Consider the following 446,441-nt stretch of genomic DNA (forward strand, 5'->3'; position numbering starts at 1 on the left):
CGCCCCGAGGCCGGCGCGGTGGTGCACCTGCATTCGACCTGGGCCACGGCGCTCTCCTGCCTCGAGGAGACCGACCCCGAGGACTGCATCCCGCCGATCACGCCCTATGTGGTCATGCGGGTCGGCACCGTGAAAATGGTGCCCTACGTCAAGCCCGGCGATGCCAAGGCCGGCGATCTCATCCGTGCGCTGAACGGGACCTGCGCGGCCGTGCTCCTGGCCAACCATGGCCCGGTGGTCAGTGGCAAGACGCTGTTCTCGGCGGTCGCGGCGGCCGAAGAGCTCGAGGAGACCGCCAGGCTGCTCGTCGCGCCGCGAGGTCAGAGGGTGCGGCGGCTGTCCGGCGCCGAGGTGCAGGACCTCAAAGACCGCTTCGGTACGATATGACCCGGTTTGACCTCGGTGAAGCCCTGAGCGCGCTGGCAACTCTGGCGGTCGCGCTTGCCGCCGGCTGGGTTCTGTCGCTCACCGGGCTGCCGCTGAGCTGGCTTCTTGGCGCGATGCTGACGATGATCGTCGCGTCGCCGGCCAAGCTTCCCGCCGTCCTGCCGCTGCCGGTCATGCCTTGGGTCCGCGCGGCGGTGGGGACCATGCTCGGCGCGTCGATCTCGGCGGGGCTCTGGCACCAGCTGGGCCAGTGGTGGGTCTCGCTGGTCATCATGTTCGGGGTCATGGCGCTTGGCGGGGTGATCAACTTCACGCTGCTGCGGCGGTTGTTCCACCTGCCGCGGATGGATGCCGCGCTCTGCGCCATGCCCGGCGGCATCGCCGAGATGATCCTGCTCGGCGAGCAGGCCGGGGCCGACCAGCGCCGCGTCGCGATCACCCACGCGCTGCGCATCGCGCTGTCGATCCTGATCATCCCGCTGTTGGCGAGCCTTGTCTTCGGCATCACCGTCAGCAAGGCGAGCGCGGGTGCGCCGGTGCAGATGACACAGCATGACTGGCTCTGGTTCCTTGGCTGCATCGTCATCGGCGTGGCGGCGGGGCGCTGGACGCGGATCCCGCTGGGCCTGATGCTGGTGCCGCTGGTGATCAGCGCCGTCCTTCATGTCAGCGGCACCTCGGGATTCCACGTGCCGCCCGCGGTCTCGGTGATCGTCCAGGTTATGATCGGCCTCAACGTCGGTGCGCGGTTTCTCGGGACATCGTTGCGGGCGGTGGCCAGGGTCGCGGCGGCCTCGGTTGCGGTGGTCGCTGTGCAGATCGCGCTGGCGCTCGGCTCGGCGGTCCTGCTGAGCACGTTTGGCGGCTGGGACGCGCTGGCGCTGACGCTCGCCTACTCGCCCGGGGGGCTGGCAGAGATGTCGCTGATTGCGATCGCCATGGGCCGCGAGGTCGCCTTCGTCACCTTCCACCACATCCTGCGCGTGCTCTTCTCGCTCTTCCTCGCGCCGCCGCTCCTGAAACGACTTGCATAGGTGGCGTATGACCAAACACGCAAAACTCAGGCTTCACGCCATCTGTGACCGTCTGGGGCAGACCAGATTGACCTGTCTGGCAGCGCCAGGCAGGAAAGCGATCTTATCGGCGCTCAAGCGCTGACCAGCAGCCTTCCCAACGTCGAATGGCTGCTCTGGCATCGCGGCTACGACGCTAATTGGTTTTGGGAAGCGTTTCAGGACAAAGGGATACGCGCGTGCATGCCCGGTCGAAAGCAGCGCAGGACCCCCGTCAAATACGACAAGCGCCGATACGAGCGACGCAACCGCATCAAGATCATGTTCTGTGGCGAGCCGCGACGTCAGATGTCCCAAGGTCTTCCTCTCGGCCATCGCCCTCGCGGCAACCCTCATCTTCTGGCGATGCATCCTGACCCTATGAGGGCTGGCTCCCTCGGCGTCACCGAAGCCTGCGGCTCTGTCGGGCGGAGCGCAGGAGGGCGGGTCTTGCCCTCCTGCGCGGGCGTTACTCGGTACCGGTCAGCTCGCGTATCTCGACCGCGCGGCGCTCGGTGATCGAGCGTTGCGCGGCGAGACCCATCAGCACCGCCCACTTCCCATCGGCAAGCGAGACATCGGGCGTGCTGCGCGCGCCGCGCACCAGCTCGAGGAAGCCGCGGTGCTGGTAGAAGGTCGAGCCGTTGTGGTCGCCGGCCTCGAGGATGGTGGGATCGACCGGGATCTCTCGCACCTCGGGGCCCTTCGGCTCGCGCGGCGAGACGATGACCTGCGGCACCGGCGGCGCGCCCAGATGCGCCGGCCAGAAGCGGCCCGGCCCCGGCACCAGCGCCTCGATCTTGCCCTTGGGGCCGACCGCCGAGATCTCTTCCTGGTAGCGCGAGCCCTCGGCGAACATGCACAGCTCGAGCATGGCGCGCACGCCGCTCTCGAACTCGACGATGACATAGCCGTGGTCGAAGATATCGGGCGTCTCGCCGGCGTAGGTCTCGTCGAGGTGGTTCGCCGCCTGACCGCCCATCGCCATCACCCGCACCGGGTCGGACTTCAGCGCCAGCCGCATGAGGTCGAAGAAATGGCAGCACTTCTCGACGAAGGTGCCGCCGGTGAAACGGTTGAAGCGGTTCCAGTCTCCGACCTTCTCGAGGAAGGGGAAGCGGTGCTCGCGGATGGTCAGCATCTTCACGCCGCCGGTGGCCGCCTCGGCCTCTTCCAGCAGCTTCGCGACGGGCGGCATGTAGCGGTATTCCATCGCCACCCAGACCGGCGCGGGGTAGCTCGCGGCAAAGGCGTCGATGGCGGCGGCATGCGCGGGGTCGGTGAAGAGCGGCTTTTCCACCAGCACGGGCAGGGGGCGCTTGCCGGCGATGGCCTGCAACTGCTCGACGTGGCGGAAGTTCGGGCTGGCGATCAGCAGGCAGTCGACCTCGGGCACGTCCAGCAGCGCCTCGATGCTGTCGACGAAGCGCGCCTCCGGGGCGAACTGCCGCGCATGGGCGCGCATCTCGGCATCGGGCTCGAAGATCGCGCCGATCGCGGTGTTCTCGAGCAGCGCGATATTGCGCAGGTGCTCCTGTCCCATCATGCCGCAACCGATGATGCCGTAGGTGATGGTCCGGGTCTCGCTGCGCGCGAGGGTCTGGGTCGTCATTGGGGATTCCTCCTCCCTTCAGATGAGGCGCTGGACGTAGAGCGCCTTTTGCGTGTCGTACCAGGTGCGCGAGAACTCGACCGCCTCGGCGCCCTGCGCCCAGGAGAGGCGCTCGATGTAGGCAGTGGTGGTGCCGGGGGCGAGCGGGAAGGCTTCCGGGGCCCAGTCGGGCACCTTGCCGATTCCCACTCGGTCCTCGGCGCGGGTGATCCAGAGCTTCAGCGCGCGCTTGTAGGTGAGGTAGAGCGAGTCCTGCACCATCTCGCGCGGGACCTGGCCCGCGCCGCCATCTAGCCAGATCTCCTCGACCGCGATGACCACGTCGTCGAGGTAGCGCAGGCGGCGGAACCGGGTGCCGTGGTCGGATGTGCCATAGGCGGGCTGGTGCGAATCCTTGGGCAGGTAGTCGGCCGAGAGGATGTCGGCGGTGGGCAGGCCGCCACCGCCCTCGGCGTGCTCGAGCCGGAACATCGAGTAGACCGAATCGACCTCGCCGCCGGCGCGGACGTAGTTGCCCGAGCCCTGACGGCGCTCGAGCAGGCCCTTTTTCTCGAGCTCCGACAGCGCCTTGCGCAGGGTGCGGACGGTCGTGCCATGGGCCTTCGCGAAGTCGCGCTCGGGCGGCAGCTTCTGCCCGTCGACGAGCCGGCCGGCAGCGATGTCGCGGATCACCAGCTCGCTGATCTGCATGTAGATCGGCAGCGCGTCGGGCCGGTGGGCGGAATTCCTGTTTTTTTCCTGCATGTTTCCGCCTCCCCCTGCGGATGCTGCGAACGAAAAAATTGATACACCATTGATCTACATCAAAGACGGGGGTAGTCAAAGGGAAAGTTCGGAGGTTTTCAGGGAGGAAACCATGACGGTCGTACCCGTTACATCCGCCGATCTCGACGCGGTCGAGGTGGCCTGGTTCTCGGCGCTCTGCTCGGATGACTACCAGTTCCTCGGTGTGCCGGACGGCGATCTGCGCTCGTCCTGGGACCACTGCTCGGAGATCGTGAAGACCGCCGAGGCGCAGGGCTTCGGCAACATCCTGTGCCCCTCGTCCTACCAGGTCGGGCAGGACACGCTGAGCTTCGTCGCGGGCTGCGCACCGATCACCCGCGCGATCAACCTGCTGGCCGCCGTGCGCTGCGGCGAGATGCAGCCGATCATGCTGGCGCGCACCATCGCGACGCTCGACCACATGCTGCAGGGGCGGCTGACGGTGAACATCATCTCGTCGGACTTCCCGGGCGAGAAGGCCGACAGCCAGTTCCGCTACCAGCGCTCGCGCGAGGTGGTCGAGATCCTCAAGCAGGCCTGGAACCGCGACGAGATCAACTACGAGGGCGAGGTCTACAACTTCACCGGCCTCACCACCGATCCCGCCAAGCCCTACCAGAAGGGCGGGCCGATGCTCTATTTCGGCGGCTACTCGCCCGATGCGCTGGATCTCTGCGGCCAGCACTGCGACGTCTACCTGATGTGGCCGGAAAAGACCGAGGACATTGCCGGGCGGATGATGGCGGCCAACGCCGCCGCCGAGCGCCACGGGCGCACGCTCGACTACGGCTTCCGCAGCCACGTGATCGTCCGCGACACCGAGGCCGAGGCCAAGGAGTATGCCCGCTTCATCGCCAGCAAGCTCGACGACGAGCTGGGGCAGGCGATCCGCGAGCGGGCGCTCGACGCGGGCAGCCTCGGCGTCAGCCATCAGGCGCGCAACCGTGAGCTGGCGGACCTCGAGGGCTACATCGAGCCCAACCTCTGGACCGGCATCGGCCGGGCGCGCTCGGGCTGCGGCGCGGCGATCGTCGGCTCGACCGACCAGGTGCTGAGCAAGCTCGAAGAGCTGAAGAACATGGGCATCCGCGCCTTCGTGCTCTCGGGCTACCCGCATATCGAGGAGGCCGAGCATTTCGGCTCGCGCGTGCTGCCGCAGCTGAAGACCTGCCAGCTCAACCAGGCCTGGGGCCGCGTTCCGCAAACCCTTCCGCAGACGCCGCTCGGCGCAGGAGACCGCCGCTGATGGATACCGCAAGCGATTTCAACCACGACCGCGTGGCGATTGCCGAGGGGCTGACCTTCTCGCGGCTGGTCTACGGCATGTGGCGGATCGGCGATGACAGCGATACCACGGCGGGCCACGTGCGTGCCAAGATCGACGCCTGCCTCGCGCAGGGGATCACCACGCTCGATCAGGCCGACATCTATGGCGAGTACACCGCCGAGGCGATCCTCGGGCAGGCGTTCAAGGCCGACCCGGCGCTGCGCCGGAAGGTCGAGCTGGTCACCAAGTGCGACATCGTCGCGCCCTGCGGCAAATACGCGGACGTCGCCTGCAAGCACTACGACACGTCGAAGGCGCACATCGAGGCCTCGGTCGAAAGCTCGCTGCGCGCGCTCGGCACCGATTACATCGACCTGCTGCTGATCCACCGTCCCGATCCGCTGATGGACCACGAGGAGACCGGCGCGGCGCTCGACGGGCTGGTCAAGGCGGGCAAGATCCGCGCCGCCGGGGTGTCGAACTTCCGGCCCTGGGACTTTGACCTCCTGCAAAGCGCGATGGAGACGAGGCTCGCCACCAACCAGATCGAGATCTCGCTGGCCCGGATCGAGCCCTTCACCGATGGCGATCTGGCGTTCCACCAGCGCCGCAAGGATCCGGTGATGGCCTGGTCGCCGCTCGGCGGCGGCAGCCTGATGACGGGCGAGAGCGCGCTGACCCGGCGCATGGATGCGATGGCCGCCGAGTTCGGTGTCGACCGCGCCGCGATTGCCGTCGCCTTCCTTCTGCGCCACCCGGCGCGCATCCTGCCGGTTCTGGGCACCAATTCGCTCGAGCGCATCGCGAAAATCTCGGACGCCCGCAAGGTCGCGCTGAGCCGCGTGCAATGGTTCCAGCTCTACGAGGCGGCGCTCGGCCGCGAGGTGGCGTGATGCAGATGGCGCAGCCCCAAAGCTTCGTGCCCGACCCGGCCAACGGGCGGGCGCTGCGCGACGCCTTCGGGCTCTTCGCCACGGGGGTGACCATCGTCACCGCCTGCGGCCCCGAGGGCTGCGCCGCGATCACCGCCAACAGCTTCGCGTCGGTGTCGATGGATCCGCCGCTGGTGCTCTGGTCGCCGGCGCGCAGCTCCAGCCGCTTCGCGATTTTTGCCGGGGCCGAGCATTACGCGATCCACGTGCTTTCCGCCGACCAGCAGGAGCTGGCCTGGGCGGTCGCGAAGGACGGCGCGGCGCTGCTCGGCACCGCGCTCGGGCGCAACGCCAATGGCGTGCCGATCCTCGAGCAATGCCTCGCGCGGTTCGACTGCCGCCGCCACGCGGTGCACGAGGCCGGGGATCACGCCATCGTCGTCGGCGAGGTGCTGCATGCCACCATGCAACAGGGTGATCCGCTGGCCTTCTTCGGCGGGCGGGTCGCAAGGGTCGAGGTCAACTGACGGCGCGCCGCCACCCTGGAGGAGGGCGCGGCATGACGGGGAGGAGAGAATGGTGCTACTCGACGGGCTGATCCGGCCGCTGTCCCGGGTCAATGACGTGCTGCTGAAGATCGGCCGCGGCATCGGTGTCGTCGCCATCGCGGTGATGGTGGCGGTGACCCTCGTGCAGGTGTTCTGCCGCTACGTGCTGGGCAACGCGCTGCCCTGGCCGGACGAGGCCGCGCGCTTCTGCATGCTGTGGATGACCGGGCTGATGGCGCCGACCGCCTTCCGCCGCGGCGGCTTCGTGGCGATCGACATCCTGCCCTCGATGCTGCCGCGCCGGCCGGCGATCCTTCTGAACCTCGTGCTGCTGGCGATCAGCCTCGTGGTGCTGGTCGTCGCGCTGCAGATCGGCTGGAAGGAGGTCACCGGGCTCGGCGGGCGCTTCGCCTCGGCCTCGCTCTACTTGCCGACGGCGCTCGACTTCAGCACCTGGTACCGGGTGCCGCGCAGCTGGATGATGCTCTCGCTTCTCGTCGGGCTGGTGCTGCTGGTCCTCGTGAACATCGAACTCATCCTCCGCAACATCGCCGAGCTCTGCTCGGACCACGCGCTCGACGCGCTGCCGCAGCCCAAGACGCAGGGAGCCGAATGACATGCTGATCTGGTTCCTTCCGCTCTTCCTCGTCTTCCTGATGGTCGGCCTGCCGGTGTTCTTCGGCCTGCTCGCCGCGCCGGGCATCCTGCTCTTTCTCAACGGGCAGGAGCGCGATCTCACGCTGCTCTACCGCAACCTCTACAACGGCATGGACAGCTTCCCGCTGATGGCGATCCCGTTCTTCATGCTGGCGGGCGAGATCATGAACCGCGGCGGCATCACCCACCGCCTCGTCGAGTTCAGCCAGGCCTTCATGGGCCACCTGCGCGGCGGGCTTGCGCATGTGAACGTGCTCTCGTCGATGCTCTTCGCGGGGCTCTCGGGCTCGGCGGTGGCGGATACCTCGGCGCTCGGCTCCATGCTGATCCCGGCGATGGAAGAGCAGGGCTACACCCGCCGCTTCGCCGCCGCGATCACCGCCGCGAGCTCTGTGATCGGGCCGATCATCCCGCCCTCGGGGATCATGATCATCTACGCCTACGTGATGGGCGAGAGCGTCGCCGCGCTGTTCCTCGCCGGGCTGGTGCCGGGGATCCTCGTCGGCGTCGGGCTGATGATCCTCATCAAGGTCATGGCCAACCGCTACGACTTCCCCGTCGCCTCGCGCAGGTACAGCTGGGGCGAGCGCGGGCAGGCGAGCCTCAAGGCCTTCTTCCCGCTGCTGACCCCGGTGATCATCCTCGGCGGCATCCTCGCGGGGGTCTTCACGCCCACCGAGGCGGCGGCGGTGGCGGTGTTCTACGCGCTCATCATCAGCCTCTTCGTGCTGAAGACCATGCGCGTGTCGGAACTGCCGGACGTGCTGGGCCGGGCTGGGCTGACGTCGGCGGTGGTGCTGCTGCTGGTCGGCGCGGCCATGTCGTTCAAGACCGTGGTGTCGCTCTCGCACGCGCCGCAGGCCATGGCGGATTTCATCCTGTCGCTGACCGAGAACCCGCTGCTGTTGCTCTTCCTGATCAATCTGCTGCTCTTCGCGGTGGGCATGTTCCTCGACGCGGGCCCGGCGATCATCATCCTCGGCCCGATCCTGGGCCCGGTGTTCATCGACATGGGCGTCGACAGTGTGCACTTCGCCATCATCATGTGCGTGAACCTGACGGTGGGGCTGGCGACGCCGCCCATGGGGCTGGTGCTCTTCGTCGCCTCCGCCGTCTCGGGCGAGAGGGTGACCACCATCGCCCGCGCCATCGTGCCGTTCCTCGCGGTCGAGATCCTGGTGATCTTCCTGATCACCTATTTCCCCGCGATTTCCATGACGATCCCGCGCCTGACCGGGTTCGCGAACTGACAAGAAAATCCAGAGCTATCAGGGAGGATAACATGCTCGGGAAGAAACTCACGCTGGCGGCAACGCTGGCCCTCACGGCGGCCTTCGCCACCCATGCCATGGCGAAGGAGTACACGATCCGCGCCGTCGCCAACTCGAACGAGAACGACGAGGACTACGACGGGCTCGAGGTCTTCAAGTCCTATGTCGAGAGCGCCTCGAACGGCGCCATCGGCGTCGAGATCTACATGGGCACGCAGCTTTGCTCGAACGGCGCGGAATGCCTTCAGGGCGTCGCCGACGGCTCGATCGACGTCTACATCTCGACCTCGGGCGGCGCGGCGGGGCTCTTCCCCTACGTGCAGGTGCTGGACCTGCCGTACCTGATGCAGGACGACCGGGTCGCCGAGAAGGTGCTGTCGGGCGACTTCACCCGCACCATGCGCGCGATGGCGCTCGAGGACTCGGGCGGCATGATCCGGCTGATGACCATCGGCAACACCGGCGGCTGGCGCAACTTCGCCAACACCAAGCACCGGGTGCAGACGCCGGGCGACCTCAAGGGCATGAAGATCCGCACCGTGGTCGCCGACCTGCCGCAGGAACTGGTGCGCGCGCTCGACGCCGCGCCGACGCCGATTCCGTGGCCCGAGCTCTTCACCTCGCTGCAGACCGGCGTGGTCGAGGGCACCAAGAACGGCATCACCGACATCATGTCGATGAAGTTCCCCGAGGCCGGGCTGAAATACGTCACCCTCGACGGCCACGCCTACATGGGCGCGCTGTGGTGGATGTCGAACGAGAAGTTCCTGGCGATGCCCGAGGACATGCGCCGCGTGGTGGTCGACGGCTTCTACCAGCTGCAGCAGGCGACCTTCGCCTCGCCCAAGCGCAAGTCGATCCCGGCCTACAAGGAGTTCGCCGCGGCGGGCGGCGAACTCTACGTGCCCTCGCCCGAGGAGAAGCAGGCCTTTGCCGAGGCCGCGCAGCCGGTCTACGCGTGGTTCACCGAGAACGTCGAAGGCGGGCAGGAGATCTTCGACGCCATGCAGGCAGCGGTGAAGACCGCGACCGAGGAGCTTGACGCCGAGCGCGCGAGCGACATCGAGTAAGCCCAGACGATCGCGGGCGCGCCCCATGCCGGGCGCGCCTGTCCCGGCGCGGCCCTCCATGGGGCGCACCGGATGGATGCAGAAGACCGCAGGGGCGGCACGGCCCCGCATCGAGGACAGGACATGAGCGCACTCACCGCCACTCTCAGCGACCCCCGCCGCCTTATCGCCCGCGCGAAGATCCTCGCGCCCGGCACGGCGCTGGCCATCGTGCTGGCCATGGCGGCGCAGTTCCTGTCGAACCATTACGGCGCGCCGGTCATGCTCATGGCGATCCTGCTCGGCATCCCGTTCCATTTCCTGTCGGAGCACGAGAACACCGGCCCCGGCATCACCTTCGCCGCCAAGGCGCTGCTGCGCATGGGCGTGGCACTGCTCGGCCTCAGGGTCTCGATCGACATGGTGCGGCAGATCGGCTGGGGCTTCGTGCTGATCATCGGGCTCTGCGTCGCGGTGACCATTCTCGGCTCGATCCTGCTGGCGCGCTTCGTCGGTAAGGACCGTGCCTTCGGCTTCCTCACCGGCGGCTCGGTGGCGATCTGCGGCGCCTCGGCGGCGATGGCGATCGCGTCGATCCTGCCGCAGCGCGACACCGCCGAGCGGGATCTTTCGTTCACCGTGATCTCGGTCACCGCCTTCTCGACCGTGGCGATGATCGTCTATCCCATCCTCGCCCAGTCCCTCGGGCTGAACGAGCACCTGACCGGGCTCTTCCTCGGCGGCACGATCCACGACGTGGCGCAGGTGGTCGGCGCGGGCTACTCGGTCTCGGACGAAACCGGCGACATCGCGACCGTGGTCAAGCTGATCCGGGTGACCATGCTGGCGCCGGTGGTGCTGATCGGCGCGCTGGCCATGCGCCGCCACGCCCCGGCGGCCGAGGCGCGCCCGCCGCTGCTTCCGGGCTTCGTCGCGGCCTTCCTCGTGCTCGCTGCGCTCAATTCCTTCCACCTCGTGCCCGAGGTTGTGCTCGAGCCTGCCTCGACCCTGTCGCGCGCGCTCTTGGTGACGGCGGTGGCGGCGGTGGGGATGAAGACCTCGCTGGCAAAGCTGGCCGACGTCGGCGGCACGGCGATCGCGATGCTGGCGGTGCAGACCGCCGTGCTGGCGGCGCTGGTGCTGATCCCGCTCATGCTCGGGCTGGTCTGAGCCCCGCCCGCTACTGGCGGTCGCTGTAGAGAAGTGCCGTCAGCTGCGTCGTCGTCGCGACCTGCAGCCGCCGGTAGGCGCGCCGTCGCAGGGTGCGGACGGTGTTCGCCGAGATGCCGAGGTCAAGCGCCGTGCCCTCGACCGAGAGGCCCCGCGCGGCAAGATCGCAGATCTCGGCCTCGCGCATGGTCAGCCCGGCGAAAGCGCCCACGTTGTCCGCCCGCAGCGCCGCGAAGGAGCGGCCCGCGGCCAGCCTCGGCTGGTTGCCGACGATGCGGTGGCGCAGGCCGATGAGCTCATGCGCCAGCGGCAACACCGCGCGCAGCCGGGTCACCTCCTCGTCCGAGAGCCACCCCGCCTGCACCCCGCGCAGGTAGAAGGACACGAGCCCTCCGCGTCCGATCCGCGAGGCCACCGAGACGCGCTCGATCACCTGGTCGCGGGCATAGATCGTCGCGCGCGGGTCGTCCGCCGGGGGATGCCAGCGGTCGATCACCAGCCCGCCCTCGGGCGCGCGGCGGATGCGGTCCGAGAAATCCTGCCGCAGGCTGTCGTGCGAGGCGATGGTGCGGGCGTTGCGGCGGAACCAGTAATCGCTCATCTCGCCGGACCAGATCGACAGCACGGGCTCCGGGCGCTTGAGATCCGACACGTAGAAGGCGCCGAAGTTCACGATGTCGGCGGCGTCGCGGATATAGGTGAGCAGCGCGGCGCCGAAGCCCGGCTCCGGCACCAGCGCGGCAAGCGCCGCGCTTCGGTCGCGCGGCAGGGGCGAGGGGGCGATGTCACTCATTCGGGTGACAGAATAGGCGGCCCGGCTGGGCTAGATCAAGGCAGTTCGAACCACACGCATGGGGAGGTGCCGTGACTCGACTGTTCTCCGACCGCAACCGCCCGGTCCACATGGGGCCGTTCCCGCTCGAGACGCTGGCGCGGGCGGAGGAGGCCGACCTTGCGCAGGTCCCGCCGATGCGGCCCGTGGCCTTCGCCCGCCCCGACGCGCCCGAGAGCATCGTCAACGCCATGCGCGAGTACCAGGCGATCCTCGACACGATCCGCGGCGGCCTCACCAACCCGGTGCCCTCGGAGATCCCCGGCGACCCGAATGAGCGGGCCAACCACCTGAAGGCCTTCGGCTATTTCAACGACGCGGCGATGGTCGGCATCTGCCGCCTGACCGAGAAGATGCTCCTCGCCGAGCCCATTCGCAACCCAGACATCGACCGGCTCGGCCAGGACATCCTCACCCGGCAGACCAAGACACTGGCCTCCGGCATCGACGTCATCATGGCCGACCTCAGGGACAGCATCGCCGCGCCGCCCGAGCCGATCACCACCCATAGCCACGCGATTGTCTACCTCTACGAGAACCCGCGCGAGCCGGGCGAGGAGGAGGAGGGCTGCGAATGGCTGAAGGATGCGCTGGCGCAGCGCGCCTGCCTGCGCGCCTCGGAGACGGCCAACGTCATCGCCAACTACATCCGCCTGCTCGGCCATGACGCCAAGGCGCATTCGCGCGCCGCGTCGGACGTGGATCTCAACCGGCTGACCGTCGCCTCGGGCCTCGCGCGGGTCCGGGGCGGGCAGCTTGTCGCGCCCTTCCTCGGAACGCGGTTCGGCGTCGGTGTCGTCACCTGCCGGCTCGAGCTGGCCTGCGACCGCCCGCTCGCCGACCAGCCGGGCTCGGGCGGGCTGGCGTGGCGCGTCGGCAGGGGCGTGCAGCGCTCGGCGCTGAACGGCAACCCCTACGACCGCCGCCGCTTCGTCGACGGCGCGCATTCCTTCGAAAAGCTGAAGCGGGTGGACGCGCCCACGACCTTCATCGACGAGGCGCGCGTCGCCCGCGTGCCGAAGCGCGCCGACATGTTCGCCCGCGCGCAGTTCGGTGACATGGGCAAGGCGCTGCAGGAAGGGGCCAAGGGCGGGCACTACGCGCGCAAGGCGGCCCCCTCCTACGCGCAGCGGCGTGCGCTCGGGGCCTTCGTGCTGACCCAGGACGGGGCGCCTAACCCCGCCGGGCCGCGCCCCTCGGACGCCGCGCGCAATGCCGCCAACATCAAGGCGGCGAGCTACTTCCTTGGCGCCGATGCCGTCGGCATCTCGCGCTGCCCCGACTGGGCGTGGTACTCGCACGACGCGCTCGGCACGCCTATCGACCCGCCGCATGACCAGGCGATCAGCATGATCATCGACCAGGGCTTCGAGACGATGGAGGGCGCGAGCGGCGACGACTGGATCAGCGTCGCGCAGTCGATGCGTGCCTACCTGCGCTTCTCATTGCTCGGCGGGGTGATAGCGCAACAGATCCGCAACCTCGGCTACAGCGCCAAGGCGCACACCGTCATGGACGGCGAGGTGCTGCAGCCGCCGCTCCTGCTGCTCTCGGGTCTCGGCGAGGTGAGCCGGATCGGCGAGGTGATCCTCAACCCCTATCTCGGGCCGCGGCTCAAGTCCGGCGTGGTGACCACCGACATGCCGCTGGCGCATGACCAGCCCATCGACTTCGGCCTGCAGAGCTTCTGCGAGAGCTGCAACAAATGCGCGCGCGAATGCCCCTCGGGGGCGATCACCGCGGGGCCGAAGCTGATGTTCAACGGCTACGAGATCTGGAAGTCCGACAGCCAGAAATGCGCGACCTACCGGATCACCGCCAAGGGCGGCGCGATGTGCGGGCGCTGCATGAAGACCTGCCCTTGGAACCTCGAGGGGCTGTTCGCCGAGCGGCCGTTCCGCTGGGCCGCGATGAACCTCCCGAAGGCCGCGCCGCTGCTGGCCCGGCTCGACGACGCGGTCGGCAACGGCGGGCTCAACGCGGCGAAGAAATGGTGGTGGGACATCGAGCTCGAGGAGGACGGCGCCTACCGCCCGACGCGGCATCCGGTCAACCGCCGGGACCTGCAGCCCGGGCTGAAGCTGCGCCCCGAGGACCAGACGCTGGCGGTCTATCCCGCGCCGCTCGCGCCGCATCCCTGGCCCTATCCCTTCCCGATGGACCGCGAGAAGGGGATCGAGGCCTACCAGGCGATGGTCACCGCCGCCGAATACAAGCTACGCCTGCAAGAGGGCCGGACCGACCACCTGCACGAGTATTCCCTGCCCGCCGATGCGCCGGTGATCCGGGTCGAGGTCGCAAAGGCGCAGGCCATGACCGAGGGCGTGACGAAATACGAGTTCCGCAGCCTCGACGGCTCGGACCTGCCGGAATGGACCGCCGGGGCGCATCTCGACATCGTGGTCGCGCCGGAATTCCTGCGGCAATACTCGATGAGCGGCGATCCCGCCGACCGGACGCGCTACCAGATCGCCGTGCTGCGCGAGGATGCGGGGCGCGGCGGCTCGAAGCTGATGCACCGGATCTTCACGCCGGGGCGGAAGGTCTTCATCTCGCGGCCGATCAACCATTTCCCGCTCGACGAGAGTGCGCCCATGTCGCTGCTCATGGGCGGCGGCATCGGGATCACGCCGATGATCGCCTTTGCCCATCGGCTGTACGCCCTGGGCCGGGATTTCGCGCTGCACTATTCCTGCGCGCGGCGGGCCGATGCCGGGTTCCTCGACGATCTCGCGGCGATGCCCTGGGCCGGGAAGGTGCAGCTGCATGTCTCTGGCGAGGGGACGCGGGCGGACCTCGGCGCGATCATGGGCCGCTACGAGCCGGGCTGGCACGTCTACACCTGCGGGCCCGACCGCTACATGCAGGGCGTCATGGCGGCGGCCGAGCGCGCGGGCTTCCCCGACGAGGCGCGGCACCTCGAGTATTTCTCGGTCCCCGAGCAGCCCGAGTACGAGAACCACCCCTTTGCCCTGCGTCTGAAGGACGGGCGCGAGCTCTTGGTGCCCGAGGACCAGAGCGCCGCCGAGGTGCTGCGCGGGGCCGGCATCCCGATCGACCTCAAGTGCGACGACGGCATCTGCGGCGTCTGCAAGTGCGGCGTCCGGTCGGGCGAGATCGAGCACCGCGACTTCGTGCTGTCGAAGGCACAGCAGCAGGGCGCGATGATCACCTGCCAGAGCCGCGCGGCAAAGCCCGGCGGGGTGATCGAGCTCGACCTCTAGGCGGGGCGGGGCGCGGAGCAGCCCTCCGCGCCCCGCCTTCGCGGCGCCCCGGACGGGACGAGACGGGCCAGCGTCGGCCTGCCGCGCAGAACCATTGGTCTGTCCCATCGGAAGCATAGCCCCAGCCTATTTGCGCATTCTCCCCCCGCGAGGTTCTATCCCGGCACAAACCAACGGGAGTCCCAAATGAACCTCAACACCCTCCTCAAGAGCGCCGTCGCCTCGGCCGTGCTCGGCCTCGGCTGCGCCGGCGGGGCGCTGGCCGAGACCACCATCCGCATCGGTCACGTGCTGGCCGACAGCCACAGCTGGAACGTCGCCGCCACCGGCTTTGCCGAAGAGGTCGCCGAAAAGACCGAGGGCCGCGTGAAGATCGAGATCTTCCCCGGTGGCCAGCTCGGCAACGAGAAGGACATGATCGAAGGGCTGCAGTTCGGCTCGGTGCAGGGCGGCGTCATCGGCGCGGGCTCGTTCCAGACCGTCGAGCCCAAGATGGGCATCATCGAGATGCCCTACGCCTGGACCAGCCGCGAGCAGGCCTTTGCCGCGCTCGACGGCAAGCTGGGCGAGAAGCTGGCCGAGCTGCTCGACGCGCAGAACGTCAAGGTGCTGGCCTGGTGGGAGAACGGCTACCGCAACGTGACCAACTCCAAGCACCCGATCGAGACCCCCGCCGATCTCGCCGGGCTGAAGATCCGCGTGACCCCCGACAAGGTGCGCCTCGCAACCTTCGAGGCGCTCGGTGCCGAACCCGCGCCGCTGGCCTTCGGCGAGCTCTACTCGGCGCTGCAGCAGGGCGTGTTCGACGCGCAGGAGAACCCGCTCTCGATCATCTACTCGGCCTCGTTCTACGAGGTGCAGAAATACGTCTCGATGACCGGCCACGTCTGGGGCGCGGCAACTCTCGTCCTGTCGAAGCCGGTCTGGGAGCAGCTCTCGCCCGAGGACCAGGAGATCGTGCAGGCCGCCGCCCTCGAGTGGGGTGACAAGCAGCGCCAGATGGTCGCCGACAGCGACGCCGAGATGATCGCCCAGCTCAAGGAGCATGGCATGGAGGTCAACGAGGTCGACAAGGCGCCCTTCATCGAGGCCGTGCAGCCGATCTGGGACGAGAACGCCGGTCTTTACGGCGACGAGCTGCTCTCGATCCTGAACGAGTACCGCAAATGAGCGAGCGCCTGCCGGAAGTGAAGGAGCTGGGCGAGATCGCCCCCGTCCAGCTGTTCGATTTCAGCCAGAAGGTGCTGTTTTCGCCGAAGGAACGTGGGGAAGGCTTCATCAAGTTCGCGGTCACGACCGGCAGGCGGGGCGCGCGCAGCGTGCCCCACGCCCATCCGCGCGACGAGGTCACGCTGACGCTGAAGGGCGAGGCGGTGCTGCGCGCGAACGGGCAGGAGTTCTTCATGAAGGAGGGCACCGCCCTGCGCCTGCCGCCGGGCGTGGTGCACGAGGTCGAGGTGCTGAGCGAGGAATGGGTGGTGGTTGCCGCCTATTGCGACGAATGCCAGCTCTGCCACGTGCCCGAGTTCGGGGTGCCGAAATGACCGCTCTGCGCTCCCGTGCCGCCGCGCTGCTTGACGGCGCGGCGCGCCGTGTCGGCGCGCTCGGCGTCGCCGCGTTGGCGGCGCTCGTCGCCTGGGTCGTGCTGTCGCGCTACGCGCTTGGCCAGACCCCGCGCTGGTCCGAGGAACTGCCGCGACTGATCCTCGTCTGGATCACCTTCATCGGCATCATCTCGGGCTTCCTGAGAAATTCGCATTTCCGCGCCGGCATCCTCGAGATGCTGCTGCCGGATGGCGCGCCGCGCCGCGCGCTGCTGGCCCTCGCGTGGCTGGCGAGCGCCGCCTTCCTGGTGATCCTCATGGTCACCGGCTGGAAGATCACGCTCTTCACCTGGCACCACCAGACCACGGCGATGAGCCTGCCGGGCGGGCTCTTCTACCTCTGCCTGCCGATCGGCGCCGGGCTCTCGGTGCTGGCGCTGCTGCTGCGCGGAGGCCGGTCATGAGCATGGAACTTGCGCTGCTGCTTGGCAGCTTCGTGGTGCTGATCCTGATCGACGCACCCATCGCCGTGGCGCTGGGGCTGGCCTCGGCGCTCTACATCGCCGTCGCCGACCTTGCCCCGATGATGGTCGTCGCGCAGCGGATGATCGCCGGGATCGACAGCTTCACGCTGCTCGCCATCCCGCTCTTCCTGATGGCCGGGATGCTGATGGTGCAGGGCGGGCTTGCCCCGCGCATCGTCGCGCTCTGCGCGGCGCTGGTCGGGCGCAGCACCGGCGGGCTTGCCATCGTGATGATCACCGCCTGCCTGCTCTTCGGCTCGCTCTCTGGCTCGGGCGTGGCGGACGTGGTCGCCGTGGGCACCATGCTGCTGCCCGCGATGAAGGAGCGCGGCTACGAGCCGGGCTTCTCCTGCGCGGCGCTCGGCTGCGCCGGCTCGCTCGGCACCGTCGTGCCGCCCTCGATCGTGCTCATCGTCTACGGCACCGCCACCAACACCTCGATCGGCCAACTCTTCCTCGGCGCGATCATCCCCGGCCTGCTGCTGGGCCTCGGGCTGATGGTCGTGGCCTGGTTCATCTCGCGCCGCTACGGCTGGCGCGGCGGCGAGCCGGTCTCGGGCGCCAACGTGCGGCGCCGGCTGGTCGAGGCGGTCCCCGCGCTCATCGCCCCGGTGATCATCGTCGGCGGCATCCGCTTCGGCATCTTCACCCCGACCGAGGCGGCGGGGGCGGGCGTGGTCTACGCGCTGCTGACCGGCGGGCTGCTCTACCGCAGCCTCGACCTGCGCGGCATCGGGAAGATCCTGCGCGACACCACCGAGATGACCGGATCGATCCTCTTCGTGATCGCCGCGGCCTCGGTCTTCGGCTGGATCCTTGCTGCCGAGCAGGTGCCGCAGCTGGCGGTGAACGGCATCCTCGCGCTGACCGAGAACGCCACCGTGGCGCTGCTGCTGATCATGCTGCTGGTGCTGATCCTCGGCACCTTCATGGAAAGCATCGCGATCATCCTGATCCTCGCGCCGGTGTTCCTGCCGGTGCTGCGGGCCTACGGGATCGACCCGGTCTATTTCGGCATCCTGCTGACCATCAACCTCGCCATCGGCGCCAACACCCCGCCGCTCGGCATCGACCTCATGGCCGCCTGCCGCACCGGGGGCATCCCGATGTCCGCCGCCTTCCGCTACCTCCTGCCGTTCCTCGGCTCGATGGTCGCGGTGCTGCTTCTCCTGGTCCTGTTCCCCGGGATCATCACCGGCCTGACCGGGGCGCTCTGACGCCCCGCTCCCTCTCACGTCACGAGGCAAGAAATGAGCTTTTCCCCTGAAACCCGCGTCTCGCTGGACCGGTTCTGGTCGACCATCGAGGCCTCGGCCGAGATCGGCAAGGGCCGTCCCGGCGGCCTGTCGCGGCTGACCCTGACCGACAGCGACCGCGAGATGCGCGACCTCTTCGTGAGCTGGTGCGAGGACGCCGGGCTCGCGGTCGAGATCGACGAGCTTGGCTCGATCTTCGCGCGGCGCGAGGGCACCGACGCGGCGCTGCCGCCGATCTACATCGGCAGCCACCTCGACACGCAGATCAACGGCGGCCGCTTCGACGGTATCGCCGGGGTGCTGGCGGGGCTCGAGCTGGTGCGCTGCCTGAACGATCTGGGCCACGTCACCCGCCGCCCCATCGTCGTCGTCGACTGGACCAACGAGGAGGGCGCGCGCTTCTCGCCGCCGATGGTCGCCTCGGGCTGCTTCGTCGGCAAGTACGAGCGGGACTGGGTCTACGCGCTCGAGGCCGATGACGGCCCGCGCTTCGGCGACGAGCTCGAGCGCATCGGCTACAAGGGCGCGATGCCCTGCAAGGCCGGCGAGATCGACGCCTATTTCGAGCTGCACATCGAGCAGGGCCCGATCCTCGACGCCGAGAAGCGGCAGGTGGGCGTGGTCACCGGCGGCTATCCCTCGCACGGCGTGCGGGTCCGCTTCGACGGCGAGACCGCCCATACCGGCCCGACCCCGATGGACCTGCGCCACAACGCGCTGATCGCCGGGGCGCGCTTCCTGACCGCCGTCGACGACATCGGCTGGGAGTTCGCCGTGGGCGACGGCAAGGCCACCGGCTCGCGCCTCGCCGCCTGGCCGAACAAGCCGGGGATCCTGTCGGACACCGCGCAATGCATCGCCGACGTGCGCCACCCCGATCCGATCACCGCGCGGGTGATGGCCGAGAAGATGCGCCGCGCCGCCCATGCCGCCGCCGCCATGGCGGGCTGCCAGGCGGTGATCGAGGACGAGTGGAGCTGGGGCGGCGACATCTTCGACGCCGAGCTGATCACCGGCATCCGTGACGAGGCCATCCGGCAGGGCTGGAACTGGCGCGACATCCAGTCCCAGGCGGGGCATGACGCCTATCACATGGCGCTGCACTGCCCGACGGCGATGATCTTCACCCCCTGCAAGGGCGGCATCACCCACAACAACAACGAAAGCTGCGAGCCCGCGGATTTCGAGGCCGGGCTCAACATGCTGCTGCACGCGGTGGTCGCGCGCGCCGACCGCTGATCTGACCGCCGCAACACGAAGCGATAGGGTCCCGGCCGGCAGGCCGGGGCCGATCGCCGCGCGGATCGCTCAGGACATCTCGGGGTAGAGGTTCAGAAGCTCCTCGATCAGGTCGACGAAGAGCTGTTCCGGCGGCGTCAGCTGGCTCTGCTGGCTGTGCACGAGGAAGACGTCCGCGCCGAGCGGCTGGTCGACCAGCTTCAGCGGCCAGAGCTGGCCCTGCTCGACCTCCTCGACCACGGCCACCGCGGGCAGGATGCCGATGCCGAGCCCGCAGACGATCATCCGCCGCACCTCCTCGAGGTCATGGCTCGAGCCGCTGATGCGGTTGCCGAGCCCCAGCCCCTCGCGCAGCATGATCATCGGCTCGAGCCCCATGCCCTCGGTCGCGCAGGAGAAGGCGACGACCGGCTCCTGCTGCAGGTCGCGCACGTCGACCTCGGTCTTGCCGAAGAGCCGGTGCTCGGCCCCGCAGAAGACGCTGAACTCCTCGCGGAAGAGATGCCGGCAGGTCAGCCCGATGATCGGCTTGGTCAGCAGGCAGATGCCGATGCCGGCCTTCTCCTGCGAGATGCGCCGGACGGTCTCGGCCGAGTTCTGCACCTCGATCCGCCAGGTGATCGACGGGCAGCGCTGGTGGTAGAGCCGCAGCGCCTCGTCGATCAGCGGCGAGTTCAGGCGCGAGATGATCGACAGGTTGAGCTCGCCGAATTCCTCGTCGTTGCGATCCTCCGAGAGCACCGCGATGCGGTCCACGCCGCGGAAGATCTCGGAGCATTCCTGGTAGATCTTCTCGCCCCGGAGGGTCAGCGCGAAATGCCGGCTGCCGCGGAACACGAGCTGGCAGCCGAGCTGTTCCTCGAGCCGCTGCAGCGCGAGGCTCACCGAGGGCTGGCTCATGTTCAGCCGCTTGGCGGCGCGGGTGATGCCCTTCTCCTCGGCGATCACGCAGAAGCTGCGCAGCAGGTTCCAGTTCAGATCGGCGATGGCCGGTTTCGCAGGCATGGCACCTCGACTCATGGGACTGACAGGCATGTAGCACGGGACGGCCGCAACCCGGCCATAGGCAGGGCTTATCGTTCCGATCGGCGGCGGCGGCAATGACGGCTTCGCGCCCGGCGCCGCGACGGGCTAGTCTCGGGCCAACCGCTGACAGGAGCCGCCCATGCTACCCGATCTTTCCGGGGTTGAAACCGCCACGCTCGGCCGCGTCCTGCGCGAGGGCTTCATGGCGCCCTCGATCCAGTCGCTGTTTCCCGGCCACCGCATCTTCGGCCCGGCGCTGACCGTGCGGCTGCCCGGTCCCGACGGCTCGGCGCTGATCGAGGCGCTGTCGGTGGCCGTGCCGGGCGAGGTCATCGTGATCGACCGCTGCGGCGACCTGCGCCACGCCTGCTTCGGCGCGGTCACCGGTCACGCGGCCCGGGCGCGGGGCGTCGCCGGGGTGGTGATCGACGGCTTCGTCACCGACCGCGCCGCGCTCGAGGCGCTCGGCCTGCCGGTCTGGTGCCGCGGCCGCTCGCCGCTGACCACCCGCATCCGCAACCTCGCCGGAGAGATCGGCGGGCTGATCAGCTGCGGCGGGACCAAGGTCTCGCGCGGGGACATCATCCTCGCCGACGAGAACGGCGTCGTCGTGCTCGATCCCGCGGAGGCGGCGCGCCACGCGGCCACGGCCCTGCGCCTGCAGCAGGAGGAGGCGGAGATCATCCGCCGCCTCGGGAAGGGCGAGACGCTGGCCGCCCTGACGGCCTCCCTCGCGGGCGTCTCGAAATGACACCGGGCGCGTGCCGCCGCGCGTAAGGCTCGCGCTGGCACCTCGATGCGTAGGACATCCGACGTCGGGGGCCGCGTGCCACCTTTCGCCGGCCCGGCAATGCCGTGCGCCGGTGCCGCAGGGTCAAAGACACGCATGACAGCGACTGCATATGATCGTACTTCTACGGCATGGGATTTTCGCTCGACCAGATCCTGCCGTCTCTCGAGAGCTTCGGGCTCTGGTCCTACTGGATCATAGGGCTCGCCGCGCTGCTCGAAGCGGTTTTCGTGACCGGCATCTTCCTGCCCGGAACCCTCGTCGTCGATGCCGGTGGGGTGCTCGTCCAGCAAGGGGCGCTTGATTTCCTCGACCTCGTCTGGTTCGTCGTCGTCGGCTCGGTGCTGGGCGGCGAGATCAGCTACTGGCTCGGCGTGCTGCTGCGCCGGGGTGTCGAGAAGCGCAAAAAGCTGGAGGACTCGGCGAGCTACCGGCGCGCGGTAAGGCTCTTCGAGCGATACGGCGGTTTCGCGCTGGTGCTGGGCCGCTTCTTCGGGCCCGTCTCCGGCCTCGTCCCGCTCGCCGCCTCGGCGGCCGGGATGCCGCGGCGGCGCTTCGTGCTGTGGAATATCGTCAGCGGCGTGCCCTACGCGCTGGCCCATGTCGGCTTCGGCTACGTGATCGGCCATGTCGCCTCGAGCTTCGGCCCCTATGCCACGCGGCTCGGTCTCTTCGCCGTTGCGGTGCTGGCGGCACTGGGGGTGCTCTGGTGGCTGATCCTGAGGATCCTGCGGCTGATGCCCTTCCTTGTCTCGGTGCTCACCTCGATAGGTGGGGCCATCCGCGACAATCCCGACGTGCGGCGCTGGACTCTGAGCCACCCGAAGACCGCGGCCTTCCTCGCACACCGGTTCGACAGGACGCGGTTTTCCGGCCTGACGGCCACGCTGCTCGGATGCGCGGCCTTCTACATCCTCTGCGTCTGGTGCGGCTCGGTCTTCGACTTTCTCACGGCCGATCCGATCGTGCTGGTGGACACGCGGCTGGCAAGCCTCATCCACGCCTTCTGGTCACCGGAACTGCTGACGCTCGCGGGCCACGTGACGGCGCTCGGCGACAGGCGGGTCATCGCGCTGCTCTGCGTGGCGTCCGGGGTGCTCCTGCTCGAGCGGCGGCGGCCCGACCTGCTGCTGGGTCTCGGTGTCGCGCTGGCCGGCGATATCGTCTCGGTGGCGCTGCTCAAGCGCATCTTCCACCGCCCGCGCTCGGACCTCGGCTATTTCACCGAGGTCTCGGGCAGCTTCCCTTCGGGCCATGCCGGGCTGTCGGTCGCCTTCTACGGCTTCCTGTTCTTCATCCTCTGGCGGGTGAAGCTGCTGCGCGCGCCGGTGGCGCTGGGCGGCGCGGTCACGCTGGCCTTCTTCGTCGGGCTGAGCCGCGTCTACCTCATCGAGCACTACCTCTCCGACGTACTGAACGGCTGGCTCGTCGGAGCGATCTGGCTGCTGGCAGGCGTGGCCGCGGCGGAATGGTGGCGCGACAGCCGGAGCGTGCCGGAGCGCCCGGGCACGGGAGGGCCATGGCACATCGCGGTCGTCGGCCTCGCCGCGGTCTGTCTCGCCGCCGCGGCGTGGCAGGTCGCGACCTACGACAAGGCGCGCAACGTGCCGGTCCCGGTCCGGGCGGACGAGACCTTCGACAGGGTGGAGACTCTCGTCGCCTCCGGCCGCCTGCCGGGAGGGACGGAGTCCGTCGCCGGCACGCCACTTGAGCCGGTCAACGTGCTGCTGCTGGCGCGGGACGAGGCGGCGGTCGAGGCCGCGCTGGACAAGGCCGGCTGGCGGCGCGCGGCGGAGCCCGGCTTCGGCACGCTGGCCCGGGCCGCCATCGCCGCCTGGGGCAACAAGGCCGACGCCACCGCGCCGGTGACCCCCTATTTCTGGCACGATCTTCCCAACGACCTCGCCTTCCAGCAGCAGACCCCGGACGCGACCCTGCGCAAGCGCCACCACATCCGGCTCTGGCGCACCGATTTCGTCGATGCCGCGGGGCTGCGGCTCTTCGTCGGCGCCGCGAGCTTCGACGACGGGCTCGACTGGGGCATCGACTGGGGCCTGCTGCACCACATCGATCCGAATGTCGACGCCGAGCGCGACGGGGTCGTGGCCGACATTGAGGCCACCGGAGAGGTCGCTTCCACGACCCGCATCCGCCTGTCCGAGCCGCGCCTCGGGCAGTCGGTGGCCGGGGACCCGTGGTTCTCGGACGGGATCGCCGCCGTGCTGACGCTGCGCTGAGGCGGGGGTGTCACTCCTTGGGCCAGGTCCAGGACGCCGGTCGTGCCACATGGAATGAGGGTCAGGCGGGGTTCCGAAGTCCGTTTTCCGTAACCGCAAGCCACCCGGAGCAGCGCGCTTGGCGCGATCGGCACATCGACGCGGCGCTCAGGTCCAGCCTGGGAAACCCTCGGGGCGGAAGCGGACCATCGCGTTCGGGCCGCGGGGCTCGAGCTCGTAAAGGGAGGGCCGGGCTGCGAGATAGGCCCTCCAACTGCGCTCTTGATACTTGCTGATCTTGACGCCGTGCGCTTGATACATCTTGGGAGATAGCTCGGTGATCCTCATACCAGCGCCCTGCTTGCTGTGCTGGGCGACCATCGCCCGGATCTGCAGGTCGAGTTCGCCCGGCGTTTGCGGATCGCCGGCATCGGCAAGCGAGATTTCTTTGAACTCCGAGCAGCAGGCGCGGTAGGCCGGCGGCGCCTTCTTCTCTCCGAGACCGATGACGCTGGCGCCATGCTCGCGCAGCCGCGTCACGAGGTGGCGGAAGTCGCCATCCGAGCTCACGATGACAAAGCTCCGCATTTGCTGCGTCAGAAGAAGTTCCATTGCGTCGAGGGCGAGGAGAATATCAGCCGCGTTCTTGCCAATTCCCGCATGGATGAGGCGATAGCCGGCCGCGTCGTGCCATTCGGACCCACGCTGCGCGTCGGTATAGACCCGGCTGACGCTGGCCGTGCCATAATGGGCAGCGAGGTGCTGAATGCGCGCGGCAAGTCTTCCACTGACATTGTCTCCATCAACCAGAACGGCAACCAACTTCGACATCCTGCTCCCCCAACATGTTTCTCGAGAATACTCCGGAAACCGCGATCAAATTAACTTCATGCGGCCTCAGGAAATTATCTGGAGAGCAGAAACCCAAATGCAAGTGTCGAATTGATAAGGATGTTCAAGCTGAACGTGAATGGTGCTCTTGTGTCCCCAGCGTTGCAAACACAGAAGATATTCGAAAATCACACCGGAAACACGGGAGGGGGACAACCGCGCCGTAAGATCGCCAATATGACCGGAGGTGAAGCGGAAATCCGTGCTGAATTCGCAATCTCCCTGCGGCGGTTGTGCCTAGAATTGTCAGGGGCAACCCGCGTCGCGATTTCAATTGTACGCTGCTTTTTGCGGGTTTCTCCATCGGATCATCTCGCCCTCTCGGGCCGTGTGCAGTCCGAAATTGCAGCAGGGTTCAGGGCGCAAATGGCGCATTTCTGCCGGAAATAGTGGCAAGCGCCCTGCGGGCCGAATTCAGGTGTCTCCATCGGGCCGGGCGGAGTAGCGCCTTGCACCTTTCACTTCCGCCTGTCGCGCAGGGACAAACCGTCCGAACCCGCACCGTGCCGCGAGGTCATGCGCGCAGCCGGTGACTTCCTTGCAACGGTTTGTGGCGGCGGCCTTTCCTCGGTCGACAGCGCCTCTATATGAGCGCCTATATGGTCCCTTCTCATATGTCAGAAGTCGAAATGCGCCTGCCGTTCATGAAAACTCGACCTCCGGCACCTGAAGCGGGCGCCGAAAATTCAATGAAATTCGCCACGCAGCGCGAGGCTGGACGTCAGGCCCTGTTCGAGATCATCGACGACGGCTTCTGCATCATCCAGTTCATCGACGGACCGGACGGCCCGCTGTCCGACTATGTCCACGTCGAGGCCAACTCGGGCTACGAGCGCCATACCGGCATCAAGGACATCGTCGGCAAGACCGTGTTCGACGTGGCGCCCGAGGATGGCCGCGAGTGGGTGAAGATCTACGGGGCGGTGCTCGAGAACGGCGAGCCCCTGCGGTTCGAAAGGAATTTCTCCGAGGCCGGGCGCTTCATCGAAGTCTCGGCGCGGCGGCTCGAGCCCCGGAGTCTCGGGCAGGTCGCGGTGCTCTTCCGCGACATCTCCGACCGCAAGCGCGCCGAGGCCGAGCTCAAGGCCAGCGAGAAGACCTCGCGCGAGAACGAGCAGCGCGTCGCGCTGGCGCTCGAGGCCGGGGCCATCGTCGGCACCTGGGTCTGGCACGTTCCCGAGGACGCGTTCACCGTCGACGAGGGTCTCTTTTCGGCCATGGGTCTCGACCGGGACCGTGACGCAAGCGCGCTGAAACTCGACGACATCACCGTGCACGTCCACCCGGAGGACAAGCCGCGCCTCAACGCCGATGTCGAGGCCGCGCTGCGCGAAGGCGGGGCGTATTTCCAGCAGTTCCGCGTGCTTCGCGAGGACCGGAAATACCACTGGATCGAGGCGAGCGGGAAGGTCGAGCTCGATCGCAACGGCAAGGCGGTGACCTTTTCCGGGGTGCTGATGGACATCAGCGGCCGGCGCGAGATCGAGGCCGAGCGCGACCGGGTGACCGCCGAGCTCTTTCGGCTCAACGAAACGCTCGAGCGCAGGGTCTCCGAGCAGACGGCCGAGCTCATGGCCAAGGAAGAGGTGCTGCGCCACGCCCAGAAGATGGAGGCGGTCGGGCAGCTCACCGGCGGGCTTGCCCATGACTTCAACAATCTTCTCGCGGCCGTCTCGGGCGCGGTCGACATGGCGCAATCGCGCCTTTCCGAGCGGCGCTTCGACGAGATCGGGCGCTACCTATGCGCGATCAAGAGCTCGGCCGGCCGGGCCGCGAACCTGACCCAGCGCCTGATGGCCTTTGCCCGAAAGCAGACGCTGGAGCCCAAGCCCACGGATGTCGTGCGGCTCTGCGGCGGCATGGCGGAGCTCGTGCAGCGCACCGTCGGGCCGCATATCGAGCTGAAGATGACGGCGGACGAGGGCACGTGGCTTTCGCATGTCGACCAGAACCAGCTCGAGAACGCGCTGCTCAACCTCTGCATCAACGCGCGGGACGCCATGCCCGACGGGGGCAGCCTCGCGGTCCGCTCCGAGAACAGGAGCCTCGGCAAGGCCGAGGCGAAGGCGGTCGGGGTCGCGGAGGGGGACTATGTCTGCATCAGCGTCGCCGACACCGGCGCGGGCATGAGCGAAGAGCTGATCGACCGGGCCTTCGAGCCCTTCTTCACGACCAAGCCGCTGGGCGAGGGCACGGGGCTGGGCCTGTCGATGGTCTACGGCTTCGCCCAGCAGTCCGGCGGCGCGGCAAAGATCCGCTCCCGGCTCGGCGAGGGCACGGTGGTTTCCCTCTACCTTCCGCGCAGCTTCGAGGCGCAGGAAGAGGTGCCGGACGCGGCCGGGGCAGAGACCGGCGGGTCGCGTCCGGTGCCCGGAAAGACGATCCTCGTGGTGGAGGACGAGATCCTCGTCCGGATGGTCGTCGTCGATGCGCTGCGCGACCGGGGATATGCGGTTCTCGAGGCCGGCACGGGCGCCGAGGCGCTCGACATCCTCAGGGCCACGCCGCAGGTCGATGTGCTGCTCACGGACGTCGGGCTTCCGCGCGGCATGAACGGGCGGCAGCTTGCCGAGGCCGCCCGCGCCGAACGTCCGGGTCTCAGGATCGTCTTCGTCACCGGCTACGACGAGGACGCCGCGGGCGGTGAACGGCTGTCGGCGGCGGATGTCGAGGTCGTTCAGAAGCCCTTCGACCTCGACCTGCTTGTCGGAAAGGTCGGCGAGCTCGCCTCTGCAAAACCCTGACCGGCCGCGGCGGCGATGCTCGCCGCGAGGTTGCAGAGCTTCGCGTGTGGTCTCCCTGTTTCGACCATGGCGGCATGCGGCCCCCGCATTCTCCCAACATTGACCGGGTAGCCCGCGCGCCACGCGCGCCGGGGCCGCCCTCGCGCGGTCTCTGACCCGCCGTCCCCGCCCGTGAACCAACGCGCTCGGGCAAGGGACCCTCCCGAAACACGAGGGTAACCTGCGGATTGTCCTGCGCGGTCCGCAGGATGGCCGGTTGCCGCTTGTCGCTCCCCGATCGCCGCTCGGGAATGGGCGCAGCCGGTGGCGGCCACGACGCATGTCGGGCGCCAGATATGTGGCCTTCCGAATTCGACATCACGGACCGACATTTTGAGGAACCCCGCGCGGATCGACGGGTTTCTGCTGCGGATCGTCCGGCCGGCCAGATCAGAGCGACCCCGAGTGCGGCGAGGTGCTGGAAAGCGCCCGGCGCAAGGCTTTCAATCTTCCTGACAGGGCCAGACCCATGCGCATTTCACGAAGCGTCCCGAGCACGTCTCGCTGCCTGCCGTTCCTGCTGGCCGGTGGCCGCGGCTCCCGCCTGTTCGAACTCACCGACCACACCTGCAAGCCGGCGCTGGGTTTCGCCTCCGCCGATGGGCGCATCGTCGATTTCATCCTCGCCGCGCTGGTCGCCGCGCAGTTCGACAAGCTCTTCGTCGCCACCCAGTATCGCCCGACCGACCTCTGCCAGCATCTCGACCGGCATTGGGCGCACGCGTTTCCGCGCGGCATCACCATCCGCGACGGGGAATTCCTGAGCCCCCACGGCTATCGCGGCACGGCGGATGCGGTCCGGGTGAACATCACGACGCTCGATGCCTACGGGCCGCGGGAGATCATGATCCTGTCGGGCGACCACGTGCTCGACATCGACCTGGAGGCGTTCCTGCGCCACCACCGCTCGCACGCCCGCCCCGTCACCGTCGCCGCGACGGCGGTGCCGCTCGCCGAGGCGGGCGGCTTCGGCATCTTCGAGCTCGACGCGGAGGGAGAGGTGAAGGGCTTTGCCGAGAAGCCGATGCGCCCGGCGCCGATGCCCGGCGACGCGGGCCGCGCGCTCGCCTCGACCGGCATCTACGTCTTCGACTGGATCTGGCTCAAGCAGGCCCTGCGCGAGGAGCCCTGCCGGCTCGATTTCGGCAATGACATCCTTCCGGGCGCGGTGCGCGACGGAGAGCTGGCGGTCTACCGTCTGCCGGACGGGCCGGACGGGCAGGGCGCCTACTGGCGGGACGTCGGCACGCTGGATGCCTATCGCCTCGCCCAGCTGGATTTCGCCCAGCCGGAAACGCCGGTCGCCCTGCCGAAGACCATGGGGCGCGCGGTCACCCGCTCGCTCGACAGCATGGCGGAAGGCACGGTGTTCCTGCCGGGAAGCAGAATCGGCCGCCGCTGCCAGATCCGCAACGCGATCGTCGGGCCGGGTGTCCGGCTGCCGGACGGCTTCCGCGCCGGCCTGAATCCCGAGGAGGATGCCCGCTGGTTCCGCCGCACGCCGGGCGGAACGCTGCTCATCACCGCCGAAATGATGGCGCGGCGCGAGTCCGCTTTGAGAAAGACGCCGGAGCGTCCACTCTTTCGCCGAACCCCTCGGACGCCGACTCTTTCCACCCTGAAAGGCTGACATGATCGATCCGCGTGACGCCTACACCGACCCCGCTCTCTCCCGGCCGGACCAGCTCGGTGCCCGGTTCGACGGCTCGGGCACCAATTTCGCGCTCTTCTCCGACCACGCCGAACAGGTCGAGTTGTGCCTGTTCGACGCGGCGGGCGAGCAGGAGCTTGCCCGGCTGGAGCTGCCCCGCGCCGAGGGCGGCATCTTCTTCGGCTACTGTCCCGATCTCGGGCCCGGGCAGGCCTATGGCTACCGGGTCCACGGCCCGTTCGATCCGGCGAACGGCCAGCGCTTCAACCCGCACAAGCTGCTGCTCGATCCCTACGCGATGGCGATGCGCGGCCAGCTGACATGGGACGATGCGCTCTACGGCTACCCGGTGGGCGGCTCGGACCTCGATCTCGACACCCGCGACAGTGCGCCCTTCATGCCCAAGGCGGTGGTGTCGGACCCGGTGTTCGACTGGGAGGCCGATGCGGCGCCGCAGCTGCGCTGGCGCGACACGGTGATCTACGAGGCGCATGTGAAGGGGCTGACGATGCGCCATCCCGGCGTCGTGCAGGCGGACCGGGGCACGTTCCGGGCGCTGGCGTCCGAGCCGATCATCGAGCACCTCACCAAGCTCGGGATCACCACCATCGAGCTCTTGCCGATCCATGCCATGGTGCAGGACCGGCACCTGATGGAGAAGGGGCTGCGCAACTACTGGGGCTACAACACGCTCGGCTTCTTCGCCCCCAACCGCACCTATCTGGCCACCGAGGACGTGCGCGAGGTGCGCGCCGCGGTGAAACGCTTCCACGCCGCCGGGATCGAGGTGATCCTCGACGTGGTCTACAACCACACCGCCGAGGGCAACGAGCTCGGGCCCACCCTGTCGTTCAAGGGCATCGACAACGCCAGCTACTACCTGTTCTCGCCCGAGAACCGCCGCCACGGCTTCGACACGACCGGCACCGGCAACACGCTCAACGTCGCGCATCCGATGGTGCTGCGCATGGTGATGGACAGCCTGCGCTACTGGGTCGAGGCCTTCCACGTCGACGGCTTCCGCTTCGATCTGGCCTCGACGCTGGCGCGCGAGCCCGAGGGGTTCGAGCGCGAGGGCGCCTTCTTCAACGCCATCCGGCAGGACCCGGTGCTGAGCCAGATCAAGCTGATCGCCGAGCCCTGGGACGTGGGCGAGGGCGGCTATCAGGTCGGCGGCTTCCCCTGGCCCTTCCGCGAATGGAACGACAAGTTCCGCGACGACGTCCGCGCCTTCTGGAAGCGCGAGCCGGGCAAGCTGGCGGGCCTGTCCGAGCGCCTCATGGGCAGCCCGGTGCAGTTCGACCACTCGCACCGCCCGGCGACCTCGTCGGTCAATTTCGTCGCCGCGCATGACGGGTTCACCATGTGGGACACGGTGTCCTTCAACGACAAGCACAACGAGGCCAACGGCGAGGACAACCGCGACGGCCACGGCCACAACCTCTCGGACAACATGGGGCACGAGGGCGCCACCGACGACCCCGGCATTGACGCCGCGCGCGAGCGGCGGGTGAAGGGGATGCTGGCGACGCTGCTGCTGTCGCATGGCGTGCCGATGCTGCTGGCCGGCGACGAGATGGGCCAGACCCAGAACGGCAACAACAACGCTTATTGCCAGGACAACGAGACCACTTGGATCAACTGGGACGCGGCGCGGCCCGGGCTGGTCGAGGCTGTCTCGGCGCTGACCGCATTGCGGCGCGAATGGCGCGGGCATCTCGCGCCCTACGGCTTCTGGCCGCGTCCCGAGGCGACCGAGAGCAGCTGGCTGCACCCCGAGGGGCGCGCGATGTCCGATCAGGACTGGCAGGACGCCGGCCTCTTCGCCGTCGGCCTGCGGCATCACCAGGAAGACTGCCCGGACCTGCTGATCCTCGTGAATGGCGGCGAGGGCTGCACCTTCACCCTGCCGGGCGGGCAGTGGGAGCTGATCCTCGACACCTCCCGCGACACCGTCGCCTGCGCCGAGCGCCAAGGGGAGACCTTCACCGTGGGCACGCAGGCGGTGGCGGTGCTGCGCGATCTGGGTGGCACGGAGGGTCGCACCGGCTGAGGACGGGGACGCGGCGAGGAGGCCAAAGCACTCTCCGGTCGCCCGGGTGGCACCCGGCTTGAAAGGCGTCGAAGGCCCATGGACCACGGCTGGCCCGGCACGTCCTCCCGACCGTTCCGGCCCCGTCGGCAGAAATCCTCCTGCCGCAGCGCCGTTGTCCCCTGTCTTGCCGGAACCGATGCCGCCCGACCGAGTTCGGCTAGGGGCGTTGGTCCCATCCCTCCAGCGAGCGACATGCGCATGGCATATCAAAGACCCATCCCAGCACCCGTCAAGGGCAATCGCCCGGTCAGCGGCCCTGCCGCCAAACCGCAGACGGGCCGCCCCGCGCCCCACCGCGTGGCGATTGTCGGGGCGGGACCGACGGGCGTCTACACGCTCGCCGGGATGCTCGCCGCGGCCCCCTCGGCGCTCAGCGTCGACATCTTCGAGAAGGGCGCCTGCGCCGGGCCGGGCATGCCCTACAGCCCCGACATGAACGCGCCCTGCATGCTCTCGAACATCGCGAGCCGGGAACTCCCCCCCGTCGTCACGTCGCTCAACGACTGGCTGCGCTCGCTGGACATGTCCGACCTGTCGGGGCTGGGGCTGGCGCCCGGGCTGATCAGCGACGAAGCCTTCTATCCCCGTGTCGCCCTAGGCGCCTACTTCACCGCCCAGATGGCGGCGCTGATCGCGCAGGGGCGGCGGCAGGGGCACCGGATCGAGCTGCACCTGCGCCACGCCGTCACCGATGTCCGGCCCCGTGAGGCCGGGATCGAGGTGAGCTGGACCTTCCCGGGCGGAACTTCCGGGGCGGTGTTCGCGGACGTGGTCCTTGCCACCGGGCATCGCTGGCCGGACTCGGTTGAGGAGGGCGGGGTCATGCTGCAGTCACCCTGGCCCGCGGAAAAGATCGCGCGGCTTCCCGAGGAAAGGATCGGCGTGCTGGGCAGCTCGCTTTCGGCGATCGACGTCGCGGTCACCGTGGCCAGCGCGCGCGGGCGGTTCGCCGAGGCCGGGGGAGCGCTTCGCTACGAGGCGCAGCAAGGACGCGGCGGCTTCCGCCTCAGCCTGATGTCGCGCAAGGGCCTGCTTCCCGAGGCCGACTACTGGTACGAGCTGCCCCTGCCGGAGTTGCGGCGCCTCGCGGCCATCGCCGGGGAGGCGACCGCGCGCAGCGATGGCACGCTGCTCGAGAGGGCGTATGGCGCGTTCCTCGACGACTTCCACGACGCGGACCCGGACTGGCTCGCCGCGCTGGGCGGCGCCGATCTTCCGCGCGACGAGTTCGCGGCGGCCTATTTCGCCCCCCGCCTTGCGGCGGACCCCTTCGATTGGGCGCGGAAAAACCTCGCGGTGGCCGAGAGGACTGTCGCGGAGAAACGCCCGACGCCGTGGCGCAGCGCGCTGCTCAGGGCGCACGAGCTCTTCGAGGGCCTCGTCCCGCGGCTCACCGACGCCGAGCTCGAGGCGTTTCACGACACGCTGAAGCCGGTTTTCACCGACAGCTACGCCTGCGTTCCGCATGCCTCGATCCGGCGGCTTCTGGCGCTGCACGAGGCGGGGGTGCTCGAGGTGATCCGCCTTGGGTCCGACAGCCGGCTGGTCGATGGGCCGGGCGGCCCTGCGGTCGAGTACGGCGGCAGGCGCGCCGAGTTCGAGATCGTCGTGGATGCGCGCGGCCAGCGGCCCATGACGCTGGCCGATCTCGGCTTCCCGTCGCTCGCGGAGGGCGACCTGCTGTCCGGGCCGCTGCGTTTCGACGAGTTCGTCCTGCCGCTGCGCTCCTCGTCGCCGGGGCGCATCCATTGCGTGGCGCTGCCGGCGCTGCTCCGCCGTCACCCCTTCGTGCAGGGGCTGGTGAATGCCAGCGAGATGGGAGGCGCGACGGCCGGCGCCATCCTCCGCGCGATGCGCGAAACGGGCCACTGAGGCACCGGGATTGCCGCGCATGTCTGGGGACTTGGGGTGGCGCCTATGCCCCGAACGCCCCCTCGCAAAAGAGCGCCTCGAACCGCACGGCCACGGGGCTTGCCGCGCGGCGGGAGGGTGTCAGGAGGTAAAGCTTCCGCTCTAGGGTCAGATCGGCCACCGGCACTAAGGCGATCCCCGGGTCGTTGAGCAAAAACGCTCTACGGCGCGGCGATCTTGATCGGGCCGACGCTGGGCGGCTGGCCGACCGAGAACTTCGACAGGCGCTACGTGTTCCTCATCAACCTGCCGATCGGCCTGCCGCAGAGCGAGAGGAAGCGGCGCCGCTTCGACCTCTTCGGCTTGCCATGCTCGCGCTCGCCGTGGGCGCCATGCAGATGCTGCTCGACGGCGGCGAGGCGGTGGAATGGTTCGCCTCGGCCGAGACCTGGATCTACCTCGGCCTCTCGGTCAGCGGGCTCTGGGTCTTCCTCGTCCACTGCTGGACGGCGCGGACACCCTTCGTCGACCTCGCGATCTTCCGGGACCGCAATGTCGTCATGGGCCCCGCCTTCATGTTCCTGCTCGGGATGACGCTGTTCTCCGGCCTCGCGCTGCTGTCGCCGCTCCTGCAGAAGCCGATGAGTTCCCCGGTGGTCTATTCCAGTCTGGTCATGGTGCCGGGCGGGGTGGCGGCGCGGAGATAGCGGGCAGGCGGTGTCCGGCGGCGGTCCTTCAGCTGCGGAGAGCCCGGAGCGCAACGCCCGCGCATTGACGGCAGTCAACGCGCCCCGGGGCCCGGACGGGGCAGACTGCGCCATGGCTCTTTCGAAAGGATCTCCGAGATGCGAGATTTCCTCCTGGCTGCAGTCCTTGCCCTCGGCGCGACCGCCGCGATGGCGCAAGAGGCGGCGCATCGGACGCTCTTCACCAATGTCAACGTGTTCGACGGGATCAGCGCGGAGCTTCTCTCCGGCGCCGATGTCCTCGTCGAAGGCAACCTCATCGCGCAGGTCTCGACCTCGCCGATCGCGGCCGAAGGGGCGACGGTGATCGACGGCGGCGGGCGCACGCTCATGCCCGGGCTGATCGACGCGCACTGGCACACGATGCTGAACTTCATGCCGATCAGCCGGATCCTCGGCGAGAACTTCGGCTACCTCAACATCGCCGCAGCGGTGGCCTCGCGCGAGACGCTGATGCGCGGCTTCACCACGGTGCGGGACGTCGGGGGCAACTGTTTCGGCGTCAAGGCGGCGATCGACGAGGGGCTCGCGGAAGGTCCCCGCATCTTCCCCTCCGGCCCCTATATCGGGCAGACGAGCGGGCATGGCGATTTCCGGGGTCCCAACGACGTGCCCGAGACCCCCGGCACCGCGCTCGACTACCCGCAGAGGGTCGGCAACACGCTGCTCGCCGATGGCGTTCCGGAGGTGATCAAGCGCACGCGCGAGGCGCTGCGCATGGGCGCCTCGCAGATCAAGGTGATGGGCGGCGGCGGCGTCTCGTCGCTCTATGATCCGCTCGACGTCACCGAGTACACGTTCGAGGAAATGAAGGCGGCTGTCGACGTGGCGAGGACCTGGAACACCTATGTCGCCGTTCACGTCAACACCAGCGCGGCCATCAAGCTCTGGGTCGAGGCCGGGGCGATGTCGATGGAGCACGGTTTCTTCCTCGACGACGAGGCTGCGAAGCTGATGGCCGAGAAGGGCGTCTGGTGGAGCATGCAGCCGATGGACGCCGAGGGCGAGGATCCGTTCCGGTTCGAAAGCCCGGTCAGCACGGCGAAATACCTCGAGGCCGTGGCGGGCCTCGACCAGGCCGTCGCCCTTGCCAGGAAGTACGGCGTCAAGACCGCCTTCGGCACCGACCTGCTTTTCGATGCGGGGCTCGCGGCAAAGCAGGGCAAGTTCCTCGCCAAGCTGCAGAAATGGTACACGCCCTACGAAGCGCTGAAGATGGCGACGCACGACAATGCCGAGCTGCTGGCGCTGAGCGGGCCGCGCAATCCCTACCCGGGAGAGCTGGGTGTGGTGCGGGAAGGCGCGCTCGCCGACCTGCTGCTGGTCGAGGGCAATCCGCTCGAGAGCCTCGACCTGGTTGCCGATCCCGAGCGGAACTTCAAGGTGATCATGAAGGACGGCGTGATCTACAAGAACGACCTCCCCTAGCGGCTGCTGCCCTGCGCGCCCGCCGGCAGCCGCGCCGAGTGGCTGGACGTGGCCTCCGCATCTGCCCCCGGTCTCGCCGGGCGGACATCGACCATGCCGGAGAGAGATGCTTCACGCCGCGCGGTGCAGGACCATGGACCATCATGCGCCATGACCAGAGGGACGCGCAAACGTTCTCCGTTGGCCAGCGCCTGCAAAGTCCGCCGCGGATCCTTCCTTGCGCTTTCCCTCACGCGGAATTCTTGATCAATTCCTTCGGATTTGCGAAACGCATCGGGACGGGGGCCTTGCCGCGCCGGGTCTTGCAGCTTCTTGAGGTCGAACCAGTGATGACGCGCGAGTTTTGTTCCGATGCCAGCCTTGCCGCCGAGGAGCCTCTCGAGGGCACGGCCAAGCACGCCGAGCGCATCCTGCTGATCCGCTGGCCCAAGGGCGGCTGGAGCCGGAACCTTGCCGTGGCCGGGGACATGGCGCCGGAACTCGCTTTGGTCATCGAGAAGCTCCGCGAGAGCGGGCTGCGGGTCAACCTGATCGATCGCAAAGGCGAGGCCGGGGACCGGAGCCGCCTCTTCCTCTACCCCGAGTCCCTGACGCGGGAGGTCGCCCGGGCCGACCTGCCGGAGGTTCTCGCGGGGCTCCTCGCCGGGGAGCGGGCTGGCTGGAGCCAGGCGGAGCGCCCGGTCATCATGGTCTGCACGCATGGGCAGAAGGACCGCTGCTGCGCGCTTCACGGCTATGCGCTCTACCGCGCGCTGCGCGAGGAAGGGCGCGAGGTCGACCTCTGGGAGAGCACCCATCTCGGCGGGTGCCGGCTGTCCGCCGGAGCGCTCACGCTCCCCGCGATGCACAAGTACGGCCGGCTGAAGCCTGCGGATGCCGCGGCGCTGCTCGAGGCCGAGGCGGAGGGGCGTCCCTGGTTGCCGAAGTGGCGCGGCCCGTGCGATCTGCCGCCGGAAGCGCAGGCGGTGGCGGTGAGCGCGGCGCGGGCGGGGCTGCGCGATCCCGAGCTGGAGAACCCGCGGCCGGGGCTATGGCGCGCGACCACACCGTCGGGCAGCATCTGGCTCGCCACGACGCGGCACTCGGTCGAGCGGCCGTCCACCTGCAGCGATCTCGACCTTGGCTGCTCGGAGGCGGCCGAGGTCTACCGGGTCCGCGAGATCGCGGGACCGGCAGAGGTCACTTCCTGACGGTCAGCCGTTCGAGCCGCAGCCGGTGCCGCGCGTCGGTCACCCGGTGCGCCATGGCATGGGTCGCGCCGAGCGTGCCGAGCCCGGTCGCGCCGGCAAGCAGGAACATGAGGAACATCTGCAGCCGCGCGGCGCCGAAGACCTCGGCCCCGGCCAGCAGCTGGCCGGTCATCATGCCCGGGATGGTCACCAGACCGATCGCCGCCATCGCGTTGATCGTCGGCATCATGCCGCGCGTGACCGCCTGCCGGACCAACGGCCGCAGCGCCTCGTTGCGGGTGGCGCCGAGGGCCAGCTGCGCCTCGATGGCGCGGGCGTCGCGCAGGACCCCCTGCGCAAAGGTGTCGAGCGCGAGCGAGACCCCGGTCATCGCCGAGCCCGCGACCATGCCGAAGACCGGCAGGGCGATGCGCGGATGCCACCATTCCGCCGCGCCGTTGAGGATGAGCAGCGCGGGCAGCGTCACGACCAGCCCGGCGGTCAGCATGGCCGACACCCCGACGAGGCCGGTCCAGAGCCGGCCCGGTGGCTGCTCCTGACGGGCGACCACCTCGGCCCCGGCAAAGCCCGCCATCGCGACCATCGCCGCAAGCGTGACGAGGACGTGATCGGTGCGGAAGAGCCAGCCGAGGACGAAGGCGAGCAGGATCAGCTGCAGCACCATGCGCAGCGCCGAGATCACCAGCGATCTGCCGAAGCCGAGGCGCAGCAGGCGCGACAGCGCGGCGCTGAAGATCACGAGGCTCGCCGCGGCGAGGATCTGGGGCAGGTCGGGCGGAGTCATCGGTGGAACCTCAGGCGCGCGGTGGCGAGGCGCTCGGCCTGTTCCTCGTCATGGGTGACAAGGACGATGGTGCCGCCGGAGCGCAGGAACCCCTGCAGGACCGCCTCGACCTGGTTTGTGCTGGCGGCGTCGAGCGAGCTCGTCGGCTCGTCGAGCAGCAGGACGCGCGGCGATCCGGCCAGCGCCCTCAGCAGCCCGCCGCGCTGGCGCTCGCCGGACGACAGCTGGTGCACGGGCGCCTCGAGCCGGTCGCGGCGCAGGCCCACGGCGGCGAGCGTGGCATCGGCGGGCGGCGCGGCGAAATGGGCGCCGAGCGTCGGCAACCAGAAGGCGGGCTCGGCGGCGAGGTAGCAGACCTTGCGGCGCCACTCGGGCGCGGGGACGCTCTCGCGCAGGCAGGTGTCGAGGCTGATCCTCCCCTCCGCCGGGTCGAGGTCGGCGATGGCGCGCAGCATCAGGGACTTGCCGGTTCCCGAGGGGCCGGTCACCGCGAGGCAGGCTCCGCCCGGCACCTCGAAGTCCGGGACCGGGCCGGCGGTGGTCACCAATTGGCTGACGGAAAGCATGGCGTCCTCGCGCAACAACGCGGCCTTCCTGCCGCAAGCACGCGGCGCGGACAACCACTCTTTCTCCGGTGTGCCGGGCGCCGACGACCCGCTTTACGCCCCCGAAAAATCCGACTATTCCACTCGGACAAATCTGAACGCTCCGGGAGGGACAGGTATGCGTACCATTCTGTGTGCGCTGGCGATCGCCAGCCTCACTGCAACCGCAGGCTTCGCGCGCGAGGTCACCCATGCCCTCGGCACCACCGAGGTCCCGGACGCGCCGACGCGCGTCGTGGTGCTGGAGTTCTCCTTCGTCGACGCGCTCGCCGCTGTCGACCTTGCGCCGGTGGGCATCGCCGACGACAACAAGCGCGAGCGCATCCAGCCGGTGCTGACGGCGGTGATCGGCGACGACTGGACCAGCGTCGGCACCCGCAAGACGCCGAGCCTCGAGGTCATTGCCTCGCTGCAGCCCGACCTCATCATCGCCGACAAGACCCGGCACGAGGCGATCTACGACACGCTGGGGCAGATCGCGCCGACGGTGGTCTATGACAGCCTCACCGGCGACTACCCGGCCGTCCTCGAGGAGGCCGCGCGCATCGGCGAGGCGGTCGGCCGGAGCGGCGAGATGACCGAGTTCCTCGAGCAGCACCGGCAACGCATGGCGGCGATCCGCGACGAGATCGCCGATCGGGTCGCGGGGCGCGAGGCGCAGTTCGCCGTGATCAACGGCAACGGCCTCTGGCTGCACAGCCCGCAGTCCTACGTCGGCAGCCTGCTCGACTACTTCGGCTTCGCGCCGGCGATGACCGCCACGGGCGCGGACAGCTACGGCGATCTCTACCAGCAGGTCACGCTTGAACAGGTCTCCGAGCTTGACCCGGGCGTGATGATCCTCGGCAAGACCGAGGGCGAGCATACGCTCGACCAGGACTGGCAGGCCGAGGCGCTCTGGCAGGAGATCGAGGCGGTGCGCAGCGGTAATGTCTTCGACGTCTCGTCCGACCTCTGGTCGCGGTCGCGCGGCATGCTGACCGCCGAGGCCACCGCGAAGGACATCCGCGAGATCGCGCAGACGCTCAAGTGAGACCGCTGGCGCTTCGGGGGGTGCCGGGCCGCTCCGGCGGGGCAGGGTGGCGCCGGCTGGCGGTGCCCGCCCTGGCCCTTGCCACCGTGGCCGCCGGCTGTGCCCTGTCGCTGGCCACCGGCGGACGCAGCGACGTCGGCCTGTCGGACCTCTCGGGCCTCTTCTCAGGCGCGGGGGCGACGCTCGCCGAGCAGACCATGCGCGACATCCGCCTGCCGCGCACGCTCTGCGCGATGTTCCTCGGGATCAACCTCGGCCTTGCCGGGCTGATCCTGCAGGCCGTCACCCGCAACGCGCTGGCCGCGCCCGGCCTGCTCGGCATCAACCAGGGGGCGGCGCTGGGGATCGTCCTCGGCCTTGTCGTCCCGGCGCTCTCCGGCGTGCCGCAGTCGCTTCTGGCCGCGCTCTGCGGCCTTGTCTCCGTGGCCGCGACGTTTGCGATCTCGGGCGCCTTCTCGGGGCGCATCGAGTCGCTGCGGCTGATCCTCGGCGGTGTCGCGGTCGGGGCGCTCGGCTTTGCCGCCGTCCGGCTCGGCTACACGCTCGAGGATGACCTCGCGCGACAGGTGGTGCGCTGGACGGTGGGCGACATCGGCGGCGTGCGGATGCCCGAGGCGCTGCGGCTCGGCGCGACGGCGCTCTTTGCGACGCTGGCCGCCGTCGCGCTGGCGCAGCGGCTCAACCTCATGGCGCTGGGACAGGCCGCCAGCCACGGGCTTGGCGCCGACCCGATGCGCACGCTGATCCTCGGCGCCGGCGTCGCCTCCGTGGTGACCGGCGTCTGCGTCTCGGTCGCGGGGCCCATCGCCTTCGCCGGTCTCATCGTGCCGCACCTTGCCAAGGCGCTTGCCGGGGCCGACCACCGCCGGCTCGTGCCGGTGACCGCCGCGCTCGGCGCCGGGCTAATGGCCTGGGCGGACGCGGGATCGAAGCTCTGGCCGGGCTTTGCCGAGATCCCGGTCGGCGTGGTCGTCTCCGCCATCGGCGCGCCCTGGTTCCTGGTCAGCGTGCTTGCGCGGAAGGGGCGGTCGCATGGCTGAGGTCTCGATGGCACAGGCAGGATCGCGTGCCCCGCGCCGCACGCCGGTGGTGCTGCTCGCGCTCGGCGCCTGCCTCGTCGCCGTGCTGGCGCTCGGCCTCTGCCTCGGGGCGGTCCGGGTTCCGCCCGCGACGGTGCTCAACACGCTGCTGGGGCTCGACGGACCGCGACAGGACTTCATCATCCTCGGCTCGCGCCTGCCGCGCACGCTGCTCGCGGCGCTGACCGGCGCGTCGCTGGGCCTCTCGGGCGCGATCATCCAGTCACTGCTGCGCAACCCGCTCGCCAGCCCGAAGATCGTCGGCATCAACTCGGGCGCGGCCTTCGCGGTGCTGCTCTGCGCCTTCCTGCTTCCCGACGCGGCGGCCCGGCTGACGCCCTTCGCCGCCGCCACCGGGGGCGTGGTGGCAGGCTCGGTGGTCTGGCTCATGGCCGGGCGGCTGGCGCTCGACGCGACGCGGCTCACGCTGGTGGGCATCGCGGTCGGCTTCGTCATGGAGGCGGGGGTCGAGTTCCTGCTGGTGACCCAGACCGGGCCGGAGTTCTCGGCGCCGCTGGTCTGGCTGACCGGCAGCCTCTGGGGGCGGGGCTGGACGCATCTCGCCTCGGTCGCGCCGGCGCTCGGGGGGCTCATGGCGCTCGCCCTGCTGATGTCCTTCCGGCTCGACCTGCAGTACCTCGGCCCGCAGCGCGCCGCCGCGCTCGGCGTGCGCCTCGGGCTCGAGCGCGGCCTGCTGCTGCTGATCGGCGTGCTTCTGGCCGCGCTCTCGGTGGGCGTGGTGGGCGTGGTCGGCTTCATCGGCCTCATGGCGCCGCACATCGCCGCCCGGCTCGTCGGCGGCCGCCACCGCGCGTTGCTGCCCACCGCTGCGCTGGTCGGAGCCGTGCTCTGCGCCGGGGCGGATGTCGCCGGCCGGTCGCTCGTGCCGCCGATCGAGATCTCGGCGGGCATCCTGACTGCGCTCTTCGGCGCGCCCTTCTTCATCTGGCTCCTGCTGACAGAGAGCCGCCGTCCGGGAGCGACCCGATGATCCGACTTGACGCCGTCGAGGCTGGCTACAACAGCTTCCGCCTCGCGCCCGCGACGCTCGACTTTCCCGAGGGCACGCTGACCGCGCTCATCGGCCCCAACGGCTGCGGCAAGTCGACGATGCTGAAGGTGATCTCCCGCCAGCTGCGGCCCGCGGCGGGCCGCGTGATGCTGGGCGCGGAGGATGCGGCGCGGCTCGCGCCCCGCGCGCTGGCGCGGCGGCTGGCGCTGCTGCCGCAGGAGAACCTCGCCCCGCCGGGCGTCACGGTCGCGGACCTCGTCGGCTACGGCCGCGCGCCGCACCAGAACCTTCTCGGCATGCAGACCGCCGCCGACCGCGAGCACGTATCGCGCGCGATCTCCCGCATGGGCCTCGAGGAGTTCGCGGAGCGGGAGGTCGGCACGCTCTCCGGCGGGCAGCGGCAGCGCGTCTTCATCGCCATGGCGCTGGCGCAGGACGCGCCGGTGATGCTGTTCGACGAACCGACCAACTGGCTCGACATCCAGCACCAGGTGGACGTGCTGCGGCTCATGCGCGAGCTTGCCGAGGAGGGGCGGACCTGCGTCGTGGTGCTGCACGACATCGCGCAGGCGGCGCGCTACGCGGATCGGCTCGTGGTGATGAAGTCCGGGAAGATCGTGGCGAGCGGCGCCCCCGAAGCGGTGCTGACCGCCGGGCTGGTGCGCGAGGTCTACGACCTGCCGGTCGAGATCCACCCCGATCCGGTCACCGGAACGCCGGTGCCGGTGCCGCTGGAGCCCGGGCGGGAGGCGCAGGCCGCGCGGCGGGTCCGGCTCGGTGCCTAGGGCGAAACACCCGTAAGGCGGTCGTTCAGCGCCGCGGCCTGCAGCACGAGCGCATCGCCGAGGTGCCGCCCGGCGATCTGCAGGCCTATGGGAAGACCGCGCGACGACAGCCCGGCCGGGACCGAGACCGCCGGCTGGCCGGTGAGGTTCATGGGGAAGAGGGCAGGGGTCCAGCCATCGTCGGGAACTCCGATGCCGTTGATCTCGCCGGGCCCGTTCCGCCCTGCCGCGAAGGGCATGCAGGCGGTCGCCGGGGTCATCAGCAGGTCGTGGCCTTGCATGAGCTCTGCCATGGCGTTCACCGCCTTCATCCGCCCGAAGCGCGCGGTTCGCATCATTTCCGGCGTCAGCTCGGTCCCGAGGACGTCCCGGAGGTTGGCCGACAAGGCGCAGGGATGATCGCCCGCCATGCGGCGGAGCCCCGCGATGTCTGTATCCACGGCAACGACCGCCCGGTAGAGCTCGAGCGGGACGTCGGGCGCCTCGATCTCGGCCATCCGCGCGCCGAGCGCGTCGCAGAGGCGGGCCGCGGCGCGGCGCACGGTCGTGGCGATCTCGGGGTCGACGGGAATGCTCGCCCAGCTCTCGCAATAGGCGACCCGCAGCCCCTTCGGCGCGGGCAGGCTGAGCGCGCCGAGCCAGTCGATGTCGGCGGAGGGGATGGAATACCTGTCCCTCGGGTCGGGGCCCGCGATCACCGAAAGCACCAGCGCCGCGTCCTCTGCCGTGCGGGCCAGCGGGCCGACATGTTCGACCGTCTCCCAGCCCGAGGCGCCCGGCATGTCGGGCGTGCGGCAGCCCGGCCAGAGCGGCACCCGTCCCATCGAGGCCTTCACCCCGACGAGGCCGGTGAAGGCGGCGGGCAGGCGGATCGAGCCGCCGCCGTCGGAGCCGAGCGCCACCGGGCAGATGCCGGTCGCCACCGCGACCGCCGATCCCGCGCTCGAGCCGCCGGAGGTGAGCGCGGGATCGAGAGGGTGCCGCGTGGCCGGAAACACCAGGTTGTGGCCGAAGCCGCCGTAGCCGAATTCCGAGCAGTTGGTCTTGCCGAGCAGGATCGCGCCCGCCTCCCTGAGCCGGGCGACCGAGATCTCGTCCACCTCCGAGCGGTGGGAACGGTAGAGGCCCGAGCCGAAGCTGGTCGGCATGTCCCGCGTCGGCAGGAGGTCCTTGATCGCCACGGGAACGCCCGCGAGCGGCCCGGGCCTGCGACCCGCGGCAAGGCTCCGGTCCAGCCGCTCGGCCTGTGCGATCACGTCGGAGGCGACGTGGACAAAGGCGTGAAGGCGGGGGTCGACCTCGTCGAGACGGGATAGGGCGGCCCGCGCGATCTCGGCCGCGGAGACCTCGCCGCCGCCGACGGCGCGGGCGATCTGCCGTGCCGTCATCGCGGCATAGTCATGGAAATTCACTTGCGAGGATCCTCTGGTCAGGGTGCGCAGCCGGGGCTCCCGGCTGCGCGGCCCGTTCACTCGCCGCGGGTGAGCGTGCGGTAATCGAGCGTCAGGTGGAACCAGTAGGTGTAGCCACCGAGGTCCTTCTGCATCGCGACGTCGCGGTAATCCTGCACCAGCGGGATGCGCGGCACGTCGTTCATCGCGATCTGGATGAAGCTCTTCACCTCGTCCTCGTAGAGCGCGGGGTCGGTCTCGAACCGGGCCTTGGCGATCTGCGCATCCATCTCGGGATTGACGTAGTTCATCGCGTTGAAGACCGAGTTGTTCACCCCGTCATAGGTCCAGTAGAAGTAGTAGTCCGGGTAATTCAGCCATGCCTTGAACGACATGATCAGGAACGGCATGTCCTTGTTGCCGAGCCGGGTGTACCAGTCCGCGCCCGGCACCTTCTCGATGTTCACCGTCACGCCGATCTTCTTGAGGCTGTCCTGCACCAGCAGGGCGATCGGCTCGCGCGTGGTGGCGGTGGTGACGTCGTAGCTGAGCGTGGTGGTGAACCCGTCCGGGTAGCCCGCCTCGGCCAGCAGCGCCTTGGCCTTCTCGAGGTCGGTGTCATAGGGCGAGGGCTGCGGCCAGTCGGTGGTGGTCACTTCCTCGGGGCCGCCGAACATGCCGATGCCGCGCCCGTAGACCGCCGAGTCGATGATGCTGGCATAGGGCATGGCATAGGCCATCGCCTTGCGCACGAGCGGGTTGTCGAAGGGCGCCATCGTGACGTTCATGTCGAGATAGAGCAGCTCCGCGTCCACCGGCGTGCCGATGACCTTCAGCGTGCCCGCATCCGCGAGCTCCTTGAAATCCTTTGGCGGCAGGTTGAACGAGAGGTCCACGTCACCCTTCTCGAGCAGGGCGCGGCGTGTCCCGGCAGAGGCGATCTGCTTGACGATGACCTTCTTCATCTCGGGCAGCGGGCCGGACTTCCAGTCCTCGAAGCGCGAGAAGGCGATCTCGTTGCCCGGCTTCCAGCCGTCGACCATGTAGGCGCCGCTGCCGGCATCGTTGTTGCCGACCCATTCCAGCGCCCAGGGATCGCTCGCCGTGGCGTGCTCCTTGGCGAGCTCCGAGTTGACGATCTGCGCGACCGGCACCGCGAGGTTAGCGAGCACCAGCTTGTTGGGCTTGGGGAAATCGACGCGGATCGTGTGATCGTCGAGGATGACGAACTGGTCGGCGGACTTCATCTCGCTGGCGCCCATCTGGATCGCCGGGAAGCCGCCGACCGCCACCGCGCGCTCGAGCGACCATTTCACGTCCGCCGCGGTCACCGGGCGACCGTCGTGGAAGGTGGCGTCGGCCCGAAGCTTGAAGGTGACCGAGCCGTTGTCGGGCGCCACCTCCCAGCTTTCCGCCAACTCGGGCTCGAAGGTCTTGTAGTCATAGGCAAAGCTGCCGTCCCCGACCGGCGTCTTGGCATGGGTGATCAGGCGGTCGTAGACGTTCCACGACACTTCGTGCGTGGGCACGTTGGCGGTGGCACCGTGGATGTCGAGGGTGGAGGGCCCCTCTTCGGAGACCACGACCAGCGTTTCGGCGCGGGATTGCGCGGCGACCGGCTGGGCCGAGGTCATGACGGTCGAGCCGAGGGCGAGCGCGAGGGCGCCGGCCCGCAGCAAACCGGGCAGTCTGTAAGGTAGCTGTGACATTGAGAACATCCCCTGTCTGATGTCGGCTTGGCTTGAACTGTGTCTCAAGCATTAGATGCATTAAAATCAAGTCAAGTGAATTTGAGGCGCATCCGCCGCTGGTCGGGACCTGCGAGGAAAATGGTCGAAGCGCCGGCAATTCCGGCGCCGTTCCTGCGATGAATGATGAAAATGCGGGCAATCCTGGGTCGGTCGCTGTGCGTGAGGACCCGCGAGATCGGAAGTCTCTTCCGCGGCAGGATCGAATCTGAAACCAAGTGAGCGGGAAAATGTGACGGAGAGGAATATGACCTGCATCAAGTGCAGCGCCATGGAGGGGCAGGGCGGATGGTGGGTCTGATCCTGCGCCGGTTGCTCGGGGCCCTGCCGGCGATTGCCGGGATCGTGGTGCTGACCTTCGTGCTGACCCGGCTGCTGCCCGGCGATCCCGCCGCCTTTTTCGCCGGACCCGCCGCGACGCAGGCCTCGATCGAGGAAGTCCGCCGGCAGCTCGGGCTCGACCGCTCGCTCGCGCTCCAGTTCATCGACTACGTGGGCGACCTGCTGCGGCTCGATCTCGGGCGCTCGCTGGCCAGCGGGCAGAGCGTCGTCCACGACCTCGCCGCCCGGCTCCCGGCGACACTGGAACTGACGCTGGCCGCGCTGGCCGTCGCCGCGCTGGTCGGCATCGCGCTCGGCGTCGGGGCCGCGCTGCGGCCGGGGCGCTGGCCGGATCGCCTCTGCTCGGCGGTGACGGTCCTCGGGCAGGCGCTGCCGACCTTCTTCCTTGGGTTGATGCTGGTCTATGTCTTCTACTACCTGCTCGAATGGGCGCCGGCTCCGATGGGGCGGCTCGAGATCTTCGTCTCCTCTCCGACCGAGGTGACGGGCTTCTGGTCGATCGACGCGCTGATCGGGGGCGAGTTCGACACCTTCCGGGGGGTGATGCGCCAGCTGGTGCTGCCGGTGCTGACGCTGGCCGCCTTCGGCGCGGGCCCGATCGCCCGGATGACGCGCACGGCGCTGATCGAGGTGCTGCAGGGCGAGTCCGTGCGCATGGTGTGCGCCTATGGCCTCTCGTCCCGCCGGGTGCTCTGGACCTATGGCTTCCTGCCCGCCGCGGTGCCGATCCTCAACACCATCGGCATGGTCTCATCCTTCCTGCTGGGCGCGAACGTGCTCGTCGAGAAGGTCTTCGGCTGGCCCGGGGTCAGCGCCTATGCCATCGAGTCGCTGCTGGTTTCGGACTTCGCGCCGGTGCAGGGCTTCGTGCTGCTGATGGCGGTGATCTACGTGCTGGTGAACCTGCTGATCGACATCACGGCGGCGCTCATTGACCCGCGGGTGCGGCTCCATGGCTGACGCGGCCCGCGCAAGGCGCAGGGCGCGCCGTCTCCCCGGCACCCCGGCGGTCTGGATGGTCGGCCTGCTGGTGCTGCTGGCCCTGCTGGGGCCGTGGCTCGCGCCGTGGGACCCGCTCGCCACGGACACGCCGAGCGCGCTTCAGCCGCCCTCGGCCGCGCATTGGTTCGGGACCGACCAGCTGGGCAGGGACGTGTTCTCGCGCACGCTGGTCGCCGCCCGGACGGACCTTTCGGTCGGCGCCATCGCCGTGTCGGTCTCGCTGCTGCTCGGCATCCTGGCCGGCGCCACCGGCGGCTGGCTCGGAGGGCGGGTCGATGCCGTGCTGGGAAGGGTGGTGGATTCCATAATGGCCTTCCCCCTCTTCGTGCTGGCGGTCGGCATCGCCGCCGGGCTGGGCAATTCGGTGACCTCGGTGATCATCGCCACGGCCATCGTCAACCTGCCGTTCTACGCGCGGCAGGTCCGCTTCGAGGTCAGCCGAAGGCGCTCGGCCGGCTGGGTCGAGGCGGCGCGGCTCTCGGGCATCGGCGCCCCCAGCATCATCGGCCTGCACATCCTGCCGAACCTCGCGGGCCTGCTGGCGACGCAATCTTCGCTCAACATGGCCTGGGCGATCCTGAACGCGGCGGGGCTCTCGTTCATCGGTCTCGGCATCCTGCCACCCACGCCGGAATGGGGGATTATGGTGGCCGATGGCGCGAGCTACATCTTCTCGGGCGAGTGGTGGATCTTCACCTTCCCCGGCATTGCGCTGCTGTTCGCCGTGCTCGGCTTCATGCTGCTGGGCGATTTCCTCAGGGACTTCTTCGATCCGTACCGCCGATGACATCACACTGGACCAACACGCTGCTGCGCGCCCGCGAGCTTTCGATCACCTTCGGCGAGACGCGGGTCGTCGATCGCGCCTCCTTCGATCTCGCGCAGGGCGGGATCACCGCGCTCGTCGGCGAGAGCGGCTCGGGCAAGTCGCTGATCGCCCATGCCATCGCCGGGATCCTGAGCCCGGCCGCTCGGCTCGAGAGCGCGGAGTTCGCCTTTGCCGGGGTCGATCTCTCGGACCCGCGCGGATCGCAGTGGCGCGACCTGCGCGGGCGGCAGATCGCCATCATCTTCCAGAACCCGCGCGCGCTCAGCCCGGTGCGCCGGATCGGTGACCAGATCGGCGACATCATCGCGCGCCACCGGGGCCTGCGCGGCAGGAAGCTCGAGGCGGCGGTGATCGAGGCGCTGGCCTCGGTGCGGATCGCCGATCCCGAGGTCCGGCGCAGTGCCTATCCGGGCGAGCTTTCGGGCGGGATGTGCCAGCGGGTGATGATCGCGCTGGCGCTGGCCTGCAACCCGCGCCTGCTGATCGCGGACGAGCCGACCACGGGGCTCGACACCACGACGCAGGCGGCAATCCTCGACCTTGTCGCCGAGGCGATCCGGGCGCGCGGCATGTCCTGCCTGCTGATCACCCACGACCTCGCGCTGGCCCGCGAGCATGCGGACGAGATCCGCGTCATGCATGCCGGGCAGATCGTCGAGGACAGCCGGACCGAGGCGCTGTTCGGCGATCCGCGCCACCCTTATACCGGGGCGCTGCTGAAGGCCTCTGCCTCGCAGGCCGAGGCCATCGCCGCGCTCGAGCCGATCCCCGGCAGCTTTCCCGACCTCTCGGGCCCGCTGCCCGCCTGCCGCTATGCCGATCGCTGCCCCCGCGCCGAGGCGCGCTGCCGGGACGAGAGGCCCGCCCTCTCGGGGCCGGCCGGACGCCGTGTCGCCTGCTGGAGGCCGAACGCATGACCCTGCTCGACGTGCGCAACCTGACCAAGACCTTCGGCGCCGGACGGGGCCGCAGGGTCGTCGCCGTCGACGACGTGAGCTTCACAGTGGCCAAGGGCGAGACCCTCGGGCTGGTCGGCGAGAGCGGCTCGGGCAAGTCGACGCTGTCGCGGCTGGTCTGCGGGCTTGCCCTGCCCGACAGCGGGACGGTGCATGTGGACGGCGCGCCGCTGGTGCCGGGCAGCGGCCGGGTCCAGATGGTGTTCCAGAGCGCGGACGAGGCGCTCAACCCGGCCTTTTCCATCGCGCGCAATATCGGGGTCGGTCTCGGCCTCAGCACTGCCACGGCCGATGACGCGATCCGTGGCATCGCGCAGGAGGTGGGCCTGCCGCTCGACCTTCTCGGGCGCAGGCCGCACCAGCTCTCGGGCGGCCAGCAGGCGCGGGCGGGCATCGCGCGGGCGCTGATCTCGAAGCCGGAGCTCCTGCTGCTCGACGAGCCCACGGCGGCGCTGGACGTGTCGGTGCAGGCGCTGGTGCTGCGGCTGCTGCACCGGATGCGCGGCGAGCTCGGCTGCGGCATGCTGCTGATCTCGCACGATCTCGACGTGGTGCGGCTGATGTGCGACCGGGTGATGGTGATCTACCACGGCCGCATCGTCGAGGAGGGGCCCGTCGCGCAGATCACCCGCGCGCCGCGCCATCCCTACACGCGCGCGCTGCTCGCCGCGACGCCCGGCGCCAGGCGTGCGCCCGCGCCCGAGCGGGCCGAGCGCATGGCCGAGCTGCGCGCGGATGCCTGCCATTTCCGCGCGTCGTGTCCCATGGCGACCGCAGCCTGCGGCCAGAGCCGCCCGCGCCTGGCGCAGGTGGGCGCCGGCCATAGCGCCGCGTGCCACGCGCTGGTCGAGGCGGCGGGCGCTGCCCCCGTCAGTGAATCTGCGGCGTGTTGACCCAGATGATACGGGCGGGCCGGTCGCTGGTGTTGCGGTAGCTGTTCGGCAGGTAGGCCTTGAAGAAGAAGGAATCCCCGGCGGTCATCCTGTAGACTTCGCCGTCGATGGTGAGCTCGATCTCGCCCTCGATGAGGTAGCCCGTCGCCTCGCCCTGGTGGGTGATGTTGTCGATCTTCTCGCCGCCGGGCTCGACCACATGGACATTCGCCTCGAGCAGGTTGCCCGCCGCCAGCGGCACCATGCGCTCGTACTTCACCCCGTGCCCGCCGCGCAGCGCGTCGCCCTCGACGATGATCCGGTCCTTCGGGCTCAGCACCATGCGGTGCATCTCGATCTCGAGGCCGAAGAACGAGGCGAGGTCGCGGTCGAGCGCGGTGACGATCCGGTTGAGCATGGTCAGCGACGGGGTGACCTTGCCCGCCTCGATCTTGGAGATCATGCTCTCGTTGTAGCCGACGAGCTCGGCGAGGTCCTTCATCCTCAGTCCCTTGAGGATACGTGCGTGCCGGACGCGGGCCGCGATCTGCAGAGCCTCCGCCTCCTTCTGGTCTTCCGGTTTCGCTGGCATCTGACCTGTCTCGCTGCTCGTCATTCGAGTTGAATGCTATGCCGATTAAATGCAAATGAATCAAGAACGGAGCGGAAATCCGTCGGGCGTTGCCGGGGCACCGCTTCAACGCCGCATCGCGGCGCCCCTGCGCCGGGCCGGTGGCGGAGCGGCGCGCGCATTCCCGGGAAAGCACATCGCGCTTGCATGAGCGCAGGTCATGGTTTCCGCGCGCGCAGCCGGTCGATCAGCAGCCGAAGCGCCGAGCTGAGGTTGCGCCGCCCCATGTAGCACAGGTGATAGCCGTCGAAGGGCGGGCAGTAGTCGGCAAGCACCCGCCTCAGCCGCCCGCTGTCGAGGTCCGCCCGCACCTCCGGCAGGGGCAGGAAGCCGAACCCGTGGCCGGCCCGCGCCGCCTCGAGCACGAGGCCCGGATCGTTCAGGATGAAGGGACCGGTCAGCTTCTTGACTACCTCGACGCCGCCGATTTCGAACTCCCAGTCATAGACCGGACCGTCGGAGCGGTGCCGCATCAGGATGCAGTCATGCGCGTCGAGATCGTCGGGATGCAGCGGCGTTCCGCGCCGCGCGAGGTAGTCGGAGCTGGCGATCGCGGCCATCTCGAGTTGCGGCCCGACGGGCAGGGCGATCATGTCCGGGCCCAGGTGTTCGCCCAGCCGGATCGCGCAGTCGAACCGGTCCTCGGCGAGCTCCGAGAGCCGCCCCTCGCTGCTGATCTCGATCCGCACCTCGGGGTAGTCGAGCACCAGCTGCGAGACCACCGGCCAGAGGATGTCGCGCGTCGCCGGGACGCTGGAGGTCACGCGCACGAGGCCTGAGGGACGCTCGCCGAGGGTTCGGATTTCCTCGATCCGGTTGCCGAGCTGCTGGAAACTGGGGCGCAGCGCTGCCAGCAGCTGCTCGCCCGCGTCGGTCGGGGTCACCTTGCGGGCGCTGCGATTGAGCAGCCGTACCCCGATCCTGTCCTCGAGCCGCCGGATCGTGTGGCTGACGGCGGATTGCGACACACCGAGCCGGTGGCCGGCGCGGGTGAAGTTGCCCTCCTCGGCGACGGCGAGAAGGGTCGAGAGATCGCCAAGCAATTCGCGGTCCATGCGGGCACCTCCTGTGGTTTGCGCCTGTGTGGGACAGCCCGCCGCATGACGCAAAGGAAAACCGCAGCCAGAGCATGAATCCATTTCATGGGCGCGATAAGGCGGGGCGATCTTATCCGGCCCCGGGTGCCGCTCCAGATTGGCAGGCAGACGCCACATCCGCATTGGAGCCCCCGACATGACCTCGCCGATCCCTTCGACCGATCCCCGCAACCCCGCTCGCCGCGAGCTGCTGCTCGCCGGCGCGATGGGCGCTGCCGCGCTTGGTGTCGCCTCGCTGAGCGCCGAGTCCGCGCTGGCGCAGGCAGACACAGAATGGGACAAGACCTTCCCGCAGAGCGACCGCGTCGAGCACGCGAAGGTCAGCTTCACCAACCGCTACGGCATCGCGCTGGTCGGTGATCTCTACCTGCCGAAGGATCGCGGCGACGCGCCGCTTGCCGCGCTGGCCGTCGCCGGCCCCTTCGGCGCCGTCAAGGAACAGGCCGCGGGCCTCTACGCGCAGGAGATGGCCGAGCGCGGCTTTGCCACGCTTGCCTTCGATCCCTCATACATCGGCGAGAGCGGCGGCACGCCGCGCTATGTCGCCTCGCCCGACATCAACACCGAGGATTTCATGGCCGCGGTCGACTTCCTCGGCCTGCACGGCGCGGTGGACCGCGAACGCATCGGTTTGATCGGCATCTGCGGATTTGGCGGCATGGCGCTGAACGCGGCAGCGCCCGACAAGCGGGTCAGGGCCGTGGCGGTGACCTCGATGTACGACATGAGCCGGGTGATCGCGCGCGGCTATTACGACGCGATGACCGACGCGCAGCGCGCCGAGGCGCTGACCGCGATGAGCCTGCAGCGCTGGGAGGACGCGGCATCGGGCGGCGCCCCTAAGCTGGCGGGCGGCCTGCCAGAAACGCTCGACGGCATCGATGATCCGGTGATCGCCATGTACCACGCCTATTACAAGACGGAGCGCGGCTATCACCCGCGCGCGCTCAACTCGAACGGCGGCTGGAACGTCACTTCGGGCCTGTCCTTCATGAACATGCCGCTGCTGACCTACATCGACGAGATCTCGCCCCGCCCGGCGCTGATCATCGCCGGGTCGGAGGCGCATTCGCGCTACTTCAGCGAAGACGCCTACGCCGCGGCCGCCGAACCGAAGGAGCTGATGATCATCGACGGCGCGGATCACTGCGATCTTTACGACCAAAAGGACATCATCCCCTTCGACCGGCTGCAGGCGTTCTTCGAGGGCCATCTGGCGTAACGCTCCGGGCAGATGGGCTTTCATCTGAGCCGCGCGCTGGACACCGGGCTCACGCGGGCAAGGGCGGGCGGACAGACGTCGCCTCTTGCATTCCACGCGGGCTGGCCCAGGGTCTTCCCGGCCATGCCCGCCGCGCGCCCGCTCTTCGCGGGCCGCGCCAACTGAAATCCTGCGGCGCGGCCGTTGCGCCCCGCCGTTCCACCAAGGGAGACACCCCATGAAGATCACCCGAGCCGGCACAACGCCCTCCGCCCCCGGTCCCGAGGCCTATTTCACCGGCACCGTGCGCATAGACCCGATGTTCCAGGCCGAGGCGCCGGGCCGCACCGGCGGCGCCCATGTCACCTTCGAGCCCGGCGCCCGCACCGCCTGGCACACGCACCCGGCGGGGCAGACGATCATCATCACCTTCGGCCGCGGCCGCGTGCAGCGCGAGGGCGGTCCGGTCGAGGAGGTCACCGCGGGCGACGTGGTCTTCTTCCCCGCCGGGGAGAAACACTGGCACGGCGCCGCGCCCGAGACCGCCATGTCGCATATCGCCATCCAGGAGAGCATCGACGGCACGGCGGTGACCTGGCTCGAGAAGGTCGCGGACGCGGATTACAACGGCTGAGGTCCAGCGGACCCCGGCGGGGGGGCCAGGATGACCCCTTTGCCGGGGCGGGCGATGTCCGGCCCGGTGAGGCTCCGAAGTTGCCATGGCCCTCCGGCGGGCGTCGGCGGGGCGGCAAAGGGACCTTGCGTCATCCTGCCGTGTGCGCAGGTGGCAAGGGGAAATGTCCCGAGGGGTTCGATGCGCGGTGCCTCGGTGTCTATTTTTCGTGCAAAAAACGCTCGGCGCGGGCCAAAAGCCCATTTTCTGGACAGGACGCCCGCGGGATTTCGCTCAGACGGGCTCGGCGAGGGCTCGCCGAGATCCCGTCCGGACACAGAGTTATCGTTTCCGTACAAAACTCATTGTGAGTCAATCGTTTCTAAAAAATTCAAAATCGCGCATCGGCGCGCATGTATCGGCACATCACCGCCTTCCGGCGGGATCTGTCCGCTTTTCCTGAGCGGATCCGGGGCCTGAGCGCCGATCCGCCAGCGGCGTGTCGGCGGCAAGTCACCCAGTCTTTCAAGCGAGGCTTCCAATCGAAAGGCACCTCTGGGTGGATGCAGCGTCCAATCGATTTTCAAGATGGACCAAGCATTTGCAAACCAAAGCAGCAATTCGGGACAAAGTTACAAATGAGCGTTGAAAACTGGGAAAATCTCGCGTTCGAAGGAGCGCAAGGCTTCGGAGCCGGTGCGACCGGCGGACGTGGCGGTGACGTCGTGAAGGTCACAAATCTCAACGGATCCGGCGAGGGATCGCTCCGTTGGGCCCTCGAGGATCTCGATGGCCCGCGCATTGTCGTGTTCGCCGTTGGTGGACAAATCGACCTCAAGGACGAAATTCAAATTAACGGTGACGTCACTCTCGCCGGGCAGACCGCGCCCGGGGGCATCACCGTCACCGGCGCGCGCCTGCGCGTGGTCGACAGCAACGTGATCATCCGGGGCATGAACCTGCGCCCGGGCGAGTCCCGGGATGGCTACGATCCCGACAACCGCGACGGCATCTCCGTCGGCAAGGGTGGCAGGGTGGTCGAGGACGTGATCATCGACAGCAACTCGATCACCTGGGCGGTCGACGAGAATACCTCGACCTGGAACCGGCCGAGCAACGTCACCTGGTCGAACAACATCATCGCCGAGGGGCTCGACCGCTCGATCCATCCCAAGGGCGAGCACAGCATGGGGATGCTGATCGGCGACGGGAGCGAGAACATCAGCATCATCGGCAATCTCTTTGCCAGCAACGACCAGCGCAATGCGGTGGTCAAGGATGCCTCCGAGCATATCGAGTACATCAACAACGTCGTCTACAACTATGGCCATCAGGGGCTCGAGGTCCAGGGCGGCAGCGTCCACGCGATCGGCAACGTGATGATTTCCGGCGCGGATTCCAACGGGCGCGCCGCGATCCGCTTCAACGACGGTGATGGCCGTAACGCCTTCTACGTCTCGGACAACAGCTCGGAGGTCGGCGGCACTGCCACCGACAAGATCAGGAGCGGCTATGTCTTCGATCCGGCCACCAAGGAGATCATCCCCAGCGAGGACGTCCGCGAGTGGGTGCTGTCGCACGCCGGGGTGATCATCGACGGCGAGCGCAGCCGGATCGACCAGCGCATCATCGACTCGGTGGTGGACGACGACGGGCGCATCATCGACTCGCCGGACGATGTCGGCGGCTACCTCGACCGCGGCAGTTCCTCGGCGCTGAGGGACAGCGACGACGACGGCATCCCCGACGCCTACGAGCAGCTGCTCGGCTCCGATGCCCACAAGTCCGACGCGCAGGGGGATGCGGACGGGGACGGGCTTGCCAATATCGAGGACTACATCAACTCGCTGCTCGATGGCTCGGGTCCGGCCCCGAGCCGCTACGCCGTCTCGGTCGACAGCTCCGACTTCGTCGCCGAAGACGCCGCGGGGCCCGACTCCTTCATCATCGAGGCCGAGGATTTCGACATCAAGGAAGGCTTCGACGTCGCGCGGCTCATGGCCGCCTCCGACGGCAAGGTGCTCAGCGCGCTGCGCGATGCCGAGGCGACGACCACCTTCAAGGGGGACTCGGGCACCTATGACATCGGCGTCCAGTACTTCGACGAGGCGGACGGCGTGTCCTATCTAGAGGTCCGTCTCAACGGCAAGGTGCTCGACGCCTGGCACTGGCGGGCGGATCTTGGCAGCAACCTCGCCAACTGGATGACCAAGACGACCCACGTGATCGACAATGTCGAGCTCGAGGCCGGCGACGAGATCATGCTGGTCGGCTCCGGCGACCGCGCGAACGAGCCGATGCGCATCGACGCGCTCGAGTTCACTGCGGTCGACACGGTGCTGGCCTGATCGCCGAACGGGTCTCGGACCTTCCGGGCGGCGTGCCTCTCGCGCCGCCCGCGGTGACATACGGATGCGGCTCCGTTCTGACCGAGGCTTGACGCGCGGGGGCTAAGGGCCACGGCGTTATTCCGGCCCGGACTCCAGCGACAGCGCGCCGTCGATGTCGAGCCGCAGCCGCCCCCGCTCGACCCGCAGCACGCGGACGGGTGCCTGCTTTTCCTCGAGCCGCCGTCGCAGCAGAAGCAGGCGGGTTTCGAGGTTGTCCTTGATCTCCGGCATCCGGCTGCCCGCGGCCAGTCGCAATTCGCGGTTGGTGAACTCGCTCCTGCCCTCGTTCAGGTGCCAGTCCAGCATCATGCGCAGCAGCATCCCGGCGACCCCCTTCACGATGTAGACGCCATCGACGAAGACGCTGTCGTCGTAGCCATGATGAAGCACGCGGACCTGCCGGCCCGGGGCAGGGAGCGGCCGGGGGCGCAGTCGCCCCGGCTCTGCCGCCGCCGCCTCCTGCTCGCTCGCCCGCAGCGCGGTCGCGGCCTGGGCCGCGAGGATCCGCAGCGCGGCCTCGTCCTCCTCGCGGAAGGCGAGCCGCTCGGGGCTCTCGACGAAGAGCACCCCGGTCAACACTCCCCGGGACATCATCGGGACGGCGATCTGGCTCATCGCCGAGGGCAGCTGCGGGAAGGCGACCGAGCGGGTCGCGTTTTCCGAGGCGTCTGCTTCGGCCTCGAGCGTGATCGCCTCTCCGAAGCGGCGGACCCTGCTCATGTCGCTGACCTTGATCGCTCGGCCGCTGGCCGCAGCCTCGCCGATCAGCCCCGCGCCGCCCGGAGCCTCGGAGCCGAGGCCCGAGCGCGCGTAACCCATGCTTCCGGTCGTCACCAGCGCCCCGGACGCGCCGTCGCGGATGAGCACCAGCGCCTGCTCGTGGCCGAGCACCTGCCGGACCCCCGCCAGCAGGCTGTCGATGATCCCGTCGGCGGCGGCCTGCATCTCGATCCCGGCGACAGCCTCGGCCAGGGCGGCCAGATCGACCGGGTCGCGGCGCGGGGCAGGGCGGCACTCCACCGGCGAGGGCACCTTCTCGATGGCGTGGACGCGGAAGATGTCGGCGCTGCGCAGCCGCATGACCTCGGACATGCCGACCTGCGCGCTGCTCGCCTTGAGCTGGCCGGCGATCCGCTCGAACAGCGCGCCGCTCTCCACAGATCGCTGGAAGCCGATGTCGAGCAGGTATTGCTCGCCGGTGGTGCCGTCGACGAGGATCAGCGTGACCTGCGTGTTTGCGCGCACGTTTGCCGCCGTCTTGGCGAAGAACTGGTTGGAAATCGCCACGTGGTCGTCATCCACCCGCAGCACGTGCGACAGGTAGGAGATGTTCGGCGTCCCGTCGGCGGCGGCGGTGGCGATGATCGAAGGGATGACGCCCTCGAAACAGGCCGAGAGATCGGCGAGGCGCAGGTTCATCGGGCACCCGTTCCGGCACTCATCCCGGCAAGCGGGCCGGGCGTCTGGTGGTAGATCTCGCGGATGCTCATCCGGGCGACCCGCGCGTCGCTGGCGGTGAGCCACTGCTCGATCAGGGGCGTCGCCACGCCGAGCGATTCAAGCTCGCGCGTCGCCGAGGCGATGAAGCGCCCGGCGCTCTCGCGATCCGCCGCGCCCGGCGCGCGCAGGACCGCCGCGCCCTTCAACTGGAAGCTGACATAGTCGGACGGGCTCACGAATGTGGCAGCAAGCTTTCCGACCTCGCGGATGCAGGTCTCGAGCCGCGGCCATTGCCAGGCCGAAAAGAGCAGGTCGATGGTCGCGCGATCCTCGTGCAGCGCGAACCCGATGCCGCGACCGGCCGCGGGTCGCCCGCCGCCGTCCGTCGCCGCGATGATGCACATCAGCGGCCGGTCGAAGAAGTCGAGAAGCCTGTCGTCAACGTTCAAGGCCGCAACCGCCGCTGGTCCGGAATCACTTAGCAATCTTTTAAGATATCCGGACCCGATTTGCGCATTCATTTAGGAACGCCGGTTTTCCAGTGGCGGTATTCAGGCGCCATCCCGGTCGGTGGCCCGCGAGCCTGCGGACCAAGCCGCACCGAGACACAGCAACAGGGCCGGACCCCGCGCCCGTCCAGAGGAAACCGACAGATGACACAGATGACCCCGATCAGGGACGACTACACGCTGAGCCAGAGCCAGATCGACACCTATCTCGCGCGGATCGGCATGGCGCGGCCGGTGCAGGCGGACCTGCAGAGCCTCACTCAGCTGCACCGCGCCCACCTGCTGACCTTCCCCTTCGAGGCGCTCGATGCCTTCATGGGCTGGCCCTCGGGCTTCACGCCCGCGGCCGCCTTCGACAAGATGGTCCTGCAGCGGCGCGGCGGCTGGTGTTTCGAGATGAACGGCCTCTTCGGCGCGGTGCTGCAGGGGCTCGGCTTCCGCGTCACCCGGCTTTGCGGCGGCGTGCACCGCGAGATGCTCGGGGACATGGCGGTCGGCAACCACCTGACGCTGCGGGTCGACCTCGATCGCCCCTACCTCGCCGAGGTCGGCGTGGCGGATGCCATCTTCGAGCCGGTGCCGCTTGCGCTCGGACCAATCCGCCAGCGTGGCTTCGACTTCGAGATCACCGAGGCGGACGGGGGCTGGCTGCGCTTCAACAACCACCCGCAGGGCATCGCGAGGAGCTTCGACTTCCGCCCCGATCACGCCGACGAGGAAGCGATGACCGCCGCCCATGCCTGGCTGATGCAGGACCCCGGCTCGCCCTTCACCAACGCGCTCGCGGTGATGCGGCATACCGAGGACGGCTATGTCGCGCTGCAGAACGACCAGCTGCGCCGCGTCACCTCCGGCAAGGTCTTCGAAGGGCAGGTGACCGGGGCCGCGCATCTGGCGGAGATTCTGGAGACGGTCTTCGACCTCGATGTCCCGAAACCCGAAGACATCTGGGCGCGGGTCCAGTCGCGCGTCCGGAGCGAGGCCGCCTGACACGCGCACCTGCGCCTTGTTCGCGAGGCGCAGGACCTTCCGTCCCGCGAAACGGGCTCTCTCCGTCAGGGAGAGGGCCCGAGCGTGGAAAGCAACCTCTTTGCGCGTGAATGTCCGAGATTGAACAAATGCAGGGTGCGCCGGGCGCAATATGGCCTGCAGGCGGTCTTGTGGATAACTTGCAACAGCTTCCGCCTGATGAATTGTCCTTATTGAATACCTTTTCGCGATCTTTCCGCATCGTCCTAGCATGGGCGACAAGTGGGGCACGAGAAACGGTGTAACGGGGAGCAGGGGATGAAGCGGGTACTGGTACTTTCGGTAATCTTGGCGCTCGGCGCTTGCGAGAACGCATCCTACAGTGATCGGACTCTGTCGACGAAGGACACGGCGAGCCTCGGTTTCTATCCCGATGATCAGCTTCTGGTTTCGGCCAAGATGCAGTTCCGGGAAAGAAACTACGGGAAATCCTACAAGCTGTTCAAGGAAGCTCTGGACGTCGTGCCGGACGATACCGAGGCATGGCTTGGATACGCGGCAAGCGCGGACATGCTGCGGCAATTCGAGCGTGCGGATTACGCCTATCGCCGCCTGCAGCCGGTCATCGGGCAACGCGTGGAATTCCTGAACAATTACGGTTACTCCATGCTGTTGCGCGGAGAGCTGGTGGCGGCCCGGAAATATTTCCTTGCCGCCTACGAAAAGGATCCGTCCAATCCGATCACCGCGAACAATCTCGAACTTCTCAGGAATTCGGTGAGTTCGCCGAAGCGCGCGGTCGGAGATCTGCGCGGCATCTGACGCGATATCTCCATGGAGGTGATATCGACGCTCGCGCAATTGGCCGCCGTCGGGCTTCTCGGCTGGGTGGCGGTCCATGACGCGCGGCATTTCCGCATCCGCAACGCCACCGTGCTCGCCATGCTCGGCCTTTATGTCCTGGCCCAGGGCGCGATGCTCTTCCCGACCCTGCCCGGCGATCTGCTGGTGGGCGGGCTGCTGTTCGGCGTCGGCTTCGTCATGTGGCTCCTTCGCGCCCTCGGGGCAGGGGACGTCAAGCTCATGCTGCCGCTGGGGATGATGCTCGGGGTGCAGGGCGTTCTTCCCTTCGCCGTCCTGCTCATGGTGCTGTCTCTGGTATTCTACCTGCTGATCGTCATCTTCTGGAAATTTCGCGCAGAAACAGGCCCTTGGGGGTGGTTCGCGCGCATGAAGGCCGAGGGGCGCGTGCCCTATGGCGTGCTTCTCGCGCTGGCGGGCGCGCCGGTCCTCTTCATACATGCTATTTGGAATGTTTGAATTTCGGCAAAAATGAGGTAAGCTGGTCTTACATTGAACGTGACTTTTGCCGCTTGTTCTGGCGCACCCCGTTGGTAACCAGTTCGGAAAGATGAATATGTTTAAAGGGTTTCGCAGGGCCGAGGACGGCTTCATTCTCATTTTTTCCCTGCTGCTGCTTCCACTTTTCCTTGGGTTCGGGCTGATTCTTTTCGATATCGGCCGGGGCAATAACGCGCACGCGGATCTCCAGGCGGCGGCTGACGCCGTGGCGCTGGCCGGTGCCCGCGAACTCGACGGTGGCGCCGATGCCCTGGACAGGGCGCGCAATGCGATGGCGCAGCTCGACAATTCGGTGACGCTGCTGCAATTCGCCAGCACCACGCCCATTTCCCTGAGATATGACGCAACGGATTCGCCGTTCTATGTCCGATTCCTCGACGAGATTCCGGAATTGGACACGACGCCGATCAACGCAGCATGGCTCACCAATCACACGACATCGGATCCCGCAGAGGCGGAATATGTCTTCGTCCAGGCGCAATCCGCGGATCTCGAGACGCTATTCGCGCGGGCGCTGAATGCCGTCGCCGGAGGTGTTCCGGTGGCCGCTGTCGCCGTGGCGAAAGCTGAATCGGCCGCCTGCGATATTCCGCCGCTCTTCATCTGCAATCCCTTCGAATATGATTCGTCCGGAAATTATGTCGGGGATGGCCTGCAGCTCGCGTTCCAGAATGGAGACCTGCACGGGCGCCTGATTCGCCTGCACCCTTCCGGAAATGAAACGCCGATGCCGGGCAACTTCGGATTTCTCGACGTGAGCGCCGCGAATGTCTCGACGGCTGAAAGTCCGAGTGGTGGCGCGCGCTCGATCAACGACTATTTCGCGGGGCGGCGGAACCAGACCTGCTATTCCTCTGACCGTGTCACCACGAAGCCGGGGGCCAGCAATTCGATCCGGAGCGGTATCAATACGCGGTTCGACATGTTCGCCGGTCCCTACAGTTCGGGCAGCGTCAAGGGGCAGGAGCCCTTCAATGTCCGCACGTCGCTCAACGTCAGGAAGGGCATCCTGCCGGCCACGCAGGGCAACAAGGTGGACAATTGCGTGATGAAAGGCGGTTCGATCAACAGCAAGGCCGTCATTGGGGACGATCACGTCTGGACACCGGGTGTCGGCTTCAATGCCAATGGGGTCACGGATTATGCCTATGGGCTGCCGGACAACCTCACGATGCAGGCGCCGGCGACCGGCGGCTCGGTTACTGCCGATGACGTGGCCGGGGCCTATATCGGCCGCGGCGCATGGAGCGGACAGACCTACCTCGACCGGAACTACGGCAGCTACGCGCCGGTCTACGCGGACATTCCAAGCTCATTCCCGGGAACGGTCGAGGGCTATTCGGGCCCGGGAACGGTCGGCGCGTCGCGCTATGACGTCTACCAGTACGAGCTGGGGACGCAGGTGACGGTGAACGGATCGCAGGTCCCGCTCTACGAGGTCCGCGCGCCGGGCAATCCCGCGGTCACGAATCCCTCGCCGAACGGCGAGAGCGGGGCCGCGCTGTGCAATCCGGACAACGTGGTGGACGAAGAGCTGCCGGACCCGCGCGTCCTGGTCGCGGCAATCATCGACTGCGGCACCAATGCGGACGAGAGCGGCCGCAGCGAGCTGCCGGTGAACAGCTATGCCAGCATCTTCATGGCACGACCGATGATGAGCTATTCCCCGGGTGTCGATATGACGATCGACGTCGAGATCATCGATATTACCGGATATGGCGGCAACGGAACGCTCGAGACTTTCATTCGCCAGGAGGCGGTTCTCGTCCGCTGAGTCGGGTCAAATCAATTGCTCTGGCGGCATATTTTATCTGACGATTCGTGAATTGATTCTGATTTGTGTCCTGAGAATTCCGGGATTCTCGACTTAAGAGCATCTCGAGGGGCAACGTTTCCATTGATTGTTGCTATATTCGTAATCAGTTTGTTCGAATTCGTGAAATCTGTTCCGCAATTTCAGATCCTGGTGCAAATCATATTTACTTGCTGTCGATATTGTGTCAGACTTTTGGTCATAAGGTGCAGATTGTTGGGCGCCTTTGATCCTGGAAGTCTTGTAACGATCCTGCGCTCGGAGTGAGCGCTCATTTTATGGAGAAACACATGTTTGTACGTTTGAAAATGGTTCCGGTTTTCGCCAAGGACATCGCGCAGCGTTTCCGCCGTGATGAAGACGGCCTGGCGCTCACCGAATATCTGGTCGTTCTGGGCCTGCTGATCGGTGGCGTCATCGCGGCGGTCACGCTCTTCGGTGACAACCTGAACATTGCCTGGACGCAGTGGGCAGGCTGGATCCTGACCAACATCTCCGCGCCGGGCTCGACGGTCACCACGCCGACTCCGTAACGACCAGGTCCGGTCGAGCTGCGACTGACCAAATCCGATGCGGGAGTAGCGCGAAGATACTGCTTCGCCCCGCATCGGATAACTCTCCCAACTCTTTTGAGTTCTCCGCCGGGCTCGAACGCCTTGCACAGGGCGCAAGACCGTGGAGCTTTCGGCCTCATTTCCGGCAAAGGTATTTCCCTTCAGGAGAAAACCCATGCGTTTCTCGGTAGTTCTCAGTTTCATTGTTGCAATCGCGCTCGCGGCGCTGGCCGTCTTCGGCGCGCGGGGTTGGCTCAACGACCAGCGCATCCTGCTGATGTCGTCCGATGGCCAGCAGACCCCCGCCAAGCCGGAACACACCATCGTCGTCGCGGGCGAGCCGATCTCCTTCGGTGAGCGGTTGATCCCGACCAAGCTGCGCGAGATTGCCTGGAGCGGCGAGATCGTGCCCGAGGGGGCCTTCCTGAAGGCCACGGATCTCGTGCCCGACGACAGCGACGAGAAGGCGCGTTTCGCGCTCACCAACATGTCCGTGGGCGAGCCGATCCTCGCCAGCAAGATCACCATGCCGGGGCAGCGCGCCAAGATGTCGACCGCGCTCAGCCCGGGGATGAAGGCGATCTCCATCCGCGTGAACGACGTGCTGGGCGTGGCCGGGTTTGTCCTTCCGGGCGACCGGGTCGACGTATTGCTGACCCGCCGCGGCGAAAACCAGGACTCCTATGTCGATGTCCTGCTCCAGGGGGTCCGCGTATTGGCGATCGACCAGATCGCCGACGAATTGAAGGACCAGCCGAGCGTCGTCCGCTCCGTCACGTTCGAGGTGAATACCTCCGAGGCGCAGAAACTGGTGCTTGGCGGAAACGTCGGCACGCTTTCGCTGGCGCTGCGCAATGTCGCTTCCAATGACATCGAGGCGAACGAGCGTATTACGCTGGCCGATCTTTCCGACTTCGACGTGGCCGAGGATTTGGTCCCGGTTCCGGTCCAGGCGGTCCCGGACGAGAATTCCAGGCAGCTGGACGAGATGCAAGTGTTGCTCAAAAGCACTCTTGACGGGATTTCCGATCGTCTGGGCAGCGTCGAGGATAAAATTGAGAAGTCAAAACCGGTTGAAATTGAGAAGGTAGTCGAACGTGTTGTGGTTGCGCCGCCGCCGAGAGCCGAAAAGGCCACGGTGACCGTGATCCGCGACGGACGACGTGACGAATACAAGGTCCAGCCAAGTTTTGCGGGCTCCCATGACGTCAGAATGAGCGGCGAGCCGGAACTTCTGACGGTTCAGCTGAAAGAGTAGGCGGGGAGCGCTGCAGGACGGAGGGCCGGGCAAGAAAATCGAGCAGCGGGACAAAGTCATGATTTGGTCGAGTTCACTTTCCAGGTGGTTGGTACGTCGAATTGAAAGGTCAGCGGTCATCCTGGCACTGGGGCTGTGTTCCCTTGCCGGGGTGCCGGGGGAGCTGGCGGCGCAAAGCCAGGACATCATCATCGACGACGGGAGCGTGTCGAAAGTGGTGCTTTCGCCCAGCACGACGCTGACGGTCAACACCAACCAGCCCTTCGCGGACATCGTCATCGGCGACACGAACATCGCGGACGTGTTCCCGCTGACCGACAATTCGCTCTACATCCAGGCCAAGACCGCGGGGCTCACCAACGTCACGCTCTACTCGAACGACAAGCAGTTGCTCGAAGTGATCGACGTCCGCGTGCAGGTCGACTTCAGCGACCTGGAAAACGTCATCCGCCGCACCGTGCCGAGCGCGCAGGTGGACGTGCTCAACGTCAACAACCGCATTCGCGTCTCGGGGCTGGTGAAGGACAACGTCGACCGCCAGCGCATCCTGCAGATCGCCTCGCAGTACTCGGCCGACCCGGTGGTCGATGCGCTCAAGGTCGCCAGCGCGCAGCAGGTCGAGCTCGACGTGCGCATCCTCGAGGTCGAGCGCAACTCGGGCCGCAGCCTGGGCGTCGACCTGACCGGCACGCGCGACAATGGCGAGACCGCCTTCGTGACGAACGGCGCGACCCTCGCGGCGCAGTCGGGCACGCCCTTCGGGACCGCCGTGGGCGAGCTGCTGGAGATCTCCGGCTTCGAGATCGACATCGTGATCAACGCGCTCGAGCAGAAGGGCCTCGCGCGGCGTCTCGCCAACCCCAAGCTGGTGACCACCAGCGGGATCGAGGCGAACTTCGTGGTCGGCGGCGAGGTGCCGATCAGCGTGGCGCAGGTGAACGAGAACGGCACCGCGGTGCAGAGCACCGACTACCGTGAATACGGTGTGCGCCTGAACTTCGTACCCGTGGTGCTCGACGATCAGCTGATCAGCCTGCGCATCATGCCCGAGGTCAGCGACATCGACCCCTCGGTCTCGGTGAACGGCCAGCCTGCCTTCATCTCGCGCAAGGCCGAGACCACCGTCTCGCTGCGCAACGGCCAGAGCTTTGCCATCGCCGGCCTGCTGCAGGCGAACAACGCGCGCAGCGTCGACCAGGTGCCGTGGCTCGGGCAGATCCCGGTGCTGGGCACGCTGTTCAGCTCGCGCAGCTTCGAGAAGCGCGAGTCCGACCTGGTGATCCTCGTGACGCCGCGGCTCGTGGCCCCGGTCGGCCCGGACACACCGCTGCGCTCGCCGCTCGACAACACGCGCTCGTCCAACGACATCGAGCTCTTCCTGCTCGGCATGCTCGAGGTCGACCGTGATCTCCTGCGCCGTTTCCGCGAGGGTGCCGGCGTCGTCGGCCCCTATGGCCACATGATCGATCTGGAGTTCGACGATGCCGTCATCGCAAAGAAATAAGGCTCTCTTTGCCGCCGGTGCGGTGGCGCTGCTGCTGTCGGCCTGCGGCCCGGCGGACTACCTGAACAACTGGGACACGTCCTCCGCGCGCAGCGGGGACGCCATGGAGGCCAACACCGCCATCCAGGAACTCGAAGCCTGGCCGCCCGCGGCCTACAGGACGACGGTGGGCTCCGGCGGCTAAGCCGACACGACAAGATCGCCGGACCCGGGTGCAGTCTTATCCGGGTCCCGCAGGGCAAATTTTTCGGCCCGAGGTGAATTTTTTTATGCGAGTTTTGATATGTTCAAGTGGAGACGCGGATTCAGGGGCGACGAACGGGGTGCTGTCCTCGTCGAGGCGCTCATCGTGTTTCCGGTGATGACCATCGTCACCTTCGGCCTGCTCGAGGTCGGCAACATCCTCTGGGTCCGCGAGCAGATGCAGGCAGGGCTGCGCGATGCCGCCCGCTACTGGTCGCGGTGCCGCCCGGAAACCGTCAATTTCACCTCGAGCTGTTCCGAGGCGATCGCGCGCAACATCGCCTTCTACGGCGGGCCGACCACGCGGACGACGCTCCGGGTGCCGGGCTGGGATGATGCGACGGAGATCACCATCTCGCCGGCAAAGGCGGACCTGCCGACGAACCCGGCGCCGGGCGATCTTGTCGTCGTCTCGGGGCAGGTCGTCTATTCCGGCTCGGCCGCCATGACGATGCTGTTCGGGGACGCGGTGACGATCTCCCACACGGTCGAGCTGAGGCAGATCGGATGGTGACCCTCTCCTCGCTTCCGCGGCGCTTCGTCGCCGACAGGTCCGGTCTTGCGATGACCGAGACGCTGATGATCGTGCCGGTCCTCATGCTCGTCCTGGGCGCGATGATCGAGTTCGGCATGTTGATGTACCAGTGGAACCAGACCGTGAAGGCGATGCAGGTCGGCGCGCGCCGTGCCGCGGTCTCGACGCCGCTCACCGACATCAGCACGCTGTCGCAATACGCGGCGGGGCTCGGGCAGGGCGACCCGGTGCCGCTGCCCACCTCTCCGAACCTGCCCCGTTCGGTCAGCTGCGGCGCCGGGGCGAGCCCCTGCAACGCCACCGAGCTCGCGCGGCTGATGACCGGCAGCGATGACGGCGGGTCGGGCATCACCGGGATCAGCGACATCGCCCCCTTCATCGGCCCGGAAAACATCCGGATCACCTACACGGAATCCGGCCTTGGCTACGTCGGGCGGCCCTTCGGCCCGGTGCTCACGGTCACGCTCGAAGTGCGGAATCTGACATTCGATTTTCTTCTGCTCGACGCGCTCATCCCGGCGCTGGGAACCTTCACGATCCCGGCGAACCCGGTGGCGGTCACCAGCGAAGACCTGTCCGATTGTGAAGGAGGTTGCTCATGAACATGACAGTCGACGGACCCAAGGCAATCGCCAACATTCCGATGGCGCGTATGCTGGTGCTGACCGGGGAGGGCGCGGATCGCTCGGAAGTCGAGACGCTGGTCGAGTTCTCTCCGCGCCTCACGATTTCGCCGCTCGACGCCGGGCGCCTGCCCGAGCAGCTCTCCGGAAACAGCGCGGACCTGATCATCGCCAACCTGCAAAGGCTGTCCGAGGCCGAGATGCAGCTGCTGTCGGACGTCCGGTCGCTGGCGCCGCAGCTTCCGCTCATCGTCGTCTCGCCGCAGCTCTCGACCGAGGAAACCCGGCGGCTCTTCAAGCTCGACATCCACGACTGGCTGCCCAAGCCGCTGCAGGCCGGCGACCTCATCGACAGCATCCAGAAGGCGATGCGGACGCGGCAGGTCAGCAGCAACCGCGTGCACGCGGTGGTCTCGGCGGTCGGCGGGGCCGGGGCCACGACCCTTGCGCTGAGCATGGCCGACAAGGCCGCGACGCAGTTCGTGCGCAAGAGCGGCACCGTCGCGCTCTTCGACCTCGACTTCTCGCTCGGCAATTGCGGCTACGCGATCAACATGGTGAATGAGTTCAACCTCGGCAGCGTCGCCGCGACGCCGCGCCGCGTCGATCCCGAGTTCATGCGGGTGATCCAGAAGAAGCACCAGAACGGGTTCTTCCTCTATTCCTTCAAGCGGCCCGAGCTGAACACCGAGCTCAACGGCTACGAGCTGGTGCTGCGGATGCTCGACGCGGTCAGCGCCGAGCACATGCACACGTTCCTCGACATCCCCTATTACGAGACCGAGTGGAAGGAGGACGTGTTCGCCGCGGTGAACAGCTTCACGCTGGTCTGCGAGCTGAACCTGCCCGCGATCAAGCACACGCTCGACCAGATCGCGCGCATCCGCGCGCTGCGGGGCCGCGACGTGCCGGTGCATGTGATCATCAACAAGCACGAGACCAGCCTCTTCGGCCAGCGCATCGGCAAGCGGCGCCTGCGCGAGCTCTTCGAGGAGACGCCGTTCCATTTCGTCCCGCTGGCGAAGGCGCAGGTCAGCCAGGCGCTCGACCGCGGCGTCCTGCCGAGCGAAGTGAGCCGCCGGTCGGGTTTCCTGAAGGCGCTGACGAAATACATGAAGGCGGTACAGATGACCGCGGAGATGGCGAAATGACACGATCTCGGCTCACGCGGCGGCGCCTGCTCGCCGCGGCGCTCGGCGGGGCGGTGGCGGCGACGGCGGCGGCGGCAGAGACCGCAAGCGTGCCGCGCAGCCACGGCCCGCGCAGCAGCGAGCTGGTGCGCTACGACGGTGCCGAGGCGCCGGGCACGATCATCATCTCGAACGCCGAGCGGACGCTGCTGCGCGTCCTCGGCAAGGGCCGCGCCGAGCGCTACCGGATCTCGGTCGGGCGCGAGGGCTTCACCTGGGTCGGCACGACCTACGTGGGCCGCAAGGAGGAATGGCCGGGCTGGCATCCTCCGGCCGAGATGCGCAAGCGCAATGGCTCGCTGCCCGATTACGTGCCGCCGGGGCCCTACAACCCGCTCGGGGCGCGGGCGCTCTACCTCTACAGCGGCGGGCGCGACACGCTCTACCGCATTCATGGAACGAATTCCGCCGGCACGCTCGGCGGTTACGAGACCTCGGGCTGCTTCCGCCTGTCGAACGCGGACGTGCTCGAGCTTTTCGGGAAAGTGGCGATCGGAACGAAGGTGATTGTGCGGTAACGCAGGGAGGGTACCCCTATGGCTGGGCGGTTTTTCAGGAAGTCAGAAGCGCCGGCGGTGTCGGCAGAGACGGTCGTCGCGTTGAAGACGCCGGAAAAGGCGCGGCCGGCGCAGGTGGCCACGGCCGCCTACGAGCCGCCGGATTTCGTCAACGAGCGCGTCACGCTGCACCGCTTCCTCATCGACAAGATCAACCTCTCGATCCTCGACACGATGGAAGAGAGCGAGATCCACGAGGAGCTACGCCCGCTGGTGCGCGGTTACGCCAAGGAGCACAATTTCCCGCTCAGCTCCGCCGAGCTCGATGCGCTGATCGTCAGCATCGGCGACGAGATGCTCGGCCTCGGCCCGATCGAGCCGCTGCTGGATGACGACACCATCAGCGACATCCTCATCGTCGGGGCGGGCACGGTCTTCGTCGAGCGCTTCGGCCGGCTCGAGCGCGCCAAGGTCCGCTTCAAGGACGAGGACCACCTGCTGCGGATCATCAACAAGATCGTCGCCTCGGTCGGGCGCCGGGTCGATGAATCCTCGCCGCTGGTGGACGCCCGCCTTGCCGACGGCTCGCGGGTAAACGTGGCGATCCGCCCGGTCGCGGTGGACGGGCCGCAGGTCTCGATCCGCAAGTTCGCCAAGCGCCCCTATTCGCTAGACCGGCTGGTCGACAACAACGCCCTCGCCCCCGGGATGGCGGCGCTGCTCGCCGCGGCGGTCGAGGGCAAGGTGTCGATCGTGGTCTCGGGCGGCACGGGCTCGGGCAAGACCACCATGCTCAACGCCCTGTCGTCCTACATCCCGCATGACGAGCGCCTCGTGACCATCGAGGACGCGGCGGAACTGCAGCTGCAGCAGCCGCACGTGGTGCGGCTCGAGACCCGCCCGCCGACGGTGGACGGGCGCAACGAGATTCTCCAGCGCGACCTCGTGAAGAACGCACTGCGGATGCGCCCGGACCGGATCATCATCGGCGAGGTGCGCGGCGGCGAGGCCTTCGACATGCTGCAGGCGATGAACACCGGCCACGAGGGCTCGATGTCGACGATCCACGCCAACAACCCGCGCGACGCCATCGCCCGCATGGAGCAGATGGTCGGCATGGCGGGGATGCCGATGAACCAGAACAGCATCCGCGCGCAGATCACCTCGGCTGTCGACCTCATCGTGCAGCTCGAGCGGCTGCGCGACGGCACCCGGCGCGTGACCTCGATTGCCGAGATCACCGGCATGGAGGGCGACGTGGTGCAGCTCCAGGAGATCATGAAGTTCAAGCGCACCGGCGTCGACGAGGAGGGCCGGATCCTCGGCAGCTTCCGCGCGACGGGCATCCGGCCGCGGTTCTTCGAGGACCTGCAGTCCATGGGGCTGCTGCTGACCACCGACTATTTCGATCCGTCGAAGGACCTCTGAGATGCTGAACGCCCCCATTGCCATCTACGGCCTGATCTTCGTGGCGGTACTGCTGGTCACCGACACAGTCCTGCGCGCGGTCTTCTCGGCGCGGCGCAACTCGCTCGAGGTCCGCAACCGGCTCGAAGCGCTGAAGCTCCGGAGCGGGGCCGAGGTCGCCTATTCGGAACTGCTGCTGCGCCGCGGGGTGACCGGGCAGGGCGGCCGCGAGGCGCTTCTTTCCGCGCTGCGACGCTTCTATGCGCAGACGGGGCTCGACATGCCCCTCGGCAAGCGCCTGCTGGTTCTCGTCGGCCTGTTCCTCGGCGGCTTCTTCGTCGGCCGGCTGGTCCTCGGGCTCGGCGGCGGCCTGCTCAACCTGGGCTTCGCCTTCGTGTTCATGCTCGCCCTGTCGGGGCTTCTGCTCGTCCGCCGCCGGCAGGCGCGGATCAAGAAGCTGACCAGCCAGCTTGCGCCCGCGATCGACATCATCGTGCGCAGCCTGAATGCGGGCCATCCGCTGGCATCGGCGATCGCGCTGGTGGCGCGGGAAATGCCCGACCCCATCGGCTCGGAGTTCGGCATCCTGAGCGACCAGATGACCTTCGGCCTCGAGCTCGACCAGGCGATGCTGAACATGATCGAGCGGGCCGGCGCACCCGAGCTCGGGCTGCTGGCGGTGACCGTCAGCGTGCAGCGCGGCACCGGCGGAAACCTGTCCGAGATCCTCGAGAACCTCGCCAAGATGATCCGCGACCGCCTGATGCTAAAGGCCAAGATCCGCGCGATCTCGGCGGAGGGGCGGATCACCGCATGGTTCATGATGGGGTTCCCGTTCTTCCTCTTCTACCTGATCAAGACGCTCGAGCCCGAGTATTTCGACCCTGTCTGGGACAGCGGTCACGGCCCGACGCTGGTCACCACGGGCCTCGTGATCATGGCGATCGGCATGCTGATCGTCCGCAAGCTGGTGAATTTCGATTTCTGACCGCAGGCAAGGCCGCGGAGGTGTGAGATGAACGAGAACCTGATCCTGATCGCGATTTTCGTCGCGGTGCTGATCGCGAGCTTTGCCCTGCTGACCGCGCTCATCCAGCGCAAGGACGTGCGGCGCAACATCGAGGATACGCGCCGGCGACGGCGCAGCGAATCCGAGATCGACGAGCTGCTCGGCACCGGCAACGAGCGGCTGCGCTACTATCTCGACGTGGTCCAGAACGGCCACAAGGACAGCCTCGAGATGCGCCTCGTGCAGGCGGGATACCTCTCGAGTTCGGCGATCGCCAAGTTCCAGCTGCTGCGCTTCGCGGCGTCTCTGTCGGTCTTCCTCGGCGTGCACCTCGGGTTGCAGAAGGTCGCGCCGGGCGTGAGCAGCTCGATGCTGCTCGTGCTGGCCGCCATGGCCGGCGGGCTGGTCTTCATGCTGTGCTCGATGATCCTCGAACGGATCGGGCTGAAGCGGATGCGCGAATTCCGCAAGATCTTCCCCGACTTCATGGATCTTCTGCTGGTCTGCGTCGACGCCGGGCTCAGCATCGACGCGGCCATCGACCGGGTGACCCGGGAATTCCTGCAGACCGTCCCGGATTTCGGCGTGCAGCTCTCGATCATCAACCTCGAGGTCCGTGCGGGGCGTCCGCTCCACGAGGCGCTGAACAATTTCGCGGGGCGCGTCCGGATCGAGGAGGCCCGCACGCTGGCGGTGCTCTTCCGCCAGTCCGAGGAACTGGGCGCGAGCGTGAGCCGCACGCTTCGCACCTTCGCGAAGGAAATGCGCGACATGCGCATCGTGAAGGCCGAGGAGAAGGCGAACGCGCTGCCGGTGAAGATGCTGTTCCCGATGGCCGTCTGCATGTTCCCGGTCAGCCTGCTCATCGTGCTGGTCCCGATCATGATGACAATTCTCGAGATCATCCAGACGCTGTCGCCGGGCTGAGGACGCGCATCACGTCTCGTGCGCCGAGAGAAAGGCGCCGGCGGTGAGCCGGCGCCTTTGGCGTTCTTGCGCAGGAGAGCGCCGCTACCGGCGGTCGCGCCGCTTGCTTGCGGCGACGTTGCGCCAGGCGAGTTCCAGCAGGTCGAGCGAGAGCACCGGCTCGCGTTCGAGGTAGCGGCAGGCGGCGAGGATGTGGCGCAGCAGGAAACCGGGATGCGCGCCCGAGGTCACGAAGCCCGCGGTCTCGTACTTGTCCTCGTAGAACCGCTCCATCACCTCGGGCTCCCAGGCGATGCCGACGTCGTGGCAGGCGCTGCGGAAGATCTGGAAATAGTCGTCCTTGCTGGGCGAGGGCACGTGGATCTTGAAGTAGATCCGTCGCAGCGCCGCGTCGTCGCCCATCTCCTCGGGCATCATGTTGGACGAGAACACCACGAGCTGGTCGAAGGGCACGCTGAACTTCTTGCCGGTGTGCAGCGACAGGATGTCGAAGCCCTTTTCGAGCGGCACGATCCAGCGGTTCAGGTAGGCCTGCGGCGGCTCTGCCTGGCGGCCGAAGTCGTCGAGCACGAAGACCCCGCCAAGCGCCTTGAGATGCATCGGCGCCTCGTAGAAGCGGGCGGTGTGCTCGAACGAGAGGTCAAGCATGTGCAGCATGAGCTCGCCGCCGGCGATGACCACGGGGCGGTGGCAGGGCACCCAGCGCATGTCGCCCCGCGGCTGGTCCTCGGGCAGCTCGGCCGCCTGGTGCAGCGTCTCGTCGTGGAAGCGGATGATCTGGTGCCCGACGAGGATGGCATGGGGAAAGCTCACCACGTCGCGGAAGGACTTGCCGAGCGCCTCCGCCAGCGAGGTCTTGCCATTGCCCGGCTCGCCGTAGAGCAGCATGGACCGACCGGAGTTCGCCGCCGGCCCGAGCTGAGCCTTGAGGATGTCCGGGATGACGAGGTGCGACAGCGCCAGGTCGAGCTCGGAGCGGTGGATTTCCTCGTGGTTGATCGACTGGCGCCGGATCTGCGCCTCGAAGGCGTCGAGCGTGACCGGGGCCGGGCCGATGTATTGCGAGACGTTGAGGGCATCCAGCGCCCAGGCCTTGCCGAGATTGGTGAGCGTGTAGCGGATGTCCGACTTGATGTCGGCGGAGTCGAGCCCCTGCGCCTCGACCAGCATGAGGGCGGTCATCTGCTTGATGATCTGCCGGCAGACCAGTTTCGGCAGCTTCACCACGTCGGCGATCTGCGCCGGGGTCAGGGTCCCGCCCGCGTGCATGACCTTGCAGAGGTGGTTGATCAGGAAGCTCTCGGAAAGCCCGGTCTCCTCGACTGTCTTGGGCGACGGCGCGGGAAGGAACAGCCTCCCCGCGAGCGGCGTGGCGGCGGAAGGCTCGGGCCGCGCCGGTGGGGTGATCACCTCGTCCGTGGCGATCGGCTCGTCGGTGGAAAGTGCGGTGTCGGCGGAAATTGCCATGTCGCCGGACCGGGCCGCTTCGGCTTCAGGTGCCGGGGTCTGGCTGCGGCTCCCGGAAGCGGGCGCGTCCGAGGACTTGAAAAACAGTTTCACGATGGAACCCTCCAAAAAATGTCACTCGCGAAATCGTGGTCTGAAATAACTCTATCTCGGCCAGACTAATCCGGATTTGCGAATTCACGTAGGAAAAACTGCATATCTCGTGAAACGGCCGCGCCGGGGCCCCGAAAAGGGCCGCGTCGCCGTCTCGCGCGGCCGGGATCAGCGCCGCGAAGCCCGGTCGAACGCGCGGGTCACCGCGCCTCGAGGCCCTCGAGCAGGGAGGTCTTGGCCTCCTGCACGTGCGACCGGACGAGCCGCGCGGCGCGGTCCGCGTCGCCCGCCTCGCAGGCGGCGAGGATTTCCCCGTGCTCGGCGACCGCCTTCTTCTGCCCGTCCGACAGCAGCAGTTGCGAGCGCAGGTAGCGGTCGCTGAGCGTCAGCATGGTCTCGACCACGCCGATGTAATGTTTCTGCCGGTCGGCCGCGTAGAGGGCGCAGTGAAAGCGCCGGTTATGTTCGATCCACTCGACCGGATCGGAGGTGGCGGCGAAGGCGAGGTGGGCTTCGCGGGCGGTGTCGAGGTCCTGCGGGCTCAGCAGCGGCACCGCGCGGCGGATGGCGTCGCTTTCGACAAGGGCGCGCAGGTCGAAGATTTCCTCGATGTCCTGCGTCAGGAGCGGCGCGACGACCGCGCCGCGATAGCGCCGGGTCTCGACGAGGCCGAGGTGCTCGAGCCGCGCGATGGCCTCGCGCACCGGCACCCGGCTGACATTGAAGGCGCGGGCGATGTCTTCCTGCCGCAGCGGGGTGCCGTGCTTCATCTCGCCAAGGACGATGGCGCGGCGCAGCGCCTCGAACACGATGTCCGAGGCCGAGCGGGTCAGGGAAATGTCTATGCTCTCGAAACGCATCGCGGCTCCTTTGCTGCGACCTGCCACGGAACGCGCGGCGGGACAACTGCCGGTGAAAGGGACTTTCCCCGCCATATTGGATCCAATATCCAAAATGGGAAAGCCGGTTCCCGCGAGTCGCCCCGGGCGCGCGCGGGCCGGGCAAGCACAGCGGAGAGCAAGATGCGCAGCAGCAAGGTCATTCACGTCGTCTCGTGCCATGCCGAGGGCGAGGTCGGCGATGTCATCGTGGGCGGCGTCGCCCCGCCGCCGGGCGCGACGCTCTGGGAGCAGCGCCGCTGGATCGCCGAGGACCAGACCCTGCGCAACTTCGTGCTGAACGAGCCGCGCGGCGGCGTCTTCCGCCACGTGAACCTGCTGGTGCCGCCGAAGCACCCCGAGGCGCAGGCCGCATGGATCATCATGGAGCCCGAGGACACGCCGCCGATGTCGGGCTCGAACTCGATCTGCGTCGCGACGGTGCTGCTCGACAGCGGGCTGATCCCGATGCAGGAGCCGGTGACCGAGATGGTGCTCGAAGCGCCGGGCGGGCTGGTGCGGGTGCGGGCCGACTGCGCGAAGGGCAAGGCCGAGCGCATCCATGTCGAGAACCTGCCCTCCTTCGCCAGCCGCCTCGACGTGCCGCTCGAGGTGCCGGGGCTGGGCGAGATCCGCATCGACACGGCCTTCGGCGGCGACAGTTTCGTGGTGGTCGATCCCGAGGCGCTGGGGGTCGAGCTGGTGGCGGACCGGGCGCGCGAGATCGCCGAGCTCGGCATCCGCATCACCAACGCGGCCAACGCCCGGTACCGTTTCGAGCACCCGGAAAAGCCCGACTGGACTCACCATTCCTTCTGCCTCTTTGCCGGGAAGGTCCGGCGCGACGGTGCCGATCTGCGGGCGCAGTCGGTGGTGGCGATCCAGCCCGGCAAGCTCGACCGCTCGCCCACGGGCACGGCGGTCTCGGCGCGGATGGCGCTCTTGCACGCGCGCGGCGAGATGGGGATGGAGGACCGGCTCACGGGCGAGTCGATCATCGGCTCGGAATTCACCGGGCGCATCCTCGGCACCCGGACGGTCGGCAGGCTCGAGGCGATCCGCCCCGAGATCAGCGGCCGCGCCTGGATCACCGGCACGCACCAGCACATGCTCGACCCGTCCGATCCCTGGCCGGGCGGCTACCGGATCTCCGACACCTGGCCGAAGCTGTTCTGAGGAAATGCCGCGCCGGAGATCGCGTCTCCGGCGCGGCGAAGGGCAGGGGTCAGAACCGGTCGGCGCGGAAGGGCGAGAGGTCGATCTCGGGCGCGCGCCCGGCGCAGAGCGCGGCGACCAGCTGCGCCGTGCCGGCCGATTGCGTGAGGCCGAGGTGGCCGTGGCCGAAGGCGTAGATCACGTCCGGCGACTTCGGCGAGGCCGAGATCACCGGCAGGCTGTCGGGCATCGACGGGCGGAAGCCCATCCACTGCCGGCCACCCGTGGGCTCGAAACCGGAGAGGAACCTCGCGGTCTTCTCCACGAGGATCTCGGCACGGCGGAAGTTCGGCGGCAGGTCGAGCCCGCCCAGTTCCACCGCGCCGCCGACGCGCAGCCCCTCGCCGATGCGGGTCACGACGAAGCCGTGGTCGCTGAAGGTGAGGTGGGTGCGCAGATCGAAACTGGCGCTGGGGAAGGTGGTGTTGTAGCCGCGCTCGGTGTCGAGCGGGATGCGGTCGCCGAGCGAGCGGGCAATGCGGCGCGACCAGGCCCCGGCGGCCAGCACCACCTTGGCGGCACGCAGCGTGCCGTTGCCAGTCTCGACCTCGACCCCGTGCTCGAGCGGGCGCAGCGCGCGGATCTCGGTGATCTCGATTGTGCCGCCGCCCGCGACGAAGGCCTCGGCGACATGGCGCGTCCAGACCGCCGGATCGACGGTGTTCTTCCACTCGGGCGTGTAGCCGGCATGGGTGAAGCGCCGCGCGACTCCGGGCTGGATCTCGGCGATGGCCTCGGGGCTTTCCAGCAGCTCGAACTTGACGCCGTGCCGGCGGCGCAGCTCCCAGGACGGCAGGCTCGCCGCGTAGGAGGCCTTGCCCTCGTAGAGCTGCATCTGCCCCTCGCGGCGCATCAGCGTCTCGCCCGAGACCTGCGAGATCAGCCGCTCCTGCGCCTGCTGCGAGACCTGCATCAGCTCGGACTGCGCCTTGACGGCGGCCGCGTAGCGGTCCTTGCGGCTGGCGCGCCAGAACTGCAGCAGCCAGGGGGTGAGCTGCAGCGCGTAGCCGGGGCGCAGCGACAGCGGGCCCAGCGGATCGAGCAGCCATTTCGGCGCCTTGCGCATGATGCCGGGGGTCGCCAGCGGCTCGACGTCGGCATAGGCGAAGGCCCCGGCATTGCCCACCGAGGTTCCGGCGGCGACGCCCGCGCGGTCGAGGATGCGGACCTTGCGGCCCTCGGATTGCAGCGCCAGCGCGGCGGTCACCCCGATGATGCCCGCGCCGATGACAAGAATTTCAGTGTGCTTGGCCTCAGCCATCGCGGACCTCGAAATGCGCAGTAACTGGACGGCCCCCGCGCCACTGTGCCGGGCGCGGGGCCTTGGATCAGAGGGTGATGCCGTTCTTGAACGGATCGGCCGGATCGAAGAGCAGCGTGCTCTCGGCCATCACGTAGGCCCGCCCGGTGATCGAGGGGATCACGCCGCCCCTGGGGCCTTCGGCGTAGGACAGCCGGTAGGTGCTGCCGATGACGCTTTCCTGCACGATCTCCTCGCCCGCGCCGAGACGGCCGGAGGCGGCAAGGCAGGACAGCCGCGCCGAGCTGCCGGTGCCGCAGGGCGAGCGGTCGTAGGCGTCGTCGGGGCAGAGCACGAAGTTGCGGCTGTGCACGTCGGCGCTGTCCGCCGGACCGTAGAAGATCACGTGGTCGATCTCGCCGCCGGTGTCGCCCGCGATGCCCTGCGCCTTCAGCGCGGCGCGGGTGGCGACGGTCATGTCAGTGAGCTGGCGGATGTTCGACGAGACGACCGGAACCGGGCTCGGGTCGACAAGGAAGAACCAGTTGCCGCCATAGGCGACATCGCCGGTGACGGTGCCGAGCCCCTCGACCTCGACCGAGACGCCCGCCTGCGTGCGGCGGCTCTCGACGTTGGTGACGGTGACGGTGTTGGCGTCGAGGACCTCGACGGTGACCACGCCCACCGGGGTCTCGATCCTGTGCTTGCCCGCGCCGATCCGGCCCATGTGCGCCAGCGTGACCGCGAGCCCGATCGTGCCGTGGCCGCACATTCCAAGCACGGCCTCGGCGTCGAAGTAGATGACGCCGGTCACGCACTCGGGGTCGACCGGCTCGACGAGCAGCGCGCAGACCATGGCGACCTGCCCGCGCGGCTCGAGGCTGACCGAGCGGTAGAAGTCACGGTGCTCGGCGGCGAGCTTCGCGGCGCGCTCGGCCAGCGGCCCGGACCCGAGGTCCGGACCACCATCGAGGATCACCCGCGTGGGCTCGCCCCCGGTGTGGCTGTCGATCACATGCATTCGGCGATCACTCCGCCCTGCTTGGACCAATTCGCGAACCAGCGGTTGAACTGGTGGAACTGCGCCTCGCAGAACCCGGCCTGCGACGGCGACAGCGCGTCGGTCTCGTTGATGTTGAGACGGTACTCCTCTTCGCCTTTGAGCACCATCAGGTGCTTGAAGTACAGCACCAGATCGACGCCCTCGTCGAATTTCGCCAGCACCGAGAAGGCCTCGGCCAGCTCGCGCGCGCGCATGTCGGCCTCGGGGCAGCCGGTCGCGGCGCGGCGCGACAGGGCGACCTGCAGCAGCGCCTCCTTCGGGAAGATCGTGCCGATGCCGGTGATCGCGCCCACGGCGCCGCACTTGACGAAGCCGTGGTAGACCTCGGTGTCGACGCCGACCATGAGGATCACGTCATCGTCCTGCGAGGTGATGTGCTCGGCCGCGTAGCTCAGATCCGCCTTGCCTCCGAATTCCTTGAAGCCGATCAGGTTGGGGTGCTCGGCGCGCAGGGCAAAGAACAGGTCCGCCTTGGTGGCATAGCCGTAATAGGGGCTGTTGTAGATGATCGCGGGCACGTCGGGCGCGGCATCGAGGATCGCCTTGAAGTGGTTGCGCTGCGCGGCGACCGAGAGGCCGCGGGACAGCACGCGCGGGATCACCATCAGTCCCGCGGCGCCGACCTTCTGGGCGTGGGCGGCATGGGCGACGGCCGACTTGGTGTTGATCGCGCCGGTGCCGACGATGACGGGCACGCCCGCCTCGGTCAGGCGCGCGACGCCTTCCATGCGCTGCTCGTCGGTAAGCAGGGGCCAGTCACCGCAGGAGCCGCAGTAGACGACCGCGGACATGCCCGCCGCGATCAGGTCCTTGCCCTTCTTCACCAGCGCGTCGAAATCCGGCTGGCGGTCGGGGGTGCAGGGGGTGAGCAGGGCGGGGATGGTGCCGAAAAACGCGTCTGTGTTCATGGGGATGTCCGTGGGGTGGGTCAGGGTGGAAGGGCTTGCCGGCGTGACGCTCACGCGCGGCGCGATGGGGCGGGCGAGGCCACGTTGGCAAGTGTCCAGCGCGGCGGATCCGCGGGGGCGCGCCCGGTGCAGGCGGTCTCGGCGCAGTTTGCCAGCGAGCCGAAACGCACCGCGCGGTTGCTGAGCCCGGGGGCATAATGGGCATATTTGCCCGAGTTGGTCATCAGGACCTTGGCCGAGGGCGGGAAGACCGGCTCGGAGATCGAGCACCAGCAGAGGTCGGGCACCAGCCTGAGTCCGGCCGCCTCGAGCCGCGCCTTGACGCCGCTCGCGGTGATCGCCTCCAGCGTCGCCCGGCCGAGCGTGACGATGGCCGCCACATTGGGGTGCACCTGCCGGCGGTCCATCAGGTCCGCGAGCGCAGCACATTCGCTGGCCGAGAAATGCGGGCTGCCGAAGGCGACGAGATCGACCTCTGCCGCGCCCTTGTTGAACTCGCGCCAGAGCCGGGCGAAGTCCTCGGGTCCGATGCTGACACGGTCGGCGTCGGGCGTGGGGGCAAGGCCCGCCTCGGGCGTGATCCCGGCGACGTGCAGCATCGGCGAGGCCGAGGTGGTGCCATAGGCGGCGCAGAGCGCCTTGAGGTCGTCCTCGGAGGGCGCGCTCTCCTCCAGCCCGCGGATCAGCGGAATGCGGTCGGGCGCGGCCTGGCCCGCCAGCCAGCCGAGCATCGGCCAGAAGGCATCGTCGGCCCCCTCGGGCCGGGTCACGTCGATGATCCGGCGCGGCGCGCGGTTCTGCGGCAGGTAGACCCCGGCGCGGGCGGCACGCCCGGTGAGCGCGATGCAGAGGTCCATGAAATCCGCGTGCTTGACGGTGCGCGCGCCAAGCACGCTGTTGGCGTAGATCACCGCGTTGCTTTCCGCCCAGGCGATGTCCTCGCCCTCGGCGGGGCGATCCGCCAGCAGGTAGGGCGCGCAGGTGAAGCTCGGGCGCGCGCCCATCTCGACATAGGCGTCGGCAAGCTGGCTGGCGGGCAGGCCGAAATCCTCGGCCACGCCCTGCGCGCGCCAGTTGGCGTGATCGACCGAGATGGCGTTCATCGTCGTCGGCACGCGCACCCGGCCGCCCTTGTCGGCCATGGCGCGGGCGAAGGTCAGGAAGGCGGGGCTGGCGTAGATGCAGCCGTCGATGTGCACGCGGCTGACGTCCACGAGCTCGGTCGCGCCCTGCGCCACGGCCATGGTGGTGATGATCTCCATCGCCAGCCGGGCGGCCTCGCCATGGGCGCCGTCGAGGAAGGCGCGGTCGGCGTCGGTGAGCTCGAGCGTGGTGCCTTCCGCACCGGAAAGCTCCCGGTCGAGCCCGCCCGCGCGCAGGCGGGTGGGGGTGATCTCGGCGTGGCTCTCGCGGGCCAGCGCGTCATAGGTGTCGGCCGAAAGGCGCAGCACAGCGATCTCGTGGCCGAAAAGCCGAGCCGCGACCAGCGCGCCGAGCGTCAGGATGTCCTCCCCCTCGCGGAAGACCAGCGCCTTCGGCGCGGCCCCGGCAAAGGCAAGGCCCAGCAGCACGCCGCTGCCGGTGCAGGAGCCGCGGCTCGTGGGCATCATCACCACGTGGCCGGCAAGGCTCTGCCCGTGCTGGGGGTGCAGTGCATCGATGATGCGGCCGGTCACGGGATCGACCCCGCCCCAGACGCTGAGCCCCTCGTCACACAGAAGGATCGGTCCCTGCACCGTTGCGGCAACAATCGATCTCTGCATGTCGGCTCCCTTCCGTCGGTCGGTTTTTGCGCTGCGGACCCGGATCGTCTGGCAAAAAGGGAACAAAACCGTTCCTTTTCGCCTGTCCGGATTGCTACTGTTGCGTTCAACGCAAATATTTGCATAAACGATCACACATGGTAAGAAAAGAAAAATTATGACCGAAACGGAAAAAGACCCGGAGGCTCTCCCGGCGGATGACTGGGAGGCGGAGCGCCAGCAGTTGCGCAGCGAGCTGGGCACGCGGATGAAGGCGGTCCGGCAGGGCTGCGGCTTCACGCTCGAGGTCGCGGCGCAGCGCACTGGGCTCGCGCTTTCGACGATCCACAAGATCGAGAACGGCCGCGTGTCGCCGAGCTACGAGAACCTCGTCCGAATCGCGCGGGCCTATGACATCGGCATGGAGCGGCTGTTCTCGGCCGACCACGAGGCGCTCCAGACCACCCGCCTGACGGTCACCCGCGCCGGGCAGGGCCGCAAGGTCCGCTCGAAGAACTTCGAATACGAGGTGCTCTGCAACGCGCTGGCCGAGAAGAAGATCATCCCGCTGGTCACCAGGGTCGAGCAGCGCCCGCCGCTGAAGCGCGAGGAGCTGGAATCGCACGACGGCGAGGAGACGCTCTACGTGCTCTCGGGCCGGGTCGAGCTGACCGTCGAGCACTACGAGACGGTGATCCTCGAGCCGGGAGACTGCGCCTATTTCGACAGCACCATCAAGCACGGGCTGCGCGCCGTGGACGACACCGAAACCAAGGTCTTCTGGGCCTGCACCTACATCGACGTGGACAAGTGATCCGGCCCCGGCCGGGGCGCCTGTCCGCCTGAACCATCCCTGAAGGAGAGCGCCAGACAATGGCCGAGCAGCACATCATTTCCGTCGACGGGCTCATGACCCGTGTTCAGGCGATCTTCGAGAAGAGCGGGCTGAGCCGCGATAACGCCCATGCCGTGGCCCACGTGATCGTGGCCGGCGAGCGCGACCACTGCAAGTCGCACGGCATCTACCGGATCGAGGGCTGCCTGCGGGTCCTGGCCGCCGGCAAGGTCTCGCCGGACGCCGTGCCGCAGGTGCATGACGCCGGCAAGGCGGTGATCGAGGTGGACGCGGGCGGCGGTTTCGCCAACCCGGCCTTCGACGCCGCCAAGGACGCCCTCGTGGCGCGCGCCCGCGAGACCGGGCTGGCGGCGCTGGTGATCCGCGACTGCCTGCATTTCTCGGCGCTCTGGCACGATGTCGAGGCACTGGCCGAGGAGGGGCTCGCCTCGCTCTCGATGTGCCCGAGCTATTCCTTCGTGGCCCCGGCGGGCGGCAAGGAGCCGCTGCTCGGCACCAACCCCATCGCCTTCGGCTGGCCGCGCCCGGGCCCGCATCCCTACGTCTTCGACTTTGCCACCAGCGTCGCGGCGCGCGGCGAGATCGAGCTGCACCGCCGCGCGGGCACGCCGATCCCCGAGGGCTGGGCGGTGGACAAGGACGGCAACCCGACCACCGATCCCGACGCGGCGCTGGCGGGCGCGATGCTGACCTTCGGCGCGCACAAGGGCTCGGCGATCTCGACCATGGTCGAGCTGCTGGCCGGCGCGATGCTGGGCGAGTTCATGAGCAAGGAGGCGCTCGACTTCATGGGCGGTGGCGGGCTGCTGCCGCGTCACGGCGCGCTGGTGCTGGCGCTCGACCCGCAGACCTTCGCGGCGCGCTCGGGCCGTGATCCCATCGCCGAGGGCGAGAAGCTGCTGACCGCGATCAGCGGGCAGGGCGCGCGCCTGCCGTCCGAGCGCCGCTTCACCGCCCGGGCCAAGGCGCTGACGGACGGCATCGCGCTGAGCACCGCCGAGATGGCGCAGCTCGACAAGTTCGAGGCCGAGGGGCTCGCCGCGCTGGAGGGCTGAGCCTTCCACGCCGGAGAACGGCAAAGGCGCGGGATACCTCCCGCGCCTTTTTTCATGTCCTGCGGGCCGTGGCCCGGGGGGAGGAGAGGGGACCGGCCGCGCCGGTCCCGACCGTCTCAGCGCACGCTGGCGAGGAACTGCCGGGTGACCTCTTCCTGCGGCGCGCCGAAGATCTGCTCGGGTGCGCCGATCTCGGCCATCACGCCCTTGTGGAAATAGGCCACCCGGTTCGACACGTCGCGGGCAAAGGCCATCTCGTGCGTGACGCAGATCATCGTCATGCCTTCCTCGGCCAGCATCTTCAGCGTCTCGAGCACCTCGCCCACCAGCTGCGGGTCGAGCGCCGAGGTCACCTCATCAAAGAGCATGTAGTCGGGCGACATCGCCAGCGCGCGGGCGATCGCCATGCGCTGCTGCTGGCCGCCCGAGAGCCGCGTCGGGAAGGTCTTGAGCTTGTCGCCGAGGCCGACGTGGCGCAGCTGCTTCTCGGCGATCGCCTCGGCCTCGCCCTTCGACATGCCGAGCACCTTGCGCGGTGCCAGCGTGACGTTCTCGAGCACGGTCAGGTGCGGGAAGGCGTTCCACTGCTGGAACACGATGCCGATCTTCTGGCGCAGCTTGTTGAGGTTGGTGGACTTGGCATGCACCTCGGTGCCGTCGACGAGGATGCGGCCGCTGTCGATCGGCTCGAGCCCGTTGATGCAGGTCAGCAGCGTGGACTTGCCCGAGCCGGAGCCGCCGATCACGGTCAGCACCTCGCCCTTGGCGACGGTCAGGTCGATGCCCTTGAGAACCTCCATCTGGCCAAAGGACTTGCGGACATTCTGGATCTCAATCATTGGACCACCGTTTCTCGAGATAGCCGCCGAACCGGGCCAGCGGAAGGCTGATGATGAAGTAGAAGGCGCCGCAGAGCAGCAGCAGGAACATCGGCTCCTGCAGGCGGGTGATGAGGATCTGCGTCGACTTCAGAAGCTCGGTGACCTGCACCACGTAGACGAGCGCGGAGTCCTTCATGACGCCGAGCGCGAGGCCGATCCACGACGGCAGCGCGACGCGGGTCGCCAGCGGCATGACGATGTAGCGCATGTCCTGCCCCCAGCTCATGCCGAGCGAGCGCGCCGCGCGGCGGGTGGTGGCGGGCACCGCGTCGACGCCGCCACGGACGATCTCGGCGCAATAGGCGGCGGTGTAGAGCGAGAGCACCATGCAGGCCACGGTGAGCCCGGACATCTGCAGCTTCAGCACCATGCCCATGAAGGCATTGGCCAGCACAAGCTGGATCAGCAGCGGGATCGAGCGGAAGATGTCGAGAACGAAGGTCAGCGGCGCGGCCAGCACGGCGCCGAGCTGCACCCGGACCACGCCGAAGACGATGCCGAGCACGGTGCCGATGGTGACCGAGATCGCGGTGACCAGGATCGTCATCCCCGCGCCCTTGGCGAGGAAGATCAGGTCGTTTGCGGTGAGGGCGGTGTCGAACATGCTGTCTCCTCCCTCAGTAGCGGAACAGGCGGGCGGCAAGCAGCCGCGCGCCGAGGGTGATGACCTTGGTGATCGCGTAGAAGATCACCGCGGCGATGGCGAAAAGCTCGAAGGTGCGGAAGGTCAGCGCGTTGAGATCCTGCGTCACCCCGTAGAGGTCGGTGTTCATCCCGACGGTGACCCCGAGCGAGGTCATCAGGATCGCCCAGACCATCTGGTTGGTCATCGGCAGGAAGGAGATGCGCAGCATCTGCGGCAGGATGATGAAGCGGAAGGCCTGCAGCTGCGACATGCCGAGCGAGCGGCCGGCGCGGGTCTGGGTGTCGGGGATCGCCTTCAGCGCGCCGCGGAAGTTCTCGGCGAGATAGCCGGCGTTGTTGAAGGTGATGCCGATGAGCAGCGACACGAAGGGCGAGAAGTGGATGCCGAAGCTCGCCACGCCGAAATGGGCCATGTAGATCTGGAAGAGCGCGGGCGTGTTGCGCGCGATCTCGACCCAGGTGGTGGCGATGGCGGCAAGCGGGCGCGAGCCCGAGAGCCGCAGCAGCGTCAGGATGACGGCAAGCAGGATGCCGATCACCATCGACAGGACTGCGACCTCCATCGTGACGACCGCACCATCCAGCATCTGCGGAAGCTTGGCCAGTGCCTGCTTCCATTGGAAGGTGTAATCGAACATGTGCGTTAGGCGCCTGATAGAGCGAAAGGAAAGGGGGCGCGGGAGGGGCCGCGCCGCCGGTCGGTCCGGTCAGGGATCAGCGGTAGACGCCGCCCACGGTGAGGTCGGGCAGCTCGCCGCCGACCCACTTCTCGTAGAGCTCGGCGTAACGGCCGGTGCGCACCTGCTGGTTCACGAAGAGGTCGAGGTAGTTCAGCAGCCCGTAGTCGTCGCGCTTGGCGAAGAGGGCGACGTAATCGGTGTCGAACGGAGCCTTGCCGACCACCGAGATGCCGCCGAAGTTGCCCGACTGCACGTTGGCCTGCGCCACGGTCGAGGTCGAGACGGTGGCGTCGAGCTGGCCCTGGCTCAGCGCGAGGAAGACGTCGGCCTGGGTCTGGTAGGGGCGGAAGTCGCCCTCGCCCCATGCCTCGACCTGCGCCTGCAGCGCGATCGCCTCGTAGGTGCCGGCGACGGCGCCGACGGTGTGGCCCTTCATGTCCTCGAAGGAGGCGATGCCGGTGGAGTCGTTCGCGGTCACGGCCATCTCGAAGGCGAAGTAGGGGACCGAGAAGCCGACGGTCTTGGCGCGCTCGAGCGTGTCCGAGGTCGAGGCGACGCCCACGTCGACGCGGCCCGACATCAGCGCCGGGATGCGCTCGGGGAAGGGGGTCTCGACGATCTCCGCCTCGACGCCGAGCGCCGCCGCGAGGTCGTTGCAGTAGTCGACGTCGAAGCCGATCGGCGTGTTGCTGTCGTCGCGCATGCCCATCGGCGGGAAGTCGAGCACCACGGCGCAGCGCAGCGTGCCGGAGGAGATGATGTCGTCGAGCTTGTCGGCCTGGGCGGTGCCCGCGAGCGCGGTCGCGGTCAGCATTGCGGCGGTGAGCGTAAGGGTCTTCATTCGGATGTCTCTCGCTGTTGAAGCCGTCGGCAGAGGGGGCCGACTTATTTTTTCGTGCAAGATTTTTCCTAAATGAAAAATACTAGCCTGTGAAGAAAATATTTGGTACTGCGGTGAAGAACTTTCTAACGCGCTGAAATCCCCTCGCGATCGCTGCGACCAGTGGCCTCCGGGGTGCCGATCGCGCCGGTGTCCCCGCTGGCAGGGCGGAGCAGTGCCCGGCGGCGGCGAGGCAGCGTGTTGGACTCATCCCCTGACCGAAAGGACATCTCGATGCTCGACAAATCCGTCTTCACCCCGCACGGCAAGCACCTGATCGCGGGCGAGTGGGTGGCCGGCGAGACCACATTCACCTCCGAGCCGGCGCACGGGCCGAGCCATGACTTCTCGGTCGGCACCCCGGCGCTGGTCGACGCGGCCTGCAAGGCCGCCGAGGAGGCCTTCTGGACCTATGGCTACACCACCCGCGCCGCCCGCGCCGAGTTCCTCAATGCCATCGCCGACGAGATCGAGGCCCGCGCCGAGGCGATCACCGAGATCGGCACGCAGGAGACCGGCCTGCCGGAGGCGCGGCTCCAGGGCGAGCGCGGCCGCACCACCGGCCAGCTGCGGCTCTTCGCCAGCCACATCCTCAAGGGCGACTACCTCGACCGCCGCCACGACGAGGCGCTGCCCGAGCGCAAGCCGCTGCCGCGCCCCGACATCAAGATGGTGATGCGCCCGATCGGCCCGGTCGCGGTCTTTGGCGCTTCGAACTTCCCGCTCGCCTTCTCCACCGCCGGCGGCGATACCGCCGCGGCGCTGGCCGCCGGCTGCCCGGTGGTCGTGAAGGGCCATGGCGCGCACCCCGGCACCGGCGAGATCGTTGCGGAAGCCATCCTCGCCGCCATCCTGAAATGCGGCATGCCCAAGGGCGTCTTCTCCCTCGTTCAGGGCGGCAAGCGCGACGTCGGCCAGGCGCTGGTGCAGCACCCGCTGATCAATGCGGTCGGTTTCACCGGCTCGCTCGGCGGCGGCCGTGCCCTGTTTGACCTCTGCGCGCAGCGCGAGGTGCCGATCCCCTTCTTCGGCGAGCTTGGCTCGGTCAACCCGATGTTCCTCCTTCCCGAGGCCGTGAAGGCGCGCGGCGCCGAGATCGGCACCGGCTGGGCCGGATCGCTCACCATGGGCGCCGGCCAGTTCTGCACCAACCCCGGCATTGCCGTGGTGGAGACGGGCCCCGAGGGCGACGCATTCGTCGCCGCCGCCGCCGAGGCGCTGAAGGGCGTGTCAGCCCAATGCATGCTCACCGACGGTATCGCGAAAGCGTATAAGGACGGTAAATCCCGCTTCGACGGGCGCAATGCCGTCAAGCCGGTGCTGACCACCGACAGCGAAGGGCGCAGCGCGCTGCCCAACCTCTTCGAGACGGATGCGGCGAATTACCTGCAGGATCATGCACTTGGCGAGGAGGTCTTCGGCCCGCTCGGCCTCGTGGTGCGGGTCTCCGGCGCCGACGAGATGCAGGAGCTCGCCAAGGGCTTCGAGGGCCAGCTGACCGCGACGATCCACATGGACGAAGGCGACACGGCCCTCGCACAGCGGCTGATGCCGGTGCTCGAGCGCAAGGCCGGCCGGGTGCTGGTCAACGGCTTCCCGACCGGGGTCGAGGTCTCCGAGGCGATGGTCCACGGCGGGCCTTACCCCGCGAGCACCAACTTCGGCGCCACCTCCGTGGGCACCCTCTCGATCCGCCGCTTCCTGCGCCCGGTCAGCTACCAGAACCTGCCGGACGCCCTGCTGCCGGACGATCTGAAGTAAGCCGCCAGGCCGAAACGCGCCCGCGCCGCCCCGACGGGTGGCGCGGGCGTTTGCGTTCGAATTTGCGTATTTGGAAAGAGAAGAAGACCAGGTCGCCGCGCCCCGTCTTCCATATGTTCCAAATATCCCGGGGGAGCCCGAAGGGCGGGGGCGGAGCCCCCTTCCGGTCGGTCAGCTCAGCCTGGCGAGCAGCTCGCGGAGCTTGCGGGCGTCGCGCTTGCCGAGGCGGCGTTCCAGCGCGGCCTCATAGGCCTCGGCCGCGCCACAGAGGTGGCGGAAGGCCTCCTGTCCGGGCGGGCGCAGCGACAGGCGCTCGCTGCGCCGGTCTTCGGGGCTGGTGACTCGCGAGAGGAATCGCTTTTCCTCGAGCGCGCGAACCGCACGCGACACCTTGGTCTTGTGGATCGAGGCGCTGTCCGAGATCTCCTTGGCGCTCATGTCGCCGTGGCGGCCGAGGTGGAAGATCACCCTCCACTCGGTGCGCAGCATGCCGTAGCGATCGCGGTAATTCCTTGCAAACACGTCGCTCTGCGCCTCGGCCGCCTGGTTGAGCAGGTAGGGCGTGAAGGCCGAAAGCTCGAAGAAATCATCGGAATCGCGGTCCTCTGCCGAATTCTTGGTCATCCTGAGAATCCCCCTTGTTAGTTACAAAAGCAACTAACAACATGTCAGCAATCAGTCGAGGGAGGACTTCGCAGATGAACGACCTGAGCAAGATCTCGGGCCTGACGCGCGCCGCGGGGATCTCCGCGCTGCACGAGGGTTACATGCCCGGCTTCGGCAATGATTTCGAAACCGAGGCCCTGCCGGGCGCGCTGCCCGACGGGATGAACTCGCCGCAGCGCTGCGCCTACGGGCTCTACGGCGAGCAGCTCTCCGGCACCGCCTTCACCGCGCCGAGCCACCAGAACGAGCGGACCTGGTGCTACCGCATCCGCCCGGCGGTGAAGCACGTCGGCCGCTTTGCCAAGATCGACGTGCCCTACTGGCAGTCGGCGCCCAACGTCGATCCGGACGTCATCAGCCTCGGCCAGTATCGCTGGAACCCGGTGCCGCATGCGCAGGAGAGCCTGACCTGGCTGACGGGCATGCGCACCATGACCACGGCGGGCGACGTCTATACCCAGGTCGGCATGGCCAGCCACATCTACCTCGTCACCGCCTCGATGCAGGACGAGTATTTCTATTCCGCCGACAGCGAGCTGCTGGTGGTGCCGCAGGAGGGGCGGCTGCGCTTCTGCACCGAGCTCGGGGTGATCGACCTCGAGCCCAAGGAGATCGCCATCCTGCCGCGCGGCCTCGTCTACCGGGTCGAGCTGATCGACGGGCCGGCGCGCGGTTTCGTCTGCGAGAATTACGGCCAGAAGTTCGACCTGCCGGGGCGCGGCCCGATCGGCGCCAATTGCATGGCCAACCGCCGCGACTTCAAGACGCCGGTTGCCGCCTTCGAGGACCGCGAGGCGCGCAGCCGCGTGGTGATCAAGTGGCAGGGGCAGTTCCACGAGACCTGGATCGGGCATTCGCCGCTCGACGTGGTGGCCTGGCACGGCAATTACGCGCCGGTGAAGTACGACCTGCGCACCTACTGCCCGGTCGGCGCGATCCTCTTCGACCACCCCGATCCCTCGATCTTCACCGTGCTGACCGCGCCCTCGGGTGTCGAGGGCACCGCGAACATCGACTTCGTGCTGTTCCGCGAGCGCTGGATGGTGGCGGAGAACACCTTCCGCCCGCCGTGGTACCACAAGAACGTCATGTCCGAGCTGATGGGCAACATCTACGGCGAGTATGACGCCAAGCCGCAGGGCTTCGTGCCGGGCGGCATGAGCCTGCACAACATGATGCTGCCGCACGGGCCGGACAACGAGGCTTTCGAGAAGGCGAGCTTTGCCGACCTCAAGCCCGGCAAGCTCGACAACACGATGAGCTTCATGTTCGAGACCCGCTTCCCGCAGCACCTGACGCGCTTCGCCGCGCGCGAAGCACCGCTGCAGGACGATTACATCGACTGCTGGGACAGCCTGAAGAAGCGCTTCGACGGCACGCCCGAGGGCAACTGGGACTGACGGTCGCGGGGGAGGGGGCGCTGCCCCCTCTTGGCCTTCGGCCAATTCACCCCCGGCGTATTTGGAAAGAGAAGAAGGGGCGGGCCGCCCCGGAAGGACGAGAATGACCCTGATGACGAGCTGGGTGGCAGGGGCGAACGAGCCCGGCTGCGATTTCCCGCTGAACAACCTGCCCTACGGGGTCTTCGATGACGGCCGCGGCGCGCGCATGGGCGTGGCGATCGGCGCTTGCGTGCTGGACGTCGGCGCGGTGGATCACGGGCTCGACCCGGCGCTCTTCGCCGCGCCGTCGTGGAATGCGGTGATGGCGGCGGGGCCACAGGTCTGGGCGGCGCTGCGGGCGCGGCTGATCGAGCTGCTCGGCGACGAGGCGCAGCGCGCGGCGGTCGAGCCGCATCTCGTGCCGCTGGAGGGCGTGGCGCTGCTGATGCCCTTCGCGGTGAGCGAGTACACCGATTTCTACGCCTCGAAGAACCACGCCTTCAACGTCGGCACGATGTTCCGCGGCCCCGAGAACGCGCTGCCACCGAACTGGCTGTCGATCCCCATCGGCTACAACGGCCGGGCGTCGTCGGTGGTGGTCTCGGGCACGGATGTGACCCGTCCCTGGGGCCAGCTGAAGGGGCCGCAGGACGCGCTGCCGCGCTTTGCGCCCTGCGCGCGGTTCGATCTCGAGCTCGAGATGGGGGCGATCGTCGGCACGCCGTCGCGCGGCATGGTCTCGGTCGCCGAGGCGGACGAGATGATCTTCGGCTACGTGCTGCTCAACGACTGGTCGGCGCGCGACATCCAGGCCTGGGAATACCAGCCGCTCGGGCCGTTCCAGGCCAAGGCCACCGCGACCAGCATCAGCCCCTGGATCGTCACCCGCGCGGCGCTCGAGCCGTTCCGCACCTCCACCCCGGCGCGCGAGCGCGAGCTCCTGCCCTATCTCCGTGAGCCCGGCCCGATGCTCTACGACATCGACCTCGAGGTGGCGCTGGAGCCCGAGGGTGGCGAGGAGCTGGTGATCGCCCGCACCAACTATCGCGAGATGTACTACTCGGCGCCGCAGCAGCTCTGCCATCACACCACCAGCGGCTGCGCGATGCGCACCGGCGACCTCTTGGGCTCGGGCACGATCTCGGGCACCACGCCCGGCAGCCGCGGCTCTCTGCTGGAGCTGAGCTGGGGCGGCAAGGAGCCGCTCGAGCTGCCCGGCGGCGCGACCCGCAGCTTCCTCGAGGACGGCGACAAGCTGACGCTTCGGGGCGCCGCGCGGGGCGACGGCTATCGCATCGGCTTCGGCGCGTGCTCGGGCAGGATCCTGCCCGCCGTGCCGCAGCCCGACTGGACCAAGGATTGAAGGAGGCCCCCATGGCAAAGGCATTCGCGTCGCAAGGCGACATGGAAGAGAAGAAGATCAGCTTCACCGAGGTGGGCGAGGGGCTCTATGCCTTCACCGCCGAGGGTGATCCCAACACCGGCGTCATCATCGGCGACGAGAGCGTGATGATCGTCGAAGCGCAGGCCACCCCGCGGCTGGCGCGCAAGGTGATCGACTGCGTGCGCTCGGTGACCGACAAGCCGATCAGCCACCTCGTGCTGACCCATTACCACGCCGTGCGCGTGCTTGGCGCCTCGGCCTACGGCGCGCGCGAGATCATCATGTCCGACGCCGCGGCCGCGATGGTCGAGGAGCGCGGGCAGGAGGACTGGGACAGCGAGTTCGGCCGCTTCCCGCGGCTCTTCCAGGGCCACGAGGAGATCCCCGGGCTGACCCGTCCGACCACCACCTTCAGCGACCGCATGACCGTCTACCTCGGCAAGCGCCGGGTCGACATCCTGCAGCTTGGCCGCGCGCATACCGCCGGCGACGCGGTGATCTGGGTGCCCGACCAGGAGGTCATGTTCACCGGCGACATCGTCGAGTTCCACTCGGCCTGCTACTGCGGCGACGGCCATTTCAACGACTGGCCCGAGACGTTGGCCAACATCGCCAGCTTCGAGCCCAAGGCCATCGCGCCGGGCCGGGGCGACGCGCTGGTGGGCGAGGCGAAGGTGATGCAGGCGCTGGAGAACACCGCCGATTTCGTGCGCTCGACCTACAAGCCGGTGGCCCGCGTCGTGGCCCGCGGCGGCTCGCTCAAGGAGGCGTGGGACGCGGTGCGCGCCGAGTGCGATCCGAAGTTCGCCGACTATGCGATCTACGAGCACTGCCTGCCGTTCAACGTCGCCCGCGCCTATGACGAGGCCCGCGGCATCGACACGCCGCGTGTCTGGACCGCCGCGCGTGACCAGGAGATGTGGGCCGCCCTTCAGGGCTGAGCCGAACGACGACCCCAGCGCGGCCCGGCGGAGGAGCCGGACCGCGCGCCCAAGGGAGGAGAGACCATGCCCGCATACAGCTACGCCCCGCAGCCCTTCGTGCGCCCGCCCGAGCTTGACGGCGGCGCGACCGGCGCGCCGGTCGCCATCGTCGGCGCCGGGCCCATCGGCCTTGCCATGGCGATCGACCTCGCGCTGCACGGCATCCGCTCGGTGGTGCTTGACGACAACAACGTGGTCTCGGTGGGCAGCCGGGCGATCTGCTGGGCCAAGCGCACGCTCGAGATCTTCGACCGGCTGGGCGTCGGCGAGCGCATGCTGGCGAAGGGTGTCACGTGGAAGGTCGGGCGGCTCTTCCATGGGGGCGAGGAGGTCTACAGCTTCGACCTGCTGCCCGAGGACGGCCACAAGTACCCGGCCTTCATCAACCTCCAGCAATACTATGTCGAGGAGTACCTGCTCGAGCGGGCGCGCGAGTTCCCGGATCTCATCGACATCCGCTTCCTGTCGAAGGTGGTGGGCCATTCGGCCAGCCCGGAGGGCGTCACGCTGACCGTCGAGACCCCCGAGGGCAGCTACGCGCTGGCGGCGGACTGGCTGCTTGCCTGCGACGGTGCGAAGTCGGCGACGCGCGAGCGCATGGGGCTCGACTTCACCGGCCAGACCTTCGAGGAGCAGTTCCTCATCGCCGACATCGAGATGGAAGACAGCCCCTTCGGCGATCACGGCATCGCCGAGCGCTGGTTCTGGTTCGACCCGACCTTCCACCCCGGCAAGTCGGCGCTGCTGCACGCGCAGCCCGACAACATATACCGCATCGACCTGCAGCTCGACCTCGGCGCCGATGCCAAGGTGGAAGCCAGCGAGGAGAAGGTGATCCCGCGCATCAGGGCGATCGTCGGGGACAAGCCGTTCCGGCTCGACTGGCTGTCGGTCTACAAGTTCCGCTGCATCAAGCTCGAGCGCTTCGTGCACGGCCGCGTGGTCTTCGTCGGCGACAGCGCCCACGTGGTCAGTCCGTTCGGCGCGCGCGGCGGCAATGGCGGCATTCAGGACGTCGACAACCTCGGCTGGAAACTCGCGGCGGTGCTGAAGGGCGAGGCGGAGGAGGCGCTGATCGAGAGCTACCACGAGGAGCGCTCGCACGGCTCGGCGGAGAACATCCTCAACTCGTCGCGCTCGACCAACTTCATGACCCCGAAGACGCCGATCGAGGCGCTGTTCCGCCGCGAGACCCTGCGCATGGCGCATGACCAGCCCTTCGCGCGGCGGCTGATCAACTCGGGGCGGCTGTCACTGCCCTGCTCGCTGGAAGGCTTCGCGCTGCAGACGCCGGGCGAGGGCAAGCTTCGCCCGGGCCAGCCGATGCTCGACGCGCCGGTGGGCAATGGCTGGCTGCTGCCGCTGCTTCAGGGGGAATTCACGCTGGTCGGCTTCGGCGAGATCGACCTGCCCGACGTGGGTGTCCGCCGGATCGGCATCGGCCAGTCGGGCAAGGGCTACGAGACCCGTGACGACCACGGCGGCTACGCGCTGCAGCGCTACGGCACAGGGCTTGCCTATCTCGTGCGGCCCGATGGCCACGCGGCGGCGGTGTTCCACGGCGAGGTGCCGGAAGCGGCGCTGAAAGAGGCGCTCGCCCGCGCCATGGGCAAGAGCTGCGAAAGGGAAATCGCGTGATGCGGCAGGTGTATGACATGGGGCTCGGCGCCCGCGGCGACGAGGTCTACGAGGCGCTGATGACCGCGCACGAGGGGCTGAGCGAAGAAGAGAGCCACGCGCTCAACGTGCGGATCGTGCTGCTGCTGGCCAACCGGATCGGCGACGCGGACGTGCTGAAGGACATCTTCGAGACGGCGCGCTCCTATGCCTGAGGCGGTGCTCTACGATTACTGGCGCTCCACCGCGAGCTGGCGGGTGCGCATCGCGCTCAACGTCGCGGGGATCGACTGGGAGAGCCGCCCGGTGGACCTGCTCGTCGGCGACCAGCGCGGCGCGGAGCATCTTGGGCGGAACCCGCAGGGCCTTTTGCCGGTGCTCGAGATCGACGGGCTGCGGCTGACCCAGAGTCTCGCGATCCTCGACTATCTCGAGGACACCGGGCGCGTCTCGCTGCGCCCCTCGGAGCCGGCGCAGGCGGCGCGGATGCGGGCGATCGCGCAGGCCATCGCCTGCGACCTGCACCCGGTGTGCAACCTGCGCGTCGCGGCCCATGCGGTCGCGCTGACCGGGCGCGACGAGACCCGCGCCGAGTGGATGCGCCATTTCATCCGTCCCGGGCTCGAGGCGGTCGAGGCGCTGCTTGACGAGGCCGGGCCCTATTGCAGCGGACCCACCCTGACGCAGGCCGACCTCTGCCTGATCCCTCAGCTCTACAACGCGGCGCGCTGGGGCGTGCCGACCGGCGACCTGCCGCGCATCACCCGCGTGGCGCGGGCCTGCGAGGGGCTCGGCGCCTTCCGCAAGGCCGCGGCCGAGGCGATGCAGCCCGCGGCCACCTGATTTTCAACCGCACATTCACCGGGCACGGGCGGAGGAGCCCGCGTCCCCGCAAGGGAGGATCCCCTCATGACGATCACCAACACCTTCAAGAAGACCGGTCTCGCGACCCTCGCGCTGCTGGCCATGTCCGGCGTGGCGCAGGCCAAGGACATCGAGCTGGCGCTGTCGAGCTGGCTGCCGCCGCGCCACCCGGTCGTGGTCAACGCGATCAAGCCCTGGGCCGAGAAGGTAGGGGAAGTGACCGAGGGCCGCGTCTCGGTGCGCGTGCTTGGCAAGCCGCTGGGCAGCCCGCCGGCGCATTTCGACATGGCGCGCGACGGCGTCGCCGACATCACCTACGGCCTGCACAGCTTCACCGAGGACGACCGGTTCGCCGGCGCGCAGCTGGGGCAGTTCTCGTTCCTCGGCGATGACGCGGTGAGCGCGTCGAAGGCGTTCTGGACCGTCTACACCGAGGACCTGAACGCGCGCGAAGAGCACGCGGGCACCCACCTGCTCGGCCTCTTCATGCACGGGCCGGGCCTGCTGCACAACAACCTGCGCAAGATCGAGACCCCCGCCGACCTGCAGGGCATGAAGATCCGCGTGCCCGGCGGCTACGTCGCGGGGCTGACCGAGGATCTCGGCGCGACGCCGCTCTTCATGTCCTCGCCCGAGGTCTACGAGAAACTCTCGCGCGGGGTGATCGACGGGGTGGCCTTCACCTACGAGGCGCTGACCGCGTTCAAGCTGACCGACGATCTGAAATACGCGATGACCGTGCCGGGCGGGCTCTACAACACCAGCTGGTTCCTGGTGATGGACGAGGACAAGTGGAACGAGATCTCGCCCGAGGACCAGCAGGCGATCGACGCGATCTCCGGCGAAGCCTTCGCCGAGCTGGTCGGCAAGGCCTGGAACGACGCCGACGATGCCGCGAAGGAAAAGATCGACGCCGCCGGCATCGAGCTCTACGCCGCGCCCGCGCCGGTGCTCGAGGCGGTGAAGGCCGCCGCCGCGCAGCATGAGACCGCCTGGGCCGAAAGCCTGCCCGAGGGCGAGGACGGCGCGGCCGCGCTGGCGCGCTTCCGCGAGATGACCGGCGTCGACATGTCGGCGGCGCAATGATCGCGAGGCGTCTCGAGACGATCCTCCTGGGGTTGGCGGCAACATTGCTGCTGGCCCTCATGGCGGTGACCGGGATCGACGTGGTGGGCCGCTACCTGCTCAACGCGCCGCTCTCGGGGGCCTTCGAGCTGACCGAGCTGATGCTCGGCGCGCTGGTCTTCGTGGCGCTGCCGCTGGTCAGCCGCGCCGGGGCGCATGTCGAGGTGGACCTGCTCGTGGACGCGATGCCGCGCCCGGTGCGCAAGGCGCTGGGGGTGTTTGCCGCCGTCGTCTCGGCGGCGGTGCTCTGCTGGTTCGCCTGGACGCTCTTCGGGATGATGATCGACCAGTGGCACGAGGGCGCGCGCTCGGTCTCGCTCGGCGTGCCGCTGGCGCCCTTCGCGGCGCTGGGAGCGCTGGCCTGCCTCGCCTCGGCGATCTTCGGCCTCATGCGGGAGCTGAGCCATGACTGAATCCCTGATCGCCATCGCCATCCTGCTGGTGCTGGTCTTCGCCCGCGTGCCCATCGCCTTTGCCATGGCGCTGGTCGGCGGCGCGGGCTTTGCCTGGCTGCGCGGCTGGGAGCCCGCCGGGTCGATGATCGGCGCCGCGGTCTTCGAGACCGGGCTCAGCTACTCGCTGTCGGTGGTGCCGCTCTTCATCTTCATGGGCAACGTGCTCGCGGGGTCGGGCATCGCGCAGGGGCTCTTTGCCGGGGCCGACCGGGTGTTCGGCCGGATGCGTGGCGGGCTCGCGCTGGCGGCGGTGCTCTCCTGCGGCGGCTTCTCGGCGGTCTCGGGCTCGTCGCTGGCCACCGCCGCCACGATGAGCCGCGTCGCCATGCCTCCCATGCGCCGCTTCGGCTACGCCGACAGCCTTGCCGCCGGGTCGATCGCCGCGGGCGGTACGCTCGGCATCCTCATCCCGCCCTCGGTGATCATGATCATCTACGGGCTGCTGACCGAGAGCGACATCGGCAAGCTCTTCATCGCGGGGCTGGTGCCGGGTGCCATCGGCATCCTCTTCTACCTCGTCGCGGTGATGGTGGCGGTGCGCCTCGATCCCTCGCTCGCGCCCGAGGCCGGCGGCTCGCAGCCGATGACCCGCCGCGACAAGATGGGCGTCGCGGGCACGCTCGGCCTCTTCCTCTTCATCATGGTCGGCATCTACGGCGGGTTCTTCACCCCGATCGAGGCCGCGGGCATGGGCGCCATCGCCTCGCTCGTGCTTGCGCTCGGGATGCGCGCGCTCGACTGGAAGGGGTTCGTCTCGGCCTGCCGCGAGACGCTGCTGGCCTCGGCGATGATCTTCGCGATCATCATCGGCGCCGAGATCTTCTCGGCCTTCGTCAACTTCGCGGGCCTGCCCGACGCGCTGGTCGACCTCATCTACGACGCCGATGTGAACCCCTGGACCGTGGTCTGGATCATGGTGGTCATCTACCTGCTGATGGGCTGCGTCTTCGAGAGCCTGTCGATGATCCTGCTGACCGTGCCGGTTTTCTACCCGATCATCGCGCAGCTCGACTTCGGCACCGGCCCGCTCGCCGACCCCGAGGCCGTCCTGATCTGGTTCGCCGTGGTCGTCGTGGTGGTCACCGAGGTGAGCCTGATCACGCCGCCGGTCGGGATGAACGTCTTCGTGCTGCGCTCGGTCATGCCGGACATCGCGCTTTCGACCATCTTCCGGGGCATCATCCCGTTCTGGCTCGCGGACCTCGTGCGCCTCGCGCTGCTGGTGCTCGTGCCGTGGATCTCGCTATGTCTGCTCTGACACCGCAGGACGCCGGGGGCGCCATGACCGACGACATCGCCGATTTGCCGAGGCTCGCGCCCACCACCCAGTCGCTGCCCATCGCGCTCATCCGCGCGCGCGAGACGCTGCTGCGCGAGCTGCGCCCGATGCTGGCCGAGGCCGGGGTGAGCGAGCCGCAGTGGCGCATCCTGCGGGTTCTGATCGAGAGCGGCCCCTGTTCGGTGCAGGGGCTGGCCGAGGCGGCCTGCCTGCAATCCACCTCGGTGTCGCGCATCCTGCAGTCGATGGTCGAGCGCGGGCTGGTCGAGCGGGTGCAGGACCGCGAGAACCGCCGTCGGCAGGTGGTCACGGTGAGCGAGGAGGGCCGGGCGCTGGTCGCGCGCTACACCCCCGTCTCGCGCGCGATCACCGACGGCTTCGCCAGCCGCTTCGGCGCGGAGCGCTACACGCAGCTGGTGGCGCTGCTCGATGCCTTCATCTCGGACTGCGGCGCGCCCGGGGACTGACCGGGCGCGGGACGGGTCAGGCGAAGGCGCCCTCGAGCGTCGCGACCACCTGCCGGAACCGGGCGCCCTCCTCGCGCAGCCCCGACCAGATCAGCGCGATCTCGGTCGCGGCCTGCGGTGTCGAGATCGGCACGGTCACCAGCGGGCGGCCGTCGTAGCAGAGGCTGCTCGGCGGGCAGGAATAGCTGATCCCGACGCCCGCCCCATGCGCCGCCAGCGAGCGCATCATTTCGAGCGATTTCACCCGGTGCCCGACGGTGGCGCTGAGCCGCATCGCCTGGAAGAGCCGGTTCATGAACCCCTCGGACAGCTCCTCGGAGAAGAAGATGAGCGGATGCGCGGCCAGTTCCCCCAGCTCGAGCGAGGCCTTCCGCGCCAGCGGATGGTCGGGCGACAGGAAGGCGACGGGCAGCACCTCCTTCAGCACCCGGCGCGCGAACCTGCCCTCGAAGCCGACGTCATAGGAAATCGCCACGTCGATGCGCCCCTGCCGCAGGTCGGCGGCGAGATCCGAGAACCGGGCCTCGACGCCCCGGAAGGTCTCGCCCGGCAAGGCGCAGCGCAGGGCCCCCAGCGCTTCGGCCAGATAGAGCGGCGCGATGTCCTCGAAGCAGCCGACGACGAAGGGCGGGGCGGTGTCGGGCGGGTTCTCGATGTCGCGCGCCTGCGCCAGCAGGGCCTGCACCTTCGCCAGCAGGCCGTGCCCGTAGGGGGTGATCTCGACCGGCGCGCCCTTGCGGCGGACGAAGACCGGCCGCCCGAGCCGCTCCTCGATCCGCGTGATCGCCACCGAGAGCGAGGGTTGCGAGACGTTCAGGTGCCGCGCGGCCTCGGTCAGGCTGCCAAGCTCAGCAACCGCGATCAGGTACTCGTACTGGCGCAGCGTGTTATATAGCATGAAGCTACAAATAACATGTGCATATATTATTGGAAGCTATCTTCTTCCGCGCCTAGGCTGGCATGGAAACAGAGGAAACGCCCATGCACGCATTGCTCACACAGGACACCGTCGACGCCTTCCAGCGCGACGGGGTCGTTCTCATCAAGGGCCTGTTCGCCGATCACGTGGAGGATATCCGCGCCGGGATCGAGCGCAACATGGCCGAACCCGGACCCTATGCCGCCGAGAACCTCAAGGAGGGCGAGGCGGGCCGCTTCTTCGACGACTACTGCAACTGGGAGCGCATCCCCGAGTTCGAGCGCGTGGTGCGCACCTCTCCCGCCGCCGAGGTCGCGGCGGACCTGATGCGCTCGGGCCGGGTGCAGATGTTCCACGACCACGTGCTGGTCAAGGAGCCCGGCACATCGAAGCCGACGCCCTGGCACCAGGACGGCCCCTATTACTTCGTCGATGGGCTGCAGAATGTCAGCTTCTGGTCGCCGGTCGATCCGGTCACCGACGCCAGCCTGCGCTGCGTCGCCGGCAGCCACCTTTGGGAAAAGCCCGTGCTGCCGAAGCGCTGGCTGTCCGAGACCGATTTCTTCCCCGACAGCGACGCCTACATGCCGGTGCCCGATCCCGACGCCGAGGGCATGGAGATCCGGGAATGGACCATGGAGCCGGGCGACGCGGTGGCCTTCAACTACGCCACGCTGCACGGCGCGCGCGGCAACACCTCGACCTCGCGCCGCCGCGCCTTCTCGCTGCGGCTGGTGGGGGACGATGCGCGCTACGTCGAGCGCCCGGGGCGCACCTCGCCGCCCTATCCCGGCCACGACATGCAGCCCGGCCAGCCGCTCCGCGAGGACTGGTTCCCGGTGCTCTTCCAGCGTTGATCAGCCGCCGTTGGCCGCCCTCCGCGCGAGGGCGGCGACAAGGTCGGTGCGGGTGACGATGCCGATGAGGCGCCCGCGCTCGAGCACCGGCACCGCGTCGACCTCTCCCGCGGCGAGGACCGTCAGCAGCTCGCCGATGGGCGTGTCCGCCGTGGCGCGCGGCCCGGCCACCTTCATGATGTCGCCCGCCGTCACCGGCGCCTCGCGGCCCCGGTCGACGAGGCGGCGGAAGGCCGCGAGATAGCCGCGATCGAGCCGCAGCGCATCCTCGCGCGCCCGCGTGATGAGGTGGATCTGGAAGATCACGCCGAGGAACCGCTGCCCGGGCCCGACCACCGGCAGCGAGGTGAAACGGTGCCGCCGGAAAAGCTCGGCCACCTCGGCAAGCGCGGTCTCGGCGCCGATGGTGATAAGATCCCGCGACATGATGCTGGCCGCCGTGAGCGGGCCGGTGTGATGCGTGGCCGCCTGCAGCTCCGCCGCGCCGATGAGCCGCGCCAGATCCTCGGTGCCGAGGTTGAAGGACTGCCGGTAACGCTCGAGGATCGTTGTCAGTTCCTGCTCCGACAGCCCCAGCCGCTCGGCCGCTCCGGGGGCGTGCCCGCCGAGGCGCGCGGGGTCCTCGAACTGCCGCAGCGGGTAGTGCCGCCCGGTCAGCCGGGCATAGGCGATGGCGATCAGCACCAGCGAGGCGGTGCCGAGCGCGACCGGCGCGAGCGCAAAGCCGTAGCCGAGCCGGTCCACGGCCTCGGGGCTCAGCGCGGCGGTCATGGCAACGGCCCCGGCGGGCGGGTGCACGGCGCGGCAGAGCATCGTCGCGGCGACGGCGAGCCCGACCGCCAGCGCCACCCGCAGAACCGGGTCGGGCACGTGCAGGCAGACGGCGACCCCGACCAGCGCGGCCACGGTGTTGCCGACGATGGCCGACCACGGCTGCGCCAGCGGGCTGTTCGGCACGGCAAAGAGCAGCACGGCGCTCGCGCCGAACGGGGCCACGAGGTAGAGGCCGAGGTCGAGGTCCGCGACCGGCGACAGGAAGAGCCCGGTGAGCGCGAGGCCCACGAAGGCCCCCACGGCGACGCGCAGCGCTTCGGCGGGGCGGGTCCGGGCCACGGCCGGTCCAAGGGATCGTAACTGTATCAAGGGCTTCCCCGGTCTTGTTGCTATGGCCGCGTCGGCATCGCGGCGGGATCCGGCGCGGTGCCGTAAGGGCTGGCGATGCCTTCTAATGAAGCGTTTTCTTGCTCAGGGATAGAGGCCGGTCCCGGAAATTCCTCACAGCATCCGCCGTCCGCGACCGTAGCGAAACGGCTTGCCCCGGCCCGCGCATGTGTCATTCTTGGGCGGCCCCAACTTTTCCCATCAGGACAGCGCATGGTCCGCGACTACTCGGCATTCCTTCCCGGCGGCGGCTCCGTGCCCCCCGAACGTCACGCGCTCTCGGCGCTCGAGGCGCTTGGCTGGGGCCCGTTCTTCGCCCGGCAGATCGACGCGGCGGCGCTGACCGAGACGCCGCCGGTGCGCGTGCTGTCGGTGCACCGCAGCGGGCTGCAGGTCGCGGGGGACGGCATCGAGGAGCTGATCCCGCCGGGCATCGACGCCACGGTCGGGGACTGGCTGCTGCTCGACCGCGCCCTGCCCAAGGACAGCCGACTGCTCGAGCGCAGCAGCGTCATCAAGCGGCGCGCGCCCGGCCACGACTGGCAGGTGCAGCTCATCGCCGCCAACATCGACACGCTCTTCATCGTCACCTCCTGCAACCAGGACTTCAACCCGGCCCGGCTCGAGCGCTACCTCGCGCTGGCCTTCGAGGCCGGGAGCGAGCCGGTGATCCTGCTCACGAAAAGCGACCTCGCCGATCCCGCGCCCTACGTTGCCGAGGCGCGCGCGCTGTCGGACCGCGTCGAGGTGCTGGCCATGGACGCGCGCGGCGGCGCACCGGCAGAGGCGCTGTCGGTCTGGTGCCGGCCGGGGCGGACGGTGGCCTTCGTGGGCTCGTCGGGGGTTGGCAAGTCCACGCTGACCAACGCGCTCTCGGGTTCGCTCGACATCGCCACGCAGGCGATCCGCGAGGACGATGCCAAGGGCCGCCACACCACCACCCACCGCGAACTCCACCCGGTGCCCGGCGGCTTCCTGCTGCTCGACACGCCGGGGATGCGCGAGCTGCAGCTGACCGACGCGGCGGCGGGCATCGCCGAGCTCTTCGAGGACATCGAGGCGCTGGCGGCGGAGTGCCGCTTCGGCGACTGCGCGCACGAGACCGAGCCCGGCTGCGCCGTGCGGGCGGCGCTGGCAGAGGAGCGGCTCGATCCGGCGCGGCTGGCACGCTGGCAGAAGCTCAAGGCCGAAGACGCCTTCAACTCCGCCAGCCTGTCCGAGCGGCGGGTCAAGGACCGCGCCTTCGGCAAGATGGTCCGCAAGGTGATGAAGGACAAGAAACGCACCCGGCGCTGAGCCGGGGCCGCGTCAGAGCAGCAGGTGCGCCAGCACCAGCGCGCCGCTCCAGCCGAGCAGCAGCAGGCCGAGCGGGGTGCTGATCCGGCGGCCCCAGGCGAAGTTCTTCTCGACCGCCATCACCCCGCCCAGCAGCAGCATCCAGCCGAGGTTGCCGGTCCCGACCACGAACATCAGCAGCATCAGCGCCCAGCAGCAGCCGACGCAGAAGAGCCCGTGCCGCCAGCCCAGCCGTGCGGCATTCCGCCGGTCACGGCGGCCCTGCCAGTGCTCGATGACGAAGCTCATCGGCATGCGGCAGCGCTCGAGGCAGCGGCGCTTGAGGTCCGAGAACTGGAATAGCCCAGCCACCGCGATCACCCCCGCGCCGAGCGCCCAGCCGTTGAAGATGAGCCAGTTGCTGCGCTGCGCGAGCCGCTCCAGCCCGAGATCGGCGAGATGCGCCGCGAGGCCGAAGACCAGCCAGGCCGCGAGGTAGCCGACGATCACCAGCCCGACCAGCATCAGCCGGTCGGGCCGTCTCTGCACCAGCCGCGCGTAGAGGTCGAGGATCGGCAGCGTGGTCGGCAGCATCATCGCCGCGAGCATCAGCACCCAGCCCGACACGTAGAGCGCCGCCGGGACCAGCGCCTCGCCGAAGGGGAGCGCTCCGCAGATCGACCCGGCGAGGCCGATGTGCATCCAGTCGCCGTGGTCGAGGTAGCGGCCGTAGGGGCCCTGCGACCAGAGCCACAGCAGCAGCCAGGCCAGGCCCGCAAGCGACAGGCCGAGCCCGTAGAAGGCCCGGCGGTGATAGCGGCTGCGCATCGCCCGGCCCCGGTGTCAGGCGGATTCGAAGCGGAACATGCCCTGGATCGCGTTGGTTTTCTCGATGTCGAGCTCGATGCCGACGCCGGGATCGTTCACGCGGAAATACTCGGCCTTGGAGACGTAGGCGGGCGCGCCGGGGATGGTGGTGAAGATGCTCTCGTTCAGCGTGGTGACCTCGCCGGTGGGGCCGCGGTAGGGCTCCATCTCGGCCTCGAGCACGCCGTCGATCTTCAGCATGCCCTTGCCCTCGTTGAGGGTGAAGGTGATGTCGGCGCGCTTGGGTTCCAGATCCTCGCCGATGAGCTGCGCCAGATCGGCCAGCGGTCCGCCCCTGCGTCCCTGCAGCAGGTCGATGGCCGCCGCGCTCTGCTCGTTGCTGGCCTTGCTGTCGATGTAGAGCTGGCGCTTCCAGTTCCCGGCGAGCACGTTGCCGGGGATCTTGCCGACACCGGCGACGATCACGCCGCTCATGTCCACCCCGTCGACCTCGCCCGAGTTGATGCGATAGGCAAGCGTCGCGTCGCAATAGCCGTTGTCCGGATCCTCCCCGATCCAGCAAGGGCAGAGAACATTGCAGTTGCAGACCTCGAGAAGGTCGCCTTCGATCGAATATCCCATGAAAATTCCCCCTATATGTGCTGCCCCCAGAGGCAGCGGCAGGACGAAGCTGCAAAGGTCGCGACAGGCGCGACGCAATGATGCCCGGGGATCCTTGCCTGCGCGCAGTCTACCACGAAACGCGGCGGATTTGTACCGTCCGGCTCCGCTCGGCGGCGGGCGCGCGGGAAATGGGCGATTGACCGTGCCCCGGCATCGCCTATGCTCGCGCCACGTCAGGGGAGTCCCGCCACGGGGACTGAGAGGCTGACAGGCGCGCGTGCCGCGCCGGTGATGCGACCCTTTGAACCTGACCCAGTTGACGCTGGCGTAGGAAGACCGAAGGGCAATCTTCTCCATGCATCGCGGCTGGGGTGGTCCTTTCGGGCCACTCGGCCCCTTTGCGCCTCCGCGCGCCCGGGCCCGGGCGGCCCCGTCTGCCTTCCCGCGCGTCCTCCGGGTCCCGATGGAAGGGAGGCCGAGTGGAGACGAATTCACACATCCTGCGACACCGCCATGGCGGTCGGATCTCGGTGCTGGGGGCCGGGGTCGCGGGGCTCTGCGCCGCCACGGCGCTGGCCGGGCGCGGCTTTGACGTCGAGCTCATCGCGCCCGAGGATGCGCCACCGCCTGCATCGCTGCTGGCGGGCGGGATGCTCGCCCCGTTCTGCGAGGGCGAGAGCGCGCCGCCCGAGATCACCCGCCGGGGACAGGCCGCGCTTGGCTGGTGGCGGGCGCGGACGCGCAGCTACTCGGCCACCGGCACGCTGGTCATCGCCCCGCCACGCGACCGGGCCGAGCTCGAGCACTTCGCCCGCGCGACACAGGGCCACGTCCGCACCGATCCCGCCGCGCTCGAGCCCGAGCTCGCGGGGCGTTTCGCCACCGGCCTCTTCTTTGCGGAAGAGGCGCACATCGACCCGCGCCTCGCCATGGACGAGCTGCGCGCGGCGCTCGAGGCCCGAGGCGTGCCGATCCATGGTGGCCCGGCTTCGGGGCGGATCGTCGACTGCCGGGGCCTCGGCGCCCGCGACCACCTTCCGGACCTGCGCGCGGTGCGCGGAGAGATGCTCGAGCTGCACGCGCCCGGGGTCAAGCTCACCCGCACCCTCCGCCTGCTGCACCCGCGCTTTCCCTGCTACATCGTCCCGCGCGGGCAGGGGCGCTACATGCTCGGCGCCACCATGGTCGAGAGCGCGCGCCCCGGCGGGATCACCGCCCGTGCCGCAATGGAGCTGCTCTCGGCCGCCTACACCGTGCACCCCGGCTTTGCCGAGGCCGAGATCCTCGCCACCGGCGCCGGGCTGCGCCCCGCCTTTCCCGACAACATCCCCGCGATCCGCGAGACCGGCGACCGCATCCACCTCAACGGCATGTATCGCCACGGCTTTCTCATGGCCCCGGTGCTGGCCGAGGAGCAGGCCGCGCGCCTTGCCGCAGACCCCACCAAGGAGGCGCATCATGCGCATTGATCTCAACGGCGAAAGCCTCACCACAACCGCGCCGACGCTCGCGACGCTGCTCGCCGAGCGCGGCTTCGATCCGGCCTCGGTCGCCACCGCGCTCGACGGCGCCTTCGTGCCACGCGGGCTGCGCGAGCGCACCGCGCTGCGCGACGGCGCCAAGGTCGAGGTCCTGTCGCCGATGCAGGGGGGCTGAGCGATGTTCTACGGCACCGATCTTTCGTCCCGGCTGATGCTGGGCACCGCGCAATATCCCTCGCCCGCCGTGCTGGGTGAGGCCGTCGCCGCCTCGGGGGCCGAGGTGATCACCGTCTCGCTGCGCCGCGAGGGGGCGGAGGGCGCGGGGTTCCGGGATCTTCTCAGGGCCACAGGCTGCCGCATCCTGCCAAACACCGCCGGCTGCCACAGCGCGCGCGAGGCGGTGACCACGGCGCAGATGGCGCGCGAGATCTTCGGCACCAACTGGATCAAGCTCGAGGTCATCGGCCACGCCGACACGCTCCAGCCCGATCCCTTCGCGCTGGTCGAGGCGGCGCGCATCCTCTGCGCCGAGGGGTTCGAGGTGTTTCCCTATACCACCGAGGACCTGATCGTGGGCGAGAAGCTGCTCGAGGCGGGCTGCGAGGTGCTGATGCCCTGGGGCGCGCCGATCGGCTCGGGGCAGGGGCTGCGCCACCGCGAGGCGCTGCGGACGATGCGGGCGCATTTCAAGGGTGTGCCGCTGGTCATCGATGCCGGGATCGGCGCGCCAAGCCAGGCGATGGAGGCGATGGAGATGGGGTTTGACGCGGTGCTGCTGAACACCGCCGTGGCCCGCGCGCTCGACCCGGTGGCCATGGCCCGCGCCTTCGGGCAGGCGGTCTCGGCGGGGCGGCTCGCACACACGGCGGGGCTGATGGGCCCGCGCGACATGGCCGTGGCCTCGACCCCGGTCTTCGGCATGGCGGAGCTGGCATGATGAAACTCGACCCGTTCTACCTCATCGTCGGCCATGTCAGCGCGCTGGAACTGCTGGTCCCGCACGGCGTCAAGCTGGTGCAGCTGCGGCTCAAGGACCTGCCCGAGACCGAATTGCGCCGCCAGATCGCAAGGGCGCGCGACATCTGCGCCGTCCATGGCGCGGAGCTCGTGGTCAACGACCACTGGCGCCTCGCGCTCGACCTGCGCTGCCGCACTGTCCACCTCGGGCAGGAGGACATGGAAAGCGCCGATTTCCCTGCGCTGCGCCGGGCCGGGGTGCGGGTCGGGCTCTCGACCCATGACGAGGCCGAGCTCGAGCGCGCGCTGGCGCTGGATCCGGCCTACGTGGCGCTGGGGCCGGTCTACCCGACGCTGCTCAAGCAGATGCCATGGGCGCCGCAGGGGCTTGCGCGGGTGCGCGACTGGAAGCGCCGGGTGGGCGACCTGCCGCTGGTCGGCATCGGCGGGCTGACCCCCGAGCGCCTGCCGGGTCTCTTCGCCGCCGGCGCCGACAGCGCCGCGGTGGTCACCGACATCCAGCAGGCCGCCGACCCCGAGGCGCGCTGCCGCGAATGGATCGCCGCGACGCGCCGGGTGCCGGCATGAGCCGCTACGCGCGGCAGACCTGCCTGCCCGGCGTGGGCGAGGAGGGACAGGCGCGGCTGACCGAGGCGCGGGTGCTGGTGGTCGGGGCCGGGGGGCTTGGCTCGGCGCTGCTGCCGCTGCTGGCGGGGGCAGGGGTCGGCGCGCTGCGGATCGTCGATCCCGACACGGTGGAGGAGAGCAACCTGCACCGCCAGACGCTCTACCGCATGGAGGACATCGGCCGTGCCAAGGCCGCGGTCGCCGCCGAACGCCTCGCCGCCCTCAACCCCGATTGCGTTGCCACCGCGCTCGTCGCGCGGCTCGACCCGGTGCTCGCTCGGGCGGAAATGGCCGGCGCGCAGGTGGTGGTGGATGCCGCCGACAGCGTGGCCGTGACCTATGCCCTCTCGGACCTCTGCCTTGCGGCGGGGGTGCCGCTGGTCAGCGCCTCGGTGGTCGGCAGGGCGGGCCATGTCGGCGGCTTCTGCGGCGGCGCGCCGAGCTATCGCGCGGTGTTTCCCGACCTGCCGGGGCAGATGCAGAGCTGCGCCAGCGCCGGGGTGATGGGGCCGGTGGTCGCCAGCCTCGGCGCGTTGCAGGCGCAGATGGTGCTCGCGGTGCTGCTGGGACAGGCGCCCTCGCCGCTGGGGCAGATGCTGACGCTCGACGCCGCGAGCTGGCGCGTCTCGGGCTTCCGCTTCGACGCCGCGCCCGAGCCCGAGGCGGCGCTGCCGCGGATTGTCGGCCTCGGAGAGATCACCCGCGCCGACCGGGTGATCGAGCTGCGCGGGCCGGACGAGGCGCCGGACCTGCCCGTGCCCTGGGCCGAGCGAGGGGGCGCGCCGGTGCAGCCCGGAGAGGGCGGCGGGCGGACCGTCTTTGCCTGCGCCACCGGCCTCAGGGCCTGGCGCGCCGCGCGCGCCGTCGTCGCGGCGGGGGGGCGCGAGGTGGCGGTGCTGGCGACGGGGTGAGGGCGCTAGGCGCCGGAGCCGTCCCGGCGCAGCAGATAGGTGTCCATGATCCAGCCGTGCCGCGCGCGCGCCTCGGCGCGGCGCGCGGCAATCTCGGCCCCGACCTCCGCGAGCGGACCCGCGCAGAGAAGCTGCGCCGGGCTGCCGAGATAGGCGCCCCACCAGATGCGCAGCCCCTCGGGATCGAGCGCGCGGAAGCTGCAGTTGCCGTCGAGCATGACGACCAGCGTCTCCTCGCCTTCGGGCCAGCCCTCGTCGCGCAGCCGCCGCCCTGTGGTGATCCGCACCGCGCCGTTCACCTCGTTCAGCGGGATGGCATGGGCGGCGGTCAGCGCCTGGATCGCGGTGATGCCGGGGATCACCCGCAGCGCCGGGCGCGGCTCGAGCCGTCCGGCGATGCGGATGGTGCTGTCGTAGAGCGACGGGTCGCCCCAGACCAGCAGCGCCACCGGCCCCTCCGGCGCGGGCTCGAGCGCGGCGCACCAGCGCCGGCCGATCTCGTCATGCCAGGCCTCGACGCGGGCGGCATAGGGCAGGTCGGGGTCGCGCTCGGGGTAGTCAAAGACGCGGATCTCGGCCTGCGTGCCCGAGGCATCGAGGATCGCCCGGCGCAGCGCCAGAAGCTCCTCCTTGTCCTCGCCCTTGCGCGGCAGCAGCACCACAGCCGCATCGCGCAGCGCCTGCATCCCGCCCAGCGTCACGTGGCCGGGGCTGCCGGTGCCGATGCCGACGAGCCAGAGATCGCGGATCATGATTGGTTCTTTCCCTTGGGTGCGGTCCGGACCCCTCGCAGGGCCCGGACCCGTGCTCATGCGCTTCTCAGGCCGCGTAGAGCCGCGGCGCGAAGACCCGGCCGAACCCGGTGTTGCGCAGCGATTTCGCCGCGGCGAGCGCCGCGAGATCGGCCAGCGGCTCGATCAGCAGAACCAGCATGTAGGCCCCGCCGAAGGTCACCACCGACTGCAAGGTCGCGGCCGAGACGCCCTGGCCGTAGAAAACCCAGAAGGCGACCCAGGCCACGACACCCGCCTGGAAGGCGCCCGAGAGCTTCAGCACGTCGGCGTAGCTCAGATCGACATAGGCCGTGCCCTCGGGCACCACCCGGCGCGCCAGCGCCGAGGTGGCAAAGAGCGGCACCAGCAGCGTCGTGACGTTGACGAAATACATCGGCAGGTCGGTGGGCGCGAAGAAGAGCCCCTGCACCAGCAGGCCAAGCGCCAGACCCAGCGCCGCGGGCGCGACGCCGAGCAGCAGGAAGAGCGTCGAGCCGAGGATGAAATGCACCTCCGAGACGCCGACAGGGAAATGCGGCAGGACCTCGAAGAAGACGAAGGTGCCGATCGCCGCGATCAGGCTGCGGGCGGTGAAGAAGATCAGGTCGGTGCGCGCGATGTCACGCGCGGCCTGCCGGGCGGTGAAGCCCGCGGCGCCTGCCGCGGTGACGGCGGCGAGGGCCATCTTGGCGCCGTCGACGACGCCGGGTTCGATATGCATGTGCGTTCCTTTTTCAATGTGCTGCCCCTCCGGCAGCGGGTGGCCCCTGGGGGCGGGAAAGGCGGTCGCATGGTAGGTCTCCTGGCTCGCGGGTCGCGGCGCCTCGGTCCTTCCCGGCAGGTCTGCCAGTGGGTCTTCCTCGGCACTCTCCGCCTACAGTTGCGGGGGCAGCCCGGGCCTCTCACCCGGTTCCCTTGCGCCCCTTGCGGGACACCATGCGGGGTCTTGGCTCAGCGGGTCTCTGCGGGGCTGCGGTCCTCCTCTGTCGGGCAGTCTCGGCGGGGTCCGGAGGCAGGGGCCTCCTCCGCCGCGATGAGGTGAAAGAAGGTCCCCGTGACGCGGCCCCGGCGCGAGCCGGTCTCGGCCACCGCCGCGCCATCGGCGTCGGAAACGGCGGCGAGCGGCGCGTCGGGCTGCTCGAGAATGGTGGAATAGTGGAACTCGTGCCCGCGCAGCGCCGTCCCCGCGTCAAAGCCGGCCATCGGCGCGCAGAGCACCGCCCGGCGGTAGCCGAGGTGGAACTTCCGCGCCGCGTAGCTGGTCACCAGCCCGAGCAGCCCGGCCATCCGGTGCCGCGTGCCATCCTTGTCGATCAGCGCCTCTCCCAGCGCCATGTAGCCGCCGCACTCGCCATGCACGGGCTTCGTCTGCGCATGGTGGCGCAGCCCGGTGCGGAAACCCTCGGCCTCCGCGAGCCGCCCGGCGTGCAACTCGGGATAGCCGCCTGGCAGCCAGACGAGGTCGGCCTCCGCCGCCGGCGCCTCGTCGGCCAACGGCGAGAAGGGCAGGATCTCGGCCCCCGCCGCGCGCCAGCCCTCGAGCAGGTGCGGGTAGGTGAAGGAGAAGGCCGCGTCCCGCGCGAGCGCGATGCGCTGCGCCGGGGGGCGGGGCAGCGGTGGCGGGTCCTGCGGCAGGGGCTTGCCCGCGGCGGCGGCGCGGATCGTGCCGAGGTCGACATGGGCGCGCAGGAAGTCGGCATAGCCCGCGATGGCCGCCTCGAGGTCCGGGTGCTCGGCCGCCTGGATGAGGCCGAGGTGGCGCTCGGGCAGGGTCAGGTCGCCCCGCCGGGGCAGCACGCCCAGCACCGGCAGCCCGGCGCGCTCCATGCCCAGCCGGGTGAGCCGCTCGTGCCGGGGCGAGGCGACGCGGTTGAGGATCACCCCGGCGAAGGGCAGGTCGGGCATGTACCGGCGGAACCCCAGCGCCGTAGCGGCGGCGGATTGCGCCTGCCCGCCCACGTCGAGCACCAGCACCACCGGCCAGCCCATGGCCCGCGCCGTCTCGGCGCTGCTGCCGAAGCCCTGCTGGCCGCGCGTCGCGACCCCGTCGTAGAGCCCCATCGAGCCCTCGGCGAGGCAGATGTCCGCCCCCGCCGCCTGTCCGGCGATCGCCTGCCAGAGCCCGGGCCCCATGGCCCAGCCATCGAGGTTGAAGCTCGGCCGCCCGCAGGCCGCGTGGTGGAAGGCCGGGTCGATGTAGTCGGGGCCGGACTTGAAGGGCTGCATCGCGAGCCCGTCCTCGGCCAGCGCCCGCAAGAGGCCCAGCATCACCGTCGTCTTGCCGGTGCCCGAGGAGGGCGCCGAGACCAGCAGGCCGGGAACCTCAGCCATTGTCCTGCACCGCTTTCTGCACCTCGGTCTCCGGCGTCCAGCCGCTCCACGGGCTCTCGGCGTTCTGCGGGCGGTAGCGGCGGTCGTAGTCCGGCGCGTAGAGGCAGCTCTCGTCGAACCCCTCGCCCGCCAGCGCCGGGCCGACGAGGATCAGCGCGGTGCGGGTGATGCCCGCGCCCACCTTGCCCTCGATGTCCGACAGCGTGCCGCGCAGGATCACCTCGTCGGGCCAGCTGGCGCGGTAGACCACCGCGACCGGGCAGTGTGATCCGTAGGCGGGGGTCAGCTCGGCCGCCACCCGCGCGATGTTCTGGATCGACAGGTGCAGGGCCAGCGTCGCCCCGGTCGCGGCGAAATTGGCCAGCGTCTCGCCCCGGGGCATCGCGCTGGCGCGGCCCGCCGTGCGGGTCAGCACCACCGATTGCGCAAGGCCCGGCAGGGTCAGCTCGGCGCCGAGCGCGGCGGCGGCGGCGGCGAAGGCGGGCACGCCGGGGGTGACCGAGACCGGGATGCCGAGCGCCTTCAGCCGGCGCATCTGCTCGCCCATCGCCGACCAGACCGAGAGATCCCCCGAATGCAGCCGCGCCACGTCCTGCCCGGCGTCATGCGCGGCGCGGATCTCGGCGATGATCTGGTCGAGGTCCAGCGGCGCGGTGTTCACGATCCGCGTGCCGGGCGGGCAATGGGCAAGGATCGCCTCGGGCACCAGCGAGCCGGCATAGAGGCAGACCGGGCAGGACGCGATGAGGTCGCGGCCGCGCAGGGTCAGCAGGTCGGGCGCGCCGGGGCCGGCGCCGATGAAATGGACGGTCATGGGTCGGGTCCTTCCGCCAGCGCGCAGCTGGCCATGCGGTCGAGGGAGTGGATGCGCGGGCCGAGCAGCCGCGCGCCGGGTCCGGCACCGGCCAGCGCGGCGGCCTCGGCCACGGAGCCGGTGCCGCGCTCGGCAAGCACGCGGGGGGATCGGGTTTGCGTGTGCTGCGCCGAGAGATCTGCGGGGGTGATGGCTTGCACGGGCAGGTTCAGCGCGCGGGCAAAGGCGGTGAAGCCCGGGCTCGCGGCCTTGTCGAAGGCGGCGGCAAGGCAGGCGGCGTCGCGCCCGTCGCGCGCGCGATCGTAGGCGTCGCGCAGGCTCGCCTCGCCCGCGCCCTGCCGGAATCCGAACCCCGCGACGATCATCTCACATGGCTCCATCGGTGGCTCCACTGCAGGATCGGGAAGGCCGACTTCCAGCCGCGCTTCGGTCCGATGGGCACGGGGGAGGAGAGCTCGATGCGCATCAGATCGCCGCCGAGACGCGCCTGCGCCGCGATCAGCAGCGCCTCGGATTCCAGCGTCACCGCGTTGGCGACGAGGCGGGTGCCCAGGGGCAGACGCGCTTCCAGCCAGTCCAGCAGCTCCTGCGAGAGGCCGCCGCCGATGAACACCGCGTCGGGGCGGTCGAGTGCGTCCAGCGCCTCGGGGGCGCTGCCCTCGACCACCTTCAGCCGCTCGACACCAAGCCGCGCGGCGTTGGCGGCGATGCGCGCGGCGCGGTCGGGGCGGGGCTCGATGGTGGTGGCACGAAGCGTCGGATCGCAGAGCAGCCACTCGATGGCGATCGAGCCCGAGCCGCCGCCGATGTCCCAGAGGTGCTCTAAGGGGCGCGGGGCCAGCGCCGAGAGGGTGAGCGCGCGGATGGGCCGCCTGGTGATCTGCCCGTCGCTCTCGAACCAGTCATCCGCCCGGCCGGTGGCGAGCGGCAGCACCGCGCCCGCCCCGGCAACGCTCACGGCGGCGCAGACCGGGTGGGCGAAGGTGCGGTCGGGCAGCGCGTCGGCACGGACCGGGGTCAGCCGCTCGCGCGGGCCGCCGAGCGCCTCCATGACGGTCAGCTCCGAGGCGCCGAAGCCCTCGGCCGCGAGATACGCCGCCAGCGCGCGCACCGCGTCCCCGTCGCGCAGCAGCACGACCAGCCGCCGCCCCGGCGCAAGCTGCGGCCGGAGGCGCGAGAGCGGCGCGGCGTGCAGGCCGGCGCAGTGTGTGGCCTCCAGCGGCCAGCCCATGCGCGCCGCGGCGAGCGAGAAGGCGGACCGCCCCGGGAAGGCCCGCCACTCGCCCGGCTCGAGATGCCGCGCCAGCACGGCGCCCGCGCCGAACCAGAAGGGATCGCCCGAGGCCAGCACTGCCACCCGCCGCCCGCGCAGCGCCAGCAGCTTCGGGATGCCCTCGGCGAAGGGCACCGGCCATTCGATCCGGTCGGTGGCAAGGGGCAGCAGCGACAGGTGGCGCGCCGGGCCCATGACGATTTCCGCCTCGGACAGGGCGGCACGGCTTGCGGCGCAGAGCCCGTCCGGGCCATCTTCGCCGAGCCCGACGATGGTGAGCCACGGAGCTTTCGACATGACCGCCTCAGACATGGACCCGAACCTGCTGGTGCTCGGCGGCACGCTCGAGGCCGCGCGGCTCTGCCGCGTGCTGGCCGCGGCCGGGCTGCGCGGCACCGTCTCCATGGCCGGGCGCGTGGCCAATCCGGCGGCGCAGGCGCTGCCGCTGCGGATCGGCGGCTTCGGCGGAGTCGAGGGGCTGGTGCGCCACCTGAAGGCCGAGCGCATCACCCATGTCATCGACGCGACCCACCCCTTCGCGGCGCGGATGAGCGCCAATGCCGTCGCCGCCTGCGCGGAGGTCCGCGTGCCGCTCATCGCCCTGAGCCGCGCGCCGTGGCAGGAGACCGCCGAAGACCACTGGACCCGCGTGCCTGACATCGCCGGGGCGGTCGCCGCGCTGGATGGGGCGCCGCGGCGCGTGATGCTTGCGGTGGGCCGGATGCACCTGCCTGACTTTGCGGCGAACCCGCAGCACGCCTACCTGCTGCGCCTCGTCGATCCGCCGCAGGAGCGCCCGGAGTTCCCCGAGCATCATGTCATCGTCGACCGCGGTCCCTTCACGCTCGAGGGCGACATGGCACTGATGCGCGCGCATGGCATCGAGCTGGTGGTCTCGAAGAATTCGGGCGGCGAGGGGGCCTTGGCCAAGATCGCCGCGGCACGGGCGCTCGGCCTGCCGGTGATCATGATCGACCGGCCCTGCGTGCCCGAGCGGACCGAGACCCATGACGTCGAGGGGGTGCTGCGCTGGCTGGATCATGTTGGCACCGACCTTGGCGTGTAGACGAAAGGCGCGCCCGCGCGGGGGATGAGCCGCGTTGCCGAGGAGCCGACGATGACCACGGTGCGCATGTCCGCCATTCCGGGCTCGCAGCGGTCCAGCGGCACGACGCGGATCTCCTCCTCGGGGGTCGAGACGGCGCGGGCGAAGATCACCGGGCGGGCGTCGCCGCAGCTTTCCTGCAGCACGTTGAGCACCCGCGCGAAGCCCTCGGGGCGGGATTTCGAGCGGGGGTTGTAGAAGGCCATGGCGAAATCCGCCTCGGCGGCGAGGCGCAGGCGGCGCTCGATCAGCGCCCAGGGCTTGAGGTTGTCGCTGAGGTTGATGGCGCAGAAGTCATGCCCCAGCGGCGCGCCCGCGCGGGCGGCGGCGGCGAGCATGGCGGTGATGCCGGGCAGCACGCGGATGTCGAGCTCGCGCCAGGCCCGCGGCCCGGCCTCGACCGCCTCGAACACCGCCGAGGCCATGGCGAAGACGCCGGGATCGCCCGACGAGACCACCACCACCGAGCGGCCCTCGCGGGCCATCTCCAGCGCGTGCCGGGCGCGGTCGATCTCGACCCGGTTGTCCGAAGGGTGCAGCGTGAGGCCCGGGCGCGGGGCGACGCGGGCGACGTAGGGGATGTAGCCCACCACGTCCGTGGCCTCGGCGAGCGCGGCCAAGACCTCTGGCGTGACCAGCGTGTCGGACCCGGGGCCGAGCCCCGCGATGACCAGCCGCCCGCTCATGGCCGCCGCCCCTGTCCGTGCACCAGCACGATGGAGAAATAGGGGGTGACCCGGCCCTCGGCCTCCGAGAGCCGCTGCACGCGCTGCTCGGGCATGGCCGCGTATTCCACCAGCCAGGCGGCGTCGTAGCGGCCCGCGGCTTGCAGGGCGCGGCGGACCTTCTCGATGTTGCGGCCGATCTTCATGATGACCAGCGCGTCGGCGCGGGCGATCTGCCGGGTGAGCTCGTCCTCGGGCAGGGTGCCCATGAGCGTGCTCATCACGTCGTCGCCCCAGGTGATCGGCTGTCCGGTGGCGCACCAGGCGGCGGCCATGCCGGGGATCGCGGGCACGACCTGCAGCGGCACCTGCCCCTCGAGCCGGGTGAAGAGATGCATGAACGAGCCGTAGAAGAACGGGTCGCCCTCGGCCAGCACCAGCACCTCGTGCCCGGCGTCCGACAGCGCCCTCAGCTTCGCGGTGCAGTCCTCGTAGAAGGCCGAGAGCAGGGCGTTGTAGCGCGGGTCCGAGAGCGGGATCTCGGTGGTCACCGGGTAGTCCATAGCGATCTCGACCACGTCCTCGCGCAGCATCCCCTCGACAATGCGCCGCGCCTGCCCCTGCCGTCCGGCCTTGCGGAAATAGGCGACGTGGCGCGCCGCCCGCAGCAGCCGGTCGGCGCGCACCGACATGAGCTCGGGATCGCCCGGGCCGAGCCCGACGCCCCATATGGTGCCCTGCACCTGAACCTGCGCCACGGGGGCGGTGCCGATCTCGCCCTGCACGTTCATTCGGCGCGGCTCGCGAGCGCGTTGATCGCGGCGACGGTGATCGCGCTGCCGCCGAGCCGGCCTTCGACGATTGCGCAGGGGGCGGGTTGCGCCTGCCAGAGCGCCGCCTTGCTCTCGAGCGCGCCGACGAAACCGACCGGGCAGCCGATGATCGCCGCGGGGCGCGGGCAGGCCGGGTCCTCGAGCATGTTCAGCAGGTGGAAGAGCGCCGTCGGGGCATTGCCGATGGCGACCAGCGCACCGCCGAGATGCGGCCGCCAGAGTTCCAGCGCCGCGGCCGAGCGGGTGTTGCCCATCTCCTGCGCCATGCCCGGCACGGCGGGATCGTGGAGCGTGCAGATCACCGGGTTGCCGGCGGGCAGGCGGGGGCGGGTGACGCCCTCGGACACCATGCGTGCGTCGCAGAGGATCGGCGCGCCCTCCGCCAGCGCCCTGCGTGCGGCTGTCGCGAAGCCCGGCGAGAAGCGGATCCGCGCCTCGAGCCCGACCATGCCCGCCGCGTGGATCATCCGCACGGCGACCGGCTCCTCCTCGGGGGTGAACCGCGCGAGGTCGGCCTCGGCGCGGATCGTCGCGAAGCTCTGCCTGTAGATGGCCGCGCCATCCTTTTCGTAGTCATAGGGCATCAGGGCATCCCCGGAAGAAGGGTGGGAAGATCGTCGATCTGGGCGGGCGAGAGCCCCTCGAGGTCGGGCGTGTCCGCGGGCGCGCCGTCCCGGATCAGGTCGAAACCGCCGTCGCGGCCGACCAGCGTGACCGGCGCGGCGCGGGGAAAGGCGCAGCCCTTGGCGCAGCCCGAGACATGCAGCGGCTCGGCGAGCCTCGGCGCGAGCCGGGTGGCGAGCGGGCGCGTCTCGACCGTCGCCTGCGGGCAGAAGGGGGTGCCGGGGCAGGCATGGGCGGCAAGGAGCGGATCGCCGGGGGCGGTGACGAAGCCCGGAGCATCGGTGCCGGGTCGGGCCCCGGTGAGGCAGAAGAGCCGCCCGGTCATCAGCCGCATCGCCTCGGCCCCGCTGCGCGCGACGAGGTCAGCAAGTGCGGCTGCGTCGATCGCGCCGAAGGGCGCGCCGAGGATTTGGCCGTCCTCGGTGCGGCCGGGACTGGGCGCGGGACCGGCGGCACGCGGTGCGGCCTGCTGCCATTCCGGCGGCAGCGCGACCCGTTTCAGGTGCCGCGCCATGCGCCCGGACTCCCTGCCGCCCGTGGCGACGAACCATGCGGCCATCTCCGCCAGCGCGTGCATCGCCTTCGCCTCGGTCACCGGAAGACCCTTGGCCGCCCCGTCCGCCCGCAGGATCAGCCCGCCGCCCAAGCCAGGCTCGAACCGGAAATCCGCCGAGCCCGCCGCCAGTTGCCCCCGCGCGCCGCTGTCGAGCGCAAAGCCCATCTTGCTTGGCAGCGGCGGCAGCGCCGGAAGCGCCGCGAGCATGGCCCCGTGCAGCCGGTCGGTAAGGTCTCCGGGCCGCCAGTCCACCGGCATCAGGATGTTCCGCCGCGCCTCGACCACCGGGTCCGCGTCGATCAGCCCGAGCGCGCCCAGCCCCTCGAGCAGCGCCGGGAAATCCTCCTCGGACACGCCGCGCACCTGCAGGTTGGCGCGCGAGGTCAGCTCCAGCGTGCCGTTGCCGTGCCTCCGGGAGAGCGCGCAGAGCGCCGCCACCTGCGCCGCGCCCAGCTCGGCCCGGAACGGCCGCACCCGCACCACCAGCCCGTCGCCGGACAGCATCGGGCGGTGCGCCCCGGGGCACCAGCCCCTGACCCGCGGCGCGCTCATGGCTCAGCCCCCGGCCCGGCCAGCGCCGAGTTGCGCCGGGTCTGCCAGAGCCCGGCCTCGCGCAGAGCGTGGAACCGCGCCAGCATCGCGGCATGGGCGCCGGGGTTGGCCGCGCGCAGGAAGGCCTCGGTCGCCGGATCGCCCAGCGTCGCCGCATGGTAGAGGTCGAAGAGATGCGGGCCGACCGCCCCGGCAAGCTGCGCGAAGGCCGCCATGTGCTCGAGCGTCGCGGCGATCTCGGCGGCGCCGCGGAAGCCATGGGCGCGCATCCCGGCGATCCACGCCGGGTTGGCGGCGCGGGCCTGCACGACGCGGGCGATCTCCTCGGGCAGGGCGCGGGCGCGGGGGCGCGCCGGGTCGGTCGCGTCGAGGTGGTAGAGCGTGGCCCGCCCGCCGGTCACCGCCTGCGCGGCGGCGAATCCGGCCTCGTGCGCGGCGTAGTCGGCGGCCAGCAGCAGGTCGGTCTCGGGCAGGTCCTGCGGGTGCACGAAGGCCTCGGCCCCGGCCACCCGCGCGCGGATCCCGGCCTCGTCCCGCACCGCGCGCGCGCCGTCCAACGCCCAGGCCGAGGCGGCAAGCCAGGCCTCGCCCGCCGCGCGCCGCGCTGCCTCGCCGGAGCCGTCGAGCGCCGCCCCCATGCCGAGCCCGAAGCTGCCCGGCGCGGGCCCGTAGACGCGCGCGCCCGGAAGAGTCCCGGAATAGGGGTTCCAGTCCGTCGCCTCGTCGCGGGCGGCGAGCGCGGCGATCACCTGCCCGAAGAGCCCGGTCAGCACCGGGAAGACATCGCGGAAAAGGCCCGAGACCCGCAGCGTGACGTCGATCCGCGGGCGGTCGAGCTCGGCGACCGGCAGTATCTCGAAGCCCGAGACCCGGCCCGACCCCGCGTCCCAGCGCGGCTTCACCCCGAGGAGGTGCAGCGCCATGGCGAACTCCTCGCCGGCGGTGCGCATCGTCGCCGAACCCCAGAGGTCGACCACCAGCCCGCGCGGCCAGTCGCCGTGGTCCTGCAGGTGGCGGCGCATCAGCTCCTCGGCGAGCGCCACCCCCTGCGCAAAAGCGGCGCGGCTCGGCACGGCGCGCGGGTCGGTGGTGAAGAGGTTGCGCCCGGTCGGCAGCACGTCGCGCCGCCCGCGGAAGGGCGAGCCCGAGGGGCCGCCGTCGATCCGCCGCCCGTCGAGCGCGGCGATGAGCGCGGCGCGCTCGGCATGGGCCGAGGCGGCGATTTCCGGCTCCGCCCCGCCCGCGGGCAGGCGCCCCCAGACGTGCAGCCCCTCGCCGAAGCGGCTCTCCTTGACGTCGCAGACGAAGCGGTCGATGCGGGGGATCGCCTCGGCGGCGGAGGTGGTGCCGTCCAGCCCGAGATCGGCCTCGAGTCCGCGCGCCCGCGCCTCGGCGCGGATGTCCTCCTGCAGCCGCGCGCGGCGGCGCGGGTCGAGCCCGTCGGCGGTCGAGAACTCGTCGAGCAGCGCCTCGAGATGCGCCAGATGGTCCGGCGTCCCGCTCTCGCGCAGCGGCGGCGGGACGTGGCCGAGGGTGAGTGCGCCGATCCGCCGCTTGGCCTGCGCCGCCTCGCCGGGATCGTTGACGATGAACGGGTAGAGCACCGGCAGCGCGCCGGTCAGGGCCTGCGGCCAGCAGTGATCCGACAGCGCCACCGACTTGCCCGGCAGCCATTCCAGCGTGCCATGCGCACCGACATGGACAAGCGTGTCCACCCGGGTCTGAAGCCAGAGATGGAAGGCGACATAGGCGTGGCGCGGCACGCGGGAGAGGTCGTGGTACTCGTCCGCGCGCTGCTCCGGGGTGCCGCGCTCGGGCTGCAGGGCGACCACCGCGGTGCCGAGCTCGACCGCGGCGAGGCGGAAGGCGCCGTCCTCGGCGGAGGCATCCTCCTCGGGTGCGCCCCAGGCGGCGGAGAGCTGGTCCTGCATCGCTGCCGGAAGGCGGGCGAGCATGGCGCGGTACTCCGCCAGCGGCAGCCGGAGTTCGCGCGCCTGCAGCCGCCGTTCCAGCCCGCCGCAGTCCTCGGGAATGGAATAGCCGGCGGCCCGCAGGTCATCGAGGATGGCGCGGGCCGAGGCCGGGGCGTCGAGGCCGACCGCGTGGCCGAGGTTCCAGTCCTTGCCGGGATAGGTCGAGAGCACGATCCCCACGCGGCGCGCGGCGGCGGGCGTCGCCGCGAGCCGCAGCCAGCCCATGACCCGCGCGACCGCGCTCGCGATCCCGGCGGCATGGGGGTGGTGCAGGGCGCGGGCAAACTGCAGGTCCGGGTCGCGCGCGTCCGGCCGCTTGAACGAGACGACCCCGGCCAGCAGCCGCCCGTCGACCTCGGGCAGCACCACGTGCATGGCGAGGTCGGCGGGGGAGAGCCCGCGCTCCGCGCCGGTCCAGGCGGCCTCGGTCGAGGTCGCGAGCGCCACCTGGAAGACCGGCACGCCCGCCACGTCGAGCGGCGAGCCCGCCGTCCCGCCGGCGCTGAAGGCGGTGGCGTTGACGATGGCATCGGGGGCGAGCCGCGCCACCTCGGCGCGCAGCGCGGCGACCGTGGCGGGGTCCTTCAGCGAGGGCGCAAAGAGCCCGATCACCGCGCAGCCCTCTGCCCGGAACGCCTCGAAGAGCGCCCGCACCGGCGCCATGTCCGCCGCCGCGAGATGGGCGCGGTAGAAGACCAGCAGCACCCGCCGCCCCTTCTTCTCTTTCCAAATACGCCGGGGAGCGCGAGGGGCAGCGCCCCTCGCATCTTCGCCCGCCAGCGCCTCGAGCGGCTCCGCGCCGGTCTCCGGGGTCCATGTCCCGGCCTGCGGCAGGGCGGGCGGGCTGCGCAGCGGCGCGGCCGCCAGCCCCGAGGCGAGCGCCAGTTGCGCCAGCGCCGCCCGCGCGGCCTCGGGCCCGCCGCTGTCGCAGAGCTGGGCGAGGCGGCGCAGGGTCGAGAGCGGCAGGGTCGAGACCTCGTCGAGCGCCGGGTCGGGCCGTCCGTCGCCCGGCAGCACCGCCAGCGCGATGCGCCTCTGCCGCGCCAGCGCCTGCAACTGCTGGAGCCCGTAGTCCCAGTAGGCCCGCCCGCCGATCAGCCGCACGAGGATGCCCTTCGCCCCCGCGAGCGTGCGCTCCACGTAGGTGTCGACCGACAGCGGATGGCGCAGCTGCGCAAGGCTCGCGAGCCGCAGCGAGGGCAGGGCGCCCTCCGGCCCGCCGCCCGAATGCCAGGCGTCCGCAAAGGCCCCGAGGTCGCTGTCGGAGAAGGAGAGCACAACCAGGTCCGCCGGATCCTGCATCAGATCCGTCGGGGTCTCGAGGTCCTCGAGCCCGTGGCTTTCGCGGAAGACGACGTGCATCGCGGCCTAGCCCACCACGTCGAGCGCGGCGCGGCTCAGCGCGGCGCGGATCTCGTCCTCGCGGATGCCCTCGTGCTCGGCGATCACCACCAGCCGCCCGGCGCGGGGCTCGCCCGGGCGCCACGGGCGGTCGTACTGGTGGCGCACCCGCGCGCCCACCGCCTGCACCAAGAGCCGCATCGGCTTGCCGCTCACCGCGGCGTAGCCCTTCACCCGCAGGATGTCGTGGCTGCGCGCCAGCGCCTCGATGGCGTGGACCAGTTGCGCCGGATCGCCGAGCTCGGGGAGATCGACGGTGAGCGACGCGAAGTCGTCGTGATCGTGGTCATGCGGCGTGTCGTGGTGGCTGGGGCGCGCCTCGAGATCGTCCTCGGCAGCCGCCCCGAGCCCGAGGATCACCCGCGGGTCGATGGCACCCTCGGCGACCTCGATCACCGGCAGCGGGCGCGGTGCCTCGGCGGCGATGACCTCGCGCGCACGGGCAACACCCGCGGGCCCGGCGAGGTCGGGCTTGGTCAGCAGCACGAGATCGGCGCAGGCGATCTGGTCCTCGAACACCTCCGAGAGCGGGGTCTCGTGGTCGAGGCTCTCGTCGGCGGCGCGCTGCGCGTCCACCGCCGCCACGTCGGGCGCGAAGCGGCCCGCCGCCACCGCCTCGGCATCGGCCAGCGCGATCACCCCGTCGACGGTGATGCGGGCGCGGATCTGCGGCCAGTCGAATGCCTTCAGCAGCGGCTTCGGCAGGGCGAGGCCCGAGGTCTCGATGAGGATGTGGTCGGGGCGCGGCTCGAGCGCCAGCAGCGCCTCGATCGTCGGGATGAAGTCGTCGGCGACGGTGCAGCAGATGCAGCCGTTGGCCAGCTCGACGATGTTCTCGGCCGGGCAGTCGGGCAGGGCGCAGCCGCGCAGGATTTCGCCGTCGACGCCGACGTCGCCGAACTCGTTGACCACCACCGCGAGCCGACGCCCGCCGGGGTTGTGCATCAGGTGGCTCACGAGGGTCGTCTTGCCCGAGCCGAGAAAGCCGGTGATCACGGTGACGGGGAGTTTCGATAGATCGGCCATGTCAGCTGTCCTCTGCGCGGTGGGGGTCGGTGTGGGTGAGCGGGGGGATCCGGGCGACGCAATTGCGCTTGAAATGCTCGGGGCGCTGGCGCCACGGGATCACCCCGTCGGGCGCGGCGTGGTACTGCGCGGCCCCTGCAAGGATCATTTCGGGATGCGCCGCCTCGTCGACGTTGGAAAAGACGTAGGTCCATTTCCCCGCCCCGCCGCGCAGGGCCACCGTGCAGCCGTGGTCGCAGTTCTGCAGGCATTCGGTCGCGGTGATCCGCAGCCCGTCGGGCCGCTCCAGCGCGGTGATCCCGTCGTAGAGCGCCCGGCCGGGCCGCCGCTCGTCCCGCGGGTCGGCCCCCGCCCGGCGGCAGGTCACGCAGACCAGCAGCTCGGTGTCGCTCTGCTGTGGCGTGTGCGCACAGTCCTTCATTCGTGTCGCCTCTTTGTTGGGCGCACAGGGGTAACGGCGGAATGGATCCCGGGCACGGGAACACCCCGACACCGGCACACCCCGTCCGGTCTCAAAAGTCATGGCTGGCAGGTCTCCCGGCTCACGGAATTCCGGGCTTTCGGCCCGACGGACGCTCTGCCTTCCCAGCCTGTCGGCCAGTGGCTTTCCGAGCGCCCTTTCCCGTTCACGGTCGCGGGGGCGGCTGTGCCTGGCCGCGATCTCTCGCGGCTGCACATTCCCTTTTCACCCGTTTACACGGGCACCAGCGTGGGGTCAGATCGCCCGGAAATCCGCCCCCTGTCAAGACCGGAGAGAGCAGCATGAGCGACGAGGCAAACATCCGCCACGCCGAAAAGATGAAGAAAATCAAGGCCGCGCGGGACCGGATGATGGAAGGAAAGACCGGTGAGAAGGGGCTGATCCTCGTCCATACCGGCCCCGGCAAGGGCAAGTCCTCCTCGGGCTTCGGGATGATCCTGCGCTGCATCGCCCATGGCATGCCCTGCGCCGTGGTGCAGTTCATCAAGGGCAACTGGGTGACCGGCGAGGCGAAGATGATCCGCGAGAAATTCGCCGACGAGTGCCGCTTCTTCGTCTCCGGCGAGGGCTTCACCTGGGAGACGCAGGACCGCGAGCGCGACATCGCGGCGGCGCAGCGCGGCTGGCAGATCGCGCAGGCGCAGATCCTCGATCCCGAGGTGCGCTTCGTGCTGCTCGACGAGATCAACATCGCGCTGCGCTACGGCTATCTGGACATCGACGAGGTGGTCACTTTCCTGCTCGAGCGGAAGCCGCCGATGACCCACGTCTGCCTGACCGGGCGCAACGCCAAGCCCGAGCTGATCGAGGCGGCGGATCTCGTGACCGAAATGACGTTGGTCAAGCACCCGTTCCGCGACGGGATCAAGGCGCAGCAGGGCGTGGAGTTCTGAGCTCTCGGGAAGTGAGCGCCGCCTCAAGCTGGTCCCAGCGGTCCGAGGGCGGCAGGCCGAGGCGGATCCAGCTTTCTGAGTAGGGGAAGACCCGCGTCCAGATCCGCCGCGCGGCGAGATGCTCCTGCGCGGCCCGCGCGTCGGGGGTGGCATAGGTCCGGAAGAGCGGCGAGCCGCCGACCAGCTGCCATCCCGCGCCGCGCGCCAGCGCATCCAGCTTTGCGGCACCATGCGTGAGGCGGGCAGTCGTCTCCGTCTGCCAGTCCTTGTCCAGAAGCGCGGCCGAGGCGATCTCGATCGCCGGGCCCGAGACCGGCCACGGCCCCGCGAGCTCGGCCAGCCGGTCGCCGAGCGCGCCATGCGCCAGTGCGAAGCCGAGCCGCAGCCCGGCGAGCCCGTAGAACTTGCCGAAGGAGCGCAGCACGACCACGTTCGGCAGCTCGCTGCCGAGGCGCGGCGCGAGGGACAGCCCCGGTTCGGGGTCGCCAAAGCTCTCGTCCACCACCAGCAGCCCGACGCGCCCGGCCAGCGCCGCGAGCGCCTCGGGAGGGGTGCGCCGCCCGTCGGGATTGTTGGGGTTCACCACCACCGCAAGGTCGGCGCCGGCGAGTGCGTCGAGGTCGCGGGCCTCGGTGACCTCCCAGCCGCCCGCGCGCAGTGCGGCGGCGTGTTCGTTGTAGGTCGGCGCCAGCACCGCGGCCCGGCCTGGCGCGCGCAGCATCGGCACGATCTGGATCGCCCCCTGCGCGCCGTTCACCGCGACGATGCGGGCGGGGCAGCCGTAGGCCGCACGGGCGGCCGCGATCAGCCGGGCCATGTCGCTCCTGCGCGGCAGCACGGCCCAGGCCTCGGCAGGGATCGGCGGCACCGGGTAGGGATCGGGGTTGATCCCGGTCGAGAGATCGAGCCACGCCGCCCGGTCGCCGCCGAAGCGGGCCATGGCGGCGTCAAGGTTGCCGCCGTGGTCGCGGGCGGTGCTGGGGATCGGGTCGGCGAGGCTGTCCATGCGGCTCACCGGAACAGGATCAGCGCGGCAAGCGCAAGGGCGCAGAGCGCCATCGCCCGCCGGTAGAGCGCCAGCGCGCGGCCGAGATCGCGCGGGTCGGGGTCACGCGCGCCGCCATTGAGCCAGGGCTCCTCGGCGACCCGGTCGCCGTAGACGCGCGGCCCCGAGAGGCGGACGTCGAGCGCGGCGGCCATCGCCCCCTCGGGCCAGCCGGCATTGGGCGAGCGGTGCTTCGGCGCGTCGCGCAGCATCACCCGGAGGCCATCGCGGGCGCGCCGCCCGGAGGCCAGCGCGAAGACGAGCCCGGTCAGCCGCGCCGGGATCCAGTTCACCGCATCGTCGAGCCGCGCCGCGAGTTTCCCGAAGGCCTCGTAGCGGTCGTTCCGGTGGCCGATCATCGAATCGAGCGTGTTGACCGCCTTGTAGGCGGCGATGCCGGGCAGCCCCGCGACAGCGCCCCAGAAGAGCGGCGCGACGATCCCGTCCGAGCTGTTCTCGGCAAGGCTCTCGGTCGCGGCGCGGGCGATGCCCGCCGCATCCAGCCGCTCGGGATCGCGCCCGACGATCATCGACACCGCCCGGCGTGCCTCGGCCATGTCGCCCCGCGCCAGCGGCCTTGCCACGGCGGCGACGTGATCGTGCATCGAGCGCATGGCGATCAGCGGCCAGGCCAGCACCGCGCCGAGGAGGCTGCCCGCCAGCGTGTCGGGCAGCAGCGCCTGCGCCGCCAGCGCGGGCAGGGTGGCAAGGGTGACGACCAGCGCCGTCGTCAGTGCCCCGAGAACCAGCCTGCGGGTCCGGCCGCCGCGGTTGAGCCGCGCCTCGAGCGCCGCGATCGCCCGGCCGAGCCAGGTGACCGGGTGGCCAATCCGGGCGTAGAGCCATTCCGGCCAGCCCAGCAGCAAGTCGAGCGCCATGCCGCCCAGCATCATCAGCGCAAAGCTCATGGTGCGCCCGTCCCGAAGGTGAGAACGCCCGCGAATCCGGCCTCGGCCAGCGCCGCCGCGCCGTGCCTTGGGACTGCGCCGGGGGCGAAGATCAGCCCGCGCGCCGAGCCGGTATGGGCGCGCAGCCAGCCGAGCGCGCCGAGCTCGCGGGCAAGCCCGGACGTGGGATCGCCTTGGGGGCCGCGCCGCGCGGCGCAGCGCCCGGCGGAGGCGCTGGCGAGTGCCGCCGCCCGGCCCAGATCCCGGTCCCGCGTCGCCCTTTCCCAGTCGAGGACCAAATCCGAGACGTCGTCGAAACCGTTGTCCGCCGCGTCGGTTCGCTGCGGCGGCCCCCAGAAGCCGCCGAGGATCGTGCAGGCGGGCGGCGGGGGAAGCTCGCGCAGGATGTGCCCCTCGCGCGAGGCCCAGAGCAGCGTGTCGGGCGCAGGGTACATCAGCGGATCGCTCGCGCCCTCGACGGCGAGGCAGGCGGCGGCGAGCGCCTCGGCGCTGCCGTCAAAACCCGCGGAGCGTGCCAGCGCCACCAGCGTCGCGGTCGAAGCCCCCGCGCCGCCGCCGAGCGGGGCATCGCGCGAGGCGCCCGGAAAGCGCGGCGCGATCCCGAGCGCGCGGGCGAAGCGCTCCAGCTGGCCCGGCTCGAAGGGCGGCGCGCCCTCGCCGGGGGCCGACACCCCGAGGTCCGGGCAGGCCACCGTCACCAGCGCCACGGGACCCTCCGGCCCCATGCGCCCCTGCAGCCATTCGCCGAAATGGCCGGCCACGCTCACCTTGCGCCAGCTCATGCCCGGCCCGCCTCGATCACCGCGAAGGGCCCCTCGGCGCCGCAGCGCAGCCGGGTCACCGAGAGCGGCGCGATCTCGAAGGCGAGGCCCGCGTGCAGCGCCCCGGTCACCTGCGACAGCGCCGCGCGGATCACCCCGGCATGGACCAGCAGCACCACCGGTGCCGCGCCCGCCGCGGCCCGCAGGCCGTAGCCGCGCAGCGCCGGGGCGGTGCGGGCGCAGAGATCCGCGAAGCTCTCGCCCCCCGGCGGGGTCCAGCGGGCCAGCTCCGGTCCCTCCATCGCGCCGAGGTCGGGCAACTGGTCATACGCCAGCCCGTCCTGCGCGCCGAAATCCTGCTCCCAGAGCAGCGGGTCCTGCGTGGCGGCGACCTCTGGCCAGAGCGCCGCGGCGGTCTGCACGCAGCGCAGCGCCGGGCTGCTGACCAGCAGGCCGGGACGGGGCAGGCTCGCACGCAGCGCGGCGAGTCGGTCGGGCTCGATCCGGGCGGGCAGATCGGTGCGCCCGCAGAGCCGTCCGGGCTCGGCGATGGGCGCGTGGCGGATCAGGATCAGCTCTCCGGAGCCGGGTGTTTCGTGCTGCAACGGACTGCTTGCCTCTTTCCTTTTCGCGGCATTGATGCTTTCCCATGCGGAAATGACAAGGTCGATACTCATCACGGGCGGGGCACGGTCCGGCAAGTCCACGCTGGCGGAACGCAAGGCGCTCGGCCCTCGCGGCCGGGCGGTTTATATCGCGACGGCAATGATTTACGAGGGCGATGACGAGATGGTGGCGCGCATCGCCGAGCACCGGGCGCGGCGCGGGGAGGGCTGGCAGGAGCTGCATGCGCCGCTCGATCTGGCCGCTGCGCTCAGGTCCAGCGACGGCGATCTGCCGCGGCTCGTCGACTGCCTGACGCTCTGGCTGACCAACCTGATGCTGGGCGGCAAGGACTGGCGCGCCGAGGTGCAGGCGCTGGTGAAAGAGATCGCCCGCCAGCACGCGCCGGTGGTCTTCGTCAGCAACGAGGTCGGCGCGGGAATCGTCCCCGAGACTCGCCTCGGCCGCGAGTTCCGCGACGCCGCGGGATGGATGAACCAGGCGGTTGCCGCCGCCTGCGACGAGGTCTGGCTGGCGGTGGCAGGCTATCCAGTGAAGGTGAAACCCAATGAGCATTCTTTCTGACATCCCCTCGCTCGCGGCCGTTGCTGCGCTGGTGGAGACGCTGCCCGTGGCGGATGCCGACGCGGCGCGGGCGGCGACGCAGCGCCAGATGGCCCTCACCAAGCCGCCGGGCGCGCTCGGCCGGCTCGAGGACCTGGCGATCTTCATGGCCGGCTGGCAGCGCACCGAGCGCCCGCGGATCAGCCGCGCGCAGGCGCTGGTCTTCGCCGGCAACCACGGCGTCTGCGCGCAGGGGGTGAACCCCTTCCCGCAGGAGGTGACGGCGCAGATGGTCGCCAATTTCGAGGCGGGCGGCGCGGCGATCAACCAGCTCTGCCGCGCGACCGGGGCTGAGCTGTCGGTGGTGGCGCTCGACCTCGACCACCCCACGGCCGACATCACCGAGGCCCCGGCGATGACCGAGGCCGAGACGCTCGCCGAGATGCGCCGCGGGGCCGCGGCGGTCTCGCCCGAGGCGCAGGTGGTGATCCTCGGCGAGATGGGCATCGGCAATTCGACCATCGCCGCGGCGCTGGCCTGCGCGGGGTTCGGCGGCCCGGCCGAGGGCTGGGTCGGGCGCGGCACCGGCTCGGACGCAGACGGTCTGGCGCGTAAGGTCGAGGCCGTGCGCCGCGCCTGCGCGCGCCATGCCGGGGCGCAGGGGCTTGGCCTGCTGGCGGCGCTTGGCGGGCGCGAGCAGGCGGCGATCTGCGGCGCGGTGCTCGAGGCGCGGGCGCGGCGCATCCCGGTGATCCTCGACGGGTTCATCTGCACCGCAGCGACCGTGCCGCTCTTTGCCGCCGATCCGCGCCTGCTCGACCATTGCCTCGTCGGCCACGTCAGCCGAGAGCCGGGCCATGCGCGGCTGCTCGAGGCCATGGGCAAGACGCCGGTGCTGGCGCTCGACATGGCGCTCGGCGAGGGGTCGGGCGCGGCGCTTGCGCTTGGCGTGCTGCGCGCGGCACTCGACTGCCACAACGGCATGGCGACCTTTGCCGAGGCCGGGGTCGCGGGGGGATGAGCGCGCCGCGCGCCCGCCTGCGCGAGCTGCAGGTGGCGGTGATGCTGCTGACCCGGCTGCCCGCCGGGCGGATCGAGGGCGAGGCCCCCGCGCTGCGCGCCGCCCGCTGGGCCTTTCCGCTGGTCGGGGTGCTGGTCGGCGTGACCGGCTGGGCGGCTTTCGCCGCGGCGCAAGTGGCAGGTGCCTCGGCGCTGCTGGCGGCGCTGCTCGCACTCGCCGCGCATGTGCTGGTCACCGGGGCGCTGCACGTCGACGGGCTGGCGGATTTCGCCGACGGCATGGGCGGCGGGCGGGACCGGGCGCACTGCCTCGAGATCATGCGCGACAGCCGCACCGGCAGCTACGGGGTGATGGCGCTGATCCTCGCGAGCGGGCTCTGGGTGGCGGCGCTGGCGCAGCTGGGCGGGGAGGCCGGGCCGGCGCTCTTCGCTGCTGTCGGGGCGCTGAGCCGGGTGGCCATGGTCGCGCTGCAGGAGGCGCTTCCCGCGGCCCGCTCCGACGGCATGGGCCGCCTCGCCGCAGGGCGCAGCCGCGGCGGGTGGCTGGGTGCGCTTGGGGCGCTCTGTCTGGCCGTGGTCCTCACCGGAGCGGTCGGGCTGGCGGTGGCCGGGGCATGTGCTCTCACGGCGCTCGCCGTCGGAGCGATCGCGCGGCGCAGGCTGGGCGGCTTGACGGGGGACGTGCTGGGGGCGGCGCAGCTGCTCTCCGAGGTCGTGTCCTGGACGGTCCTCGCGATGCTGCTCGCCGTCTGAGCGCAGACCTCAGGCCGGCGCGCCTTGCGGCGCGGGGGCGAGCCGCGACGGCGGGCTCAGCCCGTCCTCGGTGGCAACGAGGTCGAACTGCGACAGCGGACCGAAGCTGGCGGGCTTCACCTGTCCGAACTTCGAGCGGTCGACGACCAGCACGCTCTGCTGGGCGCGGGCCATGGCCGCGCGCTTCAGCGCCGCCTCGCGGAAGGTGGTGCAGGTTGCGCCGAGCCGCGCGTCGACCCCCGCCGCCGACAGGAAGGCCCAGTTGATCGCGTAGAGGTCGAGCGTGATGTCCTCGCCCGCCGGGTAGAACGAGGCGGTGGGCGCGTGGTAGACGCCGCCCAGCATGACCAGCTTGATGTTCGGCTTGCGCACCGCCATGTCGGCAATGTTCAGGGCGTAACATATTACTGTCAGTTCCATGTCATTCGGCACCATGGCCACAAGGTGGGGCAAGGTGGTGCCGCAATCGACGAAGAGCGTGTCCTTGGGCTGCAGCAGCGGGATGCAGGCGGCGCAGGCGGCGCGCTTGGCGGCCTCGTTCATCTCGGCGGCCTGCGCCAGCTCGTAGGGCGCGCGGCGCAGGGAGTCCTGCGACAGGACGATGTGACCCCCAAGAAACTGGAAGGTTTCGGGAGACTCCCGCATGTCGCGCCGGATCGTCATCTCGGACACGTCCAGCAATTCCGCGGCATCGCGGATGTGCAGGGATCCGCTTTTCAACACAGCATCTTGCAGCTGCTGAAGGCGGGCTTCCTTCTTGCTGGAGGGCTTTCCGCGGGGGTCGTCGCTGGTCACGTGTGGGAACTCCTCGATGACGAATGTTTACAAAATAACAAAAAGAGTTGCAATCGAAACATCGGGGAGTCATTACTGCGGCACCGCAGGGGCACCGCCGCGCCCGCGGAGACTTTCAGGATGAGGGCGTTTTCATGGGCGACACAGCCGCGCCGATCGACATGACGGGGCACAAGGCCGCCGCGTCTCACGAGCGCAACCCCGGCATGCCGCTGGATCTCTCCGCGATCAACGCGGTGCAGGTGAATAGCTCCGCCTCCGAGCGCCGCGCCGCCGCGCTGCCCGGCCGCCGCGCGGTCAAGGGCGACGCGCAGAGCGCCTGGCTGCTGAAGGCGGTGACCTGCATCGACCTGACCACACTGAACGGCGACGACACCGAGGGCCGCGTGCGCCGGCTTTGCGCCAAGGCCGCGCAGCCGGTGCGCCGCGACCTGCTCGAGGCGCTGGGGATGGGCGACCGGCGCATCACCACCGGCGCGGTCTGCGTCTATCACCGTTTCGTCGCCGCCGCCGTGGATGCCCTGCAGGGCACCGGGATTCCCGTCGCCGCCGTCTCGACCGGCTTTCCCGCCGGCCTCTCGCCGCATGCGACCAAGCTCGCGGAGATCGAGGCCTCGGTGAAGGACGGCGCTGAGGAGATCGACATCGTCATCACCCGCGAGCACGTGCTGACCGGCAACTGGCAGGCGCTTTACGACGAAATGCGCGACTACCGCGCCGCCTGCGGCGAGGCGCATGTGAAGGCGATCCTCGCGACCGGCGACCTGAAGACCCTGCGCAACGTCGCCAAGGCCAGCTACGTGTGCATGATGGCGGGGGCGGATTTCATCAAGACCTCGACCGGCAAGGAAGGCGTCAACGCCACGCTGCCCGTGTCGCTGACCATGGTCCGGGCGATCCGCCACTACCGCGAGATGACCGGCATCAAGATCGGCTACAAGCCCGCCGGCGGCGTGTCGAAGGCCAAGGACGTGCTGACCTACTTCGCCCTGATGAAGGAAGAGCTGGGCCACGACTGGCTGCAGCCCGATCTCTTCCGCATCGGCGCCTCGTCGCTGCTCGGCGACATCGAGCGGCAACTCGAACACCGCGTGACCGGCGCCTACAGCGCCGCGCACCGCCACCCGATCGGATAAGGCAGATGACCGTAGCGAGCTATTTCGACAGCATGGATTACGCACCGAGCCTTGAGGACGACAAGAGCGCCCGCCAGTGGCTGGAGGCGCATGAGGGCCGGTTCGGCCATTTCATCGACGGGAGCTTCACCGCGCCCGCCGAGGGGTTCGAGACCCTCGAGCCCGCCACCGGCAAACGCCTCGCGCAGGTCTCGCAGGGCGGGGCGGCCGACATCGACGCGGCGGTGCGCGCGGCGCGCAAGGCGCAGAAGGGCTGGGCGGCGCTGCCCGGCCACGAGCGCGCGCTGAAACTCTACGCGCTGGCGCGGATCATCCAGCGCCACGCGCGGATCCTGTCGGTGGTCGAGGCGCTCGACAACGGCAAGCCGATCCGCGAGACCCGCGACATCGACATCCCGCTGGCGGCGCGCCACTTCTACCACCACGCGGGCTGGGCGCAGCTGCAGGAAAGCCAGTTCCCCGGCTACGACCCGGTGGGCGTCATCGGCCAGGTGATCCCGTGGAACTTCCCCTTCCTGATGCTGGCCTGGAAGGTCGCGCCGGCGCTGGCGCTCGGCAACACCGTGGTGCTGAAGCCCGCCGAGCAGACGCCGCTGACCGCGCTGCTCTTCGCCGAGCTGGCGCAGGCTGCAGGCCTGCCCGAGGGCGTGCTCAACATCGTCACCGGCGACGGTGCCACCGGCGCGCTGCTCGCGGCGCATGACGGCGTCGACAAGGTGGCCTTCACCGGCTCGACCGAGGTTGGCCGCAGGATTCGCGAGGCCACGGCGGGCTCGGGCAAGTCGCTGACGCTGGAGCTGGGCGGCAAGTCGCCCTTCATCGTCTGCGCCGATGCCGATCTCGACGCGGCGGTCGAGGGCGTGGTCGATGCGATCTGGTTCAACCAGGGTCAGGTCTGCTGCGCGGGCTCGCGCCTGCTGGTGCAGGAAGGCGTGGCGCAGGACTTCCACGCCCGCCTTGCGGCGCGGATGCAGACGCTGCGCATCGGCGCCTCGCTCGACAAGACCATCGACATGGGGGCGGTGATCGACACCGGCGCGCGCGACCGGATCGCCGGGATCGTGGACCGCGCCGTCGCCGCCGGGGCCGAGCTGGTGCAGGCCGGCATGGAGGCGCCCAATGCGGGCAGCTTCTACCCGCCGACGCTGCTCTGCAACGTGCCCGCCACCTGCGAGGCGGCGACCGACGAGATCTTCGGCCCGGTCGCCGTGTCGATGACCTTCCGCACGCCCGACGAGGCGGTGCAGCTTGCCAACCACACGCGCTACGGCCTTGCCGCCAGCATCTGGAGCGAGAACGTCAACCTTGCGCTCGACCTCGCCGCGAAGGTGCAGGCCGGTGTCGTCTGGGTGAACTGCACCAACGTGCTCGACGCGGGTGTCGGCTTCGGCGGCGTCAAGGAAAGCGGCTTCGGCCGCGAGGGCGGCCGCGAGGGGTGCTTCGACTATCTCAAGCCCGCGGCTTTCGCCAAGGCGCCCGAGCGCAAGGCCGTGGCCCCCGCGAAAGCCAAGGGCTTCGCGCTCGACCCGGTGGACCGCACCGCCAAGTTCTTCATCGGCGGCAAGCAGGCGCGGCCCGACGGCGGCCATGCCGCCCCGGTGATCGGCGCCAAGGGCGAGGTGCTGGGCGAGGTCGGCATCGGCAACCGCAAGGACATCCGCAACGCCGTCGAGGCGGCGCGGGGCGCGGCCAGCTGGGGCTCCAAGACCCAGCACAACCGCGCGCAGATCCTCTACTACATGGGCGAGAACCTCTCGGCCCGCGCCGGGGAATTCGCCGATCGCATCCAGGCGATGACCGGGGTCAAGGCCGACAGGGCCCGGGCCGAGGTCGCGGCCTCGGTGGCGCGCTTCTTCAGCTACGGCGCCTGGGCCGACAAGGTCGAGGGTACGGTGCACATGCCGCCGATGCGCGGGCTGGCGCTGGCCGTGCCCGAGTCGATCGGCGTCGCCGGGGTGATCTGCCCGACCGAGGCGCCGCTTCTCGGCTTCGTCTCGACCGTCGCGCCGCTCATCGCCACCGGCAACCGCGTGGTGGCCGTCGCCTCCGAGGCGCATCCGCTTTCGGCGACCGATTTCTACCAGGTGGTGGAAACCTCGGACCTGCCGGGCGGTGTGCTCAACATCGTCACCGGCCCGGCCGAGGCGCTGGGGGCGGAACTGGCAAAGCACAATGACGTGGACACGGTCTGGGCCTTCGGCTCGGCCGCGCTGTCGGAAACGGTCGAGCGGCTCTCGACCGGCAACCTCAAGCGCGTCTTCACCGACTACGGCCGCGCCTGGGATTGGGCATCGCCCGCCGCCGAGGGAGAGCTGTTCCTGCGTCAGGCCACCCAGCTCAAGAACATCTGGGTGCCTTACGGAGAATAGATAACAAGACGTGGCCCTTGGGAGGGGGCCGCGCGGGAGGAGGACAGAATGGGACAAGGCAAGGGGATCGCGATCCTCGGTATCTACGTGGCCGATACCGCCTACCTGGCGGGCCGCATGCCGAGGATCGGCGAGACGCTCCAGGGCACGGGCTTTTCGCTCGGGCCGGGGGGCAAGGGCTCGAACCAGGCCGTCGCCGCCGGGCGCGCGGGGGCCGAGGTCTGCTTCATCTCGAAGATCGGGGATGACCCGTTCGGCAAGATGGCGCTGGAGATCTACGCGCAATCGGGCGTGACGCCGAAGGTCGAGGTCATGTCCGACATGCCCTCGGGCGCGGCCTTCATCTTCGTCAACGACGAGACCGGCGAGAACGCGATCATCGTCTATCCCGGCGCGGCGGGAACCATCTCGGCCTCTGACGTCGAGGCGCAGCGCGAGGTGATCGAAGGCGCGGCGGTCTTCGTCACCCAGCTCGAGCAGCCCGCCGAGGCGGCGCTGGCGGCGCTGAGGATGGCGCGCGCGGCAGGGGTGACCACGGTGTTCAACCCGGCGCCCGCCAACCCCTTCGACCCCGAGTGCTTCGGCCTCAGCGACTATTTCGTGCCGAACGAGAGCGAGGCGGCGGCGATCGTCGGCTTCGACATCGTGAGCGACGAGGACGCGCGCCGCGCCGGCGAGGACTTCCTGTCGCGCGGCGTCAGGACCGCGCTCATCACGCTCGGCGAGCGCGGCGTCTACATCCATTCGCCCGAGATCAGCAGACGCATCCCCGCTGTCACCAATGCGCCGGTGATCGACACGGCGGGGGCGGGCGACGCCTTCATCGGCGGCTTCGCGGCGGCGCTGGCCGAGGGCTGCGGCGTCGAGGAGGCGGTGCGCTTCGGTTGCGCCACCGCCGGCATCGCGGTCACCCGCCGCGGCACCGCCCCGGCCATGCCCGACCGCGCCGAGATCGACGCGCTCCTGCGGCAGGGAGCCGCCGCATGACGCGCGACGATCCGGTCAAGCACCTGTTCCTCTGGCCGGCGTTCCTGGTGGTGCTGGCCATCGCGATCTTCCCGCTGATCTTCTCTCTGGCCAACAGCTTCATGTCGCTGCGGCTGGTGCCGCCGATGCCCGCGCGCTTCGTCGGGCTCGACAACTACACCGAACTGCTGGGCAATCCGCGCTTCTGGCACACGGTGAAGACCACGGCGATCATCGCCTTCACCTCGGTCGCGTTGCAGTTCGTCATCGGCTTCGGCATCGCGTTGGCGCTCGCCAAGCGGGTGAAGGGGGTCGAGTTCTTCCGCGTGACGTTCCTCATGCCCATGCTCGTCGCCCCGGTCGCCGTGGCGCTGGTGGCACGGCAGATCCTCAACCCGACCATGGGCCCGCTCAACCAGCTTGCCAGCTTCCTCGGCTTTCCGAACCTGCCCTATCTCACCGATGCGCACTGGGCGCTGGGATCGCTTATCGCGGTCGAGATCTGGCAATGGACGCCCTTCGTCATCCTGCTGCTGCTCGCCGGCCTGCAGGGGCTGCCCGATGACGTCTACGAGGCGGCGGAGCTCGAGAACGCCTCGCCCTGGCAGCAGTTCTGGGGGATCACCTTCCCGATGATGCTGCCGATCTCGGCGGCGGTGATCTTCATCCGCATCGTCGAGAGCTTCAAGATCATCGACACGGTCTTCGTGATGACCGGCGGCGGCCCGGGCGTCGCGACCGAGACGTTGACGCTCTTCGCCTACCAGGAGGGGTTCAAGAAGTTCAACCTCGGCTACACCTCGGCGCTGAGCTTCCTCTTCCTTGCGGTGGTGCTGATCCTCAGCCTCGTCTACCTCGCCCTGCTGAAGCCCTACCTGGAGAAGTACAGATGAGCGTCCGCGACCTGACCGGCTCGCGCCGCTGGCTGGCCTTCGCCGCCTGCTGCGCGTGGTTCGCCTTCACCATCTTCCCGCTCTACTGGGTGGCGATCACCTCGCTGAAGACCCCGCCCGACGTGGTGGGCGGGCCGACCTACCTGCCGTTCGTCGACTTCGATCCGACGCTGAAGGCCTGGCGCGAGCTCTTCTCGGGCATCCGTGGCGAGTTCTACGCGAACTTCTGGTCCTCGGCGATCGTCTCGGTCTCGTCCTCGGTCTTCGCGACGCTGCTCGGGGCGATGGCGGCCTACGCGCTGGTGCGCTTCCCGTTCCGGGTGCGCATGGCCTCGGGGATCATCTTCTTCGTGGTCGCGATGGGGGGCTTCCTGCTCGGCCGCAACGTCGCGGGCCTGCCGCCGGCGACCGCCTCGATCCTCGCCTTCTGCGTGGCGCTGGCGCTTGCGGTCTTCGTGAACCGCTTCAGGCTGCCGGGCAAGGTGATGACCAATGACGACATCGTCTTCTGGTTCGTCAGCCAGCGCCTGTTCCCGCCCATCGTCGTCGCCTTCGCGCTGTTCCTGCTCTACTCCGAGATGGGCAAGCTGGGCTTCAAACTGACCGACACCTACCTCGGGCTGACGCTGGCCTACATCGCCTTCTCGCTGCCGATCGTGGTCTGGCTGATGCGCGACTTCATCTCGGCCCTGCCGCTCGAGGTCGAGGAGGCGGCGATGGTCGACAACGTGCCGCAGTGGCGGATCTTCTTCGGCATCGTGCTGCCCATGTGCCGGCCCGGGCTGATCGCCACCTTCGTCATCACGCTTGCCTTCACTTGGAACGAGTTCCTGTTCGCGCTCTTCCTGACCAATTCCGAGTGGCAGACCCTGCCGGTGCTGATCGCCGGGCAGAACAGCCAGCGCGGCGACGAGTGGTGGGCGATCTCCGCCGCCGCGCTGGTGGCGATCGTGCCCATGGTGATCGTGGCGGGGCTCTTGGGGCGGCTGATGCGCTCGGGCCTGCTGAGCGGCGCCGTGAAATAGGTTTTTTCAAAGGCCCTGGAGGAGGGGCCGCATAAAGGGAGGAACTATAATGCTGAAATCACTGAAACTCTCCGTGGGCGCTGTGGCGCTCTCGGCCGGGGCGGCGCTGGCCTGCTCGCCGGATTTCACCGGGGTCGAGATCACCGCGACCACGCAGACCGGGCCCTACATCGCCTCGGCCCTGACCCAGGCCGCCGAGTCCTGGAAGGAGAAGACCTGCGGCACGGTCAAGGTGGTGGAATTCCCCTGGTCCGAGCTCTACCCCAAGATCGTCACCACGCTCGCCGCCGGCGATGACGCCTTCGACGTGATCGCCTTCGCCCCGGCCTGGGCGCCGGACTTCACGCCGTTCCTGACCGAGATGCCGGCCAAGTACCAGGAGGGCGAGGCCTGGGAGGACATCGCGCCGGTCTACCGCGAGTCGCTGATGGTGTGGAACGGCAAGGTGCTGTCGCAGACCATGGACGGCGACGTGCACACCTACACCTATCGCATCGACCTCTTCGAGGACCCGGCCAACAAGGAGGCCTTCAAGGCCGCCTACGGCTACGATCTCGCGGTGCCGAAAACCTGGAAGGAGTATCTCGACATCGCCGAGTTCTTCCAGAACAACGTCGACGGCGTCTACGGCACGGCCGAGGCCTTCCGCCGCGGTGGCCAGCAGTTCTGGTTCCTGTTCAGCCACGTGGCGGCCTATGCCAGCCACCCGGACCTGCCCGGTGCCATGTTCTTCGACCCCGAGACGATGGACGCGCAGGTCAACAACCCCGCCTGGGTGCGCGGCCTCGAGGAATACATCCGCGCCTCGAAGCTGGCGCCGCCCTCGGCGCTCAACTTCTCGTTCGGCGAGGTCAACGCGGCCTTTGCCGGCGGGCAGGTGGCGCAGTCGATCGGCTGGGGCGACACCGGCGTGATCGCCGCCGACCCGGCGCAGTCCACCGTCGCGGGCAAGGTCGGCTCGGCCGTGCTGCCCTCCTCGACCGAGGTCTACAACTACAAGACCAAGGAATGGGACACGTTCGACGCCCCCGTCGACACCTCGTTCATGGCCTTCGGCGGCTGGCAGGCGGCGGTTCCCGCCTCATCGAAGAAGCAGGAAGCGGCCTGGGACTTCATCTCGCACCTGACCAGCCCCGAGGTCTCGGGCATCGCGGCGGTGACCGGCGGCACGGGCGTGAACCCCTACCGCATCTCGCACACCACCAACATGGAGCGCTGGTCCAAGCTCTTCTCCGAGCGCGAGGCGACCGAATACCTCGGCGCGCAGCGTGACGCGGTGACGGCGGACAACGTGGCGCTCGACATGCGCCTGCCGGGCTACTTCTCCTACACCGAGATCCTCGAGATCGAGCTCAGCCGCGCGCTGGCCGGAGAGGTCACCCCGCAGGAGGCGCTCGACACCGTCGCCAAGGGCTGGAACGACCTGACCGACCAGTTCGGCCGCGACACCCAGCTGGCCGCCTACCGCGCCTCGATGGGCCTGCCCCAGATGTAACCGCAGGCGGGGCGGCCCCCGGGGCCGTCCCGCATCCGCGCTTGGAACGAAGAGACATCCGCAATGGCAAAGATTTCGCTGAAAGGCGTGACGAAATCCTACGGTCTGCTGGAGGTGATCCCGCCCATGGACCTCGAGATCGAGGACGGCGAATTCGTCGTGCTCGTCGGGCCCTCGGGCTGCGGCAAGTCCACCACGCTGCGCATGATCGCCGGGCTCGAGACGGTGACCGACGGCGTGGTGGCGATCGGCGAGCGCGAGGTCACCCGGCTGCGTCCCGGCCTGCGCAACTGCGCCATGGTCTTCCAGAGCTACGCGCTCTACCCGCACATGAGCGTGCGCGACAACATCGGCTACGGCATGAAGGTGCGCGGCGTGCCGAGGGCCGAGGCGCAGGGCGCCGTCGAGAACGCCGCCCGCATCCTCAACCTCACCGACTACCTCGACCGCAAGCCCGCCGCCCTGTCGGGCGGGCAGCGCCAGCGCGTCGCCATCGGCCGTGCCATCGTGCGCGATCCCGACGTGTTCCTGTTCGACGAGCCGCTCTCGAACCTCGATGCCAAGCTGCGGGTCGAGATGCGGGTCGAGATCAAGCAGCTGCACCGGCGGCTGAAGACCACGATGGTCTACGTCACCCACGACCAGGTCGAGGCGATGACCATGGCCGACCGCGTGGTGGTGCTGCGCGACGGCGTGGTCGAGCAGGCGGCCGATCCGATCACCCTCTACGAGCGCCCCGCCAACCGCTTCGTCGCGGGCTTCATCGGCGCGCCCAGCATGAATATGCTCGAGGGGCGGCTCGAGGGGACCGGCGGCAGCCTGCGCTTTCTCGGGCAGGGGGGGCTCGACTTCGCCATCCCCGAGGACCGCGTCGCGGCGCTGGCGCCGCTCGAGGGTCAGGCCTGCGTGCTTGGCATCCGGCCCGAGCACACCCGCGAGGCGGGCACCGGCATCCCGATCTCGGTCGAGGTGCTCGACGTCGAGCCGCTCGGCCCGCACACGCTGCTGATCGGGCAGGCGGGCGAGACCAAGTTCACCGGGCAGGCCGAGGCCGGAACGCCGACCCGTCCGGGCGACCGGGTGACCGTCCAGCTCGATCCCGCCAAGCTGCATTTCTTCCGCGCCGACACCGGCGCGGCCATCCGCTGATCCCGAGGGAGCCCGCCATGACCACCGACACCATTGCCGCGCTGATCGTCCTCGAGGCCTTCGAGCACGTCGATCCCTCGCGCTGCGCCGATTACGAGACCGCCGCCAAGGCGATCGACGACAAGGTGAAGGAGACCGAGCCCGGCATGCTGGTCCACGCGCTCACCCGCGTCGCCGAGGCGCCGGACCGCGTGACCTACCGCTGGCTCGAGATCTTCGACGGGGTGGCGGCGCTCGAGGCGCATTTCGCCAGCCCGCACGTGAAGGAGCACGTCGCCCGGATGATGGACGGCATCCTGCTCTCGCCGGTCGAGCTGGTGCTCTGCGTCGGCTGGAGCGAGGCCGAGAAGGCAGAGATCAACGCCCGCCTCGGCGGGGCGCTGACCTTCGCCGAGGTGAAGACCGGCTACTACCTCACCCGCTAGGCGTGGCTTCCGGCCTCAGCCCCGCGCGGCCGCGGCAAGCTCCGCGGCCACCGCGTTCGTGCTCATCGGCACGCCGCTGCAGGCGGCCACCCAGCTCAGCGCCATGTCGTGCTGCGCGCGGCTGAAATCGGCCAGCGCATCGGCCACGAAGAAGGGCTGGATGTCGCGCTGGAACGCCTCGGCCGCCGTGGCGAGGCAGCCGATATGGGCGTAGATGCCGGTGATGATCAGCTGGTCGCGGCCGCGCGCGCGCATCAGCTCGGCAAGGTTCGAGCGCTGGAAGGCGCTGTAGCGGTGCTTGACCAGCGTGATGTCCCCCGGGGCGGGCGCCAGCGCCGGCAGGATCTCCTCGTGCTCGGGGATCGCCGACATGCCGGGCCCCCAGAGATCGGCCTGCAGCCCGCGGTCGGGGCGGAACTGGTTGCCCTTCTGCGCGGTGTAGAAGACCGGCACCCCGGCGCGGCGGGCGGCGGCGAGGAGCCTTGCGATATTGGCCGCGGCGGCGGCGATGGGGCTGCCCGCGCGCTCGAGGCCATCTGCGCCATAGGCGGCGCAGAAATAGCGCTGCATGTCATGCACCAGGAGCGCGGCGCGCGCCGGGGCCAGCGTGAAGGGCGCGCGCGGCAGCGGCAGCTCGGTGGCGGTGGGCAGCGGGTAGTCGGGGATTTTCGGCAGGGCCATCGGGTCGTCTCGTCCGTCGTGGGGAAGGGTGGGCTCAGAGCGTCTCGGCGATGCCGAGCGCGCGGCGCATGGCGATGAACTTGGCGCGGGTCTCGGCGACCTCGTCCTCGGGGACCGAGGCCGCGACGATCCCCGCCCCGGCGAAGAGCCGCGCGGCGCGCCCCTCGATCATCGCGCAGCGCAGCGTGACGTGCCATTCGCCGTCATTCGCCGCATCCGTCCAGCCGAGCGTGCCGGCGTAGAAGTCGCGCTCGAAGGGTTCGGCGGCGGCGATCGCGCGCAGCGCCTCGGGCAGCGGCGCGCCGGCCACGGCGGGGGTGGGATGCAGCGCCGCCAGCAGTGCGAGGCAGGGCGTGTCCGCATCGCGCAGCGTGCCGCGGATGCAGGTCCCGAGGTGCCACATGCTCGCGGTCCGGTCGAGCTGCGGCCGCTCGGGCACGCTCAGCTGCGCGCAATGCGGCGCAAGGATGTCGTGGATGTACTCGACCACCACGCGATGCTCGACATTGTCCTTCTCCGAGCCGACCAGCGCCGCCCGGGCGCGCCCGTCCTCCGCCGCGTCCTCGCTGCGCCGGGCCGACCCGGCCAGCGGGTGCGAGCGGATCTCGGCGCCGGTCTTGCGCAGCAGCAGCTCGGGGGTGGCGCCGACCAGCCAGCGCGCGGCAGGGCCGGTGCCGGGCAGGGGCAGGCAATAGGCGGTCACGTGAGGGTCACTGCCGAGCCGCTCGGCCACGGCGAAGGGATCGAGCGCGCGGTCGGTGCGCAGGTCGAGCGCGCGCGCCAGCACCGCCTTGCGCAGCGGCTGTTTCGGGTCTGCCACCTGCGCGGCGGTCGCCGCGACGGCACGGGCGTAGTGTTCCTGCGACGGCAGGCGCTGGAGTGCTAGGGGTCGGGCCTCGCCGCCGCGCGCGGCGGGTGTGGCGGCGGGCGAGGGGCCTGGCCGCAGCGCGTAGAGCCAGCCGGGCAGTTCGCGGGAGAACGGAAAGGCGCCGAAGACGCGCTCGGCAAAGGCCGTCCCGCGCGCGGCGAAACCGGCAAGCGTGTCGGAGCGCGCCTCGGCAATCACGCCGTCATGGGCGCCGAGACGCAGCGAAAGGCCGAGGCAGGCCCCGGCGGAGGGCAGGGAATAGGCAAGGTTGCTCAAGGATCGAGTCCTGATCTGGGAGCTGCCTGCCATGAAAGGTGGGTGCTGTGGGTGGGTTAGGACGGCGCGCGCCGCCAACTCCCTGCGCAGGTAGCCCGGTCGGACGAGGGCTGTCAATTCACAACTCCCGCCCCGGCGGGCACGGGCGCGGGAGCGGCGCGGCTTTCCGGAATACCCGCCTTGCGTGTGTCTCGCGACGCGGCTCGCTTCTTTGCGGGGCGATTTGGTGCTATGATCGGGCCATTCGATTGAAGATATTTGCTCCGGGGAGGTCGGCCATGCGCCATCCACAGCTCGGTCAGCCCAAGGTCATTTCCGGCGGTTCCACGCCAGCCCGCCGCGCCGCGCTCCCCGGCACGGGGCGTGCAAGTTCCACCGCGGGGCCACGCGCCCCGGACAGCGAGGGTGGGGTCCATGCAGTTCAAGGATGAATGGGTCGCGCCGGGCGAGTTCACCTGGAAGGCGGCCTTCGCGCTCTGCTCCGCCTGCAAGCTCTCCTACGAGTCGACCGCCGAGACGAGCCGCGTGCTCGGGCAGGTCTGGCATGTCGACGGGCGGGTCTTCCGCAAGGGCCACACCGAGGGGCTGCTGGCCATGGGGCCGCATGCGGCGGTGGTGGCCTTTCGCGGAACGCAGGGGCTCAACGACTGGCTCAGCAACCTCAACATCCCGCCCGCGCCCTCCGCCGCCTTCGGCGCGGCGGTGCACAGCGGCTTTCTCAACGCCTACGCGGTGGTGGCGCCGCTGGTGGAGCGGGCCGTCGCGGAGGCGGGAAACCGCACGCTCTGGTTCACCGGCCACAGCCTCGGCGGCGCGATCGCGGTGGTGGCGGCGGCGCATTTCCGGGCGCGGCGGCCCGCGGGCGTGGTCACCTTCGGCCAGCCGCGGATGCTGTCGGACGGGGCGGCGGCCTTCATGCGCACGACCTTCGGCCGCTCCTACGTGCGGGTGGTCAACGATGACGACATCGTCGCGCGCATCCCGATCTTCTATCACCACACCGGACGGCTGCTGCATTTCAACTTCGCCGGCGCGCTCGAGGCGGAGGCCGAGCACGCGCCGGGCGGCCCCGAGGGTGTCGCCGCGGCCGAGGCGAGCGACGATCCGCCCCCGGTGAGCCCCGCCGAGCAGGAGGCCATCGAGCGCACCGCGCAGGCGGTCAAGCTCGCCACCCCGCCGGGGATGGACCGGGAATTCGAAGGGCTCGAGGGCAGCTCGGCGACCGGCGCGGACGTCGCCATCGAGGGGCTGATCCCCGGCACCTCGGCGCATCGCATCGACGCCTACCTGCAGCTCATGCGCGTGCAGGCCATGGCGACCGAGGCCGAGGACGACACTTTCGACGACGGCGCGCGCAACCTGCTGCGCCACCGCGCCGACGACACCGAGGGCGGGCTCGAGAGCGGTTTCGAGAGCGATCTCGAGGTCGAGGGGGACGGCGCCGTGCCGCAGGGGGCTGCGCCGCCGCGGGCGCCGCGCCAGCCGGTGGTGATCCGCCTGCGCAGCGAGGCCTGGGTGCCGCCCGCCGGGATGCCGGTGCCGTCGCGCTTCGGCCAGTTCGCGACGGCGCTCGCCACCGCCTCCGACATCGAGGCGCTGCGCGCCGATCCGGACGTGGTCGCCATCGAGGTCAGCCGCGAGGCGGGGATCGAGGATCTCGACACCTCGGTGCCCTTCGTCGGGGCCGAGAACATCCACCGCCCGCCGATCGACGAGCGCGGCGACGGGGCGCTGGTCGGGCTCATCGACACCGGCGTCGACATCCTGCACCGCGCCTTCCGCAAGCCCGATGGCAGCACCCGGATCCTCGCGATCTGGGACCAGCGCAGCCCCGAGGGCCCGGCCCCCGTCGCGGTCGACCCGGCCTTCACCCAGGACCACGGCAGGCTCTACCTCGCCGCCGACATCGACGCGATGATCGCCGCGCACGAGGCGCAGGGGCCGGACCGGAAGGACGTGCCAGACCGCCTGCGCGACCTTGACGGGCACGGCACGCACGTGGCGGGCATCGCGGCGGGGCGGGCGGTCGGCGCGATGGCGGACGGCATGGCGCCCGAGGCGCCGATCCTCTGCGTCGTCGCGGGCATCACCCAGGGCGCGGGCGAGCCGCCCAGCGTCGGCTACTCGATGAGCCACGTCGACGCGCTGGTCTTCCTGCGCCGGGTGGCGCAGGGCGGAACCAGCGTGCTCGCGCCGCCCATGCCCATCGCGATCAACGTCAGCCTCGGGATGAACGCCGGGGCGCATGACGGCTCGACCACGCTCGAGGCGGCCTTCGACGCGATCACCGGCGGCGGGCGCGACCCTGATTGCGTGATCGTGAAATCCGCCGGCAACGAGCGGGGCCACGCGGGCCATGCGCGGGTCGCGGTGGCACAGGGGCTGCTGGCCGAGCTGCAATGGACCAGCTCCGCCCGGCCGCGCGACGCGGATTACTTCGAGGCCTGGATCGACGGGATGGACGACGTCGCCTTTCGCCTGACCACCCCCGGCGGCGAGACCTCCGAGTGGGTCAATTTCGAGGCGCCCGAACGCGAGGTGCCGCTCGGCGGCAACCTCTGCCTGCTGCAGCTCAAGCAGATGCATCCAGACAACGGCGCGCACCGGCTGGTGATCTCGATCCGCGCCCGGCCCGACCCGATCCTGACCGGCGACTGGACGCTCGAGATGCACGGCCGCGAGATGCTCAGCGCCGCCTGCGAGGTGCATATCTGGGTCGAGCGCACGCAGGAGCGCGCCATCCGGTTCCAGACCCATGATCCCGAGATGACCCTCTCGGTGCCCGGCACCGCGCGCACGGTGATCGCGGTGGGGGCCTGCAACTCGGCCATCCCGGCGCGGCTCAACGACAGCTCGTCCTGGGGGCTCACCCGCGACGGCCGGCACAAGCCCGAGCTCTGCGCGCCCGGCTTCGAGATCCGCTCGGCCCAGTCGGGCGGGGCGGCGCATGACGAGACCGTCGCCATGAGTGGCACCAGCATGGCCGCGCCGCACGTGACCGGGGCGATCGCTCTGGTGATGTCGCGCCGCCGCAAGCTCGGGCTGCCGCCGCTCAACGCGGTGCAGTACCAGACCGCGCTGATCCGCACGGTGCGCGGCTCGCCGCTGCATCACCACGTCGGGGCGGGCTATGGCGTGCTCGATGCCGGGGCGCTGTTCGAGGAGCTGGGCAAGTGACCGCGTGCCCCCCGGAGAGAAAGGTGGACCGCCGATGACCGATCCCGTTGCCGAGGCGCTGGCCTTCGTCGAGAGCGTCGAGATCCCCGGCCCGCCGGGCGGTTTCGAGGCCGCCGAGAGCGACATGAACCCCCCCGACTTCGGCGCGGCGGGCGAGCAGTCCGTCGCCATCGGCTCTCAGATCGCGGGCTTTGCCGAAAGCGTGCCGGCGGACCTGCGCAGGTTCATCGCCGATGCCTTCCTGCTGGCGCAGCTCGCCGCGACCAAGGCGATCGAGTCCGGCGGCACCGGCGCGCAATGGTACGACACCTACGTGGCGACGCTGGGCAAGGTCGGCTGGACGGCCGAGAGCGCCGACCGCTCGATGCGCGTCGTCGCCGGCGGCTCGGCCGAGGTGCACAAGGAGATCCTCTCGGTGCTGGCGCTGGTGCTCGGCCCCGGCGCGGCCGCGGCGGCAAGCGTGATCGCGGTGCTGAAGGGGCTCGACAACATGGACCGGCAGACGCCGTGGATCACGCTCTTCCAGCGCCGCAGCCAGCGCGCCAATGCCAACCAGTTCCAGATCAGCACCGCCAGCGTCGAGCAGGGCGTGCCGGTGGTGCGGCTCGTCGGCTTCGATCTCGACGCCAGCCGCTCGGTGACGCAGGTGCTGTTCTTCCGCTTCGGTCAGTCCGACGCCACGCTGCGCCAGTTCAGCCAGACCATGTCGGTGGACGAGCCCCTGTTCCGCGCCGCGGGGCCGAAGATCGCCGAGAGGCTCGGCGCGCATGTCGGCGAGGAGATCGCCGCGATCGACATCTGACAGGGGCAGCGACCGGGGCCGCGATCAGCCCAGCAGGCTCTCGATCCGGCTGCGTTTCTCGGCGTCGTTGCCCTTGCCGTAGAGGATCGCGCGGACCTTGCCGACCATCTCGGGCGGCACCGTCGCGGGGTCGATCCCCGGCACCAGCGTGCGGAACTGCTGCCGCTCGCCCTGCGTCAGCTCGACCGGGCGGCCGATGCTCATCGCATAGGTCTCGCCCTCGGTCTCGGGCGCGGGGGTCGCGGTGGTCTGGTCAGGCTTCGGCGTCCGCGCGCGGCCGGTGGCGGCAAGACCCACGACGACCAGCATCGCGGCAAGCACGGCGACGACTGCAAGGCTTTTCATGGCGGGTCCAATCGGTAGGGGGCGGGCCCTCCAAAGATAGTGCATCGGGCCGCGGGCACAAGCCTTGCCTGCGCCTCACCGCGCGTCCGCGCCGGAGGCGCCGAGCCGCGCCTGCGCCTTCACGTGGTCGACGAAGGCGCGCAGCGCCGGCGGCATCAGCCGGCGCTCGGTGAAGTAGAGCGAGGGGCCGGGGAAGGGCGGCGTCCAGTCGTCCAGCACCTGCACCAGCTGCCCCGAAGCGAGATCCGCGGCAAGGTACTCGTCGAAGGCGTAGACGAGCCCGTGCCCGGCGCGCGCGGCCACGAGCGCGGCGGCCGAGCTGTTCACTGCGAGCCGGCCCTGCGGGCGGATGTCGAGCGCGCGCCCGTCCTTCTCGAAGGACCAGGGCAGGGTGTTGCCGGTGCCGAAGACATGGGTGATGCAGGCATGGTGGGCCAGATCGCCCGGGTCGCGCGGCGTGCCGTGCCGCTCGAGATACGCCGGGGCGGCGGCGACCAGCATGCGCTGGTCCGGCCCCAGCCGCACCGCCACCATGTCCTGCGCCAGCGCCTCGTCGTAGCGCAGCCCGGCGTCGAAGCCGCGCTCGACCACGTCCACGAGGTCGCCCTCGCTGACCGCCTCGATGCGCACGCCGGGGTGCAGCGCAAGGAAGGAGGTCACCAGCGGCATCAGCCGCAGCTCGATCGCCGGGGCGGGGCCGTTGATCCTGATCCGCCCGCTCAGCGCGGCCGCGCGGTCCTGCCCGAGCGCCGCCGCGGCCTCGCCCAGCACGGCGACCGCGTCGCGGGTGCGTTCGAGCAGCCGCTCGCCCTCCTCGGTGAGCGAGACGCTGCGGGTGTTGCGGTTGAGCAGCCGCACACCAAGCCGCGCCTCGAGCTCGCGGATGCGCTCGCTGAGGGTCGAGGGCGAGATCGCCAGCTCGGCGGCGGCACGGCGGAAGTTGAGGTGCCGCGCGACGGCGACGAACTGCGCGAGCGTGTTCAGATCGGGCGGGTGCATTGTTCGAATATCCGGATAGGGTATGCGGGAGTGTGCGATTTATCGAAGGCGAAGCGCAACCTATCTCTGCGGCCGGAGGGGCGGACATCCTGCCCCGCACCCAAGGAGACACAGTCCATGTCCAGCAAGATCGCCGTCATCACCGGCGCGAGCCGCGGCCTCGGCCGCGCCACCGCGCTGCACCTCGCCCGCGCCGGAACCCAGATCATCGGCACCTACAACAGCTCGCCCGATGCCGCCGCCGGGGTGGTGTCCGAGATCGAGGCGATGGGCCAACGCGCCGCCATGCTGCCCTTCGACGCCGACGGCGGGGATATCGCCGACTTCGCCGCGCGGCTGGGCGAGACCCTGCGCGCAACCTTCGGCCGCGACAGCTTCGATTACCTCGTCAACAATGCCGGGGTCGGCCTGCACCGCAGCCTTGCCGAGACCGGGCCCGAGGAGCTCGACCTGCTCTACCGCGTGCACCTGCGCACGCCCTTCCTGCTGACCCAGGCGCTGTCCCCGCGGATTGCCGAGGGCGGAACCGTGCTCTTCGTCTCCTCGGGGCTCGCGCGCTTCACCCTGCCGGGCTATGCCGCCTATGCCTCGATGAAGGGCGCGCTCGAGGTGCTGACGCGCTACGCGGCGCAGGAGCTGGGGCCGCGCGGGATCCGGGTGAACTGCCTTGCCCCGGGCGCGATCGCCACGGATTTCGGCGGCGGCGCGGTGCGTGACAATGCCCAGCTCAACCAGCGCATCGCGCAGATGACCGCGCTCGGCCGCGTGGGCGAGGCCGAGGACATCGGCGCAGGCGTCGCGGCGCTGCTCTCGGGCGGGCTGGGCTGGATGACCGGGCAGCGGGTCGAGCTCTCGGGCGGGCAGGGGCTCTGAGCCCTGTCCCCGCGGGGACGCAATGAAATGCCCGGCAGGACGAGACGTCCTGCCGGGTCTGATCAACCAGAATCATCTACAAGAATTGATCGTCGCCCCAAGGGTCGCAGCTAAATCCAACGATTGGGTCCAAGGGGTCAGGGTCTGTACGAAATCACCAGTCACACGGAAACCAGCCCTGCAGGAAGCCTACCCGGGCCGGAATAAATTTTCCGTAAAACGCGATTTATCAATCACTTGTTAATGATCCCGGGTGAGTCCCCTGCGAGACTCGGCTGGCCCGCCGCTCCCTCGTGTGGGGGCGGCGGGCCGAGGCGCGGGATAGATCAGATGATCAGTTCGGCAGGGCGCCGCAGAAGCCGCCGGTGGCGACGCTGCCCGACCCGAAGGCCAGCAGGGCCGGGGCCTGGTAGGGGTTCGGCGCCGACGTCGCGAGGTCGAAGACCAGCAGCGCCGCGACGAAGGCCAGCGCGAGCGCTGCGGTGACGGCGCGGGTCATGTCCGCGCCTCCAGTCCCACCAGCGGCCGCAGCCGGATGCCGAGGAAGGCCCCGGCAAAGGCCGCGACGAACCACACCCAGCCGTGCAGGCTGCCGGTCGAGATGCCCGAGAAGAAGGCCCCCACGTTGCAGCCGAAGGCGAGGCGCGAGGAATAGCCCAGCAGAAAGCCCGCGACGATGGTCGCGACCCAGGCGCGGGCCGGGTAGGAGGGCAGCCTTGCCGCCAGCGCGCCGCGCCGCCATGCCGCGACACCGAAGGCGCCGAGGATGATGCCGATGTCGGTGAGCGAGGTGTAGTCGGTCAGGACGCTCGACTGCACCCGCTCCATCGAGCCCGGCGCCGCCCAGAAGGCCGAGGCCGAGAGGTCTCCGCCCAATGCGGCATAGCCCTTGGCGGCCCAGAGGCCGAGACCGTAGACCACGCCCCAGGGCTGGCCCGCGACCAGCAGGTTGCCGATGGCGAGCGCGGCCAGCACGACGGCGGCGATGGCGTGGCGGCGGCTCAGCTTCACCGTGCCGGGCGCGGCGCGCCACAGGAAGATGGCCGCGGCGAGGGCGAGCAGCACCAGCGTGACGCCAAGCCCCGCGCCGCCCGTCAGCGTCAGGATCGGCAACGCGCCGAGGTCGGTCCACCAGATCAGGTTCCACGCCCCGGCAAAGCTGCCGAGCGCGAAGAAGGGCAGGGCGAGCAGGCTCACCGGGTTGCCCGAGCCCGCGTTGACCAGCGTGCCCGAGCCGCAGCCGAGCACGATCTGCATGCAGGCGCCGAAGACGAAGGCGCCGCCGACCATGGCAAAGCCGATGGGTGCCTGCGCGCCGACGAGTTCCCCGGCGTGGCTCGACAGCAGCGGGATCGCGATCACCGAGACCAGCGCGATGGACAGGAGCTGCGCCAGCACCCCCGAGGGCTCGCGGCGCAGGATCATCGCCCGCCACGGCCCGGCGAAGCCGAAGCGCATCCCCTCGAGCGCGATGCCGAAGCCGAGCCCGATGGCCAGCAGGAGGCCGTAGCGCGCCCCCGCGAAGAGCGCGACGAGGGCCACGACGACGAGCGCGCCGAGGATCAACCCGGCGCGCTTGCCCATGGCCCCTGCGGGCGCGGCCCCTGCCGCGCCGTTGGTGGCGGCCTCGGTCATCAGTTGCCCCCGGTGACCTGGTTCAGCAGGTTCTGGAAGAGACCCGGCGCGTTCTGCATGTCACGGCCGGTCTGCGAGTATTCGACCATCGAGCCGGGGTAGAGCTTGACGTTCTCGATCCCCGCCATCTCGCTCAGCGCGAACCAGTTGGTCGCCGCCCAGTGGCCGGTGTTGCAGAACGAGACGATCTCTTCGCCCTCGGTCACGCCGAGCGAGGCCTTCAGCGCCTGCACGTCCGAGATCTGGCCGATGGCGGTGGCGCCGCTCTGGAAGAACTGCGTGTAGGGGTAGCTCTGCGCGCCGGGCAGGGTGCCGGGCTTGGCGGCGGCGGCATGGGCCTTCTTGCCCTCGAAGAAGGGCGCCGGGCGGGCGTCGAGCAGCACCGCCTCGTGGCCGCCGTCGACCACGTCGGCAACCTCGGGGGTCTCGGCGGTCCAGGCGTCGTTCCAGCTGATCGAGAGCTCGGTCGGTTCGGGCGTCACCGCGTCCTTGCTGAGCGGCAGGCCGGTGTTGACCCAGGCCTGCGCGCCGCCGTTGAGGATCGACAGCTCGGTGAAGCCCGAGCTCTTCAGCGTCCAGTAGACGCGGGCGGCGGCGCCGAAATCGGTGTCGGTGTCGCCCTGCGCGACGATGACCACCGGCGCGTCGGGCTCGAGGCCGAGCTTTTCGTAGGTGGTCTCGAGCTGGTCCACCGGCACGGTGGCGCCGGGGTTCTCGTCGGGGCCGCGGAAGAGCCCGTAGGGGGCCGAGACGGCGCCGGCGATGTGGCCGTCGGCATAGGCGTCGCCGCGGATGTCGAGCACCTTCGGGGCGTCCTCGGCGGCGAGGGCGGTGTCGAGTTCGGCGGGGCTGACCAGCGGGCCGAGGTCGGCGGCGAGCGCGCCGGTGGCTGCAAGGCCGCTGAGCGCGGCGGTGAGGGCAATCGCTTTGTAGGTCATGGGGAGGCCTTCTCGTTAACGTGCACGTTTGCCGTCTTATTTCGGTCGCGGGGGCGGCGCTGCAAGGGCCGGGGCCGCGCCGCGGCGGGGGCGGCGCGGGACAGCGCTCCGGCAATCGCGGATCGCTTGGACCGGTGATTTTCCAGCGGGGCGGGACCGGGAAACTCTCCCGCCGGAGGCGCCCGGCGGAAGACGGCGTTCTTATTTCGGGCCGAGTGTCACTCGAGCCCGCTGCGCCGCGCGTCGCGCAGGGTGATGGCGAAGAGCACGAAGCCCGCCGCGCTCAGCGCCGCGCCGACATAGCCCGCCGAGGGGAAGTCGTAGCCGGCGGCGATCACCCGCGCGGCGAGGAACGGGCCAAGCGCGTTGGCGACGTTGAAGGCGGCGTGGTGCAGCGAGGCGGCAAGTTGCTGCGCCTCGCCCGCGACGTTCATCAGCCGCGTCTGCATCACCGTCGAGACCCCGCCGAGCACGCTCATCGACAGCACGGCAAGCCCCATGGTCCAGAGCCCGCCCGCGACGGCGGCGGGGAAGAGCGCCAGCACGATCGCCCCCGCGCCGAAGGAGACGAAGGCGGTGAGGTTGAGGTTGCGGTCCGCCAGCGCCCCCATTAGCAGGTTGAAGATCGTCATGCCGACCCCGGCCGCCATCAGCATCACCGCCACCATGTGCTCGGAGGCGCCGAGCGTCGTCTGCACGGTCGAGGCGATGTAGGTGTAGACCGCGAAGAAGCCGCCGAAGCCGATGGCGCCGGTGGCCAGCGTCAGCCAGACCTGCCGGTTCCGCAGCGCGCCGAGCTCGCGCAGCGGGTTGGCGCGCGGATCGGCCGGGGTGCGCGGGGCCTTGAGATAGACCGCGAAGGCCGTCGCCAGCGACAGCGCGCCGACCAGCACGAAGCCCGAGCGCCAGCCGATGTACTGGCTCATCCAGCTTGCGGCGGGCACGCCGATGGTGGTGGCGAGGGTGAGGCCGAGGAACACCCGCGACACCGCCGTCGCCCGCTTGTTGCGCGGCACGATCGAGGCGGCGACCAGCGCCGCCACGCCGAAATAGGCGCCGTGCGGCAGGCCCGAGGCAAAGCGCGCGAGGGTGAAGAGCCCGAAGGTCGGGGCCATGGCCGAGAGCGTGTTGAAGGTCGCGAAGGCCAGCATCAGCCAGATCAGCAGCATGCGCTTGCGCATCTTCGCCCCGGCCACGGCCAGCACCGGCGCGCCGACCACCACGCCGAGCGCGTAGGCGCTGATCGCATCCGCCGCCCGCGCCTCGCTGACGCCGAGCTCATGCGCGAAGTTGGGCAGCAGCGCCATGGCGGCGAACTCGGTCGTGCCGATGGCGAAGCCGCCCATGGCAAGCGCGAAGAGCACCATGCGGGCCGAAATCTGGGGGTCGGCGCCGGCCATCGAGGCAGGCGCGGTCTGGGCCGCTCTGTCGGTCATGACAATCCGTCGTCTTTTCGGGAATCGGGAGGGATTCCGGCTGTGTGTCTCGCTCCCTGAGATCACACCTAGGGCGCGGTCGCGGGGGAGGCAAGCCTTGGCCGCGTGCTTGCGCGGACCCGCGCCTTCCTTTGCGGAACGATGCAGCGCGCGGGCGATGGACGCAGGCGCAACGCGCTGCTATCAGGCGCGCGAGCGATAACAGGAGAGGCGCCATGTCGAGCCACGGGGACCCCATTCCGATGATTGCCCGCAAGTCCGCGGGTCTTAAGGGCGAGGCGCATGTGCCGGGCGACAAGTCCATTTCGCACCGGTCGCTGATCCTCGGCGCGCTGGCGGTGGGCGAGACGAAGGTGACCGGCCTGCTCGAAGGGCAGGACGTGCTCGACACCGCCAAGGCGATGCGCGCCTTCGGCGCCGAGGTCGAGAAGCGTGGCGACACCTGGCACGTGCACGGCGTCGGCGTCGGCGGCTTCGCCGAGCCGGGCAACGTCATCGACTGCGGCAACTCGGGCACCGGCGTGCGGCTGATCATGGGCGCGATGGCGACCACCCCGATCACCGCCACCTTCACCGGCGACGCCTCGCTGAACTCGCGGCCGATGGCCCGCGTCACCGACCCGCTGGCGCTCTTCGGCGCGCGCGCCTACGGGCGCTCGGGCGGACGGCTGCCGATGACCATCGTCGGGGCGGAAGCCGCGATCCCGGTGCGCTACGCCACCCCCGTTCCTTCCGCGCAGGTGAAATCGGCGGTGCTGCTGGCGGGGCTCAACGCCCCCGGCGAGACCGTGGTGATCGAGCGCGAGGCGACCCGCGACCATTCCGAGCGGATGCTGACCGGCTTCGGCGCCAAGGTCACCACCGAGGAGACCTCGGAGGGTCGGGTGATCACGCTCGTCGGCCAGCCCGAGCTGAAGCCGCAGACCATCATCGTGCCGCGCGATCCGTCGTCGGCCGCCTTCCCGGTCTGCGCCGCGCTCATCACCGAGGGCTCGGACGTGCTGGTGCCGAACATCGGCCTCAACCCGACCCGCGCCGGGCTCTTCTTCACCCTGCAGGACATGGGCGCGGACCTCAGCTTCGAGAACATGCGCGAGGAGGGCGGCGAGCCGGTCGCCGACCTGCGTGCCAAGTTCTCGCCGAACCTCAAGGGCATCGAGGTGCCCGCCGAGCGCGCCGCGAGCATGATCGACGAATACCCGGTGCTGTCCGTGGTCGCGGCCTTTGCCAGCGGCAAGACCCACATGCCGGGCGTCAAGGAACTGCGCGTGAAGGAAAGCGACCGGATCGACGCCATGGCGACCGGCCTGCGGCTCAACGGTGTCGAGGTCGACGAGGGCGAGGACTGGTGGACGGTGCATGGTCGCGGCTTCGGCGACGTCGCCGGCGGGGCCACGGTGCAGAGCCATCTCGACCACCGCATCGCCATGTCCTTCCTCGTCATGGGCCTTGCCGCCGAGGCGCCGGTGCGGGTGGACGACGGCGGGCCGATCGCCACTTCCTTCCCGATCTTCGAGACGCTGATGACCGGGCTCGGGGCGGACCTGGGCCGCGAGGCGTGACCCGGCTGCTGCCCGTCGTCGCGGCGCTGGCCGCGGCGCTGCTGCTCTACATGGGCTATTTCACCTGGGCCGTGCTCTGGCCCGGGGCAGGCGGGCAGCTGCCGTTCGACCTGCGCGCCTTCGGCTACACGGTGGGCGAGGCGCAGCGCTACCTCGTCGCGCTGGGTGACGATGCGCGGGCGGTCTACCTGCTCGAGATGCGCTGGCTCGGCGCCGCTTTCCGGGTGGTCTTCGGCGTCACGCTGATGATGGGCGCCTGGTACCTTTCGCGCGGGCGGGCCTGGTGGCGGCGCGGCGTCTTCCTCTTCCTCGCGCTGGCCTGGATGGGGGCGGATGCCGCCGAGAACCTGATGGTCAACGAGATGCTGCTGCGCGGCCCGGTGGCGCTCGATCACGCGCTGGTCGAGTGGTCGAGCCTCTTCACCCGGCTGAAATTCGTGCTGCTGGCGGTCTGCGGGGTGGGGCTCTTCGGGCTCTGGAAACAGGGGCCGCGGGGCTGAGCGGCACGCCCCCGCGCGCAGCGGCCGCTTCGGCTTGAAGCACGCGCCCCCGCGCGCGATAAAGGCCGCGATCTGAAAGAAAGGGACGGCCATGGCCTTCACCATCGCCATCGACGGGCCGGCAGCCGCCGGCAAGGGCACGATCAGCCGCGCCGTGGCGGCGCATTTCGGCTTTGCCCATCTCGACACCGGGCTGCTCTACCGCGCGGTCGGGCGCAAGATGCTCGACGGCACCGATCCGATCCTCGCGGCGCGCGCGCTGCGGCCGCAGGACCTCGGCGTCGAGGGGCTGCGCAGCGCCGCCGTCGGCCAGGCCGCCTCGCGCGTGGCGGTGATCCCCGAGGTGCGCGCGGCGCTGCTCGACTTCCAGCGTGCCTTTGCCCGGCGCGACGGCGGTGCGGTGCTCGACGGTCGCGACATCGGCACGGTGATCTGCCCCGAGGCCGAGGCCAAGCTCTTCGTCACCGCCAGCGCCGAGGTGCGCGCCCGCCGCCGCTACGACGAGCTGGTGGCCGGCGGGGCGCAGACCGATTACGAGACCGTGCTGGCCGAGACCCGCGAGCGCGACCACCGCGACGCCACCCGCGCGGACGCGCCGCTGAAGCCGGCGAAGGACGCGCTGATGATCGACACGTCGGAGCTGGACGTCGAGGCCGCCGTGGCCGCCGCCATCGCCGCGGTCGAGGCGCGCAGCGTGGAACGGGTGAGGGGATGAGCATGAAGACCGTCCGCATGGGGCCTGCGGGGCCCGAGCTTCCTGCCTTCGGCATCGGCGCCATGTCCTTCGCCGACTTCTACGGCCCGACCACCGAGGCCAATTCGTTCGCCGTGCTCGATGCCGCGGCGGCGGCGGGGGTGGTGCACATCGACACCTCCAACGTCTACGGCATGGGCCGCTCGGAGAGCGCGATCGGGGCCTGGCTCAAGGCCAACCCCGGCGCGCGCGAGACGCTGCACATCGCCACCAAGGCGGGGATCACCAAGGACGCGCAGGGCAACCGCGCCTTCGACAACTCGGCGGCGCATCTCGAGGCCGAGCTCGACGGCTCGCTGAAGCGGCTGGGGATCGAGCAAGTGGATCTCTTCTACGTGCACCGGCGCGAGGCGGCGCGGCCGATCGAGGAGGTGACCGAGACGCTGGCGGCGCTGGTGGCGAAGGGCAAGACCGCGAGCTTCGGCTTTTCCGAGATCGCGCCGAGTTCCCTGCGCCGCGCGGCGGCGGTGCACCCGGTGGCCGCCGTGCAGTCGGAATACTCGCTCGCGACCCGCTTCACCGAGCTGGGGCTGTCGCAGGCCTGCGCCGAGCTCGGCACCGCGCTCGTCGCCTTCTCGCCGGTCGGGCGCTCGCTGCTGACGGACAGCCCGATCCCGGCGGAGACCATCGCGGCCAACCCGTTCCTCGCCGGCAACCCGCGCTTCATGGCGCCGAACCTCGCGGCCAACCTCGCGCTCACCGACCGCTTCCGCGCGCTCGCCGCCGAGATGGGACTGCCGGCGGCGGGTCTGGCCATCGCCTGGCTGCTGAGCCGGGGCGATCACGTGATCCCGATCCCCGGCACGCGCTCGGTGGCGCACCTCAAGGAGCTGCTGACCGGGCTCGAGGCGCGCCTCACCGAGGAGGATCTCGCGCGCATCGACGCGGTGCTGCCGGTGGGCTGGGCGCATGGCGACCGCTACTCGGCGCAGCAGCACGTCGGGCCCGAGAACTTCTGCTGACCCGGGCCCGGAGCGGGGGCGCTGCCCCCGCACCCCCGGAGTACTTGACGAAAGATGAAAGGGGCAGGACATGTCGCATGTCACCCTCGTGCGGCACGGGCAGGCCAATACCCATGCCAAGGACGAGACCAGCTATGACCGGCTGAGCGATCTCGGCCGCCAGCAGGCGCGCTGGCTGGGCGATCACCTGCGCGGCACCGGCGAGGTCTTTGCCCGCGCCTATTGCGGCACGCTGCAGCGCCACCGCGAGACCGCCGCCGAGATGGGGCTGGCGCTGGAGGTGGTGCAGGACGCGCGGCTCGACGAGCTGGAATATTTCACCATGGCGCAGCTCATGGACCAGCAGCACGGCATCGCCCTGCCGCCCGACCGCGAGGGCTTCATCCGCCACCTGCCGACGCTCTTCACCTATTGGCGCGAGGGGCGGCTCGAGGGCGCGCCGGAAAGCTTCGCCGCGTTCGAGAGCCGGGTCGGCGACGTGCTGGCCGAGATCGCCGCGGGCGAGGGGCGCGCCGTGGTGGTGACCTCGGGCGGGCTCATCGGCATGGCGATGCGGGTGACCATGGGGCTCGAGATGCAGGCGCTGGCCCATGCCTGCCTTGCCATCGAGAACACCTCGCTGCACCGCTTCCAGCCGCTCTCGACCGGGCTTTGCCTCACGCTCTTCAACGCCGTGCCGCACCTCGAAGGGGCAGAACGGTCACTGGCGCGCACCCATCTCTGAGCCCCGCCTTCCCCCGGCGAATCCTTTTGGGTAGCAATGCGGGGAGTTTGGCTTTGGAGAGACGGATGACACATCTGTGGGTGCGCGCGGAGCAGCGGCAGAACGAGGACCGGGTGGGCGTGACCCCCGAGGGGGTGAAGGCGCTGATCGCCGCGGGGGTCCGCGTCACCGTCGAGGAAAGCCGCGCCCGAGTCATCGGCATCGACGGCTACCGTGCCGCCGGGGCCGAGATCGCGCCCGAGAACAGCTGGCCGGACGCGCCCGCCGAGGCGATCATCTTCGGCCTCAAGGAACTGCCCGAGGACGGCACGCCGCTGCGCCACCGCCACATCATGTTCGGCCATGCCTTCAAGGGTCAGCCGGCCGGGCAGGTGCTGCTGAAGCGCTTCGTCGCGGGGGGTGGGGCGCTCTACGATCTCGAGTACCTCGTCGACGAGAGCGGCCGGCGCGTCGCGGCCTTCGGCTACTGGGCGGGCTACGCGGGGGCGGCGGTGACGCTGCTGGCCTACGCGGCGCAGCTGCAGGGCGGGATCTGCGGCCCGGTCTCGGTCTGGCCGAACGCCGACGCGATGGAGGCCGCGGTCACCGATGCGCTCGACGCGGCGGGCGGGGCTCGGCCGCGGGCCATGGTGATCGGCGCGCTGGGGCGCGTCGGCACCGGGGCGGGGGACCTCTGCCGCAAGGCCGGTGTCGAGGTCACCCAGTGGGACATGGCCGAGACCGCGCATGGCGGGCCCTTCCCCGAGGTTCTGGACCACGAGGTCTTCTTCAACTGCATCCTCGCGCGGCCGGGCACGCCGGTCTTCGTGCCGGCCTCTGCGACAACCGATCCGCGCCGGCTGCGCGCCATCGGCGACATCGCCTGCGATCCCGACAGCGACTTCTCGCCCGTCAAGGTCTACGGCCATGTCACCGACTGGCAGTCCCCGGCGCTGCGCGTGCATGACGCGCCGCCGCTCGACGTCATGGCGATCGACAACCTGCCCTCGCTGCTGCCGCGCGAGAGCTCGGAGGATTTCGCTGCCCAGCTCTTGCCGCACCTGCTGACCCTGACCGCACTGGATGCCGGCGTCTGGGGCCGGGCGGCGGCGACCTACACGACTTATCTTGAGGAGGAACTTGCATGATTCACTGGTGCGGAACGGGGCTCTCGTCGGTCCCGGGGCTGCGGCGCCTGATCGAGGCGGGGCACGAGGTGACGGTCTGGAACCGGACCGAGGCCAAGGCCCGCGAGGCCGTCGGTGACCTGACGGACCGCATCCACGCCTTCGCCCCGGACGCGGTCGAGGCGGCGGTGCAGGAGGGCGACGTGATCGTCTCGATGCTGCCCGGCGACTGGCACGTGATGCTGGCCGAGATCGCCATCGCCAGGAAGGCGCATTTCGTCTCGTCCTCCTACATCTCGCCGGAGATGCGCGGGCTCGATGCCAAGGCCAAGGCGGCCGGGGTGGCGCTGGTCAACGAGGTCGGGCTCGACCCGGGGATCGACCACCTGATGGCGCATGACCTCGTGGCGGACTACCGCGCCTCGGACGCCTTCGATCCCGCGAACGAGGTCAGCTTCCTGAGCTACTGCGGCGGCGTGCCGAAGGAGGCCAACGCCTTCCGCTACAAGTTCTCCTGGGCGCCGGTCGGCGTGCTGAAGGCGCTGCGCTCGCCGTCGCGCTCGATCCGGCATTTCGAGGAGCTGAAGGTGGCGCGGCCCTGGGATGCGCTGACCCGCTACGACGCGCCGCTCGATCCGCCCGAGAGCTTCGAGGTCTACCCGAACCGCGACTCGCTGCCCTTCCTCGAGCAGTACGAGTTCGGCGCGGACTGGAAGGTGAAGGACTTCGTGCGCGGCACGCTGCGGCTCAACGGCTGGTCCGAGGCCTGGAAGGAGATCTTCGCCGAGGTCGAGACGGCGGATGACGCGCGGCTGGCGCAGATGGCCGCGGACCTGCTGGCGCAGAACGCCTATGCCGAGGGCGAGCCCGACCGCGTGGTGCTCTGCGTCACGCTCAAGGCCGAGAAGGCCGATGAGACCGTCTGGCACAAGACCTGGGTGATGGACGCCTGGGGCGACGCGCGCGGCTCGGCCATGGCGCGGCTGGTGTCGATGCCGGTGTCCTGGGCGATCGAGGCGGTGCTGAACCGCGAGATCAAGCCCGGCGTTTCGGCGGCGCCGTCCGATCCCAGACTTGTCACGCGCTGGCTGGGCGGGGTCGAGACCTTGGCGCAGCGGCTGATGCGGGTGGACGAGGCGGGCTGAGCGGCCCGCCGGTCCCTGCCGGGAAAGCGCTGAAGCAAAGGGGCCCCGGGTCGCGATGACCCGGGGCCCTTTGCATTGCCGGGGGGCGGGCGCTCAGGCCGCGTCGGTCCCGCTGCTGCCCTTGCGCGCCGCCAGCATGTTCACCTTGCGGTATTCCTGCAGGCCGGTCACCTCGCGGCCGATCCAGCCGGGCAGGGGCAGCGGCGTGTCGAGATCGGGCAGTTCGACCTCGGCGACGATGATGCCGGCCAGCAGCCCCTCGTAGACATCCACCGTCCAGACCAGCGCGCCCCGGGGGATGTGGTGGCGGGTCTTCTCGACCACGTCGCCGCCGCAATGGGCGGCGAGCATCTCCTCGGCGTCCTCGGCCGGGATCGGGTATTCGAACTCGTCGCGCGAGAGCCCGTCGCGCTTGCCCTTGATGCAGAGCGTGGCGCGCCCGTCGTAGAAGCGGACCCGGGCCTTGCGCCCGCCCTCCGCGGCGATCAGCCCGTCCCGCAGGCGCTCGCTGCGCGCAACTTCCGCCTTCCAGCCGTCATTGGCCACGAGGAACTTGCGCTCGATTTCTTTCGCCAAAGCGGACTCACTTTCGATGAAATACTGGGCACTTCGAGTACGCCCGCGCTTTATCTCGCGGCGCGGGGAAAGGCCACAGGGCACCGCGTCGCGCCGGGAAAAATCCCATGAAACTTCGCTGCCTGCGTCCCGCCCACGAAAAAGGCGCGCCCCGCGGGACGCGCCTTTCGATGCCGGGGCCGGGTCTTACTTGGCCGCCTCGTAATGCTCGTCGAGCACCTTGGCGAAGTCCTCGTAGGACATGTTCGAGTAGGGCTTGCCGTCGATGAGGAAGGAGGGCGTCGCGGTGATGTTGTCGCGCGTCGCGTTCTCCTGGTACCAGCCGACGAGGGCTTTGAGCTTGGCGCCATCGTTCATGCAGGCGTCGAGCTGGTCCTTGCCGATGCCGGCCATCAGGCCGATCTTGCGCAGGCCGTCGGCGATGCCCTGGTCGGAGCCCGCCTTTACCCAGTCGCCCTGGGTCTTGTAGATCATGTCCGAGATGCCGAAGAACTTCGCGGGCTCGCAGCGCGCGACCATGGCCGCCCACATGCCGTACTTGTCGAAGTAGACGTCGCGGTAGACCAGTTTCACCTTGCCGGTCTTGATGTAGTTCTCGTCGATCTGCGGCAGCACCTCGTTCGAGAAGCGCGCGCAGTGCGGGCAGGTGAACGAGGCGTATTCGATGATCTCGACGGGGGCGTTCACGTCGCCCTTCACCATCTCGACGATCTCGGGCGCGGTCTCCGCGGCACTGGCCTCGCTGCTCGCCTCCTGCGCATTGGCCGCACCCGGCAGGGCGACGCCCGCGGTTGTGGTGCGGGCCTCGTCGAGCAGCCAGCCGCCACCAAGGGCGAAAGTGGCCGCGAGCGCGGCGACGGGAAGAATGCGGGTCATGTAAGGTCCTCTTGTGGTTGCCTTGCCTGCGGCCTTGCGGGCCGCGTGTCTGCCCACGGCGCTACTGCCGCGATTTCGAGATGACGTTGCCGGCGAGCCGCTCGAGCGCGGCGCGCAGGCCTTCGTCATGGATGTCTTCTGCCACCCGGTGCGCCTCGGCCTTGATCTCGGGCGAGGGTTCGGGCTTCTCGGCCTTGGGCGCATGGCCGAAGGCGACGCGGCCCTCGGCGAAGCCGGTGGCGGCGGTCTGGGTGATGCGGACGCGCGCGATGGCGTTGTAGCCGTAGACCGCGTTGACCTTCTCGCGCAGCTGTTCCTTCTGCATCTCGAGCAGCGGCGCGTTGGCGCCGGTGGTCAGCAGCGTCAGCGTCGCGCCGAGCCCCTGCTGGCGCGCGTAGCTGACCTCGACCGGGCGGGCCATGGCGGCGATGTCGGCGCCGACGATCTCGTCCCAATGGGTCAGCAGGCGCGACTGCGCGAAGCCACGGCTTTCGCTGGCCTTGCGGATCTGCGCGTTGAGCAGCCCCGAGGTCTTTGCGAAGCCGTATGTTGAGGTGTTGCGCCGTGCCATCTTGAATCCCTCTCTGCGGACCTATTCTAGTGGCCCCGCATCCGCATGCCAGCAGGGAATCGCTTTTGTCGTCGATGATCAAGGGAATGTCAGCCGCGCGTGACACGGCGCGGGCCGCAGATCTGCTCACATGGTACGATCGCCACGCCCGGGACCTGCCCTGGCGGGTGAGCCCGGCGGCGCGCGCGGCGGGGGTGAGGCCCGATCCTTACCGCGTCTGGATGTCCGAGATCATGCTGCAGCAGACAACCGTCGCCGCGGTGAAGAGCTATTTCGAGGCCTTCACCGCGCGCTGGCCGACGGTGTCGGACCTCGCCGCCGCAGAGGACGCCGACGTCATGGCCGCCTGGGCGGGGCTCGGCTATTACGCCCGCGCCCGCAACCTGCTGAAATGCGCCCGCGCGGTGGCGGACGAGCATGGCGGGGTCTTCCCGCAGACGCTGGAGGGCCTGCGCGCGCTGCCCGGCGTCGGGCCCTACACGGCGGCGGCGGTGGCGGCGATCGCCTTCGACCTGCCCGAGACGGTGGTCGACGGCAACGTCGAGCGGGTGATGGCGCGGCTCCACGACGAGCACATGCCGCTGCCGCAGTCGAAGCCGGTGCTGACCCAATATGCCGCCACGCTGACGCCGCAGGAGCGGCCCGGCGACTACGCGCAGGCGGTGATGGACCTTGGCGCCACGATCTGCACGCCGCGCAACCCGGCCTGCGGGCTCTGCCCCTGGCGCGGCGCCTGCGCCGCCTGGGACGTGGGCAGCATGGCGGAGCTCCCCAAGAAGGCGCCGAAGAAGCGCAAGCCGACGCGCCACGGCATCGCCTACCTCGTGAAGCGCGTTGACGGCGCCTGGCTGCTCGAGCGGCGGCCGGACAGCGGGCTTCTGGGCGGGATGCTGGGCTGGCCCGGCTCGGACTGGTCCGAGGAGGCCCCGGCCGATGCGCCCCCCATTCGCGCCGAGTGGAAGACGCTCAACGCCGAGGCGCGCCACACCTTCACCCATTTCCACCTGCGCCTGACCGTCAAGACCGCGCTGGTGCCGATGGAGCGCGCCCCCGAGCGCGGCGATTTCGTCGAGGCCGGGATCTTCGACCCCGAGGACCTGCCGACCGTCATGCGCAAGGCCTTTGCTCTGACGTCACCCTGACCGGCGCGCGCGCCGCATTGACCGCAAAGCCCCGATCGGGACAGTCTGCCCGCAACCGCCCCTGCAACGCGCCGTGCCAGCCGGGGGAGAAGATGGGTATGTGACGATGGACATGGGTTCGACGATTTCCGCAAGCAGGCTGGCGCGCTGGACGGCGGCCGCGCCCTTCTGGCTGGTCTACCTTTTGCCGGTGCTGGTCTGGCTCGGCGCGCTGAAGGGCGGGCTCTGGGTGCTGCTGCCACCGCTGGCGACGTGGTACCTCTTCTCGGCGCTCGACGCGGCGCTGGGGCTCAACGCCGAGAACGCCGACCCGCAGACCGAGGAGCGCGACCTCTTCTGGTATCGCGCCGGGGTGATGCTCTGGGCGCCGGTGCAGTTCGTCACGCTGTTCGCGCTGATCTGGTACGTGGCGGGCAACGAAGGGCTGACAGGCTGGGAGAAGTTCGGCGTCTTCTTCGGCACCGGGGTGATGACCGGCACGGTGGGGATCGTCTATTCCCACGAGCTTCTGCACCAGCGCAACAATCTCGAGCGGCGGCTCGGCGACTGGCTGCTGGCCATGGTGCTCTACTCGCATTTCCGCTCCGAGCATTTGCTCGTGCATCACCTCTGGGTCGGCACGCCGCGCGATCCGGTCACCGCGCGCTACAACGAGGGCTTCCACCGCTACTACCCGCGCGTGCTGCGCGAATGCCCGGTCTCGGCCTTCCGTGCCGAGGCGGCGCTGCTGGCGCGGCGCGGGCTGCCGTGGTGGCACCGGCGCAACCCGTTCTGGCTCTACCTCGTGCTGCAGCTCGCCATGCTGGCGCTGGCGCTGGTCCTCGGCGGCTGGGGCGGGCTGGTGCTCTTCCTCGTGCAGGCGGGGGTGGCGATCTGGCAGCTCGAGCTCACCAACTACGTCGAGCATTACGCGCTGACCCGCAAGCACCTCGGGGACGGGCGCTATGAGCACGTGAAGCCGCACCATTCGTGGAACTCGGCGCATACCGCGACCAACTGGCTGCTGATCAACCTTCAGCGCCACTCGGACCACCACTACAAGCCCGACCGGCGCTTCCCGCTCCTGCAGACCTACGCCGAGGCCGAGGCGCCGCAGCTGCCCTACGGCTATCCGCTGATGACCATGGCGGCGATGGTGCCGCCGGTCTGGCGGCGAGTGATGAACCCGAGGGTGAAGGCCTGGCGCCGGACGTGGTACCCGGAGATCACCGACTGGTCCGACTACAACAAGGCGCGCACGCCCCGGCCGAAGGGCGCGTCCTGAGGGGCGCCCCGCGGGATATTTCCGCCTAGGGCCAAGCCCCGCGCCGGAGCGGGATTGCATTCGCTCCTGCCGCCCATCAACATGCGCGCAGCAAGTAGAAAGAGGTGCGCCATGTCGCTCGAGAAAGCCGCCCGCGCGGTGCGTGAAAACGCCTATGTCCCCTATTCCAAGTTCAAGGTGGGCGCGGCGCTGCGGGCCCCGTCGGGGGCGATCTATTCCGGCTGCAACGTCGAGAACGTCGCCTATCCCGAGGGCACCTGCGCCGAGGCCGGCGCCATCGCCGCCATGGTCGCGGCGGGCGAGACCGAGTTCCTCGAGGCCTATGTCGTCGCCGATTGCGAACACCCGCTGCCGCCCTGCGGCGGCTGCCGCCAGAAGCTGGCCGAGTTCGGCAAGACCCATGCCAAGGTGACGCTGGCCACCACCGACGGCGCGACGCTCGAAACCACCGTGGGCGAGCTCTTGCCCGGCGCCTTCGGTGCGGGGCACATGGACCGCGTCTGATGGATGCGCGCACCGTCATCGCCGCGCTGCGACGGGGCGAGCCGCCCAGCGAGGAGGGTCTGCGCTGGTTCGCCGCCGGGCTCGCCGACGGCAGCGTGACCTCGGCGCAGGCCGGGGCCTTTGCCATGGGCGTCTGCCTGCGCGGCCTTTCGGAGGAGGCGCGGGCGGTGCTGACGCTGGCCATGCGCGACAGCGGCCACGTGCTGCGCTGGGACCTGCCGGGGCCGGTGCTCGACAAGCATTCGACCGGCGGGGTGGGGGACTGCGTGAGCCTCGTGCTGGCGCCGATGCTGGCGGCCTGCGGCGTCTATGTGCCGATGATCTCGGGGCGCGGGCTGGGGCACACCGGCGGCACGCTCGACAAGCTCGAGGCGATCCCGGGCTATGTCACCGACCCCGGCGAGGAGCGGCTGCGCGTCGTCATGCGGGAGGCGGGCTGCGCCATCGTCTCGGCCTCGGAGGGCATCGCGCCCGCGGACCGGCGGCTCTACGCCATCCGTGACGTGACCGCGACGGTGGAGTCGCTCGATCTCATCACCGCGTCGATCCTGTCGAAGAAGCTGGCGGCGGGGCTCGAGGGGCTGGTGCTCGACGTCAAGGTCGGCTCCGGCGCCTTCATGAAGACCATGGAGGAGGCGCGGGCGCTGGCGCGCTCGCTGGTCGGCACCGCCAATGCGGCGGGCTGCCACACATCGGCGCTGATCTCGGGCATGGACGAGCCGCTGGCAGACGCGCTCGGCAATGCCTTGGAGGTGCGCAGTTCGATGGAGGTGCTGACCGGGGGCGCTGGCGGCCCGCTGCTGGAGCTTTCCGTGGCGCTTGGGGCCGAGCTGCTGGCCGGGGCCGGGATCGGCGGCGGCGAAGGCAAGCTGCGCGAAAGCGTCGCCAGCGGTGCCGCGGCCGAGCGTTTCGGGCGCATGGTGGCGGGGCTGGGCGGGCCTTCCGATTTCGTCGAGCGCTGGAGCGACATGCTCCCCGAGGCGCCGGTGGTGATCGACGTGCCCGCGCCCGAGGCGGGCCATGTCGCGGCGATGGACGGCGAGGCGCTGGGGCTCGCGGTGGTGCATCTGGGCGGCGGGCGCGAGGTCGAGAGCGACCCGGTCGACCCCGCAGTCGGACTTTCCCACGTGCTGCGGCTCGGGCAGGCGGTCGAGGCGGGTCAGCCGCTGGCGCGGGTCCATGCCGCAGGCGCCGGGGCGGCGGAGGCGGCGGCGCAGGCGGTGCGCGCCGCGATCCGGATCGGCGAGGCGCCGGAGCTCGGCCCGCTGGTGAGAGAAAGGATCGCGTGATGCGGGCATTCCTGGTGGTGATGGATTCGGTGGGCATCGGCGGCGCGCCGGATGCCGCGGCCTATTTCAACGGCGGCGTGCCCGACACCGGGGCCAACACGCTGGCCCATATCGCGCAGGCCTGCGCCGAGGGACGGGCCGAGGAGGGCCGCAGCGGGCCCTTGCGCCTGCCGGTGCTGGACGCGCTCGGACTGGGTGCGGCGGTGCGCCTTGCGAGCGGCGACGCGGTGCCGGGGCTCGGGGCGGAGGCCTCGGGCAAGATCGGGGGGCTCTGGGGCGCGGCCTCGGAAAGCTCGAAGGGCAAGGACACGCCCTCGGGGCACTGGGAACTCGCCGGGCTGCCGGTGCCCTGGGACTGGCATTACTTCCCCGTGGAGCAGCCGGTCTTCCCGGCGGAGCTGCTGGCCGAGGTCTGCAGGATCGCCGGGGTCGAGGGCACGCTCGGTAATTGCCATGGCTCGGGCACGGTGATGCTCGAGGAGTTCGGCCCCGAGCACCAGCGCACGGGCAAACCGATCTGCTACACCTCCGCCGACAGCGTCTTCCAGATCGCCGCGCATGAGGAGAGCTTCGGGCTCGACCGGCTGCTGGACCTCTGCGAGAAGATCGCGCCGACCCTGCACGCGATGAAGGTGGGCCGGGTCATCGCGCGGCCCTTCCTCGGCGCGCCGGGCAGCTACCGGCGCACCACCAATCGCCACGACTACGCGATCATGCCGCCGGAGCCGATCCTCACCAACTGGGTGCAGGACGCCGGGCGCCGCGTCTACGCCATCGGCAAGATCGGCGACATCCTCTCGATGCAGGGCATCGACGAGGTGCGCAAGGGCGACGATGCCACGCTGATGACCCACCTGTCGGACCTCGTGGACAGCGCCGAGGACGGCTCGCTCACCTTCGCCAATTTCGTCGAGTTCGACAGCCTCTACGGCCACCGGCGCGATGTCTCGGGCTATGCCCGCGCGCTCGAATGGTTCGACGCCGAGCTTGGCCATCTGCTGCCGCGCCTGCGCGAAGGCGACCTGCTGCTGATCACCGCCGACCATGGCAACGACCCCACCTGGACCGGCACCGACCACACGCGCGAGCGCGTTCCGGTGCTTGTGCATGGCCGCGGGGCAGGGCAGATCGGGCAGATCGCATTCGCCGATGTGGCGGCAAGCATCGCGGCGCATCTCGGCGTGCCCGCGCAAGGACCGGGAAGGAGCTTCCTTTGAGAGACCCCAGAGACCACGACGAGGAAAGCCTGCACCGGATCAAGGGCCTTCCGAAGGTGGAACTTCACCTGCACATCGAGGGCGCGGCGCCGCCCGCCTTCATCCGCGGCCTCGCGCAGGAGAAGAAGATCCGCCTCGACGGCGTCTTCGCCGAGGATGGATCCTACATCTACCGCGACTTCGTGCATTTCCTCGAGGTCTACGAGGCCGCGACCTCGGTGCTGAAATCGCCCGAGGACTACGCCCGCCTGACCGCCGCCGTGCTCGAGGAATGCGCGCAGAACGGCGTGATCTACGCCGAGACCTTCATCTCGCCCGATTTCTGCGGCGGTGGCGATCTCGGCGCGTGGCGCGAGTACCTGCACGCGATGCAGGACGCGGCCGACCGGGCCGAGCGCGACATGGGCATCGCCCTGCGCGGCATCGTCACCTGCGTGCGCCACTTCGGCCCCGAGAAGGCGAAGGCCGCCGCGCGCTGCGCCGCCGAGACCGCCGGCGAGTGGATCACCGGCTTCGGCATGGGCGGCGACGAGAACCGGGGCGAGCAGCGCGACTTCGCCTACAGCTTCGACATGGCGCGCGAGGCCGGGCTGCGGCTGACTTCCCATGCCGGCGAATGGCGCGGCGCGGGCGAGGTGCGGCGCGCGATCGAGGATCTGGGGGTCGAGCGCATCGGCCACGGCGTGCGCGCCATCGAGGATCCGGCACTGGTCGATCTCATCGCCGAGCGCGGCATCACGCTCGAGGTCTGCCCGGGCTCGAACGTGCGGCTCGGCGTCTACCCGTCGCTCGCGGCGCACCCGATCCAGAAGCTGCGTTCGCGCGGCGCCCGGGTCACCGTCTCGACGGATGACCCGCCGTTCTTCCATGCCAGCATGGTGCAGGAGTACGAAAACCTTGCGCGCGGCTTCGGATGGGAGGAAGAGGACTTCATCGAGATTGCCAAGACCTCCGCGGATGCGGCCTTCTGCTCGGCCGGGACGCGCGAGGCGCTGCTGAAAAGACTGGAGAGCGCATGCAACACCTGACCGTCGTCGATCACCCGCTGGTACAGCACAAACTCACCCTGATGCGCGAGAAGGACACGTCCACCGCCTCCTTCCGCCAGCTCCTGCGCGAGATCTCGCTGCTGCTGGCCTACGAGGTCACCCGCGGGCTGCCCGTCACCACCAAGCAGATCGAGACCCCGCTCTGCGCCATGGACGCGCCGACCATCGAGGGCAAGAAGCTGGTGCTGGTGTCGATCCTGCGCGCCGGGAATGGCCTGCTGGACGGCATCCTCGAGCTGATCCCGGCGGCCCGCGTCGGCTTCGTCGGGCTCTACCGCGACGAGGAGACGCTCGAGCCGGTGCAGTACTACTTCAAGGTCCCGAAGAACCTCGAGGACCGCACGGTGATCGCGGTCGACCCGATGCTCGCCACCGGCAATTCCTCGGCGGCGGCGATCGACCTGCTGAAGCAGGCCGGGGCGAAGAACATCATCTTCCTGTGCCTGCTGGCCTCGCCCGAGGGCGTCGCGCGCATGAAGGAGGCGCATCCCGACGTGCCGATCATCACCGCCTCGCTCGACGAGAAGCTCAACGACAAGGGCTACATCGTGCCGGGACTAGGGGATGCGGGCGACCGCATGTTCGGCACAAAATAAGCCTTCGCAACGCTTTACAGCTGCGCGGGTGGCATGCAATGCTGGCCGCGCAGCTTCCCGGGGGCGACATGCGTATCAAGGTTCTGGCACATCCCGTTCTTCTGGCACTGGGCACGGCGCTCGGCACGGCGCTGATCGCCGGCGAGGCCGCGGCGCAGCGGATCGAGACGATCAGCACTCCGGCGGAACTGCCGCCCGCCAGCTACAGCGGGCCGCAATACGTCGACAGCCGCGGCTGCGTCTTCGTCCGCGCGGGCTTCGGCGACGCGGTGGTCTGGGTGCCGCGGGTCAGCCGGGCCGGCGAGCCGGTCTGCGGCTACGCGCCGAGCCTCGCGGGCCAGAGCCGCACCGCGACACCCCCCGCCCCGGCCGCCACCCCCGCCGAGACGCCGGCCCCGGCGCCGAGCCCGAAACCGGCCCCCGCGCCGACCACCGCGCGCGCCACCCCGGCCCCTGTTCCCGCCCCGGCCCCCGCTCCCGCGCGCGCGTCGGGACAGCCGATGACCACCGTCGCCTCGAAACCCGCGACCGTGGTCAAGGCCCCGGCCTCGAAGCCGCCCGCGGCCCCGGCGCCGCGCGTCGTCGCCGCGGTTCCCGCGACGAAAGCCGCACCGGCCCCGGTCCAGCCCGCCCAGCCCGCCCGGGGGCTCGTCGGCGGCGCCTGCGCGCCCGGCTTCAGCGGCGAGATCGTCAGCAACGGCCGCACCGTGCGCTGCGGCCCGCAGACTGAGCCCTACGCCACCGAGGTGCGCCGCGGTGAGGCCCCGGCCAAGGGCAAGAACGTCTACATCTACAACGGCGACGGTACCGGCAGCTGGCAGGACGGCAAGCTGCTCGTGCCCGGCAGCACGCGCATCCTGCCGCGCCACGTCTACGAGGAAGGCCCGGCCGAGCGCACCGTGATCCCCGCCGGCTACCGCCCGGCCTGGGAGGATGACCGGCTGAACCCGCACCGCGCGCTGCAGACGGTCAAGGGCTACTACGACAGCCAGCGCGTCTGGACCCACGACGTGCCGCGCGCCTCGACCGCCGGGACCGTGGTCACGGCGCAGGCGCCGCGGGTGCGCTTCGAGGGCGATCCGGCGCTCCGGCCCGCCCAGTCGACGGTGCAGTCCGGCACTCTGATCGCCGCCGCGTCGGACAGCGCCGACACGCCGCGCTTCATCCAGATCGGCGCCTTCAGTAGCGTCGAGAAGGCCGAGGCCGCGACCCGCCGCCTGCGCGCCGCCGGGCTGCCGGTGCAGCAGCTCGCGCGCAGCTCGGACGGGCTGCGCCTCCTGCGCGTCGGCCCCTACGAGGAGGACCGCGCCGCCGAGCGGGCGCTCGCCAGGGTCCGCGCCACCGGCTACCGCGAGGCCGAGCTGCGCTGAACGCGCGCGTCTTCTTCTCTTTGAAAATACGCCGGGGGAGTCCGCGTCAGCGGACGGGGGCGGAGCCCCCCTTCCCGCAGGCAGGCCGCGCCTCAGCCGCCGCAGATGCCCTGCAGCCGGACCCAGTCCGCGTCGCCCAGCACCTGCACGCTGCCCTCGGCGGCGCGCGGGTCGCCCTCGACCAGCGGCAGCACCGACTCGCCGGTGATGTCGCGCGCATAGGCATAGGGCGAGCTGCGCAGCTCGATCTTCGCGAAGCCCTCGAGCAGCGCCGCGTTGGGCACCGGCACCTGCGGCCGGGTCAGCAGCGTCTCGGCGTAGCTCTCCAGCGTGCCGCGTGGCAGCGTGCCGGTGGTCAGCAGCCGCAGGCTCGACCAGAGCCCGGCATGGCGCAGCAGGTCCCCGAGCGGGTCCGACTGGCGGGCGCGGAGCGATTCCGCGAGGATGTAGCCCGCCGCCACGTCCGGATCCTCGTAATCCTCGAGCAGGTCCTTGCTGATCAGGATCACCCCGCCGGGCAGGTGCGCGGTGTCGCGCACCCCGTCGCGCAGCACCACGAGATCGCCGCGGCGCGACTCCCCGAGCACCCGCGCCGCCAGCAGGCGCAGCGGGCGCGAGGCCTCGTCCGTGCTGCAGGGGCGGCCGGAGACGCGGCTGATCTGCCCGAGCAGCGCCTGCCCGATCTCGACCCGCTTGGCGCGCGGCACCACGCGCTCGGCATGGTCGAGCAGGGCGGGCGGCAGCCAGAAGAGCGCGCCCGCGACGAAGAGCCCGGCGATGCCGATGACCATGCGCAGGCGCAGCTTGCCGGGCTTCGGGCGTCGGCGCTCGATGTCGCGCAGCACGCGGTCGATGGCGTCGATCATCGTGCCCTCGTCCTCGGCCAGTTCGATCGTCTCGCCGGGATCGCCGTCGGGGTGGTAGAGCGCCGGGGTGCGGCCCTTGTTGGCGCGCACCACCGCGGCCATGGACCAGTGCGACAGCGCCCGGCCGGAGATGTCCGAGACGGTCAGCGTCGCGTCGCCCATCGACAGGATCACCTCGCGCCGCTGAGCCTCGGGCTCGGGCCGCCAGAGCGCGGTGGCTTCGAGGCGCTGGTACTCCTTGAGGGCTGTCATGCGTGCGCTGTTCTCGGGGCGTTCTTGGGGGCGTGTCTTGACGCGGTTCTCGGGAGGCGTTCTTGGGCGCGTTTCGGGGCCGGACGGCGGTCTGCTCTGCCTTTGTTCGCTCCTGATTAGCAAGCCCGCCGCCTAGGAGCAATCGCTGCCGCGCAGACCGGGGGCCGCGACGCTCCGCCGCCCGGTCACGGTTGCGAAAAAGACGCGGGTTCAGGGGGCTGCGGGCTTGCGGTGCGCCGGGCCGCGGCTAGGCTCGCGGCATGATCATCTCGCCCGGCCGCGGCTACATCTTCGTGCACATCCCCAAGACCGGGGGCACCGCGCTGGCGCGGGCGCTCGAGGCGCGCGCACGGCGCGACGACATCCTGATCGGCGACACGCCGAAGGCGCTGAAGCGCAAGGCGCGGCTGCGGGCTCTGACGCCGCGCGGCCGGCTCTGGAAACACGCGACGCTCGCCGACATAGACGGGGTCCTGACGCCGGGAGAGATCGCCGCGATGCGCCGCGTGGCGCTGGTGCGCAACCCGTGGGACCGGATGGTGAGCTACTACCACTGGCTCCGCGCGCAGGGCTTCGCGCACCCGGCGGTAACGCTGGCGCAGGGGCTGGGCTTCGACGAGTTCCTGCTGCACCCGCAGACCACGGCGACGCTGCGCGCCTGGCCCGCGGCGCGCTACCTGCGTGACGTGACGGGGGCGGACCGGGGCGACATCTGGCTGCGGCTCGAGCACCTGCAAGAGGACCTTGCGGCATTCGAGGCGCATCTCGGCTTTGCCGTAGAGATGGGGCGCGAGAATGCCTCCGAGCGGCTGCGCGACTACCGCGGCTACTACACGGAGGCGACCGCAAGCCACATCGCCGACGCCTGCGCCGAGGACATTGCGCGCTTCGGCTACCGCTTCGGATGAGCCCGCCGTTGCGCGTCCGGGGGCGCGTCCGGGTCCCGGGTGCACGTTTGGAAAATTATGTCGGGTTAACGACAATTAAGAATTTCGTTAACCAATTTTTAAGGGATTAACGATTTGACTATAGGCACGGTGCAGCTTCGTCTTACTCGCACCGTGCCGGGGGGCGAACCGCTCCGATGATCGTTTCCGTTTTCTGTATGCTGGCAAGCATTTGATCGCGGTTCGGGTACTCCCCCCGGCTCTTTTCCCACCTCTCCCCGGATGATGCCCTGCCTCCAAGGCGCAAGCGCGCTGTCTTCTGCGCGTGCAGGATTAAGATTCCTTACCGGACCGGGTCGAGAAGCGCGTTGGGCAGATGGCAATCCTTGACCACGTCCTGGCCGCAGGGAACCGGCTCCAGCGCCTTCGACAGGCAGAGCCGCGCCTCCTGGATCCGTCCCGCCTCGCAGGTGATGGTCAGCATGTCCGGCTCCCAGCCGGGATTGGCCTGCAGGAACGCCTCCTCGACCAGTTTCGCGGGCAGGGTGACCGGATCGTCGAGCCGGCGCAGCGCCTCGGGGCGGTTGACGGCGGCAAAAGCGCGGCGGGCGAGGGCGAAATAGTCCCGCGCCGAAAGCCCGGCGCAGACGCCGTGCTTCTTCCACTGGTACCAGGCCGCGCCCTGCGTGCCCATGATGTCGGCCATGGCGGCGGTCTCGGCGCGGCTCGGCGGCCGGGCGGTGGTGGCGCAGTAGGACGGGTAGCCGCGCGTGTTCTGCGGCCAGAGCCCGTGCAGCACCCAGCCGAGCGCCCGGTCGCATTGCGGCGAGTGGCGCGCCTCGCCCTCCAGCGCGCACCAGGTCGGCGACCAGCTCAGCGACAGCACGTAATAGTCGAACTCCCCGGCCTGCTCACCCTCGGCACGGGCAAGCGTTGCGGTGAGCAGCAGGATCAGCAGCGCACGCATTTTCTCTTTCCTCTTGGGTTCCGCGCGACTATATAGGCCCGAAGTTCCCCGACAACGGTAACCCGTCCTGGAGAAGTAATCCGGGACCTCCCGAGGCCAGAGCCTTGGGGGAGGGGAGAAGATTTACGTAAGGAGATGACCCATGGCAAAACTGCTGCATCCCAAGGCGACCGCTGTCTGGCTCGTCGACAACACCACCCTCACCTTCAAGCAGATTGCCGACTTCACCGGCATGCACGAGCTGGAAATCCAGGGCATCGCCGACGGTGACGTGGCCGGCGGCGTGAAGGGCTTCGACCCGGTCGCCAACAACCAGATCGAGCAGTCGGAAATCGACAAGGCCGAGAAGAACCCGCTCGCCAAGCTCAAGCTGAAGTACAACCCGGCCGCCGTCGACGAGGACAAGCGCCGTGGCCCGCGCTATACCCCGCTGTCGAAGCGCCAGGACCGTCCGAACGCGATCCTGTGGCTGGTGAAGTTCCATCCCGAGCTGTCCGACGGCCAGATCTCGAAGCTGGTGGGCACCACCAAGCCGACGATCCAGTCGATCCGCGAGCGCACCCACTGGAACATCCAGAACATGCAGCCGATCGACCCGGTCGCGCTTGGCCTCTGCCGCCAGTCGGAGCTCGATGCCGCCGTCGCCAAGGCCGCGAAGAGCCGCGCCGAGGTGATGACCGACGACGAGCGCCGCAAGCTGGTGTCGACCGAGCAGAGCCTCGGCATGGACAGCCACGAGCCGCGCCTGCCGACCGCGATCGAGGGTCTCGAGACCTTCTCGCTCTCCGACCCGCGCGGCGAGGACGACGAGGAGGACACCCGCGGCCCGAGCGACTTCTCGGATGCCGACAGCTTCTTCAACCTGCCGTCCGGCGGTCACGACGATGACGAGGACGAGGACGACGACGATCCCCGCCGCTGAGGCGCCTTTCGTCACGCCATTGCAAGGCCCGTCGCACCCGCGGCGGGCCTTTTTTCTTGGCGCTCGGGACACAGCGCGCGTGCCCTCACGTCGCGGTGTGCGGGCCCCGATTGACGGGTTTCGCGGAACCGCGTATCGCCGCCGGGATGCACCCGGAGGCGGTGCAGCGTGTCGCCCGCCGCGTGGCCATTAGAGGCAAATGAGCGGGCCCCTTTGGACAGATTGCAAGATGCTGGGAACGTCTTTTCCCTGTGGTGATCCGGCTGCCGAACGTCGTGCGGGCTTTGCCGAAACCATGGCTCATCTCGGCGACTACGCCGGCGCCATCGAGGCGCTGCGCGGCGCCATGGAGCTCGTGCCCGGCTGGGCCGCGGGCTGGTTCCGCCTGGGCGAGTATTACGAGACCGCCGGCGAGACCGAGGCGGCCGCCGAGGCCTGGGACCGCGCCGTGGCCGCCGATCCGCGCGATCCGCTGGGCGCCGGCCTGCGCCGCGACCTGCTGCGCGGCGTGCCGGTGGCCGAGAGCATGCCGCCGGCCTTCGTCGAGCTGCTCTTCGACCAGTACGCGCCGCGGTTCGAGCGCTCGCTGGTCGGGAAGCTGGGCTATCGCGGCCCGGCGCTGCTGCTCGAGGCGCTGCGCGGGCAGGGCTTCGAGCGCGCCGCGAACGCGCTCGACCTCGGCTGCGGCACGGGGCTGATGGGCGAGGTGCTGCGGCCCTTCTGCGACAGGCTCGAGGGCTATGACATCTCGGCCGGGATGCTGGGAGAGGCGGCGGCCAAGGGGGTCTACGACGCGCTCGAAAAGCGCGACATCGGGGTGATGGCGCCGATCCTGCCGCGCTACGACCTGATCGTCGCGGCGGATGTGTTCATCTATCTCGGCGCGCTCGAGCGGGTGATCGGCTGGTGCGCCGGCGCGCTGGCGCCCGGCGGGCGCCTCGCCTTCACGCTGGAACTGGGCGAGGCCCCGGTGCAGCTGCGCGAGAGCCGCCGCTTCGCGCATTCGCGGGACTACGTGCAGGGTCTGCTGGATGAGGCCGGCTTCGGCTCCAGCCAGCTGACCGAATGCGTGCTGCGGCAGGACCGGGGCGAAGATGTCGCCGCCCTGCTGGTCACCGCGCAGGCGCAGGTGCGCGTGCTCGACCGCGAGGGGGACGGCGAGACCGAGGTCCTCGCCTGACGAAATAAGTCCGGGTGCGGCCCTTTTGGGCCGCCCCGGATCATGGGCTCAGAAGCCGAAGCTGAGGTTGAGGCGCAGCGCGCTCTCGCCGTCGAAGTTCGACGCGGCCTCGAGCCGTCCGCCCAGCCCGTGCCCGTCCGCCGCGCCGTAGTCGAGGCCGAGCGCCAGCTGGTCCCCGTCGAGGTAATCGCTCGCCGAGAGCTTGCTGCTGCCGGTGTCGGTGACGTAGGTCAGCCCGTCCTGGTCGCCGCCGAAGACGGTATAGGCCGCATAGGGGCGCAGGATGCCGCCCACCGCGCGCATCGGCGCGCCGAGCTCGGCCCGCCAGGCGGTGGAGTAGGTGACGCGGCTCTGCACCTCGCCGCCCTTGCGCACGAGGTCGTAATCCGCCGTCGCGTGGCGGAGCACGTCGCCGCTGATCGCGAAGTCGATGCCGGTGCCCGGGGCCTCGCCTTCCGTCAGCATGGTCTCGCCGCGCAGGCTGAGCCCGAGGATGCGGCCATCGTGATCGCTGCTGCCGCTGGCCCAGGCGGGGCTCGAGAGCTTGTTGTGGGTGCGGCCCATGAAGAGCGCGCCGCCATAGCTGACGCCGTTGGATTCGCCCTCGTAGCCGGTGCCGAGGAAATAGGAGCGGATGCGCGCCTCATGCACGTCGTCGTCAAGCTCCGAGACGCCCTGCCCATAGCCCGCGAAGGCCGATAGTCCATTGCTCCAGCCCCAGCCGAAGACCAGCCCGCGGCTGTTGTACTCCGCGTCCTGTGCCCCCGAGGGCGCGGCGTTGCCGCCCGCGGCGTAACCGCCGAGGAAGAAGCCATCCTGACGGCTGGAAAGCGCGGTGTGGCCGATGCCGAAGCCGATCTCGCGCGAGAGCAGGTCGGTCTGCGACAGCGGCGCGGGGTCGAGCGCGGGAACGGAAGCCTCCTGCGCCGCGACGGCGCAGGGCGCGAGAAGCGCGAGGACGGCAAGACGGGGGAGCGAGGAAAGACGGGTCATGCGTTGCCTTTAGCTCCACTCTTCAGCGCCGCACAGATGAGCGGCCATCACAGACGCGTGGCTCGGCGTGAAGTCGCCTCAGAGCTTGCGGCGCGCGTTGAGCGCCGCGGTGATCGTGCCGTCGTCGAGGTAGTCGAGCTCGCCGCCGATCGGCACGCCCTGCGCCAGCGAGCTGAGCGTCACCCGCGTCTCGAGCTGGTCGGCGATGTAGTGCGCCGTGGTCTGCCCGTCGACCGTGGCATTGAGCGCTAGGATCACCTCGGTGATGCCCTCGCTTTCCACCCGCGCGACAAGCTGCGGGATGCGCAGCTCCTCGGGGCCGATCCGGTCGAGCGCCGAGAGCGTGCCGCCCAGCACGTGATAGCGCCCCTTGAAGCTGCCGCCACGTTCCATCGCCCAGAGATCGCCCACGTCCTCGACCACGCAGAGCTGGCCGTTGGCGCGGCGCTCGTCGGCGCAGATCGGGCAGATCTCTGAGGTGCCGACATTGCCGCAGTTGTAGCACTCGCGCGCCGAGGCGGCGACGCGGGACATCAGCTCGGCCAGCGGCGCGAGCTGCAGCTCGCGCTTGCGGATGAGGTGCAGCACGGTGCGCCGCGCGGAACGCGGGCCGAGCCCGGGCAGGCGGGCCATCATCTCGATCAGCGCGTCGATCTCGCTGCGCTCGGGCATGGTGAGGTGACCTTTCGGGCCGCAGACCCGGACCTGACGGACGCCGCAGAGCGCCCGGGGCGCTCCGCTCTGTCCGGCCGGATGCCGTGCCTGCGGCAGGCGTCTTAGAACGGCATCTTCATGTCGGCGGGAAGGCCAAGCTCTTCAGTGAGCTTGCGCATCTCTTCCTCGGCGCGGTCCTGCGCCTTGGACTGCGCGTCCTTGATCGCCGCGAGGATCAGGTCCTCGACCACTTCCTTGTCGTCGCTGTTGAAGATCGACGGGTCGATGTCGAGCCCCTTGAGTTCGCCCTTGGCCGTGGCCGTCGCCTTGACGAGGCCAGCGCCGGACTCGCCGGTGACCATGGTCGTGTGCAGACCTTCCTGCAGCGCGGCCATCTTGCCCTGCATCTCCTGTGCGGCCTTCATCATCTTGGCCATGTCGCCAAGTCCGCCCAATCCCTTGAACATGTGGTGTCTCCTGTCTGGGGCCCTGTCTGAGGCTTGCCTTCTAGATACGGATCGCGGGAGGGGGCGGCAAGGGAAGGCAGGAGTATTTGCCCGATAACCGCCGCGGGGACGTGGCGGCACGGGCGCGTTCAGGCGTTTCGCGGCGCGGAGCGGCCCCTACTTGCCGTCGCGGCCCGCCGCCTCGTCGAGCAGCCGGGTCAGCAGCAGCGCCACGCCGCCGAGCATCAGCGAGCGGCCGATGGCGTCGGTGACATTGACGGGCGCGAAGGGCTCGATGTGGTCGCGCGTGGTCTGCGCCATGCGGCGCGCGCGCGAGCGGCGCGGCAGGTCGCCGAACTGCTTGGCCGCGGGCACGTGGCCGATGCGCGGCTTGGCCTTCAGCAGCACCGCGCCGATTGCCAGCAGCCCGCCGGCAAAGACGATGGGGGCAAGGCGTTCGCGGCGGGTGGCGGGAAGGGCGTCACCCAGCCGTTCGCGCAGGGCGGGCAGGGTGGCCTTGTGGATGGCCTTGTGCGGATCGAAGTTCATGGCGGCTCCTCCGGGTCTGACAGAAGTCAAACCCGGAACCGGCGCGCGGGTTCCCGCCTCGTGCGGAGATCACTCCTCCTCGAAGGGATCCCACTCGTCCTCGACCTCGGGCAGGGCCTCGACGGCGGCCTGCTGCTGCTCTTCCTCGGCGGTGCGGATCGCGACGATCCGCGCCTTGGGGAAGGCGGCGATGGTGGCCTGCACCAGCGGGTGCTTCTCGGCCTCGGCGCGCAGCGCCAGCTCGGCCGCGTCGCGCTTTTCCACGATGGTCGGCGTCTCGCAGCCGTTGACCAGCGACACGCCCCAGCGCGCGCCGGTGAAGCGCTGCAGCGCGGTGCCGAGCCGCTGCGCGAGATCGCCCGCGGCGTTGCGTGCCGGGGTGAACTCGATGCGGCCGGGCTGGTAGGCGGCAAGGCGCAGGCCGCTTTCCACCTCGACCAGCAGCTTCACGTCGCGGTTGGCGCGGATGAGCTCGAGCACATGCTCGAAGGTGGGGTAGCGGGCAAGGGCGCCCTGCGGCGCCACGGCCAGCACGGCGTTGCCTTGGGTGGCGCTGGGGCCCGAGGGGCCGGGGTGCGTGGGCTGCACGTGGGAGCCATAGGCCTGCGCGCCGCCTGCATGGCCCTGCGCGGAGGCATGGGCATAGCCGCCACCGGGGCCGCCATTCGGGCCGGGGGCCGGCGGCGGGGGCGTGTCCTGCAGCTTGCGCAGCAGTTCCTCGGGCGAGGGCAGCTCGGCCACGTGGGTCAGCCGGATCACCGCCATCTCGGCGGCCATCATCGCGTTCGGGGCCTGCGCCACCTCGTCGAGAGCCTTGAGCAGCATCTGCCACATGCGGGTCAGCGCGCGCATCCCGAGATTGGCCGCCAGCGCCGAGCCGCGCAGCCGCTCGTCGGGGCCGACGGTGGGGTCTTCGGCCGCTTCCGGCGTGATCTTCACAACCGAGATCCAATGGGTCAGCTCGGCCAGATCGCGCAGCACCGCCAGCGGGTCGGCGCCCTCGGCATATTGCTCCGACAGTTCGGTCAGCGCGCCGGGCGCGTCGCCGTGCATGATCTTCTCGAAAAGGTCCATGACCCGGCCGCGGTCGGCGAGGCCCAGCATGGCGCGGACCTGGTCCGCGGTCGTCTCCCCGGCGCCGTGGCTGATCGCCTGGTCGAGCAGCGAGGTGGCATCGCGCGCAGAGCCCTCGGCGGCGCGGGTGATCAGCGCGAGCGCGTCATCGGTGATCTCGGCGCTTTCCTTCGTGGCGATCTTGCGCAGGAGCGCGATCATCACCTCGGGCTCGATGCGGCGCAGGTCGAAGCGCTGGCAGCGCGACAGGACCGTCACCGGAACCTTGCGGATCTCGGTGGTGGCGAAGATGAACTTCACGTGGGCGGGCGGCTCTTCCAGCGTCTTGAGCAGCGCGTTGAAGGCGCTGTTCGAGAGCATGTGCACCTCGTCGATGATGTAGATCTTGTAGCGCGCCGAGGCCGCCCGGTAATGCACGCTGTCGATGATCTCGCGGATGTCGCCGACGCCGGTATTGCTGGCCGCGTCCATCTCGAGCACGTCGACGTGCCGCCCTTCCATGATCGCCTTGCAATGCTCGCACTGGCCGCAGGGCTCGGTGGTCGGCCCGCCGGTGCCGTCCGGGCCGATGCAGTTCATGCCCTTGGCGATGATCCGGGCGGTGGTGGTCTTCCCGGTGCCGCGGATGCCGGTCATGATGAAGGCCTGCGCGATGCGGTCCGCCTTGAAGGCGTTCTTCAGGGTGCGCACCATGGCGTCCTGACCGACGAGATCGGCAAAGGTCTCGGGGCGGTACTTGCGCGCGAGTACCTGGTACTTGGGGCTGTCGTCAGTCATGGAATCCGTGGCGCTCCTTCGGTCGCGGCCAAGGTACGGCGGGGGAGGGGCGAGGTAAAGCGATGCGTCCGCCTGTTCCCGGGGCAGGCGGCGATCTCGGCCCACCTGTTGCGCCGGTACTTCCCCGAAGGGCCCCGCTCTGCTATCAACGCCTCAGGCCCGCCGCAGGGGGCCGCCCCGTCCGCGGAAAGCGCCCGCACCTGCCGATCGAGCCGATCCCATATTTCGGTTTCACTCCTGCCCGGACCAGCGGACCCACGGGCGATGACGGAGGATACCGGCATGCTCATTACCGAGCCATTTTCTGGGCCCATCCCATCCATCGACGACCTGCGCCGCGAGGCGCGCCGCCTGCACAAGTCCTACGAGGCGGGGGACCGCGCCGCGCGCGAACGCTTGCGCGAGCTGCCGCCGCGCGGCGACGGGCGCGAGTTGAAGCGCGCCGACTTCCTGCAGGTGGTGGCGCGCGAGCGCGGGTTCGAAAGCTGGCCCAAGCTCAAGCTCGCCGCCGAGACGCAGGGCCTTGATCGCGCCGCGAAGGTCCAGCGGCTGAAGATCGCGCTCTTCCACGGGCAGAACGCCGTGGTGCAGGCCTTGCTGGCCGAGACTCCCGATCTTGCCGCGGGACTCTTCGGCCTCAACTGCGCGCTGGGTGACCTGCCGGCGGTGCGGACGGCGCTGGCGGCAAGGCCGGGGCTCGCCACCGAGCGGCTCGGCCCGCGCAGCCCGATCCTGCACCTCGCCTTCTCGCGCTGGCACCAGTTGCACCCTGAGCTGCGCCCCGCGACGCTGGAGATCGCCGCGCTGCTTCTCGCGCACGGCGCCGACGTGAACGACGCGCAGGCCGGGCCGCAGGGCGAGAGACTGTCGGCGCTTTACGGCGCGCTGTGCGTCTCGCGCAACCTCGGGCTGGCGCGCTGGCTGCTCGAGCATGGCGCCTCGCCCGACGACGGCGAGTCGCTCTACCACGCGGTGGAGCTGGGATCGCACGAGGGGCTGAAGCTGCTGCTCGAGCACGGCGCCGACCCGCAGGGCACCAATGCGCTCCTTCGCGCGCTCGATTTCAACGATCACGGCGCGGTGGAGCTTTTACTGGCCCATGGTGCGCGGCCCGACGAGGAGGCGCAGACCATCCCGGCGCTGCATCAGGCGGCGCGGCGCGGCTGCGACCGGCACATGGTGGACCTGCTGCTCGAGGCGGGGGCGGATCCCCTGCGTGACTGGCGCTGGGTCGCGCCGCTTGCCTATGCAAAGGTGCTGGGCAGCCGCCCGGTGATCGAGGCGCTGGAGGCGCGGGGCGTGACCGCGGCGCTCTCGCGGGAAGAGGCGCTGATGGCCGGGGCCGCCGAGGGACGCGCGCCCGCAGGCGCCTTCATCGACCCCGCGGCGCTGCCCCCGGCCTATGACGGGCTGCTGCGCGACCTCGCGGACCGGCCCGAGCGGCTGGAGCAGATCAGGGCGATGGTCGCGCTCGGGCTGCCCCATGACCTGCCGGGCGCGCAGGATGGCGTGACCCCGGTGCAGGCCGCCGCCTGGGGCGGGCATCCCGACCTGCTGGCCTACTTCCTCGGCCTGCGCCCCGACCTCGGCCACGTGAACCGCCATGGCGGCACGCTGCTGACGACGCTGCTGCACGGGGCGGAACACGCGCCGAAGGGCGAGGGCAGGGACCATCTTGCCTGCCTCACCCAGCTTCTCGAGCTCGGGATCGCCCTGCCGCGCAAGGCGATGGCGATGGTCGGTCGGGCGGATGTCGCGGCGCTTCTGCAGGGCTGGGCAGAGGCGCATCCCGGGCAGGTCGTCTGATCCGTGCCCGCGGGCGGTGTTGATCGCCAAAAGCGGGAAAATCTGTTTCCCAAAGCCGCGGCACGCCCTACAATCCGGTGTGCCGCAAGTTTTTTCATACAAGGAATTTGGTCATGCGTCTCAGAGGAGTGCGCCGCAGCAGCAATGTCCAGGATCGCCGCGGGTCCGGCGGGCGTGTCGCCATGGGCGGCGGCATCGGCGGCATCGCCCTGCTGCTTGTTCTTGCGATCGGCTATTTCGCCGGGGTCGACGTCACCCCGCTGCTCAACAACAACACCGTCCAGACCTCGAGCGAGCCGCGCGAGCTGACCCCGCAGGAAAAGCTCGCGGGGGAATTCGCCTCGCAGGTCCTCGCCACCACCGAGGAGGTCTGGAGCCAGGTCCTGCCCGAGCAGGCGGGCCGCGAGTACACGCCGCCGACGCTGGTGCTGTTCTCGGGCCAGACCGCCTCGCCCTGCGGCGGCGCGAGCGGGGCCACGGGACCGTTCTACTGCCCGCTCGACCAGCAGGCCTATCTCGACACCGAGTTCTTCGCCACGCTCGAGCAGCAGCTCGGGGCGGAGGGCGATTTCGCCGCCGCCTACGTGATCGCCCACGAGGTCGCGCACCACGTGCAGAACCTGCTCGGCATCCTGCCGCAGGTCGAGGAGATCCGCCAGCAATCCGGCGAGGCGGAGGCCAACGCGCTGACCGTGCGGCTCGAGCTGCAGGCCGACTGCCTCTCGGGCGTCTGGGCGACCCATGTCGACGGCATCCTCGAGCCCGGCGACGTCGAGGAGGCGCTGAACGCGGCCAAGATGATCGGCGACGACCTGCTGCAGAAGCGCGCCGGGCGCGTGCCGCAGCCGCACACCTTCACCCATGGCACCAGCGCGCAGCGCTCGGGCTGGTTCGCGCGCGGCTACGACGCGGGCAACATCTCGGCCTGCGACACCTTCTCGGGAGACATCTGACGCGATGATCATCCATGCGCTCGCGGTCTCGGACGGCATCCTTGCCATCTCGCCCCTGCCGGGGGCGGGCGGGGATTTCGCGGGCGACATGGCGCATGTGACGGAATGGCGCCCGGCAATGGTGATCACCCTCGTCACACAGGCCGAGATGGAGGAGGTCGGGGCGGCGGCGCTCGGCGCGCATGTGCAGGATCACGGCTCGCGCTGGGTGCACCTGCCGATCCCCGATTTCGGCACGCCGCCAGAGGAGATGCTCCACCGCTGGCCCGAGGTGAGCGCGCAGGTGCGCCATGCGCTGGCGGGCGGCGGGCGGGTGCTGGTGCATTGCCGGGGTGGCTGCGGCCGCTCGGGCATGGTGGCGCTGCGGCTGATGATCGAGGCCGGCGAGGCCGCCGACGACGCGCTTGCCCGGCTGCGCCACGTCCGGCCCTGCGCGGTCGAGACCGAGGGGCAGATGGACTGGGCGATGCAGGCCACGCGCAGCGCCGCGCTGTTCCTGCGCCACGTCGACTGACGCCCCGGACCGCGCCCGACCACCCCCCGATTGCCACGCCCGCGCCGCTCGGCTAGACCGCCGGGCAGAGCCAGCCTTTTGCCAGCCCCTTACCTATCAAGGAGATGGTGAATGACCCCCGGCCGCAGACGCTTCCTGACCACGCTTGCCGCGCTTGCCCTCTGCCCTGCCTTGCCCGCGCAGGCGCAGCGGCAGCCGGCCCCCGCAGCATTTCCGCTTTTCGACGCGCCGCCGGACAGCCACGAGATCACGCGCTTCGACATCGGCGCGGACGGGCTGGCCTACCGGCTCTTCCTTGCCCGGCCGCGCGGCGCGGCCCCGGCGGGCGGTTGGCCCTCGCTCTGGATGCTCGACGGCAATGCCGCCTTCTCCCGGCTCGAGCCCGCGCTTCTTGCGGCGCATCCCGGGCTTGCGGTGATCGGCATCGGCTACCCGGTGGAAGAGGCCTTCGACGGCGCCGCCCGCGCCCGCGACTACACGCCGGTGCCGCTCGAGACGCCGGAGCACGGGCGCGGGAGGGACTGGCAGTTCGGCGGGCAGGAGGCGTTCCGCGCCCGGCTGCTCGGGCCGATCGCCGCGGCGCTGGCGGAGCGCCTGCCGCTCGATCACGCGCGGCGCAGCCTATGGGGGCATTCCTACGGCGGGGTCTTCGTGCTGGCGACGCTCCTCTCCGATCCCGGTGCCTTCCGCGCCTACATGCCGATCAGCCCGTCCACCGGCTTCGGCGGCGGCGCGCTGCAGGCGATGGAAGCCGGGGCGCGCCGGCTGGCGACGGGAAGGGCCGAGGTGCTGGTGATGCTGGGTGACCGCGAGCACCGCTCCGGCACGCCCGAGCCGGTGGCGCCGCGGCCCAATCCCGAGACCGTCGAGATGGCGGCGCGGCTCGGCGCCCGCGGCGATCTCGACCTGCGGCTCGAGGTGCTCGAGGGGCTCGGCCATGGCGCGACGCTGCCGGCCTCGCTCGCGCGGTGCTTGGCGCTGGCGGCAGGCTGAGCGGCGGGCTCAGGGAAAGACGAGATAGCCGCCGCGCCCGCCGTCGAGGGTGAAGCTGGCGCTGCTGCCGGCGCCCTCCTCGGGGGTGGCGAAGAGCGCGTTGCCCTGCGCCCCGTCGGAGCAGGCCAGCGCCGAGCCCATGCTGGGGAAGAGCGCGGGCGGGCCGTCGAGCTGGCCCATGCAGGTCACCCGACTTTCGGGCAGGGTCAGCAGCAGCACGTAGTTCTCGCCATCGGCGCTGAGCACCTGGCCGAGCGCCGCGCCGCCGCCGTTGAGCTCGCCCGCGCCCTGCTGCGCCGGCCCGGGCTGGAGCGGCGCGGTGGCGATCGGCGCGCGCTCGACGATCGGCGGCTGCGGCAGGCGCGACGCGGCGGATTGCGGCGCGCTCACCACCGGCGCGCCGGGAGAGTTGCGGATCTGCCGGGTGCGGGCGGGGCTGTCGCGCTCGATGGTCATCACCGGCTCGCGCACCGAGCCGTCTGCGCCGGGCACGCGGGTGCCGAGGTCGAGCGAGGCGCCGAGCCCGCCGTATCCCCCGTAGCCGCCGCCCCAGCCCCAGTTGCCGCCCCAGTTCCCACTCCAGTCACCGTGTCCCCAGTCGCCGTGGCCCCAGTCGCCCCGGCCGGGCGTGCCGGGGCTGCCGGGCTGCTGCGGATAGCCGGGGCGCGAGGGCCAGTCCGGCCGGTTGGGCCAGCGGTAGCCGGGCGTGCGGGTCGGAGCCGCGTCGAGATCGGCGAGCGGGACCGATTGGCCCTGCGCCGCAAGCGGCGCTGCGGGCGCGATCAGCAGCAATGCGAGGCAGGCGGTCCTGAACACGGGGGCACCCTCCGGAAAGAAAAAGCGTTGCCCTCAGAATGACATGCAAGTCGGGGCCGGACGCAAGCCGGAACTTCGCGCGGCAATCCGGCGGAAGTGTGGCGCGGCGGGCAGGGGGAGGGATCCGGCGCGCGGCCGCGCCGGATCCGAAGGCTCAGAGGAAGCGGTTCCAGAGGTTCTCGAGCCGCTCCTGCCGCCCCGAGCGCGGCTCGGGGTTGAGGCCCTGCGCGCGCACCCGCGCCTCGATGCTGGCAAGGTCGGACGTGAGCAGCGCCGTGTTCTCGGGCGTGTCCCAGTCGGCGTAGCGCCCGGCGCGCAGCGCCTCGAGCGTGCCGTCCTCGAGCAGCGCCGCCGCTGCCTTCAGCCCGCGCGCGCAGACGTCCATCGCGCCCGCGTGGCCGAGGATCAGGTCCTCGGGGTCGAGCGACTGCCGCCGCAGCTTGGCGTCGAAGTTGGTGCCGCCGGTGGTGAAGCCGCCCGCCTTGAGGATCTCGTAATAGGCGCGGGCGACCTCGGGCACGCTGTCGGGGAACTGGTCGGTGTCCCAGCCGGACTGGTAGTCGTTGCGGTTCATGTCGATCGAGCCGAGGAGCCCCAGCGAGGCGGCCAGCGCCAGCTCGTGCTCGAAGCTGTGCCCGGCGAGGATCGCGTGGCCCTGCTCGATGTTGAGCTTCACCTCGTTCTCGAGGCCGAAGCGTTTCAGGAAGCCGTAGACCGTGGCGACGTCGTAGTCGTACTGGTGCTTCGAGGGCTCCTGCGGCTTCGGCTCGATGAGGATCGTGCCCTTGAAGCCGATCTTGTGCTTGTAGTCGACGACCATCGACAGGAAGGCCCCGGCCTGCTCGGCCTCGCGGGTGAGGTCGGTGTTGAGCAGCGTCTCGTAGCCCTCGCGCCCGCCCCAGAGCACGTAGTTCTCGCCGCCGAGCTTGTGGGTGGCGTCCATGCAGGTCTTCACCGTCGCGGCGGACCAGGCAAAGACCTCGGGGTCGGGGTTGGTCGCGGCACCGGCCATGAAGCGGCGGTTGGTGAAGAGGTTCGCCGTGCCCCAGAGCAGGCGGGTCTTCGAGCCTTCCATCTTCTGCGCGAAATAGTCGGTGATCTCTTCGAGGTTGCGGGTATTCTCGGCGAAATCCGCGCCCTCGGGGCGCACGTCGGCGTCGTGGAAGCAGAAGAAGGGCACGCCCAGCAGGTCGAACATCTCGAAGGCGACGTCGGCCTTCATCTTCGCCTTCTCCATCTCCGAGCCGAACCACGGCCGGTCGAAGGTGCGCCCGCCGAAGGGATCGCCGCCCTCCCAGGCGAAGCTGTGCCAGTAGGCGACGGCGAAGCGCAGGTGCTCCTCCATCCGCTTGCCCATGACGATCTCGTCGGGGTTGTAATGGCGGAAGGCGAAATCGCTGTCCGCGTCCGGCTGGTAGCCGAGTTTCGGGATGTCTCCGAAGAAGCCCGTCATGTGTGCCTCGTGTTGATCCGGGAGGTTGGGAAAGGGTGCGCCGCGCGGGGCGGCGCGGGTCAGGTGCGGGGCTGCTTGCCGAGGATGATCATGCCGAGGATGTCCTCGTCGGTGACCTCGGCGACGTTCACCGTGCCGACGAGCCGGCCGTTCTTCATCACCGAGGCGCGGTCGCAGAGCTTCATCACGTTGTGGATGTCGTGCTCGATGAGGAAGATGCCGATGCCCTGCGCCTTGAGCTGCTCGATGAGTTCGGCGACCATCTGCGTCTCCTGCGGGCCGAGCGCCGCGGTGGGCTCGTCCATGATCAGGATGCGGGCGTTGAAATAGACCGCGCGGGCGATGGCCACCGATTGCCGCTGGCCGCCCGAGAGCGCCTTCACCGGGTCCTGGAACTTGCGGAAGTTGGGGTTGAGCCGCGCCATGATCTTGCGCGTCTCGGCCTCCATCTGGGCGTCGTCGACAAGCCCGGTGGGGGTCACCAGCTCGCGCCCGAGGAAGAGGTTCGAGGCGGCGTCGAGATTGTCCGCCAGCGCCAGCGTCTGGTAGATTGTCTCGATGTTGTAGCGGCGGGCGTCGCGCGGGTTGGTGATCTCGATCTTCTCGCCGTCGATCAGGATCTCGCCGCTGTCCATGCGGTAGGCGCCCGACAGGCACTTGATCAGCGTCGACTTGCCGGCGCCGTTGTGGCCGAGCAGGCCGACCACCTCGCCGGCATGCAGGTCGACCGTGACGTGGTCGACCGCCTTGATGCCGCCGAACGAGACGGACACGTCGCGCATCTCGACGAGCGGGGCTCCGGGTCTGGGGGCCATCATTTGTCTCCCGTGCGTTTGCGGTAGAGGATGTCGATGAGCACGGCCAGCACCAGCACGACCCCGACGACGATGTTCTGGAACGGCGCGTCGACGCCGACCATGGCCATGCCCGATTGCAGCGACTGCATGATCAGCGCGCCGAGGATGGCTCCGTAGATCGTGCCGATGCCGCCCGCCAGCGCAGTGCCGCCGATCACCGCCGCGGCGATCACGCGCAGCTCGTCGAGCGTGCCGATGTCGTTCGAGTGGAACGACAGCCGGGCCGAGGCGACCATGCCGGCCAGTGCGCAGAGCACGCCCATCAGGGCAAAGACCTTGACCGTCAGCAGCCGGGTGTTGATGCCGGAAAGCTCCGCCGCCTCGGGGTTGCCGCCGGTGGCAAAGATGTAGCGGCCGAGCCGGGTGCGGCGGGCGACCACGGTCATCGCCACGGCCACGGCGATCAGCAGCAGCACCGAGTAGGGAATGCCGTAGCCCGCGGTGAAGCCCTCGGGCATGGCCTGGCCGCGCATCTCGAAGCCGCGGCGCAGCACGCGCCCGGGCACTTCGTAGGCGTTGAGCACCGCGACGAAGCCGAGGATCGCCGCCGCCGAGAGCGCCATGAGCACACCCTCGGCCCAGAGCGGCTTGACCGGGAACTCGTGGTTGATCCGCGCCTTGCGGGCCTGCGCGATGGCCGCCCAGGCGACCAGCGTGGCAAGGGCGCCGAAGATCCAGCTGCCGGTCACGCCGAGCGTGCCGCCGATGCCGCCGAGCGTCTGGAAGGTGTCGTCGAGCGGGCCGATGGTCTGGCCGTGGGTCAGGTACCAGGCGACGTTGCGCCAGACCAGCAGGCCGCCAAGCGAGACGATGAAGGCGGGGACCGAGAGATAGCCGACGATCCAGCCCTGGAAGGCGCCGATGAGCGCGCCGGTCAGCAGCCCGACGATGATCGCGACGGGGGCGATCACCGGGTTGCCGTAGTCGAGCCCGAGGCCGGGCAGGAGCTGTGTCTGGGTGATCGCCATCATCGCCGAGCATGTGGCGAGCAGCGAGCCGACGCTCAGGTCGATGTTGCGGGTGACGATGACGAAGACCATGCCGGTGGCCATGATCGCCACGCTGACCGTCTGGATCGTCAGGTTGAAGATGTTGCGCGGCGTCAGGAAGCGGCCGTCCGTGAGGACGTTGAACACGATGCAGACCAGGATGAACGCGCCGACCATGCCAAGCAGGCGCGTGTCGAATTCGAGGGTCTTGAAGATGTTCCTGCGGCCGGCCCCTGCGCCGGAGGCGTTCGCCTCTGCCATGGTGACCTCGGGTGCTTTGAGCGATGCTGGAAGGTGGGGGCTCCCGCCGCACGATCGGCGGCGGGAGCGGTGCTGTGAGCCGGGGCTTGCCGGGCGATCAGTTGCAGGGGGCGGGGCCGGCGGAAACGCCCTGGCAGAGCGCGTCCTTGCTGATCCAGCCCGCGTCCACCACGGTCGCGAGGTTGTCCTTGGTGATCGGGATCGGTTGCAGGAACTTCGCCCAGAGCGTGGTGCCCGCCGGGGAGGTCCATTCGGCGGCCCCGTCGACGGCGCTCATCTCGGCGCCGCCGGCCAGCTGCACGGCGATTTCGCCCGCTGCCTTGCCAAGCTCGCGCGCGTCCTTCCAGACCGACACGGTCTGCGTGCCGCGGGCGACGCGGTTCAGCGCGGCATGGTCGCCGTCCTGACCCGAGACCGGGATGCCGTCGAGGCCCTGCGCGGTCAGCGCCGCGACGGCGCCGCCGGCGGTGCCGTCGTTCGAGGCGACCACCGCGTCGACCTTGTTGTCGTTGGCGGTCAGGATCTGTTCCATGTTGCGCTGCGCGTTGGCGGGTAGCCAGCCGTCGGTATAGGCCTCGCCGACGATGGTGATCTTGCCGCTGTCGATCGCCGCCTGCAGCACCTCCTGCTGGCCGCCGCGCAGGAAGTCGGCGTTGGGATCGGTGGGCGAGCCCTTGATCATCACGTAGTTGCCCTCGGGCGCGGCCTCGAGCACGGCACGGGCCTGCATCCGGCCGACCTCGACGTTGTCGAAGGTCAGGTAGAAGGCGCGGCTGTCCTCGATCAGGCGGTCATAGGCGATCACCGGCACGCCCTCGTTGGCGGCGGCCTCGACGGCGGGGATGATGGCCTGGGTGTCCTGCGCGAGGATGATCAGCGCATCGACGCCCTGCGCCATCAGCGACTCGATGTCCGACAGCTGCTTCGAGGACGAGGATTGCGCGTCGGCCGAGATGTAGGTGGCGCCCGCGGCCTCGAGGGCCGACTTGATCGCGGCCTCGTCGGTCTTCCAGCGCTCTTCCTGGAAGTTCGACCAGGACACGCCGACGGTCTGGGCGGATGCCGTCACGGCAAGCCCGAGTGTGATGGCCGCTGAGGCCAGCAATTTCTTGTACATGTTTTCCTCCCTAGGTGCCCCGGCGGGGCATGCGCCGTTCTCCCTCGGCGCGCGGCCAGACTGAGCCGCATAAATTCAGTTGTCAAATTAAATTTGCCCGCGCATATTGCCGAGTGAAGCAAATATTGGCCAGCAGCCTCTCGTGTCCGCCCGGATTACGGTCTGTGTGGAAATTTGCGGGTTAATTTTGTTCGAGACCTGAATGAAATCTGGGTGCGCCTGCGGAATGAGCGACGACGAGGAAATCAGCGGCTGCGGCCCGTTCTTGCAGTCGCCGGACTCGGGGCAGCGCCCTCTGCGCCAGCAGGTTTTCGAGCATGTGCGCGCGCTTGGCCGGGTGCCGCGCGTGCAGGTCGCCAAGGACCTGCGGGTCAGCCCGGCCTCGGTGACCACCATCACCTCGGAGCTGATCGAGACGGGCTTTCTCGAGGAGGTGCAGGCGCCGCGCCCCGGCGAGTCCGGCCGCGGCCGCCCGGCGGTTGCCCTTCAGGTGCGGCCCGGCGTGCATCACGTCATGGGGATGAAGCTCTCGGACATCCACCACACGGCGGTGCTCTCGGACCTCTCGGGCCGGGTCATCGCCACCGCTTCGATGCCGCGCGCGCCCGGGCAGCTCTCGGTCGAGACCGTCGCCGATGTCACCGAGACGCTGATGCTCGAGATCTGCCGCGAGGCCGGGATCGCGCCCGGTTCGCTGCGCGCGCTCGGGCTCGGTGTGCCGGGCTTCGTCGAGGCGGGCACCGGGCTGGTGCGCTGGTCTCCGATCCTCGCGCGGCGCGACATCGACCTGCGCCCGGCCCTGTCGCAGCGCCTCGGCCTGCCGGTCTACATCGACAACGACGCCAATCTCGTGACCCTCGCCGAGCTCTGGTTCGGGGCGGGGCGGACCATGTCGAACTTTGCCGTGGTGACCATCGAGCACGGGGTGGGCATGGGCTTCGTGATGAACCACCGGCTCTACCGCGGCGCGCATGGCATGGGCATGGAGCTTGGCCACATGAAGGTGCATCTCGACGGCGCGCTCTGCCGCTGCGGCCAGCGCGGCTGCCTCGAGGCCTATGTCGCCGACTACGCGCTGGTGCGCGAGGCGCGCACGGCGCTGAACCTGCCCGACCTCGAGACCCGCTCGGTGCGGGCGCTGCTCGAGAGCCTGTTCAGCCAGGCGCGGGCGGGCAACCCGGCGGCGCATTCGATCTTCCGCCGTGCCGGGCGCTACCTGTCGCTGGCACTGGCCAATGTCACCAACCTCTTCGATCCGCAGCTCATCATCCTGTCGGGCGAGCGGATGCGCTACGACTACCTTTACGCCGGGGACACGCTGACGGAGATGAAGACGATGATGATCGAGACCGGCCGCGAGGCGCCGAAGGTGGAGATCCACGCCTGGGGCGACATGGTCTGGGCGCGCGGCGCGGCGGCGCTGGCGCTCGACACGCTGACCGAGCAGATGCTCGGCGCGGGTCGCGAGATGGCGGCGCAATGAGCCGGGCCGCGGTTCTTCTGGCGCTGGTTCCGTCGCTCGCCGCGGCCGGGCCCGCCTTCGTCGACGACAGCGCCGGCCTGCCGTCGCAGCACGTCTATTCCGGCGGCTGGGAGCATTTCGTCGGCGGCGGCGTCGCGGCCTTCGACTGCAACGGCGACGACCTGCCCGAGCTCTTCGCCGCCGGCGGCACGTCCCCCGCCGAGCTTTTCGTCAACCGCTCCGAACGCGGCGGGGCGCTGCGCTTCGAGCGCGGCGCGGTCCCCGAGATGACCGGGGTGACCGGGGCCTATCCGCTGGATGCGGACAGCGACGGGAACCTCGACCTTTTCGTACTGCGGGTCGGGCCGAACCGGGTGCTGCGCGGGCTTGGCGACTGCCGCTTCGAGGACGCGACCGAGGCCTGGGGTCTGCCGCAGCGCGACGCCTGGTCCACCGCCTTCGCCGCCACCTGGGAGCCGGGGCAGGGCTGGCCGACGGTCTTTGTCGGCAATTACGTCGACCGTTTCGATCCCGACGGCCCGTTCGAGGCCTGCGACAGCAGCGAGCTGATCCGTCCCGGCGAGGGCGGCTTCGGCAAGGTCGAGACCATCGAGCCCGGCTGGTGCACGCTCTCGGCGCTGATCTCGGACTGGCAGCGCAGCGGAACGCCCGAGCTGCGGCTGTCGAACGACCGGCACTACTACGTGAAGGGCGGCTACGAGCAGATGTTCCGCCTCTCGCCGCTCGAGGAGCGCACCGACTGGGCCAAGGTCTCGCTCTGGGGCATGGGCATCGCCTCGCGCGACCTGACCGGCGACGGGCTGCCCGAGGTGATGATGACCTCGATGGGCGACCAGTTGCTGCAGTTCAACCGCGGCGGGAAGTTCGAGGACGCGCCCTACGCGCAGGGCACCACGGCGCACCGGCCCTACACCGGCGGCGACGGCCGCCCCTCGACCGGCTGGCACGCCGAGTTCGGCGACGTCGACAACGACGGGCGGGCGGATCTCTTCATCTCGAAGGGCAACGTCGACCAGATGCCCGGCATGGCGATGGACGATCCCAACTCGCTGCTGATGCAGGGCGCGGACGGGACTTTCACCGAAACCGGCGAGACGGCGGGGATCGCCACGATGGAGCGCTCGCGCGGCGCGGCGCTGGCCGATCTCAACGGCGACGGGCTGCTCGACCTCGCCGTGGTCAACCGCCGCGCGCCGATGGAGCTCTGGCGCAACGTGACCGAGGGGGCGGGGCACTGGGTCGGCGCCCTGCCGTTGCAGTCGGGGGCGAACCGCGACGCGGTCGGGGCCTGGGTCGAGTTGCGGGACGCCTCCGGCGTGCAGGCGCAGGAGGTCACCATCGGCGGCGGCCACGCGGGCGGCAGCGCCCTGCCGCTGCATTTCGGCCTTGGCGCCGAGACCGAGGCTCAGCTGCGGGTGATCTGGCCGGGCGGCGAGGCCGGGGACTGGCAGCCGGTGCGCCCCGGCGAGGTGATGCGGGTCGAGCGGCCCTGACCTGACGGGTCAGCGGTCGACCGGCAGGCCCGAGGGCACGGCCTCGGGCACGCCAAGCCTGCCCGCCAGTGCCGCAGGGTCGGTCAGCGTATCCACGAAGGCCAGCAGCGCCGCGATCTCGCCCGCGCTCAGCGCCGTGCCCGGACCTGCCGCCGCGACCAGCGCCTGCACCTCGAGCGGGTCGTTCATCACCGCCCAGTCCGGCTTGGTCTTCGGCAGTTCCGGCAGTACGACGTGGCGGGCGTAATGACCAAGCCCCCCGGCACGCTCGGCGTGGTCCGACAGGAAGCTCGCAAGATCGTCATGCCCGCCCGCGTGGCCCCAGGGCCCGGTCTTCGCGACGTTTCGCAGCGAGGGGGTGCGGAAGGCGAACCGGTCCTCCTCGCGCCCGGTGACCCGCATCCGCCCCTCGTCGCGGGCGTGGTGCTCGAAGCGCTCGGCCTTGCCCGGCCCCAGCTGCGGCGCGCCCATGGCGTGGAAATCGTGGTCGGTGAGGAAGGGGCCGGAGTGGCACGCGGCGCAGCCCGCCTCGCCATAGAACAGCGCCGCGCCCTCCGCCGCCGCGCCGGAGAGTGGCGTCTCGCCGCGCAAAGCCGCGTCGAAGGGGCTGCCGTCCGAGCGCCACTCGAGAGCGACGAAGGCGGCGATGGCGTTCGAGATGTCGGTGAAATGGATCGGCGCGCCTTCGGCCACGTGCGGGTAGACCGCGTCGAAGCGCTGCGCGTAGTCGGGGATCGCCGCGACGCGCTTGGCGATGATGTCCCAGGCGCCGCCCTCGCCGGTGATCCGGCCAGAGCGCACCGCCTTCGACACGTCGCTTTCCGAGTAATGCCCCGCCATCTCGTCGGGCGAGAGCACCGGGAACATGGTCTGCGCCGAGAGCACGCCCGAAAAGCCCGTCTCCATATCCTCGGCCATGGGGGTGCGGATGCCGCCGGGGCGCGACGGGTCGGCCTCGATCCGGCCGTCATGGAAGAGCACGGTGAACTCGCGCGCGCCGAGGTTGAAGAGCGCGGTGGCGTTGCGCGGGATGCGCTGCTCGGGCGTGTCCTCGGCGGTGATGTGGCGCTCGGGGCCGAGCCCGACGCCGCCCTCGCCGAGCCCGAGGCTCAGCCCGTCCGAGGTGGCGAAGCGCGGGTGGTGGCAGGTGGCACAGGCGATGTTGCGGTTGCCCGAGAGGATCGGGTCGTAGAAGAGCAGCCGCCCCAGCTCGGCCTCTGCGGCATTTGTCTCGACATAATCCGCATCGCTCACCGCACGCGGCAGCACCGCCTGCGCGGAGGCGCCGGTACCCAGCAGCAAGGTGAGCCCGGCCAGGGCCATGCCCATTGCGCGCATCGCGAAATCCTCCCCCTCTTTGCCCATTCATGACACGGCGGTGCGCGCTGCGGCAAGCGGCGCGAAGAGTGGGGGCGGCCTGCGCCCGTCGCCCGCGGCGCTGCCAACCCTCGGGGAGGACAGGGACTTGACCCGGTGCGGGTCCGGGGCCGCAGGGGGGCGGGCGTAGATGCGCGTGGCAGGACCAAGGCACCGCCAAGCCTTGGCAGGCGGGTGCGCGGTGGCCAAGATAAAGGCAGACCAGCTTTCCGGGAGCCCTCGGGTCACACCGCTTCAGGGAGCGACAAGCGCGCGTGACGCCAGTGAGGCGCCAGGCCCGGGATCAGATCGAGACCTTCTCCAGCAGCGCCTCGCGGTCGATCTCGCCGGCGCGGCCGGAGAGCGACACCGCGCCCCGGGTCACCGCATAGAAGCTGTCGGCCAGCCCCCAGGTGAAGTCGAAATACTGCTCGACCAGCACCACGGCCATGTCGCCCTGGTCGCGCAGCTGCGCGATGACCCGGCCGATCTGCTGGATGATGTTGGGCTGGATGCCCTCGGTCGGCTCGTCGAGCAGCAGCACGCGCGGCCGGGTGATCAGCGCGCGGGCGATGGCGAGCTGCTGCTGCTGCCCGCCCGAGAGATCGCCGCCGCGGCGGTGCAGGAAGTCCTTGAGGATCGGGAAGAGCTCGAAGATATGCGCCGGCACGCCGCGCTCGGAGCGCTCGAGGCAGGCAAAGCCGGACTCGAGGTTCTCCTGCACGGTCATCAGCGGGAAGATCTCGCGCCCCTGCGGCACGTAGGCGATGCCCGCCCGCGCCGCCTGGTAGGCGCCGAGGTGATCGAGCGGCGCGCCGTCGAGGCTGATCGTCCCGGCCGAGTAGGGGTGGCGCCCGGCGATGGCCTTCAGCAGCGAGGTCTTGCCGACGCCGTTGGTGCCCATCACCGCGGTGACCTTGCCCGGCTCCGCCTCGAGGCTGATCCCGTGCAGGATCTGGCTCTGCCCGTAGTGCAGGGTGAGGTTGTCGACCTTCAGCATCTCCGGCCCTCCATCGCAAATTCCTTCGAAGGAATTAGCAACTCTCTTCGAAGAGAGTTGCGCATCCCCGTCATCGTCCCAGGTAGACGTCGATGACGTCCTGGTTGGCGGTCACGTGATCGAGCGAGCCCTCGGCCAGCACCGAGCCCTCGCAGAGCACCGTCACCTTGCAGTCGAGCCGGCGCACGAATTCCATGTCGTGCTCGACCACCACCACCGCGTGTTTCGAGGCCGCGCGGCGCAAGAGGTCGGTGGTGTGCTCGCGCTCGGCCGGGGTCATGCCCGCGGCGGGCTCGTCGACCAGCAGCAGGCGCGGGTCCTGCGCCAGCAACATGCCGATCTCGAGCCATTGCTTCTGGCCGTGGCTGAGCTCGCCCGAGATCCGCCCGAGCTGGTCCGAGAGGCCGATCTCCTCGGCGATGGCCTCGATCCGCTCGGCGCCCTTGCGGCTCTTGCGGTGCAGGAGCACGTCGAAGGGGCCGCGCTTGTTCTTCAGCGCCATGGCGAGGTTCTCGCGCACGGTCTGCGCCTCGAACACGGTCGGCTTCTGGAACTTGCGCCCGACGCCGGCGCGGGCGATCTGGCTCTCGCTCATCTTCAGAAGCGAGACGGACTTCTCGCCCCAGAGCACGCGGCCCTCGTCGGGGCGGGTCTTGCCGGTGATGATGTCCATGAAGGTGGTCTTGCCGGCGCCGTTCGGGCCGATGATGGCGCGCAGCTCGGGCTCGCCGATGCGGAAGGAAAGGTTGTTGATCGCCTTGAACCCGTCGAAGCTGACGGAGACGCCGGACATCTCGAGCAGGGTGTTCATTTCTCTTCCTCCCCTTCGACGGTGCGCCGCGCGCCCTGGTCCGGGCCGAAATCGCCGACGCGCTCGGGCACCGGGTGGCGGCGGCTGAAGAGATCGAAGATCCCGCCGATGCCCTTGGGTGCCAGCAGCGTCACCGCGACGAAGCTGAGGCCCAGCAGCACCAGCCACCAGTCGACCCAGTTGATCGTGTAGAAACCGAGGTTGATGTTGGGCGCGCCGCCGCCGGTGAACCAGCTCGACAGGAGCGAGACCACCGCCGCGCCTAGCGCCGCGCCGTAGAGCCGGCCGCGTCCGCCGATGGCGACCCAGACCGCGAGGTAGATCGAGGCGATGGGCGCGATCTCGGCCGGGTTGATGATCCCCGCCTGCGGGTAGTAGAGCGCGCCGGCGAGCCCCGAGACCACGCCGGTGAGGGCGAAGATGAAGAGCTTGTAGCTCTCCACGTGGTAGCCGAGGAAGCGCACGCGGTTCTCGTTGTCGCGGATGCCGCGGATCACCGAGCCCATCTTGCCCGAGACCACCCAGGCAAAGAGCAGGTAGCCGAGGCCGAGCGCCGCCGCCGAGGCCCAGAAGAACCAGATCGAGATCGTCGCCTGCGGCACCGCGTCCAGCCCCGGCAGGTTCTGCAGCCCCGACAGCCCGTTGTTGCCGCGCAGCCCGGCCTCGTTCTGGAAGAGGTAGAGCGAGAGCGCCAGCGTCATCGCCTGCGTCAGGATCGACAGGTAGACGCCGGTGACCCGGCTGCGGAAGGCGAGCCAGCCGAAGACCAGCGCGAGGATGCCCGGCACCACCACCACCATGGCAAGCTGCAGCGGGAAGCTGTGGGCAAAGCCCCAGAGCCAAGGGAAATCCGCGCTGCCGACCACGCCGAAGATCTGCTGGCCGATGGCGTCGTGGATCTCCTCGGGGGTGGGCGGGATCGGCGCGGCGCGCAGGCTCTCGGCGATGATGAGCTCGGTGCGCGCGTACATCAGCCACATGCCGATCATGTAGCCGCCAAGCCCGAAGAAGGCCATGTGGCCGAGGCTGAGGATGCCGGTGTAGCCCCAGACCACGTCCATCGCCACGGCGACGAGCATCAGGCAGAGCGTCTTTCCGAGCGTCTTGACGAAGGAGGTCGAGAGGAACCCCGTGCCGGTCGCCGGCGCCAGCACCGTGACCAGCAGCACGAAGAGCGCGAGCGCCAGCAGGAACCAGGCGACGGACCTGTTCTGCGCGAAGAAGCTGCTCATGCGGTGGCTCCTTTGGCGAGGGTATTGAGGGGGCTCCGCCCGCGGGTTGGTGTCAGGGGGCTCCGCCCCCGAGCCGCTGCGCGGCTCTCCCCCGGGATATTTGCAACATGTGGAAGCGCGGGACGTGGACGCTTGTGGCGGGGTGCGGCTTTCATCTTTCCGCAAATACTCCCGCCGGAGGCGTCTGCGTGCGCCGCGAAGCAGGGGAGGCTGGTCATCGGGCTCATGGTCAGTCTCCCGCCGCGCGGCCCTTGAGGGCGACGATGCCCTTGGGACGGAACTGGATGAAGAGGATGATGAAGAGGATCATGTAGGTCTGCGCCGCCAGCGTGTTGCTGGGGTTCAGCCACTCGATGCCTTTCTGCAGGATGCCGATCAGCGCGGCGCCGGCGAGGGTGCCCCAGACGTTGCCGACGCCGCCCACGACCACGGTCATGAAGCTCTGCACGATGTAGTTGGCGCCCATCTCGGAGGTGACCTGCGCGTAGAGGCCGATGGCGATCCCGGCGATGCCGGCAATCCCCGAGCCGAGGCCGAAGGTCAGCATGTTGATCTTGTCGGGGTTGATGCCCATCGAGGCGGCCATGCCGGGGTTCTGGGTGACCGCGCGGACCTCGAGCCCGATGCGGGTGCGGTTGAGGATGAACAGGATCAGGCACAGGAAGACCAGCGCCAGCACGAAGATCGCGATGCGGATGTTGGCGATGCCGGCGACGTCGTTGATGATCCACGCCCCGTCGAGCCAGTGCGGCGAGGTGAGCGGGCGGGCCTGGGTGCCGAAGATGTTCTTGGCCAGCTGCTGCAGCGCGATCGAGATGCCGAAGGTGGCGAGCAGCGTCTCGAGCGGGCGGTGGTAGAGCCAGCGGATCACCAGCCGCTCCATCGCCACCCCGGCGGCGAAGGTGATGGCGAAGGCCAGCGGCAGGGCGACGATGAGCGACAGCGTGTAGTCGGGGATGATCTGCTGCACCACGTAGCCGGTGTAGGCGCCCATCATGATGAACTCGCCATGCGCCATGTTGATCACCCCCATGACGCCGAAGGTGATGGCAAGGCCGATGGCGGCGAGGAAGTAGATCGAGGCGAGCGACAGCGAGTCGAGGCCGAAGTCCACCGCCTGCCAGAGGCCGACGCGGGTGCGCACGCTGGTCAGCGCCTGCTTGGCGGCATCGGTGATGGCGGCGTCGGGCTCGGTATATTCCTCGTAGAAGACGTGGGAGGCGAGGGCGGCCTTGCGGTCCTCCTCGGTGACGCGGGCGGGCACGGTGCCGGCCTCGGCGAGCGCGGCATAGGCGCGGGCGCGCCCGGCCTCGGAGCCGAGCTGGCCGAGCGGCACGCCGCCGACGGCGCCCTCCGCGAGGTTGGCGGTGAGCGCGGCCTTGATCTGCTCGCGGCTCTGCACCGGCTGGGCGAGGCCCGCGTCGACGAGCCGGGCATAGGCCTCGGCCTCGGTGAGGTCCTTGCCGGGCTTCAGCACGCGGGCGATGTTGGCGCCTGCGGGCAGGGTCTCGGCGACGCCGGCGCGCGAGGTGAGGATCTGGTTGAGCACCGCGCGCACGTCGACGCTGAGCTCGGACGAGAGCGCGCCGATCGCGGCGATGCGGTCCTCGGGCGTGGCGCCGAAGCTGGCGGTGAGCATGCCGTCGAGGCGCTTCTTGCGGGCCAGAACGCCGGGGTCCTCCTCGGTCTCGATCGAGGCGCGCAGCGGCTCGATCTGGTCGGCGGAGGGGCTGCGGGCGATGGCGTCGAGCGCGGCGAGGCGGCTCGCGACATTGGGATCGGAGAGCTGGAACTGCACCAGCGCGGTGCTGATCGTGCGGCGCACGCCGCCGTTGGGGCGGATCTGCTCGATGTCGGCGGCGGGGGCGGTGCCGGCGGGCGCGCCGGTGACGATGTCGGTCAGCGCGTAGTCGCCGCCGTCCTTCTTGGCATAGAAGAACTGGCCGTCGGAACGGCGCTGGTAGACCTCGCGGTCGGCCCAGTTCTGCAGGAAGGCCGGCACGGCCGCGTCGCCCGAGGCGACCAGCGCGCCGATCAGCTCGTCCACCGTCTGGCGGCCGGGCTTGGCGACTTCACCCGCGTGTTGCTGGAGGATCGCCTTGAGCCCGGTGTCCTGCGCGAGCACCGCGGCGGGCGAGGTGATCAGGCAGAGCAGGAGCGCAAGGGCGGAGAGAAGCGCGCGCGGCATGGACGGCCCCCGGAACAGAGTACGGTCTTTTGATAAGTCGGATAAGGCGAGGCGGGCGCGCCGGTGTCCCGCGCGCCCGCCGTCCTGGGATGTCAGCTCAGTAGTTCGACTGAAGCTGCACGCAGGTCTTGGTCTCGGTGTTGTACATGCCGCAGTTCAGGTCCTTCCAGTCGGACTCGAGCACGGCGGACTCGGGCAGGTAGTCGGTCCATGCATCGCCCGGGACCGGCTCGGTCGAGGAGATGATGTCGAACTGGCCGTCGGCGCGGATCTCGCCGATCAGCACCGGCTTCGAGAGGTGGTGGTTCACGCCCATCTTGGCGGTGCCGCCGGTCAGGTTCGGGAACTCCTGGCCCCACATGTGCTCGCGCACGGCGTCGACGTCGGTGGTGCCGGCCTCGGTCACCGCGTTCACCCACATGTTGAAGCCGATGTAATGGGCTTCCATCGGGTCGTTGGTCACGCGCTTCTCGTCGCCGATGAAGGCGTGCCATTCCTTGATGAACGCGGCATTGGCTTCGCCCTCGGCGGACATGAAGTAGTTCCACGCGGCGAGGTGGCCGACGAGGTTCGAGGTGTCGAGGCCCGAGAGCTCTTCCTCACCCACCGAGAAGGCGACGACGGGGATGTCGTCGGCCGAGACGCCCTGAGCCGCGAGTTCCTTGTAGAAGCCGATGTTGGCGTCGCCGTTGATCGTCGAGATCACGCCGACCTGCTTGCCGTCGGCGCCGAGCGCCTTGACGTCCGACACGATGGTCGACCAGTCGGAGTGGCCGAAGGGGGTGTAGTTGACGAAGATGTCCTCTTCGGCGATGCCCTTCGACTTGAGGTAAGCCTCGAGGATGCGGTTCGTGGTGCGCGGGTAGACGTAGTCGGTGCCGAGCAGCGCGAACTTCTCGACGCCGAGCTCGTCGAGGAAGTAGTCGGTGGCCGGGATCGCCTGCTGGTTCGGGGCGGCGCCGGTGTAGAAGACGTTCTTCGAGCTTTCCTCACCCTCGTACTGCACCGGGTAGAAGTAGAGCGCGTTGAGCTCCTCGATGACCGGCAGCACCGCCTTGCGCGAGGCCGAGGTCCAGGAGCCGAAGATCACGTCGACCTTGTCGTTGGAGATCAGCTCGCGCGCCTTCTCGGCGAAGAGCGGCCAGTCGGAGGCGGGGTCCTTCACCACGGCTTCGAGCTGGCAGCCGAGCAGGCCGCCGGCCTTGTTCTGCTTGTCGATCAGCATCAGCATGGTGTCTTTCAGAGTGGTCTCGGAAATCGCCATGGTGCCGGAGAGCGAGTGCAGCACGCCCACCTTGATCGGGCAATCCGCGGCCTGTGCCGAAACGGCGCCCGCGGAGATCATGGCGAGGGCCGCCACGCTGGAAAATTTCATTGCTTTGATCATGTTCAACATCCCTAGAGAGCAGGGTCAGGGCTCCGCGCAGGTCGGCTCTGGTGGCCGGCGATCTGGGCGGGTCCTCCTCCGCTTCGATTATTGTTGTGCCGCAGGCGGCTGCCCTCTTGAGCTTGGTCCGCCGCGGCTCCCCGTTGGCACGCCGCAACCCGGCGCTACCTTCGGATAACGGAGCCGTGACGGGCCGCCACGTGCTTTCCACCGCGGATCAGCGCGCCCGAAGGGGCTGCCTGTTTCGCGGGCGGACCTTTGGTCAAACGTCTAAAAAACGGGCGAAATATATGAGGAATCGGGGCCCTATCTGGCTAAACTGGGGCGAATGCCCAACAGATCAGATTCGTGACGGCTGATTTGCCGAATTTTTGGGCAGCAAAAATGGGGTGAATATCTATTTTCCACGCGGGGGGCTTTTCCTCCGCTCGCGAAAAAGAGAACGTGAGCCTCAGAGCAAAGGGATTGTCATGAGCGCCACGAAGCCAGCGATTTTCAATGAGATGTTGAACGGCGAGCAGGTCCGCTCGGCGTATCGGAACCTGGAGAAATGGTATCGGTCGATGCCGGCCGAATTGCGAAGCCTGAAGCAGAACGAGGCAGAGGCGCTGTTCCGGCGGGTCGGGATCACCTTCGCCGTCTACGGCGAGGGTGGGGATCCCGAGCGGCTGATCCCCTTCGACATGTTCCCGCGGGTGATGACCGCCGAGGAATGGCGCAAGCTCGACCGCGGCGTGCGCCAGCGGGCGGCGGCGCTGAACGCCTTTCTCGCCGATGTCTACGACCGCCGCGAGATCATCCGCGCCGGCCGCATCCCCGAGCACCTGGTGACCAACAACGAGGCCTTCGAGAAGGCCGCCATCGGCTTCCGCCCGCCGCGCGGCGTGTTCAGCCACATCGTCGGCGTCGACCTCGTGCGCACCGGGCCCGACCAGTTCTACGTGCTCGAAGACAACTGCCGCACGCCCTCGGGCGTCAGCTACATGCTGCAGAACCGCGAGATCATGATGCGCATGTTCCCGCAACTCTTCATGGAAAGCCGCATCCGCCCGGTCGACGGTTATGCCGGGCTGCTGAAGAAGACGCTCGCGTCCGTGGCGCCGCAGAAATGCCAGGGCGAGCCCAATATCGTCATCCTCACCCCGGGCCATTTCAACTCGGCCTATTACGAGCACAGCTTCCTTGCCGACCTGATGGGCGTCGAACTGGTCGAGGGGCAGGATCTCTTCGTCGAGGGCGATTTCGTCTGGATGAAGACCACCGAGGGCCCGCGCAAGGTCGACGTGATCTACCGCCGGATCGACGATGCCTTCATCGACCCGCTCTGCTTCCGTCCCGACTCGATGCTGGGCGTTCCGGGGCTGATGAGCGTCTACCGCTCGGGCGGCGTCACCATCTGCTCGGCCCCCGGCGCGGGCGTGGCCGACGACAAGGCGATCTACACCTACGTGCCCGAGATGATCCGCTTCTACCTCGGCGAGGAGCCGATCCTCGAGAACGTGCCGACCTGGCAATGCGCCAAGCCCGACGACTGCAAGTACGTGCTCGAGAACCTTTCCGAGCTGGTGGTCAAGGAAGTGCACGGCTCGGGCGGCTACGGCATGCTGGTGGGTCCGAAATCCGACAAGTCGACCATCGAATCCTTTGCCGCCAAGATCCGCAAGAACCCCGACAATTACATCGCCCAGCCGACGCTGGCGCTGTCGGCCTGTCCGACCTTCGTCGAGGAGGGGATCGCGCCGCGCCACGTCGATTTGCGGCCCTACTGCCTCGTCGGAGAGACCATCGAGCTGGTGCCGGGCGGGCTGACCCGCGTGGCGCTGAAGGAAGGCTCGCTGGTGGTGAACTCGTCGCAGGGCGGCGGGGTCAAGGACACCTGGGTATTGGCGGAGTGACGAGATGCTGAGCCGGACTGCAGATCACCTTTACTGGATGGCGCGCTACATCGAACGCGCCGAGACCACCGCCCGCCTGCTGGAAGTGGGGGCGCGCAACGCGCTGCTGCCCAATGCCACGGGCGGCTACCGCAACGACTGGGAGGCCGTGCTCCAGGCCAAGGGCACGCTCGAGCCCTTCCTCGAGAAATACCGCGACACCAACCATCGCAACATCGAGACCTGGCTGTTCTTCGATTCCGAGAACCCGTCCTCGGTCTATTCCTGCCTCTCGGCGGCGCGCGAGAACGCCCGCGTGGTGCGCACCGCGCTGACCGCGCCGGTCTGGGACGCGATCAACGGCGCCTTCCAGGAGCTGCAGCAGCTGCACCGCACCGAGCGCAGCAAGCTGATGGTCACCGACCTGACGGAATGGACGCTGCGCGCCTGCCAACTGATCCGCGGCGCCTTCATGTCGACGCAGCTGCGCAACGACGGCTACGACTTCTCGGGCATCGGCACGACCATCGAGCGCGCCGACAACACCGCGCGGCTGATCGACGTGAAATACTACGTGCTGCTGCCCTCGGCGAGCTACGTCGGCTCCGGCCTCGACCAGAGCCAGTGGGCGCTGCTGCTGCAGTCGATGACCGCGCAGCGCGCCTTCAACTGGAGCTACCAGGGCGAGATCACCGCGGCCAAGATCGCCGACCTGCTGATCCTCAACCGCCGCTTCCCGCGCTCGCTGCGCGCCTGCGTCCAGTGGTACTGCGAGCACCTCGACAATCTTGCCGAGAACTACCACACTGGCACGGCGGCGCAGGAGGTGGCGCACAAGCTGCTGGACGATCTGCGTGCGGCGACCGTCGAGGAGATTTTCGAGGAGGGGCTGCACGAATTCCTCGCGCGCTTCATGGCACGCAACGCCGAGGTCGCGACCACGGTGCACGAGGTCTACCTGAGCGGAATGCCGGCATGAGACTTTCGATCCGACACATCACCCGCTACCGCTTCGACGAGCCGGTGCGCGGCATCGTGCAATCGCAGAAGCTCTGGCCGGCGGACAGCGCCAGCCAGCGCATCCTGTCCTGGACCGTCACCTCGCAGGGGGCGCAGACCGGGGCCGAGTTCATCGACGGCGCCGGCGACATGATCCGCCTCGCCACCTGGCGCGGCCCGCTCACCGAGCTGACCGTCGAGGTGGAGGGCGAGGTCGAGACCTCCGACCTCTACGGCGTGCTGCGCGACCACCGCGAGCGCATTCCGCCCTCGGCCTACCTGCGCGCAACCCGCCAGACCGAGGCCGACGCCGAGCTGAAGATGCTCTCGGCCCTCGCGCTCAAGGGCATGGAAAGCGCCAGCGCGCTCGACCGGGCCCATGCGCTCAGCCGCGCCGTCTCGGGCGCCATCGCATACAAGCCCGGCGAGACCGAGCCGCACACCACCGCGGCCGAGGCGCTCTCGGGCGGGGTCGGCGTGTGCCAGGACCACGCCCACGCGCTGATCTCGGTGGCCCACGCGGCCGAGATGCCGGCGCGCTACGTCACCGGCTACCTGCAGGCCAGCGAGGACGGATCGCCGCACGAGGCGAGCCACGCCTGGGCCGAGATCTGGGTGCCGGGGCTAAGCTGGGTGGGCTTCGATGCGGCGAACGAATGCTGCCCCGACGCGCGCTACGTGCGGCTCGGCTCGGGTTACGACGCGCTCGACGCCGCGCCGATCCGCGGGCTGGTGCAGGGGGCGACGCCGCAGGAGCATCTCGAGGTCGAGGTGATGGTCAGCACGGTGCAATCGGGCCAGCAGCAACAGCAGTGAGCGCGGCGGGCGATCCCGCGCGCGCCGGGCCGCGACCCTATCCCTTCGTGCAGGATTGCCGGGGCAGGGGCGCGGCGGTATACCGGTGCGTTGCCAATCGGAAGGGACCAGGGGACAGATGACCTATTGCGTGGGATTGCTGCTGGATGCGGGCGTCGTGCTGCTGTCCGACACGCGCACCAATGCCGGGCTCGACAACATCGCGACCTATCGCAAGATGTTCCTGTTCGAGAAGCAGGGCGACCGCGCCATCGGCATCATGACCGCGGGCTCGCTGTCGATCACCCAGACCGTCATCGCGCGCCTGACCGAGGCCAACGAGGACCCGGACTCGGACCGCGCGATCCTGCGCGCGCCGGGCATGCTGCAGGTGGCCGAGATCGTCGGCGCCACCCTGTCGGACGTGACCTCCGAGGTCGCGTCCAAGATGGAGCGGATGAACCAGAGCGCCTCGGCCTCGATGATCGTCGCCGGCCAGCGCAAGGGCGGCCCGATGCGCATGTTCCTCGTCTACCCCGAGGGGAATTTCATCGAGGCGACGCCCGACACGCCCTTCCTGCAGATCGGCGAGCACAAATACGGCAAGCCGATCCTCGACAGGGTGATCTCGGCCGGCACGACCTTGGCGGATGCCGAGAAGGCGGTGCTGCTGTCGATGGATTCCACCCTGCGCTCGAACCTCAGCGTCGGCATGCCACTCGACTTCGCGGTGATCGAGCGCGACGCGCTGGCGGTTACCCGGCGGCGGCGCATTGATCCCTCGGACGAGGCCTTCCAGAAGATGAGCCACGACTGGTCCGAGGCGCTGCGCAACGCCTTTGCCCAGATCGACCCGATCTGACGCCACGGAGCTGATCCCGCACGCCTGATCCCGCATGCCTGGTCCTGTGCGCGGTGAGCCTGGCGCAGGTCGCGCCCTGCGCCGGGCTCAAAACAGGGTGATCTCGGTCTGCGGCGGTTTCGGCGGAGTGATCGGCGCCACCGCCTCGATCTCGCCGGGGACGATGAATTGCCGCACCCGCCCGTCCGCCGGCCAGAAGCGGATGCGCCGGGCCGAGCAGCCGCCGGTGCTTTCCGAGGCGAGCGGGATCGCCTCGTTTTGCAGGAATTCCTTGGCAAAGGCGACGTTCGACCCGCCGATGTCGCGCAGCTGGCTGAGCATGTTCGCCCCTCCGAAGAGCTTGGCGACCAGCCGGTTCTTGCGCGCGCCGCATTTCAGCAGCCCGTTGATCAGCAGTTCCATCGAATAGGCGCCGTAGCGCACGTTCTCGCCCTCCTTTCCCGCCCGCTGCGGCAGCAGGAAATGGTTCATCCCGCCCACCCGCGCCTCGACATCGGTCAGGCACACGGCGACGCAGGAGCCGAGCACGGTCGACAGCACCTCGATCGGCGAGGTCGAGATCCGGTATTCGCCCTGGATCACGTTCACCAGCTTCTCTGCGGCATCGCTCATCTTGCGGTCATCCTTCCATGGGCTGTGGCAGCCGGGCTCGCGCAGGCCTGCAGCAGGGCCGGGCCGATCTTCGGCAGCGGCAGGCTGGTCTCGACCGCGCCGAGATCGCGCGCGGCGCGGGGCATGCCGTAAACGATGCAGCTCGCCTCGTCCTGCGCGAAGGTGGTCGCGCCCGCGTCGCGCAGCGCCTTGAGCCCCTGCGCGCCGTCGCGACCCATGCCGGTCAGCAACGCGGCCACGGCGCGCGGCGCGCCGGGCAGGGCGGAGGTGAAGAGCGCGTCGACCGAGGGCATGTGCCCCGAGATCGGCTCGCCCGCGCGCAGCGCGATCTTCATTGGGCTGCCGCCCGCGAGGTGCAGGTGCGCCCGGCTTCCCGCGGCGATCACCACTTGGCCGTGATCGACCCGCGCGCCGTCCACCGCGGGCCGCACCTGCGCGGCGCATTGCCGGTCCAGGAGTCGCGTCAGGCTTTCGCCGAAGCCGCCGCCGGTGTGCTGCACGATGAAGGTGGGCGGGCAGTCGGGGGGGAAGACCGAAAGCACGGTCAGCAGCGCGTCGACCCCGCCGGTCGAGGCGCCGAGCAGGATGAAGCGGTTGCTGCGCGGCCCGCCAGCGGAGGCCGGCGCGGTCGGGAGGGGCGCCGCGGGCGCCCCGCGGCGGCGCGTCGTGCGGGTCAGCGAGCGCAGCGTGCCGACAAGCTCGTCGGGCGGCACCTCGGGGTCGATCGCGAAGAGGTCGGAGCGCTTGTCCCAGGGACTCGCCGCGGCGGCCTGGCCGGGCGCGCTGCGGGTCTTGATCACCAGCCAGCGCACGTCGAGCGCGGCAAAGAGCGCGCGCATGACCTCGAATTCCGGCAGCATCGCCAGCCGTTCGGCGATCAGCACGGCCATGGGCTCTTGCTCCTCGACGGCGGTATAGGTCGTCATGAGGTCATGGGTCTCGCAGGTCAGATCGACGAAGCCCGAGGCCCGCAACCCCGCCGCAAGCTGTCGCCGCAGGCCCAGGTCCGGGTGGGCGAGGATCAGGGATATCATCGACATCGGTCCTTTCCGTCTTGGCCTGTGTTTCCAGCCTGTCTCGCTGGCCTGCATTCCCGGATTGCCGCGCCGGCAGGAAGGCGCGGGGCGGTCCGGGGCCGCCTGCCGGCGAGCGATGCGCCCTGGGTATTGCCGCACGCGCCATTCCAGCGAGCGCCACGATTGCCTTTCTCGTTGGCGGAGCCTGCGCAGGCCCTTTGAACCTGTGCCGCACCGCATGACGGGCCTTGGAACTGGCGGTCCGAGCCGCGCGCGATACGGGGGTGTCACCGCGGATCCGCTGACCCCTGGAGCGGCCGTGTCCCGCAGGCACCGTCGCGAAGCCTGTCTCCTCGCGGCCGGACCCCGCGTTGCGCCGGCTCCCGGGGCTCCCGATCAGCGCCGCTTGCCCGTCATCGAGGGGGTTGAGCCCGGTCCGCCGGCAGGGATCAAAACAGCTCGGGGACATTCGGCTCGAGCCCATCGCCCTGCGTCCCGCCGAGCCGCCGCGCGAGGTCGCGCAGCGGGATGACCGACAGCGCCTCGCGCAGGTCGAGCGCCCTCTCGCCATCCAGCAACCTCGCGAGCCTTTCCACGTATCCGGCGAGCGCATCCGTGGACTGCGCCAGCATGTCGAGTTCCTGGAATGCGGTGATCGCCACCGAGCCGAGGCGCGAGTCGGCGTTGCCCGAATAGATGTGTTCCATGCCGTGCTCGAGCCGCTCGAGCCGCTGCTGCAGGTGCCTTATCTCGCGGGACAGCAGCCATGTCGCCTCGTTGGCGGTGATGGGTGCGGACGCCGGGGCGCGGGGGGCGGTCGGGGCGGTCATGGCTCACAGCTTTCCGACGACGCTTTCGATGCATTGCTTCATCGCAAGGGAGGTGAAGGGCTTCTTGATCATGTTGTTGAGGCCGAGCTGCTTGGCCTGGGCGACCATGTCGGGCGTCGGCTTGCCGGTGACGAGGATGAAGCCGATCTTCTGCGTCGCTCTGTTCTGCCGCACGGCTTTCAGCAGGGCCAGGCCGTCCATGTTGGGCATATTGAAATCCGACAGCACGAGGTGCACGGGACTGCCCGCCATCCGGGCCAGCGCCTTGCTGCCGTCGTTCTCGGTGAGGTAGTTCTTGATGCCGATCTCGTCGAGCGCCTGGGTTATCAGCCCGCGGCTCGTGGCCATGTCGTCGACCACCATGATGCGCAGCGAATCCTTCAAACTCATCTCGATCTCCTAGCTGGGCTGTGCGGGGCCCGGCAGGGCACGCTTGCGGTAGGTGGTGACCCCGGCGGTAGTGAATTCGGCCAGGGCAGGGCCGGAGAGCCGCTCGGAATGGCCGATGAACAGGAACCCCCCGGCGCGGAGCTTGGCGGTGAAGCGGGACCAGAGGCGCTGCTGCGTCTCCTGGTCGAAATAGATCGCCACGTTGCGGCAGAAGATCGCGTCGAACGGTCCGTTGAAGGGCCAGTCGCAGATGAGGTTGAGCTCGGCAAAACTGATCAGTGCCCGCAGGTCGGGGCCGGTTTCCAGCGAGTCCGCGTCGTCCCGAGCCGCGCGCAGCCAGCGCTGGCGGAACTCGGCGGGCACGGTCTCGCAGTCCTCCGGCGGGTATATTCCGCGGCGCGCGCGGCGCAGGATCGCGGGGTCGATGTCGGTTGCGAGGATGCGCAGGTCACGCGTCCCGGGCGGCAGCCCGTCGAGCAGGGTCATGGCGATGGAGAAGGGTTCCTGCCCCGAGGAACACCCCGCGGACCAGATGCGGATGCGCCTCTGGCCGGCGAGTTCCGGGATCAGCACGCTGCGCAGCGTCTCGAAATGGTGCTTCTCGCGGAAGAAGCTGGTGACATTGGTGGTGAGCGCCGAGACCAATTCAAGCCGCTCCGCGCCCTCGCCCTCCTTGTCGAGCAGGGACATGTAGTCGCGAAACGTGGCGAGCCCCCGCGCGCGCAGGCGGCGCGCAAGCCGGGAATAGACGAGGGGCTTCTTGCTGGTGGCCAGGCTCAGCCCGAACTCGGCCCGGGCAAGGCGGGCCAGCGCCTCGAAATCCGCGTCCGTGAAGGCGAACTCTCCCGGAAGGGCATCGGCGGCAGCCAGGCTCATGCGGCGGCGCCCCCTTCCTGGTCGAGCACCGCGTCGAGATTGACGACGCGCACCATGGAATCCCCGACCGAGATCACCCCGAGGATCGCTTGGCGGGCTGCGTCGGACTTCATGTCGGGGGTCTCCTGGATCGACGACTTGGCGACCGAGAGGATCTCGGACACGGATTCCACCAGGAGGCCAATGGTCGTGCCGTTCGCCGCCGCGACGATCACCACGTTGCGCTCGTTGTCCGGGGTCACGCCGAGGCCGAAGCGCGCGGAGAGGTCGAAGATCGGGATCACCGCGCCGCGCAGGTTCATCACCCCCAGCACGTCGTCCGGCGTGTGCGGCAGCTTGGTTACCGGGGTCCAGCGCCGTATCTCGCGTATCTGCATGATTTCAAGGCAGAAACTTTGGTTTCCAGCCGAGAAGGTGATGAATTCGAACTGGGTTTCGGTGGGTCCCTCGTTGGCGTCAAGCATGGTGAAGCTCCAGTTTCGGGGGGGTTATCGCGGGGAAATAGGGGGCGGCGGGCTGCAGCTTCACCACCTCTTCGGGATCGAGGATCAGGGCGATCTTGCCGTCTCCGAGGATGGTCGCGGCCGAGACGCCGGGGATGGCGGCATAGTTGCTCTCGAGGCTCTTGATGACGACCTGGCGCTGGTCGTGGATCGCCTCGACCCGCAGTGCGGTGAGACCCTGGCTCTCGGTGCTGACCAGAAGGAGCACGCCCTCGCCGGCCTCCTTGCGCGCCGAGGCGAGGCCGAGGTTGAAGGCCACGTCCACCACCGGCACGTAGGCGCCGCGCACGAGGATCACCACGCCCTTGGTCCCGACCGCGTGCAGGTCGCGCTGGCTGGGACGGATCGTCTCGATGATCGAGGCGATGGGGATCACCATGGTCTGGTCGGCGACCGAGATGACGAACCCGTCCATGACCGCAAGGGTCAGCGGCAGCACGATGGTGAAGGTGGTGCCGGCGCCCGGGCTCGAGGCGATCGACACGCGCCCGCCGAGCGCGGCGACGGCGTTCTTCACCACGTCCATGCCGACGCCGCGCCCGGAGAGGTTGGAAACCTCGCTGGCGGTGGAGAAGCCGGGCAGGAAGAGCAGGTTGTCGATCTCGGATTCGGAAAGTTCCGCCTCGGGAAGGACGAGCCCCTTCTCGATCGCCTTCTCGAGGATGCGGGCACGGTTAAGCCCGGCGCCGTCATCGCCGATCTCGATGAAGACGCTGCCGGAGCGGTGGGAGGCGGAGAGGCGGATCGTCCCGATCGCCTCCTTGCCGGCGGCGGCGCGGACATCGGATTTCTCGAGCCCGTGGTCGACGGCATTGCGCACCATGTGGGTCAGCGGATCGGCGAGCCGCTCGATCACCGTCTTGTCGACCTCGGTCGAATCGCCGACCGTGACCAGCCGCGCCTTCTTGCCGGTTGCCTCGGCAGCCTCGCGGACGATGCGCGACATGCGCTGGAAGAGCGGTTTCACCGGCTGGGCGCGGATCGCCATGACCCCTTCCTGGATGTCGCGGGCCAGCAGCTTGTAGGCCTCGAGCTCGTTGGTGAGATGGGCGACGGCAGGGAGCTCCAGCTCCTCGATGCGCTGCGAGATCATCGCCTGGTTGATGATCAGCTCGCCCACCGTGTTGATCAGCCGGTCGACCCGTTCGAGATCGACGCGCAGGGTCGGGCGCGGGCCGCGGGCCTCGCCGCGTTGCGCGTCGGCGCGCAGCTCCGCCGCGTCGCTGGCGGCAGCGGGCTCGTCGAAATCCAACGGGGCCGGCGGCGGGGCGAGGCCGGGAAGGTCGGGCGGCGGCGCGAGCGGGGATGGCTTCAGGCCGTCGTGCTCGCGGATGTCGAGTTCGCAGAGCGATTCGACGAATTCGAAGATCTCGTGCAGCACGGTCTCGGGCTCCGAGGTCTCGAGCCGCAGCGTCCAGGCCAGCACCGCGCCATTGGGATCGAAGGCGTCAAACTCCGGAAGGCCGGAGAGATCGGCGGTGGCGCGCAACTCGCCGAGCTCGGCCAGCGCGTCGAAGAGCAGCAGCGGCTCGTGGCCGTTGGCGTAGAGCGCCGGGCTCGGCTTGAAGCGGATGTGGAAGCTGCGCAGCGCGGCTTCCTCGCCGTCCGCGTCCCCGTCCTCGGCGATCTCGACCGGGGCCGCGCCGAAGTCGAGCGTGACCGCGTCGAAGCTGAAACTCTCGTCCTTGTCCGCCTCGCCGAGGTAGCCGTCGAGCTCCTTGAGGATCGCCGCCTCGGACTCGGCGTTGGGCTCGCGCTCGTCGCGCGCGGCTTCGACCAGGTCGGCGAGCTGGTCGCCGGAGCGGTGGAAGAGGTGCATCAGCGGCTCGGTGACCTTCAGCTCCTGGCTGCGCACCTTGTCCATCACCGTCTCGAAGGTGTGGGCAAAGCTCACCAGCCGGTCGAGCGCGAAGGCCCCGGCGCCGCCCTTGATCGAGTGCACGGCGCGGAACACGGCATTGACCACGTCCATGTCGTCGGGGTCCTGCTCCATCGAGGAGAGCCCCTCGACCAGGGCCTCGAGCAGCTCTTCGCATTCTTCGAAAAACGTGTCGCGGATGGAATTTCTCGACATGGCTACACCATATGTCCCGTGAGGCGGCGCAGGACCGAGACCAGCGACGCGTCGTCGAAAGGTTTCACGATCCAGCCGGTGGCCCCGGCCTCGCGCGCGCGGGTCTTGAGATCGGCGCCGCTCTCGGTGGTCAGCACGATGATCGGAACGGTGGTCCGGTTGGGGCCGCTGCGCAGCGTCTCGATCACGCCGAACCCGTCCATGTTGGGCATGTTGATGTCGGTGATCACCACGTCGGGCTCGACCTCGGCGAACTGCTCGACCCCCTCGACGCCGTCGCAGGCCGAGTGGAACTCGAAGCCCGCACCTTCGAGCGAGATGCGCAGCAGGTTGCGGATCGTGCGCGAATCGTCGATCGCAAGGACCTTGGTCGTCATTGCAGTGCCTCCTCTCGGGTGCCGTCGCCGTCGCGATCGAACTGCATGGCCGGCACGCCGAGCCGTTCCAGCCCGGCGCGGAAGCTCTCGGTGATGTCGGCGAGGGTGAAGGGCAGCTGCTCGGCCCGCCACTGCTTCTGCGCCACGAGCAGGATCTGCAGCCGGTGGGCATCGAGCCGCAGCACGTCGCGGACCGAAATCGACACGGGCATGTGCCGGGCGCCGAGCAGGAAGGGCACGAGAGGGTCTTCGCCATTACGGTTGCGCCCCGGATCGAGCACATGGCTGTGAAGCTCTGTCATCGCGAGTTCAGTCCTTTGCCACAGGAGAGCGGGGGCGGCCCGCGGGGTCTGCGCCGCCGGTCGCCGTCTGGTCGTCGAGCCGTCGTCCCCGGGCCGGCGCCGAGGCCGGGCGAGCGTGCCGCGGCACGCCGTGCAGGTTCCGGCAGCATGGCCGATGCGGCGGTGGCCGCGGCCATGTCCGGGCGGGATTGCGGCCTGCAGGGCGGCTCCCGGGACGGGATCGAGAACTACAGGGGGGGTCTTAACAAAGCGTTCCGGGCGGCAGGAATTCTTGCCCCGGCGCGCCGCGTGCCCGGCCACGGCTTGCATCCCCCAATCCCAGCGCGCACAACTCCGGCAACGCACTCTGGCAGGGAGCAGAAGAAGATGCGCAACGGCGGCAGACTGGTGGTGGAATGCCTGATGGCCCTTGGGGCGACGCGGGCCTTCGGGGTGCCGGGAGAGAGCTACCTCGCGGTGCTCGACGCGATGCACGACACCGGCGGCAGGCTCGATTTCGTGCTCTGCCGGCAGGAGGGGGGCGCGGCCTTCATGGCGGCGGCGCATGGCAAGCTGACCGGCAGCCCGGGGATCTGCATGGTGACCCGCGGGCCGGGCGCGACCAATGCCGCGATCGGCGTGCACACGGCGATGCAGGACAGCGTTCCGATGATCCTGCTGGTCGGGCAGGTCGCCACCGGCATGAAGGAGCGCGAGGCCTTCCAGGAGGTCGACTACCGCGCCGTCTTCGGCACCATGGCGAAATGGGCGACCGAGATCGAGCAGGTCGAGCGCATCCCCGAGGTGCTCTCGCGCGCCTGGATCACCGCCACCACCGGCCGGCCCGGCCCGGTGGTCGTGGCGCTGCCCGAGGACGTGCTGATGGCGCTGACCGATGTGCCGCCGCTTGCCGGTCCGGCGAAGGTCCACGCCGCCGAGCCCGCCGCCGAGGCGGTGCTCGAGGCGACCGCGCTGCTGCAGCACGCCGAGCGCCCGCTGATCGTGATCGGCGGCGCCGAGTGGACCGGCCCCGCGCGCGCCGCGCTGCAGGGCTTCGCCGAGGCCTCGGACATCCCGATCATCACCTCGTTCCGCTATCAGGACCAGGTCGACAGCGCCTGCGCCTGCTTCTGCGGCGACGCGGGCGTGGGCATGACGGCGGGGGTGAAGGCGCTCTTGCGGGATGCCGACGTGGTGCTGGCGCTGGGGACGCGCTTCGGCGAGAACATGACCGACGGCTACACGCTGCTGCAGGTGCCTCAGCCGAGGCAGAAGATCATCCACGTCCACGCCTCGGACCGCGAGATCGGCAAGGTCTACCAGCCCGCGCTCGGCATCCATGCCGACCCGGGCCGCTTCGTGTTGGCGCTGCCGGCGAAGGTGGCGGGCAACTGGAAGGCCTGGCGGTCGGAGGCGCGGGCGGCCTATCTCGGCTTCATCGACAACGCCCCGGCGCAGCCCGGCCCGGTCGACATGGTGGCGGTCTGCAAGCACATGCGCGGCGTGCTCGGCAGCGATGTGGTGCTGACCAACGGCGCGGGCAACTTCACCGTCTGGCCGACGCGCTTCTTCCGCTTCCGCCCGGGGATGCGCCTGCTCGCGCCGCAGTCGGGCGCCATGGGCTACGGCGTGCCGGCGGCCATCGCGGCCAAGCTGGCGCGGCCCGAGGCGACGGTGATCTGCTTCGCCGGGGACGGTGATTTCCAGATGAACGGGCAGGAGCTCTCGTCGGCGCGGCAGGCCGGCGCGGCGGTGATCGTGCTGGTGCTCAACAACGGCACCTACGGCACGATCCGCGCCCACCAGGAGCGCGAGTTCCCCGAGCGGGTCAGCGGCACGACGATCGTGAACCCCGATTTCGCGGCGCTCGGGCGGGCTTACGGCCTGCACGGCGAGCACGTGACGCGCACCGCCGAGTTCGCCGCCGCCTTCGAGCGCGCGCTGGCGGCGCCGCATGGCGCGGTGCTCGAGCTCGACATCGCCGCCGAGGCGCTTACCCCCTACCGCACGCTTTCCGAGATCCGGGCCGGGGGGCTGGCGGCGAAGGGCTGAGCCGCAAAACGGAAAGGGCCGGACCGGCGGGTCCGGCCCCGCCTTACATGGCCCAGGCCTCGGTGAAGCTCTCGACCCCGAACTCGCGGTCGAGCTTCGGCAGGTCGTGCGGGCTCAGCAGCAGCACGCCGGTGGTCGCCGCCAGCCGCCGCGCGCTTGGCGTGAACCCGGCGGTGGCCAGCACCCCGGCCCCCGCGAGCCCGTAGTAGTTCTTGCCGGTGAAGGCCTCCTGGATGGCCTTGTTGCCGACCGGCGAGGTGTAGAGCTTCACCTGCAGGCCGATCACCAGCGCGCCCTTGCGCGCCACGATGTCGATGCCTTGGTCATAGCCGCGCTTGGTCACGTCCGCGTCCCAGCCGAAATGGCGCAGCTGCGCGGCGCACCAGTGCTCGAACTCGGTCGGATCGCTGGGATAGTCCTCTGCGTCGAAGCCCTGGTCGCGCGCCGCGCTCTCGATCCGGCCGACCTCGGCGATGACGAAATCGACCACGGCGGGCTCGATGCGATGGTAGTCGAACGACAGGTCGATGCTCTCGAGGAACTCGAGCACGATGTCGTGGCGCTCGTCGGCGATCACCCGGTTGTAGTCGTTCTTCTTCACCGCGAGCCGCAGGTTGCGCGACAACGCCGCCGAATGCATCTGCACCTGCCGCGAGAGCTCGGCGCGCTTCGTCGGCGTGAGGCCCAGTCCCAGCGCCTTGAACACCAGCACGAGGACGAGGACATAGCCCAGCACGATCAGCGGCAGCGCCCGCGTCGTGGCGGCGCTGCCAAGCGTATAATAGGCGTAACCGGCGCAGAGAAGCGCCAGGAAGGTCACGCTGCCCAGGATCGTTTCGTACTCTTTTCTCATTCGCTGCCGCCTCGGTGGGTCTTGTTTTGCGGCGTCCTATCGCGGGGGGAACATATCGGCAACATGTGACGTGAGCGTCGGCGCCTAAGCGCTTATCACAATGACATGAATCCATTTGATGTCGGGTGGCTTGCCGGGGCGCGGGACGTCCTGCGGGGGCGGCGCCCGGACCGCCTACTGCGGGCGGAAATGGCGGTAGAAGTTGCGGAAGTAGCCGTCGGGAGAGAGCCATTCCTCCCAGACTTCGCGGATGCGCCGCTGCTGCTCGGCGAACTGGTCGGGGCTGAGCCGGGCGTGGTGGTCGACGAGGATCTGCCCCGCCCGGTGGTGCTGGTCCAGCGGCACCCAGACCAGTTCCTTGTGCCAGTCGAGCAGGAAGTCGTAGGGCAGGATGCACTCGGTGTCGAGAAACAGCGGCGGCCGCCCGGCCGCCATGATCTCGTAGAAGCGCAGCGAGTAATTGCCGATCCCGCGCACGCAGAGGCTGTAGTCGCTGCCGTCGAGGTTGCCGAGAAACTCCTCGAGCGCGCTCTTGCGGGCTTCGGTCTTGCCATTGGCGGTGGCCTTCTTGTCCGCCCCCGCGAAGAAATCGCCGCGCAGCACGAAATTGGTGTCGACGCCCGGATGGTCGAGCAGGGTCTGGATCGCCTTGGCGCGCAGGAACTTGTACTGGAAGCTTTCCTTCAGCGAGGCGGAATAGGCGCCCATGCGGCGCTCGGAATAATAGGGCAGCGAGGTGCGGGCGAACTGCACGATGCGGGATTTCACGTGCGGCTTCAGCACCAGCCCGCAGAAGCCGATCGAGGGGCGCTCCTTCTTCTCGCGCAGCGGCGCGGGGCCGTTGGTGTGGTCGGGCATCCAGGCGGGCAGGGCGTATTCGTTCGGCTGCCGGTCCTTCTCGATCGTCGGGGTGAAGAGCAGCGCGTTCTTCGCCGGGAACTTGAAATCGTAATCGCGCTCGTGGAAGACGACGATCCGCTTGCCCGCGTCGGCGGCCTTCTGCGCGAAGCGGAGCGCGATCTCGGTGGTGCCGTCGGCGAGGTAGCGGTGCCAGGTGCTGGGCAGCACGACGAATTCCGCCTCGTCCATCGTCTCGGTCAATTCGAAATAGCCTGCACCGTTGCGCTTGTAGCGGTCGAAGACATTGGTGCCCTCGGACCAGAACGTCGCCTCCTCGCTGCCGAGGAACGGGATCAGCATCGCGCAGTGCATCCGGTTGACGGGCGAGGCGTAGGCCGGGTCGGTGTAGATCTTCAGGCGCATCAAAACGACTCCAGTCGCTGGCGTGGCGCTGGCGGATGGCGCGCCGGAAAAGGGATCCAGAAATATCTCGGACGGATGAGAGGCGGCGAAATCTGCCGGCGTCGCGGCGAGGTTAGAAACCTCCGCGAGGCTTGGCAAGTGGCGCTTCGCCCCGGAAATGCCATGACCCGCGCCGGTCCGATCGAAGCGCCCGTGGAAAGGGCCGGGGCCCTGCGGCAGTTTCGGCGGATCGGCGATATCGTTGCGCACGATGGGTGGCTTTTGGACCGGATGGCGGCGCGCGCGTACACCCTTTGGGGCATTTCGGCGCAGGGGGCGATTTGTTAGGGTTGTCCTGCCTTCGATTTGAAAACCAATTCCTTTTGCCCGATGACGCTGGAGTTTCGCCATGACGGAGCGCGCGCCGCCGCCCCTGTCCCCGAAGCGGGAAACGCGCTTCACCAATTTGACCGCAGACTTTTGCCGCACCGCCGGGATCGCCGGGCCGCAGCGCCCGCCGGCGTCCTGACGCCATGGCCCCGAAGCCGGGCACGCTCACCGACGACCCACCGCCGGGCATATCCATTGCGCCGCCGTGGCACCCGCTGCCGCCGGGCGTCACCGCCGCGAGCCTTGCCGCCTGCACCGGCTGCAACCGCTGCGTCGAGGCCTGCCCCGAAGGTGTGCTCGCGCTCGCGCCGGACGGGGTCGCGCTCGTTCCCGAGGCGGGCGCCTGCTCGTTCTGCGGCGCCTGCGCCGAGATCTGCCCCGAGCCGGTCTTCGGCGCGATCCTCGCCATGGTGCACGTGGTCGGGATCGGGCCGGACTGCCTCGTGCAATCGGGGGTCACCTGCGTGACCTGCCGCGATGCCTGTCCCGAGGCGGCGATCGCGCTCGTCCCGCGGTTCAGGGGGCCGTTCCATCCGCATCTCGACACGCGCGCCTGCACCGGCTGCAACGCCTGCGTCGCGCCCTGTCCGGCGGGCGCCATCCGCGCGCTGCCGCTGGCAGAGCCGGGGGCGGCCTGACCCCGCGCCGCGCCCGCGCCCCCCGCGCGCGGCAGGCGCGGCACGATTCCTGTGGCAATTCCCCCCGCGCGGGCGCGTGACCTCTGGTCATTGGCCGCGCCCTTGCTTTAGAGAGGGGGAAAATCTGCGGGAGAGGCGCGATGGACGATCTGGTCAATTCCTTCATGACAGGCCCCGACGAGAAGGGCCGCTTCGGCATCTATGGCGGGCGCTTCGTGTCCGAGACGCTCATGCCGCTGATCCTCGAACTCGAGGACCAGTACGAGCGCGCCAAGACCGACCAGAGCTTCTGGGACGAGATGGACTGGCTGTGGAAGCACTACGTCGGCCGTCCCTCGCCGCTCTACTACGCCGAGCGCCTGTCCGATCACCTCGGCGGCGCCAAGGTCTACTTCAAGCGCGACGAGCTGAACCACACCGGCGCGCACAAGATCAACAACGTGCTGGGCCAGATCATCCTTGCCCGCCGCATGGGCAAGACCCGCATCATCGCCGAGACCGGCGCCGGCCAGCACGGCGTGGCGACGGCGACGGTCTGCGCCAAGTTCGGCCTGAAATGCGTCGTCTACATGGGCGCGCATGACGTCGAGCGCCAGCAGCCCAACGTGTTCCGCATGCGCCTGCTGGGCGCCGAGGTGGTGCCCGTCACCTCCGGCCGCGGCACGCTCAAGGACGCGATGAACGACGCGCTGCGCGACTGGGTGACCAACGTGCGCGACACCTTCTACTGCATCGGCACGGTGGCGGGTCCGCACCCCTATCCGGCGATGGTCCGCGATTTCCAGTCGATCATCGGCAAGGAGACCAAGGAGCAGATCCTCGAGCAGGAGGGCCGCCTGCCCGACACGATCATCGCCGCCATCGGCGGTGGCTCGAACGCCATGGGCCTGTTCTACCCGTTCCTCGACGACAAGGGCGTGCGCATCATCGGCGTCGAGGCCGGCGGCAAGGGCGTGAACGAGAAGATGGAGCACTGCGCCTCGCTCACCGGCGGGCGCCCCGGCGTGCTGCACGGCAACCGCACCTACCTGCTGCAGGACGACGACGGGCAGATCCTCGAGGGCTTCTCGATCTCGGCGGGTCTCGACTACCCGGGCATCGGGCCGGAACACGCCTGGCTGCACGACACCGGCCGCGCCGAATACGTGGCGATCACCGACAAGGAGGCGCTCGAGGCGTTCCAGCTCTCCTGCGCGCTCGAGGGGATCATCCCGGCGCTCGAGCCGAGCCACGCGCTGGCCCACGTGATGAAGATCGCGCCGGACCTGCCGAAGGACCACATCATCGTCATGAACATGTGCGGCCGCGGCGACAAGGACATCTTCGCCGTCGCCAAGCACCTCGGCGTCGAGATCGCCTGAGGCTCCGGCCCCCGCTTCGGGTCCGGGCGGATCACCGCCCGGATCACTCCCCTAGTCCTCGCTGCGTCCGGAGCCTTCGCGGTTGTGCGCGTAGTGATGCGCGAGCGGGAATTCGGGCAGCCACGGCTCGCGCCGCACCGTCCAGTTCTCGTAGCTCGGAACCAGCTGCCCCGGCGCGTCGAGCGTGCCGAGATGCAGTTCCACCTCGTCCCCGTCCAGCGCAAAGACCGAAGAGCCGCAGAGCGGGCAGAAATGCCTGTTCCTGTAGCTCCGGGTCTCGCCCGTCACGGTCACGGCGGCGGCGGGGAACATCGCGGCGGCGTAGAAGAGCGCGCCGTGGTGCTTGCGGCAGTCGAGGCAATGACAGAGCCCCACCCGGTAGGGTTTCCCCTCCGCCCGGATGCGGACCGCGCCGCAGAGGCATCCGCCTTCGTAGATCTCCATGTGCCGCGCCTCCCTCGTGGTCCTGCCCGGGAAGGTATCGCCCGCGCCGCGCCCGGCAAGGCCGCGCTCAGCGCGCCCGGTGCATCGGCTGGAACACCGGCCCGTCCGGGGTCTGCGCGTGATAGGCGGTGATGCCGAAGCCCCGCGCCAGAAGATCGTCCGTCAGCACCTCTTCCGGCGGGCCGTCGGCCAGCAGCCGCCCCTCGGCCAGCAGCACCAGCCGGGTGCAATGCCGCGCCGCGAGCCCGATGTCGTGCAGCGACAGCAGCACGCCGCGCCCCTCGGCGGCAAGCGCGCCGAAGACCTCCATCGTGGCGATCTGGTGCGCCGGGTCGAGCCCGGCGGTGGGCTCGTCGGCCATCAGGAGCGGCGTCTCCTGCGCCAGCGCCCGCGCCAAGAGCGCCCGCGCCTGCTCGCCGCCCGAGAGGTTCGTGGCGCGCCGGTGGCGCAGCGGCTCGAGCCCCATCTGGCCGATCGCCGCCTCGACCGGGGCGCGGGCGTGATCGCCGTGGGGCAGGCGCCCGAGCGCCACCAGGTCCTCGACCTTCACCGGCCAGGCGATCTCGCGCGCCTGCGGCATCCAGGCCACCGCCTTTGCCCGCTGCTGCGGCGTCAGCACCGCCAGCGAGCTCAGCCCGCCCGAGGGGATGAGCCCCAGCGCCGCCCGCATCAGGCTGGTCTTGCCGGCGCCGTTGGGGCCGATGAGCCCGACCACCTCGCGCTCGGAAATCTCCAGCGTGATGCCGGAGAAGACCTTGCGATTGCGCAGGGTTACCGAGAGGTCTTCAAGTGACAGAAGGGTCATGCCCGCTCTCCCCGGCTGCGCCAGACGAGGTGCAGGAAGAAGGGCGCGCCGACCAGCGCGGTCAACACCCCGAGCTTGAGGTCACGGTCGGGTGCCACCACGCGCACCGCGATGTCTGCCGCTAGCAGCATCGCCGCGCCGCCCGCCGCCGAGACCCAGAGCAGCGGGCCGGGCCGTCCGCCCACCGCGCCGCGCAGGAGGTGCGGCACCACGAGGCCGACGAAGCCGATGGCCCCCGCCACCGCCGTGCCCGCGCCGACGACGCAGGCGGTGCCCAGCACCACCCGCAGGCGCAGGCGCGCAAGGTCTATGCCCATCGACGCGGCCGCGTCCTCGCCCAGCGTCAGCGCGTCCAGCCCGCGCCCGACCCCCGCCAGCAGCAGCACGCCGAGCGTCATGAAGGGCAGCGCCAGCCAGACATGCAGCATCGAGCGGTCGGCCAGCGAGCCCATCATCCAGAAGACGATCTCGCTCGCCGCGAAGGGGTTGGGCGAGAGGTTCAGAACGAGCTGCGTCAGCGCCCCGGCGATGGCCGAAAGCGCCACCCCGGCAAGGATCAGCGTCAGCGTCTCGGCGCGCGGTCCGGCCAGCAGTACGAGGATCAGCACGGCGATCACCGCGCCCGCCAGCGCGCTCAGCGGCAGGGCAAGGGCAAAGGCGGTGGAAAGGCCGGTCTGGATCGCCAGCACCGCCCCCAGCGCCGCGCTGGCGCTGACGCCCAGCAGGCCGGGCTCGGCCAGAGGGTTGCGCAGGTAACCCTGCATCGCCGCCCCCGCCAGCCCCAGCGTGCCGCCGATCATCAGCGCCAAGAGCACGCGCGGCAGGCGGATCTCGCGCATCACCATGGGCAGCGGCCCGTCACCGCCGAGGATCAGCGCGCGCAGGCTTTCGGGCAGGGTCACGTCGGCCGGGCCGAGCGACAGCGAGAGGGCCGCAAGCACAGCCACCAGCGGCAGCAGGATCGCGAGGGGGCGGGTCATTCGATCTCCGTTTCGATGTGTTCGCGGAAGCCCGAGAGCGCCTCGATCGCGCCGAGCACGTGCGGCGTGCCGCAGATCCAGTCGCTGCCGGTGCTGGCATGGGTGGCATGGCTCGCCTGCAGGCGGCGGATCACCGGGTGCCTCAGGATTTCCTCTGAGCGCGAGGCGCCGGGATAGGGGCGGGCGGTGATCAGCGCCTCGGGCTCGGCCATGGCCAGCGCCTCGAGCGGCAGCTGCCCGCCGCCGCGATCCCCGGCGATGTTGGAAAAGCCCGCCGCCAGCAGGATGTCCCCGGCCAGCGTCTGGTTCCCGGTGGTGTAGCCGTTGGCGTAGTAGAGCGCCACCGAGGGGCGGCGGCGGACATCCTCGCGCAGGGCGGCGAGCCGGGTCTCGAACTCGGCAACCAGCGCCTCGGCGCGGGCCTGGCGCCCCATGGCGGCGCCGAGCGTGCGAAGGAGAGCGGGCACGTCGCCGAGCCCGTGGGCGGGCTCGAGGCGCAGCACCGGGGTGCCGAGCCGCTCGAGCATCTGCGCCGCCGCCTGCGCGGTATAGGCGCCGACCACCACGAGATCGGGCTGCATCAGCCAGACCTCCTCGGCCTGTCCGTGGTTCACCGGATAGGCCATCGCCTCCGCCGCCATGGCCGAGCTCATCGGGTCACGCGCAAGCGCCGAGACCGAGACGAGCTGGCCGGGGGCGGCGAGCAGCATGGCCAGCTGGTCGGTGCAGAGGTTCATCGACACGACGCGCGCCGGGGCCGCCTGCGCCGCGGCCGGGGCAAGGCCCGGGGCCGCGAGCAGGCAAAGGCCGATCAGCGCGCGCCGCAGCATCAGAAGCTCGCCCGGACGCCGAAATAGGCGGCGCGGTCCGAGGTGCCGTAGCCGGTCACCACCTGGTAGTCCTCGTCGAAGAGGTTCTCGACCCGCAGGTAGATCTCGGCGCTGTCGGTGAGAGCGTAGCGCAGGTTCACGTCGGCGACGGTGTAGTCGTCGAGCGCGTAGCTCGCGTCGCGCAGCCCCGAGACATGGCGCACGGTGAAGGCGCTGCGCAGCGCATCGGTGATCTCGGCATCCAGCGTCAGCGCGGTGTCGCGCAGCGGCACGCCGGCGATGCGCTCGCCCGAGGCGGCATCCTCGCTGTCGGTCCAGGTATAGGCCGCGGCAAGGTCGATCCGGTCGGTCAGCTGCGTGCCGGCCTTCAGCTCGAGCCCCTGCGTCCAGCTCGTGCCCTCGCTCTGGACGTAGACATAGGCGGGCGCCGGCGCGGTGATGAGGTCGGTGATCTCGGTCCGGAACAGCGTCGCGCTGGCAAAGCCGCCGGCAAAGCGCTGCTCGGCCCCGAGCTCGTAGCTGATCGAGGTCTCGGGCGTCAGGTCGCGGTTGCCGGACCAGCCGTCGTAGCGCTCGTAGAGCGACGGCGTGCGGAAGCCGGTGCCGACGCTGGCGCGCAGCGTGAGGTCGGGGCTTGGCAGGTAGGCCAGCGAGACGCGGCCCGTGGTCTTGCCGCCGTAATCCGAATGGTCGTCGTGGCGCAGCACGGTCACCAGCTCGACCGCCTCCGACAGGTGCCAGTCGGCCTGCGCCCAGAGGCCCAGCGTGTCCTGCTCGCCATCGGTGCCGCCCGCATCGAAGTTCTCGCGCGTGGCGTCGGCGCCGAAGGTCAGCGTCGCGGCGGATAGCTCGGCCTGCCCCTCGTAGGCCAGCCCGCGCCGCTCGCCCTCGTAGGGGTACTCGAACGGCCCCCACGCCGTCGTGCCCGACAGCTTGCGGTCGATGTCGTAATACTGCGCCGAGATCTCGTGGCTCACCGTGCCGGTCGCAAAGCGGACGAAGGCACGCAGCCCGTGCTCCTCGCTTTCCGACAGGTCGTCGGTGGTGCCGTCGACCGGGCCGAACTCGTCGTACTCGCTGTCGCGCTTCTGCCAGAAGGCCGCGCCGCCGACGGTCACGGTGTCGGTCAGCGCGTAATCGCCCGAGAAGCTGAGCCGCGTGGCCTCGTGCCCGTCCTCTTCCTTGTTGCCGTCATCCTCGTCGGCGGCCGAGAAACCGTCGGTGGTGATCCGGCTCAGGGTCGTGGCAAAGATGCCGCGGGTCCCGAGGTAGCTGAGGTTGTAGCTCAGCTTGGCGGTGTTGTAGCTGCCGTATTCGGCGGCGACGCTCTGGCTCAGCCCGTCCTCGGTGGCGCGGTTGGTGGTGATGTTGATCACCCCGCCGATCGCCTCCGAGCCGTAGAGCGCCGATTGCGAGCCCTTCAGCACCTCGATGCGGCTGACGTCGGCGGTGGTCAGCGTGCCGAAATCATACTGGATCTGCGGCCCCGAGGTGTCGGTCACGTCGATGCCGTCGACGTAGACGCCGACATACTTGCCCGGAAGGCCGCGGATGAACACCGTCGAGGTGCCGCCGATGCCGCCGTTGCTCGAGACGCTGACGCCGGGCAGGCGGGCGAGGTAGTCGGCCAGCAGCGTCTCGCCGGTGCTGTCGAGGTCTTCCTTGGTGACCACCTCGACCGTAACGCCGCTGCGCGCAATCTCGGTGCTCTCGCCGCGGTTGGCGCTGAGGGTGAGCGTGCCGAGATCGTAGCCCTCCTGCGCGAAGGCCGCGCCCGAGAGGCTGACTGCCGTAAGGGCAGTCGCGGTCCGCAGGCCGGAAAGATATGGGTGCTTCATCGTCCCTTCTCCGTTTTTTCTGTCGTCGGAAGGGAGTCCCCCACCGCAGACGGTTAGCGTGATGCCACCTCTACGGAAGGTCCGTCGCCCTCGGCGCTCCCCGCGCCGGGACTGGGTGATCGGCCTCGGCAGGTCTCCTGACTCGCGGGTCCTCGCTTGGCCGGGTCTTCCCGCCCCGAAAGGCAGTGACATGGTCCGGCGTCGCTCTCCGCCTACAGTTGCGGGGGCAGTCGCGGAATTGGGCCGGGGCCCGCACCGCATTCCCTATTCACCGGGCGGCAGGCCGCCCGGAACCGAAGCAGCCACGGCATAGCCGCTCGCCGCGGCACGCGCAACAATCAGAAGCGGACAGGAGAGGGCGGGCGCGCGGGCTCAACCGGCGGGGGCGCGGGTCAGCTGCGCAGCCCGTCCACCACCGGCTGGCGCAGCACCAGCGCGGCGGGCAGCAGCGAGAGCAGCATGGCGGACGAGACGAAGCCCGCGAGCACCTGCATCTCGGCCCAGCCGAGCGGCGCCGAGAGGGCGATGCCGGTGCGCGCGCTGACCAGCTGCGAGAGCAGCATCGCCGCGCCCCAGCCGGTCAGAACGCCCAGCAGCGCCCCGGCCAGCAGCAGCGCCGCGCAGAGCGCCCAGACCGTGGCGAAGACGAAGCGCCGCGGCGCGCCGAGCGCGCGCAACAGCGCGATCTGCCGCCGGAAGAGCCGGGTGAGGATGAAGAGCGCCATCAGCACGCTCGCCGCCACCAGCCCCTGCGTGACCAGCGCCATCAGCGACATCGCCTGCCGCACGTCGCCCATCACCCGGTAGAGCCCCGAGAGCACTGCGCCGGGGAAGAAGGCCATGGTCTCGCCGTCGCGGGTGAACTCCGAGCGCAGCGCGTAATTGGCCCAGAGCTCGGTCGCGCGCACCACCACGGCGGGGGTGCCGGGGAAATACCCGGGATCGAAAGGCGGACCGATCTGCGCCGCGCGCTCCGGGGCGTGGCCATTGGCAAGGCCATGGATCTCCCAGACGTATTCCACCGGGATCAGGATCGCGCGGTCCCAGGGCGTGCCGGTGGCCGCCATGCGCCCGACGACGGTGATGCCGTCGCCGTGGTCATGGTCTCCCCCGTGCTCCTCTTCGTCCCCATGCCCGCCGTGCGCCTCGGGGTCGGCGGCATCGCCGACGCCATGCGCCGGGGTGAACGCCGCGCCGATCTCCAGCGGCACCAGCGCGCCCACCACCGCCTCGGCGTGGTCCTCCCAGAGCCGCCCGTCGATCCGGCCCTCCGAGAGGTGGCGCAGGAACTCCGCCGTGGTGCCGACCACCGGCGCCGCGCCGTAGCTGTCGCCGAAGGCCAGCGGCGCGGCGATCGACACCTGCTCATGCGCGGCGATCGCGGCATAGGCCTCGCCCGGCACCAGCCCCATGTCCGAGGGCTGCAGGAAGACCGAGGCGAAGAGCGCGGTCAGCTCGCTGCCGGGTGCCGCGACGACGAGATCGAACTTGTCCGCCGCCTGCGCCGTGCCGTGACGCAGCCCGCGCTCCTGCGCGAGCAGCCCGATGCCCATGCCGGTCGAGATGGCGATCAGCAGCACGAAAAGCGCGGCGCTCCAGCGGAAGCGCCCGAGAAAGCCGCGCAGCAGCGGCCAGGGCGCATAGCCGCGCAGCACCACGAGCCCGGTCAGCACCGCGGGCATGAGCAGCAGGCCAAGCAATGCAAGGTCCTGCGCCAGCGGCGGCAGGCTGTCCCAGATCAGGCGCATGTGGCCCCCTCGTCGGCAACGACCTGCCCGCCGGAGATCGTCAGCACCCGGTCCATGCGCTCGAGCAGCGCGGCGTCGTGGCTCACCGCGACGAGCGTGGTGCCCTGCGTGCGGACCAGCGTGACGAGATCATCCACCAGCCTGTCGGCATTGGCGCGGTCGAGGCTGGCGGTGGGCTCGTCGGCCAGCAGCACCGGCGCCTCGGCGGCCATGGCGCGGGCGATGGCGACGCGCTGGCGTTCGCCGCCCGAGAAGCTGGTGACGCGGCGCCCGGTGTCGGTGAGGCCAAGCGCCGCCAGCCGCTCCCGCGCCCGCGCGCGCAGCGCGGCGCGCTCGGCACGGGGGCGGAAGAGCGCGGTCAGCGCGGCATTGTCCAGCGCATCGAGTTCCTCGAACAGCATGAAGTCCTGGAAGATCATGCCGATCGTCGCGGCGCGGAAGCGGGCGCGGCGCTCGGCGCTGAGCGACAGGAGGTCGGTCCCGCCCCAGCGCACCGCCCCCTCGGCGCGGTCGAGTAGCCCGGCAAGCGCGTAGAGCAGCGTCGACTTGCCCGCGCCCGAGGCGCCGCGAATGCCGATCAGCGCGCCCGGCCCGGCGGAGAGCGCGGGCAGCTCGAGAAGCACCCGGCCGCGCGGGCTGCGCACGGTCAGGCCGGTGATCGAAAGCGGCAGGGACATGCGCGGCTCAGCCGTAGGTCGCGTCGGTGAGCCGCATCATGCTGACGAAGCCGGTCTCGGGATCGGTGTAGGCGCCAAGCTCGAGCACGCCGCTGGTGACGATCTTCACGTTGAAGGGCGTCACGTCGACGATGCGCTTGGTGTAGACGGCGACGATGTCGTTCGGCCACTCGGCCTCGGTCTCGCAGAAGGGGCAGACGGCCATGGGCATCTTGGTCAGCACGAAGAAGTGGCTCTCGGCCTTCAGCGGAGGGGCCATGAAACCCTCGATCTCGAGCCGCTGCCCGGCGCTCTGCTGCGCGAGGTCCGAGAGGCCGCGGCCCTTGACCTGGTAGAGGTCGCGCACCTTCAGCGTTTCGGCAAAGGCGGGCGCGGCGAGCGAGGGGGCGGCGAGGGCGGAGGCAAGCAAGGTGCGGCGGGTCAGCATGGCGGTCTTTCGGGCAGGAACGGGAGCGGGGGCGGACAGGCCGCCCCCGTCAAGTCTGTCAGAGAAGTATCACTCGGCGGTGACGGCGTGGTGCATCACGTGGAAGATCACGTTCTGCTCGATGGTGCCGTCGACGAGGTGCGACCACGGGCCCTTGGCGTAGATCGCCACGTCCTCGCCCGAGTGCATCTCGGACGACGAGGGGATCAGCGCCTGCTGGATGAAGTCGAGATCCTGCGCCGCTTCCTGGGTCAGCTCGTCGCGGCTGCCGGAGAAGTCATTGCCTTCGCCTGCCTTCAGCACCGCGCCCGGGCCGTTGAGGAAGCCGACCACGGTGTAGGGCTTGCCGTCATCGGCCAGCAGCAGCTCGTCGCTGTGCTTCTCGCCGGTCTGCGAGACGTCGTAGCAGAGCCCGTCGATCGGGGTGCCGCGGCCGCAGTAGCCGTTGAAGGCGATGCCATGCTCGTGGTCGGCGGTGACGATGATCAGCGTGTCGGCGTCATCGGTCAGCTCGTCGGCCATGGCCACGGCCTCGGCGAAGGCGACGCCGTCGATCATCGAGCGCTTGGCGTTGCCGGCGTGGTTGCCGTGGTCGACGCGGCCGGCCTCGATCTCGAGGTAGTAGCCGTTCTCGTTGTTCGACAGGTACTCGATTGCCGACTTGGTCATCTCGGCCAGCGAGGGCTCGTCCTCCTCGGCGCGGTCGGCCTCGTATTCCATGTGGCTGTCGTTGAACAGCGCCAGCACCGGCTTCGAGCCGTCGAGGTTCAGCCCGTTGAAGGTCTCGGTGTTCCAGGCGTATTGCGCGCCGAGCCCGGTGGCCTTCTCGATCAGGTTCTGGCCGTCGGGACGGTGGCCGGTGCCGCCCTCGTCAAGCGTCACGTCCTTGCCCGCGAAGTAGCGGCGCCCGCCGCCCATGGCGAAGTCGATGACGCCCGCTTCCATCTGGTCGATCAGCTGGGCGGCGATGTCCTTCTGCGCGGTGCAGCCCTCGGGGACCTCGTCCTCCCAGTCGCGGTTCGCGGTCTTGGCGTAGACGGCGGCGGGGGTGGCGTGGGTGAGGCGCGCGGTCGAGATGATGCCGACCGACTTCTCCATGCCCGAGACGATCTCGGCGAAGGTGGTCAGCTCGTTGCCCTCCACGGTCGAGCAATCGTCGTGGATCGCGTCGCCGCCGAGGTTGATGAGGTTGAAGCGCTGCTTCACGCCGGTGTTCATCGCGCCCGCGGTCGGGGCCGAGTCCGGGGTCTGGGCGTTGATGTTGTAGGTCTTCACCAGCGCGCTGTGGAAGCCCGGGGTCTCGTAGGGCAGCACGTGCTCCTCGCCGAGCTTGCCTTCCTGCTGACCGGCGTAAAGGCGCGTGGCGTAGTTGGTGCCGACGCCGTTGCCGTCGGCGACGAGCAGGATCACGTTCTTGGCGCGGCCGGTGTTGGTCTCGCGGTCGATGATCGCCTGGATCGCTTCCTGGCCGGCGGTGAACCAGTCGCTGCCGGCCTGCGGCAGGTCCTGGGCCGAGGCGGCGCTCGCGAGGATCAGGGCGAGGGAGGTGGTGGAGAAGATCGTTTTCACGACAGGAGGCTCCGAAGTCTGAAGGGCAGGGCCCGTTGCACGGTAGAGGGTGTCGGGGGCTTCAGACAGGAGCGGCGTCACAGCCGCGTGATGGTTTCGTGACAATGCTGCGACAGTTTGCCGGGTGCGGGGTTCCGGCGCTGCACGGCTGTGCAGCCGGGGGCGGGGGTTACTGGAAGAAGTATTGCGCGTAGATCGGCGCGCAGCCGGCGCCGAGCGCGCGGGCATTGGCCCCGACCCGCGCCTCCTCGGGGCGCGGCGGCAGCATCCCGCGCGTGTCGAGCTTCTCGAGCGCCTGCCGCGCGTGGGCCACCACCCGCCGGCGCACCTCGGGCGGCATGGCGCCGTCGATCAGCGCCACCTCGAAATCCATCACCGAGCCGATCGAGCGGATGGCATGGGCCAGCGCCTCGCCGGTGCGCTCGACCCAGGGGCCGATGTGACGCTCGAAGGTGTGCCAGTCCTGCGGCTGGGTCCAGAGCGCCGTGGTGTCGAGCCCGTCCGCCGCGATGGCGGCCTCGAGCGGGTGCAGCGAGGCGGCGTCGATCAGCGGCAGCTCGCCGCCGCCGGGGGCGGGGACGCGCAGCGAGCCGAAGGCCCCGGCATTGTTCTTTGCCCCGACGGTGACGCTGGAATTCAGCACCACGCCGCCGCCGATGAAGGAGCCGATGAAGAAATACGCGTAGTCGGCGAACTCGCGGCCGCGCCCGAAGACATGCTCGGCGCGGCAGGCGGCGGTGCCGTCGTTCTCGGTGAAGAGCGGCAGGTCGCTGATCTTGGCCACCTCCTCCTGCACGTCGATCTCGGACCAGATGCTGAAGTCGATGGGCGCGCCGAGCACCTCGGTCCAGCTCCAGATCTCCGACGGCGCGGCGATGCCGATGCCGCAGAGCCGCTCGCGCTGGTAGGGCGAGAGCCCGCGCGCGAGATCGGCCATGCCGCCCTCGAGATAGCCGAAGATCTCGTCCGGCATCGGGTAGCGGAAGGTGGTCTGCGACGATCCCAGCACCTCGCCCAGCAGGTTCATCACCACGAGATCGGCCGAGCGCCGCCCGATCTTCAGCCCGAAGGAGAGCGCCGCGTCGGGGTTCAGCGTCATCGGCACCGAGGGCTTGCCGACCCGGCCGCGCTGCGGCTCGCGGCGCAGCAGGAACTCCTCGGCCTCGAGCTTGCGCAGGATGTTCGACACGGTCTGCGCCGAGAGGCCGGTGAGCTTGGCAAGGTCGCTCCCCGGCAGGGCGCCATGGCGCTGGATCACCGAAAGGATCAGCCGCTCGTTATGCGCCCGAACGCCAACCTGGTTGGCGCCGTCGCTGAGCTTCCTGATCTCCAGTATGTCCATGGCCGACTCCCGTTTCGACGAGGTCAGACTACCCGGTCGAGTTAATAAATCAATTTTAATTATTTATTGACGCAAGGTCAGAATCGCCAGTATCACAGTGGGCAATCCGTTGGAGGACGGAGGTTTATGGGCGCGGCCTCCGTGCCGGCCCCGTGTCACGTTAGGGAGGAGAAGACACCATGAAGAAGCTGATTTCCGTCAGCGCGCTCGCGCTGCTCGCATCGACCCTCGGCGCCTACGCGCAGGACGGCGGCAGTGCCTGCCTGATCACCAAGACCGACACCAACCCGTTCTTCGTCAAGATGCGCGAAGGTGCGGCGGCCAAGGCGGCGGAACTGGGCATGACGCTCAACTCCTACGCCGGCAAGGTGGACGGCGACAACGAGAGCCAGGTGAACGCGATCGAGACCTGCATCGCGAACGGCGTGGACGGCATCCTGATCACCGCTTCCAGCACCTCGGCCATCGTGCCCTCGGTGAAGCAGGCGCGCGACGCGGGAATCCTCGTCATCGCCCTCGACACGCCGCTCGAGCCGATCGACGCCGCCGACATGACCTTTGCCACCGACAACTTCCTCGCGGGGGACCTGATCGGGCAATGGGCCAAGGCCAAGCTCGGCGATGCCGCCGCGGACGCGCGCGTGGCCTTCCTCGACCTCGACGTCAGCCAGCCCACCGTGGACGTGCTGCGCGACCAGGGCTTCATGCAGGGCTTCGGCATCGACCTCGGCGATCCCAACAAGTGGGGGGACGAGAGCGACAGCCGCATCGTCGGCCATGACGTGACGCAGGGCAACGAGGAGGGCGGCCGCAAGGCGATGGAGAACCTGCTTGCCACCGATCCGATGGTCAACGTCGTCTACACGATCAACGAGCCCGCCGCCGCCGGTGCCTACGAGGCGCTGAAGGCCATCGGGCGCGAGAAGGACGTGCTCGTCGTCTCGGTCGATGGCGGCTGCCCCGGCGTGCAGAACATCGCCGACGGGGTGATCGGCGCGACCTCGCAGCAATACCCGCTGCTCATGGCCTCCAAGGGCATCGAGGCGATCGCCGCCTTCGCCAAGGACGGCACCAAGCCCGAGGCCACCGAGGGCAAGAACTTCTTCGACACCGGCGTGAAGCTGGTGACCGACCAGCCCGTCGAGGGCGTGGACTCGATCTCGGTCGAGGAAGGCAAGAGCCTCTGCTGGGGCTGAGCCCCGCAGTGCGGGCCCGCGCCGCCTGACGGTGCGGGCCCGAATTCCAGATTTTCCGCAACCAGCGGGTCACGGCCGGTGTGGGGCCGCTGCCCGCGCACGCGAGAGGAGGGCGCGACATGGCCGAAGCGGACAGGTTTGAGGACGTCGTCCGGACCCGGACCGACGAGAAGGTTGCCGAGTTCGAGGAGACGGGGAAGGGGTTCTGGGGACGGTTCCACGAGCTTCTGCACACGACACCGGCCTTCGTGCCGCTGATCGTCCTGCTGGCGGCCTGCATCGTCTTCGGGCTGATCCTCGGGGCGAAGTTCTTCTCGCCCTTCGCGCTCACGCTGATCCTGCAGCAGGTGCAGATCGTCGGCGTGCTCGCCGCGGCGCAGGCGCTGATCATCCTGACCGCGGGGATCGACCTCTCGGTCGGCGCGGTCGCGGTGCTCTGCTCGGTGATCATGGGGCAGTTCACCTTCCGCTACGGAGTGCCCGCGGTGCTCTCGGTGCCGATCGGGCTTGCCTTCGGCACCGCCATCGGCGCGGTCAACGGCTGGCTGGTCAGCAAGGTGAAGCTGCCGCCCTTCATCGTGACGCTCGGCATGTGGCAGATCGTGCTGGCGGTGAACTACCTCTACTCGGCGAACGAGACGATCCGCGCGCAGGACATCGAGGCGCAGGCACCCTTCCTGCAGTTCCTCGGCACCAAGTTCACCCTGGGCGGCGCGGTCTTCACCCTCGGCGTGGTGCTCATGCTGATCGTGGTGCTGGTGCTGGCCTACGTGCTGCGCTCCACCGCCTGGGGCCGCCACGTCTACGCCGTGGGCGACGACCCCGAGGCGGCGCAGCTGGCCGGCGTCGACCGCCACAGGACCATCATGTCGGTCTACATGCTGGTGGGCTTCATCTGCGGCCTCGCGGGCTGGGTGATGATCGGCCGCTTCGGCTCGGTCTCGCCCTCGGCCACCACCGGCGTCATCGGCAACATCCAGGCGATCACCGCCGTGGTGATCGGGGGAATCTCGCTCTTCGGCGGGCGCGGCTCGATCCTCGGGGCCTTCTTCGGGGCGCTGATCGTCGGCGTCTTCGAACTTGGCCTGCGGATGGCCGGGGCCGACCCGCAATGGACCTACCTTCTCATCGGCGTGCTGATCATTGCCGCCGTGACCGTGGACCAGTGGATCAGAAAGGTGACGGCATGACCTCTCCAGTTCTCGAAGCCCGTGGCCTCGTCAAGCGCTACGGCAAGGTGACTGCCCTCGACCATTGCGACTTCGACCTGATGCCGGGGGAAATCCTCGCGGTGATCGGCGACAACGGCGCGGGCAAGTCGACGCTCATCAAGGCGCTCTCGGGCGCGATCCAGCCCAACGCGGGGGAAATCCTGCTCGAAGGCAAGCCGGTCGCCTTCGCCTCGCCCAACGATGCCCGCGCCGAGGGGATCGAGACCGTCTACCAGACGCTCGCCATGTCCCCGGCGCTGTCGATCGCCGACAACATGTTCATGGGGCGCGAGCTGCGCATGGAGGGGATCATGGGCTCGCTCTTCCGCAAGCTCGACCGCAAGCGGATGGAGGCCTTCTCGCGCCAGAAGCTCACCGAGCTGGGGCTGATGACGATCCAGAACATCAACCAGCCGGTCGAGACGCTGTCGGGTGGCCAGCGGCAGGGCGTGGCGGTGGCGCGGGCGGCGGCCTTCGGCTCGCGGGTGGTGATCCTCGACGAGCCGACCGCGGCGCTGGGCGTCAAGGAAAGCCGCCGGGTGCTCGACCTCATCCAGGAGGTAAGGGCGCGGGGCATCCCGATCATCCTCATCTCGCACAACATGCCGCATGTCTTCGAGGTGGCCGACCGGGTTCACATCCACCGTCTCGGCAGGCGGCTCTGCGTGATCAACCCGAGAGAGCACAGCATGTCCGACGCCGTGGCCTACATGACCGGCGCGTCGGTGCCGCAGGGAGTGGCCGAACCGGTGTGAGAGCGCCGGGAGTGCCAGGGATCGGGGGCCGCCGCGAGGCGGCCCCTTTGCATTTGCGCCGTCGCCGGTCCGAGGCGGGCGGGATCCGCGCCTCCTCCGTGCCGCTGGCCTCGAGAAGGGGGCTTGACCCCACGTAGGTACTCAATAATAAAAAACCGAATGCGGGCGCGCCCGCAGGGCAGGGAGGAGGAGAACCATGCTCAGCACACCGATCCTGCAGTTCGGCACCAGCCGCTTCCTGCAGGCCCATGTCGACCTCTTCCTCTCCGAGGCGCTCGCCCGGGGCGAGGCGCTGGGGCCTGTCACCGTTGTCCAGTCCTCCGGCGATCCCGCCCGCGCCGCGCGGCTTGCCGCGCTCGCCGCGCCCGGGGGCTACCCCGTGCGGATCCGCGGCCTGCGCGCCGGGCAGGAGGTCGACGAGGAGCGCCGCGTCACCAGCGTGACGCGCACGCTCAGCACCGGGGCCGACATGGACCAGCTGCTGGAACTGGTGAAGGGCGATCTGCGCATCATCCTGTCGAACACCGCCGACGCCGGTTTCCGCGCGCAGCCCGCCGACGCCAGCACCGAGACCCTTCCGCAGCAGCAGATGTCCTACCCCGGCAAGCTCGCGCGGCTGCTCTTCGCCCGGTACGAGGCGGGCGGCGCGCGCATCCAGGTGATGCCGACCGAACTCGTGCAGAACAACGGCGACGTGCTGCGCGAGCTCGTCCTCGCCGCCTCCGCCGCGCTGCCGGGGGAGTTCCGCGACTGGCTCAGCACCGACGTGCTCTGGGTCAATTCGCTGGTCGACCGCATCGTCTCGGAGCCGCTGGAGCCCGCCGGGGCCGTGGCCGAGCCCTATGCGCTCTGGGCCATCGAGGACCGTCCGGGGCTGATCCTGCCCTGCGCCCACCCGGATGTGCAGGTGGTCACCGACCTTGGCAGGGTGGAGCGGCTGAAGCTCTTCATCCTCAACCTCGGCCACACCTGGATGGTGTCGCGCTGGCTGGACGAGGGCCGGACCGGCCCCGCGCTGGTGCGCGAGGTGCTGGCCGATCCGGCCCGCCGCGCCGCGCTCGAGGCGCTCTACCGCGAGGAGGTGCTGCCCGGCTTCGCCGCGGCGGGCGAGGGGGTGGCGGCCTCGGCCTACGTGGCCGAGACGCTCGACCGCTTCGCCAACCCGTTCCTCGACCACGCGCTCGCCGACATTGCGCAGAACCATTCCGAGAAACTTGACCGCCGCGTCGCCGCCTACCTTGCATGGGCGCGCGCGCAGGGCGACCGCACGGCAAAACCGCGGCTCGAGGCCGCGCTGGCACGCAGGGAGCAAACCGCATGAAGACCAGACAGATCGGCAACACGGGCGTCGAGGTGACCGAAGTCTCCTTCGGCTGCGCCAGCATCGGCAACCTCTACCGCAAGGTGAGCGACGGTGAGGCCGAGGCCGTGCTCCAGACCGCCTGGGACGCCGGGATCCGCTATTTCGACACCGCGCCGCACTATGGCCGCGGCCTGTCCGAGACCCGGCTCGGGCGCTTCCTGCAGGGCCGGGACCGCGACAGCTACGCGCTGTCGTCCAAGCTCGGCAGGGTGCTCTCGCCCGCGCCCGAGCCCATCGCCGAGGCCGACAGCTACATCGAGCCGCTGCCCAACCTGATGACCTACGACTATTCCGGCGACGGCATCCGCGAGAGCTTCGAGCAGGCCTGCGGGCGGCTCGGCGTGACCCGGCTCGACATCGCCTACGTGCATGACATCGGCGCCTATACCCATGGCGAGGCGGTCAACGCGGGGCACATGGAGGCCTTCTTCGGCAGCGGTTACGAGGAACTGGTCAAGCTCAAGGAGGCCGGGAAGATCGGTGCCTTCGGGCTTGGCGTGAACGAGTGCCAGGTCTGTCTCGACGTGATGGACCACGGCCCGATCGACGTGATCCTGCTGGCCGGACGGCTGACCCTGCTCGACCGCTCGGCCGAGGAAGAGCTGGTGCCGCGTTGCCGCGAGGCGGGCACGAGCCTCGTGCTCGGCGGGGTGTTCAACTCGGGGATCCTCGCGACCGGCCCGGTCGAGGGCGCGACCTACGACTACGGCCCCGCGCCGAAGGAGGTGCTGGACCGCGTCGCCGAACTGCAGGCCGAGGCCGAGAGCCACGGCATCCCGCTCGCCACCGCCGCGCTGCATTTCGCGCTGCGCCATCCGGCCACCGCCTCGGTGCTGCTCGGCACCGCAAAGGCCTCGAGCCTGCGGCGCAACCTCGACGCCATCGAAGGCGGCGTCCCCGCGGGGACGGAGGCGATGTTCGCCTGACCCTCAGCCGAGGCGGTGGTCGCGGAGCGAGGAAAGCAGCGTTGTCTTCGAGGTGAGAAGATGGCGCCGCGCCGCCTGCTCCGAGGCAGCCGCGTCGCGCAGCAAGAGCGCGTCGAGCAGCGCGAGGTGCTCGCCGATCGCGGCCTGATTGCGGTGCCGTTCCAAGGTCTTGTCCCACATGTAATGGTAGTGGAAGATCAGCGCGATCACCTTCTGGAACTCGGCCACGAAGCGGTTCTGCACCACCGAGTTGATCGTTGCGTGGAAGCGTTCGTCGAGCGGCGAGAAGGCGTGGAAGTCGGTCTCGATCCGGTCGAGCAGGGCGAGGTGATCGGCGCGCAGCGCGTCCAGCTTCGGCCAGATCGGGTGGCTGCCGGGCAGGGTGACCAGCTGCTGCACGGCGTTGATCTCGAGCAGGCTGCGGAACTCGGAAAGCTCGACCGCGAAAGCCGCGGTGAAGCCGAGCAGCAGCCAGCCGCCCTTCTTGCGCCGCTCGACGAGGCCGAAGCGGCTGAGCCCGGCAAGGAACTCCTGCAGCATCTGCGGCGTCACCCCGAATTCGCGCGAGAGCGCGGCGACGTTGAGCGGTGTCCCCGCGGGGACGTCGAAGCGCAGGATCCATTCGAGGAAGCGCTTCTCCAGCGTCTCGGGATCCTCGGTGCGGTTGCCGAGCAGCATGCGGTCGTCCGGCAGCGGCGCGCGCAGGAGCGTCTTGACGCGCCCGTCCCAGCGGATCAGCCCGTCCTCTGAGGCGCGCTGCAGGCAGGCGCGCACCACGGTGCGGCTGACCCCGAGCCGGTCGCCGAGCGCGTTCTCGGAGGGCAGGGGATCCTCGGGGGCAAGCTCGGCGCAGAGGTCGAGCAGGGCGTTGTAGGTCTCGCGGAAGCGGGCGTCGCTGCGGGCCATGGCTCAGCTCCCCCGCCTGAAGGTCGCCGGCCCGAGGGCGTCGTTCCGATATGCGATCGCAGTTGTCATCCCCGTCATCCCCCGCTTGGTATTTTACCGTTGAATTAAATTATTAAAAACACTTGACCCGGGTCAAGCATCGCGACACCCTGTTTTTAATAATTTTGTGCCGCGTGGACGGGAGACCGCGTTCCGGCACAGACCGAGGACCCCGGGAGGACCCATGGCCAATATCTCGCAGCCGTCGCAAGGCGCCTGGACCCGCATGCTGCCGCATTCGGCCGCCGCCTTTCACCGCATCTCGGCGCTGCTGACGCTGGCGATCCTCGTCATCGTCTTCGCCTTCGCGAGCCCGGCCTTCCTGTCGGTCAACAACACGCTGACGATCCTCCTGCAGACCTCGGTCATCGGGCTTCTGGGCATCGGCATGACCATGGTGATCATCACCGGCGGCATCGACCTCTCGGTGGGCTCGGTGCTGGCGCTCTCGGGCACGGTCACCGGCATGATGGTCAAGGCGGGGGTGCCCGTGGTGCCCGCGATGATGCTCGGCGTCTGCATGGGCGCGGCCTGCGGGCTCTTCAACGGTTTCGTCGTCACCCGGATGAAGATCACCCCCTTCGTGGCGACGCTCGGCATGATGCTGATCGCCCGCGGCGCGGCGCTGCAGCTGACCGGCGCGGCGCCGATCTCGCAGCTGGGCGAGGCCTTCGGGGTGCTCGGCAACGGCGCGCTCTTCCGCGTGGTCGAGATGCAGCCGAACGGCTTTCCCAAGGTGATCTTCCCCGGCATTCCCTATCCGGCGATCCTGCTGGTCGTCGTGGCCATCGCGGCCTCCTACATGCTGCGCCGGCGCGCGATCGGGCGGCACATCTACGCCACCGGCTCGAACGAGGAAGCGGCGCGGCTCTCGGGCGTGCTCGTCGACCGCACCAAGCTCATCGCCTACACGCTCTCGGGCGCGCTGGCGGGGGTGGCGGGCAACGTGCTCATGTCGCGGCTCATCACCGCCCAGCCGAGCGAGGGCGTGATGTACGAGCTCGACGCCATCGCCGCGGCGGTGATCGGGGGCGCCTCGCTGATGGGCGGCGTCGGCGGCATCTCGGGCACGATGATCGGCGCCTTCATCATCGGCGTGCTGCGCAACGGGCTGAACATGGGCGGCGTGTCCTCGTTCATCCAGCAGATCGTCATCGGTTTCGTCGTGATCGGCGCGGTCTACATCGACCAGCTGCGCAACCGCCGCTGAGGCGGGGCGCAGATCAACGACATCCACCAAGGCACGAATTCCATTGAAGACTGTCATCTAGGGAGGAAAGACAGGATGACCGGAAGACTGACCATGCTCATGGCGGCAAGCGCGCTGGCGCTGACCGCGGCGGGTGCCGCCCAGGCGGGCGAGATCGCGGTGATCGTGAAGACCACCAGCTCGAATTTCTGGCAGAACGTGAACCTCGGCGCGAGCGCGGCGATGGAGGGCCAGTCCGAGCATTCGATGTCCTTCGACGGCCCGGCCACCGAAAGCGCCATCGCCGACCAGGTGAACCTCGTCGAGAACGCGATCAACCGCGGCGTCGCGGGCATCGTCCTGGCGCCCTCGGACCCCGAGGCGCTGGCCCCGGCGGTGAAGCGCGCCTTCGAGGCGGCGATCCCGGTGGTGATCATCGACTCTGCGCTCGCCGACGGCGCCAAGGGCACCTACCAGGCGTTCCTGTCGACCGACAACTGCGCCGCGGGCGAGCTGGTCGCCAGCGCGATGATCGACAAGGTCGGCAAGGAGGGCAAGGTCGCGGTCATGTCCTACGTCGCGGGCGTGGGCTCCGAGATCGGCCGGGTCGGCTGCTTCAGCGACTACCTCAAGGCCAATTCCTCGCTCGAGATCGTCGGCCCCTACTACTCGCAGTCGCAGATGGCCAACGCGCTGAACCAGACCACCGACGTGCTGGCGGCGAACCCCGACCTCGTCGGCATCTTCGGCGCCAACGAGCCGACCGCCGTGGGCATGGGCCGGGCCATCGAGCAGGCGGGCAAGGCCGGGCAGATCGCGGCCTTCGGCTTTGACGGCAACGCCGACCTGCAGGAGTTCGTGCGCTCGGGCACGCTCGACGCGATCGCGGTGCAGGGCTCGTTCCAGATGGGCGAGCTGGGCGTCAAGGCGGTGATGGACGTGCTGGCGGGCAAGACCGTCGAGAGCTTCATCGACACCGGCGTGGTGCTGGTGACCAAGGACAACATCGACGCCCCCGAGGCACAGAACGTCCTTTACTGATCGACAGGGCCGGGGCCCGCGCGGCCCCGGCCATTCCACGCAAGGCCACGGAAGGAAGGCGCAGCATGAGCCAGACGCAGCTTGCCCCGGGCGGGCAGACGCCGCTCGTCGAGATGAGGGGCATCGAGAAGCATTTCGGCGGCGTGGTGGCCGTGAACGGCGTCTCGCTCGAACTGATGCCCGGCGAGGTGGTGGGCGTGCTCGGCCACAACGGCGCGGGCAAGTCCTGCCTGATGCGCATCCTCTCGGGCGCCATGGCGCCGAGCCGCGGCGAGATCCGCATCGGCGGCGACGTGGTCGAGATGGGTTCGCCGCAAGACGCGCGGGCGCATGGGGTCGAGACCATCTACCAGACGCTGGCGCTGGCCGATCACCTCGACGCCCCGGCCAACCTCTTCCTCGGCCGCGAGCTGAAGACCCGCTTCGGCAACCTCGACGACAGGCGCATGCTGGCCGAGGCGCGCAAGGTGCTGGCGACGCTGAACCCCAATTTCACCAACCTCAAGGACCCGGTGTCAAGCCTTTCGGGCGGGCAGCGGCAGGTCATCGCCATCGCGCGGGCGATCTATTTCGACGTGAAGATCCTGATCATGGACGAGCCCACCGCGGCGCTCGGGCCTTCGGAAACGGCGATGGTGGCCGATCTCATCCGCAAGCTGCGCGCGCAGGGCATCGGCATCTTCCTCGTCAGCCACGACATGCACGACGTCTTTGAGCTTTGCGACCGGGTGGTGGTGATGAACAAGGGCAAGCTGGTGGGCGCCCATGCCATCGACGAGGTGAGCAAGGATGATATCCTGAGCCTCATCATCAAGGGCGAGCTGCCGACCGACTGGCGCCCGCGCAACCTGGAGGCGGCGGAATGAACAGCCATACCGAGACCATGCTCTGCGGCACCTGCGTGGAGCCCGGAAAATTCGCGCTCGAGGCGCGGCCGAAACCCGTCAGCGCCCCCGAGGGCTGGGTGCTGGTGGACATCGCGGCCGTGGGGCTTTGCGGCACCGACTACCACATCCTCGAGGGCAAGCACCCCTACCTGAATTACCCGCGCGTGATCGGCCACGAGCTGTCGGGCTTCGTCGCCGAGGACGCGGCGGGCTGGAGCGCGGGCGATCTGGTGGTGATCAACCCCTACCTCTCCTGCGGCACCTGCCGGGCGTGCCGGCGCGGCAAGCCCAACTGCTGCATGGCGATCGAGGTGCTGGGCGTGCACCGCGACGGCGGGCTCTGCGCGCGCATCGCCGTGCCTGCGGGCAACCTCTATTCCGCCGGGGCGCTGCGCCCCGAGCAGGCGGCCATGGTCGAGTTCCTCGCCATCGGCGCCCATGCGGTCAGCCGCTCGGGCATCTCGAAGGGCGACCGGGTGCTGGTCACCGGGGCAGGGCCGATCGGGCTCGGCACGGCGCTTTTCGCCCGGCTGGAAGGCGCCGAGGTGCACCTGATGGACCTCAGCCGCGCGCGGCTCGAGCAGGCGCAGCGGCTCTTCGGTTTCGAGCTGCTGCACATCGCGGGCGAGCCCATTCTGAAGGGCGAGCTTGCGGACGGGTTCGACCTCATCTTCGACGCCACCGGCAACGCCAAGGCAATCGAGGCAGGCTTCCCGTTGCTGGCGCATGGCTCGTCCTACGTGCTGGTCAGCGTGGTCAAGGACGCGATCACCTTCGAGGACGCCGAGTTCCACAAGCGCGAGACGCGGATCATCGGCTCGCGCAATGCGCTGAAGGCGGATTTCGAGCGGGTCATGGCGGCGATCGCGGCGGGCGAGATCGACACGGATGCGCTGCTCTCGGAGCGCATCGCGCTGGCCGATCTTCCCGACCGCTTCCCGCTCTTGGCCAAGGATCGCGACGCGCTGATCAAGGCGGTGGTCACCCCGGTCGGCTGAGCCGCCTTTGGCCTTGAATCCCGCCCCGGCGCCTGTCTAGCTACGGCCCATGACAGGCGCCCGTCGCGCCGCAGAGGAGACACCCCATGACCCGATCCGCGACCCCGATGCCCCCAGGACGCGCCTGATGGAGGCCGTCGTCATCCACGCCCCGAAGGACCTGCGGCTCGACACGATCAAGGCCGCGCCCGCGCCCGGTCCGGGCGAGGTGCGCATCGCGGTCAGCCATGGCGGCATCTGCGGCTCGGACCTGCACTACTACCTGCACGGCGGCTTCGGCACGATCCGCATCCGCGAGCCCATGGCGCTCGGCCACGAGGTCTCGGGGATCATCACCGACCTCGGCGCCGGGGTCAGTGGCCTCTCGGAGGGCGACCGCGTCGCGATCAACCCCTCGCGCCCCTGCAGCGACTGCGAGTACTGCCTGCGCGGCATGGCGAACCACTGCCTCGACATGCGCTTTGCCGGCTCGGCCATGCGCTTCCCGCACGAGCAGGGCTTCTTCCGCGCGCAGCTGACCCTGCCGGCGCGGCAGGCGGTGCGGCTCTCGCACAAGGCCGACCTTGCGCTCACCGCCATGTCCGAGCCGCTGGCGGTCTGCCTGCACGCGGTGGCGCAGGCGGGCAGCCTGATCGGCAAGCGGGTCGCGGTCTCGGGCTGCGGCCCGATCGGGTGCCTCACCATCGCCGCGGCGAAGCTGGCCGGGGCCGAGGAGATCGTCGCGACCGACATCTCCGCCGCGGCGCTGGAGGTGGCGACGACCATGGGTGCGGACCGGACGCTCAACCTTGCGACGCAGGAGGGCGCGCTCGAGCCGCTGCAGGCGGGCAAGGGGCAGGTCGACGTGCTCTTCGAATGCTCGGGCGCCCCGGCGGCGGTGGTCGCGGGATGCTCGATCCTGCGCCCGCGCGGGGTGATGGTGACGGTGGGGCTCGGCCCCGAGACGCCGCTGCCGATGACGGTGATCGTCGCCAAGGAGCTGCGGCTCATGGGCAGCTTCCGCTTCGATCCCGAGTTCGCCACGGCGGCGCGGCTGATCGACAGCGGGCGGCTCGACGTGAAGCCGCTGCTGACCGGCGTGCTGCCGGTGGCGCAGGCGCAGGAAGCCTTCGAGCTGGCCGCCGACAAGTCCCGCGCCATGAAGGTGCAGATCGCCTTCCCGGCGGCCTGATCAGAGTTGAGCCGAGGCCCGGCGCGTGAGGATCCCGCGCCGGACCAGCGCGGCGAGGAAGATCGCCGTCAGGATGAGGATGATCGTCGGGGCAGGGGCGCTGTCGAGGAAGAAGCTGAGGTAGGTCCCCGCCAGCATCGCCGTCAGGCAGGCGATGCAGGCCGCCGCCATCATCCTGCCGAAGCTGCGCGCGGTCAGGAAGCCGATGGCCCCCGGCGCGATCAGCAGCCCCACGGCGAGGATCAGCCCGGTGGCGGTCAGCGTCGCCACGATGGTCAGCGAGATCAGCGTCAGCAGCCCGTAGTGCAGCAGGCCCACGCGCAGCCCGCTCGCCCGCGCCTGTGCCGGGTCGAAGGCGTGCAGCAGCAGGTCCTTCCATTTCAGCAGCAGCGCCCCCGCGACGAAGAGCGAGATCAGCCCGGCGGTCCAGAGGTCCTCGGAACCGACGCCCAGCATGTTGCCGAAGAGGATGTGGTCGAGGTGCACGTTGGTGTGGACCTGCGTGTAGAGCACGATCCCCAGCGCGAACATGCCCGAGAACACGACGCCCATCACCGTGTCCTGCTTCACCCGGCTGTTGCCGGCGAGGAAGCCGGTGGCGAGCGCGGTGACCATGCCCGCGGCGAAGGCCCCGAGGATCAGCGGCAGGTTCAGGATATAGGCCAGCACCACGCCCGGCAGGATCGCGTGGCTGATCGCGTCGCCCATCAGCGCCCAGCCCTTCAGCACGAGGAAGCACGACAGCAGCGCCGTGGGGATGGCGACGATGGCGCAGATCGCAAAGGCGTTCTGCATGAAGGCGAACTGGAACGGGGCGAGCAGGGTCTCGGTCATGCGACCTCCTCCAGCGCGGCCTTGGCCCTGCGGCGGGCGGCGAGGCGGCCGTGCTTGGGGGCGAAGGTGAAGGCCAGCAGGAAGATCGCCGTCTGCAGCATCACGATGATCCCGCCGGTCGCGCCGTCGAGGAAATAGCTGAGATAGGCGCCCGCGAAGCTGGTCACCGTGCCGATCGCCACCGAGGTCAGGATGAGCCGCGGGAAGCGGTCGCAGAGCAGGTAGGCGGTCGCGCCGGGGGTGACCACCATGGCGATCACCAGGAAGGCGCCTACGGTCTGCATTGCCGCCACGACGCAGGCCGAAAGGAGGGTGAAGAAGAGCGCCTTCAGCAGCCCCGGTCGCAGCCCGATCGAGCGCGCGTGGCCCTCGTCGAAGAAGACCACCATCAGGTCCTTCCACTTGGCCAGCAGCACCGCCAGCGACACGACCCCGATGATGGCGAGTTGCAGAGTGTCGGCGGGGGTGATGGCGAGGATATTGCCCATGGTGATGGTCTGGATCGAGATCGCCATCGGGTTCACCGAGGCCATGAAGAGCCCGAGCCCGAAGAAGGAGGTGAAGATGAGCCCGATGATGACGTCGCTCTTCAGCCCCGAGCGGTCCGAGAGCAGCAGCATCGCCGCCGCCGCCAGCCCGCCCGAGATGAAGGCGCCGAGCGCGAAGGGCAGGCCGAGCATGTAGGCCCCTGCGACGCCCGGCACCACCGAGTGCGAGAGCGCGTCGCCGATCAGCGACCAGCCCTTGAGCATGAGGTAGCTCGACAGGAAGGCGCAGACCGCACCGACGAGGGCCGAGACCCACATGGCGTTGGTCATGTAGCCGTAGGTGAAAGGCTCGTAGAGGCTCATTCCTTCTCCTCCCGCCCATCTGCGTCCCGCCGGGCCCGGCGCATCTCGCCGCCGTAGCGCACCAGCGGGCGCTCGTCGTCGGTGAGGATCGACACGCGGCGCGGGTCGGCGTCGTCGTGCAGGTCGGCGCCCTCGATGGTGAAGTGCCGCAGCACGCCGCCGAAGGCTTCCTCCAGCGCGGCGCGGGTGAAGGTGGTCTCGGTCGGCCCGTAGGCCAGCACCGTGCCCTTGACCAGCACGGTGCGGTCGCAGAACTCGGGCACCGTGCCGAGGTTGTGGGTCGAGACCAGCATGACCCGGCCCTCGTCCTTGAGTTCGCGCAGGAGCGCGATGATCTGCTCCTCGGTCTTCACGTCGACGCCGGTGAAGGGCTCGTCGAGCAGGATCACCTGCCCCTCCTGCGCCAGCGCACGGGCGAGGAAGACGCGCTTCTTCTGCCCGCCGGAAAGCTCGCCGATCTGGCGCAGGCGGAACTCGGTCATGCCGACGCGGGCGAGCGCCGCCGCGACCGCCGCGTGGTCGGCCCTGGACGGGCGGCGCAGGAAGCCCATGTGGCCGTAGCGGCCCATCATCACCACGTCCTCGACCAGCACCGGGAAGGTCCAGTCGACTTCCTCGGATTGCGGCACGTAGGCGACGAGGTTGCGCCTCAGCGCCTCCTTCACCGAAAGGCTGAGGAGGGTGATCTCGCCCTGCGCCACCGGCACGAAACCCATGATCGCCTTGAACAGCGTCGACTTGCCCGCGCCGTTGACCCCCACGAGCGCGGTGATCGTGCCGCGCGGGATCTCGAAGCTGGCGCGGCGCAGCGCGGTGTGGCCGTTGCGGTAGGTGACGGTGACGTCGGCGACGCGGATGCCGTCCATCGCGGTGCCCGTTCCCGTGTCCCTCATCGCGCCCTCCTGCCGGCTCATTGCGCGGCTTCCTGCTTTTCCAGCCCCGCCTCGAGCCCCTCGGCAATGGTGCGCGAGGTGACGGTGAGCAGGTCGAGGTAGCTCGGCACCGGCCCGTCCGGCTCCGACAGGCTGTCGACGTAGAGCACGCCGCCATAGGAGGCGCCGGTCTCGCGCGCCACCTGCTCGGCGGGGCGGGTGGAGACGGTGCTCTCGCAGAAGACCACGGGGATGTGGTTCTGCTTCACCCCGTCGATCACCGCGCGGACCTGCTGCGGCGTGCCCATCTGGTCGGCGTTCATCGGCCAGAGGTAGAGCTCCTTCATGCCGAAATCGCGGGCGAGGTAGCTGAACGCCCCCTCGCAGGTGACCAGCCAGCGCTGCTCCTCGGGGATGGCGGCGATGCGGGCGCGCAGCGGCTCGAGCGCGCTCTTCAACTCTTCCTTGTAGGCCGCGGCGTTGGCGGCATAGGTCGCGGCGTTGGCGGGGTCGTGCTCGGCGAAGGCGGCGGCGATGTTGTCAATGTAGATCCCGGCGTTGCCGAGCCCCATCCAGGCATGCGGGTTGGGCTTGCCCTCGTAGCTGCCGGCCGAGATCGGGATGGTGTCGATCCCCTCCGAGAGGGTCACCGAGGGCACGCCCTGAAGGTTCGACAGGAACTGCTCGAACCAGCGCTCGAGGTTCAGCCCGTTCCACAGGATGAGATCCGCCCCCTGCGCCCGCACGATGTCGCGCGGGGTGGGCTCGTAGCCGTGGATCTCGGCGCCCGGCTTGGTGACCGAGACCACCTCGGCGGCGTCGCCCGCGACCTGCGCGGCCATGTCGGCGAGCACGGTGAAGGTGGTCACCACCTTCATCTTGGCCTCGGCGGCGGCGGGCAGGGCGATCAGCAGGCCAAGCGCGGCAAGCGCGGTGACGGGCCGGGGGCAGGCGGGCATCTGGGTCCTCCTCAGGTCAGGGCGCGGGGAAAATGCGCGGACGAGTCCCCGAAATGTAAATGCGAGGCATTCGCATGAGTCAAGCTAGATGCGACTCGTTCGCATTTATGTGCGGTCCCGCGCCACGCGACCGCGCTTCCCGCCGCGGCGCGGTTGCCACGTTCCGGGTCCGGGGCTATCAAACTGACCTGAACAGGAGTTGCCCATGACCGCGGTTTCGACGGATTTTGCCCAGGCCTTGCGCGATGCGGGGCTGCGCGTGACGCAGCAGCGCATGATCGTGATGTCCGTGCTGATGGACTCCATCGACCATCCCAACGCCGACGAGCTCTTTGCCCGGACCAAGGCGATCGACGGCTCGGTCTCCTTCGCCACGGTCTACCGGACCCTCGCGGCGCTGGAGGAGGCGGGGCTGATCCGCAAGCTCAGCTTCGAGGACGAGCCGGCGCGCTTCGAGGTGACCCCGGCCTCGGACCATGACCACCTCGTCGACGTCGACACCGGCGAGGTCATCGAGATCGAGAGCCCGGAGATCGAGCAGCTGCGGCGCGAACTGGTCGAGCGGCTCGGTTACGAGATCATCAGCCACAACACGCTGATCCGGGCTCGCCGCAAGCCGCGCTCCTGACCCTGTCCGGCCCGCTACCTTTCATCTTTCCGCAAATACTCACCGGCGCCGCGATGGCCGGAGGTCGCACCGTGAGTATTTTGGGAAAGATGAAGCCAGAGGCGATTTGCTCCGCCGCCGCGCTCGGATAGTGTCGGCTCATGGATTCGGGGATCGACTGGCACTGGGCGCGCGCGGCGCTGGACTGGCAGCTTGAGCTGGGCGCCGACGAGGCGATCGGCGAGGCGCCGGTCGACCGCTTTGCGCTGGAAGCGGCGGAGCAGGCGGCGCGGGCGCGGCCCGTGGAGCCGCGCCCCGAGCGCGGCGCCACCCCGGCCCCGATGGCCGAGCCGGCGGGGCCGGATCCCGTGCTGGTGGCGCGCGAGATGGCGCGCGGGGCGGGCAGCCTCGAGGCGCTGCGCGCGGCCATGGAGGCCTTTGACTTCTGCGAGCTGAAGCGCGGCGCGCGCAATCTCGTCTTCGGCGACGGGGTGCCGGGCGCAAGGGTGATGATCGTCGGCGAGGCGCCGGGCCGCGAGGAGGACCTGCAGGGCAAGCCCTTCGTCGGGCCCGCCGGGCAGCTGCTCGACCGGATGCTGGCGGCGATCGGGCTCGACCGCGCCAGTTCGGTCTACATCACCAACGTGCTGCCCTGGCGGCCGCCGCAGAACCGCGAGCCGCAGCCGGACGAGATCGCCATGATGAAGCCGTTCCTGTCGCGGCACATCGCGCTGGCCGATCCCGACCTGCTGGTGGTCATGGGCAACATCTCCTGCGACGCGCTGCTCGGCCGGCGCGGCATCACGAAATTGCGTGGCAACTGGGCCGAGGCCGAGGGCCGCCCGGTGCTGCCGATGTTCCACCCCGCCTACCTGCTGCGCCAGCCCGCCGCGAAGCGCCAGGCCTGGGCCGACCTGCTCGAGCTGCAGGCCAGGCTGAAGGCGCTGGGGTGAGAGCGGCGCGGGCCGGGCGCGGATGTGCCGGGGCCGCGCTCTGGCTGCTGCTCTGCGCCGCGCTTGCCGGCGAGGCGCGGGCCGACGGCTTCGCGCCCGATTACACGGCGCTGTTCGACGACAACGCGGGCGCGGTCGAGGAGCCCTCGCCGGGGTTCGAGGTGCTGGAACTGCCGGGTCCGGTGATCCTCACCCGCCGCGACGGCGCGGGGGTGCGGGCCGAGGACCAGAGCGGCCACGGCCCCGCCGGCTGCGCGCTGGAGCGGCTGGTCGAGATCACCGCCGCCGTGCAGCTCTGCCCCGACCTGCTGACCATCGCCGAGCGCGACCGGCTGGCGAGCCTCTTGCGCCGCGCCGCCCGCTTTGCCGCCGAGAACACCTATCCGCCGCTGTCCGACGAGGAGCGCGAGGACGCGCTGGCGGCGGAGCTGGCCAAGGCGCGGCTGGCGCAGGGCGGCACCTGCCCGCAGCCCGAGACCGAGGCCGACTGGGTGCGCTTTGCCCGCAGCCTGGCCACCGACGCCGCCGCCCGCCGATTCGCGCATATCTTCGCCGTGCCGCGACTGCCGGTGGCGCAGCCCTGTCCCTGACGCTAAAGCTGCCTTGGACGCCCGAAACACCCGAGCCCTGATGGAGCCCGCATGAGCCGCATCGACGAAACCCGAGAGTTCATCCCCGTCCGCATCGCGGTGCTGACCGTGAGCGACACCCGCGGCCTTGCCGAGGACCGCTCGGGCGACGCGCTGGTGCAGCGGCTGACCGATGCCGGGCACCTGCTGGCGGATCGCGCAATCGTGAAGGACGACCGCGCGGCCATTTCCGGCCAGCTGCGGGCCTGGATCGCCGATGCGCAGGTCGACGTGATCCTCTCGACCGGCGGCACCGGGCTCACCGGGCGCGACGTGACGGTCGAGGCGCACAGGGATGTCTACGAGAAGGAGATCGAGGCCTTCGGCACGGTCTTCACCATGATTTCCATGCAGAAAATAGGCACTTCTGCGGTCCAGTCGCGGGCCACGGGCGGGGTTGCGGGGGGCACCTACCTGTTTGCGCTGCCCGGCAGCACGGGGGCCTGCAAGGACGCCTGGGACGAGATCCTGCGCTGGCAGCTCGACTATCGGCACATGCCCTGCAACTTCGTCGAGATTTTTCCACGTCTCGAGGAACACAAGCGACGGAAATGATACACTCCCGCGTATCTTGGTGACGGCTTGGATTGCACCCGGCCCCGGGCGTAAGCTGAATGCAGCCAGACAGGGGGGCGCGGCCCCTCCATTTCGCGGGACGATCACATGCGGTTTCTTCGGCGGAGCCTCGTCGGGCTCTTTCTCCTTTCGCTGACGCTGGGGCTGCTGGCCTGGGCCGGGCTGCTGGTGCAGGGCGCGGTGCAGGCCTACCTGGCCGACACGCCGCACCTGCCGCAGGCGCGCGAGAGGGTCTTCGCCGTGAACGTGACGCCGGTGCGGCTGGAAACCGTCGCCCCCGAGATGACCGCCTTCGGCGAGATCCAGAGCCGCCGGACGCTCGAGCTGCGCAGCGCCGTGGGCGGCACGCTGATCGATCTCGCGCCCGAGTTCGTCGAGGGCGGGCGGGTCGCGGCGGGCACGCTGCTGGCGCGCATCGACCCGGCGGACATGATGGCCGAGGTGGAGCGTGCGCAGAGCGCGCTCAAGGATGCCGAGGCCGAGCGCCGCGAGGCGATCCGCGCGGTCGAGCTCGAGAAGGACGCGCTGGCCGCGGCCGAGGAACAGGCCGCGCTGCGCCAGCGCGCCTACCAGCGGCAGGCCGACCTGCAGACCCGCGGCGTCGGCACCTCGGCGCTGGTGGAGGAAGCCGAGCTCTCCGCCTCGTCGGCGCGGCAGGCGGTGGTGACCCGCAGGCAGGCGCTGGCGCAGGCCGAGGCGCGCGTCGACCAGAGCACGACCTCGCTCACCCGGGCGCACATCGCGCTCGACGAGGCGCAGCGGCGGCTCGGCGAGACCGAGATCCGCGCCGAGTTCGATGCCCAGCTCGAGGATGTCTCGGTGGTCGGCGGGCGGCGGGTCTCGGCGAACGAGATGCTGGCGACGCTGGTGGACCCGGCGGCGCTCGAGGTGGCCTTCCGCGTCTCGACCCAGCAGTACCTGCAACTCCTGAACGCCTCGGACCGCCCGCGCGAGCTGCCGGTGACGGTGACGCTCGATTTCTACGGCGCCTCGGTGAGCAGCCCGGGCACGCTGACGCGCGAGGGCGCGGCGGTGGGCGAGGGCCAGACCGGGCGGCTGCTCTTTGCCGCGCTCGACGCGCCGCGCGGCTTCAAGCCCGGCGATTTCGTCACGGTGAAGATCGCCGAGCCCGAGCTCGAGCAGGTCGCGCTGCTGCCCGCCACGGCGGTCGGTCCGGCGGGCGACGTGCTGGTGCTGGGCGACGAGGAGCGGCTCGAGGCGGTGCAGGTCGACCTGCTGCGCCGGCAGGGGGACGACGTGATCCTCCACGCCAGCGCGCTCGACGGGCGGCTGGTGGTGGCCGAGCGCACGCCGCTGCTGGGCGCCGGCATCAAGGTGCGCCCGCTCAATACCGAGACCGCGAGCGGTCCGACCGGCCCCGACATGCAGGCCGAGGCCACCATGCTCGAGCTGACCGAGGAGCGCCGGGCGCGGCTCGTCGCCTTCATCGAGGGCAACGACCGCATGCCCGCCGAGGCCAAGCAGCGCCTGCTGGCGCAGCTCTCGGAGCCGATGGTGCCCGCGCAGGTGATCGAGCGGCTCGAAGCGCGGATGGGGGGCTGAGCCGATGCGGCACATCCCCGGCCCGATCGCGGGACAGGCAAGCGGTATCCTGAGCTATTTCACCCGCCACCGGACCGTGGCCAACCTGCTGCTGGTGATCCTCGTCGGCGCGGGGCTGCTGGCCGTGCCGAACATGCGCGCGCAGTATTTCCCCGACGTGATCGAGGACGAGATCGACGTCAGCGTCAAATGGGAGGGCGCCGGGGCGCAGGATATCGACAACGCCATCGTGCAGCTGCTCGAGCCGGTGCTGCTGGCGGTCGAGGGCGTGGTGGCGACCGAGAGCCTCTCGCGAGAGGGATCGGCGCGGATCGAGCTCGAGTTCGAGCCGAACTACAACATGGCCAAGGCACTCGACGACGTGCAGACGGCGGTGGATTCGGTCGACAACCTGCCCGAGCAGGCGGACGATCCGCAGGTGACCGCGGGCGGCTGGCGCGACCGGGTGACCGACGTGGTGATCACCGGGCCCGTGGGCGTCGACCAGCTTGGCCGCTTCGCCGACGAGTTCGTGGTGCGGCTCTTCGCCGAGGGCGTGACGCGCACCACCATCCGCGGCGTCGCCGCGCCGCAGATCGTGGTCGAGGTGCCGACGGCGAACCTGCTGGGCTACGACGTCACCATGCAGCAGATCGCCGATGCGATCTCGGCCGAGGTGGATGCCGCCCCCGCCGGCGACGTGAGCGGCGCCAATGCCCGCGTCCGCGCCGGGGTCGAGAAGCGCGCGCTGCGCGACATCTCGGCGATCGTGCTGCGCTCGGAGCCCGACGGCAGCAAGCTGACCATCGGCGACGTGGCGCTGCTGCGCGAGGAGGGCATCGACCGCGAGCGCGCCTATTACGTCGGCGACCACCCGGCGATCTCGGTGCGGGTCGACCGCTCGGCCGAGGGCGACGCGATCAAGATACAGGATACGGTCGCCAAGGTGGCGCGCGAGTTCCAGTCGGTGCTGCCCGAGGGCACCACCGTCGATCTCATCCGCACCCGCGCCGAGGCGATCACCAACCGGCTCGACCTGCTGCTGCACAACGGCCTCTCGGGGCTGGTGCTGGTGGTGGGGCTGCTGTTCCTCTTCCTCAACGCGCGCACCGCGCTCTGGGTGGCGGCGGGCATTCCGACCTCGATGCTGGCGGCGCTGGCGCTGATGTATGCCTCGGGCCTGACGCTCAACATGATCTCGCTCTTCGCGCTGATCATCACGCTCGGCATCGTGGTGGACGATGCGATCGTGGTGGGCGAGCACGCCGACCACCTCCACCGCCGGCGCGGGCTCGCCCCGGTCGAGGCCGCCGAGACCGCGGCGCGGCGCATGGCGCTGCCGGTGTTCAGCTCGACCCTGACCACGGTCATCGCCTTCTTCGGCCTCACCGCCATCAGCGGCCGCTTCGGCGAGATGATCTCGGACATTCCCTTCACGGTCATCGTGGTGCTGCTGGCGAGCCTCGTCGAATGCTTCCTGATCCTGCCCAACCACATGGCCCATGCCATCGCCAAGTCGACCGAGGAGCACTGGTACGACTGGCCCTCGCGCATGGTGAACCGCGGCTTCCGCTGGATGCGCGAGACGCTGTTCCGCCCGTTCATGGCCGGGGTCATCGCGGCGCGCTACGTGGTGCTGGCCGGGGCGGTGCTGCTTCTGGCCTCGCAGGCGGCGAGCTTCATCCGCGGCGACGTGGTCTGGCGCTTCTTCAACTCGCCCGAGCAGCCCTCGGTCAGCGGCAACTTCGCCATGGCGCCCGGCGCCAGCCGCGAGGACACGCTCGAGCAGATGCGCGCGCTGCAGCGCGCCACCGAGGAACTGGGCGCCGAGTACGAGGCGAAATACGGCCGCAATCCGCTCGACTACGTGATCGCCGAGATCGGCGGCAACTCCGGGCGCGAGCTGGCCGAGGCCGAGAACAAGGACCCCGACCAGCTGGGCGCCATCTCGATCGAGCTGATCGAGCCCGACTTCCGCCCCTATTCCAGCTTCCAGTTCGTCGCCGACCTGCAGGAGCGGGTCGAGCAGCACCCGCTGGTCGAGGTGATCAGCTTCCGCGGCTGGCGTTCCGGTCCCGGCGGCGACGCGCTCGACGTGCAGTTCTACGGCGCCGATGCCGAGACGCTGAAACACGCGGCCGAGGATCTGAAGACCGCGGTGATGCGCTACCCCGAGGTCTCGGCGGTCGAGGACAACCTCTCCTACGACAAGGACGAGCTGGTGCTCGAGCTGACCCCGCAGGGGCAGGCGCTGGGGCTGACGGTGGACGATCTCGGCCGGGTGCTGCGCGGCCGCATCGGCGGCATCGAGGCGGCGACCTTCCCGGTCGGGCCGCGCAGCGCCGAGGTGCGGGTCGAGCTGCCGGAAAGCGAGCAGACCGCCGATTTCCTCGAGCGCACGCAGATCCGCACCCCCGAGGGCGCCTACGTTCAGCTGGCCGACATCGTCCGGGTCGAGCGGACAAGCGGCTTTTCCACCGTGCGGCGCGAGAACGGGCTGCGCACGGTCTCGGTCACCGGTGACATTTCCGAGGACGACGCCGAGCGCGCCGGCGAGATCATGCAGGCGCTGCAGGACGAGATCCTGCCCGCCATCGCCGCGCAGCGGCAGGTCGAGTACACCCTGTCGGGCCTCGCCGAGGACGAACAGGACTTTCTTGCCGACGCGGGCACCGGGCTCGTGCTGGTGCTGCTGGGCATCTACCTCGTGCTGGCCTGGGTCTTCGCCAGCTGGACACGGCCGCTGGTGGTGATGGCGGTGATCCCCTTCGGCCTTGTCGGGGCGGTCTACGGCCACGCGCTCTGGGACGTGCCGCTGTCGATGTTCACCGTGGTCGGGCTGCTCGGCATGACCGGGATCATCATCAACGATTCCATCGTGCTGGTCAGCCAGATCGACGAATACGCCCCCGACCGGGGCATCTTCCAGGCGATCATCGACGGCGCGGCGGACCGGCTGCGCCCGGTGTTCCTGACCTCGGCGACGACGGTGCTCGGCCTTGCGCCGCTGCTCTACGAGCGCAGCTCGGACGCACAGTTCCTGAAGCCGACGGTGATCACGCTGGTCTACGGGCTCGGCTTCGGCATGATCCTCGTGCTGCTGGTGGTCCCGGCGCTGCTGGCGGCGCAGCACGACATCACCCGGCGCATCGCGGCGGCGCGCCGCGGCGCGCGGCACCGCCACGGGCGGGTGCGGGCGCTGGTGCTCGGGCTCGGCGCGCTGGTGCTGGGCTGGCTCGGCGTGACCATGGGCAGCCTCTTCGTCCAGGGCACGCTGCCGCAGGCGCTGCAGCTGTCCGCGCTGGCCGGGCTGCCCGAGCAGGTGGCGGGCTTCGTGCTCTTCACCGGCGGCGTGGCGCTGCTGCTGGGGCTGGTGTGGCTGGTGGTGCTGGCGATGACGCTGCGCCGCGCGCGGGCAGGGGCCTAGGCGGGGCGGTCCGGGCGGGCGCGGTCCTGCCCGGAAAAGCGGCTCAGCCGCAGCCCTGGATGTCTACCGCCGCGTCTCCGCCGAGCACGGTGAAGCGCAGCTTCGAGCGGTCGAGGGCGAAGGGCTTGCCCTCCATGTGCATCAGACGCGTCTCGCTGACCAGCGTGCCGCCGACGCGGCTGGTCTTCGGCTCCGAGGCCCAGAGCTCGGGTTGCCCGGCCTCGACCACCGTCTCCTCCGCGCCGCCGATGGCGGGCATGTCGATCTCGGTGCGCAGGGTGATACCGCCCTTGGCCGGGCTGACGCTGCAGCGCACCGCGCTGACCCGCGCCTCGCGGGCGGTGAAGGGCGCCTCGGCCAGCGCCGCGGCGATCATCGGATCGACGGTGACGGTGTCGGGCAGCATCGCCTCGAGGTGCAGCGTCTGCGGCACGCAGATGTCGCTGCAGACGCCGATCATCATGTTGGCCTCGAGCGTGACCGGCCCGCCGCTGCCCGAGATGCGCAGCGGCAGCACCAGCTCGCCCTTGTAGCCGACCGAGCGGGCGCCGGACTGGCGGAACACGTGCGGCGTCGGCCAGAGCGCGGTGACCCGCGCGACGTTGTCCGAGCCGCTCCAGTCGAAGACCGGCGGGATGCCCGCCTCGCCCGGCGCGCGCCAGTAGGTCTTCCACCCGGGCGCCAGCCGCAGGTGCAACGCGGCCATGTGGTCGCCGTTGGGCAGGCGCCATCCGGGGCGCAGCTCGGCGGTGACCGGCTCATCGGCGCCGGCGGCGGCGGGGGCCAGGGGCACCATTCCGAGGGTGCAAAGACAGCTCAGGACTCTGAAGACATTGCGCATCATGAATTTCAAATGGCGCTTCGCCGCGCTTCTGCCAAGTCACATTGCAGCGAGAGGGGTCTGTTTGAGGGCTGATGTGTGCTTGCACCCTCAGGTCCGGAAGGTCACACTCGACGGAAAGATTTCAGAAAGGTCCTCATGACCCACGCCCAGATCGCCTCCGGCGCCACCGACCTGACCGGCTCCGTGCTGATCGCCATGCCCGGCATGGGCGACGAGCGTTTCGAACATGCGGTGATCTACCTCTGCGCCCATTCCGACGAGGGGGCCATGGGGCTCATCGTCAACAAGCCCTCGGCGGACGTGACGCTGGAGGGGCTGTTCGAGCAGCTGGGAATCGATGCCGCGCCCGGATCGCACCCGGAGCCGGTGCATTTCGGCGGCCCGGTCGAGATGGGCCGCGGTTTCGTGCTGCATTCCGCCGACTACCGCTCGGAGCTGACCACGCTGCAGGTGGACGACGGCTTCTCGATGACCGGCACGCTCGACGTGCTCGAGCATATCGCGCGCGGCGACGGGCCGGATGACTGGATCGCCATGCTCGGCTACGCCGGCTGGGGGCCGGGGCAGCTCGAGGGGGAGCTGGCGCAGAACGCCTGGCTGGTCTGCCCGGCGAGCCGCGAGCTGGTGTTCGGCACGCCCGACGCCGGCAAGTGGGGCGCGGCGCTCGACAGCCTCGGCATCGCGGCGCTGGCGCTCTCGGGCGAGGGCGGGCGCGCCTGAGGGCAACCTGCGGGCAAGGGGTCACTTCCCTGCCGACGGTGCCTTTCATCTTTCTCCAAATACTCCTGCCGGAGGCGCAGGGCCGCGCGGCGCAGGAGTATTTGTGGAAAGATGAAAGCCGCGCGTTCCGCCTCAGCGGGGAGCGGCGGCGCGGCTCAGCCGGTCGTTGACCGCGACGCCCGCGCCGACATGCGGGATGGGGGCCACGGCGATCACCTCGGCGCCGCTGGCATCGAGCCGGTGCAGGTGCGCGAAGAGGTTGCTCGCGGCCTCGGTGAGATCGCCGCTGCGCGAGAGGTTGAGATCGCATTCCATGTCGCCGAAGCCGAGCCGCGCCTCGCCCTCGCGCCACTCGGCGGCGTTGAGGCGCATGCGCGCGCGCGGCGCGTAATGCGAGGCGGTCTGGCCGGGGGCGGAGATCGCCTCGCCGTCCTGCCGCCGCATCACCGGGTGGCCGAGTGCCTCTGAGAGCTGCTCGGCGCTGATGCCGCCGGGGCGCAGCAGGGTGGGGCGGCCCGAGAGGCCGAGGATCGTGCTCTCGATCCCGACCGTGCAGGGCCCGCCGTCGAGCACCGCGGCGATGCGCCCGTCGAGCGTTGCCAGCACGTGATCGGCGGTGGTCGGGCTGATGCGTCCCGAGCGGTTCGCCGAGGGGCCGGCGAGCGGGCCGCCGAACTCGGTCAGCAGCTTGCGCGCCAGCGGCGCGGCGGGCAGGCGCACGGCGAGCGTGTCGAGCCCGGCGGTCACCCGCTCGGAGAGGCCCGCATCCTCGCGGATCGGCAGCACCAGCGTCAGCGGGCCGGGCCAGAAGGCCTGGGCGATGTTCTCGGCGGTGCCGGACCAGCGCACCAGCTCCTTGGCGTGCTCGATGCTGGGCACGTGCACGATCAGCGGGTTGAAGCTGGGGCGGCCCTTGGCCTCGTAGATTCCCGCCACGGCGGCGTCGATGCGGGCATCCGCGCCGAGCCCGTAGACCGTCTCGGTCGGGAAGGCGACGAGCCTGCCCTCGCGCAGCAGTTCGGCGGCGCGGGCGATGCCGGCCTCGTCGGCGGGCAGGCGCAGGGTAGAGGTGTCGGCCATCGTGCTATCCGTGACGCTGCGTTCCGTTTGGTCAGTGGCGCGCCATGGTCTTAGGGTCGCACCGAAATCGTGGGATCCTCCCTAAACGAGGGGACCCGCCTTGCCAACCAGGATCGGAGGACCTGCCATGCCCTATCGCGCGCCCGTCGCTGAATTGACCTTTCTTCTGAAGGAGGTGGTCGGCTTCGACGAGGTGGCCGCGACGGCGCGCTACGCCGAGGCCACGCCGGACATGGTGCAGGCGGTTCTGGGCGAGGCCGGGCGCATCTGCGACGAGGTGCTGGCGCCGCTCAACCGCGCGGGCGACCTGCGGGGCGCGGTGCTCGAGAACGGCGTGCTGCGCAGCTCGCCGGGCTTTGCCGAGGGCTATGCCGCGCTGGCCGAGGGCGGCTGGATCTCTGTCTCGGCCCCGCCCGAGCATGGCGGCATGGGGCTGCCGGTCACGCTGGGGGCGGCGGTCAACGAGATGATGTCGGGCGCCTGTCTCGCGCTGCATCTCAACCCGCTGCTGACGCAGGGCCAGATCGACGCGCTGGAGCATCACGCCAGCGAGGAGATCCGGGCGCTTTACCTGCCGAAGCTCATCTCGGGCGAATGGTCGGGCACGATGAACCTGACCGAGCCGCAGGCGGGCTCGGACGTGGGCGCGCTGACCACGAAGGCGGTGCCGAACGGCGACGGCACCTACGCGGTGACCGGGCAGAAGATCTTCATCTCGTGGGGGGACTGCGATTTCGTCGGCAACGTCTGCCACCTCGTGCTGGCGCGGCTGCCCGAGGCGCCCGCCGGCACCAAGGGGATCAGCCTCTTCCTCGTGCCGAAGTACATTCCCGACGCGGGCGGCGCGCCGGGCGTCGCCAACGATCTCAAGGTGGTCAGCCTCGAGCACAAGATGGGCCTGCACGGCTCGCCGACCTGCGTGATGAGCTTCGAAGGCGCGACGGGCTGGCTGATCGGCGACGAGGGCGACGGGATGCGCGCCATGTTCACCATGATGAACAACGCCCGGCTCGGCGTCGGCGGTCAGGGGATCGGCGCGGCGGAAGGCGCCTACCAGCACGCGCTCGGCTACGCGATGGAGCGCCGGCAGGGCCGCTCGCCCGATGGCACCATCGTCGGCCATGCCGACGTGCGGCGGATGCTGGCGGGCATGAAGGCGGACATTCTCGCGGCGCGCTCGATCGCGCTGGCCTGCGCGGTGGCGATCGACATGGGCCGCGCGACGGGCGAGGCCGAGTGGATCGCGCGGGCGGCGTTCCTGACGCCCATTGCCAAGGCCTTCGGCACCGATGTCGGCTGCGAGGCGGCCGAGGCGGGGGTGCAGGTCTACGGCGGCATGGGCTACATCGAGGAGAGTGGCGCCGCGCAATACTACCGCGACGTGCGGGTGACGGCGATCTACGAGGGCACCAACGGCATCCAGGCCATGGACCTCGTCGGGCGCAAGCTGATGGACGGCGGCGAGGCGGCGGGGCGGCTGCTCGACGAGGTCGAGGCGCAGGCCGAAGCCGCGAAGGCGGTGATGCCCGATCTCGCCGACGCGGTCTGGCAGGCGGCCGAGAGCCTGCGCGAGGCCACCGAGGCGCTGGTCGCCCGGCCGATGCAGGACCGCTTCGGCGTGGCGGTGCCCTACCTGCGCGCCTTCGCCCGCGTGCTCGGAGGGCATTTCCATCTGCGCGCGGCCATGGCAGACCCCTCGGGCGCGCATGGACGTCTTGCGCGCTTCTACATCACTCGTCTCCTGCCCGAGCATGTCGGCCTGCTGGCCCATGTCGGACGCACGGATGCCGAGCTGATGGCCATCACTGCCGAGGATCTTGCCGCCTGATGAAGCCTGTCCTGCACTACCCGCACGATGCGCCCCCCGCCTGGGGCGAGGCCCTCGAGGTCGCCGAGGGCGTCCTCTGGATGCGCTTGCCGCTGCCGATGAAGCTTGACCACGTCAACGTCTACGCGCTCGACGAGGGCGATGGCTGGACGATCATCGACACCGGCATGAACACGCCGCGGGCGCTGCGGGTGTGGGAGACGCTGCTGGCGGGGCCGCTCGGGGGCAAGCCGGTGCGGCGGGTGGTGGTGACCCATCACCACCCCGACCACGTCGGGCTGGCGGGCTGGTTCCAGGAACGCGGCGCGGAGCTGCTGACCACGCGCACCGCCTGGCTCTTCTCGCGCATGCTGCAGCTCGACGCGCAGGACGCGCCGCCGCCCGAGCAGGTCACCTACTGGCAGCGCTGCGGCATGGCGCCGCGGGTGCTCGAGCGCCGGCGCACCGAGCGGCCCTTCAACTTCGCCGATTGCGTCTGGCCGATGCCGCTCGGCTTCACCCGCATCCGGCAGGGCGACGTGCTGCGCATGGGCGGGCGCGACTGGGACGTGCACATCGGCAACGGCCACGCGCCCGAGCACGCGACCTTCTGGTCGAAGGATGACGAGCTCGTGCTGGCGGGCGACCAGATCCTCTCGACCATCAGCTCGAACCTCGGGGTCTACGCCACCGAGCCAGAGGCCGACCCGGTGGGCGAGTGGCTCGAGGCCTGCGAACGCCTTGCCACGCTGGCGCGCGAGGAGCATTTCGTGCTCGGCGGGCACAAGCTGCCGTTCACCGGGCTGCCCTTCCGCATGCGCCAGTTGATCGACAACCACCACGGCGCGCTGGAGCGGCTGGAGGCCTACCTGGGCACGCCAAAGAGCGCCGGCGACTGCTTCGCGCCGCTCTTCAAGCGCACCATCGGCGACGCGGAATACGGGCTCGCGCTGGTCGAGGCCATGGCCCATTGCCAGCACCTCTACATCGAGGGGCGGGCGACGCGGCGCCTCGGCGACGACGGGGCCTGGCTCTGGCAGGCGGCGCGGTCCTGAGGCCGCGCCGGGGCGCTCGCGGCGGTTCAAGAACAGGTGACAGGTGGTGCAGAATCCGCTAAGCCTCTGAGCGGAGAAGAAACGCCCGAGGAATGGACGGACACATGGCAGACTACAAGCCTGGCAGCATGGACATCACCACGCAGGAACAGACCTTTCACGGCTTCATCAAGTTCGTGATCCGCACGGTCTACGTGATCATCGCGATCCTGCTGTTCCTGGCGATCTTCAACTCCTGATCCCGAGGGATCGCGGGAGGAGATTTCCAGCCACGGCCGGGCGGCGGAGGAGCCGCCCGAAGACCAGCACGAAGAGCAGCACGAAGACCAGAAAGAGTCGGCTTTCCATGTACCATCGCGCCACGTTCCTGGCCTGTCTCGCGGCGGTCTCGCTGGCGGGATGCACGACGCCGGCCATGCGCTATCCCAATGCCACGCCCGAGGAAGTCGCCGCCGCGCGCTACGTCGACGGCGGGCCGGCGAAGCTGACGCTCTACACGATGATCAACAACCGCTCGGAATCCGGGGCGCATTCGAGCCTGATGATCAGCGCGCCGTCGCAGCGCGTGGTCTTCGACCCGGCCGGATCGGTGCGCGCGCGCAACGTGCCCGAGGTGGACGACGTGCTCTACGGGGTGACGCCTGAGGTCGCGGATTTCTACGCCCGGGCCCACGCGCGCGAGACCTACCGCGTGCGCATCCAGAGCATCGAGGTGCCGCCCGAGGTGGCCGAGCAGGCGCTGCGCACGGTGCAGGCCTACGGGCCGGTGTCGCAGTCGGGCTGCACCCGGGCGACCTCGTCGGTGCTGAGCCAGTTGCCGGGCTTCGAGGGCATCCACCGCACCTGGTTCCCGAACAATCTCGCCGACCAGGTCGCGCGCATGCCCGGGGTGACCGAGCAGGTGCTGCGCGAGGAGGATTCGGACGACAAGGCGCTGGCCGTCGCCGCCTTCGAGCAGAGCGCGGCCCCGGACGATCAGCCCAGCAGGTAACCGCCTGCGAGCAGCGCCGCGGCGCCGCTGAGGATCGCGAGAATCACGTTCTTGGTCAGCAGGCCCACGCCGAGCGTCGCCAGCGCGGCGAGCAGCCGCGCGGGGTCGGTCTGCCCGCCCGTTGCCGCCGGCCAGGCCACCAGCGGCGCGACCAGCGCGGGCATCATCGCGACCGCGGTGTAGCGCAGGTGGCGGGTCAGCCAGGCGGGCAGGGGGCGGTCGCCGACCAGTCCGAGGAACAGGAAGCGCAGCCCGAAGCTGCCGAGGCCGAGCCCGATCATCACCAGCCAGAGATCACCGCGGTCGATCATTTCTGCATCCTCCGTTCGGTCTCGGCCCCAGCCATCATGCCGAGCGCGGCGGCAGCGAGCACGCCGAGGTTGTAGGGCACCCAGGCCAGCAGCAGCGCGCCGACCGTGGCGACCAGCGCTGCCACCACATGCGCGCCCGAGCGCAGCGCCGGGGCGATCATCGCAAGGAAGGCGATGGGCAGCGCGAAGTCGAGGCCGAAGTCCGCCGGCACCGCCTCTCCGAGCCAGGCACCGAGCAGGGTGAAGAGGTACCAGGGCGGGCAGGTCGGGGTCATCGTCCCCATGAAGAAGGCGAATTTCTGCGGCAGCGTCTTCTCGGGGTGGCGCTCGAACTCCAGCGCCGAGGCGGCGTAGGTCTGGTCGATGAGGAAATAGGCGCTGAGCGCCCGCTTCCAGAGCGGCATCCCGCCAAGGTGCGGCGTGATCGCGGCGGAATACATCGCCATGCGCAGGTTCACCGCCAGCGCCGAGGCAAGCACGATGAGCGCCGGGACGTGCTCCTGCAGCATCTGCAGCGAGACGAATTGCGCCGCGCCGGCGATCACCACCACCGAGAAGGTGAGCGTTTCGAAGACGTTCAGCCCGGCCTCGGTGGCGAGCACGCCGAAGAGCGTGCCGAAGGGCGCGATCACCAGCAGGAAGGGGAATCCGGCCCGGACGCCCTGCCAATAGTCGGATCGTATGTTCGGCGCGGCCATGCGGGTCTCCGGTCGTTGGGCCGGGCAACGCCTAGCCAAGCGCGCGGGGAGATGCAATCGGGGCTGATGCGGCCCGCGCCGGGCTGTGGCCGCGAAGGAGCGGGGCGCGCGGCTGGGGTCGAAGGGGCGGTGCTACCGACGAGCGGGCGCGCCGACGCGGGTCAGTCGAAGGCGCCGGCGACGCGGCCGAGCAGCATGAAGGCGCGGGCGGTGCGGGTGTTCGAAAGCTCGGCGATCTCGGCGTCGGAGGCGCTCTCGGAGAAACGCACGAAGGCGCGGTCGTAGAGGCGCAGGAAGTGGTGCGCCGCGTCGCGGAAGATCGCGTCCTGCTTCATCCGGCCCGAGCTCAGCGCCAGCGAGGCGCGGTCGCGCACGCCGCCGAGCGCCGCCACGGCGCGGCCGCGGGTGCCCTTGGCGAACTCGCGCCAGATCTCGGGGCGGGCGAGGTCGGGGCGCAGGTCGTCCATGTAGATGCCGTCCTGCGACAGCAGCGTCAGCACGTCCTGCGAGGCCTGTATGAGCTGCGCCGCCTGCCGGTCCTTGAGCGCCCGGCGCAGCGCGGCGAAGCCCTCGAGATCCTCGGCGGTGTCGGGGAAGTTGAGCGCGCGGATGAAATCGGCATTGCCGAGCGGCGGATCGAGCGCCTCGGCGGGGGTGCCGAGCGACAGCGCTGGCTGGTCATCGGCGGCACCCGGCCCGGCGGCGGCAGCGCCCTGCGCCTGCAGCGCCGCCTGCGCCGCGCGGGTCGAGCCGAGCATCGCCAGCGTCGTCTCGATCTTGCGCTGCGCGGCTGCGATCTCGTCGAGCTTGCGCGCCAGCGTGCTGGCCGAGGGATCGCTCCGCCCGGTCTGCGCCTGGGTCAGGTAGGACTTGCGGATCGCCTCGATCGCGGTCTGCAGCCGCGCACCTTCCTCGCGCATGACGCGGGAGGCGCGGGCGGTCATCGCCGCGACCCAGATCATTGCGACCGGCAGGAACACCACCATGATGGCGAGCGCGAAACCGAGCCCGCCCGGCACGGCCGTGCCAAGCGTGAAGACATAGCCGCCCGAGAGCGCCAGCCACAGGACGCTGACCACCAGCGCGGCGATCTCGATCCCCGAGAGGCGGCGCTTCTCGCCACGGTCGTACATGCCAAGCGGTGCGGAACGGCTGTCGTTGCTGTCTGCCATGGTCGGGCGCGCCCTTGCCTGTGGTGCGTTACTTGTAGGCGATCGAGAGGATCTCGTAGCTCTTCTCGCCGCCCGGGGTGCGCACCTCGACGCTGTCGCCCTCGTCCTTGCCGATCAGCGCTCGGGCGATGGGCGACTTGATGTTGAGCAGGCCCTTCTCGATGTTGGCCTCGTGCTCGCCGACGATCTGCCAGGTCTTTTCCTCGTCGGTGTCCTCGTCGACGACGGTGACGGTCGCGCCGAATTTCACCGGGCCCGAGAGCCGGGTCGGGTCGATCACCTCGGCCAGCGAGATGATGCCCTCGATCTCCTTGATGCGGCCCTCGATGAAGCTCTGCTTCTCGCGCGCGGAATGGTACTCGGCGTTCTCCGACAGGTCGCCGTGCTCGCGTGCCTCGGCGATGGCCTTGATGATGGCAGGACGCTCGACGGACTTGAGCGTTTTCAATTCGGTTTCGAGCGCAGTGAAGCCCGCGCGGGTCATCAGTATCTTTTCCATAGAGTCTTTCCGGAACTGTCCCGGGGGCCTGTCCCCGGCCCCTTTGCGTATGCCGTCTAAAATCATGTGCGGTCGGTTCTGGCAAGAGTGGGGGTTGTCCCGGGCTTTGGCAAGGGCGCGCGTGGCTTGCGGGGGAGGGGCGGCGGCCGGGCAGGCGCCGGGCGGGATGCCGCCGCGCGCGATTCCCCGCCTGTCGACTATTATTTTCCAAAGGTCGCGTCAGGCACCTTTTATGCCGCCTTTCGATTGACCAATGCCGCGCTGCCGCGCTACGCCAATGCGCAAGATAATTACAGCAAACAGCCAGCGGAGGATCGGCATGGCCGAAGTCGAGCGCGAGTCGATGGAATATGACGTTGTGATCGTGGGGGCGGGGCCTGCGGGCCTCTCGGCCGCGATCCGGCTGAAGCAGCTCGATGCGGATCTGAACGTGGTGGTGCTCGAGAAGGGCTCCGAGGTCGGGGCGCACATCCTGTCGGGTGCGGTGCTGGACCCCTGCGGGCTCGATGCGCTGATCCCCGACTGGAAGGCGAAGGGCGCGCCGGTCACCGTGCCCGTCCGGGAAGACAAGTTCTACCTGCTCGGCGCGGCCGGCAAGGTGTCGATCCCGCACTGGCCGATGCCGAAGTTCATGTCCAACAAGGGCAACTACATCGTCTCGATGGGCAATGTCTGCCGCTGGATGGCCGAGCAGGCCGAGGCGCTCGGCGTCGAGATCTTCCCCGGCATGGCCTGCTCGGAACTGGTCTACGGCGACAGGGGCGAGGTCCGCGGCGTGGTCGCGGGCGAGTTCGGCAAGGACGCCGACGGCAACCCCGGCCCGGGCTACGAGCCGGGCATGGAGTTGCTGGGCAAATACGTCTTCCTCTCGGAGGGCGTGCGCGGCTCGCTCTCGAAGGAAGTGATCGAGAAATACAACCTCTCGGACGGTCACTGCCCGCAGAAGTTCGGCCTCGGCATGAAGGAGATCTGGGAGATCGACCCCGCCAAGCACAGCGAGGGCCGGGTCGAGCACACCATGGGTTGGCCGCTCGGCGGCAATGCCGGGGGCGGGGCCTTCATCTACCACCTTGACAAGAACCAGGTCTACGTCGGCTTCGTGGTGCACCTGAACTACAGGAACCCGTACCTCTATCCCTACATGGAGTTCCAGCGCTTCAAGCATCACCCGCACGTGGCGGCGCTGCTCGAGGGCGGCAAGCGCGTCGCCTACGGCGCGCGGGCGATCTCGGAAGGCGGCTACCAGTCGATGCCGAAGATGGTGGCGCCGGGCGTCGCGCTGCTCGGCTGCTCGGTCGGCCTCGTCAACGTGCCGCGGATCAAGGGCAACCACAACGCCATGCTCTCGGGCAAGGCGGCGGCCGAGGCGGCCTATGCCGCGATCAGCGCGGGCCGCGCCTCGGACGAGCTTTCCGCCTACGAGACCGAGGTGCGCGAGGGCGCGATCGGCAAGGATCTGTGGAAGGTGCGCAACGTGAAGCCGCTCTGGTCGAAGACCGGGCTCTTCGGCTCGCTGGCGCTTGGCGGTCTCGACATGTGGACCAACAGCTTCGGTTTCTCGCTCTTCGGCACGGTCAAGCATGGCAAGAGCGATGCCGCCTCGACCGAGATGGCGGCGCTGCACCAGCCGATCGACTACCCCAAACCCGACGGCAAGCTCAGCTTCGACCGGCTGACCAACGTCGCCTTCTCCTTCACCAACCATGAAGAGAGCCAGCCGGCGCACCTGAAGCTGAAGGACAAGCGCGTGCCGGTGCTCGACAACCTGCCGAAATACGCCGGCCCCTCGCAGCGTTACTGCCCGGCGGGGGTCTACGAGTTCGTCGAGAAGGAGGGCAGGACGGAGTTCGTCATCAACTTCCAGAACTGCGTCCACTGCAAGACCTGCGACATCAAGGACCCGTCGCAGAACATCACCTGGACGGTGCCGCAGGGCGGGGACGGGCCGAACTACCCCAACATGTGAGGCGGGTCTGCCCGGCTTACGCAACGAAATGCCCCGGCCAGGTGCCGGGGCAAATTTTTTGGAATTCTGGCCCTTGCACCCGGTCACGACTTTCCGCTAAAGCGGTCGGCGGAGAGGTGGCCGAGTGGTCGAAGGCGCACGCCTGGAAAGTGTGTAGGCGGGGAACCGTCTCGAGGGTTCGAATCCCTTCCTCTCCGCCATATGGCTTGATTTAAAAAAAGAAATCGGCCGAAAGGGTTCATCCCTGCTAGAACCCACCATCCCGAAAACGATTGGATGCACTTGCCTGGAATGCCAAGAGCGTCGGCAGGGGCTTGGCGTTGAATTTCGCGATGCAGCGTCGCCATGACGAGACTCGCGGAAATCCAAGAAATCAAAATGTCGCGGAACGCAGCTGAGCCTGGCGATTTCGTGTTGGGGTGGTGCGCAGCCTCGGCTGCGCGAGGCGCTCGTTGGCCCCTTGAATCGTGGCTGCGGCAATGGACCGGGCGGGCCTTCTGGGGCCCGATGCCGACGACCCGGCAGCGCGGCGCGGAGGTCGAGCTCTTTGCCGATCCGATGCGGCACATAAAGACCGTATCCAACGTCCCTCGAATACCGAAGCTCGCTTGAGCTGCCCCAACACGTGGTCCGGATCAAACTCTGATCCGCGCTAGGATTTCCATTTCCCGTATGATCAAGGGGCAGAGACAAGATACGCCATCCCGCCAATCGGGATGTGTACTGCGTCCCACCGTCACGCCATCCCCAGGGGCAGGCGCTGCGCATTGCTCCACTGGCGGGGAGACTGGCCGTGCATGCGCCTGAATTCCCGGCTGAACTGCGAGAGGCTGACATAGCCCACGTCGATTGCGGCCTGGTTCACGGTCATGCCTCCGGCGATCTTCATCGCGGCACTGTTCAGGCGCATCGCCTTCACGAACTGGATCGGCGACATCGTCGTGGCCGACTTGAACCTGCGGTGGAACACGGCGCGGCTCATGCCTGCGCGGGCAGCCATCTCATCTATGGTGACCTGTGCGCTCAGGTTGGACGACAGGTGCGCGATCGACCGGGCGATCGCATTGCCGGGCGCGAAGGCCTGCCTTGCCGCGGGCCCGGCCTCTCCCTGCAGGATCGCGTAGTACAGCTCGCGCAGCCGTGCCGCTCCGAGGGCCGCGGTGTCCGCCGGGCTGCGGGCCAATTTCAGAAGCCGCAGCAAGGCGTCGGAGAAGCTCTCGTCCCAGCGGGAAAACCACATACCCTGTCTGACGGTGGCGCTCTTCGGCAGGGGCGCGCCGGTGCCACCCTCCATCGCCATGACGAGCTCGGTCATCACGCGCTGATCGAGCGAGATGTAGACGCCAAGGAGCGGCTCGTCCGGCGAGGCGTGAGGTGTCCCCGCCGTCACGGGCATGGAAATGGGGCAGCAGAGATATCGGCTCTCGTCGTAGACGTGGCGCGCGCCGTCCAGCACGGCTTCCTTGGTCCCGCTCACGATGGCGATGATGCTTGGCTCATAGACTGCCGGCGCGCAGGGAATCGCCGTCGTCGCCCGGAAGAGTCTTACCCCCTCCACGCCGGTTTCCATCAGGCCATCCTCGTGGATCCGCTCCGCGATGAGGCGCTTGATCTGCTGCTTGTCCATGCTCGGAGCGTATCCCTGCGCGCTCGCCCGGATCAAGCGAGGTGATACGATCAGGCAAGTATTCGCGATCATTTCGCCTGTTTCCGCAGGTGCCCGAGATTTATCTCCATGCCCAGACGGGACAATCCCGTACGTGCTCGGGCCGATCGAGGAAGGAAGATAACGATGAAAGACACGCAATTCGGACCCAAGGGATGGACGCCGGATCGGCTCGGCTCGCAGGCGGGCAAGACCTTCCTGTTCACCGGCGCCAATGCCGGCGCGGGATTCCAGGCAGCGCGCATTTTGCTGTCGAAGGGCGGGAAGGTGGTCATGCTGAACCGCAGCGCGGAGAGGTCCGCCGCCGCCGTCACGGCGCTGAAACGGGAGTTCGGCGCGCAGGCAGAGGTGGGTTATCTCCGCATGGACCTGGCAGAACTGGCGAGCGTCCGCGCCGCGGCGGCGGAGGTCCTGCGGACCGTTCCTCGCATCGACGCGCTGATCTGCAACGCGGCCATCGCGCAGGTGCCGGTGCGGAAGCTGACGGTGGACGGGTTCGAGAGCCAGCTTGGAACCAACCACTACGGGCACTTCGTCCTCTGCGGCCTGCTCCATGAGCGCATCGCCGAGACAGGTGGGCGGATCGTGGTGGTTGCCAGCCTTGGCTACAAGATGGGCCTGCGCAGGATCAGGTTCGACGACATGAACTGGGAGAGGGACTACGCCGCCAATCCCGCCTACAGCCAGAGCAAGCTGGCGCAAATGATGTTCGCCTACGAGTTGCAGGACAGGGTCAGGGCCGCGAATGGAAATGTCGAGGTCTACGTGTGCCACCCGGGGGCATCGGCGACCTCGCTGATCAGCACCAGCGGCGGCCTTCTGAGGCGTGCGTCCGGGTGGCTCATGACCAAGACGCCCATGGTGCAAACCGCCGGGCAGGGCGCGTTTCCGGAGGTCATGTGCGCAACCGAACCGGGCCTGGAGCAGCGCGCCCTCTACGGTCCCACCGGGCGCATGGAGTTCGTCGGCCCGGTCGGCAGGGGGACGTTGGAGCCCTTCGCCCGTGACAAGGCGGTCATGGAAAGGCTGTGGGAACGGTCCGAGCAGGAAACCGGGTTCAAGTGGGGCATTTGAAAGGCGCGGGATGGGTGACGCAAGAAGGCGCTTCCTCGCTGTTGTGAACCTCTTTCCCCGACCGACCCGGCGCCCTGCGCGGCAAGCCGTCGTTTAGCCAGCCGCCGCCGAGCACAGGTCCTCAACCCTCGATTGGCTCGCCACGCACCGCCTGTTGCCAAGTTGCGAAACGATCCAAGGTCGCCGGGTCCGTCGGAGGGTAGAGCCCGATCACCGGGCAGCCTGCGCGGACTTCTTCCAGCACGAAGGCCTCGAATTCCTCCATCGGCGCCGCGGCGGCGGCCAGCTCGTCGGCGAGGTGGCGCGGGATCACCATGACGCCATCGCCGTCGCCCAGGATGATGTCTCCGGGATAGACTGCCGCGCCGCCGCAGCTGATCGGCACGTCGATGTCGATCGCGTGGTGCCGGGTGAGATTGGTCGGCGCGGAGGGTTTCGCCGCGAAGACCGGCATGGTCAGGGCGCGGGCGCCTTCGGCGTCGCGCACCCCGCCGTCGGTCACCACGCCGGCGGCGCCGCGGACCTCGAGACGAGTCAGCAGGATGGACCCCGCCGAGGCCGCGGATGCGTCCTGCCGGCAATCCATGACGAGCACGTGGCCCTCGGGGCAGGTCTCGACCGCGACGCGCTGCGGATGATCGGGCTCGCGGAAGGCCTCGAGAGGGTCGGTGTCCTCGCGCGCCGCGATGTAGCGCAGCGTGAAGGCCGGGCCGATCATGCGGGCACCTGCCGAAAGCGGCAGGACACCCTGGATGTAACAGGTCCTGAACCCCTTCTTGTGGAGCAGGGTCGCGATCGTCGACGTGCTCGCGCCGCGAAGGCGGTCCAGCGTGTCGGGAGCGAGGGGAATGTCGGCGGCGGGCTTGGGGTTCGGCATGATGTCAGCTCGTCTGGTCATGGGCAGGTCGGGGAGGGGACCGGCAGCGATGGGGCGGTGCCGCTTTCGGGCGCCGGCGCGCGGGATACGCGCGCCGGCCAGATCAGCCTAGCTGAAGAGCATGCCGCCGTTGATGTCGAGGTTCGCGCCGGTGACGAAGGCGGACTCGTCGCTCGCGAGGAAGAGAACCATGTTGGCGACATCCATCGGGATGCCCTGGCGTTTCACCGGCGAGGCCGCCTCGACCGACTTCCGCACCTCGGGCTTGGTGAAGATGTTGTGGAAGTCGGTGTCGATCATGCCGGGGCAGAGCGCGTTGACGCGGATGTCCGGGCCGAGCTCCTTCGCGAGACCGCGGGTCAGGGTCATGATCGCCCCCTTGGAGGCACCGTAGGCCGAGGCACCCGGACCACCGCCATCGCGCCCCGCCTGGCTGGCGATGTTGATGATCGCGCCGTGGGTCATGTGCGCGAGCGCCGCCTTGGTCATCATCACCGTGCTGGTGACGTTGAGGTCCATCACCGCCAGCCAGTGCTCGACCGGCATCTCGCGGAAGTTCTTGCGCGCGATCAGGCCGCCGGTGTTGTTGACGAGAATGTCGACGCCGCCGAAGGCCTCGACCGTGGCCGCGAGCAGCGCCTCGACGTCCTCGGGCTTGCACAGGTCGCCCTGGACCGCGATGGCCCTGCCGCCCGCGGCCTCGACCTGCGCCACGGTCTCGCGCGCACCCTCGGCGCTGGCGAAGTAGTTGATGGCGATATTGGCGCCTTCCTGCGCGAGGCGGACGGCACAGGCCCGCCCGATGTCCCGGCCGCCGCCTGTCACGATCGCGGTTTTTCCCTTCAGTTTCATGGTCTGTCCTTGGATTTGTTCTGGGGGGTAGGGACGCCGACATCAAAGGTCTTCGGGATGGTGACCTTGAAGCTCCTGTCGTCGGCGTCGGTGAAGTAGAGGTCGCAGTCGTAGCCCTGGTCGTCGAGGAAGCTGAACACCCGGCGCGGCGCATCGAGCCGGTAGGGCACGAGCAGGGTCGCGATGCGGTGGCGCGTCGCTTTCGGGACACGTGCGGTCAGGCAGGTGCTGACCGGCAGGCCCGCGTATTCGGCCGGATCGACCCCGGCAAAGCCGGTCTCCTGCGACAGCGTCGGCGCGCCGGCCTCGGACCAGAGCACCTGCCCGTAGAATCCGGCCCGCTCGCCGGTGTAGCGGAAGCTGGTCTGCCCGAGGGCGAAGGGCGCGTTGGCATGAAGGCGCCAGTCGATGCCGACCGGGCTCTCGGCGTCGATCGCATCGACGATGACGAAATACTCCCGGTGAACGAAATAGACCTCTCGCCGCACCGACCGGACTTCGGGGCTGAGCGTGCGGTAGGCGGCGGTGGCGTCGCCGTGGATGTAGACGTGATCGCCCCGGTCCTCGGCGGCGAGCACGCGTCCGGTGGACTGCACGGCGATCGCCTTGTCCTTGCCTGCGTACTGACCCTTGCCGTCGATCAGGATGGCGTTCTTCGACAGCGTCTGCCGGCGCCAGGCCTGGTGCATGGTCGAGTTGAAGGCTACGTAATGCCCGGACTGGATCGCGAGGTCCTCGCCATAGGCCGAGAGGCAGAAGGCGTTCTGGTCACCGTGGCTGTGGCTGATAGAGCCGTAGGGCGACGACTTGAAGACGAACTGGACGTGCTCTTCTGGGTTGCCCATCCGGTGCTGCAGCGCGACCCAGCCCGTGCCCCGGAACCAGCGCAGCGCGTCGGCCTCGGCCGGGGGCACCGCCTCGACGATCGGAAAGTCGCTGCGGTAGAGCAGCTCGTCGAAGCGGAAGTCCCACCAGCCCCAGTTGTAGAAGGCCTGCTCGGTGCCCGGATTGGTCCGGAGGATCTCGTCATAGTACCACTGGTAGGCGCCGTTGCCGGTGACACCCGCGAACTGGCGCAGGTTGTAGCCGACCTTGATCGCCGGCAGATCGCCCATGGTGCTGTCGTCGCCGAAGGTGGCGCGCCGGGTGTTCGGCGCCTTGGTGTAGAGCGGGAAATCCCCGGTCTTCCGGAAGAACGGGCGTTGGTAGAGATCGAGGCCGCTCCAGCCGCGCAACAGGTTCGCCGCATCGATCAGGTAGGCCATGCCGGTCATCCAGTAATGCGGCCCCTCGGCCCATCCCCCCTCGTGATCGCCCCAGGGCGAGTAGACGGTGAAGAGGAACTCGACCGCGTAATGCAGCCACTCCTCGGCCTCGGGCGCATCGTCGAGCAGCGCGATGCAGGCCGGGATGAGCACCGCCGAAACCGCGCGCACCGCGTGGCTGTCGAAGGGGAAGAGGTGGATGCTGGCGTTGCGGATGAGGTGGTCGGCGGTCTGGCGCGTGCGCTCGAGCAGCGCGTGGCGGACCTGCGCGCGCTCGTCCTCGTCCAGCTGGTCATGCAGCCAGTCATAGCCCCAGGCGAGCGCGAGGTTCACCCGGAAGGCCCATTCGTCGGTATAGGCGCGCGAGGTGACCCCGGCGGGGTTCCAACTGGCAGCCTCGAGCAGCCACTGCTTGGCGCGGGCCAGCATCTCGGCATCCTGCGTGACCTGGCCGCCGACGGCGAGGTGGCGGATGGCGTAGAGCAGTTCCTGGCAGTCGATGTAGGTCTGCCGCCAGATCGGCGCGACGCGCTGGTGATCGGGGTATCCGGCGGGCTCGGCCATGACCTCGCGGTCCATCCACGGCAGGACGGACTCGCGGTAGAAGGTCGACCACGTGCAATGCTCGGGATCGGCGGCGACCTCCTTGCGGAAGCCGGCCAGCCGCTCGGGGCCGAGCCAGAGCCGCGGATGCGCGCGGGTGCCGCCGTCAAAGCGCGAGGCGCACGGGGCGAGCGGGGTTTCGGGCAGGCCTTCGGGCAGGGTGAAGCTGCGGTTGCTGCTCCACTGCGTCACCGGCGTTCCGGCCTCGTCGCATTGCGCGTAGGACCAGTGATAGCTGCCCGGGGCAAGCGGTGCGCCCGGGGTGAAGAAGTTTCGCGGAACGCCCGTGAAGATCTGCGTGCTGCCGGCGGGGTAGCGGGGATCGGGCGAGACGCGCAGCGCGTAGCGCGCGCCGTCCTCGATGACTGGCAGCCAGGTGAAGCGCGGCGGGTTCTCGGTGATCTCGCTGGTCTCGGTGGGACCGTACTGGATGGTCAGCCGTCCGGCCCTCGGCTCGTCGAGCGGGGGCAGGGCCTGGCGGGTTCGGGTGTCCGTGGACATGGGCTTCCTCGCGGTGCGGGCGTGGGAGGGTGGGGGCGCGGCTGGCGCGCCCCCTCTCATGCGGGCGCGGCGTCAGTCGTACTGGCGCTTGTAGGCGGCGTTCATCACCTCGATGACCTTGTCGTAGCCCATGCGCTCGAGCGTGCTGACGTAGTCGGGCCAGTCCGCCTGCACGTCGCCGGAGCCGAGGATCCAGGCCTGCTGGCGCTCGAGCATGTAGGTGCGGAGCGAGGGCCAGTACTTGTCGTAGACCGCCTGTTCCTCCTGGTCGAAGGCGACGCCGAGGAACTGGTCGATGAGCAGGTCGTTCGCCTCGTAGAGCTCGATCCCGGCGCGGGCGGCCTCCGAGGTCCACTGCCATTCGTAGCGGTAGTCCTGCCAGTAGCCGCGCTGGATCTGCGCGCCGACGAGGTACATCTGGCTGTTCACCGGGCTGTCGCTGTTCAGCACCTCGGGCTTGTAGACCGGCTCGCCGTCGATCATGTCCCAGGTCTGACCCTCGACGCCGAAGTTCGACAGCAGCCGGCCCTCCTCGGTGAAGAAGAAGTCGAAGTACTTGATGGTCTCGACCGGGTGCTTGTTCTGGTAGGAGATGGCCCAGCCGTCGGGCTTGATCGGGATGCGGCGGTGCTCTTCCATCCGCACGCCGCTGACCGAGGCCGGCGGAAGGAAGGGAATGAAGTTGAACCCCTCGATCTTGTCCTGCAGCGCCTCGTTGTAGCCCGAGGTCGAGGCGAACCAGTCGTGGGTCGACCCGCCGAGGTTCTCGGACAGCAGGTAGTCGCGCGACGAGGCGCCGCGGGTGAAGACCTCGGGGTCGATCAGACCCTCGGCGTACCATTGCGCGATATGGGCAAGGCCGTCGCGATAGGCCTCCTGCGCGTAGGGGTGCACCACCTGGCCGTCCTCGTTGACGTAGAAGTCGTGGTAGGTGTCCGACCCGGACGAGCGCGCGTCCCAGAGCGTCAGCAGCCGGTCTACCTCTTCCCACTGGCGGGCGAAGTAGGGGATCTCGTCCTTCAGCCCGTTGCCGTTCGGATCGCCATCGCGGAAGGCCTTCAGCACCTCGTAGAACTCGTCGACGTTCTGCGGCTGCTCGAGCCCCAGCTTGTCGAGCCAGTCCTGCCGGATGTACCAGGCGCGGCCGAACTTCCCGTCGGGAAGGTAGGGGATGTAGTAGTAGTTGCCGTCATAGGCGGAGATCGCCTTGAGCAGGTCGGGATGCGCGTCCCAGAAGGCCTGGATGTGCGGCGCGTGCTCTTTCACCAGGTCGTTCAGGGGAAGGAAGGCGCCCTCGGGGCCGAACTGGTTGACCGGTTGCTGGATCAGGTGCCCGCCGACGATGTCGGGCATGTTGCCCTGCGCCAGCAGCAGGTTCATCGCCTCGCCGGAGTCGGTCGAGTTGCGCCCGGCGGTCTTGTCCTTGAGGTGGATGCCGGTCATCTCGCGGGCCGCGGTTTCCACCGCGTAGGTTTCGTCGTAGCCCTGCGCGCGCGGCCAGTGCATGTGGATGGTCAGCTCCAGAGGATCCTCGACGATCCGCAGGTGATCGTCGGCCATGGCGGGCGGTGTCAGCACCGTCGTCGCCAGCATGGCCAGGGTCAGGGTCGTTCTACGCATGGTGTCCTCCCTCTTGCGCAAGACGGTCATTCCTTCACTCCTCCGAGAAGGATGCCCTTGTTGAAATACTTCTGCAGGAACGGGTAGATGAGCAGGATCGGGATGATCGAGCAGACGATGATCGCGGCGCTCACGGTCTCGAACGAGTAGGACGAGGTCATCAGCGTGTTGGCGAACTGCTCGTCGTCCGAGAGCTCGACGATGACGTGGCGCAGGTAGACCTGCAGCGGGATCTTGCTCTCGTCCTGCAGCAGCACCATCGCCCAGAAGAAGCCGTTCCAGCGCGAGACCACGCAGAACAGGGCGACCGTGGCGATGGCGGGTTTCGACAGCGGGATGAACACCTTCCAGAGGATCTGGAAATCATTGGCGCCATCCATCCGCGCCGCCTCGTCGAAGCTCTGCGGGATGCCCTCGAAGAAGTTCCGCAGCAGGATGATGTTGAAGCCGTTGACCGCGAAGCCGATGACGATGCCGAAGTAACTGTCGAGCAGGCCGAGATCGCGCATGTTCAGGAAGAACGGGATCAGCCCGGCGTGGAACCACATGGTGAAGGCCACCATCAGGTTCCAGAACCGCCGCCCCTTGAGCCGCCGCCGCGACAGCGCGTAGGCGCCCGGGATGATGAAGGCGAGCGAGGCCAGCGTGCCGAAGATCGTGTAGATGAAGGTGTTGCGGTAGCTGATCCAGAACATCGGTTCCGAGAGCACGCGCTTGTAGGCCTCGAGGGTGAAGCCGACCGGGGTCAGGATCACGTTCCCGGCGCGCGCCTCGAAGCCGGAGCTCATCGAGAGCGAGGCGATGTAGATGAACGGGTAGAGTGTCGAGAGGGTGAAGAGCCCCAGCAGCACCATGTTCAGGATGACGAACGCCTTGTCGCCGCGGGAGTAGAGCCTCATGTTGGTCATGGCCGTCCCTCCCTCACCACAGAGACGTGCGCGAGAAGCGCTTCGAGATGGTGTTGGCGGTCATCACCAGCACGAAGGCCACCACTGCGTTGAACAGGCCCGCCGCGGCGGCAAGGTCGTACTGCCCGCCCTGCAGTCCCTGGCGGTAGATGAAGGTGTTGACCACGTCCGCGGTCTCGTAGGTGGCGGGCTGGTAGAGCAGGATGATCATCTCGAAGCTGACCTCGAGCATGTTGCCGATGCGGATGATCAGCATGATGATGATCGTCGGCAGGATCGACGGCAGGGTGATCTTCCACATCATCTGCAGCCGCGACGCCCCGTCGACCACCGCGCTTTCGTAGAGCGTCGGCGATATCCCGGCGATGGCCGCGAGGTAGACGATCGACTGGAAGCCCGCCTCCTGCCAGATGCCGGTGCCGACGAAGATCGGGCGGAACCATTCGGCCTTGGTCAGGAAGTAGATGGGTTCCATCCCGAACCAGCCTAGCACCGTGTTGACGATCCCGGCCGAGGGCGAGAAGGCGGTGATGACGATGCCCGCGATGATCACCGACGAGATGAAGTGAGGCAGGTAGACGATGGTCTGCGCGGTCTTCCTGAAGGTCTGCTGCAGCACCTCGTTGAACATCAGCGCGAGCAGGATCGGCATCGGGAAACCGAACACGAGGCTGAGCAGGCTGATGTGGATCGTGTTGCGCAGCGCGCGCAGGAACTGGTCGTTGTGGAAGAGCGTGACGAAATGCTCGAAGCCGACCCAGGGGCTGCCGGAAATGCCGCGGAAGACGCTGTAGTCCTTGAAGGCAATCTGCAGCCCGTACATCGGCTTGTAGAGGAAGACGAGCAGCCACAGGATCGTCGGCAGCAGCAGCACGTAGAGCTGCCAGTCGCGCTTCAGGTGGTCGATCGTGGCATGAACGCGCGAGCGGGGGCGCAGGGCCTCGCTGGCCTCGACCACCAGCAGCTCGATCGAGCCGCCGGTCTTCTTGTCGGATTCCATCATGCCGCGCGCTCCTGCCCGGCAAAGGCCTTGCCGGTCTCGGCGTCGAAGACGCGGATCAGGTCGGGGCGCACGGTGAAGCCGCCGACCGTGTCGAGGCGGCCGAGATTGCCCAGCGTCTCGGTGCGGATTACGAACGGGTCCTCGCCCAGCGTCATGTGCAGCAGCGCCTCCGAGCCAAGCGTCTCGACCAGCTCGAGCCGGCAGCCGATGCGGCCGGTCTCGCCGTCGCGGGCGATGGCGGCATACTCGGGGCGGATGCCGACGATGACCTCGCGGCCCTCGGCATTGCGAAGCGCGGGGATCGGCGGCAGGGGCAGGCTCTGCCCGGCGATCTCTGCGACCGGCGCGCCGGTGCCCCTGCCGATCCGTGCCCGGACCTGGTTCATCGGCGGCGCGCCGAGGAACCCGGCCACGAAAGCATTGGCCGGGTTGAGGAAAAGTTCCATCGGGGTGCCCACCTGCTCGATCCGGCCGTCGTGCATGACGACGATCCGGTCGGCCAGGGTCATCGCCTCGACCTGGTCGTGCGTCACGTAGATGCTGGTCGCGCCGAGCCGGTTGTGCAGCCGCTTGATCTCGGCGCGCATCTGCGTGCGCAGCTTGGCGTCGAGGTTCGACAGCGGCTCGTCGAAGAGAAAGACCTTTGGCCGGCGCACGATGGCGCGGCCCATGGCGACGCGCTGGCGCTGGCCGCCCGACAGGTCGGCGGGGCGGCGGTCGAGATAGGGGGTGAGCCCGAGGATGCGCGCGACCTCGTCCACCGCGGTGGCGATGGCCTGCTTGCTCTCCCGCCGGATGCGCAGGCCGAAGGCGATGTTGTCGGCGACGTTGAGATGCGGGTAGAGCGCGTAGTTCTGGAACACCATCGCCACGTCCCGATCCTTCGGGGCGACGCGGTTCACCACCCTGTCGTCGATCTTCAGCGTACCGCCGGAAATCTCCTCCAGTCCCGCGATCATCCGCAGGGTCGTGGACTTGCCGCAACCCGACGGACCCACCAGCACGACGAATTCCTTGTCGGCGACCTCGAGGTCGATGCCGTGCACCACCTGCAGCGCGCCATATGCCTTCACGATCCCGGCAAGCTCTACGCCAGACATCCGCGGCCCTCCCATGTCTCCATGCGACGAACCCTGACGCCGTTGGCGTTGTCGGTTCGATTCGCGTCTCCATCCTTAACTGGGATACTAGCTTGCAATCTGGGAGACTAGTATTAATTTGGACTCAGCAAGAACGAGCGCAGTTTCGGGGAGGAAAACCATGCGTGTGACCAATGTTCGAGTGACGCCCGTTGCGGTGCCGGACGTCCCCCTGGCGAACACCAAGGGGGTTCATCAGTCGGTCTTCCTGCGGTCGGTCATCGAGATGGAAACGGATATCGGCCTCGTCGGATTGGGCGAGACCTACGGCGCCGCGCGCACCCTCGCGGCGTTGCGGCGGGCGGTGCCGCGGCTTGACGGGCTCGACCCGTGGAACCTGCGCGACCTGCGCCGGCGGCTCGAGGCAGTCCTGCCCGATGCCGGAGGCGTCAACGCGCCGACCGCGCTTGCGGATCACAAGGCGGTGGATGTCGTCTACAGCGCGCTCGAGATGGCCTGTCTCGACCTTCAGGGGAAGCAGATCGGCCGTCCGGTCCATGACCTTCTCGGCGGTGCGGTCCGCGACCGGGTGTCCTTCGGCGGCTACCTGTTCTTCAAGTTTGCCAAGCAAGACCTGACACTTGGCCCGGATATCCTCGGCGAGGTCATGACGCCCGATGCGCTTGTCGACGAAGCCCGCTGGATGGTGGCGGACCATGGCTTCCGCTCGCTGAAGCTGAAGGGCGGCGTGCTCGAGCCCGACCTCGAGATCGAGACCATGCTCAAGCTGCGCGAGGCTTTCCCGGATCACCCGCTGCGCATCGACCCGATGGGCGCCTGGACGGTTCCCACGGCATTGCGCGTGATCGACCGGCTTTCCGGCGTGCTGGAGTACCTCGAAGACCCTTGCCGCGGCATGGATGCCATGGCCGAGCTATCCGCGCAGACCGACATGCCGCTCGCGACGAACCTCGTCGTCGTCGAGTTCGAAGAGGTGATCGAGGCCGCCAGGCGGGACGCGGTGCAGATCGTTCTTTCCGATCCGCATTACTGGCGCGGGCCGACCGGGTGTATCCACCTTGGGGAAATCTGCCGGGCCTCCGGCATGAAAGTGGCGATGCACTCCAATTCGCATCTGGGGGTATCGCTGGCGGCAATGCTGCATGTGGCCGCGGCGACGCCCAATCTGAATTACGATTGCGATACCCACTACCCCTGGACGACGCGCGATATCGTGGTTGGCGGGCAGCGCGCCTTCGAGGGCGGTGCGCTTTCGGTGCCCTCCGGGCCCGGTCTCGGGGTCGAGCTGGACCACGATGCCGTCGCCGATCTGCATGCCCTCTACAATAGGGCGATGGTCGCGGATCGGGACGATACCAACGAGATGCTGAAATATCTCCCGGATTTCGTGCGAAAGGTGCCACGCTGGTAGCCGAGGGGCAGGGCGCAATGCGCAGCGACTGGATTCGATGAAGCGACTTCTCTATGACGAAGCTCGATTGGAGAAATGGCCATGGCTGAGACAACGCAAATCTGGGATCGCCGCACCGGCGTCGACGTCGTGACCGACAGCCTCTACGAGGAGATCGTGTCCCTTCGACTGCTGCCCGGCGCAAAGATCTCCGAGGCCGAGGTGGCCGCAAGGTTCGGCGTCTCGCGTCAGCCGGTGCGGGACGCGTTCACCCGGCTTGCCAATCTCGACCTGCTGCTGATCCGGCCGCAGAAGGCGACCGAGGTCAAGCGGTTCTCGGTGCGGGGCATCGAGAAGGCGCGTTTCGTGCGCGCGGCGGTCGAGGTGGAGGTGCTGCGCCGCGCCGCCGAACGATGTGACGAGGCCGGTGCGCAGGCCCTCGATGCCGAGCTCTATCGCCAGCGCAAGCTGCTGCTGAATTCGGATTACACGAAATTCAGCGTGCTGGATTACGAGTTCCACAAGCGGCTCTGCGAAATCGCGGGGGCGGAATACGCCTTCGACGTCATCCAGGCGGAAAAGGCGAAGGTCGACCGGCTCTGCATGCTCGGGCTGGCGAAGGAAGACCGCATGCCCGAACTGATCGAGGACCATGAGCGGATCGCCGATTTCGTCAAGGCGGGCCGGGCGGAAGAGGCCGTTGCGGCTGGTCGGCTGCACCTGGGGCGCCTCGATGCGACGATCGAGTCGATCCGCGAGCGCAACGCCGGATATTTCGAGCCTGACGAAGGCTAGGCCGCGGCGCGCCGCACGAGGGGGAGACGGGGGAGGCCCGCTGCGAGAGCAGCGGGCCTTTTTCTGGTCTGCGCGCTCACAGAGGTCGTGCCTCGCCGCCGCCTGCATAAGTTTTCGCTTCATTTTTTAGGTAGACTAGTATACCAGATTCGGCAGGCGAACCAGCCTGCGATCAGGTGTCATCCCGGAGGAGGACCCGCCGCCGCAGGCATCGCCTCCGCCGCCCGAGCGGGCGGCAATGAACAATCCGGGAGGAAAACAATGACCATCTTTTCGAAGGTCCGCGCGCTGACGACCTGCGTTGCGGTTGGCGCCGTGATGTCGGCGGCAACGGCCGCATCCGCCGCCGAGCTGCGGGGCTGGAACATCCACGTCGAGGATTACCCCGTCTCCATCGCGATGGAGAGTTTTGCCAAGGAAATCGCCGAGAAGACCGGCGGTGAGGTGACCGCCAAGATCTATCACAACGGCATGCTGGGCGATCAGCCCGACGCGATCGAGCAGGTGCGCCTCGGGGTGATCGACTTCGGTGAATTCAACCTCGGGCCGATGGGGCAGGCGGTGCCGGAGGCGAACGTGACCTCGCTGCCGTTCATCTTCAAGAGCGTGCCGCAGATGTACCGCCTGATGGATGGCGCGGCCGGCGAGGCGATTGGCGAGGGCATGAAGGCCAAGGGTATCGTCCCGCTCGGCTGGTATGCCGCGGGGGCACGCAGCTTCTACAATTCGATCCGCCCGATCAACATGCCCGCCGACGTCGAGGGGCTCAAGGTCCGCGTCATGTCGAACGATCTCTTCGTGAAGATGGTCGAGGCGATGGACGGCAACGCGACCCCCATGGCCTTCGCCGAGGTCTACCAGTCGATCAAGACCGGGGTTGTCGACGGCGCCGAGAACAACCCGCCGTCCTACGAGTCCACCAACCACTACGAGGTGGCGAAATACTTCTCGCTCACCGAGCACCTGATCATCCCCGAGTGCCTCTGCATGAGCCTGAAAAGCTGGGAGAAGCTGACCCCGGAGCAGCAGGGCATCCTCATGGAGGCGGGCCGCGCGAGCGCGACGCTGCAGCGCGAACTCTGGGCCGAGCGCGAGGCGGCGAGCCTCGAGAAGGTCAGGGCCGCCGGGACCGAAATCAACACGGTCGAGGACAAGGCCGCCTTCCAGGCGGCGATGGCGCCGGTCTACGACGCCTTCCTTGCCGGCAATCCGCAGCTTGCCGATCTCGTCGCGATGATCCGCGACGCCGAGTGAGGCCGGAACCTTCCGGAGCCGGTCCGCGCCTTTTGGGCGGACCGGCATTGGTGACGTGAAGACGGAACATCTCCAAATGTCCAATTCTCCTCTTCTTCGCAGGGTCGAGCGGGCGCTCGACGCCATTCGCGCCCTGTGCATGCTGGTCGCCGGGCTTGCCCTCGCGGTGCTCATTGTCAGCTTCGGCTGGCTGGTCTTCGGCCGCGACGTGCTGAACGCGACGCCGACCTGGGTCGAGCAGCTCGCGCTCCTGCTCATCTGCTACATCGCCTTTCTCGGGGCCGCCGCGGGCGTGCGCGAGGACAGCCATATCGGCGTGACCCTGTTCCGCGACATGCTGCCGCCACAAGGCCGCAAGATCGCGATGATCCTCGTCGACGTCGGGCTCGCGATCTTCGGCGCGGTCATGCTCGTCGCGGGCATCACGCTCATGCGCTTCGGCTGGGACACCAAGCTGCCCATGCTGAACATCCCCGAGACCTTCCGCACGCTGGCCATCACCTCCTGCGGCGCGCTGGTCATGCTCTTCGCCGGGCTGAGGGGTCTGCAGCGGTGCCTGTCCTTCGCGAGCTGGGCGCCGGACACCGAAATCGAGGGCGTCTGATCGTGGGTCTGCTCATTCTTCTCGGCACTTTCGCCGCCGGGGTCGTGATCGGCGCGCCGGTGGCCTTCGCCATGGGGATCGCCGCCGCCGCCGCCTTCTGGTACGAGGGCTTCCCGCTGCTGATCACCTTCCAGCGCGCGACCGCGGGCGTGTCGGTCTTCTCGCTCCTTGCGATCCCGTTCTTCATCTTTGCCGGCGAGATCATGCTGCACGGTGGCATCGCGCGCCGGCTGGTACGGCTCGCCTCGGCGCTGGTGGGTCACCTGCGCGGCGGGCTGGCGATGGTCAACATCTTCTCCTCGATGCTGTTCGGAGGCATCTCGGGCTCGGCGGTCGCCGACATCTCGGCGCTCGGCTCGCTGCTCGTGCCGGTGATGAAGGAGCGGGGCTACCGGCCCGACTTCGCGGTCAACGTGACGGTGACCTCGTCGATTGCCGGCATCGTCATTCCGCCCAGTCACAACATGATCATCTTCGCGGTGGCGGCGGGCGGCGGCATCTCGGTGTCGAGGCTCTTCCTCGCGGGGGTGCTGCCGGGCGTGTTGATGTGCCTCTGCCTTGCCGTCGCCGCCTACGCCATCTCGGTGCGCGACCGCTATCCGGCCGAGCCCTTCCCGGGCTGGACGGTCGTCGCGGAAAGCGCGGTCGATGCGCTGCCGGGGTTCTTCACCGCGGTGATCATCGTCGGGGGCACGCTTTCCGGGATCTTCACCGTCACCGAATCCGGCGCCTTCGGCGCGATCTACGCGCTGCTGCTGACCGCCTTCTACTACCGCAGCCTGACGTGGCGCGCGCTCCTCGAGTCGCTGACCGGGGCAGTGCGCACGACGGCGATGGTGATGATCCTGATCGCCTTCGCCAGCTCCTTCGCCTACCTGCTGGCGCTCTACCAGGTGCCGGCGCGGCTGAGTGAGCTGCTCCTGGCCGTCTCGGAGAACCCGCTGGTCATCCTGCTGATGATCAACGTCATCCTCCTTTTGCTGGGGATGATCATGGACATGGCGGCGCTCATCCTGATCTGCACGCCGATCTTCCTGCCGATCGCCAAGGGGCTCGGGATGGACCCGGTGCAATTCGGGATCATGCTGCTGGTGAATCTCGGCCTCGGGCTCTGCACGCCTCCGGTCGGGACCTGCCTCTTCGTCGGCTGCGCCGTCGGAAGGATCAAGCTCGAGGAGGCGCTGCGCACCATCTGGCCCTTCTACCTGGCCATCCTCGTGGCCCTGCTGCTGGTGACCTACGTGCCCGCCACGTCGCTCTGGCTGCCCTCGCTCGGAGACTAGGGGATGCGCTTCACCGGTCCGGCGTCGGCCACCATCTTCGCGCTCGCCTGGCCGATGATGCTGCGCGCCATCATGCTGCACGGCACGGTGGTCATCGACGCCTGGCTCGTTGCCGGGCTTGGCGAGGAGGCCGTGGCGGCGATGGGTCTTGCCACGGCCTTCGGAGGGCTGCTCCTCGGGGTGCTGCTCGCCTTCTCCACGGCGACGCAGATCCTCGCCGCGAAGAGCTTCGGGACGGGGCGGCCGGAGGCGCTGCGCACGGCGCTGGTCTGCGGGCTGGTGATCAACCTCGGCGCGGGGCTGGCGGGGCTGCTGGCCACGGCGCTCGTGGCAGGCCCGATGATCGAAGGCAGCGCCCACACGCCCTGGATCGCGGCGGAAGCGCGCAGCTACCTCGCGGCGTTTTCGATCGTGGTTCTGGGCGAGGCCGCGGCGCAGAGCCTCTCCGCCCATCTCAACGGCTGCGGCGAGACGCGGCGGCCGTTCTACAGCTACCTCCTTGCCGTACCGGTCAACGTCGGGGTGAGCGTGGTGCTGATCTACGGGTTGCTCGGTGCGCCCGCGCTCGGGGTGACCGGCGCGGCGATCGGCAGCGGGGTGTCGGCCGTCCTTCGCGCGCTCTACCTCGGGCACCACGTGCGCCGCGCCAATGCGGCCGCGCTGGCGGCGAGTGCATGGACGCAGGGCAGCTTCCCGCGCGCCCTGCGAGATCACCTGGTGTTCGCGCTTCCGGTCGCCGCCACCTTCCTGAGCGCGACTGTCGCGAACACGGTCTGCAGCCTGATCTACGCGCGGCTCGAGATCACCGAGTTCGCGGCGCTGACACTCATCGCGCCCTGGGTGCAGGTCGCGGGCACCGTCGGAATGGCCTGGGCGCAGGCCGCGGGCATCCTCGTGGCGCAACTGCTTGGCCGCGGGGCAGGGGCGGGTGTCCTCGAGGATTTCCTGCGGCAGGCCTGGGGCGGCGCGGTCCTCGCGGCAGCTGCCGTCGCCGCGGCCTATGTCGGCATCTGCGCGTCCTCTGGGTGGATTTACGGCACCCTGCAAGCCGAGACGCAGGCCGCGCTCTGGAGCTTTCTGCCCGTCCTGCTGCTTCTGCCCTTCCCGAAGGGCTCGAACGCGATCTGCGGCAACACGCTGCGCGCCGCAGGCGAGACGGTCTACGTCATGCATATCTTCGTCTGGTCGCAGTGGCTGTTCCGCGTCCCGGGCACGGCGGCGCTGGTCTGGATGGGGGTGCCCGTCGCCTGGGTATTCTCGCTGCTCCTCTTCGAGGAACTGGTGAAGTTTCCACCCTTCCACCAGCGCATGCGGGGCGGGCGGTGGAAGGTGGCGAAGCTCTGACGGGGTGAGGTGGAGGTGAGCGCTTGTCGGCTGCGTCTCCCGTTTCGGGCGCTGATGCTGCGCCGAGGGAGATCCCCCGCCGCTGAAGCCATCCGGACATTATGGGGGCTGTGCTTCGCCCCAGCGGGATATTTCGGACGCCTTGCGCCAATCGCTCTCGAAAATCGGCAAGACCTGCCTGGGACTGGCCCGCTTGCCATTCAGCCGCATGAGCCGCTCGATCCGGTGGGGGCCGCAAGCCAGGCCCTCTTCGAGCACGTCATGCAAGACAAGGCGGGCACAATAGCTCCGATCGCTGACCTTGAGTTGGCAGATGCAACCTCCGATGCGCTGAGATACGCTCGTCGCCTTTGCACTGTCCACCACGTCGCGAGGGACATGGACACGCAGATCCTACGTCGATCCAGTCAGGACGGGTTGGGGCATGGTGCGTCTCACCGTGGACTACCTCTATGTACCACTCGATGTGGCTCATATCCCCTTGGAACAAGGGGTTTTGCGTTTCCGATGGGATGGGATGGTGGGTGATGAGAGACTCGAACTCCCGACATCTTCGGTGTAAACGAAGCGCTCTACCAACTGAGCTAATCACCCGTGAGGCGCGGTTTAGCCAAGCTTCTGGCGGCTTTCAAGCCTGATCCTTCGTCATTCTGTCGATCCATGCCGGCGGTCTTCGCGCCGGCCTGCGCGATCCGGTCACGGACTTGCTGCGCAATGGGCTCGAGAGCTTTGCCGGGCCCGATGAGGCGCGCTCGACCAGATCGGTTGGTCATGCCGGCATCAGCCGAAGAGTTGATGCCCTGCGCGCCTCGGTGGGCGTAGTATCGGACCAGCTGCGTCGAATGGGAGGGACGCCATGCAAAAGACCGAAGAGACCGCCATCGCGCGCGGCGACCGGATGGAGGCCGCAGCCTGGGAGAGCGTCTGGGCCGCCGCGTCGCCGGAATTTCGCGCCGCGCAGGGCCTGAGCTCGGAGCGGCTCGGCGGCGCGGTGGCGCTGCGCGCGGGCGGGGTGCCCTGGTGGTTCATGAACCGCATCGTCGGGCTCGGCCTCGGGTCGCCCGCCGACCTTGACTGGCTGGCGGCGCAGATCGAGCGCTACCGCGCGGCCGGCACGCCCTTCGGCATCTCCGTCAGCCCCGAGGCGCGCCCGGCGGGGCTGGCCGACTGGCTGCTGGCACGGGGGCTGCGCCGGAGCGGCGAGATGGCGAAGATGGAGCGCAGCACCAAGGCGCTTCCGGACCCGGCGGAGGGCGTGGTGATCCGCGAGGTGGGCGTCGAGGAGGCGGGGCTCTTCGGCGCCACGGGCGCGCGCTGCTACGGTCTGCCGGACAACCTCAGCGGGTTCTTCGAGGCGCTGCCGGGGACCGAGGGCTGGCGCCTCTACATGGCCTGGGACGCGGGTGAGCCGGTCGCGACCGGCGCGCTCTTCCAGCGCGGCGATGTGGCCTGGCTCGGCTTCGGCGCGGTCGACCGATCGCGCCGCGGCAAGGGGTTGCACGGGGCGCTCATGCTGCACCGGATGCATGCCGCCGCCGCCACGGGCTGCCGCCTGCTGGTGACCGAGACCGGGATGCCGGCCGAGGGCGAGGCCGCCCCCTCGTTCCACAACATGCGGCGGCTGGGGTTCGAGCTCGTCTGCGCGCGGCCCGACTACCTCGAGACAAGCTGAGCCGCGTCCCGGCAAGAGGACTCCGTATCCCCTTGCGGGCGGCGTCTCGCTTGGGGCTTGGTCCGTTCAGATATTTGTTGAAAGCCCGGGGGTCTTGTCGGCAGAGTGGACTGCCCGCCCTCCGCCTCACGCGCTTCGCTGAAATTTTTGCAGACAAGAAGTGTTCGGATGAAACCCAGCGCAATGACGATCACCGCCCTCCTGCTGAGCGCCGGCATCGGCCTCTGGGGCATTCTCGATCCGAAGGGGCTTGGCACCGGCGCGGCGGGCATTGTCGCGGCGCAGTTCGAGAGCCTCGGCTGGTTCATCATGCTGACCGCGAGCGGGATGCTCATCGCCGCGATCTATCTCGCCGTTTCCTCCTTCGGCTCGGTTCGGCTCGGGCCCGAGGGGTCGGAGCCGGAATTCTCGACGGCCTCGTGGATCACCATGCTCTTCGCCGCCGGGATGGGCGTCGGCCTGCTCTTCTACGGCGCCGCCGAGCCGCTGACCCATTTCGCCACGCTGAGCGCGCATGTCCCGCCGTCGCGCGCGGCGGAGCTGGCGCTCTTCGTCACCTACCTGAACTGGGGCTTCCACGCCTGGGCGATCTACGGGATGGTCGGGCTTGCCATCGGCTATTTCGGCTTCCGGCGCGGCCGCCCGCTGCTGCTCAGCGCCTCGGTCCTCGAGTCCTTCGGCAGCGCGCGCTGGACCCGGGCGGCGGGGTGGGTCTTCGACCTCATGGCCATCGTCGCCATCGCCGTGGGGCTGGCCGGCTCGCTGGCCATCGGCGTCTTCCAGATCCAGGCGGGGCTGGCCGGGCTTCTCGGCATGGCGCCCTCGGCCGGGCTGACCGGGGCGGTCTTTCTCGCCGTCTGCGTCGGCGTCGCCATCCCGCTGCGGCGCGAGCTTGGTGCGGGCATGGCGCGGCTTTCCAACATCGCCATGGTCATCGCCGTCGCGCTGCTGCTCTACCTGCTGGTCATGGGGCCGACCTCGTACCTGATGAACGCCGTGGTCACCGGCTTCGGGCGCTACGTCGCCAACGTGCTCAAGGCGGGCTTTGCCACGGCGGAGTTCCTCGAGGAGGACGTGGTCGGCTGGTTCAAGGCCTGGACGCTCAACTACATGATCTGGTGGCTGGCCTGGTCGCCTTTCGTGGGGGTCTTCATCGCCCGCATCTCGCGCGGGCGCACGATCCGCGAATTCCTTTTCGGCGTGATCGTCGCGCCGACGCTGTTCTCGATCCTCTGGTTCGGCGTCTTCGGCGGGCTCGGCTTCTACGACAGCCTGCGGATCGAGGGCGCGCTGGCGGCGATCAGCATGGAGAACCTCGACGCCACCACCTTCGCGCTGCTGGACCGGTTCCCGCTCTCGGTGCTGACCAGCGCCGCCTCGATCGTGGCGGCCTTCCTCTTCGTGGTGACCTCGGTGGTCAGCGCCGCCTTCGTGCTTGCGATGTTCGCCACCGGCGGCGCCGAGAACCCGCCGGTGCGCCTGCGCCTCACCTGGGGGGCGGTGCTGGCGGCGCTCGGCCTCGCGATGGTGCTGGTCGGGGACATCACCCTCGTGCGGTCGGTGATCGCGCTCTCGGCCATCGTCTTCATCTTCATCGCGCCGATCCTGGTGCTGTGCCTGTTCCGGGCCCTGCGGCGGGAGGCACGGTCATGAGCGCGCAATTGGTCGACACGGGGCTGAACCTCGTGGTCTTCGCCTACATCGGGCTGCTGGTCTGGCTTGCCCTGCGCCCGGATCCGTAGCGCGCAGGGCAGGCCGCGGCCTCAGGACTTGCCGCGCAGCATCTCCTCGACCAGCCGCTGCACGTCGAGCGCCTCCTGCGGGGTGGCGAGCCGGTGCGGCTGGCCCGCGACGCAGAGCAGGAGCTGGTCGAGCTGGGCGCGCAGCGCCACGGCGCGGCGCTCTCCGGCGGCCTGGGGCACGGGAATAAACTCCTCGCCGGTCGAGACGGACTCGTCCGAAAAGTTCGAGACCCGGTGGCTCGCCTTGTTGCCCTTGACGGTGAACTCCTGCCGGTCGGGCTGGGCGCCGCCGGTGCTGGCAAGGATCGAGACAGGCACGCCCGCCGGTGTCTCGAGCCGGGCGAGCAGCGCGGTTTCGCAGAGCGCCGGATCCGCCGGGTAGGAGGGGCGCGCCCAGCTGACCGAGAGCGGCCCGAGGATGCGCTGGGTGAAGAAGAGGAAATGCGAGATCACCTCGCGCGTCATCCCGCCCTCGTCGCGGAAGCGCAGCCAGTCGGCCGCCTGCTGCCAGGCGCGCGGCCAGGTGGCGTAGGTGACGACCATGTCGACCCCGGCCATCTCGCCCATCGCGCCCGAGGCCGCCGCCGCTGAGACGTTGTGCAGCGCCTCGCCCGCCGCCTGGGTGAAGTTCACCGCCGCGGGCACGCCGCTCTGCGCGAGCTTCGCCACCAGCTCCTCGCTGGCCGCCATGTCGACGCCGAGCGGCTTTTCGAGGAACACCGCCTTGCCGGCGGCAGCCGCCGCCAGCGCATAGGCCATGCGCGGCACCGGCGGGCAGGCGAGGTAGACCAGCTCGGCCCCGGCCATCGCCTCCTCGGCCGAGCCCGCGAGCGGCGTCTCGGGTGCCAGCGCGCGCGCCGCGGCGCAGCCCTCGGGCGAGGGGTCCCACATCGCGACGACGGAATAGCCCTCGTGCTGCCGCATGTGCTCGAGCATCCGCCGCCCCATGATCCCGAGCCCGATGATCGCCGTCTTCACTGCCATGGTCTGTCCTGTCCCTGCTGGTCTTTGCGCGGTGTCACCAAGCTGCGCCCGCGGCTTCTTTTTGCACGGCTTGCCGCCGGGGTGTAGGGTAAGGTGATGATTTCCCTTGCGTCCTGCGGCTGAGGCGCACAGGGAAAGGGCAGGGGCAGGCGGACGAAAGCCTAGGTCTCGCCGTCCGCCGCGTCGTCGCCCTGCGCGTATTTCCGCCCGAAGGCCGAAAGCGCGTCGCGCAGGCCGCGCCCGGCGCGCCGGGCTTCCCTGATCGCGCCGCCGGTCCTTGCCTCGATGCGCAGCCGGTTGCGCTGCGTGTCGAGCGCCGGGCCGATGAGGCTGTCGATCCGGGCGCGCAGGCGATCGACGTTCCAGTCGGGCTCGGTGAGCACCACGGGGATCGTGTTGGCGGTGACGCGGGGGTCGGCGATGTCCTGCTGCACGGCCGCGACGACCTCGGTGACGCGCTCCATCGCCTCGGTCCCGAGATGGCTCTCGGGGACCGGCCAGGCGGGCAGCAGCTCGTCGATGCAGGAAACTGCCACCACCACCGGCGGCATCCGCCGCCTGGGATCGCCCGAGACGATCTCGCGCAGCATCGCGATGGTGGCGCGGTCGATCTCGCGCGCGGGGCGGTTGGCGCGGACGGTCCAGATGACGAGGTCGGCGCGGGCCAGCTCCTCGGCCACCTTGCGCGCCAGACGGGGCGAGCCGTCGAGCCCCGGCATGTCGAGCAGCATCGTCTCGACACCGTCGAAGTCGGTGGCGTAGGTCTTCGGCGCGTCGGTGGTCGGGATCACGTCGACCTCGGCGAGGTCGGCGCCGAGCAGCGCGTTGACGAGGCTCGACTTGCCGGCGCTGATCTGCCCGGCCACCGCGATGCGCAGCGGCATGTCGCTCGCCGCCAGCCGCGCCCGGTCGAGATCGCTCGCGGCAAGCCCGAGGTCCAGCAGCTCGGAGTCGGAGAAGCGCAGCCGCCCCGAGTAGAGTTCGACCGCCGCCGCCGCCACCTCCTCGAGCAGCAGCGCCTGCAGGATGGCGGTGCCCTCGTTGGTCACGAAGGAGGAATGGCCCTCGGCGATGACCCCCTCGATCTCGCGCAGCACGGCGGTGGGCAGGGACTTGACCGCGCGGATCACCCGCCAGGCGTTCCAGCCGTGCTTCTTGACCTTCCAGGCGACGTCGCGCCGCTCCCAGAGCCAGAGCAGCGTGCCGACCGAGATGCTGTCGGAGAAGGGCACCTTGTCGCGGATGTCCGAACGCAGCCGCACGGCGACGCGGTCGACGAGCAGCAGCGCCTCGGGGACGGTGAAGTCGAGCACGCCCCTGTCGCCCGTGCCCGAGGCCGCCGCGACGCGGCGCACCACCTCCTGCGCGATCGGCTGCAGTTCTTCCCAGGGCAGGGGGCTTTCGGTCTTCTCGGCGATGAAGACCTGCGCGGCCTCGAAGGCGGCGACCTCGCGCTCGCTCCACGACGGATCGACGCGGGCGTGCAGCTGGTCGGGCCGGGGCGCGCTCCCCGTCTCGCGGCCGCGCAGCCAGAGCCGGGTCAGGCGAATGAGCGCGACCAGCCCGCCGAGCGAGATCGAGCCCACGATGAACTCGATGAGCCAGCCGTGCTCGATCATCCAGGCAAAGCCCGCGAGCATCGCCGCGACGAAGGGCAGGGCGAGGGCGACGACCGCCAGCAGCCGGTCCCAGCGCAGCAGCGCCGGGCGGAGGCGCTCAGTCAGCTTCATCCGAGGACCTCCTGAAGGCGCGCTGGTAGACCTTGCGCAGCTCCTCCTCGCTTGCCGTGATGCCATGGGCACGGCGGTAGAGGAAATAGGCGGCGGCGCGGCCGAGCGCGTAGGTGGTGGCAAAGCTGATCGCGCCCGCCGTGGCGGCGCCGACGGTCTGGCCGTAGACCGGGATCAGCTTGGCCAGCTCGCGCAGGCCGAAGTTCGTGGCATAGCGCGCGCCGAGGCTGAGCCCCATGGTGCTGAGGAAGGCGGCGCCGACCTTGCGGTCCCATTTCACCCCGTAGCGCAGGCCGAGCTCGTGCAGCATCTTGAGCTGCGTCGCGGGCACCGCGACCACGCCCACCACCGGCGCAAGGTCGCTGGTCAGCGCCACCCCGGCATAGGAGAGCACGCAGCGCTTGTGCTTCTGGAACTCGATCTGCTCGGCGTCGCTCGCGCGGGATCTCTCCAGCAGCAGGCCCGCCGCCGGCAGCGCCTCGAGCAGGTGACGGCGCAGCGCGTCGAGCCCCACCACATCGGTGCTCTCGTCCGGCGCCAGCGACAGGCTGACCGAGGAAAGCTCCTTCCCGGCGGCGCGGTTCATCCGGGCGGAGATGCCGCGCTCGGCACGCTCGCGGGCGTCGGGGTCGGGCACGAGGTCGGTGCCGGTGAGCACTAGGATGGCGCGCATCCGGCGCTCCTCTGACGCGATGTCCGAGAGCGCATCGGCGACCATGCCCTGCACCGGATCGTCGAGCCGGCAGACCACCAGCAGCACGTGGCTGCGGTCGCGGCAGGCGGCCAGATCCTCGGCGGGGTCATAGCCCGCCTCGCCAAGGCCGCGCGTGTCGAGGAAGCGGACCAGCGGCTGCTCGGGCGGGAAGTCGTAGCTGTGCGCCGAGCGCGTGCAGGGCTGGAAGCCGTTGCCGATCTCGGCATCCGTCTGCTCGGTCAGCGCCCGGACGAGCGAGGACTTTCCGGCGCCGGTCTTGCCGAGCAGCCAGACGACGGGCAGCACGATCTCCTCCGTGCCGCCGGAGCCCGAGTCCCTGGAACGCCTGAATATCCTGTTCAGCATCTTCCGTCCGATCCGCGGCCCTGCCTCGTCCGCCCTGGCGAAACGTTCCGTCAAAAAGCCGCCCAATTCAACATGACCCGTCCGCCGTCCCGCGGAATGCGGGCATCGCGGCCACGGTCACCCGCGCGGGCCGCGGCCGGGGCGGCGCCATCCCGTTGAAATAAGGCGGTCTCTCCCCGGGGCCAGTGCAGCCCGGCGGGCCGGTGCGGCAAGCGGCCCGCGCAGGCTCGGCGGCGCGGGAAGGGGCGGGGTGACGCCGCGGGCGCCGACCTCCCCGCGTATCCCGGCTCGGGTCTCGATCACAGTCGCGTGATCTCGGCGTAGCGGCGGGACAAATCCCCGCGCCGTTCCGTCTTTCCTTCAGGTCGCCCGCGGTGGACGGCCCGGGAAAGGACCGGCGCGGCCGGTCCGCAGGGAGGAAGAGAGATGGGCTCACGACAGGGACGGCTGGCCGTCTGCCTCGGCATCCTCGCGGCGCTGGCCGCGGGCGGGGCCATGGCCGGGACCGGCATCATGCAGCATGACACGTCGCTCGGCGCCGTGCTGACCGATGCCAAGGGCATGACGCTCTACACCTTCGACAACGACATGGGCGGCAAGTCCGCCTGCTACGACAAGTGCGCCCAGAACTGGCCGCCGCTGCTCGCCCCGGGCGGGGCCATGGCCGAGGGGGATTTCGGCATGACCGAACGCTCCGACGGGCAGATGCAGTGGACGTATTACGGTCAGCCGCTCTATCTCTGGATCAAGGACCAGGCTCCGGGCGACGTGACCGGGGACGGTGTAAACGGCGTATGGCATGTTGCCAAGCCCCAGTGAGGCAGGGCGCGAATGACGCTCCTGGACGAGATCGAAACCGCCATCCCGGCCCTCCGGCGCTATGCCCATGCGCTGGTGCGGGACCGTGACGGCGCCGAGGATCTCGTCCAGGACTGCCTCGAACGCGCGGTCGCGCGGCGCCAGTTCTGGCGCGGCGAGGGCGAGGTTCGCGCCTGGCTCTTCCGCATCCTGCTCAACCGCTTCCGCGACGGGGTGCGCAGCACCCGCGGCCGGGCGCAGCTGGTGCCGCTCGAGACCGTCCCGGATCCCGCCCAGCCCGCCCCGCAGGAGGCGCAGATGGCGCTGCGCGAAGTCCATGCCGCCATGGCGCGCCTGCCCGAGGAGCAACGCGCCGCCCTGCTTCTCGTCGCTGTCGAGGGGATGAGCCTCGCCGAGGCGGCGCGGGTCCTGTCGGTGCCCGAGGGCACCGTCGCCTCGCGCATCGCGCGGGCCCGCGCGGCCCTGCGCAGCATGACCGGCCGGCCCGCGGGCCGGACCACCCGAACCGAAGGATCGCAGACGTGACGCCTCCCGACCGCACAGATGACGCGCTGATGCGCCTGCGCCACGGCACCGACGCCGACCGGGCTCGGCTTGCCGCCCTGGCGGCGGAGGACCCGGCGCTGCGCGAGAGCCTCGCGGAATGGGACCGTCAGGACGCGGCGCTGCGCGCGCTCTACGATCCGGTGGCGCGCGAGAGGGTGCCCGAGCGGCACCTCGATGTCCTCGCGCGGGCCGAGCGCCGAGGCCGGCGCGGCCCGGCGCCATGGGCACGGATCGCCGCCGCGGTCGCGCTGCTGGCCTTGGGGGCCGCCGGCGGCGTGGCGGGAAGCCGGCTGCTCGGCGGCGCGGACCACGGCCCGATGCTGGCGAGCGCCGCCTTCCGCGCCTATGCCACCTATTCCGTCGAGAGCCGGCACCCGGTCGAGGTCGCCGCCTCGGAGGAGCCGCACCTGACCAACTGGCTGTCGAACCGGCTCGGCGAGCGGATCGTGCTGCCCGATCTCAGCAAGCGCGGCTTCAGCCTGATGGGCGGCCGCGTGGTGCCCGACGCGAACGGCCCGGCGGTGCTGCTGATGTACAGCGATGCCGAGCAGCGCCGGCTGGTGCTCTACGTCGCGCCGGGGCCGGGGATGGCGGAATCCACCTTCAAGTTTGCCCAGCGCGACGCGATGCGCGGCTTCTGGTGGTTCGACGAGAACCTCGGCTGCGCGCTGGTGGGCGACCTGACCCGCGACCGGCTGCACGACATCGCGGTCGATGCCTACGAACAGATCACCGGCACCTGAGGCGCGCGCCGCGTGCCCGCCGTGTCCGGCGTTCCACCCGTGCGGAAGCCCCGGCTTCCGCCAAGCCCGAGGAGGACCGACATGACACCCCTTCTTCGCATCTGCGCCGGCGGAATGCGCGCCGTCCTGCTGGCCCTCGCGCTGGCGCTGCCGCTTGCCGTCCCCGCCGCGCCCGCCGCCGCCCGGCACTACCTGCTCGACGGGCCGGGCTCGCAGGTCGGCTTCGCGACCGATTTCGGCCCCGGCAGGATCACCGGCACCTTCCCGGTCTCGGGGGCCGATCTCGAGCTCGATTTCGCCGACGTGGCGCGCAGCAAGGTGAGCGTGACCCTCGATGTCAGCAGCGCGCAGGCGAGCTTTCCCTTCGCGGCGCAGGCGATGAAGGGGCCGAAGGTGCTGGACGCGCGGCACTACCCCACCATCGCCTTCCGCAGCACGCAGGTGCGTCGCAACGGCGCGGGCGCGGTGATCGACGGCGCGCTGACCCTGCGCGGCACGACGCAGCCGGTCTCGCTGCGCGCGGTCTTCGCGCGGCCCGTGGGCAGCGATCCGAGCGATCTCGACCACCTGTTGATCTGGCTGACCGGCGCGATCCGGCGCAGCGCCTTCGGGGCGACGGGATGGCCGGACGCGGTGGGCGACGAGGTGCGGCTCGACATCACCGCGCGGATCGTGCGGGCGGACTAGGCCATGCGCCTCGGCAACAGCCCCGACGGCTACGGCCTCGTCAGCCGGATCCTGCACTGGGGGATGGCCCTCGCGATCCTTGCCATGCTGGGGCTCGGCACGGGGATCCACCGGATGACGCCGGACCTGTCGAACCTCTGGCTCTACGGGCTGCACAAGTCCGTCGGCCTCACGCTCCTCGGCCTCATCCTCCTGCGTCTCGGCTGGCACCGGCTCTCGCCGCCACCGGTGCCGCGCGGCGTGCCGGGCAGCTGGCAGCTGCGCCTTGCCCGGGCGGTGCACCGGGCGCTCTACCTGCTGCTTCTGGCCATTCCGCTCACCGGCTGGGCGGCGAGTTCCGCCACCGGCATCGACACGGTCTATTTCGGCACATGGACGGTGCCGGCCATCGCGCCGCCGTCCGAGAGCCTGTCGGACCTCGGCTTTGCCGTGCATGGCGCGTTGACCAAGCTGCTGCTGCTGCTGCTTCTCGTCCATGTCGCCGGGGCGCTGCGCCACGGCGCCGGAAGGGACGGCGCGCTGCGCCGGATGTGGACGGGCTGAGCGGGGTCAGCCCCGGCCGGTGATCCCCTCGAGCGCACCCGGCGGGCTCGGGCGCGTCACGAATTCCGGGCGGCGCTTCTCGTAGAAGGCATTGCCGCCCGAGGTGAGCACGTAGTGCATGTTGTTGTACGAGGCGCGGTAGCTGGCGGCGTGGAAGAACTGCGCATTGCCGATCAGCGGGTGCCGCTCTCCGGCCAGCACCGAGGTCGCCGCCTCGCGCACCGCCATCATCGACGACCCGCCCATCTCGCGGGTCATGATCTCCGGCGCGAACTGGCCCTTCTGCCCGACGACGCCGCAGACCGTGCCGGGGAATTCGGGCGAGGCGACGCGGTTCATCACCACGCTGCCGACCGCGACCATCCCGTCCCGGCTCGAACGGATCGACTCGAAGTACATCGCCCGCTCCATGCATTCGAGCTGGTCCGGGTCGTGGTGGCGCTGCGACATGCCGCAGCCCGCGAGGATCGTCAGGCCCGGCAGCAGCAGGGCGGCCAGCAGGCGGGCAGGGCGCAGGTGGCGCAGGAACATTCGTAGGAAACTCCCCGGGGGTCTTGGCTGTCGGTTGCACCAGCCTAGAGCCAGCGCGCCCCCGGTATCAATCTCCGAGTGACGCGGGGACATGGTGCAGTCGGCGCTCTCGCGGGATCGGGGCTCTGCCCGGCGCCCCTCCGCGCATTGCCGCCGGTCAATGTCGCGGGCGCGGCAGGGGCTAGTCTCCGGCGCGATCCCTTCCGCCGACAGGGCCGGAAGGGCCAGGCGATCATCGTGTGGAGGACCTCTCATGTCGTTGGAACAGGGCGGCCCCGCCGCCAGTCCGGAAACTCCGAAGGAGCCGGTGACCATGATCTTCGATGGCTCCGGCGGCGCCCGCATCGTGGGCGCCGCCGGGTTCGACGCCTTCCGCCCGGCGCCCGGCGCGCCGGGCTTTGCCTGGCAGCACCTGATGCGCGACCACCCGGACGCCGCGCCGCGTCTTGCGACCATCGGCCTCGACGAGTTCGTCATCGACGCGCTCATGGCCGAGGAGACGCGCCCCCGCTGCACCGTGCACGGCGATGGCGTGCTGCTCAACCTGCGGGGCGTGAACCCGCATCCCCTGGCCGAGCCGGGCGACATGATCTCGATCCGGCTCTGGGTCGAGGCGCACCGGATCGTCGGGGTCTCGGTGCGGGCGCTCGACGCGCTCGAGGACATGGTGGGCGCGATGGCGCGCGGGCACGGCCCGCGCTCGCCCGGCGACTTCGTCGCCAAGCTGGCGCTGCGGCTGGCGGACCGGGCAGAGCCCGAGGTGGCCGAGCTGACGGACATGATCGACGGGCTGGAGGAGCGCCTGCTGGAGGACGAGGACGGCACGCCGAGGGCCGAGCTCGCCGGAGTGCGGCGCGCGGCGATCCTGCTCAGACGGTACCTCGTCCCGCAGAAGGACGCGCTGCTCGCGCTCGAGATCGAGGAGCTGTCCTGGCTCTCCGAGCGTGACCGGGCGCACCTGCGCGAGGCCGCGGACCGCGTCGTCCGGCTGGGTGAGGAACTCGACGCCATCCGCGACCGGGCGCAGATCGTGCACGAGCAGCTCATCGACCAGCGGGCCGAAAGCCTCAACCGGCGGATGCTTCTGCTGACCGTGGTTGCCGCGATCTTCCTGCCGCTGAGCCTGCTGACCGGGCTGCTCGGCATCAACGTCGGCGGCATCCCCGGGGCGCAGAACTCCTGGGCCTTCCTCATCGTCTGCGTGGTGCTCGTTGCCGTGGGCAGTTCGGTCTTCTTCTACTTCAGGAAGACCGGGATGTTCAGGTGACGCTACCCTCCGCGAGGGGCGTAGATGACGCGGCAGTGTCCGCCCGCAGCTCGACGACGACATCGGCCTGCTGCGCGAGGCTGGCAAACTCGCGCGCGAAGCTCGCCTTGGAGGTGACGAGCGGGAAGGCGTCCCCGCTCACCCCCGCGTCGGCCAGCGACTTGAAGAGGCGCATCGCGAGCACCCCGGCGGAGTCCCACGCGCTCCTGTGGCCGGGATCGGGATCGAGCGGCCCGAACGAGTCCGGGCTCTTGCCGGGCAGGAAGACCACGGCGGCCACCGAGAGCTGGGCATCGAACCAGAGGGCAGCGTCGATCGCGGCCCGCAGCTGTTCCTGCCCGAGGTCCGAGCCGTCGAAATAGGTCAACACCGTCTGGACTATCATTGCACCGATCCTTTCCTTCCATTGGCGCCCGTCCGTTTGTGTCCGGCGGGCGAGAGCGTGCGCGTGACCCCACGCGATCCGGTGCGAGTCACGGCCTTCCGGCGGAGTCTGGCGGCGCGCGGCGGGCGGACATTGACGGCGGTCAATGCCGCATGTCCGGGGGCCGTGTCCCGGCATGCCTCCGCCGGTCGCTTCAGCGAGCGAACCCGCGTTGGGTCGCCCGGTCGGGGGCTGACTGTTTCCCTTGCGGCACTTGACTCGAATCGGCCCTTCCCGGACCCTCTGCCGCATAGGTTGTGCCCTCCACCGGGCCGCCTTCCAGCGCAGAAATTGATTTGCAAGGTCCTGACCCACGGGGTGCCTGCACAGATTTTCACCGGCGCGCACTCCGGAAGAATGACGCACAGTCCGCTGATGTCACCCCGACCGCCCCGCAGGGCGATCGGGCCCGAGACCTGACGGCCGATCGAGGCCAGTCCGCGCGCATCCGATGGCGCGGCCCGGTCGGGTGCGCGGATCCCGGCGCCTGAGCCCGTTGAAAAGGAGCCAATTCATGCCTGTTTCCGTGACCTATCCGGGCGTCTACATCCAGGAGATCCCGAGCGGCTCGCGCGCCATCGCGGCGGCGCCGACCTCGGTGACGGCCTTTGTCGGCTACACCTCTCGGGGCCCGGTCAACGCGCCGCGCCGGATCTTCAACTTCGGGGATTTCGAGCGGCAGTTCGGCGGGCTGCACGCCGACAGCGACCTGTCCTATTCCGTGGATCAGTATTTCCAGAACGGCGGCGGCGTCGCCTGGATCGTGCGGGTGGCCAACAACGCCCATCCGGCGAGCGTGCTGATCGAGAATGGCGCGGGCGACGTCACGCTGACCGCCACCGCCGCGAGCGAGGGCGTCTGGGGCAACAGCCTGATGCTGACGGTGGACTACGACACTTCCGATCCGCTCAACACCTTCAACCTGACCGTGGTCGAGCTCGGCGAGCAGAACGGCCGGCTGGTGCCGGTCAACAGCGAGACGCACCGGAACCTGTCGATGAACGACGCCGCGCCCACCTATGCGCCGGACGTGGTGAAGGCGGCCTCGACGCTGATCACCCTCGAGGACGCTGGGCTCAACATTCCCGACCAGGGCATGTCGGTGAGCTCGGTCACCCTCTCGGACGGCGACGTCGCGGCGCTCACCGACCAGCAGAGCCGCATCGCCATCTCGGTCGACGGCAGCCCGATGACCGAGATCCGCCTCTTCGACGGGGCGACGAGCAACTTCGCCGACGTCGGCGCCTATGTCACCGCGCTCGAGGGGGCGATCAACGCGCTCGACGGGGTCGCGGTGACGGTCACCGACAATGCCGGGGTCATCGCCATCGAGTCCGATACCGCGGGGCGCAACTCGTCGGTCGTGGTGCGCAACGCGGCAAGCGCGAACGCGGCGGCGGTGCTGGGGCTCGGGGTCGCGAACGGCGGCACCGAGATCTCGGGCGCCGCCAACTACCGGCCGATGCCGAACGGCACGGTCGGCGACCGGATCGAGGATTTCGCCGCCGATGTCGCCATTGCCGCCGGGGCGAGCATGGACATCCGCCTGCGCGACATCGAGGCCGACGGCACGGTCGTCGCCACCGACCTCGACACGCTCACCGTCACCTTCGCCGACGCGCCCGCCTCCTTCGGCGCGGTGCGGGCAGTGATCCAGTCTGCCCTTACCGGCAGCGCCAACTCGGCCTTCTCCGGCGCGACGGTGGCGGTGGTGGACAATGCCTTCGTCGTGACCCCGGGGCGGTCCGATCCCGGGCTGGTGTTCAGCTTCTCGGGCGGGCCCGCGGGCCAGCTGAACCTCGCGGATGCCGATATCGTCTCGGTGAACGTCGCGCGCTACCGTCCCGGCGTGGGCACCGACCGGGCCGCACAGCAGCCGGGCACGCTCGGGGCCGATGGCGACGTGCCGACCCCGGCGGACCTGCAGGGCAGCCTTGCCGCCAAGACCGGGATCTTCGCGCTCGAGAAGGTCGAGATCTTCAACATCCTCGTGATGCCGGGGGTCACCGATCTGGCCGTGCAGTCGCGCGCGGTCTCCTATGCCGAGGCGCGGCGCGCCATGGTCATCGTCGACATCGACCCCAACCGCGACACGCTGGTCGAGGCCGAGGAGTGGATCACCCAGGCGAGCCTTTCCGGCCCGCTGAAGAGCGAGAACGCCGTGGCCTATTTCCCGCGCGTGCGCCTGCCCGACCCCCTCCGTCAGGGGCGGCTTCGGAGTTTCCCGAACTCGGGAATGATGGCCGGGCTCTGGGCACGGACCGACAATGACCGCGGCGTCTGGAAGGCGCCCGCAGGGATCGAGGCGGTGCTGGCCGGGGTGCAGGGGCTCGACTACGTGATGACCGACGCCGAGAACGGCGTGATCAACCCGCTCGGGCTCAACGCGATCCGCTCCTTCCCGGTCTTCGGCACGGTCGCCTGGGGCGCGCGCACGCTGCGCGGCTCGGACCAGACGGCGAGCGACGGCAAGTACGTGAACGTGCGCCGCATGAACCTCTTCCTGCAGCAGAGCCTCTACCAGGGCACGCAGTTCGCCGTCTTCGAGCCGAACGACGAGCCGCTCTGGGCCGAGATCCGGCTGGCGATCGGCTCCTTCATGAACACGCTCTTCCGGCAGGGCGCCTTCCAGGGGGCGAGCCCGCGCGAGGCCTATTTCGTGAAATGCGACGCCTCGACCACCACCCAGGCGGACATCGACCTTGGCATCGTCAACATCCTCGTGGGCTTCGCGCCACTCAAGCCCGCCGAGTTCGTCATCATCTCGATCCAGCAGATCGCTGGCCAGGGCGCATGACCGCAAAGGAGGCAAGCTATGGCCGAGTTCAGCGTCAACACCCGCTTCGACCCCTACAAGAACTTCAAATTCCGCCTGCGCTGGGACGGGCGCTACGTGGCGGGCATCTCCAAGGCCGGCGCGATGAAGCGGACGACCGAGGTGGTCGAGCACCGCGTCGGCGGCGACCAGTCGACCGGGCGCAAGAGCCCGGGGCGCACCAAGTTCGAGGCGATCACGCTCGAGCGCGGCGTGACCCATGACCTCGACTTCGAAAAATGGGCCAACAAGGTGTGGAACTACGGGCAGGGCCTTGGCGCCGAGGCCTCGCTCAAGGACTTCCGCAAGGACATCCGGCTCGAGATGATGAACGAGGCGGGGCAGGTGGTCATCGCCTACCAGATCTTCCGCTGCTGGGTGTCCGAGTTCCAGGCCCTGCCGGAGCTCGACGCGAATGCCAATGCCGTCGCGATCCAGTCGATCAAGCTCGAGAACGAGGGCTGGATCCGCGATATCGACGTGGTCGAACCCGCCGAGCCGAGCTTCGGCTAGTGCGATGGAGCCGCGCCTGTCTTCCGGGACCCTGCTGAGCGTCTGGGAAACCGGCGCGGCCCGGCGGCCGCTCGACCGGGCGCTGGCGATCCTCTGGGCGGCCGGGGTGGAGCAGGGCGCCGAGCTGCCGCTCGCCGCCCGCGACCGGGCGCTTTTGCAGGTGCGCGCCGGAACCTTCGGCAAGGAGATCGAGGCGCGGGCGACCTGCCCGGACTGCGCCGCGGCGCTCGACCTGACGCTCGATGCCGAGGTGCTGGCGGCGGCGCTGCACGATCCCGAGGAAGGCCCGGTGCGGGCGCTGACCAGCGCCGATCTCGCCGCGGTCGCGGGGCTGCCGGGCGCGCGCGTGGCCGAAGGGCTGCGCGAGCGGCTCGGCTGCACCTCGGGCATCGCCCCCGAGAGCATCGACGCGGCGATCGAGGCGCAGGCGGAGGAGGCGGAGCTGACGCTGCGCATGGTCTGCGCCGAATGCGGCGCGGGCTGGGCCGAGGTGCTCGACGTGCCGGGCTTCGTCTGGGCCGAGCTCGAGGCCGCCGCGCTGCGCCTGCTCGCCGAGGTCGCGGACCTTGCCCGCGCCTTCGGCTGGACCGAGGCCGAGGTGCTGCGGCTCTCGCCGCCGCGCCGCGCCGCCTACCTCGCCATGGCGAGGGCGTCATGACCGGGGCGGTGCAGCGGTTCCTCGACCGCGCCACCGGCGCGGCATCCCCGGGGCTGCGGCCGCGCCTGCCCGCGAGGTTCGAAAGCGCGGGCTTCCTCGAGCTTTCCGCGGAGGTGCCGGCAGCCGCCTCCGCCTCCGCGCCACCCGCCGGACTCGCGGACACGCCGCGCGCAGCCCCTCGCGCCCCAGAGCCGGGGGCGGAGCCACTGTCGCCGCGCGGGCCATCGCGCGAGGCCCGGCCTGCACCCGCCGCGATGCCCCATCTTCAAGCGCCGCCGCCTGTCCTCCCTCCCGCACCGCGCGCGGATCCCGTGCCATGGCCCGGGCCGGAGGCGGCGGTGCCAGCGGAACGCGCAACGCGGGGCGAAGGCCCCGCCGCTGGCTCGGTGCCACCACAGCACGCCCCGAACGCCGCGCCAGTTCGCGCCGAAACCGCTCCGCCTCCACTCCCGTCCCGAACCGCGCCGCCGCCGCTGATGCCGCTGCTGCCGCCCGAGACGGTCATCACCGAGACTTTCATCGCCGCCGCGCCGCACCCGCCCGCGCAGCCGTCCCGCGTCGAGGCCCCGCCCGAAACGCCAGCCGAGCCCGAGATCACCATCCACATCGGCCGGCTCGACATCGCCGCGCCCGCGAGCCCGCCAGCGCCCGCCAAGCCCCGGCGCGAGAGGCCGCCGATGCGCTCGCTCGAGAGCTACCTGAACGGCGGCAAGTCATGAGCAACGTGCTGGCCATATCCGCGGTGACCCACCTGCTGAAGGACATGCTGAACAATGCCCTGATCGACGGCAACATCAGCGACGACCTGACCGCGGATTTCACCGTGACGGCGCTGTCGCCCGACCGGGTGCTCTCGGAGAACCAGGCCGAGCAGCCGACCCAGCTCAACCTCTTTCTCTACCGCATCTCGCCCAACACGGCGCTGCGCAACGCCGACCTGCCGACCCGGCGCGCCGACGGCACGCTGAGCCGCAGGCCCGTGCTCGCGCTCGACCTGCATTACATCCTGACCGCCGTTTCGGCCGAGGAGCTGCACCCCGAGATCCTGCTCGGCTACGCGATGCAACTCTTCCACGAGCGGCCGATCCTCGACCGCGAGCAAATCCGCGCCTCGCTGCAGCTCAACCCGATGGACCAGATCCTGCCCGAGGCCTACGACACCGCCCGCGCCTCGGCGATCGCCGACCAGATCGAGTCGATCAAGATCACCCCGCGCACCCTGTCGATGGACGACATGTCGAAGCTCTGGACCGCGTTCCAGGCCAGCTATCGCACCACCGTCGCCTATGACGTCTGCCTCGTGATGATCGAGCGCGAGATCCCGACGCGGCCGGCGCTGCCGGTGCTGTCGCGGGGCGGGCTGATCGACCCGGTGACGCTGCGCGATCCCGGCGTCGACGTGCGGGCTGGGGTGGGCCCCGCCGTGCCCACGCTGACCCGGGTCGAGCCGACCGACGGCCATCCGGTGATGCGCCTTGGCGGGCGGGTGGCGCTGACCGGCTTCCTGCTCGACGGGGGGCCCGGGGGGCAGGTCACCGTGCGCTTCACCGAGCCGGGCTCGGGCGTGGTTCAGGCGATGTCGCCCGAGACGCCCGCCGCGCCGAACCGGCTGGTGGTGGCGCTGCCGGCGGTCACGCCGCTTGCCGCCGGCAACCCGGCCGAGGGCGGCGTGCAGGATCCGGCAAGCTGGCGCATCGGGCCCTATATCGTCGATGTCGAGGTGATCGAGGCGGGCGGCAGGCGCCGCCTGTCGAACGCGCTGCCGCTGGCGCTCGCCTCGGCCAGCACCGCCAGCGTCGCGGCGACGCCTCCGGGCGTCACGCTGACCCTCACCGCCGCGCCGCCGATCCGGCCGGGCCAGTCCGTCGCGGTCATCGCCGGCACCGAGATGGTGGTGCTTCCCGCGCCCGCCGCCCCGGCGACCCAGGTCTCGGCGCTGTTCTCGGGCCTGCCCTCGGGGCCGGGGCTGCCGGTGCGGCTGCGGGTCGACGGGATCGACAGCCCGGTCATCGACCGCTCGGTCTCGCCGCCGGTGCTGACCACGGTGACCATCCCATGACCGCCGGAGGCACCCCCACGCCGGACATGACGCTGGCGCTGCTCCGCGAGGGGCTCGACCGCGCCATCGCCGCGAGCCGGGCGCGGCTCGAGGCGGCGGGCCGCGGCGCGGTGCCGCCCGACTTCGAACTGCCCGGACCCTCGGCGCTGCCCGTGCTGGCGGCGCGGTTCAACCTGCTGCCCGAGGAGGTGGAGCTGGTCACGCTCGCCGCCGGGGTCGAGCGCGATCCGGAGGCGGGCGCGCTCGACGTCGCCACCGCCGCGGCGCTCTGGGGGCCGGTGACCTGGGACATGCTCTGCCCCGAGGCGCCGCTGCGCCGCTGGCGTCTGGTCGAGCTGACCGGGACCGGCCCGCTGCACCGGCGCGGCCTCCGGCTCGACGAGCGGGTGCTGCATTTCCTGCTGGGCACGAGCTACCTCGACGCCCGGCTCGAGGGCATGGTGGTCCGCGCCCTGCCGGTGCCGCCCGAAGGCGCGCGGGCGGGGGCCTTCGTCGAGGCCATCCGGGCGGCCTGGACCGGCACGCCCGCGCTGCCGGTGCTGCTGCTGGGCGGGCCGGATGCGGCGGCGAAACGCGGCCTTGCCGCCGCCGCGCTCGACGGGCTCGGCGTGCCGCTCTTGCGCATGGCGGCGGGTGACATCCCCGAGGACTGGGCGCAGCGCGCGGCGCTGGCGGTGTTCCTCGACCGGGAGCTGGCGCTGTCGGGCAGCGCGGTGCTGATCGAGGCGGAGGACGGGCAGGGCGCGTCCGCCGCGCGCTTCGCCGACGGGCTCACCGGGCCGACGCTGCTGTCGGCGACCGAGCCGCCGGTGCCCGAGCGCGCGCCGCGCAGGCGGCTCGAGCTTGCCCCGCCCGAGGCCGCGGAGCGCGCCGCGCTCTGGCAGGCGGCGCTGGCGCGCGACGGCTCCGCGCTGCCCGAGGAGGCCTGTCAGCGGCTCGCGACGCAATTCGCGCTCGACCCCGGCGGCATCGGCGCGGCGGTGGCGCGGGCGGGCAGCGCCGCGCCGGGGGAGCTCTGGCACGCGGCCCGGCTCGAGGCACGCAGCGCGCTCGACGGGCTCGCCGACCGGATCGACAGCAGCGCCGGATGGGACGACCTCATCCTGCCGCCCGAACAGACGGAGATGCTGCGCGACCTTGCCGAGCATCTGCACAACGCCTGGCGGGTCAACGGCGACTGGGGCTGGGCGGCGCGCGGGGCGCGCGGGCTCGGCGTGGCGGCGCTCTTCGCCGGGCCCTCGGGCACCGGCAAGACGCTGGCTGCCGAGGTGATCGCCGGGGCGCTCGGGCTCGACCTCTACCGCATCGACCTGAGCCAGGTCGTGTCGAAATACATCGGCGAGACCGAGAAGAACCTCGCCCGCATCTTCGGGGCGGCGGAGCGCTCGGGCGCGATCCTGCTCTTCGACGAGGCCGACGCGCTTTTCGGCAAGCGGTCCGAGGTGAAGGACAGCCACGACCGCTACGCCAATGTCGAGGTCAGCTACCTGCTGCAGCGGATGGAGGCCTACCGCGGCCTTGCCGTGCTCACCACCAACCAGCGCGCGGCGCTCGACAGGGCCTTCCTGCGGCGGCTGCGCTACGTGCTGAGCTTTCCCTTTCCCGACGCCGCGGCGCGCGCGGCGATCTGGGCGCGGATCTTCCCGGCCGAGACGCCGCTCGACGGGCTCGATCCGCAGGCGCTGGCGCGCCTGCCGGTCGCGGGCGGGGCGATCCGCTCGATCGCGCTCAACGCCTCCTACCTTGCGGCGCGCGGGCCGGGGCCGGTGACCATGGCGCATGTCGAGCGCGCGGCGCGGCGCGAATACGCCAAGATGGAAAAGCCCTTCACCGGCGCCGAGCAGGGGGTGTTCCGATGACCCATGGGCCGCGCATCACGCTGCGCATCGGGCGCATCACCGGCGCGACCGGCGGGCTCAGCCGCGCCGCGCTGGAGCAGGCGCTGCACGCCGAGATCGCGCGGATCGTCGCGCAGGAGGGCGGCGCGGCCTTTGGCTCCGGCGGGGCGCGGGCGCATGTCGCGGCACGCCTCGAGGGCGGGCAGGCCGCGGCGGGGGATCGGGCGGCGGGGCTGGCCGCGGCGACGCTCCGGGCGGTGCGCTCATGAGCGGGCGCATGGCATCGGCGCTCCGCGCGCAGGCCTCGGCGACGCGGAGCTCGCCCGCGACGCCGGTGCTGACGCCCGCCGTGTCTCCTGCCGTTGCCAAGGCCGAGGAGGCGACCGCGCGCGGCGGCGCGCCGCTGCCGGACCCGCTGCGCGCGCAGTTCGCGCCGCGCTTCGGCCGGGACCTGTCGGACATCCGCATCCATACGGGCGCGGCGGCGGGCGCCGCGGCCGAGGGGCTCGGCGCCACCGCCTTCACCCGCGGCGCGCATATCGCCTTTGCGCCGGGCGGCTTCGATCCCGGCAGCCGCCCGGGGCGGCGCGTGCTCGCCCACGAGATCGCCCACAGCTTCCAGCCCGGCGCGCAGGGCACCGTCCGGCGCACCTGTCCGACCGACCCGTCGAAGATCCCGCCGGGCGACAGCAAGGCCTTCGAGGCCGCGGTCGACGCGATCACCGGCCGCAGCGAGTTCAAGGGGCTGAAGACCGACGCGCAGAAGCTTCGCCGGCTCTCGCGTCAGTTGACCGGCGAGGAGGAGCTGCGCCTCGACGCCCCGGGCGCGGCGCAGGACATCATCGACGGCGCCCGGGCCAGTGCCTGCCCGATGTTCTACATCGACCTTCTCAAGCAGCTCTTCGACCTTCCCGAGCCGGTCGCGAAGAAAGCCGACAAGGCTGCCACCGGGGGCGGCACGAGCCGCGAGGAGATGGCGGTTGCGACGCGCGCCGACATGCTCAAGGCCTTCAACGCCGAGCAGACGCGGCTTGCCCCCGGCTCCACAGGCGAGACCCACAAGGACGACGAGGAGAAGGCGGCCGCGGGCTCCGGGCGCAGCTACAGCTGGGTCAAGAACAAGGATCTCGGCAAGTCCTACCAGGTCGATGCGCGCAACCCGGCGGACATCTACGTGCGGGTGAAGATCCTGCTCAAGCCGCGCGGCGGCGGCACGGCGGCGGACGTGGCGAATGTCAGCGGCATCCAGGACGCCATCGAGAAGGCCATGTCGCAGCCCGGCTACACCGTCGACATCGACTTCGTCACCTCGGGCGGGTCGCAGAAGGACGTCTTCACCATCGGCGTCGACCCGAGCGACTGGCCGGAGTCGCAGAACTGGGTGAAGGGGCCGGGCACGCTCGCGCACGAGGCGCAGCACGTGCTCAACAACGAGGACCGCTATTCCTACCTGAGCCACGCCACAAACCCGGCCTACAACTACGCGAACCGGCTCAACCTTTTCCGCCGCCAGATGGTGCGCCCGGTGGACACGCTGGCGGGCGAGTCGATGATGCAGCGCAGCGGCTCGAACCGTCCGCTGAACGAGCAGGACATCTGCGCGACCGCCTTCGCCAACCGCGAGGGCAAGGACACCGGGATGGAGGCGCAGTACAAGGACTGCCTGCTGGCGCGCTTCGCCCTGCGCCCGGCCTCCGACATCCAGCGCATCGCGCGCATGCTGACCCACCCCTATGCCGCGCGCAACGCGGGGCTGCTCGACATCCTTGCCAGCGCTTACCTGAAGCGCCCGGAGAAGGAGCGAATCGCGGGCTGCACCGACATCTACGCCCCCGAATGCGGCCAGCCGCCGAAGGAGGATTTCGGCGTGACCGTCGACATCTCGCTCGACGCGGCCAAGAACCCGATCCCGCGCCCGCACAAGCCGCCGCCGGTGAGCGACCTGAAGAAGACGCGGAGGTCCCCATGAGCGGCGTACTCGACATCGCCGCCGCCGAGGCGGTCGCCGTGCAGCGCGCCTGTTCCTGCGGCGGTTCGGGCTGCGCCGCCTGCGCGGCGGAGGAGCAGCTCGGGATCCAGCCGAAGCTGACGCTGGGGCCGGTGAACGACCGCTACGAGCAGGAGGCCGACCGGATCGCCGACAAGGTGGTCTCGGGCGGGGCCACGGTCCAGCCGCTGCGGGTGACGCCGCTGGTGCAGCGCAGCGGTGGCGAGGAGGACGAGTTGCAGGCCAAGCCCGCGCAGGGTCAGCGGATGGAGGGGGCCGGCGACGAGGAGGAACTCCGGGCCAAGTCGCTTCCCTCCGCCCGAAGGCCCGGCGCCGCGCCGCTCACCGCCGCGGCGGAGGCCGTCTCGGGCAGCGGCCGCGGGCTCTCGGCCTCGGAGCGGGGGTATTTCGAGCCGCGTTTCGGGCGCGATCTCTCCCACGTGCGGCTGCACACGGGTGGCGCCGCCGGACGCGCGGCGGCGGGCATCAACGCCCGCGCCTTCACGCTGCGGAGCAACATCGCCTTCGCCCAGGGCCAGCTCGCGCCCGGCTCGACCGAGGGGCGGCGGCTGCTGGCGCACGAGATCACCCACACCTTGCAGCAAGGCACCGGCCAGCAGGGTACGGGCCAGCAGGGCACGGGCGCGCGGCGCAGCGTGCAGCGGCAGGAGGCGGCGTCTCCGGCCGGGCAGACGGGCACGGCACCGCCGCAGACCGCCCCCGGCGCGGCCCCCCCGCCCGCGACGCCGCCCGCCCAGCAGAGCGGCGACCGCGACGGGCACGTGGACCAGCGCTACCCCTGCGCGCGCGCCGATTGCGGGGCGCGGCTCTTGACCGTCGAGAGCGATTTCACCGAGGCGCAGTCGCGCGTCTCCGCCGCCGTCGCCGCGCTGGCGAGCCGCCCCTACGAGGCCGGCACTACCCGCGCGCTCGAGTGGTATTTCAACGACCAGTCGGAAGAGACCGTGCGGACGGTGCGCGAACGGCTCGAATGCATCGGCGCCTGCCTGCGCCTCGCGCTGCGCAGCGGCCAGTACGGATGCGTCGCGAGCCACGGCACCGCCAATGCCTATGTCGCGCATATCTCGACGCCCTACTGCTCGGACAACCGCGCGCGGATCTGCCTGACCGACAACTATTTCGACCTCGGCGACGACCGGCGCCCGCGCACGCTGGTGCACGAATGCGCGCACCGGATCGGGATGTCGCTCGGCGAGGATCACAACAGCGTCTCGGACATCTACGAGCACCGGATGCGCTTCCGCTTCCTCGACACCGAGCAGGCGCTGCAGAACTCGGATTCCTTCTCGATGTTCGTCGAGGCGATCCACTCGGGCGTGCCCATTGACGTGTCGCTGAGCGCCGTGAGCCTCAATCCCAACCTCGCGGTCGGCACCGCCGTGCCCGGCTCCGGCGCGCCCACTTGGATCGTGCGCCACTACGCGGGGGTGCAGCTCGATCACCCGGTGCTCGGCTTCTTCAGCCCGACGCTCGGGCTCGGCTTCTCGCTCATCGGCGAGACCGAGACCGAGGGCGCCGCGCCCGTGCGCTCGCCGAGCAGCTTCATCGGCAGCGTGCTCCCGGGCGTCCGCTTCGGCAACCCGCGCCCCGGCTCGGGCGGCGGCGCCTTCGTCTCGGTCGCCGGCGGGCCGGCGCTGGCGCTGCCGCTCGACGGCTCGTCGGGGGCGCGGCTCGGGGCGGAGGCGGGGGTCTCGTTCGGCTACCGCTGGCGCCTCTGGGACGTGACCGTCGAGGCGAGCGGCAACCTCGGCTACGTCTACGATCCCACGCGCGAGGCGGGGATGGAGCATCTCTTCACCCCGACGGTCGGCCTGCGGGTCGACTATCTCAGTCCGCTCTAGGAGGGCCGCCATGACCGGCTTCACCCGTTCTCCCAAGCTGCTCCGCGCCGGGCTGGTGCTGATCTCGCCCGAGAGCGGCGCGGTCGATCGGATCATCTCGCTGCAATATGCCTCCGAGACGCTGACGCGCTCGCTCGAGGTGCAGGGCATCGCCGACGAGCCCGACCGGTCGCAGCCGCTGCGGCTGACCGGCCCGGCGGTCGAGACGATCAGCCTCGAGGCGGCGCTCGATGCCACCGACCAGCTCGAGGCCCCGGGCGAGAACCCCGACGCGGTGGCCTTCGGCCTCTTTCCGGTGCTGTCGGCGCTCGAGACGCTGATCCACCCGACGACGGCCCAGCTCGAGCGGCAGAAGGCCCAGTCCGCCGCGGGCAGCTTCGAGATCGCCCCTGCGGAGACGCCGCTGACGCTTTTCGTCTGGTCGGCGAGCCGCATCGTGCCGGTGCGCGTGACGCAGATGTCGATCACCGAAGAGATGTTCGACGAGCGGCTCAACCCGATCCACGCCAAGGTTTCGCTGTCGCTGCGGGTGCTCTCGGTCGACGATCTCGGCTTCGGGCACCGCGGCTCGGGCCTCTACCTGGCCTACCTGAAGTCCAAGGAAAGCTTCGCCGCGCGGTTCCGGGGCGGCACGCTCGATGCGCTCGGCGCGGGAGGCCTTTCATGAAGAACCCGATCCAGGCCATGTACGAGGCGGGCATCGTCGAGGCCTCGGACTTCCCGCCCGACAGCCGCTACTCCGGCATTCCGACGACGACCGTCCGCGCAGCTGACGGCCGGCTGATCCCCTGTCTCGCCCGCCGCTTCGTGCCCCCGCCCGAGGACTTCGCGACGCTTGGCTACCGCGTGTTGCGCGAGGGCGAGCGGCTCGACCTGCTCGCGGCCGAGGCGATGGGCGCCCCCGGCGCCTGGTGGCAGCTCTGCGACGCCAACCGCGCGGTCTTTGCCGAGGAGCTCGAGACCCCGGGAACCGAGATACGGCTGACGCTGCCGCGGGGCGTGCCGGCCGGGGAGGAGGCGCCATGATCAAGGGCCTCGACCTGCAGCTTCTCTTCGGCCCCGGCGTGCCGGTTCCCGCGCCGCGCGCGGTGATCGACGCGCTGCAGGGGGTGAAGATCAACGAGAATTCCGGCGACACGCAATCGGGCTTCGAGCTGATGTTTGCGCTGGAAAAGGACAGCCCGCTCAGCACGCTCTTCCTGCTCGCCGGGGGCGGCGCGCTGCCGATCCTGCGCGTGGCGCTGGTGGCGACGATCTCGGGCACCGCGATGCCGCTGATCAACGGCGTGGTCACCAACACCGATCTCAGCCCCGGCGCGGGCGGCCAGCCCGCCATGCTCTCGGTCAAGGGCAAGGACCTCACCGCGGCGATGACCAAGATCGACTTCTCGGGCACGCCCTATCCGGCGATGCCGCCCGCCGCGCGGGTGGCGCTGATCCTGGCGAAATACGCCTGGCTCGGGGTGATCCCGCAGGTGATCCCGAGCCTCGAGGGCCCGCCGCTGCCGACCGACAAGATCCCGCGCCACAAGGGCACGGATCTGGCCTACATCCTCGCGCTGGCCGAGGAGGCGGGCTACACCTTCTTCATGAAGCCCGGCCCGGCCCCGGCGACCTCCTTCGCCTACTGGGGGCCCGAGGTGCGGATCGGCGCGGTGCAGCCGGCGCTGACGGCGGAGAGCGGCTTTTCCACCAACACAGAGCAGCTTTCCTTCACCTTCGACAAGGACGGGCTGGAGATCCCGGTGGTCTACATCCAGCAGCGGGAGAGCAAGGCGCCGATCCCCATCCCGATCCCGTCGAGCATCCCGTTCCACCCGCCGATCGGGGCGGTGCCGCCGCTGCCGCCGACGATCACCCGGCTGACCGACACCGCGCATCTGCATCCCTACGAGGCCGTAGTGCGCGGCTTTGCCGCCGCGGCGCGCCGGGCGGACCCGGTGACCGGGACGGGCACGATCGACGTGCTGCGCTACGGCCGGGTGCTGCGGGCGCGCAGCCTCGTCGGGGTGCGCGGCGCCGGTCCCGCCTTCGACGGGGTGCATTACGTGCAGAGCGTGACCCACGACCTGTCGCGCGGGAAGTACAAGCAGAGCTTCACCCTCAAGCGTAGCGGGCTCTTGCCCACCCGTCCCTCGGTGCCGGCATGACGCAGTATTTCGGAAAATATCGCGGCACGGTGGTCAACAACGTCGATCCGATGCTGATCGGCCGCATCCAGGCGATCGTGCCCGATGTCTCGGGCCTCGCGCCGAGCAGCTGGTGCATGCCCTGCTTTCCCGTCGCCGGGCTGCAGAGCGGGGTGATCGGCGTTCCGCCCGTCGGCGCGGGGGTCTGGATCGAGTTCGAGAAGGGCGACGCCGACCAGCCGATCTGGACTGGCTGCTATTTCGGCTCCGCCGCCGAGGTGCCGGCGCTGCACCAGCTGACGCCGCCGGGCCTCTCGGCGGTGACCATCCAGACCCTGCTGCAGAACGGCATCACCATCACCGACCTGCCGGGGCCGACAGGGGGCATCGTGCTCAAGACTGCAACCGGCGCGTCGCTGATCGTCAACGACACCGGCATCTACATCCAGAACGGCAAGGGGGCCTCGATCGTGATGACGGGGCCGACGGTGACCGTGAACAACGGCGCATTGACGGTGATCTGAGGGAGGCGCGCATGACCGGACCCATCCTGCATCTCGGCGCGACGGTGACCTGCTCGCACGGCGGGCAGGCGCTGCCGGCCTCGCCCTCGGCCCGGGTGCTGCTGAGCGGCCAGCCCGCGGTGTCGCAGCTCTCGCCCTGGGTGGTGGCGGGCTGCGGCTTCGTGCCGCCGGGCGGCAACGGGCCCTGCGTCACCGCCAGCTTCGTCGTGGCCGCGACGCGGGTCTTCATCGAGGGCGCGCCCGCGGTGCTGCAAAGCTCGACCAGCATCTGCCAGCCGACCGGCACGCCGCTGCTGCCGGTGCAGGCGCAGACGCGCGCGATCGGGAGTTGAGGCCATGCAGCTCGACTTTCCCTATCACTTCGACGGGCGCGACCGGACGGCGGAGATCTCGGAGGAGGGGCATATCCGCGACCTGATCCACCAGATCCTCTTCACCAATCCCGGCGAGCGGGTGATGCGGCCCGAGTTCGGGGCGGGGGTCCACCAGCTGGTCTTCGGCCCGGCCAGTGTCGAGACCGCGGCGACGAGCGAATTGATGATCCGCGGCGCGCTGCAGCAGTATCTCGGCCAGCGCATCGCGGTCGAGGAGGTGCGCTCCGAGGCCGAGGGTCCCGCGATCCGCATCACCATCGTCTACATCCTGCTGCGGAGCGGCGCGCGGCAGAGCGCCAGCTTCACCGCGGGCGGCGCAGGGGGCGGGCCATGATCTACCACTGCTGCGACCCGCGCCGCCGCGAGCGCCTGCTGGCCGCCATCGACGATGGCGCGGCGATCAACGGCATCGACTTTCTCGAGGTGCTCGACCGCGAGCCCGAGGACAACCCGGCCCGGCAGCGCACGCTGATCCTGCGCTTCCTCGCGCCCGCGCCGCTGCTGACCCCGGACCAGATCGAGCTATCGGGCGGCGTGCGGGTGACCGGCATCGGCATCGAGTGGATCACCCGCGCCGATGCGCCGGACGCGCCCCCGGCCGAGCCCGAGATCGACGCCTATCTCCAGGCGCTCCCCGAGCCGGACCACGTGCTGGCCATCCGCACAAGCGCGGCGGGGGATTTCTCGACCTACCGGCTGCGCTTCGTGAGCGGGCCGGGCGCGCTGGTGCCGCCCGCCGGGATCGACCACGTGCTCTCGGAGGTCGCCTTCTCGTTCAAGGTCGAATGCCCCAGCGATTTCGACTGCGCGCCGGTGCACGATTGCCCCGAGGAGCCGCCGCGGCAGCCGGTGCTTTCCTACCTCGCCAAGGATTACCAGAGCTTCCGCCGGCTCATGCTGGGCCGCATGGCGCAGATCATGCCGGGCTGGCAGGAGCGCAGCCCGGCCGATCTCGGCATCACCCTCGTCGAGGCGCTGGCCTATACCGCCGACCGGCTTTCCTACGCGCAGGACGCGGCCCATACCGAGGCCTATCTCGCCACCGCGCGCAGGCGCTCGTCGGTGCGCCGGCACGCGCGGCTGGTGGATTACCGGATGGATGACGGCGCGAACGCGCGGGTCTGGGTACATGTGGCGACCGATGCGGACGGGGTCGTGGTGCCCGCGGGCACGCAGTTCCTGACCCGGCTCACCGGCTTCGATCCGGCGATCCCGGCAAGCGCGCGCGAGGCGGCGCTCGCCCGCGCGCCGCAGGTCTTCGAGGCGCTGCATGCCAAGGCGCTGACCGTCGCCGGGAACGGCATGTTCTTCCACGAATGGTCGGACGCCGAATGCTGCCTGCCGAAGGGCGCGACGCGGGCGACGCTGGCGGGGAATTTCGACATGCTCGAAGCCGGCGACGTGCTGGTCTTCGAGGAACGGCTCGGGCCGCGCACAGGGCGGGCGGCGGATGCCGATCCCGCGAAGCGCCACGCGGTGCGGCTGACCGCGGTGCAGGCCGGGCTCAGCGACGACTTCGCCGAGGGCGGCCCCGCCGAGATCACCGAGATCCGCTGGGCCGAGGAGGACGCGCTGCCCTTCCCGCTCTGCCTCTCGGCGCTGCTCGACGAGGCGGCGGGCGGCGGGCTGCAGCGCGAGGTGAGCCACGCGCTCGGCAATATCCTCCTTGCCGATCACGGCGCGACCATCGAGGTGCCCGAACCGCTCGGTCCCGTGCCCGCGCCGCATTTGCAGTTGGTGCCCGCGGGTGGGGGCGATCCTTGCGAGCATCCGGAGCCGGAAAACGTGCCGCCGCGCTTCCGCCCCGCGCTGCTGCACGGTCCGGTGAGCCAGGTCGCGCCCTTCGATGAGGCTGCGCCCTCGGCCCGTGCCGCGACCGCGCTGGAGGGGGTGCAGCGCCAGCCGAAGATCACGCTGAGCGCCGACCTTCTGGACTGGCACGCGCAGCCCGACCTGCTGCAATCCGCGCCCGAGGACCGGCATTTCGTGCTCGAGACCGAGGCCGACCAGCGCGGGTTCCTGCGCTTCGGCGACGACCGGCTCGGCCGCCGCCCGGCTTCGGGCACCACGTTCGGGGCAGTCTACCGCGTCGGCAACGGAAGGGCGGGCAATGTCGGGGCCGAGGCGATTTCGCACGCGCTGACCGGGCTCGGCCAGATCACCCGGGTGCGCAACCCGCTGCCCGCGACCGGCGGGCGCGATCCCGAAACCATGGAGGAGGTGCGGCAGGCCGCGCCCTATGCCTACCGCCGGCAGGAGCGCGCGGTGACCGAGGAGGATTACGCCCGCATGGCCGAGCGCCACCGCGACGTGCAGCGCGCCGCCGCGACCTTCCGATGGAACGGCCACGGGCACACGGTCTTCGTCACCGTCGACCGCTTCGGCGGCCGCCCGGTGACGCCCGAGTTCGAGGCCGAACTTCTCGGCCAGCTCGACCCGGTGCGTATGGCGGGCTACGACCTCGAGATCGACGCGCCGCGCTTCGTGCCGCTCGAGCTGTCGCTCTTCATCTGCGCCGGGCACGACCATTTCCGTTCCGAGGTGCGCCGCGCGGTGTTCGAGGCGCTGTCGGCGGGCACGCTTCCCGGCGGCGGAAGGGGCTTCTTCCACCCCGACAACTTCACCTTCGGCACGCCGCTCTACCTCTCGGCGCTCTATGCCGCCGTCATGGCGGTCGAGGGCGTGGCCGCGGTCGAGGCACGGCTCTTCCGGCGGCGGGGCGTGCGCAATGCCATCGACCTCGAGGCCGGGGTCATCGGCTTCGGGCGCCTCGAGATCCTGCAGCTCGAGAACGACCGCAACTTCCCCGAGCGCGGCGTGCTGGCGATCGAGATGGGAGGCGGGAAATGACCGAGGCCCCGATCCGGATCGGACATGCCGACGAGGGCGCGACGGCGGATGCCTGCGGCTGCTGCGACGGCACCGCGCTCGCGACCGTGCAGCCGGTGGAGAACCGCCCGGGGCTTCCGGCCATCGCCTTCCGGGTCGGCGATCACGCGCGGTTCAAGGCCTCGATGCTCACCGGGCTCGCCTCGGCCGCGCATCCGGCGCTGGCGCGGCTGCGCACGCGCGAGGACGACGATTTCTCGATCGCGCTGATCGACGCCTGGGCGGCCTGCTGCGACGTACTGACCTTCTACCAGGAGCGGCTGGCGAACGAGTCCTATATCGGCACGGCGACCGAGCGGCTCTCGGTCACCGAACTGGCGCGGCTGATCGGCTACCGTCTGCATCCCGGCGCCTCGGCCGAGACCGAGCTGGTGCTTCTCATGGAGGACCCGCCCGCCGCCGCGCCCGACGTTTCGGTGCTGACCGTGCCGGCGGGGACGCGAGTGCAGAGCCAGCCGGGACCGGACGAGCTGCCGCAGGTCTTCGAGACGCTCGAGGATCTCGAGACCCGCGTCGCCTGGAACCGGCTGCGGCCACGGCTGACCGAACCCGTCGCGCCGGACACCGGCGACCGCTTCACCTGGCTTGCCGGGCTGCCCGTGCTTGCCGTCGGGGACGCGATCCTGATCACCGGGCGCAACCGCGAGGAGGAGGACCCGGGCTCGGAGCTCTGGGATTTCCGCCGCGTGACAGCGGTGGCACCCGATGCGGCGGCGGGCCGCACGCGGGTCACCTGGGACCGCCCGCTCGGCTCGGTCTCGCCGCCGGGCGAGGCCGCGCAGATCGCGCACCGCTTCTATCACCTGCGCGAGCGGGTGAACTTCTTCGGCTACAACGCACCGCATCCGAAGACGCTCTCGAACCAGCAGCGCAGCCACTTCGGCTTTGGCGGCACGCCCGAGAGCAACCCGCCCTCGCCGATCTCGACCGGAGGCTCGGGCGACTGGGTCTTCGGCCGCCCGGCGGCGCAGGCGATCTGGCTCGACGCGATCCACAAGGGCTTCGTCGAGGGCAGCTGGATCGTGCTTGCCAAGCAGAACGGCCTTGCCGAGGCCTACCGGATCACCTCGGCCACCGATGACGGTGTGGCGCGCTACGCGATCAGCGGGCGGGCCAGCCGGCTGTCGCTCGACACTGCCGAGAACCTAGATCTCTTCGACGGTGCGGGGACGCGGCGCACGTCTGTCTACGGGGCGAGTCTGCAGCTTCCCCTTGCCGAGCACCCGATCACCGAGCCCGTCGCAGGCTCCGAGGTCGAGCTTGGCCAGCGCGTCGAGGGGCTGGAGGGCGGGCGGCGGCTGATCTTCACCGGGCCGCGTGCGCGGCTGCGCCACGAAGGGGTGGGCACGCTGACCATCGCCGCCCCGGGCGGCGGGGTGCAGAGCCTCGCGCGCGGGCAGGAGGTGACGCTGATGGGCGCGCCGCAGCCCGTGCCCGCGACCATCAACCTTCGCTATGACGTGCTGACCGACACCGGCTTCCGCGGGCAGGTGGTCGCGGCCTTCGGCGTGCTGCGCGGCGTCGCCCCGCCGAAAGGGGCCGAGGTGATCGCGGAGCCCGCGACGCTCGCCAGCGCGCTCGCCGTCGGGGCGGACCGCACGCGGCTGGTGCTGCAAGAGGCGCTGGGCGCGGCCTACGACCGCGCGGGGCTGGCGATCCACGCAAATGTCGCGCGCGCGGCCCATGGCGAGGGGGTGAGCGACATCCTCGGCAGCGGCGATCCCTCGGTGCCGTTCCAGAAATTCGTGCTGAAACACGCGCCGGTGAGCCAGCGCCTCGCGGCGACCGAGACCGGCGTGGAAAGCACGCTGCGGCTGCGCATCGACGGGGTCGCGTGGCAGGAGGTGCCCGACCTCTACGATCGGGGGCCCGAGGCGCGGGTCTACAGGACCTCGCTCACCGACGCGGGCGAGACGGTGGTGGAATTCGGCGACGGCCGCTCCGGCGCGCGCCCGACGCCGGGGCGCGACAACATCTTCGCAGACCACTCGCGCGGGCTCGGCCGGGCCGGCAACCTGCGCGCCGGTCAACTGTCGCTGCCGCTCGACCGCCCGCTGGGGCTCAAGGAGATGGTCAATCCGCTGCCCGCGACCGGGGGGGCGGATCCCGAGACGATGGCCGAGGCGCGGCGCAATGCGCCGATCCACACGCTGACGCTCGGCCGGGTGGTTTCGGTCAGCGATTACCGGGACTTCGCGCTCGGCTTCCCGGGCATCGCGAAGGCCGAGGCGCGCTGGGTCTGGCAGGGCGGGGCGCGGCGCATCGTGGTCACCGTCGCGGGCGAGGACGGGGCCACGCTCCCCGCAACTTCGGCCACTTACGCGAACCTGCTGGCGGCCTACCGCGCGCTCGGCGATCCGCTGGTCGGGGTGGCGCTGCTGTCCTACCAGCCGGTGAGTTTCCGGCTCGGCCTGCGGCTCGCGGTGGACCCGGCGCGCGAGACGGACCGGGTGAAGGCCGACCTCGAGGCGGCGCTGCACGCGGCCTTCGCCTTCGCGGCGCGCGATTTCGGCGGGGTGCTCAGCCAGTCCGAGGTGGCCGCGGCGGCGCACAGGGTTCCGGGGGTCGCCGCGATCGACATCGACATCTTCCGCCGCACCAGCGGGCCGCAGACCGCCGCGCCGAGCTACCCGCGCCTGACCAGTCGCGGCGCGCGGCAGGGCAGCGGCGGCGTGCTCCTGCCGGCGGAGATCCTGACGCTGCAGGACGGACCGCTCGCCAAGCTGGAGCTCATGCCATGACCCGGATCACCCCCGAGGCGCTCTACCGCCTGCTGCCCGCCGTGCACCGGCTGCGCGATGCCGGGGAGGGCGGGCCGCTCGCCGCGCTGATGGCGGTCCTCGCGCGCGAGGGTGCGGTGGTCGAGGAGAACATCGAGCAGCTGCTCGACAACCTCTTCATCGAGACCTGCGAGGACTGGGCCGCGCCCTATATCGGCGGCACAATCGGCTACCGCGCGCTCTACGAGGTCGAGGGGGTGCAGGTCGGCACCCGCGCCGAGGTGGCCAACACCATCGGTTACCGGCGGCGCAAGGGCACGGCGGCGGTGCTCGAGGCGCTGGCCCGCGACGTCACCGGCTGGCCTGCCCACGTGGTCGAGTATTTCCAGGTCACCGCCACCTGCCAGCACATGAACCACGTGCGGCCGGGCCACGCGCTGGCGCCGCGCCTGTCGGACCCCCTGCCGCTGGAATCGCTGGATCGCGCCTTCGACCGGACGCTCCAGACCGTCGACGTCCGCTCGATCCAGCAGACGGTGAGCCGCAGGAGCCTCGGCGGGCGGCACAATTTCCAGAACATAGGGCTCTGGCTCTGGCGGCTGATGGCGCGGGGCTCGACCCGGATGCCGGTGACCGCGGTGGATGCCCGGCGCTACCTCTTCGACCCGCTCGGCGCGCCGCGCCAGCTGGTCAACCTGCCCTTGCCCGAGGCGACGATCACCTCGATCTCGCGGCCCGAGCACGTGCCGGGCGACATCTCGCGGCGGGCGCTCGATGCCGATCCGGCGCTCTGGTACGGGGCGGACCGGGCGCTGGCGCTTTATCTGGACGGCGAGTTCGTGCCGGTGAGCCGGATCGAGGCCTGCGACCTTTCGGACGACGGGCCGGGCTGGAACCACAGCCCCCACACCGCGCTGCCCGAGGCCGAGCTGCGGCTTCGCGAGGGTACGCCGCTGCCGGATCCGCTGCTGCCGCCCGATCCGCCCAACGCGATGATCCGGATCGACCCGGTGCTCGGGCGCATTGCCTTTCCTGATGCCGAGACGCGCGAGATCCGTGCCACGTGGCACAGCGGCTTTCCCGGGCGGATCGGCGGCGGCGAGTACAACCGCGCACGCACGCTCACCCGCGATCCGGGGCAGGCGCTGGTGCTCTACCCGGGGCCCGACCATGTGACGCTGCAATCGGCGCTCGACGCGGTCGCGGCCGAGGGGGGCATCGTCGAGCTGACGGCCAATGAGGTCTTCGCCGAGCCCGCGGCGCTGCGTGCCGGGGCCGGGACGGAGGTGATCCTGCGCGCCGCCAACGGGCTGCGCCCGATCCTGCGCCCCGGCGGGCCGCTGACCCTCGAGGGCGGGGCCGAGGCGCGCCTCGCGCTCGACGGGGTGACGGTCGAGGGCGCGCCGGTCGAGATCGGCCCGGACGGCGACGGCGCCTCGCCCGCGACGGTCACCTTGCGCCACGTGACGCTGATCCCGGGCCTGTCCTTCACCGACACCGGCGCGCCGGCCACGCCCAATGCCACCTCGCTCGCGGTCTCGGCGATCGGCGTCGAGCTCCTGCTCGACCGCTGCATCACCGGGCCGATCGCGATGGACGAGACCACCAATGCCGAGATCCGCGACAGCATCGTCGACGCCGCCGCGCTCGTCCCGCGCGAAAGCGCCGCGGCGCTGGCCATCTCCGGGCCGGGGCTCGAGGGCGATCCCGCCGGGGCGCTGACCATCCGGGCCAGCACGGTGGTCGGGCGCATCCTCGCCCGGGTTTTCCCGCTGGTCAGCGACAGCCTCCTGCACGCCCGCAGCGAGAGCGGGGCGCCGGTGCGCGCCATTCGCCGCCAGCAGGGCTGCATGCGCTTCTCCTTCGTACCCCACGGCTCGGTCACGCCGCGCCGCTACCGCTGCCAGCCGCAGCTGGCGATCGCCGAGGCGGTGGCCGAGGCGGAGGAGGGCGGGCCGGTCACCGATGCCGACCGGGCGCAGATCATCGCGCGGGTGAGCCGGGCCATGCGCCCCGGCTTCACCTCGCAGCGCGCGTCCGACCCGGCCTACCTGCAGCTGCGCGGCGTCGCGCCGAGAGAGATCCGCGCCGGAGCGTCGGACGAGGGCGAGATGGGCGCCTGGCACCTGCTGGCCGCCCCCCAGCGCGAGGCCAACCTGCGCATCCGGCTGGAGGAATACCTGCGCTTCGGCCTCGAGGCGGGGCTGTTCCACGAGACCTGATCCGAAGGAGGAACGAGATGAGTGAGGATTTCAGCCGCGACAGCTTTCGCCCGCAGAAGGCCTTTGCCGGTGTGTTCCTTCAGCAGGGCCGCCCGGTTCTCGACGCGGATTTCAACGAGATGGTGCGGATCATGGAGCGGCGCATTCGCGCCGCCACGGTCGACACGATCGGGCGCGGCGTGGTCCCGCGCGAGACGCCGGACGGGTTCGGGATCACCCTGACCGGCGGCGGGCTCGGCATCGGGCGCGGGCGCGCCTATGTCGATGGCATGCTCGCCGAGTGCCGGGGCGACCCGGAGGCAGGCGCCGTCTTCGACCGCGCGCGCGAGGAGGACCAGTCCCCCGAGGGCGTGCTCGACGAGATGATCCCGCCGCCCGAGGGCGACGTGCTCGACTTCCTCGACCAGCCCTACTGGCCGACGGCGGCCCTGCCGGACGATCTCGGGGCGGGGCGCGCGGCGGCCTATCTGGTGGTCTGGCAGCGCCCGGTGACGCCGACCGAGGATCCGGACCTGCTCGAGCCGGCACTCGGCGGGCTCGACACCACGACGCGCTGGCAGACGGTCTGGCAGGTGCGCCTGCTGGAGGACGTGGGCGCGAATGTGGACTGCAGCACGCCGGTCGAGGACCTCGAAGGCTGGACCGCGCTGACCGCGCCCTCGACCGCGCGGCTCAGCACCGGCACGGTCGAGGTCGACACGCCCGAGGATCCCTGCCTCGTGCCGCCGACCGAGGGCTTCACCGGCATCGAGGAGCAGTTCTTCCGCGTCGAGTTGCACGCGCCGGACCCGGACGCGGCGGCACCGCTGGCGCAGCAGGACTGGCGCTTCAAGTACAGCCGCGAGAATGCCTCGGTGCGTGCCTCGGTGACCTCGATCGCCGCGGATGCGCTGAGCGTGACCGTCGCGCGCATCGGGCGCGACGCGGTGCTGCGCTTCGCCCCCGGCGACTGGGTCGAGATCACCGACGACCACCGCGAATTCGAGCACCGTTCGGGCCAGATGCTGCGGGTCGAGGAGGTGGACGCGGACACGCGCACGGTGATCTTCGAAACCGCGGTGGCGGCGGAGTTTCTTCCCGGCGGCGGCGACGACACGGTGGCGACGCGGCACACGCGGCTGATGCGCTGGGACCAGCACGGGGTGATCCGGCTGGCGGATGGCGCGAACAGCCTTCTCACCGATCTCGGCGCGGTCGGCAGCGACGGGCTGATCCCGGTGCCGGGCGACGGCACGCCGGTGATCCTCGAGAGCGGTGTCACCGTCGCCTTCGGCACCGCCGAGGGGCCGGGCGGCTTCCGGGAAATGGACCACTGGCGCTTTGCCGCGCGCACCGCCACCACCTCGGTCGAACTGCTCGAAGACGCCCCGCCTCACGGGGTGCAGCGCCACTACTGCCGCCTTGCCATCGTGCGGGCCGCCGAGAACCTCGTGAACGACTGCCGGGTGTTCTGGCCGCCCGAGTTCGGCGGCGGCGAGGGTGAGGGCTGCGCCTGCACCGTCTGCGTGACCGCCGAGGGGCACAACTCGGGGGCGCTGACCATCCAGCAGGCCATCGACGAGGTGCCGCCCGAGGGCGGGACGGTCTGCCTCGAGGCCGGGACCTACCTGCTGCGCGAGCCGGTGGTCATCGCGAACCGCGCGGGGCTTGCGCTGACCGGGCAGGGGATCGGCACGGTCCTCACCTACGAGGGCGCGGGCGGCGCGGTCCGGGTCGAGACCGGGACCGACATCCGGCTCGAGAGGTTCAGCCTTATGGTCCGCCCCGCGGCGCAGGATGCCAATGGCGGCACGCTGCCGGGCCATGGCGTGACGGCGCAGAACACCGCGCTGCTGGCGCTGCGGCGGCTGGCGGTGATCGTCGCGAGCGGCGCGCCCGAGGACAGCATCAACTTCGGCATCGCGCTCGACGGGATCCAGATCGGCACGGTCATCGAGGAATGTGTCGCGCTGGCACCCAACGCGCTCGGCGCAAGGTCGAGCTACGGGCAGGACAATGACGGCGACCTGCAGTTCGCGGGCTTTGCCGAGCTGCGGGTGCGCGACTGCATCCTCTTCGGCGGGCGCACGGCGGTGCGGATCGAGCGCGCCGCGCTCAACCTCTCGGCGGCGCTCTTCTCGCGCAACCTGCTGCTCGGAGGCGGGACCGCGGTGCGGGTCAACTGGGCCGAACTGCCCGCCGCCGGCCTCGGTTTCGAGGCCAGCACGATCGGCGCGAACGGCGCGGGGCTGGTGCTCTCGGCGGGGACGCTGCGGGTGCAGGACTGCGAGATCTCGGCGGGCGCGGGGCAGAGCGACGGGATCCTGCTGGTGCCGAACCTGCTGCCCGATGCGGAGACCGACGCGCAGATCGTCGGCAACACGATCTTCGATCTTGGCGGCGCGGGGATCCGGCTTGCGGGGCGGCTCGACACGGTGCTGATCAAGCGCAACATCCTGCGCGACTGCGGCGCGGCGGGGATCGCCGTCTCGCCCGACGCCTCGGTGCGGCACGTGGCGATCGACAACAACGTGATCGAGCGCATCGCGCAGGCCTCGCCGGTGCCGGAGGCGGCGGGCATCGTCCTCGCCTCGGCCGAGAGCGGCCAGATCCTCGGCAACTCGGTGCGCGCGGTCGGACTGGCGGGGTTCCAGGGGCAGCGCTACGCGGGCATCGCGGTGATCGGCTGCGGCAGCGTCGAGATCGGCTCGAACTTCATCGCCGAGATCGGCGGCGAGGAGCCCGAGCAGGAGGCGGTCGGGATCATGGTCCTGCCGCCCTACGTCACCATGGCCCTGCGCGGGAACCGGATCCTCGGGCCGATGGCGGCCGGAGACGGCGCGCCGGTCGCGTGGCGGGCGATCGAGATCGGCCGCAGCGGCGGCGATTTCGACGGCAGGCTGCCGCCGGTCTTCACCGGGGCGACGGCGGCGGTGCCGACGCTCGGGGCGAGCGGGCTTGCCTATTTCGTGGTGGGCGACGAGGTGATCCGCGCGTCGGGCTCGCAGTTCGCCATGGCCCTGCCGAGCCTCGGGGCGCAGATCGCCGTCGACGGCAACCAGGTCCGCACCCGGCGCGAGCATATCGGCCGGATCGTGCAGGTGGTGGACGGCGGCGCCGTGTCGCTGGTGATGGGCGGCAACCAGGTCGACTACCGCAGCGAGGCACCGCTGTCGGAGCTGGTGCGCGCCGCCGCGCCGCGCATCGCCTTTGCGAACAACACGCTCACACACCCCTCCGGAGACGTCTCGGCGCGGCTCTTCACCGGGACCGATGCCGGCGGCGCGACCGTGCTCGGCAACATCACCCGCGCGCGCATCCTGCTCAACAACGGCGGGCTGCCCGCGCCCTTCGGCCCGCTGAACATCCTGACCTGACCCACGCAAGGAGGGCAGACCCATGCCAAATGCCATCGCGACACTCGGGCGGGAGCGGACCGTCGCCACGCTGGCGCGCCGGCTCTACGCTCTCGATGCCTCGGACGGGGCGACACAGGCGCGCGCCGAGCGGGCGCTGCTGCGGGCCAACCCGCGCCTGCGCAGCGCCGCGGGCTTCCGCTCGGGGGCGGACATCGTCGTGCCGGAACTCGAGGGGCTCGGCTTCACCGATGCGGTGGAGCGGCCGGGGACGGGCGGGCAGGGTCCTCTCGACGCGGTGACCACGGCGCTGCGCGAGATGGCGAGCCGCGCCGAGGACCGGGCCCGCCTTGCCGAGGAGCGGCGCGAGGAGATCGAGAAGCGGACCGGGGACGCGGGCTTCGTGCGCGAGGCGCGGCGCGCGCTGCCCGAGGCGGTTGACCTGATCGGCAAGGCCCGCGCACGGCTCGAGACCGAGCGGGCGCAGGCCGCCGAGGTGGAACAGCGGCTTCAGAAGGGCATCGCCGAGGCGCTGAAGGCGGTCGAGACGCTGCGCGCGCAGGGCGGGCGGGACCGTTGATCCCCCCGCCGCGCGGCGTGCTTCAGGCGCGCAGCACGCCCTTCTTCAGCACGATGTTGGCATAGAGCCGCCGCTCGCCGGTCGACACCACGGCAAAGGCCTCCTCGGTGCGGTCGTAGAAGGCGAAGCGGTCGATCTCCTCGACCGTGACGGGGGCGAGGTTGGCCTCGGCCAGCACGCGGTCGAACTCGTCGAAGATCTCGGGCCGGCCATCGGGGCAGGCCATGACCGCCGCCGGGGCCTCGACGAAATCGTCGAGCGGGAAGACCGACAGCACCGCCTCGCAGGCGCGGATGATGTCGATGCCGGGCAGCTCGACCAGCCGCTGCGCAACCCGCGTCGCGGGGAAGTTGGCGTCGACGAGAACGATCTCGTCGCCATGGCCCATGTCGCGCAGGATGGCGAGAAGCTCGCCGGTCAGGAGCGGGTCGATGTTCTTCAGCATGTCTTCCTCGGGCACTGCCTGTGTCGGGACCAGCGTTAGCACGATCGCGGCGGGCGTACACCGAAACTTGAGAGGCGTGCGGGCATCCTCCGGGGCGCGGATCGCGCGGAAAAGGCTTGTGCAAAATTTCCCGCAAAGCCTCCGTCCGAGGGAACCAAGCGGCGGGTTCCGCGTTATGCTTCGTCAAAGACAAGAATACAGGGGCAGGACAGGCAGGGTGAAAGACTTCGTCGAAGATCCGGACGTGATCCGGGACAGCAATCTCAGGGATGCCCTGCGGGGAGCCACCTCCGGCCCCCATCTCCGTCTCGATGCCGAACTGTCGCGTCTCGACCTGTCGAAGACGCAGGATCGCCGGGTCTTCTGCGAAGTGCAGAGGCGAGGCTTCTCGCGTCTGGGCGACGCCTGCGGCTGGCAGGCGTCCGAGGCGACACCGGCTTTGCACGACACCATGCGCGCGCTGGCGCAGGACCTCGGGCCCGAGCCCTCGGTGGGTCCGGGGCGGGACCTGCCGCTGCACGGCGACGCCGTGGCCTACCTGCTGCTGGGATCGCAGCTTGGCACCGCCGTGCTGCGCCGCGCGCTGCCCGAGCCCGCCACCTGCGGGTTCTTCGCGCTGCCCGGGGACCGCATCGCCTGGCGCGCCTTCTGCCAGCGGCTCTCGGCCCTGCCGTCCCGCTGCCCCGAGGCGCAGCGCGTGCTGCGCGACGCCATCCGCGCCTTTTCCATCTTCGAACACGAGGCGCGCGCCGTGCTGGCCGCGCCGGCCGACGGAGCATCATGAACGATTCCTTCATTTCCACCGACACGCCCGTCGACCTGACCAATTGCGACCGCGAACCGATCCACCTGCTGGGCAACGTGCAGAGCTTCGCGGCGCTGGTCGCGATCTCGGCGGACTGGATCGTGCAGCATGTCTCGCGCAATGCCGGGCAACTGCTCGGGCTCGACGCCGAGGGGCTCACCGGGCGCAGCTTTTCCGAGGTGATGCCGCGCGAGACCGTGGCGAAGCTGCGCGAGAAGCTCGGCGGCACCAGCCACGAGAATTCCGTGGCGCGGCTCTTCGGCTTCGACGTCTTCGGCGACGGCCGGCTCTTCGACGTCAGCGCCCACCAGTCCGGCTCGAGCTTCATCTTCGAGTTCGAGCCCAAGACCCGCAGCGGCGAGCAGGACGAGCTGGCGCTGGTGACGCCGATGCTGCGCCGCGTCTCGGCGCAGAAGGACCTGCTCGGCGCCTCGGAGGAGGCGGCGCGGCAGCTGCGCGCGCTCACCGGCTTCGACCGGGTCATGGTCTACCAGTTCGGCCCCGAGGGCGACGGCACGGTGATCGCCGAGGCCAAGGACGGCGGCGACGCCGAAACCTACCTCGGGCTGCATTTCCCCGCCTCCGACATCCCGCGGCAGGCGCGGGCGCTCTACAAGCGCAGCCTGCTGCGGCTGATCGCCGACGTCGACGACCACGTCTCGCCCATCGTGCCGCAGCAAAGCCCCGAGGGGCAGCCGCTCGACCTGTCGCTGGCGATGTCGCGGGCGGTCTCGCCCATCCACCTCGAGTACCTGCGCAACATGAACGTGCGCGCCTCGATGTCGGTGTCGATCGTCATCCGCGGCGAGCTCTGGGGGCTTTTCGCCTGCCACCACCGCGCGCCGTTGCACGTCGACTACGAGCGTCGCACGGCGGTCGAGTTGCTGGCGCAGTTCTTCGCCTACGAGCTCGAGCGGCAGGAGGCGAAGGCCACCAGCGACACGGTCGGCCGCGCGCAGCGCCTGCACGACCGGCTGATGATGCAGGTCAGCTCCGGCGAGGGGCTGGCGGCGAGCTTTCCCAGCATCGCCCGCGAGATCGCCAAGGTGATCCCGCATGACGGCATCGCGCTCTATTCCGACGGCGCCTACGTGGCGCAGGGCAGCGCGCCCTCGAAGGAAGAGTTCCACACCATCGCGCGCTTCCTCAACACCGCCGCGGCGAGCCGGGTCTATGCCACCGACAGCCTCGTGGCGCGGCTGCCGTCGATGGCGGCGCTCAAGGAGGATTGCGCGGGCATCCTCGCCATTCCCGTCTCGCGCACGCCGCGCGACTACATCGTGCTCTTCCGCTCGGAAGTGGTGCGGCAGGTGAACTGGGCGGGCAATCCGAACAAGCCGGTCGAGGTCGGCCCGCTCGGCGCGCGGCTGACCCCGCGCAAGAGCTTCGAGCTCTGGAAGGAAGACGTCGCCGGGCGCTCCGAGACATGGTCGCCGACCGTGCTCAAGGCGGCCGAGGCGATCCGGGTGACGCTGCTCGAGGTGGTGCTGAAGCTGGCCGACGAGGTCAACGCCGAGCGCAAGCGGGCGCAGGACCAGCAGGAGCTCCTGATCGCCGAGCTCAACCACCGGGTGCGCAACGTGCTGGGGCTGATCCGCTCGCTGGTCGGCCAGTCGCGGCGGTCGGCGCATTCCATCGAGGAGTTCACCGCGGCAGTCGACGGGCGCATCCACGCGCTGGCGCAGGCGCATGACCAGCTGACCTCGACCGAGTGGCGCCCGGTGGCGCTGCGCGAGCTGCTGGCGGTCGAGCTCGGCGCCTATATCGCCGGCGAGGAGCACCGCGTCTCGGTCACCGGCCAGCCGGTGCTGCTGGCGCCCGAGGCCTTCTCGACCATGGCGCTGGTGCTGCACGAGCTGGTGACCAACTCGGTCAAGTACGGCGCGCTCTCGGTGCCCGCGGGGCGGGTCGAGGTAGCGGTCGAGCGGCTGCCCGACGGGCTGGTGCGGATCGGCTGGGCGGAAAGCGGCGGGCCCGCGGTGCGCGCGCCCGAGCGGCGCGGTTTCGGCACCACGATCATCGAGAAATCCATCCCCTTCGAGCTGAAGGGCAAGGCCGACGTGCGCTTCGAGGTGACCGGGTTGCGGGCCGAGTTCCTGCTGCCCGAGCGCTACGTCACCGACGCGCCCGAAGGGGTGCGCGGGGCCGCCCGGCAGGTGCCGCAGGCGGCGGCGTCGGAGGGCGAGGGGCTGTCGGGCGTCGCGCTGGTGGTCGAGGACAACATGATCATCGCCATGGACGCGGCGGACATCCTGTCCGATCTCGGCGCCTCGAAGGTGCACACCGCCTCGTCTGTGGCCGAGGCGCTGCGGATCATCGACGCGCACCCGGTCTCGGTCGCGGTGCTCGACGTCAACCTAGGTTCCGAGACGAGCCTGCCGGTGGCCGAGATGCTGGCGGCGCGGGGCGTGCCCTTCGTGCTGGCAAGCGGCTACGCGGGGCATTCCGATTGGCTGTCGCGCTTCCCCAAGGCGCCGATGACCAGCAAGCCCTTCACCATCGAGACCCTGTCGAAAGCGGTGGGGCGGCTGACCGGAGGCTAACCGGAGGCCGAGGGTCCGCCGGTCAGCAGCGGGCAGGGCGCTCAGGCGGCCTTGCCGTCCTCTCCCGCGTCCTCGGCCGGGCCGTCGATCTGCCGGCGCAGGCTTTCCACCGCCTGCGCGGCGCGCTCGCCGGCCTCGGTCAGCGCATCGGCCAGCGCGTCGGCGCGGTCCTGGTCGACGCCGCGGCGCAGGATGTTCGCGGCGCTGGTCGAGACGGCGGTGAGGTTGCTGAGCGTGTGGAAGAGCTCGCTCAGCGAGCCGAGCATCTGCCGGTCCTCGAGCGCGTGCCGCGCGGGCTCGCCGTCGGGCGCGATGCCGGACATCAGCGACGACAGGGCGAGCACCCGGGCGACCTTGCCCTCGGCCCAGTCGAGCGGCACGATCTCGACGTCCCAGAGGCTTTCCCCGCAGCGCGCGTGCACCAGCTTGCCGACGAAGCTGGCGGGCTTGCCGTCGAAGGCGCTGGCCAGCGCGGCCTCGGCGTTGAGCCGTTCCGCCCCGTCCCAGAAACTGGGCCAGATCTGGCCGCAGATCGCCTCCGCGTCGCGGTTCAGCAGCTCCAGCCCGCGCCGGTTGATGGCAAGCACCTTGCCGTCGCGGTCGAGCACCTTGGCGCAGACCGTCGTGCGCTGCGCGAGGTAGCCGAGGACGGTCGAGAGGGCGGTGGCTTCGAGGTTGGTTTCGGCGAGAATCATTGCGTGGTCCGGGGCTCGGGAGGGACAGCAAGTTTACAGCTCGTTAATTTACGGGCTGCGGGGGCGGGTCTGCAATCGCGATCTTGTGGCGAGGTAAATTTGCTGGCCCCGCACGATCCCGCGGCAACAGCTTCGCGCATCGGTTGAGCGGCTCAGTGGAAGTCGCGGCTGGGAAACAGCTTTTTCGCCTGCTCGCGCGGGTGGCGCGCGGCACTGCCGCGACGGCTGCCGCCCACGGGCCTGCGGGTCTCGTCGGCGCGCCCGTCATTGGCCTCGATCGGTCCGAGCACGGGCACCGGCCCGCCGAGATCGAAGAGCAGCTCCGACAGATCCTCGACCGTCTCGGCGATGAGGTGGGTGACCACGCCCTCGCGCTCGAGCCGCCCGGTGACGCGCAGCAGCCGGCCGGCGATCACCGCCTTGCGGAAGGTCTCGTAGATCTTCGTCCAGACCACCACGTTGGCGGTGCCGGTCTCGTCCTCGAGCGTGAGGAAGATCACCCCCGAGGCGGTGCCGGGGCGCTGGCGGGTGATGACGAGCCCGGTGGCGGTGATGCGCTGGCGGTGCGCCACCTTGTCGAAGGCGGAATGCGGCAGGCTTTCCGGCAGGCGCGGGCGCAAGAGCTCCATCGGATGGGCGCGCAGGCTCAGGCGCAGCGAGAGGTAATCCTCGACCACCTCCTGCCCGAGCGTCATGGCGGGCAGGATCACGTCGGGCTCGGCCGCCCCCTCGCCATCGGTGCCGAAGAGCGGCAGGGGTTTCGGCGCGCGCAGTGCCTTGGCGGCCCAGAGCGCGTCGCGCCGGGTGAGGCCGAGCGCCGCGAAGCCGTCGCCCTCGGCCAGCCGCTCGAGCGTGTCGGGCTTCACCCCGGCGCGGCGCCAGAGGCTTTCGACGTCGGGATAGCCGTTGCCCCGCGCCGCGACGATCCAGGTCGCGTCCTCCTCGCGCAGCCCCTTGATCTGGCGCAGCCCCAGCCGCAGCGCGAGGCTGCCGTCCGGGCGCCGTTCGAGCGTGTTGTCCCACTCGGAATGGTTGACCGAGACCGGGCGCACCTCGATGCCGTGCTCGCGCGCGTCGCGCACCAGCTGGGCGGGGGCGTAGAAACCCATGGGCTGGGCGTTGAGCAGCGCGCAGGTGAAGATCGCCTGGTGGTGCCGCTTCAGCCAGGCCGAGATGTAGACCAGCCGGGCGAAGCTGGCGGCGTGGCTTTCCGGGAAGCCGTAGCTGCCGAAGCCCTCGATCTGGGCAAAGCAGCGCTCGGCGAAATCGGCGGTATAGCCGCGCGCCAGCATCCCCGAGACGAAGCGGTCGCGGAAGGCGCCGATGGTGCCCATGCGCTTGAAGGTGGCGAGCGAGCGGCGCAGCCGGTCGGCCTCGGCCGGGGTGAAGCCGGCGGCGACCACGGCGATCTGCATCGCCTGCTCCTGGAACAGCGGCACGCCGTAGGTGCGGCCCAGCACCTCCATCATCGCGGGGCCCAGATCCTCGACCGGCTCCTTGCCCTGGCGGCGGTTGATGAAGGGATGCACCATGCCGCCCTGGATCGGGCCGGGGCGCACGATGGCGACCTCGCAGACGAGGTCGTAGAAGCGCCGGGGCAGCATCCGGGGCAGGAAGTTCAGCTGCGCCCGGCTCTCGACCTGAAAGACCCCGATGGCATCGGCGCGGCAGAGCATGTCGTAGACGGTCGGATCCTCGGGCGGGACATTGGCCAGCGTCCAGTGCTGGCCCCGGTGATGGGCCAGCAGCGAGAACGCCTTGCGGATGCAGGTGAGCATCCCCAGCGCGAGGATGTCGACCTTGAGAAGCCCCAGCGCGTCGATGTCGTCCTTGTCCCACTCGATCACCGTGCGGTCGTCCATCGCGGCGTTCTCGATCGGGCAGAGCTCGTCGAGCCGCCCGTGGGTGATGACGAAGCCGCCGACGTGCTGGGAAAGGTGGCGCGGGAAGCCGATGATCTCCTCGATCAGCCTGGCGGTCATCAGGACGCGATCGTCGGTGGGGTCGATCCCGGCGTCGCGCATGCGGTCCTCGTCCGGGGCCGAGGAGGACCAGCCCCAGATCTGCCCCGAGAGCCGGGCGATCACGTCCTGGCTCAGCCCCATCACCTTGCCGACCTCGCGGATCGCGGCGCGCGAGCGGAAGTGGATCACCGTGGCGGTGAGCCCGGCGCGCTCGCGCCCGTAGCGTTCATATATCCACTGGATCACCTCCTCGCGCCGCTCGTGCTCGAAATCGACGTCGATGTCGGGCGGCTCGCCGCGTTCCTTGGAGATGAAGCGCTCGAAGATCAGCGTGATGCTCTCGGGCGGCACCTCGGTCACGCCGAGCAGGTAGCACACGACCGAGTTGGCCGCCGAGCCGCGCCCCTGGCAGAGGATGCCGCGCGAGCGGGCAAAGGCGACGATGTCGTGCACGGTGAGGAAATACGAGGCGTAGCCCATCTCGCCGATCAGCCGCAGCTCCTTTTCCACCCGGTGCACGATCTTCGGCGGCGGCCCGGCAGGGTAGCGCCAGTGCAGCCCCTCGCGCGAGAGCCGGGCGAGCCGGTCCTGCGCGGGCTCGCCGTTCAGCGCCTCGTCGGGGTACTGGTAGCGCAGTTCGTCGAGGCGGAAGGCGCAGCGGTCGGCGATCTCGGCGGTGCGGCGCAGCGCGGCGGGGTAGCGGTGGAAGAGCCGGGCCATCTCGTCGCCGGATTTCAGCCGCCGCTCGCCGTTGGGCAGGCGCCGCGCGCCGATGTTGTCGATGGTGCAGCCCTCGCGCAGGCAGGTCAGCACGTCGGCCAGCGGGCGGCGGGCCGAGCGGTGCATGAGCACGTCGCCCAAGGCCACCATCGGCAGCCCGGTCTGCTGCGAAAGCCGGGCGAGGCGGTCGAGCCGGATCTGGTCGCGCCCGTCGTAGACCGGCGCGGCGCCGAGGAAGGCACGGCCCGGGCAGCGCCGCAGCATCTCGCGCAGCTCGGGGTCGGTCGCCGCGGCGGTGCCCTCGGGCTCCAGCGGGTCGGGCGACAGGGCGATGAGGATCATCCCCTCGGTCGCGGCGCGCAGGTCGGCGCGGGAGAGGTGGCACTCGCCCTTCTCGGCGCGGCGCTTGCCGAGCGACAGGAGCCGCGTCAGCCGCGCCCAGGCGGCGACGTCCGTGGGCAGGGCGAGCCAGTCGAGCGGGCTGTCGGTCAGCACCAGCCGCGCCCCCGCGATGAGCCGGGGCAGCGGCTGTTCGGGCGGCAGCAGCGGCGCGGCGCCGGGGGGGACCTGCGGCACGCGCTGGCGGCTCGAGGGATCGGTCAGCGAGTGCGAGCGGATCGCCGGGGCCTCGCGCGCCGCCGCCTCGGCCGCCTCGCGCGCCTCGCCCTGCAACCGCTCGAGCTCCTTCAGCGCCGAGAAGGCGCGCACCACCCCGGCCACCGAGTTGCGGTCGGTGATGGCGATGGCGGTCAGCCCCAGCTCGGCGGCGCGGGTGACCAGCTCCTCGGGGTGCGAGGCGCCGGTGAGGAGGGTGAAGTTGCTGGTGACGCAGAGCTCGGCATAGGGGGTCATGCGAATTCCCCCTGCACGAACCAGTCCTGCGCGCCGCCCGCGTCCCAGCCCGCCACCTGCGGCGTGTGGAAGAGCCAGAGCCGCGGCCCTTCGCGCGTCTCGATCCGCCAGTAGTCGCGCAGCCCCGAGCGCCAGGCGGGATCGTCGAACCACCATTCGGGGGCGATCCGCTCGGGCCCGGTGGCGCGCAGCGTGGTGAAGGCCATGCGCCGCCAGCGGAACTGCGCGGGCGGGTGGCCGGGCTGCACGCCGCGCGCGCCGGTGACCAGCTCGGGCGGGAAGAGGAACTGCGGCCGCGGCGGGCCGCGCCGGGGCGGCGGGGCCTCGGCCTCGCTGTAGGCGGCGGGGGCGATGAGGAAGCTGCGCTCGGGGATGGTGCTGTCGGCGGGCAGCAGGCGCTGCACGGCGTCGAAGCCGAGCCGGTTGCCGAGCCGCGAGACGAGGTCGGCGAGCGCGTCCTCGCTCCGCAGCTTCGGCCCGCCGGGGCCGAGCTGCTCGGGCGGCAGCTTTTCGGTCACCTCGGCGCAGAGCCGCAGCGCGTCGATGCCGAAACCCGCCTCGACCTCGGCCACGCCCTTCTCGAAGAGCGCGGCGATGCGGTGGGGGTCGCGCATGGGCCGGGCAAGGCCGACCCGCACCTGCGCCGTCTCGCGGTCGACCCGGCGCAGTTCCAGCAGTACCCGCCGCGCGCCGTGCTGGTGGCGGGTCAGCGTCTCGCAGAGCCGCTCGAGCAGGCGCATGAGCCCGGCCATCACGTCGTCCTGCAACCCGATCGGTTCGGGCAGGGTCATGCGCACGCCGAAATGCGGCGCCTCGCGCTCGGCATCCACCGGCTCGGGCCGGGTGCCGAGCGCCTGGTCGAGCCGCATCACCAGCGCCGGGCCGAAGCGCTTGGCGAGCGGCGCGCGCGGCAGGTGCACGAGATCGGCGATGCGGGTGAGCCCGACGCGGCAGAGCGTGGCGGCGGTGTCGTGGTCGATGCGCAGCGCCGAGACCGGCAGCGGCCCCAGCCCTTCGGCCAGCGCGCCCTCGGGCAGCACGCCGCCGCCGTGGCGGGCAAGCGCATGGGCCGCGCCCCGGGTGCCGGCGATGGCGCTCTGCGCCGCCAACCCGGTGCGCTCCAGCCGGTCGTGCAGGTCCGCGCGCAGCGCCGCCTCGCCGCCGAAGAGATGCGGCACGCCGGTGATGTCGGCGATCAGCCCGTCGGCACCGTCGCGCGCCACCAGCGGCGCGTAGCGCCCGGCCCAGCGGCACAGGCCCGCCAGCGCCGCGGCCTCGCGCGCAAGATCGGCGGGACGGGTGGCAAGGTCGGGGCAGATGGCGCGGGCATCGGCCAGCGCCATGCCGCGCGCCAGCCCGTGTGCCTGGGCCAGCGGCGAGACGCAGTGCAGGTGATCGGAATTGCCCGACCGCAGGGTCAGGGCGAAGGGCCCCTCAACGGGGCGTCTCCGCAGGCTCATGTCGCTCGCCAGCCGCGGAAACCAGATGGAAAGCAGACGTCTCGCCATGCCAGTCTACGGTCCAGAGTCTCAGTGTTCCCTTTTTGTTCTTTATAAGGGACCACTGCTGCAGAGTCGAGTCCGCCGAGGGCGAGGGAAGCTGTTCACAGGCCCATCGCGTCTCGGCGGCATTGCTGCCCTTGCCGGACTGGATGAGCATGAGCCCGGTGGTCCTGCCGGCCTCGGCCGCCAGCTGCAGCCGTCGCCCGGCGGTGAGCGAGAGCGTGTCGCCCGGCTCGGCCACCACCAGCCCGACGGCGGGGCAGCGCAGCGCCTCCTCGGCGGTCCAGAGAAGATCGGTCTCGGACTGCGGCCTGACCAGGTGCAGCCGCGCGCCGACGCCCTCGGGCAGGCCGCGCAGCAGCGGGCTGTGCGGCGCGTGACGGGGCAGGATCCAGACCAGCGGCCCGTCGTGCCGCGTCGCCTGGAACAGCGCGAAGCCGCGCCGCGCACGCCCTTCGGCCTCGTGCACCCGGGCGGGGCAGAGGGCAAGCGGGTCGGCCTCGGCAAGAGGCGCGCTGGCGGGCAGGGAACGCATGGGGACCGGAACGGGTGGCAGCAGAGTCGGTGACAGGGGTACGAATGAGAACATTGCCAGAACATCCGGCGCGAGGGAAGCGCCGGTCAGGGGGCGGATGCGCATCGTGACCGGATACGTGACCGGAAGCGCACGCCGGGCCCGAGCGCTGGGCGCGTCTTCGAGGCAGCAATACTTTCCCGAGATCCGCCGGATCAGCCCCGGCTGTCGGGCAGCGAGATGTTGGCCACCTGCTCGGCGATGGGATCGGTGCTCAGCGGATGGGTCTCGGAGGCGTAGTCGTCGTCGTGGCGCAGCGGCTCCCAGCGGCCGCGGCGGTAGATCTCCAGCGCCGAGAACTGCGCCTTGTAGCCCATTTTCGGCGAGCCGGGCACCCAGTAGCCGAGATAGACGTAAGGCAGCCCCGCCTCGCGGGCGATGTCGATGTGATCGAGGATCATCCAGGTGCCGAAGCCGGCCTTGGGCAGGTCCGGGTCGTAGAAGGAATAGACCATGGACAGCCCGTCATCGAGCACGTCGGTCAGGCAGACCGCGGCGAGGTCGCCGCGCGCGCCGTCGCTGTATTCCACGACACGGCTGCGGATCGGCGTCTCCTCGATCATCGCGGCGAATTCGAAGATGTCCATGTCGGCCATGCCGCCATCGGCATGGCGCGCGTCGAGGTAGCGGCGGAAGAGCTCGAACTGGTCCTCGGTCGCCCAGGGGCTAGAAGCTCGCCGGTGCAGGTGCGCATTGCGCCGGAGCGAGCGCCTCTGGCTCTTGGACGGGGCGAAGCGCCGCACGTCGATGCGCGCCGACAGGCAGGCGGAACATTCGGAACAGGACGGACGGTAGAGCACGTTCTGCGAGCGGCGGAACCCCTGCTTCGACAGGCTGTCGTTCAGCTTCTCCGCGCTGTCTCCCTGCAGGGCGGTGAAGAGCTTGCGCTCCATCCGGCCGGGCAGGTAGGGACAGGGTTGTGGCGCCGTGACGTAGAATTGCGGCGCAAGGGGCAGCGAATGGCGCATTTCGGAACCGTCCGGGCTGTTTGAAAGAAAAACGTAACAACGAAAACCGCCCTCGCCAACCCCACCTCATCTTACATATGCAGTATTCACGATCTTGGGAGCGCAAGCCTGGCGGACTCTCTCGCGGGAACGGTGCCTCGCAAGGCGGGGCCGCGTCAACGGGGGAAGCCGGACAGGGTCGCGATGCTGCACGGGAACGGACCTGCATCACATGGAAAAGGGGGCCGAAGCCCCCTCTGGCAGCCGTTCTGCCGGTCCGCTCCGTTCGCCGGCCTCAGCGGGCGCGGCGGTTCAGCGCCACGGTGCCGAGCGCAAGGTCGGTCAGGCTCTGCCCGCGCTCGGTGGCGAACATGCAGACGATCGACACGATCTGGATCGGAATGATCGAGACCGAGATAGTGTAGCCCAGCGTGTGGAGCACCGCCTGCGGCAGGCTGAAGCGCTGTCCCTGCCAGTCGCGGAATTCGATCGCCATGAGGCGCATGCCCCAGGTCGCCGAGCCCGTCGCCAGCGTCGTCACGCGGTAGCCGAAGCTGATCACCAGCCAGATGGCGAAGAAGATGAACACGCCCAGGAAGGCGGTGAACAGGAGCGCGATGAACACCAGGACGGCGACGAGCATCGTGTCGATGACCCAGGCCATGCCGCGCTTGAGCGCGACGCTCTCGTAGAAGGCGCTCTGGTGCACCGGGTCGGGAAGCTGGGAATAGGTCGCGTTGGGGTACATCTTGTCTCTCGCTCGGGCTGTCCGTCTCGGGCGGGTACGGCTTGCGGTTACGGGGCAGGTGGGGACGATGCCGGCAAATGTCCAGACGGCACGGTCCGGGGAACCTCGGAGCCATGGCCCGGGCGGGCCATGGCGGGGACGTGGGTGCGGCCTCAGGCCTGTTCGGTCTCGCCCGTCTCGCGCTCTTCGCGGGCCCGGCGGTCACGCTCGTCCATGAACTGGTCGAACTCGGCCTTGTCCCGCGCCTCGCGCAGGCGCTGCAGGAAGTCCTCGAAGCTCTTCTGCTCGTCCTCGAGGCGGCGCAGCGTGTCGGCCTTGTAGGCGTCGAAGGCGGCGTTGCCGCTCGGGCGCATGGCGTTGAAACCCTGCTGGAACGCGGTGTGACGGTGGCTGTGGCGATTGCGGCAGGACATTCCGAACATGCGTTTGCTCCAGATCATGTAGGCCAGGAGGGCAAGCCCGATCGGCCAGAAGAAGATGAAACCGAGGATCATGGCGACGATCCACGCGGGTTTGCCCCGCTGGTCGAGCCAGAACTCGGCACGTCGCAGCCAGCCGGGGTTGGCGGGCTGGGCGTAGTGCTGCGAGGCGGCGGTCATGGGTCGTTTCCTTTCGGTTCTTTGCTATGTGAATGCTCTTCACATTAGCGAAGATCGGTACTCGGCCCGCCCCCTTCAAGAGGTGATGTGAAAGGTTTTTACATTTTTCGCGCTGGGCGCAGCGGGGGGAGGTCCCGGCCATGACGGTGCCAAGCGATTGCAGGGAGTTAGGCGATCCCCGCGATCCAGCCCGCCACGGCAGAGGCGGCGCCCGCAAGCGTTTCCTCGTGGCTCAGACCGCTCACGCCCCGGCGCGGCTTGAAGTCGTGGTCCCCGTCCTCGAGCCAGTGCAGGGCGATGCTGCCGGAAAGCGCATAGCCCGCCACCTCCTCGCGCGTGCCGAAGGGGTCGCGCGTGCCCTGGCAGATGAGCGCGGGCGTGCGCAGTTCGGCGAGGTGCTCGGTGCGCAGCTTCTCGGGCTTGCCGGTGGGGTGGAACGGGTAGCCGAGGCAGACAAGCCCGCGGATCGTCCCGGCGGCGAAGAGATCGTCGGCGATCAGGCTCGCCACCCGCCCGCCCATGGACTTGCCGCCGATGAAGAGCGGGCCGTCGCAGGCCAGCGCCGCGATCGCCGCGCGGTATTCCTCCTGCAGGATCTCGACCTTGGGCGGCGGGCGCTTCGCGCCGCCCGTGCGGCGCTGCGCCATGTAGGCGAACTCGAACCGCACCACGCGCAGCCCGCGCGCCGCCAGACCCTCGGCCATGCGCGCCATGAAATCGCTGTCCATCGACGCGCCCGCGCCATGGGCAAGCAGCAGCGTCGGACGGTCCGGCCCATCCCCATCGACGAGGACCTCCGCGCCGGTCACTCGGTGAATTCCGCCGCCACCGCGCCGGTCAGCCCGGGCAGCACGTGGGCATCGAGCGCGAAGAGGTGGCGCGGCGTGCCCGCCGCCGCCCAGACCTGTTCGAACTCGAGCAGCCGCGGGTCGATCCAGGCGCGGATCGGCGCGAGGTGTCCGACCGGCGAGACACCCCCGATGGCAAAGCCGGTCTGGCCGCGGATCAGCGCCGCGTCCGCCTTGCCGAGCGGCTCGCCCGCCAGCGCCGAGGCCTTGCCCGCGCAGACCCGGTTGCCGCCTGCGGTGAGGAAGAGCACCGCCTCGCCGCTCTCCTCGGCGCGGAAGATGATCGACTTGGCGATCTGGTCGAGCGCGCAGCCCACCGCATCCGCCGCCTCCTGCGCGGTGCGGGCGTTCTCCACCTCGAGGATCTCGACCGGCAGCCCCGCGTCCTCCAGCGCCGCGCGCACCCGTTTCAGGCTCTTGCTCATGTCCCGTCTCCCGTCTTGCCGATCCGATCTCGCTGACCCGAGGCATAGCCGCCCGCACGGCGGCGCGGCAAGCCATGCCATTGCACAATGCCGCCAGTCGTGGCCATCTGCCGCCATGAGCCTTGCCGATGCGATCACCCGCCTGCCACGCCCCTTCGAACCCGCCCTCGGACAGGAGGCGCGCGATGCCGTACCCTGGGCCTCGGGGCCGCTGGCCGAGCTGATTGCCGGCACCGGCGGCTCGAGCCCCTACCTGCTGGGCCTCATCCGCAGGGAAGGCGACTGGCTCGAGGGCGCGGTGGACGCGCCCGATGCGGCGCTGAGCGCGCTCTTCGCCGCGCTGCGGGAGGTCGAGGGCGACCCCGGCGTGGCGCTGCGCGAGGCCAAGCGCCGCGTCGCGCTGCTGGTCGGGCTCGCCGACCTTGGCGGTGCCTGGCGGCTCGAGGAGGTCACCGGCGCGCTCACCGATTTCGCCGACCTCGCGGTGCAGCTTGCCCTGCGCGACGCCATCTCGCGCGAGGTGAAGCGCGGCAAGCTGCCCGGCGCCAGCGAGGACGATATCGCAAGCGCCGGCGGCATGGTGGTCTTTGCCATGGGCAAGATGGGCGCGGGCGAGCTCAACTACAGCTCGGACATCGACCTCATCTGCCTCTTCGACGAGACCCGCTTCGGCCGCGATGATTTCCACGAGGCCCGCGCCTCCTTCATCCGCGCCACCAAGCGGATGAGCGCGACGCTGAACGACCTGACCGGCGACGGCTACGTCTTCCGCACCGACCTGCGGCTGCGCCCCGATCCCGCCGTCACCCCGGTCTGCATGGCGATGGAGGCCGCCGAGCGCTACTACGAGAGCCTTGGCCGCGCCTGGGAGCGCGCCGCCTGGATCAAGGCGCGCCCCTGCGCCGGCGATCCCGCTGCCGGGGCGCGCTTTCTCGAGTCGCTGCGCCCCTTCGTCTGGCGCAAGCACCTCGATTTCGCCGCCATCAAGGACGCCCATGACATGCGCCTGCGCTACCGCGAGGCCAAGGGGCTCTCGGGGCCGATCACCCTGCCGGGCCACAACATGAAGCTGGGCCGCGGCGGCATCCGCGAGATCGAGTTCTTCACCCAGACACGGCAGATCATCGCCGGCGGGCGCGACCCCGAGCTGCGCGTGCGCGGCACGGTGCCGGGGCTCGCGGTGCTGGCGCAGAAGGGCTGGGTGCCGGGCGAAGTGACCGGGACGCTCACCTCGCACTACCGCGCGCACCGCGAGATCGAGCACCGCATCCAGATGGTGCAGGACGCCCAGACCCACGCGCTGCCGGGCAGCGAGGAGGGCTTTGCCCGGCTCGCCGCGCTCTGCGGCCGCGACCTTTCCGAGCTGAAGTCCGACCTTCGCGCCCGGCTCGAGGAGGTGCACGAGCTGACCGAGGGCTTCTTCGCCCCCGAGAGCCGCGCCGAGCCCGCCGTGGCCTCGCCGCTCGAGGACAGCCCGCTCGTTGCCCGCTGGACCAGCTACCCGGCGCTGCGCTCGAGCCGCGCGGTCGAGATCTTCAATCGCCTGCGCCCCGAGATCCTCAGCCGTCTCGGCCGCGCCGCCCGCCCCGAGGAGGCGCTCACCGCCTTCGACGGCTTCCTCGCCGGGCTGCCCGCCGGGGTGCAGCTCTTCTCGCTCTTCGAGGCCAACCCGCAGCTGGTCGATCTGCTGGTCGACGTGGTCTCGGTCTCGCCCGAGCTGGCGCTGCACCTGTCGCGCAACGCGCAGGTCTTCGACGCGGTGATCGGCGGCGATTTCTTCGCGCCCTGGCCGGGGGTGGCGGCGCTGACCGCCGACCTCGCGCAGCTGCTCGACCGCGAGGTGGACTACGAGCGCCAGCTCGACATCGCCCGGCGCTGGCAGCACGAATGGCACTTCCGCATAGGCGTGCACCTCTTGCGCGGCATCTCCGAGTCGCAGGAGGCGGGCAAGCACTACGCCGAGCTGGCCGAGGCGACGCTCGCCGCGCTCGCCCCCGCGGTGCAGGCCGAGTTCGCCCGCAAGCACGGCGCCCCGCCGGGGCGCGGCGCGGTGGTGGTCGGCATGGGCAGCCTCGGGGCCGGGCGGCTGCACGCGCATTCCGACCTCGACCTCATCGTGATCTACGACGCGGACGGGGTCGAGGCCTCCGAGGGCAAGCGGCCGCTGCCCTCACGTACCTATTACGCCCGGCTCACCCAGGCGCTGATCACCGCGATGACCGCGCCCATGGCCGAGGGCAGGCTCTACGAGATCGACATGCGCCTGCGCCCCTCCGGCAACCAGGGGCCGGTGGCGACCTCGCTCGCCGCCTTCACCGAGTACCAGGGCAAGGACGCCTGGGTCTGGGAGCACCTCGCGCTGACCCGCGCGCGGGTGATCGCGGGCCCGGCGGATCTGGCCTCCGAGGTCGAGGCGCGGCGGCGCGAGCTGCTGGCCGAACCGCGCGACCGCGCCGAGGTGCTGGCGGAGCTCTCGAAGATGCGCGCCCGCATCGCCGCCGCCAAGGGCGCGGGCGACGAGTGGGATCCGAAGCTTGGCCAGGGTCGGATGCAGGACATCGAACTGGTCGGCCAGGCCGGGGCGCTGCTCTCGGGCCAGGCGCCGCGGCGCACCGCGCGTGGCATCGCCGCCGCCGCGCAGGAGGGCTGGCTGGGCCGCGCCGAGGCCGATCACCTCGCCGCCACCTACCGGCTCTGCTGGGCGCTGCAGATCGGCGCGCGGCTGATCACCGAGGGCAGGCTCGATCCCGCGGAACTCGGCGCCGGCGGCTGCACCTTCCTCACCAGCCTCGCCGGGGTGGACGGGCCGGAGGCGCTGCGCGCGAAGCTCGAGGAGATGACCACCCGCGCCGCCGCGATCATCGACGCCGCCCTGCCGGTGCCCGCCGAATGAAGGGGGATGCGCTCGATCCCAAAGGGCTGATCGCCGAGGCCTACCGGATCGAGGGCATCACCGCCGGGGAGTGCCGCGCGATCTTCCTCGACTGGGCGCTGTCGCTGCCCGAGGGCACCGAGACCGGCGCGGCGCTCGCCGCCCTCGTCGCGCGCCACGGCACGCCGGGGCACCCGATGACGCGGGTGCTGGAGGAGGGGCTCGGCACCGCCGCCACCGCCCGCCGCCGCGGCGGGCGCGCGGCGCGGCGCCGCTGAACAGGGGTCACGGCTGCGCCGTGAGCGCCTGCGGCGCGCGTATTTGGAAAGAGAAGAAGACCCGCAATCGCAAGACGGCAGGGCCGCGGGGCGCCTGCCGTCTTCTTCTCTTTGAAAATACGCCGGGGGGAGCCCGCAGGGCGGGGGGCGGAGCCCCCCTGCGGCGCCGGGCTCAGCGCGGCAGCGCCGCCGCCTCGCGCGCCAGCGCCACGATGCCGTCCCAGTCGCCCGCCATCATCAGCTCCTTCGGTGCCACCCAGGAGCCGCCGCAGCAGAGCACGTTCTTCAGCGACAGGTAGTCGCCCACGTTCTTCATGCTGACGCCGCCGGTGGGGCAGAACCGCACCTGCGGGATCGGCGCGCCGATCGCCTTGAGCGCGGGCACGCCGCCGTTCGCCTCGGCGGGGAAGAACTTCTGCACCGTGTAGCCGCGCTCGAGCAGCGCCATCGCCTCGGAGGCGGTGGCGGCGCCGGGCAGCAGCGGCAGGTCCGCCGCCTCGCAGGCCTCGAGCAGCCGGTCGGTGGCGCCCGGCGAGACGCCGAACTTCGCGCCCGCGGCGACCGCGGCGGCAACGTCGGCGGGGGTGAGCAGCGTGCCCGCGCCCACGACGCCGCCCTCGACCTGTGCCATCTCGCGGATCGCGTCGAGCGCCACCGGCGTGCGCAGGGTCACCTCCAGCACCGGCAGCCCGCCCGCGACCAGCGCCTCGGCCAGCGGCCGGGCATGGGCGAGGTCGTCGATCACCAGCACCGGGATCACCGGGGCAAGCTTGCAGAGGGCTTCGTTGGAGCGGCTGGCGTCCTCGGGGGTCATGGGCAGGGCCTTTGTCTGGGGGTCAGCGGGGTCTGGGGGTCAGCGAAAGCGGAACGGTCGGGTTATTGAGTATTTTCGGAAAGATGAAAGGGCAAGGGGCGGCGTCAGACGACCACCGCCGCGCCGTTGGAGGCGAGGCCGACGTTGCGGCGGAAGGCCTCGAAGAGCTCGCGCCCGACGCCGTGGCCGTTGCCCGAGAGGTCGGCGGTGACCGCCTCGCGGGTCTCGAAGCCCTCGGTCAGGCACTGCAGCGTGCCCGCGCCCGCGTCGAGCCGGACGATGTCGCCATCGCGCAGCTTGGCGAGCGGGCCGCCATCGGCGGCCTCGGGGCAGACGTGGATCGCCGAGGGCACCTTGCCGGACGCGCCCGACATCCGCCCGTCGGTGACCAGCGCCACCTTGAGGCCGCGGTCCTGCAGCACGGCGAGCGTCGGGGTCAGGCTGTGCAGTTCGGGCATGCCGTTCGACTTCGGCCCCTGGAAGCGCACCACGACGATCGTGTCCGAGGTGAACTCGCCGGCCTTGAAGGCGTCCTTAACCTCGGCCTGGTCGTGGAAGACGCGCACCGGCGCCTCGACGACATGGTGCTCGGGCTTCACCGCCGAGATCTTCATCATGCCGTGGCCGAGGTTGCCGATCATCTGCTTGAGCCCGCCCGACTTCTGGAACGGGTCCGAGGCGGGGCGGAGGATCCTGTCGTTCTGGCTCTCGCGCGGGGCGTCCTCGTAGACGACGGCGCCGTCCTTCAGCTTCGGCTCCTGCGTGTAGAGGCGCATGCCGTCGCCGGCGACGGTCTTGACGTCCTCGTGCATGAGCCCCGCGTCGAGGAGCTCGCCGATCATGTACTGCAGCCCGCCCGCGGCGTGGAAATGGTTCACATCCGCCAGCCCGTTCGGGTAGACCTTGGCCATCAGCGGCACCGCTTCCGAGATCGCGTCGAAGTCCGACAGCTCCAGCGCCACGCCCGCGGCGCGCGCCATGGCCGGCAGGTGCAGCACGAGGTTGGTCGAGCCGCCCGTGGCCATCAGCCCGACGATGCCGTTGACGAAGGCCTTGGCGTCGAGCACGTCGCAGACCGGGCGATACTCGTTGCCGAGCGCGGTGATGGCGAGGGCGCGCTTGGCCCCGGCCTCGGTCAGCGCGTCGCGCAGCGGGGTGTTCGGGTTGATGAAGGAACTGCCGGGCAGGTGCAGGCCCATGAATTCCATCAGCATCTGGTTGGAGTTGGCGGTGCCGTAGAAGGTGCAGGTGCCGGGGCCGTGGTAGCTCTTCATCTCGGCTTCCATCAGCTTGTCGCGGCCGACCTCGCCGGTGGCGTACTGCTGGCGGACCTTCGCCTTCTCGTCGTTTGGCAGGCCCGAGGTCATCGGTCCGGCAGGCAGGAAGAGGCCGGGGATGTAGCCGAAGGTGGCGGCGGCGATGACGAGGCCGGGGACGATCTTGTCGCAGACGCCGAGGTAGACGGCGGCGTCATAGGTGTTGTGCGAGAGCGACACGCCCGTGGCCAGCGCGATCACGTCGCGCGAGAAGAGCGAGAGCTCCATGCCGACCTGGCCCTGGGTGACGCCGTCGCACATGGCCGGAACCCCGCCCGCCACCTGCGCCGTTCCGCCGACCGAGCGCGCGGCCTTGCGCAGCAGGTCGGGGTAGCGCTCGTAGGGCTGGTGGGCCGAAAGCATGTCGTTGTAGGCGGTGATGATCCCGAGGTTCGGCGCGCGGCCTTCGGCCAGCGCGGCCTGGTCGGCGCCCATGGCGGCATAGGCATGGGCCTGGTTGCCGCAGGTCAGGTGGGCGCGGCGCGGGCCTTCGTCGGCGGCGCGGCGCATGCGTTCGAGATAGGTGCCGCGGAGTTTTTCCGAGCGGGCCTCGATCTCGGCGGTGACCTTGGCGATTGTGGCGTTGAGCGACATGAGAGGGGGCTCCTTTCGCTGTCCGGGGGCAGACCCGGTCTGGCGTTCTTGCCGAGGGATGTAACCCGGTTAGCGCTATCAGTAAAGATCTGACGCGGCGCTCCGGGCGGCTTCGGCGCGGCGCGCGCGAAAATCCGGCGCGGCGCCCCGCTCAGTCCGGGACCATGCTGAGAAAGCGCGCCTCCATCCGGTCGCGGAAGGGGAAGTTGTCGAACCAGGGCTGCGCCTCGAGCAGCACGCGGCGGAAAGAGGGCCGGGCGACAAGGCGCTCGAAATAGCCGCGCAGCGCGCCGTGCCCTTCGCCGAAGGGGTGCAGGATGCCGGCGAAGAAGAGCGCCGGCGCGGCGGCGCAGTCGGCGATGCCGAACTCCTCCCCCGCGGCCCATGTGCGCCCCGCCAAGTGGCGCTCTGCAAGGTCATAGGCCACGAGAAGCTGCGCCATGGCCTCCTCGACGCCCGCGCGGTCCTTCTGCGCCTCGGGGCGGAAACTGTCGAAGACGATCTTCTGCATCGGCCCCTGCACGTAGAGGTCGAAGAAGCGGTCCCAGAGCCGCGCCTGCAGCCGGGTCTCGGGATCGGCGGGCAGCAGCGGCCGGGGGCCGGGGTAAAAGAGGTCGAGGTGTTCGATGATGATCGAGGCCTCGGGCAGGGTGACGCCCCGCGCCGCGTCGCGCAGCACCGGGATCTTGCCGACCGGCCAGAGCTCCAGCAGCCGGGCATGGGCGGCGGGATCGCCAAGGTCGACGGTGACCGCCTCGAACGGGGTGCCGGCCTCGTAGAGGGCGATCAGCACCTTGTGGCAGTAGGAGGCGAGCGGGTGCGAGTAGAGCGTGAGTGTCATGGCCCCTCCGGGAAGCTCCGGGGGATCTTCCGCCATGCGGGGCGATCTGGCAAGAACCTGCGCATATCGGGGCGCGGGCACCGCGCGGGAGCCCTGCAAAGGCGCTTCCCAAGGTCGGCGCGCGGCGCTAAAGGGGCGGGATGACACAGCCCGATATCCCCACCGTCCGTCTCCTTCCCAAGTCGAAGCCGCAGGCCCTGCGCCGTGGCTACCCGTGGGTCTATTCCAACGAGCTGGTGGTTGACCGCCGCACCCGCGGGCTGACCCCGGGCACCGTCGCGCGGCTCGAGGACAACGACCGCAAGCTGCTCGGGCTGGTGGGCGTGACGCCGAACTCGAAGATCATCTGCCGGATGCTCGACCGCGACCCCGAGGCCTCGATCGACAAGGCCTGGCTGGCGGCCAAGCTGACCCGCGCGCTCGATCTGCGCGAGCGGCTCTTCCCGGCGCCCTATTACCGGCTCGTCCACGCCGAGGCCGACGGGCTGCCCGGCGTCATCATCGACCGGTTCGGCGACACCGCGGTGATCCAGCCGAACGCGGCCTGGGCCGAGCTGCTGCTGCCCGAGCTCGCAGAGGAGCTGGCCGAGGTGTCGGGCGTGAAGAACATCCTCAAGAACGCCGGCGGCCGCGGTCGCCAGCTCGAGGGGCTCGACGATCAGGATGCCGTGCTGCTGGGGCAGGCGCCCGAGGCGCCGCTGCCGGTCGAGATGAATGGCGCGACCTACATGGCCGACGTCACGGGCGGGCAGAAGACCGGCCTCTTCTACGACCAGCGCCCGAACCACGGTTTCGCGGCGCGGCTGGCGAGCGGGCAGAAGATGCTCGACGTCTTCAGCCACGTCGGCGGCTTCGCCCTTGCGGCCCTCGCGGGCGGTGCGGCGAGCGCGCTGTCGGTGGACGGCTCGGCCTCGGCGCTGGCGCTGGCCGAAGAGGGCGCGAAACGCATGGGCGCGGGTGACCGCTTCGCCACGCGGCAGGGCGACGCCTTCGACACGCTCGAGGCGCTGGGGACCGAGGGCGAACGCTTCGGCCTCGTGGTCTGCGACCCGCCCGCCTTCGCGCCCGCGAAGCCCGCGCTAGAGGCCGGCCTGCGCGCCTATGAAAAGGTCGCGCGGCTCTCGGCGCCGCTGGTCGAGGAGGGCGGCTACCTCGTGCTCTGCTCCTGCTCGCACGCGGCCGATCTTTCGAGCTTCACCGGCGCCTGCCTGCGCGGCATCGGCCGGGCCGGGCGGCGCGCGCAGCTCTTGCACACCGGCTTTGCCGGGCCGGACCACCCGCTGCTGCCGCAGCTGGCGGAGTCGGGCTACCTGAAGGCGCTGGTGTTCCGCCTGTGAAGGTCCTTCTCGACACCTGCGTGCTCTACCCGACGGTGATGCGCGAGGTGCTCCTCGGCGTGGCGGCGCAGGGGCTCTACCAGCCCCTGTGGTCGGCACGCATCCTCGAGGAATGGGCGCTGGCGGCGCGCAAGCTGGGGCCGATGGGCGAGGTGCAGGCGCGCGGCGAGATCGCGCAGGTGCGCGCCAGCTGGCCGAAGGCCGAGGTGCGCTATCAGCCCGCGCTCGAGGACCGGCTCTGGCTGCCCGACCCGGCGGACCTGCACGTGCTCGCCGCCGCCATCTCGGGGAGCGCGGACATCATCATCACCGAGAATGCCAAGGACTTCCCGCGCAACATCCTCGCCGAGGAAGGGCTGAGTCGCGTCGATGCGGACGGCTTCCTGCGCGGGCTCTTCGAGGCCAATCCGGGCAAGGTGAAGGACGCCTGCGAGGCGGTCCTCGCCGAGGCGCGGCGGCTCTCGGGCGAGGACTGGACCATGCGCGGGCTGATGAAGAAGGCGCGCCTGCCGCGGCTCGGCAAGGCGCTCGAGGCGGCGGGCTGACCGCCGCGCCCGTTCAGGCCTCCGCCTTCATCTCCGGCACGCTCGGCGTGTCTTCCTCGCGCTTGGCCTTGGTCGCCCAGATGCGGTCGCGCGCCGGCTTCGGCAGCGGCTTTTGGTTCTGGCCGAGATGGATGTGCACCTTGCCGATGAAATAGGCCGAGACCGGCGCCGTCATGAACAGGAAGGTGATGATCAGCAGCTCGTGGTACGAGGGCGCGCCCGCCGCGTAGGCGAAGAGCACCGAGGCGAGCAGGATCGAGCCCACCCCCAGCGTCGAGGCCTTGGTCGGCGCGTGCAGCCGCGCCATGGGCGCCTGCAGCTTCAGCAGGCCGATCGAGCCCACCAGCGTGAAGAGCCCGCCGATGACCAGTGCGGCGGCGATGGCGATGTCGAGGATGTCGTGGCTCATTCGATGATGTCTCCCCTCAGCACGAAGCGGGCCACGGCAACGGTCGAGACGAAGCCGAGCATGGCGATGATCATCGCCGCCTCGAAGTAGATCTGCGTGGCCCCCGCGATGCCGACGAGGATGATCAGCGCCACCGCGTTGACCGACAGCGTGTCGAGCGCGAGGATGCGGTCGCCGGGGCCGGGGCCCTTGACCAGCCGGATCATGGTCAGCAGCAGCGACAGGCTGACGGCGGCGAAGGCGAAGATGAGCGCATAGGTGACGATCATTCGAAGATCTCCTTCAGGCGGCGTTCGTAGCGGTGCTTGATCTTGCGGGCGACCTCCTCGGGATCCTCGGCGTGCAGCGCGTGCACCAGCAGCGCGTGGCCGTGGTCCGACAGGTCGACCGAGACGGTGCCCGGCGTCAGGGTGATGGTGCCCGCGAGCGCGGTGATCGCCTCGGGGGTGCGGATGTCGAGCGGGATGTTCACCCAGGCCGAACGGATGTCGCGGTTGGGCTTGAAGAGCACGATCATCGCCACCGTGACGTTCGCGGTGATGATGTCCCAGGCCACGATCAGCCCGTAGGGGATGAGCCGCCACGGCCGCGTCACCTGCGGCCGGTTCGGCCAGTAGGCGGCGGTGGCGAAGGGCAGCAGGATGCCGAGGATCGTCCCGAAGACGAGGCTGTTCATCGAGGGCTCGTTGGCGAGCAGCTGCCATATCGCCACCAGCGCCACCGAGAGCAGCGGGTGCGGCAGCAGCCTTTGGATGAAGCGCGTGGCCATCAGTGTCCTCCCAGTGCGTCGTCGGTCTTGGCTTCGGATCCGGCGTCATGCGCCTCGTCGGCGGGCAGGTCGCCCTCGTCGGAGCCGTGCGCCCCGTCTCCGGCGTGATCGTCGCCGTGCTTGACGATCTCCTTGCCCGGCGTGTCGAGCACCGTCGAGATGTAGGGTTGCGGCGCGAAGAGCTGCGCGGCGGTGGCGTCGAGGTGGCGCGTCACCGGCCCGGCGAAGACGGTCAGCGCCACCAGCAGCGCCACCAGCGTGCCGATCGCCAGCATCGGCAGCGGCGCGTTGCCGCCCGCGGGGTCATGCAGCTCGCGCGCGCCCTGCTCGTCCTCGGGGTCGGCCACGCTGCCGCCCTGCTCGGCGGCCAGCTGGTGGGGCTTCCAGAACACCGTCGATCCCGCGCGCGAGAAGCCGACGACCGCCACCAGCGACGAGCCGAGCACCACCGCCCAGACCCAGCCCATGAGCGCGCCGCCCTCGGCTGCGTCGAGGATCAGCAGCTTGCCGAGGAAGCCCGAGAGCGGCGGCAGGCCCGCCATGGCGATCGAGGCGACGAAGAACAGCCCCGCGACCAGCGCGCCGCCCGCCATGGGCAGCGTGCCCTCGAGCCTGCCCGCGGTCGCGCCGCGGCGCTCGCGGATCACGTCGACGATGAGGAACAGCGCCGCCGTCGCCAGCGTCGAGTGCAGCGCGTAGTAGAGCGCCGCCGAGATGCCCGCCGGGGTGAACTGCGCCACCGAGGCCAGCAGCATCCCCATCGAGCCGATCACCGAGAAGGCCACCAGCCGCCCGATCTCGCGGCTGCCGAGCACGCCGATCATGCCGATGGCGAGGGTGACCAACGCCAGCGGCAGCAGCCATTCCTCGTGCGCGCCCGCCATCAGCGGCAGCGAGGGCGGGAAGATCAGCGTGTAGACGCGGATGATCCCGTAGGCGCCGACCTTGGTCATGATGGCGAAGAGCGCGGCGACCGGGGCGGGGGCCTCGGCATAGCTCGAGGGCAGCCAGAAGTGCAGCGGCAGCAGCGCCGCCTTGATCGCGAAGACCAGCAGCAGCAGCACCGCGGCGACCCGCAGGCCCGCCGAGTTCTCGACGTCCGCCGCCGCCACGCGCTGCGCGAGGTCGGCCATGTTGAGCGTGCCCGCCTGCGCGTAGAGCGTTCCGAGCGCGAAGAGGAAGAGCGTCGAGCCCAGCAGGTTGTAGACCATGTACTGCACGCCCGCCCGGGTGCGGGTGGCACCGCCCGAATGCACCATCAGGCCATAGGAGGCGATCAGCAGCACCTCGAAGAAGACGAAGAGGTTGAAGGCGTCGCCGGTCAGGAAGGCGCCCATGATCCCCATGATCTGGAACTGGAAGAGCGCGTGGAAATGCTGGCCGCGCCGGTCCCAGCACGATCCGATGGCATAGAGCGCCACCGGCAGGGCAAGAATGGCGGTCAGCAGCACCATGGTGGTCGAGAGCCGGTCGGCCACCAGCACGATGCCGAAGGGCGCCTGCCAGTCGCCGAGCTGGTAGATCGTCACGGTGCCGTCGCTCGCCTGCGCGAAGAGGCCGATGGCGATGGCCAGCAGCGCGGCCAGCGAGGCCAGCGAGAAGATGCGCTGCAAGGTCTCGTGGAAGCGGGCGGCAAGCACGATGGTGGCGGCCATCATGGCCGGCAGCACCACGGGGGCGATGATCCAGTGCATCATGCGCGGGACTCCTTCTCGTCGTCCGGCATCTCGCCGGCGCGCCGCTCGCGGGACAGGTCCCCCGCCTCGTCGACGTGGTCGTCATCGGCGTTGAGGTAGGAGGCGAGGGCGATCATCACCACCACGGCGGTCATGCCGAAGGAGATCACGATCGCCGTCAGCACCAGTGCCTGCGGCAGCGGGTCGGTGTAGCTCGTCACGTCGTCGCGCAGGATCGGCGGCTGGTTGATCACCAGCCGGCCCGAGGCGAAGAGGAAGAGGTTCACGGCATAGGTCAGCAGCGAGGTGCCGATGATCACCGGGAAGGTGCGCAGACGCAGCACCATGTAGATCCCGGCGGCGGTCAGCACGCCGATGGTGGTCGCAATGAGAAACTCCATGGATCAGGCCCCCCCGTGTCCGGTATCGCGCGAGGGGTCGATGTCCATCGCATGTTCGCTGGTCTCGTCGCCCATGCGGCGGGCCATGCGCGAGAAGCTCTCGAGCGACAGCAGCACCGCGCCCACCACGGCGAGGAACACGCCGAGGTCGAAGGCCATGGCCGAGGCGAGCTCGAACTTCTCGAGCCCGGGCAGTTTCACGTAGCCGAAGGTCGAGGTCAGGAAGGGCCGCCCGAAGAGCCACGCTCCGATGCCGGTGAGCCCAGCCACCAGCACGCCCGCGCCGATCACCCCGTGGTAGGGGTAGCGCTGGCGCTCGTTGGCCCAGGCGAAGCCCGAGGCCATGTACTGCATGACCACGGCGATCGACACCACGAGCCCCGCGACGAAGCCGCCTCCGGGCTCGTTGTGGCCGCGCAGGAAGATGTAGACGCCGACCATCAGCACCACCGGCAGGATCAGCCGGGTGACCACCACCATGATCAGCGGGTGCGCGTCACCGGCCTGCTTCTGGTCGGGCACGCGGTTGAGCAGCCTTGCCCGCACCGGCCCGGTCAGCAGCGCCTCGGTCACGGCGTAGATCACCAGCGCGGCGATGCCGAGCACGATGATCTCGCCGAAGGTATCGTAGCCCCGGAAGTCCACGAGGATCACGTTCACCACGTTGGTGCCGCCGCCGCCGTCGTAGGAGTTGTCGAGCATGTAGTCCGAGATCGTGCCCATCGAGAAGTCGCGGCGCAGGATGGCATAGGTGAGCCCGGCGGTGCCGAGCCCCGCGACGACCGCCAGCACAGCGTCGCGCACCCGGCGCGAGACGGGGGACTCGATCGGCGTGGTGTTGGGCAGGAAGTTCAGCGCCAGCAGCAGCAGGATGATCGTCACCACCTCGACCGAGATCTGCGTCAGCGCGAGGTCGGGGGCCGAGAGGTAGTTGAAGGCGATCGACACCATCGTGCCGATGACCCCCATCAGGATCAGCGCCACCAGCCGGTTGCGGTGGAAGAACACGATGAGCCCGGTGGCGCTGAGGATGAGGATCCAGCCCGCGAGCGGCAGCGGCTGGATCGGCAGCATGTCGCGGGTGATCGGCCCGAGCGTGCCGGTGAACCATGCATGCGCCGCCACCGCGAGCACGGTCACAGTGAAGACCGAGGCGTAGCGCGAGAAGCTGCCGTTGTGCAGGCCAGCCGTCAGGCGCTCGGCGCCGCGGGCGCAGGCACCGATCAGGGCGTCGAAGATCTGCTTGGCCTCGGGGCGGGGGGCGGCATCCCAGCCTCTCAGCAGCGGGGTGAAGAGCGCCAGCAGGATGAGGCCGCCGATGGTGGCGATGATCGACATGACGAGCGCCGGGGTGACGCCGTGCCAGATCGCCAGGTGCACGTCGGGCACCTCGGCGACCTCGCCGATCACCGCGGCGGTGACCAGCTTGACCACCGGCTCGGCCAGCACCGGCAGGCAGCCCACTGCGACCACGATGAGGCCGAGCAGCGCGGGCGGGCCCCACATGCCGAAGTTCGGGTCATGCGGCTTGTGCGGGTAGTCGTCGCGGGTCCGGCCGAGGAAGGCATGGGCGATGAAGCGGAAGCTGTAGGCGGCCGAGAAGACCGCGCCCAGCGTCGCCAGCGCCGGCACCAGCCAGTCGATGCCGAAGAGCGCGGTGTGCGTCGCCTCCTCGAGGAACATCTCCTTTGACAGGAAGCCGTTGAAGAGTGGGATGCCCGCCATGCCGAGCGCGCCGACGATGGCGATGGTCGCGGTCACCGGCATCAGGTGCCGCAGCCCGCCGAGGCGGCGGATGTCGCGGGTGTGCGCCTCGTGGTCGACGATGCCCGCGGTCATGAAGAGCGAGCACTTGAAGGCCGCGTGGTTGAGGATGTGGAAGACCGCCGCCATCGCGCCATAGGCGGTGCCGGTGCCGAGCAGCATGGTGATGAGCCCGAGGTGCGAGACGGTCGAGAAGGCCAGCAGCGCCTTGAGGTCGTGCTTGAAGAGGCCGATGACCGCGCCCAGCACCATGGTGACCAGCCCCGCCGAGGTGACGATCCAGACCCATTCCTCGGTGCCCGAAAGCGCCGGCCAGAGCCGCGCCATGAGGAAGATGCCCGCCTTCACCATGGTCGCCGAATGCAGGTAGGACGACACCGGGGTGGGCGCCGCCATGGCGTGCGGCAGCCAGAAGTGGAAGGGGAACTGCGCCGACTTGGTGAAGCAGCCGAGCAGGATCAGGAGCAGCGCGGGGACATAATAGGGCGAAGCCTGGATGACATCGCGCCGCGCGAGGATCTCGGTGATCTCGTAGGTGCCCGCCGCCGAGCCCAGCAGCAGCATGCCCCCGATCAGCGCCAGCCCGCCCATGCCGGTAACCGTAAGCGCCATGCGCGCGCCCTGACGGCCCTCGGGCAGGTGCTTCCAGAAGCCGATCAGCAGGAAGGACGACAGCGAGGTCAGCTCCCAGAAGATCAGCAGCAGCAGGATGTTGTTCGACAGCACGATGCCCACCATCGCGCCCTGGAAGAGCAGCAGGTAGGTGTAGAACTCGCCCATGTTGTCGTCGCGCGTCAGGTAGTAGCGGGCATAGATGATCACCAGCGCGCCGATCCCGAGGATCAGCGCCGCGAACATCATGCCGAGCCCGTCAACGAACAGCGTCACGTTCAGCCCGAGCGCGGGCAGCCACTCCACCGAGGCGGTGACCGTCTCGCCTGCCCAGACCGCGGGCAGGTGCGTGGCGAGGCCGAGCAGCGCCGCGAGCGTGACGAAGAGTGTCGTCATCCCGCAGGCGCGCCGGCCCGCCTGAATCATCAAGCCCGGAAGCAGGGCTCCGAGGAATGGCAGGAGCGCGATGATGAAAAGTGACATGAAACTCCCTGATCGTCGTTGGCGGCGTCGAGAGAAAGCAGCCGATTTCACCCGGTATCACAACCCGAAAGCGGCCATTCTGACGTGAATTTTAGGAAAGTTAGCCGAATTCTGACGGTAATGTCAGGTCGAAAAAATGCGCGTGACTATTGCGATTGTTACTTGCGGTTACTATGGGCGTGAGGTCCTTCCGGTCGCAAATGTGGCAATCAGATCAACTCTAGATTGCATCACGGATGTGCCCATATGACGCAGGGTTTCAGCGCCCGACTCCGGTGGTCAGCGGCGGCGAATTCTGCCAAGGGCCCGGGCGGGGCCCGGCCTGCGCCCCGATCTAGCCCCCGCCGCGGCCCCTTCGCCTTGTCTGCCGTTCCGGGGGCTGCTACTCCGGCAGGCAAGCTCATTCCCCGATGCTTTTGATCGGGAACAACGCGAGGCAGGCAGCAGTGACGCAACCCCGGCTGGAGATCCGCAATCTCGTCCGTCGTTTCGAGGGGCGCGCGGTGGTGGACGATGTCTCGCTCAGCATCGAGCCGGGCGACGTGACCTGCCTTCTGGGTCCCTCCGGCTGCGGCAAGTCGACGACGCTGCGGATGATCGCCGGGGTCGACATGCAGGACAGCGGCTCGATCCATGTCGACGGCACGCTGGTCTGCGACACGGTCTTCCGCATCCCGCCCGAGCGCCGGGCCATCGGCCTGATGTTCCAGGACTTCGCGCTGTTCCCGCACCTGTCGGTGGGCGAGAACGTCGCCTTCGGCCTCAAGGGAACCGGCGCGGCCAAGCGGGCGCGGGCGGTCGAGCTGCTGGACCGGGTGGGGCTTGCGCATTTCATCGAGGAATACCCGCACCAGCTTTCGGGCGGCGAGCAGCAGCGCGTGGCGCTGGCCCGCGCGCTCGCGCCGCGGCCGCGCATCATGCTGATGGACGAGCCCTTCTCGGGGCTCGACAACCGCCTCCGCGACGGCATCCGCGACGAGACGCTGGCGGTGCTGAAGGAAGAGGGCACCTCGGTGCTGCTGGTCACGCACGAGCCCGAGGAGGCCATGCGCATGGCCGACGAGATCGCGCTGATGCGCGGCGGCAAGATCGTCCAGCGCGGCGCGCCCTACAACATCTACAACGCCCCCGCCGACAAGGCCGCCGTGGCCTTCTTCAGCGATATCAACGCGCTGCGGGGCAAGGTTCGCGGCGCGCTCGCGGATACGCCCTTTGGTCCGTTCCTTGCGCCCGGCGTGCCGGACGGCGAGGAGGTGGACATCGTCTTCCGCCCGCAGCACGTGGGCATCGACTTCGACCGGGGCGGGCGCGGGCCCAACCCGACGCCGATGGCCGGCACCCCGGCGCGCGGCGTGGTCGAGCGGGCGCGCTTCATGGGCTCGGAGAGCTTGGTCGAGTTCCGCATGGATTTCGACGGCGGGATGATCAAGGCGACGGTGCCCAACGTCTTCCTGCCGAAGCCCGGCACGCCGCTCTGGCTGACAGTGCGCCGCGACCGCTGCTTCGTCTTCCCCGCGACGGACTGAACTTGGCGCCGGCGCTTACGCCAGCGCCGCCAGCGAGATCACCGAGAGCGCGCTCGTCCAGATCGTCACCGCCGCGATGCGGTCCGTGCGCTCGCCGTGCAGCAGCGCCAGCGCGAAGGCCATGGCTCCCGACGGCCCCGCCGCCAGCAGGGTGAACTGCGCCTGCCACTGCGCGCTTGCCCCCGCCAGCCAGACCGCCAGCGTGACCAGCAGCGGAAAGCCCAGCAGTTTCAGCGCCGAGTAGGTCGCGACCACCGCCGAGGGGCGCAGGCTCTGGCCCGAGAGCAGCACGCCGAGCGCGAAGAGCACCAGCGGCGCGGTGCCCGCCCCGGCGAAGGCGCAGGCGGTGAGGATCGGCTCGGGGATGCTCAGCCCCGCCGCATTGACCACGATGCCCAGCCCGATGGAGAGCAGCGTCGGATTGACCGAGAGCCGCTTCAGCGCCGGCAGCGGCCCGGCCGAGGGGCGGGCGATGACGTCCGCGCTGATGATGAAGAAGGCAAAGGCGATGGCGGTGTCCCAGGCCACCACCGCGGTCACCGGCAGCGCGCCGCTCTCGCCGTAGATCAGCAGCGAGATCGGCCGGATGTAGAGCAGCGAGTTGACGAAGATCACCGTCATGGCCAGCAGCCAGGCCTCGAGCCGTTCGCAGCCGAAGATGCGCCGCGCCAGCCAGAACGCGGCGGCGAAGGCCAGCGCCTCGCAGGCGCCGTAGGTCAGCAGCGCGCGCAGTTCGAACTCGGCGAAGGGAACGGTGGCGATGAGCGGAAAGATCAGCCCCGGCTGCAGCACCATCAGCGCGACGCGGTTGGCCGAGGCGGCGTCCTCGCGCGCGAAGACCTTGCGCCGCCCCAGCAGGAAGCCGAGCGCCAGCAGCGCGAATACCGGCAGGATGTCATGGGTGAGGACGGTGAACATGGGGTTTCCGTATATCGTATACCGCGTGTTGAGCAGGGCTTGCCGCGCCGGTCAAGCGGAACCCGGCTCGCCCCTGTCGCTCAGGCGCCGGGAAAATGCCGGGCGCGCAGGGCGGGCAGGTCCATGGCGCGGCGGCGCAGCAGGCCCTCGGCCCCAAGCCGCGCCACGAGGTCGGGCGTGGCGGTGCAGACCTCGTCGTAGAAGGCGCGCAGCGCGGCCTCGCCGCCCGCCTCCTCGATCAGCGCGAAAAGCTCGTGCAGGCTGACGGCGCCCTCGCCGCGCACCTGCGGCTTCAGCTCGGCCCGGTACGAGCCCTGCGCGAGCCGGAAGCGGTAGGCGTCGCGGAAATGCTCCCAGTCGCTGGCGTGGAAATGACCAAGCTCGGTGTCGGGCAGGGGGCGCTCGCCGGGGTTGGTCTGATCGCCGAGCGTCACGTTGTGGATGCGGATGTCGAGCCCCTCGGTGCCGGGACGGAAGAAGAGCTTGCCCGCGACATGGCTCAGGAACCCGCCCGAGAGATGCTGCCCCCAGGTGGGAAAGCAGGCCTCGGCGGCGCGCTGGCGCGGCTGCTGGTCGAGGTGGAAGGCCTTGAACAGCGTCTCGGTGCCATCCGCGCCCGGCGCGGGGGCCAGCGCTTCGATCGGACGGACGCGGGCGCAGAGGCAGTCGCCGGGGAGTTCCCCCAGTTGCTCGGCGAGCGGGCGGCGGGGCAGCAGGAACTCGTCCACGTCGATATGCGCGAGCCAGTCGGTCTCGGGCTTGCGGGCATTGGCGTGGCGGGCGTTGCGTCCCTGCCGGGCCTGGTGCTTGTCGGGGCGCCGGCCGCGCTTTTCCCACCAGGCAGCGTCGGTGGTGAAGACGCGCAGCCTCGGGTGGGCGGCCAGCACCGCCTCGGCCTCGGGGTCCGCCGCGTCGAGGTAGATGTAGAGCCGGTGCGCGCCCAGTTCGAGGTGCCAGGCGGCGAAGTCGAGGATGCGCGGCAGGGGTGCGTTGGTGGTGGTGACGGTGCCCCAGCGGATCACGGCAGCGCCCCGAAGACGCGGGCGACGGCGGCGTCGGGATCGAAGGGATGCTCGACCAGCATGCCGCGCGCCGCGAGCCGCGCGCGCAAGCCGGGCGTGTCGGCGCAGACCTCGTCGAAAAGCGCGCGCAGCCCGGCGTCGCCCTCTTCCTCCATCAGGAACGAGATCAGCTCGGCCTGTCCCATCTCGGGCCGGTCGGACGCCTTGCGGTAGGAGCCCTGCGTGCGGCGGAACGCGAGGTCGTCGCGGAACTGCTCCCAGGACCGGGCATGCAGATGCGCCAGCCAGACCTCGCCCAGCCGGTGGCGGTTGCTGGCATCCTCGCCGCGGTATTTGAGCGTGTGGATGCCGAGCCGCGTGCCCTCGATGCCGGTGCGGGCAAAGACCTTGCCCGAGGTGTGGCTGAGAAAGCCGCCGTAGAGATGCGCGCCGAAGGTCGGGTAGATCTCCTGCAGCACGGACTTGGGCTGGCGGGCGTGCTTGTGCGTGGTCTTGAAACGCTGCGGCAGGCCCTTGGCGGAGGCGAGCGCCTCGGCGGGGGCGACGCGGGCGAAGGCGGCGGCAAGCGGCACCTCGGCCAGCAGATCGCCCAGCGGGCGCTGCGGCAGCAGGAACTCGTCGACGTCGATATGCCCCAGCCAGTGCACGCCCAGCCCGTCGCGCAGGCTCTGCGTGGCGTTGTAGGCCTGGCGGACCTGGTGCGCTTCGGGCCGGGCGCGGCCGCTTGCCTGCCAGTAGGCGTCGTCGCACTGGGTGACGCGGATCGCCGGGTGGCGGGTGAGGAAGGAAGCGGCCTCGGGATCGGGCGTATCGAGATGGATCTGCACCACCTGCGCGCCGAGCTCGAGGTGATGCGCGGCGAAGCGCGCGATCTCGGGCAGCGGCGCGCGGATGGTCGCGGTGATGCCCCAGCGCAGGTCAGAGGCGGCAAGCCCGTGATGGCTGGCGGGCACCGGCGCGAGATTGCCGGCAAGGTCACCCTTGGGCCGGGCCTCGCTGCGCCGCGCCTGCCGCTGGCGCATGGTCATCAGGCGGCGCAGCACCGTGCGCTCGTCGCTGATCAGCAGCTCGAGCAGGTGGTGGGCGAGCGGGCGGATCACCGGATCGCCCTCGGCCTCGCGCCAGAGCCGGCCGATCATGTTCACGTCGAGCCCGCCGCCCGAGAGCGAGTAGCCGTCCATCTCCATCGGCAGCGGCCCCCGGTCCCGGCCATCGAGGCCGAAGGGCCGGTCGGCGGGGAGCCCGGAATAGAGCCGTTCGGATTCGTAGAGCTTCATCGTGCCGAAGAGCGTGGTCAGCGCGAGCCCGACCGAGCGCTGCACGAGGCTGAGCCCGTGGTCGCCGAAGGTGGTCACCGACGAGACCAGCCAGCGCGGGTCGAGCTGCGCCAGAAGCGCCGTGCCCTGTTCCGTCCAGAGCCGCTGGAAGAGCGCCGGGGCATGGGCGGGAAAGGCGCGCTTGCGCAGGTGGGCGATGAGCAGCGCGTTGAGGAAGACCAGCTCCGACCGACCGGCCAGCTCGCGCCGCAGCGCATGGCGCTTGCGGTGATGGCCCGAGCGGAAGGGCGGCGCCTCGGCCGGGTCGGCATCGGGATCGGAGACGATCTGCCCGGCCAGCTCGCCGAGCGGCGTGTCATAGGGCGGCAGCGCCTCGCCGGGCGCAAAGTCGATGGCCTCGCGCCGCCCCTCCATCTGGGTGAGAATGGCCGCGATTCCGCCGGGATAGGTGGGTGTCTTCTCTGCGCTCATGGCGCGGAGACTGGCGTCTTGGCGCGCCGCGCGCAATCTCCGGCTGGCCCGGTCCCAAGCATCGCCCGCCCGCGTCGCCTTTCCGCCACGGCCCGTGCGGGCTCACTCCATGGCGAGGATCATGTTGCGCACCACCGGGTAAATCTCGTTCTCCCACTTGCGGCCGTTGAACACGCCGTAATGCCCGACGTTGGCCTGCAGGTGGTGGCGCCTCAGGTGCGGGCGCAGCGACGAGCAGAGGTCATGCGCCGCCGAGGTCTGGCCCAGCCCGCAGATGTCGTCGCGCCCGCCCTCGACGGTCAGCAGCGCGGTGTGGCGGATCTTGCCCGGGTCCACCTTGCGGCCGCGATAGGTGAACTCGCCCGTCGCCAGCTCGGCCTTCTGGAAGATGCGCTCGATGGTCTCGAGGTAGAATTCCTCGGTGAGGTCGAGCACGGCGAAATACTCGTCGTAGAACTCCTTCACCTTGCGCGCCTCCTCGGTCTCGCCGGCGACGAGATGGTCGTAGAGCCGTTTGTGCTGCTCGCGGTGGCGGTCCATGTTCATCGACATGAAGGCGGTGAGCTGCACGAAGCCCGGGTAGACCCGCCGCCCCGCGCCGGCATAGCGCCAGGGCACGCGGGCGATCACGTTGCGCTCGAACCAGGCGATCGGCTTCTCGCTCGCAAGATCGTTGACCATGGTCGGGCTCTCGCGCACGTCGACCGGCCCCGCCATCAGCGTCATCGAGCGCGGCGTCGCGGGGTTGCGGTCCTCGGACATGACGGCGACCGCGGCCAGCGCCTGCACGCAGGGCTGGCAGACCCCGAGGATATGCCCGCCCGGACCGATCTCCTCGAGGAAGCGGATGACGTAGGCGACATAGTCCTCGACGCCGAAATTCCCTGCGGAAACAGGCACGTCCCGGGCGTTCTTCCAGTCGGTGACATAGACGTCATGGTCGCGCAGCAGCACCTTGACCGTGCCCGCCAGCAGCGTCGCGAAATGCCCCGAGAGCGGCGCGGTCACCAGCACCTTGGGCTGCGGCGTGTCGATGTCCTTTCGGAAATGCAGCAGCGTGCCGAAGGGCAGGTCGAGCGCCACCTCCTCGGCCACCGGCACGTCGCGGTTGAAGGTCCGCACCGAGGTGATGCCGAACGATGGCCGGCTGTGGCTCAGCCGGAAGCGCGACATCATCTCGAGCAGCGCGGCATTGTGCCGTGTCAGCTGCGCGAAGGACCCGTTGAGCCGGGGCATGAAGGTGATCCCCTGCATCGCCGCCATCCGAAAAGGGGCGATAAAATCATCAAGTCCCTGGTATCCGGCGTAGAGCACGTCGTTTTCCCCGCGTTGCCTCGTGAAAACGCTAGTCAGGTCTGCGCCCGCGATGCGACAAGAAAATGTGGTCTTTCGGGTCAGGACAGCAGGAGGCGCGGGCATGGCGGACGCAACGCTCACCATTTCATCGAAGAACTACTCGTCGTGGTCGCTGCGCGGCTGGCTGCTGTGCCGGATGGCCGGGCTCGATTTCGCCGAGGAAATGGTCGACACTTCCGATGCCTCCGCCCGGCAGGAACTGCTGCTGCTCTCGCCGACGGTGCTGGTGCCGCGCCTGACCCACGGCCGGGTGCAGGTCTGGGACACGCTGGCCATCGCGCAATATCTCAACGAGGTCTTCCCGGACGCGGGGCTCTACCCCGACGACATCGCCGCCCGCTCGCATTGCCGCTCGATCTCGGGCGAGATGCACTCGGGCTTCTACAACCTGCGCTCCGCACTGCCGATGAACCTCAAGGCGCGGCACCAGAGCTTCAAGATCTTCTCCGGCGCGCGGCCCGACGTGGAGCGGGTCAAGCTGATCTGGAACGATTGCCTCGACGCCTACGGCGGGCCCTTCCTCTTCGGCGCGCGCCCCTCGGTGGCCGATGCCATGTACGCGCCGGTCTGCACCCGCTTCCGCACCTACTCGGTGCCGCTGGGGGACCGGCTCGAGGCCTATGTCGACACGATCCTCGATTGGGCGCCGATGAAGGATTGGACCGCCGGCGCGCTCGCCGAGCCCGACGAGATCGTCGAGCTCGAGGTCGAGTTCTAGCGCGCCAGCGCGCGGATCCCGCGCTCGATCCCCTCGAGCGTCATCGGCACCATGCGGTCCTCGAAGATCTCGCGGATCATCGCGATCGACTGGGTATGGCCCCAGTGCCGCTCGGGCACCGGGTTGATCCACAGGTGGTCCGGCCACTGCAGGCGCGCGCGCCGCAGCCAGACCTCGCCCGCCTCGCGGTTCCAGTGCTCGCTCGCGCCGCCGGGCGCGGCGATCTCGTAGGGGCTCATCGAGGCGTCACCGACGAAGATGCACTTGTAGCCCGGCCCGTAGGTGTTCAGCACCTCCCAGGTCGGCTGCTGCGCGTCCCAGCGCCGGCGGTTGTCGCGCCAGACCCCCTCGTAGAGGCAGTTGTGGAAATAGTAGTGCTCGAGGTGCTTGAACTCGGCCCGCGCGGCCGAGAAGAGCTCCTCCACCACCTTCACATGCGGGTCCATCGAGCCGCCGACGTCGAGAAACAGCAGCACCTTCACCGCGTTGCGCCGCTCGGGCCGGGTCTTCACGTCGAGATAGCCATGCTCGGCCGTGGCGCGGATCGTGCCGTCGAGGTCGAGCTCCTCCGCCGCGCCGTCGCGCGCCCAGGCCCGGAGCCGCTTCAGCGCCACCTTGATGTTGCGCGTGCCAAGCTCGACCTGGTCGTCGAGGTTGCGGAACTCGCGCCGGTCCCAGACCTTCACCGCGCGCTGGTGGCGGCTCTCGTCCTGGCCGATGCGCACCCCCTCGGGGTTGTAGCCATAGGCGCCGAAGGGCGAGGTGCCGGCGGTGCCGATCCACTTGCTGCCGCCCTGGTGCCGCCCCTGCTGCTCGCGCAGCCGCTCCCGCAGCGTCTCCATCAGCTTGTCGAACCCGCCCATCGCCTCGATCGCGGCGCGCTCCTCGGGGCTGAGGTGTTTCTCCGCCATCCTGCGCAGCCAGTCCTCGGGCAGGTCCAGCGCCTCCAGCATCTCGTCGAGCGAGATCGCCTCGAGCCCGCGGAACGCCTCGGCGAAGGCGCGGTCGAACCGGTCGAGGTGGCGCTCGTCCTTTACCAACGCGGTGCGCGCGAGGTAGTAGAACCCCTCGACGTCATAGCGCGCGAGCCCGGCCTTCAGCGCCTCGAGGAAGCTGAGGAACTCGCGCAGCGACACCGGCACCTGCGCCTGTCTCAGGGTCTCGAAAAATCGCAGGAACATCCGCCACCTCCGCGTTCAAGGATGCCGCGCCGCGCCGCAACCCTCAAGCCGCGTTTTCTTCTCTTTGAAAATACGCCGGGGGTGAGCCCGCAGGGCGAGGGGGCGGAGCCCCCTTCTTCCTTGCCGACGCCTGGCTCAGAAGGCCAGCTTTTCCACGAAGATCGTCAGGATCAGCCCGACCAGCGAGAAGGCGATGGCATAGACCGCGGCGAACTGCGCGATGTCGGCCTTGTTGCCCTTGCGGCGCAGGGCGGTCAGCCCGCCGATGATGGCGCCAAGAATGGCTCCCGCGATGACGATCATGCGCTGTCCTCAACTCCCTTTGAGCGGATCGAGCGCGGCGACCTGGCGCATCCGCGCGCCGCCTGCCCAGTCCGGGCCGAAGCCGTAGCGCGCCCATCCCAGAGAGTCCAGCCGGACCGCCGCGGCCTCGGAGGGGCGGCCGAGCGCGTCGAGCGCCTCGGCCCTGAGGGTCATCAGCGTCGCCAGCAGCGCGGCGTTCTCGTAGCGCCGGGCGGTGGCCTCCTGCGGCGTGGCGAGGGCCAGCGCCTCGGCGGGGCGGCCGGTGCGCAGCGCCAGCGCGGCAAGCTGGGCATCGGCATAGGCCTCGTGCAGCCGGGCATCGGGAAGGACCGAGAAGATCCGCCGCGCGGCGCGGAACTCGGCCTCGGCACCGGCCAAGTCGGTGCCGGCCAGCAGCCGCCCGAGTGCGAAATGCGCAAAGCCGAGCCGGTGGTCGGTCCAGCCGCCGGCGCGGGCGATGCGCAGCGCCTCCTCCGCCGCGGCGCGGCGCGCGGCGAGGGGCTCGGCGTCGCTGAGCGCGGTCTGGATCGCCTCGGTCCAGGGCCGGGGCGTGGCGGGCAGGTGCCGGTCGGGCACGTGCTCGCCGGAGGGGTTGAGCCGCGCGAGGATGCCGGGCAGCGCCGCCGCGACTTCCTCCCGGCTCATCCCCGAGCGCAGCGCGGGGTCGTAGAAGGCGCGCAGCACGAGCATGTCGTGCCCGGTCAGCACGGTGTGGACGTTGTCGTCGTTGAACACGCTCTCGCCCAGCCGGTAAAGGTCGTTGAGCGGCCCCAGCGCCTGCGCGATCTCCTCGTGCAGGCAGTCGCGGATCTCCTGCGGGGCGGCGTCGGCGGGCAGGAAGACGGCGGCGGTGCCGCGCTCGCGTACCTCGGTCCAGCTGGTCTCGCCGGCGCTGCGCGCGCTGCGGTACTCGGCCAGCGAACTGACGCCGGGAATGACGAAACAGGCCGCCTGCGGCAGCTCCCGGCGGATCGTCCGGCGCGGCACCGGCACCAGCGTGATATTGGCCTCGCCCGAGCCGATCTCGGTGATGTCGATCCCCGCCTCCTCGCGCAGGCGACGCAGCAGCCGGTCGAGGTCGGGCGCGAGGCTCGGCGGCGCCTTGCCCGCGACGCGCAGCGTCACCGGCCCCTCGAAGCGGGTGAAGACCGGCAGCGAGCGCCCGGATTCAAGCTCGAAGGCAAGGTCGAGGATGTCGCGCGCGATCTGCGCGTTGGCGGCCTGCGCCGGCACCGGGTCCGGCGCGCCGAAGCGGCTGCCGAGCGGCGGGCTCACCTCGGGCGCGACGCTGGCGGCGCCGGCGGCGCGGCTGACGCTCTCCGGCGCCATCGGCGCGCAGGCCCCGATCAGCAATCCGAGCGAGACGACCAGCCGCCGCATGGCTCAGCGCCGCTGGTACTTGATGAAGGGGGTGACGGTGCCGATCCGGTCGTAGAGCTGGCGCGCGGTGGCGTTGAATTCCTGCGTCATCCAGTAGACGTTCGGCGATCCGGCGGCATCCGCGGCGGCGTAGACCGCCTCGATCAGCGCCCGGCCGACGCCGGTGCCGCGCGCCTCGGGGGCGGCATAGAGATCCTGCAGGTAGCACACGTTCTCGATCCGCCAGCAATGGCGGTGGAAGACGTAATGCACAAGCCCGACCGGCTTGCCCTCGGCAACTGCGATCAGCCCGTGGAAGTCCTGCGGATCGTCCCCCAGCAGCCGCGCGAAGGTGCTGGCATAGACCTCCTCGGGCACGGAGGTCTCGTAGAAGGTGAGATACCCGGTCCAGAGATCGCGCCACGCGGCCTCGTCCCCGGCCTCGAGCGGCCGGATGGTCAGGGAGTCTTGGGACATGCTGCCTCGGTCGTTTCTTGTTGCTGTGGTCTGCCGTGTCTGCCCGGGGCTTCGCGCCCTCTGCCGCGCCAGTATAGCCCCAGCGCGGGGGGCCGTGTCGCGGGAAAGCGAAGGGCGCCGCGAAAATGTGATCCCGCGGCGCCCTGCATGTGAAAGTGACCTAAGGTCAGTGACTTAGCCTGTGCAACGCTGCAACAGCGGCGCTCAGACCATCATCTCCTTGGTGGCCGAGAGGGTCACGCCCGGATAGTCGCGGCCGACCCGGTCGATGTCCCACTGCATGCGCGTGAGGTAGACGATGTCGCCGTCGTTGTCGTGGGCGATGTGCTGCTTGTTGGCGGCGGCGAACTTCTCGACCGCCAGCTTCTCGCCATGCACCCAGCGCGCCGAGGTGAACTGCGAGGGCTCGAAGCGCACGGGCAGCGAGTATTCCTGCTCGATCCGCGCGCCCAGCACCTCGAACTGCAGCGCGCCGACGACGCCGACGATGTAGCCCGAGCCGATCGACGGCTTGAAGATCTTCGCCGCGCCTTCCTCGGCGAACTGGTAGAGCGCCTTCTCGAGGTGCTTGGCCTTCATCGGGTCACCCGCCCGGACGCTCTGCAGCAGTTCCGGCGCGAAGGACGGGATGCCGGTGACCTTCAGCGCCTCGCCCTCGGTCAGCGTGTCGCCGATGCGCAGCTGGCCGTGGTTCGGAATGCCGATGATGTCGCCCGCCCAGGCCTCTTCCGCCAGCTCGCGGTCGGCGGCGAGGAAGAGCACCGGGTTCGAGATCGCCATCGGCTTCTTGGTGCGCACGTGGGTCAGCTTCATGCCGCGCTCGAAATGTCCCGAGGCAAGGCGCACGAAGGCGACGCGGTCGCGGTGCTTGGGGTCCATGTTGGCCTGCACCTTGAAGACGAAGCCCGCGACCTTGGTCTCGTCGGGTGCGATCTGCCGCGGTTCGGCCGAGGTCGGCTGCGGCTCGGGCGCAAGCTCGCCGATGCCGTCCATCAGCTCCTTCACGCCGAAGGAGTTGATCGCCGAGCCGAACCAGATCGGGGTCATGTGCCCCTCGAGCACCGACTGCGCGTCGAGCTTGGGCAGCAGCTCGCGCGCCATCTCGACTTCCTCGCGCAGCTTCTCGAGCAGCTCGGCGGGGACGTGCTCGGCCAGCTTGGGATCGTCGAGGCCGGAGATCTTGATCGACTCCGCCACGCGGTTGCGGTCGGCGCGGTCCATCAGTTCCAGCCGGTCGTGGATCATGTCGTAGCAGCCGAGGAAGTCCCGGCCCATGCCGATCGGCCAGCTGGCGGGCGTCACGTCGATGGCGAGGTTTTCCTGGATCTCGTCGATGATCTCGAAGGTGTCGCGCGCCTCGCGGTCCATCTTGTTGCAGAAGGTCAGGATCGGAAGGTCGCGCAGGCGGCAGACCTCGAAGAGCTTCTGCGTCTGGCTTTCCACGCCCTTGGCGCCGTCGATCACCATGATCGCCGCGTCCACCGCCGTCAGCGTGCGGTAGGTGTCCTCGGAGAAGTCCGAGTGGCCGGGCGTGTCGACGAGGTTGTAGCGGAACTTGCCGTAATCGAAGGACATCGCCGAGGCCGAGACCGAGATCCCGCGCTCCTGCTCCATCTTCATGAAGTCCGAGCGGGTGCGCCGCGCCTCGCCCTTGGCGCGGACCTGTCCGGCCATCTGGATCGCCCCGCCGAAAAGCAGGAACTTTTCGGTCAGCGTGGTCTTGCCCGCATCCGGGTGCGAGATGATCGCGAAGGTGCGGCGCCGCGCGATCTCGGGCGGCAGGGTGGGGCGGTTCGAATGGGTGTCCAGCATGGGGCGGCGTATAGGTTCGGATCGCGGTTTTGTCCATGGGGAACCGCGCCCGCGGCGCGCGGGTTGGGGGGAGGAAGGGAGAGCTGCCATGACTAGGGACCACGGCCCGTCGATCAAGGATGACGCGCTCTACGAGACGCTGCGCAAGAAGGGCTATTCCCCCGAGAAATCGGCGCGCATCGCCAATGCCTCGGCCAACCCCGACATGCACCCCTCGGAAAAGGGCGGCAAGGCGCCACCCTACGAGGACTGGACGCGGGAGGCGCTCTACGACCGCGCCAGGGAGATCGGCATCGAGGGTCGGTCGAAGATGAAAAAGAGCGCGTTGATAGAGGCGCTCCGCAACCACTGAACGCGGCGCCCTTGGTGCGCTCGGGATTGCGTATTTGGAAAGAGAAGAAGCGGGGGCCGGGTACGGTGTGTGCCGGGCGCCCTCGCGGATCTAGCCTGCCGAGGAGCGCCGCAGGATCTTGGCGGCGTCGGGGCGCTGCAGCAGCGTCTCCTGCACCTCGAGTTCGGGCTGGTCCGAGGCGTGGTGTCGCGGCAGCAGGGCGCTCACCTGCTCGGAAAGCTCGGCCGGCAGCGCGGCGCGGGTGCGCGTGTCCACCAGCAGCGACTCCGCCGCAATCCCCTCGGCATAGATGATCTGGTGGTGGTCGAAGAGCATCTGGAAATAGTCGACGAAGCCCCCCTCGCGGCGCAGCACCGTCTCGCCGTTCACCAGATGGCGGGCGCGCACCAGCAGCTCGGCGCGCCCGGCGCCGAGACGGTCGCGGCGCTGGTAGACGAAGAGCCGGTGATCGGGGCTGACCAGCAGGTCGCGCGCCGCGTTGAGCGTGCCGGCGCGGATCAGCACCGGGGCGAAGGCGCCGAGGGCGCGCTGGGTGTGCTGCCCGATCCAGCGGATCGGCTGCGGCCCGTCATCGCGCGTCAGCACCCGGTCGCCGACCTGCAGATCCTCGACCGCGCGCTGCGCGCCCGAGGCGAGGGTGATCATCGTGCCGCGGGTGAAGGAGACGCACGCAGCCTGCGCGAAGCGGGCAAGCGCCTCGCCGCGGCTCACCCCGACGAGCGCGTAGTCCTTGCGCGGTTGCATGGGAGCGAGCGGCATGAGGTAGAGCTCGGCCACGAGGCCGGCGGCGTCGGTCTCGACCAGCACCAGCGCCTCGGTGATCGCGCCGTCGCCGCACATGAAGGTCAGGCAGCAGTCGAGATGCAGCTCGGCGCCGCGGTGCCCGAGATCGCCGCCCGGGCCGATGCGGAAGGGCGAGGCGGCGGCGGGCAGCAGGCTCAGCCGGGCGGGCCGGGCGAGGGGCGAGAGCTCGTAGATGTCGTCGGGCTGGAGCTCCTCGGCGAAGCTGAGCTCGTCGCCGAGATTGGCGCCGGCGACGACGCGCAGCTGGGCGCCGCGGTAGACCGTCACGCTATGCGCCGGACGGGTGCCGCGGGGCTCGGACCCGGCGGTGAAATCGGCGTCGAAAAGGGCGTCTGCCATCACTCGTCTCTAACCTGTACCCGGCGTTTCGGGTTTTCCCGAAATGCGGCTGCACGCCTTGCCGCAGGATCTGGCCGGGATGCGTTGCCAGCCTACACGCCATTGTATGTCAAGGGAATGTGTCATCATATGGCCCCGGACCCGGCGTTTTGCCGGCGGAATGGAAAGGGAGAGCAGGATGGATCTCGGGATCGCGGGAAGGACGGCGCTGGTCTGCGCCTCGTCGAAGGGGCTGGGGCGCGGCTGCGCCGAGGCGCTGGCCGAGGCGGGCTGCAACCTCGTGATGAACGCGCGCGGCGCCGAGGCGCTGGAGGCTGCGGCCGCGGAGATCCGGGCGCGCCATGGCGTCGAGGTGAAGACCGTCGCCGCCGACATCGTCTCGGAGGACGGGCGGGCGCAGGTGCTCGAGGTGGCGCGCGGCGCCGACATCCTGGTGACCAATGCGGGCGGCCCGCCGCCGGGGCTCTGGAGCGACTGGGACCGCACCGATTTCATCAAGGCGCTCGACGGCAACATGCTGACGCCGATCGCGCTCATGCAGGCGCTGATGCCGGGGATGATGGAGCGCGGCTGGGGCCGCGTGGTCAACATCACGTCGCGCTCGGTCAAGGCGCCGATCCTGCAGCTCGGCCTGTCGAACTCGGCGCGGGCGGGGCTCACCGGCTTCGTCGCCGGCACCTCGCGGCAGGTGGCCGAGAAGGGCGTGACGATCAACAACCTGCTGCCCGGCGTGCACGAGACCGACCGGATCGTGCAGATGGACCGGCATGATTCCGAGGCCTCGGGCCGCCCGGTCGCCGAGGTCAGCGCCGCGCGCGCGGCGGGGATCCCGACCCGCGAATACGGTCAGGCGGCGGATTTCGGGCGGATGTGCGCCTTCCTCTGCTCGGTCCACGCGCGGTTCATCGTCGGGCAGAACATCGTGCTCGACGGCGGCGAGACGCTGGCGACGATCTGAGCGCGCCATGGCACGGGGACCCGACGGACAGGGCGGCGGGGCGGGGTTCTCGCTTGCCGACCAGCTCTTCAACCGCGGCTCGCTCGGCGATCTCGGGCGGGACTTCGCGGTCCTGCCCGGCTTCGATGCCGCGCGCTTCGTCGACACCGCGCTGCCGCGGCTCGCGGGGCTGGGCGTGCATGCGCGGCTCGAGGTCATGGCCGAGGCGCTGGCCGAGCAGCTTCCTTCGGCATTTCCCGAAATGGCGGAACAGGTGGCCGCGGCGCTGCCGCCGCCGCTCGATCCCGGGTTGCAGGACGATGATTTCGGACGCTTCATCCATGCGGTGCCCGGGGTTCTCGCGGTGCGCCACGGCATGGAGCACCCGGACGCGGCGCTCGACCTGATCCACGCGGCGACGCAGCGCTTTTCGATGGAATACGCGATCCGGCCCTTCCTCAACCGCTGGCCCGACAAGGTGCTGGCGCGGCTCGACGACTGGGCCGGGGACCCGCACTACCACGTGCGGCGGCTGGTCTCCGAGGGCACCCGGCCGAAGCTTCCCTGGGGCATGGGGATCACGCTCGATCCCATGGTGCCGCTGCGCCATCTCGACCGGCTGCACGCGGATGGCACCCGTTTCGTGACCCGCTCGGTGGCCAACCACCTCAATGACCTGTCGAAGATCGCACCGGACGAGATGCTGGCCCGGCTGTCCCGCTGGCAGCAGGAGGGCCGGCAGGAGGCGCGGGAACTCGACTGGATCACCCGCCATGCGCTGCGCACCGCCGTCAAGCGCGGCGAGCCGGAGGCGCTGGCGCTGCTCGGCTACCGCGCCGACCTGCCGGTGACCGCGAGGGTGACGCTGGACGCGCCGCGCGTGGCGGTCGGCGGGATGCTCGGCTTCGCGGTCGAACTCACCTCGCCCGAGGGCGGCGCAGCGCTGGTGGACTACCGGCTGCGCTTTCACCGGCCATCGGGCAGCGCCGAGAAGGTCTTCAAGCTGAAATCGGCCAGGCTTGTGCCGGGCAAGCCGCTGCGGCTGGAAAAGCGGCACCGGATGAAGGGCGATGCGACAACCTTCCGCCTGCACCCCGGTCCGCATGCGGTCATCGTGCAGGTGAACGGCCGCGACGTCGCCGAGGCCGCCTTCGAGCTGACCGGGGACTAGGCCGGGGCCGGGGATGCCGCCTTCGCAGGCGGTGATGAGCGGCGGATCGCGGAGGGCGCAGGCGGGGCTTGCCAAGGGGCCGGCACGGGGCGGAGAATGGTGCCGTGCCCCGACGGGACGCGATCCCTCTGCGACTTTTCTGCCAAGGCTCCCCGGGCGAGGAAAAGGACTTCGAGATGCGCGACGACCAACTCTTCTTCTGGGGTGGCCTTCTGGCGGCGGCCCTGGGCTCGCTGGCCCTGATGACGGACCACCTGGTCTTCAACGCCGACCTGCTCGAGCCGTCGAGCACGCCGCATTCGGGCTTCTTCGCGGCGGGGGTGTTCATCATCCTGAGCGGCGGCGCGGCGCTGGTCGCGGCCTTCGCCCGGGACTGACAGGCGATCTTCCCGAGCAGAACGACCTGCGCGCTGCCGCCGAGACTCGGCTCTGCGCGGTCGGCCTTTCCGCGCCTGTCAACCGCAGGGTTGTATGGAATTCAATAATGCTCTGAAAAGTTGCGCCATGGTATGATCCCGGCATTTCAACGGCTTTTCGAAAGGAGCTCCCCATGTGCGAGCATCGTCACAGCAGCCGGGAATCCAGCGATCTTTCCACTCTCTTTTCCAACACCGAATTCGCGGGCAGCTGGCACAATTTCTTCGGCCAGTGCTCGGGCGGCGGGCATGACCGCTGCTGCGTCGCCCCGGCCCCGGAACTCAAGAAGAAGATCGACAAGGCGCTCGAGGCCATGCGCGAGGCCGCGCCCGAGGGGATGGAGAACCTCGTGCGGCTCGGCGACAAGCCGAGGGTCGGCTTCAACGACGGGCTGATCGTGCCCGGCACCGAGCTTCCGCTCGGCACGCCGCCGATGGTGGCGCGGAACTTCGCCGCGCAGCGCAGCCCGCTCAGCGGCGACGTCCGGGTCTCGGTGGTGCTGGCGGAATTCACCGACCGGGCCTTCGGCGCGGGCGCGGCGCAACGCTTCCAGGACCTCTTCTTCTCGACCGGGGTGATCGCCACCGGCTCGGTCAAGGAGTATTACAGCGACGTGACCAATGGCACGGTCAACATCGTCGGCGAGGTGGCGGGGCCCTTCACCATGCCCGACACGCTGGCGCATTACGCCAACGGCCAGTCCGGCACCGGCAGCACCACGCCCAACGCCCGCGACTTGGCGCGCGACGCCGCCATCGCCGCCGACCCGACGGTGAACTTCGGCCCCTACGACAACGACGGCGACGGCTTCGTCGACGCCTACGTGGTGGTCCATGCCGGCTCCGGCGCCGAGCAGACCGGCTCGGGCGGCGACATCTGGTCCCACAAGTGGGTGATGCGCTCGGAGTTCAGCGCCGACGGCACCAAGCTCTTTGCCTACCTGACGATCCCCGAGGACGCGCTGCTCGGCGTCTGCGCGCACGAGCTCGGCCACCTTCTCTTCGGCTTCCCGGATCTCTACGACACCGACCAGAGCTCGGAGGGCGTGGGCAACTGGTGCCTGATGGGCGGCGGGTCGTGGAACGGCGGCGGCAACACGCCCGCGCATCCCTCGGCCTGGTGCAAGGCCAACCAGGGCTGGGTCACGGTCACCAACGTCACCAGCAACGGCACCCGCACCATCCCCGACGTGAAGAGCGCCCGCGAGGTGTTCCGCCTGTGGAAGGACGGCGGCGCGGGGCAGGAGTACTTCCTCGTCGAGAACCGCCAGCGCACGGGCTTCGACCAGGGGCTGCCCGGCGACGGGCTGCTGATCTGGCACATCGACGAGGCGATCTCGACCAACTCGAACGAGGCGCATCCGAAGGTGGCGCTCGAGCAGGCGGATGCGGCGGATCACCTCGGCACCGGGGCGAACCGCGGCGACGGCGGCGATCCCTATCCCGGCAGCGCGAACAACACGGTCTTTGACAAGAACTCGACGCCGAACTCGCGCAGCTACGCCGGGACCGACACCTGCGTGGCCGTGGCCAGCATCTCGGCGGCCTCGGCGACGATGACGGCGGACCTGCGGGTGCGCTGCGGCAAGGCGCTGCTCAAGGACATCACCGACAAGGGCTTCGACAAGACCTTCACCGAGAAGCGCCCCGACAAGTTCTTCGAGAAGCCGCTCGTCAACGACAAGCGCCTCGGCTTCGACAAGCGGCCCGAGAAGCCGGTGATCGACAAGTCCGTGGGCTACGACAAGGGCGACTTCGAGAAGCCGACCGACAAGTTCACCGACAAGCTGCGGGACGGCGGGTTCGACCGGCCCGGGGGCGGTCTCGGTGGCGGCTACGGCGGCATCGAGGAGCGGCTCGCCGCGATCGAATCCGCCATGGCGGCGATCACGCCCTTCATCGAGGCCTCGCTGCGGCCCGACCTCGACTTGAGCGCCCTTGCCGGCGAGGACGACCTGCAGCAGCTGCGCTCCGCGGCCGGCAGCAACAAGGCGCAGGCCAAGCGGCTGCTCGACACGCGGCAGGGCTGAGCCATGGCCGTGTCGCAGGGGCGGCAGGGGGAGGGCGCGGAGGCGCCCTTCCTCCTCGTGCTCGCCGAAACCGAGGACCTGACCGCGCTGCGGGTCTGCGGCGCGCTGAGCCGCGCGGTGCGGGCGGAATTTGTCACCCCGGACGAGCTTTTCATGGCGCCGCACTGGTCGCATGACCCGCTCGGGCAAAGCCGGGTCGAGCTGGCCTCGGGGCTGGTGATCGACGACGCCGGCGTGCTCGGCATCTTCAACCGGGTGAGCCGGGTCGCACCGCTGCAATTCGCCGCGGCGAGCGCCGCCGACCAGCGCTACGCGGGTGACGAGGCCTTCGCGCTGCTGGTGAGCTGGCTCACCGGCTTCGGCGCGCGCTGCGTGAACCGGCCGCACCCGGGCTCGGTGGCGGGCTTCGCGGCGCGCAGCCCGTTCGAGGACCGGCTGCGCCTCGGCGCCGACCTGCACGCCAGCACCCGGGCCCGGCACCTCGGCCTTGGCGTGCGGCCGCGCGGTTTCCCCGACCCCGCGGGCCCGGTCTGGCCGGGAGGCCCGGGCCAGCATCTTTCGGGCGCGCCGCAGCGCCGGGTGCTGATCGCCGGGGAGGACCTGCCGGAGGACCTGCCGGAGGCCCTGCGCCAGCGCCTGCGCGCCGAGATGCGGGCGCGGGGGCTGGTGCTTGCCGAGGCTCTGCTGGAGGATGCCGGCGGCGGCTGGCAGCCGGTCGCGCTGAGCCCCATGCCCGAGGCGGCGGACGAGGCGGACGTGGCGCGGATCGCCGGGCTCCTGCTGGGGCTCGCGCGGGCCGAGAGGGGGGCGGCATGATCCTCGTGGTCGGCATTCCCTCCGAGCCGCCGGTACGGCTGGTGCTCGAGGCGGCCGAGGCGCTCGGCATCGAGGCGGTGCTGCTCAACCCGCGCGAGGCGGCGCACGCGGACCTGACGCTGCGCCAGACCGGCGGGGCGGCCCGGATGACCCTGCACCGCGCCGGCGGGACGGTCGAGCTTTCCTCCACGCAGGGCATCTACACCCGGCTCGGCCCGCCGGAGCCGCTGCCCGAGTTCCGGCGCGGCACGGTCGAGGAGCGCGCCCGCATCGCCGCCTGGCACGGGATGCTCAACGACTGGCTGGAGACGACGCCGATCCCGGTGCTCAACCGCATCAAGGCCTGCAATTCCAACATGTCCAAGCCCTACCAGGCGCGGATCATCGCGGAGTGCGGGCTCGCGGTGCCCGAGACGCTGGTCACCAACGATCCTGCGGCGGCGCGGGCCTTCTGCGCGCGGCACGGCACGGTGATCTTCAAGTCGGTCAGCGCGCACCGGTCCATCGTGCGCCGGCTCGAGGGGGCGCACATGGCGCGGCTCGAGCGGATCCGCTACCTGCCGGTGCAGTTCCAGCAATGGATCGACGGTACCGACATCCGCGTGCACGTGATGGGCGAGGCGCTCTTTGCGACGCTGATCGAGAGCGCGGCGCAGGATTACCGCTACGCCGGTGCAGACGGCGAGGAGGCCCGCTACGCGCCGACGCGGCTGCCCGCCCGGATCGAGAAGGCCTGCCGCCTGCTGTCGCACCGGCTCGGGTTGCCGCTCTGCGGGATCGACCTGCGAAAGACGCCGGAGGGGCGCTACATCTGCTTTGAAGTGAACCCCTCTCCGGCCTATTCTTGTTACGAGGAACAAACCGGCCAGCCGATCTCTCACGCCATCGCCCACTGGCTCGAAACCGGCCAGTGCGCCGCGATCCGGAAGACGGGACGCACCGGCTAGAAAGGACTGCGATGCAGATCGTCGAGAACTGGGCCTACCTGATCGGGGTGATCATCGGCGTGCTGCCATCGCCGGAGATGACGGATTTCTACGAGGTTCACGTCCGTCTGGAAGTCGTTGAGAAGGTGGACGATTTCCCGATGATGATCGCGGGCGCGGCGGGCTCCGAGATCGTGCTGCTTGCCCGCGCCTCGCAGGTCGCGGACCCGGAGGCGGCGAAGGGGAAACGCTTCGCCGCCAAGGTGCGCGCCGCCGGGCCGCAGCCGCTCAGGTATTTCGTCGCGCCGGACTGGAGCCTGCGCGACTGAGGAGCGGCGACGGGTCACTCCGGCCCGGTGATCTCGAGCTTGACGCGCGAGTACCAGTCGGCCACCGCGCGGATTTCCTCGTCGGTCATGTCGGCGGCGATGCCCGACATGATCTCGTGCTTGCGCTTGCCGATCCGGAACGCCTTGAGCTGGGTGTCGATGTAGATGTTGACCTCTCCCGCGAGGTTCGGCGCCTCGGGCAGCAGCGCGATGCCGTCGGCGCCGTGGCACGACACGCAGACCTCGGGCGCATCGTCCGCGCTCACGCCCTCGGGCAGGGTCGCGCTGGCGGTATGCGCGGCGTACCAGGCGGCGACGTCGGCGATCTGCTGCTCCGAGAGGCCCGCGGCCACCACCGACATCATCTCGTGCTCGCGCGTGCCGGTCTTGAAGGCCATGAGCTGGCTTTCGATATAGGCCTCGGGCTCGCCGCCGATGTTGGGTGCGATGGGAATTTGTGCAAGCCCGTCAATGCCATGGCAGGTGCGGCACATGTTGGCGACCTTCCGCCCGGCCTCGGCATCCCCGGCGGCGAGCGGAGTGCCCCCGGCGAGCAGAAGCCCGCCGAGGATCATCAGTGCATGGGCCTTCATTCCGAGGCCTTGGGGGCGTAGGCGATCCGCCAGATCGCCCCGGCGAAGTCGTCCGACACCAGCATCGATCCATCGCGCAGGAAGGCGATGTCCATCGGGCGGCCGCGGTACTCGCCGGTGCTCTCGTCGAGCCAGCCGTCGGCGAAGACCTCGGTCGTGCCCGCGTTGCCCTCCTCGTCGAGCGCGGTGAACATCACCCGCGCGCCCACGGGGGTCGTGCGGTTCCACGAGCCGTGCTGCGCCGAGAAGATGCCGCCCTTGTACTTGTCGGGGAAGGACTCGCCGGAATAGAACCGCATGCCGAGATCGGCGGCATGGGCCTGCATGTTCACCTGCGGGTCGACGAACTCCACCCCCTCGGGCCGCTCGACGTCCTTGTAGTCGGGAACGTCGACGCCGCCGTTGGTCCAGGGGAAGCCGAAGTGCTGGCCCGCCGAGGTCTGGCGGTTCAGCTCTCCGGGCGGGATGTCGTCGCCCATGCCGTCGACCTGGTTGTCGGTGAACCACAGCGAGCCGTCGGCCGGGTTGAAGTCATGCCCGACCGAGTTGCGGATGCCGCGGGTATAGACCTCGCGGCCGGTGCCGTCGGTGTTCATCCGGATGATGCCGCCGATGCCGAGCTTGTCGTACATCTCCAGCTTTTCCTTGGGCTGGATGTTGTGCGGCTGGCCCAGCGAGACGTAGAGCTTGCCGTCCGGACCGATGCGGCAGACCCGCGCCGTGTGGTTGAAGCTTTCCTCCTCGGCGGGGATCAGCTCGCCCTTCTTCACCACCTCGCCCACGGCGGGATCCGGCCCTTCGAAGAAGAACTCGGCCGCCGGGAAGGTCAGGATCCGGTTGCGCTCGGCAATGTAGAGGAACCCGTCCGGCGAGAAGCAGGGGCCGTTGGGCACGTCGAAGGTGATCGACGGCGCGAAGTCCTTGACCTCGTCCGCCACGCGGTTGCGGTCGCGGTCGACGATCGACCAGACCTTGTCCTTGCGGGTGCCGGCGAAGACCACCGTGCCCTGCGGCGCCACCGCCATCGACCGGGCATCCGGCACGACGGCATAGAGGCTGACCTCGAACCCGTCCGGCACCTTGAGGTGCGGCAGGATCTCCTTCAGCGCGTCCGCCCGCTCACCTTCCTGGTCGATGAAGGTGAATGTGGCGTCGGTGCGCTGCATGTTCGAGAGCTTGTCCATGTTGTCCTGCGCCATCGCGGGCGCCGTCAGCATGGTGCAGAGTAGAAGACTTGAAACAAATTGCTTGGTTTGCATGCTTTCCTCCCTATGAAGGTTCTCTTTCCTCCGTTCCTTGCGGAACTCCTCCTCGAGAACCTTGGTCAGGCTGCGGGTGAACCGGTCAATCTGTCAACGATTCCCGACAATTCACCGGCGACTTTGATGCGTTGCATGCACGTTTGAGGAGAGCGCTGCGCAGGGGAGCATGGCGCTTTGGGGTGTTTCGGGGCGCGGCGCTATTGCGCCGCCAGCGGTCTTCGCGCCAGCTGGCACTCGGCCCAGAGCGCCTCGAGCGCATGCACGAGGCGGAGGATGTCGCCGGCGGAATGCACCGGCGAGGGGGTGATGCGCAGGCGCTCCGTGCCGCGCGGCACGGTCGGGTGGTTGATCGGCTGGATGTAAATTCCATGCCCGTGCAGCAGCCGGTCCGAGAGGTAGCGGCACTTCTGCGGGCAGCCGACCATGACCGGGATGATGTGGCTCGGGTTCGGCAGGTGCGGCACGCCGATCCGGTCGAGCGCCGCGCGCACGCTGGCCACGGCGCGGCGCTGCGCGGTGCGCTCGAGCTCGGAGCGCTTGAGATGCGCGACGGCGGCGCGGGCCCCGGCGGCGACGGCGGGCGGCAGGGCGGTGGTGAAGATGAAGCCCGAGGCAAAGCTGCGGATGAAGTCGCAGAGCGTGGCCGAGGCGGCGATGTAGCCGCCGGTGACGCCGAAGGCCTTGCCGAGCGTGCCCTGGATCACGTCGATGCGGTGCATCAGCCCCTCGCGCTCGGCGATGCCGCCGCCGCGCGGCCCGTAGAGCCCGACCGCGTGCACCTCGTCGAGGTAGGTCATCGCATTGTAGCGCTCGGCGAGGTCGCAGATCCCGGCGATGGGGGCGATGTCGCCATCCATCGAATAGACGCTCTCGAAGGCGATCAGCTTGGGCCGGTCAAGTGGCAGGGCGGCGAGGTGGCGCTCGAGATCGGCGAGGTCGTTGTGCTTCCAGATGATCCGCTCGGCCTTCGAATGGCGAATTCCCTCGATCATCGAGGCGTGGTTGAGCGCGTCCGACAGGATCACCAGCCCGGGGATGCGCGCGCCGAGCGTGCCGAGGCTGGCCCAGTTCGACACGTAGCCCGAGGTGAAGAGCAGCGCCGCCTGCTTGCCGTGCAGGTCGGCGAGCTCCGCTTCCAGCAGCACGTGCTCATGCGTGGTGCCCGAGATGTTGCGCGTGCCGCCCGCGCCCGCGCCGCAGGTGTCGAGCGCTGTGTGCATCGCCGCCAGCACCGCCGGGTGCTGGCCCATGCCGAGGTAGTCGTTCGAGCACCAGATCGTCACCTCGCGCTGCTCGCCGTGGTGGGTGGCGGCGGGGAAGGCGCCGCGGTGGCGTTCGAGCTCGGCGAAGTGGCGGTAGTTGCCGGCCGCCTTGAGTTCGCCCAGCTGGGCACGGAACAGCGCGTCGTACATGGTCAGAACTCCGTCGCGGCGGCGGCGATGCGGGCGAGCAGGTCATTGACCGGCGCCATGCTCTCGCGCTCGAAGCTGCGGTAGCCGAGCGTGGTCTGCCCGTCGCGGCTCTCGACGAAGATCGAATAGGGGCAGAAGGCGATATTCGCGGGATCCGCCTCCATCACCTCGCGCGAGGTGGCGGCCGAGCAGAAGAGATAGACGTCGGCGGCGTCGTAGAGATGCGTCCCGGCGCCGATGTCGGTGCCGGTGCGGGCCAGCATCTCGCCGACGTGGCTGACGTGATCGACCACCAGCCCCTCGCCGATGATCGCGTTCTCGAGCGCGAAGGTGGCCTCCTCGAACGTGCCCTCGTAGGGATGGGTGATCACCTCCTGCGCCATGGCACCGGCGGGCAGGGTCAGCAGCAGGGCGAGGGGTCTGAGCATGGGGGCCTCCTTCTGTGCGGACCCGGCCGCGAGCGGCGCGGCCGGGCGGGGCGGTCTGTCACTCGGCGAAACCCGAGAGATAGGCGATGACCGCGTCGATATCCTCGGGCTTGCGCAGCCCGGGGAAGGACATCTTGGTGCCCTTCATCGCATCCTTCGGCTTTTCGAGGAAGGCATGCAGGCGTTCCGCCGTCCAGGTCTCTCCGGCGCCGTGGGCCACCTCGAAGGTCTTGGAGTAGCCGAAGCCGGGGACCGAGCCGATGCCGCGCCCGACGATGCCGTTGAGCTCGGGGCCGGTCTTGTTCCTGGCGCCCTCGCCGACCGCGTGGCAGGACTGGCACTTCTTGAACACCTTCTCGCCCTCGGCGATCAGCGCCGGATCGGCGGCGGCAACCTGCGGGGCTTCCGCCGCGGGCACGGCCTCGGGGGCAGGCTCCGCCGCGGTGTCGGCGGCGGCAACCTCGACCGGGGCTTCCGCGGCCGCGGGCTCGGCCGCCGCCTCGTCGCTGCCGTGGTCCGGGGTCACGTCGAGCACCGTGGCGCGCATGGTGATCTCGACGCTGGGCTTGCAGCCCGTCATGCAGGGCTCGCCGGTCCATTGCGGGTATTCGGTCCGGGGCCGGTCGTCGACGATGAAGCCGCCTGCGTTGGGCAGGATCACCTCGGTGAAGTTCTCGTTCGACAGCACGAAGTCCTCGTCCACGATGTCGTTCGAGTAAAGGATGTAGGCGACGATGGCGTAGACCTCGTCGGTGTCCAGCGACTGCGCGTTGCCGAAGGGCATCGAGCGGTGCACGTAATCCCAGGTGGTCGACAGGTGCGGCCAGTAGCTGCCGACGGTCTTCACCGGGTCCTTGTTGGCCAGCGTGCCGTCGCCGCCCGCCAGCTTGGGCCAGTTGCCCGAGCCCTCGGCGAACTCGCCGTGGCAGACCGCACAGTTCTCCGAGAAGAGCATCTCGCCATCCTCGACCGAGCCGCTGCCGACGGGCAGGCCGGTGCCGTCGGGCGAGACGTCGAGATCCCAGGCGGCGATCTCTTCGGGCAGGGCCTCGCGGCCGATGCCGAGCGGCATCTCGCGCGGCGCCTCGTCGGCATTGGCGGCGGCGATGAGCCCGCCGGTGATCGGCGCTGCCTCGGGCGCGGCGGCCAGCGGCGTGGTGCGGCGCAGCCCCTCGGGCGCCTCGGCCACGAAGCGGTCGGCCATGTTCACCGCGAAGGTCAGCGTCACGGCGATGCCGCCGAAGACGCCGCCGTAGAGCTTAAGAAACTTCGACATTCTCGGCCTCCCCGGTCGGTTTCACCCACCATGTCTGGATGCAGTTGTTGTGGTAGACCGAGTTCTCGCCCCGCACCTCGCGCAGCTGCGCCTTGGTGGGCTGCACGTAGCCGGTCTCGTCCATGGCGCGCGATTGCAGGAACATCTCCTCGCCGGTCCACTCGGTGTCGAGGTAGAAGCGGGTCAGCGCCTTGTTCTCGCCCTCGCGGGCGAGCCGCGCGGTCTGCCAGTTCTTGCCGCCGTCGGTCGAGACGTCGACGCGGGTGATCCTGCCGTGACCGGACCAGGCGAGGCCGGTGATCACCAGCGGGCCGTGGCCATGCCTGATCGGCGCCTGCGGGCTCGGCGAGGTGACCACGGATTTCGCATCCATCACCCAGGTCCACTTGCGCGAGGTACCGTCGGCCAGCGTGTCGGTGTATTTCGAGGTTTCCTCGCGGCTCTCGACCGGGCCGTCCAGCACCTCGATGCGGCGCAGCCACTTCACCCACATGTTGCCTTCCCAGCCCGGCACCACGAGGCGCACCGGGTAGCCGTGCTCCTTGCGCAGCGCCTCGCCATTGGCCTTGAAGGCGACGAGCACGTCGTCGAGCGCCTTCTCCATCGGGATCGAGCGGCCGTTCGAGGAGGCGTCGGCACCCTCGACATAGACCCACTTGCCCTCGGTGGCGGGCAGGCCCGCCTCGCGCAGCAGGGTGCGCAGCGGCACGCCGGTGTATTCCATGTTGTGGATCATGCCATGGGTGAACTGCGCGCCGTTGAGCTGCGCCCCCGCCCATTCCATGCCGGTGTTGGCGGCGCATTCGCAGAAGTAGACGTGGTTCTCGCGCGGGAAGCGTTCGAGGTCGGCATAGGTGAAGACCAGCGGCCTATCGACCAGCCCGTTGATCATCAGCCGGTAGTCGTCCTTGCTGAGCTCGATCGCGCCCGAGTGGTGGCGCTCGAAGGCGCAACCCTGCGGGGTGATCGTGCCGTCGAGCGCATGGATCGGCGTGAAGTTGATCGAGCTGATCGGATCGGCGGTGAGCCAGGGCACGTTGCGGCGCACCACGTCCTGCTCGAAGCGGATCGGCAGTCCGTAGGGGGTGGCATCGACGCCCTCGCCAAGGCCCTGCGCCCAGGGCTGCACCTCGGTGATCAGCGGATCGGGCCCGGCGGCGCGCGCGGCACCGGCGGCTCCTGCGGTCACGGCCACGGTGGCGGCCCCCTGCAGGAAGGCGCGGCGCGATGTCTTGGGGTCGCTCATTCTGTCCTCCTTGAATTCCTCGGGGTGTGTCATCACGCGCCCACCACCTCGACCGAGGTGTTCTCGCCGAGCTGCACGCGGCCGAGGCTGCGGATGTGGCTTTCCACCACGTCCCAGATCGGCGGGCCCTCGGTGCCCTCGTTGACGCTGGCCCAGCCGGCGACGGTGTAGCTTTTTGCCGGGTCGATCGCCTCGCCGGTCTTCAGCAGGGTCATGTCCGAGACGCGCTGCCCGGCGGGCGCGGTGACGTCGATGCGGTAGCCGAGCCCGCCGACGCGCACCATGTCGCCGCCCTGCTGGTAGTAGGGATCGGGGTTGAAGATGTTGTCGGCCACGTCTTCCAGAACGACCTTGAGGAACTCGCCGGTCATCTCGGAGCGGTAGGCCTCGGGGTAGCTCATCGAGGTGACGTTCCAGAGATCCTCGCGGGTGATCGGATCGCCCGCGAGCAGCGACGGCCCCCAGCGCACGCCAGGCGACAGGGCGATCTGCGCGTCGCGCTGGGTGAGCAGCGCGTCGCAGATGAGATCGTCCCAGGTGCCGTTGAAGTTGCCACGGCGGTAGAGCGTGGTGTCGGTGTGGCCGATCACCTCGGAAAGCTTGTCGGCGAAGGGCGCACGCTCGGCGTCGATCAGCGCGGTCATCTCGGGGTCGGGGGCGATCACGTCCGAGAAGATCGGGATCAGCCTGTGGCGGAAGCCCATCATCCGGCCATCGCGCACGTCGAGATCGACGCGGGAGACGAACTTGCCGTTCGAGCCCGAGGCGATGATGATCGTCTCGCCCACCAGCACCGGCTCGGGCAGCGCGTCATGGGTATGGCCCGAGAGCAGCACGTCGATGCCGGTGACCTTGGAGGCCATCTTCTTGTCGACGTCGAAGCCGTTGTGGCTGAGCACGACCACCAGCTCGGCGCCGCCCGCGCGCACCTCGTCGACCATCTCCTGCATGTGCTCGTCGCGGATGCCGAAGGAATACTCGGGGAACATCCACGAGGGGTTGGCGATCGGCATGTAGGGGAAGGCCTGGCCGATGACCGCGATCTTCACCCCGCCGCGCTCGAAGACCTTGTAGGGCTTGAAGAGCTCCGAGGGCTCGTCCCACTCGGCGTCGTAGATGTTCTGGCCAAGCGCGGCGAAGGGCAGGCCCTCGACGATCTCGCGCACCCGGTCCGAGCCGAGGGTGAATTCCCAGTGGAAGGTCATCGCGTCGGGCTTCAGCAGGTTCATCACGTTGACGCAGTCCTGCCCGGCGGTCTGGTGGCATGTGTAGCTGCCGTGCCAGGTGTCGCCGCCGTCGAGCAGCAGCGCGTCGGGACGCTCGGAACGGATCTGCCTCACCACGGTGGCGACGCGGTCCATGCCGCCGACGCGGCCATAGGCGCGGGCGAGGGCGTCGAAATCGCCCGAGGAGAGGGCGTAGTGGGAGGGCGAGCCGTCGGCGATGCCGTACATCTTGCGGAACTCGGCACCGGTCAGGTGGGGCACCGCGCCGCGGTTGCCGCCGACGCCGATGTTGACCGAGGGCTCGCGGAAGTAGATCGGCTTCAGCTGCGCGTGGATGTCGGTGATGTGGATCAGCGAGACGTTCCCGAAGGCCGGCATGGCCAGCAGGTCGTCCTGCGTCAGGCGCTGCTGCGCCGCGAGCCGCGCCCAGTTGCCGAAGCCCGAGCCGCCGTAGAGCGCCGCGGCGGCCATCGAGACCTGGAGGAAATCACGTCGGGAGATCATCGTGGTTATCCTTGATACGTATTCGGATAAGTGAATTCAATGGGAAGGAGAAACCCCGCGCGAGGCTGTCGCGCGGGGCAGGGGTCAGTTGCGGACGGAGGGGCCTTCGACCGAGAGGCCGTTGCCGCGCGAGGCGACGTAAAGCTCGAGCGCCACGAACTCCGGGCTGCCGACGCCGTAGGTCTCGGCGCGGGTATCCCGCACGCAGCCCTTGAAGCGCGAGTGCACCCCGTTCAGCTGCGCGTTGTTCAGCCGGTAGGTCGGGAAGCCGTTGATCTGGCCCTGGCTGAGATGGTCGGCGCGGATGTAGTTGCCGTAGTTCTGCTCGTGGCAGTTGGCGCAGGAAAGCTCGAGCTGGCCGGTGCGGGTGTAATAGAGCTCCTTGCCGAGCTCCCAGCTCGCCTGCACCGGGCCGTCGATGGCCACGTTGACCGGCATCCCGCGCGACACCGCCGAGAGCAGCGCGACCATGTTGATCGCGTCGCCGCCGTCGTATTTCCACGCCTCGGCCCCCATGCGGCTGGTGCGGCAGTCGTTCACCTGCATCTGCAGCGTGCGCACTTCCTCGGCCTCGTCGTTCCACTTGGGGTAGGTCGCCTTCACCCCCGCCATGTCCTCGGGCGCGCCGTGGCAGGAGGCGCAGCTCTTGCCCTCGCTGCCCTCGACCATGGCCCATTGCTCGCGCGCCTTGTCGACGAAGATCATGCCGGGGTTGTCGAAGTCGTCCTGCTCGAGCGCCTGTGTCTCGTCCGACCGGAAATGCCAGCCCGAGATCACCTCGTCCATCACGCCCGACAGGAAGTCCGGGGCGGGGGCCTTGGTGGTCATCTCGATCTCGCCGTTGATGACGAGCTCGTCATCATCGGGCCCGCCGGCCTGCACCCCCAAGGGTGCCGCCAGCAGGGCGAGCGCGGTGAGCGCAATCGCCTTGCGTGTCATGTGTCTCCTCCCACGAGTTGGCCCGGACGCCTCGGCGACGGGCAGGACGGTTCTGGGCGGCCCGGCTCCTCGCCCGGGCGGCCCGCCGCATGTCAGACGATCTCGATCGACTTGGTGTCGGTGTAGGTCGAGCCGTCGTCGTCGTACCAGGTGAAGGTGAACTCCCCGGCCTCGGGCACGAGCGCCTCGAACTCGAAGTAGGGGTTGGTCGAGATCGCCGGCTCCATCTTCACGTCGATGACGTTCTGGCCGTTGAAGTCGCAGGTGAAGCGGTTGATGATCGAGCGCGGGATGAGCTTGCCGTCGCTGTCCTTGCGCTGGCCGCTTTCCATCTGGTGGCTGATCAGCGTCTTGAGGGTGATCACCTCGCCCGCCGAGGCGGACTTGGGAACCTTGACGCGGGGTTTGACTCCGGATGCCATCTGTCTTGTCTCCTCTTAGCCGCCGCAGCCGCCGATGGTGACCTTCACGGTCTTGGCGGTGCGCGCGAAAGTGCCGTCCTCGAGCTTTGCCACCGCGATCACCTCCTGCGTGCCGGCAAGCCGGATGCGGGTCGAGGCCATGCGCGAGCCCGCGAGCGGGCCGAAGGCGAAGGTGGCCACGGCCGGGGTCGGGTTGCCGGCGGCGAGCACCAAGATCTCCGACGCGCCGGGCGCATCCACGGTGATCGGCACGGTGTTGCCGTTCTCGGCGATCTCGGGCGCGGTCAGGTCGACGCCGCTGTCGCCGGTCGCCGCGCCGCCGGTGAACTCGGCGATCAGGTCCTCGGCCGAGGCGTTGGCGCGGAAGGGCAGCACGGTCAGCGCGATGGCGCCGAGCGTCAGCCCGAATGTGTCTCGTCTGGTCAGGCTCATGCCGTCTCCTCTCTCAGCTGTCCTGCAATGTCATCAGGAAGGCCACCACGTCCTCCACCTCCTGGGCCGACAGGATCGGCGGCAGATCCCCGGACGGGGCCTTGCCGGTGTAGCCGTCGCCCGGGCGGGTGAAGCCGCTGGTCTTGTAGAAGGCGGGCATCACCGTGCCGTCGAACATCTTCTTGGCATTGGTGACGATGCCGCGCAGCTCGGCCTCGGAACGGTAGCCGCCGACGCCGTCGAGCGACGGGCCGACCTCGCCGTGGAACGGTGCGTCGCTCAGCGCGGTGACCGCGTGGCAGGCCACGCAGTTGCCCTTCGCCCTGGTGGTCATGATCTCGGCGCCCCGTGCAGGATCTCCCGGAGTGCCGGTCAGCGAGGTCTCGACCTCGCCGGTTTCGGTGAAGCTGACGTCATCGGGGATGGTCGTGTCGGCCAGCACGGCGGACGCGACGATCCCGATGACGGACGCTAGTGCGACCGTGGTTTTCATGTCTCCTCCCCTTCCATGTCCTGAATGCTACGGCACACATGAAGGATATTGCAACAACAAATTCATAGCCATGAATTTAACGATATGTCGCCGGGTCGACAGGGGGCGGGGCGGTGCCCGACCGGGCCGCCGCCTTCGATCATGTAACGGTGCAATATTTAACCAGATCAGTTCTTTGCGCGGTCTTCCTCAAGCTTTCTCGCATGGTATTTCTGGAACGGCTCGTCGCCGTCGTAGCCCTTTTCTAGCACCCAGCTCAGCAGGTGACGGGTGGTCGATTTCTCGAAGGCGCCGGGCATGACGGCGACCGCGGCCTGCGGTGCGGGGACCGGTCCGGCCTCTTCGGGCAGGAAGATCATCGTCGGGGTGAACAGCAGGCCCCAGCGCTGCACCATGTCCTTCTCGGGCAGGACGGTTCCGTCGAGATCGGTGACGTCGACATCGCCGAACATGTTGATCTGGATGACGAAGTAATCCTCCGAGAGCATCTTCTCGATCTCGGGCTGGGGAAACACCTCCTCGTGCATCTTGGTGCAATAGATGCAGCCGCGCTGCTCGACGAGAATCAGCAGGCGCTGCCCGGCGGCATTGGCCTCGGCGAGATCCTCGCGCAGGTCCTTGAACGTGTCGTGCATCCACGGCGCCTTGTGCAGCCCGTCATCGCCGAGCTGCGCGGCGGGCACGGGCAGGGCGGCGGCGCAGGCGATCAGCGCGGCGGCGGCCAGCGCGGGGAACGGTCGTGTCATGTCTCCTCCTCCTTCTGAATGGGGTGCGATGTCAGCCGACGCGGCTGAACCACGGCACGGTGTCGATGAGCCAGGCGGCGATCAGGTTGACGCTGTTGGTGGCGATCAGTACGCCGAAGAGGACCAGCAGCAGGCCCATGGCCTTTTCCACCCGGCCGAGGTGGCGGCGGAACCGGGCCATGAAGCGCAGGAAGGGGCCGATGAAGGCGGCGGCGAGCACGAAGGGCAGGGTCATTCCGGCGCCGTAGGTCAGCAGCAGGAGCGCGCCGTGCCCCGCGGTCTGCTGCCCGGCGGCGGTGAACAGGATCGCCGCCAGCACCGGCCCGACGCAGGGGGTCCAGCCGAAGGCGAAGGCCAGCCCGATCACGTAGGCCCCGGCAAGGCCGGTGGCATTGCGCGCCTCGGAGCGGACCTGCCGGTAGAGCAGCGGGATGCGCAGCAGGCCGAGGAAATGCAGCCCCATGACGATGATGATCGCGGCGGCGATCCAGCGCAGCAGCCAGAACCAGGTGCGCACCATCTGGCCGAAGACGGTGGCCGTCGCCCCCAGCCCGACGAAGACGGTGATCACCCCGAGCGCGAAGAGCAGCGCGCCCAGCACCGCGCGGCGGCGCAGCCCGGGCGGCACCACGCCGGTCTCGGCGACCACGTGCACCCCCTGTCCGGCGAGGTACGACAGGTAGAAGGGCACGATCGGCAGGATGCAGGGCGACAGGAAAGACAGCAGCCCGGCCAGGAAAGCGCCCAGAAAAGTGACATCGAACATGCTTGTGACGCTCCTCCTGCAATGCATATTCGCATATTACGTTACGTGTGTGTTATGCTGGTGGTCAATCTCTCTGGAAAGCCCGATGATGCGACTCCTGCTTTGCCTTCTCCTGATCCTGCCGCTGCCGCTGCGGGCAGAGACCCTGCTGCTGATGGCCGGGCAGGCGGGCTGCCGCTATTGCGAGGCCTGGGACGCGGAAATCGCGCCGATCTACCCCAAGACCGCCGAGGGGCAGGTGGCGCCGCTGCGCCGCGCCGACATCCGCGATCTGCCGCAAGACATTGATCTCGCGCGGCCCGTCGCCTTCACCCCGACCTTCATCCTGGTGAAGGACGGGATGGAAACCGGGCGAATCGAAGGCTATCCTGGAGAAGACTTCTTCTGGGCCCTGCTGGCCCGCCTGATCGAGGACCTCCCATCCTCGCCGCCGATGGACGGATGACACCGATGTCGAACGCTGCCCACCTCCCCGTCTTCGACGAGGGCATGAGCGAGCCGGAAATGGACCGGTTCATGGAAAAGGCCGAGGAGGCCTCGAACCTGCTCAAGGCGATGAGCCATGGCGGGCGGATGATGATCCTGTGCCACCTCGCCTCGGGCGAGAAGTCGGTGACCGAGCTCGAGGACCTGCTCTCGGCGCGGCAGTCGGCGGTGTCGCAGCAGCTTTCGCGGCTGCGGCTCGAGGGGCTGGTCACGCCGCGCCGCGATGGCAAGACGATCTACTACTCATTGACCGATGACAGGCCGAAGAAGATCATGGAAGTCATCTACGACCTGTTCTGTCGGGAGGAGTGACCGCGGGCGCAGGCCGGTGGTCGAAAGGGAGCGACGGTCGCGATGATCGACATTGGTGACGGCGCCGTGCTTGCGGCGCTCGTGGGACTGTTCGGGGGCGTGGTGCTTGGCCTCGCCGCCCGGCTCGGGCGTTTCTGTACGCTCGGGGCGATCGAGGACGCGCTCTACTCCTCGGACACGCGGCGGCTGCGGATGTGGGGCGTCGCGATCGGCACCGCGGTGATCGTCACCCACGTGGCGCTGGCCGCGGGATGGCTCGACGGCGCGCAGACCTTCTTCCTGTCGCGGCACTGGTCGCTGCCCGGCACCGTGCTGGGCGGGCTGCTCTTCGGCTACGGCATGGCGCTTTCGGGCAATTGCGGCTACGGCGCGCTGGCCCGGCTGGGCGGCGGCGACCTGCGTTCGCTGGTGATCGTCGTTGTCATGGGGCTCACCGCCTTCATCACCCTGTCGGGTCCGCTGGCGCTGGCGCGGATCACCGTCTTTCCCGACATGCCGGCAAGCGGGCCGCAGGCGCTGTCGCAGCTGACCGGCGCGCCGCTGGCGACCGGGCTCGGGGTGGGGGCGCTGCTGATCCTTGCAGCGCTCTCGGGCGGCGGCATGCTGCGCGCGCCGAAACACCTGGGCTGGGGCGTCGCGGTCGGGCTGGCGGTGGCGTCGGGCTGGATCGGCACGCAATGGGTCTCGACCGAGAGCTTCGGCGCGGTGCCGGTCGAGAGCCATTCCTTCGCCCGCCCGCTCGGCGAGACGCTGCTGTGGCTGATGACCGCCTCGGCCGCCGCGCCGGGCTTTGCCGTGGGCTCGGTGACCGGGGTGCTGCTCGGCGCCTTCCTCGGCTCGCTGCGCAAGGGGCATTTCCGTTGGGAGGCCTGCGAGGATCCGCGCGAGCTCAAGCGCCAGATCCTCGGCGCGGCGCTGATGGGGCCGGGGGCGGTGCTGGCTGCGGGCTGCAGCGTTGGGCAGGGGCTCAGCGCCTTTTCCCTGCTGTCCTTCAGCGCGCCCGTCGCGCTGCTGTCGATCTTTGCCGGCGCTGCGATCGGCCTGCGGCAGCTCATCGTCGGCTTCGCGCCGGCGGAATAGGCCGCCGCAAACAGCGCTTCCCGTCGCGTTATTTGCATCATAGAATGCGAATGTGTGAATGGGAGGAGTCACCATGCCGCTGTCCCGCAGGCAACTTCTGCAATCCGCAGCCGCGGCGGGCCTTGCGCCGCTGCTGCCCCGCCGCCTTGTCGCCGAGACGGCCATCGGCCCCGGCCGGCTGATCACGGTGAGCGATGGCAACCTCGTGCTGCCGGGCGATTTCATCTTCGCCGGCATGCCCGAAGCCGAGCTGTCCGGCATCCTCGCCGCGCGCGGCATCGACCGCCAGCGCCTCACGCCCGAGTGCAACGTGACGCTCTGGCAGGAGGGCGAGCGGACCGTGCTCTTCGACGTGGGGGCGGGGCCGGACTTCATGCAGAGCGCCGGGGCGCTGCAGGAAAACCTCGCCGCCGCGGGGATCACGCCCGAGGAGGTGACCGAGGTCGTCTTCACCCATGCCCACCCGGACCATATCTGGGGGCTGCTCGACGAGTTCGACGAGCCGGTCTTCCCGGGGGCGCGCTACCTCATGGGGCGGGCGGAATGGGACTACTGGTGGGATCCGGCGACCGCGACCAGCATCGGTGCCGAGCGGCAGCTCTTCGCGCTTGGCGCGCGGCGGCGCATGGAGGCGATCGAGGACCGGATCGAGCGCTTCGAGGACGGGGCCGAGATCCTGCCGGGCCTCTCGGCCGTGCTGCTGCCGGGCCATACCCCCGGGCACATGGGCTTCGAGCTGCGGCATGGGGCCGAGGCGGCGATGATCGTGGGCGATGCCATCGGCAATGACCACGTGGCCTTTGCCCGTCCGGGCTGGGCGGCGAACTCGGACCAGGAACCGGAGCTGGCGGCGCGGACCCGCGTCGCGCTGATGGACCGGCTGGCGCTCGAGCAGATGCCGGTGATCGGCTTCCACCTGTCGCAGGGCGGCATGGGGCACGTCGAGCGGGTGGCGGACGGCTACCGCTTCGTCCCGCTCTGAGGCGAGGGGCGGCGGCGCCGCCCCTGCCAAGGATCAGTGCGCGATCATCACGTGGCGCGCGACGGTGTAATCCTCGAGTGCGTACATCGACATGTCCTTGCCGTAGCCGGACTGCTTGAGCCCGCCATGCGGCATCTCGTTGACCAGCATGAAATGCGTGTTCACCCAGGTGCAGCCGTATTGCAGCCGCGCCGAGATATCGAGCGCGCGGCCGATGTTCTCGGTCCAGACCGAGGAGGCGAGCCCGTACTGGCTGTCGTTCGCCCAGGCGACGGCGGTGTCGGCGTCGTCGAAGCGGGTGACCGAGACCACGGGGCCGAAGACCTCGCGCTGGACGATCTCGTCCTCCTGCAGCGCGCCCGCGATGACGGTGGGGCGGTAGTAGAAGCCCGAGCCCTCGTGCAGGGCGCCACCGGTGGTGACCTCGATGTGCTTCAGCTCCGAGGCGCGCTGCACGAAGCTCGCCACCCGGTCGCGCTGGCGCATCGAGATCAGCGGCGGGATCTCGTTCTTGGTGTCGTCGGCGTCGTCGAAGACGATGGACGAGACGGCGGAGGAGAGATCCGCCACGAGGTTCTCGTAGACCTTGGAGCCCGCGTAGATGCGGCAGGCTGCGGTGCAGTCCTGCCCGGCGTTGTAATAGCCGAAGGCGCGCAGGCCCTCGACCACGCGGCCGATGTCGGCGTCATCCATGACGATGACCGGGGCCTTGCCGCCCAGCTCGAGATGCGTGCGCTTGACCGATTTCGAGGCCGCCTGCAGCACCTTGCGCCCGGTCGCCACGTCGCCGGTGATCGACACCATGTCGACCTCGGGGTGGTTGATCAGCGCGTTGCCGACGGTGGCGCCCTGGCCGACGATCACGTTGACCACGCCCGCCGGGAAGATGCCGGCGATGATCTCGGCCATCAGGAGCGCGGTGAGCGGCGTCTGTTCCGAGGGTTTCATCACCACGGTGTTGCCGCCCGCCAATGCCGGGGCCAGCTTCCACGCCATCATCATCATCGGGTAGTTCCACGGCGCGATCGAGGCGACGACGCCGATGGGATCGCGGCGGATCATCGAGGTGTGCCCCGCCATGTACTCGCCCGCGACCGGCCCGTGCATGTTGCGCACCGCGCCCGCGAAGAAGCGGAAGCAGTCGGCGACCGCGGGCACCTCGTCATTGCGCACGCCTTCGATCGGCTTGCCGCAGTTGAGCGATTCCAGCTTCACGAACTCCTCGGCCCGCGCCTCGATGGCATCGGCCAGCGCCAGCAGCAGGCCCGAGCGGTGCGCGGCGGTGGTGCGCGCCCAGCCGGGGAAGGCGGTGCGGGCGGCGGCCACGGCGCGGTTCACCTGGTCCATGTCGGCTTCGGGCATCTTCACGATCAGCTCGCCGGTGCGCGGGTTCAGGACCGCTTCCTCGGTCTCCTTCCCGGCTTCCTGAGCGCCGCCGATCAGCATCTTGGTCTGCATGGTATCCTCCGACGTGTCCTTGTCATTTTCCTTGGCCCGCGACCGCTTCGGTCCCGCGGGTGAGATAGTAGGCGCCCAGGATGGGCAGCAGGGTGACCAGCACCACGACCATGGCGACCACGTTGGTCACCGGGCGTTCGCGCGGGCGCACCAGTTCCTCGAGCATCCAGATCGGCAGCGTCTGCTGCTGTCCGGCGGTGAAGGTGGTGACGATGACCTCGTCGAAGCTGAGCGCAAAGGCCAGCATGCCGCCCACCACCAGCGCGGTGGCGATGTTGGGCAGGATCACGTGGCGCAGCGTCTGGAACATGTCGGCGCCGAGGTCCATCGAGGCCTCGATGAGGCTGCCGCTGGTGCGGCGGAAGCGGGCGACGGCGTTGTTGTAGACGATCACCACGCAGAAGGTCGCGTGACCGAGCACGATGGTCCAGGTGCTGAACGGCACCTCGGCGATCGAGAAGGCCGAGCGCAGCGCGATCCCGGTGACCACGCCCGGCAGGGCGATGGGCAGGATCACCAAGAGCGAGATGCTCTCGCGGCCGAAGAACTTCGTGCGGCTCACCGCGGCGGCGCAGAGCGTGCCGAGGATCATCGCCAGCACCGTCGAGATCGCCGCGACCTTCAGGCTGAGGGCCATCGCCTCCCAGACGTCGGGCCGGTTCCAGGTGGCGGCGAACCACTTCAGCGTGTAGCCGGGCGGCGGCCACTGGAAGGATTTTTCCTCGGTGGTGAAGGCGTAGACGAAGATCAGCAGGATCGGCAGGTGCAGGAACAGCAAGCCCGCGGCGGCGGCGATCTTGAGCTTCAGCGAGGCGCGGTCAGAGTGCATCGAAGGCCCCCATGCGCTTGGCGATCCAGAGGTAGACGCCCATGATGACGATGGGCACCACGGCGAAGGCGGCGGCGAGCGGGATGTTCCCGGCGATGCCCTGGTGCTGGTAGACGGCCTGCCCGATGAACAGCCGCGAAGTGCCGATGATCTGCGGGATGATGTAGTCGCCGAGCGTCAGCGAGAAGGTGAAGATCGAGCCCGCGACCACCCCCGGCAACGCCAGCGGCAGCAGCACGTGGCGGAAGGTCTGCGCCGGTCTCGCGCCGAGATCGCCGCTGGCCTCCAGCATCGAGGTCGGCACCCGCTCGAGCGCCGCCTGGATCGGCAGCACCATGTAGGGCAGCCAGACGTAGACGAAGACGAGGAAGGTGCCGGTCGGGCTCACCGACAGCGAGTTGCCCCCGACCACCGGCAGCGCGAGGTAGCCCTCGAGCAGCCAGCCGAGGTGCAGCCCGTTGAAGGCCCAGGTCAGGATGCCTTCCTTGGCGAGGATCAGCTTCCAGGCGTAGACCTTGACGAGGTAGCTCGACCAGAGCGGCATCATGATGCCGAGGTAGAACACCGCCCGCCACGCGCCCTTGGCGTAGCGCGCCGCGTAATAGGCGATGGGAAAGGCGACGGCGGCCGAGGCGATGGTGACGATCGCCGCCATGCCGACGGTGCGCAGGATGATGTCGAAGTTCGCCGGGGTGAAAAGCTCGGCATAGGTCGACAGCGTGAACTCGTAGTTGATGAGCCCGCTGAAGTGGTCGATCGAGAAGAAGCTCTGCAGCAGCAGCGCGAAGAGCGAGCCGAGGTAGATGATCCCCAGCCAGAGCGCCGGTGGCGTCAGCAGCAGCACGAGCAGCAGCGTCGGCCGCCGCCAGAGCGTGTCCGAGACCCGCGTCAGCAGCCCCTCGGAGGGGCCGGCCTGCGCGGAGGGGTGCGTGCTCGCCATGGTCATGCCCCGGCTCTCATCAGGTGCAGGTCCTCGGGTGCCCAGCTCAGCGCCACCTCGTCGCCCTCGCGCGGGCGGGCGACATCCTGCGGCAGCAGCGCGGTGAGGCGCGTGCCCTCCGCATCGAAGCTGACCCGCGTGCTGAGGCCGAGGAAGCTGAGCCCGGTCACCCGCGCCTTCAGCGGCCCCTCGGAGGCCAGCCGCACCCGCTCGGGGCGGATCGCGGCGGGGCAGGCCTCGCCGGTCAGTCGGGCGACCAGCGCCTCGGGCAGCACGTTGGACGAGCCGACGAAATCGGCGACAAAGGGCAGCTCGGGGCGGAAGTAGATGTCCTCGGGGCTGCCCACCTGGATGATCTTGCCGTCGTTGAACACGGCGACGCGGTCGGCCATCGACAGCGCCTCGCCCTGGTCGTGGGTGACGAAGACGAAGGTGATGCCGAGCTGGCGCTGGAGGCCCTTCAGCTCTTCCTGCATCTGCTCGCGCAGCTTGAGGTCGAGCGCGCCGAGCGGTTCGTCGAGCAGCAGAACGCGCGGCTTGTTGACCAGGGCTCGGGCGAGCGCGACGCGCTGGCGCTGGCCGCCCGACAGCTCGGAGGGCTTGCGGCTGCCGTAGCCGCCGAGCCGCACCATCTCGAGCGCCGCCTCGGCTTCGGCATGGCGCTCCTTCTTGCCGTGCCCGGCGATCATCAGCCCGTAGGCGACGTTGTCGCGGACGTTGAGATGCGGGAAAAGCGCGTAATCCTGGAACACCGTGTTCACCTGCCGCTTGTAGGGCGGCAGGTTGGGGACGGAGTCGCCGAAGATGCGGATGTCGCCGCCCGTGGGGCGCTCGAAGCCGGCGATCAGGCGCAGGCAGGTGGTCTTGCCCGAGCCCGAGGGCCCCAGCATGGCGAAGAACTCGCCTTCGGCAATGTCGAGGATGACGTCATCCACCGCCTTCACCGCACCGAAATGGCGGGAGACGTGGTCGAAGCTCACGGCTGGCATGGGAAATATCCGGTCTTTGAGCCCGCGCCGCGAAGTCGGCGGCGCGGGGAAGGTCAGGGAAGGGCGATCAGCGGCCGCCGATCACGCCGATGTAGTCCGACACCCAGCGGTAGTAGGGCACGCATTCGCCCTGGCTCTCGCAGTTGGCGACGGGGGTCTTCCAGAACTTGATCTTGTCGAACTGCGACAGGCCGTTGGCGTCGCAGCCTTCCTGGGTCTGCATGCCCGAGCCGTCGGTGCAGGCGGTGGGAACCGAGGGAACCGCGCCGAACCAGACCGAGAGGTCGGACTGCAGGTTGGACGAGAGCGTGTGCTCCATCCACTTGTAGGCGCAGTTCGGGTGCTCGGCATCGGCGTGCAGCATGGTGGTGTCGGCCCAGCCGGTCGCGCCTTCCTCGGGGATCACCGAGGCGACGGGCACGCCGTCGGCCTGCAGCAGGTTCACCTGGAACGGCCAGGAGCCCGAGGCGACGATGCCCTCGTTCTTGAAGTCGTCGATCTGGATGAAGGCGTCGTGCCAGTAGCGGCTGACGAGCTCGCGCTGCACGCGCAGCAGGTCGAGCGCGGCGGCGTACTGGTCGGCGTTCAGCTCGTAGGGGTCCTTGATCCCCAGCTCGGGCTTGTGGAACATCAGGTAGTTGGCGGCATCCGCGATGTGGATCGGGCCGTCATAGGCCTGCACGCGGCCCTTGTTGCTCTTGCCGTCGGCGAGGGTCATCTCCTCGAACACCACGTTCCACGAGGTCGGCGCCTCGGGGAAGGCTTCGGTGTTGTACATCAGCACGTTCGGGCCCCACATGTAGGGGGTGCCGTAATGCTCGCCGTTCACCGTGTGCCAGGGCGCGTCCTTCAGCCGGTCGTCCACCTTGCTCCACGAGGGGATCAGGTCGACGTTGATCGGCTGCACGCGCTTGCCCGCGATCATCCGCAGCGAGGCGTCGCCCGAGGCGGTCACGAGGTCGAAGCCGCCCTCGTTCATCAGCGCGACCATCTCGTCCGAGGTGTTGGCGGTCTTCACCGAGACCATGCACGAGGTCTCTTGCTCGAACTTGGTCACCCAGTCGAAGGCCGCATCGGTCTCGCCGCGCTCGACGTAGCCGGCCCAGGCGACGATCGACAGCGCGCCCTCGCCCTCGCCGATCTCGGTCATCTGCGCCACGGCGCCGGTCGCCAGCGAGGCGGCGGTGAGCGAGCTCACCACGGCGGTGATGAAACGGTGTGTCATTGCACTCTCCCTGTGGGCGGGCCGCACGCTGCCGTTGGCCGTGCGGCAGGGTACGGCCGGGCGCGGGCGGCAGCCCGAAAATCGTTGCTGGTTATCTTGCCCGCAGCGGTCCGCGCCACGGCGCGGAGCGGGTGTCTTTCCGGCCCCGAGGCCGCGCACCCTTGATCCGCATCAAAACAATGTGACGGCTTTTCTGCATTCGCAAATTCATAAATCAGAAATGGTCATTCGGAAAAACCGATAGCTCGCGCCGTCAGAAGCGGACCGGCCTTTCGGTCTGCCCCATCCGCGCCAGCGACAGGAAATCCTGCACCGCCTCGGACAGCGGCAGGCCCTTCCGCCAGACCATGCCGACCTGCACGATGGGCAGGCTGCCCGAGACGTCGCGGCTCTCGATCCGGTCACCGTCGAGCGACCACGGCCGGTAGACGAGGTCGGGCAGCAGCGCCACGCCCGCGCCGGTCGCGACGAGGCTGCGCACCGCCTCCACCGACCTCGTGCGGAAGGCGATCTGCGGCTTGCGCCCGAAGGCCGAGAGCAGCTTGACCGCCTCCTCCTCCATCTCGTCGACGTTGAGCATGATCAGCTGCTCCCGCGCCACGTCGTCGAGCCCGATGCTCTCGCGCGTGCTCAGCTTGTGGCCGAGCGGCAGCCAGAGCCGGAAGGCCGAGACGTCGAGGATCTCGGATTGCAGCGCCATGCGGTCGCGCAGGTTCGAGATCACCATCACCGCCACGTCGAGCTCGCCGCCGACCAGCAGGTGCTCGAGGTATTCGCCCTGATCCTCGAGCGCCGAGACCTCGACCGCCGGGTTCATCCGCCGGTAGCGCGACAGCAGGTCCGACATGACATAGCCGGCCATCAGCGAGGTGACCCCGATGTTGAGCCGCCCCTGCGTGGTGCCGGGCGGGCGCTGGAAGGCCCGCCGCGCGCCCGAGACGTCCGAGAGGATCTTCGTGGCGTGCCGCAGGAACTGGTGGCCGCTGTGGGTGATGTCGAGCCCGCGCGCATGGCGCTCGAACAGCGTGACGCCAAGATCCGCCTCGAGGTTCTTCAGCGCCTCGGTCACCGCCGATTGCGAGATCGACAGCGTCTGCGCCGCCCCTATGACCGAGCCCTTCTCGGCGACGGCGACGAAATAGCGGAGTTGTTTCAGGGTGAAGGACATGGCGCGCTCCCGGGGTTGCAATCGATCAAGAGCGATTTCGCGGCACCGCACAAGCCTCTTCCTCGGGGAACGGGCGCGCGCAGGGCGCGGCCTGTTGCGGCGGTGATGCAGCGGGCGCCTTTCGGGAATGGCGTGACGCATGGGGCGAGGCATGGAGAAATTGGATTCTAATAATGCGTACGATGCGAGCATGAGAATACCAATGCTCCGCAATTCGCGCATGAATTTGGAAATCCCTGCCCGGGCCGGGCTGCTAGACTGCCCGCAGCCGCGCCCGGCGCGCGGATCTCATGAAGTCGAGCAGCAGAGTACCCCCGATGACCATCCCCGATCCCGAAAGCCTTCTCGCCGCCTTCCGTGCGTCCCTGCCGCCCGCGACGGACATGGGGGATGACCTCGTCGGCAAGGGCGCGATGATCGACGGGCCCTTCGGGCCGAAGCCGCTGGTCTATGCCGATTACGTCGCCTCGGGCCGGGCGCTCCGGACGCTCGAGATGTTCGTGCTCGAAAACGTGCTGCCCTATTACGCCAACAGCCATACCGAGGCCTCCTACTGCGGCGGTTACATGACGCGCCTGCGCAACGCCGCCCGCGCCTGCATCGCCGCGCATTGCGGCGCGGGTGCCGAGCATGCGGTGATCTTCGCGGGCAGTGGCGCGACGGCGGGGATCAACCGGCTGGTGCGCCTGCTCGGCGCGGACCGGGGCAGGGTGCGGGTCATCCTCGGCCCCTACGAGCATCATTCCAACATCCTGCCCTGGCGCGAGAGCGGCGCCGAGGTCGTCGAACTGCCCGAGGCACCCGAGGGAGGCCCGGATCTTGTCGCGCTCGACGCGGCGCTGGCGGATGTCGCGGCGTTCGACCGGGTGATCTGCGCCTTCTCGGCGGCCTCGAACGTCTCGGGGATCATCGCCGACGTCGCCGGGCTGACCCGCCGCGTGAAAGAGGCGGGCGCGCTGATGGTCTGGGACTACGCGGGCGGCGCGCCCTACCTGCCGATCGCCATGACCCCGGCCGAGGGCGCCGGGATCGACGCGCTGGTCTTCTCGCCGCACAAGTTCATCGGCGGGCCGGGCGCTTCGGGCGTCATGGTCCTGCGCCGGGACGCGGTGGTCTCGGAACGTCCCACATGGGTCGGCGGCGGCACCGTTCGCTTTGTCTCCTCCGAGGCGCATGACTACGCCGGCGGGCTCGAGCACCGCGAGGAGGCGGGAACGCCCAATGTCATCGGCGACATCCGCGCCGCGCTGGCGGTGATCGTCAAGGAGGCGATCGGCGCTGAATATATGGCGCAGCGCAACGCCCAGCTCTCGGCGCGGGCCATCGCCGCGCTGAGCGCCGAGCCAGGGGTCGATCTGCTGGGTTTGACCGAACCCGCCCGCATCCCCGTGCTTTCCTTCCGCATCCGCGACCCGCGTGGCGGCCATATCCACCAGCAACTGGCGACCAAGCTCCTGAGCGACCGCTACGGCATCCAGGCGCGCGGCGGCTGCGCCTGCGCCGGGCCCTACGTGCTGCGCCTGCTGGGCTACGACGCGGCGGGGGCGGCGCGCATCCGCGAGGACATCCTCGCCGGGCGCGAGCTGGAGAAGCCGGGCTTCGTGCGGCTCAACCTCTCGGTGCTGATGAGTGACGCCGAGGTCGAGTTCATCCTCGCCAGCATCGCCGAGCTCTCGCGCGAGGCCCCGGCCCATGCCGCGCTCTACGAGGTCGACGGCGCGCGGGCGATCTTCTCGGCCCGCGCGGCCTGATCTAAAGCGGGGCGGCAGCCCCGCCGGCTTCAGGCGTAGTCGAGCGGCAGCTGCGTGGTCGAGCGGATCGTCTCCATGGCGAACATCGACGAGACGTCGTGGATCTCGACCTTCTCGATAAGCCGCTGGTAGACCCGGTCGTAGGTCGCGATGTCGGGCACCACCACCCGCAGCATGTAGTCGATCTCGCCCGCGAGGCGGAAGATGTCGACGATCTCGGGGATGTCCTCGGCGGCCTTCACGAAGGCGCGGGCCCATTCGCGGCTGTGCTGGTTGGTGCGGATCGCCATGAAGACCGAGACCCCAACGTTCAGCTTCTCCTCGTCGAGCAGCACCACGCGGCGCTTGAAATAGCCGCGCTCCTCGAGCTTGCGGATGCGCCGCCAGCAGGGGGTGGTGGTCAGGCCGATCTCGGCGGCGATCTCGGCGACCGGCATCTCGGAGTTGCGCTGAAGGAGCGAAAGTATCTTCCGGTCGTAGGAATCGAGCATGGCATTCTCCGGATGAGCAATCGGGCGCATTTCTATACTCATCCACCGCGGGCAGGTAGTGCCAATTCACCATCGCGGAGCAGCAGGCATGCGCGGCTGGCACCCGCGGCGTCACGCGGTATATCAAGACGGGGATGACTGACGCTCGCCAAGGGGCGGGCGCTGATACGGGATCGGGACGTGCTGTTCATAACCATCTGGCCGCTGTTCGGGCTGATCTGTCTCGGCTTCCTCCTCGCCCGCAGGGGTTTTCCGGATCCCGGCTTCTGGCCCGCGGCCGAGCGGCTCAACTACTTCCTGCTGTTCCCGGCGCTGCTGGTCTCGAGCCTGATGAAGGCGCCGCTGAGCGATCCGCAGATCCTTCGGCTCGGCGCGGCGAGCGTCGCGACCATCTGCCTCGTCTCGCTGGGGCTGGCGCTGGCGCGGAAAATCCGCCCGGTGCCTGCCGCGCGCTTCGGCCCGGCGCTGCAGGGGGCGGTGCGCTTCAACACCTACCTTGGCCTCGCGATCACCACGAGCCTCGCCGGCAGCGAGGGCGTGGCGCGGGCGGCGATCTACCTCGCGCTGGCCGTGCCGCTGGTCAACGTGCTGTCGATCATCGCGCTGAGCGAGGCCGAGGTGCTGCGCCGCCCCGGCGTGCTGCTGCGCACCATGGCGCGCAATCCGCTGATCCTTGCCTGCCTCGCGGGAATCGCGCTGGCGCTGAGCGGGATCGGCCTGCCTTGGGGTGGCGAGCGGTTCCTCGAGCTGCTCGCGCGGGGCAGCCTGCCGCTCGGCCTGCTCTGCGTCGGCGCGGCGCTGCAACCCGGGGCGATGCGGCGCGACCTGCCGGCTCTGGCGGGCAACTCGGCGCTGCGCCTGCTGCTTGTGCCGGGTATCGCGGCGCTGGTCGCGCTGGCCTTCGGCCTCGGCCGGGTCGAGACGCTGGTGCTGGTCGTGTTCTCGGCGATCCCGACCGCGCCGACGGCCTACGTGCTGACCCGGCAGATGGGCGGGGACGGCACGTTGATGGCCGGGCTGGTGACGGCGCAGACGCTTGCCGCCGTGCTGACGATTCCCCTCGTGCTGCTCGTGCTCGGGCTCGGCTAGGTCTTACGCGCACCTTTCAGAGGGGCGTGCGAGCGCGCAAAGCCGGGAGCGTGCGCATTTCGGGGCCACTCCGCGAGGCGTGGCGCGAGGGCCGATCCGCCAGAATTTGTCGGCGAAAGCGTTCTGAAAATTCGTACGATTAAATTTCGGGCGAAATTTGGCGGGTGCGTTGGCCGTCCGAAAGCCGAAGGCTCAGAAATAATCGCTCAAAAACATATATTTGATAATTTCATAAGAAACTCCTCTATTTCCGCCAAAGAATTTGTTCAAAACGAAGGCAGTTGGAAAACTGCCGGTTTCCCGTTGCTGGCTCGGCATTTCGCGTTCCATAAATGAGGGCACGAGTAGAAGCGGTCTGGACCCGATCCTGGACATTGCTCGCCAGAAGTTCCGACTCTGACGAGGCTACACATGTCCACCAACCACCTGCTCGGTAACGAGAAAATCCAAAATGCAGATCTCGCGTCGCACAAGTGCAGGAGCTGCCTGCTGTGCGCCGATCCCGAGCGCCGCCGCTGCGCCCGTGACCGGATGCGCGCCGAGGGTTTCGGCGAGGCCGAGATCACCCACCTGCAACTGTCCAACAAAACCGCACACTAGGGAGAGTCCTCTCATGATGTCCAAGACCACTGCCCTGACCACGCTCGCCGCCGCGCTTTCCGCGACCACGGCGCTTGCCGGTGACCCGGTGACCTACCAGCTCGACTGGCTGCCCGGCGGCGACAAGGCGCCCATCTACGTCTGCGTCGACCAGGGCTTCTGCGCCGACGCGGGCCTCGACGTGACCATCGCCTCGGGCCGCGGCTCGTCGGACGCGATCTCGCGCCTCGCCGCCGGTTCGTCGGACATCGGCTCGGCCGACATCGGCGCGCTGATGGCCGCCAAGGCGCAGGAAGGCGTCGCCGTGACCGCGGTGCTGTCGGTCTTCAACAAGGGCCCGCACGCCTTCTACACGGTCAAGGACAGCGGCTTCGACAGCGTCGCCGACGTCAAGGGCAAGAAGGTCGCGACCTCGCCCTTCACCTCGTCGAACGTCTACCTGCCGCTGGTGCTCGAGGACGTCGGCCTGACCGAGGCCGATTTCGAGCTGACCAAGGCCGACGCCGGCGCGCTCGGGCCGATGCTGATGACCGGGCAGGTGGACGGCATCGTCGCCTGGATGACCGACCTCTCGCGCTACACCGGGCAGGGCAAGGACGCGGGCAAGGAGATCATCGCGCTGCCCTGGTCCGCCGCCGGGCTCGAGCTCTACTCCGCCTCGCTGGTCGCCAACGACGCCTTCCTCGCGGGCCGCCCGGACGTCGCCAAGCGCTTCGTCGCGGCGTTCAAGAAGTCGGTCGAGTTCTGCAAGACCAACCCCGAGCAGGCCGCGCAGTCGGTGGTCAACATGGTCCCCGAGCTGGCCAAGGATGACGTTCTGGGCTCGCTCAACGACACGCTGGGCCTCATCTTCAACGAGGTGACCGAGGCCGACGGGCTGGGCGTCTTCGAGCCGGGCCGACTTGCCGCCACCTGGACCCGCGTTGCCAAGGCGCAGGGGCTCGACGAGGCCGGATCGGAGCCCGAGAGCTTCGTCACCCGCGACTTCCAGCCCGGCGGGGAAGGCTGATGGAAACCCCCGCCGCCATTCGCTTCGACCGGCTCGGCCAGGTCTTCGAGACCGGCTCGGGCCGGGTGGAGGCCCTGCGCAACGTCAGCTTCGAGGTCGCCCGGCACGAGTTTCTCGCCGTGCTCGGCCCCTCGGGCTGCGGCAAGTCCACCTTGCTGCGCATGATCGCCGGCCTGCTCGAGCCCAGCTCGGGTGCGGTCGAGGTGTTCGGGCGGCGGGTCACCGGCCCGCGCGAGGATATCGGCATCGTCTTCCAGAAGCCGACCTTGCTGCCCTGGGCCAGCGTCGAGGACAACGTGACCTTCCCGGTGCGCCACAAGCGCGGCCGGGTGGGCAGCCACGACCGCGACCGCGCGCAGGAGCTCCTGCGCATGGTCGGGCTCGAGGGGTTCGGCAAGCGCCTGCCCGACGAGCTGTCGGGCGGCATGCAGCAGCGCGTCGGGATCGCCCGCGCGCTGCACATGGACCCCGACATCCTGCTGATGGACGAGCCCTTCTCGGCGCTCGATGCGCTGACCCGCGAGGAGATGGGGTTCGATCTGCTGCGCATCTTCTCCGAGCGGCCGAAGACCGTGGTCTTCATCACCCATTCCGTCAGCGAGGCGGCGCTGCTGGCCGACCGCGTGCTGGTGATGACCGGCCGGCCCGGCACCGTGATGACCGAGCTTCCGGTGCCCGTGGCCCGCCCGCGCGGCCGCGAGACGATCAAGGACCCGGCGGTCACCGAGCTTGCCGCCCACCTGCGTGACCTCCTGCTGCAAAGGGATGCCGCCTGATGAGCCTTTCGATGCCAGATTTTTCCAAGCCCGAGAGCACCAAGGGCAGACGCCCCGACCTGCGCCGACTCCTCGCCGCGCCCGGCGTCGCCGCGATCCTCACCATTCTCGGCACCGTGGCGCTCTGGGAGCTGGCCGCGCGCACGCTCGACATCCCGAGCTACCTGCTGCCCGCGCCGAGCTCGATCTTCTCGACCTTCCCGAGCATCGGGGCCGAGCGCTGGGTCGGCCATATCTGGGCGACGCTGCGCGTGGCGCTGCTGGGCTTCGCGCTGGCCATAGTCATCGCCGTGCCGCTGGCGATCCTGCTGGTGCGCTCGCCGGTGCTGAACCGCACGCTCTACCCGCTGCTGGTGATCGTGCAGTCGACGCCGGTGGTCGCCATCGCGCCGATCATCATCGTGGTGCTGGGGGCGGGGGACGCGCCGCGCATCGTCATCACCACGCTCATCTGCTTCTTCCCGCTGGTGGTCTCGACCGCCACCGGCCTCGCCGCCACGCCGCCCGAACTCATCGAGCTGTCGCGCAGCCTGCGCGCCCCGGCCTTCCGCGAGATCACCCAGATCCGGCTGCCCTTCGCCGTGCCCTACATCTTCTCGGCGCTGAAGATCTCGGTGACGCTGGCGGTGATCGGCGCGGTGGTGGCCGAGTTCTGCGCCTCGGACGCGGGCGTCGGCTACTTCATCCAGTTCTCGACCTCGATGTTCAAGCTGCCGCAGGCCTGGGCCGGGCTCTTCGTCCTCGCCGCCATGTCGCTGGCGCTGTTCCAGGCCGTGTCCGTGGCGCAGCGGCTGCTCTTCCCCTGGAGCCTGCCGCGCAAGCGCTGATCCTTCCCGCATCGGGCGGCGCGCCGCCCGTGCATTCCCCCGGAGTAGAAGCAGTCGGGCCACGGCCCGGACATTGCTCCCCACCCTGCCGGACCTTCCGGCACCTACTTTGGAGACCGCAATGAGCACCAACTACGACCTTGCCGAGCTGAACAAGGAAACCACCATCGGCGGCATGGGCAGCACCGTCGAGCGCGAAGTCCCGGTCATCGACCTGTCGGACTTCGAAAACCGCAAGCACGAGATCGCCGACGCGCTCTGGGAGGCCTCGACCGGCATCGGCTTCTTCCAGGTCTACAACCACGGCCTCCCCGAGGAGGACATCGATGCCGCCTTCGACACCGCCTGGGAGTTCTTCGAGCTGCCGACCGAGGTGAAGGCGCAGTACCCGATGCCGAAGGGCACCAACGCCGGCTGGGAATTCAAGGCGCAGGTGCGCCCCTCGACCGGCACGCCGGACAACAAGGAAAGCTACCAGGTCACCCGCCCGCTGATGGACGGCAAGTGGCCGACCGAGGCGGAGCTGCCGCGCTTCCAGGACCGCGCGTTGAAATTCGAGCGGCAGAACTGGGAGCTGGGCATGCGCATCCTGTCGTGCTTCGCGCTGAAGATGGGCTTCCCCGAGGATTTCTTCACCAAGGCGCATGACCCCGAGTCCGACCAGTACCAGTCGACGCTGCGGCTCATCCACTACATGTCGATGGAGGACGCCAAGCCCGAGGACTTCAAGGCCTGGCGCGCCGGCGCGCATTCCGACTTCGACTGCCTCACCATCCTGCACCAGAAGGAAGGCGAGGGCGGGCTGCAGGTCTGCCCGGGCAAGGACGCCGGCTCGAACGCCTGGACCGACGTGCCGCCGCGCCGCGGCTACATCACCTGCAACATCGGCGACATGCTGATGCGCTGGTCCGACGACCAGCTGCAATCCACGCTGCACCGCGTGCGGATGCCGAACGAGGGCGAGTACAAGGGCCGCCGCCTGTCGCTGCCGTTCTTCTGCCAGGCCAACCGCGACGCGGTCATGCAGGGCCCGCTCGGCAAGTACGAGCCGATCACCGCGGGCGACTACCTGACCATGCGCATCAACGCGAACTTCGCGGCGAGCAAGAAGTAAGGCGTTGAGCATGGGCCTTCCGGGTGACAACATCACGAGGACGGGCAGGACTGCGGTTCCGCCCAAATCCAGCTTCGGAAGGTCCATGCTGCACGGCCGCGCTCTGCGCTACATCGACGAGGTCGCCCGGCAGGGCTCCATCCGCAAGGCAGCCCGCGAGCTGAACGTCGCCGCCTCGGCGGTGAACCGGCAGGTGCTCGAGGTCGAGGCCGATTTCGGCGTGCCGATCTTCGAGCGGCTGCCGCGCGGGCTCAAGCTGACCGCCCCGGGCGAGCTCTTGATCGCGCATATCCGCGAGACGCTTAAGGGCCACGACCGGCTGCAGGCGCGCATCCACGCGCTGAAGGGCCTGTCGCACGGCGAGGTCACCGTGGCCACGATGGCGACGCTCGCCGCCGGGCGGCTCGGTGACGTGGTGGCCGAGTATTGCGAGCGCCATCCCCGGGTCGAGCTGAAGGTGACAGTCTGCAACCGCTCCGAGCTGATGGAGATGGTGGCCTCGGGCGAGGCCGAGATCGGGCTTGGCTACAACCTGCCCGAGGACAACCGGATGCAGCTGACGGCGGTGTTCCAGCACCGGCTCGGCGCGGTGGTCGCGCCCGGCCATCCGCTCACCGCCAAGCCGAACGTGCGCGTCGCCGATTGCCTGATCTACCCGCTGGTGCTGGCCTCGCACAGCCTGTCGCTGCGCCCGCTGATCGAGAACCTTGCCCCCGCCAATGCCGAGCTGCGCCCGGTGGTGGAGACCAACTCCACGGAAATGATGAAACGGATCGTGCGCCGCCCGCCGCACGTAACCTTCCTCAACCGCGTCGACGTCGATCAGGAACTGCGCGACGGCGACCTTGCCTTCCTGCCGCTCATGGCCGCCGCCGGACGGCAGCGGCTGAGCCTCGTGCACCGCAGCCGGGGGGCGCTCTCCTCGGCCGCGGACGGGTTCATGCAGGCGGTGAAGGATTACTTCGGCCAGGGCGAGAGCTGAGCTTTTCGGGACCCCGCGCCCGACAGACACGGAAAGACATGAGATGACGAACACCATGCACCGCCGCCTCGACGAGGCGCTCGCGGCAGGCGGAGACCTGCTGCTCACCGACCTGCGCTGCCCCGCCGCGTTGCTGACCGGGGGTGCCCCTTCGGGGGCTCCGGTCGATCAGGACGGCACCGCCACGGTCGAGCTGCTGATCCGCGCCGGGCGCATCGCCGCCATCGCCGCGCCGGGGGGCATCAGCGCGGACGCGCCGCGCCTCTCGCTGGGGGGGCGCCATGTCTGGCCGATGCTGGTCGACGCGCACACCCATCTCGACAAGGGCCACGTGATGGGCCGCGCCCCGAGCTCCGGCGGCACCCATCCCGGCGCGCGCGAGGCGACGACCCGCGACCGCGTTGCCCACTGGCGGCACGACGACCTCGTCCACCGCATGGACTTCGGCCTGTCCTGCGCCGAGGCGCATGGCGTCGCCGCGATCCGCACCCATCTCGACAGCCACGAGGGGCAGGGCGAGACGGTCTGGGGCGCCTTCGCGGAGGTCCGCGAGGCGTGGAAGGGGCGCGTCGCGCTGCAGGCCTCGGCGCTGGTGCCTTTCGACGCCTGGGGCACGGACTACGCAGTGACGCTGGCGGACATCGTGGCGAGCAACGGCGGGCTGCTCGGCGGGGTCACGCGCCCCTCGGGCGGAACGCATGGCGGTCTTTCGGACATCGACGCGCTGCTCGACCGGGTCTTCACGCTGGCCAAGGAACGCGACCTCGACCTCGACCTGCACGTCGACGAGGCGGCCGAGGCCGATGCCCTGCCGCATGTCGCCCGCGCCACAATCCGTCATGGCTACGAGGGACGCGTGACCTGCGGCCATTGCTGCTCGCTCTCGCGCCTGCCCGAACCCGAGATGGACGCCACCATCGCGCTGGTGAAGGAGGCGGGGCTCTCGCTGGTCACCCTGCCGACGGTCAACATGTACCTGCAGGACCGCGTGCCCGGCCGCACGCCGCGCTGGCGCGGGGTGATGCCGATCCACGAGCTGCGCGCGGCGGGGGTGCCGGTGGCGGTGGCCGGGGACAACTGCCGCGATCCCTTCTACGCCTACGGCGATCACGACATGCTCGACACCTGGCGCGAGGCGGTGCGGATCTGCCATCTCGACCACCCGTTCGGGGACAGCGCCGGGCTGGCGGGGACCGCCCCGGCGGCGATCTGCGGCTTCGAGGCGGGCAGCCTCGGCGCGGGGCGGCGGGCGGATTTCATGGTGCTGGAGGCCTGGAGCCTCGACCAGCTCATCGCCCGGCCGCAGTCCGACCGGGTGCTGGTGCGCGCGGGCCGGGTGCTCGACAACCGCCCGCCGTCCTACGAGGCGCTGCGCCTCACCCGGAGCGAGGTGGTCTCCGAGCCGGCCTGAGGGGGACCGGCCCGGAGGGTCTCAGCGCGCGGTGTCGAGCGCCTCGGCCAGGCCAAGGAGCATCGGCTCCGCGCCCTGGTCGCCGACGAGCTGCATGCCGACCGGCATGCCCCCGGACAGCCCGGCGGGGAAGGCGAGCCCGGGCAGGCCCGCCGCGTTGACCCAGCCGGTGTAGACCGCGTGGCCGCGCGGGCCGACCGGCTGGCCCTCGATCCGCTGCGGGTAGACCTCGCCCGCGGGCCAGGGATGCGCCGCCGCCGTCGGCAGCAGCACCGCGTCGAAGCCCCAGAGCCCGCGCACCGCCTCGCGCAGGGCAAAGACCCGCATCAACGCCTCGTAGAGCGTGACCGCATCCACCTTTGCGCCGCGCGCCGCCATCTCGCGGTACTTGCCCGCGGCGCTGTCCAGCACCGCCGGGTCGCGCCAGCCGAGATGCGCAAGCCCGATCTCGGCCATCTGCGCCCAGACCTCGTTGAGCGGGCCGAGATCGAGCGGCAGCGTGCCGTCCGTGACCTCGTGACCAAGCGCGCGCAGGCGCTCGGTCGAGGCGGCAAAGGCCGCGCGGATGCCGCTTTCGCAGGGGGCGTCGCCGATCACCGGCACGGCGAGGATGCGCAGCGGTCGCGGATCTGCCTTCGCCCTGCGGCCCGACAGCACCGACTGGAAGAGCGCCAGATCCCGCGCCGAGCGGGTGATCGGTCCCACAGTCTCGAAATCCAGCAGCACCTGCGCCAGCCCGCCGCCGCGGCGCACCGCGCCGATGCCGGGCTTCAGCCCCCAGAGCCCGGTGTAACCCGCGGGCCGGCGGATCGAGCCGCCGCCGTCGGTGCCGAGCCCCGCCGCCGCCATGCCCGAGGCCACCGCCGCCACCACCCCGCCCGAGGAGCCGCCGGGGGTCAGCTCGGGGTCGAAGGGGTTGCGGGTAACGCCGAAGGTCGTGTTGGCCGTGTAGCCCTCGACCGCGAACTCGGGCGTGTTGCCCTTGCCGAGCACGATCGCCCCGGCGGCGCGCAGCGCGGCGACCGGCAGCTCGTCCCGCTCCGGCACGCGCCGCCCGAGTTCCGGGTTGCCCCAGGCCGCGGGCAACCCCGCCGAGACGAGGTTGTCCTTGATGATCACCGGCACGCCGTCGAGCGGGCCGCAAGGCGCACCTGCCTTCCAGCGTGCCGCCGCCTCGCGGGCGCGGTCGAGCGCGTCGGTGGCACGGGCCGAGAAGGCGTTGAGCGTGGGCTCGAGCCGGGCGATGCGCGACAGGCACTCCTCGACGGCGCCCACCGGATCGCCGGTGCCGGCGCGGAACCCCTCGAGCAGCGTGGTCGCGTCGTCGAGAGGGGGGAAATGGTCACGCGGGCTCATCGTCCGATCGCCTCCGGCAGCCAGGTTGCAATGGACGGCCAGAAGATCAGGGCCGAGGTGAAGAGCAGCATCAGCGCGGCATAGGGCACCGCGCCGGCAACCACGTCGGTGAAGGGCTCCTTGTCGCCGCGCACGCCGTGCACGACGTAGAGGTTCATGCCCACCGGCGGGGTGATCATGCCGAGCTCGCACATCAGCACGACGAAGATGCCGAACCAGACCGGGTCGATCCCCGCCGAGACGATGATCGGCACGACGATGGGAATGGTCAGCACCTGCATCGAAAGCACATCCATGAACATGCCGAGCACGAGGTAGAAGAGCATCAGCGCGAACAGCAGCTCGACCGGCGTGAGGCCAAGCCCCTCGACCCATGCCGACATCACCCCGGTGATCCCGCCGAGCGCCAGCGTGACGTTCAGCGTGAAGGCCGCGACGATGATCAGCAGGATCATCCCCGTGGTCTTGGCGGTCTTGCGGAAGCAGGTATCGAGGAAGGCGACCGAGAGCTTGCCCTCGTGCCAGACGAAGCCGAGCGCCACCACCACGGCGAGCGCGGCGCTTTCGGTCGGCGTGGCGATGCCGAGGTAGATCGACCCCATCACGATGACGAAGACCGTGGCGGCGGGGACGAGGTTCTTCAGCGCGCGCAGCTTCACGTCGAGCGGCACCTCGGCATCCTCGAAGGCGCCGCCGGGGGCGAGGATGTCCTGCGCGGCGATGAAGGCCATGAAGAGCAGGGTGAGCAGGATGCCCGGGATGATCCCCGCAAGGAAGAGCTGCCCGACCGAGACGCTGGCAAGCGAGCCGTAGACCAGCAGGTTCACCGACGGCGGGATGAGGATCCCCAGCGTGCCGCCCGCGGCGAGCGAGCCGAGCGAGCGCGACGGCCGGTAGCGGCGCTCGGTCAGCGCGGGCAGGGCGACGGTGCCGACGGTCGCGGCGGTGGCGACCGACGAGCCCGAGGTCGCGGCAAAGAGCGAGCAGCAGCCGATGTTGGTGTGCAGCAGCCCGCCGGGCAGCCGCCCGAGCCAGAGCGCGAGCGTGCCGTACATCCGGTCCGCCAGGCCCGAGCGCAGCAGCAGCTCGCCCAGCAGGATGAAGAGCGGGATGGCGGTCAGCACCGGCTCGTTGGACGTGCCCCAGAGCACCGGCCCCATGCTCTGCAGCAGCACCGGCCCGTAGAGGACCATGCCCCCGGCGACGCCCATGGCGACCATCACCGTGGCGACCGGAAGCCCGGCCAGCAGCAGCCCCATCATCACGATGAAGCCGACGAGAATGTCGAGAATGCCCATGGTCAGCGGTCCTGCATCTGTTGGAGTTCCTCGCCCAGCTCGTCCTCGGCGCTGACCGGGTTGAACTCGGCGGCGAGCTGCTCGTGACGGCCCGACAGGAACAGGCGCGTGGCGCGGGCGGCCATGGCGAAGGAGCAGAGCGCGAAGATTGCCAGCCCCGCGTACCAGCCCGATTGCGGCCAGATCAGCGGCGTGCGCCAGGGCGTCGCTGCGGTCGAGCCATAGGCCAGCGTGTCGCCGATGACAAACCAGCCGACGTAGAGGAAGAAGAGCCCCAGCACTCCGAGCGAGAGCACCGAGAGCCAGTCGACCAGCGCCTGCAAGCGCAGGGGGAAGCGCGCGTGCAGCACATCGATGCGGATATGCGCGCGGTCGATCATCGCGACGATGAAGGCCAGCGCCGAGCCGATGGCGAGGATGTAGCCGCCGAGCTCGTCGGCGCCCTGCAGCGAGGTGTTGAAGAGCTTGCGCAGCAGGGTCTCCAGCGCGACGAAGCCCGACAGGAACAGAAGCGACCAACCGAAGAGCCGGCTGATCCAGGTGGCGAGGCGGTCCATGAGACGCTCCGTTGCGAGGGCGCCCGGGCCAGCGCGGCCCGGACGCGGGTTGCGTTACATGTTCCGGCCGGCGCCGACGGTGTCCATCCAGGCCTCGGAGCAGCCGGGGTTGGTGGCGTCGCAGACCTCTTTCCACGCGGGGAAGGAGATGTTGGGCACGGCGGTGCCGATCAGCGCCGTGTCGGCCTCGGTGGGCTCGACCAGCTTGAGGTCGTACTTGGTGCCGGTGGTGCAGGGCTCGGCGCCGGTGTTGCAGTTCACCGCGTCGGTGAAGAGCTCTTCGGAATAGTCCCAGATGCGGCTGGTCAGCTTGTCGAAGCCGGCCTGAAGCTGCGCCTGCTGCTCGGGCGTCAGGCCCTTCCAGGTGTCGAGGTTGATGCCGTAGCCGTTCATCGCCAGCTGGAAGGCGATGGGCATGGTGTAGGAGCTGACCTCGGGCCAGCCGGCGGAGTTGGCCGAGGACGGGCCGGTGATCGCGCAGTCCACCACGCCGCGGGCGAGCGACTGCTGCACCTCGGGGAAGCCGATTGGCACCGGGGTGCCACCGACGAGACTGACGAACTCGGCGAGGTTCTGGTCGTAGACCCGCACCTTCAGCCCCTTGAGGTCGGCGAGCGAGGTGATCTCGGGCTCGCAGAACAGCACCTGCGGGCCGAAGGGCCAGACGCCGAGCAACTTGGTGTTGAACTTCTCCTGCAGCTGCGCGTCGACCACCGGGGCAAAGGCCTCGACCGTCGCCTTGCCGGTCTCGTAATCGGGGTTCAGCCCCACGAGGTCGAGCCCGAGGATCGTCGGCTCGTCGCGCGACACCTGGCTCAGGCGCAGCGAGACGATGTCGAAGAGCCCGCCCTTGAGGATGCGCAGCTGCTCGGTGTCCTTGATGCCGGTCACGTCGACCGGCTGGTAATCGGCGGTGAAGCCCTCGAGCCCGGTCTCGGCGGCGAAGTTCTCGAAGAACGGCTGCTCGATGGATTTCTGGATGAGGCCGGTGGCGACGGGCTGGCCCATCACGCGCAGGCTTTCGGCGCTTGCGGGCACACCGAGGATGGCCAGCGCCGCGGCGCAGGTTGCGATCTTGCGGATCATGTAGTGCTCTCCTTGTTGGGGTCTGTCCGGGTGTCGGCTCAGGTCGTCGGGACGGGGGTGAGCCGGGCGACGCGCTGGAACACGCTCCCCCAGCCGGTGACGCGGGCGGGGTCGAGCCCCGCGACGCGCAGGCAGTGCGCGGCGGTGATCGCGACCGAGTCGAGCACGGGGATCCCGGTTTCGGCCTCGAGCCGCGCGGCCACCGGCGCGCCGCGGAAATTCGTGCAGACCACGGCGATGGCGTCGGGCCGCGCCTGCGCCACCTCGGTCACCATCGCGGCGACCTGCTCGGGCGGGTAGGTGGCGAAGCTGTAGTTGCCCTTGTCCTCGAGCCGCGCCTCCGCGACGATCTCGATCCCCTGCGCCGCGTAGTTGGCGGCGATGCGGGTCTGGATGTCGTCGATGTAGGGGGTCACGAGGCCGAGCCGCCTGATCCCCTCGGCGCGGAAGATCTCGTCATAGGCCAGCATGGTCGAGGTGGCCGGAACCCCGGTGCGCTCGGTGATCGCGGCGCAGAGCGCGCGGTCCTTGTCGAGCCCGAGCCATGCGGCCGAGGTGCCGTTCCAGGCGATGACATGCGGGTTGGCCTCGGCCAGCCGCTCGGCCGCCTCGAGGATCGGCTCGAGCGTGAACTGCGCCTGCGAGGCGCCCGACATCGAGATCTCGACCACCCGGAAGCGCCCGAAATGCGCGCTGGCCTCGTCGCCGAAGGGCGCCAGCATGGCCGAGGTATAGGGCTCGAGCACGGTGTTGGACGAGGGGGTCAGCATGCCGATGCGGCGGCCGTCGAAAGCGGGGAAGCTCATGGGGTGACCTCTGGTTTGGCGCGGGCGACATGGCTGCCCGTGGGTGTTCCTGCGGGTTCGCCATCCAGCATGACCGTCTGTCCGCGCAGCAGCGTGCGCACCGGCCAGCCGGTGACCTCGAAGCCTTCCCACGGCGTGTAGTCCGAGCCGTGATGCAGCCGCTCCTGCGTGATCGGGCGGGTGAGCGCGGGATCCCACAGGACGATGTCCGCGTCCTTGCCCACCGCGATCACCCCCTTGTTCTCGAGCCCGTAGATGCGGGCATGGTTCGAGGCGGTGAGCGCGGCGAAGGTGGGCAGCGAGATGCGCCCCTTCACCACCCCCTCGGAAAAGAGGATCGGCAGGCGTGTCTCGACGCCGGGAATGCCGTTGGGGATGTTGCGGAACGAGGCGCGGGCGCCGGGCGCGTCCTTGCCCGCCGGGTCCGCGAAGCGGAACGGGCAATGGTCCGAGGAGAAGACGTCGAAGGCGCCCTGTTCGATCCCGGCCCAGATCGCCGCCTGCTGGGCGTCGTCGCGCGGCGGCGGCGAGCAGACCCATTTCGCCCCCTCGAAGCCGGCGCGGTCGAGGTCGCCGGCGGTCAGCGTGATATATTGCGGGCAGGTCTCGGCGAAGACCCGCACGCCGCGCTCGCGCGCGCGGCGGATCTCGTCCAGCGCCTCGCCGTTCGAGACATGCACGATCATCACCGGCACGCCCGCCACCTCGGCCAGCATGGCGGCGCGGTGGGTGGCCTCGCGCTCGACCGGCACGGGGCGGGTACGGGCGTGGTGCACCGGGGCGATCTCCCCGGCGCGCTCGGCCTTGTCGCGCAGGAACTCGATGGCATCCTCGTTCTCGGCATGGACCAGCGTCAGCGCGCCATGCTCGCGCGCCACCGCCATCACCTGCAGGATCTCGGCGTCGGTGAGGCGCATGCCCTGGTAGGTCATGAAGACCTTGAAGCTGGTCATCCCCTGCGCGATCAGCGCCGGCAGATCCTGCCCCAGCGTGACCGGATCGACCGATTTCACGATGAGGTGGAAGGATACGTCGGTCAGGCAGTTGCCCTCGGCCTTGGCAAGGTAGGCGGCGACCGCCTCGCGCAGGGTCTGGCCTTCCTCGGGCAGGCAGAAGGGCATCACCGTGGTGTTGCCGCCGCAGGCCGCGGCGCGGGTGGCCGAGGCGAAATCGTCGGCCATCTCGATGCCGGGGCCGGAGGGCTGCGAGATGTGCACGTGGCTGTCGATGCCGCCGGGCAGGGCGACGAGCCCTGCCGCCTCGATCACCTCGCGCCCCTCGAGCCCGGTGCCGAGCGTGGCGATGGTGCCGCCAAGCACGCCGATCTCGCAGGTCGAGACCGAACCCGGGGTGACCACGCGCGCGCCGCGGATGACGAGATCGTGGATCATCGGGCGGCCTTGCGTAGGGGGGCGGTCTTGCGGCTGGCGGTCATGGGTCTGCGGTCCTCGGGTCATCTTCCCGACGACCGTAGCCGGGGCCCGGATTGCCATCTATAACAAAAGAAGTAATGCTCCGTTCTCGGAGCGAGAATGGAAGGAACTGCCCGATGCCGTTGCATCTCGTCCCCCGCCCGCTGCTCTACGTCGAGGCCGTGGCCGAGCATGGCTCGGTCCAGGCGGCCTCGCGGGCGCTCGGCATCGCCGCCTCGGCCATCGACCGGCACATCAAGTCGCTGGAAGAGGCGCAGCGCGCGCCGCTCTTCGAGCGCCTGCCGCGCGGCATGCGGCCGACCGCGGCGGGCGAGGCGCTGGTGGTCATGGCGCGGCGCTGGCGCTCGGATGCCGAACGCTTCGAGACCGACCTCATGGAGATGCGCGGGCAGGAGCGCGGCAGCGTGCGCCTGGCGGCGATGGACAGCCTTGCCAACGGGGTGCTGCTCGATCTTCACGCCTGGCTGCGCGCCGAGCACCCGCGGCTGCGGCTCGCCCTCGACATCCTCACCCCCGCCGAGGCCGCGCGCGAGCTCGACGAGGGCACGGTCGAGGTGGCCATGGCCTTCAACCTGCCGCGGCTGCGGCACCAGCACGTGATGTGGAGCGAGAAGCTGCGCTTCGGCTGCATCGTCGCGCCCGGCCACCCGCTGGCCGAGGAGCCCGAGACCTCGCTGGCGAAGGTCAGCGGCCATGCGCTGGTCTCGCAGAGCGCGCTGCTGCCGACGCGCCAGTACCTCGACAACCGCTACGCCTGGTTCTTCGCCGAGAACGCGCCGGTGCTGGCCTCGAACTCGATCCAGCTGGTCAAGTGCGCGCTGCGGCAGGGCGAGGTTGCGATGATCACCTCCGAGCTAGACGTGCTGCCCGAGCTGCGCGACGGCGCGCTGCTGTTCCTGCCGCTGAAGGACAAGGGGCTGGTGCCGCCGACGATCTCGGTGGCGATCGACGCGCGGCGGCCCTTGTCGCGCGCGGCGCGGCTGGTGGCGGAATTTCTCGTGTCGCGCACGCAGGCGCTGCTGTCCGAGGCGCGGGGCGAGGCTGTCCAGCCCTGATCGGCGTCAGAAGGCGGCGATGCGCTCGATCACCCAGAAGGCGGCGATGGTACCGATACCATAGCTGCTGAGCCGGCTGAGCCGCGCACCATGCGTCGCGAGGACCGGGGCCATGCGGCGGGCCATGTAGCCGATCGTCAGCACCAGCGCGATGAACATGAGTTGCCCGAGCTCGACGCCGATGTTGAAGGACAGCAGCGCCAGCGGGATGTCCGACTGCGGCAGGCCGATCTCGCGCAGCGCGCCGGCGAAGCCGAGCCCGTGGATCAGCCCGAAGCCGAAGGAGACCAGCGCCGGAAACCGCTCGGACACCGGATCGCGGCGCTCGGGCGGCAGGGCCAGTTCGTAGGCGAGGAACACGATCGACAGCGCCACCACCACCTCGACCGGCGCCGAAGGCAGCCGCAGCAGGCCCAGCGTCGCGGCGGCGAGCGTCAGGCTGTGCGCCAGCGTGAAGGCGGTGATCGCCCACAGGAGCCGCCGCGGCTGGCGAACCAGCAGGAGCAGCGCGAAGACGAAGAGCAGGTGATCCACCCCCTCGAGGATATGCGTGACCCCGAGCGCGACGTAGCTGGCAAAGACCGCGCCGTGGCCGGGATCGACGGGCACTGTGAAGGAGGGCGCGCTCGCGGTGAGGCGCTGGGTCTGGGCCGCGCCGGGGGTCAGCTCGTAGCGCACCAGCACGTCGGTGCGGGTGCGGGCGAGCCCCTCGATGCCGATGGTTGCGCCGGCCAGACCCTCGGGGCAGGTGGCGATGTAGGAGGTGACCCAGGCGCGCCCGTCGAAGGCGGGGGCGGGGGGCGGCGTGTGCTGGCAGGTGTCGGGCAGCACCGGCACGATAGGCATCGGGCGGCCGTTCACGTCGGGCATCCGCCAGCTCACACGCCACTGCGCGGCATCCATCGCCGAAAGCTCGAGGAACCCCGGGTCGAGCGCGTGGGCCGCGGCGGGGACCGGGCGGAGCGCCGCGAGGATGAGGAGAAGGAGGGCCGCGAGCGTTCTCATTGCTGCGCGTCCGGCAGCGGCTGGTCCTGCGGCAGGTCGAGCGTGTAGCGGCTCAGCAGCTGGTCGGTGAAGGCCGCGCGCATCTTGCGCGCCTCGGCCGAACGCCAGTCGGCGAGCACCTTGGCGCGTTCCGCCTCGAGCGGCGGCAGGCTCGCCTCGCGCAGGGCATCCAGCCGGACGAGATGGGCGCCGTATCCACTCGGCACCGGGCCCGACCACTCCCCGAGCGGCAGCGCCGCGACCGCCGTGCCGAAGCCGCCGCCGAAGACCCGCTCCACCGCCGTGGCGGCCATGTCCTCGATCGCCGGCGGCAGCATGGTCGCGCGGCCGAGCCCGGCGGGATCCGCGCCCTGTGCAAGCTCTGCTCGCAGCGCGGCGACCTCTTCCGGCGAGGCTTCCGGGGGCAGCAGCACCTGCTGGAAGCTGATCTGCGCGGGCCGGGCGTACTGCGCGGCGTTCTCGGCGTAGAAGGCCTGAAGTGCCGTGTCGTCGGGCTCCATCGTCGCGGCGGGGGCCTCGGCGAGGAACTCCATCTTGGCGCGCAGGCGGTTGCGGATCATCGCGTCGCCCTTGTCGAGCCCGAGCGTCAGGGCCTCGCGCACCATCGCCTCCTCGGTGGCCCAGTCGCGGACGAGGCCGCGCGATTCCGCCTCGGTCGGTGGGCGGCCCCAGGCGGCGAGGAAGCCGTCCGCGAGCCGGTTCGCCTCGTCCTCGGTCAGGTGCAGCACGTCGTCGCGGGAGCCGGGCGCCTGCGGCGGGGCCATAAGCGCGTAGAGCCCGAAGACCAGCCCGCCGAGGATGAAGAAGTGCAGGAGCGGGGAGCGGAGGACGGTGCCGATCTTCATGGTGTTCTGCCTTCAGCCCTTGCGCAGCGCCTCGGCGACCCGGGCGAGGCGCGCGCCCGCGTCGGCGGCCAGTTCGGTGATCTCGGGCACCTGCCCGAGATCGCCCATTCCCATCATCTGTCCCGCGTCGACCAGCCGCACCAGCGCGCCGCCGGGGGCTTCCTCGACGGTCACGTTGCAGGGCAGCAGCAGCCCCACGTCGGGCCGCGCGGTGACGGCCCGGTGGGCGAGGCCGGGGTTGCAGGCCCCGAGGATGGTGTAGCGGCGGAAGTCCTTGCCGAGCTTCTCGGCAAAGGCCTTGTCGAGGTCGATCCGCGAGATCACCCCGAAGCCCTCGGCGGCAAGCGCCGCGGTCACCGCCTCGAGCGCCTCGTCGAAGGGGCGCTCGAGGGTCACGTCGGTTCCGAAGCCGGTCATGCTCACTTGCTCGCGGCGTACCAGATCGGCGAGCTGTAGGCGCGCTCGGTCACGGTCATCGGCACGTCGTCGGTGAAGGCCGCATCCTTGAAGTAGGCGGCGTCATAGGCCGTCCAGCGCGGCGTCGGGATCTCGATCACCCGGGCGTAGTAGAAGGCGTCGAGCGCCGGGTCGAAATCGGGATCGGTCCAGACGGTGATCAGCTCGGGTGCGCCGATGGTGTTGGTGAAGGAGGCCGTCGCGACGTCGACCGTGTCACCGACGGGCGGCACCTTGCCATCCTCGCCGGGTTCGCGATCCCCCGACCAGGCCACGTCGTAGATCTTCTCCTGCATCTCGCCCTCGGCATCGACCCAGCCCTTGACGATCTGGATGCGGTCGAGGTTGCCCGAGAAGGGATCCTTCAGCGCCGCGACGAGGAAGTTCGGCGCGGTGGCGCCTTCGGGCGCGGGCATCAGGTCTCCGCCCATCGGCACGCCCTTGGCGTAGCCGATGTTGGCCGGGGTGCGGCCGAGCGCGTCGGACTCGGCGAACTCCCAGCCGCCGAAGAAGCGCAGGCCGATGCGCGTGCCGGTGGTGCCGTAGACCTCCTTGCGCTTCATCGCGTCCCAGATCGAGGCGCGGGTGTTCTCTGTGGCCCAGACCGCGGTCAGGCCCGAGGCGCCGAGCTTCCAGTCCTTGACGGTGCGCCCGTCGAAGTCGAAGGCGTTGCCGGTCGAGCGCTCGGGCGAGGGCTCGGAAGCCGGGAACTTGCCCCAGAAGTTGTTCTCCTCGGTCGAGGACACGCCGGTATGCGCGTCGGTCGAGCCGACGAGGCCGAACTTGAACGGGTTGGTGCCGAATTCGTCCTCGAGCTTGAGGCCGCGCTTCAGCGCCTGGCGGGCGTATTCATACTCGATCATGCCCGGCTCCTTGGGCACGACGTTGAGGTTGCCGGCGTCCCAGATCTCGAAGTCGGCGAACTCGTCCGAGGGGGCGAGCGAGGGATGCTGCTCCGAGGTGCCCTTGCCCTGGGTGACCTCGTAGAGCGGCTCCCAGCGGGCGCGCTTCTCGGCCCAGGCGGCGTCGATCGGGTGGCCGTCGGGGGTCTCGGTGGCGAACATCAGCCCGTTCGACAGGTTGCCGTTGTGCGGGATCGCCAGCACCCGGCCGCCGGTCTTGTCCTCGTAGGCCTGCAGCCAGTCCCAGAGCTCGCGCGGCTGCTCGGTGTCGAAGGTGGTCAGCGGGCGCACCTGGTCGGCGAAATACTTGTCGTCCCGGTAGATGACGTTGCGGTGCAGGTTGTTGCCGCCGCCGTAGTTCGAGGACCACTCGTAGCCGATGATGGCCGAGAAGATGCCGGGCTGGTTGTGGCCCTCGACGATCTCGGTCATCTTCTTCCAGATGTCGAACTGCACCTCGTTGTCGGTCATCGCCGCGGGCAGCTTGCCCTCGCCCTGCGCGGCGATCATCTCCATCATGACCTTGCTGGCCGAAGCCCCGCCCTCGACCATGCCGTCGTGCCATTTCTTGATCTGCGGGTCCGAGAGCATCTCGGGATCGCCCTCGTAGATGTTGGCGACCACGCCCATCGCGTCGGAGTGGTCGGTCACCACCATCCAGTCATAGGGGCGCGAGAGCTTGACCTGCTGGCCGGTGCTCGAGGTGATCTCGGCGCCCTTGGCATAGCGCAGCGCGTCGTCCGGGCCGACCCGGGTGCCGCCGGCGAAGGCGTCGGCCGACCAGGCGGTGTGCAGGTGCTGCTCGCCCCAGAGCGGACGGGTCGGGAAGCTGCGCCCGGCATAGGGCGAATAGCCCGGCTGGTTGAAGAAGCGCTCGATCTGTTCGGGATAGAGCGTGCCTGCGTCGGTGTTCACCTGCGCGAGCAGCGGCGTGGCGACAAGGGTCGTCGAAAGCAGGAGCGATGCGAAGCGGCGTGCCATGGGCGATGCCTTTCTGCGGATAAGGATTTGCTCAAAATCAATCGTGGTATGCGCCCGGCCCGGGCAATGCCGAGTCGGGTGCTACCTTTACGTGTACACCATGATTTTGATTTGGCTCAGCAAATCAACCGCAAAAACGCGGGGCGGGGGTGCCGGATGGTCGCGGGGCGCAGCCGGCACCCCGCGATAGGCCGTTTCCTGCCGCGGCGCCGGCGCGGGTCTAGCGCTGTTCGGCCTTGCGCGCGCGGATCAGCGTGAAGATCCCCGCGCAGACGATGATCGCCCCGCCGATCACCACGTTGGTGCGCAATTCCTCGTGGAAGACGGTGAGACCGAGCGCCGAGGCGAAGACCAGCTGCAGGTAGGCGAAGGGCTGCACCGCCGAGGCTTCGGCGACCTCGTAGCACTTGATCAGCGTGTAGTGGCCGGTCGCGCCGGTCAGGCAGAGCAGCGCCATCATCGCCCAGTCGGGCCCGCTCATCGGCTCCCAGAACCACATGCCGATCGCCGTCGCGGTCAGCACGCCGACCACCCCGGTCCAGAAGAACGAGGTTGCGGCGCTGTCGGTGCGGGCGACGCGGCGGGTCAGCAGCCCGTAGAGCGCGAACATGGTCGCCGCCAGCAGCGGGATCGCCGCGAGCGGCGAGAACACCCCACCCGAGGGCTGCAGGATGATGACGATGCCGACGAAGCCGATGCCGATCGCGGTCCAGCGCCGCCAGCCGACCTTCTCGCCCAGCACCGGCCCCGACAGGGCGGCGATCAGCAGCGGGTAGCAGGCAAAGACCGCGTGGCTCTCGACGAGGCCGAGATAGACGAAGGCCGAGACCATCACGCAGATCTCGAGCACCAGCAGCACGCCGCGGATCGCCTGCAGCACCGGCTGGCCGCTGTGCGCGGCGGCGCGCAGCCCGCCCTTGCTGCGCGCGGCAAGGGTCAGCACGAAGGCGGCGAAGAACCAGTAGCGCACCATCGTCACCATGTAGACGTTGGTGGCTTCCGACAGGTGCCGCGACAGGCCGTCCTGCAGCGAGAAGATGAAGGTCGTCAGCACCATCAGCCAGATGCCGAGGCGCGTGTTCTGCTGTGCCATTCAGGGTTTCCTTGCCACGGTCATGTGGCGCTTTCGTCCATGGCCGGGGCGGCGTTCGACCTCGAACCCGGCCTCGGCCAGCGCGCGGCGCACGTGGCCCGCGGCGGTGTAGGTGGCGGCGCTGCCGCCCGGCGCTGTGTGGCGGGCGACCTCGCCCATCAGCTCAGGCCCCCAGAGCTCGGGGTTCTTGGCGGGCGAGAAGCCGTCGAGGAACCACGCGTCGGCCTGCTCGGGCCACGCCGGCAGGGTCTGCCGCGCGTCGCCCTCGACCATGGTGAAGCGCAGGTCGGGCAGGGTGAAGGCGCGCGCCTCGGCCTGCCAGAAGGGCGCCAGCTCGGCGGCGATCGGCGCCAGCTCGGGGAAGGGGGCCTGCGCGCGCAGCATGTCGGCGGCGGCGAGCGGGAAGGCCTCGAAGGTGGTGAAGCGCAGCTGCCCCGCCACGCCGCTCTCGCGCCAGAGCGCGAGCGTCGCCAGCAGGTTGAGCCCGGTGCCGAAGCCCAGTTCCGCCACGTGGAAGCCGTCCCTCAGCCGCGCTGGCAGGCCATTGCCCGCGTGGAAGGTGTGCCGGGTCTCCGACAGCCCGTTTTCCAGCGAATAGTAGGGATCGTCGAAACGCGGCGAGACGGGGACGTCTCCGTCGCGCCACTCGGGGGCGTCGGGCTGGCTCATTCTTCGCACCTGTCCTAGAACTGTGATCCTACATGAAGCGGAGAGAGCGGAATGGCAAGCGGGCTTGGGAACGTGGATGTGACGGTGCGCGGGGCAGGGATTTTCGGCCTGTCGACGGCCTGGGCCTGCCTCGAGCGGGGGGCGAAGGTGCGCGTCGTCGACCCCTTCGGCGCGGGCTCGGGATCGAGCGGCGGGCAGGTCGGCGCGCTGGCCCCGCATGTGCCCGAGAACTGGAACCCCAAGAAGGCCTTCCAGCTCGAGAGCCTGCTGATGGCGGCGGAGTTCTGGGCCGGGGTCGAGGCGGCGGGCGGCGTCTCGGCGGGCTACGGGCGGCTCGGGCGGTTGCAGCCGCTGGCGGATGACAAGGCGACCGAGCTGGCGCGGGCGCGCGAGCTCACGGCGCGGGAACTCTGGGGCGACACTGCCGTCTGGAAGGTGATCCCTGTCGCCGAGGCGGGCGCATGGGCCCCGGTCTCGCCCTCGGGCCTTCTGGTGCGCGACACGCTGACCGCGCGGATGAGCCCGCGCCGGGCCTGCGCGGCGCTGGTCGCGGCGCTGGCGGCGCGCGGCGTCGAGGTGGTGCCCGAGGCAGAGGATGCGGGCCGCGTCGTCTGGGCGGCGGGCTGGCGCGGGCTCGGGGCGCTGTCGGAGGCGCTCGGCCGGAACGTCGGCACCGGGGTGAAGGGCCAGTCGGTCAGCCTGCGCTTCGACGCGGGCGAGGTGCCGCAGATCTACGCCGAGGGGCTGCACGTGGTGCCCCATGCCGACGGCACCGTGGCGATCGGCTCGACCTCGGAGCGGGATTTCGACGATCCCGCCTCGACCGACGGGCAATGCGATGATCTCATCGCCCGCGCGGTGCTGGCGGTGCCCGCGCTCGACGGTGCCGAGGTGATCGAACGCTGGGCCGGGGTGCGCCCGCGCGCCCGCAGCCGCGCGCCGATGCTGGGCGCATGGCCCGGGCGCGCGGGGCATTTCATCGCCAATGGCGGCTTCAAGATCGGCTTCGGCATGGGGCCGAAGGTGGCCGAGGTCATGGCCGACCTGCTGCTCGACGGGCGCGATGCGATCCCCGAGGGCTTCCGGGTCGAAGATTCCCTCTGAGCGCCTTGGCCTCGGCGCCGGTTTCTGCAAGCGTGAGGCCGTGATCCGGCGGGGCGCCCCAAACGGGGGCCCGGTCGCGCGCATCCCCGGGCCCCGGCGAAGCTGCCCCGCGCATCCTTGCCGGCGCGCCGCGATGCCGCCTCCGCCCGCCCGTGCCGCCCACGCCGGACGAAGACAACAGGAGAGACCGCGTGACCCACGCAGACGAGATGGCCCGCATCGCAGACGAGGCGAAAACCTGGCGACGAACCCTGCACGAGAAGCCCGAGCTGCTCTACGAGCTTCACACCACCGCCGCCTTCGTCGCGGAGAAGCTGAAGGGCTTCGGCGTCGACGAGATCGAGACCGGCATCGCCAAGACCGGCATCGTCGCCCTGATCCGCGGCGCGAAGGGCGAGGGCCCGGTGATCGGCCTGCGCGCCGACATGGACGCGCTGCCGATGGACGAGAAGACCAACCTTCCCTATGCCTCGAAAGTGCCCGGCATGATGCATGCCTGCGGCCATGACGGGCACACCGCGACGCTGCTCGCCGCCGCGCGCTACCTTTGCGAGACCCGCGACTTCGCCGGCACCGTCGCGCTGATCTTCCAGCCCGCCGAGGAGGGCGGCGCCGGGGCGCGCACGATGATCGAGGAGGGCATCCTCGAGCGCTTCGGCATCGGTGCGGTCTATGCCATGCACAACCAGCCCGGCCTGCCGGTCGGCCAGTTCGCCACGCGGCCCGGCCCGCTGATGGCGGGGGGCGACCGCTTCGTCGTCACGGTGAGCGGGCGCGGCGGCCATGCCTCGGCCCCGACCAAGTCGATCGACCCGGTGGTCGCGGCGGCGCATCTCATCGCCTCGGCGCAGACGCTGGTCTCGCGCTTCTCGGATCCGTTCGACCAGGTGGTCGTGTCGATCACCTGGCTCGAGGCGGGCTCGGGCGGCGCGCTCAACGTGATCCCCGACACCGCGATCTTCGGCGGCACGATCCGCACGATGAACTCGGCGACCCGCGCCGAGATCGAGGCGCACCTGCGGCGGATGCTGAAGGCCGGTGCCGAGCAGTTCGGCTGCGAGGCCGAGCTCGACTGGCGGCCGGGCTACCCGGTGACCTCCAACGACGCGGCCAAGACGGCCCTCGCGGTGGCCGCCGCCGCCGCGGTCGCGGGGGCGCAGAACGTCGATGACAATTGCGACGCGCTGATGGGCTCGGAGGATTTCTCCTACCTGCTCGAGAAGCGACCGGGCGCGATCCTCTGGTACGGCAACGGCGACAGCGCCGAGCTGCACAATGCCGCCTACAACTTCGACGATGGCGCGATCCTGCCGGGGATGCGCTTCTGGGTCGAGCTGGTCTCGCGCGAGCTGGCGGGCTGAAGGGCCCTAGGCCCGCAGCGGCCGCGCGGTGAACAGCACCTGTCCGCGCGGCAGCATCACGTCGCTCCGGCTCACCTGCCAACCGCTGCCCTGCGCGAGATGCGCCACGTCCTCGGCGAGGATGTGGTAGGGCGCGCGGATGTCATGCGTCACCACCCCGTCGGGCTGGCGGTACGGGCGCATCGCGGTCACCGGGTCGGGGGCGAGGAAGACGGTGAAGAGGAAGCTCTCGAGTTCCGCGAAGCGGTGCAGGTTGGTCAGCGCGCGGCGCAGGTAGGCCATCGGCAGGTGCGGGAAGACCGCGAAGGCGATGGCATGGGTGATGCCGGGCGCGATGCCGGGGAACTCGAAGCGCGCGTCCTCGACCAGCTGCGCCGGGTCGAGCCGCGCCGGGTCCTCGAGCTCGGCGGCGTGGCCCGCCAGCATGATCTTGCGCGAGGCGTCCGTCGCCCAGTAGTGGCCGGGCTCGAGATAGGGCACGGCCTTGCAGCCGAGGCGCAGCGAGCCGGCGCCGATGTCGAGCAGGTGGTGATGCGGCAGCAGCCCGGCCTCGCGCAGGATCGCCATCTCGATCCGCCCGGTCTCCTCCCAGCGGCCGCCGACGATTTCCCGGTGCCGGCCGGCGGCAATGGCGGTGTCGTAGAAGCCGGTCAGTTCATAGGGATTTGCGGTCACGGGTCTGGCTGTTCCGAAAAGAGGGGGCGGGCAGCGTCCCTTGCGCCGCGCCACGGCCGCGAGTCAAGGCGGCTTTTCGGCGCCCCGTACCCGCGCCCGCGCCCGCACCCGCACCCGCGCCAGCAGGCGGCGCTGCCTCCCGGCGGCGCGGGCACTTCTCCGGGGTGTGGCGGCGGCGCACTCAGGCGAGCAGGAGCTCCGCCAGATCCCCGGCGCCATGGGCGACCTCGGCGGCCCCCGCGGCACGCAGCAGCGCAGCGCGGCCGGGGCGCGGATCGCCGGGGGTGACGAAGCCGATGGCGGTCACCCCGGCGGCGCGGGCGGCCTCGATGCCGTGCGGGCTGTCGTCGATCATCACCGCCTCCGGCGCGGGCACGCCCATGCGCGCGAGGCAGTGCAGCACGAGGTCCGGCGCGGGCTTCGGCCGGGCGCCCATCTCGGCAGAATAGACATGGTCGCCGAAACGGGCGTTGAGCGGCAGGCGGCCGAGCGAGGCCTCGAGCCGTGCGATGCGGCTGTTCGAGGCGACGCAGACCGGGCGGCCGAGCGCGGCGATCAGCGCCTCGATCCCCGGCACCGGCTGCAGCTCGGCGTGGAACGCGGGAAAGAGCCGGGCCTCCCACCGCGCGATCACCTCTTCCGCCGCGAGGATGCCAAGCTCGTCGCGGCAGATCGCCAGCATCTCGCCGCGCGCGCCGCCGGTGAAGCGGACATGGGCCTCGGCGGCGGTGATCTCGGCCCCGGCCTCGCGCAGCGCCTCGGCCAGCAGGCGCGAGGCGATCATCTCGCTGTCGATCAGCACGCCGTCGCAGTCGAAGATCACCAGCCCGGCGGGCAGGGCCGTCCGGGTCGCGGGGGGCGGCGGGGTTATGAGGGTCATGCGGGCACGCCGCGGCGCAGGGCGAGCGCGAGGTCGGGCCGGTCCGAGGTGAGGTGGCCGACGCCGCGGCCCAGCCAGGCCTGCATCGTCTCGGCATCGTTCACCGTCCAGGCGCAGAGCCGCTCGATGGGCCAGAGGCGCAGCACCTCGTCCCAATGCGCGGCAAGGAAATCGTGGCGCAGCGCGACGATGTCGACGAGATCCGAGACGGCTTCGATGAAACCTTCGAGCCCGCCCTGCTTCTCGACCCACATCGCGTCGGCCGAGACCAGCCGCCGGATCTGCGGCGCGTGCTGGCGGCAGTCGCAGAGGATGCCGAGATCGAAGGAGGTCAGGTGGCTGCGGCTGGCGAGCCCGCGGGCGAGCAGCGCCTCCGCCACCTTCGCGGCGATGCCGGGATAGGGCCGGTTCTGCGCGTCGAGCTTGATTTCGACGTGCAGGTCGAGATCCTTGTGCGGCGCCAGCAGGTCCAGCACCTCGTCCAGCGTCGGGATCACGTCGGTGCTGTCCTTCAGCCGCGTCGCGGCGCGGGCCTCGGGCGACAGCGCGCGGACCTCGCCCTCGGCCTCGGTGGTGCGCTCGAGCGTGGCGTCGTGGATCACCACGAGCTCGCCCGCGCCCGTCAGGTGCACGTCGAATTCCACGGCGTCGACGCCCAGTTTCAGCACCTCGGCAAAGCCGGTGAGCGAGTTCTCGGCCCAGAGGTTGCGGGCGCCGCGATGGCCGGTGATGCGGGTCATGGGAAGTCCTTTCAGCGGATGGTCGGGTCGAGCCTGTCGCGCAGCCAGTCGCCGACGAGGCTGATCGAGAGGGTGGTGAGCATGATGACCACGGCGGGGGCGAGCATCACCCAGGGCGCGGTGGTGAGGTATTCGCGGCCGAAGCCGACCATGTTGCCGAGGCTGGTCTCGGGCGGCTGCACGCCGAGGCCGAGGAACGACAGGCCCGACTCCATGAGGATGATCTCGGGGAAGGTCAGCGTCATCGACACGATGAGGGTCGAGGCGACGTTGGGCAGGATGTGCCTCAGGTAGATCCGCGCCGGAGTCGCGCCCAGTTGCACCACGGCGGCGGCATAGCCCTGCGCACCCGCCGAGATCGCGAGGCCCCGGGCGATGCGGGCGTAGCGCTCCCAGCCGTAGAACCCCATGAGGCAGACCAGCAGCCCCATCGACGAGCCGAAGAAGGCCAGCACCGCCAGCGACATGATGAGGAACGGCAGCGCCGCCTGGAAGTCGGCGAGCATGACCACCACGTGCTCGACCCAGCCGCGGAACTGCGCCGCGAGAAAGCCGAGCGCGGTGCCGAAGAGCGCCGAGAGCAGGGTCGCGCCGAAGGCGATGACCAGCGAGACGCGCACCGACTGGATCAGCCGCGAGAGCACGTCGCGCCCCAGCTCGTCGGTGCCCAGCCAGTGCCCCGGCGTGCCCGGCGGCGAGAGCCGGGCCATGAGGTCCATCTGGGTGATGTCATAGGGCCGGAGGAGGTCGGCGAAGGCGGCGCAGAGCAGCACCGCGGCCAGCCAGATCAGGCCGAAGGCGACGCTGCCGGGGATCGCGGCGAGCCGCACCAGCACCGGGTTGCGGGGTTTCGGGGTGTCCATGGCAAGGGTCATGGGCGGGCTCCTCTCAATGCGCCGCCTGCGAGCGCAGGCGCGGGTCGAGCCAGCCGTAGAGCAGGTCGACGATCAGGTTCGAGACCACCATCACCGCGGCGATCATCAGCAGGATGCACTGCACCACGGCGAGGTCTCGGTTGCTCACCGACACGATCAGCAGCCGCCCGATGCCGGGCCAGCTGAAGATGGTCTCGGTCACCACCGCGCCCGCGACCAGCGAGCCGACCATGAAGCCGACGATGGTGACGATCGGCACGGCGGCGTTGGGCAGGGCGTGGCGCGAGATCACCTGGCGCCACGTGACCCCCTTGGCCGAGGCGGTGCGGATGTAGGGCTGGCCCAGCACCTCGATCATCGCCGAGCGCGAGAAGCGGGCGAGGATGCCGATGCCGCCGATCGAGATGGTGATGGTGGGCAGGATGCCGTGCCACCAGGTCCCGAACCCGCCCGAGGGCAGCAGCCCCCACATCACCGCAAAGAGCAGCACCAGCACGAGGCCGAGCACGAAGGAGGGGATGGTGAAGCCCGCGACGGCCAGCAGGATCACCCCGCGGTCGATCAGGCTGCCCCGGTGCAGCGCGGCGTAGATGCCCGCCGGGATGCCGATGCCGAGCTGAAGAAGCAGCGCGGGTACGGTCAGCTGCAGCGTCGCGGGCAGGCGTTCAAGCACCAGGTCCAGCGCCGGCGAGCGGTCGCGCATCGAGATGCCGAAATCGCCGGTGAAGATCTGCCCGATGTAGGCGGCGTATTGCTGCCAGAGCGGGCGGTCGAGTCCCCAGGCGGTGCGGAAGGCGTCGACGGTCTCCTGCGGCACGTCGGGCCCGAGAAGCACCTGCGCCGGGTCGCCCGACATGCGCAGCACCACGAAGGCGAAGGTCATCACCGCCAGCACCGTGACGAGGGCGCGCAGCAGGCGGATCGAGAAGAAGCGGATCATCGGGCGGTCCTCAGGCAGCGGTGGCGGGGCTGGCCCCGGCGGCAAGATGGCAGGCGCTGGCGCGCCCCGGCTCGGTCATGCGCAGCTCGGGCACGGCACCGCGGCAGAGCGGCTCGGCCCTCGGGCAGCGCGGGTGGAAGGCGCAGCCGGCGGGGCGCGCGGCGGGGTTGGGCGGCTCGCCCTGCAGGATGATCCGGCCCGAAAGCGCCCGGCCGGGCACCGGCACCGACGAGACAAGCGCCTGCGTGTAGGGATGGCGGGGGCTGGCGAAGATCTCCTCTGCGGGGCCCTCCTCGACGATGCGGCCGAGGTACATGACCGCCACCCGGTCGCAGAGGTTGCGCACCACCTTGAGGTCGTGGCTGATGAACACCATGCCGAGCCCGGTCTTCGCCTGCAGGTCGCGCAGCAGGTTCACCACCTGCGCCTGGATCGACACGTCGAGCGCCGAGACCGGCTCGTCGCAGACCAGAAGCTCGGGATCGGTGGCCAGCGCGCGGGCGATGACCACGCGCTGGCGCTGGCCACCCGACAGCTCGTGCGGGTAGCGTTCCGCCTGGTCGGGGCGCAGCCCGACGGCCTGCATCAGCTCGGCGGTGCGGGCCTCGCGCTCGGCGGCGGAGCCGAGCCGGTGGATCTCCAGCGGCTCGCGGATCTGCGCGGCGATGATCAGGCGGCGGTCGAGCGCGGCGAGCGGGTCCTGGTAGACCATCTGCATCCGGGCGCGGAGCGCGCGCCAGGCGGCGGTGCCGCGCGCGGGCAGGGGCGCGCCGGCAAAGCGCACCTCGCCGCCCTGCGCCGGGTCGACCCCCAGCAACATCCGGCCGAGCGTCGACTTGCCCGAACCGCTCTCGCCGACGATGCCCAGCGTCTGGCCGCGCCGCACGCGCAGGCTGACGCCGTCCACGGCGCGTACCGGGGTGACCTTGCCGAAGAGCCCCTGCCGGGTCTCGTAGATGCGGACCAAGTTATCCGCCTCGAGGATCTGGGTCATTGGCTCACCCTTTCGCGGGCCGGGCTAGTGGTCGGGACGGGCATCGGCACCGGGTAGGCGCAGGCAAGCTGCCGCCCGTCGGTCTGCGGCAGCAGCGCGGGCCGCTCGCCCTGGCAGAAGGCCTGCGCGCGGGTGCAGCGCGGCGCGAAGGCGCAGCCTGCAGGCAGGGCGCGCGGGTCGGGCACGGTGCCGTCGATGGGGATGAGCCGGGTGCGCGGCCCGTCCATGCGCGGCAGCGCGTCGAAGAGCCCGCGCGTGTAGGGATGGCGGGGCGCGGCGAAGAGCTGGCCCACCGGGCCTTGCTCGACGATGCGGCCCGCGTACATCACGCAGACCCGCTCGCAGACCTGTGCCACCGCGCCGAGGTCGTGGCTGATGAAGACCAGCGCCATGCCGGTCTCGCGCCGGAGCGAGGCCAGAAGGTCGAGGATCTGCGCCTGGATCGTGGCGTCGAGCGCCGTGGTCGGCTCGTCGGCGATCAGCAGGTCGGGCTCGCCCGCGAGCGCCATGGCGATCATCATCCGCTGGCACTGGCCGCCGGAGAATTCGTGCGGGTAGAGGTCGAAACGGGCGCGGGCGTCGGGGATGCCGACCATGTCCATCAGCCGCAGCGCCTCGGCCTTCGCGGGCGCGCCGGTCAGGCCCCGGTGCAGCCGCAGCGCCTCGCAGATCTGCCGTCCGACCCGGATCACCGGGTTGAGCGCGCTCGACGGGTCCTGGAAGATCATCGCGATCCGCCCGCCGCGCACCGCCTCGAGCTCGGCGCGGGGTGCGCCCGACAGCGTGCGGTGCTCGAGAACGACCGAGCCGCCGACATGCGCCTTGGCGGGCAGCAGACCCAGCGCCGCGAGCCAGGTGACCGACTTGCCGCAGCCGCTCTCGCCGACGAGGCCGAGCGCCTCGCCGGGGGCGACGTCGAGGTCGATCCCGTGCAGCACCGGCACGCCGTCGAAGGCGACCCGCAGGTCGCGGATTTCGACCAGATTGGCCATGGGGAGGTCCTTTCGTTCGGTCCGTGTCCGGCCCGGGAGCCGGGCGCGGAACGAAAAGCCCCGGCGGACCGCGGGGTTCGCCGGGGAAGGGGGAAGTGCCGGATTACCCGTTCGACACGTTCCAGTTCTCGGCGCGGAAATCCATCGCGAAGGCCGGCGCGGCCTTCCAGTTCAGATCCGAGCGCATGCCGGTGAAGACCGCGTTCTGGTGCAGCACCTGGTAGGCCGGATCCTCGCGCTCGGCGATTTCCAGCATCCGGGTGATCGCCTGCTTGCGCTTGGCGCGGTCGGTCGAGGTCTCCATGATCGCGGAGAGCTGGTTCATCTCGGCGTTGGACCAGTCCTGCTTCTGCTGGACCTCGCCGTTCGGGCCGAACTGCACCACCATCGGGGTGATCGGATCGTTGATGGTGTTCGAGGCCGACCAGTCGCGCACGCCCTTGACGCCAGAGGGCTCGTGGATCTGGCCCCAGTTCTCCTTCATCTCGATCTGCACGTTGAGACCGACCTGCTTCCACATCTCGACCATGATCTGCCCGTTCGAGACCTGGTTGGTGTAGTAGTTGTTGAGCAGGCGGTAGGGGATCGCGTCGCCCTTGTAGTTCGCCTGCTTGAGCAGTTCGCGCGCCAGTTCGGGGTTGAACTCGGGCGCGGCCCAGCCCTCGACGAACATGTCCGAGGTGCGGAAGCTCTCGAACTGCAGGCCCGCGGGAACCTTGGTCAGCCCGCCCCAGAGCGCCTGCACGATGGCCTCGCGGTCGATCGCATGGGTCATGGCGCGGCGCACCAGCGGATCGGCGAGGATCTCGTTCTGGGTGTTGAACACCGAGATGCGGTGGTTCCAGATGGTCGAGTTCTGCACCTCGAAGCCCGGCGCGTCCATGACGTTGCCGATCTGGTCCGGCGGCAGGTCGCAGGCGAAGTCATACTCACCCGACAGCAGCCCGTTCACCCGGCTCGACACCTCGGGCACCTCGACGAAGGTGATGCGCTCGAGCGGCGGGCGGCCGCCCCAGTAGTCGTCGAAGGCGACGAGGGTGAGCGACACGTCCGGGCGGTGCTCCTCGACCCGGTAGGCGCCCGTGGTCACCGGCTTGGCGGCCCATTCGGCGTAGGAGGCGGCCTCGTCCCAGGCGCGGCGGCTGGCGATCTGGCTGCCGTGCGAGTAGAGACGGCCCTCGAGCGTCACGTCCGGCGTCGCATTGTGGAAGCGCACGGTGTACTTGTCGACGATCTCGACGCCCTGCAGCGCGGGCCAGAGCCGGCGGCCGATGCCCGGCACGTTCGGCGGCAGGTCCTTGGCGGTCTCGGGCTGGTAGTCCTCGGCGAAGATGGTCTTGCCGCCGGCGGGCTGGGTGTCACCGAAGACGCGCTCGGGCGAGAAGGAGAAGGCCACGTCCTCGGCGGTCATCTCGTCGCCGTTGTGGAACTTCACGCCCTCGCGCAGCTTCAGCTCGATGGTCTTGTCGTCGAGGCGCTTCCACTCGGTGGCGAGGCCGGGGACGGGGCCCTGGTCGCCCATCCAGTCGCGCAGGATCAGCCCTTCCCAGAGGTTCGGGAAGAACACGCGCTCGCCGACGTTCGACTGCTCGTTCCAGACGTCGAGCGTGTTGTTGTTGGTGATCTTCTGCACCGCGATGGTGATCGAGGGGCGGGCGCCCTGCGCGCGCAGGTAGCCGGGCAGCGAGAGGCTGCCGGCGCCTGCTCCGAGAAGGCCGAGCGCGTGGCGACGGTTGAGTGTGATCATGTCCTGTCTCCTGTCGTCCCGGCGCGTGCCGGGCTCCTGTCCAAGCCGGAGCGGAGCGCGCCTGTCCCCGGCGCCCTCCGCGATGGCCGGACGTAGACAGGGCCAGCGCGACAGCGGGGCGACGGTTTTGCGAAGCTGCCGTGACAATTGTTCAGGTGGGTGACAAATGCCCGGCCCGGTCATGCGCCTGTCATCTGCCGGGCCTAGAGCGGCCCTCGGCGGCGCGGGCCCGGACCGGGCGCGTCGCGGGTTCGTTCAACAGGAATGCCAAGATGACCTCTCTTCCCCTTCTCGGAGCGGCGATGCCGCTCGACACGCTCGAGACGCTGCGCGACTGGGTGATCGCCGACCAGCGCGATCTCGAGCTGCAGGACTTCACCACGGCCGAGGTGCTCTGCGGCGACTGGCAGCCGCTGGTGGCGCGGGCGCAGACGCTGCTGCAGGGCTACGAGGGGCGGCTGGGGATCCACGGGCCGTTCTGGGGGCTGAGCCTTGCCAACCTCGACTTCGAGGTCCGCGCGCTGGTCTCGCGCCGGATGCTGCAGGGGCTGGAGGTCTGCGCGGCGCTCGGGGCGACGCAGATGGTCATCCACAGCCCCTACACCACGTGGGATTACAACAACCTCGACAACTACCCCGATGCCCGCGACCGCGTGGTGTCGCTGGTGCACGAGACGCTCGCCCCGGCGGTGCGCCGCGCCGAGGAGACCGGCGTGACCATGGTGATCGAGAACATCGAGGACATCGACACCGACGCGCGCTGCCTGCTTGCAGACAGTTTCGACAGCCCGGCGGTGGCGGTCTCGGTCGACACCGGCCACGCGCATTACGCCCATGGCTCGAACGGTGCGGCGCCGGTCGACTACTACATCCGCCGCGCCGGGACGCGGCTGCGCCACGTGCACCTGCAGGATGCCGACGGCTACGCCGACCGGCACTGGGGCATCGGGCAGGGCACGATCAACTGGGCCTCGGTCTTCGACGCGGTGGCGCCGCTCGAGGGCCGCGCCCGGCTGATCCTCGAGCTGCGCGACAAGGCGCAGATCCTGCCCTCGGCGAGGTGGCTGGCGGAGCGGGGTCTGGCGCGCTGACCTTTCCGGTGCCCGGGGCTACATGCCCCGGGCGACGCCGGTCTCAGGTCTTCTTCTTCATCGCATCCAGAAGCGCCGCGCCAAGCGCGCCCTGACCGCCGCCCGAGCCGCCCTTCGGCCCCGCGCTCATCGGCCCGCGCGGGCCCTTGCCGCCGGAGCCACCGGGACCGCCGGGACCCTTGCCGCGCGGTCCCCTGTCGGGCGCGCCGCGCCGCTCCTGCGCCGCCTCGCCGCCGCCGTCCTTGCGCATGGTGAGGCCGATGCGCTTGCGCGGCACGTCGACCTCGGTCACGCGCACCTTCACCACGTCCCCGGCCTTCACCACCTCGTGCGGGTCCTTGACGAAACGGTCGGCGAGCTGGCTCACGTGCACCAGCCCGTCCTGGTGCACGCCGATGTCGACAAAGGCGCCGAAGGCCGCGACGTTGGTCACCGTGCCCTCGAGCATCATGCCGGGGCGCAGGTCGGTGATCTCCTCGACGCCGTCGGTGAAGCTGGCGGTGACGAAATCGGGGCGCGGGTCACGGCCGGGCTTCTCAAGCTCGCTGAGGATGTCGCGCACGGTCGGCAGGCCGAAGGCGCCATCGACGAACTGCTCTGCGCGCAGGCCGCGCAGCGCCTCGGGCTGGCCCATGATCTGGCGGATGTCGCGGCCGCAGGCGGCGACGATCCTGCGCGCCACGCCATAGGCCTCGGGGTGCACCGAGGAGGCGTCGAGCGGCTCGATCCCGTCGCGGATGCGCAGGAAGCCCGCGCATTGCTCGAAGGCCTTCGGCCCGAGCCCCGCCACCTTCAGCAGCGCCTTGCGCGAGGGGAAGGCACCGGTGCTGTCGCGGTGGCTGACGATGGACTGCGCCAAGGACGGGCCGAGCCCCGCCACATGCGCCAGCAGCGGCGCCGAGGCGGTGTTGAGATCGACGCCCACCGCGTTCACCGCGTCCTCGACCACGGCCTCGAGCGCCTGCGCCAGCTTGCGCTGGTCGACGTCGTGCTGGTACTGGCCGACGCCGATGCTCTCGGGGGTGATCTTCACCAGCTCGGCCAGCGGGTCCTGCAGGCGGCGGGCGATCGACACCGCGCCGCGCAGGCTGACGTCGAGCCCGGGGAATTCCTTGGCCGCCAGTTCCGAGGCGGAATAGACCGAGGCCCCGGCCTCCGAGACGATGACCTTGGTCGGCTTCTTCGCGGCGGCGGGCATCAGCTTCAGCACGTCGGCGACGAGCCGTTCCGTCTCGCGGCTGGCGGTGCCGTTGCCGATGGCGACGAGCTCGATCCTGTGGCGGGCGATCAGCTCCATCAGCGTCGCGGTGGCGCCGCGCGTGTCGTTCTTGGGCTGGAACGGGTAGATCGTCGCCGTCTCCAGCAGCTTGCCGGTGGCGTCCACCACGGCGCATTTGACCCCGGTGCGGATCCCCGGATCGAGGCCCAGCGTTGCCTTCGACCCGGCGGGCGCGGCGAGCAGCAGGTCCTTGAGATTGCGGGCAAAGACCGCGATCGCCTCTTCATGGGCGCGGCGGCGCAGCTCGGTCATCAGGTCGACATACATCGACAGGCTCAGCTTCACCCGCCACGTCCAGTCGGCGACGCCGCGCAGCCATTGATCCCCGGCGCCCGTGCCACGGATGCCGATGGCGCTCGCCACGATGTCCTCGCCGCGGCGGGAGGAGTTCTCGGGATCGGGGGCGATGTCGACCGTCACCACCTCTTCCTTCGAGGCGCGCAGGATCGCCAGCGCGCGGTGCGAGGGAATGCCCGACCATTTCTCGCGGTGGTCGAAGTAGTCCGAGAACTTGGCGCCCTCCTGCTCCTTGCCGGGCGCGACCTTGGCCGAGATGAAGGCCTCGGCGCGCATGAACTCGCGCAGGTTGCCGAGGAGCGCCGCGTTCTCGGTCAGCTCCTCGCCGAGGATGTCGCGCGCGCCCTCGAGCGCCGCCTTCACGTCGGCGACGATTTCGGTGAGGTACCCCTCGGCCAGCTTCGCGGGATCGGCGCTGCGGTCGCTCTCGATGGCGCGCAGCAGCGGCTCGAGCCCGTTCTCGCGGGCGATCATCGCGCGGGTGCGGCGCTTGGGCTTGTAGGGCAGGTAGATGTCCTCGAGCGCGGCCTTGGTCTCGGCCCCGGCGATGGACTTGTCGAGCGCGTCGGTGAGCTTGCCCTGCTCCTTGATCGAGTCGCGGATGGCGACGCGGCGGGCCTCGAGTTCGCGCAGGTAGGTGAGGCGCTCCGACAGGTTCCGCAGCTGCGTGTCGTCGAGCCCGCCGGTGACCTCCTTGCGGTAGCGCGCGACGAAGGGCACCGTGGCGCCGCCGTCGAGCAGCTCGACCGCTGCCGTCACCTGTTTCGGACTGGCCTGAATTTCACGCGCGATGGTGCTGGCGATACGGGTCTGGGTGTCCACGGCTGCGGCCTCCTTCGGGTCTTCGGGAAGGTCGGTGTAGCCCCGCCGCGCGCCCCCGCCAAGAGGCGGCGTGCGCGGCGGCCGATCCTTGCGCGCCCCTGCGTCGCGCCTCCTAGTGCATCGACCTTGCCCGTCCCGCCAGCCAGCGCTCGTAGTCGCGCTGCGCGCTTTCCAGCGTCTCGACGTTGAGCGTGCGCGTGGTGAAGGCGCGCGACAGCGCCTTGACGCGCTTGTTGAGCGCCGGGCCCACGTCTTCGCCATCCACGCCGAGCTTGTCGTAGAGCGACAGCAGCCGGTTCTGCACCGTGCGCAGCGACATGCCGCGGCGCTCGGCGATGAGCTTGTCCTGCAGGCCGAGCGCCAGATCGAGCAGCACCGCGTATTCGCTGTCGTCGAGCGCATTGCGCGGGCTCGCGCTGCGGCGCTGCAGGCGGTGGATCTCGCGGTCGACCATGATCTGGCCTTCCAGCAGCACGGCGCGCAGCGCCAGCTTCAGCCGCTCGCGGGTGGCGGTCTTCAGCACGTAGCCATAGGCGCTGTCCTCGGGCACGATGCGGGAGATGCCGCGCAGGTAGGCCTCGTCCGAGTAGTTCGACCAGAAGAGGATGCGCGTGCCCGGCCGCTCGGCCCAGATCGCGCGGGCGGCCTCGATGCCGTTGCGCCCGTCCATCTGCAGGTCCATCACCACCGCCTCGATGCGCGCGGCGCGGGCCTCGGCCTCGCCTGCCGCGCCGTCGGTGGCGTGCAGCATCTCGGTCACCTCGGGCAGGGCCTCGGCGAGCGCGTCCTGCAGGTAGGAGGCGTGGAACTGGTCATCCTCGACGAGCAGCACTTTCATTGGGGCAGGACCTTCATGCGGGGAACTCCGGGAGGGTGACGGTGACGCGGGTGCCGGCGTCCGCCACGATTTCGAGATCGGCGCCGATGAGATGGGCGCGGGTACGCAGATGCGACAGCCCCGAGCGGCGGCCCACCTCGGGGCCGATGCCGATGCCGTCGTCGCTGATGGTGATGCGCAGGCGGTCCTGCGGCTCGGACGAGACGGTGACGAGGATGCGCCGCGCCCCGGCATGACGGGCGGCGTTGTTGATCGCCTCCTGCGTGATGCGGAAGAGCGCGGTGCGCGCGGTCGGCCCGAGCCGGTCGGGGGCGCCGTCGGTGTCGTCCTCGACATCCACCTCGACGGATCCCGCGCCGACCGCGCGCTCGAGGTGCACGCGCACCGCATGGGCAAAGCCGAAAAGGTCGAGAAGCGTCGGCACGGCGGTGTCGATGAGCGCGCGCAGGTCGTCGATCGTGTCGGTCACGCGCTCGGCCAGCAGGTCGCGGTCGAGCGGCGCGTCGCCGGTCAGCTCGCGCAGGATGCGGGTGAGGTCGGCGAGGGTCTGGTCATGCAGGTCCATGCCGATGCGCTGGCGCTCCTGCTCGAGCGTCTGGGTGAGCTCGAGCGCGCCCTGCCGCAGCCCCTCGGCCTGCTCCTGCGCGCGGGCGCGCAGCTGCGCCGCCTGGCTGGCGCGCGCCGCGCCGTGCAGCGCGTGGAACCACGGGGCGAGCAGGTCTGCCAGCGCCTGCGCCAGCGGCACGTGTTCGGGGCCGTAGAAGCCCTCGGTCCCGTGCGAGAAGTTGAGCGTGCCGGTGACCCTGCCCATGACCCGCAGCGGCACGTTGATCCGCGCCCGCAGCCGGTGGTTCAGGATCGGCTCGCAGCAGGCACCGGGGAAGGTCTGCCGCGGGTCCTCCATGGCATTGGCCGAGAGCATCGCCTCGCAGCGCCCGAGCAGCACGTCGCGCACCGGGGAATACTGCACACGGGTGCGGCGCTGCGACCAGCGCGTCTCGATCCCGGCTTCGAAGCTGACCACCCAGCCGGGCGTGTCGTGCAGGCAGATGTCGACATGGCTGAACGGCAGCACCTCGGCGATCTCGGGCGCGATGGCGCAGAGCGCCGCGCCGAGTTCGATCTCGCCGGCGAGACGCGCGGATATGCGCTCGAACACGCCGCCCGGCACCGGCGGAATCCCCAGTGACAGGCCGGACGACTGGCCCGACGGCAGTGCTGGCCGGGCGTGCAGGCAGCCCGAGCTCGCGGCCTCGGCCGCTGGCGGTGAAATCATGTACCCTCCCCACGCGCCTCCTCTTGCGCGTCCCCGCAGGATGGCGCGTCTTGCCGAAGAAGAAAACACCCTTTCCCGCAGCCATGTTGCGGAGACCCGCACCTGTTCTGCGGGGCGCACACTTTACGTGCAGCTTCCGCAAGGGCAGCATGCACCTGCCCGTGGAGGACGGGCGAACAGTGAGCGCCCGGAATAGGGCGATGGGAGGGAGAATGACCAAATCCAAGATGCTGCTCGGCGCGGCGGGGCTTGCCATGCTGGCGGGCGGCGCGATGGCCGACACTTCGGGCAAGCGCATCGCGCTGTCGAACAACTACGCGGGCAACTCCTGGCGGCAGGCGATGCTGCAGACCTTCCAGGAGGTCGGCGGCAAGGCGGTCGAGGAGGGCGTGGTCGCCGCGGCGGATGCCTACACCACCTCCGAGAACCAGGCCACCGAGCAGGCCGCGCAGATCCAGAACATGATCCTGCAGGGCTATGACGCGATCATCCTCAACGCCGCCTCGCCGACCGCGCTGAACGGCGCCGTTGAAGAAGCCTGCAATGCCGGGCTCACCGTGGTCAGCTTCGACGGTATCGTCACCGCCCCCTGCGCCTGGCGCATCGCGGTGGACTTCAAGCAGATGGGCAAGGAGCAGGTCGAGTACCTCGCGACGCGCCTGCCCGAGGGCGGCAACCTGCTCGAGATCCGCGGCCTTGCCGGGGTGTTCGTGGATGACGAGATCCACGCGGGCATCGAGGAAGGCGTCGCCGAGAACGGCCAGTTCAAGATCGTCGGCTCGGTGCACGGGGACTGGGCGCAGGAAGTGGCGCAGAAGGCCGTCGCGGGCGTGCTGCCCTCGCTGCCCGACGTGGTCGGCGTGGTGACCCAGGGCGGCGACGGCTACGGCGCGGCGCAGGCCTTCAAGGCCGCGGGCCGCGACACGCCGCTGATCGTGCTCGGCAACCGCCAGGACGAGATGCAGTGGTGGGCCGACCAGCGCGACGCCAACGGCTACGAGACGCTGTCGCTGTCGATCGCACCGGGCGTGGCCTCGCTGGCCTTCTGGGTGGCGCAGCAGATCCTCGACGGCGCCGAGGTGCCCAAGGACCTGACCGTGCCCTTCCTGAAGGTGACGCAGGACACGCTGGACGAGTCGCTGAAGTCCACCCCCGAGGGCTCGGTCGCCAACACCGTCTACTCGCTCGACGACGCCAAGGCCGTGATCGCGGGAGCGATGTAAGCACCGATGACGACCGCAGCCCAAGCGGCTGCGCCGATCGTCGCCCTGACCGATGCCGCAAAGCATTTCGGCGCGGTCAGGGCGCTCGACGGCGTGAGCCTGTCCATCTCTCCCGGCGACTGCCTCGGCCTTGTCGGCCACAACGGCGCCGGGAAATCCACGCTCGTCAACGTGGTCAATGGCGGGCTCGCGCCCTCCGCGGGCTCGGTCGAGTTCCCGGCCTCGGGGGCCACGACGGCGCTTGCCGCCGGGGTGCGCTCGGTGTTCCAGGAGCTGTCGCTCTGCCCGAACCTGACGGTGGCCGAGAACCTGCGCATCTCGCATTCCGCGCTGAAGGGGATGAACTGGCGCGCCCCGGCGCGGGCCGAGATCAGCGCCGCGCTCGACCAGGTGTTCCCGGGCCACGGCATCGACGCCGACGCGCCGGTCGACACGCTCTCGATCGCGGAACGGCAGATGGTCGAGATCGCCATCGGTTTCGCCCCGCGCGGAACCGCGGCGAAGCTGGTCATCCTCGACGAGCCCACCTCGTCGCTGGATGCCGGCATCGCCGAACAGTTGCTCATCCACATCAAGCGCTTCTGCGCGCAGGGCGGCGCGGTCATCTTCATCTCGCACATGCTGGGCGAGATCTTCGAGGTGGCGAGCCGCATCCTCGTGATGAAGGACGGCAAGGTCGTGGCCGAGCGCCCCGCCGGGGGCTTCACCCGGCAGGGGCTGGTGGATGCCATGGGCCATGTCGCCACCGAGGCGGTCGCCGCGCAGGCCGCGCGGGTGCAGGGCGAGGAGGTGCTGCACACGCCCGAGGGGCTGCGCGCCCGCAAGGGCGAGATCGTCGGGCTTTCGGGGCTGGCGGGGCACGGGCAGGCCGAGGCGCTGGCCCGGCTCTACCTCGGTGCCACCTCGTCCTGGCGCAGCCCGCGCGAGGCCGGGATGGTCTTTGTCGCCGGGGACCGCGGCCGTGACGGCGTGCTGCCGCTCTGGTCGATCCTGCGCAATGCCTCGATCTCGATCCTGCCGCAGATCGCCAAACGCGGTCTCGTTGACCGCGAGAAGGAGGCCGCCGTCGCCGCCGAGTGGAAGAAGCGCATCGGCATCCGCACCGAGGACGTGACCAACCCCATCCTGTCGCTCTCGGGCGGCAACCAGCAGAAGGTGCTCTTCGCCCGCGCGCTCGCCTCCGCCGCCCCGGTGGTGGTGATGGACGATCCGATGCGTGGCGTCGACGTGGGCACCAAACAGGACGTCTATGCCATGATCCGCGCCGAGGCCGCCCGCGGCCGCACCTTCCTTTGGTATTCCACCGAGACCGAGGAGGTCTGCCAGTGCGACCGGGTCTTCGTCTTCCGCAACGGCGCGATCTCGGCCGAACTGACCGGCGACCAGATCACCGAGGAGCGCATCCTCGAGGCCTCGTTCGAGATGGAAGGGGCATAGGATGCGGATCTTCGCGAAATACCGGATCCTGCTGCCCGTGGTCTCGCTGGCGGTGCTGCTGGCGGCGACCTTCTACATGCAGCCGCGGGCGATGAGCTACTTCGGGATCAACCTGCTCTTCAACCTCGCGGTGCCGATCGCGCTGGCGACCATCGCGCAGATGATGATCATCATGGTCAACGACATCGACCTCTCGCTCGGGGCCTTCGTGTCGCTGGTGGCCTGCATCACCGCGACCTACCTCAACGACACGCCGATGCTCGGGCTGCTGATCCTGCTGGCGCTGGTGCTCTGCTACGCCGCGCTCGGCGCGGTGATCCACGCGCTCGAGCTTCCCGCCATCGTGGTGACGCTGGGCATGTCCTTCGTCTGGGGCGGGCTCGCGCTCTTCATCCTTCCCTCGCCCGGCGGCGCGAGCCCCGGCTGGCTGCGCACGCTGATGACCGTCAAGCCGCCCTACATCCCCATGGCCGTCGCGGCCTCGGTGATCATCGCCATCGTCACGCACCTGCTGGTGATCCGCTCGGGCATCGGCACGGTGCTGCGCGGGGTCGGCGGCAATGCCCGCTCGGTTCAGCGCGCCGGCTGGCCGGTGGTGCGGCTGAAGGCGCTGGCCTACGGGCTCGCCGGGCTCTTCGGGGTCTTTGCCGGCATGGCGCTGGTGGGGCTCACAACCTCGGCCGATGCCAATATCGCGCTGCGCTACACGCTTCTGTCGATCGCCGGTGTGATCCTCGGCGGCGGCGAGTTCATCGGCGGCAAGGTGAGCCCGGTGGGCGCGGTGATCGGCGCGCTGACCCTGACGCTCGCCGCCTCGTTCCTCAGCTTCCTGCGGCTCTCTCCCGATTGGCAGATCGGCGCGCAGGGGGCGATCCTGATCCTTGTCCTGACGGCGCGGCTGCTCTTCACCCGCCGCGACGCAGAGGCGTGAGGAGGCGCGCATGAAACTCTTCCAGAAACCCTGGCTCTGGTCCTGGCTCGCCGCCGCCGCCGCCTTCGCGCTGACCGTGGCGCTGACCGAGGGGCGCGGGGCGGGCGAGCTGGCCTATGCCGCGCTCAGCTTCGGCGCCTTCGCCGCCATCGTCGGGCTCGGGCAGATGCTGGTCATCACGCTGGGGCCGGGCAATGTCGACCTGTCGATCCCCGCCACCATGACGCTGTCGGGCACGCTGGCGCTGAAGGCGATGGGCACCGATCCCGGCACCGCCTGGATGGGGCTCGGCGTCGCGCTGCTGGTCGGGCTCGGCACGGGGATTGCCAACTTCGCGCTGATCTACCTGCTGCGCCTGCCGCCGATCATCGCGACGCTCGCCGCCTCGCTCATCTACCAGTCGCTGGCGATCTGGTCGAACCGCGGCCTGCGCATCAAGCCGCCGGCCGGGCTCGCCGATTTCGCCACCGGCCGCAGCTTCGGCATTCCCAACGTCGCGCTGGTGGGGCTTGGCCTGTCGCTGCTGGTCTGGCTGCTGCTCGAGCGCACGGTCTGGGGCCGCTGGCTGCTGGCCTCGGGGCAGAACCTGCGCGCGGCGCGGCTCGCCGGGGTGCCGGTCGAGGCGGTGCGCGCCGCCACCTACCTCGCCGTCACCGTCTTTGCCGCCATCGCCGGCTACCTGCTCGCCAGCTTCTCGGGCGGCGCCGCGCTCAACATGGGGGGCGAGTACCTCCTGATGTCGATCGCCGTGGTGGTCATCGGCGGCAGCTCCATCGCCGGGGGCATGTCCAACGTGCCCGGCGTCTGGGGCGCCTCACTCTTCATGTTCCTCGTCGTCTCCATGCTCAACTCCTACGGCGCAGGCGCCGGGGTGCGCATGGTGCTGACCGGTCTCATCATCATCGGCATCGTCATTGCCGCCAGCACGAGGAGGGTCTCGCGATGATCCGCACGCCCGAACACCTGGAGTTCCGCGACGAGCGGTTCGGCCGCCTCGTCCACCCGATGGGCAAGCTCGAGCAGCTCTGCACCGGCTTCACCTGGACCGAGGGGCCGGTCTGGTTCGGCGACCGCAACGCGCTGATCTTCTCGGAGATCCCCTCGCAGACCATGTACCAGTGGACCGAGGGGCAGGGCCTCAGCGTCTTCCGCGAAGAGAGCCGGTTCAACAACGGCAACACCCGCGATCCCTGGGGACGGCTGGTCGGCTGCCGCCATGGCACGCGCGACGTGGTGCGCACCGAGTATGACGGCAGCCTCACTGTGCTTGCCGCCGAGCATGGCGGCAAGCGGCTCAATTCGCCGAACGACGTGGTGGTCAGCTCCGACGGTGCGGTCTGGTTCACCGATCCGACCTACGGCATCATCTCGAACTTCGAGGGCAACCGCGCCGAGCCTGAGCAGGGCGCGCGCCACGTCTTCCGGATCGCGCCCGGGGGCGGCGCGGCGGTGCCGGTGATCTCGGACTTCGCGCAGCCGAACGGGCTCTGCTTCTCGCCCGACGAGAGCCTCCTCTACGTCGCCGAAAGCGGCTCGAGCCACGACGACACCGTGCCCGCGGTGATCCGCAAATACGCGGTGGAGGGCGCGCGCCTCAACCCGCTCGGGGAGTTCGCCACGCTCGACTGCGGGTTGCCCGACGGGATGCGCTGCGACATCGAGGGCAACCTCTGGTCCTCGGCCGGGGACGGGGTGCACTGCTTCGCGCCGGACGGCACGCTCCTCGGCAAGATCCTCGTGCCCGAGGTGGTCGCCAACCTCTGCTTCGGCGGGCCGGACGGGCAGCGCATGTACATCACCGCGACGAGCTCGGTCTACCGCGTCTTCGTCGACGTGAAGGGTGCCGAGCCCTGGACCCGCAGCGCCCGCGCCTGAGCGCGCGCTTTCATCTTTCCCCAAATACTCCCGCCGGAGGCGTCCCCCACGCCTCCGGTTCCACGCCGCGCTTCAACAACCCGTGTCCGTGTTTTCCGGAACAGCAGGCGGGGCCTCTCCGTTTCACTCCCAGCGGCGCCCCGAAGGGTGCCGGATGAGAGAAATCTGGAAGGAGGCATCCCATGACTGCCATCAGCAACGCCAAGATCCTGATCATCGCCACCAACGGCTTCGAACAGTCGGAGCTGGAGGTTCCCCGCGACCAGATGCGCGCCAGGGGCGCCGAGGTCCATGTCGCCACGCTCGACGGCAATCCCATCAAGGGCTGGCAGGGCAAGGACTGGGGCCGCGAGGCCGCGGCCGACGCGAAGATCGCCGACATCAACTCGCATGACTACGACGCGCTGGTGATCCCCGGCGGGCAGATCAACCCCGACCTGCTGCGGGTCGAGCCCGCGGTGATCGACCTCGTGAAGGACTTCCACAACGAGGGCAAGGTGATCGCCGCCGTCTGCCACGGTCCCTGGGTGCTGGTCGAGGCCGGCATCGTGAAGGGGCGCGAGGTGACCTCGTACCACTCGATCAAAACCGATGTGGTGAACGCGGGCGGGAACTGGGTGGACGAGCCCGTCGCCTGCGACAAGGGCATCGTGACCAGCCGCAAACCGGATGACCTGAACGCCTTCGTGGCGAAGATCGTCGAGGAGGTCGAGGAAGGCCAGCACGACCGCAGGGCCGCGTGACCTTCCGTAGCGGGTCTGCGAAGACTGGCCGCGCCGGGCAACCGGCGCGGTCTTTTACGTGGCCATCACGCGGGGCCGGAGCCGAAGAACTCGTCCGGGCTCATGTGCCCGCCGAGCCGCGCCGCGCCGTAGAGCTGCGTCGCCACCTCGCCCGCGCCGACCAGCAGCACCGCCGCGCCGGTGAGGCGCAGCGGGTCCAGCAGCGCGCGGGCCGCGGCGCGGGCCTCGGACCAGGGCAGCACAAGGGCGGGGCAGGGCGCGCAGCCCGCGATCTGGCAGCCGGTCAGTTCCGCGAGATCCTCGCGAAAGAGCGCCGGCGGCTCGGCGGGCGGGGAGAAGCACAGAAGATGCACGTCGCGCATGGCGCGGAGCCGGGCACGAATCTGCCCGGGCATCGACAGCCGCCGCCCGAGGCCGAGCCCCAGCGCCTCCGGCAGGAAGGCCACGGCGCTTATGTCCGTGCCGCAGAAGGCACGCAGCGCGAGATAGTCCCTTGGCGCCATGCCAAGCTCGGCCGCGCGGCCCAACTGCATCCGGAGGGCGATGCCCGACGGGCCCTTGCGCGCGGCCTTCGCGCGGCGCCAGCGCTCGACGGCAAGCAGCGAGGCGGGCTCGAGCGCGGGGCCGCCATTGTGGCCGGCGGGAGGCGGGGCTGAAGCGGGGAATGGACGGTCGGGCATGGTCGTTCGGAACAGGGAAACACTCCTGCGGCAGATTTTACCTTCCGGTTTCGGGGTCAAGCACAGTGCCCGGTAAAACCCCGATATTGTCCCCGCTCTGTCCAAGTCCTGCCCCAATCCGGGGCGATACCAGTGTGCAAGACTGATAACGAGGTGATGGGTATGGATCGACTGACCGAAATGGAGGCCTTTGCCACGGTGGTGGACCAGGGTGGTTTCACCGATGCGGCGAAGAAGATGGGTATCTCGAAATCGGCGGTGTCGAAACATGTCTCCTCGCTGGAGGCCCGGCTCGGTGCACGCCTGCTGAACCGCACCACGCGCCGCGTCTCGCCCACCGAGATCGGCCTTGCCTATTACGACCGGGCGCGGCGGGTGCTGAACGACGCAGGCGAGGCCGATGCGCTGGTCACCTCGATGCAATCGGCGCCCTCTGGGCTGCTGCGCATCTCGGTCGCCACGGATTTCGGGGTGAACCACCTCAGCCCGGTGCTCGGAGAGTTCCTGTCGGAATTCCCGGACATCACCGTCAACATGGTGCTCAACAACCGCTACGTCGAGCTGATCTCGGAAGGCTTCGACATGGCGGTGCGGATCGGCGAGCTGGAGGACAGCACGCTGCGCGCCCGCAAGCTGACCGACACCACAAAGCGGATGATCGCCTCGCCCTCGTATTTCCAGCGCTTCGGCCGCCCGCAGCGGATCGACGACCTGAACGAGCACAAGCTCCTGCACTATTCCAACCAGTCCTCGGGCAACGTCTGGAAGGTGACCGCGCCCTCGGGCGAGAAGCGCCAGGTGCGCACCGCCGGCTGGCTCTCGGTCAACGACGGGCAGTCGCTGCTCAATGCCTGCATCGCGGGTCTCGGGATCGCCTACCTGCCGTCCTACCTCTACGCGGATGCGATGAAGCAGGGGCTGGTCGAGGACGCAATCCCCGATCTGCCGGTCGAGACGCAGGGCATCTACGCCGTCTACCCGCCGGGCCGCTTCACCCAGCCGAAGGTTCGCGCCTTCATCGATTTCCTCGTGCATGCCTTTGCCGAAAAGGGCCCGCACGACTGGTAACAGGTGTTTTCCTCGGGCGATCCTCGTAACGCCCTCCTGAGCCCCGGCCCCATGGTCGGGGCCTTTTTCTTTGCCGCGTGTCAGGGCAGGGGCGGGCACCCGCGCGGCTTCAGAGACTGGCCTCGTCCCGCGCGTGGTCCCGCCACGCGTCCTGCGTGTTGGCGAGGCCGGCAAAGAGGATCGAGCTGCGCCGCAGGATCAGCTCGATGCAGTGCTGCACGCTCGCCTCGTCGTAAATCGCCGGGCGCAGCCCGTGGGTGTAGATGGCGTAAAAGGCGGCCAGCGCCTCCTCGAGTTCCTCGCCGCTGCGATGGGCAAAGCGGCGCGAGTCGCGCATCGCCTGCAGCAGCGGAGAGAGCGCCTGCCTCAATTGCAGGCGGTTCTCGAATTCGGTTTCGGCAGGCCATTGCCAGAAATAGGCCTGCATCACGGCGAGAAGCCGCGGATCCTCGAGATCGCCCTGCACGTAGATGGTCACGATGTGGCGCAGCTTCTCGTCGAAACTGGCGTGCAGCGGGACGGAGCCGGAGAGCGCATCTATCTGAGAGGCATTGTTTTCATGGATCAGCGCGTAGAGCAGCCCGGCCTTGGAATGGAAATAGACGTTGATCATCGCATGGGTCACGCCGGCCAATCGGGCGATTTCGGTGACCGAAACGTTGTGATAGCCCTCTTCATCAAAGAGCTTGCGGGCAGCCGCCGTCAGGCGCGCGCGGGTAGCGGCGCTCTTCTCCTCCCGATTGCGGTGGCGGGGCGTCTTGCTGTCCATATGCCCGAGATTACGGCGCGAAGTAGGAAAGTCTATGACATTGTTATTAACAATGTTGAAAAACTGTCGCCTACGCTACATAAGCGCCGGCGGGTCACTAGTGCCCCGAGTATCTGGAGAGTCGTAATGGATAAGTTTGCCGAGCTGCGGGCATTCACGCATGTGATGGACCATGGCGGGTTCACCGCGGCGGCAGAGGCGCTTGGCATGTCCAAGGCGGCCGTGTCGAAGAACGTGGCCGCGCTGGAACGCCGGCTCGGGCTCAAGCTCTTCGAACGGACCACGCGGCAGGTGCGCCCGACGACCGAAGGCAACCATTACTACCGCTGGACCCGCCAGCTGCTCGCCGAGGCCGACTGGGCCGACACCTGCGCCCGCGCCCTTGCAGAGCCGCAGGAGGCCGCGCTGCGCGTCGCCGCGCCCTCCGAGCTGGTCGAGCACATGCTGCTGCCGCGGCTCGGCCGGTTCCTCGCCTCGCACCCGGACAGTTCCGTGGTCTTCGAGGCGCCGGGCTCCGAGGGCTGCGATCTCACCCTCAGCGCCGAGACCGGCGAGGACATGGACGGCCGGCCAATCGCGGTCAGCACCCACGTGGTCGTCGCCTCGTCGCTCTACCTCGCCACGCAGGGGCGGCCGGAAAGCGCCAGCGATCTCGCGTCGCACCGGCTGCTGCACCTGCCCTCCGAGCAGGAGGGGGTGATCTGGACCCTCACCGACCGCCGCGGCGCGGTCACGCCGGTCACCGCCGAGCGGCGGATCGAGATGGCCGACCCGCGCTCGGTGCTCGAGGCCTGCCTCGCCGGGCTCGGCATCGCCTGCCTTCCCGATTTCGTCGTGGGCCGCGATCTCAGCGTCGGGCGCCTGACCCGGGTGCTGCCCGAGTACGACTCCGCACGCCGGGTGATCCTGTCGCGCACCGAGACCGGCGGCCCCGCGCGCGAGCTGGCGATGAAGTTCGAATCCTACCTCGATTCCACGCTGCGTGACCAAGGCGCGGCGCTGGCCGGCCGCGCCGGCGATCTCGCGCCCTGAAGGGCCGCGTGACCGGTCTGCGGGCCGGTCATTCCACCGCGGGCAGCAGAACCACCTCGACGCGGCGGTTCTCCTCGCGCCCCTCTACGCTGAGGTTGCTCGCGACCGGGGCGAGATAGCCCGCGCCATCCGCCTCCATCTGGCTGCCGGGCACGCCCTTGCGCTCGAGGTAGCTGAGCGCCGCGCGGGCACGGCGCCGCGAGATTTCCACGTTTGCCGCCGCCGAGCCGGTCGCGTCGGTATGCCCGACGAAGAGCACGCGCCGCGCCGGATCGGCGGCGAGATAGGCCGCCAGCTCGTCGAGCGAGGCCACGTCGCCCGGCGCCAGCTCGTCCGCCCCGCTGGCGAAGGCGAGGTCCTTCAGCACCGCATGGCCCTCGGCCTCGAGCCGCCGGACGATGTCGGCGGTCGGGGTGGCGGTGACCGTGGCGGGCGCGCTGCCGTCGGCGGGGGCGGTCCCGGGCGCGGGGGCCTGCTCGGCGGGAATGCCCGGCGAGGTGCGGATGACCTGCACGTAGCCCGTCGCGGCGCTGCGGCTGACCAGCAGGGTCAGGAAATCCCCCTCGGGGCTGCGCGCGGACAGGAAGCGGAAGGCGCTGATGTCGACGTACATCGCCGGTCCGCGCATCACCTCGGCGGCGAAGCGGAAGTCGAAGCCGCCGCAATCGCGCGCGGAGCAGTCGAGCAGGACGGTCCAGCCGGCCTCCTCGAGCTGTGCGCGCAGCGGGTCCATGATCTGCAGCACGGTCATGCCGGTGGCGTCGATGCGCCAGGCCTGCCGCTGGATGTGCCCCTCGACGGTGCGGGTGAGCAGCCCCTCCATCTCGTTCCACGGCGCGATCGGCACCGCGTAGCTGCCGGGATCGGTGATGTATTCCTCGGCGAGCCGGGCGGTGCCGGGCAACGCGAGGTCGAAGGCCTGCGCCGGGACCGCGGCAAGCAGCGCGGCGGCCAGACCGGAGAGGAGGCGCTCAGCGCGCCTGCGCGTGGTACTCGTCATTCGGCCGCATGTCGGTGGCGCTGGCCACCCGGTTGGTCATGTTGAAGAAGGCGGCGACGTTGACGATGTCCCAGATGTCGCGCTCGGAGAACCCGGCATCGCGCAGCGCCTCGCGGTCGTACTCGGCGATCTCGGCGCTGCTCCTGGTCATCTTCTCGGTGAAGTGGAGCATGGCGCGCTGGCGGTGGTTGAGGTCGGCGACACGCCAGTTCATCACCAGCATCTCGCCCAGTTTCGGATCGCCCGAGAGCTCGCGCACGGCGGCGCCATGGGCGGTCAGGCAGTAGAAGCATCGGTTGATCGACGAGACCACCACCGCGATCATCTCGCGCTCGAGCTTGGTCAGCCCCGAATCCGCCAGCATCAGCTCGTTGTAGAGCCCGGTGAAGGCGTCGAGCTTGGCGATGTCGAAGGCATGGGCCTTCAGCACGTTCGGCACCATGCCCAGCCTGTCCTCGCAGATGTCGAAGTATTTCTGCGTCCGCTCCGGCAGCGGGTCGACCATCGGCAGGTCGAGGGCGGTGGGCAGGTCCTTGGTCATGCGGTCAGTTTCCCGGCTTGATGCGGTAATGGTACTGTCCCACAAGCGTCATGCCGAGGGAAGCGTAGAGCCCGTTCGCCGGGTCGTTGTCCCGCAGACAGGCCAGCGACATGTACTGCGCGCCCTTGCCCTCGGCCCAGATCGCGGCGCGGCGCATCATCGCGCGGCCGAGCCCCTTGCCGCGATGCGCCTCGAGCACCTCGAGCGCGTGCACCATGGCGATGCCGTCGTGGATGGCGCAGTAGCCCGCGCCGGCGGGCTTGTCCGACACCCGCCCGAAGATCGAGGTCTTGGGACCCATGGCGCGCTCCATCACGCCGACCCGCGCCGGGCCGATGCCGCCCGCCGCCCAGATCTCGCGCATCACCGCCAGCGGCTCCCAGAGCGCGAAGGCGCTCATCCGGTGCGGCTCGGTCTCGGTCAGCTTGCCGATCTTGCACACCCAGAGGTTCACCGGGTCGATGAGGTCGTAGCCGCGCGATTCCAGCGCCACGTCGAGGGCGGTCTCGCCGGCACGGATCATGAAGAGCGGCTCCTGCCGCATCATGCGCTGCGCCTGCTCGGCGGCCTGCAGGTCATCGGGGCTCCAGCCGTCCTCGGCGGTGATGCACGAGACGCGCTTGCCGCCGCCGCCGCCCTCGCGCAGCAGCCAGGGGCCGGCGGCCACCGTCGAGGCGGCGGGCCAGGTGTTGTCGAGCGTGGCGTAGAGGCGGGGAAGGTCTGGCGTCATTCTTGCACTCTGCCGGCGTCGCGCGGCGGGCAGGGCGCCCGCGCAGGCCGGAACGGGTTACGGTCTTTTGCCCTATCTATGGCGGCAGCGGCGCGCGAGGGCAATCATTGTCGGGCCGCAGCCGGTCACCGTTCGGGGAAGAGCGCCGCGAGCCGTGTCATTGCCGCATCGACCCGCGCGCCCTCGGCGCCGCGGATGACGATGTTGGCGCCGTAGATGCCGTCCTTCTGGAACGGGTAGGAGCCGATCGAGAGATCCGAGAACTCGGCCGCCAGCGCCGCCAGCGGCCCGGCGATCTCGCCCTCGCCGCGCTGGATGCGCAGCGACTGCGACAGGAGCGGCGCGCCGCCCGTCAGCGTCGGCAGGACGCTCGCCACCATCGCCTCGAAGACCGAGGGCACGCCGGCCATCACGTGCACGTTGCCGATGGTGAAACCGGGGGCGATCGAGACCGGGTTGTCGATCAGCGCCGCGCCCTCGGGGATGCGGGCCATGCGCTGGCGGGCCTCGTTGAACTCGGCGCCCTGGCGCTGGTAATGCGCGGCCAAGAGGTCATAGGCGTCCTGCCGCACGCCGATCGAGGCGCCGAAGGCCGCGGCCACGGCGTCGGCGGTGATGTCGTCATGGGTCGGCCCGATCCCGCCCGAGGTGAAGACGTGGTCGAAACCCGCGCTCAGCGCCTTCACCGCGGCGACGATGGCGGCCTGGTCGTCCGAGACCATGCGCGCCTCGCGCAGGTCGATGCCCTGCTTGGTCAGCGCCTGCGCAAGATAGTGCATGTTGGAATCGCGGGTGCGCCCCGAAAGGATCTCGTCCCCGATGACCAGCATTGCGGCGGTGGGATTGGCCATGGTCCTGCTCTCCTTGCGTGGCGTCTCGCCCTTGGTATAGGCGCAGGTCCGGCGCTTTCAAACCCCTTGGCTCACACGGCGATTTCGCGCGGCGCTCAGGACAGCCGGTGGCGGAAGAGCCAGGCGGCGAGCGGGAGTGTCACCGCCGCCACGCAGAGCAGCGGCACGAAGTCCCTGCCGACCTCTGCGAGGCCCGCGCCCTCGAGGTAGACGCGGCGCACCAGATCGACCCCGAAGCGCAGCGGGTTGGCATAGGTCGCCCATTGCAGCACCTGCGGCATGTTGCGCACCGGGGTCAGCAGCCCCGAGAGCAGCATCAGCGGCATGACGATCAGGAAGGTGTAGAGCATCGCCTGCTGCATGGTCAGCGCCACCGCCGAGATCGAGAGCCCAATTCCCACCGAGGCGAGGGTGAAGCTGGCGAGCCCGAGGTAGAGCAGCCAGACCGAGCCGACAATGGGAATGCCGAACCAGAAGAGGATGATGAGGAAGATCAGCGTCGATTGCAGGATGCCCACGGTCATCGTCGGCAGCGCCTTGCCGATGAGGATCTGCAGCGGCGTGAGCGGCGTCACGAGCAGCTGGTCGAAGGTGCCCTGCTCGCGCTCGCGCGCCACCGACAGGGCCGAGAGCAGCAGCGTCTGGATCATGCTGAGCGCGGCGATCAGCGGCGGCATCAGGTTCCAGCGCGACTCGAGGTTGGGGTTGAACCAGGCGCGGCGGTCGATGGTGACGAGCGGCGTGTCCCCGCGCGCGGCGTTGAACGCCGCGACCATGGCCGCGACCTGCGCCGAGGCGGCGCCGGCCGTAGCCGAGTTGCGCCCGTCGAGGATGACCTGCAGCGGCGCCTCCCGTCCCGAGGCGAGGCGGGCCTCGAAATCGGGCGGGATGGCCAGCACCAGCAGCGCGTCGCCGCTGTCGATCAGCGCGGCGATCTGGCCGGCGTTGGAGAGCGTCGCCTCGCGGGTGAAGACGCCGCCGCCGTCGAGCCGTGAGAGAAGCTCGGTCGAGGCCGCGCCGCGGCTCTGGTCGAGCACCGCGTAGGGCACGCGGGTCAGGTCGTAGGTCGCGCCGTAGCCGAAGAGCAGCGACTGCAGGATTGCCGGCATCAGCAGCAGGGCCCGGCTCGACGGGTCCTTGAAGAGGTCGCGGAACTCCTTGCGGATCAGCGCGGCGATCTGGGCGAGCCAGGCGAGGGCGGTCTCCATCGCTCAGTCCATCGTCTTGCGCAGGGCGCGGCAGGTGAAGGTGATCAGCACCGTGGCATAGAGCGACAGGATGACGCTCGAGCGCAGGATGTCGGGCCAGTAGTCGCCGGCCATGAACAGCGTCTTGATCAGCCCCATGAAATGCGTCGCCGGCAGCAGTTGCGAGATCACCTGGATCACCGCCGGCACGTTGCGCAGGTCGAAGACGAAACCCGAGAGCATGAGCGCCGGCATGAAGCTGACCAGCAGCGCGATCTGGCTGGCGGCGAACTGGTTGCGGGCCAGCGCCGAGATCAGCAACCCCAGAGAGAGCGACACCAGCAGGTAGAGCAGCGACACGGCGATGATGATCGCCAGCGAGCCGCGCATCGGCACCTCGAAGAGCCAGCGCGCGGCGAGAAGGCACATGGCAAGGTCGATGGCGCCGATGACCATGTAGGGGGCGAGCTTGGCCAGCACAAGCTCGAGCGGCCGCACCGGGGTGACGAAGATCGCCTCGAGCGTGCCGCGCTCCCATTCCCGCGCCACCAGCAGCGAGGTGAGGAAGGCACCGATCAGGGTCAGGATCAGCACCACCAGCCCCGGCACGAGGAACCATGTGCTCTCGCCCGGCTCGTTGAACCAGGTGCGCTGCACGATGACGACGCTGCCGCGCGCGGCGGACGTGCCGCCCATGCGCTCGGCGCGCTTGGCGAAGGGCACCGAAAGCGCGCCGCTCACGTAGCCCTCGATGGCGCTGGCGGTGGTGGAATCGACGCCGTTCAGGATCAGCTGCACCCGCGCCTCGCCAAGCGCGAGCTGGCGCAGGAAGTCGTGCGGCACGCGCAGGATCGCGTCGATCTCGCCCGCCATCATCCCCGCCTCGGCCTCGCGCATGTCGTGCATCCAGACGGGCGAAAGGTAGGGCGAGCCGGTCAGCCCCATGGCGGCCTCGCGCGCGGCGAGCGAGTTGTTCTGCATCACCACCGCGATGCGCGCGTCCTTCACGTCGAACGAGAGCCCGTAGCCGAAGAGCAGGATCAGCACCACCGGCAGCAGCAGCCCGACGAAGAGGTTGCTGCGGTCGCGCAGCAGCTGCCGCGTTTCCTTGCGCGCGAGCGCGCGCAGACGGGGAAGGAAGCCCGGCGCGCTCATGCCGCCGCCTGTCCCGCGCGCTGCGCCCGGGCCCGCTCGACGATGCCGATGAAGGCGGCGTTCATGTCGGCACCGCCCTCGGCCCCGGCCTTCTCGCGCACCTCCTGCGGCGTGCCGATCACCAGCATCTCGCCCGCGTCCTGGATCGCGATGCGGTCGCAGTACTCGGCCTCCTCCATGAAATGCGTGGTCACGATGATGGTCACGCCCGACCGAGCGAGCCCGGTGATGGTGCGCCAGAAGGCGCGCCGGGCCAGCGGGTCGATGCCGCTGGTGGGCTCGTCGAGGAAGAGGATCTGCGGCGCGTGCAGCAGCCCTGTCGCCATTGCGAGGCGCTGCTTGTAGCCCGCGGGCAGCAGGCCGCTGCGCGCGTTCGGGTCAAGGTCGAAGCGTTCCAGCGCGTCGCGCACCCGGCCGCGCAGCACCCGGCCGCGCAGCCCGTAGGCGCCGCCGAAGAACTCGAGGTTCTGCCGCACGCTGAGATTGCCGTAGAGCGAGAATTTCTGCGCCACGTAGCCGATCCGGGCGCGGGCGCGGGCACGGGCGGTGCGCAGGTCGCGCCCGGCCACCTCGAGCTTGCCCTCGGTCGCGGGCAGCAGGCCGCAGAGCATGCGGAAAGTGGTGGTCTTGCCCGCGCCGTTGGGACCGAGCAGGCCGAAGATCTCGCCCGGCATGACCTCGAAGGAGGTGCTGGCGACGGCGGTGAAATCGCCGAAGCGCCGCACGAGGCCCTGCACGGTGATGATCGGCTTGCCGGGATCGGGCGGCGTGGCGGGGGCCTCGGTCGCGGCCTCGGGCAGGGCGTGGTCGGGGCTGCCCTCGTGCTGGCGCAGCAGCAGCATGAAACTGTCCTCGAGCCCGGCGGGACGCGGCGTTGCGCCGGCACCGTCCAGCAGCGCGGCCAGCTTTTCGTCATCGGCCTGCGGCTGGCGCACGTAATGCACCGCGCCGCCATGCGGCGTCGCATCGGCCACCAGTTCGGGCGCGCCCAGCAGCCGCGCCTGCAGCTCGCGCGGGTGGATTCCCGCGGGCGGCGTGGCGGCGAAGGTCAGCCCCCGCGCGCGAAGCCGCAGCTCCTCTGGCGTGCCGCTGGCGAGGATGCGGCCCCGGTTCATCACGTGCACCTGCGCGCAGCGCGCCGCCTCGTCCATGTAGGCGGTGCTGACGATGACACTCAGCCCCTCGTCGTCGACCAGCTGCTGCACGATGGTCCAGAGGTCGCGGCGCGACAGCGGGTCGACCCCGACGCTCGGCTCGTCGAGCAGCAGCAGGTCCGGCGCGCGCACCAGCGTGCAGGCGAGCCCCAGCTTCTGCTTCATCCCGCCCGAGAGCTTGCCCGCGGGCCGCGCGGTGAAACGCGCCATGTCGGTCATCTCGAGCAGCCGGGCGAAGCGCGGGCCGCGCTCCTCGCGGGGCACGGCATGCAGGTCGGCGTAGAGGTCGAGGTTTTCCTGCACGCTCAGGTCCTCGTAGAGGCCGAAGCGCTGCGGCATGTAGCTGATCCGGTCCTGCACCCGCTGCGGATCGGCCGCGACATCGGTCCCGAGCACCTGAAGCTGCCCGCCGCCCGGCGTCAACAGCCCGGCGATCATCCGGATCAGCGTGGTCTTGCCCGCGCCGTCGGGGCCGACCAGCGCGGTCAGCTCGCCCGGGCGCACGCGGAGTGACAGCTCGTCGATGGCGCGCAGCATGCCCCCGTCCGGCGCCTCGAAGGACCTGTGCAGCCCCGTCGCGACGACCGAGGCCTCGGTCATTGCGCGGCGTCCGTGGCGGGTGCCAGCGGGATGCGCACGGTGACCGGCTGGCCGAGCCGCAGCGTATCTTCGGGATCGGTCACCGTGATCCGCGTCTCGTAGACGAGGCTGGTGCGCAGCTCCTCGGTCTGCACCGGCTTCGGGGTGAACTCGGCCACAGATGAGATGTAGCCGATGGTGCCCGCGACCGGCTGGCCCGGCTGGCTGTCGGTGAAGACCTCTGCCCGCATGCCCGGCGCGATGCGCCCGAGGTCGGGCTCGCCGACGTAGACGCGCACCCATTTCGGATCGGTGACGGCAAGGGCGAAGACCGGCAGCTGCGCGGTGGCCTGATCGCCGGGTTCGAGCAGGCGCGAGCGCACCACCGAGGCGATGGGCGCGCGCAACGTGCCGAGGTCGATCTGGTGGCGCAGCAGCGCGAGGTTGGCCTGCGCGGCGGCAAGCTCGGCCTCGGCGGCGGCGATGTCCTCCTTGCGCGCCCCGGCCTCGGCCAGCTCGAGCGCGGCGCGCACCTCGACGACCTTGGCATTGGCGGCATCGGCCTCGCTCTGCGCGTGATCGACGCTCTGACCGCTGATCGCGGCGCTCGAGGAGGATTGCAGGCGCTGCGCGCGGGTGAGGTCCTGCGCGGCGCGGTCGGCGGTGGCCTCGGCCGATGTGAGCTGGGCGCGGACCTGCGCGATCTCCTCGGGACGAGCGCCGTTCTGCAGCCGCAGGAGGCTCTGTCGCGCGGCCTCGACCTGCGCGGCCGCCTGCTCGGCCTGCAGCTCGAGCGTGCGCGTGTCGAGAACGGCGATCACCTGTCCCTCGGCGACCCGGTCACCTTCCTCGGCGAGCATCTGCCGGATCCGGCCGCTGCCGTCGAAGGCGAGCGCGACCTGCCGGATGTCGACGTTGCCATGCAGCTCGATCAGGTTGGGATCGCCCGGGCTGCGGTTGAAATGGGCCCAGGCGCCGCCGAGAAGGGCGGCGAGCACGAGCAGGATCGGTAGGGCCTTCTTCATGTCGGAGGGTCTCCGGGGCGAGATTGCGACTCGGCGGCGTTCGGCGTAGATTAAATGTGATTTAGACTATTTCCGCAACCCGGGACGCGCAGCCAGATGACCAGCCAAGACGCGAGGACCGCAGCGATGCGCCGCCATGACAGGGGCCGGGCAGGGCGCCCGAGACTGGATGGCGCGGGGGCGAAAGCATGACCGGCGCGCGCCGCCCGATGCGCACGGATGGCGAGGCCACCCGCGCGCGCATCCTTGAAGCCGCGGGCGAGCTCTTTGCAGAGGGCGGCTTCGCCGAGACCACGAACAAGGCGATCGCCTCGCGCGCCGATGTCGATCACGCGTCGATCAACTACCATTTCGGCAGCCGGTCCGGGCTCTACCGCGAGGTCCTCGTCGAGGCGCACCGCCGGATGATCAGCGTCGAGGACCTGACCGCCATCGCCGAGGCGGACGTGCCGCCGGAGGAGAAGCTGCGCGGCTTCATCGCGCGGATCGTCGCGGCGGTGCTGGACGGGCAGGGCTGGCACGGCAAGGTGCTGAGCCGCGAGATCCTGTCGCCCTCGTCGCACCTCGACGTGCTGCCGCTTTCGGAGATCGGCGCGAAGATGAGAATCGTCCTGCGAATCCTGTCGGGACTCACCGGGCTGCCGCCGGACGATCCGGCACTGCGCCGCAGCCTGTTCAGCGTGCTCGGCCCCTGCGCGATGCTGCTGGTCGCGGCGCCGCGCATCTCGCCGCTGGCGGACGACGTGCTGACCACGCCGCGCGAGGTGCTGGTGGATCACCTGTGCAGCTTCGCTCTCGGGGGGCTGGCGGCCATCTCCGCAAGGGGTGCACGGGAGTGACGCCGGCGCGGCAGCGGGCTGCCAATGGGGGTTGGGAGATGTATTTTCAACCGGAATGCTGCGCTGCGGCAAGAGATTTTTGAAAAAATCTCTGGACAGTTGCAAATGCATCATGTGTGGTGGGTTCAGGAATTGTGGTCGGTCCGCCGAGTGCCTAGCACGGCGGACCGACCAGCAAGATGGCGCTTTGGGAGGGGTAGCCATCTTCAGTGATCCGGTCGCCCCTTGGGAGGATTTGGGGCGGCCGGATACCATCCACACTAGATATGCCCTGATAGCGCGCAACAACTGCGAAACGAATTTCGCGGATTTGCGACTTTTGTCGCAGGTGGGGACGGAGCGTTTGCTCAATTCTTGGGCACTTGTTCCGGTGTTCGGCATTTCGGGAAGACCCGAAACAGCCCCGCGAGCTCACCGAAACTGCAATGCCCGGGCCGTCCGGCAATGGGATTTGTGTAGTGACACGCCGAAAGCGCCGGGTGCCACTGCTTGCCTCGCACCCTCGCGGCCCATGTTTCCAAGGCGTTTGCGCGCCAGATCGCCCGCCTTCGACCCCTGCGAAGGTGCGCCATGCGCTGAGGGCAAGACAGGTCTGCAATCCTGACCATTGTTGCGGCCAGCGGCAGACCCTATTCTAACCTCACGACGCAGCGATGCGTCAGCGGGTTTCCTGGAACTCTCTCCTCCTCCCTGAGTTCCGGAAATTGGCGGCGGCCCTTCTCCTCCTCCCTAGGGTCGCCGCACCTCCCGCCTTCTCACCCCCACATCGTCAGAGCCCGCGCACCAGCCGCAGCGCGTCGTAGATCGCCGCATGGGTGTTGCGCGCCGCGACCGCGTCTCCGATTCGGAACAGCCGGAACGCGGCGTCGGGCTGGCGTTCGACCGCCTGCGTGCCGCCCGTGGTCAGCGCCTCGTAATCGACCTCGCCAAGGTTGCGCGACAGCGGCTTGAGCTCGAAGTAGAGCTCGTCGAGCGGGCGGGTGCCGTGGTTCACCACGACCTGGTCGACCAGCCGCTCGCGCGTCACGTCGCCGTAGTCCGAGCCGAGCACGGCGCGCAGCTGGTTGCCCTCGCGGGTCACCGATTTCAGCCGCCAGGTGACGGTGAAGGTGGTGTCGCGCGCCTGCAGCGCCCGCATGTAGGGCACGAGGTTCATCGCCATGACCTCGGGGGCGAAGGCGCGGTCGGGAGTGACGATCTCGACCCGCGCGCCGGTGGCCGAGATCACGTCGGCCGCCTGCAGCCCGGCGTGGTCCCCCGCGTCGTCGAAGACCAGCACGTTCTGGCCGGGCCGCGCATCGCCCGAGAGGATGTCCCAGGCCGAGACGACGAGGTCGTTGCCCGCGCCCAGCACCTCGACATGCGGCAGGCCGCCGGTGGCGATGATCACCTCGTCGGGCTCGGTGGCGCACACCTCCTCCGCGTCGGCGAAGGTGTTGAAGCGGAACGAGACGCCCTTCTTCTGGCACTGGTCGAAGCGCCAGGCGACGATCGAGGACATCTCGCGCCGCCGCTCCTGCAGCGCGGTGAGGCGGATCTGCCCGCCGGGCTGGTCGGCCGCCTCGAAGACGGTGACCGCGTGGCCGCGCTCGGCCGCGACGCGCGCCGCCTCGAGCCCCGCCGGTCCCGCGCCGACGATGGTCACGCGCTTGCGCGCCTCGGCCTTCTCGATGGCATGGGGCATCTCGATCTCGCGCCCGGTCGAGGGGTTGTGCAGGCAGAGCGCCATGCCGCCCTGGTAGATGCGGTCGAGGCAGTAGTTCG

420 protein-coding genes, 2 tRNA genes, 3 pseudogenes and 4 riboswitches (2 of these 429 cut by a window edge) are annotated in these 446,441 nt (G+C 69.8%); of the genes and pseudogenes, 220 read left to right on the top strand and 205 right to left on the bottom strand.

The window, feature by feature from the left end; genetic code table 11:
* The 3 genes and pseudogenes from otnC to PVT71_RS20335 all read left to right on the top strand — a co-directional run.
* Positions 1-387: the 3' portion of a 3-oxo-tetronate 4-phosphate decarboxylase gene (gene otnC, locus PVT71_RS20325; protein ID WP_353474277.1), read on the top strand. It extends 255 nt beyond the left edge of the window; only the last 387 of its 642 coding nucleotides appear in the window; the start codon falls outside the window, past its left edge; its stop codon occupies positions 385-387.
* Entirely contained in the window at positions 384-1,421 is a 1,038-nt protein-coding gene (locus PVT71_RS20330; protein WP_353474279.1) for an AbrB family transcriptional regulator, read from the top strand. The genes otnC and PVT71_RS20330 overlap by 4 nt, the downstream gene beginning before the upstream one ends.
* Positions 1,422-1,449: 28 nt before the next feature.
* Positions 1,450-1,824 (top strand): annotated as a pseudogene (locus tag PVT71_RS20335) (IS5/IS1182 family transposase); the annotation flags it as partial.
* 84 nt (positions 1,825-1,908) lie between these two features.
* Here PVT71_RS20335 and PVT71_RS20340 read toward each other — a convergent pair.
* Entirely contained in the window at positions 1,909-3,051 is a 1,143-nt protein-coding gene (locus PVT71_RS20340) for a Gfo/Idh/MocA family oxidoreductase (protein ID WP_353474282.1), read from the bottom strand.
* A gap of 18 nt (positions 3,052-3,069) precedes the next feature.
* Positions 3,070-3,795, bottom strand: a complete 726-nt coding sequence (locus tag PVT71_RS20345; protein ID WP_353474283.1) for a GntR family transcriptional regulator — start codon at positions 3,793-3,795, stop codon at positions 3,070-3,072.
* Between the two features lie 112 nt (positions 3,796-3,907).
* Between PVT71_RS20345 and PVT71_RS20350 the strand changes: the two genes are divergently transcribed.
* The 7 genes from PVT71_RS20350 (at position 3,908) to PVT71_RS20380 (ending at position 10,650) form a co-directional block, all read left to right on the top strand.
* On the top strand, positions 3,908-5,062 hold the full coding sequence (locus PVT71_RS20350; RefSeq protein ID WP_353474284.1) for an LLM class flavin-dependent oxidoreductase: 1,155 nt from the start codon (positions 3,908-3,910) through the stop codon (positions 5,060-5,062).
* Positions 5,062-5,976: an aldo/keto reductase gene (locus tag PVT71_RS20355; RefSeq protein WP_353474285.1), complete on the top strand. Its 915-nt coding sequence runs from the start codon at positions 5,062-5,064 to the stop codon at positions 5,974-5,976. Before PVT71_RS20350 ends, PVT71_RS20355 begins: the two co-directional genes overlap by 1 nt.
* A 5-nt stretch (positions 5,977-5,981) precedes the next feature.
* Positions 5,982-6,482 (top strand): flavin reductase family protein, encoded by a 501-nt coding sequence (locus PVT71_RS20360; protein WP_353474286.1) that lies wholly within the window; start codon positions 5,982-5,984, stop codon positions 6,480-6,482.
* Between the two features lie 49 nt (positions 6,483-6,531).
* Positions 6,532-7,119: a TRAP transporter small permease gene (locus PVT71_RS20365; protein ID WP_353474287.1), complete on the top strand. Its 588-nt coding sequence runs from the start codon at positions 6,532-6,534 to the stop codon at positions 7,117-7,119.
* 1 nt (position 7,120) lies between these two features.
* Complete coding sequence (locus PVT71_RS20370; RefSeq protein WP_353474288.1) at positions 7,121-8,410, top strand: TRAP transporter large permease; 1,290 nt, start codon at positions 7,121-7,123, stop codon at positions 8,408-8,410.
* A gap of 32 nt (positions 8,411-8,442) precedes the next feature.
* Entirely contained in the window at positions 8,443-9,501 is a 1,059-nt protein-coding gene (gene dctP / locus PVT71_RS20375; protein WP_353474289.1) for a TRAP transporter substrate-binding protein DctP, read from the top strand.
* 123 nt (positions 9,502-9,624) lie between these two features.
* Positions 9,625-10,650, top strand: a complete 1,026-nt coding sequence (locus PVT71_RS20380) for a putative sulfate exporter family transporter (RefSeq protein WP_353474290.1) — start codon at positions 9,625-9,627, stop codon at positions 10,648-10,650.
* Positions 10,651-10,660: 10 nt separating this feature from the next.
* On the opposite strand, the gene PVT71_RS20385 is transcribed toward PVT71_RS20380, so the two are convergent.
* Positions 10,661-11,443 (bottom strand): LuxR C-terminal-related transcriptional regulator, encoded by a 783-nt coding sequence (locus PVT71_RS20385; protein ID WP_353474291.1) that lies wholly within the window; start codon positions 11,441-11,443, stop codon positions 10,661-10,663.
* Between the two features lie 110 nt (positions 11,444-11,553).
* Here PVT71_RS20385 and PVT71_RS20390 point away from each other — a divergent pair, with 110 nt between their 5' ends.
* From PVT71_RS20390 to PVT71_RS20415, 6 genes are all read left to right on the top strand, one after another.
* The gene (locus tag PVT71_RS20390; RefSeq protein ID WP_353475569.1) at positions 11,554-14,706 is read left to right on the top strand and encodes a 2Fe-2S iron-sulfur cluster-binding protein; all 3,153 of its coding nucleotides are present in this window, start codon (positions 11,554-11,556) and stop codon (positions 14,704-14,706) included.
* Positions 14,707-14,892: 186 nt separating this feature from the next.
* Positions 14,893-15,876, top strand: a complete 984-nt coding sequence (locus PVT71_RS20395; RefSeq protein WP_353474292.1) for a DctP family TRAP transporter solute-binding subunit — start codon at positions 14,893-14,895, stop codon at positions 15,874-15,876.
* Complete coding sequence (locus tag PVT71_RS20400; RefSeq protein ID WP_194134303.1) at positions 15,873-16,250, top strand: cupin domain-containing protein; 378 nt, start codon at positions 15,873-15,875, stop codon at positions 16,248-16,250. Before PVT71_RS20395 ends, PVT71_RS20400 begins: the two co-directional genes overlap by 4 nt.
* Positions 16,247-16,714 (top strand): TRAP transporter small permease subunit, encoded by a 468-nt coding sequence (locus tag PVT71_RS20405; protein ID WP_353474293.1) that lies wholly within the window; start codon positions 16,247-16,249, stop codon positions 16,712-16,714. The genes PVT71_RS20400 and PVT71_RS20405 overlap by 4 nt, the downstream gene beginning before the upstream one ends.
* Entirely contained in the window at positions 16,711-17,991 is a 1,281-nt protein-coding gene (locus PVT71_RS20410) for a TRAP transporter large permease (protein WP_353474294.1), read from the top strand. Before PVT71_RS20405 ends, PVT71_RS20410 begins: the two co-directional genes overlap by 4 nt.
* Before the next feature lie 33 nt (positions 17,992-18,024).
* Positions 18,025-19,269, top strand: a complete 1,245-nt coding sequence (locus PVT71_RS20415) for a Zn-dependent hydrolase (RefSeq protein ID WP_353474295.1) — start codon at positions 18,025-18,027, stop codon at positions 19,267-19,269.
* 69 nt (positions 19,270-19,338) lie between these two features.
* Here the strand turns inward: PVT71_RS20415 and PVT71_RS20420 are convergent, their stop codons facing one another.
* Positions 19,339-20,274 (bottom strand): LysR family transcriptional regulator, encoded by a 936-nt coding sequence (locus PVT71_RS20420; protein ID WP_353474296.1) that lies wholly within the window; start codon positions 20,272-20,274, stop codon positions 19,339-19,341.
* Positions 20,275-20,434: 160 nt separating this feature from the next.
* Between PVT71_RS20420 and PVT71_RS20425 the strand changes: the two genes are divergently transcribed.
* Together PVT71_RS20425 and PVT71_RS20430 are read left to right on the top strand one after the other, a co-directional pair.
* Entirely contained in the window at positions 20,435-21,046 is a 612-nt protein-coding gene (locus tag PVT71_RS20425; protein ID WP_353474297.1) for an RraA family protein, read from the top strand.
* A 170-nt stretch (positions 21,047-21,216) separates the two neighbouring features.
* Positions 21,217-23,322, top strand: coding sequence for an LssY C-terminal domain-containing protein (locus PVT71_RS20430; RefSeq protein WP_353474298.1), 2,106 nt, complete (start codon positions 21,217-21,219; stop codon positions 23,320-23,322).
* Between the two features lie 147 nt (positions 23,323-23,469).
* On the opposite strand, the gene PVT71_RS20435 is transcribed toward PVT71_RS20430, so the two are convergent.
* Complete coding sequence (locus tag PVT71_RS20435; RefSeq protein WP_353474299.1) at positions 23,470-24,132, bottom strand: NYN domain-containing protein; 663 nt, start codon at positions 24,130-24,132, stop codon at positions 23,470-23,472.
* Between the two features lie 120 nt (positions 24,133-24,252).
* On the opposite strand from PVT71_RS20435, the gene PVT71_RS20440 reads away from it, so the two are divergent.
* From PVT71_RS20440 to PVT71_RS20475, 8 genes are all read left to right on the top strand, one after another.
* Positions 24,253-24,582, top strand: coding sequence for a hypothetical protein (locus PVT71_RS20440; RefSeq protein ID WP_353474300.1), 330 nt, complete (start codon positions 24,253-24,255; stop codon positions 24,580-24,582).
* A 299-nt stretch (positions 24,583-24,881) separates the two neighbouring features.
* Positions 24,882-26,936 (top strand): ATP-binding protein, encoded by a 2,055-nt coding sequence (locus tag PVT71_RS20445; RefSeq protein ID WP_353474301.1) that lies wholly within the window; start codon positions 24,882-24,884, stop codon positions 26,934-26,936.
* Positions 26,937-27,444: 508 nt separating this feature from the next.
* Positions 27,445-28,605 carry a sugar phosphate nucleotidyltransferase gene (locus tag PVT71_RS20450; RefSeq protein WP_353474302.1) on the top strand — a complete coding sequence of 387 codons (1,161 nt, stop codon included), beginning with the start codon at positions 27,445-27,447 and terminating at the stop codon, positions 28,603-28,605.
* A gap of 1 nt (position 28,606) precedes the next feature.
* Positions 28,607-30,679 (top strand): glycogen debranching protein GlgX, encoded by a 2,073-nt coding sequence (gene glgX / locus PVT71_RS20455; protein ID WP_353474303.1) that lies wholly within the window; start codon positions 28,607-28,609, stop codon positions 30,677-30,679.
* A gap of 339 nt (positions 30,680-31,018) precedes the next feature.
* Complete coding sequence (locus PVT71_RS20460; RefSeq protein WP_353474304.1) at positions 31,019-32,593, top strand: FAD/NAD(P)-binding protein; 1,575 nt, start codon at positions 31,019-31,021, stop codon at positions 32,591-32,593.
* A gap of 347 nt (positions 32,594-32,940) precedes the next feature.
* Positions 32,941-33,279, top strand: a complete 339-nt coding sequence (locus PVT71_RS20465) for a hypothetical protein (protein WP_353474305.1) — start codon at positions 32,941-32,943, stop codon at positions 33,277-33,279.
* A 138-nt stretch (positions 33,280-33,417) separates the two neighbouring features.
* Entirely contained in the window at positions 33,418-34,746 is a 1,329-nt protein-coding gene (locus PVT71_RS20470) for an amidohydrolase family protein (protein WP_353474306.1), read from the top strand.
* Between the two features lie 329 nt (positions 34,747-35,075).
* The gene (locus PVT71_RS20475) at positions 35,076-35,936 is read left to right on the top strand and encodes a sucrase ferredoxin (RefSeq protein ID WP_353474308.1); all 861 of its coding nucleotides are present in this window, start codon (positions 35,076-35,078) and stop codon (positions 35,934-35,936) included.
* On the opposite strand, the gene PVT71_RS20480 is transcribed toward PVT71_RS20475, so the two are convergent.
* Positions 35,926-36,720 (bottom strand): ABC transporter permease, encoded by a 795-nt coding sequence (locus PVT71_RS20480; RefSeq protein WP_353474309.1) that lies wholly within the window; start codon positions 36,718-36,720, stop codon positions 35,926-35,928. The genes PVT71_RS20475 and PVT71_RS20480 overlap by 11 nt on opposite strands.
* Entirely contained in the window at positions 36,717-37,286 is a 570-nt protein-coding gene (locus PVT71_RS20485) for an ABC transporter ATP-binding protein (protein ID WP_353474310.1), read from the bottom strand. The genes PVT71_RS20480 and PVT71_RS20485 overlap by 4 nt, the downstream gene beginning before the upstream one ends.
* A gap of 157 nt (positions 37,287-37,443) precedes the next feature.
* Between PVT71_RS20485 and PVT71_RS20490 the strand changes: the two genes are divergently transcribed.
* From PVT71_RS20490 to PVT71_RS20505, 4 genes are read left to right on the top strand one after another with little or no spacing between them, the layout of a single operon-like run.
* Positions 37,444-38,358: a Fe(3+) dicitrate ABC transporter substrate-binding protein gene (locus PVT71_RS20490; RefSeq protein ID WP_353474312.1), complete on the top strand. Its 915-nt coding sequence runs from the start codon at positions 37,444-37,446 to the stop codon at positions 38,356-38,358.
* A complete protein-coding gene (locus PVT71_RS20495; protein ID WP_353474313.1) occupies positions 38,355-39,398 on the top strand; it encodes an iron ABC transporter permease in 1,044 nt (347 codons plus the stop codon). The genes PVT71_RS20490 and PVT71_RS20495 overlap by 4 nt, the downstream gene beginning before the upstream one ends.
* Positions 39,391-40,428 carry an iron ABC transporter permease gene (locus PVT71_RS20500; protein ID WP_353474314.1) on the top strand — a complete coding sequence of 346 codons (1,038 nt, stop codon included), beginning with the start codon at positions 39,391-39,393 and terminating at the stop codon, positions 40,426-40,428. The genes PVT71_RS20495 and PVT71_RS20500 overlap by 8 nt, the downstream gene beginning before the upstream one ends.
* Positions 40,425-41,234: an ATP-binding cassette domain-containing protein gene (locus PVT71_RS20505; RefSeq protein ID WP_353474315.1), complete on the top strand. Its 810-nt coding sequence runs from the start codon at positions 40,425-40,427 to the stop codon at positions 41,232-41,234. Before PVT71_RS20500 ends, PVT71_RS20505 begins: the two co-directional genes overlap by 4 nt.
* Here PVT71_RS20505 and PVT71_RS20510 read toward each other — a convergent pair.
* Both PVT71_RS20510 and PVT71_RS20515 read right to left on the bottom strand, forming a co-directional pair.
* The gene (locus PVT71_RS20510; protein WP_353474316.1) at positions 41,231-42,646 is read right to left on the bottom strand and encodes an amidase; all 1,416 of its coding nucleotides are present in this window, start codon (positions 42,644-42,646) and stop codon (positions 41,231-41,233) included. The two genes, PVT71_RS20505 and PVT71_RS20510, sit on opposite strands and share 4 nt — an antisense overlap.
* Before the next feature lie 56 nt (positions 42,647-42,702).
* Positions 42,703-44,334 (bottom strand): ABC transporter substrate-binding protein, encoded by a 1,632-nt coding sequence (locus tag PVT71_RS20515; RefSeq protein WP_353474318.1) that lies wholly within the window; start codon positions 44,332-44,334, stop codon positions 42,703-42,705.
* A 327-nt stretch (positions 44,335-44,661) separates the two neighbouring features.
* Between PVT71_RS20515 and PVT71_RS20520 the strand changes: the two genes are divergently transcribed.
* Genes PVT71_RS20520 through PVT71_RS20535 form a run of 4 tightly spaced genes read left to right on the top strand, consistent with a single transcriptional unit; the run spans position 44,662 to position 48,395 of the window.
* Positions 44,662-45,675, top strand: coding sequence for an ABC transporter permease (locus tag PVT71_RS20520; protein WP_353474319.1), 1,014 nt, complete (start codon positions 44,662-44,664; stop codon positions 45,673-45,675).
* Positions 45,668-46,504, top strand: a complete 837-nt coding sequence (locus PVT71_RS20525; protein ID WP_353474321.1) for an ABC transporter permease — start codon at positions 45,668-45,670, stop codon at positions 46,502-46,504. The genes PVT71_RS20520 and PVT71_RS20525 overlap by 8 nt, the downstream gene beginning before the upstream one ends.
* Positions 46,501-47,463, top strand: a complete 963-nt coding sequence (locus tag PVT71_RS20530) for an ABC transporter ATP-binding protein (RefSeq protein ID WP_353474322.1) — start codon at positions 46,501-46,503, stop codon at positions 47,461-47,463. The genes PVT71_RS20525 and PVT71_RS20530 overlap by 4 nt, the downstream gene beginning before the upstream one ends.
* Complete coding sequence (locus tag PVT71_RS20535; RefSeq protein WP_353474324.1) at positions 47,460-48,395, top strand: ABC transporter ATP-binding protein; 936 nt, start codon at positions 47,460-47,462, stop codon at positions 48,393-48,395. Before PVT71_RS20530 ends, PVT71_RS20535 begins: the two co-directional genes overlap by 4 nt.
* Here PVT71_RS20535 and PVT71_RS20540 read toward each other — a convergent pair.
* Together PVT71_RS20540 and PVT71_RS20545 are read right to left on the bottom strand one after the other, a co-directional pair.
* Positions 48,373-48,966, bottom strand: a complete 594-nt coding sequence (locus tag PVT71_RS20540; RefSeq protein ID WP_353474325.1) for a cupin domain-containing protein — start codon at positions 48,964-48,966, stop codon at positions 48,373-48,375. The genes PVT71_RS20535 and PVT71_RS20540 overlap by 23 nt on opposite strands.
* 197 nt (positions 48,967-49,163) lie before the next feature.
* Complete coding sequence (locus PVT71_RS20545) at positions 49,164-50,060, bottom strand: LysR family transcriptional regulator (RefSeq protein ID WP_353474327.1); 897 nt, start codon at positions 50,058-50,060, stop codon at positions 49,164-49,166.
* A gap of 178 nt (positions 50,061-50,238) precedes the next feature.
* On the opposite strand from PVT71_RS20545, the gene PVT71_RS20550 reads away from it, so the two are divergent.
* The 3 genes from PVT71_RS20550 to PVT71_RS20560 all read left to right on the top strand — a co-directional run bounded on the left by PVT71_RS20550 (position 50,239) and on the right by PVT71_RS20560 (position 54,264).
* On the top strand, positions 50,239-51,324 hold the full coding sequence (locus tag PVT71_RS20550; protein WP_353474329.1) for an alpha/beta hydrolase: 1,086 nt from the start codon (positions 50,239-50,241) through the stop codon (positions 51,322-51,324).
* Positions 51,325-51,541: 217 nt separating this feature from the next.
* The gene (locus PVT71_RS20555) at positions 51,542-51,937 is read left to right on the top strand and encodes a cupin domain-containing protein (RefSeq protein ID WP_353474330.1); all 396 of its coding nucleotides are present in this window, start codon (positions 51,542-51,544) and stop codon (positions 51,935-51,937) included.
* Between the two features lie 704 nt (positions 51,938-52,641).
* Positions 52,642-54,264 (top strand): hypothetical protein, encoded by a 1,623-nt coding sequence (locus tag PVT71_RS20560; RefSeq protein ID WP_353474332.1) that lies wholly within the window; start codon positions 52,642-52,644, stop codon positions 54,262-54,264.
* Positions 54,265-54,381: 117 nt separating this feature from the next.
* Here PVT71_RS20560 and PVT71_RS20565 read toward each other — a convergent pair whose 3' ends face one another.
* Both PVT71_RS20565 and PVT71_RS20570 read right to left on the bottom strand, forming a co-directional pair.
* Positions 54,382-55,725, bottom strand: a complete 1,344-nt coding sequence (locus PVT71_RS20565) for a GAF domain-containing protein (RefSeq protein WP_353474333.1) — start codon at positions 55,723-55,725, stop codon at positions 54,382-54,384.
* Entirely contained in the window at positions 55,722-56,195 is a 474-nt protein-coding gene (locus PVT71_RS20570; RefSeq protein WP_353474334.1) for a hypothetical protein, read from the bottom strand. The genes PVT71_RS20565 and PVT71_RS20570 overlap by 4 nt, the downstream gene beginning before the upstream one ends.
* Before the next feature lie 204 nt (positions 56,196-56,399).
* On the opposite strand from PVT71_RS20570, the gene PVT71_RS20575 reads away from it, so the two are divergent.
* The 15 genes from PVT71_RS20575 (at position 56,400) to PVT71_RS20645 (ending at position 70,146) form a co-directional block, all read left to right on the top strand.
* Complete coding sequence (locus PVT71_RS20575) at positions 56,400-57,245, top strand: arylamine N-acetyltransferase (RefSeq protein WP_353474335.1); 846 nt, start codon at positions 56,400-56,402, stop codon at positions 57,243-57,245.
* Between the two features lie 297 nt (positions 57,246-57,542).
* Positions 57,543-58,046, top strand: a complete 504-nt coding sequence (locus PVT71_RS20580; protein ID WP_353474336.1) for a hypothetical protein — start codon at positions 57,543-57,545, stop codon at positions 58,044-58,046.
* 12 nt (positions 58,047-58,058) lie between these two features.
* Positions 58,059-58,544 (top strand): prepilin peptidase, encoded by a 486-nt coding sequence (locus tag PVT71_RS20585; protein WP_353474337.1) that lies wholly within the window; start codon positions 58,059-58,061, stop codon positions 58,542-58,544.
* A 97-nt stretch (positions 58,545-58,641) separates the two neighbouring features.
* A complete protein-coding gene (locus PVT71_RS20590) occupies positions 58,642-60,360 on the top strand; it encodes a pilus assembly protein TadG-related protein (RefSeq protein ID WP_353474338.1) in 1,719 nt (572 codons plus the stop codon).
* 329 nt (positions 60,361-60,689) lie between these two features.
* A complete protein-coding gene (locus PVT71_RS20595) occupies positions 60,690-60,932 on the top strand; it encodes a hypothetical protein (RefSeq protein ID WP_353474339.1) in 243 nt (80 codons plus the stop codon).
* Positions 60,933-61,128: 196 nt separating this feature from the next.
* The gene (gene cpaB, locus PVT71_RS20600) at positions 61,129-62,211 is read left to right on the top strand and encodes a Flp pilus assembly protein CpaB (protein WP_353474340.1); all 1,083 of its coding nucleotides are present in this window, start codon (positions 61,129-61,131) and stop codon (positions 62,209-62,211) included.
* 205 nt (positions 62,212-62,416) lie between these two features.
* A complete protein-coding gene (locus tag PVT71_RS20605; RefSeq protein WP_353474341.1) occupies positions 62,417-63,715 on the top strand; it encodes a type II and III secretion system protein family protein in 1,299 nt (432 codons plus the stop codon).
* Entirely contained in the window at positions 63,693-63,899 is a 207-nt protein-coding gene (locus PVT71_RS20610; protein WP_353474342.1) for a hypothetical protein, read from the top strand. The genes PVT71_RS20605 and PVT71_RS20610 overlap by 23 nt, the downstream gene beginning before the upstream one ends.
* 99 nt (positions 63,900-63,998) lie before the next feature.
* Positions 63,999-64,472 (top strand): TadE/TadG family type IV pilus assembly protein, encoded by a 474-nt coding sequence (locus PVT71_RS20615; RefSeq protein ID WP_353474343.1) that lies wholly within the window; start codon positions 63,999-64,001, stop codon positions 64,470-64,472.
* Positions 64,466-65,095, top strand: coding sequence for a TadE/TadG family type IV pilus assembly protein (locus PVT71_RS20620; protein WP_353474344.1), 630 nt, complete (start codon positions 64,466-64,468; stop codon positions 65,093-65,095). Before PVT71_RS20615 ends, PVT71_RS20620 begins: the two co-directional genes overlap by 7 nt.
* Positions 65,092-66,267 carry a hypothetical protein gene (locus PVT71_RS20625; protein ID WP_353474346.1) on the top strand — a complete coding sequence of 392 codons (1,176 nt, stop codon included), beginning with the start codon at positions 65,092-65,094 and terminating at the stop codon, positions 66,265-66,267. The genes PVT71_RS20620 and PVT71_RS20625 overlap by 4 nt, the downstream gene beginning before the upstream one ends.
* On the top strand, positions 66,264-66,824 hold the full coding sequence (locus tag PVT71_RS20630) for a L,D-transpeptidase (RefSeq protein WP_353474347.1): 561 nt from the start codon (positions 66,264-66,266) through the stop codon (positions 66,822-66,824). The genes PVT71_RS20625 and PVT71_RS20630 overlap by 4 nt, the downstream gene beginning before the upstream one ends.
* 57 nt (positions 66,825-66,881) lie before the next feature.
* On the top strand, positions 66,882-68,231 hold the full coding sequence (locus PVT71_RS20635; protein WP_353474348.1) for a CpaF family protein: 1,350 nt from the start codon (positions 66,882-66,884) through the stop codon (positions 68,229-68,231).
* Position 68,232: 1 nt separating this feature from the next.
* On the top strand, positions 68,233-69,198 hold the full coding sequence (locus PVT71_RS20640) for a type II secretion system F family protein (protein WP_353474350.1): 966 nt from the start codon (positions 68,233-68,235) through the stop codon (positions 69,196-69,198).
* A gap of 27 nt (positions 69,199-69,225) precedes the next feature.
* Positions 69,226-70,146 (top strand): type II secretion system F family protein, encoded by a 921-nt coding sequence (locus tag PVT71_RS20645; RefSeq protein WP_353474351.1) that lies wholly within the window; start codon positions 69,226-69,228, stop codon positions 70,144-70,146.
* 84 nt (positions 70,147-70,230) lie between these two features.
* Here PVT71_RS20645 and PVT71_RS20650 read toward each other — a convergent pair whose 3' ends face one another.
* Together PVT71_RS20650 and PVT71_RS20655 are read right to left on the bottom strand one after the other, a co-directional pair.
* A complete protein-coding gene (locus PVT71_RS20650) occupies positions 70,231-71,706 on the bottom strand; it encodes an ATPase (protein ID WP_353474352.1) in 1,476 nt (491 codons plus the stop codon).
* A gap of 200 nt (positions 71,707-71,906) precedes the next feature.
* Positions 71,907-72,566, bottom strand: coding sequence for a GntR family transcriptional regulator (locus tag PVT71_RS20655; protein ID WP_353474353.1), 660 nt, complete (start codon positions 72,564-72,566; stop codon positions 71,907-71,909).
* Between the two features lie 162 nt (positions 72,567-72,728).
* Here PVT71_RS20655 and PVT71_RS20660 point away from each other — a divergent pair, with 162 nt between their 5' ends.
* Complete coding sequence (locus tag PVT71_RS20660) at positions 72,729-73,760, top strand: proline racemase family protein (RefSeq protein WP_353474354.1); 1,032 nt, start codon at positions 72,729-72,731, stop codon at positions 73,758-73,760.
* Positions 73,761-73,809: 49 nt separating this feature from the next.
* Here PVT71_RS20660 and PVT71_RS20665 read toward each other — a convergent pair whose 3' ends face one another.
* The 4 genes from PVT71_RS20665 to PVT71_RS20680 form a co-directional block, all read right to left on the bottom strand.
* Positions 73,810-75,060 carry an FAD-dependent oxidoreductase gene (locus PVT71_RS20665; protein ID WP_353474355.1) on the bottom strand — a complete coding sequence of 417 codons (1,251 nt, stop codon included), beginning with the start codon at positions 75,058-75,060 and terminating at the stop codon, positions 73,810-73,812.
* Positions 75,061-75,127: 67 nt separating this feature from the next.
* Positions 75,128-76,060, bottom strand: coding sequence for a proline racemase family protein (locus tag PVT71_RS20670; RefSeq protein ID WP_353474356.1), 933 nt, complete (start codon positions 76,058-76,060; stop codon positions 75,128-75,130).
* Positions 76,051-77,010, bottom strand: coding sequence for a dihydrodipicolinate synthase family protein (locus PVT71_RS20675; RefSeq protein WP_353474357.1), 960 nt, complete (start codon positions 77,008-77,010; stop codon positions 76,051-76,053). The genes PVT71_RS20670 and PVT71_RS20675 overlap by 10 nt, the downstream gene beginning before the upstream one ends.
* Positions 77,011-77,060: 50 nt before the next feature.
* Positions 77,061-78,773, bottom strand: coding sequence for an aconitase family protein (locus PVT71_RS20680; protein ID WP_353474358.1), 1,713 nt, complete (start codon positions 78,771-78,773; stop codon positions 77,061-77,063).
* Positions 78,774-78,930: 157 nt separating this feature from the next.
* On the opposite strand from PVT71_RS20680, the gene PVT71_RS20685 reads away from it, so the two are divergent.
* Both PVT71_RS20685 and PVT71_RS20690 read left to right on the top strand, forming a co-directional pair.
* Positions 78,931-79,566, top strand: a complete 636-nt coding sequence (locus tag PVT71_RS20685; RefSeq protein ID WP_353474359.1) for an XRE family transcriptional regulator — start codon at positions 78,931-78,933, stop codon at positions 79,564-79,566.
* A 59-nt stretch (positions 79,567-79,625) separates the two neighbouring features.
* On the top strand, positions 79,626-80,663 hold the full coding sequence (locus PVT71_RS20690) for an Ldh family oxidoreductase (protein WP_353474360.1): 1,038 nt from the start codon (positions 79,626-79,628) through the stop codon (positions 80,661-80,663).
* Positions 80,664-80,779: 116 nt separating this feature from the next.
* Here the strand turns inward: PVT71_RS20690 and PVT71_RS20695 are convergent, their stop codons facing one another.
* The 4 genes from PVT71_RS20695 to PVT71_RS20710 form a co-directional block, all read right to left on the bottom strand.
* On the bottom strand, positions 80,780-81,502 hold the full coding sequence (locus PVT71_RS20695; protein WP_194138232.1) for an amino acid ABC transporter ATP-binding protein: 723 nt from the start codon (positions 81,500-81,502) through the stop codon (positions 80,780-80,782).
* The gene (locus tag PVT71_RS20700; protein ID WP_353474362.1) at positions 81,495-82,148 is read right to left on the bottom strand and encodes an amino acid ABC transporter permease; all 654 of its coding nucleotides are present in this window, start codon (positions 82,146-82,148) and stop codon (positions 81,495-81,497) included. The genes PVT71_RS20695 and PVT71_RS20700 overlap by 8 nt, the downstream gene beginning before the upstream one ends.
* Before the next feature lie 13 nt (positions 82,149-82,161).
* Positions 82,162-82,827, bottom strand: coding sequence for an amino acid ABC transporter permease (locus PVT71_RS20705; protein WP_353474363.1), 666 nt, complete (start codon positions 82,825-82,827; stop codon positions 82,162-82,164).
* Between the two features lie 76 nt (positions 82,828-82,903).
* A complete protein-coding gene (locus PVT71_RS20710) occupies positions 82,904-83,710 on the bottom strand; it encodes a transporter substrate-binding domain-containing protein (protein WP_353474365.1) in 807 nt (268 codons plus the stop codon).
* 273 nt (positions 83,711-83,983) lie between these two features.
* Between PVT71_RS20710 and PVT71_RS20715 the strand changes: the two genes are divergently transcribed.
* The gene (locus PVT71_RS20715) at positions 83,984-85,510 is read left to right on the top strand and encodes an aldehyde dehydrogenase (NADP(+)) (protein WP_353474366.1); all 1,527 of its coding nucleotides are present in this window, start codon (positions 83,984-83,986) and stop codon (positions 85,508-85,510) included.
* A gap of 171 nt (positions 85,511-85,681) precedes the next feature.
* Here the strand turns inward: PVT71_RS20715 and PVT71_RS20720 are convergent, their stop codons facing one another.
* Positions 85,682-86,134 (bottom strand): MarR family transcriptional regulator, encoded by a 453-nt coding sequence (locus PVT71_RS20720; RefSeq protein ID WP_353474367.1) that lies wholly within the window; start codon positions 86,132-86,134, stop codon positions 85,682-85,684.
* A gap of 74 nt (positions 86,135-86,208) precedes the next feature.
* Between PVT71_RS20720 and hmgA the strand changes: the two genes are divergently transcribed.
* The 10 genes from hmgA (at position 86,209) to PVT71_RS20770 (ending at position 95,732) form a co-directional block, all read left to right on the top strand.
* The gene (gene hmgA, locus PVT71_RS20725) at positions 86,209-87,576 is read left to right on the top strand and encodes a homogentisate 1,2-dioxygenase (protein WP_353474368.1); all 1,368 of its coding nucleotides are present in this window, start codon (positions 86,209-86,211) and stop codon (positions 87,574-87,576) included.
* A 103-nt stretch (positions 87,577-87,679) separates the two neighbouring features.
* A complete protein-coding gene (gene fahA, locus PVT71_RS20730; RefSeq protein WP_353474369.1) occupies positions 87,680-88,921 on the top strand; it encodes a fumarylacetoacetase in 1,242 nt (413 codons plus the stop codon).
* Positions 88,922-88,932: 11 nt separating this feature from the next.
* Positions 88,933-89,883 (top strand): MBL fold metallo-hydrolase, encoded by a 951-nt coding sequence (locus PVT71_RS20735; RefSeq protein WP_353474370.1) that lies wholly within the window; start codon positions 88,933-88,935, stop codon positions 89,881-89,883.
* Positions 89,884-89,949: 66 nt separating this feature from the next.
* On the top strand, positions 89,950-91,563 hold the full coding sequence (locus tag PVT71_RS20740; RefSeq protein WP_353474371.1) for an FAD-dependent oxidoreductase: 1,614 nt from the start codon (positions 89,950-89,952) through the stop codon (positions 91,561-91,563).
* Positions 91,563-91,757 carry a DUF2783 domain-containing protein gene (locus PVT71_RS20745; RefSeq protein WP_353474372.1) on the top strand — a complete coding sequence of 65 codons (195 nt, stop codon included), beginning with the start codon at positions 91,563-91,565 and terminating at the stop codon, positions 91,755-91,757. The genes PVT71_RS20740 and PVT71_RS20745 overlap by 1 nt, the downstream gene beginning before the upstream one ends.
* On the top strand, positions 91,750-92,385 hold the full coding sequence (gene maiA / locus PVT71_RS20750; RefSeq protein WP_353474373.1) for a maleylacetoacetate isomerase: 636 nt from the start codon (positions 91,750-91,752) through the stop codon (positions 92,383-92,385). Before PVT71_RS20745 ends, maiA begins: the two co-directional genes overlap by 8 nt.
* Before the next feature lie 66 nt (positions 92,386-92,451).
* Complete coding sequence (locus tag PVT71_RS20755) at positions 92,452-93,492, top strand: TRAP transporter substrate-binding protein (RefSeq protein ID WP_353474374.1); 1,041 nt, start codon at positions 92,452-92,454, stop codon at positions 93,490-93,492.
* Positions 93,489-93,944, top strand: a complete 456-nt coding sequence (locus PVT71_RS20760; RefSeq protein ID WP_353474375.1) for a TRAP transporter small permease — start codon at positions 93,489-93,491, stop codon at positions 93,942-93,944. The genes PVT71_RS20755 and PVT71_RS20760 overlap by 4 nt, the downstream gene beginning before the upstream one ends.
* Positions 93,937-95,244, top strand: a complete 1,308-nt coding sequence (locus tag PVT71_RS20765) for a TRAP transporter large permease (protein WP_353474376.1) — start codon at positions 93,937-93,939, stop codon at positions 95,242-95,244. Before PVT71_RS20760 ends, PVT71_RS20765 begins: the two co-directional genes overlap by 8 nt.
* A gap of 23 nt (positions 95,245-95,267) precedes the next feature.
* The gene (locus PVT71_RS20770; protein WP_353474378.1) at positions 95,268-95,732 is read left to right on the top strand and encodes a MarR family transcriptional regulator; all 465 of its coding nucleotides are present in this window, start codon (positions 95,268-95,270) and stop codon (positions 95,730-95,732) included.
* 16 nt (positions 95,733-95,748) lie between these two features.
* On the opposite strand, the gene PVT71_RS20775 is transcribed toward PVT71_RS20770, so the two are convergent.
* Positions 95,749-96,630: a LysR family transcriptional regulator gene (locus PVT71_RS20775; protein WP_353474380.1), complete on the bottom strand. Its 882-nt coding sequence runs from the start codon at positions 96,628-96,630 to the stop codon at positions 95,749-95,751.
* A gap of 83 nt (positions 96,631-96,713) precedes the next feature.
* On the opposite strand from PVT71_RS20775, the gene PVT71_RS20780 reads away from it, so the two are divergent.
* Positions 96,714-97,508, top strand: a complete 795-nt coding sequence (locus tag PVT71_RS20780; protein WP_353474382.1) for a phytanoyl-CoA dioxygenase family protein — start codon at positions 96,714-96,716, stop codon at positions 97,506-97,508.
* Here PVT71_RS20780 and PVT71_RS20785 read toward each other — a convergent pair whose 3' ends face one another.
* A complete protein-coding gene (locus PVT71_RS20785; RefSeq protein ID WP_353474384.1) occupies positions 97,509-98,651 on the bottom strand; it encodes an HPP family protein in 1,143 nt (380 codons plus the stop codon).
* 231 nt (positions 98,652-98,882) lie between these two features.
* On the opposite strand from PVT71_RS20785, the gene rsgA reads away from it, so the two are divergent.
* On the top strand, positions 98,883-99,965 hold the full coding sequence (gene rsgA / locus PVT71_RS20790; protein ID WP_353474385.1) for a ribosome small subunit-dependent GTPase A: 1,083 nt from the start codon (positions 98,883-98,885) through the stop codon (positions 99,963-99,965).
* Positions 99,966-99,977: 12 nt separating this feature from the next.
* On the opposite strand, the gene PVT71_RS20795 is transcribed toward rsgA, so the two are convergent.
* Both PVT71_RS20795 and PVT71_RS20800 read right to left on the bottom strand, forming a co-directional pair.
* Positions 99,978-100,772, bottom strand: a complete 795-nt coding sequence (locus PVT71_RS20795; RefSeq protein ID WP_353474386.1) for a DUF2182 domain-containing protein — start codon at positions 100,770-100,772, stop codon at positions 99,978-99,980.
* A gap of 15 nt (positions 100,773-100,787) precedes the next feature.
* On the bottom strand, positions 100,788-101,393 hold the full coding sequence (locus PVT71_RS20800; RefSeq protein ID WP_353474387.1) for a DUF1326 domain-containing protein: 606 nt from the start codon (positions 101,391-101,393) through the stop codon (positions 100,788-100,790).
* A 207-nt stretch (positions 101,394-101,600) separates the two neighbouring features.
* A riboswitch (TPP riboswitch) is annotated at positions 101,601-101,726 on the top strand.
* A 128-nt stretch (positions 101,727-101,854) separates the two neighbouring features.
* Between PVT71_RS20800 and PVT71_RS20805 the strand changes: the two genes are divergently transcribed.
* Genes PVT71_RS20805 through PVT71_RS20825 form a run of 5 tightly spaced genes read left to right on the top strand, consistent with a single transcriptional unit; the run spans position 101,855 to position 105,351 of the window.
* The gene (locus PVT71_RS20805) at positions 101,855-102,844 is read left to right on the top strand and encodes an FAD-dependent oxidoreductase (protein ID WP_353474388.1); all 990 of its coding nucleotides are present in this window, start codon (positions 101,855-101,857) and stop codon (positions 102,842-102,844) included.
* Positions 102,834-103,031: a sulfur carrier protein ThiS gene (gene thiS / locus PVT71_RS20810; protein ID WP_353474389.1), complete on the top strand. Its 198-nt coding sequence runs from the start codon at positions 102,834-102,836 to the stop codon at positions 103,029-103,031. Before PVT71_RS20805 ends, thiS begins: the two co-directional genes overlap by 11 nt.
* Before the next feature lie 3 nt (positions 103,032-103,034).
* Positions 103,035-103,793 carry a thiazole synthase gene (locus PVT71_RS20815; RefSeq protein ID WP_353474390.1) on the top strand — a complete coding sequence of 253 codons (759 nt, stop codon included), beginning with the start codon at positions 103,035-103,037 and terminating at the stop codon, positions 103,791-103,793.
* Positions 103,793-104,401 carry a thiamine phosphate synthase gene (locus PVT71_RS20820; RefSeq protein ID WP_353475570.1) on the top strand — a complete coding sequence of 203 codons (609 nt, stop codon included), beginning with the start codon at positions 103,793-103,795 and terminating at the stop codon, positions 104,399-104,401. Before PVT71_RS20815 ends, PVT71_RS20820 begins: the two co-directional genes overlap by 1 nt.
* The gene (locus PVT71_RS20825) at positions 104,398-105,351 is read left to right on the top strand and encodes a HesA/MoeB/ThiF family protein (RefSeq protein ID WP_353474391.1); all 954 of its coding nucleotides are present in this window, start codon (positions 104,398-104,400) and stop codon (positions 105,349-105,351) included. The genes PVT71_RS20820 and PVT71_RS20825 overlap by 4 nt, the downstream gene beginning before the upstream one ends.
* A gap of 5 nt (positions 105,352-105,356) precedes the next feature.
* Here the strand turns inward: PVT71_RS20825 and cobF are convergent, their stop codons facing one another.
* The 6 genes from cobF to cbiE all read right to left on the bottom strand — a co-directional run bounded on the left by cobF (position 105,357) and on the right by cbiE (position 110,839).
* Entirely contained in the window at positions 105,357-106,103 is a 747-nt protein-coding gene (gene cobF / locus PVT71_RS20830) for a precorrin-6A synthase (deacetylating) (RefSeq protein ID WP_353474392.1), read from the bottom strand.
* 67 nt (positions 106,104-106,170) lie between these two features.
* Positions 106,171-106,845, bottom strand: a complete 675-nt coding sequence (locus tag PVT71_RS20835; protein ID WP_353474393.1) for an energy-coupling factor ABC transporter permease — start codon at positions 106,843-106,845, stop codon at positions 106,171-106,173.
* 53 nt (positions 106,846-106,898) lie between these two features.
* Positions 106,899-107,078, bottom strand: a riboswitch (cobalamin riboswitch).
* On the bottom strand, positions 107,076-108,455 hold the full coding sequence (locus PVT71_RS20840) for a cobyrinate a,c-diamide synthase (protein WP_353474394.1): 1,380 nt from the start codon (positions 108,453-108,455) through the stop codon (positions 107,076-107,078). (Overlaps the previous riboswitch by 3 nt.)
* Entirely contained in the window at positions 108,448-109,269 is an 822-nt protein-coding gene (gene cobM, locus PVT71_RS20845; protein WP_353474395.1) for a precorrin-4 C(11)-methyltransferase, read from the bottom strand. The genes PVT71_RS20840 and cobM overlap by 8 nt, the downstream gene beginning before the upstream one ends.
* On the bottom strand, positions 109,266-109,649 hold the full coding sequence (locus PVT71_RS20850; protein WP_353474396.1) for a cobalamin biosynthesis protein: 384 nt from the start codon (positions 109,647-109,649) through the stop codon (positions 109,266-109,268). Before PVT71_RS20850 ends, cobM begins: the two co-directional genes overlap by 4 nt.
* Positions 109,631-110,839 carry a precorrin-6y C5,15-methyltransferase (decarboxylating) subunit CbiE gene (cbiE, locus tag PVT71_RS20855; protein WP_353474397.1) on the bottom strand — a complete coding sequence of 403 codons (1,209 nt, stop codon included), beginning with the start codon at positions 110,837-110,839 and terminating at the stop codon, positions 109,631-109,633. Before cbiE ends, PVT71_RS20850 begins: the two co-directional genes overlap by 19 nt.
* Positions 110,840-110,852: 13 nt before the next feature.
* Between cbiE and PVT71_RS20860 the strand changes: the two genes are divergently transcribed.
* Positions 110,853-111,608, top strand: coding sequence for a cobalt-precorrin-6A reductase (locus tag PVT71_RS20860; RefSeq protein WP_353475571.1), 756 nt, complete (start codon positions 110,853-110,855; stop codon positions 111,606-111,608).
* Here the strand turns inward: PVT71_RS20860 and cobJ are convergent.
* Genes cobJ through PVT71_RS20895 form a run of 7 tightly spaced genes read right to left on the bottom strand, consistent with a single transcriptional unit; the run spans position 111,581 to position 119,698 of the window.
* Positions 111,581-112,333, bottom strand: a complete 753-nt coding sequence (gene cobJ / locus PVT71_RS20865; RefSeq protein WP_353474398.1) for a precorrin-3B C(17)-methyltransferase — start codon at positions 112,331-112,333, stop codon at positions 111,581-111,583. The two genes, PVT71_RS20860 and cobJ, sit on opposite strands and share 28 nt — an antisense overlap.
* Positions 112,330-113,103 carry a precorrin-2 C(20)-methyltransferase gene (locus PVT71_RS20870; protein ID WP_353474399.1) on the bottom strand — a complete coding sequence of 258 codons (774 nt, stop codon included), beginning with the start codon at positions 113,101-113,103 and terminating at the stop codon, positions 112,330-112,332. The genes cobJ and PVT71_RS20870 overlap by 4 nt, the downstream gene beginning before the upstream one ends.
* Positions 113,100-113,729, bottom strand: coding sequence for a precorrin-8X methylmutase (locus tag PVT71_RS20875; RefSeq protein ID WP_353474400.1), 630 nt, complete (start codon positions 113,727-113,729; stop codon positions 113,100-113,102). Before PVT71_RS20875 ends, PVT71_RS20870 begins: the two co-directional genes overlap by 4 nt.
* Positions 113,729-114,877, bottom strand: a complete 1,149-nt coding sequence (locus PVT71_RS20880; protein ID WP_353474401.1) for a cobalamin biosynthesis protein CobG — start codon at positions 114,875-114,877, stop codon at positions 113,729-113,731. The genes PVT71_RS20875 and PVT71_RS20880 overlap by 1 nt, the downstream gene beginning before the upstream one ends.
* A complete protein-coding gene (gene cobN, locus PVT71_RS20885) occupies positions 114,874-118,212 on the bottom strand; it encodes a cobaltochelatase subunit CobN (RefSeq protein WP_353474402.1) in 3,339 nt (1,112 codons plus the stop codon). Before cobN ends, PVT71_RS20880 begins: the two co-directional genes overlap by 4 nt.
* 6 nt (positions 118,213-118,218) lie before the next feature.
* Entirely contained in the window at positions 118,219-119,277 is a 1,059-nt protein-coding gene (gene cobW, locus PVT71_RS20890; RefSeq protein ID WP_353474403.1) for a cobalamin biosynthesis protein CobW, read from the bottom strand.
* A gap of 1 nt (position 119,278) precedes the next feature.
* Positions 119,279-119,698 (bottom strand): DUF1636 domain-containing protein, encoded by a 420-nt coding sequence (locus PVT71_RS20895; RefSeq protein WP_353474404.1) that lies wholly within the window; start codon positions 119,696-119,698, stop codon positions 119,279-119,281.
* Between the two features lie 88 nt (positions 119,699-119,786).
* Positions 119,787-120,001: riboswitch (cobalamin riboswitch) on the bottom strand.
* 38 nt (positions 120,002-120,039) lie between these two features.
* Between PVT71_RS20895 and cobO the strand changes: the two genes are divergently transcribed.
* Positions 120,040-120,651 carry a cob(I)yrinic acid a,c-diamide adenosyltransferase gene (gene cobO / locus PVT71_RS20900; RefSeq protein WP_353474405.1) on the top strand — a complete coding sequence of 204 codons (612 nt, stop codon included), beginning with the start codon at positions 120,040-120,042 and terminating at the stop codon, positions 120,649-120,651.
* On the opposite strand, the gene cobD is transcribed toward cobO, so the two are convergent.
* From cobD to PVT71_RS20920, 4 genes are read right to left on the bottom strand one after another with little or no spacing between them, the layout of a single operon-like run.
* Positions 120,623-121,657, bottom strand: a complete 1,035-nt coding sequence (gene cobD, locus PVT71_RS20905; RefSeq protein WP_353474406.1) for a threonine-phosphate decarboxylase CobD — start codon at positions 121,655-121,657, stop codon at positions 120,623-120,625. The two genes, cobO and cobD, sit on opposite strands and share 29 nt — an antisense overlap.
* Before the next feature lie 5 nt (positions 121,658-121,662).
* Positions 121,663-122,604 (bottom strand): adenosylcobinamide-phosphate synthase CbiB, encoded by a 942-nt coding sequence (gene cbiB / locus PVT71_RS20910; RefSeq protein WP_353474407.1) that lies wholly within the window; start codon positions 122,602-122,604, stop codon positions 121,663-121,665.
* A complete protein-coding gene (locus tag PVT71_RS20915; RefSeq protein ID WP_353474408.1) occupies positions 122,601-123,386 on the bottom strand; it encodes a propanediol utilization protein in 786 nt (261 codons plus the stop codon). The genes cbiB and PVT71_RS20915 overlap by 4 nt, the downstream gene beginning before the upstream one ends.
* Positions 123,383-123,970 carry a histidine phosphatase family protein gene (locus PVT71_RS20920; protein ID WP_353474409.1) on the bottom strand — a complete coding sequence of 196 codons (588 nt, stop codon included), beginning with the start codon at positions 123,968-123,970 and terminating at the stop codon, positions 123,383-123,385. Before PVT71_RS20920 ends, PVT71_RS20915 begins: the two co-directional genes overlap by 4 nt.
* Before the next feature lie 52 nt (positions 123,971-124,022).
* Between PVT71_RS20920 and cobU the strand changes: the two genes are divergently transcribed.
* The 3 genes from cobU to cobS are packed head-to-tail and all read left to right on the top strand — an operon-like array spanning position 124,023 to position 126,305.
* A complete protein-coding gene (gene cobU / locus PVT71_RS20925; protein ID WP_353474410.1) occupies positions 124,023-124,553 on the top strand; it encodes a bifunctional adenosylcobinamide kinase/adenosylcobinamide-phosphate guanylyltransferase in 531 nt (176 codons plus the stop codon).
* Positions 124,537-125,553 (top strand): nicotinate-nucleotide--dimethylbenzimidazole phosphoribosyltransferase, encoded by a 1,017-nt coding sequence (gene cobT / locus PVT71_RS20930; RefSeq protein ID WP_353474411.1) that lies wholly within the window; start codon positions 124,537-124,539, stop codon positions 125,551-125,553. The genes cobU and cobT overlap by 17 nt, the downstream gene beginning before the upstream one ends.
* Positions 125,550-126,305, top strand: coding sequence for an adenosylcobinamide-GDP ribazoletransferase (cobS, locus tag PVT71_RS20935; RefSeq protein WP_353474412.1), 756 nt, complete (start codon positions 125,550-125,552; stop codon positions 126,303-126,305). The genes cobT and cobS overlap by 4 nt, the downstream gene beginning before the upstream one ends.
* Positions 126,306-126,314: 9 nt before the next feature.
* Here the strand turns inward: cobS and PVT71_RS20940 are convergent, their stop codons facing one another.
* On the bottom strand, positions 126,315-127,100 hold the full coding sequence (locus PVT71_RS20940) for a DeoR family transcriptional regulator (protein WP_353474413.1): 786 nt from the start codon (positions 127,098-127,100) through the stop codon (positions 126,315-126,317).
* 134 nt (positions 127,101-127,234) lie between these two features.
* Here PVT71_RS20940 and deoC point away from each other — a divergent pair, with 134 nt between their 5' ends.
* The 8 genes from deoC (at position 127,235) to PVT71_RS20980 (ending at position 136,558) form a co-directional block, all read left to right on the top strand.
* Entirely contained in the window at positions 127,235-128,236 is a 1,002-nt protein-coding gene (deoC, locus tag PVT71_RS20945; protein ID WP_353474414.1) for a deoxyribose-phosphate aldolase, read from the top strand.
* 5 nt (positions 128,237-128,241) lie between these two features.
* A complete protein-coding gene (locus PVT71_RS20950) occupies positions 128,242-130,605 on the top strand; it encodes an aldehyde dehydrogenase family protein (protein ID WP_353474415.1) in 2,364 nt (787 codons plus the stop codon).
* Positions 130,606-130,653: 48 nt separating this feature from the next.
* On the top strand, positions 130,654-131,592 hold the full coding sequence (locus PVT71_RS20955; RefSeq protein ID WP_353474416.1) for a ribokinase: 939 nt from the start codon (positions 130,654-130,656) through the stop codon (positions 131,590-131,592).
* Complete coding sequence (locus PVT71_RS20960; RefSeq protein ID WP_353474417.1) at positions 131,589-132,464, top strand: sugar ABC transporter permease; 876 nt, start codon at positions 131,589-131,591, stop codon at positions 132,462-132,464. Before PVT71_RS20955 ends, PVT71_RS20960 begins: the two co-directional genes overlap by 4 nt.
* Positions 132,461-133,489 carry a carbohydrate ABC transporter permease gene (locus PVT71_RS20965; protein WP_353474418.1) on the top strand — a complete coding sequence of 343 codons (1,029 nt, stop codon included), beginning with the start codon at positions 132,461-132,463 and terminating at the stop codon, positions 133,487-133,489. The genes PVT71_RS20960 and PVT71_RS20965 overlap by 4 nt, the downstream gene beginning before the upstream one ends.
* 49 nt (positions 133,490-133,538) lie before the next feature.
* Positions 133,539-134,984, top strand: coding sequence for an extracellular solute-binding protein (locus PVT71_RS20970; RefSeq protein WP_353474419.1), 1,446 nt, complete (start codon positions 133,539-133,541; stop codon positions 134,982-134,984).
* Between the two features lie 63 nt (positions 134,985-135,047).
* Positions 135,048-136,133 carry a sn-glycerol-3-phosphate ABC transporter ATP-binding protein UgpC gene (gene ugpC / locus PVT71_RS20975; protein ID WP_353474420.1) on the top strand — a complete coding sequence of 362 codons (1,086 nt, stop codon included), beginning with the start codon at positions 135,048-135,050 and terminating at the stop codon, positions 136,131-136,133.
* Between the two features lie 17 nt (positions 136,134-136,150).
* Positions 136,151-136,558: an antibiotic biosynthesis monooxygenase gene (locus PVT71_RS20980; RefSeq protein ID WP_353474421.1), complete on the top strand. Its 408-nt coding sequence runs from the start codon at positions 136,151-136,153 to the stop codon at positions 136,556-136,558.
* A 15-nt stretch (positions 136,559-136,573) separates the two neighbouring features.
* Here PVT71_RS20980 and PVT71_RS20985 read toward each other — a convergent pair whose 3' ends face one another.
* Together PVT71_RS20985 and PVT71_RS20990 are read right to left on the bottom strand one after the other, a co-directional pair.
* Positions 136,574-137,239, bottom strand: a complete 666-nt coding sequence (locus PVT71_RS20985) for an isochorismatase family protein (RefSeq protein WP_353474422.1) — start codon at positions 137,237-137,239, stop codon at positions 136,574-136,576.
* 34 nt (positions 137,240-137,273) lie between these two features.
* Positions 137,274-138,383, bottom strand: coding sequence for an isochorismate synthase (locus tag PVT71_RS20990; protein WP_353474423.1), 1,110 nt, complete (start codon positions 138,381-138,383; stop codon positions 137,274-137,276).
* A 414-nt stretch (positions 138,384-138,797) separates the two neighbouring features.
* Between PVT71_RS20990 and PVT71_RS20995 the strand changes: the two genes are divergently transcribed.
* Complete coding sequence (locus tag PVT71_RS20995) at positions 138,798-141,560, top strand: S8 family serine peptidase (RefSeq protein ID WP_353474424.1); 2,763 nt, start codon at positions 138,798-138,800, stop codon at positions 141,558-141,560.
* A gap of 34 nt (positions 141,561-141,594) precedes the next feature.
* Positions 141,595-142,362, top strand: coding sequence for a hypothetical protein (locus PVT71_RS21000; protein WP_353474425.1), 768 nt, complete (start codon positions 141,595-141,597; stop codon positions 142,360-142,362).
* Positions 142,363-142,386: 24 nt separating this feature from the next.
* On the opposite strand, the gene PVT71_RS21005 is transcribed toward PVT71_RS21000, so the two are convergent.
* Both PVT71_RS21005 and PVT71_RS21010 read right to left on the bottom strand, forming a co-directional pair.
* Positions 142,387-142,707: a hypothetical protein gene (locus tag PVT71_RS21005; RefSeq protein ID WP_353474426.1), complete on the bottom strand. Its 321-nt coding sequence runs from the start codon at positions 142,705-142,707 to the stop codon at positions 142,387-142,389.
* A gap of 75 nt (positions 142,708-142,782) precedes the next feature.
* A complete protein-coding gene (locus PVT71_RS21010) occupies positions 142,783-143,706 on the bottom strand; it encodes a LysR substrate-binding domain-containing protein (protein WP_353474427.1) in 924 nt (307 codons plus the stop codon).
* 117 nt (positions 143,707-143,823) lie between these two features.
* Between PVT71_RS21010 and PVT71_RS21015 the strand changes: the two genes are divergently transcribed.
* On the top strand, positions 143,824-144,579 hold the full coding sequence (locus tag PVT71_RS21015) for an SDR family oxidoreductase (protein WP_353474428.1): 756 nt from the start codon (positions 143,824-143,826) through the stop codon (positions 144,577-144,579).
* Between the two features lie 334 nt (positions 144,580-144,913).
* Here the strand turns inward: PVT71_RS21015 and PVT71_RS21020 are convergent, their stop codons facing one another.
* The 4 genes from PVT71_RS21020 to PVT71_RS21035 form a co-directional block, all read right to left on the bottom strand.
* Positions 144,914-145,078: a hypothetical protein gene (locus PVT71_RS21020; protein WP_353474429.1), complete on the bottom strand. Its 165-nt coding sequence runs from the start codon at positions 145,076-145,078 to the stop codon at positions 144,914-144,916.
* A complete protein-coding gene (locus PVT71_RS21025) occupies positions 145,075-146,214 on the bottom strand; it encodes a YeeE/YedE family protein (protein ID WP_353474430.1) in 1,140 nt (379 codons plus the stop codon). Before PVT71_RS21025 ends, PVT71_RS21020 begins: the two co-directional genes overlap by 4 nt.
* Positions 146,214-147,152: a rhodanese-like domain-containing protein gene (locus PVT71_RS21030; protein ID WP_353474431.1), complete on the bottom strand. Its 939-nt coding sequence runs from the start codon at positions 147,150-147,152 to the stop codon at positions 146,214-146,216. Before PVT71_RS21030 ends, PVT71_RS21025 begins: the two co-directional genes overlap by 1 nt.
* A 218-nt stretch (positions 147,153-147,370) precedes the next feature.
* A complete protein-coding gene (locus PVT71_RS21035) occupies positions 147,371-148,588 on the bottom strand; it encodes an MFS transporter (protein ID WP_353474432.1) in 1,218 nt (405 codons plus the stop codon).
* 215 nt (positions 148,589-148,803) lie between these two features.
* Between PVT71_RS21035 and aroA the strand changes: the two genes are divergently transcribed.
* The 7 genes from aroA (at position 148,804) to PVT71_RS21070 (ending at position 155,341) form a co-directional block, all read left to right on the top strand.
* Entirely contained in the window at positions 148,804-150,150 is a 1,347-nt protein-coding gene (gene aroA / locus PVT71_RS21040) for a 3-phosphoshikimate 1-carboxyvinyltransferase (protein WP_353474433.1), read from the top strand.
* Entirely contained in the window at positions 150,147-150,650 is a 504-nt protein-coding gene (locus PVT71_RS21045; RefSeq protein ID WP_353474434.1) for a hypothetical protein, read from the top strand. The genes aroA and PVT71_RS21045 overlap by 4 nt, the downstream gene beginning before the upstream one ends.
* A gap of 91 nt (positions 150,651-150,741) precedes the next feature.
* Positions 150,742-151,365 (top strand): d(CMP) kinase, encoded by a 624-nt coding sequence (locus PVT71_RS21050; RefSeq protein ID WP_353474435.1) that lies wholly within the window; start codon positions 150,742-150,744, stop codon positions 151,363-151,365.
* A 2-nt stretch (positions 151,366-151,367) separates the two neighbouring features.
* Positions 151,368-152,366 carry an aldo/keto reductase gene (locus PVT71_RS21055; RefSeq protein WP_353474436.1) on the top strand — a complete coding sequence of 333 codons (999 nt, stop codon included), beginning with the start codon at positions 151,368-151,370 and terminating at the stop codon, positions 152,364-152,366.
* A gap of 70 nt (positions 152,367-152,436) precedes the next feature.
* Entirely contained in the window at positions 152,437-153,090 is a 654-nt protein-coding gene (locus PVT71_RS21060; protein WP_353474437.1) for a histidine phosphatase family protein, read from the top strand.
* A 65-nt stretch (positions 153,091-153,155) separates the two neighbouring features.
* Positions 153,156-154,217, top strand: a complete 1,062-nt coding sequence (locus tag PVT71_RS21065; RefSeq protein ID WP_353474438.1) for a saccharopine dehydrogenase — start codon at positions 153,156-153,158, stop codon at positions 154,215-154,217.
* Positions 154,214-155,341 (top strand): saccharopine dehydrogenase C-terminal domain-containing protein, encoded by a 1,128-nt coding sequence (locus PVT71_RS21070; RefSeq protein WP_353474439.1) that lies wholly within the window; start codon positions 154,214-154,216, stop codon positions 155,339-155,341. Before PVT71_RS21065 ends, PVT71_RS21070 begins: the two co-directional genes overlap by 4 nt.
* 93 nt (positions 155,342-155,434) lie before the next feature.
* On the opposite strand, the gene PVT71_RS21075 is transcribed toward PVT71_RS21070, so the two are convergent.
* The 3 genes from PVT71_RS21075 to PVT71_RS21085 form a co-directional block, all read right to left on the bottom strand.
* Positions 155,435-155,917, bottom strand: coding sequence for a CYTH domain-containing protein (locus PVT71_RS21075; RefSeq protein ID WP_353474440.1), 483 nt, complete (start codon positions 155,915-155,917; stop codon positions 155,435-155,437).
* Between the two features lie 186 nt (positions 155,918-156,103).
* Entirely contained in the window at positions 156,104-156,793 is a 690-nt protein-coding gene (locus tag PVT71_RS21080) for a DsbA family protein (RefSeq protein ID WP_353474441.1), read from the bottom strand.
* 61 nt (positions 156,794-156,854) lie between these two features.
* On the bottom strand, positions 156,855-157,364 hold the full coding sequence (locus PVT71_RS21085; protein WP_353474442.1) for a DciA family protein: 510 nt from the start codon (positions 157,362-157,364) through the stop codon (positions 156,855-156,857).
* 86 nt (positions 157,365-157,450) lie between these two features.
* Between PVT71_RS21085 and mutY the strand changes: the two genes are divergently transcribed.
* The 8 genes from mutY (at position 157,451) to PVT71_RS21125 (ending at position 165,795) form a co-directional block, all read left to right on the top strand.
* Positions 157,451-158,506 carry an A/G-specific adenine glycosylase gene (mutY, locus tag PVT71_RS21090; protein ID WP_353474443.1) on the top strand — a complete coding sequence of 352 codons (1,056 nt, stop codon included), beginning with the start codon at positions 157,451-157,453 and terminating at the stop codon, positions 158,504-158,506.
* A 112-nt stretch (positions 158,507-158,618) separates the two neighbouring features.
* Positions 158,619-159,770, top strand: coding sequence for an alkane 1-monooxygenase (locus PVT71_RS21095; RefSeq protein ID WP_353474444.1), 1,152 nt, complete (start codon positions 158,619-158,621; stop codon positions 159,768-159,770).
* 111 nt (positions 159,771-159,881) lie between these two features.
* Positions 159,882-160,274 (top strand): cytidine deaminase, encoded by a 393-nt coding sequence (locus PVT71_RS21100; protein WP_353474445.1) that lies wholly within the window; start codon positions 159,882-159,884, stop codon positions 160,272-160,274.
* On the top strand, positions 160,274-161,563 hold the full coding sequence (locus tag PVT71_RS21105; protein ID WP_353474446.1) for a thymidine phosphorylase: 1,290 nt from the start codon (positions 160,274-160,276) through the stop codon (positions 161,561-161,563). The genes PVT71_RS21100 and PVT71_RS21105 overlap by 1 nt, the downstream gene beginning before the upstream one ends.
* A complete protein-coding gene (locus PVT71_RS21110) occupies positions 161,560-162,780 on the top strand; it encodes a phosphopentomutase (protein ID WP_353474447.1) in 1,221 nt (406 codons plus the stop codon). The genes PVT71_RS21105 and PVT71_RS21110 overlap by 4 nt, the downstream gene beginning before the upstream one ends.
* Entirely contained in the window at positions 162,777-163,808 is a 1,032-nt protein-coding gene (locus PVT71_RS21115; RefSeq protein WP_353474448.1) for an adenosine deaminase, read from the top strand. Before PVT71_RS21110 ends, PVT71_RS21115 begins: the two co-directional genes overlap by 4 nt.
* Positions 163,796-164,425 (top strand): uracil phosphoribosyltransferase, encoded by a 630-nt coding sequence (gene upp / locus PVT71_RS21120; RefSeq protein ID WP_353474449.1) that lies wholly within the window; start codon positions 163,796-163,798, stop codon positions 164,423-164,425. The genes PVT71_RS21115 and upp overlap by 13 nt, the downstream gene beginning before the upstream one ends.
* A 68-nt stretch (positions 164,426-164,493) precedes the next feature.
* Entirely contained in the window at positions 164,494-165,795 is a 1,302-nt protein-coding gene (locus PVT71_RS21125; RefSeq protein WP_353474450.1) for an SPOR domain-containing protein, read from the top strand.
* A 92-nt stretch (positions 165,796-165,887) separates the two neighbouring features.
* Here the strand turns inward: PVT71_RS21125 and PVT71_RS21130 are convergent, their stop codons facing one another.
* Positions 165,888-166,913, bottom strand: coding sequence for a hypothetical protein (locus PVT71_RS21130; RefSeq protein WP_353474451.1), 1,026 nt, complete (start codon positions 166,911-166,913; stop codon positions 165,888-165,890).
* A 260-nt stretch (positions 166,914-167,173) separates the two neighbouring features.
* Here PVT71_RS21130 and PVT71_RS21135 point away from each other — a divergent pair, with 260 nt between their 5' ends.
* Positions 167,174-167,821, top strand: a complete 648-nt coding sequence (locus PVT71_RS21135) for a sulfotransferase family 2 domain-containing protein (protein ID WP_353474452.1) — start codon at positions 167,174-167,176, stop codon at positions 167,819-167,821.
* Between the two features lie 322 nt (positions 167,822-168,143).
* On the opposite strand, the gene PVT71_RS21140 is transcribed toward PVT71_RS21135, so the two are convergent.
* Complete coding sequence (locus PVT71_RS21140; RefSeq protein WP_353474453.1) at positions 168,144-168,767, bottom strand: ribonuclease T2; 624 nt, start codon at positions 168,765-168,767, stop codon at positions 168,144-168,146.
* Between the two features lie 142 nt (positions 168,768-168,909).
* Here PVT71_RS21140 and PVT71_RS21145 point away from each other — a divergent pair, with 142 nt between their 5' ends.
* Together PVT71_RS21145 and PVT71_RS21150 are read left to right on the top strand one after the other, a co-directional pair.
* On the top strand, positions 168,910-169,689 hold the full coding sequence (locus PVT71_RS21145) for a cell cycle transcriptional regulator TrcR (RefSeq protein WP_353474454.1): 780 nt from the start codon (positions 168,910-168,912) through the stop codon (positions 169,687-169,689).
* A gap of 295 nt (positions 169,690-169,984) precedes the next feature.
* Positions 169,985-170,869 carry a methyltransferase domain-containing protein gene (locus PVT71_RS21150; RefSeq protein ID WP_353474455.1) on the top strand — a complete coding sequence of 295 codons (885 nt, stop codon included), beginning with the start codon at positions 169,985-169,987 and terminating at the stop codon, positions 170,867-170,869.
* Between the two features lie 48 nt (positions 170,870-170,917).
* On the opposite strand, the gene PVT71_RS21155 is transcribed toward PVT71_RS21150, so the two are convergent.
* The 5 genes from PVT71_RS21155 to PVT71_RS21175 form a co-directional block, all read right to left on the bottom strand.
* Positions 170,918-171,862 carry a hypothetical protein gene (locus PVT71_RS21155; RefSeq protein WP_353474456.1) on the bottom strand — a complete coding sequence of 315 codons (945 nt, stop codon included), beginning with the start codon at positions 171,860-171,862 and terminating at the stop codon, positions 170,918-170,920.
* Between the two features lie 78 nt (positions 171,863-171,940).
* Positions 171,941-172,534: a recombination mediator RecR gene (recR, locus tag PVT71_RS21160; protein WP_353474457.1), complete on the bottom strand. Its 594-nt coding sequence runs from the start codon at positions 172,532-172,534 to the stop codon at positions 171,941-171,943.
* Positions 172,535-172,638: 104 nt separating this feature from the next.
* A complete protein-coding gene (locus PVT71_RS21165) occupies positions 172,639-172,983 on the bottom strand; it encodes a YbaB/EbfC family nucleoid-associated protein (RefSeq protein ID WP_353474458.1) in 345 nt (114 codons plus the stop codon).
* A gap of 156 nt (positions 172,984-173,139) precedes the next feature.
* Complete coding sequence (locus tag PVT71_RS21170; protein ID WP_353474459.1) at positions 173,140-173,511, bottom strand: hypothetical protein; 372 nt, start codon at positions 173,509-173,511, stop codon at positions 173,140-173,142.
* Between the two features lie 69 nt (positions 173,512-173,580).
* Positions 173,581-175,362 carry a DNA polymerase III subunit gamma/tau gene (locus PVT71_RS21175; RefSeq protein ID WP_353474460.1) on the bottom strand — a complete coding sequence of 594 codons (1,782 nt, stop codon included), beginning with the start codon at positions 175,360-175,362 and terminating at the stop codon, positions 173,581-173,583.
* A gap of 282 nt (positions 175,363-175,644) precedes the next feature.
* Between PVT71_RS21175 and PVT71_RS21180 the strand changes: the two genes are divergently transcribed.
* The 4 genes from PVT71_RS21180 (at position 175,645) to PVT71_RS21195 (ending at position 179,628) form a co-directional block, all read left to right on the top strand.
* Positions 175,645-177,168, top strand: coding sequence for an ankyrin repeat domain-containing protein (locus PVT71_RS21180; protein WP_353474461.1), 1,524 nt, complete (start codon positions 175,645-175,647; stop codon positions 177,166-177,168).
* Between the two features lie 113 nt (positions 177,169-177,281).
* Positions 177,282-178,121, top strand: a complete 840-nt coding sequence (locus tag PVT71_RS21185; RefSeq protein WP_353474462.1) for a neutral zinc metallopeptidase — start codon at positions 177,282-177,284, stop codon at positions 178,119-178,121.
* Positions 178,122-178,125: 4 nt separating this feature from the next.
* Positions 178,126-178,635: a dual specificity protein phosphatase family protein gene (locus tag PVT71_RS21190; RefSeq protein ID WP_353474463.1), complete on the top strand. Its 510-nt coding sequence runs from the start codon at positions 178,126-178,128 to the stop codon at positions 178,633-178,635.
* 111 nt (positions 178,636-178,746) lie between these two features.
* The gene (locus PVT71_RS21195; protein WP_353474464.1) at positions 178,747-179,628 is read left to right on the top strand and encodes an alpha/beta hydrolase-fold protein; all 882 of its coding nucleotides are present in this window, start codon (positions 178,747-178,749) and stop codon (positions 179,626-179,628) included.
* A 9-nt stretch (positions 179,629-179,637) separates the two neighbouring features.
* On the opposite strand, the gene PVT71_RS21200 is transcribed toward PVT71_RS21195, so the two are convergent.
* The 5 genes from PVT71_RS21200 to xylF all read right to left on the bottom strand — a co-directional run bounded on the left by PVT71_RS21200 (position 179,638) and on the right by xylF (position 185,121).
* Positions 179,638-180,444, bottom strand: coding sequence for a hypothetical protein (locus PVT71_RS21200; RefSeq protein ID WP_353474465.1), 807 nt, complete (start codon positions 180,442-180,444; stop codon positions 179,638-179,640).
* A 154-nt stretch (positions 180,445-180,598) separates the two neighbouring features.
* Positions 180,599-181,897 carry a xylose isomerase gene (gene xylA, locus PVT71_RS21205; RefSeq protein WP_353474466.1) on the bottom strand — a complete coding sequence of 433 codons (1,299 nt, stop codon included), beginning with the start codon at positions 181,895-181,897 and terminating at the stop codon, positions 180,599-180,601.
* Between the two features lie 59 nt (positions 181,898-181,956).
* The gene (locus PVT71_RS21210; RefSeq protein WP_353474467.1) at positions 181,957-182,712 is read right to left on the bottom strand and encodes an ATP-binding cassette domain-containing protein; all 756 of its coding nucleotides are present in this window, start codon (positions 182,710-182,712) and stop codon (positions 181,957-181,959) included.
* Positions 182,712-184,004 (bottom strand): sugar ABC transporter permease, encoded by a 1,293-nt coding sequence (locus PVT71_RS21215; RefSeq protein ID WP_353474468.1) that lies wholly within the window; start codon positions 184,002-184,004, stop codon positions 182,712-182,714. The genes PVT71_RS21210 and PVT71_RS21215 overlap by 1 nt, the downstream gene beginning before the upstream one ends.
* 97 nt (positions 184,005-184,101) lie before the next feature.
* Positions 184,102-185,121 (bottom strand): D-xylose ABC transporter substrate-binding protein, encoded by a 1,020-nt coding sequence (xylF, locus tag PVT71_RS21220; protein ID WP_353474469.1) that lies wholly within the window; start codon positions 185,119-185,121, stop codon positions 184,102-184,104.
* Positions 185,122-185,347: 226 nt separating this feature from the next.
* Between xylF and PVT71_RS21225 the strand changes: the two genes are divergently transcribed.
* Positions 185,348-186,604: an ROK family protein gene (locus tag PVT71_RS21225; protein WP_353474470.1), complete on the top strand. Its 1,257-nt coding sequence runs from the start codon at positions 185,348-185,350 to the stop codon at positions 186,602-186,604.
* Complete coding sequence (locus PVT71_RS21230) at positions 186,601-188,097, top strand: CRTAC1 family protein (protein WP_353474471.1); 1,497 nt, start codon at positions 186,601-186,603, stop codon at positions 188,095-188,097. Before PVT71_RS21225 ends, PVT71_RS21230 begins: the two co-directional genes overlap by 4 nt.
* Before the next feature lie 9 nt (positions 188,098-188,106).
* On the opposite strand, the gene PVT71_RS21235 is transcribed toward PVT71_RS21230, so the two are convergent.
* The 6 genes from PVT71_RS21235 to urtA form a co-directional block, all read right to left on the bottom strand.
* Positions 188,107-189,435, bottom strand: a complete 1,329-nt coding sequence (locus PVT71_RS21235) for a cytochrome-c peroxidase (RefSeq protein WP_353474472.1) — start codon at positions 189,433-189,435, stop codon at positions 188,107-188,109.
* A gap of 322 nt (positions 189,436-189,757) precedes the next feature.
* The gene (urtE, locus tag PVT71_RS21240) at positions 189,758-190,453 is read right to left on the bottom strand and encodes an urea ABC transporter ATP-binding subunit UrtE (protein ID WP_353474473.1); all 696 of its coding nucleotides are present in this window, start codon (positions 190,451-190,453) and stop codon (positions 189,758-189,760) included.
* Between the two features lie 70 nt (positions 190,454-190,523).
* Positions 190,524-191,264 (bottom strand): urea ABC transporter ATP-binding protein UrtD, encoded by a 741-nt coding sequence (urtD, locus tag PVT71_RS21245; RefSeq protein WP_353474474.1) that lies wholly within the window; start codon positions 191,262-191,264, stop codon positions 190,524-190,526.
* Positions 191,261-192,496, bottom strand: a complete 1,236-nt coding sequence (urtC, locus tag PVT71_RS21250) for an urea ABC transporter permease subunit UrtC (RefSeq protein ID WP_353474475.1) — start codon at positions 192,494-192,496, stop codon at positions 191,261-191,263. The genes urtD and urtC overlap by 4 nt, the downstream gene beginning before the upstream one ends.
* 229 nt (positions 192,497-192,725) lie before the next feature.
* Positions 192,726-194,684, bottom strand: coding sequence for an urea ABC transporter permease subunit UrtB (urtB, locus tag PVT71_RS21255; protein WP_353474476.1), 1,959 nt, complete (start codon positions 194,682-194,684; stop codon positions 192,726-192,728).
* A gap of 97 nt (positions 194,685-194,781) precedes the next feature.
* Positions 194,782-196,071: an urea ABC transporter substrate-binding protein gene (gene urtA, locus PVT71_RS21260; RefSeq protein ID WP_353474477.1), complete on the bottom strand. Its 1,290-nt coding sequence runs from the start codon at positions 196,069-196,071 to the stop codon at positions 194,782-194,784.
* A gap of 470 nt (positions 196,072-196,541) precedes the next feature.
* Here urtA and PVT71_RS21265 point away from each other — a divergent pair, with 470 nt between their 5' ends.
* The 4 genes from PVT71_RS21265 (at position 196,542) to PVT71_RS21280 (ending at position 200,601) form a co-directional block, all read left to right on the top strand.
* A complete protein-coding gene (locus tag PVT71_RS21265; RefSeq protein WP_353474478.1) occupies positions 196,542-197,966 on the top strand; it encodes a circularly permuted type 2 ATP-grasp protein in 1,425 nt (474 codons plus the stop codon).
* Between the two features lie 4 nt (positions 197,967-197,970).
* Positions 197,971-198,924: an alpha-E domain-containing protein gene (locus PVT71_RS21270; protein ID WP_353474479.1), complete on the top strand. Its 954-nt coding sequence runs from the start codon at positions 197,971-197,973 to the stop codon at positions 198,922-198,924.
* Positions 198,921-199,760, top strand: coding sequence for a transglutaminase family protein (locus PVT71_RS21275; protein WP_353474480.1), 840 nt, complete (start codon positions 198,921-198,923; stop codon positions 199,758-199,760). The genes PVT71_RS21270 and PVT71_RS21275 overlap by 4 nt, the downstream gene beginning before the upstream one ends.
* Positions 199,761-199,878: 118 nt before the next feature.
* Positions 199,879-200,601: a peptidase gene (locus PVT71_RS21280; RefSeq protein WP_353474481.1), complete on the top strand. Its 723-nt coding sequence runs from the start codon at positions 199,879-199,881 to the stop codon at positions 200,599-200,601.
* A gap of 87 nt (positions 200,602-200,688) precedes the next feature.
* Here PVT71_RS21280 and PVT71_RS21285 read toward each other — a convergent pair whose 3' ends face one another.
* The 9 genes from PVT71_RS21285 to PVT71_RS21325 all read right to left on the bottom strand — a co-directional run bounded on the left by PVT71_RS21285 (position 200,689) and on the right by PVT71_RS21325 (position 207,581).
* Complete coding sequence (locus tag PVT71_RS21285; protein WP_353474482.1) at positions 200,689-201,213, bottom strand: chemotaxis protein CheD; 525 nt, start codon at positions 201,211-201,213, stop codon at positions 200,689-200,691.
* Positions 201,210-202,253 carry a CheB methylesterase domain-containing protein gene (locus tag PVT71_RS21290; RefSeq protein ID WP_353474483.1) on the bottom strand — a complete coding sequence of 348 codons (1,044 nt, stop codon included), beginning with the start codon at positions 202,251-202,253 and terminating at the stop codon, positions 201,210-201,212. The genes PVT71_RS21285 and PVT71_RS21290 overlap by 4 nt, the downstream gene beginning before the upstream one ends.
* A 425-nt stretch (positions 202,254-202,678) precedes the next feature.
* Positions 202,679-203,059 carry a chemotaxis protein gene (locus tag PVT71_RS21295; protein WP_353474484.1) on the bottom strand — a complete coding sequence of 127 codons (381 nt, stop codon included), beginning with the start codon at positions 203,057-203,059 and terminating at the stop codon, positions 202,679-202,681.
* Positions 203,060-203,062: 3 nt separating this feature from the next.
* Positions 203,063-203,449, bottom strand: a complete 387-nt coding sequence (locus PVT71_RS21300) for a response regulator (RefSeq protein WP_095882971.1) — start codon at positions 203,447-203,449, stop codon at positions 203,063-203,065.
* A 9-nt stretch (positions 203,450-203,458) separates the two neighbouring features.
* Positions 203,459-204,325 (bottom strand): protein-glutamate O-methyltransferase CheR, encoded by an 867-nt coding sequence (locus PVT71_RS21305; RefSeq protein WP_353474485.1) that lies wholly within the window; start codon positions 204,323-204,325, stop codon positions 203,459-203,461.
* Positions 204,322-204,789, bottom strand: a complete 468-nt coding sequence (locus tag PVT71_RS21310; RefSeq protein WP_353474486.1) for a chemotaxis protein CheW — start codon at positions 204,787-204,789, stop codon at positions 204,322-204,324. The genes PVT71_RS21305 and PVT71_RS21310 overlap by 4 nt, the downstream gene beginning before the upstream one ends.
* Entirely contained in the window at positions 204,782-206,902 is a 2,121-nt protein-coding gene (locus PVT71_RS21315) for a chemotaxis protein CheA (protein WP_353474487.1), read from the bottom strand. The genes PVT71_RS21310 and PVT71_RS21315 overlap by 8 nt, the downstream gene beginning before the upstream one ends.
* Positions 206,903-206,904: 2 nt before the next feature.
* The gene (locus PVT71_RS21320; RefSeq protein ID WP_353474488.1) at positions 206,905-207,279 is read right to left on the bottom strand and encodes a response regulator; all 375 of its coding nucleotides are present in this window, start codon (positions 207,277-207,279) and stop codon (positions 206,905-206,907) included.
* The gene (locus PVT71_RS21325; RefSeq protein WP_353474489.1) at positions 207,276-207,581 is read right to left on the bottom strand and encodes a hypothetical protein; all 306 of its coding nucleotides are present in this window, start codon (positions 207,579-207,581) and stop codon (positions 207,276-207,278) included. The genes PVT71_RS21320 and PVT71_RS21325 overlap by 4 nt, the downstream gene beginning before the upstream one ends.
* 366 nt (positions 207,582-207,947) lie before the next feature.
* Between PVT71_RS21325 and PVT71_RS21330 the strand changes: the two genes are divergently transcribed.
* Positions 207,948-209,612, top strand: a complete 1,665-nt coding sequence (locus PVT71_RS21330; protein WP_353474490.1) for a thiamine pyrophosphate-dependent enzyme — start codon at positions 207,948-207,950, stop codon at positions 209,610-209,612.
* Positions 209,613-209,655: 43 nt separating this feature from the next.
* Here the strand turns inward: PVT71_RS21330 and PVT71_RS21335 are convergent, their stop codons facing one another.
* Positions 209,656-210,465, bottom strand: a complete 810-nt coding sequence (locus tag PVT71_RS21335) for a restriction endonuclease (RefSeq protein WP_353474491.1) — start codon at positions 210,463-210,465, stop codon at positions 209,656-209,658.
* Between the two features lie 174 nt (positions 210,466-210,639).
* On the bottom strand, positions 210,640-211,728 hold the full coding sequence (locus PVT71_RS21340; RefSeq protein WP_353474492.1) for a hypothetical protein: 1,089 nt from the start codon (positions 211,726-211,728) through the stop codon (positions 210,640-210,642).
* A gap of 512 nt (positions 211,729-212,240) precedes the next feature.
* Here PVT71_RS21340 and PVT71_RS21345 point away from each other — a divergent pair.
* Complete coding sequence (locus PVT71_RS21345; RefSeq protein WP_353474493.1) at positions 212,241-212,735, top strand: ferredoxin-type protein NapF; 495 nt, start codon at positions 212,241-212,243, stop codon at positions 212,733-212,735.
* 140 nt (positions 212,736-212,875) lie between these two features.
* Entirely contained in the window at positions 212,876-214,096 is a 1,221-nt protein-coding gene (gene trpB, locus PVT71_RS21350; protein WP_353474494.1) for a tryptophan synthase subunit beta, read from the top strand.
* A 51-nt stretch (positions 214,097-214,147) separates the two neighbouring features.
* Here the strand turns inward: trpB and PVT71_RS21355 are convergent, their stop codons facing one another.
* The 10 genes from PVT71_RS21355 to PVT71_RS21400 form a co-directional block, all read right to left on the bottom strand.
* Positions 214,148-214,540 (bottom strand): GFA family protein, encoded by a 393-nt coding sequence (locus tag PVT71_RS21355; protein ID WP_353474495.1) that lies wholly within the window; start codon positions 214,538-214,540, stop codon positions 214,148-214,150.
* A 67-nt stretch (positions 214,541-214,607) separates the two neighbouring features.
* On the bottom strand, positions 214,608-215,345 hold the full coding sequence (locus tag PVT71_RS21360) for an ABC transporter ATP-binding protein (protein WP_353474496.1): 738 nt from the start codon (positions 215,343-215,345) through the stop codon (positions 214,608-214,610).
* Positions 215,342-216,325, bottom strand: a complete 984-nt coding sequence (locus tag PVT71_RS21365) for an iron ABC transporter permease (protein WP_353474497.1) — start codon at positions 216,323-216,325, stop codon at positions 215,342-215,344. The genes PVT71_RS21360 and PVT71_RS21365 overlap by 4 nt, the downstream gene beginning before the upstream one ends.
* On the bottom strand, positions 216,322-217,155 hold the full coding sequence (locus PVT71_RS21370; RefSeq protein WP_353474498.1) for an ABC transporter substrate-binding protein: 834 nt from the start codon (positions 217,153-217,155) through the stop codon (positions 216,322-216,324). Before PVT71_RS21370 ends, PVT71_RS21365 begins: the two co-directional genes overlap by 4 nt.
* Positions 217,155-218,993, bottom strand: a complete 1,839-nt coding sequence (locus PVT71_RS21375) for a TonB-dependent receptor (protein ID WP_353474499.1) — start codon at positions 218,991-218,993, stop codon at positions 217,155-217,157. Before PVT71_RS21375 ends, PVT71_RS21370 begins: the two co-directional genes overlap by 1 nt.
* 109 nt (positions 218,994-219,102) lie before the next feature.
* Positions 219,103-219,306, bottom strand: a riboswitch (cobalamin riboswitch).
* 79 nt (positions 219,307-219,385) lie between these two features.
* Positions 219,386-220,741: an FtsX-like permease family protein gene (locus PVT71_RS21380; protein WP_353474500.1), complete on the bottom strand. Its 1,356-nt coding sequence runs from the start codon at positions 220,739-220,741 to the stop codon at positions 219,386-219,388.
* A complete protein-coding gene (locus PVT71_RS21385; RefSeq protein WP_353474501.1) occupies positions 220,732-221,418 on the bottom strand; it encodes an ATP-binding cassette domain-containing protein in 687 nt (228 codons plus the stop codon). Before PVT71_RS21385 ends, PVT71_RS21380 begins: the two co-directional genes overlap by 10 nt.
* Positions 221,419-221,425: 7 nt before the next feature.
* Positions 221,426-221,845: a hypothetical protein gene (locus PVT71_RS21390; protein WP_353474502.1), complete on the bottom strand. Its 420-nt coding sequence runs from the start codon at positions 221,843-221,845 to the stop codon at positions 221,426-221,428.
* A 69-nt stretch (positions 221,846-221,914) separates the two neighbouring features.
* A complete protein-coding gene (locus PVT71_RS21395; RefSeq protein ID WP_353474503.1) occupies positions 221,915-223,414 on the bottom strand; it encodes an alkaline phosphatase in 1,500 nt (499 codons plus the stop codon).
* 169 nt (positions 223,415-223,583) lie between these two features.
* Positions 223,584-224,756 (bottom strand): ROK family transcriptional regulator, encoded by a 1,173-nt coding sequence (locus tag PVT71_RS21400; protein WP_353474504.1) that lies wholly within the window; start codon positions 224,754-224,756, stop codon positions 223,584-223,586.
* A gap of 179 nt (positions 224,757-224,935) precedes the next feature.
* Here PVT71_RS21400 and PVT71_RS21405 point away from each other — a divergent pair, with 179 nt between their 5' ends.
* The 5 genes from PVT71_RS21405 to PVT71_RS21425 all read left to right on the top strand — a co-directional run bounded on the left by PVT71_RS21405 (position 224,936) and on the right by PVT71_RS21425 (position 230,207).
* Positions 224,936-225,952 carry a sugar ABC transporter substrate-binding protein gene (locus PVT71_RS21405; RefSeq protein ID WP_353474505.1) on the top strand — a complete coding sequence of 339 codons (1,017 nt, stop codon included), beginning with the start codon at positions 224,936-224,938 and terminating at the stop codon, positions 225,950-225,952.
* 119 nt (positions 225,953-226,071) lie between these two features.
* Positions 226,072-227,142 carry an ABC transporter permease gene (locus PVT71_RS21410; RefSeq protein WP_353474506.1) on the top strand — a complete coding sequence of 357 codons (1,071 nt, stop codon included), beginning with the start codon at positions 226,072-226,074 and terminating at the stop codon, positions 227,140-227,142.
* A complete protein-coding gene (locus PVT71_RS21415; protein ID WP_353474507.1) occupies positions 227,139-227,918 on the top strand; it encodes an ATP-binding cassette domain-containing protein in 780 nt (259 codons plus the stop codon). Before PVT71_RS21410 ends, PVT71_RS21415 begins: the two co-directional genes overlap by 4 nt.
* 196 nt (positions 227,919-228,114) lie before the next feature.
* Entirely contained in the window at positions 228,115-229,239 is a 1,125-nt protein-coding gene (locus PVT71_RS21420) for a mannitol dehydrogenase family protein (protein ID WP_353474508.1), read from the top strand.
* Positions 229,236-230,207 (top strand): aldo/keto reductase, encoded by a 972-nt coding sequence (locus PVT71_RS21425; RefSeq protein ID WP_353474509.1) that lies wholly within the window; start codon positions 229,236-229,238, stop codon positions 230,205-230,207. The genes PVT71_RS21420 and PVT71_RS21425 overlap by 4 nt, the downstream gene beginning before the upstream one ends.
* 3 nt (positions 230,208-230,210) lie before the next feature.
* On the opposite strand, the gene PVT71_RS21430 is transcribed toward PVT71_RS21425, so the two are convergent.
* Entirely contained in the window at positions 230,211-231,113 is a 903-nt protein-coding gene (locus PVT71_RS21430) for a GntR family transcriptional regulator (RefSeq protein ID WP_353474510.1), read from the bottom strand.
* Positions 231,114-231,336: 223 nt separating this feature from the next.
* On the opposite strand from PVT71_RS21430, the gene PVT71_RS21435 reads away from it, so the two are divergent.
* The 5 genes from PVT71_RS21435 to PVT71_RS21455 all read left to right on the top strand — a co-directional run bounded on the left by PVT71_RS21435 (position 231,337) and on the right by PVT71_RS21455 (position 236,438).
* Positions 231,337-232,362: an ABC transporter permease gene (locus PVT71_RS21435; protein WP_353474511.1), complete on the top strand. Its 1,026-nt coding sequence runs from the start codon at positions 231,337-231,339 to the stop codon at positions 232,360-232,362.
* Between the two features lie 75 nt (positions 232,363-232,437).
* Positions 232,438-233,382, top strand: coding sequence for an ABC transporter substrate-binding protein (locus PVT71_RS21440; protein ID WP_353474512.1), 945 nt, complete (start codon positions 232,438-232,440; stop codon positions 233,380-233,382).
* Between the two features lie 65 nt (positions 233,383-233,447).
* Positions 233,448-234,248: an ATP-binding cassette domain-containing protein gene (locus PVT71_RS21445; RefSeq protein WP_353474513.1), complete on the top strand. Its 801-nt coding sequence runs from the start codon at positions 233,448-233,450 to the stop codon at positions 234,246-234,248.
* Positions 234,245-235,267 (top strand): zinc-binding alcohol dehydrogenase family protein, encoded by a 1,023-nt coding sequence (locus tag PVT71_RS21450; RefSeq protein WP_353474514.1) that lies wholly within the window; start codon positions 234,245-234,247, stop codon positions 235,265-235,267. Before PVT71_RS21445 ends, PVT71_RS21450 begins: the two co-directional genes overlap by 4 nt.
* Before the next feature lie 127 nt (positions 235,268-235,394).
* Entirely contained in the window at positions 235,395-236,438 is a 1,044-nt protein-coding gene (locus PVT71_RS21455; RefSeq protein WP_353474515.1) for an L-idonate 5-dehydrogenase, read from the top strand.
* Here PVT71_RS21455 and PVT71_RS21460 read toward each other — a convergent pair whose 3' ends face one another.
* Genes PVT71_RS21460 through PVT71_RS21475 form a run of 4 tightly spaced genes read right to left on the bottom strand, consistent with a single transcriptional unit; the run spans position 236,439 to position 239,954 of the window.
* On the bottom strand, positions 236,439-237,272 hold the full coding sequence (locus PVT71_RS21460; RefSeq protein WP_353474516.1) for a metal ABC transporter permease: 834 nt from the start codon (positions 237,270-237,272) through the stop codon (positions 236,439-236,441).
* Entirely contained in the window at positions 237,269-238,123 is an 855-nt protein-coding gene (locus tag PVT71_RS21465) for a metal ABC transporter permease (RefSeq protein ID WP_353474517.1), read from the bottom strand. Before PVT71_RS21465 ends, PVT71_RS21460 begins: the two co-directional genes overlap by 4 nt.
* Positions 238,120-239,016, bottom strand: coding sequence for a manganese/iron ABC transporter ATP-binding protein (locus PVT71_RS21470; RefSeq protein ID WP_353474518.1), 897 nt, complete (start codon positions 239,014-239,016; stop codon positions 238,120-238,122). Before PVT71_RS21470 ends, PVT71_RS21465 begins: the two co-directional genes overlap by 4 nt.
* Positions 239,017-239,033: 17 nt before the next feature.
* Complete coding sequence (locus tag PVT71_RS21475) at positions 239,034-239,954, bottom strand: metal ABC transporter substrate-binding protein (RefSeq protein WP_353474519.1); 921 nt, start codon at positions 239,952-239,954, stop codon at positions 239,034-239,036.
* 205 nt (positions 239,955-240,159) lie between these two features.
* Between PVT71_RS21475 and PVT71_RS21480 the strand changes: the two genes are divergently transcribed.
* The 6 genes from PVT71_RS21480 (at position 240,160) to PVT71_RS21505 (ending at position 247,688) form a co-directional block, all read left to right on the top strand.
* The gene (locus tag PVT71_RS21480; protein WP_353474520.1) at positions 240,160-240,582 is read left to right on the top strand and encodes a Fur family transcriptional regulator; all 423 of its coding nucleotides are present in this window, start codon (positions 240,160-240,162) and stop codon (positions 240,580-240,582) included.
* Positions 240,583-240,722: 140 nt separating this feature from the next.
* Positions 240,723-241,514, top strand: coding sequence for a uracil-DNA glycosylase (locus tag PVT71_RS21485; RefSeq protein WP_353474521.1), 792 nt, complete (start codon positions 240,723-240,725; stop codon positions 241,512-241,514).
* A complete protein-coding gene (locus PVT71_RS21490; RefSeq protein WP_353474522.1) occupies positions 241,511-242,104 on the top strand; it encodes a hypothetical protein in 594 nt (197 codons plus the stop codon). Before PVT71_RS21485 ends, PVT71_RS21490 begins: the two co-directional genes overlap by 4 nt.
* A gap of 51 nt (positions 242,105-242,155) precedes the next feature.
* Entirely contained in the window at positions 242,156-242,698 is a 543-nt protein-coding gene (moaB, locus tag PVT71_RS21495) for a molybdenum cofactor biosynthesis protein B (protein WP_353474523.1), read from the top strand.
* A 108-nt stretch (positions 242,699-242,806) separates the two neighbouring features.
* Positions 242,807-244,282, top strand: coding sequence for an HlyD family efflux transporter periplasmic adaptor subunit (locus tag PVT71_RS21500; RefSeq protein ID WP_353474524.1), 1,476 nt, complete (start codon positions 242,807-242,809; stop codon positions 244,280-244,282).
* Positions 244,283-244,286: 4 nt separating this feature from the next.
* On the top strand, positions 244,287-247,688 hold the full coding sequence (locus PVT71_RS21505; protein WP_353474525.1) for an efflux RND transporter permease subunit: 3,402 nt from the start codon (positions 244,287-244,289) through the stop codon (positions 247,686-247,688).
* 43 nt (positions 247,689-247,731) lie between these two features.
* Here the strand turns inward: PVT71_RS21505 and PVT71_RS21510 are convergent, their stop codons facing one another.
* Positions 247,732-248,484, bottom strand: a complete 753-nt coding sequence (locus PVT71_RS21510; RefSeq protein WP_353474526.1) for a protein-disulfide reductase DsbD domain-containing protein — start codon at positions 248,482-248,484, stop codon at positions 247,732-247,734.
* Between the two features lie 183 nt (positions 248,485-248,667).
* Here PVT71_RS21510 and PVT71_RS21515 point away from each other — a divergent pair, with 183 nt between their 5' ends.
* Positions 248,668-249,252 (top strand): YqgE/AlgH family protein, encoded by a 585-nt coding sequence (locus tag PVT71_RS21515; RefSeq protein WP_353474527.1) that lies wholly within the window; start codon positions 248,668-248,670, stop codon positions 249,250-249,252.
* Between the two features lie 132 nt (positions 249,253-249,384).
* Here the strand turns inward: PVT71_RS21515 and PVT71_RS21520 are convergent, their stop codons facing one another.
* Positions 249,385-250,332, bottom strand: a complete 948-nt coding sequence (locus PVT71_RS21520; RefSeq protein ID WP_353474528.1) for an L-threonylcarbamoyladenylate synthase — start codon at positions 250,330-250,332, stop codon at positions 249,385-249,387.
* A gap of 127 nt (positions 250,333-250,459) precedes the next feature.
* On the opposite strand from PVT71_RS21520, the gene PVT71_RS21525 reads away from it, so the two are divergent.
* The 4 genes from PVT71_RS21525 (at position 250,460) to PVT71_RS21540 (ending at position 254,185) form a co-directional block, all read left to right on the top strand.
* Complete coding sequence (locus tag PVT71_RS21525; RefSeq protein ID WP_353474529.1) at positions 250,460-252,160, top strand: acyl-CoA dehydrogenase; 1,701 nt, start codon at positions 250,460-250,462, stop codon at positions 252,158-252,160.
* Positions 252,160-253,194 carry an MBL fold metallo-hydrolase gene (locus PVT71_RS21530; RefSeq protein WP_353474530.1) on the top strand — a complete coding sequence of 345 codons (1,035 nt, stop codon included), beginning with the start codon at positions 252,160-252,162 and terminating at the stop codon, positions 253,192-253,194. Before PVT71_RS21525 ends, PVT71_RS21530 begins: the two co-directional genes overlap by 1 nt.
* 104 nt (positions 253,195-253,298) lie before the next feature.
* Positions 253,299-253,433, top strand: a complete 135-nt coding sequence (locus PVT71_RS21535; RefSeq protein ID WP_353474531.1) for an aa3-type cytochrome c oxidase subunit IV — start codon at positions 253,299-253,301, stop codon at positions 253,431-253,433.
* Positions 253,434-253,540: 107 nt separating this feature from the next.
* Entirely contained in the window at positions 253,541-254,185 is a 645-nt protein-coding gene (locus PVT71_RS21540) for a hypothetical protein (protein ID WP_353474532.1), read from the top strand.
* On the opposite strand, the gene PVT71_RS21545 is transcribed toward PVT71_RS21540, so the two are convergent.
* The 4 genes from PVT71_RS21545 to greA form a co-directional block, all read right to left on the bottom strand.
* The gene (locus PVT71_RS21545) at positions 254,170-254,496 is read right to left on the bottom strand and encodes an AzlD domain-containing protein (RefSeq protein ID WP_353474533.1); all 327 of its coding nucleotides are present in this window, start codon (positions 254,494-254,496) and stop codon (positions 254,170-254,172) included. The genes PVT71_RS21540 and PVT71_RS21545 overlap by 16 nt on opposite strands.
* Positions 254,493-255,194, bottom strand: a complete 702-nt coding sequence (locus PVT71_RS21550; protein WP_353474534.1) for an AzlC family ABC transporter permease — start codon at positions 255,192-255,194, stop codon at positions 254,493-254,495. The genes PVT71_RS21545 and PVT71_RS21550 overlap by 4 nt, the downstream gene beginning before the upstream one ends.
* Before the next feature lie 161 nt (positions 255,195-255,355).
* Positions 255,356-256,366 carry a hypothetical protein gene (locus PVT71_RS21555; protein WP_353474535.1) on the bottom strand — a complete coding sequence of 337 codons (1,011 nt, stop codon included), beginning with the start codon at positions 256,364-256,366 and terminating at the stop codon, positions 255,356-255,358.
* A 28-nt stretch (positions 256,367-256,394) separates the two neighbouring features.
* Positions 256,395-256,865: a transcription elongation factor GreA gene (gene greA / locus PVT71_RS21560; protein ID WP_353474536.1), complete on the bottom strand. Its 471-nt coding sequence runs from the start codon at positions 256,863-256,865 to the stop codon at positions 256,395-256,397.
* A 319-nt stretch (positions 256,866-257,184) separates the two neighbouring features.
* On the opposite strand from greA, the gene PVT71_RS21565 reads away from it, so the two are divergent.
* Positions 257,185-258,831, top strand: coding sequence for an electron transfer flavoprotein-ubiquinone oxidoreductase (locus tag PVT71_RS21565; RefSeq protein ID WP_353474537.1), 1,647 nt, complete (start codon positions 257,185-257,187; stop codon positions 258,829-258,831).
* 110 nt (positions 258,832-258,941) lie between these two features.
* Positions 258,942-259,031 (top strand) — tRNA-Ser (locus tag PVT71_RS21570).
* Positions 259,032-259,567: 536 nt separating this feature from the next.
* On the opposite strand, the gene PVT71_RS21575 is transcribed toward PVT71_RS21570, so the two are convergent.
* On the bottom strand, positions 259,568-260,458 hold the full coding sequence (locus PVT71_RS21575; RefSeq protein ID WP_353474538.1) for an AraC family transcriptional regulator: 891 nt from the start codon (positions 260,456-260,458) through the stop codon (positions 259,568-259,570).
* Between the two features lie 165 nt (positions 260,459-260,623).
* Here PVT71_RS21575 and PVT71_RS21580 point away from each other — a divergent pair, with 165 nt between their 5' ends.
* Positions 260,624-261,571 carry an SDR family oxidoreductase gene (locus PVT71_RS21580; RefSeq protein WP_353474539.1) on the top strand — a complete coding sequence of 316 codons (948 nt, stop codon included), beginning with the start codon at positions 260,624-260,626 and terminating at the stop codon, positions 261,569-261,571.
* A 121-nt stretch (positions 261,572-261,692) separates the two neighbouring features.
* On the opposite strand, the gene PVT71_RS21585 is transcribed toward PVT71_RS21580, so the two are convergent.
* The 7 genes from PVT71_RS21585 to ugpC (PVT71_RS21615) all read right to left on the bottom strand — a co-directional run bounded on the left by PVT71_RS21585 (position 261,693) and on the right by ugpC (PVT71_RS21615) (position 270,300).
* Positions 261,693-262,469: a ribonuclease activity regulator RraA gene (locus PVT71_RS21585; RefSeq protein WP_353474540.1), complete on the bottom strand. Its 777-nt coding sequence runs from the start codon at positions 262,467-262,469 to the stop codon at positions 261,693-261,695.
* An 87-nt stretch (positions 262,470-262,556) separates the two neighbouring features.
* Positions 262,557-263,300: a 3-oxoacyl-ACP reductase family protein gene (locus PVT71_RS21590; RefSeq protein ID WP_353474541.1), complete on the bottom strand. Its 744-nt coding sequence runs from the start codon at positions 263,298-263,300 to the stop codon at positions 262,557-262,559.
* Positions 263,297-265,669, bottom strand: coding sequence for a DUF4962 domain-containing protein (locus tag PVT71_RS21595; RefSeq protein WP_353474542.1), 2,373 nt, complete (start codon positions 265,667-265,669; stop codon positions 263,297-263,299). The genes PVT71_RS21590 and PVT71_RS21595 overlap by 4 nt, the downstream gene beginning before the upstream one ends.
* Positions 265,670-265,741: 72 nt before the next feature.
* Entirely contained in the window at positions 265,742-267,289 is a 1,548-nt protein-coding gene (locus PVT71_RS21600; protein WP_353474543.1) for an extracellular solute-binding protein, read from the bottom strand.
* A gap of 26 nt (positions 267,290-267,315) precedes the next feature.
* Positions 267,316-268,197 (bottom strand): carbohydrate ABC transporter permease, encoded by an 882-nt coding sequence (locus tag PVT71_RS21605; RefSeq protein WP_353474544.1) that lies wholly within the window; start codon positions 268,195-268,197, stop codon positions 267,316-267,318.
* 13 nt (positions 268,198-268,210) lie between these two features.
* Positions 268,211-269,200, bottom strand: coding sequence for an ABC transporter permease subunit (locus PVT71_RS21610; RefSeq protein ID WP_353474545.1), 990 nt, complete (start codon positions 269,198-269,200; stop codon positions 268,211-268,213).
* The gene (gene ugpC, locus PVT71_RS21615) at positions 269,197-270,300 is read right to left on the bottom strand and encodes a sn-glycerol-3-phosphate ABC transporter ATP-binding protein UgpC (protein ID WP_353474546.1); all 1,104 of its coding nucleotides are present in this window, start codon (positions 270,298-270,300) and stop codon (positions 269,197-269,199) included. The genes PVT71_RS21610 and ugpC (PVT71_RS21615) overlap by 4 nt, the downstream gene beginning before the upstream one ends.
* Before the next feature lie 160 nt (positions 270,301-270,460).
* Here ugpC (PVT71_RS21615) and PVT71_RS21620 point away from each other — a divergent pair, with 160 nt between their 5' ends.
* The 6 genes from PVT71_RS21620 (at position 270,461) to PVT71_RS21645 (ending at position 276,970) form a co-directional block, all read left to right on the top strand.
* Positions 270,461-271,711 carry an enolase C-terminal domain-like protein gene (locus PVT71_RS21620; protein ID WP_353474547.1) on the top strand — a complete coding sequence of 417 codons (1,251 nt, stop codon included), beginning with the start codon at positions 270,461-270,463 and terminating at the stop codon, positions 271,709-271,711.
* Positions 271,712-271,792: 81 nt separating this feature from the next.
* Positions 271,793-272,485 (top strand): GntR family transcriptional regulator, encoded by a 693-nt coding sequence (locus tag PVT71_RS21625; RefSeq protein WP_353474548.1) that lies wholly within the window; start codon positions 271,793-271,795, stop codon positions 272,483-272,485.
* 261 nt (positions 272,486-272,746) lie between these two features.
* On the top strand, positions 272,747-273,739 hold the full coding sequence (locus tag PVT71_RS21630; RefSeq protein WP_353474549.1) for a TRAP transporter substrate-binding protein: 993 nt from the start codon (positions 272,747-272,749) through the stop codon (positions 273,737-273,739).
* A 76-nt stretch (positions 273,740-273,815) separates the two neighbouring features.
* Positions 273,816-274,343: a TRAP transporter small permease gene (locus PVT71_RS21635; RefSeq protein ID WP_353474550.1), complete on the top strand. Its 528-nt coding sequence runs from the start codon at positions 273,816-273,818 to the stop codon at positions 274,341-274,343.
* A 2-nt stretch (positions 274,344-274,345) separates the two neighbouring features.
* Positions 274,346-275,626 (top strand): TRAP transporter large permease, encoded by a 1,281-nt coding sequence (locus PVT71_RS21640; RefSeq protein ID WP_353474551.1) that lies wholly within the window; start codon positions 274,346-274,348, stop codon positions 275,624-275,626.
* A 3-nt stretch (positions 275,627-275,629) separates the two neighbouring features.
* Positions 275,630-276,970 (top strand): MATE family efflux transporter, encoded by a 1,341-nt coding sequence (locus tag PVT71_RS21645; RefSeq protein WP_353474552.1) that lies wholly within the window; start codon positions 275,630-275,632, stop codon positions 276,968-276,970.
* Between the two features lie 165 nt (positions 276,971-277,135).
* Here PVT71_RS21645 and PVT71_RS21650 read toward each other — a convergent pair.
* Both PVT71_RS21650 and PVT71_RS21655 read right to left on the bottom strand, forming a co-directional pair.
* A pseudogene (locus PVT71_RS21650) lies at positions 277,136-277,273 on the bottom strand (IS3 family transposase); the annotation flags it as partial.
* A 215-nt stretch (positions 277,274-277,488) separates the two neighbouring features.
* Positions 277,489-277,564: transfer RNA gene (locus tag PVT71_RS21655), tRNA-Val, on the bottom strand.
* Between the two features lie 262 nt (positions 277,565-277,826).
* Here PVT71_RS21655 and PVT71_RS21660 point away from each other — a divergent pair.
* Positions 277,827-278,642, top strand: coding sequence for a GNAT family N-acetyltransferase (locus PVT71_RS21660; RefSeq protein ID WP_353474553.1), 816 nt, complete (start codon positions 277,827-277,829; stop codon positions 278,640-278,642).
* 168 nt (positions 278,643-278,810) lie between these two features.
* Positions 278,811-280,295, top strand: coding sequence for a BCCT family transporter (locus PVT71_RS21665; RefSeq protein ID WP_353474554.1), 1,485 nt, complete (start codon positions 278,811-278,813; stop codon positions 280,293-280,295).
* A gap of 110 nt (positions 280,296-280,405) precedes the next feature.
* On the opposite strand, the gene PVT71_RS21670 is transcribed toward PVT71_RS21665, so the two are convergent.
* The 3 genes and pseudogenes from PVT71_RS21670 to PVT71_RS21680 form a co-directional block, all read right to left on the bottom strand.
* Entirely contained in the window at positions 280,406-281,368 is a 963-nt protein-coding gene (locus tag PVT71_RS21670) for a Gfo/Idh/MocA family oxidoreductase (protein ID WP_353474555.1), read from the bottom strand.
* A gap of 161 nt (positions 281,369-281,529) precedes the next feature.
* A pseudogene (locus PVT71_RS21675) lies at positions 281,530-282,282 on the bottom strand (GTPase); the annotation flags it as partial.
* A gap of 802 nt (positions 282,283-283,084) precedes the next feature.
* Positions 283,085-284,158, bottom strand: coding sequence for a GTPase (locus tag PVT71_RS21680; protein WP_353474556.1), 1,074 nt, complete (start codon positions 284,156-284,158; stop codon positions 283,085-283,087).
* A 426-nt stretch (positions 284,159-284,584) separates the two neighbouring features.
* Between PVT71_RS21680 and PVT71_RS21685 the strand changes: the two genes are divergently transcribed.
* The 5 genes from PVT71_RS21685 to PVT71_RS21705 all read left to right on the top strand — a co-directional run bounded on the left by PVT71_RS21685 (position 284,585) and on the right by PVT71_RS21705 (position 287,496).
* Complete coding sequence (locus PVT71_RS21685; protein ID WP_353474557.1) at positions 284,585-284,977, top strand: hypothetical protein; 393 nt, start codon at positions 284,585-284,587, stop codon at positions 284,975-284,977.
* Positions 284,978-284,989: 12 nt separating this feature from the next.
* Positions 284,990-285,502, top strand: a complete 513-nt coding sequence (locus PVT71_RS21690; RefSeq protein WP_353474558.1) for a sigma-70 family RNA polymerase sigma factor — start codon at positions 284,990-284,992, stop codon at positions 285,500-285,502.
* Entirely contained in the window at positions 285,499-286,266 is a 768-nt protein-coding gene (locus PVT71_RS21695) for an anti-sigma factor (protein ID WP_353474559.1), read from the top strand. Before PVT71_RS21690 ends, PVT71_RS21695 begins: the two co-directional genes overlap by 4 nt.
* Positions 286,267-286,347: 81 nt before the next feature.
* On the top strand, positions 286,348-286,953 hold the full coding sequence (locus tag PVT71_RS21700; protein ID WP_353474560.1) for a YceI family protein: 606 nt from the start codon (positions 286,348-286,350) through the stop codon (positions 286,951-286,953).
* 3 nt (positions 286,954-286,956) lie between these two features.
* Complete coding sequence (locus PVT71_RS21705; RefSeq protein WP_353474561.1) at positions 286,957-287,496, top strand: cytochrome b/b6 domain-containing protein; 540 nt, start codon at positions 286,957-286,959, stop codon at positions 287,494-287,496.
* 6 nt (positions 287,497-287,502) lie between these two features.
* Here the strand turns inward: PVT71_RS21705 and PVT71_RS21710 are convergent, their stop codons facing one another.
* A complete protein-coding gene (locus tag PVT71_RS21710) occupies positions 287,503-288,027 on the bottom strand; it encodes a cell wall hydrolase (protein ID WP_353474562.1) in 525 nt (174 codons plus the stop codon).
* Between the two features lie 253 nt (positions 288,028-288,280).
* On the opposite strand from PVT71_RS21710, the gene PVT71_RS21715 reads away from it, so the two are divergent.
* Positions 288,281-289,294, top strand: a complete 1,014-nt coding sequence (locus PVT71_RS21715) for a zinc transporter ZntB (protein WP_353474563.1) — start codon at positions 288,281-288,283, stop codon at positions 289,292-289,294.
* On the opposite strand, the gene PVT71_RS21720 is transcribed toward PVT71_RS21715, so the two are convergent.
* Positions 289,287-289,679, bottom strand: coding sequence for a hypothetical protein (locus PVT71_RS21720; RefSeq protein ID WP_353474564.1), 393 nt, complete (start codon positions 289,677-289,679; stop codon positions 289,287-289,289). The genes PVT71_RS21715 and PVT71_RS21720 overlap by 8 nt on opposite strands.
* A 553-nt stretch (positions 289,680-290,232) precedes the next feature.
* Here PVT71_RS21720 and PVT71_RS21725 point away from each other — a divergent pair.
* From PVT71_RS21725 to PVT71_RS21820, 20 genes are all read left to right on the top strand, one after another.
* Positions 290,233-292,515: a phage tail sheath C-terminal domain-containing protein gene (locus PVT71_RS21725; RefSeq protein ID WP_353474565.1), complete on the top strand. Its 2,283-nt coding sequence runs from the start codon at positions 290,233-290,235 to the stop codon at positions 292,513-292,515.
* 18 nt (positions 292,516-292,533) lie between these two features.
* On the top strand, positions 292,534-293,046 hold the full coding sequence (locus tag PVT71_RS21730; protein ID WP_353474566.1) for a phage tail protein: 513 nt from the start codon (positions 292,534-292,536) through the stop codon (positions 293,044-293,046).
* Positions 293,047-293,050: 4 nt separating this feature from the next.
* Positions 293,051-293,704, top strand: a complete 654-nt coding sequence (locus tag PVT71_RS21735; protein WP_353474567.1) for a hypothetical protein — start codon at positions 293,051-293,053, stop codon at positions 293,702-293,704.
* 476 nt (positions 293,705-294,180) lie between these two features.
* Positions 294,181-294,423: a hypothetical protein gene (locus PVT71_RS21740; protein WP_353474568.1), complete on the top strand. Its 243-nt coding sequence runs from the start codon at positions 294,181-294,183 to the stop codon at positions 294,421-294,423.
* Positions 294,420-295,763: a DUF4255 domain-containing protein gene (locus tag PVT71_RS21745; protein WP_353474569.1), complete on the top strand. Its 1,344-nt coding sequence runs from the start codon at positions 294,420-294,422 to the stop codon at positions 295,761-295,763. The genes PVT71_RS21740 and PVT71_RS21745 overlap by 4 nt, the downstream gene beginning before the upstream one ends.
* A complete protein-coding gene (locus PVT71_RS21750) occupies positions 295,760-297,622 on the top strand; it encodes an ATP-binding protein (RefSeq protein WP_353474570.1) in 1,863 nt (620 codons plus the stop codon). The genes PVT71_RS21745 and PVT71_RS21750 overlap by 4 nt, the downstream gene beginning before the upstream one ends.
* Positions 297,619-297,870 (top strand): hypothetical protein, encoded by a 252-nt coding sequence (locus PVT71_RS21755; RefSeq protein WP_353474571.1) that lies wholly within the window; start codon positions 297,619-297,621, stop codon positions 297,868-297,870. Before PVT71_RS21750 ends, PVT71_RS21755 begins: the two co-directional genes overlap by 4 nt.
* An 8-nt stretch (positions 297,871-297,878) precedes the next feature.
* The gene (locus PVT71_RS21760; RefSeq protein ID WP_353474572.1) at positions 297,879-299,570 is read left to right on the top strand and encodes a DUF4157 domain-containing protein; all 1,692 of its coding nucleotides are present in this window, start codon (positions 297,879-297,881) and stop codon (positions 299,568-299,570) included.
* Positions 299,567-301,450 carry a DUF4157 domain-containing protein gene (locus tag PVT71_RS21765; protein ID WP_353474573.1) on the top strand — a complete coding sequence of 628 codons (1,884 nt, stop codon included), beginning with the start codon at positions 299,567-299,569 and terminating at the stop codon, positions 301,448-301,450. The genes PVT71_RS21760 and PVT71_RS21765 overlap by 4 nt, the downstream gene beginning before the upstream one ends.
* A gap of 10 nt (positions 301,451-301,460) precedes the next feature.
* A complete protein-coding gene (locus PVT71_RS21770; RefSeq protein ID WP_353474574.1) occupies positions 301,461-302,117 on the top strand; it encodes a hypothetical protein in 657 nt (218 codons plus the stop codon).
* Complete coding sequence (locus PVT71_RS21775; RefSeq protein ID WP_353474575.1) at positions 302,114-302,476, top strand: LysM domain-containing protein; 363 nt, start codon at positions 302,114-302,116, stop codon at positions 302,474-302,476. The genes PVT71_RS21770 and PVT71_RS21775 overlap by 4 nt, the downstream gene beginning before the upstream one ends.
* Positions 302,473-303,600, top strand: coding sequence for a hypothetical protein (locus tag PVT71_RS21780; RefSeq protein WP_353474576.1), 1,128 nt, complete (start codon positions 302,473-302,475; stop codon positions 303,598-303,600). The genes PVT71_RS21775 and PVT71_RS21780 overlap by 4 nt, the downstream gene beginning before the upstream one ends.
* On the top strand, positions 303,597-304,103 hold the full coding sequence (locus PVT71_RS21785; RefSeq protein ID WP_353474577.1) for a phage baseplate assembly protein V: 507 nt from the start codon (positions 303,597-303,599) through the stop codon (positions 304,101-304,103). The genes PVT71_RS21780 and PVT71_RS21785 overlap by 4 nt, the downstream gene beginning before the upstream one ends.
* An 11-nt stretch (positions 304,104-304,114) precedes the next feature.
* Positions 304,115-304,435, top strand: coding sequence for a hypothetical protein (locus PVT71_RS21790; RefSeq protein WP_353474578.1), 321 nt, complete (start codon positions 304,115-304,117; stop codon positions 304,433-304,435).
* 4 nt (positions 304,436-304,439) lie between these two features.
* Complete coding sequence (locus PVT71_RS21795) at positions 304,440-304,811, top strand: GPW/gp25 family protein (RefSeq protein ID WP_353474579.1); 372 nt, start codon at positions 304,440-304,442, stop codon at positions 304,809-304,811.
* The gene (locus PVT71_RS21800; RefSeq protein ID WP_353474580.1) at positions 304,808-307,327 is read left to right on the top strand and encodes a putative baseplate assembly protein; all 2,520 of its coding nucleotides are present in this window, start codon (positions 304,808-304,810) and stop codon (positions 307,325-307,327) included. Before PVT71_RS21795 ends, PVT71_RS21800 begins: the two co-directional genes overlap by 4 nt.
* A complete protein-coding gene (locus tag PVT71_RS21805) occupies positions 307,324-310,107 on the top strand; it encodes a putative baseplate assembly protein (RefSeq protein WP_353474581.1) in 2,784 nt (927 codons plus the stop codon). Before PVT71_RS21800 ends, PVT71_RS21805 begins: the two co-directional genes overlap by 4 nt.
* Positions 310,104-312,308 (top strand): hypothetical protein, encoded by a 2,205-nt coding sequence (locus PVT71_RS21810; protein WP_353474582.1) that lies wholly within the window; start codon positions 310,104-310,106, stop codon positions 312,306-312,308. The genes PVT71_RS21805 and PVT71_RS21810 overlap by 4 nt, the downstream gene beginning before the upstream one ends.
* Positions 312,309-312,325: 17 nt before the next feature.
* Positions 312,326-315,664 (top strand): DUF6519 domain-containing protein, encoded by a 3,339-nt coding sequence (locus PVT71_RS21815; RefSeq protein ID WP_353474583.1) that lies wholly within the window; start codon positions 312,326-312,328, stop codon positions 315,662-315,664.
* A 22-nt stretch (positions 315,665-315,686) separates the two neighbouring features.
* Positions 315,687-316,223, top strand: a complete 537-nt coding sequence (locus PVT71_RS21820) for a hypothetical protein (protein WP_353474584.1) — start codon at positions 315,687-315,689, stop codon at positions 316,221-316,223.
* A 22-nt stretch (positions 316,224-316,245) separates the two neighbouring features.
* Here PVT71_RS21820 and PVT71_RS21825 read toward each other — a convergent pair whose 3' ends face one another.
* Positions 316,246-316,668 (bottom strand): RbsD/FucU domain-containing protein, encoded by a 423-nt coding sequence (locus PVT71_RS21825; RefSeq protein WP_353474585.1) that lies wholly within the window; start codon positions 316,666-316,668, stop codon positions 316,246-316,248.
* Positions 316,669-316,885: 217 nt separating this feature from the next.
* Between PVT71_RS21825 and PVT71_RS21830 the strand changes: the two genes are divergently transcribed.
* Together PVT71_RS21830 and PVT71_RS21835 are read left to right on the top strand one after the other, a co-directional pair.
* On the top strand, positions 316,886-317,452 hold the full coding sequence (locus PVT71_RS21830; RefSeq protein WP_353474586.1) for a hypothetical protein: 567 nt from the start codon (positions 316,886-316,888) through the stop codon (positions 317,450-317,452).
* Positions 317,449-320,016, top strand: coding sequence for an HWE histidine kinase domain-containing protein (locus tag PVT71_RS21835; RefSeq protein ID WP_353474587.1), 2,568 nt, complete (start codon positions 317,449-317,451; stop codon positions 320,014-320,016). The genes PVT71_RS21830 and PVT71_RS21835 overlap by 4 nt, the downstream gene beginning before the upstream one ends.
* A gap of 41 nt (positions 320,017-320,057) precedes the next feature.
* Here the strand turns inward: PVT71_RS21835 and PVT71_RS21840 are convergent, their stop codons facing one another.
* The 9 genes from PVT71_RS21840 to PVT71_RS21880 all read right to left on the bottom strand — a co-directional run bounded on the left by PVT71_RS21840 (position 320,058) and on the right by PVT71_RS21880 (position 329,890).
* Positions 320,058-320,711 (bottom strand): PAS domain-containing protein, encoded by a 654-nt coding sequence (locus PVT71_RS21840; protein ID WP_353474588.1) that lies wholly within the window; start codon positions 320,709-320,711, stop codon positions 320,058-320,060.
* 152 nt (positions 320,712-320,863) lie between these two features.
* Positions 320,864-324,247 carry an error-prone DNA polymerase gene (locus PVT71_RS21845; RefSeq protein WP_353474589.1) on the bottom strand — a complete coding sequence of 1,128 codons (3,384 nt, stop codon included), beginning with the start codon at positions 324,245-324,247 and terminating at the stop codon, positions 320,864-320,866.
* Positions 324,244-325,707, bottom strand: a complete 1,464-nt coding sequence (locus PVT71_RS21850) for a DNA polymerase Y family protein (protein ID WP_353474590.1) — start codon at positions 325,705-325,707, stop codon at positions 324,244-324,246. Before PVT71_RS21850 ends, PVT71_RS21845 begins: the two co-directional genes overlap by 4 nt.
* Positions 325,682-326,284, bottom strand: coding sequence for a hypothetical protein (locus PVT71_RS21855; RefSeq protein ID WP_353474591.1), 603 nt, complete (start codon positions 326,282-326,284; stop codon positions 325,682-325,684). The genes PVT71_RS21850 and PVT71_RS21855 overlap by 26 nt, the downstream gene beginning before the upstream one ends.
* A 194-nt stretch (positions 326,285-326,478) precedes the next feature.
* Positions 326,479-327,291 (bottom strand): arginyltransferase, encoded by an 813-nt coding sequence (locus PVT71_RS21860; protein WP_353474592.1) that lies wholly within the window; start codon positions 327,289-327,291, stop codon positions 326,479-326,481.
* A gap of 274 nt (positions 327,292-327,565) precedes the next feature.
* Positions 327,566-328,018, bottom strand: a complete 453-nt coding sequence (locus PVT71_RS21865; RefSeq protein WP_353474593.1) for an RDD family protein — start codon at positions 328,016-328,018, stop codon at positions 327,566-327,568.
* 152 nt (positions 328,019-328,170) lie between these two features.
* Complete coding sequence (locus PVT71_RS21870; RefSeq protein WP_353474594.1) at positions 328,171-328,617, bottom strand: DUF2852 domain-containing protein; 447 nt, start codon at positions 328,615-328,617, stop codon at positions 328,171-328,173.
* 167 nt (positions 328,618-328,784) lie between these two features.
* Complete coding sequence (locus PVT71_RS21875) at positions 328,785-329,426, bottom strand: alpha/beta family hydrolase (protein ID WP_353474595.1); 642 nt, start codon at positions 329,424-329,426, stop codon at positions 328,785-328,787.
* Positions 329,423-329,890: a YbaK/EbsC family protein gene (locus tag PVT71_RS21880; RefSeq protein ID WP_353474596.1), complete on the bottom strand. Its 468-nt coding sequence runs from the start codon at positions 329,888-329,890 to the stop codon at positions 329,423-329,425. The genes PVT71_RS21875 and PVT71_RS21880 overlap by 4 nt, the downstream gene beginning before the upstream one ends.
* Positions 329,891-330,005: 115 nt before the next feature.
* Between PVT71_RS21880 and PVT71_RS21885 the strand changes: the two genes are divergently transcribed.
* The gene (locus PVT71_RS21885) at positions 330,006-332,783 is read left to right on the top strand and encodes a glutamine-synthetase adenylyltransferase (RefSeq protein WP_353474597.1); all 2,778 of its coding nucleotides are present in this window, start codon (positions 330,006-330,008) and stop codon (positions 332,781-332,783) included.
* Positions 332,780-333,040 carry a hypothetical protein gene (locus tag PVT71_RS21890; RefSeq protein WP_353474598.1) on the top strand — a complete coding sequence of 87 codons (261 nt, stop codon included), beginning with the start codon at positions 332,780-332,782 and terminating at the stop codon, positions 333,038-333,040. The genes PVT71_RS21885 and PVT71_RS21890 overlap by 4 nt, the downstream gene beginning before the upstream one ends.
* A 172-nt stretch (positions 333,041-333,212) precedes the next feature.
* On the opposite strand, the gene eda is transcribed toward PVT71_RS21890, so the two are convergent.
* The 3 genes from eda to PVT71_RS21905 all read right to left on the bottom strand — a co-directional run bounded on the left by eda (position 333,213) and on the right by PVT71_RS21905 (position 336,605).
* On the bottom strand, positions 333,213-333,854 hold the full coding sequence (gene eda, locus PVT71_RS21895) for a bifunctional 4-hydroxy-2-oxoglutarate aldolase/2-dehydro-3-deoxy-phosphogluconate aldolase (RefSeq protein ID WP_353474599.1): 642 nt from the start codon (positions 333,852-333,854) through the stop codon (positions 333,213-333,215).
* A gap of 104 nt (positions 333,855-333,958) precedes the next feature.
* The gene (gene edd / locus PVT71_RS21900) at positions 333,959-335,764 is read right to left on the bottom strand and encodes a phosphogluconate dehydratase (RefSeq protein WP_353474600.1); all 1,806 of its coding nucleotides are present in this window, start codon (positions 335,762-335,764) and stop codon (positions 333,959-333,961) included.
* 151 nt (positions 335,765-335,915) lie between these two features.
* On the bottom strand, positions 335,916-336,605 hold the full coding sequence (locus PVT71_RS21905; RefSeq protein WP_353474601.1) for a glutathione S-transferase family protein: 690 nt from the start codon (positions 336,603-336,605) through the stop codon (positions 335,916-335,918).
* A gap of 140 nt (positions 336,606-336,745) precedes the next feature.
* Here PVT71_RS21905 and PVT71_RS21910 point away from each other — a divergent pair, with 140 nt between their 5' ends.
* The gene (locus PVT71_RS21910) at positions 336,746-337,942 is read left to right on the top strand and encodes a class I SAM-dependent rRNA methyltransferase (RefSeq protein ID WP_353474602.1); all 1,197 of its coding nucleotides are present in this window, start codon (positions 336,746-336,748) and stop codon (positions 337,940-337,942) included.
* Positions 337,939-338,487 carry a PIN domain-containing protein gene (locus PVT71_RS21915; protein WP_353474603.1) on the top strand — a complete coding sequence of 183 codons (549 nt, stop codon included), beginning with the start codon at positions 337,939-337,941 and terminating at the stop codon, positions 338,485-338,487. The genes PVT71_RS21910 and PVT71_RS21915 overlap by 4 nt, the downstream gene beginning before the upstream one ends.
* A 13-nt stretch (positions 338,488-338,500) precedes the next feature.
* Here PVT71_RS21915 and PVT71_RS21920 read toward each other — a convergent pair whose 3' ends face one another.
* Genes PVT71_RS21920 through PVT71_RS21945 form a run of 6 tightly spaced genes read right to left on the bottom strand, consistent with a single transcriptional unit; the run spans position 338,501 to position 344,601 of the window.
* Entirely contained in the window at positions 338,501-338,896 is a 396-nt protein-coding gene (locus PVT71_RS21920) for a Na+/H+ antiporter subunit G (protein WP_353474604.1), read from the bottom strand.
* Positions 338,893-339,165 carry a K+/H+ antiporter subunit F gene (locus PVT71_RS21925; RefSeq protein WP_353474605.1) on the bottom strand — a complete coding sequence of 91 codons (273 nt, stop codon included), beginning with the start codon at positions 339,163-339,165 and terminating at the stop codon, positions 338,893-338,895. Before PVT71_RS21925 ends, PVT71_RS21920 begins: the two co-directional genes overlap by 4 nt.
* Complete coding sequence (locus PVT71_RS21930; protein ID WP_353474606.1) at positions 339,162-339,665, bottom strand: Na+/H+ antiporter subunit E; 504 nt, start codon at positions 339,663-339,665, stop codon at positions 339,162-339,164. The genes PVT71_RS21925 and PVT71_RS21930 overlap by 4 nt, the downstream gene beginning before the upstream one ends.
* Entirely contained in the window at positions 339,665-341,362 is a 1,698-nt protein-coding gene (locus PVT71_RS21935; protein WP_353474607.1) for a monovalent cation/H+ antiporter subunit D, read from the bottom strand. The genes PVT71_RS21930 and PVT71_RS21935 overlap by 1 nt, the downstream gene beginning before the upstream one ends.
* Positions 341,359-341,742 (bottom strand): Na+/H+ antiporter subunit C, encoded by a 384-nt coding sequence (locus PVT71_RS21940; RefSeq protein ID WP_353474608.1) that lies wholly within the window; start codon positions 341,740-341,742, stop codon positions 341,359-341,361. The genes PVT71_RS21935 and PVT71_RS21940 overlap by 4 nt, the downstream gene beginning before the upstream one ends.
* Positions 341,743-341,745: 3 nt before the next feature.
* On the bottom strand, positions 341,746-344,601 hold the full coding sequence (locus PVT71_RS21945; protein ID WP_353474609.1) for a monovalent cation/H+ antiporter subunit A: 2,856 nt from the start codon (positions 344,599-344,601) through the stop codon (positions 341,746-341,748).
* Positions 344,602-345,011: 410 nt separating this feature from the next.
* Here PVT71_RS21945 and PVT71_RS21950 point away from each other — a divergent pair, with 410 nt between their 5' ends.
* Entirely contained in the window at positions 345,012-346,127 is a 1,116-nt protein-coding gene (locus PVT71_RS21950; RefSeq protein ID WP_353474610.1) for an ABC transporter ATP-binding protein, read from the top strand.
* Positions 346,128-346,142: 15 nt separating this feature from the next.
* Here the strand turns inward: PVT71_RS21950 and PVT71_RS21955 are convergent, their stop codons facing one another.
* The 4 genes from PVT71_RS21955 to phaZ all read right to left on the bottom strand — a co-directional run bounded on the left by PVT71_RS21955 (position 346,143) and on the right by phaZ (position 351,069).
* Entirely contained in the window at positions 346,143-347,045 is a 903-nt protein-coding gene (locus PVT71_RS21955) for an AEC family transporter (RefSeq protein ID WP_353474611.1), read from the bottom strand.
* 80 nt (positions 347,046-347,125) lie between these two features.
* Positions 347,126-348,067, bottom strand: a complete 942-nt coding sequence (locus tag PVT71_RS21960; protein WP_353474612.1) for a glycosyltransferase family 2 protein — start codon at positions 348,065-348,067, stop codon at positions 347,126-347,128.
* Positions 348,064-349,815 (bottom strand): glycosyltransferase family 2 protein, encoded by a 1,752-nt coding sequence (locus PVT71_RS21965; protein ID WP_353474613.1) that lies wholly within the window; start codon positions 349,813-349,815, stop codon positions 348,064-348,066. The genes PVT71_RS21960 and PVT71_RS21965 overlap by 4 nt, the downstream gene beginning before the upstream one ends.
* Positions 349,816-349,917: 102 nt before the next feature.
* Positions 349,918-351,069, bottom strand: coding sequence for a polyhydroxyalkanoate depolymerase (phaZ, locus tag PVT71_RS21970; RefSeq protein WP_353474614.1), 1,152 nt, complete (start codon positions 351,067-351,069; stop codon positions 349,918-349,920).
* Between the two features lie 163 nt (positions 351,070-351,232).
* On the opposite strand from phaZ, the gene PVT71_RS21975 reads away from it, so the two are divergent.
* Positions 351,233-351,889: a glutathione S-transferase family protein gene (locus PVT71_RS21975; RefSeq protein ID WP_353474615.1), complete on the top strand. Its 657-nt coding sequence runs from the start codon at positions 351,233-351,235 to the stop codon at positions 351,887-351,889.
* Here PVT71_RS21975 and PVT71_RS21980 read toward each other — a convergent pair.
* From PVT71_RS21980 to PVT71_RS22000, 5 genes are all read right to left on the bottom strand, one after another.
* The gene (locus PVT71_RS21980) at positions 351,886-353,070 is read right to left on the bottom strand and encodes a VWA domain-containing protein (RefSeq protein ID WP_353474616.1); all 1,185 of its coding nucleotides are present in this window, start codon (positions 353,068-353,070) and stop codon (positions 351,886-351,888) included. The two genes, PVT71_RS21975 and PVT71_RS21980, sit on opposite strands and share 4 nt — an antisense overlap.
* Positions 353,071-353,205: 135 nt before the next feature.
* Positions 353,206-353,373 (bottom strand): apolipoprotein acyltransferase, encoded by a 168-nt coding sequence (locus PVT71_RS21985; RefSeq protein WP_353474617.1) that lies wholly within the window; start codon positions 353,371-353,373, stop codon positions 353,206-353,208.
* A 9-nt stretch (positions 353,374-353,382) separates the two neighbouring features.
* Positions 353,383-354,753: a DUF2927 domain-containing protein gene (locus PVT71_RS21990; protein ID WP_353474618.1), complete on the bottom strand. Its 1,371-nt coding sequence runs from the start codon at positions 354,751-354,753 to the stop codon at positions 353,383-353,385.
* A gap of 3 nt (positions 354,754-354,756) precedes the next feature.
* Complete coding sequence (locus tag PVT71_RS21995; RefSeq protein ID WP_353474619.1) at positions 354,757-355,209, bottom strand: GNAT family N-acetyltransferase; 453 nt, start codon at positions 355,207-355,209, stop codon at positions 354,757-354,759.
* A 204-nt stretch (positions 355,210-355,413) separates the two neighbouring features.
* Positions 355,414-357,021, bottom strand: a complete 1,608-nt coding sequence (locus PVT71_RS22000) for a peptide chain release factor 3 (RefSeq protein ID WP_353474620.1) — start codon at positions 357,019-357,021, stop codon at positions 355,414-355,416.
* An 88-nt stretch (positions 357,022-357,109) separates the two neighbouring features.
* Here PVT71_RS22000 and PVT71_RS22005 point away from each other — a divergent pair, with 88 nt between their 5' ends.
* Positions 357,110-357,373, top strand: coding sequence for a Rho termination factor N-terminal domain-containing protein (locus PVT71_RS22005; protein WP_353474621.1), 264 nt, complete (start codon positions 357,110-357,112; stop codon positions 357,371-357,373).
* Positions 357,374-357,463: 90 nt separating this feature from the next.
* Here the strand turns inward: PVT71_RS22005 and PVT71_RS22010 are convergent, their stop codons facing one another.
* Complete coding sequence (locus tag PVT71_RS22010; RefSeq protein ID WP_353474622.1) at positions 357,464-358,516, bottom strand: Hint domain-containing protein; 1,053 nt, start codon at positions 358,514-358,516, stop codon at positions 357,464-357,466.
* 178 nt (positions 358,517-358,694) lie between these two features.
* Here PVT71_RS22010 and PVT71_RS22015 point away from each other — a divergent pair, with 178 nt between their 5' ends.
* From PVT71_RS22015 to PVT71_RS22045, 7 genes are all read left to right on the top strand, one after another.
* Positions 358,695-359,474 (top strand): SDR family oxidoreductase, encoded by a 780-nt coding sequence (locus PVT71_RS22015; protein ID WP_353474623.1) that lies wholly within the window; start codon positions 358,695-358,697, stop codon positions 359,472-359,474.
* 7 nt (positions 359,475-359,481) lie between these two features.
* Positions 359,482-360,624, top strand: coding sequence for a hypothetical protein (locus PVT71_RS22020; protein ID WP_353474624.1), 1,143 nt, complete (start codon positions 359,482-359,484; stop codon positions 360,622-360,624).
* A gap of 176 nt (positions 360,625-360,800) precedes the next feature.
* Positions 360,801-361,001, top strand: a complete 201-nt coding sequence (locus tag PVT71_RS22025; protein ID WP_353474625.1) for a hypothetical protein — start codon at positions 360,801-360,803, stop codon at positions 360,999-361,001.
* A gap of 173 nt (positions 361,002-361,174) precedes the next feature.
* A complete protein-coding gene (locus tag PVT71_RS22030; protein ID WP_353474626.1) occupies positions 361,175-363,070 on the top strand; it encodes a M6 family metalloprotease domain-containing protein in 1,896 nt (631 codons plus the stop codon).
* Positions 363,071-363,073: 3 nt separating this feature from the next.
* Positions 363,074-363,886, top strand: coding sequence for a hypothetical protein (locus PVT71_RS22035; protein WP_353474627.1), 813 nt, complete (start codon positions 363,074-363,076; stop codon positions 363,884-363,886).
* The gene (locus PVT71_RS22040) at positions 363,883-364,833 is read left to right on the top strand and encodes a hypothetical protein (protein WP_353474628.1); all 951 of its coding nucleotides are present in this window, start codon (positions 363,883-363,885) and stop codon (positions 364,831-364,833) included. Before PVT71_RS22035 ends, PVT71_RS22040 begins: the two co-directional genes overlap by 4 nt.
* A gap of 11 nt (positions 364,834-364,844) precedes the next feature.
* A complete protein-coding gene (locus PVT71_RS22045) occupies positions 364,845-365,141 on the top strand; it encodes a hypothetical protein (protein ID WP_353474629.1) in 297 nt (98 codons plus the stop codon).
* A 14-nt stretch (positions 365,142-365,155) separates the two neighbouring features.
* On the opposite strand, the gene PVT71_RS22050 is transcribed toward PVT71_RS22045, so the two are convergent.
* The 13 genes from PVT71_RS22050 to PVT71_RS22110 form a co-directional block, all read right to left on the bottom strand.
* A complete protein-coding gene (locus PVT71_RS22050) occupies positions 365,156-365,734 on the bottom strand; it encodes a c-type cytochrome (RefSeq protein WP_353474630.1) in 579 nt (192 codons plus the stop codon).
* Positions 365,731-366,933 carry a PQQ-dependent sugar dehydrogenase gene (locus PVT71_RS22055; RefSeq protein WP_353474631.1) on the bottom strand — a complete coding sequence of 401 codons (1,203 nt, stop codon included), beginning with the start codon at positions 366,931-366,933 and terminating at the stop codon, positions 365,731-365,733. Before PVT71_RS22055 ends, PVT71_RS22050 begins: the two co-directional genes overlap by 4 nt.
* A gap of 260 nt (positions 366,934-367,193) precedes the next feature.
* Complete coding sequence (gene hemA, locus PVT71_RS22060) at positions 367,194-368,408, bottom strand: 5-aminolevulinate synthase (RefSeq protein WP_353474632.1); 1,215 nt, start codon at positions 368,406-368,408, stop codon at positions 367,194-367,196.
* 2 nt (positions 368,409-368,410) lie between these two features.
* Positions 368,411-368,836 carry a DUF302 domain-containing protein gene (locus PVT71_RS22065; protein WP_353474633.1) on the bottom strand — a complete coding sequence of 142 codons (426 nt, stop codon included), beginning with the start codon at positions 368,834-368,836 and terminating at the stop codon, positions 368,411-368,413.
* A gap of 58 nt (positions 368,837-368,894) precedes the next feature.
* Positions 368,895-370,112, bottom strand: coding sequence for a c-type cytochrome (locus PVT71_RS22070; protein WP_353474634.1), 1,218 nt, complete (start codon positions 370,110-370,112; stop codon positions 368,895-368,897).
* Entirely contained in the window at positions 370,096-371,358 is a 1,263-nt protein-coding gene (soxC, locus tag PVT71_RS22075) for a sulfite dehydrogenase (RefSeq protein WP_353474635.1), read from the bottom strand. The genes PVT71_RS22070 and soxC overlap by 17 nt, the downstream gene beginning before the upstream one ends.
* 32 nt (positions 371,359-371,390) lie before the next feature.
* Positions 371,391-373,088: a thiosulfohydrolase SoxB gene (soxB, locus tag PVT71_RS22080; protein WP_353474636.1), complete on the bottom strand. Its 1,698-nt coding sequence runs from the start codon at positions 373,086-373,088 to the stop codon at positions 371,391-371,393.
* A gap of 84 nt (positions 373,089-373,172) precedes the next feature.
* A complete protein-coding gene (gene soxA, locus PVT71_RS22085; protein ID WP_353474637.1) occupies positions 373,173-374,027 on the bottom strand; it encodes a sulfur oxidation c-type cytochrome SoxA in 855 nt (284 codons plus the stop codon).
* Between the two features lie 92 nt (positions 374,028-374,119).
* Positions 374,120-374,449 carry a thiosulfate oxidation carrier complex protein SoxZ gene (gene soxZ / locus PVT71_RS22090; RefSeq protein ID WP_353474638.1) on the bottom strand — a complete coding sequence of 110 codons (330 nt, stop codon included), beginning with the start codon at positions 374,447-374,449 and terminating at the stop codon, positions 374,120-374,122.
* 15 nt (positions 374,450-374,464) lie between these two features.
* Positions 374,465-374,881, bottom strand: a complete 417-nt coding sequence (gene soxY, locus PVT71_RS22095) for a thiosulfate oxidation carrier protein SoxY (protein WP_353474639.1) — start codon at positions 374,879-374,881, stop codon at positions 374,465-374,467.
* Between the two features lie 13 nt (positions 374,882-374,894).
* Positions 374,895-375,374 (bottom strand): sulfur oxidation c-type cytochrome SoxX, encoded by a 480-nt coding sequence (gene soxX, locus PVT71_RS22100; protein ID WP_353474640.1) that lies wholly within the window; start codon positions 375,372-375,374, stop codon positions 374,895-374,897.
* A gap of 167 nt (positions 375,375-375,541) precedes the next feature.
* Complete coding sequence (locus PVT71_RS22105) at positions 375,542-376,120, bottom strand: thioredoxin family protein (protein ID WP_353474641.1); 579 nt, start codon at positions 376,118-376,120, stop codon at positions 375,542-375,544.
* A 31-nt stretch (positions 376,121-376,151) separates the two neighbouring features.
* Positions 376,152-376,886, bottom strand: coding sequence for a cytochrome c biogenesis protein CcdA (locus tag PVT71_RS22110; RefSeq protein WP_353474642.1), 735 nt, complete (start codon positions 376,884-376,886; stop codon positions 376,152-376,154).
* An 85-nt stretch (positions 376,887-376,971) separates the two neighbouring features.
* On the opposite strand from PVT71_RS22110, the gene PVT71_RS22115 reads away from it, so the two are divergent.
* From PVT71_RS22115 to PVT71_RS22130, 4 genes are all read left to right on the top strand, one after another.
* The gene (locus PVT71_RS22115; RefSeq protein ID WP_353474643.1) at positions 376,972-377,331 is read left to right on the top strand and encodes a hypothetical protein; all 360 of its coding nucleotides are present in this window, start codon (positions 376,972-376,974) and stop codon (positions 377,329-377,331) included.
* Positions 377,328-377,684 carry a metalloregulator ArsR/SmtB family transcription factor gene (locus PVT71_RS22120; protein ID WP_108968994.1) on the top strand — a complete coding sequence of 119 codons (357 nt, stop codon included), beginning with the start codon at positions 377,328-377,330 and terminating at the stop codon, positions 377,682-377,684. The genes PVT71_RS22115 and PVT71_RS22120 overlap by 4 nt, the downstream gene beginning before the upstream one ends.
* A 42-nt stretch (positions 377,685-377,726) precedes the next feature.
* Entirely contained in the window at positions 377,727-378,764 is a 1,038-nt protein-coding gene (locus PVT71_RS22125) for a YeeE/YedE family protein (protein WP_353474644.1), read from the top strand.
* Positions 378,765-378,837: 73 nt separating this feature from the next.
* Positions 378,838-379,746, top strand: coding sequence for an MBL fold metallo-hydrolase (locus PVT71_RS22130; RefSeq protein ID WP_353474645.1), 909 nt, complete (start codon positions 378,838-378,840; stop codon positions 379,744-379,746).
* Between the two features lie 33 nt (positions 379,747-379,779).
* On the opposite strand, the gene PVT71_RS22135 is transcribed toward PVT71_RS22130, so the two are convergent.
* From PVT71_RS22135 to PVT71_RS22160, 6 genes are all read right to left on the bottom strand, one after another.
* Positions 379,780-381,204, bottom strand: coding sequence for a gamma-aminobutyraldehyde dehydrogenase (locus PVT71_RS22135; RefSeq protein ID WP_353474646.1), 1,425 nt, complete (start codon positions 381,202-381,204; stop codon positions 379,780-379,782).
* Between the two features lie 22 nt (positions 381,205-381,226).
* Complete coding sequence (locus PVT71_RS22140) at positions 381,227-382,033, bottom strand: ABC transporter permease (RefSeq protein WP_353474647.1); 807 nt, start codon at positions 382,031-382,033, stop codon at positions 381,227-381,229.
* Positions 382,023-382,979, bottom strand: a complete 957-nt coding sequence (locus PVT71_RS22145) for an ABC transporter permease (RefSeq protein WP_353474648.1) — start codon at positions 382,977-382,979, stop codon at positions 382,023-382,025. Before PVT71_RS22145 ends, PVT71_RS22140 begins: the two co-directional genes overlap by 11 nt.
* The gene (locus tag PVT71_RS22150; protein WP_353474649.1) at positions 382,976-383,962 is read right to left on the bottom strand and encodes an ABC transporter ATP-binding protein; all 987 of its coding nucleotides are present in this window, start codon (positions 383,960-383,962) and stop codon (positions 382,976-382,978) included. The genes PVT71_RS22145 and PVT71_RS22150 overlap by 4 nt, the downstream gene beginning before the upstream one ends.
* A gap of 67 nt (positions 383,963-384,029) precedes the next feature.
* Entirely contained in the window at positions 384,030-385,187 is a 1,158-nt protein-coding gene (locus PVT71_RS22155; RefSeq protein WP_353474650.1) for an ABC transporter substrate-binding protein, read from the bottom strand.
* Between the two features lie 253 nt (positions 385,188-385,440).
* Positions 385,441-386,355: a LysR family transcriptional regulator gene (locus PVT71_RS22160; protein WP_353474651.1), complete on the bottom strand. Its 915-nt coding sequence runs from the start codon at positions 386,353-386,355 to the stop codon at positions 385,441-385,443.
* Between the two features lie 317 nt (positions 386,356-386,672).
* Between PVT71_RS22160 and PVT71_RS22165 the strand changes: the two genes are divergently transcribed.
* Positions 386,673-388,106: an aminotransferase class V-fold PLP-dependent enzyme gene (locus tag PVT71_RS22165; RefSeq protein WP_353474652.1), complete on the top strand. Its 1,434-nt coding sequence runs from the start codon at positions 386,673-386,675 to the stop codon at positions 388,104-388,106.
* A gap of 29 nt (positions 388,107-388,135) precedes the next feature.
* Here PVT71_RS22165 and PVT71_RS22170 read toward each other — a convergent pair whose 3' ends face one another.
* Complete coding sequence (locus tag PVT71_RS22170; protein WP_353474653.1) at positions 388,136-388,597, bottom strand: Lrp/AsnC family transcriptional regulator; 462 nt, start codon at positions 388,595-388,597, stop codon at positions 388,136-388,138.
* A 180-nt stretch (positions 388,598-388,777) separates the two neighbouring features.
* Here PVT71_RS22170 and PVT71_RS22175 point away from each other — a divergent pair, with 180 nt between their 5' ends.
* The 8 genes from PVT71_RS22175 (at position 388,778) to PVT71_RS22210 (ending at position 396,405) form a co-directional block, all read left to right on the top strand.
* On the top strand, positions 388,778-389,686 hold the full coding sequence (locus PVT71_RS22175) for an AEC family transporter (RefSeq protein ID WP_353474654.1): 909 nt from the start codon (positions 388,778-388,780) through the stop codon (positions 389,684-389,686).
* 411 nt (positions 389,687-390,097) lie between these two features.
* A complete protein-coding gene (locus tag PVT71_RS22180) occupies positions 390,098-390,286 on the top strand; it encodes a hypothetical protein (RefSeq protein WP_353474655.1) in 189 nt (62 codons plus the stop codon).
* Between the two features lie 16 nt (positions 390,287-390,302).
* Entirely contained in the window at positions 390,303-391,295 is a 993-nt protein-coding gene (locus PVT71_RS22185; protein ID WP_353474656.1) for an ABC transporter substrate-binding protein, read from the top strand.
* Positions 391,295-392,071, top strand: coding sequence for an ABC transporter ATP-binding protein (locus tag PVT71_RS22190; RefSeq protein WP_353474657.1), 777 nt, complete (start codon positions 391,295-391,297; stop codon positions 392,069-392,071). The genes PVT71_RS22185 and PVT71_RS22190 overlap by 1 nt, the downstream gene beginning before the upstream one ends.
* A gap of 11 nt (positions 392,072-392,082) precedes the next feature.
* Positions 392,083-392,898 carry an ABC transporter permease gene (locus PVT71_RS22195; RefSeq protein ID WP_353474658.1) on the top strand — a complete coding sequence of 272 codons (816 nt, stop codon included), beginning with the start codon at positions 392,083-392,085 and terminating at the stop codon, positions 392,896-392,898.
* Positions 392,899-393,019: 121 nt separating this feature from the next.
* Entirely contained in the window at positions 393,020-394,012 is a 993-nt protein-coding gene (locus PVT71_RS22200; RefSeq protein ID WP_353474659.1) for a 2-oxoglutarate and iron-dependent oxygenase domain-containing protein, read from the top strand.
* Between the two features lie 85 nt (positions 394,013-394,097).
* Positions 394,098-394,994, top strand: coding sequence for a LysR family transcriptional regulator (locus PVT71_RS22205; protein ID WP_353474660.1), 897 nt, complete (start codon positions 394,098-394,100; stop codon positions 394,992-394,994).
* A 43-nt stretch (positions 394,995-395,037) separates the two neighbouring features.
* Positions 395,038-396,405 (top strand): cytosine deaminase, encoded by a 1,368-nt coding sequence (locus tag PVT71_RS22210; RefSeq protein WP_353474661.1) that lies wholly within the window; start codon positions 395,038-395,040, stop codon positions 396,403-396,405.
* A gap of 21 nt (positions 396,406-396,426) precedes the next feature.
* Here the strand turns inward: PVT71_RS22210 and PVT71_RS22215 are convergent, their stop codons facing one another.
* Genes PVT71_RS22215 through hydA form a run of 6 tightly spaced genes read right to left on the bottom strand, consistent with a single transcriptional unit; the run spans position 396,427 to position 402,899 of the window.
* Positions 396,427-397,761, bottom strand: a complete 1,335-nt coding sequence (locus tag PVT71_RS22215) for an amidase (RefSeq protein ID WP_353474662.1) — start codon at positions 397,759-397,761, stop codon at positions 396,427-396,429.
* On the bottom strand, positions 397,758-399,059 hold the full coding sequence (locus PVT71_RS22220) for a TRAP transporter large permease (RefSeq protein ID WP_353474663.1): 1,302 nt from the start codon (positions 399,057-399,059) through the stop codon (positions 397,758-397,760). The genes PVT71_RS22215 and PVT71_RS22220 overlap by 4 nt, the downstream gene beginning before the upstream one ends.
* A 2-nt stretch (positions 399,060-399,061) precedes the next feature.
* The gene (locus PVT71_RS22225) at positions 399,062-399,616 is read right to left on the bottom strand and encodes a TRAP transporter small permease (RefSeq protein WP_353474664.1); all 555 of its coding nucleotides are present in this window, start codon (positions 399,614-399,616) and stop codon (positions 399,062-399,064) included.
* Positions 399,617-399,670: 54 nt separating this feature from the next.
* Positions 399,671-400,702, bottom strand: a complete 1,032-nt coding sequence (locus PVT71_RS22230; RefSeq protein WP_353474665.1) for a TRAP transporter substrate-binding protein — start codon at positions 400,700-400,702, stop codon at positions 399,671-399,673.
* Between the two features lie 38 nt (positions 400,703-400,740).
* On the bottom strand, positions 400,741-401,508 hold the full coding sequence (locus PVT71_RS22235) for an aspartate/glutamate racemase family protein (protein WP_353474666.1): 768 nt from the start codon (positions 401,506-401,508) through the stop codon (positions 400,741-400,743).
* Positions 401,505-402,899 (bottom strand): dihydropyrimidinase, encoded by a 1,395-nt coding sequence (gene hydA / locus PVT71_RS22240; protein ID WP_353474667.1) that lies wholly within the window; start codon positions 402,897-402,899, stop codon positions 401,505-401,507. The genes PVT71_RS22235 and hydA overlap by 4 nt, the downstream gene beginning before the upstream one ends.
* Positions 402,900-403,057: 158 nt before the next feature.
* On the opposite strand from hydA, the gene PVT71_RS22245 reads away from it, so the two are divergent.
* Positions 403,058-403,996, top strand: coding sequence for a LysR family transcriptional regulator (locus PVT71_RS22245; protein WP_353474668.1), 939 nt, complete (start codon positions 403,058-403,060; stop codon positions 403,994-403,996).
* Positions 403,997-404,002: 6 nt separating this feature from the next.
* On the opposite strand, the gene PVT71_RS22250 is transcribed toward PVT71_RS22245, so the two are convergent.
* The 6 genes from PVT71_RS22250 to mnmD all read right to left on the bottom strand — a co-directional run bounded on the left by PVT71_RS22250 (position 404,003) and on the right by mnmD (position 409,947).
* Positions 404,003-405,001: a HupE/UreJ family protein gene (locus PVT71_RS22250; protein WP_353474669.1), complete on the bottom strand. Its 999-nt coding sequence runs from the start codon at positions 404,999-405,001 to the stop codon at positions 404,003-404,005.
* A complete protein-coding gene (locus PVT71_RS22255; RefSeq protein ID WP_353474670.1) occupies positions 404,998-405,846 on the bottom strand; it encodes a peptidylprolyl isomerase in 849 nt (282 codons plus the stop codon). The genes PVT71_RS22250 and PVT71_RS22255 overlap by 4 nt, the downstream gene beginning before the upstream one ends.
* A gap of 12 nt (positions 405,847-405,858) precedes the next feature.
* Positions 405,859-406,263, bottom strand: coding sequence for a DUF302 domain-containing protein (locus tag PVT71_RS22260; RefSeq protein WP_353474671.1), 405 nt, complete (start codon positions 406,261-406,263; stop codon positions 405,859-405,861).
* A gap of 2 nt (positions 406,264-406,265) precedes the next feature.
* On the bottom strand, positions 406,266-408,185 hold the full coding sequence (locus PVT71_RS22265) for a DUF3604 domain-containing protein (RefSeq protein ID WP_353474672.1): 1,920 nt from the start codon (positions 408,183-408,185) through the stop codon (positions 406,266-406,268).
* 220 nt (positions 408,186-408,405) lie between these two features.
* The gene (locus PVT71_RS22270; protein WP_353474673.1) at positions 408,406-409,278 is read right to left on the bottom strand and encodes a DMT family transporter; all 873 of its coding nucleotides are present in this window, start codon (positions 409,276-409,278) and stop codon (positions 408,406-408,408) included.
* On the bottom strand, positions 409,279-409,947 hold the full coding sequence (gene mnmD / locus PVT71_RS22275; RefSeq protein ID WP_353474674.1) for a tRNA (5-methylaminomethyl-2-thiouridine)(34)-methyltransferase MnmD: 669 nt from the start codon (positions 409,945-409,947) through the stop codon (positions 409,279-409,281).
* A 51-nt stretch (positions 409,948-409,998) separates the two neighbouring features.
* Between mnmD and PVT71_RS22280 the strand changes: the two genes are divergently transcribed.
* Positions 409,999-411,051 (top strand): FAD-dependent oxidoreductase, encoded by a 1,053-nt coding sequence (locus PVT71_RS22280; RefSeq protein ID WP_353474675.1) that lies wholly within the window; start codon positions 409,999-410,001, stop codon positions 411,049-411,051.
* Positions 411,052-411,242: 191 nt separating this feature from the next.
* Positions 411,243-412,412 carry an amidohydrolase gene (locus tag PVT71_RS22285; RefSeq protein WP_353474676.1) on the top strand — a complete coding sequence of 390 codons (1,170 nt, stop codon included), beginning with the start codon at positions 411,243-411,245 and terminating at the stop codon, positions 412,410-412,412.
* 6 nt (positions 412,413-412,418) lie between these two features.
* Here PVT71_RS22285 and PVT71_RS22290 read toward each other — a convergent pair whose 3' ends face one another.
* The 8 genes from PVT71_RS22290 to PVT71_RS22325 form a co-directional block, all read right to left on the bottom strand.
* Complete coding sequence (locus PVT71_RS22290; protein ID WP_353474677.1) at positions 412,419-413,087, bottom strand: class I SAM-dependent methyltransferase; 669 nt, start codon at positions 413,085-413,087, stop codon at positions 412,419-412,421.
* 181 nt (positions 413,088-413,268) lie between these two features.
* Complete coding sequence (locus PVT71_RS22295) at positions 413,269-413,967, bottom strand: HAD-IA family hydrolase (protein ID WP_353474678.1); 699 nt, start codon at positions 413,965-413,967, stop codon at positions 413,269-413,271.
* On the bottom strand, positions 413,964-414,707 hold the full coding sequence (locus PVT71_RS22300) for a glycerophosphodiester phosphodiesterase family protein (RefSeq protein WP_353474679.1): 744 nt from the start codon (positions 414,705-414,707) through the stop codon (positions 413,964-413,966). Before PVT71_RS22300 ends, PVT71_RS22295 begins: the two co-directional genes overlap by 4 nt.
* Before the next feature lie 11 nt (positions 414,708-414,718).
* Positions 414,719-415,582, bottom strand: coding sequence for an ABC transporter permease (locus tag PVT71_RS22305; protein WP_353474680.1), 864 nt, complete (start codon positions 415,580-415,582; stop codon positions 414,719-414,721).
* 13 nt (positions 415,583-415,595) lie between these two features.
* The gene (locus PVT71_RS22310; protein WP_353474681.1) at positions 415,596-416,522 is read right to left on the bottom strand and encodes an ABC transporter permease; all 927 of its coding nucleotides are present in this window, start codon (positions 416,520-416,522) and stop codon (positions 415,596-415,598) included.
* A 10-nt stretch (positions 416,523-416,532) separates the two neighbouring features.
* Positions 416,533-417,516: an ABC transporter ATP-binding protein gene (locus PVT71_RS22315; protein WP_353474682.1), complete on the bottom strand. Its 984-nt coding sequence runs from the start codon at positions 417,514-417,516 to the stop codon at positions 416,533-416,535.
* Entirely contained in the window at positions 417,513-418,508 is a 996-nt protein-coding gene (locus PVT71_RS22320; protein ID WP_353474683.1) for an ABC transporter ATP-binding protein, read from the bottom strand. Before PVT71_RS22320 ends, PVT71_RS22315 begins: the two co-directional genes overlap by 4 nt.
* A gap of 103 nt (positions 418,509-418,611) precedes the next feature.
* Positions 418,612-420,255 (bottom strand): ABC transporter substrate-binding protein, encoded by a 1,644-nt coding sequence (locus PVT71_RS22325; protein WP_353474684.1) that lies wholly within the window; start codon positions 420,253-420,255, stop codon positions 418,612-418,614.
* A gap of 272 nt (positions 420,256-420,527) precedes the next feature.
* On the opposite strand from PVT71_RS22325, the gene PVT71_RS22330 reads away from it, so the two are divergent.
* Complete coding sequence (locus PVT71_RS22330) at positions 420,528-421,346, top strand: sugar phosphate isomerase/epimerase family protein (RefSeq protein WP_353474685.1); 819 nt, start codon at positions 420,528-420,530, stop codon at positions 421,344-421,346.
* 43 nt (positions 421,347-421,389) lie between these two features.
* Here the strand turns inward: PVT71_RS22330 and PVT71_RS22335 are convergent, their stop codons facing one another.
* The 3 genes from PVT71_RS22335 to PVT71_RS22345 form a co-directional block, all read right to left on the bottom strand.
* Positions 421,390-423,744, bottom strand: a complete 2,355-nt coding sequence (locus tag PVT71_RS22335) for a Tex family protein (protein WP_353474686.1) — start codon at positions 423,742-423,744, stop codon at positions 421,390-421,392.
* Between the two features lie 112 nt (positions 423,745-423,856).
* Positions 423,857-424,582, bottom strand: a complete 726-nt coding sequence (locus PVT71_RS22340; RefSeq protein WP_353474687.1) for a response regulator transcription factor — start codon at positions 424,580-424,582, stop codon at positions 423,857-423,859.
* A 13-nt stretch (positions 424,583-424,595) separates the two neighbouring features.
* Positions 424,596-425,858 (bottom strand): ATP-binding protein, encoded by a 1,263-nt coding sequence (locus PVT71_RS22345; protein ID WP_353474688.1) that lies wholly within the window; start codon positions 425,856-425,858, stop codon positions 424,596-424,598.
* Positions 425,859-426,070: 212 nt separating this feature from the next.
* Between PVT71_RS22345 and PVT71_RS22350 the strand changes: the two genes are divergently transcribed.
* The 6 genes from PVT71_RS22350 (at position 426,071) to PVT71_RS22375 (ending at position 432,067) form a co-directional block, all read left to right on the top strand.
* Positions 426,071-427,081, top strand: a complete 1,011-nt coding sequence (locus PVT71_RS22350) for an ABC transporter substrate-binding protein (RefSeq protein WP_353474689.1) — start codon at positions 426,071-426,073, stop codon at positions 427,079-427,081.
* Between the two features lie 6 nt (positions 427,082-427,087).
* On the top strand, positions 427,088-428,518 hold the full coding sequence (locus PVT71_RS22355; RefSeq protein WP_353474690.1) for a sugar ABC transporter ATP-binding protein: 1,431 nt from the start codon (positions 427,088-427,090) through the stop codon (positions 428,516-428,518).
* A 1-nt stretch (position 428,519) separates the two neighbouring features.
* Complete coding sequence (locus PVT71_RS22360; RefSeq protein ID WP_353474691.1) at positions 428,520-429,449, top strand: ABC transporter permease; 930 nt, start codon at positions 428,520-428,522, stop codon at positions 429,447-429,449.
* A gap of 10 nt (positions 429,450-429,459) precedes the next feature.
* Entirely contained in the window at positions 429,460-430,395 is a 936-nt protein-coding gene (locus PVT71_RS22365; RefSeq protein WP_353474692.1) for an ABC transporter permease, read from the top strand.
* Positions 430,392-431,324, top strand: coding sequence for an SMP-30/gluconolactonase/LRE family protein (locus PVT71_RS22370; RefSeq protein ID WP_353474693.1), 933 nt, complete (start codon positions 430,392-430,394; stop codon positions 431,322-431,324). Before PVT71_RS22365 ends, PVT71_RS22370 begins: the two co-directional genes overlap by 4 nt.
* A gap of 182 nt (positions 431,325-431,506) precedes the next feature.
* Positions 431,507-432,067: a type 1 glutamine amidotransferase domain-containing protein gene (locus PVT71_RS22375; protein WP_353474694.1), complete on the top strand. Its 561-nt coding sequence runs from the start codon at positions 431,507-431,509 to the stop codon at positions 432,065-432,067.
* A gap of 65 nt (positions 432,068-432,132) precedes the next feature.
* Here the strand turns inward: PVT71_RS22375 and PVT71_RS22380 are convergent, their stop codons facing one another.
* Positions 432,133-432,747, bottom strand: coding sequence for a hypothetical protein (locus PVT71_RS22380; RefSeq protein ID WP_353474695.1), 615 nt, complete (start codon positions 432,745-432,747; stop codon positions 432,133-432,135).
* A 162-nt stretch (positions 432,748-432,909) separates the two neighbouring features.
* Here PVT71_RS22380 and PVT71_RS22385 point away from each other — a divergent pair, with 162 nt between their 5' ends.
* On the top strand, positions 432,910-433,815 hold the full coding sequence (locus PVT71_RS22385) for a LysR family transcriptional regulator (protein WP_194134182.1): 906 nt from the start codon (positions 432,910-432,912) through the stop codon (positions 433,813-433,815).
* A gap of 109 nt (positions 433,816-433,924) precedes the next feature.
* Here the strand turns inward: PVT71_RS22385 and PVT71_RS22390 are convergent, their stop codons facing one another.
* Positions 433,925-434,584 carry a TetR/AcrR family transcriptional regulator gene (locus tag PVT71_RS22390; protein ID WP_353474696.1) on the bottom strand — a complete coding sequence of 220 codons (660 nt, stop codon included), beginning with the start codon at positions 434,582-434,584 and terminating at the stop codon, positions 433,925-433,927.
* Between the two features lie 126 nt (positions 434,585-434,710).
* Here PVT71_RS22390 and PVT71_RS22395 point away from each other — a divergent pair, with 126 nt between their 5' ends.
* The gene (locus tag PVT71_RS22395; RefSeq protein ID WP_353474697.1) at positions 434,711-435,616 is read left to right on the top strand and encodes a LysR family transcriptional regulator; all 906 of its coding nucleotides are present in this window, start codon (positions 434,711-434,713) and stop codon (positions 435,614-435,616) included.
* A gap of 28 nt (positions 435,617-435,644) precedes the next feature.
* Here PVT71_RS22395 and PVT71_RS22400 read toward each other — a convergent pair whose 3' ends face one another.
* The 8 genes from PVT71_RS22400 to PVT71_RS22435 form a co-directional block, all read right to left on the bottom strand.
* Complete coding sequence (locus PVT71_RS22400) at positions 435,645-436,616, bottom strand: OmpA family protein (RefSeq protein ID WP_353474698.1); 972 nt, start codon at positions 436,614-436,616, stop codon at positions 435,645-435,647.
* Positions 436,588-437,157: a peroxidase-related enzyme gene (locus tag PVT71_RS22405; RefSeq protein ID WP_353474699.1), complete on the bottom strand. Its 570-nt coding sequence runs from the start codon at positions 437,155-437,157 to the stop codon at positions 436,588-436,590. Before PVT71_RS22405 ends, PVT71_RS22400 begins: the two co-directional genes overlap by 29 nt.
* A 4-nt stretch (positions 437,158-437,161) precedes the next feature.
* Positions 437,162-437,887 carry a GNAT family N-acetyltransferase gene (locus PVT71_RS22410; RefSeq protein WP_353474700.1) on the bottom strand — a complete coding sequence of 242 codons (726 nt, stop codon included), beginning with the start codon at positions 437,885-437,887 and terminating at the stop codon, positions 437,162-437,164.
* A gap of 125 nt (positions 437,888-438,012) precedes the next feature.
* A complete protein-coding gene (locus PVT71_RS22415; protein ID WP_353474701.1) occupies positions 438,013-438,738 on the bottom strand; it encodes a molybdopterin-binding protein in 726 nt (241 codons plus the stop codon).
* Between the two features lie 95 nt (positions 438,739-438,833).
* Entirely contained in the window at positions 438,834-439,946 is a 1,113-nt protein-coding gene (locus tag PVT71_RS22420; RefSeq protein ID WP_353474702.1) for an ABC transporter permease, read from the bottom strand.
* 3 nt (positions 439,947-439,949) lie between these two features.
* Complete coding sequence (locus PVT71_RS22425; protein ID WP_353474703.1) at positions 439,950-441,080, bottom strand: ABC transporter permease; 1,131 nt, start codon at positions 441,078-441,080, stop codon at positions 439,950-439,952.
* The gene (locus tag PVT71_RS22430) at positions 441,077-442,834 is read right to left on the bottom strand and encodes an ATP-binding cassette domain-containing protein (protein WP_353474704.1); all 1,758 of its coding nucleotides are present in this window, start codon (positions 442,832-442,834) and stop codon (positions 441,077-441,079) included. The genes PVT71_RS22425 and PVT71_RS22430 overlap by 4 nt, the downstream gene beginning before the upstream one ends.
* A complete protein-coding gene (locus PVT71_RS22435) occupies positions 442,831-443,838 on the bottom strand; it encodes an HlyD family efflux transporter periplasmic adaptor subunit (protein WP_353474705.1) in 1,008 nt (335 codons plus the stop codon). The genes PVT71_RS22430 and PVT71_RS22435 overlap by 4 nt, the downstream gene beginning before the upstream one ends.
* 188 nt (positions 443,839-444,026) lie before the next feature.
* Here PVT71_RS22435 and PVT71_RS22440 point away from each other — a divergent pair, with 188 nt between their 5' ends.
* Positions 444,027-444,677: a CerR family C-terminal domain-containing protein gene (locus PVT71_RS22440; RefSeq protein ID WP_353474706.1), complete on the top strand. Its 651-nt coding sequence runs from the start codon at positions 444,027-444,029 to the stop codon at positions 444,675-444,677.
* A 769-nt stretch (positions 444,678-445,446) separates the two neighbouring features.
* Here the strand turns inward: PVT71_RS22440 and hpbA are convergent.
* On the bottom strand, positions 445,447-446,441 hold the final stretch of the coding sequence (hpbA, locus tag PVT71_RS22445; RefSeq protein ID WP_353474707.1) for an N-methyl-L-proline N-demethylase HpbA. The gene runs 1,042 nt beyond the window's last position; the window shows 995 of its 2,037 coding nt (coding positions 1,043-2,037); its start codon lies off the right edge, out of view; the stop codon is at positions 445,447-445,449.

It is taken from the genome of Salipiger sp. H15 (genome assembly GCF_040409955.1).
Lineage (GTDB): Bacteria > Pseudomonadota > Alphaproteobacteria > Rhodobacterales > Rhodobacteraceae > Salipiger.

Bases quoted from the DNA above. Each gene is read 5' to 3' on its own strand.
- PVT71_RS20330 (WP_353474279.1), top strand. From the start codon at position 384: ATGACCCGGTTTGACCTCGGTGAAGCCCTGAGCGCGCTGGCAACTCTG.
- PVT71_RS20340 (WP_353474282.1), bottom strand. From the start codon at position 3,051: ATGACGACCCAGACCCTCGCGCGCAGCGAGACCCGGACCATCACCTAC.
- PVT71_RS20345 (WP_353474283.1), bottom strand. From the start codon at position 3,795: ATGCAGGAAAAAAACAGGAATTCCGCCCACCGGCCCGACGCGCTGCCG.
- PVT71_RS20350 (WP_353474284.1), top strand. From the start codon at position 3,908: ATGACGGTCGTACCCGTTACATCCGCCGATCTCGACGCGGTCGAGGTG.
- PVT71_RS20355 (WP_353474285.1), top strand. From the start codon at position 5,062: ATGGATACCGCAAGCGATTTCAACCACGACCGCGTGGCGATTGCCGAG.
- PVT71_RS20360 (WP_353474286.1), top strand. From the start codon at position 5,982: ATGGCGCAGCCCCAAAGCTTCGTGCCCGACCCGGCCAACGGGCGGGCG.
- PVT71_RS20365 (WP_353474287.1), top strand. From the start codon at position 6,532: ATGGTGCTACTCGACGGGCTGATCCGGCCGCTGTCCCGGGTCAATGAC.
- PVT71_RS20370 (WP_353474288.1), top strand. From the start codon at position 7,121: ATGCTGATCTGGTTCCTTCCGCTCTTCCTCGTCTTCCTGATGGTCGGC.
- dctP (WP_353474289.1), top strand. From the start codon at position 8,443: ATGCTCGGGAAGAAACTCACGCTGGCGGCAACGCTGGCCCTCACGGCG.
- PVT71_RS20380 (WP_353474290.1), top strand. From the start codon at position 9,625: ATGAGCGCACTCACCGCCACTCTCAGCGACCCCCGCCGCCTTATCGCC.
- PVT71_RS20385 (WP_353474291.1), bottom strand. From the start codon at position 11,443: ATGAGTGACATCGCCCCCTCGCCCCTGCCGCGCGACCGAAGCGCGGCG.
- PVT71_RS20390 (WP_353475569.1), top strand. From the start codon at position 11,554: ATGGGGCCGTTCCCGCTCGAGACGCTGGCGCGGGCGGAGGAGGCCGAC.
- PVT71_RS20395 (WP_353474292.1), top strand. From the start codon at position 14,893: ATGAACCTCAACACCCTCCTCAAGAGCGCCGTCGCCTCGGCCGTGCTC.
- PVT71_RS20400 (WP_194134303.1), top strand. From the start codon at position 15,873: ATGAGCGAGCGCCTGCCGGAAGTGAAGGAGCTGGGCGAGATCGCCCCC.
- PVT71_RS20405 (WP_353474293.1), top strand. From the start codon at position 16,247: ATGACCGCTCTGCGCTCCCGTGCCGCCGCGCTGCTTGACGGCGCGGCG.
- PVT71_RS20410 (WP_353474294.1), top strand. From the start codon at position 16,711: ATGAGCATGGAACTTGCGCTGCTGCTTGGCAGCTTCGTGGTGCTGATC.
- PVT71_RS20415 (WP_353474295.1), top strand. From the start codon at position 18,025: ATGAGCTTTTCCCCTGAAACCCGCGTCTCGCTGGACCGGTTCTGGTCG.
- PVT71_RS20420 (WP_353474296.1), bottom strand. From the start codon at position 20,274: ATGCCTGCGAAACCGGCCATCGCCGATCTGAACTGGAACCTGCTGCGC.
- PVT71_RS20425 (WP_353474297.1), top strand. From the start codon at position 20,435: ATGCTACCCGATCTTTCCGGGGTTGAAACCGCCACGCTCGGCCGCGTC.
- PVT71_RS20430 (WP_353474298.1), top strand. From the start codon at position 21,217: ATGGGATTTTCGCTCGACCAGATCCTGCCGTCTCTCGAGAGCTTCGGG.
- PVT71_RS20435 (WP_353474299.1), bottom strand. From the start codon at position 24,132: ATGTCGAAGTTGGTTGCCGTTCTGGTTGATGGAGACAATGTCAGTGGA.
- PVT71_RS20440 (WP_353474300.1), top strand. From the start codon at position 24,253: ATGTTCAAGCTGAACGTGAATGGTGCTCTTGTGTCCCCAGCGTTGCAA.
- PVT71_RS20445 (WP_353474301.1), top strand. From the start codon at position 24,882: ATGAAATTCGCCACGCAGCGCGAGGCTGGACGTCAGGCCCTGTTCGAG.
- PVT71_RS20450 (WP_353474302.1), top strand. From the start codon at position 27,445: ATGCGCATTTCACGAAGCGTCCCGAGCACGTCTCGCTGCCTGCCGTTC.
- glgX (WP_353474303.1), top strand. From the start codon at position 28,607: ATGATCGATCCGCGTGACGCCTACACCGACCCCGCTCTCTCCCGGCCG.
- PVT71_RS20465 (WP_353474305.1), top strand. From the start codon at position 32,941: ATGCTCGCGCTCGCCGTGGGCGCCATGCAGATGCTGCTCGACGGCGGC.
- PVT71_RS20470 (WP_353474306.1), top strand. From the start codon at position 33,418: ATGCGAGATTTCCTCCTGGCTGCAGTCCTTGCCCTCGGCGCGACCGCC.
- PVT71_RS20475 (WP_353474308.1), top strand. From the start codon at position 35,076: ATGACGCGCGAGTTTTGTTCCGATGCCAGCCTTGCCGCCGAGGAGCCT.
- PVT71_RS20480 (WP_353474309.1), bottom strand. From the start codon at position 36,720: ATGACTCCGCCCGACCTGCCCCAGATCCTCGCCGCGGCGAGCCTCGTG.
- PVT71_RS20485 (WP_353474310.1), bottom strand. From the start codon at position 37,286: ATGCTTTCCGTCAGCCAATTGGTGACCACCGCCGGCCCGGTCCCGGAC.
- PVT71_RS20490 (WP_353474312.1), top strand. From the start codon at position 37,444: ATGCGTACCATTCTGTGTGCGCTGGCGATCGCCAGCCTCACTGCAACC.
- PVT71_RS20500 (WP_353474314.1), top strand. From the start codon at position 39,391: ATGGCTGAGGTCTCGATGGCACAGGCAGGATCGCGTGCCCCGCGCCGC.
- PVT71_RS20505 (WP_353474315.1), top strand. From the start codon at position 40,425: ATGATCCGACTTGACGCCGTCGAGGCTGGCTACAACAGCTTCCGCCTC.
- PVT71_RS20515 (WP_353474318.1), bottom strand. From the start codon at position 44,334: ATGTCACAGCTACCTTACAGACTGCCCGGTTTGCTGCGGGCCGGCGCC.
- PVT71_RS20520 (WP_353474319.1), top strand. From the start codon at position 44,662: ATGGTGGGTCTGATCCTGCGCCGGTTGCTCGGGGCCCTGCCGGCGATT.
- PVT71_RS20525 (WP_353474321.1), top strand. From the start codon at position 45,668: ATGGCTGACGCGGCCCGCGCAAGGCGCAGGGCGCGCCGTCTCCCCGGC.
- PVT71_RS20530 (WP_353474322.1), top strand. From the start codon at position 46,501: ATGACATCACACTGGACCAACACGCTGCTGCGCGCCCGCGAGCTTTCG.
- PVT71_RS20535 (WP_353474324.1), top strand. From the start codon at position 47,460: ATGACCCTGCTCGACGTGCGCAACCTGACCAAGACCTTCGGCGCCGGA.
- PVT71_RS20540 (WP_353474325.1), bottom strand. From the start codon at position 48,966: ATGCCAGCGAAACCGGAAGACCAGAAGGAGGCGGAGGCTCTGCAGATC.
- PVT71_RS20545 (WP_353474327.1), bottom strand. From the start codon at position 50,060: ATGGACCGCGAATTGCTTGGCGATCTCTCGACCCTTCTCGCCGTCGCC.
- PVT71_RS20550 (WP_353474329.1), top strand. From the start codon at position 50,239: ATGACCTCGCCGATCCCTTCGACCGATCCCCGCAACCCCGCTCGCCGC.
- PVT71_RS20555 (WP_353474330.1), top strand. From the start codon at position 51,542: ATGAAGATCACCCGAGCCGGCACAACGCCCTCCGCCCCCGGTCCCGAG.
- PVT71_RS20565 (WP_353474333.1), bottom strand. From the start codon at position 55,725: ATGAACCTGCGCCTCGCCGATCTCTCGGCCTGTTTCGAGGGCGTCATC.
- PVT71_RS20575 (WP_353474335.1), top strand. From the start codon at position 56,400: ATGACACAGATGACCCCGATCAGGGACGACTACACGCTGAGCCAGAGC.
- PVT71_RS20580 (WP_353474336.1), top strand. From the start codon at position 57,543: ATGAAGCGGGTACTGGTACTTTCGGTAATCTTGGCGCTCGGCGCTTGC.
- PVT71_RS20585 (WP_353474337.1), top strand. From the start codon at position 58,059: ATGGAGGTGATATCGACGCTCGCGCAATTGGCCGCCGTCGGGCTTCTC.
- PVT71_RS20590 (WP_353474338.1), top strand. From the start codon at position 58,642: ATGTTTAAAGGGTTTCGCAGGGCCGAGGACGGCTTCATTCTCATTTTT.
- PVT71_RS20595 (WP_353474339.1), top strand. From the start codon at position 60,690: ATGTTTGTACGTTTGAAAATGGTTCCGGTTTTCGCCAAGGACATCGCG.
- cpaB (WP_353474340.1), top strand. From the start codon at position 61,129: ATGCGTTTCTCGGTAGTTCTCAGTTTCATTGTTGCAATCGCGCTCGCG.
- PVT71_RS20610 (WP_353474342.1), top strand. From the start codon at position 63,693: ATGCCGTCATCGCAAAGAAATAAGGCTCTCTTTGCCGCCGGTGCGGTG.
- PVT71_RS20615 (WP_353474343.1), top strand. From the start codon at position 63,999: ATGTTCAAGTGGAGACGCGGATTCAGGGGCGACGAACGGGGTGCTGTC.
- PVT71_RS20620 (WP_353474344.1), top strand. From the start codon at position 64,466: ATGGTGACCCTCTCCTCGCTTCCGCGGCGCTTCGTCGCCGACAGGTCC.
- PVT71_RS20625 (WP_353474346.1), top strand. From the start codon at position 65,092: ATGAACATGACAGTCGACGGACCCAAGGCAATCGCCAACATTCCGATG.
- PVT71_RS20630 (WP_353474347.1), top strand. From the start codon at position 66,264: ATGACACGATCTCGGCTCACGCGGCGGCGCCTGCTCGCCGCGGCGCTC.
- PVT71_RS20640 (WP_353474350.1), top strand. From the start codon at position 68,233: ATGCTGAACGCCCCCATTGCCATCTACGGCCTGATCTTCGTGGCGGTA.
- PVT71_RS20645 (WP_353474351.1), top strand. From the start codon at position 69,226: ATGAACGAGAACCTGATCCTGATCGCGATTTTCGTCGCGGTGCTGATC.
- PVT71_RS20655 (WP_353474353.1), bottom strand. From the start codon at position 72,566: ATGCGTTTCGAGAGCATAGACATTTCCCTGACCCGCTCGGCCTCGGAC.
- PVT71_RS20660 (WP_353474354.1), top strand. From the start codon at position 72,729: ATGCGCAGCAGCAAGGTCATTCACGTCGTCTCGTGCCATGCCGAGGGC.
- PVT71_RS20665 (WP_353474355.1), bottom strand. From the start codon at position 75,060: ATGGCTGAGGCCAAGCACACTGAAATTCTTGTCATCGGCGCGGGCATC.
- PVT71_RS20670 (WP_353474356.1), bottom strand. From the start codon at position 76,060: ATGCATGTGATCGACAGCCACACCGGGGGCGAGCCCACGCGGGTGATC.
- PVT71_RS20675 (WP_353474357.1), bottom strand. From the start codon at position 77,010: ATGAACACAGACGCGTTTTTCGGCACCATCCCCGCCCTGCTCACCCCC.
- PVT71_RS20680 (WP_353474358.1), bottom strand. From the start codon at position 78,773: ATGCAGAGATCGATTGTTGCCGCAACGGTGCAGGGACCGATCCTTCTG.
- PVT71_RS20685 (WP_353474359.1), top strand. From the start codon at position 78,931: ATGACCGAAACGGAAAAAGACCCGGAGGCTCTCCCGGCGGATGACTGG.
- PVT71_RS20690 (WP_353474360.1), top strand. From the start codon at position 79,626: ATGGCCGAGCAGCACATCATTTCCGTCGACGGGCTCATGACCCGTGTT.
- PVT71_RS20695 (WP_194138232.1), bottom strand. From the start codon at position 81,502: ATGATTGAGATCCAGAATGTCCGCAAGTCCTTTGGCCAGATGGAGGTT.
- PVT71_RS20700 (WP_353474362.1), bottom strand. From the start codon at position 82,148: ATGTTCGACACCGCCCTCACCGCAAACGACCTGATCTTCCTCGCCAAG.
- PVT71_RS20705 (WP_353474363.1), bottom strand. From the start codon at position 82,827: ATGTTCGATTACACCTTCCAATGGAAGCAGGCACTGGCCAAGCTTCCG.
- PVT71_RS20710 (WP_353474365.1), bottom strand. From the start codon at position 83,710: ATGAAGACCCTTACGCTCACCGCCGCAATGCTGACCGCGACCGCGCTC.
- PVT71_RS20715 (WP_353474366.1), top strand. From the start codon at position 83,984: ATGCTCGACAAATCCGTCTTCACCCCGCACGGCAAGCACCTGATCGCG.
- PVT71_RS20720 (WP_353474367.1), bottom strand. From the start codon at position 86,134: ATGACCAAGAATTCGGCAGAGGACCGCGATTCCGATGATTTCTTCGAG.
- hmgA (WP_353474368.1), top strand. From the start codon at position 86,209: ATGAACGACCTGAGCAAGATCTCGGGCCTGACGCGCGCCGCGGGGATC.
- fahA (WP_353474369.1), top strand. From the start codon at position 87,680: ATGACCCTGATGACGAGCTGGGTGGCAGGGGCGAACGAGCCCGGCTGC.
- PVT71_RS20735 (WP_353474370.1), top strand. From the start codon at position 88,933: ATGGCAAAGGCATTCGCGTCGCAAGGCGACATGGAAGAGAAGAAGATC.
- PVT71_RS20740 (WP_353474371.1), top strand. From the start codon at position 89,950: ATGCCCGCATACAGCTACGCCCCGCAGCCCTTCGTGCGCCCGCCCGAG.
- PVT71_RS20745 (WP_353474372.1), top strand. From the start codon at position 91,563: ATGCGGCAGGTGTATGACATGGGGCTCGGCGCCCGCGGCGACGAGGTC.
- maiA (WP_353474373.1), top strand. From the start codon at position 91,750: ATGCCTGAGGCGGTGCTCTACGATTACTGGCGCTCCACCGCGAGCTGG.
- PVT71_RS20755 (WP_353474374.1), top strand. From the start codon at position 92,452: ATGACGATCACCAACACCTTCAAGAAGACCGGTCTCGCGACCCTCGCG.
- PVT71_RS20760 (WP_353474375.1), top strand. From the start codon at position 93,489: ATGATCGCGAGGCGTCTCGAGACGATCCTCCTGGGGTTGGCGGCAACA.
- PVT71_RS20765 (WP_353474376.1), top strand. From the start codon at position 93,937: ATGACTGAATCCCTGATCGCCATCGCCATCCTGCTGGTGCTGGTCTTC.
- PVT71_RS20770 (WP_353474378.1), top strand. From the start codon at position 95,268: ATGACCGACGACATCGCCGATTTGCCGAGGCTCGCGCCCACCACCCAG.
- PVT71_RS20775 (WP_353474380.1), bottom strand. From the start codon at position 96,630: ATGCTATATAACACGCTGCGCCAGTACGAGTACCTGATCGCGGTTGCT.
- PVT71_RS20780 (WP_353474382.1), top strand. From the start codon at position 96,714: ATGCACGCATTGCTCACACAGGACACCGTCGACGCCTTCCAGCGCGAC.
- rsgA (WP_353474385.1), top strand. From the start codon at position 98,883: ATGGTCCGCGACTACTCGGCATTCCTTCCCGGCGGCGGCTCCGTGCCC.
- PVT71_RS20795 (WP_353474386.1), bottom strand. From the start codon at position 100,772: ATGCGCAGCCGCTATCACCGCCGGGCCTTCTACGGGCTCGGCCTGTCG.
- PVT71_RS20800 (WP_353474387.1), bottom strand. From the start codon at position 101,393: ATGGGATATTCGATCGAAGGCGACCTTCTCGAGGTCTGCAACTGCAAT.
- thiS (WP_353474389.1), top strand. From the start codon at position 102,834: ATGCGCATTGATCTCAACGGCGAAAGCCTCACCACAACCGCGCCGACG.
- PVT71_RS20815 (WP_353474390.1), top strand. From the start codon at position 103,035: ATGTTCTACGGCACCGATCTTTCGTCCCGGCTGATGCTGGGCACCGCG.
- PVT71_RS20820 (WP_353475570.1), top strand. From the start codon at position 103,793: ATGAAACTCGACCCGTTCTACCTCATCGTCGGCCATGTCAGCGCGCTG.
- PVT71_RS20825 (WP_353474391.1), top strand. From the start codon at position 104,398: ATGAGCCGCTACGCGCGGCAGACCTGCCTGCCCGGCGTGGGCGAGGAG.
- cobF (WP_353474392.1), bottom strand. From the start codon at position 106,103: ATGATCCGCGATCTCTGGCTCGTCGGCATCGGCACCGGCAGCCCCGGC.
- PVT71_RS20835 (WP_353474393.1), bottom strand. From the start codon at position 106,845: ATGCATATCGAACCCGGCGTCGTCGACGGCGCCAAGATGGCCCTCGCC.
- PVT71_RS20840 (WP_353474394.1), bottom strand. From the start codon at position 108,455: ATGGCTGAGGTTCCCGGCCTGCTGGTCTCGGCGCCCTCCTCGGGCACC.
- cobM (WP_353474395.1), bottom strand. From the start codon at position 109,269: ATGACCGTCCATTTCATCGGCGCCGGCCCCGGCGCGCCCGACCTGCTG.
- PVT71_RS20850 (WP_353474396.1), bottom strand. From the start codon at position 109,649: ATGGAGCCATGTGAGATGATCGTCGCGGGGTTCGGATTCCGGCAGGGC.
- cbiE (WP_353474397.1), bottom strand. From the start codon at position 110,839: ATGTCGAAAGCTCCGTGGCTCACCATCGTCGGGCTCGGCGAAGATGGC.
- PVT71_RS20860 (WP_353475571.1), top strand. From the start codon at position 110,853: ATGGACCCGAACCTGCTGGTGCTCGGCGGCACGCTCGAGGCCGCGCGG.
- cobJ (WP_353474398.1), bottom strand. From the start codon at position 112,333: ATGAGCGGGCGGCTGGTCATCGCGGGGCTCGGCCCCGGGTCCGACACG.
- PVT71_RS20870 (WP_353474399.1), bottom strand. From the start codon at position 113,103: ATGAACGTGCAGGGCGAGATCGGCACCGCCCCCGTGGCGCAGGTTCAG.
- PVT71_RS20875 (WP_353474400.1), bottom strand. From the start codon at position 113,729: ATGCCCTATGACTACGAAAAGGATGGCGCGGCCATCTACAGGCAGAGC.
- PVT71_RS20880 (WP_353474401.1), bottom strand. From the start codon at position 114,877: ATGAGCGCGCCGCGGGTCAGGGGCTGGTGCCCCGGGGCGCACCGCCCG.
- cobN (WP_353474402.1), bottom strand. From the start codon at position 118,212: ATGCACGTCGTCTTCCGCGAAAGCCACGGGCTCGAGGACCTCGAGACC.
- cobW (WP_353474403.1), bottom strand. From the start codon at position 119,277: ATGGCCGATCTATCGAAACTCCCCGTCACCGTGATCACCGGCTTTCTC.
- PVT71_RS20895 (WP_353474404.1), bottom strand. From the start codon at position 119,698: ATGAAGGACTGTGCGCACACGCCACAGCAGAGCGACACCGAGCTGCTG.
- cobO (WP_353474405.1), top strand. From the start codon at position 120,040: ATGAGCGACGAGGCAAACATCCGCCACGCCGAAAAGATGAAGAAAATC.
- cobD (WP_353474406.1), bottom strand. From the start codon at position 121,657: ATGGACAGCCTCGCCGACCCGATCCCCAGCACCGCCCGCGACCACGGC.
- cbiB (WP_353474407.1), bottom strand. From the start codon at position 122,604: ATGAGCTTTGCGCTGATGATGCTGGGCGGCATGGCGCTCGACTTGCTG.
- PVT71_RS20915 (WP_353474408.1), bottom strand. From the start codon at position 123,386: ATGAGCTGGCGCAAGGTGAGCGTGGCCGGCCATTTCGGCGAATGGCTG.
- cobU (WP_353474410.1), top strand. From the start codon at position 124,023: ATGACAAGGTCGATACTCATCACGGGCGGGGCACGGTCCGGCAAGTCC.
- cobT (WP_353474411.1), top strand. From the start codon at position 124,537: ATGAGCATTCTTTCTGACATCCCCTCGCTCGCGGCCGTTGCTGCGCTG.
- cobS (WP_353474412.1), top strand. From the start codon at position 125,550: ATGAGCGCGCCGCGCGCCCGCCTGCGCGAGCTGCAGGTGGCGGTGATG.
- deoC (WP_353474414.1), top strand. From the start codon at position 127,235: ATGGGCGACACAGCCGCGCCGATCGACATGACGGGGCACAAGGCCGCC.
- PVT71_RS20950 (WP_353474415.1), top strand. From the start codon at position 128,242: ATGACCGTAGCGAGCTATTTCGACAGCATGGATTACGCACCGAGCCTT.
- PVT71_RS20955 (WP_353474416.1), top strand. From the start codon at position 130,654: ATGGGACAAGGCAAGGGGATCGCGATCCTCGGTATCTACGTGGCCGAT.
- PVT71_RS20960 (WP_353474417.1), top strand. From the start codon at position 131,589: ATGACGCGCGACGATCCGGTCAAGCACCTGTTCCTCTGGCCGGCGTTC.
- PVT71_RS20965 (WP_353474418.1), top strand. From the start codon at position 132,461: ATGAGCGTCCGCGACCTGACCGGCTCGCGCCGCTGGCTGGCCTTCGCC.
- PVT71_RS20970 (WP_353474419.1), top strand. From the start codon at position 133,539: ATGCTGAAATCACTGAAACTCTCCGTGGGCGCTGTGGCGCTCTCGGCC.
- ugpC (WP_353474420.1), top strand. From the start codon at position 135,048: ATGGCAAAGATTTCGCTGAAAGGCGTGACGAAATCCTACGGTCTGCTG.
- PVT71_RS20980 (WP_353474421.1), top strand. From the start codon at position 136,151: ATGACCACCGACACCATTGCCGCGCTGATCGTCCTCGAGGCCTTCGAG.
- PVT71_RS20985 (WP_353474422.1), bottom strand. From the start codon at position 137,239: ATGGCCCTGCCGAAAATCCCCGACTACCCGCTGCCCACCGCCACCGAG.
- PVT71_RS20995 (WP_353474424.1), top strand. From the start codon at position 138,798: ATGCAGTTCAAGGATGAATGGGTCGCGCCGGGCGAGTTCACCTGGAAG.
- PVT71_RS21000 (WP_353474425.1), top strand. From the start codon at position 141,595: ATGACCGATCCCGTTGCCGAGGCGCTGGCCTTCGTCGAGAGCGTCGAG.
- PVT71_RS21005 (WP_353474426.1), bottom strand. From the start codon at position 142,707: ATGAAAAGCCTTGCAGTCGTCGCCGTGCTTGCCGCGATGCTGGTCGTC.
- PVT71_RS21010 (WP_353474427.1), bottom strand. From the start codon at position 143,706: ATGCACCCGCCCGATCTGAACACGCTCGCGCAGTTCGTCGCCGTCGCG.
- PVT71_RS21015 (WP_353474428.1), top strand. From the start codon at position 143,824: ATGTCCAGCAAGATCGCCGTCATCACCGGCGCGAGCCGCGGCCTCGGC.
- PVT71_RS21020 (WP_353474429.1), bottom strand. From the start codon at position 145,078: ATGACCCGCGCCGTCACCGCAGCGCTCGCGCTGGCCTTCGTCGCGGCG.
- PVT71_RS21025 (WP_353474430.1), bottom strand. From the start codon at position 146,214: ATGACCGAGGCCGCCACCAACGGCGCGGCAGGGGCCGCGCCCGCAGGG.
- PVT71_RS21030 (WP_353474431.1), bottom strand. From the start codon at position 147,152: ATGACCTACAAAGCGATTGCCCTCACCGCCGCGCTCAGCGGCCTTGCA.
- PVT71_RS21035 (WP_353474432.1), bottom strand. From the start codon at position 148,588: ATGACCGACAGAGCGGCCCAGACCGCGCCTGCCTCGATGGCCGGCGCC.
- aroA (WP_353474433.1), top strand. From the start codon at position 148,804: ATGTCGAGCCACGGGGACCCCATTCCGATGATTGCCCGCAAGTCCGCG.
- PVT71_RS21050 (WP_353474435.1), top strand. From the start codon at position 150,742: ATGGCCTTCACCATCGCCATCGACGGGCCGGCAGCCGCCGGCAAGGGC.
- PVT71_RS21055 (WP_353474436.1), top strand. From the start codon at position 151,368: ATGAAGACCGTCCGCATGGGGCCTGCGGGGCCCGAGCTTCCTGCCTTC.
- PVT71_RS21060 (WP_353474437.1), top strand. From the start codon at position 152,437: ATGTCGCATGTCACCCTCGTGCGGCACGGGCAGGCCAATACCCATGCC.
- PVT71_RS21065 (WP_353474438.1), top strand. From the start codon at position 153,156: ATGACACATCTGTGGGTGCGCGCGGAGCAGCGGCAGAACGAGGACCGG.
- PVT71_RS21070 (WP_353474439.1), top strand. From the start codon at position 154,214: ATGATTCACTGGTGCGGAACGGGGCTCTCGTCGGTCCCGGGGCTGCGG.
- PVT71_RS21080 (WP_353474441.1), bottom strand. From the start codon at position 156,793: ATGACCCGCATTCTTCCCGTCGCCGCGCTCGCGGCCACTTTCGCCCTT.
- PVT71_RS21085 (WP_353474442.1), bottom strand. From the start codon at position 157,364: ATGGCACGGCGCAACACCTCAACATACGGCTTCGCAAAGACCTCGGGG.
- mutY (WP_353474443.1), top strand. From the start codon at position 157,451: ATGTCAGCCGCGCGTGACACGGCGCGGGCCGCAGATCTGCTCACATGG.
- PVT71_RS21095 (WP_353474444.1), top strand. From the start codon at position 158,619: ATGGGTTCGACGATTTCCGCAAGCAGGCTGGCGCGCTGGACGGCGGCC.
- PVT71_RS21100 (WP_353474445.1), top strand. From the start codon at position 159,882: ATGTCGCTCGAGAAAGCCGCCCGCGCGGTGCGTGAAAACGCCTATGTC.
- PVT71_RS21105 (WP_353474446.1), top strand. From the start codon at position 160,274: ATGGATGCGCGCACCGTCATCGCCGCGCTGCGACGGGGCGAGCCGCCC.
- upp (WP_353474449.1), top strand. From the start codon at position 163,796: ATGCAACACCTGACCGTCGTCGATCACCCGCTGGTACAGCACAAACTC.
- PVT71_RS21125 (WP_353474450.1), top strand. From the start codon at position 164,494: ATGCGTATCAAGGTTCTGGCACATCCCGTTCTTCTGGCACTGGGCACG.
- PVT71_RS21130 (WP_353474451.1), bottom strand. From the start codon at position 166,913: ATGACAGCCCTCAAGGAGTACCAGCGCCTCGAAGCCACCGCGCTCTGG.
- PVT71_RS21135 (WP_353474452.1), top strand. From the start codon at position 167,174: ATGATCATCTCGCCCGGCCGCGGCTACATCTTCGTGCACATCCCCAAG.
- PVT71_RS21140 (WP_353474453.1), bottom strand. From the start codon at position 168,767: ATGCGTGCGCTGCTGATCCTGCTGCTCACCGCAACGCTTGCCCGTGCC.
- PVT71_RS21145 (WP_353474454.1), top strand. From the start codon at position 168,910: ATGGCAAAACTGCTGCATCCCAAGGCGACCGCTGTCTGGCTCGTCGAC.
- PVT71_RS21150 (WP_353474455.1), top strand. From the start codon at position 169,985: ATGGCTCATCTCGGCGACTACGCCGGCGCCATCGAGGCGCTGCGCGGC.
- PVT71_RS21155 (WP_353474456.1), bottom strand. From the start codon at position 171,862: ATGACCCGTCTTTCCTCGCTCCCCCGTCTTGCCGTCCTCGCGCTTCTC.
- recR (WP_353474457.1), bottom strand. From the start codon at position 172,534: ATGCCCGAGCGCAGCGAGATCGACGCGCTGATCGAGATGATGGCCCGC.
- PVT71_RS21165 (WP_353474458.1), bottom strand. From the start codon at position 172,983: ATGTTCAAGGGATTGGGCGGACTTGGCGACATGGCCAAGATGATGAAG.
- PVT71_RS21170 (WP_353474459.1), bottom strand. From the start codon at position 173,511: ATGAACTTCGATCCGCACAAGGCCATCCACAAGGCCACCCTGCCCGCC.
- PVT71_RS21175 (WP_353474460.1), bottom strand. From the start codon at position 175,362: ATGACTGACGACAGCCCCAAGTACCAGGTACTCGCGCGCAAGTACCGC.
- PVT71_RS21180 (WP_353474461.1), top strand. From the start codon at position 175,645: ATGCTCATTACCGAGCCATTTTCTGGGCCCATCCCATCCATCGACGAC.
- PVT71_RS21185 (WP_353474462.1), top strand. From the start codon at position 177,282: ATGCGTCTCAGAGGAGTGCGCCGCAGCAGCAATGTCCAGGATCGCCGC.
- PVT71_RS21190 (WP_353474463.1), top strand. From the start codon at position 178,126: ATGATCATCCATGCGCTCGCGGTCTCGGACGGCATCCTTGCCATCTCG.
- PVT71_RS21195 (WP_353474464.1), top strand. From the start codon at position 178,747: ATGACCCCCGGCCGCAGACGCTTCCTGACCACGCTTGCCGCGCTTGCC.
- xylA (WP_353474466.1), bottom strand. From the start codon at position 181,897: ATGACGGGCTTCTTCGGAGACATCCCGAAACTCGGCTACCAGCCGGAC.
- PVT71_RS21210 (WP_353474467.1), bottom strand. From the start codon at position 182,712: ATGGCCCCCAGACCCGGAGCCCCGCTCGTCGAGATGCGCGACGTGTCC.
- PVT71_RS21215 (WP_353474468.1), bottom strand. From the start codon at position 184,004: ATGGCAGAGGCGAACGCCTCCGGCGCAGGGGCCGGCCGCAGGAACATC.
- xylF (WP_353474469.1), bottom strand. From the start codon at position 185,121: ATGTACAAGAAATTGCTGGCCTCAGCGGCCATCACACTCGGGCTTGCC.
- PVT71_RS21225 (WP_353474470.1), top strand. From the start codon at position 185,348: ATGAGCGACGACGAGGAAATCAGCGGCTGCGGCCCGTTCTTGCAGTCG.
- PVT71_RS21230 (WP_353474471.1), top strand. From the start codon at position 186,601: ATGAGCCGGGCCGCGGTTCTTCTGGCGCTGGTTCCGTCGCTCGCCGCG.
- PVT71_RS21235 (WP_353474472.1), bottom strand. From the start codon at position 189,435: ATGCGCGCAATGGGCATGGCCCTGGCCGGGCTCACCTTGCTGCTGGGT.
- urtE (WP_353474473.1), bottom strand. From the start codon at position 190,453: ATGCTGAAGGTCGACAACCTCACCCTGCACTACGGGCAGAGCCAGATC.
- urtD (WP_353474474.1), bottom strand. From the start codon at position 191,264: ATGAACACCCTGCTCGAGATGTCCGGCGTCTCCGTCAGCTTCGACGGG.
- urtC (WP_353474475.1), bottom strand. From the start codon at position 192,496: ATGAGCAGCTTCTTCGCGCAGAACAGGTCCGTCGCCTGGTTCCTGCTG.
- urtB (WP_353474476.1), bottom strand. From the start codon at position 194,684: ATGCCGCGCGCGCTTCTCTCCGCCCTTGCGCTCCTGCTCTGCCTGATC.
- urtA (WP_353474477.1), bottom strand. From the start codon at position 196,071: ATGATCAAAGCAATGAAATTTTCCAGCGTGGCGGCCCTCGCCATGATC.
- PVT71_RS21265 (WP_353474478.1), top strand. From the start codon at position 196,542: ATGAGCGCCACGAAGCCAGCGATTTTCAATGAGATGTTGAACGGCGAG.
- PVT71_RS21270 (WP_353474479.1), top strand. From the start codon at position 197,971: ATGCTGAGCCGGACTGCAGATCACCTTTACTGGATGGCGCGCTACATC.
- PVT71_RS21275 (WP_353474480.1), top strand. From the start codon at position 198,921: ATGAGACTTTCGATCCGACACATCACCCGCTACCGCTTCGACGAGCCG.
- PVT71_RS21280 (WP_353474481.1), top strand. From the start codon at position 199,879: ATGACCTATTGCGTGGGATTGCTGCTGGATGCGGGCGTCGTGCTGCTG.
- PVT71_RS21285 (WP_353474482.1), bottom strand. From the start codon at position 201,213: ATGAGCGATGCCGCAGAGAAGCTGGTGAACGTGATCCAGGGCGAATAC.
- PVT71_RS21290 (WP_353474483.1), bottom strand. From the start codon at position 202,253: ATGTCGATGATATCCCTGATCCTCGCCCACCCGGACCTGGGCCTGCGG.
- PVT71_RS21295 (WP_353474484.1), bottom strand. From the start codon at position 203,059: ATGACCGCCCCGACCGCCCCCCGCGCCCCGGCGTCCGCACCCATCACC.
- PVT71_RS21300 (WP_095882971.1), bottom strand. From the start codon at position 203,449: ATGAGTTTGAAGGATTCGCTGCGCATCATGGTGGTCGACGACATGGCC.
- PVT71_RS21305 (WP_353474485.1), bottom strand. From the start codon at position 204,325: ATGAGCCTGGCTGCCGCCGATGCCCTTCCGGGAGAGTTCGCCTTCACG.
- PVT71_RS21310 (WP_353474486.1), bottom strand. From the start codon at position 204,789: ATGCTTGACGCCAACGAGGGACCCACCGAAACCCAGTTCGAATTCATC.
- PVT71_RS21315 (WP_353474487.1), bottom strand. From the start codon at position 206,902: ATGTCGAGAAATTCCATCCGCGACACGTTTTTCGAAGAATGCGAAGAG.
- PVT71_RS21320 (WP_353474488.1), bottom strand. From the start codon at position 207,279: ATGACGACCAAGGTCCTTGCGATCGACGATTCGCGCACGATCCGCAAC.
- PVT71_RS21325 (WP_353474489.1), bottom strand. From the start codon at position 207,581: ATGACAGAGCTTCACAGCCATGTGCTCGATCCGGGGCGCAACCGTAAT.
- PVT71_RS21330 (WP_353474490.1), top strand. From the start codon at position 207,948: ATGCGCAACGGCGGCAGACTGGTGGTGGAATGCCTGATGGCCCTTGGG.
- PVT71_RS21335 (WP_353474491.1), bottom strand. From the start codon at position 210,465: ATGAGAAAAGAGTACGAAACGATCCTGGGCAGCGTGACCTTCCTGGCG.
- PVT71_RS21340 (WP_353474492.1), bottom strand. From the start codon at position 211,728: ATGCGCCTGAAGATCTACACCGACCCGGCCTACGCCTCGCCCGTCAAC.
- PVT71_RS21345 (WP_353474493.1), top strand. From the start codon at position 212,241: ATGGCCCCGAAGCCGGGCACGCTCACCGACGACCCACCGCCGGGCATA.
- trpB (WP_353474494.1), top strand. From the start codon at position 212,876: ATGGACGATCTGGTCAATTCCTTCATGACAGGCCCCGACGAGAAGGGC.
- PVT71_RS21355 (WP_353474495.1), bottom strand. From the start codon at position 214,540: ATGGAGATCTACGAAGGCGGATGCCTCTGCGGCGCGGTCCGCATCCGG.
- PVT71_RS21360 (WP_353474496.1), bottom strand. From the start codon at position 215,345: ATGACCCTTCTGTCACTTGAAGACCTCTCGGTAACCCTGCGCAATCGC.
- PVT71_RS21365 (WP_353474497.1), bottom strand. From the start codon at position 216,325: ATGACCCGCCCCCTCGCGATCCTGCTGCCGCTGGTGGCTGTGCTTGCG.
- PVT71_RS21370 (WP_353474498.1), bottom strand. From the start codon at position 217,155: ATGCTGCGGCGCGCGCTGATCGGCCTTTGCCTGCTCGCGGCCCCGGGC.
- PVT71_RS21375 (WP_353474499.1), bottom strand. From the start codon at position 218,993: ATGAAGCACCCATATCTTTCCGGCCTGCGGACCGCGACTGCCCTTACG.
- PVT71_RS21380 (WP_353474500.1), bottom strand. From the start codon at position 220,741: ATGCGCCTGATCTGGGACAGCCTGCCGCCGCTGGCGCAGGACCTTGCA.
- PVT71_RS21385 (WP_353474501.1), bottom strand. From the start codon at position 221,418: ATGTCCCTGCCGCTTTCGATCACCGGCCTGACCGTGCGCAGCCCGCGC.
- PVT71_RS21390 (WP_353474502.1), bottom strand. From the start codon at position 221,845: ATGCTGACCCGCCGCACCTTGCTTGCCTCCGCCCTCGCCGCCCCCTCG.
- PVT71_RS21400 (WP_353474504.1), bottom strand. From the start codon at position 224,756: ATGGACATACTGGAGATCAGGAAGCTCAGCGACGGCGCCAACCAGGTT.
- PVT71_RS21405 (WP_353474505.1), top strand. From the start codon at position 224,936: ATGAAGAAGCTGATTTCCGTCAGCGCGCTCGCGCTGCTCGCATCGACC.
- PVT71_RS21410 (WP_353474506.1), top strand. From the start codon at position 226,072: ATGGCCGAAGCGGACAGGTTTGAGGACGTCGTCCGGACCCGGACCGAC.
- PVT71_RS21415 (WP_353474507.1), top strand. From the start codon at position 227,139: ATGACCTCTCCAGTTCTCGAAGCCCGTGGCCTCGTCAAGCGCTACGGC.
- PVT71_RS21420 (WP_353474508.1), top strand. From the start codon at position 228,115: ATGCTCAGCACACCGATCCTGCAGTTCGGCACCAGCCGCTTCCTGCAG.
- PVT71_RS21425 (WP_353474509.1), top strand. From the start codon at position 229,236: ATGAAGACCAGACAGATCGGCAACACGGGCGTCGAGGTGACCGAAGTC.
- PVT71_RS21430 (WP_353474510.1), bottom strand. From the start codon at position 231,113: ATGGCCCGCAGCGACGCCCGCTTCCGCGAGACCTACAACGCCCTGCTC.
- PVT71_RS21435 (WP_353474511.1), top strand. From the start codon at position 231,337: ATGGCCAATATCTCGCAGCCGTCGCAAGGCGCCTGGACCCGCATGCTG.
- PVT71_RS21440 (WP_353474512.1), top strand. From the start codon at position 232,438: ATGACCGGAAGACTGACCATGCTCATGGCGGCAAGCGCGCTGGCGCTG.
- PVT71_RS21445 (WP_353474513.1), top strand. From the start codon at position 233,448: ATGAGCCAGACGCAGCTTGCCCCGGGCGGGCAGACGCCGCTCGTCGAG.
- PVT71_RS21450 (WP_353474514.1), top strand. From the start codon at position 234,245: ATGAACAGCCATACCGAGACCATGCTCTGCGGCACCTGCGTGGAGCCC.
- PVT71_RS21455 (WP_353474515.1), top strand. From the start codon at position 235,395: ATGGAGGCCGTCGTCATCCACGCCCCGAAGGACCTGCGGCTCGACACG.
- PVT71_RS21460 (WP_353474516.1), bottom strand. From the start codon at position 237,272: ATGACCGAGACCCTGCTCGCCCCGTTCCAGTTCGCCTTCATGCAGAAC.
- PVT71_RS21465 (WP_353474517.1), bottom strand. From the start codon at position 238,123: ATGAGCCTCTACGAGCCTTTCACCTACGGCTACATGACCAACGCCATG.
- PVT71_RS21470 (WP_353474518.1), bottom strand. From the start codon at position 239,016: ATGAGGGACACGGGAACGGGCACCGCGATGGACGGCATCCGCGTCGCC.
- PVT71_RS21475 (WP_353474519.1), bottom strand. From the start codon at position 239,954: ATGCCCGCCTGCCCCCGGCCCGTCACCGCGCTTGCCGCGCTTGGCCTG.
- PVT71_RS21480 (WP_353474520.1), top strand. From the start codon at position 240,160: ATGACCGCGGTTTCGACGGATTTTGCCCAGGCCTTGCGCGATGCGGGG.
- PVT71_RS21485 (WP_353474521.1), top strand. From the start codon at position 240,723: ATGGATTCGGGGATCGACTGGCACTGGGCGCGCGCGGCGCTGGACTGG.
- moaB (WP_353474523.1), top strand. From the start codon at position 242,156: ATGAGCCGCATCGACGAAACCCGAGAGTTCATCCCCGTCCGCATCGCG.
- PVT71_RS21500 (WP_353474524.1), top strand. From the start codon at position 242,807: ATGCGGTTTCTTCGGCGGAGCCTCGTCGGGCTCTTTCTCCTTTCGCTG.
- PVT71_RS21505 (WP_353474525.1), top strand. From the start codon at position 244,287: ATGCGGCACATCCCCGGCCCGATCGCGGGACAGGCAAGCGGTATCCTG.
- PVT71_RS21510 (WP_353474526.1), bottom strand. From the start codon at position 248,484: ATGGTGCCCCTGGCCCCCGCCGCCGCCGGCGCCGATGAGCCGGTCACC.
- PVT71_RS21515 (WP_353474527.1), top strand. From the start codon at position 248,668: ATGACCCACGCCCAGATCGCCTCCGGCGCCACCGACCTGACCGGCTCC.
- PVT71_RS21520 (WP_353474528.1), bottom strand. From the start codon at position 250,332: ATGGCCGACACCTCTACCCTGCGCCTGCCCGCCGACGAGGCCGGCATC.
- PVT71_RS21525 (WP_353474529.1), top strand. From the start codon at position 250,460: ATGCCCTATCGCGCGCCCGTCGCTGAATTGACCTTTCTTCTGAAGGAG.
- PVT71_RS21530 (WP_353474530.1), top strand. From the start codon at position 252,160: ATGAAGCCTGTCCTGCACTACCCGCACGATGCGCCCCCCGCCTGGGGC.
- PVT71_RS21535 (WP_353474531.1), top strand. From the start codon at position 253,299: ATGGCAGACTACAAGCCTGGCAGCATGGACATCACCACGCAGGAACAG.
- PVT71_RS21540 (WP_353474532.1), top strand. From the start codon at position 253,541: ATGTACCATCGCGCCACGTTCCTGGCCTGTCTCGCGGCGGTCTCGCTG.
- PVT71_RS21545 (WP_353474533.1), bottom strand. From the start codon at position 254,496: ATGATCGACCGCGGTGATCTCTGGCTGGTGATGATCGGGCTCGGCCTC.
- PVT71_RS21550 (WP_353474534.1), bottom strand. From the start codon at position 255,194: ATGGCCGCGCCGAACATACGATCCGACTATTGGCAGGGCGTCCGGGCC.
- PVT71_RS21555 (WP_353474535.1), bottom strand. From the start codon at position 256,366: ATGGCAGACAGCAACGACAGCCGTTCCGCACCGCTTGGCATGTACGAC.
- greA (WP_353474536.1), bottom strand. From the start codon at position 256,865: ATGGAAAAGATACTGATGACCCGCGCGGGCTTCACTGCGCTCGAAACC.
- PVT71_RS21565 (WP_353474537.1), top strand. From the start codon at position 257,185: ATGGCCGAAGTCGAGCGCGAGTCGATGGAATATGACGTTGTGATCGTG.
- PVT71_RS21575 (WP_353474538.1), bottom strand. From the start codon at position 260,458: ATGGACAAGCAGCAGATCAAGCGCCTCATCGCGGAGCGGATCCACGAG.
- PVT71_RS21580 (WP_353474539.1), top strand. From the start codon at position 260,624: ATGAAAGACACGCAATTCGGACCCAAGGGATGGACGCCGGATCGGCTC.
- PVT71_RS21585 (WP_353474540.1), bottom strand. From the start codon at position 262,469: ATGACCAGACGAGCTGACATCATGCCGAACCCCAAGCCCGCCGCCGAC.
- PVT71_RS21590 (WP_353474541.1), bottom strand. From the start codon at position 263,300: ATGAAACTGAAGGGAAAAACCGCGATCGTGACAGGCGGCGGCCGGGAC.
- PVT71_RS21595 (WP_353474542.1), bottom strand. From the start codon at position 265,669: ATGTCCACGGACACCCGAACCCGCCAGGCCCTGCCCCCGCTCGACGAG.
- PVT71_RS21600 (WP_353474543.1), bottom strand. From the start codon at position 267,289: ATGCGTAGAACGACCCTGACCCTGGCCATGCTGGCGACGACGGTGCTG.
- PVT71_RS21605 (WP_353474544.1), bottom strand. From the start codon at position 268,197: ATGACCAACATGAGGCTCTACTCCCGCGGCGACAAGGCGTTCGTCATC.
- PVT71_RS21610 (WP_353474545.1), bottom strand. From the start codon at position 269,200: ATGATGGAATCCGACAAGAAGACCGGCGGCTCGATCGAGCTGCTGGTG.
- ugpC (WP_353474546.1), bottom strand. From the start codon at position 270,300: ATGTCTGGCGTAGAGCTTGCCGGGATCGTGAAGGCATATGGCGCGCTG.
- PVT71_RS21620 (WP_353474547.1), top strand. From the start codon at position 270,461: ATGCGTGTGACCAATGTTCGAGTGACGCCCGTTGCGGTGCCGGACGTC.
- PVT71_RS21625 (WP_353474548.1), top strand. From the start codon at position 271,793: ATGGCTGAGACAACGCAAATCTGGGATCGCCGCACCGGCGTCGACGTC.
- PVT71_RS21630 (WP_353474549.1), top strand. From the start codon at position 272,747: ATGACCATCTTTTCGAAGGTCCGCGCGCTGACGACCTGCGTTGCGGTT.
- PVT71_RS21635 (WP_353474550.1), top strand. From the start codon at position 273,816: ATGTCCAATTCTCCTCTTCTTCGCAGGGTCGAGCGGGCGCTCGACGCC.
- PVT71_RS21645 (WP_353474552.1), top strand. From the start codon at position 275,630: ATGCGCTTCACCGGTCCGGCGTCGGCCACCATCTTCGCGCTCGCCTGG.
- PVT71_RS21660 (WP_353474553.1), top strand. From the start codon at position 277,827: ATGCAAAAGACCGAAGAGACCGCCATCGCGCGCGGCGACCGGATGGAG.
- PVT71_RS21665 (WP_353474554.1), top strand. From the start codon at position 278,811: ATGAAACCCAGCGCAATGACGATCACCGCCCTCCTGCTGAGCGCCGGC.
- PVT71_RS21670 (WP_353474555.1), bottom strand. From the start codon at position 281,368: ATGGCAGTGAAGACGGCGATCATCGGGCTCGGGATCATGGGGCGGCGG.
- PVT71_RS21680 (WP_353474556.1), bottom strand. From the start codon at position 284,158: ATGCTGAACAGGATATTCAGGCGTTCCAGGGACTCGGGCTCCGGCGGC.
- PVT71_RS21685 (WP_353474557.1), top strand. From the start codon at position 284,585: ATGGGCTCACGACAGGGACGGCTGGCCGTCTGCCTCGGCATCCTCGCG.
- PVT71_RS21690 (WP_353474558.1), top strand. From the start codon at position 284,990: ATGACGCTCCTGGACGAGATCGAAACCGCCATCCCGGCCCTCCGGCGC.
- PVT71_RS21700 (WP_353474560.1), top strand. From the start codon at position 286,348: ATGACACCCCTTCTTCGCATCTGCGCCGGCGGAATGCGCGCCGTCCTG.
- PVT71_RS21705 (WP_353474561.1), top strand. From the start codon at position 286,957: ATGCGCCTCGGCAACAGCCCCGACGGCTACGGCCTCGTCAGCCGGATC.
- PVT71_RS21710 (WP_353474562.1), bottom strand. From the start codon at position 288,027: ATGTTCCTGCGCCACCTGCGCCCTGCCCGCCTGCTGGCCGCCCTGCTG.
- PVT71_RS21715 (WP_353474563.1), top strand. From the start codon at position 288,281: ATGTCGTTGGAACAGGGCGGCCCCGCCGCCAGTCCGGAAACTCCGAAG.
- PVT71_RS21720 (WP_353474564.1), bottom strand. From the start codon at position 289,679: ATGATAGTCCAGACGGTGTTGACCTATTTCGACGGCTCGGACCTCGGG.
- PVT71_RS21725 (WP_353474565.1), top strand. From the start codon at position 290,233: ATGCCTGTTTCCGTGACCTATCCGGGCGTCTACATCCAGGAGATCCCG.
- PVT71_RS21730 (WP_353474566.1), top strand. From the start codon at position 292,534: ATGGCCGAGTTCAGCGTCAACACCCGCTTCGACCCCTACAAGAACTTC.
- PVT71_RS21735 (WP_353474567.1), top strand. From the start codon at position 293,051: ATGGAGCCGCGCCTGTCTTCCGGGACCCTGCTGAGCGTCTGGGAAACC.
- PVT71_RS21740 (WP_353474568.1), top strand. From the start codon at position 294,181: ATGCCGCTGCTGCCGCCCGAGACGGTCATCACCGAGACTTTCATCGCC.
- PVT71_RS21745 (WP_353474569.1), top strand. From the start codon at position 294,420: ATGAGCAACGTGCTGGCCATATCCGCGGTGACCCACCTGCTGAAGGAC.
- PVT71_RS21750 (WP_353474570.1), top strand. From the start codon at position 295,760: ATGACCGCCGGAGGCACCCCCACGCCGGACATGACGCTGGCGCTGCTC.
- PVT71_RS21755 (WP_353474571.1), top strand. From the start codon at position 297,619: ATGACCCATGGGCCGCGCATCACGCTGCGCATCGGGCGCATCACCGGC.
- PVT71_RS21760 (WP_353474572.1), top strand. From the start codon at position 297,879: ATGGCATCGGCGCTCCGCGCGCAGGCCTCGGCGACGCGGAGCTCGCCC.
- PVT71_RS21765 (WP_353474573.1), top strand. From the start codon at position 299,567: ATGAGCGGCGTACTCGACATCGCCGCCGCCGAGGCGGTCGCCGTGCAG.
- PVT71_RS21770 (WP_353474574.1), top strand. From the start codon at position 301,461: ATGACCGGCTTCACCCGTTCTCCCAAGCTGCTCCGCGCCGGGCTGGTG.
- PVT71_RS21775 (WP_353474575.1), top strand. From the start codon at position 302,114: ATGAAGAACCCGATCCAGGCCATGTACGAGGCGGGCATCGTCGAGGCC.
- PVT71_RS21780 (WP_353474576.1), top strand. From the start codon at position 302,473: ATGATCAAGGGCCTCGACCTGCAGCTTCTCTTCGGCCCCGGCGTGCCG.
- PVT71_RS21785 (WP_353474577.1), top strand. From the start codon at position 303,597: ATGACGCAGTATTTCGGAAAATATCGCGGCACGGTGGTCAACAACGTC.
- PVT71_RS21790 (WP_353474578.1), top strand. From the start codon at position 304,115: ATGACCGGACCCATCCTGCATCTCGGCGCGACGGTGACCTGCTCGCAC.
- PVT71_RS21795 (WP_353474579.1), top strand. From the start codon at position 304,440: ATGCAGCTCGACTTTCCCTATCACTTCGACGGGCGCGACCGGACGGCG.
- PVT71_RS21800 (WP_353474580.1), top strand. From the start codon at position 304,808: ATGATCTACCACTGCTGCGACCCGCGCCGCCGCGAGCGCCTGCTGGCC.
- PVT71_RS21805 (WP_353474581.1), top strand. From the start codon at position 307,324: ATGACCGAGGCCCCGATCCGGATCGGACATGCCGACGAGGGCGCGACG.
- PVT71_RS21810 (WP_353474582.1), top strand. From the start codon at position 310,104: ATGACCCGGATCACCCCCGAGGCGCTCTACCGCCTGCTGCCCGCCGTG.
- PVT71_RS21815 (WP_353474583.1), top strand. From the start codon at position 312,326: ATGAGTGAGGATTTCAGCCGCGACAGCTTTCGCCCGCAGAAGGCCTTT.
- PVT71_RS21820 (WP_353474584.1), top strand. From the start codon at position 315,687: ATGCCAAATGCCATCGCGACACTCGGGCGGGAGCGGACCGTCGCCACG.
- PVT71_RS21825 (WP_353474585.1), bottom strand. From the start codon at position 316,668: ATGCTGAAGAACATCGACCCGCTCCTGACCGGCGAGCTTCTCGCCATC.
- PVT71_RS21835 (WP_353474587.1), top strand. From the start codon at position 317,449: ATGAACGATTCCTTCATTTCCACCGACACGCCCGTCGACCTGACCAAT.
- PVT71_RS21840 (WP_353474588.1), bottom strand. From the start codon at position 320,711: ATGATTCTCGCCGAAACCAACCTCGAAGCCACCGCCCTCTCGACCGTC.
- PVT71_RS21845 (WP_353474589.1), bottom strand. From the start codon at position 324,247: ATGACCCCCTATGCCGAGCTCTGCGTCACCAGCAACTTCACCCTCCTC.
- PVT71_RS21850 (WP_353474590.1), bottom strand. From the start codon at position 325,707: ATGAGCCTGCGGAGACGCCCCGTTGAGGGGCCCTTCGCCCTGACCCTG.
- PVT71_RS21855 (WP_353474591.1), bottom strand. From the start codon at position 326,284: ATGCGTTCCCTGCCCGCCAGCGCGCCTCTTGCCGAGGCCGACCCGCTT.
- PVT71_RS21860 (WP_353474592.1), bottom strand. From the start codon at position 327,291: ATGCGCCATTCGCTGCCCCTTGCGCCGCAATTCTACGTCACGGCGCCA.
- PVT71_RS21865 (WP_353474593.1), bottom strand. From the start codon at position 328,018: ATGTACCCCAACGCGACCTATTCCCAGCTTCCCGACCCGGTGCACCAG.
- PVT71_RS21870 (WP_353474594.1), bottom strand. From the start codon at position 328,617: ATGACCGCCGCCTCGCAGCACTACGCCCAGCCCGCCAACCCCGGCTGG.
- PVT71_RS21880 (WP_353474596.1), bottom strand. From the start codon at position 329,890: ATGAGCAAGAGCCTGAAACGGGTGCGCGCGGCGCTGGAGGACGCGGGG.
- PVT71_RS21885 (WP_353474597.1), top strand. From the start codon at position 330,006: ATGAGCCTTGCCGATGCGATCACCCGCCTGCCACGCCCCTTCGAACCC.
- PVT71_RS21890 (WP_353474598.1), top strand. From the start codon at position 332,780: ATGAAGGGGGATGCGCTCGATCCCAAAGGGCTGATCGCCGAGGCCTAC.
- eda (WP_353474599.1), bottom strand. From the start codon at position 333,854: ATGACCCCCGAGGACGCCAGCCGCTCCAACGAAGCCCTCTGCAAGCTT.
- edd (WP_353474600.1), bottom strand. From the start codon at position 335,764: ATGTCGCTCAACGCCACAATCGCCAAGGTCACCGCCGAGATCGAGGCC.
- PVT71_RS21905 (WP_353474601.1), bottom strand. From the start codon at position 336,605: ATGACACTCACGCTCTACTCGCACCCGCTCGCCTCCTACTGCCACAAG.
- PVT71_RS21910 (WP_353474602.1), top strand. From the start codon at position 336,746: ATGACACAGCCCGATATCCCCACCGTCCGTCTCCTTCCCAAGTCGAAG.
- PVT71_RS21920 (WP_353474604.1), bottom strand. From the start codon at position 338,896: ATGAGCCACGACATCCTCGACATCGCCATCGCCGCCGCACTGGTCATC.
- PVT71_RS21925 (WP_353474605.1), bottom strand. From the start codon at position 339,165: ATGATCGTCACCTATGCGCTCATCTTCGCCTTCGCCGCCGTCAGCCTG.
- PVT71_RS21930 (WP_353474606.1), bottom strand. From the start codon at position 339,665: ATGGCCACGCGCTTCATCCAAAGGCTGCTGCCGCACCCGCTGCTCTCG.
- PVT71_RS21935 (WP_353474607.1), bottom strand. From the start codon at position 341,362: ATGATGCACTGGATCATCGCCCCCGTGGTGCTGCCGGCCATGATGGCC.
- PVT71_RS21940 (WP_353474608.1), bottom strand. From the start codon at position 341,742: ATGGAGTTTCTCATTGCGACCACCATCGGCGTGCTGACCGCCGCCGGG.
- PVT71_RS21945 (WP_353474609.1), bottom strand. From the start codon at position 344,601: ATGTCACTTTTCATCATCGCGCTCCTGCCATTCCTCGGAGCCCTGCTT.
- PVT71_RS21950 (WP_353474610.1), top strand. From the start codon at position 345,012: ATGCTTTTGATCGGGAACAACGCGAGGCAGGCAGCAGTGACGCAACCC.
- PVT71_RS21955 (WP_353474611.1), bottom strand. From the start codon at position 347,045: ATGTTCACCGTCCTCACCCATGACATCCTGCCGGTATTCGCGCTGCTG.
- PVT71_RS21965 (WP_353474613.1), bottom strand. From the start codon at position 349,815: ATGAGCGCAGAGAAGACACCCACCTATCCCGGCGGAATCGCGGCCATT.
- phaZ (WP_353474614.1), bottom strand. From the start codon at position 351,069: ATGCAGGGGATCACCTTCATGCCCCGGCTCAACGGGTCCTTCGCGCAG.
- PVT71_RS21975 (WP_353474615.1), top strand. From the start codon at position 351,233: ATGGCGGACGCAACGCTCACCATTTCATCGAAGAACTACTCGTCGTGG.
- PVT71_RS21980 (WP_353474616.1), bottom strand. From the start codon at position 353,070: ATGTTCCTGCGATTTTTCGAGACCCTGAGACAGGCGCAGGTGCCGGTG.
- PVT71_RS21985 (WP_353474617.1), bottom strand. From the start codon at position 353,373: ATGATCGTCATCGCGGGAGCCATTCTTGGCGCCATCATCGGCGGGCTG.
- PVT71_RS21990 (WP_353474618.1), bottom strand. From the start codon at position 354,753: ATGCGGCGGCTGGTCGTCTCGCTCGGATTGCTGATCGGGGCCTGCGCG.
- PVT71_RS21995 (WP_353474619.1), bottom strand. From the start codon at position 355,209: ATGTCCCAAGACTCCCTGACCATCCGGCCGCTCGAGGCCGGGGACGAG.
- PVT71_RS22000 (WP_353474620.1), bottom strand. From the start codon at position 357,021: ATGCTGGACACCCATTCGAACCGCCCCACCCTGCCGCCCGAGATCGCG.
- PVT71_RS22005 (WP_353474621.1), top strand. From the start codon at position 357,110: ATGACTAGGGACCACGGCCCGTCGATCAAGGATGACGCGCTCTACGAG.
- PVT71_RS22010 (WP_353474622.1), bottom strand. From the start codon at position 358,516: ATGGCAGACGCCCTTTTCGACGCCGATTTCACCGCCGGGTCCGAGCCC.
- PVT71_RS22015 (WP_353474623.1), top strand. From the start codon at position 358,695: ATGGATCTCGGGATCGCGGGAAGGACGGCGCTGGTCTGCGCCTCGTCG.
- PVT71_RS22020 (WP_353474624.1), top strand. From the start codon at position 359,482: ATGGCACGGGGACCCGACGGACAGGGCGGCGGGGCGGGGTTCTCGCTT.
- PVT71_RS22025 (WP_353474625.1), top strand. From the start codon at position 360,801: ATGCGCGACGACCAACTCTTCTTCTGGGGTGGCCTTCTGGCGGCGGCC.
- PVT71_RS22030 (WP_353474626.1), top strand. From the start codon at position 361,175: ATGTGCGAGCATCGTCACAGCAGCCGGGAATCCAGCGATCTTTCCACT.
- PVT71_RS22035 (WP_353474627.1), top strand. From the start codon at position 363,074: ATGGCCGTGTCGCAGGGGCGGCAGGGGGAGGGCGCGGAGGCGCCCTTC.
- PVT71_RS22040 (WP_353474628.1), top strand. From the start codon at position 363,883: ATGATCCTCGTGGTCGGCATTCCCTCCGAGCCGCCGGTACGGCTGGTG.
- PVT71_RS22045 (WP_353474629.1), top strand. From the start codon at position 364,845: ATGCAGATCGTCGAGAACTGGGCCTACCTGATCGGGGTGATCATCGGC.
- PVT71_RS22050 (WP_353474630.1), bottom strand. From the start codon at position 365,734: ATGAAGGCCCATGCACTGATGATCCTCGGCGGGCTTCTGCTCGCCGGG.
- PVT71_RS22055 (WP_353474631.1), bottom strand. From the start codon at position 366,933: ATGGCGCAGGACAACATGGACAAGCTCTCGAACATGCAGCGCACCGAC.
- hemA (WP_353474632.1), bottom strand. From the start codon at position 368,408: ATGTACGACGCGCTGTTCCGTGCCCAGCTGGGCGAACTCAAGGCGGCC.
- PVT71_RS22065 (WP_353474633.1), bottom strand. From the start codon at position 368,836: ATGCTCAGACCCCTCGCCCTGCTGCTGACCCTGCCCGCCGGTGCCATG.
- PVT71_RS22070 (WP_353474634.1), bottom strand. From the start codon at position 370,112: ATGTCGAAGTTTCTTAAGCTCTACGGCGGCGTCTTCGGCGGCATCGCC.
- soxC (WP_353474635.1), bottom strand. From the start codon at position 371,358: ATGAGCGACCCCAAGACATCGCGCCGCGCCTTCCTGCAGGGGGCCGCC.
- soxB (WP_353474636.1), bottom strand. From the start codon at position 373,088: ATGATCTCCCGACGTGATTTCCTCCAGGTCTCGATGGCCGCCGCGGCG.
- soxA (WP_353474637.1), bottom strand. From the start codon at position 374,027: ATGACACGCAAGGCGATTGCGCTCACCGCGCTCGCCCTGCTGGCGGCA.
- soxZ (WP_353474638.1), bottom strand. From the start codon at position 374,449: ATGGCATCCGGAGTCAAACCCCGCGTCAAGGTTCCCAAGTCCGCCTCG.
- soxY (WP_353474639.1), bottom strand. From the start codon at position 374,881: ATGAGCCTGACCAGACGAGACACATTCGGGCTGACGCTCGGCGCCATC.
- soxX (WP_353474640.1), bottom strand. From the start codon at position 375,374: ATGAAAACCACGGTCGCACTAGCGTCCGTCATCGGGATCGTCGCGTCC.
- PVT71_RS22105 (WP_353474641.1), bottom strand. From the start codon at position 376,120: ATGACACGACCGTTCCCCGCGCTGGCCGCCGCCGCGCTGATCGCCTGC.
- PVT71_RS22110 (WP_353474642.1), bottom strand. From the start codon at position 376,886: ATGTTCGATGTCACTTTTCTGGGCGCTTTCCTGGCCGGGCTGCTGTCT.
- PVT71_RS22115 (WP_353474643.1), top strand. From the start codon at position 376,972: ATGATGCGACTCCTGCTTTGCCTTCTCCTGATCCTGCCGCTGCCGCTG.
- PVT71_RS22120 (WP_108968994.1), top strand. From the start codon at position 377,328: ATGACACCGATGTCGAACGCTGCCCACCTCCCCGTCTTCGACGAGGGC.
- PVT71_RS22125 (WP_353474644.1), top strand. From the start codon at position 377,727: ATGATCGACATTGGTGACGGCGCCGTGCTTGCGGCGCTCGTGGGACTG.
- PVT71_RS22130 (WP_353474645.1), top strand. From the start codon at position 378,838: ATGCCGCTGTCCCGCAGGCAACTTCTGCAATCCGCAGCCGCGGCGGGC.
- PVT71_RS22135 (WP_353474646.1), bottom strand. From the start codon at position 381,204: ATGCAGACCAAGATGCTGATCGGCGGCGCTCAGGAAGCCGGGAAGGAG.
- PVT71_RS22140 (WP_353474647.1), bottom strand. From the start codon at position 382,033: ATGCACTCTGACCGCGCCTCGCTGAAGCTCAAGATCGCCGCCGCCGCG.
- PVT71_RS22145 (WP_353474648.1), bottom strand. From the start codon at position 382,979: ATGACCATGGCGAGCACGCACCCCTCCGCGCAGGCCGGCCCCTCCGAG.
- PVT71_RS22150 (WP_353474649.1), bottom strand. From the start codon at position 383,962: ATGCCAGCCGTGAGCTTCGACCACGTCTCCCGCCATTTCGGTGCGGTG.
- PVT71_RS22155 (WP_353474650.1), bottom strand. From the start codon at position 385,187: ATGACACACCGTTTCATCACCGCCGTGGTGAGCTCGCTCACCGCCGCC.
- PVT71_RS22160 (WP_353474651.1), bottom strand. From the start codon at position 386,355: ATGTCCTTCACCCTGAAACAACTCCGCTATTTCGTCGCCGTCGCCGAG.
- PVT71_RS22165 (WP_353474652.1), top strand. From the start codon at position 386,673: ATGACCATCCCCGATCCCGAAAGCCTTCTCGCCGCCTTCCGTGCGTCC.
- PVT71_RS22170 (WP_353474653.1), bottom strand. From the start codon at position 388,597: ATGCTCGATTCCTACGACCGGAAGATACTTTCGCTCCTTCAGCGCAAC.
- PVT71_RS22180 (WP_353474655.1), top strand. From the start codon at position 390,098: ATGTCCACCAACCACCTGCTCGGTAACGAGAAAATCCAAAATGCAGAT.
- PVT71_RS22185 (WP_353474656.1), top strand. From the start codon at position 390,303: ATGTCCAAGACCACTGCCCTGACCACGCTCGCCGCCGCGCTTTCCGCG.
- PVT71_RS22190 (WP_353474657.1), top strand. From the start codon at position 391,295: ATGGAAACCCCCGCCGCCATTCGCTTCGACCGGCTCGGCCAGGTCTTC.
- PVT71_RS22195 (WP_353474658.1), top strand. From the start codon at position 392,083: ATGCCAGATTTTTCCAAGCCCGAGAGCACCAAGGGCAGACGCCCCGAC.
- PVT71_RS22200 (WP_353474659.1), top strand. From the start codon at position 393,020: ATGAGCACCAACTACGACCTTGCCGAGCTGAACAAGGAAACCACCATC.
- PVT71_RS22205 (WP_353474660.1), top strand. From the start codon at position 394,098: ATGCTGCACGGCCGCGCTCTGCGCTACATCGACGAGGTCGCCCGGCAG.
- PVT71_RS22210 (WP_353474661.1), top strand. From the start codon at position 395,038: ATGACGAACACCATGCACCGCCGCCTCGACGAGGCGCTCGCGGCAGGC.
- PVT71_RS22215 (WP_353474662.1), bottom strand. From the start codon at position 397,761: ATGAGCCCGCGTGACCATTTCCCCCCTCTCGACGACGCGACCACGCTG.
- PVT71_RS22220 (WP_353474663.1), bottom strand. From the start codon at position 399,059: ATGGGCATTCTCGACATTCTCGTCGGCTTCATCGTGATGATGGGGCTG.
- PVT71_RS22225 (WP_353474664.1), bottom strand. From the start codon at position 399,616: ATGGACCGCCTCGCCACCTGGATCAGCCGGCTCTTCGGTTGGTCGCTT.
- PVT71_RS22230 (WP_353474665.1), bottom strand. From the start codon at position 400,702: ATGATCCGCAAGATCGCAACCTGCGCCGCGGCGCTGGCCATCCTCGGT.
- PVT71_RS22235 (WP_353474666.1), bottom strand. From the start codon at position 401,508: ATGAGCTTCCCCGCTTTCGACGGCCGCCGCATCGGCATGCTGACCCCC.
- hydA (WP_353474667.1), bottom strand. From the start codon at position 402,899: ATGATCCACGATCTCGTCATCCGCGGCGCGCGCGTGGTCACCCCGGGT.
- PVT71_RS22245 (WP_353474668.1), top strand. From the start codon at position 403,058: ATGCCGTTGCATCTCGTCCCCCGCCCGCTGCTCTACGTCGAGGCCGTG.
- PVT71_RS22250 (WP_353474669.1), bottom strand. From the start codon at position 405,001: ATGAGAACGCTCGCGGCCCTCCTTCTCCTCATCCTCGCGGCGCTCCGC.
- PVT71_RS22255 (WP_353474670.1), bottom strand. From the start codon at position 405,846: ATGAAGATCGGCACCGTCCTCCGCTCCCCGCTCCTGCACTTCTTCATC.
- PVT71_RS22260 (WP_353474671.1), bottom strand. From the start codon at position 406,263: ATGACCGGCTTCGGAACCGACGTGACCCTCGAGCGCCCCTTCGACGAG.
- PVT71_RS22265 (WP_353474672.1), bottom strand. From the start codon at position 408,185: ATGGCACGCCGCTTCGCATCGCTCCTGCTTTCGACGACCCTTGTCGCC.
- PVT71_RS22270 (WP_353474673.1), bottom strand. From the start codon at position 409,278: ATGGCACAGCAGAACACGCGCCTCGGCATCTGGCTGATGGTGCTGACG.
- mnmD (WP_353474674.1), bottom strand. From the start codon at position 409,947: ATGAGCCAGCCCGACGCCCCCGAGTGGCGCGACGGAGACGTCCCCGTC.
- PVT71_RS22280 (WP_353474675.1), top strand. From the start codon at position 409,999: ATGGCAAGCGGGCTTGGGAACGTGGATGTGACGGTGCGCGGGGCAGGG.
- PVT71_RS22295 (WP_353474678.1), bottom strand. From the start codon at position 413,967: ATGACCCTCATAACCCCGCCGCCCCCCGCGACCCGGACGGCCCTGCCC.
- PVT71_RS22300 (WP_353474679.1), bottom strand. From the start codon at position 414,707: ATGACCCGCATCACCGGCCATCGCGGCGCCCGCAACCTCTGGGCCGAG.
- PVT71_RS22305 (WP_353474680.1), bottom strand. From the start codon at position 415,582: ATGACCCTTGCCATGGACACCCCGAAACCCCGCAACCCGGTGCTGGTG.
- PVT71_RS22310 (WP_353474681.1), bottom strand. From the start codon at position 416,522: ATGATCCGCTTCTTCTCGATCCGCCTGCTGCGCGCCCTCGTCACGGTG.
- PVT71_RS22315 (WP_353474682.1), bottom strand. From the start codon at position 417,516: ATGACCCAGATCCTCGAGGCGGATAACTTGGTCCGCATCTACGAGACC.
- PVT71_RS22320 (WP_353474683.1), bottom strand. From the start codon at position 418,508: ATGGCCAATCTGGTCGAAATCCGCGACCTGCGGGTCGCCTTCGACGGC.
- PVT71_RS22325 (WP_353474684.1), bottom strand. From the start codon at position 420,255: ATGATCACACTCAACCGTCGCCACGCGCTCGGCCTTCTCGGAGCAGGC.
- PVT71_RS22330 (WP_353474685.1), top strand. From the start codon at position 420,528: ATGACCTCTCTTCCCCTTCTCGGAGCGGCGATGCCGCTCGACACGCTC.
- PVT71_RS22340 (WP_353474687.1), bottom strand. From the start codon at position 424,582: ATGAAAGTGCTGCTCGTCGAGGATGACCAGTTCCACGCCTCCTACCTG.
- PVT71_RS22345 (WP_353474688.1), bottom strand. From the start codon at position 425,858: ATGATTTCACCGCCAGCGGCCGAGGCCGCGAGCTCGGGCTGCCTGCAC.
- PVT71_RS22350 (WP_353474689.1), top strand. From the start codon at position 426,071: ATGACCAAATCCAAGATGCTGCTCGGCGCGGCGGGGCTTGCCATGCTG.
- PVT71_RS22355 (WP_353474690.1), top strand. From the start codon at position 427,088: ATGACGACCGCAGCCCAAGCGGCTGCGCCGATCGTCGCCCTGACCGAT.
- PVT71_RS22360 (WP_353474691.1), top strand. From the start codon at position 428,520: ATGCGGATCTTCGCGAAATACCGGATCCTGCTGCCCGTGGTCTCGCTG.
- PVT71_RS22365 (WP_353474692.1), top strand. From the start codon at position 429,460: ATGAAACTCTTCCAGAAACCCTGGCTCTGGTCCTGGCTCGCCGCCGCC.
- PVT71_RS22370 (WP_353474693.1), top strand. From the start codon at position 430,392: ATGATCCGCACGCCCGAACACCTGGAGTTCCGCGACGAGCGGTTCGGC.
- PVT71_RS22375 (WP_353474694.1), top strand. From the start codon at position 431,507: ATGACTGCCATCAGCAACGCCAAGATCCTGATCATCGCCACCAACGGC.
- PVT71_RS22380 (WP_353474695.1), bottom strand. From the start codon at position 432,747: ATGCCCGACCGTCCATTCCCCGCTTCAGCCCCGCCTCCCGCCGGCCAC.
- PVT71_RS22385 (WP_194134182.1), top strand. From the start codon at position 432,910: ATGGATCGACTGACCGAAATGGAGGCCTTTGCCACGGTGGTGGACCAG.
- PVT71_RS22390 (WP_353474696.1), bottom strand. From the start codon at position 434,584: ATGGACAGCAAGACGCCCCGCCACCGCAATCGGGAGGAGAAGAGCGCC.
- PVT71_RS22395 (WP_353474697.1), top strand. From the start codon at position 434,711: ATGGATAAGTTTGCCGAGCTGCGGGCATTCACGCATGTGATGGACCAT.
- PVT71_RS22400 (WP_353474698.1), bottom strand. From the start codon at position 436,616: ATGACGAGTACCACGCGCAGGCGCGCTGAGCGCCTCCTCTCCGGTCTG.
- PVT71_RS22405 (WP_353474699.1), bottom strand. From the start codon at position 437,157: ATGACCAAGGACCTGCCCACCGCCCTCGACCTGCCGATGGTCGACCCG.
- PVT71_RS22410 (WP_353474700.1), bottom strand. From the start codon at position 437,887: ATGACGCCAGACCTTCCCCGCCTCTACGCCACGCTCGACAACACCTGG.
- PVT71_RS22415 (WP_353474701.1), bottom strand. From the start codon at position 438,738: ATGGCCAATCCCACCGCCGCAATGCTGGTCATCGGGGACGAGATCCTT.
- PVT71_RS22420 (WP_353474702.1), bottom strand. From the start codon at position 439,946: ATGGAGACCGCCCTCGCCTGGCTCGCCCAGATCGCCGCGCTGATCCGC.
- PVT71_RS22425 (WP_353474703.1), bottom strand. From the start codon at position 441,080: ATGAGCGCGCCGGGCTTCCTTCCCCGTCTGCGCGCGCTCGCGCGCAAG.
- PVT71_RS22430 (WP_353474704.1), bottom strand. From the start codon at position 442,834: ATGACCGAGGCCTCGGTCGTCGCGACGGGGCTGCACAGGTCCTTCGAG.
- PVT71_RS22435 (WP_353474705.1), bottom strand. From the start codon at position 443,838: ATGAAGAAGGCCCTACCGATCCTGCTCGTGCTCGCCGCCCTTCTCGGC.
- PVT71_RS22440 (WP_353474706.1), top strand. From the start codon at position 444,027: ATGACCGGCGCGCGCCGCCCGATGCGCACGGATGGCGAGGCCACCCGC.